Source organism: Sphingomonas sp. BL-S-29, from assembly GCF_055521495.1.
Map to the genome: position 1 here is coordinate 611683 of NZ_CM145482.1, position 420818 is coordinate 1032500.

At 65.9% G+C, this 420818-nt stretch carries 405 protein-coding genes and 4 tRNA genes (2 of these 409 only partly in view); 206 read left to right on the plus strand and 203 right to left on the minus strand.

Features of this window, described 5'->3' with window-relative positions:
- The 6 genes from ACZ1I2_RS02980 to ACZ1I2_RS03005 form a co-directional block, all read right to left on the minus strand.
- Positions 1–570, minus strand: the 5' portion of a protein-coding gene (locus tag ACZ1I2_RS02980) for an iron-containing alcohol dehydrogenase (protein WP_465171090.1). The gene continues 669 nt to the left of window position 1, outside the view; only the first 570 of its 1239 coding nucleotides appear in the window; the start codon lies at positions 568–570; the stop codon falls past the left edge of the window.
- Between the two features lie 60 nt (positions 571–630).
- Positions 631–1020 (minus strand): c-type cytochrome, encoded by a 390-nt coding sequence (locus ACZ1I2_RS02985; protein WP_465171089.1) that lies wholly within the window; start codon positions 1018–1020, stop codon positions 631–633.
- Positions 1021–1107: 87 nt separating this feature from the next.
- Positions 1108–2400 (minus strand): MFS transporter, encoded by a 1293-nt coding sequence (locus ACZ1I2_RS02990; RefSeq protein WP_465171088.1) that lies wholly within the window; start codon positions 2398–2400, stop codon positions 1108–1110.
- Positions 2397–3773: an amidohydrolase family protein gene (locus ACZ1I2_RS02995; protein WP_465175193.1), complete on the minus strand. Its 1377-nt coding sequence runs from the start codon at positions 3771–3773 to the stop codon at positions 2397–2399. The genes ACZ1I2_RS02990 and ACZ1I2_RS02995 overlap by 4 nt, the downstream gene beginning before the upstream one ends.
- Before the next feature lie 335 nt (positions 3774–4108).
- The gene (locus tag ACZ1I2_RS03000) at positions 4109–7183 is read right to left on the minus strand and encodes a TonB-dependent receptor domain-containing protein (RefSeq protein WP_465175192.1); all 3075 of its coding nucleotides are present in this window, start codon (positions 7181–7183) and stop codon (positions 4109–4111) included.
- Positions 7184–7526: 343 nt separating this feature from the next.
- The gene (locus ACZ1I2_RS03005; protein WP_465171085.1) at positions 7527–8090 is read right to left on the minus strand and encodes a TlpA family protein disulfide reductase; all 564 of its coding nucleotides are present in this window, start codon (positions 8088–8090) and stop codon (positions 7527–7529) included.
- A 19-nt stretch (positions 8091–8109) separates the two neighbouring features.
- Here ACZ1I2_RS03005 and argH point away from each other — a divergent pair, with 19 nt between their 5' ends.
- From argH to ACZ1I2_RS03035, 6 genes are read left to right on the plus strand one after another with little or no spacing between them, the layout of a single operon-like run.
- Positions 8110–9480, plus strand: a complete 1371-nt coding sequence (argH, locus tag ACZ1I2_RS03010; RefSeq protein ID WP_465177192.1) for an argininosuccinate lyase — start codon at positions 8110–8112, stop codon at positions 9478–9480.
- The gene (locus ACZ1I2_RS03015; protein ID WP_465175191.1) at positions 9477–9722 is read left to right on the plus strand and encodes a hypothetical protein; all 246 of its coding nucleotides are present in this window, start codon (positions 9477–9479) and stop codon (positions 9720–9722) included. The genes argH and ACZ1I2_RS03015 overlap by 4 nt, the downstream gene beginning before the upstream one ends.
- 4 nt (positions 9723–9726) lie before the next feature.
- A complete protein-coding gene (gene lysA / locus ACZ1I2_RS03020; RefSeq protein ID WP_465175190.1) occupies positions 9727–10989 on the plus strand; it encodes a diaminopimelate decarboxylase in 1263 nt (420 codons plus the stop codon).
- Positions 10974–11756: an NAD(P)-dependent oxidoreductase gene (locus tag ACZ1I2_RS03025; protein ID WP_465175189.1), complete on the plus strand. Its 783-nt coding sequence runs from the start codon at positions 10974–10976 to the stop codon at positions 11754–11756. Before lysA ends, ACZ1I2_RS03025 begins: the two co-directional genes overlap by 16 nt.
- The gene (locus tag ACZ1I2_RS03030) at positions 11753–12709 is read left to right on the plus strand and encodes a zinc transporter ZntB (protein WP_465171082.1); all 957 of its coding nucleotides are present in this window, start codon (positions 11753–11755) and stop codon (positions 12707–12709) included. Before ACZ1I2_RS03025 ends, ACZ1I2_RS03030 begins: the two co-directional genes overlap by 4 nt.
- 44 nt (positions 12710–12753) lie before the next feature.
- A complete protein-coding gene (locus ACZ1I2_RS03035; RefSeq protein ID WP_465175188.1) occupies positions 12754–13893 on the plus strand; it encodes a GNAT family N-acetyltransferase in 1140 nt (379 codons plus the stop codon).
- Here ACZ1I2_RS03035 and ACZ1I2_RS03040 read toward each other — a convergent pair.
- From ACZ1I2_RS03040 to ACZ1I2_RS03050, 3 genes are all read right to left on the minus strand, one after another.
- On the minus strand, positions 13793–15508 hold the full coding sequence (locus ACZ1I2_RS03040; protein WP_465175187.1) for a hypothetical protein: 1716 nt from the start codon (positions 15506–15508) through the stop codon (positions 13793–13795). The two genes, ACZ1I2_RS03035 and ACZ1I2_RS03040, sit on opposite strands and share 101 nt — an antisense overlap.
- Before the next feature lie 9 nt (positions 15509–15517).
- Positions 15518–17275, minus strand: coding sequence for a hypothetical protein (locus ACZ1I2_RS03045; protein WP_465175186.1), 1758 nt, complete (start codon positions 17273–17275; stop codon positions 15518–15520).
- A gap of 77 nt (positions 17276–17352) precedes the next feature.
- Positions 17353–18573 carry an argininosuccinate synthase gene (locus ACZ1I2_RS03050; RefSeq protein ID WP_465171078.1) on the minus strand — a complete coding sequence of 407 codons (1221 nt, stop codon included), beginning with the start codon at positions 18571–18573 and terminating at the stop codon, positions 17353–17355.
- Positions 18574–18932: 359 nt separating this feature from the next.
- On the opposite strand from ACZ1I2_RS03050, the gene ACZ1I2_RS03055 reads away from it, so the two are divergent.
- Positions 18933–19256 (plus strand): hypothetical protein, encoded by a 324-nt coding sequence (locus tag ACZ1I2_RS03055; RefSeq protein WP_465175185.1) that lies wholly within the window; start codon positions 18933–18935, stop codon positions 19254–19256.
- On the opposite strand, the gene ACZ1I2_RS03060 is transcribed toward ACZ1I2_RS03055, so the two are convergent.
- Both ACZ1I2_RS03060 and ACZ1I2_RS03065 read right to left on the minus strand, forming a co-directional pair.
- Positions 19253–19480, minus strand: a complete 228-nt coding sequence (locus ACZ1I2_RS03060) for a hypothetical protein (RefSeq protein WP_465171076.1) — start codon at positions 19478–19480, stop codon at positions 19253–19255. The genes ACZ1I2_RS03055 and ACZ1I2_RS03060 overlap by 4 nt on opposite strands.
- Before the next feature lie 138 nt (positions 19481–19618).
- Positions 19619–20929 (minus strand): MATE family efflux transporter, encoded by a 1311-nt coding sequence (locus ACZ1I2_RS03065; RefSeq protein ID WP_465175184.1) that lies wholly within the window; start codon positions 20927–20929, stop codon positions 19619–19621.
- 72 nt (positions 20930–21001) lie between these two features.
- On the opposite strand from ACZ1I2_RS03065, the gene ACZ1I2_RS03070 reads away from it, so the two are divergent.
- The gene (locus tag ACZ1I2_RS03070) at positions 21002–21427 is read left to right on the plus strand and encodes a DUF1801 domain-containing protein (RefSeq protein ID WP_465175183.1); all 426 of its coding nucleotides are present in this window, start codon (positions 21002–21004) and stop codon (positions 21425–21427) included.
- Between the two features lie 54 nt (positions 21428–21481).
- Here the strand turns inward: ACZ1I2_RS03070 and ACZ1I2_RS03075 are convergent, their stop codons facing one another.
- From ACZ1I2_RS03075 to ACZ1I2_RS03085, 3 genes are all read right to left on the minus strand, one after another.
- Positions 21482–22024: a SixA phosphatase family protein gene (locus ACZ1I2_RS03075; RefSeq protein ID WP_465171073.1), complete on the minus strand. Its 543-nt coding sequence runs from the start codon at positions 22022–22024 to the stop codon at positions 21482–21484.
- 17 nt (positions 22025–22041) lie between these two features.
- Positions 22042–24744: an ATP-dependent DNA helicase gene (locus ACZ1I2_RS03080; protein WP_465171072.1), complete on the minus strand. Its 2703-nt coding sequence runs from the start codon at positions 24742–24744 to the stop codon at positions 22042–22044.
- A gap of 191 nt (positions 24745–24935) precedes the next feature.
- Complete coding sequence (locus ACZ1I2_RS03085; protein ID WP_465171071.1) at positions 24936–25508, minus strand: Uma2 family endonuclease; 573 nt, start codon at positions 25506–25508, stop codon at positions 24936–24938.
- Between the two features lie 51 nt (positions 25509–25559).
- On the opposite strand from ACZ1I2_RS03085, the gene ACZ1I2_RS03090 reads away from it, so the two are divergent.
- The 4 genes from ACZ1I2_RS03090 to ACZ1I2_RS03105 all read left to right on the plus strand — a co-directional run bounded on the left by ACZ1I2_RS03090 (position 25560) and on the right by ACZ1I2_RS03105 (position 30022).
- Positions 25560–27143, plus strand: coding sequence for a lysine--tRNA ligase (locus ACZ1I2_RS03090; protein WP_465171070.1), 1584 nt, complete (start codon positions 25560–25562; stop codon positions 27141–27143).
- Positions 27144–27153: 10 nt separating this feature from the next.
- Positions 27154–27636, plus strand: a complete 483-nt coding sequence (locus ACZ1I2_RS03095; protein WP_465171069.1) for an N-acetyltransferase family protein — start codon at positions 27154–27156, stop codon at positions 27634–27636.
- A gap of 173 nt (positions 27637–27809) precedes the next feature.
- Positions 27810–29012: a Na+/H+ antiporter NhaA gene (gene nhaA / locus ACZ1I2_RS03100; protein WP_465175182.1), complete on the plus strand. Its 1203-nt coding sequence runs from the start codon at positions 27810–27812 to the stop codon at positions 29010–29012.
- Positions 29012–30022, plus strand: a complete 1011-nt coding sequence (locus ACZ1I2_RS03105) for a histone deacetylase family protein (protein WP_465175181.1) — start codon at positions 29012–29014, stop codon at positions 30020–30022. The genes nhaA and ACZ1I2_RS03105 overlap by 1 nt, the downstream gene beginning before the upstream one ends.
- On the opposite strand, the gene ACZ1I2_RS03110 is transcribed toward ACZ1I2_RS03105, so the two are convergent.
- The 6 genes from ACZ1I2_RS03110 to ACZ1I2_RS03135 all read right to left on the minus strand — a co-directional run bounded on the left by ACZ1I2_RS03110 (position 30023) and on the right by ACZ1I2_RS03135 (position 35412).
- Positions 30023–30472, minus strand: a complete 450-nt coding sequence (locus ACZ1I2_RS03110; protein WP_465171066.1) for a response regulator — start codon at positions 30470–30472, stop codon at positions 30023–30025.
- Positions 30473–31981 carry a sensor histidine kinase gene (locus ACZ1I2_RS03115; protein ID WP_465175180.1) on the minus strand — a complete coding sequence of 503 codons (1509 nt, stop codon included), beginning with the start codon at positions 31979–31981 and terminating at the stop codon, positions 30473–30475.
- Between the two features lie 88 nt (positions 31982–32069).
- Positions 32070–32831 carry a 3'-5' exonuclease gene (locus tag ACZ1I2_RS03120; RefSeq protein WP_465175179.1) on the minus strand — a complete coding sequence of 254 codons (762 nt, stop codon included), beginning with the start codon at positions 32829–32831 and terminating at the stop codon, positions 32070–32072.
- A 79-nt stretch (positions 32832–32910) separates the two neighbouring features.
- Entirely contained in the window at positions 32911–34293 is a 1383-nt protein-coding gene (pgmG, locus tag ACZ1I2_RS03125; RefSeq protein WP_465175178.1) for a phosphoglucomutase/phosphomannomutase PgmG, read from the minus strand.
- Positions 34294–34363: 70 nt separating this feature from the next.
- Positions 34364–34618 (minus strand): J domain-containing protein, encoded by a 255-nt coding sequence (locus ACZ1I2_RS03130; RefSeq protein WP_465171062.1) that lies wholly within the window; start codon positions 34616–34618, stop codon positions 34364–34366.
- Positions 34618–35412, minus strand: a complete 795-nt coding sequence (locus ACZ1I2_RS03135) for a division plane positioning ATPase MipZ (protein WP_465171061.1) — start codon at positions 35410–35412, stop codon at positions 34618–34620. Before ACZ1I2_RS03135 ends, ACZ1I2_RS03130 begins: the two co-directional genes overlap by 1 nt.
- Positions 35413–35511: 99 nt before the next feature.
- Here ACZ1I2_RS03135 and panC point away from each other — a divergent pair, with 99 nt between their 5' ends.
- On the plus strand, positions 35512–36345 hold the full coding sequence (panC, locus tag ACZ1I2_RS03140; protein ID WP_465171060.1) for a pantoate--beta-alanine ligase: 834 nt from the start codon (positions 35512–35514) through the stop codon (positions 36343–36345).
- 57 nt (positions 36346–36402) lie between these two features.
- On the plus strand, positions 36403–36807 hold the full coding sequence (locus ACZ1I2_RS03145) for an MAPEG family protein (RefSeq protein ID WP_465175177.1): 405 nt from the start codon (positions 36403–36405) through the stop codon (positions 36805–36807).
- 108 nt (positions 36808–36915) lie between these two features.
- Here the strand turns inward: ACZ1I2_RS03145 and topA are convergent, their stop codons facing one another.
- From topA to plsY, 4 genes are all read right to left on the minus strand, one after another.
- The gene (gene topA / locus ACZ1I2_RS03150; protein ID WP_465175176.1) at positions 36916–39483 is read right to left on the minus strand and encodes a type I DNA topoisomerase; all 2568 of its coding nucleotides are present in this window, start codon (positions 39481–39483) and stop codon (positions 36916–36918) included.
- 111 nt (positions 39484–39594) lie between these two features.
- A complete protein-coding gene (locus ACZ1I2_RS03155) occupies positions 39595–40254 on the minus strand; it encodes a hypothetical protein (protein ID WP_465175175.1) in 660 nt (219 codons plus the stop codon).
- Entirely contained in the window at positions 40251–41351 is a 1101-nt protein-coding gene (gene dprA / locus ACZ1I2_RS03160) for a DNA-processing protein DprA (protein ID WP_465175174.1), read from the minus strand. Before dprA ends, ACZ1I2_RS03155 begins: the two co-directional genes overlap by 4 nt.
- On the minus strand, positions 41344–41928 hold the full coding sequence (plsY, locus tag ACZ1I2_RS03165; protein WP_465171056.1) for a glycerol-3-phosphate 1-O-acyltransferase PlsY: 585 nt from the start codon (positions 41926–41928) through the stop codon (positions 41344–41346). Before plsY ends, dprA begins: the two co-directional genes overlap by 8 nt.
- 160 nt (positions 41929–42088) lie before the next feature.
- Here plsY and murI point away from each other — a divergent pair, with 160 nt between their 5' ends.
- On the plus strand, positions 42089–42883 hold the full coding sequence (murI, locus tag ACZ1I2_RS03170; RefSeq protein ID WP_465175173.1) for a glutamate racemase: 795 nt from the start codon (positions 42089–42091) through the stop codon (positions 42881–42883).
- Here the strand turns inward: murI and ACZ1I2_RS03175 are convergent.
- Positions 42861–43058: a hypothetical protein gene (locus ACZ1I2_RS03175; protein WP_465175172.1), complete on the minus strand. Its 198-nt coding sequence runs from the start codon at positions 43056–43058 to the stop codon at positions 42861–42863. The two genes, murI and ACZ1I2_RS03175, sit on opposite strands and share 23 nt — an antisense overlap.
- Positions 43059–43272: 214 nt before the next feature.
- Between ACZ1I2_RS03175 and hemA the strand changes: the two genes are divergently transcribed.
- A complete protein-coding gene (hemA, locus tag ACZ1I2_RS03180; protein WP_465175171.1) occupies positions 43273–44517 on the plus strand; it encodes a 5-aminolevulinate synthase in 1245 nt (414 codons plus the stop codon).
- 379 nt (positions 44518–44896) lie between these two features.
- Here hemA and ACZ1I2_RS03185 read toward each other — a convergent pair whose 3' ends face one another.
- Positions 44897–46909: a peptide MFS transporter gene (locus ACZ1I2_RS03185; RefSeq protein WP_465171052.1), complete on the minus strand. Its 2013-nt coding sequence runs from the start codon at positions 46907–46909 to the stop codon at positions 44897–44899.
- Between the two features lie 114 nt (positions 46910–47023).
- Here ACZ1I2_RS03185 and ACZ1I2_RS03190 point away from each other — a divergent pair, with 114 nt between their 5' ends.
- Both ACZ1I2_RS03190 and ACZ1I2_RS03195 read left to right on the plus strand, forming a co-directional pair.
- Positions 47024–47599 carry a nitroreductase family protein gene (locus ACZ1I2_RS03190; RefSeq protein ID WP_465175170.1) on the plus strand — a complete coding sequence of 192 codons (576 nt, stop codon included), beginning with the start codon at positions 47024–47026 and terminating at the stop codon, positions 47597–47599.
- A gap of 37 nt (positions 47600–47636) precedes the next feature.
- Complete coding sequence (locus tag ACZ1I2_RS03195; RefSeq protein ID WP_465171051.1) at positions 47637–47993, plus strand: GntR family transcriptional regulator; 357 nt, start codon at positions 47637–47639, stop codon at positions 47991–47993.
- Between the two features lie 68 nt (positions 47994–48061).
- On the opposite strand, the gene ACZ1I2_RS03200 is transcribed toward ACZ1I2_RS03195, so the two are convergent.
- Positions 48062–49786: an acyl-CoA dehydrogenase gene (locus ACZ1I2_RS03200; RefSeq protein ID WP_465171050.1), complete on the minus strand. Its 1725-nt coding sequence runs from the start codon at positions 49784–49786 to the stop codon at positions 48062–48064.
- Between the two features lie 43 nt (positions 49787–49829).
- Here ACZ1I2_RS03200 and ACZ1I2_RS03205 point away from each other — a divergent pair, with 43 nt between their 5' ends.
- On the plus strand, positions 49830–50825 hold the full coding sequence (locus ACZ1I2_RS03205) for an L-threonylcarbamoyladenylate synthase (protein WP_465175169.1): 996 nt from the start codon (positions 49830–49832) through the stop codon (positions 50823–50825).
- Positions 50826–50893: 68 nt separating this feature from the next.
- On the plus strand, positions 50894–51628 hold the full coding sequence (gene aqpZ, locus ACZ1I2_RS03210; protein WP_465175168.1) for an aquaporin Z: 735 nt from the start codon (positions 50894–50896) through the stop codon (positions 51626–51628).
- 40 nt (positions 51629–51668) lie between these two features.
- Here the strand turns inward: aqpZ and ACZ1I2_RS03215 are convergent, their stop codons facing one another.
- The 5 genes from ACZ1I2_RS03215 to ACZ1I2_RS03235 all read right to left on the minus strand — a co-directional run bounded on the left by ACZ1I2_RS03215 (position 51669) and on the right by ACZ1I2_RS03235 (position 57374).
- Entirely contained in the window at positions 51669–53825 is a 2157-nt protein-coding gene (locus ACZ1I2_RS03215; protein ID WP_465175167.1) for a TonB-dependent receptor, read from the minus strand.
- 124 nt (positions 53826–53949) lie between these two features.
- Positions 53950–54711, minus strand: coding sequence for a phosphatase PAP2 family protein (locus ACZ1I2_RS03220; RefSeq protein WP_465175166.1), 762 nt, complete (start codon positions 54709–54711; stop codon positions 53950–53952).
- 7 nt (positions 54712–54718) lie between these two features.
- Entirely contained in the window at positions 54719–55306 is a 588-nt protein-coding gene (locus tag ACZ1I2_RS03225) for a TetR/AcrR family transcriptional regulator (RefSeq protein ID WP_465171045.1), read from the minus strand.
- Positions 55306–56955, minus strand: coding sequence for a sulfatase-like hydrolase/transferase (locus ACZ1I2_RS03230; RefSeq protein WP_465171044.1), 1650 nt, complete (start codon positions 56953–56955; stop codon positions 55306–55308). The genes ACZ1I2_RS03225 and ACZ1I2_RS03230 overlap by 1 nt, the downstream gene beginning before the upstream one ends.
- 11 nt (positions 56956–56966) lie before the next feature.
- Positions 56967–57374 (minus strand): hypothetical protein, encoded by a 408-nt coding sequence (locus ACZ1I2_RS03235; RefSeq protein WP_465171043.1) that lies wholly within the window; start codon positions 57372–57374, stop codon positions 56967–56969.
- 86 nt (positions 57375–57460) lie between these two features.
- Between ACZ1I2_RS03235 and ACZ1I2_RS03240 the strand changes: the two genes are divergently transcribed.
- On the plus strand, positions 57461–59245 hold the full coding sequence (locus ACZ1I2_RS03240) for an arylsulfatase (RefSeq protein WP_465175165.1): 1785 nt from the start codon (positions 57461–57463) through the stop codon (positions 59243–59245).
- A 26-nt stretch (positions 59246–59271) separates the two neighbouring features.
- On the opposite strand, the gene ACZ1I2_RS03245 is transcribed toward ACZ1I2_RS03240, so the two are convergent.
- From ACZ1I2_RS03245 to ACZ1I2_RS03270, 6 genes are all read right to left on the minus strand, one after another.
- Complete coding sequence (locus tag ACZ1I2_RS03245) at positions 59272–59922, minus strand: DsbA family protein (protein ID WP_465171041.1); 651 nt, start codon at positions 59920–59922, stop codon at positions 59272–59274.
- On the minus strand, positions 59919–60332 hold the full coding sequence (locus ACZ1I2_RS03250; RefSeq protein ID WP_465171040.1) for a DUF1330 domain-containing protein: 414 nt from the start codon (positions 60330–60332) through the stop codon (positions 59919–59921). The genes ACZ1I2_RS03245 and ACZ1I2_RS03250 overlap by 4 nt, the downstream gene beginning before the upstream one ends.
- Positions 60333–60387: 55 nt before the next feature.
- Positions 60388–61188, minus strand: a complete 801-nt coding sequence (locus ACZ1I2_RS03255; RefSeq protein ID WP_465171039.1) for a formylglycine-generating enzyme family protein — start codon at positions 61186–61188, stop codon at positions 60388–60390.
- A gap of 293 nt (positions 61189–61481) precedes the next feature.
- On the minus strand, positions 61482–62738 hold the full coding sequence (locus ACZ1I2_RS03260; protein WP_465175164.1) for an adenosylmethionine--8-amino-7-oxononanoate transaminase: 1257 nt from the start codon (positions 62736–62738) through the stop codon (positions 61482–61484).
- Complete coding sequence (bioD, locus tag ACZ1I2_RS03265) at positions 62735–63361, minus strand: dethiobiotin synthase (protein WP_465175163.1); 627 nt, start codon at positions 63359–63361, stop codon at positions 62735–62737. Before bioD ends, ACZ1I2_RS03260 begins: the two co-directional genes overlap by 4 nt.
- Positions 63358–64482, minus strand: coding sequence for an 8-amino-7-oxononanoate synthase (locus ACZ1I2_RS03270; RefSeq protein ID WP_465171036.1), 1125 nt, complete (start codon positions 64480–64482; stop codon positions 63358–63360). Before ACZ1I2_RS03270 ends, bioD begins: the two co-directional genes overlap by 4 nt.
- Before the next feature lie 84 nt (positions 64483–64566).
- On the opposite strand from ACZ1I2_RS03270, the gene ACZ1I2_RS03275 reads away from it, so the two are divergent.
- A complete protein-coding gene (locus tag ACZ1I2_RS03275; RefSeq protein WP_465171035.1) occupies positions 64567–65226 on the plus strand; it encodes an HAD-IA family hydrolase in 660 nt (219 codons plus the stop codon).
- A gap of 187 nt (positions 65227–65413) precedes the next feature.
- Here ACZ1I2_RS03275 and ACZ1I2_RS03280 read toward each other — a convergent pair whose 3' ends face one another.
- Entirely contained in the window at positions 65414–66229 is an 816-nt protein-coding gene (locus ACZ1I2_RS03280; protein WP_465175162.1) for an alpha/beta hydrolase, read from the minus strand.
- 634 nt (positions 66230–66863) lie between these two features.
- Here ACZ1I2_RS03280 and ACZ1I2_RS03285 point away from each other — a divergent pair.
- On the plus strand, positions 66864–67259 hold the full coding sequence (locus ACZ1I2_RS03285; RefSeq protein WP_465175161.1) for a hypothetical protein: 396 nt from the start codon (positions 66864–66866) through the stop codon (positions 67257–67259).
- Positions 67260–67635: 376 nt separating this feature from the next.
- Here the strand turns inward: ACZ1I2_RS03285 and ACZ1I2_RS03290 are convergent, their stop codons facing one another.
- Both ACZ1I2_RS03290 and ACZ1I2_RS03295 read right to left on the minus strand, forming a co-directional pair.
- Positions 67636–68454 carry an alpha/beta fold hydrolase gene (locus ACZ1I2_RS03290; RefSeq protein WP_465171032.1) on the minus strand — a complete coding sequence of 273 codons (819 nt, stop codon included), beginning with the start codon at positions 68452–68454 and terminating at the stop codon, positions 67636–67638.
- Between the two features lie 114 nt (positions 68455–68568).
- A complete protein-coding gene (locus ACZ1I2_RS03295; protein WP_465175160.1) occupies positions 68569–69099 on the minus strand; it encodes a TetR/AcrR family transcriptional regulator in 531 nt (176 codons plus the stop codon).
- Between the two features lie 357 nt (positions 69100–69456).
- Between ACZ1I2_RS03295 and ACZ1I2_RS03300 the strand changes: the two genes are divergently transcribed.
- Together ACZ1I2_RS03300 and ACZ1I2_RS03305 are read left to right on the plus strand one after the other, a co-directional pair.
- The gene (locus tag ACZ1I2_RS03300) at positions 69457–69735 is read left to right on the plus strand and encodes a hypothetical protein (RefSeq protein ID WP_465175159.1); all 279 of its coding nucleotides are present in this window, start codon (positions 69457–69459) and stop codon (positions 69733–69735) included.
- 219 nt (positions 69736–69954) lie between these two features.
- Positions 69955–70314, plus strand: a complete 360-nt coding sequence (locus tag ACZ1I2_RS03305) for a hypothetical protein (protein ID WP_465175158.1) — start codon at positions 69955–69957, stop codon at positions 70312–70314.
- Between the two features lie 40 nt (positions 70315–70354).
- Here the strand turns inward: ACZ1I2_RS03305 and ACZ1I2_RS03310 are convergent, their stop codons facing one another.
- Positions 70355–71302 (minus strand): oxygenase MpaB family protein, encoded by a 948-nt coding sequence (locus tag ACZ1I2_RS03310; RefSeq protein ID WP_465175157.1) that lies wholly within the window; start codon positions 71300–71302, stop codon positions 70355–70357.
- Positions 71303–71431: 129 nt separating this feature from the next.
- Between ACZ1I2_RS03310 and ACZ1I2_RS03315 the strand changes: the two genes are divergently transcribed.
- The 3 genes from ACZ1I2_RS03315 to ACZ1I2_RS03325 all read left to right on the plus strand — a co-directional run bounded on the left by ACZ1I2_RS03315 (position 71432) and on the right by ACZ1I2_RS03325 (position 73838).
- The gene (locus tag ACZ1I2_RS03315) at positions 71432–71725 is read left to right on the plus strand and encodes a plasmid stabilization protein (protein WP_465171027.1); all 294 of its coding nucleotides are present in this window, start codon (positions 71432–71434) and stop codon (positions 71723–71725) included.
- A gap of 47 nt (positions 71726–71772) precedes the next feature.
- Positions 71773–72468 carry a hypothetical protein gene (locus ACZ1I2_RS03320; RefSeq protein ID WP_465171026.1) on the plus strand — a complete coding sequence of 232 codons (696 nt, stop codon included), beginning with the start codon at positions 71773–71775 and terminating at the stop codon, positions 72466–72468.
- A 74-nt stretch (positions 72469–72542) separates the two neighbouring features.
- The gene (locus ACZ1I2_RS03325; RefSeq protein WP_465175156.1) at positions 72543–73838 is read left to right on the plus strand and encodes a glycoside hydrolase family 130 protein; all 1296 of its coding nucleotides are present in this window, start codon (positions 72543–72545) and stop codon (positions 73836–73838) included.
- A gap of 300 nt (positions 73839–74138) precedes the next feature.
- Here ACZ1I2_RS03325 and ACZ1I2_RS03330 read toward each other — a convergent pair whose 3' ends face one another.
- The 3 genes from ACZ1I2_RS03330 to ACZ1I2_RS03340 form a co-directional block, all read right to left on the minus strand.
- Entirely contained in the window at positions 74139–75695 is a 1557-nt protein-coding gene (locus tag ACZ1I2_RS03330) for a PAS domain-containing sensor histidine kinase (RefSeq protein ID WP_465171024.1), read from the minus strand.
- Positions 75696–75719: 24 nt separating this feature from the next.
- A complete protein-coding gene (locus tag ACZ1I2_RS03335; RefSeq protein ID WP_465175155.1) occupies positions 75720–76091 on the minus strand; it encodes a response regulator transcription factor in 372 nt (123 codons plus the stop codon).
- 104 nt (positions 76092–76195) lie between these two features.
- Positions 76196–76813: a response regulator transcription factor gene (locus tag ACZ1I2_RS03340; protein WP_465181571.1), complete on the minus strand. Its 618-nt coding sequence runs from the start codon at positions 76811–76813 to the stop codon at positions 76196–76198.
- A gap of 140 nt (positions 76814–76953) precedes the next feature.
- Between ACZ1I2_RS03340 and ACZ1I2_RS03345 the strand changes: the two genes are divergently transcribed.
- On the plus strand, positions 76954–77748 hold the full coding sequence (locus ACZ1I2_RS03345) for an alpha/beta fold hydrolase (RefSeq protein ID WP_465175153.1): 795 nt from the start codon (positions 76954–76956) through the stop codon (positions 77746–77748).
- 27 nt (positions 77749–77775) lie between these two features.
- Here ACZ1I2_RS03345 and ACZ1I2_RS03350 read toward each other — a convergent pair whose 3' ends face one another.
- From ACZ1I2_RS03350 to ACZ1I2_RS03370, 5 genes are all read right to left on the minus strand, one after another.
- Positions 77776–79884: a PQQ-dependent dehydrogenase, methanol/ethanol family gene (locus ACZ1I2_RS03350; protein WP_465175152.1), complete on the minus strand. Its 2109-nt coding sequence runs from the start codon at positions 79882–79884 to the stop codon at positions 77776–77778.
- A gap of 38 nt (positions 79885–79922) precedes the next feature.
- Positions 79923–80804 carry a helix-turn-helix transcriptional regulator gene (locus tag ACZ1I2_RS03355; RefSeq protein WP_465171018.1) on the minus strand — a complete coding sequence of 294 codons (882 nt, stop codon included), beginning with the start codon at positions 80802–80804 and terminating at the stop codon, positions 79923–79925.
- Complete coding sequence (locus tag ACZ1I2_RS03360) at positions 80804–81952, minus strand: alpha/beta hydrolase (protein WP_465175151.1); 1149 nt, start codon at positions 81950–81952, stop codon at positions 80804–80806. The genes ACZ1I2_RS03355 and ACZ1I2_RS03360 overlap by 1 nt, the downstream gene beginning before the upstream one ends.
- Before the next feature lie 50 nt (positions 81953–82002).
- On the minus strand, positions 82003–83223 hold the full coding sequence (locus tag ACZ1I2_RS03365; RefSeq protein ID WP_465175150.1) for an FAD-dependent monooxygenase: 1221 nt from the start codon (positions 83221–83223) through the stop codon (positions 82003–82005).
- A 133-nt stretch (positions 83224–83356) separates the two neighbouring features.
- Positions 83357–84865, minus strand: coding sequence for an aldehyde dehydrogenase family protein (locus ACZ1I2_RS03370; protein ID WP_465171015.1), 1509 nt, complete (start codon positions 84863–84865; stop codon positions 83357–83359).
- 194 nt (positions 84866–85059) lie between these two features.
- Between ACZ1I2_RS03370 and ACZ1I2_RS03375 the strand changes: the two genes are divergently transcribed.
- Entirely contained in the window at positions 85060–86670 is a 1611-nt protein-coding gene (locus ACZ1I2_RS03375; RefSeq protein ID WP_465175149.1) for a GMC family oxidoreductase, read from the plus strand.
- Between the two features lie 11 nt (positions 86671–86681).
- On the opposite strand, the gene ACZ1I2_RS03380 is transcribed toward ACZ1I2_RS03375, so the two are convergent.
- Genes ACZ1I2_RS03380 through ACZ1I2_RS03390 form a run of 3 tightly spaced genes read right to left on the minus strand, consistent with a single transcriptional unit; the run spans position 86682 to position 90019 of the window.
- A complete protein-coding gene (locus tag ACZ1I2_RS03380; protein ID WP_465175148.1) occupies positions 86682–87008 on the minus strand; it encodes a carboxymuconolactone decarboxylase family protein in 327 nt (108 codons plus the stop codon).
- Positions 87009–87013: 5 nt separating this feature from the next.
- Positions 87014–87871, minus strand: a complete 858-nt coding sequence (locus ACZ1I2_RS03385; RefSeq protein ID WP_465175147.1) for a p-hydroxycinnamoyl CoA hydratase/lyase — start codon at positions 87869–87871, stop codon at positions 87014–87016.
- Positions 87872–87892: 21 nt separating this feature from the next.
- Positions 87893–90019 (minus strand): acetate--CoA ligase family protein, encoded by a 2127-nt coding sequence (locus ACZ1I2_RS03390; protein WP_465175146.1) that lies wholly within the window; start codon positions 90017–90019, stop codon positions 87893–87895.
- Between the two features lie 287 nt (positions 90020–90306).
- On the opposite strand from ACZ1I2_RS03390, the gene ACZ1I2_RS03395 reads away from it, so the two are divergent.
- The 3 genes from ACZ1I2_RS03395 to ACZ1I2_RS03405 are packed head-to-tail and all read left to right on the plus strand — an operon-like array spanning position 90307 to position 93580.
- Positions 90307–91239 (plus strand): cupin domain-containing protein, encoded by a 933-nt coding sequence (locus ACZ1I2_RS03395; RefSeq protein ID WP_465175145.1) that lies wholly within the window; start codon positions 90307–90309, stop codon positions 91237–91239.
- Positions 91236–92162 (plus strand): DUF6282 family protein, encoded by a 927-nt coding sequence (locus ACZ1I2_RS03400; protein ID WP_465171009.1) that lies wholly within the window; start codon positions 91236–91238, stop codon positions 92160–92162. The genes ACZ1I2_RS03395 and ACZ1I2_RS03400 overlap by 4 nt, the downstream gene beginning before the upstream one ends.
- A complete protein-coding gene (locus ACZ1I2_RS03405; protein WP_465175144.1) occupies positions 92162–93580 on the plus strand; it encodes an aldehyde dehydrogenase family protein in 1419 nt (472 codons plus the stop codon). Before ACZ1I2_RS03400 ends, ACZ1I2_RS03405 begins: the two co-directional genes overlap by 1 nt.
- Positions 93581–93761: 181 nt before the next feature.
- Here ACZ1I2_RS03405 and ACZ1I2_RS03410 read toward each other — a convergent pair whose 3' ends face one another.
- The 5 genes from ACZ1I2_RS03410 to ACZ1I2_RS03430 all read right to left on the minus strand — a co-directional run bounded on the left by ACZ1I2_RS03410 (position 93762) and on the right by ACZ1I2_RS03430 (position 98300).
- Complete coding sequence (locus tag ACZ1I2_RS03410) at positions 93762–94580, minus strand: amidohydrolase family protein (RefSeq protein ID WP_465175143.1); 819 nt, start codon at positions 94578–94580, stop codon at positions 93762–93764.
- Entirely contained in the window at positions 94577–95473 is an 897-nt protein-coding gene (locus ACZ1I2_RS03415) for an amidohydrolase family protein (protein WP_465175142.1), read from the minus strand. The genes ACZ1I2_RS03410 and ACZ1I2_RS03415 overlap by 4 nt, the downstream gene beginning before the upstream one ends.
- The gene (locus tag ACZ1I2_RS03420; protein WP_465175141.1) at positions 95454–96827 is read right to left on the minus strand and encodes an MFS transporter; all 1374 of its coding nucleotides are present in this window, start codon (positions 96825–96827) and stop codon (positions 95454–95456) included. The genes ACZ1I2_RS03415 and ACZ1I2_RS03420 overlap by 20 nt, the downstream gene beginning before the upstream one ends.
- 139 nt (positions 96828–96966) lie before the next feature.
- On the minus strand, positions 96967–97356 hold the full coding sequence (locus ACZ1I2_RS03425; RefSeq protein ID WP_465171004.1) for a carboxymuconolactone decarboxylase family protein: 390 nt from the start codon (positions 97354–97356) through the stop codon (positions 96967–96969).
- Entirely contained in the window at positions 97353–98300 is a 948-nt protein-coding gene (locus ACZ1I2_RS03430; protein ID WP_465175140.1) for an alpha/beta hydrolase, read from the minus strand. Before ACZ1I2_RS03430 ends, ACZ1I2_RS03425 begins: the two co-directional genes overlap by 4 nt.
- 193 nt (positions 98301–98493) lie before the next feature.
- On the opposite strand from ACZ1I2_RS03430, the gene ACZ1I2_RS03435 reads away from it, so the two are divergent.
- Positions 98494–99273 carry an HpcH/HpaI aldolase family protein gene (locus ACZ1I2_RS03435; protein ID WP_465181572.1) on the plus strand — a complete coding sequence of 260 codons (780 nt, stop codon included), beginning with the start codon at positions 98494–98496 and terminating at the stop codon, positions 99271–99273.
- Positions 99270–99596: a carboxymuconolactone decarboxylase family protein gene (locus ACZ1I2_RS03440; RefSeq protein WP_465171001.1), complete on the plus strand. Its 327-nt coding sequence runs from the start codon at positions 99270–99272 to the stop codon at positions 99594–99596. Before ACZ1I2_RS03435 ends, ACZ1I2_RS03440 begins: the two co-directional genes overlap by 4 nt.
- A gap of 161 nt (positions 99597–99757) precedes the next feature.
- Here the strand turns inward: ACZ1I2_RS03440 and ACZ1I2_RS03445 are convergent, their stop codons facing one another.
- Both ACZ1I2_RS03445 and ACZ1I2_RS03450 read right to left on the minus strand, forming a co-directional pair.
- Positions 99758–100486, minus strand: a complete 729-nt coding sequence (locus ACZ1I2_RS03445) for an SDR family oxidoreductase (RefSeq protein WP_465175138.1) — start codon at positions 100484–100486, stop codon at positions 99758–99760.
- Positions 100487–100523: 37 nt separating this feature from the next.
- The gene (locus ACZ1I2_RS03450) at positions 100524–101834 is read right to left on the minus strand and encodes an LLM class flavin-dependent oxidoreductase (protein ID WP_465175137.1); all 1311 of its coding nucleotides are present in this window, start codon (positions 101832–101834) and stop codon (positions 100524–100526) included.
- Between the two features lie 315 nt (positions 101835–102149).
- Here ACZ1I2_RS03450 and ACZ1I2_RS03455 point away from each other — a divergent pair, with 315 nt between their 5' ends.
- The gene (locus tag ACZ1I2_RS03455) at positions 102150–102863 is read left to right on the plus strand and encodes a DNA helicase (RefSeq protein WP_465175136.1); all 714 of its coding nucleotides are present in this window, start codon (positions 102150–102152) and stop codon (positions 102861–102863) included.
- Between the two features lie 55 nt (positions 102864–102918).
- On the opposite strand, the gene ACZ1I2_RS03460 is transcribed toward ACZ1I2_RS03455, so the two are convergent.
- The 6 genes from ACZ1I2_RS03460 to ACZ1I2_RS03485 are packed head-to-tail and all read right to left on the minus strand — an operon-like array spanning position 102919 to position 107921.
- Positions 102919–103434, minus strand: coding sequence for a flavin reductase family protein (locus ACZ1I2_RS03460; RefSeq protein WP_465175135.1), 516 nt, complete (start codon positions 103432–103434; stop codon positions 102919–102921).
- The gene (gene ribB / locus ACZ1I2_RS03465; RefSeq protein ID WP_465175134.1) at positions 103427–104572 is read right to left on the minus strand and encodes a 3,4-dihydroxy-2-butanone-4-phosphate synthase; all 1146 of its coding nucleotides are present in this window, start codon (positions 104570–104572) and stop codon (positions 103427–103429) included. Before ribB ends, ACZ1I2_RS03460 begins: the two co-directional genes overlap by 8 nt.
- A complete protein-coding gene (locus ACZ1I2_RS03470; protein WP_465181573.1) occupies positions 104562–104945 on the minus strand; it encodes a carboxymuconolactone decarboxylase family protein in 384 nt (127 codons plus the stop codon). The genes ribB and ACZ1I2_RS03470 overlap by 11 nt, the downstream gene beginning before the upstream one ends.
- A gap of 8 nt (positions 104946–104953) precedes the next feature.
- Entirely contained in the window at positions 104954–105886 is a 933-nt protein-coding gene (locus ACZ1I2_RS03475) for an alpha/beta hydrolase fold domain-containing protein (protein ID WP_465175133.1), read from the minus strand.
- A 7-nt stretch (positions 105887–105893) separates the two neighbouring features.
- Positions 105894–107084 carry an LLM class flavin-dependent oxidoreductase gene (locus tag ACZ1I2_RS03480; protein ID WP_465170993.1) on the minus strand — a complete coding sequence of 397 codons (1191 nt, stop codon included), beginning with the start codon at positions 107082–107084 and terminating at the stop codon, positions 105894–105896.
- A 21-nt stretch (positions 107085–107105) separates the two neighbouring features.
- Positions 107106–107921, minus strand: a complete 816-nt coding sequence (locus ACZ1I2_RS03485; protein ID WP_465175132.1) for an alpha/beta fold hydrolase — start codon at positions 107919–107921, stop codon at positions 107106–107108.
- A 105-nt stretch (positions 107922–108026) separates the two neighbouring features.
- Between ACZ1I2_RS03485 and ACZ1I2_RS03490 the strand changes: the two genes are divergently transcribed.
- The 3 genes from ACZ1I2_RS03490 (at position 108027) to ACZ1I2_RS03500 (ending at position 110431) form a co-directional block, all read left to right on the plus strand.
- A complete protein-coding gene (locus ACZ1I2_RS03490) occupies positions 108027–108932 on the plus strand; it encodes a LysR family transcriptional regulator (RefSeq protein ID WP_465175131.1) in 906 nt (301 codons plus the stop codon).
- 87 nt (positions 108933–109019) lie between these two features.
- Positions 109020–109526: a VOC family protein gene (locus ACZ1I2_RS03495; protein WP_465175130.1), complete on the plus strand. Its 507-nt coding sequence runs from the start codon at positions 109020–109022 to the stop codon at positions 109524–109526.
- A gap of 113 nt (positions 109527–109639) precedes the next feature.
- Positions 109640–110431: an IclR family transcriptional regulator gene (locus tag ACZ1I2_RS03500; protein ID WP_465170989.1), complete on the plus strand. Its 792-nt coding sequence runs from the start codon at positions 109640–109642 to the stop codon at positions 110429–110431.
- 4 nt (positions 110432–110435) lie between these two features.
- Here ACZ1I2_RS03500 and ACZ1I2_RS03505 read toward each other — a convergent pair whose 3' ends face one another.
- Positions 110436–111377 (minus strand): VOC family protein, encoded by a 942-nt coding sequence (locus ACZ1I2_RS03505; protein WP_465175129.1) that lies wholly within the window; start codon positions 111375–111377, stop codon positions 110436–110438.
- A gap of 80 nt (positions 111378–111457) precedes the next feature.
- Positions 111458–111982 (minus strand): MarR family winged helix-turn-helix transcriptional regulator, encoded by a 525-nt coding sequence (locus ACZ1I2_RS03510; RefSeq protein ID WP_465170987.1) that lies wholly within the window; start codon positions 111980–111982, stop codon positions 111458–111460.
- A gap of 265 nt (positions 111983–112247) precedes the next feature.
- On the opposite strand from ACZ1I2_RS03510, the gene ACZ1I2_RS03515 reads away from it, so the two are divergent.
- Genes ACZ1I2_RS03515 through ACZ1I2_RS03525 form a run of 3 tightly spaced genes read left to right on the plus strand, consistent with a single transcriptional unit; the run spans position 112248 to position 114869 of the window.
- Positions 112248–113603 carry an MFS transporter gene (locus ACZ1I2_RS03515; protein ID WP_465175128.1) on the plus strand — a complete coding sequence of 452 codons (1356 nt, stop codon included), beginning with the start codon at positions 112248–112250 and terminating at the stop codon, positions 113601–113603.
- Positions 113590–114426 (plus strand): amidohydrolase family protein, encoded by an 837-nt coding sequence (locus tag ACZ1I2_RS03520; protein ID WP_465175127.1) that lies wholly within the window; start codon positions 113590–113592, stop codon positions 114424–114426. Before ACZ1I2_RS03515 ends, ACZ1I2_RS03520 begins: the two co-directional genes overlap by 14 nt.
- The gene (locus ACZ1I2_RS03525) at positions 114423–114869 is read left to right on the plus strand and encodes a nuclear transport factor 2 family protein (protein WP_465170984.1); all 447 of its coding nucleotides are present in this window, start codon (positions 114423–114425) and stop codon (positions 114867–114869) included. Before ACZ1I2_RS03520 ends, ACZ1I2_RS03525 begins: the two co-directional genes overlap by 4 nt.
- Before the next feature lie 71 nt (positions 114870–114940).
- Here the strand turns inward: ACZ1I2_RS03525 and ACZ1I2_RS03530 are convergent, their stop codons facing one another.
- Together ACZ1I2_RS03530 and ACZ1I2_RS03535 are read right to left on the minus strand one after the other, a co-directional pair.
- The gene (locus tag ACZ1I2_RS03530; RefSeq protein WP_465170983.1) at positions 114941–117814 is read right to left on the minus strand and encodes a TonB-dependent receptor plug domain-containing protein; all 2874 of its coding nucleotides are present in this window, start codon (positions 117812–117814) and stop codon (positions 114941–114943) included.
- Positions 117815–118046: 232 nt separating this feature from the next.
- On the minus strand, positions 118047–119003 hold the full coding sequence (locus tag ACZ1I2_RS03535) for an ABC transporter substrate-binding protein (RefSeq protein ID WP_465175126.1): 957 nt from the start codon (positions 119001–119003) through the stop codon (positions 118047–118049).
- 117 nt (positions 119004–119120) lie between these two features.
- On the opposite strand from ACZ1I2_RS03535, the gene ACZ1I2_RS03540 reads away from it, so the two are divergent.
- Positions 119121–120185 carry a hypothetical protein gene (locus ACZ1I2_RS03540; RefSeq protein ID WP_465175125.1) on the plus strand — a complete coding sequence of 355 codons (1065 nt, stop codon included), beginning with the start codon at positions 119121–119123 and terminating at the stop codon, positions 120183–120185.
- A gap of 27 nt (positions 120186–120212) precedes the next feature.
- On the opposite strand, the gene ACZ1I2_RS03545 is transcribed toward ACZ1I2_RS03540, so the two are convergent.
- Positions 120213–121241 carry a 5-methyltetrahydropteroyltriglutamate--homocysteine methyltransferase gene (locus tag ACZ1I2_RS03545; protein ID WP_465170980.1) on the minus strand — a complete coding sequence of 343 codons (1029 nt, stop codon included), beginning with the start codon at positions 121239–121241 and terminating at the stop codon, positions 120213–120215.
- 233 nt (positions 121242–121474) lie between these two features.
- On the opposite strand from ACZ1I2_RS03545, the gene ACZ1I2_RS03550 reads away from it, so the two are divergent.
- Positions 121475–124414 carry a TonB-dependent receptor domain-containing protein gene (locus ACZ1I2_RS03550; RefSeq protein WP_465175124.1) on the plus strand — a complete coding sequence of 980 codons (2940 nt, stop codon included), beginning with the start codon at positions 121475–121477 and terminating at the stop codon, positions 124412–124414.
- Positions 124415–124509: 95 nt separating this feature from the next.
- On the opposite strand, the gene ACZ1I2_RS03555 is transcribed toward ACZ1I2_RS03550, so the two are convergent.
- The 3 genes from ACZ1I2_RS03555 to ACZ1I2_RS03565 are packed head-to-tail and all read right to left on the minus strand — an operon-like array spanning position 124510 to position 127630.
- Positions 124510–125145: a 2-dehydro-3-deoxy-6-phosphogalactonate aldolase gene (locus ACZ1I2_RS03555; protein WP_465175123.1), complete on the minus strand. Its 636-nt coding sequence runs from the start codon at positions 125143–125145 to the stop codon at positions 124510–124512.
- Positions 125142–126011 carry a 2-dehydro-3-deoxygalactonokinase gene (locus ACZ1I2_RS03560; RefSeq protein ID WP_465177191.1) on the minus strand — a complete coding sequence of 290 codons (870 nt, stop codon included), beginning with the start codon at positions 126009–126011 and terminating at the stop codon, positions 125142–125144. Before ACZ1I2_RS03560 ends, ACZ1I2_RS03555 begins: the two co-directional genes overlap by 4 nt.
- Positions 126002–127630, minus strand: coding sequence for a sodium/sugar symporter (locus ACZ1I2_RS03565; RefSeq protein WP_465175122.1), 1629 nt, complete (start codon positions 127628–127630; stop codon positions 126002–126004). The genes ACZ1I2_RS03560 and ACZ1I2_RS03565 overlap by 10 nt, the downstream gene beginning before the upstream one ends.
- A 279-nt stretch (positions 127631–127909) precedes the next feature.
- On the opposite strand from ACZ1I2_RS03565, the gene ACZ1I2_RS03570 reads away from it, so the two are divergent.
- Positions 127910–128344 carry a YciI family protein gene (locus ACZ1I2_RS03570; protein WP_465175121.1) on the plus strand — a complete coding sequence of 145 codons (435 nt, stop codon included), beginning with the start codon at positions 127910–127912 and terminating at the stop codon, positions 128342–128344.
- A 66-nt stretch (positions 128345–128410) separates the two neighbouring features.
- A complete protein-coding gene (locus tag ACZ1I2_RS03575) occupies positions 128411–129688 on the plus strand; it encodes an RNA polymerase sigma factor (protein ID WP_465175120.1) in 1278 nt (425 codons plus the stop codon).
- A gap of 54 nt (positions 129689–129742) precedes the next feature.
- Here the strand turns inward: ACZ1I2_RS03575 and ACZ1I2_RS03580 are convergent, their stop codons facing one another.
- The 6 genes from ACZ1I2_RS03580 to ACZ1I2_RS03605 all read right to left on the minus strand — a co-directional run bounded on the left by ACZ1I2_RS03580 (position 129743) and on the right by ACZ1I2_RS03605 (position 136368).
- Positions 129743–130840: an AI-2E family transporter gene (locus tag ACZ1I2_RS03580; protein ID WP_465170974.1), complete on the minus strand. Its 1098-nt coding sequence runs from the start codon at positions 130838–130840 to the stop codon at positions 129743–129745.
- Between the two features lie 20 nt (positions 130841–130860).
- Positions 130861–133425: a cation-translocating P-type ATPase gene (locus ACZ1I2_RS03585; protein WP_465175119.1), complete on the minus strand. Its 2565-nt coding sequence runs from the start codon at positions 133423–133425 to the stop codon at positions 130861–130863.
- Between the two features lie 103 nt (positions 133426–133528).
- Positions 133529–133864: a TraR/DksA family transcriptional regulator gene (locus ACZ1I2_RS03590; protein ID WP_465175118.1), complete on the minus strand. Its 336-nt coding sequence runs from the start codon at positions 133862–133864 to the stop codon at positions 133529–133531.
- The gene (locus tag ACZ1I2_RS03595; protein ID WP_465170971.1) at positions 133864–134109 is read right to left on the minus strand and encodes a hypothetical protein; all 246 of its coding nucleotides are present in this window, start codon (positions 134107–134109) and stop codon (positions 133864–133866) included. Before ACZ1I2_RS03595 ends, ACZ1I2_RS03590 begins: the two co-directional genes overlap by 1 nt.
- Before the next feature lie 107 nt (positions 134110–134216).
- A complete protein-coding gene (locus ACZ1I2_RS03600) occupies positions 134217–135764 on the minus strand; it encodes an MBL fold metallo-hydrolase (RefSeq protein WP_465175117.1) in 1548 nt (515 codons plus the stop codon).
- 466 nt (positions 135765–136230) lie between these two features.
- The gene (locus ACZ1I2_RS03605; protein WP_465181574.1) at positions 136231–136368 is read right to left on the minus strand and encodes a DUF3223 domain-containing protein; all 138 of its coding nucleotides are present in this window, start codon (positions 136366–136368) and stop codon (positions 136231–136233) included.
- Between the two features lie 549 nt (positions 136369–136917).
- Between ACZ1I2_RS03605 and ACZ1I2_RS03610 the strand changes: the two genes are divergently transcribed.
- Complete coding sequence (locus tag ACZ1I2_RS03610) at positions 136918–137133, plus strand: hypothetical protein (RefSeq protein WP_465175116.1); 216 nt, start codon at positions 136918–136920, stop codon at positions 137131–137133.
- Positions 137134–137141: 8 nt separating this feature from the next.
- Here ACZ1I2_RS03610 and ACZ1I2_RS03615 read toward each other — a convergent pair whose 3' ends face one another.
- Positions 137142–141239, minus strand: coding sequence for a hypothetical protein (locus tag ACZ1I2_RS03615; RefSeq protein ID WP_465181575.1), 4098 nt, complete (start codon positions 141237–141239; stop codon positions 137142–137144).
- Positions 141229–142281, minus strand: coding sequence for an HNH endonuclease (locus tag ACZ1I2_RS03620; protein ID WP_465175114.1), 1053 nt, complete (start codon positions 142279–142281; stop codon positions 141229–141231). The genes ACZ1I2_RS03615 and ACZ1I2_RS03620 overlap by 11 nt, the downstream gene beginning before the upstream one ends.
- 281 nt (positions 142282–142562) lie before the next feature.
- Here ACZ1I2_RS03620 and ACZ1I2_RS03625 point away from each other — a divergent pair, with 281 nt between their 5' ends.
- The 6 genes from ACZ1I2_RS03625 (at position 142563) to ACZ1I2_RS03650 (ending at position 148292) form a co-directional block, all read left to right on the plus strand.
- Positions 142563–143690: a hypothetical protein gene (locus ACZ1I2_RS03625; RefSeq protein ID WP_465175113.1), complete on the plus strand. Its 1128-nt coding sequence runs from the start codon at positions 142563–142565 to the stop codon at positions 143688–143690.
- Positions 143691–144206: 516 nt separating this feature from the next.
- Entirely contained in the window at positions 144207–145124 is a 918-nt protein-coding gene (locus ACZ1I2_RS03630; protein WP_465175112.1) for an LAPAL motif-containing putative phage structural protein, read from the plus strand.
- 50 nt (positions 145125–145174) lie between these two features.
- The gene (locus tag ACZ1I2_RS03635; RefSeq protein WP_465175111.1) at positions 145175–146650 is read left to right on the plus strand and encodes a hypothetical protein; all 1476 of its coding nucleotides are present in this window, start codon (positions 145175–145177) and stop codon (positions 146648–146650) included.
- Between the two features lie 244 nt (positions 146651–146894).
- Positions 146895–147254 (plus strand): helix-turn-helix domain-containing protein, encoded by a 360-nt coding sequence (locus ACZ1I2_RS03640; RefSeq protein WP_465175110.1) that lies wholly within the window; start codon positions 146895–146897, stop codon positions 147252–147254.
- On the plus strand, positions 147251–147808 hold the full coding sequence (locus tag ACZ1I2_RS03645; RefSeq protein ID WP_465175109.1) for an ImmA/IrrE family metallo-endopeptidase: 558 nt from the start codon (positions 147251–147253) through the stop codon (positions 147806–147808). The genes ACZ1I2_RS03640 and ACZ1I2_RS03645 overlap by 4 nt, the downstream gene beginning before the upstream one ends.
- Positions 147809–148169: 361 nt before the next feature.
- Entirely contained in the window at positions 148170–148292 is a 123-nt protein-coding gene (locus ACZ1I2_RS03650) for a hypothetical protein (protein WP_465181576.1), read from the plus strand.
- Between the two features lie 188 nt (positions 148293–148480).
- Here the strand turns inward: ACZ1I2_RS03650 and traA (ACZ1I2_RS03655) are convergent, their stop codons facing one another.
- Positions 148481–151366 (minus strand): Ti-type conjugative transfer relaxase TraA, encoded by a 2886-nt coding sequence (gene traA / locus ACZ1I2_RS03655; RefSeq protein WP_465175107.1) that lies wholly within the window; start codon positions 151364–151366, stop codon positions 148481–148483.
- 171 nt (positions 151367–151537) lie between these two features.
- On the opposite strand from traA (ACZ1I2_RS03655), the gene ACZ1I2_RS03660 reads away from it, so the two are divergent.
- The 3 genes from ACZ1I2_RS03660 to ACZ1I2_RS03670 all read left to right on the plus strand — a co-directional run bounded on the left by ACZ1I2_RS03660 (position 151538) and on the right by ACZ1I2_RS03670 (position 152701).
- The gene (locus ACZ1I2_RS03660) at positions 151538–151861 is read left to right on the plus strand and encodes a conjugal transfer protein TraD (RefSeq protein WP_465175106.1); all 324 of its coding nucleotides are present in this window, start codon (positions 151538–151540) and stop codon (positions 151859–151861) included.
- 16 nt (positions 151862–151877) lie between these two features.
- A complete protein-coding gene (locus ACZ1I2_RS03665) occupies positions 151878–152102 on the plus strand; it encodes a conjugal transfer protein TraD (RefSeq protein ID WP_465175105.1) in 225 nt (74 codons plus the stop codon).
- Between the two features lie 104 nt (positions 152103–152206).
- A complete protein-coding gene (locus ACZ1I2_RS03670) occupies positions 152207–152701 on the plus strand; it encodes a Ros/MucR family transcriptional regulator (RefSeq protein WP_465175104.1) in 495 nt (164 codons plus the stop codon).
- Positions 152702–152720: 19 nt separating this feature from the next.
- On the opposite strand, the gene ACZ1I2_RS03675 is transcribed toward ACZ1I2_RS03670, so the two are convergent.
- The 3 genes from ACZ1I2_RS03675 to ACZ1I2_RS03685 all read right to left on the minus strand — a co-directional run bounded on the left by ACZ1I2_RS03675 (position 152721) and on the right by ACZ1I2_RS03685 (position 154875).
- A complete protein-coding gene (locus tag ACZ1I2_RS03675; RefSeq protein ID WP_465175103.1) occupies positions 152721–153641 on the minus strand; it encodes a HEPN domain-containing protein in 921 nt (306 codons plus the stop codon).
- Between the two features lie 71 nt (positions 153642–153712).
- Positions 153713–153952 (minus strand): sigma factor-like helix-turn-helix DNA-binding protein, encoded by a 240-nt coding sequence (locus ACZ1I2_RS03680; RefSeq protein WP_465175102.1) that lies wholly within the window; start codon positions 153950–153952, stop codon positions 153713–153715.
- On the minus strand, positions 153949–154875 hold the full coding sequence (locus tag ACZ1I2_RS03685; protein ID WP_465175101.1) for an ArdC family protein: 927 nt from the start codon (positions 154873–154875) through the stop codon (positions 153949–153951). Before ACZ1I2_RS03685 ends, ACZ1I2_RS03680 begins: the two co-directional genes overlap by 4 nt.
- 754 nt (positions 154876–155629) lie before the next feature.
- On the opposite strand from ACZ1I2_RS03685, the gene ACZ1I2_RS03690 reads away from it, so the two are divergent.
- The 4 genes from ACZ1I2_RS03690 (at position 155630) to ACZ1I2_RS03705 (ending at position 157616) form a co-directional block, all read left to right on the plus strand.
- Positions 155630–155833 (plus strand): helix-turn-helix transcriptional regulator, encoded by a 204-nt coding sequence (locus ACZ1I2_RS03690; RefSeq protein WP_465175100.1) that lies wholly within the window; start codon positions 155630–155632, stop codon positions 155831–155833.
- 227 nt (positions 155834–156060) lie between these two features.
- On the plus strand, positions 156061–156390 hold the full coding sequence (locus tag ACZ1I2_RS03695) for a hypothetical protein (protein ID WP_465175099.1): 330 nt from the start codon (positions 156061–156063) through the stop codon (positions 156388–156390).
- A gap of 306 nt (positions 156391–156696) precedes the next feature.
- Positions 156697–157239, plus strand: coding sequence for a hypothetical protein (locus ACZ1I2_RS03700; protein ID WP_465175098.1), 543 nt, complete (start codon positions 156697–156699; stop codon positions 157237–157239).
- Between the two features lie 209 nt (positions 157240–157448).
- Complete coding sequence (locus ACZ1I2_RS03705; protein WP_465175097.1) at positions 157449–157616, plus strand: hypothetical protein; 168 nt, start codon at positions 157449–157451, stop codon at positions 157614–157616.
- 535 nt (positions 157617–158151) lie between these two features.
- On the opposite strand, the gene ACZ1I2_RS03710 is transcribed toward ACZ1I2_RS03705, so the two are convergent.
- Positions 158152–159480 (minus strand): chloride channel protein, encoded by a 1329-nt coding sequence (locus ACZ1I2_RS03710; protein ID WP_465175096.1) that lies wholly within the window; start codon positions 159478–159480, stop codon positions 158152–158154.
- 148 nt (positions 159481–159628) lie between these two features.
- On the opposite strand from ACZ1I2_RS03710, the gene ACZ1I2_RS03715 reads away from it, so the two are divergent.
- The 8 genes from ACZ1I2_RS03715 to ACZ1I2_RS03750 all read left to right on the plus strand — a co-directional run bounded on the left by ACZ1I2_RS03715 (position 159629) and on the right by ACZ1I2_RS03750 (position 167000).
- Positions 159629–159997, plus strand: a complete 369-nt coding sequence (locus tag ACZ1I2_RS03715; protein WP_465175095.1) for a hypothetical protein — start codon at positions 159629–159631, stop codon at positions 159995–159997.
- Positions 159997–160269 (plus strand): DUF5985 family protein, encoded by a 273-nt coding sequence (locus ACZ1I2_RS03720; protein ID WP_465175094.1) that lies wholly within the window; start codon positions 159997–159999, stop codon positions 160267–160269. Before ACZ1I2_RS03715 ends, ACZ1I2_RS03720 begins: the two co-directional genes overlap by 1 nt.
- A 2-nt stretch (positions 160270–160271) precedes the next feature.
- Positions 160272–160529: a DUF5985 family protein gene (locus ACZ1I2_RS03725; RefSeq protein WP_465175093.1), complete on the plus strand. Its 258-nt coding sequence runs from the start codon at positions 160272–160274 to the stop codon at positions 160527–160529.
- Between the two features lie 53 nt (positions 160530–160582).
- Positions 160583–162139 (plus strand): DUF389 domain-containing protein, encoded by a 1557-nt coding sequence (locus ACZ1I2_RS03730; protein WP_465175092.1) that lies wholly within the window; start codon positions 160583–160585, stop codon positions 162137–162139.
- Complete coding sequence (locus ACZ1I2_RS03735; RefSeq protein WP_465175091.1) at positions 162136–163422, plus strand: cation:proton antiporter; 1287 nt, start codon at positions 162136–162138, stop codon at positions 163420–163422. The genes ACZ1I2_RS03730 and ACZ1I2_RS03735 overlap by 4 nt, the downstream gene beginning before the upstream one ends.
- A complete protein-coding gene (locus ACZ1I2_RS03740) occupies positions 163419–165152 on the plus strand; it encodes an SLC13 family permease (protein WP_465175090.1) in 1734 nt (577 codons plus the stop codon). Before ACZ1I2_RS03735 ends, ACZ1I2_RS03740 begins: the two co-directional genes overlap by 4 nt.
- Positions 165153–165301: 149 nt before the next feature.
- Complete coding sequence (locus ACZ1I2_RS03745; RefSeq protein ID WP_465175089.1) at positions 165302–166516, plus strand: hypothetical protein; 1215 nt, start codon at positions 165302–165304, stop codon at positions 166514–166516.
- 157 nt (positions 166517–166673) lie between these two features.
- Positions 166674–167000: a Rap1a/Tai family immunity protein gene (locus ACZ1I2_RS03750; protein ID WP_465175088.1), complete on the plus strand. Its 327-nt coding sequence runs from the start codon at positions 166674–166676 to the stop codon at positions 166998–167000.
- Between the two features lie 113 nt (positions 167001–167113).
- On the opposite strand, the gene ACZ1I2_RS03755 is transcribed toward ACZ1I2_RS03750, so the two are convergent.
- Together ACZ1I2_RS03755 and ACZ1I2_RS03760 are read right to left on the minus strand one after the other, a co-directional pair.
- Entirely contained in the window at positions 167114–168310 is a 1197-nt protein-coding gene (locus tag ACZ1I2_RS03755; RefSeq protein ID WP_465175087.1) for a tyrosine-type recombinase/integrase, read from the minus strand.
- 153 nt (positions 168311–168463) lie between these two features.
- Positions 168464–168554 (minus strand) — tRNA-Ser (locus tag ACZ1I2_RS03760).
- A gap of 97 nt (positions 168555–168651) precedes the next feature.
- Here ACZ1I2_RS03760 and ACZ1I2_RS03765 point away from each other — a divergent pair.
- Positions 168652–169515 (plus strand): peptidylprolyl isomerase, encoded by an 864-nt coding sequence (locus ACZ1I2_RS03765; RefSeq protein WP_465175086.1) that lies wholly within the window; start codon positions 168652–168654, stop codon positions 169513–169515.
- 130 nt (positions 169516–169645) lie between these two features.
- On the opposite strand, the gene ACZ1I2_RS03770 is transcribed toward ACZ1I2_RS03765, so the two are convergent.
- From ACZ1I2_RS03770 to ACZ1I2_RS03785, 4 genes are read right to left on the minus strand one after another with little or no spacing between them, the layout of a single operon-like run.
- Complete coding sequence (locus tag ACZ1I2_RS03770) at positions 169646–170236, minus strand: ABC-type transport auxiliary lipoprotein family protein (RefSeq protein ID WP_465175085.1); 591 nt, start codon at positions 170234–170236, stop codon at positions 169646–169648.
- Positions 170233–171204 (minus strand): MlaD family protein, encoded by a 972-nt coding sequence (locus ACZ1I2_RS03775; protein WP_465170967.1) that lies wholly within the window; start codon positions 171202–171204, stop codon positions 170233–170235. Before ACZ1I2_RS03775 ends, ACZ1I2_RS03770 begins: the two co-directional genes overlap by 4 nt.
- A complete protein-coding gene (locus tag ACZ1I2_RS03780) occupies positions 171204–172061 on the minus strand; it encodes an ABC transporter ATP-binding protein (RefSeq protein ID WP_465175084.1) in 858 nt (285 codons plus the stop codon). Before ACZ1I2_RS03780 ends, ACZ1I2_RS03775 begins: the two co-directional genes overlap by 1 nt.
- Positions 172058–173164, minus strand: a complete 1107-nt coding sequence (locus ACZ1I2_RS03785; protein ID WP_465170965.1) for an ABC transporter permease — start codon at positions 173162–173164, stop codon at positions 172058–172060. The genes ACZ1I2_RS03780 and ACZ1I2_RS03785 overlap by 4 nt, the downstream gene beginning before the upstream one ends.
- 62 nt (positions 173165–173226) lie before the next feature.
- Between ACZ1I2_RS03785 and ACZ1I2_RS03790 the strand changes: the two genes are divergently transcribed.
- Complete coding sequence (locus tag ACZ1I2_RS03790; protein ID WP_465170964.1) at positions 173227–173913, plus strand: HAD family hydrolase; 687 nt, start codon at positions 173227–173229, stop codon at positions 173911–173913.
- Between the two features lie 4 nt (positions 173914–173917).
- Here the strand turns inward: ACZ1I2_RS03790 and ACZ1I2_RS03795 are convergent, their stop codons facing one another.
- The 3 genes from ACZ1I2_RS03795 to ACZ1I2_RS03805 form a co-directional block, all read right to left on the minus strand.
- Positions 173918–175183, minus strand: a complete 1266-nt coding sequence (locus ACZ1I2_RS03795; RefSeq protein WP_465170963.1) for a DUF445 domain-containing protein — start codon at positions 175181–175183, stop codon at positions 173918–173920.
- A 90-nt stretch (positions 175184–175273) separates the two neighbouring features.
- Entirely contained in the window at positions 175274–178444 is a 3171-nt protein-coding gene (locus ACZ1I2_RS03800) for an efflux RND transporter permease subunit (RefSeq protein ID WP_465175083.1), read from the minus strand.
- Positions 178445–178456: 12 nt separating this feature from the next.
- Positions 178457–179644 (minus strand): efflux RND transporter periplasmic adaptor subunit, encoded by a 1188-nt coding sequence (locus tag ACZ1I2_RS03805; protein ID WP_465177189.1) that lies wholly within the window; start codon positions 179642–179644, stop codon positions 178457–178459.
- Between the two features lie 276 nt (positions 179645–179920).
- Here ACZ1I2_RS03805 and ACZ1I2_RS03810 point away from each other — a divergent pair, with 276 nt between their 5' ends.
- Positions 179921–180643 (plus strand): SIMPL domain-containing protein, encoded by a 723-nt coding sequence (locus ACZ1I2_RS03810; RefSeq protein ID WP_465170961.1) that lies wholly within the window; start codon positions 179921–179923, stop codon positions 180641–180643.
- 54 nt (positions 180644–180697) lie between these two features.
- On the opposite strand, the gene ACZ1I2_RS03815 is transcribed toward ACZ1I2_RS03810, so the two are convergent.
- The 3 genes from ACZ1I2_RS03815 to ACZ1I2_RS03825 all read right to left on the minus strand — a co-directional run bounded on the left by ACZ1I2_RS03815 (position 180698) and on the right by ACZ1I2_RS03825 (position 181689).
- Entirely contained in the window at positions 180698–180949 is a 252-nt protein-coding gene (locus ACZ1I2_RS03815; protein WP_465174008.1) for a GlsB/YeaQ/YmgE family stress response membrane protein, read from the minus strand.
- Between the two features lie 114 nt (positions 180950–181063).
- The gene (gene sciP / locus ACZ1I2_RS03820; RefSeq protein WP_465170960.1) at positions 181064–181363 is read right to left on the minus strand and encodes a CtrA inhibitor SciP; all 300 of its coding nucleotides are present in this window, start codon (positions 181361–181363) and stop codon (positions 181064–181066) included.
- 71 nt (positions 181364–181434) lie between these two features.
- On the minus strand, positions 181435–181689 hold the full coding sequence (locus ACZ1I2_RS03825; protein WP_465170959.1) for a hypothetical protein: 255 nt from the start codon (positions 181687–181689) through the stop codon (positions 181435–181437).
- Between the two features lie 140 nt (positions 181690–181829).
- Between ACZ1I2_RS03825 and mnmA the strand changes: the two genes are divergently transcribed.
- A complete protein-coding gene (gene mnmA, locus ACZ1I2_RS03830; RefSeq protein ID WP_465174007.1) occupies positions 181830–182942 on the plus strand; it encodes a tRNA 2-thiouridine(34) synthase MnmA in 1113 nt (370 codons plus the stop codon).
- Positions 182943–182969: 27 nt separating this feature from the next.
- Here the strand turns inward: mnmA and ACZ1I2_RS03835 are convergent, their stop codons facing one another.
- Positions 182970–183290, minus strand: coding sequence for a hypothetical protein (locus ACZ1I2_RS03835; RefSeq protein ID WP_465170958.1), 321 nt, complete (start codon positions 183288–183290; stop codon positions 182970–182972).
- Between the two features lies 1 nt (position 183291).
- Between ACZ1I2_RS03835 and ACZ1I2_RS03840 the strand changes: the two genes are divergently transcribed.
- Both ACZ1I2_RS03840 and ACZ1I2_RS03845 read left to right on the plus strand, forming a co-directional pair.
- Positions 183292–184449: a serine hydrolase domain-containing protein gene (locus ACZ1I2_RS03840; RefSeq protein WP_465181577.1), complete on the plus strand. Its 1158-nt coding sequence runs from the start codon at positions 183292–183294 to the stop codon at positions 184447–184449.
- A complete protein-coding gene (locus ACZ1I2_RS03845) occupies positions 184449–184901 on the plus strand; it encodes a hypothetical protein (RefSeq protein ID WP_465175081.1) in 453 nt (150 codons plus the stop codon). Before ACZ1I2_RS03840 ends, ACZ1I2_RS03845 begins: the two co-directional genes overlap by 1 nt.
- 75 nt (positions 184902–184976) lie before the next feature.
- On the opposite strand, the gene ACZ1I2_RS03850 is transcribed toward ACZ1I2_RS03845, so the two are convergent.
- Positions 184977–186665 (minus strand): GMC oxidoreductase, encoded by a 1689-nt coding sequence (locus tag ACZ1I2_RS03850; protein WP_465175080.1) that lies wholly within the window; start codon positions 186663–186665, stop codon positions 184977–184979.
- A 33-nt stretch (positions 186666–186698) separates the two neighbouring features.
- Positions 186699–187262 carry a gluconate 2-dehydrogenase subunit 3 family protein gene (locus ACZ1I2_RS03855; RefSeq protein WP_465175079.1) on the minus strand — a complete coding sequence of 188 codons (564 nt, stop codon included), beginning with the start codon at positions 187260–187262 and terminating at the stop codon, positions 186699–186701.
- 131 nt (positions 187263–187393) lie between these two features.
- Between ACZ1I2_RS03855 and ACZ1I2_RS03860 the strand changes: the two genes are divergently transcribed.
- Positions 187394–188149: a ThuA domain-containing protein gene (locus tag ACZ1I2_RS03860; RefSeq protein WP_465175078.1), complete on the plus strand. Its 756-nt coding sequence runs from the start codon at positions 187394–187396 to the stop codon at positions 188147–188149.
- A 217-nt stretch (positions 188150–188366) separates the two neighbouring features.
- Here ACZ1I2_RS03860 and ACZ1I2_RS03865 read toward each other — a convergent pair whose 3' ends face one another.
- From ACZ1I2_RS03865 to ACZ1I2_RS03895, 7 genes are all read right to left on the minus strand, one after another.
- Positions 188367–188609, minus strand: a complete 243-nt coding sequence (locus ACZ1I2_RS03865; RefSeq protein ID WP_465170952.1) for a DUF559 domain-containing protein — start codon at positions 188607–188609, stop codon at positions 188367–188369.
- Between the two features lie 72 nt (positions 188610–188681).
- Positions 188682–189734 carry a sugar phosphate isomerase/epimerase family protein gene (locus ACZ1I2_RS03870; protein WP_465170951.1) on the minus strand — a complete coding sequence of 351 codons (1053 nt, stop codon included), beginning with the start codon at positions 189732–189734 and terminating at the stop codon, positions 188682–188684.
- Positions 189731–190894 carry a Gfo/Idh/MocA family protein gene (locus ACZ1I2_RS03875; protein WP_465175077.1) on the minus strand — a complete coding sequence of 388 codons (1164 nt, stop codon included), beginning with the start codon at positions 190892–190894 and terminating at the stop codon, positions 189731–189733. The genes ACZ1I2_RS03870 and ACZ1I2_RS03875 overlap by 4 nt, the downstream gene beginning before the upstream one ends.
- A complete protein-coding gene (locus ACZ1I2_RS03880) occupies positions 190891–191808 on the minus strand; it encodes a sugar phosphate isomerase/epimerase family protein (protein WP_465175075.1) in 918 nt (305 codons plus the stop codon). The genes ACZ1I2_RS03875 and ACZ1I2_RS03880 overlap by 4 nt, the downstream gene beginning before the upstream one ends.
- A 299-nt stretch (positions 191809–192107) precedes the next feature.
- Complete coding sequence (locus ACZ1I2_RS03885; RefSeq protein ID WP_465175074.1) at positions 192108–192710, minus strand: outer membrane protein; 603 nt, start codon at positions 192708–192710, stop codon at positions 192108–192110.
- Positions 192711–193361: 651 nt separating this feature from the next.
- Entirely contained in the window at positions 193362–194153 is a 792-nt protein-coding gene (locus ACZ1I2_RS03890) for a response regulator (protein ID WP_465175073.1), read from the minus strand.
- Positions 194150–198145 (minus strand): GAF domain-containing protein, encoded by a 3996-nt coding sequence (locus ACZ1I2_RS03895; protein WP_465175072.1) that lies wholly within the window; start codon positions 198143–198145, stop codon positions 194150–194152. Before ACZ1I2_RS03895 ends, ACZ1I2_RS03890 begins: the two co-directional genes overlap by 4 nt.
- A 161-nt stretch (positions 198146–198306) precedes the next feature.
- On the opposite strand from ACZ1I2_RS03895, the gene ACZ1I2_RS03900 reads away from it, so the two are divergent.
- Positions 198307–198987, plus strand: a complete 681-nt coding sequence (locus ACZ1I2_RS03900) for a LysR family substrate-binding domain-containing protein (protein WP_465170945.1) — start codon at positions 198307–198309, stop codon at positions 198985–198987.
- Between the two features lie 17 nt (positions 198988–199004).
- Here ACZ1I2_RS03900 and ACZ1I2_RS03905 read toward each other — a convergent pair.
- Both ACZ1I2_RS03905 and folK read right to left on the minus strand, forming a co-directional pair.
- Positions 199005–199080, minus strand: a tRNA-Lys gene (locus tag ACZ1I2_RS03905).
- Positions 199081–199096: 16 nt separating this feature from the next.
- Positions 199097–199582: a 2-amino-4-hydroxy-6-hydroxymethyldihydropteridine diphosphokinase gene (folK, locus tag ACZ1I2_RS03910; protein ID WP_465175071.1), complete on the minus strand. Its 486-nt coding sequence runs from the start codon at positions 199580–199582 to the stop codon at positions 199097–199099.
- Positions 199583–199605: 23 nt separating this feature from the next.
- Here folK and ACZ1I2_RS03915 point away from each other — a divergent pair, with 23 nt between their 5' ends.
- The gene (locus ACZ1I2_RS03915; protein WP_465175070.1) at positions 199606–200262 is read left to right on the plus strand and encodes a uracil-DNA glycosylase; all 657 of its coding nucleotides are present in this window, start codon (positions 199606–199608) and stop codon (positions 200260–200262) included.
- A 120-nt stretch (positions 200263–200382) separates the two neighbouring features.
- Here ACZ1I2_RS03915 and ACZ1I2_RS03920 read toward each other — a convergent pair whose 3' ends face one another.
- Positions 200383–200670: a hypothetical protein gene (locus tag ACZ1I2_RS03920; RefSeq protein ID WP_465181578.1), complete on the minus strand. Its 288-nt coding sequence runs from the start codon at positions 200668–200670 to the stop codon at positions 200383–200385.
- A 95-nt stretch (positions 200671–200765) separates the two neighbouring features.
- On the opposite strand from ACZ1I2_RS03920, the gene ACZ1I2_RS03925 reads away from it, so the two are divergent.
- Entirely contained in the window at positions 200766–201029 is a 264-nt protein-coding gene (locus ACZ1I2_RS03925) for a hypothetical protein (RefSeq protein WP_465175069.1), read from the plus strand.
- Between the two features lie 202 nt (positions 201030–201231).
- Here the strand turns inward: ACZ1I2_RS03925 and aguB are convergent, their stop codons facing one another.
- From aguB to ACZ1I2_RS03940, 3 genes are all read right to left on the minus strand, one after another.
- Positions 201232–202080 (minus strand): N-carbamoylputrescine amidase, encoded by an 849-nt coding sequence (gene aguB / locus ACZ1I2_RS03930; protein WP_465175068.1) that lies wholly within the window; start codon positions 202078–202080, stop codon positions 201232–201234.
- 183 nt (positions 202081–202263) lie between these two features.
- Positions 202264–203235 carry an agmatine deiminase family protein gene (locus ACZ1I2_RS03935; protein WP_465175067.1) on the minus strand — a complete coding sequence of 324 codons (972 nt, stop codon included), beginning with the start codon at positions 203233–203235 and terminating at the stop codon, positions 202264–202266.
- Positions 203232–204860: a M28 family peptidase gene (locus ACZ1I2_RS03940; protein ID WP_465175066.1), complete on the minus strand. Its 1629-nt coding sequence runs from the start codon at positions 204858–204860 to the stop codon at positions 203232–203234. The genes ACZ1I2_RS03935 and ACZ1I2_RS03940 overlap by 4 nt, the downstream gene beginning before the upstream one ends.
- A 103-nt stretch (positions 204861–204963) precedes the next feature.
- Here ACZ1I2_RS03940 and ACZ1I2_RS03945 point away from each other — a divergent pair, with 103 nt between their 5' ends.
- Positions 204964–206991, plus strand: a complete 2028-nt coding sequence (locus tag ACZ1I2_RS03945; RefSeq protein ID WP_465175065.1) for an alpha/beta hydrolase family protein — start codon at positions 204964–204966, stop codon at positions 206989–206991.
- Between the two features lie 206 nt (positions 206992–207197).
- On the opposite strand, the gene rpsD is transcribed toward ACZ1I2_RS03945, so the two are convergent.
- On the minus strand, positions 207198–207812 hold the full coding sequence (rpsD, locus tag ACZ1I2_RS03950; RefSeq protein ID WP_372857725.1) for a 30S ribosomal protein S4: 615 nt from the start codon (positions 207810–207812) through the stop codon (positions 207198–207200).
- Positions 207813–208013: 201 nt separating this feature from the next.
- Positions 208014–208262, minus strand: coding sequence for a hypothetical protein (locus ACZ1I2_RS03955; protein ID WP_465170936.1), 249 nt, complete (start codon positions 208260–208262; stop codon positions 208014–208016).
- A 198-nt stretch (positions 208263–208460) separates the two neighbouring features.
- Between ACZ1I2_RS03955 and ACZ1I2_RS03960 the strand changes: the two genes are divergently transcribed.
- Positions 208461–208772 (plus strand): chorismate mutase, encoded by a 312-nt coding sequence (locus ACZ1I2_RS03960; protein WP_465175064.1) that lies wholly within the window; start codon positions 208461–208463, stop codon positions 208770–208772.
- On the opposite strand, the gene ACZ1I2_RS03965 is transcribed toward ACZ1I2_RS03960, so the two are convergent.
- The 6 genes from ACZ1I2_RS03965 to ACZ1I2_RS03990 all read right to left on the minus strand — a co-directional run bounded on the left by ACZ1I2_RS03965 (position 208769) and on the right by ACZ1I2_RS03990 (position 214141).
- On the minus strand, positions 208769–209725 hold the full coding sequence (locus tag ACZ1I2_RS03965) for a TauD/TfdA family dioxygenase (protein ID WP_465175063.1): 957 nt from the start codon (positions 209723–209725) through the stop codon (positions 208769–208771). The genes ACZ1I2_RS03960 and ACZ1I2_RS03965 overlap by 4 nt on opposite strands.
- Before the next feature lie 89 nt (positions 209726–209814).
- Positions 209815–210903 (minus strand): TrmH family RNA methyltransferase, encoded by a 1089-nt coding sequence (locus tag ACZ1I2_RS03970; RefSeq protein ID WP_465175062.1) that lies wholly within the window; start codon positions 210901–210903, stop codon positions 209815–209817.
- Positions 210904–210988: 85 nt separating this feature from the next.
- On the minus strand, positions 210989–211450 hold the full coding sequence (gene nrdR, locus ACZ1I2_RS03975) for a transcriptional regulator NrdR (RefSeq protein WP_465170932.1): 462 nt from the start codon (positions 211448–211450) through the stop codon (positions 210989–210991).
- Between the two features lies 1 nt (position 211451).
- Entirely contained in the window at positions 211452–212768 is a 1317-nt protein-coding gene (gene glyA, locus ACZ1I2_RS03980) for a serine hydroxymethyltransferase (RefSeq protein ID WP_465170931.1), read from the minus strand.
- Positions 212765–213217 (minus strand): ribose 5-phosphate isomerase B, encoded by a 453-nt coding sequence (gene rpiB, locus ACZ1I2_RS03985; protein WP_465175061.1) that lies wholly within the window; start codon positions 213215–213217, stop codon positions 212765–212767. Before rpiB ends, glyA begins: the two co-directional genes overlap by 4 nt.
- 84 nt (positions 213218–213301) lie before the next feature.
- Entirely contained in the window at positions 213302–214141 is an 840-nt protein-coding gene (locus ACZ1I2_RS03990) for a LytTR family DNA-binding domain-containing protein (RefSeq protein ID WP_465175060.1), read from the minus strand.
- A gap of 53 nt (positions 214142–214194) precedes the next feature.
- On the opposite strand from ACZ1I2_RS03990, the gene ACZ1I2_RS03995 reads away from it, so the two are divergent.
- The 3 genes from ACZ1I2_RS03995 (at position 214195) to ACZ1I2_RS04005 (ending at position 216237) form a co-directional block, all read left to right on the plus strand.
- Positions 214195–214782, plus strand: coding sequence for a DUF1579 domain-containing protein (locus ACZ1I2_RS03995; protein WP_465170928.1), 588 nt, complete (start codon positions 214195–214197; stop codon positions 214780–214782).
- A gap of 151 nt (positions 214783–214933) precedes the next feature.
- On the plus strand, positions 214934–215515 hold the full coding sequence (locus tag ACZ1I2_RS04000; RefSeq protein ID WP_465170927.1) for a sigma-70 family RNA polymerase sigma factor: 582 nt from the start codon (positions 214934–214936) through the stop codon (positions 215513–215515).
- Positions 215512–216237 (plus strand): anti-sigma factor, encoded by a 726-nt coding sequence (locus ACZ1I2_RS04005; protein ID WP_465170926.1) that lies wholly within the window; start codon positions 215512–215514, stop codon positions 216235–216237. The genes ACZ1I2_RS04000 and ACZ1I2_RS04005 overlap by 4 nt, the downstream gene beginning before the upstream one ends.
- A gap of 273 nt (positions 216238–216510) precedes the next feature.
- On the opposite strand, the gene ACZ1I2_RS04010 is transcribed toward ACZ1I2_RS04005, so the two are convergent.
- On the minus strand, positions 216511–216849 hold the full coding sequence (locus ACZ1I2_RS04010) for a hypothetical protein (RefSeq protein ID WP_465170925.1): 339 nt from the start codon (positions 216847–216849) through the stop codon (positions 216511–216513).
- A 239-nt stretch (positions 216850–217088) separates the two neighbouring features.
- On the opposite strand from ACZ1I2_RS04010, the gene ACZ1I2_RS04015 reads away from it, so the two are divergent.
- Both ACZ1I2_RS04015 and ACZ1I2_RS04020 read left to right on the plus strand, forming a co-directional pair.
- On the plus strand, positions 217089–218324 hold the full coding sequence (locus ACZ1I2_RS04015) for a BtaA family protein (protein ID WP_465170924.1): 1236 nt from the start codon (positions 217089–217091) through the stop codon (positions 218322–218324).
- 26 nt (positions 218325–218350) lie between these two features.
- Positions 218351–218974: a class I SAM-dependent methyltransferase gene (locus tag ACZ1I2_RS04020; protein ID WP_465181579.1), complete on the plus strand. Its 624-nt coding sequence runs from the start codon at positions 218351–218353 to the stop codon at positions 218972–218974.
- Positions 218975–219148: 174 nt separating this feature from the next.
- Here ACZ1I2_RS04020 and ACZ1I2_RS04025 read toward each other — a convergent pair whose 3' ends face one another.
- The 5 genes from ACZ1I2_RS04025 to ACZ1I2_RS04045 form a co-directional block, all read right to left on the minus strand.
- Positions 219149–220312 (minus strand): phenylacetate--CoA ligase family protein, encoded by a 1164-nt coding sequence (locus tag ACZ1I2_RS04025; protein ID WP_465170922.1) that lies wholly within the window; start codon positions 220310–220312, stop codon positions 219149–219151.
- Entirely contained in the window at positions 220309–221214 is a 906-nt protein-coding gene (locus ACZ1I2_RS04030) for a glycosyltransferase family 2 protein (protein WP_465170921.1), read from the minus strand. The genes ACZ1I2_RS04025 and ACZ1I2_RS04030 overlap by 4 nt, the downstream gene beginning before the upstream one ends.
- The gene (locus ACZ1I2_RS04035) at positions 221211–222458 is read right to left on the minus strand and encodes a hypothetical protein (RefSeq protein ID WP_465175059.1); all 1248 of its coding nucleotides are present in this window, start codon (positions 222456–222458) and stop codon (positions 221211–221213) included. The genes ACZ1I2_RS04030 and ACZ1I2_RS04035 overlap by 4 nt, the downstream gene beginning before the upstream one ends.
- Positions 222455–223237 carry a hypothetical protein gene (locus tag ACZ1I2_RS04040; protein ID WP_465181580.1) on the minus strand — a complete coding sequence of 261 codons (783 nt, stop codon included), beginning with the start codon at positions 223235–223237 and terminating at the stop codon, positions 222455–222457. Before ACZ1I2_RS04040 ends, ACZ1I2_RS04035 begins: the two co-directional genes overlap by 4 nt.
- Positions 223238–223528: 291 nt before the next feature.
- Positions 223529–224791: a dicarboxylate/amino acid:cation symporter gene (locus ACZ1I2_RS04045; RefSeq protein ID WP_465175057.1), complete on the minus strand. Its 1263-nt coding sequence runs from the start codon at positions 224789–224791 to the stop codon at positions 223529–223531.
- 76 nt (positions 224792–224867) lie between these two features.
- Between ACZ1I2_RS04045 and glmM the strand changes: the two genes are divergently transcribed.
- The 6 genes from glmM (at position 224868) to folP (ending at position 230802) form a co-directional block, all read left to right on the plus strand.
- Positions 224868–226208, plus strand: a complete 1341-nt coding sequence (gene glmM / locus ACZ1I2_RS04050) for a phosphoglucosamine mutase (RefSeq protein WP_465175056.1) — start codon at positions 224868–224870, stop codon at positions 226206–226208.
- Positions 226209–226330: 122 nt separating this feature from the next.
- Positions 226331–226561 carry a DUF1272 domain-containing protein gene (locus ACZ1I2_RS04055; RefSeq protein WP_465170916.1) on the plus strand — a complete coding sequence of 77 codons (231 nt, stop codon included), beginning with the start codon at positions 226331–226333 and terminating at the stop codon, positions 226559–226561.
- Positions 226558–227688, plus strand: coding sequence for a bifunctional hydroxymethylpyrimidine kinase/phosphomethylpyrimidine kinase (gene thiD / locus ACZ1I2_RS04060; RefSeq protein WP_465170915.1), 1131 nt, complete (start codon positions 226558–226560; stop codon positions 227686–227688). Before ACZ1I2_RS04055 ends, thiD begins: the two co-directional genes overlap by 4 nt.
- A complete protein-coding gene (locus tag ACZ1I2_RS04065; protein WP_465175055.1) occupies positions 227673–228287 on the plus strand; it encodes a ribonuclease HII in 615 nt (204 codons plus the stop codon). Before thiD ends, ACZ1I2_RS04065 begins: the two co-directional genes overlap by 16 nt.
- Positions 228288–228488: 201 nt before the next feature.
- Entirely contained in the window at positions 228489–229625 is a 1137-nt protein-coding gene (locus ACZ1I2_RS04070) for a DNA methyltransferase (protein WP_465175054.1), read from the plus strand.
- Between the two features lie 112 nt (positions 229626–229737).
- The gene (gene folP, locus ACZ1I2_RS04075; RefSeq protein ID WP_465170912.1) at positions 229738–230802 is read left to right on the plus strand and encodes a dihydropteroate synthase; all 1065 of its coding nucleotides are present in this window, start codon (positions 229738–229740) and stop codon (positions 230800–230802) included.
- Here folP and ACZ1I2_RS04080 read toward each other — a convergent pair.
- Positions 230799–232013 carry a Gfo/Idh/MocA family protein gene (locus ACZ1I2_RS04080; protein WP_465170911.1) on the minus strand — a complete coding sequence of 405 codons (1215 nt, stop codon included), beginning with the start codon at positions 232011–232013 and terminating at the stop codon, positions 230799–230801. The two genes, folP and ACZ1I2_RS04080, sit on opposite strands and share 4 nt — an antisense overlap.
- A 102-nt stretch (positions 232014–232115) precedes the next feature.
- Positions 232116–233537, minus strand: a complete 1422-nt coding sequence (locus tag ACZ1I2_RS04085) for a sigma-54-dependent transcriptional regulator (RefSeq protein WP_465170910.1) — start codon at positions 233535–233537, stop codon at positions 232116–232118.
- A gap of 144 nt (positions 233538–233681) precedes the next feature.
- On the opposite strand from ACZ1I2_RS04085, the gene ACZ1I2_RS04090 reads away from it, so the two are divergent.
- From ACZ1I2_RS04090 to ACZ1I2_RS04125, 8 genes are all read left to right on the plus strand, one after another.
- Positions 233682–233810 carry an aa3-type cytochrome c oxidase subunit IV gene (locus ACZ1I2_RS04090; protein WP_465170909.1) on the plus strand — a complete coding sequence of 43 codons (129 nt, stop codon included), beginning with the start codon at positions 233682–233684 and terminating at the stop codon, positions 233808–233810.
- Positions 233811–233816: 6 nt separating this feature from the next.
- On the plus strand, positions 233817–234938 hold the full coding sequence (locus ACZ1I2_RS04095; RefSeq protein ID WP_465175053.1) for an NAD(P) transhydrogenase subunit alpha: 1122 nt from the start codon (positions 233817–233819) through the stop codon (positions 234936–234938).
- A 56-nt stretch (positions 234939–234994) separates the two neighbouring features.
- Positions 234995–235384 carry an endonuclease domain-containing protein gene (locus tag ACZ1I2_RS04100; RefSeq protein ID WP_465170907.1) on the plus strand — a complete coding sequence of 130 codons (390 nt, stop codon included), beginning with the start codon at positions 234995–234997 and terminating at the stop codon, positions 235382–235384.
- Between the two features lie 9 nt (positions 235385–235393).
- Positions 235394–235693, plus strand: coding sequence for an NAD(P) transhydrogenase subunit alpha part 2 (locus ACZ1I2_RS04105; RefSeq protein WP_465170906.1), 300 nt, complete (start codon positions 235394–235396; stop codon positions 235691–235693).
- Between the two features lie 29 nt (positions 235694–235722).
- Entirely contained in the window at positions 235723–237135 is a 1413-nt protein-coding gene (locus tag ACZ1I2_RS04110; protein ID WP_465175052.1) for an NAD(P)(+) transhydrogenase (Re/Si-specific) subunit beta, read from the plus strand.
- Positions 237136–237365: 230 nt separating this feature from the next.
- Entirely contained in the window at positions 237366–238307 is a 942-nt protein-coding gene (locus ACZ1I2_RS04115; RefSeq protein ID WP_465170904.1) for a hypothetical protein, read from the plus strand.
- A 657-nt stretch (positions 238308–238964) separates the two neighbouring features.
- Positions 238965–239040: transfer RNA gene (locus ACZ1I2_RS04120), tRNA-Val, on the plus strand.
- Between the two features lie 60 nt (positions 239041–239100).
- Positions 239101–239373, plus strand: coding sequence for a hypothetical protein (locus ACZ1I2_RS04125; RefSeq protein ID WP_465170903.1), 273 nt, complete (start codon positions 239101–239103; stop codon positions 239371–239373).
- Between the two features lie 4 nt (positions 239374–239377).
- Here ACZ1I2_RS04125 and ACZ1I2_RS04130 read toward each other — a convergent pair whose 3' ends face one another.
- Positions 239378–239941 carry a helix-turn-helix domain-containing protein gene (locus ACZ1I2_RS04130; RefSeq protein WP_465170902.1) on the minus strand — a complete coding sequence of 188 codons (564 nt, stop codon included), beginning with the start codon at positions 239939–239941 and terminating at the stop codon, positions 239378–239380.
- 163 nt (positions 239942–240104) lie between these two features.
- Here ACZ1I2_RS04130 and ACZ1I2_RS04135 point away from each other — a divergent pair, with 163 nt between their 5' ends.
- The gene (locus ACZ1I2_RS04135; RefSeq protein WP_465175051.1) at positions 240105–241184 is read left to right on the plus strand and encodes a DUF2855 family protein; all 1080 of its coding nucleotides are present in this window, start codon (positions 240105–240107) and stop codon (positions 241182–241184) included.
- On the opposite strand, the gene ACZ1I2_RS04140 is transcribed toward ACZ1I2_RS04135, so the two are convergent.
- The gene (locus tag ACZ1I2_RS04140; RefSeq protein WP_465175050.1) at positions 241166–244018 is read right to left on the minus strand and encodes a DUF2339 domain-containing protein; all 2853 of its coding nucleotides are present in this window, start codon (positions 244016–244018) and stop codon (positions 241166–241168) included. The two genes, ACZ1I2_RS04135 and ACZ1I2_RS04140, sit on opposite strands and share 19 nt — an antisense overlap.
- 148 nt (positions 244019–244166) lie before the next feature.
- On the opposite strand from ACZ1I2_RS04140, the gene ACZ1I2_RS04145 reads away from it, so the two are divergent.
- Entirely contained in the window at positions 244167–244829 is a 663-nt protein-coding gene (locus ACZ1I2_RS04145) for a glutathione S-transferase family protein (protein WP_465170899.1), read from the plus strand.
- On the opposite strand, the gene ACZ1I2_RS04150 is transcribed toward ACZ1I2_RS04145, so the two are convergent.
- On the minus strand, positions 244830–245051 hold the full coding sequence (locus tag ACZ1I2_RS04150; protein ID WP_465170898.1) for a hypothetical protein: 222 nt from the start codon (positions 245049–245051) through the stop codon (positions 244830–244832). It lies immediately after the preceding gene.
- A gap of 95 nt (positions 245052–245146) precedes the next feature.
- Between ACZ1I2_RS04150 and dapF the strand changes: the two genes are divergently transcribed.
- The 3 genes from dapF (at position 245147) to ACZ1I2_RS04165 (ending at position 247334) form a co-directional block, all read left to right on the plus strand.
- Entirely contained in the window at positions 245147–246088 is a 942-nt protein-coding gene (gene dapF, locus ACZ1I2_RS04155; RefSeq protein ID WP_465170897.1) for a diaminopimelate epimerase, read from the plus strand.
- Positions 246089–246378: 290 nt separating this feature from the next.
- Positions 246379–246663, plus strand: a complete 285-nt coding sequence (locus ACZ1I2_RS04160; RefSeq protein WP_465175049.1) for a hypothetical protein — start codon at positions 246379–246381, stop codon at positions 246661–246663.
- 125 nt (positions 246664–246788) lie between these two features.
- Positions 246789–247334: a glycine zipper 2TM domain-containing protein gene (locus ACZ1I2_RS04165; protein WP_465170895.1), complete on the plus strand. Its 546-nt coding sequence runs from the start codon at positions 246789–246791 to the stop codon at positions 247332–247334.
- Between the two features lie 106 nt (positions 247335–247440).
- Here ACZ1I2_RS04165 and ACZ1I2_RS04170 read toward each other — a convergent pair whose 3' ends face one another.
- Positions 247441–247749, minus strand: a complete 309-nt coding sequence (locus ACZ1I2_RS04170; protein ID WP_465170894.1) for a UBP-type zinc finger domain-containing protein — start codon at positions 247747–247749, stop codon at positions 247441–247443.
- An 89-nt stretch (positions 247750–247838) separates the two neighbouring features.
- Between ACZ1I2_RS04170 and ACZ1I2_RS04175 the strand changes: the two genes are divergently transcribed.
- The 4 genes from ACZ1I2_RS04175 to ACZ1I2_RS04190 all read left to right on the plus strand — a co-directional run bounded on the left by ACZ1I2_RS04175 (position 247839) and on the right by ACZ1I2_RS04190 (position 251965).
- Positions 247839–248507: a spermidine synthase gene (locus ACZ1I2_RS04175; protein ID WP_465175048.1), complete on the plus strand. Its 669-nt coding sequence runs from the start codon at positions 247839–247841 to the stop codon at positions 248505–248507.
- 184 nt (positions 248508–248691) lie between these two features.
- A complete protein-coding gene (locus ACZ1I2_RS04180) occupies positions 248692–248904 on the plus strand; it encodes a cold-shock protein (protein ID WP_465170892.1) in 213 nt (70 codons plus the stop codon).
- 431 nt (positions 248905–249335) lie between these two features.
- Positions 249336–250463 carry an OmpA family protein gene (locus ACZ1I2_RS04185; RefSeq protein ID WP_465170891.1) on the plus strand — a complete coding sequence of 376 codons (1128 nt, stop codon included), beginning with the start codon at positions 249336–249338 and terminating at the stop codon, positions 250461–250463.
- Between the two features lie 200 nt (positions 250464–250663).
- Positions 250664–251965, plus strand: a complete 1302-nt coding sequence (locus ACZ1I2_RS04190) for a UDP-glucose dehydrogenase family protein (RefSeq protein WP_465170890.1) — start codon at positions 250664–250666, stop codon at positions 251963–251965.
- Positions 251966–251968: 3 nt separating this feature from the next.
- Here the strand turns inward: ACZ1I2_RS04190 and ygfZ are convergent, their stop codons facing one another.
- A complete protein-coding gene (ygfZ, locus tag ACZ1I2_RS04195; protein WP_465175047.1) occupies positions 251969–252697 on the minus strand; it encodes a CAF17-like 4Fe-4S cluster assembly/insertion protein YgfZ in 729 nt (242 codons plus the stop codon).
- A gap of 50 nt (positions 252698–252747) precedes the next feature.
- On the opposite strand from ygfZ, the gene ACZ1I2_RS04200 reads away from it, so the two are divergent.
- Entirely contained in the window at positions 252748–254076 is a 1329-nt protein-coding gene (locus tag ACZ1I2_RS04200; RefSeq protein ID WP_465175046.1) for a dihydroorotase, read from the plus strand.
- Between the two features lie 70 nt (positions 254077–254146).
- Positions 254147–254311, plus strand: a complete 165-nt coding sequence (locus ACZ1I2_RS04205) for a hypothetical protein (RefSeq protein WP_465175045.1) — start codon at positions 254147–254149, stop codon at positions 254309–254311.
- 31 nt (positions 254312–254342) lie between these two features.
- Here ACZ1I2_RS04205 and ACZ1I2_RS04210 read toward each other — a convergent pair whose 3' ends face one another.
- On the minus strand, positions 254343–255170 hold the full coding sequence (locus ACZ1I2_RS04210) for a DUF1134 domain-containing protein (protein ID WP_465175044.1): 828 nt from the start codon (positions 255168–255170) through the stop codon (positions 254343–254345).
- A gap of 157 nt (positions 255171–255327) precedes the next feature.
- Here ACZ1I2_RS04210 and ACZ1I2_RS04215 point away from each other — a divergent pair.
- The 3 genes from ACZ1I2_RS04215 (at position 255328) to ACZ1I2_RS04225 (ending at position 257581) form a co-directional block, all read left to right on the plus strand.
- Positions 255328–255420 (plus strand) — tRNA-Ser (locus ACZ1I2_RS04215).
- A 466-nt stretch (positions 255421–255886) separates the two neighbouring features.
- Entirely contained in the window at positions 255887–256507 is a 621-nt protein-coding gene (locus ACZ1I2_RS04220) for a hypothetical protein (RefSeq protein WP_465175043.1), read from the plus strand.
- Between the two features lie 51 nt (positions 256508–256558).
- Positions 256559–257581 carry a helix-turn-helix domain-containing protein gene (locus ACZ1I2_RS04225; protein ID WP_465181581.1) on the plus strand — a complete coding sequence of 341 codons (1023 nt, stop codon included), beginning with the start codon at positions 256559–256561 and terminating at the stop codon, positions 257579–257581.
- A 324-nt stretch (positions 257582–257905) separates the two neighbouring features.
- Here the strand turns inward: ACZ1I2_RS04225 and ACZ1I2_RS04230 are convergent, their stop codons facing one another.
- From ACZ1I2_RS04230 to ACZ1I2_RS04265, 8 genes are all read right to left on the minus strand, one after another.
- On the minus strand, positions 257906–259075 hold the full coding sequence (locus tag ACZ1I2_RS04230; protein ID WP_465175041.1) for a hypothetical protein: 1170 nt from the start codon (positions 259073–259075) through the stop codon (positions 257906–257908).
- A gap of 895 nt (positions 259076–259970) precedes the next feature.
- Entirely contained in the window at positions 259971–260537 is a 567-nt protein-coding gene (locus tag ACZ1I2_RS04235; RefSeq protein ID WP_465175040.1) for an SLATT domain-containing protein, read from the minus strand.
- On the minus strand, positions 260518–261396 hold the full coding sequence (locus ACZ1I2_RS04240) for an SMODS domain-containing nucleotidyltransferase (protein ID WP_465175039.1): 879 nt from the start codon (positions 261394–261396) through the stop codon (positions 260518–260520). Before ACZ1I2_RS04240 ends, ACZ1I2_RS04235 begins: the two co-directional genes overlap by 20 nt.
- 170 nt (positions 261397–261566) lie before the next feature.
- A complete protein-coding gene (locus ACZ1I2_RS04245) occupies positions 261567–262922 on the minus strand; it encodes a GrpB family protein (protein WP_465175038.1) in 1356 nt (451 codons plus the stop codon).
- A gap of 26 nt (positions 262923–262948) precedes the next feature.
- Positions 262949–264262 carry an SMODS domain-containing nucleotidyltransferase gene (locus tag ACZ1I2_RS04250; protein ID WP_465175037.1) on the minus strand — a complete coding sequence of 438 codons (1314 nt, stop codon included), beginning with the start codon at positions 264260–264262 and terminating at the stop codon, positions 262949–262951.
- A 711-nt stretch (positions 264263–264973) separates the two neighbouring features.
- Positions 264974–265462, minus strand: a complete 489-nt coding sequence (locus ACZ1I2_RS04255) for a hypothetical protein (RefSeq protein ID WP_465175036.1) — start codon at positions 265460–265462, stop codon at positions 264974–264976.
- An 11-nt stretch (positions 265463–265473) separates the two neighbouring features.
- Positions 265474–266070: a hypothetical protein gene (locus tag ACZ1I2_RS04260; protein WP_465175035.1), complete on the minus strand. Its 597-nt coding sequence runs from the start codon at positions 266068–266070 to the stop codon at positions 265474–265476.
- The gene (locus ACZ1I2_RS04265; RefSeq protein WP_465175034.1) at positions 266067–266333 is read right to left on the minus strand and encodes a hypothetical protein; all 267 of its coding nucleotides are present in this window, start codon (positions 266331–266333) and stop codon (positions 266067–266069) included. Before ACZ1I2_RS04265 ends, ACZ1I2_RS04260 begins: the two co-directional genes overlap by 4 nt.
- 400 nt (positions 266334–266733) lie before the next feature.
- Here ACZ1I2_RS04265 and ACZ1I2_RS04270 point away from each other — a divergent pair, with 400 nt between their 5' ends.
- Complete coding sequence (locus tag ACZ1I2_RS04270) at positions 266734–266859, plus strand: hypothetical protein (RefSeq protein ID WP_465175033.1); 126 nt, start codon at positions 266734–266736, stop codon at positions 266857–266859.
- A 395-nt stretch (positions 266860–267254) separates the two neighbouring features.
- Here ACZ1I2_RS04270 and ACZ1I2_RS04275 read toward each other — a convergent pair whose 3' ends face one another.
- The gene (locus ACZ1I2_RS04275; RefSeq protein WP_465175032.1) at positions 267255–267893 is read right to left on the minus strand and encodes a hypothetical protein; all 639 of its coding nucleotides are present in this window, start codon (positions 267891–267893) and stop codon (positions 267255–267257) included.
- 9 nt (positions 267894–267902) lie between these two features.
- Positions 267903–270725, minus strand: a complete 2823-nt coding sequence (gene traA / locus ACZ1I2_RS04280; RefSeq protein ID WP_465175031.1) for a Ti-type conjugative transfer relaxase TraA — start codon at positions 270723–270725, stop codon at positions 267903–267905.
- Between the two features lie 170 nt (positions 270726–270895).
- Between traA (ACZ1I2_RS04280) and ACZ1I2_RS04285 the strand changes: the two genes are divergently transcribed.
- The 3 genes from ACZ1I2_RS04285 (at position 270896) to ACZ1I2_RS04295 (ending at position 272059) form a co-directional block, all read left to right on the plus strand.
- Positions 270896–271219 carry a conjugal transfer protein TraD gene (locus tag ACZ1I2_RS04285; RefSeq protein WP_465175030.1) on the plus strand — a complete coding sequence of 108 codons (324 nt, stop codon included), beginning with the start codon at positions 270896–270898 and terminating at the stop codon, positions 271217–271219.
- Between the two features lie 16 nt (positions 271220–271235).
- The gene (locus tag ACZ1I2_RS04290) at positions 271236–271448 is read left to right on the plus strand and encodes a conjugal transfer protein TraD (RefSeq protein WP_465175029.1); all 213 of its coding nucleotides are present in this window, start codon (positions 271236–271238) and stop codon (positions 271446–271448) included.
- A 113-nt stretch (positions 271449–271561) separates the two neighbouring features.
- Complete coding sequence (locus tag ACZ1I2_RS04295; protein ID WP_465175028.1) at positions 271562–272059, plus strand: Ros/MucR family transcriptional regulator; 498 nt, start codon at positions 271562–271564, stop codon at positions 272057–272059.
- 18 nt (positions 272060–272077) lie between these two features.
- Here the strand turns inward: ACZ1I2_RS04295 and ACZ1I2_RS04300 are convergent, their stop codons facing one another.
- The 3 genes from ACZ1I2_RS04300 to ACZ1I2_RS04310 all read right to left on the minus strand — a co-directional run bounded on the left by ACZ1I2_RS04300 (position 272078) and on the right by ACZ1I2_RS04310 (position 274215).
- Positions 272078–272983 carry a HEPN domain-containing protein gene (locus ACZ1I2_RS04300; protein WP_465175027.1) on the minus strand — a complete coding sequence of 302 codons (906 nt, stop codon included), beginning with the start codon at positions 272981–272983 and terminating at the stop codon, positions 272078–272080.
- Between the two features lie 93 nt (positions 272984–273076).
- Positions 273077–273292, minus strand: coding sequence for a sigma factor-like helix-turn-helix DNA-binding protein (locus tag ACZ1I2_RS04305; protein ID WP_465175026.1), 216 nt, complete (start codon positions 273290–273292; stop codon positions 273077–273079).
- On the minus strand, positions 273289–274215 hold the full coding sequence (locus ACZ1I2_RS04310) for an ArdC family protein (protein WP_465175025.1): 927 nt from the start codon (positions 274213–274215) through the stop codon (positions 273289–273291). The genes ACZ1I2_RS04305 and ACZ1I2_RS04310 overlap by 4 nt, the downstream gene beginning before the upstream one ends.
- Before the next feature lie 752 nt (positions 274216–274967).
- Between ACZ1I2_RS04310 and ACZ1I2_RS04315 the strand changes: the two genes are divergently transcribed.
- A complete protein-coding gene (locus tag ACZ1I2_RS04315) occupies positions 274968–275177 on the plus strand; it encodes a helix-turn-helix transcriptional regulator (RefSeq protein WP_465175024.1) in 210 nt (69 codons plus the stop codon).
- Positions 275178–275209: 32 nt separating this feature from the next.
- On the opposite strand, the gene ACZ1I2_RS04320 is transcribed toward ACZ1I2_RS04315, so the two are convergent.
- The 4 genes from ACZ1I2_RS04320 to ACZ1I2_RS04335 form a co-directional block, all read right to left on the minus strand.
- Complete coding sequence (locus tag ACZ1I2_RS04320; protein WP_465175023.1) at positions 275210–275881, minus strand: class II aldolase/adducin family protein; 672 nt, start codon at positions 275879–275881, stop codon at positions 275210–275212.
- 231 nt (positions 275882–276112) lie between these two features.
- Entirely contained in the window at positions 276113–277423 is a 1311-nt protein-coding gene (locus ACZ1I2_RS04325; RefSeq protein ID WP_465175022.1) for an MFS transporter, read from the minus strand.
- Between the two features lie 50 nt (positions 277424–277473).
- A complete protein-coding gene (locus tag ACZ1I2_RS04330; RefSeq protein ID WP_465175021.1) occupies positions 277474–278730 on the minus strand; it encodes a gallate dioxygenase in 1257 nt (418 codons plus the stop codon).
- 181 nt (positions 278731–278911) lie between these two features.
- Positions 278912–280579: a tannase/feruloyl esterase family alpha/beta hydrolase gene (locus tag ACZ1I2_RS04335; protein ID WP_465175020.1), complete on the minus strand. Its 1668-nt coding sequence runs from the start codon at positions 280577–280579 to the stop codon at positions 278912–278914.
- Positions 280580–280665: 86 nt separating this feature from the next.
- Between ACZ1I2_RS04335 and ACZ1I2_RS04340 the strand changes: the two genes are divergently transcribed.
- The 13 genes from ACZ1I2_RS04340 to ACZ1I2_RS04400 all read left to right on the plus strand — a co-directional run bounded on the left by ACZ1I2_RS04340 (position 280666) and on the right by ACZ1I2_RS04400 (position 298287).
- Positions 280666–281619: a helix-turn-helix domain-containing protein gene (locus tag ACZ1I2_RS04340; RefSeq protein WP_465175019.1), complete on the plus strand. Its 954-nt coding sequence runs from the start codon at positions 280666–280668 to the stop codon at positions 281617–281619.
- 278 nt (positions 281620–281897) lie between these two features.
- Entirely contained in the window at positions 281898–284810 is a 2913-nt protein-coding gene (locus tag ACZ1I2_RS04345) for a TonB-dependent receptor plug domain-containing protein (RefSeq protein WP_465175018.1), read from the plus strand.
- 117 nt (positions 284811–284927) lie between these two features.
- On the plus strand, positions 284928–286070 hold the full coding sequence (locus tag ACZ1I2_RS04350) for an amidohydrolase family protein (RefSeq protein ID WP_465175017.1): 1143 nt from the start codon (positions 284928–284930) through the stop codon (positions 286068–286070).
- Between the two features lie 67 nt (positions 286071–286137).
- On the plus strand, positions 286138–286734 hold the full coding sequence (locus ACZ1I2_RS04355; protein WP_465175016.1) for a hypothetical protein: 597 nt from the start codon (positions 286138–286140) through the stop codon (positions 286732–286734).
- A gap of 53 nt (positions 286735–286787) precedes the next feature.
- Positions 286788–287267 carry a c-type cytochrome gene (locus tag ACZ1I2_RS04360; RefSeq protein ID WP_465175015.1) on the plus strand — a complete coding sequence of 160 codons (480 nt, stop codon included), beginning with the start codon at positions 286788–286790 and terminating at the stop codon, positions 287265–287267.
- Between the two features lie 24 nt (positions 287268–287291).
- A complete protein-coding gene (locus ACZ1I2_RS04365) occupies positions 287292–289190 on the plus strand; it encodes a carboxypeptidase regulatory-like domain-containing protein (protein ID WP_465175014.1) in 1899 nt (632 codons plus the stop codon).
- A gap of 28 nt (positions 289191–289218) precedes the next feature.
- Positions 289219–290943, plus strand: coding sequence for a tannase/feruloyl esterase family alpha/beta hydrolase (locus ACZ1I2_RS04370; RefSeq protein WP_465175013.1), 1725 nt, complete (start codon positions 289219–289221; stop codon positions 290941–290943).
- On the plus strand, positions 290940–291830 hold the full coding sequence (locus tag ACZ1I2_RS04375; protein WP_465175012.1) for a cupin domain-containing protein: 891 nt from the start codon (positions 290940–290942) through the stop codon (positions 291828–291830). Before ACZ1I2_RS04370 ends, ACZ1I2_RS04375 begins: the two co-directional genes overlap by 4 nt.
- A 177-nt stretch (positions 291831–292007) precedes the next feature.
- Positions 292008–293330 carry an MFS family transporter gene (locus ACZ1I2_RS04380; protein ID WP_465175011.1) on the plus strand — a complete coding sequence of 441 codons (1323 nt, stop codon included), beginning with the start codon at positions 292008–292010 and terminating at the stop codon, positions 293328–293330.
- A gap of 14 nt (positions 293331–293344) precedes the next feature.
- Complete coding sequence (locus ACZ1I2_RS04385; protein ID WP_465175010.1) at positions 293345–294859, plus strand: MmgE/PrpD family protein; 1515 nt, start codon at positions 293345–293347, stop codon at positions 294857–294859.
- Positions 294860–294956: 97 nt separating this feature from the next.
- The gene (locus ACZ1I2_RS04390) at positions 294957–297128 is read left to right on the plus strand and encodes a TonB-dependent receptor (protein WP_465175009.1); all 2172 of its coding nucleotides are present in this window, start codon (positions 294957–294959) and stop codon (positions 297126–297128) included.
- 49 nt (positions 297129–297177) lie between these two features.
- Positions 297178–297834: a Fe2+-dependent dioxygenase gene (locus tag ACZ1I2_RS04395; protein ID WP_465181582.1), complete on the plus strand. Its 657-nt coding sequence runs from the start codon at positions 297178–297180 to the stop codon at positions 297832–297834.
- Positions 297835–297930: 96 nt separating this feature from the next.
- Positions 297931–298287 (plus strand): c-type cytochrome, encoded by a 357-nt coding sequence (locus ACZ1I2_RS04400; protein ID WP_465175007.1) that lies wholly within the window; start codon positions 297931–297933, stop codon positions 298285–298287.
- A 217-nt stretch (positions 298288–298504) separates the two neighbouring features.
- Here the strand turns inward: ACZ1I2_RS04400 and ACZ1I2_RS04405 are convergent, their stop codons facing one another.
- Entirely contained in the window at positions 298505–301576 is a 3072-nt protein-coding gene (locus ACZ1I2_RS04405; protein WP_465175006.1) for a TonB-dependent receptor domain-containing protein, read from the minus strand.
- Between the two features lie 74 nt (positions 301577–301650).
- Here ACZ1I2_RS04405 and ACZ1I2_RS04410 point away from each other — a divergent pair, with 74 nt between their 5' ends.
- Positions 301651–301917, plus strand: coding sequence for a hypothetical protein (locus ACZ1I2_RS04410; RefSeq protein WP_465175005.1), 267 nt, complete (start codon positions 301651–301653; stop codon positions 301915–301917).
- A gap of 287 nt (positions 301918–302204) precedes the next feature.
- Here the strand turns inward: ACZ1I2_RS04410 and ACZ1I2_RS04415 are convergent, their stop codons facing one another.
- Entirely contained in the window at positions 302205–303440 is a 1236-nt protein-coding gene (locus ACZ1I2_RS04415; protein ID WP_465175004.1) for a tyrosine-type recombinase/integrase, read from the minus strand.
- 402 nt (positions 303441–303842) lie between these two features.
- On the opposite strand from ACZ1I2_RS04415, the gene ACZ1I2_RS04420 reads away from it, so the two are divergent.
- Entirely contained in the window at positions 303843–305519 is a 1677-nt protein-coding gene (locus ACZ1I2_RS04420) for a type I secretion system permease/ATPase (protein WP_465175003.1), read from the plus strand.
- The gene (locus tag ACZ1I2_RS04425) at positions 305516–306853 is read left to right on the plus strand and encodes an HlyD family type I secretion periplasmic adaptor subunit (RefSeq protein WP_465175002.1); all 1338 of its coding nucleotides are present in this window, start codon (positions 305516–305518) and stop codon (positions 306851–306853) included. The genes ACZ1I2_RS04420 and ACZ1I2_RS04425 overlap by 4 nt, the downstream gene beginning before the upstream one ends.
- Here the strand turns inward: ACZ1I2_RS04425 and ACZ1I2_RS04430 are convergent.
- Positions 306819–308771 carry an acyltransferase family protein gene (locus ACZ1I2_RS04430; protein WP_465181583.1) on the minus strand — a complete coding sequence of 651 codons (1953 nt, stop codon included), beginning with the start codon at positions 308769–308771 and terminating at the stop codon, positions 306819–306821. The genes ACZ1I2_RS04425 and ACZ1I2_RS04430 overlap by 35 nt on opposite strands.
- Before the next feature lie 121 nt (positions 308772–308892).
- On the minus strand, positions 308893–310518 hold the full coding sequence (locus ACZ1I2_RS04435) for an alkaline phosphatase D family protein (protein WP_465170884.1): 1626 nt from the start codon (positions 310516–310518) through the stop codon (positions 308893–308895).
- Between the two features lie 91 nt (positions 310519–310609).
- On the opposite strand from ACZ1I2_RS04435, the gene ACZ1I2_RS04440 reads away from it, so the two are divergent.
- Complete coding sequence (locus ACZ1I2_RS04440; RefSeq protein WP_465175001.1) at positions 310610–312076, plus strand: hypothetical protein; 1467 nt, start codon at positions 310610–310612, stop codon at positions 312074–312076.
- Here ACZ1I2_RS04440 and ACZ1I2_RS04445 read toward each other — a convergent pair.
- The 3 genes from ACZ1I2_RS04445 to ACZ1I2_RS04455 are packed head-to-tail and all read right to left on the minus strand — an operon-like array spanning position 312073 to position 314727.
- Positions 312073–313266, minus strand: a complete 1194-nt coding sequence (locus tag ACZ1I2_RS04445; RefSeq protein ID WP_465175000.1) for a glycosyltransferase — start codon at positions 313264–313266, stop codon at positions 312073–312075. The two genes, ACZ1I2_RS04440 and ACZ1I2_RS04445, sit on opposite strands and share 4 nt — an antisense overlap.
- A gap of 8 nt (positions 313267–313274) precedes the next feature.
- On the minus strand, positions 313275–313769 hold the full coding sequence (locus tag ACZ1I2_RS04450; protein WP_465174004.1) for a DUF2141 domain-containing protein: 495 nt from the start codon (positions 313767–313769) through the stop codon (positions 313275–313277).
- 31 nt (positions 313770–313800) lie between these two features.
- A complete protein-coding gene (locus ACZ1I2_RS04455) occupies positions 313801–314727 on the minus strand; it encodes a hypothetical protein (RefSeq protein ID WP_465174999.1) in 927 nt (308 codons plus the stop codon).
- 188 nt (positions 314728–314915) lie between these two features.
- Here ACZ1I2_RS04455 and ACZ1I2_RS04460 point away from each other — a divergent pair, with 188 nt between their 5' ends.
- The gene (locus ACZ1I2_RS04460; protein WP_465170880.1) at positions 314916–316013 is read left to right on the plus strand and encodes a glycosyltransferase; all 1098 of its coding nucleotides are present in this window, start codon (positions 314916–314918) and stop codon (positions 316011–316013) included.
- Here ACZ1I2_RS04460 and maiA read toward each other — a convergent pair.
- The 6 genes from maiA to pyrE form a co-directional block, all read right to left on the minus strand.
- Entirely contained in the window at positions 315997–316632 is a 636-nt protein-coding gene (maiA, locus tag ACZ1I2_RS04465; protein WP_465174998.1) for a maleylacetoacetate isomerase, read from the minus strand. The genes ACZ1I2_RS04460 and maiA overlap by 17 nt on opposite strands.
- Entirely contained in the window at positions 316629–317702 is a 1074-nt protein-coding gene (locus ACZ1I2_RS04470) for an AI-2E family transporter (RefSeq protein ID WP_465170878.1), read from the minus strand. Before ACZ1I2_RS04470 ends, maiA begins: the two co-directional genes overlap by 4 nt.
- Positions 317699–318649 (minus strand): signal peptidase I, encoded by a 951-nt coding sequence (gene lepB / locus ACZ1I2_RS04475; protein WP_465170877.1) that lies wholly within the window; start codon positions 318647–318649, stop codon positions 317699–317701. Before lepB ends, ACZ1I2_RS04470 begins: the two co-directional genes overlap by 4 nt.
- Positions 318650–318657: 8 nt before the next feature.
- Complete coding sequence (gene acpS / locus ACZ1I2_RS04480) at positions 318658–319062, minus strand: holo-ACP synthase (RefSeq protein ID WP_465170876.1); 405 nt, start codon at positions 319060–319062, stop codon at positions 318658–318660.
- 123 nt (positions 319063–319185) lie between these two features.
- Positions 319186–319914, minus strand: a complete 729-nt coding sequence (locus tag ACZ1I2_RS04485) for a pyridoxine 5'-phosphate synthase (protein WP_465174997.1) — start codon at positions 319912–319914, stop codon at positions 319186–319188.
- Positions 319911–320495, minus strand: coding sequence for an orotate phosphoribosyltransferase (gene pyrE / locus ACZ1I2_RS04490; RefSeq protein WP_465170874.1), 585 nt, complete (start codon positions 320493–320495; stop codon positions 319911–319913). Before pyrE ends, ACZ1I2_RS04485 begins: the two co-directional genes overlap by 4 nt.
- 197 nt (positions 320496–320692) lie before the next feature.
- Between pyrE and coxB the strand changes: the two genes are divergently transcribed.
- From coxB to ACZ1I2_RS04545, 11 genes are all read left to right on the plus strand, one after another.
- Positions 320693–321823, plus strand: coding sequence for a cytochrome c oxidase subunit II (gene coxB / locus ACZ1I2_RS04495; protein ID WP_465174996.1), 1131 nt, complete (start codon positions 320693–320695; stop codon positions 321821–321823).
- A 3-nt stretch (positions 321824–321826) separates the two neighbouring features.
- Positions 321827–323491, plus strand: a complete 1665-nt coding sequence (ctaD, locus tag ACZ1I2_RS04500) for a cytochrome c oxidase subunit I (protein ID WP_465170872.1) — start codon at positions 321827–321829, stop codon at positions 323489–323491.
- Positions 323492–323571: 80 nt separating this feature from the next.
- Complete coding sequence (locus tag ACZ1I2_RS04505) at positions 323572–324477, plus strand: heme o synthase (protein ID WP_465170871.1); 906 nt, start codon at positions 323572–323574, stop codon at positions 324475–324477.
- Positions 324477–324611, plus strand: coding sequence for a hypothetical protein (locus ACZ1I2_RS04510; RefSeq protein ID WP_465170870.1), 135 nt, complete (start codon positions 324477–324479; stop codon positions 324609–324611). The genes ACZ1I2_RS04505 and ACZ1I2_RS04510 overlap by 1 nt, the downstream gene beginning before the upstream one ends.
- 47 nt (positions 324612–324658) lie before the next feature.
- Complete coding sequence (locus ACZ1I2_RS04515; protein WP_465181650.1) at positions 324659–325144, plus strand: cytochrome c oxidase assembly protein; 486 nt, start codon at positions 324659–324661, stop codon at positions 325142–325144.
- Between the two features lie 34 nt (positions 325145–325178).
- Complete coding sequence (locus tag ACZ1I2_RS04520) at positions 325179–326093, plus strand: cytochrome c oxidase subunit 3 (protein ID WP_465174994.1); 915 nt, start codon at positions 325179–325181, stop codon at positions 326091–326093.
- Positions 326094–326100: 7 nt separating this feature from the next.
- A complete protein-coding gene (locus ACZ1I2_RS04525) occupies positions 326101–326607 on the plus strand; it encodes a DUF3291 domain-containing protein (protein ID WP_465174993.1) in 507 nt (168 codons plus the stop codon).
- Positions 326549–326980 carry a DUF983 domain-containing protein gene (locus ACZ1I2_RS04530; RefSeq protein WP_465174992.1) on the plus strand — a complete coding sequence of 144 codons (432 nt, stop codon included), beginning with the start codon at positions 326549–326551 and terminating at the stop codon, positions 326978–326980. Before ACZ1I2_RS04525 ends, ACZ1I2_RS04530 begins: the two co-directional genes overlap by 59 nt.
- A complete protein-coding gene (locus tag ACZ1I2_RS04535) occupies positions 326977–327594 on the plus strand; it encodes an SURF1 family protein (protein WP_465174991.1) in 618 nt (205 codons plus the stop codon). Before ACZ1I2_RS04530 ends, ACZ1I2_RS04535 begins: the two co-directional genes overlap by 4 nt.
- 42 nt (positions 327595–327636) lie before the next feature.
- On the plus strand, positions 327637–329037 hold the full coding sequence (gene thrC / locus ACZ1I2_RS04540; protein WP_465174990.1) for a threonine synthase: 1401 nt from the start codon (positions 327637–327639) through the stop codon (positions 329035–329037).
- A 145-nt stretch (positions 329038–329182) separates the two neighbouring features.
- Complete coding sequence (locus ACZ1I2_RS04545) at positions 329183–330052, plus strand: class I SAM-dependent methyltransferase (protein WP_465174989.1); 870 nt, start codon at positions 329183–329185, stop codon at positions 330050–330052.
- 124 nt (positions 330053–330176) lie between these two features.
- On the opposite strand, the gene ACZ1I2_RS04550 is transcribed toward ACZ1I2_RS04545, so the two are convergent.
- From ACZ1I2_RS04550 to ACZ1I2_RS04560, 3 genes are read right to left on the minus strand one after another with little or no spacing between them, the layout of a single operon-like run.
- Positions 330177–330821, minus strand: coding sequence for a heme exporter protein CcmB (locus ACZ1I2_RS04550; protein ID WP_465174988.1), 645 nt, complete (start codon positions 330819–330821; stop codon positions 330177–330179).
- The gene (ccmA, locus tag ACZ1I2_RS04555) at positions 330818–331402 is read right to left on the minus strand and encodes a heme ABC exporter ATP-binding protein CcmA (protein WP_465174987.1); all 585 of its coding nucleotides are present in this window, start codon (positions 331400–331402) and stop codon (positions 330818–330820) included. The genes ACZ1I2_RS04550 and ccmA overlap by 4 nt, the downstream gene beginning before the upstream one ends.
- Positions 331399–331812 (minus strand): metallopeptidase family protein, encoded by a 414-nt coding sequence (locus ACZ1I2_RS04560; RefSeq protein ID WP_465174986.1) that lies wholly within the window; start codon positions 331810–331812, stop codon positions 331399–331401. Before ACZ1I2_RS04560 ends, ccmA begins: the two co-directional genes overlap by 4 nt.
- Positions 331813–331861: 49 nt before the next feature.
- On the opposite strand from ACZ1I2_RS04560, the gene ACZ1I2_RS04565 reads away from it, so the two are divergent.
- The gene (locus ACZ1I2_RS04565; protein ID WP_465177187.1) at positions 331862–332155 is read left to right on the plus strand and encodes a 4a-hydroxytetrahydrobiopterin dehydratase; all 294 of its coding nucleotides are present in this window, start codon (positions 331862–331864) and stop codon (positions 332153–332155) included.
- A 242-nt stretch (positions 332156–332397) separates the two neighbouring features.
- On the opposite strand, the gene ACZ1I2_RS04570 is transcribed toward ACZ1I2_RS04565, so the two are convergent.
- Positions 332398–333201 (minus strand): SDR family oxidoreductase, encoded by an 804-nt coding sequence (locus ACZ1I2_RS04570; RefSeq protein ID WP_465174985.1) that lies wholly within the window; start codon positions 333199–333201, stop codon positions 332398–332400.
- A 57-nt stretch (positions 333202–333258) separates the two neighbouring features.
- On the opposite strand from ACZ1I2_RS04570, the gene ACZ1I2_RS04575 reads away from it, so the two are divergent.
- Positions 333259–334035, plus strand: a complete 777-nt coding sequence (locus ACZ1I2_RS04575; RefSeq protein ID WP_465174984.1) for an ATP-binding cassette domain-containing protein — start codon at positions 333259–333261, stop codon at positions 334033–334035.
- Positions 334032–335564 (plus strand): ABC transporter permease/substrate-binding protein, encoded by a 1533-nt coding sequence (locus tag ACZ1I2_RS04580; protein ID WP_465170857.1) that lies wholly within the window; start codon positions 334032–334034, stop codon positions 335562–335564. The genes ACZ1I2_RS04575 and ACZ1I2_RS04580 overlap by 4 nt, the downstream gene beginning before the upstream one ends.
- Before the next feature lie 114 nt (positions 335565–335678).
- Here ACZ1I2_RS04580 and ubiG read toward each other — a convergent pair whose 3' ends face one another.
- Positions 335679–336410 (minus strand): bifunctional 2-polyprenyl-6-hydroxyphenol methylase/3-demethylubiquinol 3-O-methyltransferase UbiG, encoded by a 732-nt coding sequence (gene ubiG, locus ACZ1I2_RS04585; RefSeq protein ID WP_465174002.1) that lies wholly within the window; start codon positions 336408–336410, stop codon positions 335679–335681.
- A gap of 57 nt (positions 336411–336467) precedes the next feature.
- Here ubiG and ACZ1I2_RS04590 point away from each other — a divergent pair, with 57 nt between their 5' ends.
- The gene (locus tag ACZ1I2_RS04590) at positions 336468–337727 is read left to right on the plus strand and encodes an aspartate kinase (RefSeq protein WP_465174983.1); all 1260 of its coding nucleotides are present in this window, start codon (positions 336468–336470) and stop codon (positions 337725–337727) included.
- Between the two features lie 133 nt (positions 337728–337860).
- Positions 337861–338847 carry an NAD(P)H-dependent flavin oxidoreductase gene (locus ACZ1I2_RS04595; protein ID WP_465177186.1) on the plus strand — a complete coding sequence of 329 codons (987 nt, stop codon included), beginning with the start codon at positions 337861–337863 and terminating at the stop codon, positions 338845–338847.
- Between the two features lie 323 nt (positions 338848–339170).
- On the opposite strand, the gene ACZ1I2_RS04600 is transcribed toward ACZ1I2_RS04595, so the two are convergent.
- Genes ACZ1I2_RS04600 through ACZ1I2_RS04620 form a run of 5 tightly spaced genes read right to left on the minus strand, consistent with a single transcriptional unit; the run spans position 339171 to position 342491 of the window.
- Positions 339171–339575, minus strand: coding sequence for a VOC family protein (locus tag ACZ1I2_RS04600; RefSeq protein ID WP_465174982.1), 405 nt, complete (start codon positions 339573–339575; stop codon positions 339171–339173).
- 57 nt (positions 339576–339632) lie between these two features.
- Positions 339633–341066, minus strand: coding sequence for a hypothetical protein (locus tag ACZ1I2_RS04605; protein WP_465174981.1), 1434 nt, complete (start codon positions 341064–341066; stop codon positions 339633–339635).
- Positions 341066–341800, minus strand: a complete 735-nt coding sequence (locus tag ACZ1I2_RS04610; protein WP_465170854.1) for an ABC transporter ATP-binding protein — start codon at positions 341798–341800, stop codon at positions 341066–341068. Before ACZ1I2_RS04610 ends, ACZ1I2_RS04605 begins: the two co-directional genes overlap by 1 nt.
- A 48-nt stretch (positions 341801–341848) precedes the next feature.
- On the minus strand, positions 341849–342061 hold the full coding sequence (locus ACZ1I2_RS04615) for a helix-turn-helix transcriptional regulator (RefSeq protein ID WP_465174980.1): 213 nt from the start codon (positions 342059–342061) through the stop codon (positions 341849–341851).
- Positions 342054–342491, minus strand: a complete 438-nt coding sequence (locus ACZ1I2_RS04620) for a hypothetical protein (RefSeq protein WP_465174979.1) — start codon at positions 342489–342491, stop codon at positions 342054–342056. Before ACZ1I2_RS04620 ends, ACZ1I2_RS04615 begins: the two co-directional genes overlap by 8 nt.
- A gap of 124 nt (positions 342492–342615) precedes the next feature.
- Here ACZ1I2_RS04620 and ybgC point away from each other — a divergent pair, with 124 nt between their 5' ends.
- From ybgC to ACZ1I2_RS04665, 9 genes are all read left to right on the plus strand, one after another.
- Complete coding sequence (gene ybgC / locus ACZ1I2_RS04625) at positions 342616–343083, plus strand: tol-pal system-associated acyl-CoA thioesterase (protein ID WP_465170851.1); 468 nt, start codon at positions 342616–342618, stop codon at positions 343081–343083.
- A 32-nt stretch (positions 343084–343115) separates the two neighbouring features.
- Positions 343116–343784, plus strand: a complete 669-nt coding sequence (gene tolQ, locus ACZ1I2_RS04630) for a protein TolQ (protein WP_465177184.1) — start codon at positions 343116–343118, stop codon at positions 343782–343784.
- Positions 343785–344222: a protein TolR gene (gene tolR, locus ACZ1I2_RS04635; RefSeq protein ID WP_465174978.1), complete on the plus strand. Its 438-nt coding sequence runs from the start codon at positions 343785–343787 to the stop codon at positions 344220–344222.
- A 28-nt stretch (positions 344223–344250) separates the two neighbouring features.
- Positions 344251–345138, plus strand: a complete 888-nt coding sequence (locus ACZ1I2_RS04640; protein ID WP_465174977.1) for a cell envelope biogenesis protein TolA — start codon at positions 344251–344253, stop codon at positions 345136–345138.
- 8 nt (positions 345139–345146) lie between these two features.
- On the plus strand, positions 345147–346538 hold the full coding sequence (gene tolB, locus ACZ1I2_RS04645; protein ID WP_465177183.1) for a Tol-Pal system beta propeller repeat protein TolB: 1392 nt from the start codon (positions 345147–345149) through the stop codon (positions 346536–346538).
- Between the two features lie 113 nt (positions 346539–346651).
- Positions 346652–347158: a peptidoglycan-associated lipoprotein Pal gene (gene pal / locus ACZ1I2_RS04650; RefSeq protein ID WP_465170847.1), complete on the plus strand. Its 507-nt coding sequence runs from the start codon at positions 346652–346654 to the stop codon at positions 347156–347158.
- Positions 347159–347285: 127 nt separating this feature from the next.
- A complete protein-coding gene (locus tag ACZ1I2_RS04655) occupies positions 347286–348188 on the plus strand; it encodes an SPFH domain-containing protein (protein WP_465174976.1) in 903 nt (300 codons plus the stop codon).
- A gap of 9 nt (positions 348189–348197) precedes the next feature.
- Complete coding sequence (locus tag ACZ1I2_RS04660) at positions 348198–348416, plus strand: type II toxin-antitoxin system antitoxin (protein WP_465170845.1); 219 nt, start codon at positions 348198–348200, stop codon at positions 348414–348416.
- Between the two features lie 103 nt (positions 348417–348519).
- Positions 348520–348789 carry a hypothetical protein gene (locus ACZ1I2_RS04665; RefSeq protein WP_465174975.1) on the plus strand — a complete coding sequence of 90 codons (270 nt, stop codon included), beginning with the start codon at positions 348520–348522 and terminating at the stop codon, positions 348787–348789.
- 154 nt (positions 348790–348943) lie between these two features.
- On the opposite strand, the gene ACZ1I2_RS04670 is transcribed toward ACZ1I2_RS04665, so the two are convergent.
- The 4 genes from ACZ1I2_RS04670 to ACZ1I2_RS04685 all read right to left on the minus strand — a co-directional run bounded on the left by ACZ1I2_RS04670 (position 348944) and on the right by ACZ1I2_RS04685 (position 353214).
- The gene (locus tag ACZ1I2_RS04670; RefSeq protein WP_465170843.1) at positions 348944–349804 is read right to left on the minus strand and encodes a S1/P1 nuclease; all 861 of its coding nucleotides are present in this window, start codon (positions 349802–349804) and stop codon (positions 348944–348946) included.
- 48 nt (positions 349805–349852) lie between these two features.
- A complete protein-coding gene (locus ACZ1I2_RS04675; RefSeq protein ID WP_465174974.1) occupies positions 349853–350770 on the minus strand; it encodes an isoaspartyl peptidase/L-asparaginase family protein in 918 nt (305 codons plus the stop codon).
- The gene (locus tag ACZ1I2_RS04680; protein WP_465174973.1) at positions 350767–351942 is read right to left on the minus strand and encodes an acyltransferase family protein; all 1176 of its coding nucleotides are present in this window, start codon (positions 351940–351942) and stop codon (positions 350767–350769) included. Before ACZ1I2_RS04680 ends, ACZ1I2_RS04675 begins: the two co-directional genes overlap by 4 nt.
- 108 nt (positions 351943–352050) lie before the next feature.
- On the minus strand, positions 352051–353214 hold the full coding sequence (locus ACZ1I2_RS04685) for an acyltransferase family protein (protein WP_465174972.1): 1164 nt from the start codon (positions 353212–353214) through the stop codon (positions 352051–352053).
- 128 nt (positions 353215–353342) lie between these two features.
- Between ACZ1I2_RS04685 and ACZ1I2_RS04690 the strand changes: the two genes are divergently transcribed.
- The 6 genes from ACZ1I2_RS04690 to ACZ1I2_RS04715 all read left to right on the plus strand — a co-directional run bounded on the left by ACZ1I2_RS04690 (position 353343) and on the right by ACZ1I2_RS04715 (position 357667).
- The gene (locus tag ACZ1I2_RS04690) at positions 353343–354143 is read left to right on the plus strand and encodes a LytTR family DNA-binding domain-containing protein (protein WP_465174971.1); all 801 of its coding nucleotides are present in this window, start codon (positions 353343–353345) and stop codon (positions 354141–354143) included.
- Positions 354144–354204: 61 nt separating this feature from the next.
- Positions 354205–355323, plus strand: a complete 1119-nt coding sequence (gene ispG, locus ACZ1I2_RS04695; RefSeq protein WP_465174970.1) for a flavodoxin-dependent (E)-4-hydroxy-3-methylbut-2-enyl-diphosphate synthase — start codon at positions 354205–354207, stop codon at positions 355321–355323.
- Between the two features lie 213 nt (positions 355324–355536).
- Positions 355537–356364 carry a DMT family transporter gene (locus ACZ1I2_RS04700; RefSeq protein WP_465181651.1) on the plus strand — a complete coding sequence of 276 codons (828 nt, stop codon included), beginning with the start codon at positions 355537–355539 and terminating at the stop codon, positions 356362–356364.
- A complete protein-coding gene (locus tag ACZ1I2_RS04705) occupies positions 356361–356840 on the plus strand; it encodes an N-acetyltransferase family protein (protein WP_465170836.1) in 480 nt (159 codons plus the stop codon). Before ACZ1I2_RS04700 ends, ACZ1I2_RS04705 begins: the two co-directional genes overlap by 4 nt.
- Before the next feature lies 1 nt (position 356841).
- Positions 356842–357162 (plus strand): DMT family transporter, encoded by a 321-nt coding sequence (locus ACZ1I2_RS04710; RefSeq protein ID WP_465174968.1) that lies wholly within the window; start codon positions 356842–356844, stop codon positions 357160–357162.
- Between the two features lie 145 nt (positions 357163–357307).
- The gene (locus ACZ1I2_RS04715) at positions 357308–357667 is read left to right on the plus strand and encodes a TfoX/Sxy family protein (protein WP_465174967.1); all 360 of its coding nucleotides are present in this window, start codon (positions 357308–357310) and stop codon (positions 357665–357667) included.
- Here the strand turns inward: ACZ1I2_RS04715 and ACZ1I2_RS04720 are convergent.
- From ACZ1I2_RS04720 to ACZ1I2_RS04735, 4 genes are all read right to left on the minus strand, one after another.
- Positions 357591–358301 carry a hypothetical protein gene (locus ACZ1I2_RS04720; protein WP_465181584.1) on the minus strand — a complete coding sequence of 237 codons (711 nt, stop codon included), beginning with the start codon at positions 358299–358301 and terminating at the stop codon, positions 357591–357593. The genes ACZ1I2_RS04715 and ACZ1I2_RS04720 overlap by 77 nt on opposite strands.
- Before the next feature lie 10 nt (positions 358302–358311).
- Positions 358312–358869, minus strand: a complete 558-nt coding sequence (gene ppa / locus ACZ1I2_RS04725) for an inorganic diphosphatase (RefSeq protein WP_465170832.1) — start codon at positions 358867–358869, stop codon at positions 358312–358314.
- Between the two features lie 94 nt (positions 358870–358963).
- On the minus strand, positions 358964–360883 hold the full coding sequence (locus ACZ1I2_RS04730) for a M61 family metallopeptidase (RefSeq protein ID WP_465174965.1): 1920 nt from the start codon (positions 360881–360883) through the stop codon (positions 358964–358966).
- 590 nt (positions 360884–361473) lie between these two features.
- On the minus strand, positions 361474–362412 hold the full coding sequence (locus ACZ1I2_RS04735) for a LysR substrate-binding domain-containing protein (RefSeq protein ID WP_465174964.1): 939 nt from the start codon (positions 362410–362412) through the stop codon (positions 361474–361476).
- A 93-nt stretch (positions 362413–362505) separates the two neighbouring features.
- Here ACZ1I2_RS04735 and ACZ1I2_RS04740 point away from each other — a divergent pair, with 93 nt between their 5' ends.
- Positions 362506–363585 (plus strand): hypothetical protein, encoded by a 1080-nt coding sequence (locus ACZ1I2_RS04740; protein ID WP_465174963.1) that lies wholly within the window; start codon positions 362506–362508, stop codon positions 363583–363585.
- Positions 363582–364463, plus strand: a complete 882-nt coding sequence (locus ACZ1I2_RS04745) for a TolB family protein (RefSeq protein ID WP_465174962.1) — start codon at positions 363582–363584, stop codon at positions 364461–364463. Before ACZ1I2_RS04740 ends, ACZ1I2_RS04745 begins: the two co-directional genes overlap by 4 nt.
- A 12-nt stretch (positions 364464–364475) precedes the next feature.
- Here ACZ1I2_RS04745 and ACZ1I2_RS04750 read toward each other — a convergent pair whose 3' ends face one another.
- Both ACZ1I2_RS04750 and bdcA read right to left on the minus strand, forming a co-directional pair.
- On the minus strand, positions 364476–365117 hold the full coding sequence (locus tag ACZ1I2_RS04750; RefSeq protein WP_465174961.1) for a glutathione S-transferase family protein: 642 nt from the start codon (positions 365115–365117) through the stop codon (positions 364476–364478).
- A gap of 264 nt (positions 365118–365381) precedes the next feature.
- Positions 365382–366095 carry an SDR family oxidoreductase gene (gene bdcA / locus ACZ1I2_RS04755; RefSeq protein WP_465170826.1) on the minus strand — a complete coding sequence of 238 codons (714 nt, stop codon included), beginning with the start codon at positions 366093–366095 and terminating at the stop codon, positions 365382–365384.
- Positions 366096–366170: 75 nt separating this feature from the next.
- On the opposite strand from bdcA, the gene ACZ1I2_RS04760 reads away from it, so the two are divergent.
- On the plus strand, positions 366171–366761 hold the full coding sequence (locus tag ACZ1I2_RS04760) for a TetR/AcrR family transcriptional regulator (RefSeq protein ID WP_465174960.1): 591 nt from the start codon (positions 366171–366173) through the stop codon (positions 366759–366761).
- A 14-nt stretch (positions 366762–366775) separates the two neighbouring features.
- Here ACZ1I2_RS04760 and ACZ1I2_RS04765 read toward each other — a convergent pair whose 3' ends face one another.
- Both ACZ1I2_RS04765 and ACZ1I2_RS04770 read right to left on the minus strand, forming a co-directional pair.
- On the minus strand, positions 366776–367798 hold the full coding sequence (locus tag ACZ1I2_RS04765; protein WP_465174959.1) for a dipeptide epimerase: 1023 nt from the start codon (positions 367796–367798) through the stop codon (positions 366776–366778).
- A gap of 25 nt (positions 367799–367823) precedes the next feature.
- Positions 367824–368516 (minus strand): helix-turn-helix domain-containing protein, encoded by a 693-nt coding sequence (locus ACZ1I2_RS04770; RefSeq protein WP_465174958.1) that lies wholly within the window; start codon positions 368514–368516, stop codon positions 367824–367826.
- A 126-nt stretch (positions 368517–368642) separates the two neighbouring features.
- Between ACZ1I2_RS04770 and ACZ1I2_RS04775 the strand changes: the two genes are divergently transcribed.
- From ACZ1I2_RS04775 to ACZ1I2_RS04800, 6 genes are all read left to right on the plus strand, one after another.
- On the plus strand, positions 368643–370976 hold the full coding sequence (locus ACZ1I2_RS04775; protein ID WP_465174957.1) for a TonB-dependent receptor: 2334 nt from the start codon (positions 368643–368645) through the stop codon (positions 370974–370976).
- Positions 370976–372988 carry a serine hydrolase domain-containing protein gene (locus ACZ1I2_RS04780; protein ID WP_465174956.1) on the plus strand — a complete coding sequence of 671 codons (2013 nt, stop codon included), beginning with the start codon at positions 370976–370978 and terminating at the stop codon, positions 372986–372988. The genes ACZ1I2_RS04775 and ACZ1I2_RS04780 overlap by 1 nt, the downstream gene beginning before the upstream one ends.
- A gap of 60 nt (positions 372989–373048) precedes the next feature.
- Positions 373049–374290, plus strand: a complete 1242-nt coding sequence (locus tag ACZ1I2_RS04785) for a peptide MFS transporter (protein WP_465181585.1) — start codon at positions 373049–373051, stop codon at positions 374288–374290.
- A gap of 80 nt (positions 374291–374370) precedes the next feature.
- A complete protein-coding gene (locus ACZ1I2_RS04790) occupies positions 374371–374859 on the plus strand; it encodes a methylated-DNA--[protein]-cysteine S-methyltransferase (RefSeq protein WP_465174954.1) in 489 nt (162 codons plus the stop codon).
- Positions 374856–375539, plus strand: coding sequence for a 2OG-Fe(II) oxygenase (locus ACZ1I2_RS04795; RefSeq protein WP_465174953.1), 684 nt, complete (start codon positions 374856–374858; stop codon positions 375537–375539). The genes ACZ1I2_RS04790 and ACZ1I2_RS04795 overlap by 4 nt, the downstream gene beginning before the upstream one ends.
- Positions 375540–375643: 104 nt before the next feature.
- A complete protein-coding gene (locus ACZ1I2_RS04800) occupies positions 375644–376159 on the plus strand; it encodes a Dps family protein (RefSeq protein WP_465170817.1) in 516 nt (171 codons plus the stop codon).
- A gap of 237 nt (positions 376160–376396) precedes the next feature.
- Here ACZ1I2_RS04800 and ACZ1I2_RS04805 read toward each other — a convergent pair whose 3' ends face one another.
- The 4 genes from ACZ1I2_RS04805 to ACZ1I2_RS04820 form a co-directional block, all read right to left on the minus strand.
- Positions 376397–376762 (minus strand): response regulator transcription factor, encoded by a 366-nt coding sequence (locus ACZ1I2_RS04805; protein ID WP_465174952.1) that lies wholly within the window; start codon positions 376760–376762, stop codon positions 376397–376399.
- 83 nt (positions 376763–376845) lie between these two features.
- Entirely contained in the window at positions 376846–377487 is a 642-nt protein-coding gene (locus ACZ1I2_RS04810; RefSeq protein ID WP_465170815.1) for a response regulator transcription factor, read from the minus strand.
- Positions 377484–379004, minus strand: a complete 1521-nt coding sequence (locus tag ACZ1I2_RS04815; protein WP_465174951.1) for a sensor histidine kinase — start codon at positions 379002–379004, stop codon at positions 377484–377486. Before ACZ1I2_RS04815 ends, ACZ1I2_RS04810 begins: the two co-directional genes overlap by 4 nt.
- Before the next feature lie 101 nt (positions 379005–379105).
- Positions 379106–379774, minus strand: a complete 669-nt coding sequence (locus ACZ1I2_RS04820) for a sensor histidine kinase (protein WP_465174950.1) — start codon at positions 379772–379774, stop codon at positions 379106–379108.
- Between the two features lie 170 nt (positions 379775–379944).
- Here ACZ1I2_RS04820 and ACZ1I2_RS04825 point away from each other — a divergent pair, with 170 nt between their 5' ends.
- Positions 379945–380715: an alpha/beta fold hydrolase gene (locus tag ACZ1I2_RS04825; RefSeq protein ID WP_465174949.1), complete on the plus strand. Its 771-nt coding sequence runs from the start codon at positions 379945–379947 to the stop codon at positions 380713–380715.
- 23 nt (positions 380716–380738) lie between these two features.
- On the opposite strand, the gene ACZ1I2_RS04830 is transcribed toward ACZ1I2_RS04825, so the two are convergent.
- On the minus strand, positions 380739–381701 hold the full coding sequence (locus ACZ1I2_RS04830) for an SDR family NAD(P)-dependent oxidoreductase (RefSeq protein WP_465174948.1): 963 nt from the start codon (positions 381699–381701) through the stop codon (positions 380739–380741).
- 151 nt (positions 381702–381852) lie between these two features.
- On the opposite strand from ACZ1I2_RS04830, the gene ACZ1I2_RS04835 reads away from it, so the two are divergent.
- Both ACZ1I2_RS04835 and ACZ1I2_RS04840 read left to right on the plus strand, forming a co-directional pair.
- The gene (locus ACZ1I2_RS04835; RefSeq protein ID WP_465174947.1) at positions 381853–382749 is read left to right on the plus strand and encodes an AraC family transcriptional regulator; all 897 of its coding nucleotides are present in this window, start codon (positions 381853–381855) and stop codon (positions 382747–382749) included.
- A gap of 77 nt (positions 382750–382826) precedes the next feature.
- Complete coding sequence (locus ACZ1I2_RS04840) at positions 382827–383300, plus strand: hypothetical protein (protein ID WP_465174946.1); 474 nt, start codon at positions 382827–382829, stop codon at positions 383298–383300.
- A 149-nt stretch (positions 383301–383449) separates the two neighbouring features.
- On the opposite strand, the gene ACZ1I2_RS04845 is transcribed toward ACZ1I2_RS04840, so the two are convergent.
- Complete coding sequence (locus ACZ1I2_RS04845) at positions 383450–384085, minus strand: DUF1345 domain-containing protein (protein ID WP_465174945.1); 636 nt, start codon at positions 384083–384085, stop codon at positions 383450–383452.
- 88 nt (positions 384086–384173) lie between these two features.
- On the opposite strand from ACZ1I2_RS04845, the gene hisS reads away from it, so the two are divergent.
- The 4 genes from hisS to ACZ1I2_RS04865 all read left to right on the plus strand — a co-directional run bounded on the left by hisS (position 384174) and on the right by ACZ1I2_RS04865 (position 388627).
- Positions 384174–385421, plus strand: coding sequence for a histidine--tRNA ligase (gene hisS, locus ACZ1I2_RS04850; protein WP_465174944.1), 1248 nt, complete (start codon positions 384174–384176; stop codon positions 385419–385421).
- Positions 385421–386494 (plus strand): peptide chain release factor 1, encoded by a 1074-nt coding sequence (gene prfA / locus ACZ1I2_RS04855; RefSeq protein ID WP_465174943.1) that lies wholly within the window; start codon positions 385421–385423, stop codon positions 386492–386494. The genes hisS and prfA overlap by 1 nt, the downstream gene beginning before the upstream one ends.
- 105 nt (positions 386495–386599) lie before the next feature.
- Entirely contained in the window at positions 386600–387451 is an 852-nt protein-coding gene (gene prmC / locus ACZ1I2_RS04860; protein ID WP_465174942.1) for a peptide chain release factor N(5)-glutamine methyltransferase, read from the plus strand.
- Between the two features lie 255 nt (positions 387452–387706).
- On the plus strand, positions 387707–388627 hold the full coding sequence (locus ACZ1I2_RS04865) for a DUF4167 domain-containing protein (protein WP_465170804.1): 921 nt from the start codon (positions 387707–387709) through the stop codon (positions 388625–388627).
- 80 nt (positions 388628–388707) lie between these two features.
- Here ACZ1I2_RS04865 and ACZ1I2_RS04870 read toward each other — a convergent pair whose 3' ends face one another.
- The gene (locus tag ACZ1I2_RS04870) at positions 388708–392052 is read right to left on the minus strand and encodes an error-prone DNA polymerase (protein WP_465170803.1); all 3345 of its coding nucleotides are present in this window, start codon (positions 392050–392052) and stop codon (positions 388708–388710) included.
- A 57-nt stretch (positions 392053–392109) separates the two neighbouring features.
- Between ACZ1I2_RS04870 and ACZ1I2_RS04875 the strand changes: the two genes are divergently transcribed.
- Together ACZ1I2_RS04875 and ACZ1I2_RS04880 are read left to right on the plus strand one after the other, a co-directional pair.
- A complete protein-coding gene (locus ACZ1I2_RS04875) occupies positions 392110–392397 on the plus strand; it encodes a type II toxin-antitoxin system Phd/YefM family antitoxin (protein ID WP_465174941.1) in 288 nt (95 codons plus the stop codon).
- A complete protein-coding gene (locus ACZ1I2_RS04880) occupies positions 392394–392801 on the plus strand; it encodes a type II toxin-antitoxin system VapC family toxin (RefSeq protein WP_465174940.1) in 408 nt (135 codons plus the stop codon). Before ACZ1I2_RS04875 ends, ACZ1I2_RS04880 begins: the two co-directional genes overlap by 4 nt.
- Positions 392802–392803: 2 nt before the next feature.
- On the opposite strand, the gene ACZ1I2_RS04885 is transcribed toward ACZ1I2_RS04880, so the two are convergent.
- Positions 392804–394669 (minus strand): Y-family DNA polymerase, encoded by a 1866-nt coding sequence (locus ACZ1I2_RS04885; protein ID WP_465174939.1) that lies wholly within the window; start codon positions 394667–394669, stop codon positions 392804–392806.
- A complete protein-coding gene (locus ACZ1I2_RS04890; RefSeq protein ID WP_465170799.1) occupies positions 394587–395333 on the minus strand; it encodes an ImuA family protein in 747 nt (248 codons plus the stop codon). Before ACZ1I2_RS04890 ends, ACZ1I2_RS04885 begins: the two co-directional genes overlap by 83 nt.
- 338 nt (positions 395334–395671) lie before the next feature.
- On the opposite strand from ACZ1I2_RS04890, the gene ACZ1I2_RS04895 reads away from it, so the two are divergent.
- The 5 genes from ACZ1I2_RS04895 to ACZ1I2_RS04915 all read left to right on the plus strand — a co-directional run bounded on the left by ACZ1I2_RS04895 (position 395672) and on the right by ACZ1I2_RS04915 (position 400932).
- A complete protein-coding gene (locus ACZ1I2_RS04895; protein WP_465174938.1) occupies positions 395672–396961 on the plus strand; it encodes a thiamine pyrophosphate-dependent enzyme in 1290 nt (429 codons plus the stop codon).
- A gap of 92 nt (positions 396962–397053) precedes the next feature.
- The gene (locus ACZ1I2_RS04900; RefSeq protein ID WP_465177182.1) at positions 397054–398058 is read left to right on the plus strand and encodes an alpha-ketoacid dehydrogenase subunit beta; all 1005 of its coding nucleotides are present in this window, start codon (positions 397054–397056) and stop codon (positions 398056–398058) included.
- A 100-nt stretch (positions 398059–398158) separates the two neighbouring features.
- On the plus strand, positions 398159–399505 hold the full coding sequence (locus ACZ1I2_RS04905; protein WP_465174937.1) for a dihydrolipoamide acetyltransferase family protein: 1347 nt from the start codon (positions 398159–398161) through the stop codon (positions 399503–399505).
- A gap of 2 nt (positions 399506–399507) precedes the next feature.
- Positions 399508–400161, plus strand: coding sequence for an MAPEG family protein (locus ACZ1I2_RS04910; RefSeq protein WP_465170796.1), 654 nt, complete (start codon positions 399508–399510; stop codon positions 400159–400161).
- A 51-nt stretch (positions 400162–400212) separates the two neighbouring features.
- Positions 400213–400932 (plus strand): hypothetical protein, encoded by a 720-nt coding sequence (locus ACZ1I2_RS04915; RefSeq protein ID WP_465174936.1) that lies wholly within the window; start codon positions 400213–400215, stop codon positions 400930–400932.
- 33 nt (positions 400933–400965) lie between these two features.
- On the opposite strand, the gene ACZ1I2_RS04920 is transcribed toward ACZ1I2_RS04915, so the two are convergent.
- Entirely contained in the window at positions 400966–402231 is a 1266-nt protein-coding gene (locus ACZ1I2_RS04920; RefSeq protein ID WP_465170794.1) for a thiolase family protein, read from the minus strand.
- A 127-nt stretch (positions 402232–402358) separates the two neighbouring features.
- Between ACZ1I2_RS04920 and ACZ1I2_RS04925 the strand changes: the two genes are divergently transcribed.
- The 4 genes from ACZ1I2_RS04925 to ACZ1I2_RS04940 all read left to right on the plus strand — a co-directional run bounded on the left by ACZ1I2_RS04925 (position 402359) and on the right by ACZ1I2_RS04940 (position 404934).
- Positions 402359–402688: an ArsR/SmtB family transcription factor gene (locus ACZ1I2_RS04925; protein WP_465174935.1), complete on the plus strand. Its 330-nt coding sequence runs from the start codon at positions 402359–402361 to the stop codon at positions 402686–402688.
- Positions 402685–403122, plus strand: a complete 438-nt coding sequence (locus ACZ1I2_RS04930) for an SRPBCC family protein (RefSeq protein ID WP_465174934.1) — start codon at positions 402685–402687, stop codon at positions 403120–403122. Before ACZ1I2_RS04925 ends, ACZ1I2_RS04930 begins: the two co-directional genes overlap by 4 nt.
- Before the next feature lie 2 nt (positions 403123–403124).
- Positions 403125–403655 (plus strand): SRPBCC family protein, encoded by a 531-nt coding sequence (locus ACZ1I2_RS04935; RefSeq protein WP_465174933.1) that lies wholly within the window; start codon positions 403125–403127, stop codon positions 403653–403655.
- 235 nt (positions 403656–403890) lie between these two features.
- Positions 403891–404934 (plus strand): MlaA family lipoprotein, encoded by a 1044-nt coding sequence (locus ACZ1I2_RS04940; RefSeq protein ID WP_465174932.1) that lies wholly within the window; start codon positions 403891–403893, stop codon positions 404932–404934.
- Positions 404935–404967: 33 nt separating this feature from the next.
- Here the strand turns inward: ACZ1I2_RS04940 and ACZ1I2_RS04945 are convergent, their stop codons facing one another.
- Entirely contained in the window at positions 404968–406164 is a 1197-nt protein-coding gene (locus tag ACZ1I2_RS04945) for an acetyl-CoA C-acyltransferase (protein WP_465174931.1), read from the minus strand.
- A gap of 181 nt (positions 406165–406345) precedes the next feature.
- On the opposite strand from ACZ1I2_RS04945, the gene ACZ1I2_RS04950 reads away from it, so the two are divergent.
- The 3 genes from ACZ1I2_RS04950 (at position 406346) to ACZ1I2_RS04960 (ending at position 409912) form a co-directional block, all read left to right on the plus strand.
- Complete coding sequence (locus ACZ1I2_RS04950; RefSeq protein ID WP_465170788.1) at positions 406346–407038, plus strand: response regulator transcription factor; 693 nt, start codon at positions 406346–406348, stop codon at positions 407036–407038.
- The gene (locus ACZ1I2_RS04955) at positions 407035–408591 is read left to right on the plus strand and encodes a sensor histidine kinase (RefSeq protein WP_465170787.1); all 1557 of its coding nucleotides are present in this window, start codon (positions 407035–407037) and stop codon (positions 408589–408591) included. The genes ACZ1I2_RS04950 and ACZ1I2_RS04955 overlap by 4 nt, the downstream gene beginning before the upstream one ends.
- 139 nt (positions 408592–408730) lie before the next feature.
- Entirely contained in the window at positions 408731–409912 is a 1182-nt protein-coding gene (locus tag ACZ1I2_RS04960; RefSeq protein WP_465174930.1) for a BaiN/RdsA family NAD(P)/FAD-dependent oxidoreductase, read from the plus strand.
- A 58-nt stretch (positions 409913–409970) separates the two neighbouring features.
- Here ACZ1I2_RS04960 and ACZ1I2_RS04965 read toward each other — a convergent pair whose 3' ends face one another.
- Positions 409971–410714, minus strand: a complete 744-nt coding sequence (locus ACZ1I2_RS04965) for an HAD-IIB family hydrolase (protein WP_465170785.1) — start codon at positions 410712–410714, stop codon at positions 409971–409973.
- A 158-nt stretch (positions 410715–410872) separates the two neighbouring features.
- Between ACZ1I2_RS04965 and ACZ1I2_RS04970 the strand changes: the two genes are divergently transcribed.
- From ACZ1I2_RS04970 to ACZ1I2_RS05000, 7 genes are all read left to right on the plus strand, one after another.
- Positions 410873–411253, plus strand: coding sequence for a hypothetical protein (locus ACZ1I2_RS04970; protein WP_465170784.1), 381 nt, complete (start codon positions 410873–410875; stop codon positions 411251–411253).
- A 90-nt stretch (positions 411254–411343) separates the two neighbouring features.
- The gene (locus ACZ1I2_RS04975; protein WP_465170783.1) at positions 411344–413038 is read left to right on the plus strand and encodes a DEAD/DEAH box helicase; all 1695 of its coding nucleotides are present in this window, start codon (positions 411344–411346) and stop codon (positions 413036–413038) included.
- 98 nt (positions 413039–413136) lie between these two features.
- Positions 413137–413535, plus strand: a complete 399-nt coding sequence (locus tag ACZ1I2_RS04980) for a hypothetical protein (protein ID WP_465170782.1) — start codon at positions 413137–413139, stop codon at positions 413533–413535.
- A 64-nt stretch (positions 413536–413599) separates the two neighbouring features.
- Positions 413600–414700 carry a histidinol-phosphate transaminase gene (gene hisC / locus ACZ1I2_RS04985; protein WP_465174929.1) on the plus strand — a complete coding sequence of 367 codons (1101 nt, stop codon included), beginning with the start codon at positions 413600–413602 and terminating at the stop codon, positions 414698–414700.
- A complete protein-coding gene (locus ACZ1I2_RS04990) occupies positions 414700–415413 on the plus strand; it encodes a haloacid dehalogenase type II (protein ID WP_465174928.1) in 714 nt (237 codons plus the stop codon). Before hisC ends, ACZ1I2_RS04990 begins: the two co-directional genes overlap by 1 nt.
- 73 nt (positions 415414–415486) lie before the next feature.
- Positions 415487–416602: a DUF47 family protein gene (locus ACZ1I2_RS04995; RefSeq protein WP_465173998.1), complete on the plus strand. Its 1116-nt coding sequence runs from the start codon at positions 415487–415489 to the stop codon at positions 416600–416602.
- A gap of 7 nt (positions 416603–416609) precedes the next feature.
- Positions 416610–417608, plus strand: a complete 999-nt coding sequence (locus ACZ1I2_RS05000; protein ID WP_465174927.1) for an anion permease — start codon at positions 416610–416612, stop codon at positions 417606–417608.
- A gap of 9 nt (positions 417609–417617) precedes the next feature.
- Here ACZ1I2_RS05000 and ACZ1I2_RS05005 read toward each other — a convergent pair whose 3' ends face one another.
- Both ACZ1I2_RS05005 and ACZ1I2_RS05010 read right to left on the minus strand, forming a co-directional pair.
- Positions 417618–417899 (minus strand): hypothetical protein, encoded by a 282-nt coding sequence (locus ACZ1I2_RS05005; RefSeq protein WP_465174926.1) that lies wholly within the window; start codon positions 417897–417899, stop codon positions 417618–417620.
- A gap of 70 nt (positions 417900–417969) precedes the next feature.
- Positions 417970–418548, minus strand: a complete 579-nt coding sequence (locus ACZ1I2_RS05010) for a hypothetical protein (protein WP_465174925.1) — start codon at positions 418546–418548, stop codon at positions 417970–417972.
- A gap of 8 nt (positions 418549–418556) precedes the next feature.
- On the opposite strand from ACZ1I2_RS05010, the gene ACZ1I2_RS05015 reads away from it, so the two are divergent.
- Positions 418557–419615, plus strand: coding sequence for an ATP-dependent DNA ligase (locus ACZ1I2_RS05015; RefSeq protein ID WP_465174924.1), 1059 nt, complete (start codon positions 418557–418559; stop codon positions 419613–419615).
- 72 nt (positions 419616–419687) lie between these two features.
- Positions 419688–420818, plus strand: the 5' portion of a protein-coding gene (locus ACZ1I2_RS05020) for a DUF885 domain-containing protein (RefSeq protein ID WP_465174923.1). The gene runs 708 nt beyond the window's last position; the window shows 1131 of its 1839 coding nt (coding positions 1–1131); it begins with the start codon at positions 419688–419690; the stop codon falls past the right edge of the window.

A 420818-nucleotide genomic window follows, 5' to 3' on the forward strand; every position in this document is an offset into this window, starting at 1 on the left:
CATCGCGTCGGAGCCGGAACAGGCGGTCAGCCCCCTGGGGCAGGTGACGGTGAGCTCCGGGTCGCAGATCGCGGCCATCGGGATCAGATAGGGGCTGGCGATGCCGACCTTTGCGCCGAGTGCGTCGTCGGACACCACGGCGACGGGCGTCACCTCGGAGCCGGTGCCCGAGGTCGTCGGCACGGCGACCAGCGGCAGGACCGGGCCGGGCACCTTGAACTCACCATAATAGTCACTGATCGCGCCGCCATGCGCGAGCAGCACGGTGACCACCTTGGCCAGATCCATGCAGCTGCCGCCGCCGATGCCGAGCACCACATCGGCGGTGAAGCCGCGAACCTGCTCGACGCATTCGAGGATGGATTCGACCGGCAGATCGGGCTGAGTCTGGTCATAGACATGAGTCTCGACCCCGGCCTCCGCGAGGTCGGCGAGCATCGTCTCGAACATCGGATCGGCACCGAGACGCGCATCGGTGCAGATCAGCGCGCGTGTGCCGAGCTGGGCGGTCACCTTGCCGATGGCGCGGCGCTGACCGACGCCGAACAGGACCGAGCGGGGGAGACGCATGGCGCCGAAAATATTCATTTTATGCCTGCCGAACGAGAGAGTGAAAGGATACGCATCAGGTTATTTCTTCGCGCTGTTCTGCTTGAGATAGGCGATCACATCCGCCTGATCCTGCGGCTTGGGGAGGCCGATAAAGATCATCTTGGTGCCCGGGACCGCCTGGCGGGGCCCGGCGAGGAAGCGGGCGAGGTTCTGGTCGTTCCAGACCAGCCCCGACGCCTTCATCGCCGGTGAATAGTTGAAGCCGGCGACCATGGCCGCCTTGCGCCCGGCAACGCCGCGCAGATTGGGGCCGAGGCCGCTCGCGCCCGTCGGATCGACGCTGTGGCACGACGCGCATTTCTTGAAGATCACGGCACCGTTCACGGCATCTCCCGGCGGCGCGGCCGAGATCGCGGCCGCCGCGCCCGCCATCATGACAAACGTTGTCAGACCCACAAGATACTTCATTCCGAACCTCCAGCGGACAGGGTTGCAGCCCCTGTACCGAAATATTTGTCCTTGCCGTCGCCGCGTCCCCGGATGCCCATATGCCCGTCACTCATGCGCGGGTTCGGGGATGAGCGGGCGCGACGCGTCGATCGTGAACATCAGCAGGGCCGCCGCCACGCACAGGCCGGCCAGCACGCCGAACGCGGCGCCCCAGCCGCTCGCCGAGACGATATAGCCGGTCAGCGTCGCTGCGACAAAAGCGCCGAGATTGCCGATCGTGTTCATCACCGCCGACACCGATCCGGCGAACTCGCCGCCGATATCGAGCGTCACGGCCCAGGACACGCCGACGGTCAGTTCGAGGCCGAACAGCGCGAGGCAGAAACAGGCGATGCTGATAATGTGATTGTCCGACGCGGTGGCGAGCGGGATCATGACGGCGGCGATCGCGAAGCCGACCACCGACACCCAGCGCCGCGCGAACAACAGGCCGCGCCCGCGCTTCACCAGATGGTCCGAGAACCAGCCCCCGGCAAGATCGCCGACCACGCCCGCCATCAGCGGCAGGCTGGCGAACAGGCCCATCAGCGCGATGTCGTAACCGCGCGCGTCATGCAGATATTTGGGGAACCACGTCAGGAAGATGTTGATGCAATAAGCGTAGCAGAAATACATCGCCGACAGCAGCCAGAGCTGGGGCCGGGCAAGCAGCCTGGCCCAGGGCACGCTTGCCTTGGTCCGGCCTTCGCCGAGCGCTTCCTCGATCATCACGCGCTCGGCGTCGTTCACGGACGCATGCTCGCGCGGGCTGTCGCGGTAGAACCAGAACCAGAAGAGCGCCCAGGCGACGCCGACCGCCGCGAAGGCGAGGAAGGGCATGCGCCAGCCGAAATCGACGATCAGCAGCGCGACGAACACCGGTGTCACTGCGCCACCGAGCCGCGCGCCGGCATGAGTCAGGCCCTGCGCCCAGCCGCGCTCGGCCGGGAGCATCCAGCGCGAGAGCGAGCGGGTGGCGATGGGGAAAGCGCCAGCCTCGCCCATGCCGAACAGGAAACGCGTGACGATCATCGAGCCGGACGACCAGGTCAGCGCGGTGGCGGCGGTGAAGGTCGACCACCAGAGCACCACGCCGGTCAGCGCGCGGCGCGGGCCGAACTTGTCGCCGAGCCAGCCGCCCGGAATCTGGAACAGGGCATAGGAGATGGAGAAGGCGCCGAAGATCCAGCCCATCGTCACGTCGTGGAAGCCGAATTCCTTCTGGATCGACGGCGCCGCGGTCGAAATGACCACGCGGTCCATATAGGTGATCAGATAGGCAAGCACCGTCAGCCACAGCACCTTGTGCCGGACGAGCGTGGGCCGCGCGGCCCGCACGCCTGGGGCGGTATCGCTCATTTAGGGCCGCCGGCGCAGGCGTCGGCGGCACGACCGGTGCAGGTCTGCCAGATCGTCGGGACCTGCTCGCCGGCGAGATAAACGCTGTCGATCGCCCGAGTGTTGCGGATATCGGCGGTCGGATCCTTGTCGAGCACCAGCAGGTCGGCCGCCTTGGCCGGCGCGATGGTGCCGACATTGGTCGCGCCCATGAACTTCGCGTTGCTCCCGGTCGCGGCGGTCAGCGCCTGGAGCGGCGTGATGCCCGACTTGACCATCAGCTCGAGCTCCCAATGCGCGAAATAGCCGGGGAACCGTGCCGAAGGGCCGCTGTCGGTGCCCATGCCGTAGGGGATGCCCGCCTTCGCCTCGCGCCCGAAATTCTCCATCGCGTATTTCAGGACCGCCGGATATTTCGGGAAGGTCGGCGAGGAGGACAGGCGCGTGCGCCGCTCGGGGTTCTTGAGATCGGCGATCACCTGTGGGGTCACGCCGCGCGAAAAGAAGGGATCGTCGACAAAGGGCAGCAGGTCATAGGTGAAGCTGGCTTCGCGGCTGAGCGTCGCCGCGATCTGCCACACACCCTTCGCCTTCATCGCCGACAGCAACGGCGCATCGACCGCGCGGTCGCGGACCGAATGCGCAAAGCCGTTGACGCCCTCGCGAGTCAGCTCCCTGGCATTGTCGTAATAGAAGACATGGGCGACGGCTTTCTTGCCGTCCTTGTGCGCCTCGGCGATCACCGCCGTGCTGATATCGGCCGGCATACGCTCGGCGATCGTGCCGAATTCGTCATCGACCCATAGCTTGATGAAATCGGCGCCCTTGGCTGCCTCGCGATCGACCATCGCGACGGCCTCGGCAGGCGTCGCGACCTGCGCCGGAAGCCCGACGACGCCGCCATAGCTGCCCTTGAACACCACGCCGCGCCCGGCGGTCCATACCCGCGCCCGGCCCGCCGGATCAGCGCGGATATCGCGGACGATGTCGTGGATCTCGTCCTTGTCGGTGCCGAGCACCTGGACCGAGGTGACGCCGTACGCCGCATAGAGCTTCAACTGCCGCTCGACGCTTTCGCGGGTGTAATATTTCAGGTCCTGGGTGATGCCGTCGACCAGCCCGAGATGGACATGGCTGTCGATGATGCCGGGCATGACGAACTTGCCGGTCAGGTCCCTGACCTTGACGCCCTTGGGCGCCCTGAGCTTCGCCGCCGGGCCGACCCAGCTGATCTTGCCGTTGGTGATGATCATCGCGGCATTCCTGACCGGCGCGCGGCCGGTGCCGTCGATCAGCGTGAAATGCGAGAGCGCCACGGTCTTTGCCATGGCCGGCGCCGCGGTCAGCGCCCCCGCCATCAGCGCCGCACCAGTCATCCAGCCACAAACACGCATACGACGCGCTCCATTGTTGTTCCGGACGTTTGCCGTCCTTCTTTCTGTTGCCTTCGGCATCAACGGGCCGAAGCTCGCGACAGGCCGTGATCCGGCATGATGGGAATGGCCGCCATGCGGCCGCCGCCAGGCTTCGGCCCGTTCGGGGCCAGCGCGGGCGCGAAATGCAAAGAGATGGAAACCCGTCGAACGGGAGGTCGTACGGCCGCGCGGTCGGCGCCGGGGAGTATCCCCTTGCGTATCCGTTCCCGCTTGCTGCTCGTCATGACCGTCTTGTTCCGCTTGGTAGAGAAAAGGTCCCGCCCGCCCCCGAAGGGACGGGCGGGAGAGGAGGATCAGAACTTGGTACGCAGGCCCACGGCGATCAGGCGACCGAGCGGGTTCGACACGAAGCCGTTATACCCCCAGGCGCCGCCAAGGATGCCGTTGGTGTTGCCGTTGTAGAAAGGTGGTTCCTTGTCGAACAGGTTCTTCACGTCGACATAGGCCTGCCAGCCGTTGAACATGCCTTCGTTCCGGACCGTGTACTGGACGTGTAGGTCGAAATTATTGTCCGCCTTCACCTTGTCGCCACCGCCCGTCGGGTTGCCGACCGAGTTGGTCGTGATCGGCACCACCGAGGTGCTGATCCAGTTCCGGTAGGAGCCCGTGTGGTTCCAGAACAGGTCGGCCGAGAAGCCGCCCAGTTCCCAACCGAGCTGGGCACGGTGCTTGTACTGAACCGACGGGAAGGTCGTGTTGTAGCCCGAGGTGTTCAGGATGCTGAACGACGTACCGCCACCGAAGTTCTGCGTGAACTTCGTGAAGTAGGTGCCGCTCATGCCGACCGTGAAGGTGCCGAGGTCGCCGATCGGGGCACGATAGGCAGCCTGGAAGTCGATGCCTTCGACGGTCAGGTTCAAGGCGTTACGCGAGCTCTGATCCAGGAAGAAATAGATCTTGTCCGGGATCGCACCAGAGATGGTCGAACCGTTCGCGATATTGGCGAAGGTATCGATCTGCGACTGGCTGCAGCTTCCGTCCGCATTCGCGCCCGGCGTGCCCGGGCAGATGGTCAGCAGGTTGCGCAGGCCCGCCGAGTTCACGATCGCGGTCGGGCTCGGCGAGCTGACGCCGCCGATGAACTGGTTGTGGAACCAGGTCACCGCCGCGGTGAAGCCGGGCAGAAAACGCGGCGCCAGATCGAGGCCGAACGAATAGCTCGTCCCCTTCTGCGGCACCATGTTCGAGAAGCCGCCGCCAAGCTGGCGACGCATGCCCGGGTTGGCCGCGAGGCCGATCGTGCAGGTCGCTGCGGAAGCCGTGCAGGGGGTGCTGGTGTTGGTCACCACCGCGCCCGGCACCTGAACCACGGTGGGGTAATTGGCCACGGGAACGACCAGCTGGCCCTGGTTGCCGACGCTGCCCGAGGCATAGAGATAGCCCTGGCTGGGATCGCCGATCACCGCCAGCGGCGGCGCCACGAAGGCCGTCGCATAGTTGCCGCGGAGCTTGACGCCTTCGAACAATTCCCAGTTCGCCGCAAACTTCGGGTTCGTGGTGTCGCCGACGTCGCTATAGCTATCGTAACGGCCCGAGATATCCAGGTCGACCTTGCGGAAGAACGGAATCTCCATGTCCGGCGAGATCACCGGAATGACGATTTCGCCATAGGCCGAATTGACCGTGCGCTCGTACATATATTGCCGGAAGGTCGCCCCTGTCACCGACGGGCCGGTGCCGTTGGCGCCGTTGATCTTCTGGGTTTCGTCGGCCCAGTAATGCTCGCCGCCGAACGCGATCTTCACTTCGCCCGCGGGCAGATTGAAGATGCCGCCCTGGAAATCGAGCTTCATCTGGTTGAACGTGTTGAAGTTGGTGTTCTGGCTGTCCGCGCCATAGAGCGAGCGGAGCACCGCCGCCGAGGTGCGGTTGGCCGTGCCCGTCCGCCACACGTCGAGCGCGTTCGCCGTGGTGAGCGGCAGGTTGAGCGCGATGACATTCTGGCCGGCCACATCGGTGGTCGTCGTGCTGCCGCTGAGCTGCCCGGTGCCGTTCAGGGCGAGCAGGGCGCAGGAGCTGCAGAAGCCGTCGATCGTGTTGAGTGCCGAACGGTTGCGGCCGAACGCGTCGCTGAACTTGACGCTCCAGCTGTCGCTCAGATCATATTCCGCGACGAAGGTGGCGTAGATCGAATCCGCTTCGGATTCGCCATAGCCGTAATTGCCGTCGTCCCGCAGCGCCAGCCAGCTCAACGATTCCTGGTTCGCGGTCGGCGAGCCCGCCGGCGCGACGAAGAAGGGGTTGACCTGCGGGAAGGCCGTTACGGTGCCGTTGGGCGCGGTATAGGAAGCAATGCCACGGCCGGGGCCATAGGCAGTCGCGTTGGTGATGGTGCCCGGGCCGTTCGGCGACGTCGTCTTCTGGATGTTGTAGTTCAGCATCGCGGTGATGCGGAACTTGTCGCCGAATTCGTTATACACCTTCATCATGGTGTTGGCGCGCCACTGGCCAGAGACCAGAACGCCATAGACCGAGTTGTTGCACGGCGCGTTGACGGCGGTGTTGGCCACGGTCGTCGTCGCGCTGGGCGACAGATAGACGCCGGACACGGCACCGCCATCCGATCGGTTGGTCACCTGGATCGTCGCCGGGCTGCAGGCATAGCTGTTGGTGTTGGTGCCGCCGACCGGGCGGAAATCGCCCAGGCTCGCAAAGGGGCGATCGCGGTTATAGAGCGTGCTGCCCTTGCTGTACGATCCGGCGATATAGACGCCGCCGGTATCCCATTTGGTGCCCCAGATGCCGTTGATGTCGTAATTGTGGTAATTATCGGCAAAGCCGTACCGGGCATTCACCTCGAGGCCGTCATAGGTCCGGCGGGTGATGAAGTTGACCACCCCCGCGACGGCGTCCGAACCATAGACCGAGGACGCGCCGTCGGCGAGCACCTCGACGCGCTCGACCGCGCTCACCGGAATGATGTTGGGATCGGTCTGGGCGAACTGCGTGCCGCCGCCCGGCAGGCGCAGGCCGTCCATGATGACCAGCGTGGTGTTGGACGACGAGCCGGCGAGGCTGTGGATCTGTGGCGAATAATAGGAATAGGCATTCTCACCCTGGGACAGCGAGCCCGAGGTGGTGATGGCGGGCACGGTGTTGACCAGCTGCGACACGTTGATCGGCGCGGTCTTCTCGATCGTCGCCTGGCCGACGGACACGAGGTTCGACCCGATCGGGGCGACGCCCTTGATGCTGGTGCCGGTGACGACGATGTCCTTGCCGAGATCGGCGGCCGAGCCGTCCGACAGGGTTTCCTGCGGCAGCGTGGTATCTTCGGCCGGAGCCGGCACGGTTTGTGTGGTTGACGGCGTGCTCTGCGCGAAAGCCATGCCCGGCGCGAAAATCATCGCCGTCGTCAGTGCAATCACGGAACCGCTTAGTTTGATCTTGGACGAGCGCATCCCCGTTCCCCCTTTCAGACTGGTTATCCTCTCAATTCCCGATCCGATCTTATTTGTGATTTGATATGATATAGGATCGGGAATTACCGGCATTCCTACGGTTGGTTCCCGCGGCCGTCAAGCGAGTCGATGGGATGCCGGGCCCGGCCCGGGTCAGTGATTCGGGGGCTGATGCAAAAATGGCACGGATTCGGCCCTATTCGTTCCGAAGGCCTTGAAGTGCCGCAACAAGGGCTGGGTCCCGCGCGAGCGTGGCGGCGGGCGGCGGCTTTCCGTCGAATGTCGCGATCGTTGGGCGGGCGCTTCGCGGTCAGCGCGCCTCGGCGAGCAGCTTGCGCGCGCTGGCGGTGGTCCAGTCCATGCCGCCGGTCATGCGCCACACCTCATGGCCGGTCGAATCATAGAGGATGCTGGTCGGCAGCTCGGCGTTCAGCGCGACGCTGAGGCCCACCTTGGGATCGAGATAGGGCTGGAGCTGCTTCAGTCCGGCCTTGGCGAAGAAGGGTGCGACCTTTTCCGCGCCGCCGATATCCTGGCTGACCGCCACCACCTTCATGGTCTTCGCCAGCGCGTCGAGCGTCGGCATTTCCGCCACGCACGGCGCGCACCAGGTCGCCCAGAGATTGAGCAGCACCGGCTTGCCCGCAAAGGCCGCCATCGTCACTGGCTTGCCCGCCGGATCCTGGAAAGCCGCGACGGGAGCCGCCTCGCCCTTGTGGCTGCGGTCGAGCGTGCCGATCGTCTCGGCCGCCGCCGCAGGTGCCGGTACGGCGGGCGAGGGCTTTGCTTGCTCCGGCGCGGAGACTTGCCTATCGCAGCCGCCGATCAGCAGCGCCGTGGCCAGGAGAGAGACGATCGTCGAGCGGAAGGACATGTCGGACCTATCCAATGCCATGTGGGGCGGCCGCTTCGCCGAGGGGCCGGCAGCGGTGATGCGCGAGATAAATGCCTCGATCCCGTTCGACAAGCGCTTGTGGAAACAGGATGTCGCCGGCTCCAGGGCTCATGCCGCCATGCTCGGTGCGCAGGGCATCGTTTCGGCCGAAGACGTTGCGGCGATCGTCGCCGGACTCGACCAGGTCGCGACCGATTATGAGACGAATGGCGTGGCCGAGGATATGGTCCTCGAAGACATCCATATGCAGACCGAGGCGCGGCTGGCCGAGGCGATCGGCCCGGCGGCCGGGCGGCTGCACACCGCCCGATCGCGCAACGATCAGGTCGCGACGGATTTCCGGCTCTGGGTCCGCGACGCGATCGACTCGGTCGATGCAGGCCTCGCGCATTTCCAGCAGGCGCTGCTGACCCGTGCCGAGGAACATGCCGACAGCGTGATGCCCGGCTTCACCCATCTGCAGAGCGCCCAGCCGGTGACGCTCGGCCATCATCTGATGGCCTATCACGAGATGGTCGCGCGCGACCGCGGCCGCTTCGCCGATGCGCGCGCTCGGATGAACCGGTCCCCGCTCGGCTCGGCGGCGCTCGCCGGTACCGGCTTCCCGATCGACCGGGAGATGACGGCGGCGGCGCTCGGTTTCGACGGGCCGATGCGCAACTCGCTCGACGGCGTGTCCGACCGCGACTTCGCGATCGAATATCTGACCGCGGCGGCTCAGTGCGCGCTGCACCTGTCGCGCCTGGCCGAGGAGTTCATCCTCTGGGCATCGCAGCCCTTCGGCTTCGTCTCGCTGTCGGACCAATGGTCGACCGGATCGTCGATCATGCCGCAGAAGCGCAACCCCGATGCGGCCGAGCTGGTGCGCGGCCATTCGGGGCGGATCATCGGCTGCCTGACCGCGCTGATGATCACGATGAAGGGCCTGCCGCTCGCTTATTCGAAGGACATGCAGGACGATAAGCCGCCCGTGTTCGAGGCGCACGACCTGCTCGGCCTGTCCATCGCCGCGATGACCGGCATGGTGGAAAGCGCGACCTTCCGCACCGGGCGGATGCGCGGCCTGGCCGAGGCCGGCTTCTCCACCGCGACGGACCTGGCCGACTGGCTGGTGCGCGAAGCGGGCGTGCCGTTCCGCGAGGCGCATCACATCACCGGCCGCGCGGTGAAGCGGGCGGAAGAGCTGGGCATCGCGCTCGACGCGATTCCGCTGCCCGACCTGCAGGCAATCGATGCGCGGATCGACCAACGCGTCTATGACGTGCTCGGTGTCGATGCGTCGGTGGCCAGCCGGACCAGTTTCGGCGGTACCGCGCCGGCGCGGGTAAGGGCCGCGATCGCGGCGGCGAGGAAGGAAAGCGGATCATGAAACGCGCCATGCTATTGGGGGCGACCCTGGCCGCGATCACCCTGTCCGGCTGCGGCGTGCGGCAGGATCTGAAGCCGCAGAAAGGCGAGGCACTGCCGGTGGCTCCCTATGGTGCCGCGAAAGCGCCGACCCCCCAGGAATTGCTCAAACCGAGCAACCAGGCACGCCCCGCCCGCAGCGACGAGCTCCTCCGCAATTCCGAGGACCGCCGCAGCGACGATTACGACCTCCCACCGAATTGAGCAGATGGACCATTTTAGTCTTGTCGACGGCGCGATGCACGCCGAGGGCGTTCCGTTGGAGCGCATCGCCGATGCGGTCGGCACCCCCGTCTATGTCTATTCGCGCGCCACGCTGACGCGGCATGCACGCGTGTTCCGCGAGGGACTCGCTGGTGTCGAGCGCGCCCATTTCGCTTATGCGATCAAGGCCAATCCCAATCTCGCGGTGCTCAAGGTGCTGGCGGATGAAGGCTACGGCGCCGATGTCGTGTCGGGCGGCGAGCTCGCCCGCGCCCTGGCCGCCGGCATGAAGGCCGAAGACGTGGTGTTTTCCGGGGTCGGCAAGACCCGGGTGGAATTGCTGCGCGCGCTGGATGCCGGTCTCGGCCAGTTCAACCTCGAGCTCGAGGAAGAGGGCGAGGCGCTGTCCGGGCTCGCCGCCGGGATGGGCATCCGCGCCAATGCGACGCTTCGCGTCAACCCCAATGTCGATGCCGGCACGCATGCCAAGATCTCGACGGGCAAGAGCGAGAACAAGTTCGGCGTGCCGATCGATCAGGCGCCAGCGATCTTCGGCCGGCTCGCCGCGCTGCCCGGCCTGGCGATGCGCGGCGTCGCCATCCATATCGGCAGCCAGCTGTTCGATCTCGCGCCGCTCGAGGCGGCGTACACCCGTGTCGGCGAACTGGTCGCGCAGCTGCGCGCGGCCGGCCATCCGATCGAGCGGGTCGATCTCGGCGGCGGCCTGGGCGTGCCGTACAAGGCCGGCGACAATCCGCCGAGCCCGGCCGACTATGGCGCGATGGTGGCGCGGGTGACCAAGGGCTGGAACGTCATGCTGATGTTCGAGCCGGGGCGCGTCATCGCGGGCAATGCCGGCATATTGCTGACCAGGGTGATCTGGGTGAAGCCCGGCGTGACCAACCCCTATGTGATCGTCGATGCGGCGATGAACGATCTCGCCCGTCCCGCCCTGTACGATGCGTGGCACGACTTCGCGGCGGTCCGCCCGACCGGCGAGCGGATGATCGCCAATATCGCGGGGCCCGTCTGCGAGAGCGGCGATACCTTCGCGATGGGGCGCGAGATCGACGCCGTGAAATCGGGCGACCTCGCGATCTTCCGTACCGCCGGCGCTTATGGCGCGACCATGGCCAGCACCTATAACAGCCGGGCGCTGGTGCCCGAGGTGATGGTCGATGGCGACAGATTCGCGGTGGTCGCCGACCGGATCGATCCCGAGACGATCATCGCCGCCGAACGGTTGCCGGAGTGGCTGACCGCGTGACCCTGCACAGCCTGCCGCTGTTCGTGCGGCTGGCGGGCCGGCAGGTCATCCTGCTGGGGGAGGGCGAAGCGGCCGATGCCAAGCGGCGTCTGCTCGGGCGCGCCGGCGCGGTGATCGGCGGCGAGGACGCCGACGCGGCGCTGGCGATCGTGGCGATCGCCGACGAGGCACTCGCCGCGGCAGCAGTGGCGCGGTTGAGGGCGCGGGGTATCCTGATCAACGCGGTCGACCGGCCCGACTGGTGCGATTTCACCCTGCCGGCGATCATCGACCGGGATCCGGTGCTGATCGCGATCGGCACCGGCGGCGCATCGGCCGGGCTCGCCGCAGCGCTGCGCCAGCGGATCGAGACGATCCTGCCCGCAAGTCTGGGCGGCCTGGCGACCGCGCTCCACCATGCGCGCGCCGCGCTCCGGCGGAAACTGCCGGCGATCGACGACCGCAGGCGCGCGCTCGGCGCGGCGCTTGCGCCGGGCGGCGCGCTCGATCCGCTGGCCGCCACGGCGGACATGGTGCCGGAATGGCTGGCTGGAGGCGGTTTGGCGCCCGGTGATCGCCTGGTGTCGATCCGCCTGCGCTCGACCGACCCCGACGATCTCACCATCGGCGAGGCGCGCCTGCTTGGCCTGGCCGATCGCATCTACCATCGCGCCGACATTCCGGCGGCGATTCTCGATCGGGCACGGGCCGATGCGGTCCGGACCCTTTGCACCACATCGCCGGTTGAGCCCGGTCCGGGACTCGTGATCTATATGGAGCTGGCATGAGCGGATTTGCGTATCGCGTGCGGAGCGGAAAGGCCGAGCGGATCGAGATCAAACAGGCCCTGGCCAGTGAGGCCGACCTGATCTGGGTCCATCTGACCACCAACAACGAGCATGCCCAGACATGGCTGGTCGAGGAAGCCAAGGCGCCCGACTATATCGTCGACGCGCTGACCGCGACCGAGACGCGTCCGCGCTGCGATGCGCTGGGCAATGGCGCCTTTCTCAACCTGCGCGGCCGATCGAGCGAGGAGACGCTGTCGTCGGAACCGCTCGCCTCGGTGCGGATCTGGGCGACGAAGGGCCGCGTGATCTCGGTGACGCGGCGCGCCCTGATCGCGGTCGACGATGTGGTGGAGACGATCGAGAGCGGCCAGATCCGCGACCCGGGCGACCTGATCGCCGAATTCGCGTCCGCGATCACCCGCAATCTCGACCCCGAAGTCGCCGATCTGGGCGATACGCTGGACGATTGCGAAGCCGATCTCGACGCCGACAAGGTGTTCGAGCTGCGCCGCCACGTCACCAAGGTGCGCGTCGCCGCGATCGGCTATCGCCGCTTCCTCGCGCCGCAGCGCGCAGCGATCGAAAAGCTGGCGGCGCTGCCGTGCGACTGGCTGCAGGATGACGACCGGCTGCACCTCAACGCCGCGGCCGACCGTGCCGCCCGCATGGCGGAAGAGCTCGAGAGCATTCGCGAGCGCGCCGCGCTGATGCACGAGGCGCTGACCGATCTTCGCGCCGAGCAGATCGACAGCCGGGCGCTGATCATCTCGATCGCGGCGATGATCTTCCTGCCGCTGACCTTCATCACCGGCCTGTACGGAATGAACGTCAAGGGGCTGCCCTATGCCGAGGAGCCCTGGGCCTTCGATGCGATCATGGCGGGGTGCACCATCGTCTCGGTCGCCATCGTCATCTATTTCATGCGCCGGCACTGGTTCGGGCGCGGGTGACCGCGACGGTTGGAAAGCGCCGCCGCCACGCCTAGTTAGGGCGGGTGAGCAAGTCCGCCGTTACCGCCCGAATCGCCAACGGCGTCTCCTCGATCCGGGCTGAGGACTGGAATGCGTGTTCCGGCACGGCCAATCCCTTCGTCACCCACGACTTCCTCTCGATCCTCGAGGAATCCGACAGCGCGGTCGCCGAGACCGGCTGGCAACCCATCCCGATCGTCATCGACGGCGCCGACGGAAAGCCTGCTGCGATCGCCCCGGCGTACGGCAAGAGCCATAGCCAGGGCGAATATGTCTTCGACCATGGCTGGGCCGATGCCTGGGAACGGGCCGGCGGGCGCTATTACCCCAAACTCCAGGTCGCCGTGCCCTTCACCCCGGCGCCGGGTCCGCGCCTGCTGTTGCGCGACCAGGGGCTGGCGCCCGCCCTCATCGCCTCGATCGAGGCAGTGACGGATCAGCACGATCTTTCCTCCGCGCACGCGACCTTCGTCGCGTCCGACCAGCTGCCCTTGTTCGAGGCGGCCGGTTGGCTGATTCGGGCGGGCACCCAGTTCCACTGGCACAATCAGGGGTTTGCCGGGTTCGACGATTTCCTCGGCGAACTGGCCAGCCGCAAGCGCAAGGCGATCCGCAAGGAGCGCAGCAATGCGGTCGACGGCCTGACCATCCGGCACGTCACCGGCGCCGACATCACCGAGGCCGACTGGGACGCCTTCTGGATCTTCTACCAGGACACCGGCTCGCGCAAATGGGGCCGGCCCTATCTGACCCGCGCCTTCTTCTCCCTGCTCGGCCAGCGCATGGCCGACAGGGTGCTGCTGATCCTGGCCGAGCGGAACGGCAGCCCGATCGCCGGCGCGCTCAACCTGATCGGCGCCGACACGTTGTATGGCCGCTATTGGGGCTGCACCGAGGAAGTGCCCTTCCTCCATTTCGAGCTCTGCTATTACCAGGCGATCGACGCGGCCATCGCGCTCGGGCTGAAGACGGTGGAGGCCGGCGCGCAGGGCGAGCACAAGCTGGCGCGCGGCTATGTGCCCGAGCCGACCTGGTCGGCCCATTACATCCCCGATCCCGGTTTCAGGAAGGCGGTCGCGCACTTCCTTGAGCAGGAGCGGCAGGCAGTGGCGTCGGACCGGGAGTGGCTGGGGGAGGCGACGCCGTTCCGCCGAGGGCCCTGAGCCGCTCGAGCGCTTGCCGCCGCGCGCGGATCTCCAGCGCGCGTACTTCCTCCGGGAACAGCGGCACCGGCTCCAGCATCGCCTGGTGGTCGACGCGGAACAGCGCGCTGTTGCCGTCGCGCCAGATCTCGACCAGACCGGCATTGTATTTCGCATCATAGGGCGGCGGCTGGATCAGCCAGACATAGTCGAAGGCATCGCGCGGAAAGCGCGCCAGCGACAGCGAGATGGTCCGCCACCATTCGCCCCGGCAATATTTCTCCGTGACGATCTGCGACGCGTCATGCGCGAAGTTGCGCGCCGGCGCATAGCGCGTGGTCAACAGCTGCGCGCCCGCCATCGACCATTGGTCATTGGTATAGGCGAGCTTCCGCACCAGCCCCATCGCCGGCAGATGCTCCAGCCGGGTCATGAACCAGGACGGCCGGCATTCGGTGCCGACGAAGCTGATCACCTTGGCGCCTACCGGGATATGGTCCAGCGCCTTGAGCTCGCGGTCATAGGTCCGGTCGAACATCCAGAAGCTCGCCGTCGTCGCGCCGATGCGGACGAGAAAGAAGCCGAGACCGAGCAATGCGACCAGTGCCGCATGCCGGATCGGCACGCCCGGCCGCGGCCGCAACGCGATGACCGCGATACCGATCATGAACGGCGCGAGCCGCATATCGGCATAGGCGGACCCGAAGACGATGCGCGGCAGCAGGATGAACACCGCCAGCAGGAACAGTGCCGACAGGCCCAGATTGCGCGAATATTCGATCGTCGGATCGCGGAAACCCTTGAACAGGATCAGGTAGAGGATCGCGGCCGAAGCGATGTCGAACAGCTGCCAGCGATCCTTCAGGACCATGGTCAGCCACATGATCTTGGCGCGCCAGTTGAACCAGTCGCCGGTCTCGCCACCGACATGATGGCCGCTGCGCCACATCACCATCAACACCATCGGCAATGCGAGGGGCAAACAGCTGAGGCCCGCCCGGATCCAGGCGTTGAGCCAGCGATGGCCCTTGTCGTGCTGCCGCACCATCTCCGCCGAAAAGGCGAGCACGCCGAGCACGCCCCAGCCGAAGGTGTGGCAGACCCAGAGCGCGCAGGACAGCGGTACGAAGATCGCCGCGCGAAGCCCGAACCTGCCTTGCCGGGCCAGCCGCAGCCACAGGGCGAACATGTTGAGCGCCAGCGCCATCGCCAGCGCGAAGTTCACGAAGCCGAAATGGAAGGGATAGCTGTAGGCGATCGGCAGCGCGAACAAAGCGGTCGCCGGGATACGCCCGTGCACCTCGCGGGCGATCCACAGGAAACCGGTCACCGTCAGCGCCGGGATGGTGATGACGATCAGCTTCACCGCCAGCTCCAGCCCGACCAGCTTGGCGAGCGGGATGATCAATATGTCGATCCCGAGATTGCCGATCAGCTGCCAGCTGAAATTATACCATTCACCCAGCCAGGGCGCCTGGTGCATGTCGAGCTGGACCCGGTAGCGCCCGAGATGCCCGGGCAGGTCGACCAGGGGCGGAATATCGGGCTTGAGCAGCGGAATGATCGCGACGAACGCCGCCAGTGCCACGAACCAGCGCGTCTGCCACCAATGTAGCTTGTCGACATCCCCCTGCATGGGTGGGCCTTACCGCGATGCGGGCTGCGTAAACAAGCCGCGTTCGACGCGGTACAGCGCAAGCCCGGCAGGGGGGACCGCGACGGGATGGAGCCAGGCCGGGTGCCGCCCTGCGCGCAGCTGATTGACCAGCTGCACGCCCCCGCTCGCGTCGTCGCCCAGCTCGGCGAAGCTGTCGGGGCAGAGCGCGACATAGTCGATCCGCCATTCCTGGCCGATGACGGCGGCATCCTCGGGCGTGCCGAGAAAGAAGCGATAGACCGCGAGATTGCCGGCATTGTTGCGGTGATAGGGTGCCCCGACCACCTCCAGCGGGGTCGCGGCCAGCGCATAGGCGCCCAGATCGAGCGGTGCGAGCAGCCGGCCCCGCGGCAGCCGGGCAAGCGCAGCCAATGCCTCGGGCGCGGTGCAGCTTCCCGCCGGACGATCGCCGGCACGCATCGGCTGGTGCGGGGTCAGCGCATCGGCCGCCAGCGGATAGAGCATGCCGGCCGAAGCGAGCCAGGCCCCGGCGAGCCAGGCTGCTCCCCGCCGCCGCGCGGCGGCGATGACGGCGGCAAGCGCCGGAGCGGCGAGGATCGCGCCGGCATAGGCGCCGCGAAGCTGGAAGCAGGTCAGGCCCAGGGCGGCGAACTGGATGACGAGCAACGCCGCCCAGCGGGTATCGCGCGTCGCGTACAGCCGCCACAAGCCGGCGGCGATGCCGGCGATCATCACGCCGGCATAGCCGATCGCGACGCCGGTCGGGGCATCGAACAGGGGCTGCGCCTCGCCGACCTTGCCCAGCCATAGCCGCGCCAGCAGCGGATCGACCATGGCATAGGGCCGCAGGCATTGCGGCGTCAGCGCAATCACGCTGCCGCCGATCGAGCCCACGACCAGCAGGGCGAGCAGCGCGCGCGTCGCCGGCCTGGTGATGTCGCGTGCCGCCAGCGCCATCAGCATCGGCGCGAAGGCGGCGATGATGGCACCGCGCCAGGCGGTGGCGGTAAAGCCGTCACAGCCGGGATAGCCCCATTGGCTTGTCTTGAAGACGATCGTCGCGCCAAGCAGTCCGGCCCCGAGCGCGATGCCGAAGCCCATCATCCGGTCGTCGGCGGCATGGCGGGCGAACAGCCATTCGATGGCCATGACGAGGCCGGCGGCGGCAAGCAGGGGCGCCGTCTCCATGCCGATCACCAGGCTGGCCGCCGCGGCCAGCCCGGCGGTGAGGCCGTGCCCAAGCGTGGGCGGGCTGATCAGCGTCCGCATGACGAGCAGCAACAGCACGATCTGCGCGCCGTGATGATCGATTCGCCCGGGCAGGAAGATCGTCGTGACGGGAAAGGCGATCGCGGCGACCACGACGGCGGTGCGCGCCACGTCAGGACCGTCGATCGCGCGCGCGATGCGGCCGACGAGGAACAGCGCCGCGGCGAACAACAGCGTTGGCCAGGCGACGACCGCGACGATTTCGGCCTGGTGCGCGCCGATCCACGGCGTCAGCGCCGCGATGATCGCGCCGGGCGCCAGATCGGGCAGGCGCGACCAGTGCATCGCGAGGCCCGGCGCCGCGCCCAGGCGGTGCTGCGAAAGATCGTTGAAGGACTGCCCCGCCAGCCAGTCGCGAATCTGCTGCAGGCGCACGGCATCGTCGGTGTCGGGCAGGCGAAGCGCCGACAGCTGGTGCCAGTCGCGAAAGGCCCAGACCGTCGCGAGCAGGCAGGCGAGCAGAATCGCCACGAGCGCATCGCCATAGACCTGCCGTCGTTCGGTGCCCGTCCCCATGAGACGGGCCTAGCGCGGTCAGGTTAAGGCGGAGTTAGGGGCGATGACGCTGGGCCGATCGTCGCCCGGCGCCCGGATCACTCCCGGTCGCGGCGCCCGAGCAGGCGCAGGCGCAGCGCGTTGAGCTTGATGAAGCCCGCCGCGTCGCGCTGGTCATAGGCGCCCTGATCGTCCTCGAAGGTCACGACCTTCTCCGAATAGAGCGAATTGGGCGACTTGCGGCCGACTACATAGACCCCGCCCTTGTAGAGCTTGAGCCGGACGGTGCCCGCCACCTTCTCCTGGCTATGATCGATCGCCGCCTGGAGCATCTCGCGCTCGGGCGAGAACCAGAAGCCGTTATAGATCAGCTCGGCATAACGCGGTGCCAACTCGTCCTTCAGATGCGCCGCGCCGCGATCGAGCGTGAGCTGCTCGATGCCGCGATGCGCGAGATAATAGATGGTGCCGCCCGGCGTCTCGTACATGCCGCGCGACTTCATGCCGACGAAGCGATTCTCGACCAGGTCGAGCCGGCCGATGCCGTGCTTGCGCCCGAGATCGTTGAGCTTCGCCAGCAAGGTGGCGGGCGACATCGCCTCGCCGTTCACCGCGACGCCGTCGCCGCGCTCGAAATCGATCGTGATGAATTCCGGCTGGTCGGGCGCATCCTCGGGATTGACGGTGCGCGAATAGACGTAATCCGGCACTTCCTCCCACGGATCCTCGAGCACTTTGCCCTCGGACGAAGTGTGCAGGATGTTCGCGTCGGTCGAGAAGGGCGCTTCGCCGCGCTTGTCCTTCGATACCTGGATCTGGTGCTGCTCGGCGAATTCGATCAGCCGGGTGCGGCTGGTCAAATCCCATTCGCGCCACGGCGCGATCACCTTGATGTCGGGCGCGAGCGCATAATAGCCGAGCTCGAAACGGACCTGGTCGTTGCCCTTGCCGGTCGCGCCATGGCTGACCGCGTCGGCGCCGACCAGCTTCGCGATCTCGATCTGGCGCTTGGCGATCAGCGGCCGGGCGATCGAGGTGCCGAGAAGGTAGAGGCCTTCGTATAGCGCATTGGCGCGCATCATCGGGAAGACGTAGTTGCCGACGAATTCCTCGCGCAGGTCGTCGATAAAGATATGCTCGGGCTTCACGCCGGCAGCTTCGGCCTTGCGGCGCGCAGGCTCGAGCTCCTCGCCCTGGCCGAGATCGGCGGTGAAGGTCACCACCTCGCACTGATAGGTCTGCTGGAGCCATTTCAGGATCACGCTGGTGTCCAGCCCGCCCGAATAGGCGAGGACGACGCGGTTGATCTTGTCGGTCATAAAGGCGGCTCCAAAGGTGCTGGGAAATCGGCCCGCGCTCTAAGGAGGGAATGCCGTCTCCGCAACTCGCGCGTCGTACCGAGCCATCGGTTTTCGCGACGGTCACACAGGAGTCACGATCTGGTCGCTGGCGAGTCGCCGATCGACGGTAAACGCAGCACAGGTCGATGGCGTTGTTCGCGACTCGGCCCGACCGACAGACCTGGAAAAGCGGCGTGCTTCGCTCTTTTTCAGAAAAGACTCGGTCGATTGACATCGCCTTCCCGCGCCAAGGCAGGGAATTGTCGAGGCGGAATAGGTGTTTGGCGGCGCCAAGGCGGGCACATTGGTCAAGTGGACCTCTAGCGAGGAGCCTTGTCATGATGTCTATCGAGAATAAGATCGGCGGGAAGGATAAGGCGGGCTACACGGAGCCGCTGATCACCGAGATTCCCGATTTTCGCAGCGAAATGAGACGCATCGAAGAGAATGTGCACCATCGCGACGCAGTGCGGAGCCGCCTAGCAACTCGCCTTTTTCTGCTCATAGCGACCTTGACCGTCGCGATCCTGATAGGTGTGGTCACCGGAAGGCTGGAAATCGAGACCGCAAAGGATCTCGGCCTGGTAGTGCTCGCACCGGTCGTCGCCATTTTTGCGAGTGTCATCGGCTTCTTCTTCGCATCCGAAAACGCCGCGCGCTAACGGAGAATCAACTCGCGCTGATCACCCGTCTGGCGATTTTCAAGGACAATCATCTCGCCGTTGCATTGCTGCTGCAGCAGATATTTCTCGGTCGCTACGGCACGACGAATAACGTCGGTCAGCGGAATTCCGCCATATTGCCTGGAAATCCACTGCAAGTCCGATGTCGCCTCAGCACCCAAGAGAAGCGTGACCTGCCTACCCTCAGGACGGGAACTGCTCATCGCGATATTCCTAGCTGAGGGTCCGATTGGACCGGAACATTCAAATAAACTGTGCCCGGAATCCCGTCAATGCGAAGCAGAGACAAAAACGCCGGAAATGGCGGGTGCGCCGCTTTTGGTAGCACCCTTTCCGTAGCGTCAGTCTTCCGTTCGGAGGCTCTCAAGCAGACCGGGCAGATGCCACCCGAGTGCCCCGGCGCGGTAGAGATAGCCCCCCAGGAACGCCCACCAGATGCCAGTCTCGCCCAACGGCCGGAACAGCAGGTCGGTAGCAATATACAGACAGGTCGCCAGGATCGCCGCGTTGCGCAGCGCCTTGCCGCGGGTGGCGCCGATGAAGATGCCGTCGAGCAGCCAGGCAGGCACGCCGATCGCGGGCACGATCGCGGCGAACGGCAACAGCGCCATCGCCTGCGCCCGCACCGCCGCATTGGTCGCGAAAAACCCGATCAGCGCCGGGCCCGCCGCGAAGAAGACCAGCGCGAAGCCGATTCCCGCCAGCAACGAGAATTCGCCGGTCAGCCGGATTGCCCGGACCATCGCCGGTCGAGACCGTGCGCCGATCGCCTGCCCGACGCGCGACTCGGCGGTGAAGGCGAAGCCATCGAGCACGAAGGCGGCGACGCTGACGAACTGCAACAGCACATAATTAGCCGCGAGCGCGGTTTCGCCCAGCCGCGCGCCGGCATTGGTGAACCACAGGAACAGCGACAGCAAAGCAATGGTGCGGATCATGATGTCGGCATTGACCGCGAACAGACGCCTGAGCGCCCCGCCGCCGAACAGCGCCGGCGAGAGCATGCGCCGCCAGTCGATGCCGCGCCCGGCGATGACCAGCCCGACCGCCAGCGAGATCCATTCGGCGCTGGCCGTGCCGAGCCCGACACCGCGCGCACCCAGATGGAAATGCCACACGAACAACAGGTCGAGCGCGATATTCACGAGGTTCATCACGATCTGCAGCACCAGCGCGGCGCGCGTCCGGCCCAGGCCGAACAGCCAGCCGTTGATCGCGAACACCGCCAGGCTCGCCGGCGCCCCCAGGAAACGCGCGCTGACATAGCCATGCGCCGCCGCGTCGAGCGCCCCGCCGCCCGCCATCGTCTCCAGCGCAAGCGGGATCAGCACGATCTGGAGCGCGAACAGCGCGACACCCAGCAGGAACCCCGCCGCCACCCCGCGCAGCAGCATGGCCTCGACCTCCGGCGCGTCCCCCGCGCCTTCGGCCTGCGCGGTCATCCCGGTCATGCCCATGCGCAGGAAGCCGAAGGTCCAGAAGATCAGGTTGATCACGACCGTGCCGAGCGCGACCCCGGCGAGCGCGGCGGCATCGCCGGTCCGCCCGATCACCGCGGTATCGACCAGCCCGACCAGCGGCACGGTCGTCTGGCCGAGCATGATCGGCCAGGCCTGGGCGAAGATCGCGCGACGGGTCAGCATTGTGGCCATGCGCGCTCCGGATAGGCAGAGGCGAACCGCCGCGCTAGCTTTCTGTCCACGCGACTCGGATGGGATGACGCGATGGCCGGGAACAAGACCGCCGAGAACAAGACTCAGGCGACCGACGCGAACGTCGACGCCTTTCTGGCAAAGGTCGAACCCGAACAGCGCCGGGCCGACGGACGCGTCCTGCTCGACATGATGGCGCGCCTCACCGGCGAACCGGCGATATTATGGGGACCGTCGATCATCGGCTTCGGCAGCGTGCATTACCGTTACGAGAGCGGGCGCGAAGGCCATATCTGCCGGATCGGCTTCTCGCCGCGCAAGGCGCAGCTCGTGCTCTATCTCGCCGCCGGCCTGCCCGGCCGCGATGCGCTGCTGGCCAAGCTCGGCAAGCATTCGCTCGGCAAGGGCTGCCTCTACATCAGGACGCTGGCCGATGTGGACGGGGCGGTGCTGGAGGAGCTGATCGCCCGGTCCTGGGCCTTCAAATCGGCGGCCTAAGAGGGCCCTCCCTTCGCCTCCGGACTTGTGTGGCGAAGATAATGACCCTTCGGCTCAATCCAGGTCCGGCCCGAGCGCCGGATCCAGGTCGCGCGGCCGCACGAACAGCGCCAGCGACGCACCGCCGGCTGCGATATCCCGCCACGACTCCACCTCGAAACATAATTGCGCGGTGCTCGCGGTCGGGAACTTCGTCTCGACATCGTCGCGCAGCGGCTGCTCGTCCGAATCGGGCACCAGCAGCAGCACCAGGTCCTCCAATCCCGGATTATGGCCGATCAGCAGCGCATCGTCGGCGCCTTCGGGCAGCTCATGCACCACGTCGAGCAAGGTTGTCGCGGAGGCGAGATAGATGCGCCGGTCCCAGGCGGGGGCCAGTGCCGCGCCGTAACCGGTCGCGACCTGCTCGATCGTTTCCATCACCCGCACGGCGGGGGAGGCGACGACCTGGTCGAAACGCAGCCCCAGGGTCCGCCAGTTGCGCCCGACCAATTGGGCGGCACGCTTGCCCTTACCGTTGAGCGGCCGATCGAAATCGCGCAGCACCGGATCGTCCCAGCCCGATTTGGCATGGCGAAGGAGCGTCAGCGTCTTCATCCCGGCAAGCGTCTCCGTCAGGCTTCCTCGCGCGCCTCATGCCCTAGCTGCGTGAAGGAAGGAAGACGGCCCGCACGCACCACCGCTTCATCGAGGGTGACGCGAGACACCGATACGCCGGGCGGAAAGGCGGTCAGCAGCCGCGACGGCATCGCCGCGGAGAGCAGGACGAACATGCCATGATCGTCGGCGCGCCGGATCAGCCGGCCGAACGCCTGGGCCAGCCGGGCGCGCACGATCCGGTCGTCATAGGCGCTGCCGCCCCCCGCCAGCCGCCGCGCCGCATGCAGCACGGTGGGTTTGGGCCAGGGCACGCCCTCCATCACCACAAGCCGCAGCGACCGGCCCGGCACGTCGACACCGTCGCGCAGCGCATCGGTGCCGAGCAGTGAGGCGGAGGCATCGTCGCGAAAGATATCGACCAGGGTACCCGTATCGATCGGGTCGACATGCTGGGCGTAGAGCGGCAGCCCGTCACGGGCGAGCCGGTCGGCGATGCGTGCATGCACCCCGCGCAGCCGGCGAATCGCAGTGAACAACCCCAGCATGCCGCCGCCCGACGCGACGCCGAGGCGCGCATAGGCATTGGCCAATGCCCCCATGTCGCCGCGCTTCACGTCGGTGACAATTAGCACTTCGGCCTGGGACGCATAGTCGAACGGGCTGACTGCCTCGAACCGGCTCGCCCCGCGGATCAGATGCTGCGCCCCGGTGCGCGCCTCGGCCACCTCCCAGTCGCCGCCGCCGCGTAACGTGGCCGATGTGACCAGCGCGCCATGCGCCTGTTTCAGCACCGTCTCGGCAAAGGGCTTGCTCGGGTCGAGCCAGTGGCGGTGCAGCCCGATATCATATTCGCGCCCCTCGATCCGGTCGACCGCCAGCCAGTCGACATAATCGGGTGTCGCCGGCCCGCCGATCCGCGCGAGCAGTGACAGCCAGGCGGCCACTGTCTCGGCCCGCCAGCCGATCGAAGCGATCGCGCCTTCGATCCGTGCCCGGGCTGGCCCGTCCATCCAGTCGGGCGCTTCCGCCAGCACGGCTTCGAGCCGCCGGCCCAGCGTGACGAGTGGCCGCACCAGCGCATCGAGCGCATGCGCGGCGGGTGCTGCGGCTTCGATCAGCGCCGGATCGGGCTCGGCAAGTTCGGTCTCCAGCCCGTATCCCGCATCGCCCCCCGCCTCGGCACGGGCATAAGCGAGGCCGCGCACCGCCGCGAGCAAGGTCTCGATCGGCCCGAACGGCGCGCCTTCGCTCAACCGCTGCAGCCAACCGTCCGCGGCGAGCGCGCCCGCGGCCTTGATCGCCTCGGCGATGGCGATGCCGCCACCTTCATCATAGCTCGCTACGTCGGAGAGGCGCGCTGCCAGCCCGCGCCGCCGCCCGCGTCCACCCGATTCGGGGCCGAGGATCCAGCGCCGTAGCTCGATCGTCTCCTGCCCGGTCAGCGCGGTCGAAAACATCGAATCCGCGGCGTCGAAGATGTGGTGGCCCTCGTCGAACACATAGCGGGTCGGCCTGGTCGCCAGCTCGCGGCCGCGCGCGGCGTTGACCATCACCAGCGCATGGTTGGCGATGACGATATCGGCCTCGGCGCTCGCCCGGGCGGCGCGCTCGATGAAGCATTTCCGGTAATGCGGGCAGCCGGCATAGACGCATTCGCCGCGCCGGTCAGTCAGCGCGGTCGATCCGTTGCGCCGGAACAAGGTGGGCAGCCAGCCGGGCAAATCGCCCCCGACCATGTCGCCATCGGCACTATACGCCGCCCAGCGCGCGACCAGTTGCGCCAGGATCGCCGCGCGCCCGGCGAAGCCGCCCTGCAGCGCATCCTCCAGGTTGAGCAGGCAGAGATAATTCTCCCGCCCCTTGCGCGTGACGACCTTGGCCTTGCGGATTTCGGCATCGGGGAACAGCCGCGCGCTCTCATGCCCCAATTGGCGTTGCAGCGCCTTGGTGAAGGTCGACACCCATACCGCGCCGCCCGCCTTTTCCGACCAGAGCGAGGCGGGGGCGAGATAGCCGAGCGTCTTGCCGATCCCCGTGCCTGCTTCCGCAAGCACCATGTTCGGCGCGTCGCGCACCATGCGCGGGCCGAACGCCTCCATCGCCGCCTGGGCGAAGGCGCGCTGGCCGGGGCGCTGCTCGGCGCCATTGCCGGTCAGATGCGCCAGCCGGGCCTGAGTCTCCTCCGGATCGAGCGTGATCGTGCGCGGCGCCGGGCGCGGCGCGACTTCGGACCATTCGGGCAGCTTCGAGAATAGCCAGCGCTCGGCGGTTGCGGGTTTCGCCAGCCGGTCGGCAACGACCGGCGCCCAGGTCCAGCGCAGCCGGAACAGCGATTGTGCCGCCGTCCAGGCCCCTTCGCGCTCGGGCCAGTCGCCCTTGGGCATGTCGAGTAATGTCTCGGCGGCACGGCGCAGGAAAGCGGCGACCTCTGCGTCGGTCGCGGGCGCCTCAAGCCCGGTCTCCCGCGCCAGCCCGCGCGGCGTCGGCACCATGAAGCGCGCCGGGCAGAGGAACGCGAACAGCTCGAGCACATCGAGCCCCGACAGATCGGCATAGCCCAGCCGCTGCGCGATCAGCGGCGCATTGAGCACGATCACTGGCGTGTCGGCCGCGATCCGGATCGCCTCGCCCCGCCCGATCGGCCGCGTGCCCTCGGCATCGGCGATCCAGATGCCGCTATGGCTGGCATACAGCGCGGGATGGGGGAGGGAGACCACGCCATCCCATCGCGCGAATGGAACGAAATGGCAACGGCGACCCGTCGCATTGGGTGGGCGCCCAACCCCCTTGCCTTCCCCGGCGGAGGCCGGGGTCCAGTTGGGAAGGCCGTAGTTCGACGCGCAACGCCCATCGTTGACGTCCTCCAACTGGACCCCGGCCTTCGCCGGGGAAGCGCTGGCGTCAGATGTTACAGGATTCCATTCGTCTCGATTGAGAGGTTGGGCAGTGTCGCGCTCTGCAGTGGCTGGCCCACCGCGACGGACCGGCTGTTCCGGAATCCGCTTTCCACGGGTTGCCAGAGCTGATGAATCTGCGCCGCGGGCAGATCGACGACCCAATATTCCGGGATTCCATGTGCGGCATAGACCATCGCCTTGGTGCCGAGATCGTAGCTGATCGTGCTGTCGGACACCTCGATCAGCAGCGCGACCGACTCGAGCGGAACATAGCCATCGCCTTGCGGGGCGCTGGTGAGCACGACATCGGGCTCGGGCGCGCCATAGGGCGGTAGCGCCACCGTCGTTTCGCTCTGCGCCGAATAGGGAGAGCCCAGCGCCTCCAGCGCGCGGCGCAGGCGATAGGTCAGTTCGTTCTTCGCAAAGGAATGCCGTCGGTACTGCGCGTTCGTCTCGACGATCACCCCCTCGATCAACTCGGTCTTCGCAAGATGGGAAAAGCTGCCGGCGCGCAGCAACAGCTCATAGTCCTCGATCCGGAGTTTGACCGGCTGCGGCACATTGAGGGGAGCGATCAACGTCACGCGGTGAGTATAGCATTTGCGGCAGCGGCCCCAAATCGGCAAAGAGCCCGCATGACTGCACCCGAACTCCGCCCCGCCGACCTCAGGTCTGCTGCCCTCGAGTCCAAAGCCTGGCCCTATGAAGAGGCGCGCAAGTTGCTCAAGCGCTATCCGGATGGCAAACAGGGTGCGCCGATCCTGTTCGAGACCGGCTACGGCCCCTCGGGCCTGCCGCATATCGGCACGTTCAACGAAGTGCTGCGCACGACGATGGTGCGCAACGCCTTTCACGCGCTCAGCGATACGCCCACCCGCCTCGTTGCCTTTTCGGACGACATGGACGGGCTTCGGAAAGTGCCGGACAATGTCCCGAACAAGGCGATGCTGACCGAATATCTCGGCAAGCCGCTGACCAGGGTGCCCGATCCGTTCGAGAAGTTCGAAAGCTTCGCGCACCACAACAACGCGATGCTGCGCGATTTCCTCGATCGTTACGGCTTCGACTACGAATTCCTGTCCTCGACCGTGGAATATGCCTCGGGCCGGTTCGATCCGACCCTGAAGCTGATCCTGCAGCGCTACCAGGCGATCATGGACGTGATGCTGCCGACGCTCCGCGCCGAGCGCGCCGCGACCTATTCGCCGATCCTGCCGATCAGCCCGAAATCGGGCATAGTGCTGCAGGTGCCGGTCGAAGTGGTCGATGCCGAGGCCGGCATTATCGCCTTCATCGATGAGGGCGACCGGATCGAGCAGTCGGCGCTGGGTGGCATGGCCAAGCTGCAATGGAAGGTCGACTGGGCGATGCGCTGGACCGCGCTTCAGGTCGATTACGAGATGTCGGGCAAGGATCTGATCGACAGCGTCACTCAGGCCTCGAAGATTACCCGCGTGCTCGGCGCCCGGCCGCCCGAGGGCCTCACCTATGAGATGTTCCTCGACGAAAAGGGCGAGAAGATCTCGAAGTCCAAGGGCAACGGCCTCAGCCTCGACGACTGGCTGACCTATGGCCCGGAGGAGAGTCTCGCCTTCTATATCTACCGCGAGCCGCGCAAGGCCAAGTCGCTGCACATGGGCGTCATTCCGCGCGCGGTGGACGAATATTGGCAGTTCCGCGGCAATTATGCCGGGCAGGAACTGAAGGAGAAGCTCGGCAATCCGGTCCATCATATCCATGACGGCAAGATGCCGACCGGCGAACTGCCGGTGACTTTCGGCCTGCTGCTCAACCTGGTCGGGGTGATGGGTGACGCGACCAAGGAGCAGGTGTGGAGCTATCTCTCCAATTACGTGCCCGATGCCACGCCCGAGGCCTATCCCGAGCTCGACCGGCTGATCGGCCACGCGCTCGCTTATGGCCGCGATTTCGTTGCCCCGACGCTTCAGCGCCGCGCGCCCGAGGGGGTGGAAGTGGCGGCGCTGCAGCAGCTCGACGCCGATCTCGCCGCGCTGCCGCCCGAGGCGAGCGCCGAGGAGATCCAGAATCTGGTCTATGAGATCGGCAAGACCGGCGGTTTCGAGAATCTGCGCGACTGGTTCAAGGCGCTGTACGAAACCCTGCTCGGCTCGAGCCAGGGCCCGCGCATGGGCAGCTTCATCGCGCTTTACGGCATCGAGAACAGCCGCAAGCTGATCGCCGAAGCACTGGCGCGCTGACGACAGGCTCATGCTGATCCGGCCGGCCCGGGCGGAGGACGCCGCGGCGATCTGGTCGATCATCGGCCCGGTCATCCGTGCTGGCGAAACCTATGCGCTGGACCGCCTCATGCCAGAGGCCGACGCGCTCGCTTATTGGCTGGCTACCGACAAGGAGACGTTCGTGGCCGAGGAGGGCGGCCGGGTGCTCGGCACCTATTATCTCCGGGCGAACCAGGCCGGCGGCGGCGGGCATGTCGCCAATTGCGGCTATATGACTCACGCCGATGCGCAGGGCCGCGGGCTCGCGCGGTCCATGGCTGAGCATTCCCTCACTCACGCACGGTCGCGCGGCTTTCGCGCGATGCAGTTCAACTTCGTGGTGAGCAGCAACATACGGGCGGTGCGGCTCTGGCTGTCGCTTGGCTTCGACATCGTCGGAACGCTGCCATTGGCCTTCGAGCATCCGACAGACGGGTTCGTCGACGCCTTCGTGATGTTCCGGCAGCTTTGACGCCATCTCTCCCTCTCCGCTTGTGGGAAGGGTGAGGGGGAGTGAGGCTCGGAACACGAGCCAGTGCCCTCTCACCCTTCTCTCTCCCACAGGGCGAGAGGGAGATTGCCGCCGCTTCCGCTTGCGAGCGGGACCCAGAAACCGCCATAACCTTCCCCGAAAGGAATGCGCAGATGGCCGGAAAGCGACGATCCCCCGCCTCGGTCCTGCGCGATTTCCTCGCCGATGAGGCAGCGGGCGGCATCCTGCTGATCGCGGCGGCGGCGCTGGCGATGATCGCCGCCAACTCGCCGCTTGCTCATGACTATTTTCACCTGCTGCATGTCGAGACGGGGCCCGTGCTCGCGCCGGCGATCGGGCCGATGACGGTCCATCTCTGGATCAACGATGCATTGATGGCGCTGTTCTTCCTGCTCGTCGGGCTCGAGATCAAGCGCGAGCTGGTCGACGGCCAGCTCGCCAGCGCGGAGCGACGCCGCCTCCCGATCATCGCTGCTGCGGCGGGCATGACCTGCCCGGCGATCCTCTATCTCGCCATCACCGGCGGCGCGGCCGATCTGCGCGCCGGCTGGGCTATCCCCGCCGCGACCGACATCGCCTTCGCGATCGGGGTGCTGGCGCTGCTCGGACCGCGCGTGCCCGCTTCGCTCAAGCTGTTCCTGACCACTGTCGCGATCGTCGACGATATGGGCGCGGTCGCGATCATCGCGGTCTTCTACAGCCACGGCCTGGCGCTGCTGGCGCTGGCCGGCGCGGCGATCGTCGCGGGCGGCATGGCCGGGATGAACCGTTTCGGCGTGGTGCGGCTCTGGCCTTATCTGATCGGTTTCGCCTTGCTATGGCTGCTCGTGCTGATGTCAGGCGTGCACGCGACCATCGCGGGCGTGGTCGCGGCGATGACGATCCCGATCCGCCGCTCGCCCGGCGCGCCCGATCATCACGATTCCCCGCTCCACCGGCTCGAGCATGCCCTCAATCCCTGGGTCGCCTACGGGGTGGTGCCGCTGTTCGGCTTCGCCAATGCCGGTGTGTCGCTGGCCGGGCTCGGCCCGTCGATCCTGGTCAAGCCGCTCGTGCTGGGCATCGCGCTGGCGCTGTTCTTCGGCAAGCAGATCGGCATCTTCGGCAGCATCTGGCTCGCGGTTCGCATGGGGCTGGCCAAGCCGCTCGGCGGAGCGAGCTGGGCGCAGGTCTACGGCGTCGCGCTGCTCGCCGGGATCGGCTTCACCATGAGCCTGTTCATCGGCGGCCTCGCCTTTCCCGGCAATGCCGCGATCATGGATGAAGTGAAGATCGGCGTGCTGGCGGGCTCGATCCTGTCGGCGGTGGGGGGATTCCTGCTCCTGCGCTTCGCGCCGCCTGCAAGGGGAAAATAATGCGCCGTTTCTTCGATTCTCGCCAGCTCGCTCATGCGCCGCTCAAGGAGCTGCACAATGGCGGCTTCACCGATTACGCCGAACGGCCCATCCGCGCCGAAGCGATCGCGGAGACGCTCGGCGCGCTGGAGGCGCCGGTCGATCACGGCGATGCCGCGATCCGTGCGGTGCACGATGCGGGCTATCTCGATTTTCTCAAAGAGGGGCCGGCGCGCTGGGCCGCGGCGGGGCGGCCGGGCGACGTGATCGGTTATATCTGGCCGATCGTCGCCCGGCGGGCGCTCAAGCTCGACCGGATCGACGCGCTTGCCGGCCGCTACAGCCTCGACGCTTCCACGCCGCTGACGGCGGAAACCTGGGACGCGGCCTATTGGAGCGTTCAGTCGATCCTCTCCGCGCTCGACGCCGTGCGCGGCGGGGACCGCGCCGCCTTTGCCTTGTGCCGGCCGCCCGGCCATCATGCCGGCGCCGATTATCTCGGCGGCTATTGCTACCTCAACACTGCCGCCATCGCCGCCCAGGCCGCGCGCGATGCGGGGGCGGACCGGGTGGCGATCCTCGATATCGACTATCACCACGGCAACGGCACGCAGGACATTTTCTGGACGCGCGGCGACGTCTTCTACGCCTCGATCCATGCCGATCCCGCGACTGACTATCCCTTTTTCTGGGGCCATGCCGACGAGATCGGGGAAGGAGAGGGAGAGGGCACGACGCTCAACCTGCCGCTGCCGCAAGGCTCGGGACTCGAGACCTTCCGGGCGGCGCAAAGCGCGGCGCTCGATGCCATCGCGCGCTTCGCGCCGGACCTGCTGATCGTCAGCTTCGGCGCCGATACCTGGGAGGGCGATCCGATCTCCTTCTTCCGGCTGGCGACCGCGGATTATGCCCTGCTCGGCCGGGATATCGCCGCGCGCGGCTGGCCGACCGTGATCGCGATGGAGGGCGGCTATGCCGTCGATGCGCTCGGCGGCAACGTCGCCAGCCTGCTTTCCGGCTTTTCCGCCTGATCAGCCCTGCTGCGCTTCCGCGTCGGGGACCGTGATCACTGACAGGAACAGCCCGAGCTGGCGGATTGCCTGGGCGAAGTTTTCGTAATTGACCGGCTTGGTGATGTAGACGTTCGCGCCGAGATCATAGCAGCGGTCGGTCTCGGCCTTGTCGTCGGTGGTGGTGAGCACGACGACGGGGGTGCGCCGCAGCGCCGGCGCGCCCTTGATCTGTGCCAGGACGTCGGTGCCGTTCATGTCCGGCAGGTTGAGATCCAGCAGGATCAGCGCCCGGCCACCCAGTGACGGGCCGTTCTCATGGTGGAGCAGATAGTCGAGCGCGCTTGCGCCGTCCGTGAAATGGACGATGTCGTTGAGAATGCCGGCACGACGGATATTCTTCTCGATCAGCCGGGCATGTCCTTCGTCGTCTTCGATCATCACGATGCTGACGGAGTGATGATCTTTCATCTATTGCCCCTGTGTTTCGGCGAGCGCCGCGGGAAGCGACAGTCGAAAGGTCGCGCCCGTGCCCGGCTCCGATCGTACATCGATAACGCCGCCGAGGCGGTAGGCCAAGGTACGCACATGTGCCAGGCCGATGCCCTCGCCCGGTTGGTCTTGATTTCCGGATCGGCGGAACAGATCGAAGACCCTGTTATGGTCGGAGGGTGCGATGCCGCGGCCATTGTCGCTGACCTCGAGCGTCACGCGCGCGCCATGCCGCGCGCCGCGCACCTCGATCAGGCCGGGCTGGCCGGGGCGAAGATATTTCACGGCATTTTCGATCAGGTTCGCGAAGATCTGCTCGAGCGCCAGCCGATCGCTGACGATGTCGGGCAGCGTGCCATCGATCACCAGCCGGGCCCTCTGATCATCGAGCAGATGCTGCAGGCTCGCAGCGACCGAGGCGATCAGGACATTCATGTCGATCCGTTCGGGGGCGATCACGCGGCGCCCCTCGCGCGATAGTTTGAGGATGGCGTTGATCAGCCGCTCCATCTTCTCGCTCGAGGTGCGGATGAAGCGGATCGCCTCGGGCAGGTCCAGCCGCGCGGCGACGCGGGCCTCTTCGGTGACGACGGCCGGTGCATCCGTCTCGGCGCGATCGATCATCGCGACGATCGCGGCGGCGGCGGCATCCAGTTCGGCGGTGAAGCCCATGATGTTGACCAGAGGCGCGCGCAGATCGTGGCTGACGATATAGGCGAAACGCTGGATCTCCTCGTTCGCGCGAGTCAGGTCGGCGGTGCGCTCGGCGACCAGCTCCTCGAGCGATTCGGCGAAGTCGCGCAACGTATCGCGCGAGGTGGCGAGATCGCGGGTATAGCGCAGCACCGTCAGCAGCGATGCCATGGCAACGAACAACAGCAGCGCGCCCGCGATGCCGATCGTCACATAAAAGGTCCGCACGCTCGCCTGTTGATCGGCATCGCGGTCCGCGAGCAGCCGTTGTTCCTCGCTCTCCATCGCCTTGCCGAGATCGCGGATGCTGCGCATCCGGCGCGCGGTGGTCTCGTCGGTGAAGGCGCGGATCGCTTCCTCGACCCGTCCGGTCTCGACCAGGGCGTTGGTGACGTCGCGGCGTCGCTCGATCGCGGCGACCAGTCTGCGCAAACGCGAGAGATTGGCGTTTTCCCGCGGGTTGTCGGCGGTCAGCGCATCGATCCGGCGCAGTGCATCGGGAATCTGCGCGGCGATCGTCTTGTAGCTCGCCAGATATTCCGCCTGGTTCGCGATGATATAGCCGCGCCGCACCGATTCCGCCTGCTCGACCAGAATGTTGGCGCGAGCGATCGCCAGCTGGACCTCATAAGTGTGGTTGACCGCGCGGATATGCTCCTGGTTGCGGCCGGTCGACCAGATGGCGGCAATGCCGGCGGCGCTCAGGCTGGCGAAGCCGATCACCATGCACCCGATCAGGAACCGGCCCATCGACTGGTTCGCCCACCCCAAGCGGCGGGCAATCCCTTCTAGCATCGGCTTTTCCACCATGGATGTTTTCTAGAGTCGACGATCCCGGAACACCAGAACCAGCGGCACCACATTAATCAAGGTCATTTCGGTTCTAGAACAAGGCGCCCTGCAGCGTCGTCCGCCCGACCGCGCCGCCACCGCGGCGCCGCGCCAGTTCCGTCTCCGCAGTGAACCGCACGTCGATGTCGCGGTCGCCGAGAAAGCGCGCGAGCGATTCATCCTCGATCTCGCGCCAGTCCTTGCCGCGATCGGGGCCCTGGCGCACGCGGGGCAGCAGGCCGGGCTGGTTGGACCATTCGATCAGCTGCGGCAGCCCGACCTCGTTGAGCATGTCGCGCAAATGGAAGGCGGTGACATAGGCGTCGGGAAAGGCGCGGTGCGCGGGCAGGCCGCGCTCATGCTCGATCCCCTCGGGCTTGCGCCAGTAACGCAGCACCTGGTTGGAGAAGCTCGGGCAATCGGGCCAGAGCCTCATCGCGCATTTCCAGGTGCACACCCAATCCGCGTTTCGTGTCAACGCGGGCGTGCAGAATTCAAGCTCAGCGGTGGAGCGGTGCGCGGCCAGCGCCAGACGGCGCGGCCAGGGATCGAGCACGGCACGCGCCACGTCGTGCCAGTAGGGCGCATCGGCGACCTGCTCGTCGAGGATATGGTGGATCGCCTGCGTGATCGGCGGGATTTGCCGGCCCGGATTGACCAGCCGGCTACCGCCCTCGCCGTGCAATTCCCAGCGCCCATCGGCACCGAGCGCGACATCCTGCCATCCGATCTCGCACACGCCGTGCGCCGGCGGGGCCGGACCGGTGGTCTCGAGATCGACGACACGGATAAGCTGGGGCGGCGGGGGAGGCATCGCCCTTACGTGGCGGTTTGGGCCGCGGAATGCGAGTCCCTAAAGCCCCTCCCCGTGAGGGGAGGGGCCCGGAAAAGGCTCAATGTCCCGCCTGTTCCCCGCGCACGATCCCGCTCGCGGCAAGCTGCGCGTCGATCATCGCCATCAGCCGGTCGAGCCCGGCCTGGTCCTTCGCCTCGGCCCGCGCGACCAGCACGTCCTGGGTGTTGGAGGCACGCAACAGCCACCAGCCGTCCGGCGTGTTGACCCGCGCGCCGTCAGTGCGATTGACCTCGGCGCCCTCGGCCTCGAGCCGGTCGAGCACTTCGTCGACCACCGCGAACTTGCGGCTCTCATCGACCTGGAACCGCATTTCGGGCGTGTTGACCATCGCCGGCATCGCGCCGCGGATCTCGGTCATCGACTTGCCGATCATGTGCACGGCGCGGATCAGCCGGACTGCGGCATATTGCGCATCGTCGAACCCGTAATAGTCATGCGCGAAGAAGATATGCCCGCTCATCTCGCCGGCCAGCGGGGAGTCGGTCTCCTTCATCTTCATCTTGATCAGGCTGTGGCCGGTCTTCCACATCAACGGTTCGCCGCCGAGTTCCGCGATCCGGTCGTAGAGCGCCTGGCTCGCCTTCACATCGGCGATGATCGTCGATCCGGGCAATTCCTTCAGCACCGGCTCGGCAAGGATCGACAGGAGCTGGTCGCCCCAGATCACCCGGCCCTCGCCGTCGATCGCGCCGATCCGGTCGCCATCGCCATCGAAGGCGAGCCCGAAATCGAGCTGCTTCTCGGCAACGAGACGCTTCAGGTCGGCGAGGTTCTTTTCCTCGGTGGGATCCGGATGGTGGTTGGGGAAATTGCCGTCCACCTCGGTGAACAGCAGATGATGCTCGCCCGGCAGCAGCTTGGTCAGCTTCTCGATCACCGGCCCGGCCGCGCCGTTGCCCGCGTCCCAGCCGATCCGGTAGGCGCCGCCGGCATAGCCCGCCATCAGGCGCCCGACATAATCGTCTTCGATGTCGAAGTCGGAAACGGTACCTTCGCCCTCTTCCCAATCGCCCTCTTCGGCCAGCTTGCCCAGATCCTGGATGTCGGCGCCGAAAAACGGCGCATGCTGCAGCACCATCTTGAAGCCGTTGTAATTGCCCGGATTATGGCTGCCGGTGATCTGGACACCGCCATCAACCTCCAGGATCGCCTCGGCATAATAGAGCATCGGGGTCGGCCCCATGCCGACGCGCACGACATCGACGCCGCTCGCCGTCAGGCCGGCGATCAGCGCTGCCTCGAGTTCGGGCGAGGAGATGCGGCCGTCATAGCCGACCGCGACGCGGGTGCCGCCGGCGCGCCGCACCCGCGTGGCGAAACCGCGGCCGATCGCATCGGCATCGGCCGGGCCGAGCGTTTTTCCGACAATGCCGCGAATGTCATATTCGCGCAGGGACGTGGGGTCGAAGCGGTGCGTCATCGGTCCTCCTGTTCATCATGTCCTGCGCCCAATAGCGAAGCGCCGGAAAAGGTCATTGCAAGAAAAGGGTTCAGCCGCGCTTTTTGAGCAGCACGTCGCGCGCCGCATTGATCCGCCGCGCCAGCTCGACCGATCCCCCGCGATCGGGGTGGACGGCGGCGACCAGCCGGCGATGGGCGGCGCGGATCGCGTCGGCGTCGGCGGTGCGGTCGACGCCAAGGATGGCGCGCGCCTCCTTCTCGTCGACCGTCGGCGCCGGCTGAGTCTTGCGCAACAACAGCCAAAGGCCGAACAGCACCGCGCCGATAAAGAGGATCTTCGCCATCAGGCGAACAACGGCATCGCGGGCTCGGGCAGGCCGAGCGCCGCCATCATCTCGCGCAGCTCCTGCCGCGCGGCGACATGGGCCAGGCCCATTTCGCCGAATTCCCGCGCGTCGAGCATGGTCAGGCCCTTGGGGAACAGCTCACGGTAGATCACGCGCTCGCCCAGTCCGGGGATGATGCGGAAACCGACCCGCTTGGCCAGCTGGTCGAGCGCCTCGGACACGCGGCGCATGTTGCGCGCCTCGATATGCTGGAGGCGGTTGCGCAGCACGACCCAGTCGATCGTCGATCCGTCGGCCTTCGCCCTTGCCTTGCGCGCGTCCCAGATGAGTTCGGCATAGAAGCTCGGGCGCGTGACCTTGTAGGTGACCGGGTCGACCTGGCCGATCAGGTCGAAATCGACGAAGCTGTCGTTCATCGGCGTGACCAGCGTGTCGGCCTTCTGCGCCGCCATCCGCGCGAACCGGTCGTCGCGGCCGGGCGTGTCGATCACCAGGAAGTCGGTGCCGCTGGAAAGCGCATCCAGCGTCTCGGTGAAGCGCGCCAGGCTTTCCCCGTCATGCGTCGCGTGGCGGGGGACGTTCAGCTCGCGCCCGGTGCGCTTGGCGGTCGCCTCGCGGTTGTCGAGATAGCGGCCCATGGTCCGCTGCCGATGGTCGAGATCGAATGCCGAAACCCGCGCGCCGCGGGCCTCCAGCGCGATCGCGACATGGACGGCGGTCGTCGATTTGCCGGTCCCGCCCTTCTCGTTGGCGAACACGATGATATGTGGCTTCTGTGCAACCGTCGACAAGTCGCTCGTGTCCCTGATGAATGGCCGTATTGATCGGTCGCGCCACCCCCCATAGAAGGCCCGGCCCGTCACCCCGTCCTTATCGAAGGCCCTTCACGCGTGCAAACCATCCGTCACCTCGATCTGCTCCGTGCCGAGATTGCGGCGTTCCGCGGCGAAGGGGCGGTGATCGCGCTGGTCCCGACCATGGGCGCGCTGCATGCCGGCCACATGTCGCTGATCGAAGCGGCCAGGCGGCCCGGCACGCGCGTCGTCGCCTCGATCTTCGTCAATCCGAAGCAGTTCGGGCCCAATGAGGACCTGTCGCGCTACCCCCGCAAGGAGACCGCCGACACGCGCATGTTGAAGGAGGCCGGCTGCGACCTGCTGTGGATGCCCCCGGTCGAGGCGATGTACCCGGAAGGCTTCGCCACCAACGTCTCGGTCGCCGGCGTCAGCGAAGGGCTCGATGGCGCGGCCCGGCCCGGTCATTTCGATGGGGTCGCGACGGTCGTGGCGAAGCTGTTCAATCAGGTCCGGCCCGACATCGCCTGGTTCGGCGAGAAGGATTATCAGCAGCTCGCGGTGATTCGCCGCATGGTCGCCGATCTGGATTTCGGGATCGACATCATGGGCGTGCCCACCCAGCGCGAGGATGACGGCCTCGCGCTCTCGTCGCGCAACGTCTATCTCGACGACGAGCAGCGCAGCCGCGCGGTGGCGTTGCCGCGCGCGCTCGGCGTCGCGGCGAAGGGCATCGACAAGGGCGACGACGTCGCGGCCGTGCTGGCCACCGCGCGCGACTCGCTGAGCGCCGCCGGGTTCGAGGTCGATTATGTCACGCTGGTCGATGCCGAGACGCTGAGGGAAGCGCCCGGTCCGGATCGCCCGCGCCGCCTGCTGGCCGCGGCGAGGATGGGCACGACGCGTCTGATCGACAATATCGCGGTGTGATCGACGTTCGGCCGGAAACGGCATAGCATCGCCTCCGCAACGATGACGGAGGGGACGATGCAACTCACGATCACCGCGCTCACCGCGGCCGCGCTCGCGCTGCTGCTGGTCTTTCTGTCGGTCACGACGATCCGCATGCGCATGAAGCACAGCGCCTCTTATGGCGATGCCGGCCAGCACGACCTGAATTGCGCCATCCGCGCGCATGGCAATCTCACTGAATATGCGCCGGTGGGGATACTTCTGATCGGCCTGCTCGAGATCGGCGGGGCCAATGCCACCGCGCTGTCGATCGCCGCCGCCGCCTTTGTCGGCGCGCGCCTGCTCAACGCCATCGGCCTGTTCAACCCGCCCGGGCCGCCCAGGCCGGCGCGCTCGATCGGCATCGTCGTCACCTTGCTGATCCTGCTCGGCCTGGCGATCTGGCTCGCCTTGCGGGTGCTGGTGCCCGACATGGGCTGACCCAGATCCAACGTCACCCCGGACTTGTTCCGGGGTCCATCGGCCCGCAACCGCACCATCGGTTGCGTTCGTGGCACGATGGATGCCGGAACGAGTCCGGCATGACGATTATTTGGCGGCAACCTTCTTGGCGGGCGTCTTCTTCGCCGCTGCTTTGGGCGCCGCCTTCTTGGCGGGGGCCTTTTTCGCCGCCGGCTTCTTCTTGCCCTTCTTGGCCGGCGCCGCGGCAGCGCGCGCGTCGATCAGCTGGGCCGCTTCCTCGAGCGTCAGCTGGTCCTGCGGGATCGACTTGGGCAGGGTCGCGTTGGTTTCGCCGTCCGTGACATAGGGGCCGAACCGCCCTTCCATCAGCTTGATCTCGGCGTCGGAGCGCGGATGCTTGCCCAGGATCTTCAATGGCTCGCGGCTGCCGCGCTGCGGGCGTCCGCCGCCGGCGGCTGCCTCGGCCAGCTTGACCACGGCGGCGTTCATGCCGGTTTCGAACACGTCGGCGGTCGAGGTCAGCCGGGCATATTTGCCGTCATGCGCCAGATAGGGGCCATAACGCCCGATCGACGCCGTAATCGGGTTGCCGCTTTCCGGGTGCGTGCCCACGGTGCGCGGCAGGCTGAGCAGCTTCAGCGCCCATTCCAGCCCGAAATCCTCGGCCGGCACGTCCTTGGGGATCGAGGCGCGCTTGGCGTCCTTGCCCTCGCCCAGCTGGACATAGGGGCCGAAGCGCCCGCTGCGCCTGGTCACCTCGGTGCCGGTCTCCGGATCCTGGCCCATCACCTCGGGCCCGGTATCGCCGGTATCGCCCTCGCTGCCGGGCTGGCCGAAGCGGCGGGTATATTTGCAGTCGGGATAGTTGGAGCAGGCGACGAACGCGCCGAACTTGCCGCCGCGCAGCGCCAGATGGCCCTGGCCGCAATTGGGGCAGAGCCGCGGGTCGCCGCCATCCGCCTTGGCCGGAAAGAGATAGGGTTCGAGGAACTTGTCGAGCGCCGCGGTCACTTCGGACGGCTTCTGCTCCATCACCTCGGTGGTGCGCGGCTTGAAATCCTTCCAGAAGGATTCGAGTACGGCCTGCCACTGCGCCCGGCCGCCCGAGACTTCGTCGAGCTCGTCCTCGAGCCCGGCGGTGAAATCATAGCCGACATATTTCTCGAAGAAGCGCTCGAGGAACGCCGTCACCAGCCGCCCGCTCTCCTCGGCGAAGAAGCGGTTCTTCTCGACGCGCACATAAGCGCGGTCCTTCAGCGTCTTGATGATCGAGGCATAGGTCGAGGGGCGCCCGATGCCGAGCTCCTCCAGCCTTTTGACCAGCGACGCTTCGGAGAAGCGCGGCGGCGGCTGCGTGAAATGCTGCTCGGCATTGACCGCCTTCTTGGCCGGCGCATCGCCTTCGCGCAGGCGCGGCAGGCGGCGGCTGTCCTCGTCGGCGCTGTCGTCGGTGCCTTCCTCGTACAGCGCCAGATAGCCGGGGAAGAGCACGACCTGGCCGGTCGCGCGCAGGCCGGTCTGACCGCTGCCATCGGTCAGCTCGACCGTGGTGCGCTCCATCCTCGCCGACGCCATCTGGCTGGCGAGCGCGCGCTTGAAGATCAGGTCGTAGAGCCGGGCATGGTCGCCGCCGCCCAGCTTGTCCTTGCCGAAATCGGTCGGGCGGATCGCCTCATGCGCTTCCTGCGCATTCTTGGCCTTGGTCTGGTACAGGCGCGGCTTGTCCGGGACATAGCCGGCGTCATAGCGGTCGGCGATCGCCTTGCGCGCCGCCGAGATGGCCGATCCGTCCATCTGCACACCGTCGGTCCGCATATAGGTGATCGCGCCGTCCTCATAGAGGCCCTGGGCGATGCGCATCGTGTGGTCGGCCGAGAAGCCGAGCTTGCGCGCGGCTTCCTGCTGCAGCGTCGAGGTGGTGAAGGGCGGCGGCGGGTTGCGCGTGGCCGGCTTGACCTCGACCGTCTGGACGCTGAAGCGGCCTTCCTCGACCGCGGCCTTGGCGCGCAGCGCCGTGCCTTCCTCGCCGATCGACAACCGGTCGAGCTTCTTGCCCTCGAAGGTGACGAGCCGCGCCGTGAAGGGCGTGCCGTCCTGCTCCATATCGGCCGTCACCGACCAATATTCCTGGGCGCGGAACGCCTCGATCTCGCGCTCGCGGTCGACGATGATGCGCAGCGCGACCGACTGGACGCGTCCAGCCGACTTCGCACCGGGCAGCTTGCGCCACAGCACCGGGGACAGAGTGAAGCCGACCAGATAGTCGAGCGCGCGGCGGGCGCGATAAGCGTCGATCAGGTCGGTATCCAGCTCGCGCGGATGCTTCATCGCCTCGGTCACCGTCGCCTTGGTGATGGCGTTGAAGGTGACGCGCTCGACTTCCCTGGGCAGCGCCTTGCGGCCGCGCAGCACTTCCTGGACATGCCAGCTGATCGCTTCGCCCTCGCGGTCAGGATCAGTCGCGAGGATCAGCCGATCGGCCTTCTTGGCCTCGTCGGTGATCGCCTTGAGCTGCTTCGCCTTGTCGGCGTAATTTTCCCATTCCATCTCGAACCCATGGTCCGGATCGACCGATCCGTCCTTGGCCGGCAGGTCGCGGACATGGCCGTAGCTCGCGAGAACGCGATAGTCGGAGCCCAGATATTTCTCGATGGTCTTCGCCTTGGCCGGCGATTCGACGATGACAAGCTGCATGGGTTTTTGATGCGTCCTTACGTGTACGCGCGAGGATGGAGAGGTGTTCGGGGCGGCGTCAAGCGGGTGGAGCCATCCGGTGCGGACTCCGATGCGGACAGGGAATATCGGTCATGCGAAGATTTCGACAAGGGGGTCTTGGCCGGGCCGCAGTAGCGAATAGACCGCAATGCCGACCAGCCACGACACGGCGAACGCGCCCTGAGCGACGACATTTGCGATCGAGCTTGACGTGACTGGCCAGAGAGTTTCGAGGGAGACCGACAGCCCTGCCCCCAGGGCAAGCGCTGGCACGAGGATCGTCATATACACGCCTAGAATGCTCCAGAAGCTTTTTCCGGTCATGGTCCAACTTTCGCTCAGCGCGTCAGTTGCACCCTTACGCTCCGCCAGGAGAACGCAGTTCGCGACGGACCAGCGCACCCCGAGGTACACGCCCGGCAAGATCAGCAAGAGAAAGCCCAGCAGGAGGCCAAGGCCGGACAGGAAGCCGAGCACGAAGAACGAGCCGAACTGGCCACGTCCGGGCGATCTCAGGCCTCGTCGTTCAAGCGCCCCAACCGTAAGCAGATATTGGCCAACGATGCTGGCGACGCTCGATGCCGCGAACGACCTTTGAGACAAATATTGGTCAAGCAGGGTATCGATGGCGGAAAGTACGACGACGCAGGTAGCAAGAGGGACGGCGTTTTCGCGAATGACCATGCCCAGGCGTTCGAAGATCTGGCCCGCGGTGATCTGAACGTCCGACATATAGGTCAATTCGCTCATATCAGGCTCACCCGCCCGCCCGCATGGCGCTCCAGCCGACCGGCCAGCTCCAGCTCGAGCAGCACGGTCTGCACGATCGCCGGCACCAGGCCCGATTGCCGGATGATTTCGTCGATCGCCACCGGCACCGGGCCGAGCAGCCCCGCCACTGCGCGCCGGTCGCCATCGCTGGCATCGTCGAGCGGCAGCCCGTCGAAACGCGCACCGGGCGCGCGCACCATGCGCGGGTCGATCGGCCGGATCAGCTCCAGGATATCGGCGGCCGACTGGATCAGCGTCGCACCGTCGCGGATCAGCCCGTTGCAGCCCTGCGCGCGCGGGTCGAGCGGCGATCCGGGCACCGCCATCACCTCCCGGCCCATCTCTCCGGCCAGCCGCGCGGTGATCAGCGATCCCGATTTCGGGGCTGCCTCGACCACCACCGTGCCCTGCGCCAGCCCGGCGATGATGCGGTTGCGATAGGGGAAGTGGCGCGCGCGGGGCTCGGTGCCGGGCGGCTGCTCGGCGATCAACAGCCCGCGCGCGGCGATCGCTTCCTGCAGCGCAGCGTTCTCGGGCGGATAAGCGATATCGATGCCGCCGGCGATCACGGCGATGGTGCCACTGTCGATCGACCCGACATGCGCGGCGGTGTCGACGCCGCGCGCGAGCCCCGACACGATTGTGACGTCCTCGCGCCCCAGCTCGACCGCGAGCTGCCGCGCGAACCGGCACGCGGCGGCGGACGCATTGCGCGCGCCCACCATCGCGACGGTCGGGCGCCGCGCCAGGCCGATATCGCCGCGCACCATCATCGCGGGCGGCGCGTCGTCCAGCTCGGCCAGCAGCGCCGGATAATCGGCGTCGTCGACGAACACGTGGCGCGCGCCGAGCTTCGCCGCCATCGCCAGCTCGCGTTCGGCCATCGCCACGGGGGCAATGACGGGTCCCTTGCCCCCGCCCCGCGCCGCGAGCTCGGGCAGCGCGTCGATGGCGGCGGCCGCGTCGCCGAAGCGCTCGACCAGCTGGCGATAGGTGACGGGCCCGATCTGCGGCGTGCGGATCAGGCGCAGGCGCGCGACCGCGGCCGCCGGGTCGTTCGGCGGATCGTCACGCACTCCGGGCGCCGACCTTCGGCTCGGTGCCGTTCAGCAGCCGCTCGATATTTTCGCGATGCTTCCACAGCACGAGCAGCGCCAGCGCGAGCAGCGGCAGCACGATGTCGAACTCGGAAAAGAAGGCGGCGCTGAGCGGCGCGCTGAACGCCGCCGTCATGCCCGCCACCGAGGAGAAGCGCAGCAGCGCGAGCAGGCCGAGCCAGACGACCGCGAACACCAGCCCGCAGGGCCAGTGCAGCGCGAGCACGATGCCCATCATCGTCGCCACGCCCTTGCCGCCGCGGAATTTGAGCCAGACCGGATAGACATGGCCGAGAAATGCCGCCGCCGCAGCGAGCACGCCATTGCCGGGCCACAGCGCCTCGACGATCGCGACCGCCGCGAAACCCTTGGCCGCGTCGAGCAGCAGGGTCGCTGCCGCCAGGCCCTTGCGGCCGGTGCGCAGCACATTGGTTGCGCCGATATTGCCCGATCCGATCTTGCGCAGGTCGCCGGCGCCAAAGGCCCGGGTGAGAATCAGCCCGAACGGAATCGATCCGAGCAGATAGCCGAGCACCAATGCGCCAGCCGGCGCCATCCAGACAATTTCGGTCGGCAAAACGGATCAGCCCCCATGTACATGGCACCATAGCCCAGTCCGGGTAGGCCGCCAACAATCTCTGTTAGGTCGTTCCGGCGGGTCGCGGTTCAAGTGCCGGCGACATTGTCAAACCCCGCGTCCGCGCTACATCGCGAGTGTGACGGACACGCGACCCATCCTGTTTTTCGATTCCGGGGTGGGCGGGCTTTCGGTGCTCGGGCCAACCCGCGCCCTGCTGCCCCGGGCGCCCTTCGTCTATGTCGCCGATTCGGCCGGCTTTCCCTATGGCACCAAGAGCGAGGCGGAGATCGCCGCGCGCGTGCCGGCGCTGCTGGGGCGGCTGGCCGAGCGCTATCGTCCGCGGCTGATCGTCATCGCCTGCAACACTGCCTCGACCATCGCGCTCGCGGCGGTGCGCGCGGCGCTCGACCTGCCGATCGTCGGCACCGTGCCCGCGATCAAGCCTGCCGCGGCCTTGAGCAGGACCCGCGCGATCGGCGTGCTCGGCACTGACGCGACGGTGCGCCAGCCCTATGTCGATGATCTCGCCGCGCGTTTCGCCGGCGATTGTCTCGTGCTGCGCCATGGTTCGGCCGAACTGGTCCAGCTCGCCGAGGCGAAGCTGCGCGGAGAGGATACGCCGCCCGGCCGCTATCGCGCGATCCTCGCCGGCCTGTTCGATCAGCCGGGGGGCGACCGCATCGACGTGATCGTCAATGCCTGCACGCATTTCCCGCTGGTGGTCGAGGAGCTCGCCGCCGCCGCCCCGCACAAGGTCGATTTCGTCGACGGGTCGGAAGGCATTGCGCGCCGAGTCGCTTTTCTTACCCAGGGCCAGTCATGGCCGGACAGCCCGGGTGACGGAGTCGCGGTGTTCACGGGCCATGCCGATCACGGCCCGCTTGCCCCCGCGCTCGCGCGGTACGGCCTCAGCCGGATCGAGTCGCTCTAGGCGCCTCGGCCGGCATCTCCACCGACTCGGCGGCCAGCACGGCATAACGACTCGCCAGCTCGGCATGGACTCGCCGTGCCGAACGATCCCCGCTCCGCCCGGCAAGCTCGCGTTCCTGCGCTGCCCGGCGCGCGAAATAGTCCTGTTTTCCGTCACTTGAAATGGTATCGGCCATGATCAAAGCTCCATGCGTCAAAGCGGGAGCGCATCGCGTCTCTCGGTCGCGGGCATGCTTCGAGCAGAAGCCCGGCGATGCCGCCTTATAGCACGCAACGCGCCGGCGGCGCATGATCGAGGACAAGAATCTCGCCGGCGATGGGACGATATCCGGATATATCCCTAGAGTAAAACGCTGGAAATCCTTGGCGCCGCGCGCTAGGGCGGCCCGCATGGAAGCGGACGGAACGGCGCTGCGGGGAGTGGACTACTCGCGCATCTTCACCCAGGCGATCGATCGCCTGCATGTCGAAGGGCGCTACCGCGTCTTCATCGATATCCTGCGCAACAAGGGCGCGTTTCCGAACGCGCGCTGCTTTGCCGGGCATAACGGCCCGAAGCCGATCACGGTGTGGTGCTCGAACGACTATCTCGCCATGGGCCAGCATCCGGCGGTGATCGCCGCGATGGAAGAGGCGCTGCACGATGTCGGCGCCGGCTCGGGCGGCACGCGCAACATCGGCGGCAACACCCATTACCATGTCGATCTGGAGGGCGAGCTCGCCGATCTTCACGGCAAGCAGGGCGCGCTGCTGTTCACCTCGGGCTATGTCTCGAACGAGGCGACGCTTGCCACCCTCGCCAAGATCTTGCCGGGCTGCATCATCTTCTCGGACGAGATGAACCATGCCTCGATGATCGCGGGCATCCGTAATTCGGGCTGCGAGAAGCATGTCTTCCGTCACAATGATCTCGATCATCTCGAGGAGCTGCTCGCCGCGGTCGACCCGGCCGCGCCGAAACTGATCGCGTTCGAGAGCGTCTATTCGATGGAGGGCGATATCGCCCCGATCGCCGCGATCTGCGATCTCGCCGACAAGTACAGCGCGCTGACCTATCTCGACGAAGTCCATGCGGTCGGCATGTACGGCGCGCGGGGCGGCGGCATCTCGGAACGCGACGGCGTCGCTGACCGGCTGACCATCATCGAAGGCACGTTGGGCAAGGCGTTCGGGGTCATGGGCGGTTACATCACCGCCGATCAGACGATCATCGACGTGATCCGCTCCTATGCGCCGGGCTTCATCTTCACGACCAGCCTGTCGCCCGTGCTGGTCGCCGGTGCGCTGGCCAGCGTGCGGCATCTCAAGGCCTCGGGTGTCGAGCGCGAGGGCCAGCAGGCCGCGGCGACCTTGCTCAAGACGATGATGGCCGAGGCCGGGCTGCCGGTGATGAACTCGACCACGCATATCGTGCCGCTGATGGTCGGCGATCCGGTCAAGGCCAAGAAGATCAGCGACATCCTGCTCGCCGAATATGGCGTGTACGTCCAGCCGATCAATTATCCGACGGTGCCGCGCGGCACCGAGCGGCTGCGCTTCACCCCGGGCCCCGCTCATGACGAGGCGATGATGCGCGAGCTGACCGGGGCGCTGGTCGAAATCTGGAGCCGGCTCGACCTGCGCATGGCCGCCTGAGGCCTGCACCGCCCGGCAGGAGCTGCGTCGATTCAACATTGGTGAAGCCGCGCTATCGTGGCGCGCGATCGGAATGGCGCGCCATTCCGGACGCGCTCTTTCTTTTTGTCATTGAAACGGTCATCGAAAGACGGGGCCCTGTTCGGCCATCCGGGCTTCCCTGTTATCGCAGCGATTTTCCCTGTTCCGCCATTAACAGGGTAATCGCCCAATAAGCCTTTGCTTAACCGATCGAATTTTGCAGCGGATTTCCAACATAACAGGGAAATTCGCGCCAAAAAAATAATTGGCCCATTATCAGGGTGGAACAGGGTCGGCGCGGCACGCGCGGGAGAGGCCTTCAGCCAATCCCACCCATGCCGCGACGTCCGTCAGGCCCTCACGTCACCCCGTGCATCCACTTCTTCAGCGGCCAGGACAGCAGAAGGAGCAGCAGCCCGAGGCCGATCGCGATATAGGAGATCGTCGTGAACACGCCGGTATAGGTCTCCAGGCTGACCTTCAGATTGGTCACCTGCCCGCCGACCGTCTCGACGCTCGCCACCTGCGCCACCGCGCCCGCGACATATTGCGCGACCGAGATCGAGAGGAACCACACGCCCATCATCATGCCGACGATGCGCGCGATCGACAATTTGGTGATCATCGACAGGCCGACCGGCGAGATGCAGAGCTCGGCGATCGAATGGATCAGATAGAGCCCAGCGAGCCAGGCCATGCCGACCTTGAAGTCGGTCCCGACGAATTGCGTGCCCCAGACCAGGAACAGAAAGCCCGCGCCGACCCCCATCAGCGCGATGGCGAACTTGATCGGGATCGACGGCTCCAGCCCGCGCCGCGCCAGCGCATTCCACAACACGCTGAAGATCGGCGCGAAGATGACGATGAACAGCGCGTTGAAGATCTGGGTCTGTCCGGCCGGCATGACATAGACCGGTTCGCTGCCGAAGCCGTGCGTGCGCGCGACATGCATGCCGATCAGGCCGGCCACCGCGACCACGGTGAAGCCGATCGCCATGATGCGCCGCGTCTCCGGCAGCTCGCCCGAGGCGAAGAACCAGAAGGCCAGCCAGGAGACGCCGCCGATCACCGCGGCGAAGAACAGATAATAGCTGATCGGGGTCGCCTGGAACATCGCGAACAGCGGCGCGGTCCAGCCGATTTCGAGCACGGTGTTGCGCGCCGCGAACAGGGTCAGCGAGGATCCGGCCTGCTCGAACAGGGTCCAGAACACCACGTTGAAGATGATCAGCACCATCGCCGCCATCATCATCTGGAACTCGGCCTTGCTGCCCTTGAGATAGGACCAGACCAGGATGGCGGGCACGCCGATCAGGAAGGTGCCGAACAGCGCCTTGCCCATGATCGGCAGGTTGAGCACATAGCCGATCACGCCCGACCCTTCCGGCGGCGCGACATAGTTCATCAGGTTCCAGAACAGGAAGATGACGAGCGGCACGGTGACGATCGCGCCGCCATAGATCCACCAGTCGCGGTCCTTCGGCGCATCGGATGGGCGTTCGCCATAGCCGGTCAGCCGGCCGCCATCGAACTGGAACAGCAGCCAGGAACAGGTCATGCCGATCGCGGCGAGGCCGAAGCCGGCCCACCAGCCCACGCCCTCGGCGAGGATCGGGCAGAAGAATTGCGAGATCAGCGAGCCAAGATTGATGCCCATATAGAACATCGTGAACCCGGCATCGCGCCGCCGGTCGCCGCCCGCATAGAGCTCGCCGACCATGGTCGAGATGTTGGGCTTGAAGAAGCCGTTGCCGACGGTGACGAGCGACAGGCCGAGCAGCATGATGAACACGAAGAAGGGTGAGCGCTGGCCGTCCGACTTGAAGCCTTCCGGTGCGATCTTGCGGATTTCCTGACCATCGTTGCCGAGCAGCGAGACGCTCTTGTCGTCATTGCCGCGAATCTGCAGTCGCTGGCCCTTGTCGATCAGGAACTGCCTGCCGGCATCGCCCTTGCCTTCGACCACCACCTCATAGCGCTGGCCGTCGATCGTCGCGAAGGGCGTGGCCCCGCTGCCGCCGAAACAGAGCGTGAAATAGCCGGCCGCCATCATGATCGCACCGAACTTCACGGTGCGTTTGGAACCGAGATACTGGTCGGCGATCAGGCCGCCGACCAGCGGCGTCAGATAGACCAGGGCGGTGAACCCGCCATAGATGCCGGTCGAGGTCTGGTCGTTGAACAGGAAATGGTTGGCGAGATAGAGCGTCAGGATCGCCCGCATGCCGTAATAGCCGAAGCGTTCCCACATCTCGGTGGTGAACAGCCGCTTGAGCTGTGGCGGATGGCCGAACCAGACGGCGTCGCTGACCGGGTTTACATGGGTGATATCCGGTTCTCGCGGGCTGTCCGCGGTCGGGGTGTCCACCATTTTTGTTCGCTCCCTCAATAACTTCCCGCCGTCGATTGCAGCGGTGCTGATGGCGTGAACCTAGCGGCATCCGCCGGGGTGTAAATATACCCGGCAAGCCCCTAGATGGCGGCCATGTTCAACGACACCAGCAGCCCGCTCGCGCTCCTCGCCACCCGCCGCTCGGGCAAGCCCCGCGATCTCGTCGCGCCCGGGCCCGACCAGGCCCAGCTCGACCATATCCTGGAGATCGCGGCGCGCACGCCCGATCACGGCAAGCTCGCGCCGTGGCGCTTCGTGGTGGTGCCGTCCGATCGGCGCGATGCGCTGAGCGACCTCATCGTCACTGCCTATCGCGCCGAGCGCCCCCAGGCCTCGCGGCTCGAGATCGAGGCGATGGATCAGTTCGCGCGCCAGGCGCCGGGCCTCGTGGTGGTGCTGTCGTCGCCCAGACCCGAAAGCCATATTCCCTTGTGGGAGCAGGAGCTGTCGGCCGGGGCTGCCTGCATGAACCTGCTCCACGCCGTGCATGCCAGCGGATTCGCCGGCGGATGGCTCACCGGATGGGCCGCCTACAGCGATACGGTGCGCGACGCCTTCGGGGCGGCACCCGAAAAAATCGCGGGATTTGTGTTCATTGGAACGCTGTCCAGGCCGCTCGACGAACGGCCGCGTCCGGAATCGGACAAAATCGTCCGATATTGGACATAGCATTGGACTCAGGGGGTAATTGGTGTATTATTGCACCATGACAGCCCTGAACAGCGACGACAGTCCCGTTTACATCAAGCTGCGCGGCACGATTTCAGCCGCAATCCTGCGCGGCGACTATCGCGCGGGCGACCAGCTTCCCTCGGTCCGCGCGCTCGCGGCCGAGCACGGCGCCAATCCGCTGACGGTGGCCAAGGCCTATCAGAGCTTCCAGGACGACGGCTATGTCGAGGTCCGTCGCGGCGTCGGCATGTTCGTGCTGCCGGGCGCCGCCGAACGACTCCGCCTCGCCGAGCGCGATCATTTCATCCGCGAAAGCTGGCCGCGCATCCGGGCGCACATCACCCTGCTCGGTCTGAATACCGATGAATTGCTGGAGCGCGAAGAGGCGTAAGCCCCTTGTGTTCCCGCGAAGGCGGGAACCCAGTCTGGGCTCCCGCCTTCGCGGGAGCACATCGGATGTCAGGCCGCGAACGCTTCCGCCGGCACCGAATACAGCAGTTCCGCTTTGGCCATGGCAGCCGCCCTGAGGCCGATCGCCTCGGGCACGATCTGCTCGACATAGAAGCGCGCGCTGGCTGCCTTCATCGCCAGAAAGGCCGGATCGCCGCTCGCCTCCGCCGCCGCGCGGCCCTGCCGCTCCATCAGCCAGCCGCACACCGCGGTCGAGAGCATGGTGAGGAACGGATAGCTCGCCGCCAGCCGGTCATCGGCGTCGCGGCTCATCAGGTCGCGGCCGATCGCGTCGCACGCTTCGACCAGCGCGATCAGCCCTTCATCCTTCGCTTCGGCGCGCATGTCGGCGATCAGCCGCGCGAACACGCCACCATTGTCCAGCCCGAGCTTGCGCCCGACCAGATCGGCTGCCTGGATGCCGTTGGTGCCTTCATAGATCGGCGTGATCCGCGCATCGCGGAAGAACTGGGCGGCGCCGGTCTCCTCGATATAGCCCATGCCGCCATGCACCTGGATACCGATCGAGCTGACCTCACAGCCGATATCGGTGCCATGCGCCTTGGCGAGCGGGGTCAGCAGGTCGAGCCGCTCCTGCGCGCCGACCTCGCCGATCGCGGCGCGGTCGACATGGCTCGCGGCATAATAGACCAGCGCGCGCGCCGCCTGGGTCTGCGCCTTCATCCGCAGCAGCATGCGGCGGACATCGGGATGCTCGATGATCGCGACGCTCTCCTTGCTGGCCGAGCCGGCGCGCGGCGACTGGATGCGCTCGCGGGCATAGGCCACCGCTGCCTGAGTCGCGCGCTCGGCGACCTGCGCGCCCTGCAGGCCCACGTTCAGCCGCGCATTGTTCATCATCGTGAACATCGCGCGGATGCCGCCAAACTCGCCGCCGATCAGCTCGCCGACACAATCGTCATGGTCGCCGAAGCTCAGCACGCAGGTGGGCGAGGCATGCAGCCCCATCTTGTGCTCGATCGAGACGACGCGGACGTCGTTCAATTCGCCCGGATTGCCCTCGGCATCGAGCCGGTATTTGGGCACGAGGAACAGCGAGATGCCCTTGGTCCCGGCCGGCGCATCGGGGGTGCGGGCGAGAACGAGATGGACGATGTTGGGCGCCATGTCATGGTCGCCGAACGAGATGAAGATCTTGGTGCCCTTGATGCTCCAGGTCCCGTCGCCGCGCGGCCTGGCCTGGGTGCGCAGCGCGCCGACGTCGGATCCGGCCTGGGGTTCGGTCAGGTTCATCGTGCCGGTCCAGGCGCCGGTCGCGAGATGCGGCAGATAGAGCGCCTGCTGCTCGGGCGATCCGTGATGGATCAGCGCCTCGATGGCGCCGACCGTCAGGGTGGGGGCGAGCGCGAGGCCCATATTCGCCGCGCCGAGCGTATCGAGCACCGCCGTCTGGATCGCGAAGGGCAGGCCCTGGCCGCCAAAGGTCTCGGGCACGCCGATCGTGCCCCAGCCGCCCTCGACATAGTCGCGATACGCCTTGCCGAAGCCTTCGGGCATGACGACGCCGTCGGGCGTCCATGTCGCGCCGACCGTGTCGCCCTCGCGCAGTAGCGGCGCCCATTCGCCGGCCGCGAAATCGCCGATCCCCTCCAGCACCGCCTCGACGACATCCTCGGTCGCGGCGGCGAAGCGTTCGGAATCGGCGAGCGCGCCGATGCCGACGACATGGTCGAGCACGAAGCGCTGGTCGGCGGTGGGGGCGGTGAAACTCATGATATTTTTCTTCCTGCGGTCGCCCGCGCTATAGCCGCGCCTGATGACCGTGCAAAACCCGCCCATAGTCACGCGTACCTTACCCTACGGCGAGGCCGCGATCGCCGAGGCGGCCGCGGTCGTCGCGGCGGGCCAGCCGGTCGCGATCCCGACCGAGACGGTCTATGGCCTCGCCGCCGACGCGACCGATTCGCGCGCAGTCGCTGGCATCTATGCCGCCAAGGGCCGGCCGAGTTTCAACCCGCTGATCGTCCATGTGCTCGACCGCGCGGCGGCGGAGACGATCGCGCGTTTCGATGACGCTGCGAGCGCGCTGGCCGATGCCTTCTGGCCCGGGCCGCTGACCCTGGTGCTGCCGCTCCGCCCGGATGCGGGGATCGCGGCGCTGGTGACGGCCGGGCTCGATACCATCGCGATCCGCGTCCCGGCGCACCGCGCGATGCGGGCGCTGTTGCAGGCGACGGACAAGCCGCTCGCCGCGCCCTCCGCCAATGCCAGCGGCGCGATCAGCCCCACGCGAGCGGAGCATGTGCTGGCAAGCCTGGGCGGGCGGATACCGCTGATCGTCGATGATGGGGCGACCGAAGCGGGGCTGGAATCGACGATCGTGATGACGGGCAACGGCGTACAGGTGCTGCGCCCCGGCCCGATCACGGCAGAAGCGATCCATGATCTCTTCCCCGGCGAAGGCCGGGGCCCAGTTACGATGACCTCCGATGCTGGGCCCCGGCCTTCGCCGGGGAAGCAAATAGTAACGGCGCCCGGCCAACTCGATAGCCACTACGCCCCCTCCAAACCCCTCCGCATCAACGCCAGCTCACCCGCCCCGGACGAATGGTCGATCGGATTCGGTTCCATCTCCGGCGACGACACCTTGTCCGCGACGGGCGACCTGACCGAAGCCGCCGCCGCCCTGTTTTCCGCCCTGCACCGCGCCGACGCCTCGGCGAAACCGCGCATCGCGGTCGCGCCCGTCCCCCAGACCGGGCTCGGCGCCGCGATCAATGACCGGCTGCGCCGCGCCGCGCACCGCGACTGACGTCTTTACGGCACCGTAACGGCCGCTACCCTCCTCCTCGGGTACGACTCGCACAGGAGTGGAAGACCATGGTGACGAACACGCAGCGGGGGCTCGCGGAGTTCCTCGGTACCTTCTGGCTCGTCTTCGGCGGCTGCGGCAGCGCGGTACTGGCGGCGGGCTTTCCGGACGTCGGCATCGGCTTTGTCGGCGTCTCGCTCGCCTTCGGCCTGACCGTGCTGACCATGGCCTATTCGATCGGCCATATCTCAGGCTGCCACCTCAACCCGGCAGTCACGCTCGGCCTGTGGGCCGGCGGGCGCTTCTCGGGCAAGGACATCCCGCTCTATGTGATCGCCCAGGTGCTCGGCGCGACCGTCGCGGCCTATGTCCTGTACTTTATCGCCAGCGGGGCGCCGGGCTTCACCCTGCCGGCCAACGGCCTCGCGGTGAACGGGCTCGAATCGCTCTCGCCCGGCCATTATTCGCTGGTCGCGGGGCTCGCCATCGAGGTCGTGCTGACCTTCTTCTTCCTGCTGGTGATCATGGGCTCGACCGACACCCGCGCGCCCGCCGGCTTCGCGCCGATCGCGATCGGCCTCGCACTCACCCTGATCCACCTGATCAGCATCCCGGTCACCAACACCTCGGTGAACCCGGCGCGCAGCACCGGCCCGGCGTTGGTGGTCGGCGGGCTGGCGCTGCAACAACTCTGGTGGTTCTGGCTCGCGCCGATCGTCGGCGGCGTGCTCGGCGGCCTGGCGTACAAGACGCTCGGCGCGGATGCATCGAAGAAGCCACCGATCGAAGGCGAAGCGCTCTGATCCAGCGGCCCCCTCGCCGTCAGGCGAGGGGGCTGCGAAGTCAGAGGCTGAACTTCAGCGTCGCGCGGATGTCGCGGCCGGCGAGCGGCGCGAAATCCTTGAGGAAGCTCGCCGATCGCCGCGCATCGACATCGAAGATGTTGTTGGCGCTGATCGTCAGCATGGTCTTGTTGCCGGGGCCGAACGGCTTGATCCCGACCGAGGCGTTGACCATCGTATAGCCGTCGGTCGGCGTCTCGAACGCGGCGATCCGGTTCTGGTCGAACGCATGCTCGAGCTCGAGGCGGCCGTTGAGCGTCTCGCCCTGCGCCTCGATCCCGCCGAGCACGCGCGCCGGCGGGATGCGCGGCAGCGGGCCCTGGTCGACGATCGAGGCATGGACATAGTCGCCCAGCGCATCGACGTTGATCTTGTAGCCGCCGATCTGGGCGAGCAGCACCGATGCCTCGGCTTCGACGCCATAATAGGTCGCGTCGGTCTGCACTGACTGGAAACAGGGGAAGTCGACGGTGCGTCCGCTCGGTGCGGCAGCCGCTTCGCACACCGCCTGCGCGACCTGGATCTCGGCGATATAGTTGCTGAAGCGGTTATAATAGGCCGACGCATCGAAGCTGAAGCCATTGCCATGCGCGTGCAGCGTGCCTTCGATCCCCCAGCTCTTCTCCAGCTTGAAGTCGGGATTGCCCAGCTCATAGGCCTGGGTGCCGGCATGGGCGCCATTGGCGAACAGCTCCTCGGCGGACGGCGCACGCTCGGTCCGCGACAGGTTCAGGCCGAACCGCACCGCATCGCTGATCCCGTAGGACGCGCCGAGCGAGCCCGACAGCGCCTCATAATGCCGCTGCCCGGCAAAGAAGCGATCGTCGCCCAGCGGCGTGCGCGCCGCGACGTCGGTCAGCTCGTAGCGCAGGCCCGCCTCGGCCTTGAACTTGCCCAGGTCGAGCTGCTGCAAGGTGAACAGGCCAGTCTGGTTGGTCTCGTTCTTGGGCAGGAAGGCCTCGTCGCCGACCACGTTGAACACGCGGTTGAAATATTGCACGCCCGACGCGCCCAGCCAGGCGCCCTTCTTGGCCTGGACCAGCTCGAGCCGCGCCTCGGTGCCGTTATTGTAGAAGGCGGTGCCGACCGATCCGTCCGGCGCCAGCTCGAAGTGGCGATAGGTCGCATGGCCCGCGCGGATGCGGATCTTGTCGAGGAAGCCCCCGCCGGTATCGACTTCGCCGCGCAGGTCGAACCGGTTCTGCACGATGTCGAGACGCGGCGCTTCCTGGCCCTGGTCGGGCAGGGTCGCATAGCGGATCGGCACGCCGTACAGGCTGTCATAATGGCTGTAGGAGATGCCGAGATTGCCGGTGTCGGTGATGATCGAGGCGCCGACGCCCGCGGTCCAGGTCTCCGCCGCCGAATTGGGCAGCGTGCCGCGGATCGCGGCGTTGGCGGCATAGTCGATCGGGTCCTCGCCGGGCACGGGCGCCGCCGGCGGCAGCTGGCTGGTGGCGATCGCTTCCTGCCGGCGCTGCGCGGTCAGCGCATAGCCGCCGATATGGAGGTCGTCGCTCTTCGAATAGGATCCGTCGGCATGCAGCACGAGATGCTCGCCGACCGCCACGTCGCCGGCCAGGCCGCCCGACCGCTCGTTCGCGGCCGAGCCATAGGTGGCGATCCCGTCGAGCCGATAGCCCTTGGCCGGGATCGCGCGGGGAATGCGCGTGTCGATCACATTGACCACGCCGCCAACCGCCGACGAGCCGAACAGCAAGGCGGAAGGACCGCGCAGCACCTCGATGCGCTCGGCCAGCAGCGGATCGATGATCACCGCATGGTCGACCGAGGTGTTGGAGACGTCGATCGATCCGATGCCGTCGGTCAGCACCCGGACCCGCTCGCCCTGGAAGCCGCGCAGGATCGGGCGCGACGCGCTCGGGCCGAACGAGGTGGCGGACACGCCCGGCTGCTTCGCCAGCGTCTCGCCGATGGTCGGCTTCAGGTCGCGGGTCAGCTCCTCGCCGCTCACCACCGAGGTGCCCGACAGCACGTCGGTCTCGCTTTGCCGGAACGGTGCGGTGACGATCACGTCATGCCCCTGATCGGCCGGCGCGATGTTGTCGGTGGTCGGCGCCGAAGGCGCGTCCTGCGCATAGGCCGGCCCGGCGAACATCAGGGCGGTACCGGCGAGCAGGGCGATCTTCAGCGTCATGGCATACTCCAACTGGGCGTTGTGCAGCGCAGTATATACGATGTTATAAAGTATCAAGGCGGTTCGTCGTCGCGACCGCACGCTTCGCCGATGAGATGCGTGTTACAGCGTCGCGACCCGCATGTTACGGCGCGTAGACGACCGACGAGCCGGCGCGCTTGAGTCGCAACCAGGCGCCGAGTGCCCACCACGCCAGCGCCCAGAGCGTTCCGAAGCTCCACCCGGCGATCACGTCGCTCGGCCAATGGACGCCGAGATAGACCCGGCTGAACCCGATCGCGATCACCAGCAGGCCGGCGACAATCAGGATATAGCGACGTGCGCGTTGCTCCTCGACGATCTGGACGATCAGCAGGGCAATGGTGAGATAGATGATCGCGCTGTTCGCCGCATGGCCGCTGGGGAAGCTTGCGGAGCTCACCTCGACGAGATGATCGGTCAGCGCCGGGCGGGCGCGGCCGATCAGCGCCTTGGCGATGGCGACCGCGATCGATCCGCTGATCGTCCCGCCCAGCACCAGCCAGAAGGTCAGCCACTGGCGCTGGACCGCCAGGAACCCGGCGACGATCGTCACCAGGATCACGAGCGCGGTCTCACCGCCCAGCGCGGTTACGTCGATCATTGCCTGTTTCAGCCAGAACGGGCCGATCGGCGTGCCGTGCATCGTGCCGCCGCGCATCGCGAGCAGGATGCGGCTGTCGAAACCGAACTGCCAGCCGCGATCGATCAGGGTGCCGACCAGGCCCAGGATCAGCACCGAAGCGGCAACCGCGCCGGCGCCAAGCCTCAGCCATGGGGGATGCCGGATATCGTCGGGGATGCGCCCGCCCGTATCGGCGCCCTCGGCGTGGAGAGGATCGTCGGAAAGGGGGGCGTCTGGCGTCACCCGCCTATCACTGGCCGGGTTCGGTCAGCCGATCAACCTGCGCGCGCACGACCGCGCCCGCTTTCTTCACGGAAAGCCCCTGTTCCATGCGCAGCCTTTGCCATGTCTCGAAGCTCAGCATCAGGTCGATCGCCTCGAAGGTCAGTGCATCGGACGCGATCTCCTCGGGCAGGATCGACTTCAGCTTGGCGCGCATGAAGGCCAGGGCACGGGCATGCTCCGTCTGGATCGCCGCGGATTCGTGCCGGTGCGCATCGCCGGCGCGCTTGAACGGCATCAGCTTCTCATAGGTGGTCAGCCGCCGGTCGGTCGTCTCGCTCAGCTGCCCGCGCCAGTCAGTCGCGGTATAAGGGACCAGCCACATCTCGTACTGGCGGGCAAGCCGGGCGGTGATCGCGGCATAGAGGCTCTCCATGTCCTTGAAGTGCCGGAACACGCTGCGCAGCCCGACGGACGCACGGCCGGCGACCTGTTCGGCGCTCGGCGTGATCTGTCCCTCGGCGACAAGGGCCAGCATCGCCTCGACGATCTTGTCGCGGCTCGATTCCGACCGTCTCCTGCGCCCGTCGGCCGAGCGCCCCTTTTGCTGATCCATCAATTCGCCCAATAGATATAAGTCTCGCCCGGTTTGGGTCTGGTGCCCAATGGCCGGTCGATCGCGATCGGCGATCGGATCAGCGATGGCCAGGCCGGCTTGACGCTGCTCCTATCATGATCCGCGAGCAATGCCTTTAATCGCGCGACGAGGGCGGGTTGCTGCGCGGCAAGGTCATGCTGCTCGGTCGGGTCGTTCCGCAGATCGAACAGCAAGGCCTTGCGCGGCAGGTCGAGCATCTGCAGCTTCCAGTCACCGTCCCGCACCGTCCGATAGGCACCGTCGCGCCAGAACAGGATCGGGTGCGGGTTCCCCGCCTGCTTGCCCTCGACGAACGGCAGCAGGTCAACACCGTCCACCGCGCGGTCGCCCGGCATGGCGATTCCGGCGGCCTTGCCGGCCGTCGCGAAGATGTCGAAATGGCTGACCGGTCCGTCGATGCGCGTGCCCGGCCTGATCTGCGCCGGCCAGCGCATGAAGAACGGCACTTTCACGCCGCCTTCGAAAAAGGTCGCTTTCCAGCCGCGATAAGGCCGGTTGATGTCGGGCAGGCCGATATAATGCGCGCCGCCATTGTCGCTGGTAAAGATGACGAGCGTGTTTCGGTCGAGCCCCTGCGCCTTGAGTTCGGCCGTCACTCGCCCGACGCCGCGGTCGAGCGCGCGGATCATCGCGGCATAGACCCGGGTGCGATGGTCGGCGATCTGCGGCAGCGCGTCGTAATCCGCCTTCAGCGCCTGGAGCGGCGTGTGCGGGGCGTTATAGGCGAGGTAGAGGAAAAAGGGCCGGTTGCGATTGGCCTTGATCGTGTCGACGGCCTGGTCGGTCAGATAATCGGTCATGTAGCGGTTCGGCCGGAACGGTACGCTGCCGTTATACTGGACGCTGAACGGCAGGTTCGCCCATAGATATTTGTCGATCGGGTCGAAATCCTGTTTCGAATTGACGACGTTCGGGTCGTTCTCCGGCAGGAACATCTGCGCGCCGATGATGAAGCCCAGGCTCTCGTCGAACCCCTGGTCCTCGGGCCGCATGCCCCTGGCGCCGCCGAGATGCCATTTGCCGAGATGCAGCGTGTGATAGCCCTTGCCGCGCATCAGCTCGGCGATGGTCAGCTCCGATCCCGGCACGCCCTTGTCGTCGGCCGGCGGATCGGTCCGCGCCGCCTCCTCGTCGAAGATCGTGCGCTTGTCCCAGCTGGTCGGGAAGCCGGCGATGGTGCGCGCGAAGCGCGTGTCGGTCGGCGTGAACTCGAAGCCGAACCGCGTCGGATAGCGCCCGGTCATCAGCGCCGCGCGCGACGGCGCGCAGGTCGCGTTGCCGGCATAGCCGTCGGCGAAACTGACGCCGTCGCGGCCCAGCGCATCGATATGGGGGGTCTTGAGCAACCCGCCCGCCACGCCGCCGCCATTGAAGCTGATATCATTATAGCCGAGGTCGTCGGCGACGATCAGGATCACATTGGGCGGGCGCTTGTCGGCCGGCAGCTGCGCCACGTCCGGCCCGCTCTGCCAGGCGACCGGGTGGTTGGGATAGACATGCGGCGCCATCCATCCCGCCAGATGCAGCAGAACATAGTCCCTGGCGAGATAGCCGCCGACCAGCAGCAGCGCGACCGTTCCGAGCAGGATTTTCAGCCATGTCTTCACGGGGTCGGCCCTCAGTGCGGGGTGGACAGGATGTGGCGCCCCGCGAGCAGGATCGCGATCATCGCCGCTTCGGCGACCACCGGCTCATGCGCGGTCGGCGACGCCCCGTCGATGGCGATGCCGATACAGCGCCCGATCAGCGCGAGGGCGAGCAGCAGCAGCGGCGTGCTCAGAGGCTCGGCCCGACCGTGCCATGCGCCGTACAGCGCGAAGGCGCCGCCGGTCATGAAAAAGGCCGTGAAATCGGCGCGCATCGTCGCCAGTCCCTGGATGCTGGCAGGCAACAGGAAGAAATTGGCGCCGAGCCGCGCGGGGTCGATCAGAAAGCCAAGCCCGATTGCCAGGTTGAACAGCCCGACCAACGCGATCGCGGCGCGAATTGCCTTTCGTATGACGGCCTCCCCTTTGATTCGCGGCATCGTATCAGCCGCGCGGGTCTTTGCAACATTTCGGCATTGATAATGCCATTATCCGGGCGCATCCTAGGGCAAGGGGGAAGATGTCGATGCGCAGGCCCTGGAAATCAGTGTTCGCGAGTCTCGCCCTGCTCGCGACGTTCACACTCGCTTCCGGCACATCGGCGGCGGAGCGGAAGCGGCCCAATATCGTCGTCCTGCTCGCCGACGATTGGGGCTTCAGCGATGTCGGTAGTTTCGGCAGCGAGATCCGCACCCCCAATATCGATGCGCTGGCCGCCGCAGGGGTGCGCTTCTCCAACTTCCATGTCGCCGGCACCTGCTCGCCGACGCGCGCGATGCTCCAGACCGGGGTCAGCAATCACCGCGCCGGCCTGGGCAATATGCCCGAGACGATCCCGCCCGACCATGTCGGCAAGCCGGGCTACGACACCGTGCTCAACGACCGGGTGGTGACGCTGGCCAGCCTGTTCCGCGACGGCGGCTACCGCACCTATCTCACCGGCAAATGGCATCTCGGCCGCACCCCGGACAAGCTGCCCACCGCGCGCGGCTATGATCACGCCTTCTCGCTGGCCGACGCGGGTGCCGACAATTTCGAACAGCGCCCGATCGAGGGCCTCTACGAGACCGCCGACTGGACCGAGGACGGCAAGCCCGCGACCCTGCCCGGGGATTATTATTCCTCGCGCTTCGTGGTCGACCGGATGATCGACTATATCGATCGCGGGCGATCCGGCGGAAAACCCTTTTTCGCCTCGGTGAACTTCCTCGCCAACCATATCCCGGTCCAGGCACCCGACGCCTATATCGTGCGCTATCGCACGGCCTATCGGAGCGGCTGGACCGCACTGCGCACCGCGCGGCGCGACCGCGCGGCGGCGCTCGGCATCATTCCCGCCGGCGCGCCGATGGTCGCCATGTCCACGACCCGCGACTGGAACGCCCTCCCGCTTGGGGAACGTGCCGCGCAGGCCCGCGCCATGGCGGCCTATGGCGGCATGGCCGAGGCGGCGGATGTCGAGATCGGCCGGCTGGTCGCGCATCTCAAGGCAACCGGCGACTATGCGAATACCGTCTTCATCTTCCTGTCGGATAACGGCGCCGAGCCGACCGATCCGATGGCGACCTGGCTCAGCGCGCTCAACAGCCGGGTGCATTATGATCTCGCACCGGACTCGCAGGGCCGGCGCGGCTCCTTTACCGCGATCGGCCCCGGCTGGGCCAGCGCCGCCGTCGCTCCCTTGCGCGGCTATAAATTCTCCGCGACCGAGGGTGGCCTGCGCGTGCCGCTGATCATCGCCTGGCCGGGCAATCCGGCGATGAGGGCGGGCATGATCGCCGGCCGCTTCGCCTATGTGACGGACATCGCCCCGACCCTTCTCGCGCTCGCCCGGGTCCCCGGCCATGGCGGCACGTATCGCGGCAAGCCGGTCGAGCCGATGACCGGCGCGAATCTCTGGCCGGTGCTGAGCGGGGCGACCGACAGCGTGCATCCCGCCGACCAGGCGATCGGCTATGAACTTTCGGGCAACGCCGCGGTGTTCCGCGGCGACTATAAGCTGGTCAAGAATCTGCCGCCGACCGGCACCGGCGAATGGCACCTTTACGATATCGCCCGCGATCCCGGCGAGACGCGCGATCTGGCGGGCACGATGCCGACCTTGTTCAAGGCGCTCCAGGCCGATTACGCCGCCTTCGCCCGGCGCGATCAGGTGCTGCCGATGCCCGCCGGCTATACCGCCGCGGCGCAGATCAACCGCAACGGCTTCAACCGGAGCGTGCGGCCGAAGCTGCTTCGGTTGCTGGCGGGGCTTTTGGCGTTGGGAGCGCTCGTGACGGGCGTGCTGTGGTGGCGGAGGAGGCGGGCGTGATCCTCCCCGTGCCGGATCGGGAGGATTCAGCGCTTCGCCAGCCCGCTTTGCGCCATCCGCCATTTGAGCTGGTCGAACCGGTCCTGCCCGAAGAACGGTTCGCCCTCGAACACCATCAGCGGCACGCCGTAATGCCCCCCGGCGCGCTGCGCTTCCTGATTGGCCTCGACCACCGCCGCATAATGGTCCGGATCCGCCGCGACCGCCGCATCCATCTCCGCCAGGTCGAGCCCGGCGCGTTCCGCCGCCCGGGCGAGATGATCGCCGAGATGCCAGTCGGTCACCGCCCCGCCCCAGATCAGCCGGCTCACCTCGTCCAGAAACGCCAGCCCCCGGCCGCGCTCCGCCGCCGCCACGCCGAGATGCGTCAGCCGGTGGATATAAGGCTGCTCCTTCGGATAGGTCCGCGTCGCCATGTCCATCGTCACCGGGTCGGGCGACGCCCAGCGGAACGGCAGCCCGACGAAGTCGGCGCTCCGCCCGATGTCGCGCAGGAAATAGCTTAGCCAGAGCGGATCGTTGTTGGCGAAGAAATCGGGTTGCCGCACCGCGATCGGATAGACCGGGCGCACGCGCGCCATGACGTCATGGTCGCGTTCGAGCTCGACCAGCCGGGGCGTCACCAGATAGGAATAGGGTGAGCGGAATGACCAGTAGAGATCGTAGCTCAGGGTCACCCGCCCAGCGCCTTGGTGCGGATGTTGAGCTGCCCGGCAAGCCCGGCGATCCGGTGCTTCTCGATCGCCTGATACTCGGGCGACGCCACCATCGCCATCATCGCCGCGCGCGAGGGGTATTCGGCCAGCGCCACCATGTCCCACAGCTCGTCCGCCTCGCCGAGCATCAGCTCGGTGACGTCCCCCGCATAGACCGACCTTGCGCCGACCGAGGCCAGGCAGGCGAGCACCGCCTTGCCATAACGGCGATAGGCCTCGCGTCCGCTCAGCTCCGGCTCGGAGCCATCGGCATAATCGGCGCGCTCCCTGAACTTCAGCAAATTGACCATCACGAACGGCCCGTCCTCGACCCCGCCGAAAAACGCCGCGGCCTGTTCGGCGCCCGGGAAGACGGTGTTGGTGACCTTCATGCGACGCCTCCAGCCGTGATATTGGCACAATACGTGTCATATCATGGCAGGCGGGTCAATGACGCGGCGGCACCGGCCGGTCGGCGACCAGACGCACCCCGATATGATCGGTACCGAGCCCGCGTTCCTGGAACTGGCGCGCGGCAGGGCGGTAGCGCGCGCAATAATTGCCCGCGCAGAGATAGGATCCGCCCTTGATGACATGCATGTCGCCCTGCGGCCCGCCGGGGTCGCTGGTCCATTCCCACACATTGCCGATCATGTCGTACAGGCCGAAGGCGTTGGGCTTGAAGCACCCCACCGGCGCGCGGCCCTTATAGCCGTCGAGCGCGAGATCGCGCTGCGGGAAGACGCCCTGATAATAATTGGCCTGGGGACGGCCCTCGCCATCCACCGGCTCGGGCAACGCCTTCTGCCCGGCGCGCGCGGCATATTCCCATTCGGCCTCGGTCGGCAGGCGCTTGCCTGCCCAGCGCGCATAGGCCTGGGCATCCTCGAACGCGATCTGCACCACCGGCTCCCGGTCGCGTCCGACGATCGATTCCGCCGGCCCCGACGGATGCCGCCACTGCGCCCCGACCGACCAGCGCCACCAGCGCGGATCGTCCTGGCTCGGCACGCTGAAAACGGCGGACCCTGGCACCAGCATCTCGGGCGGCGCGCCGGGCAATTTTGGCGGATCGCGTTCCGCCATGGTCGTGTAGCCGGTCGCCTTCACAAAGGCGGCGAACTCGGCATTGGTCAGCTCGTGCGTATCGATCCAGAAGGGTTTGACCGACACCCTGCGCGGTGGCCCCTCCTCGGGGTAGAGCGGGTCGTCGCCCATGGTGAAACTGCCGCCGGGGATGGCGACCATCGGGGCCTTCGACAGGTCGGTGCAGACGGATGCCGGCTGTTTCGATGTGCAGGCGGTGGCCAGCAACGGGAGCGCAACGGTGGAGAAGAGCAACCGTGCCCAGGTACACTTCACCTTCCCCGGCGAAGAGTTCCGGGTCGGATCGTCCCCCGGACGATCCTTGAACATACGGGGTATGTTCAACCCGGAACTGGGTCCAGTTGGGGGAGCTGTGAAATGGCCGCCCCGCCCGTTTCCTTCTGCCTCCCTACTGGGCCCCGGCCTCCGCCGGGGAAGAAGAAAAACGCGCCTCATCATCCCGCCCCAAGCTCGCACGCCTCACCGATCGCGGCATAGATCAGGTCCAGATCCCCATCGTCGATACAATAAGGCGGCATGACATAGACGGTGTTGCCGAGCGGCCGAAGCAGCAGATCCCTGCCCCGGAAAGAAGCGAGCAGGCGCGGGCCGATCGACGACAGATAATCGCCCTGTTCGTCGGCGATCTCGATCGCCGTGATCGTGCCGATCTGCCGCGCGTTGCGCACCGTCGGCAGTGCGGCGACCTTCGCCAGCCGCGCCTGCTGGCGCCGGGCCAGATCGGCGATCCGCTCCAGCACCGGCTCCTCGCGCCAGATGGCGAGATTGGCGTTGGCCGCGGCGCAGGCGATCGGGTTGGCGGTGTAGCTCGACGAATGGAAAAACATCGTCGCCCGGTCCTGCGACCAATGCGCGTCGTAGATCGCCTCGCTCGCCATGGTCACCGCCAGCGGCACCGCCCCGCCGGTCAGCCCCTTCGACAGGCACAGGATGTCGGGCACGATCCCGGCCTGTTCGCACGCCAGCAAGGTGCCGGTCCGCCCCCAACCGGTCATCACTTCATCGGCGATGAACAACACGCCGTGCCGCGCGCAGATCGCGCGCATCTCGGCCAGCACCCGGGCCGGATAGATCAGCATCCCGCCCGCCCCGAGGATCAGCGGCTCGACGATCAGCGCGGCGGGCCTGGCGTGGCAGGCGGCTTCCAGCTCGTCGAGCGTGTCCTGCTCGCGCCCCGCGGCGGGGAATGGCAGGGTGCCGACATCGAACAGCAACGGCGCATAGGCCCGGTTGAACACCCCGCGCGCGCCGACCGACATCGCGCCGATCGTATCGCCGTGATAGCTGTGCTGCATCACCAGCACGCGGTGCCGCGGCTCGCCGCGATTTGCCCAGAACCCCAGCGCCATCTTCAGCGCGACCTCGACGCTGGTCGATCCCGAATCGGAGAAGAACACCCGGCTCAGTTCGGCGGGCATCATCTCGATCAGCCCGCGCGCGAGCGTCTCGGCCGGCTCATGCGTCCAGCCGGCAAAAATGATCTGGTCGAGCCTGGCCGCCTGCTCGGCGATGGCGGCCATGATGCGCGGGTTGCGATGCCCATGCGTCGTCACCCACCAGGAGGAGATCGCATCGACGATCCGCCGCCCGTCTTCGGTGAACAGCGCCGCGCCCTCGGCATGCGTGACGAGCGGGATCGGCTCGCCCAGCCCATGCTGCGTGAAGGGATGCCAGATCGGCGATCTCTTCACCGGAAATCCGCCAGATTGAAATGCGCGGCAAAGGCGGCGGCGAGCGTGCCCGCATCGAGCGGCGCCAGATGCGGCAGCCGGCCGAGCCTTTTCACCCCGCCGATCCGCGCGATGGTTACCTCGCTATGCTCGACCGCATCGCCGGTGAACGCCACGCCCAGGATCGGCACGCCGCGCGACCGCAAGGCCTCGATCGACAACAGGCTGTGGTTGATCGTGCCGAGCGTCGTCCGCGCGACCAGCACCACCGGCAGCGCCCAGCGCGCGAACAGATCGGCAAAGACCAGCTCGCCCGTTACCGGCACCAGCACCCCGCCCGCGCCCTCGATCACCAGCGGACCGTCGAGCACCGGCGGCACCAGCCGCGCCGGATCGATCGTTACCCCGTCGATGGCCGCCGAACGGTCGGGCGAGCAGGGCGTGGTCAGCCGATAGGCCTCGGCCAGGATATGCTCCGGCGCCAGCCCGCTCAGCCGCGCGACGGTCGCGGCATCGCCGCCGTCCTCCAGCCCGGCCTGGACCGGTTTCCAATAGGACGCGCTCAGCGCCCCGGCGAGCGCGGCGGCGAACACCGTCTTGCCGACATCGGTATCGGTCCCGGTGACGACGATCCGCGCCGTCACGCGATCGCCCCCGCAATCGCATCGGCCAGCGCATCCACATCCGCCACCGTCAGGTTGAGCGTCAGCGAGATGCGCAGCCGCGAACTGCCCTGCGGCACCGTCGGTGGCCTGATGCCGCGCACGTCGAACCCGGCCGCCTGCACCGCGGCGGCGACGCGCATCGTCCGCGCATCGTCGCCCAGCACCAGCGGCAGGATCTGCGATCCGGTCGGCGCCACGCCGCAGCGGTCGAGCGCCTGTTCGGCCGCGCCGACCAGATCCCACAAGCCGGCGCGCCGTTCTGGCTCATCGGCCAGGATGCGTAGACTCTCGCGCACGGCGCTCGCCATCAGCGGGGACGGCGCCGTCGAGAAGACGAAGCCGCGCCCGCGATTGACCAGGAAATTGCGCACCACCTGCGGGCCGCAAACCAGCGCCCCTTCGCACCCCATCGCCTTGCCGCAGGTATGGAGCGTGACGACATTCTCGCGCCCATGGAGCGCCGCCGCGAGACCGCGCCCCTGCGCGCCGAACACGCCGGTGGCATGCGCTTCGTCGATCAGCAGCATCGCATCGTGCCGTTCGGCCACCGCCGCCAGCGCGTCGATCGGCGCCCGGTCGCCGTCCATGCTGTACAGGCTCTCCACCGCGATCCACGGTCGCCCGGTGCCGCCGGCGCGGCGCCATCCGGCAATGGCGGTCTCGAACGCCTCGGGGTCGTTATGCGTCGCGGCGACGGCATCGGCCCGGCTCAGCCTCATGCCCTCATGCGCGCTGGCATGGATCAGCGCATCATGCACGATCAGGTCGCCCCGCTGCGGCAGGGTCGCGAACAGCGTGGCGTTGCCGGTATAGCCGCTCGAGAAGAACAAAGCCGCCTCGCTCCCGAAAAACGCCGCCGCTTCCGCCTCCAGCGCTTCATGCTCCTCGTGATTGCCGCGCAACAGCCGCGATCCGCCCGATCCGACCGGTACCCCGCGTTCGACCGCCTGCGCCACCGCCCGCGCCAGTCGCGGCGAGGTAGCGAGCGCCAGATAGTCATTGGAGGAAACATCCACCCCGCGCCGCGGCACCAGCGTGCGCAACCGGTCCTGCGCGGCAAGCCGGGTCAGATCGTCTGCAAGGGCCTCGAGCGCCGACATGGGCGGCGCTCTAGCGGCATCGCGCGGCGATGACGATAGAGCGCGGCTTGCGCCGCGTGCCCGCCGGGCGCAGGAGCGCGGGCAATGACTCAGCCTTTCCCCGACCGCCACTTCGCCGCTTTCCTGTTCGACATGGACGGCACGATCCTCACCTCGATCGTCGCCGCCGAGCGGGTCTGGGCTGGCTGGGCACGCCGTCACGGCCTCGACGTCGAGGCCTTTCTGCCGACGATCCACGGCGTGCGCAGCGTCGAGACGGTGCGCCGTCTCGCGCTGCCCGGCGTCGATCCGGAGGCCGAGGCCGCCGAGATCACCCGGCTGGAGATCGAGGATGTCGAGGGTGTGGAAGCGATCGCCGGTGCCCATGCCTTCCTCGCCGCGCTGCCGGCGGATCGCTGGGCGATCGTCACCTCCGCCCCGCGCGCGCTGGCGACGCGGCGGCTCGAAGCGGCCGGCCTGCCCATACCGCCGGTGATGATCACCGCCGAGGATGTCGACCGCGGCAAGCCCGCGCCCGACTGTTTCCTGCTCGCCGCCGACCGCCTCGGCGTCCCCGCCGATCACTGCCTGGTGTTCGAGGATACCCCCGCCGGCATCGCCGCCGCCGAGGCCGCCGGCGCGGCGGTGATGGTGATTACCGTCACTCACGCCCATCCGCTGGAGACACCGCATCCCGGGGTGCCGGATTATGCTGCGTTGGGGGCGCGGGTTGGCCCGGAGGGATTGGAGATCATTGGTCGGTAGAGCGTTGTTCGGGTCGACGTACCTTCCCTCCGTTCGCCCTGAGCTTGTCGAAGGGCTGTTCTTTCTTCCGTGGAAGAGAAGAGCAGGGCTTCGACGAGCTCAGCCCGAACGGGGTAGAGGGAAGTCCTTGGCAAAAAGCCCGGGCGGTCGGGGGCGGACCGCCCGGGCTGGCTGGCACGGCCGGGGGTCAGGCGGCCAGCGCTTCCCTGATCGGTACAACTTCCGATTCGCGCGCACTCAAGAGTGCCCAATCGAGCGCATAATCGGCCACGTTTTCCCAGCCCGCATCAATCCCGGTCCAGTGCGAGCGCCCTTCGAAGATGCGCAGCTCGGTCTTCGACGGCGCAAGGCTCTGCTTGCGATAGATCGCCCGGGTCATGCTCGCATCGGCGATCAGGTCGAGCGATCCGCCGATCAGCAGCAAGGGCGCGCGCTCGGGATTATCCCAGCGGATCCTGCCGGCACGCAGGAAGATGCCGTCCCAATAGACCTTGCCCGGGGTCGGCACGATATAGCGGTCGTACAGCGCATCGGCCTGGTCCTTCGGCGCGGTCTGCGCGAAACGCGTCTTGAAGAATGTCCGCGACATCACCTTGGCCTTGCGCCAGCTGAACAGGTCGCCGAGCACCGGCAATGCCGACCAGATCGCCTGCGGCCCGAGCGGCACGCCCGGGGTCGGCGCCGGATCGATCGCCACCCCCACCGCGCCCAGCCCGCGATCGAGCAGATGCTGGACGATCACCCCGCCAAAGCTATGGCCGATCAGGATCGGCGCCTCGGCAAGCCCGCGGATCAGCGCGTCGTAATGATCGATGATCTGCAGCTGCCCCAGATGCTTCAGCTCCTCGCGCGGGCTGTCGCGCAGCTCGGCCGGCGAGCGGTCGTCATAGGGCCAGTCGGGCGCCAGCACGGTATAGCCTCGCGCTTCGTACCGCGCCTTGAAACCTTCCCAGGCCAGCGCATTCAGCCAGGCGCCGTGGATGAGCATGATGGTGTTCGACATGTCCGATCTCCCGCTTCGATGCGGACGGCCGCGGCAGCGTCGTCCCTGTCCGAAACATGCCGGGTAGGACGCGCGCGCGACATTCTACGCGGGTGTGCCGGGGTACGACCTTGGTATTAGGGTTGAACGCAAGTCGAGTTGCCGACGTCTCTACTAAGCCCCTCCCCTTCAGGGGAGGGGGCAGGGGTGGGGCAGCGTCGATCGGGGCTCGATGCCCCGATCGACGCTCCGGTGCCTGGTGAAACGGTTCTTTTGAGCGCGCAGACGCGCGCCCCACCCCTCAACCCCTCCCCTTCAGGGAGGGCAATCACCTATGGCGCGGCACGGTGGGGAAGGGGGCAGAGCATGAGTTCACGCGAAGGCGCGAAGACGCAAAGATGTTCGAATGCGGTCAAGCGGACCGCTTATCACGGACAGACTATCTAAACTTCGCGTCTTCGCGCCTTCGCGTGAACCCCGCTTTTCCTTCCTCCAGGCCGAAACAAACGTGATGCGCTGATAGGCGATTGCCCTGCTCTTCAGGGGAGGGGCTGTTCAGACCGGTCGGATTCGACTCTACTGTGCTGAAGGTCGTTTGATGAATATTTGAATGTCGTCATGAACGAACTTCCGGTTCGGGACACTGGAGCATGAGGTGTGGGGAGAATCCGGCGTGAATGGGTGCCTGCGCATTGCGATCCCGATCATCGTTCTGATCGCGCTCGCAATATATTGTTCCTTCCCGCACCCTATTCATGACCAGACGAAATTGATGGCAATAAAGGCCGAATCCCAACGCCTGATCGCGGCTTATCCGCTCATTCGGCCCGAGCAATCTGTTGACGTTCCGAAAGACAAATGGCCGCCCGTCATCGCTGGCCTGAAGCCTTTTTCGGTGATCGTCCGCCACGGGATGGTAGATATCACGACGAAGCCATATTTCGACGGCGGCTGGGGATATGGCTTCGCCTTGGACAAGCGGGACCTGCCCATGCTTGTAGAATGCTGGTCGGCGTTAGGCCAAGGCGTATATTGGCACGGCCCCTGCTGATCAGACATTGGTGCGTCCTGCGGGCCGGAGGGCGGGCGCATCAATGCGCATGACCGCTGATGCCTCACTTGCGCACGCTACGAGCCCATGTCCGCATACTCGATTGCGGACATGCAGCGGCGACTTGGCAGCGTAGCCAAATCCCACACGCCACGGTTGCTCTTCAATTCCCCTGGGCGGGCAGCGAGCGAGGCGCAAAGCCGACGGTGGAGAGACCTCCCCGAGCAACGCTGCCACGGCCGGCGGGAGACCTTGGCCGACGAATTTCGAGGAGGGTTCGAGCTTCCTTTCGTTCCTTCGCACTACGACGAAACCCGAACCCTCCTCAGTTACAACCAGAAATGTTCATCATAGACGATGATGAATGGAGATGTCGTCAAGACCTGATGAACGAGAGCAGGTCAGGGTTGAGAACATCTGCATATGTGGTCAGCATGCCATGGGGGTAGCCGGGATAAGTCTTCAGCGACCCGTGCTTGAGCAGGTCGACCGCGCGCGGCACGGAACTGGCGAACGGGACGACTTGATCGGCCTCGCCATGCATCACCAGCACCGGCACGGTGATCTTCTTGAGGTCTTCGGTATAATCTTCGAGCCAGGAGTCGACCGTCGCGTAATGTGCGAGAGCACCGCCGGCCATGCCTTGGCGCCACCAGTTCGCAATGACTGCCTCCGAAGGCTTGGCCCCATCCAGGTTGTAGCCGTAGAACGGATTCTCGGGGACGAAACGGTAGAACTCCGCCCTGTTGCCCAGCACGCCTGCCCGGATCGCGTCGAACCACTCCGGCGGTTGACCGGACGGGTTGTCCTCGCTCCGGTACATGTTTGGCGTCAGGGAAGCGACCAGTACCGCCTTCGCGACGCGCTCCTGGTGGCGAGCGACATAGCGGGCCACCTCACCGCCACCTGTCGAGTGCCCGATATGGATCGCGTCGCGCAGGTCGAGATGTTCAGTCAGGGCCGCGAGGTCGGCGACCCAGTGGTCCATGTCGTTGCCGGTGCCGGGCTGGTCGGACCGGCCGTGCCCGCGCCGGTCATGGGCGATCACCCGGTAGCCGTGACGAAGGAAGAAGGTCATCTGGGCGTCCCAGTCGTCGGCCGACAGCGGCCACCCGTGGCTGAAGACGATCGGCTGACCCGATCCCCAATCCTTGTAAAAGATGTTTACGCCGTCCGTTGTCGTGATCGTAGGCATTGCTCAGTCCTTCACAATGTGCCGCGGATGAGGATTCATCACTCGCTGGCGCGGCGTTCCAGCGATGATCCGGCAAAAGAACATGACCAGTCGTCTATTAATTGGTCAAAATATTTAGGCCAGCAAAGAGGGCAAAACAAAGCGCTCGAAGCTGTCAAAGGGCGCCCGGCTACGTTCGACCTTGGCCCGCATGACCGCCCCTTCGAACGTGTCGATCAGTGCGACAGCAAGCTGCTCAGGATCCTTTCCGGCCGATAATTCCCCTTTCTCCTGCGCTTCCCGCAAGCATGAGGCGAGCGCGGCGGACCACTCGCGATAGATCGCTGCGAGCTTGATTCGCACGTCCTCGCTCGTCGGCGTCACCTCCAGCGCCATGTTCCCGATCAGGCAGCCGACCGCATAACGGCGGCGCTCGTGAAACTCTGCCAGGCCCGCGAAATAGCGGGCGATACGCGCGAGCGGCGCCATGTTGCGATCGGCCAGGATCGGGCCGTAGGTGGCAACCACCGAATCCCAATACTCGGTCAGTACTTCGACCGCGAAGGCTTCCTTGCTGTCAAAGTAATTATAGAACGATCCCTTGGGCACGCCGGCTGCCGTGGTGATCTCCTGCACGCCGGTGGCGTTGAAGCCTTGGGTGCTCACAAGGTCTCCCCCCTTTTCGAGGAGGCGCGATCGCGTTTCGGGATTGGCTGGTCTGGGCATGGGTTTATATATGACCGGTCGTCTTATAATCGTCAAGCTCTTTTAAAAAGTGTGTTGTCAGTGTGTTGGCCTGTTCCTTTGCATTCAACCTAAACCGAAGCTGATCAACAGCGCCGATCCCGATGTCGAGTCTCCCGCCCCCTCCGCTGAACGGCAGGATCGCGTTCCGCCAGGCTCCGCTCGTGCGCATGACCGCTAACGCCCCTTTTCTGGCAATCGCACATGCCCCCCGAAAGCCGCCACTGCTCTGGACTAGCTGTGCCAGCCACCCATATTCCAGAGGGAAAGGGGACGACGATGGTCAGCACATCCAACGACGGCATCATGTCCGAGTATCTCGTCAAATACGCTCTGGTGAAATCAGGCGAGCGCGAACGTCCGACGGAGCTGCTTGAAACGCTCTACATGTCCGAGCGCTTTCAAGCGGGAGACGATCTGAAGTCCGTTCGCGAACACTATGATCACGCCGTATGGAATGGTGTTCCGGCATCGGAAATAGATCGCCGCCTGGCTGCGCTGGACGATTTCATGAAGGACCTTGCCCGCAATCGGGCCGCGATGTGGGGCCTCAACTGATTGACTGAGGCGCGGGCGGATCGTGTCGAACAGGGCATAGAGCGCTACCTTGTCCGTCGGCGGCGTCGTCCTGTCCGAAAGATACTGGGTCGTGCGCGGGGTGATATTTCGCGCGGGCGTGCCCGCATACTATCTCGGACTCAGAATCGGGACTCATCGATGCGCACGACCGCCAACGCCTCAATAGCGGACACTTCGGGAACCAGCTAAACGGGTGGAATGAGCGAGACAGGTTTCGACGCGCTGATGCTCACTGCGTGCGTCGTTTGGGGGTTCTGCGGGTGCATGAAGCGTGGAGAGCCACTTCATGTTTCGAACATCATTCCGCCAAGTGGACCGGTTCATGCGAGACAGTTCGCTGAATGGCTTCTGCTCGCCGACAACCTGAACCCAAACTTGCCTCAATATGAGCGCCACAGAGAGGCGCTGACCGCCGCTTTCATCGCTCACATGGGGAGCGAAGTTGTTGATGCGGCCCAACTTCGATGGAGTGATGCCGAAGCGGACGCTGATCAGCCGGAATTGAAGTTTCGGGGCAGGATCGCTGACGAGCAGGACGATCTTGCGAACGGCACGTAACCACCAACTTTCGGCCATTCGCGGTTTGTGACTCTATGGCTCAGCCCTTCGCGGTAACGGGACGTCGGAACAGATAGTCCGCCGGCAACGCCATCCGCCGCGAGGCCTGCACCGCCGCGCTCGACGGCAGGATCAGCCGGTCGGACAGCCGCACCGCGCCCTTGAGCAAGGTCGCCTGGCCCGGCCGAAGCCCATGTTGCGGCCCGAGGCCGACCCGATCCCGCACCCAGCCCGGCACCAGATCCACCGCGGCGCGCACCAGCATGCGCTGCAACGGCCGCAGCGGTGCGGGGAAGGCCGGCGCTGTGCGGATGATGTCGAGAAACTCGAACAGGATCGGCGAGGCTTCGAGGCGCGGACGCATCGTCTCGAACAGGGCGTGCAGCGCCGCTTCGTCCGCCGGCGGCGCCACCGCGCCATACAGCAGGGCGGAAGGCGCCGCCTCGGCGTAGAATCGATCGCGCTCCGCCTGGCTCAGTTCGTGGGCATAACGGTGATAGGCCTCGCAAAAGCCGTAACTCGCGGTCGCCTGCACCCAGGTCAGCAGCACCGGATCGTTGGCCTGATACGCCTCGCCGCCGGGCGTGGCGCCCGAAACCGCGGCGTGCCGCCGCACGACGCCGGCGATCATCGCTTCGGCCTGGCTGCGCGCGCCATAGACCGTCATCATCGCCGCAAGGCCAGTGCGCTGCAGCCGCGTGACCGGGTCGCTGCGGAACGAAGAATGCTCCCACACCCCGGTACGTACCGCAGGTTCTGCCAGTTCGAGGATGACCGCCGCGACACCGCCGATGAACAGGCTCAGCGGGTTCTTGAACACCCGCCACGAGATCGAATCCGGCGGCACCAGCGCGGCTTCTCCCGGGGGCTGCGTGAAATCCACGTCAGGCCCGGAGGGCGGCCGCATCAGCGCCGATGCCGAGGCATCGAGCCGTCGCTGGACGGAGGGCAGGGCGATGATCGGGTCGATCAGCGACGGGTGAAACATGCGTGGTCCTTCATTGGCTTTCCCGTCCTCAACGCCCCGGCGCCGCTTTGGGCCCGGATGGTCGCGCCGCTGGGATATCGATCCCGCGCAACGCGTTGTTGCATCAGTCCATTTCACCAGGAGAAGATCATGCCTCGTGGAGACAAGAGCGCCTATACCGACAAGCAGAAGCGCAAGGCCCAGCATATCGAGGAAGGCTATGAGCATCGCGGCGTGCCCAAGGAAGAGGCCGAGAGCCGCGCCTGGGCCACCGTCAACAAGGAATCGGGCGGCGGCAACAAATCCGGCTCGGGCCGGGGCAAGCCCGACACCCATGTGTCGTCGTCGCGCGGCGGCCGGGCGCACAAGTCCGGCTCGGCCGAGCAGCGCTCGGCGGCGGCGCGCAAGGGCTGGGACACGCGGCGCAGAAACGCATCGGCCTGACGGTCGCGGCGGTGGTGTCGGGCGGGGTCCGCGCGCTATGAAGGCGCGTGATCCGCACCCGAACCATCGCGGCCCTCGCTGCGCTCGCCCTTGCCTCCCCCGGCGTCGCCCGGGACAGGGACGTGCGGCCTCCCTGGCCTGACTCGCCGCTCGCACGGGCCGGCGCGCTGGCGCTGGTGCAGACGCTCAACGCCGAGCTGCTCAGCCATGACAGCGCGACCCTCACCTTGGACGGCTGGTGCGCCCGCCGCGCGCTCGCGCCGACGGGCAGCAGGATCGTCGCCGAGCGCGTTACCGGTCAGGACAAGCCGGTAACGCCGGAAGTGCGGGCGACCCTGCAGGTCGGCGCGGAAGAGTTGGTGCGCTATCGCCGCGTCCGGCTGCGCTGCGGTGACCGCGTGCTGTCCGAGGCCGACAATTGGTACGTCCCGTCGCGTCTCACGCCGGAAATGAACGCCCTGCTCGATACCAGCGACACCGCCTTCGGCCGCGCGGTGCAGGCACTGCACTTCCGCCGCCAGACCATCAGCGCGACGTTGCTATGGTCGCCCCTGCCCAATGACTGGGACGTCTCGCGCCTCGCCTTGCCGCGAGGCACCGGCGGCAGGCTGGCCATTCCGGACAAGGTGATCGAGCACCGCGCGGTGCTGCGCCTACCGGACGGCACGCCGTTCAGCCAGCTGGTCGAAACCTATACCGGCGACGTGCTCGGTGCCACGCCCCCGATGGTCGCGCACCGATGATCTCGATCCGGTCATGATGAACCCTCCTGCCCCTGCGCACGTTCAGGCGCCCGACCCCCCAACAAGGAATCTTGATGCTTCAGGCTGAATCCGTGCTCGACCATCACGACCTGATCCTGCGGCCCGATCCGTCGCGCACCGTCGTCCGGCCGTTCGAGCTGGAATATCCGGGCCGGTTCCGCGTCGAGGGCCATCCGCGCGCCCAGGCGATCGTCGACCGGATCCTGACGCTGGACGAGGCGTCGCTCGAAAGCGAGCTCCAGCTGCTCACCCATTCACTCGACGAGCGGCACCGCGATGTCGACGACATGCTGCGCCGCCGCTTCGACGAGGTCGCCAGGCTCCTGCCCGAGCAGATCGCGGTCAACGATCCGCAACGGCGCCTGATCGGCGCCTATTTCAGCGAGGAATTCTCGTTCGAGGCCGCCGCCCTGTTCAATCCCAGCGCGGTGGCGGCGCCCGATCAGTCGGGCGTGCCGGAAGGCGCGGTGCGCTTCATCCTGTCGCTGCGCGGCATCGGGGAGGGCCATGTCTCCTCGGTCACCTTCCGCACCGGCGTCTGGATGCCGGGCGGCCAGATCAGCGTCGATCCTGCCAGTCCGGCCGCCGTGCCGCCGACCATCGACGATGCGCGGGACGATTCGATCGCCGCGGTGACGCTCAATTGCGGCGGCAGCCGCACGATCTCGGAAACCGTGCTGTTCCCGATGCTGCCGAGCCAGCGCCAGGGGATCGAGGATCTGCGCCTCGTCCGCTTCACCGACGATGACGGCAGCGTCCTTTATTACGGTACCTATACCGCGTTCAGCGGCGCGGCGGCGCGGCCGGAACTGCTGTCGGGCACCGATTTCCGCAGCTTCCGCATGTGTGCGCTCACCGGCGACGCGGCGGGTGCCAAGGGCATGGCGCTGTTCCCGCGCCGGATCGACGGGCGTTACGTCATGCTCGGCCGGCAGGACAGCGAGAGCATCTGGCTGCACAGCTCCGACAATATCCTCCACTGGGACGGCGGCGGGAAAATCGTCTCGCCGCGCTACCCGTGGGAATTCGTCCAGATGGGCAATTGCGGCTCGCCGATCGAGGTCGACGAAGGCTGGCTGGTGCTCACGCACGGCGTCGGCACGGTGCGCAATTATTGCATGGGCGCCTGTCTTCTCGACAAGGCCGATCCGTCGAAGCTGCTGGCGCGCACGCCCGAGCCGATCCTGATCCCGAGCCCCGACGAGCGCGACGGCTATGTCCCGAACGTGGTCTATAGCTGCGGCGCGCTGCTCCAGGGCCGCGAGCTGATGATCCCTTATGGCGTGGCCGACAATTTCGCGGCCTTCGCGACGACCACGGTCGATCGGCTGCTCAAGTGCATGGAGTAGCGGTCGATTCAAACGGCCGGCGGCTTCGGGCAGCGTCGCGCCGCCCGGACCATCGTCAGCCGGTCCCGGCGGCTCTTTGACATGACTGGAATGTTGGACGGAATCTCGCATCCTAACAGCGGTAAATAGCGCTGTTTTGCCGCACTTTTTCCGCTGTTGTGGCCGTTCGGTTCATAACAGCGAAAACGCCGCTTTAGGGGCTGATCCTGTTCGGGAAAAAACCGGCCGAAATCCAACATAACAGCGGACGAAAAAAACGAGTCGGAAAAACGGCGAAATGTTGGAGGGTTCGGCGGGCCCTCAGCCCAGCGCCGGCAGGGTCACGACGAACCGGGCGCCGCCCGCCGCATTCTCGCCGCCGATCTCCCCGCCATGCGCTTCGACGATGGTGCGGCAGATCGGCAGGCCCATGCCCATGCCGTTCGCCTTGGTGGTGAAAAAGCTGTCGAACAGCCGGGCGGGGTCGGGCGGCAGGCCCGGGCCGCTATCCTCGACGGTCAGCGTCACCCGGCCGTCGGGCAGCGTGCCCGTCGCGAAGCGCAGCATGCGCTCCGGCACGCCTGCCTCGGCCATCGCCTGGACCGCATTGACCGCGAGGTTGACGATGACCTGCTGCAACTGAGTCCGGTCGCCCGACACTGTGGCGAGGTCGGGCTGCAGGTTCAGCTCGATGCCCACGTCCTGCGCACGCAGCTCGTGCGCCAGGAAGGTGCGGACGTCCTCGACCAGCGCGTTGAGCGACAACGCGATGCGCTCTGGTTCGCGCCGCTCCGCCATCGCCCGCACCCGCGCGATGATCGATGCCGCGCGCCGCGCATCGGCGACCATGCGGCCGGCAAGCCCGCGCACCTCCTCCAGGTCGGGTTCGTCATTGGCCAGCCAGCGCAGGCTCGCCTCGCCGCTGGTGGTGATCGCGGCGAGGGGCTGGTTCACCTCATGCGCGATCGACGCGGTCAGCTCGCCGAGCATCGAGACGCGCGCGGCATGCGCGAACTCCGCCTGGAGCCGCTGCAGTGCGCCCTCCGCCTGCTTGCGCGCGGAGATGTCGACCACCCCGATCAGCAACACGCCGCGTCGCCGGTTCTCCTGCGACAGCGATACGGTGAACAGCACGTCGATCGGCATGCCGTCGAGGCGGAGCAATTGAGTCTCGGTGACGAGGTGCGGCTCGCGCGTCATGGTCGCGACCAGCGCGTCGATATAGGCGGGCTCGCTGTCGCGCGGCCAGAAGCGCGCCGCAGGCTGGCCGACCACGCTGTTCGCGTCGGTCGCGCCGAACAGTTCCAGCGCCTTGGTGTTGACGTCGGCGACGATCGCCTGCTCCATCGTCGCGCGCACGAAGTCGCGATTGGCGTGGAGATAGGCGCCCAGATCGGTCACGCCCTGGTCGCGCAGCGGAATCAGCATTGCGCCGACGCCGGTGAAGTCGACCTCCCAGAAAGCGACCGCCATCGCCTCGAACATGTTGCGATAGCGATATTCGCTGATCCGCAGCGCATCCTCGGCGGCCTTGCGCCGGGTGATGTCGCGGGCCGTTTCGATGATCCGCACCAGCGTGCCCGCCACGTCGCGCTCCGCGCTCCAGCGGATGTCGACCACCCGTTCCTCGCCGGTGGCGGTGGTCCGCACGACCTCGCCTTCCCAGCGCCCCTCGGCCAGCAGCCGCGCCTCCACCTCCTCAACCGGCAGGTCATGGCGCGATTTCAGCAGCATGTGAAGGTTGCGGCCCAAAGCGTCGACGCGGGGCCAGCCATACAGCTCCTCCGATGCCGCGTTCCAGGAGAGCACGCGCCCGCCCGCATCGCGCGTCACGACGCTTTCATGGATCAGATCGAGGATGTCGGCCGGTGCCCCCACCAGGGCCTTGTCGGCAAAGCGCGCTCAGGAGTCCAGCGCGCGCCGGATGCACGAGACGAGATCGTCCGCCTCGAACGGCTTGCGCAGCAGGCAGAACAGCCCGGCCGCTTCGCCGCGCTCGTCGATCGACTTCTCGGTCCGCGCGGTGACCAGGATCACCGGCAGCGGCCGCACCCGCGCCCCGCCCAGCCGCGCGGCGAGGTCGAGACCGCTGATGCCGGGAAGCTGGAAATCGGTGACGAGGCAATCGGCCCGCTCGAGCGCGTCCGCCGCCAGGAACGCCTCGGCCGAAGCGAAGCCCGCGCCGTCATAGCCGAGCGACCGCATCAGCCCCACCAGCGCGGGACGCAGCGATTCGTCGTCCTCGACGATGGCGATCAGGGGTTTGCCGGGCACGCTATTCGATCCTTCCACTCGGGGAAGCTCGACACACCGCCATCCCTGCCGCCATCCCTGCCAGAGCGGGCGGGACGGCGCCATAATCCGATCGTATTACGGGTTCAGGGCGCCTTCACGCCCAGCTTTTCCGCCATGCGCACCAGGTCGGGCAGGGTGCGGGCGCCCATCTTGCGCATCGCGGCGCCGCGATGGATCTTCACCGTCACTTCGCTCAGGCCGAGCTCATAGGCGGCCTGCTTGTTCATCCGTCCGGCGGTGACCAGCGCCATCACTTCGCGCTCGCGCGGCGACAGGGTGGCGTGGAGGGTCTTCAGCCCCGCATCGTCGCTCTGTGCCGCCCGGCGCGTGCTGTCCCGCTCGATCGCGATGGCGACCGCGTCGAGCATGTCCTGGTCGCGGAACGGCTTGACCAGGAAGTCGATCGCGCCGGCCTTCATTGCGCGCACCGACATCGGGATGTCGCCATGCCCGCTCATCAGCACCGCCGGCAGGGTTATGCCCAGCTCGTCGAGCCGGTCCTGGAAATCGAGCCCGCTGATCCCGGGCAGGCGTACGTCGAGCACCAGGCAGCCCGGCGCATCGTCGCGCGGGGCATCGAGGAACGCGGCAACCGAGCCATGGCCGCGCGCCTTCAGCCCGACCGACCGGAACAGACTCTCCAGCGCACTGCGCAGCGACTCGTCGTCATCGACGATATGGATGATCGCGGTTTCCCCCATATCGGACGAATAGTGTGGCCCCATCGGAGCGGCAAGGCAGCTTTGGGGCGCTGCCGTCATACCAATGGTTGACTGGCCAGGAGCCTGCCGGTCGACGAAATGAGGGCACGCAGCGATCCACCTCACTGAAAGGCTCTCCGATGTTCACTCGCGTCAAACTCTCGGCCGCGCTCACGCTCGGCATCCTCGGTTTCGCCGCGACGGCGCAGGCGCAGTCCGCGGACTCGGCGGTCAAGCCCACCATCGTGCTGGTACACGGCGCCTTTGCCGACTCCTCAAGCTGGAATGGTGTGATCGCGAAACTCATCCATGACGGCTATCGCGTCACGGCGGCTGACAACCAGTTGCGCAGCGTTCACGGCGATGCCGCCGAGGTCTCGGCGATCCTGAACAGCATCACCGGGCCGGTGGTGCTGGTCGGCCATTCCTATGGTGGCACCGTGATCAGTGAGGCTGCCGCGGGTCACGCCAATGTGAAGGCGCTGGTCTATGTCGCGGCGTTCATGCCGGCAGCCGGCGAGACCAGCCTCGGTCTCAGCGGCAAGTTCCCGGGATCGACGCTGGGTGGCACCCTGGCGCCGCCGGTGCCGGTCGCTGACGGCAACCAGGACCTGTATATCAGCCAGGACAAGTTCCCGGCCCAGTTCGCAGCGGATGTGCCGCACGACCAGGCCGTTCTGATGGCCGCGACGCAACGTCCCGTCACCCAGGCTGCCTTGACCGAGCCGTCGAAAAACGCTGCCTGGCAGGCGATCCCGTCCTGGTCGATCTACGGCGCGGCCGATCTCAACATCCCCGCCGCGGCCCATGCCTTCATGGCCGAACGCGCCCATGTCCGGCGGGTCGTCGTGGTGCCGGGCGCTTCGCATGTCGTGATGATATCGCACCCGGCCGAAGTCGCGGCACTGATCGAGGATGCTGCCCTGGCGAAATAACGGGATCGGGCCGGACTGTCGGGCTGGCTAGTTCCCGCTCGACAGGTCGGCCCAGTCCTGATTGGTGCGACGGACCAGCCAGGCGTGGATCGCTTCCGCATCCTCGTTGCCCAGCACGTCGCCGAAGCTCGCCATGCCCTTTTCGCGCCGCTTGCCGTGCAGCACGATGTCGAGGAACTCGGCATGGGTGGCGGGGCTCATGCGGCGCAGGTCCTTGATGCCGCCACGCGCCTGTTCGGCATGGCAGGTCGCGCAATGCTGGGCATAGAGTTGCTCGCCGCGCGCGATGGTCTCGGGGCTCGCGGTCGTGTCGGCGGGTTTCACCAGCGCTGGGCCGGCGCCTGCCAGCGCCGGCAGCCTGGCGGTCCCGCCCAGCTTGAACACCAGCAGGCGCGGCGTCGAGAGCGGGAAGCCGAGCGACTTGGCGCTGGTCGAATGGGCCAGCCCGCCGCCCCAGCCGGCATTGACCGCCACATATTGCTCGCCGTCGAGCATATAGCTGATCGGCGCCGCGATCGGCACCTGCTGGACGGGTGTTTCCCACAGCTTCTTGCCGGTGTCGGCGCTGTAGGCAGCGAAGGTGCCGCCGACCGTGCCCTGGAAGACGAGGTTGCCCGCGGTCGCCAGCAGCCCGCCGCTGCCGCGCTGCGGATAGGGTACGCGCCAGCGTTCCTTCTGCGCGACCGGATCCCAGGCGGTCAGCCAAGTCTTGTTGTTCGCCGCCGCGTAATCGGCCGCCGCCTTGCGGGTCAGGTCATAACCGGTGGTCGAGATACCGAGCTGGCTCATATTGCCCGGCGACTGCTTGAACGCCGGGTTGAGCGAATAGGCCATGGACATCTCCGTGACCGGAAAATAGGCGAGGCCGGTCTGCGGGCTGTACGCCATCGGGTTCCAGTTATGCCCGCCGCCCGGGCCGGGCGTGACGATCACCGGAACCTCGCCATAATGCGCCTCCGGGTTCATGTTGGGCCGGCCAGTCGCCATGTCGATGCCGTTCGCCCAGTTCATCGCGACGAAGGGCTTGGCCGAGATCAGCTTCCCCGTCGCGCGGTCGAGCACGTAAAAGAAACCGTTCTTGGGGGCCTGCATCAGCACCTTGCGGACCTGGCCGCCGATGGTGAGGTCGGCGAGGATCATCGACTGGGTGGCGGTATAATCCCACTGTTCGCCGGGCGTGGTCTGATAGTGCCAGACATAATCGCCCGTATCGGCCTTCAGCGCGACGATCGAGGACAGGAACAGATTGTCGCCGCCGCCCGGGCTGCGATAGGCCTGCACCCAGGGGCCGCCATTGCCGACCCCGAGATAGACCAGGTCGAGATCGGGATCATAGACGATCGAATCCCACACCGTGCCGCCACCGCCGCGTTTCCACCATTCGCCGGTCCAGGTCTTCGCGGCCATGTCGAGGATCTTGTTGGGCTGTGGCTTGGACGGGTCGCCGGGCACGGTGTAGAAACGCCAGAGCTGTTTGCCTGTGTCGGCGTCATACGCCGTCACATAGCCGCGCGCCGCGCCCTCCGCCCCGGCATTGCCGATCAGGACCTTGCCGTCGAACACGCGCGGTGCGCCGGTGATGGTGTAGGGCCAGACCGGCTCGAAGGTGTTCACGCTCCACACCGGCTTGCCGGTGCGGGCATCGAGCGCGATTAGCCGCCCGTCGAGCGTGGCGAGGATGATCCTGCCATTCCACGCCGCGACGCCGCGCGTCACGATGTCGCAACAGGCGAGCTTGCCCGTGTCGCGATCGACCTTCGGGTCGAAGCGCCACAGCTCCCTGCCGGTCCTGGCGTCATAGGCGACGGTGACGTTCCACGGCTCGATATTGTAGAGCACGCCGCCGATCATCAGCGGCGACGCCTCGACGCCGCGATCGACCGGCAGGTCGGCATACCAGGCAAGTCCCAGCCCGGCGACGTTGCTGTCCCTGATCCGGTCGAGCGGGCTGAAGCGCTGCTCGTCATAGGTGCGCCCGGGTGCCATCCACTCGCCCGGCGTGCGATCAGCGGAAAGCAGGCGCGCCTGATCGACATTGGCGGGCTTGCCGCGCTGCGGGGCAGCCTGGCTCAATCCCTGGGCGGCGACCGCCGCGCAGCCGAATGCGAGCGCGATACGCCAGAAGGTCAATGCCATCCCCAATTCCCTCCTGTCGAACCGCGCACGGCCCTTTATCAGCCTGTATGATATTTGGACGAGTCCGGCCGGTCAACGAGCCGCCCGTCCGGATCGGCGAGCAGCCGCCGGTGCAGCGCCACCAGTTCGTGCCGGCTGCCGACGCCCAGTTTGCCATAAGCGCGCCGGCGATAGGTGATGATCGTGGCGAGCGAGAGCTGCCTGGCCTGGGCGATCCGCTCCTGCGTCTCGCCCAGGATCATCGCGGCGGCGACCTCGGCCTCGCGCGTGCTCAGCCCGCATTCGAGCGCGAGCAGGGTCTCGACCAGGGCCCCCTCGTTGAGCAAATGCCCCGCCGAGGCGTCGGCGCGGAGATGCTGTTTGAGCGTCGCGATCAGCAGCCCGGCATAGCGTTCCAGCCGCGTGACGTCGCTGGTCGAAAAGGGTGTGCTGGCCACGGTGCGATAGCCATTGGCGATGAAGCCGGGCTGTCCGGGCCAGAGGATCGACAGGCGCTCGATCACGCCCGCGCGGTCGTAACAGGCGGCTCGATAGTCCGGGTCGGCGATCTCGGCGGCGCGGCGGCGCACGATCACCGGCACCCGGCCCCGGCTGCGCGCCAGCCGCGTCAATTGCGCATCGGAGCGCCAATAGCCGCGCGCATAGTCACGCGAGGCCTTGAGCGGGAAATCCGGCAGCGGCGAACGCTCGCCCTCGGCAAAGATCAGTCGCACGCCTTCGCGATCGCGCCGGAATACCGAGCAGAGCTCGACCCCGGCCAGCACGCGCATCGCCGCAAGGAAACGCGCCGGGAAGGCGCCGCTGCCGATCGCCGCGACCAGATCGGCCAGCGCGTCCGCCGTCGCGCGCTCGTCCGGCTCGCCCCGCCCGCGCCACCGGGCGCCGGCTTCCGGACCGCTGGGGTGAGCAAGCGTCGCCATCATGCCTCGAGCAGCGCCTTGCGCCGGCTCCAGTCGATCACGGCGTCGGTGCAGCGCGCGAGCAAATCGGGCTGGCCGAGATAATAGTGCGTGGCACCTTCGAGCCGGAGATATTCCTTGTCGGGCGTCGCCAGCGCCGCGAAGATCGCCGGGTTGTGCGTCGACGGCACTGCTTCGTCGGCGGTGTTCTCGATCAGCAGCACCGGCGTCTTATGGATCTTCGCGGCATTGAGCGGACCCTTGGCGTTCGACTTGTCATAGCTCCACTGGCTCAGCCAGGAGCGAAGCGTGGTGTAGCGCGCCAGCCCGACCGGGCCGACATTCACCGCGAGCGGATCGCCCATATAGGTCCAGTTGGGCCGCCGGTCCGACGGATCGACCGTCGGATCGAGCCAGCGCACGTCACACATCGTGCGGTGCACGACGAAAGCGCGTTCCTGCTCGGCGGTGCCCAAGGCCTTCAGGCGGGCCAACTGGCTTTCGGCCCAGCTGGTGATCCGCCGGTTGCGCGCGCGCTGCGCCTCGCGGAAGCGCGCGACGAACTCGGGCGTATAAGGCGGCTGATGGGGGCAATCCGGCGCGTAGATGTCGAATTCGGGATCGCGGTGGTCGGGATCGAGCTCGTCGGTTACCGACGGGTCGAGCCATTCAGTCAGGGTTTCCGCGCGCGAGAGATGCGCGGCGATGAAGATCACGCCGTCGGCCGGCTGGAGGCCGGCGGAGATCAGGTCGACCGGATCGCCCGCCGGCGTGTGCGTGATGCTCGGGCTTTCGGCCTGCGCCTGGTAGAACAGCGACAGCGACCCGCCGCCCGACCAGCCGAGCAGCACGACCTTGTCATAGCCGAGCGCGGTGCGCGCATGCGCGATCCATTTGCCGAGATCGATCGCCACCTTTTCCTGGATCAGCGCGCTGTCGTTGCGCGGATAGCGGCTGGCCGCGCACAGCACGTCGAGCCCGGCATCGGCCAGCGCGATCGGCATCGGCAGGAGGTGCAGCACCGAAGTGGGGTGCATGAAGACATAGACGGTGCGCGATGTGGAGTCGGGGCTGCGCATCAGCTGCCCCTCCAGGTTCACATGCCCCGAATTTCCGGCAAAGCCATAGGTCTCGTTGAATTTCGGATTATCCGGGAAGGACAGGATCAACGGGGTGCGCGTCCACGCGGCTCGGCTTCCGCTCGATGGCACCACCGCGCTCACGCCGTCGTCACCGGGCTGTCGGCGAGCGGCACGCGCGTCGCGTCGTAACGGAACAGCCATTCATAGCGGTCGACCACCTTGTCGGCGGCCCATTGCTCGTCGACATAGATTTGCGCGCCTGCCGGGTCGGCGAGCGTCGGATTGTGGAAGCGCTCGGTATTGGCATAGGCGCCCTGCACCGCGCGCGTGGTGCGCGGGATGCGTGCCTGCTGGTACCGGTCGAGCGCTTCGTTGATGGTGTCGAATTCCTCGAACGCGCGCGCCAGGATGCAGGCGTCCTCCAGCGCCATCACCGCGCCCTGCGCCAAGAACGGCAGCGAGGGGTGGCAGGCGTCGCCCAGCAGCGCGATGCGGCCCTTGACCCATTGCTGCATCGGTGGCCGCGCGATCAGCGCCCATTTGAAGGGCTGGGGGATCGCCGCGATATAGGCGTGCACATCGGCATGCCAGCCGGGATAATCGTCATGATATTCCTGGTTGGTACCGGGCGTCGACCAGGATTCGATCGTCCAGTCCTGCCGCTCGATCACGCTGGTGAAGTTGATCAGCTCGCCGCGCCGGATGGGGTAGTGGATGACATGGCCGCCCGGCCCGACCCAGTTGGTGCCGATCGGCCGGGTCAGCCGCTCGGGCAGCAATTCGGCGGGGATGACGCCGCGCCAGGCGACGATGCCGGTGAACTTGGCCGGACCCGATCCGAACAACAACTCGCGCATCTTCGAATGCACGCCGTCCGCGCCGATGACCACGTCGAAACTGGCTGAAGGCTTGCCGTCAAAGGCGATCGTCACCCGGCCGTCATTGCGGTCGACGCTGGTGAAGCGATGGTCGAGATGGATCGATCCCGGCGCTGCCTGCTCCACCGCCTTGACCAGGATCTGGTGCAGGTCATTGCGATGGATGGTGATGTAGGGGAAGCCGTAACGCGCCTGCGATTCGACGCCCAGGTCGAAGAGCTTCCAGGTGTCGCCCGTGTTCCAGAGGCGGATTTCCTTGCCCTCGGGCTCGAAGCAGACCTGGCGAATCTCGCGTTCGAGCCCAAGCTCGAACAGCACGCGCACGCCGTTGGGACTGATCTGCAGGCCGGCCCCCACTTCCTGCAACTGGCTGGCCTGTTCGTAGATCGAAACCTCGTGGCCCTTGCGCAGCAGTGCGAGCGCCGCGGTCAATCCGCCAATGCCGCCGCCAACGATTCCGATCCCCGTGCTCTTAGTCAAAACGGATACCCCTTAGTTTTTATGCGCACTCGATATTTCTGACGAATGGCATTCGTCAATAACAGATGTGGCGAAAACCGGCCCTTTCTGTCGTCGTGCTGCTCATGGTGATGGGAAAACGGTCGTGTCGCGTTCAGAGCGCGATCGCGATCGCCTTGGTTTCGGTATAGGCGTCGATGCCCTCGCGCCCATTCTCGCGCCCCCAGCCCGATTGCTTGAAGCCCCCGAATGGTAGCGCCGGATCCAGCCCGCCGCCGTTAACGCGCACCGTGCCCGCCTTGAGCTTGCGCGCGAGCCGGTGCGCGGCGGACAGATTGTTGGTCCAGATCACCGCGCCCAGGCCATAGTCGGTCGCATTGGCGTCGGCGGCGATGCGGTCGAGATCCTCGTCGCCGAACGACATCGCGCAGAGTACCGGCCCGAAAATCTCCTCATGACGCACCGCCATGGCCGGTTCGGTGCCGGTAAGGATGGTCGGCGAGACGAAATAGCCGTCGCCGCCGACCTCGCGTCCTCCCGCGCGCAGGGTTGCGCCGGCATCGACGCCCTGGCGCACATAGCCGCGCACCCGGTCGCGCTGCGCCTGGGAGATGACGGGTCCCATCTGCGTGTCGGTGTCGAGCCCCGACCCGATCTTCATCGAGTCGGCAATCCGCGCCACGCCCTCGACCACTTCGTCGAAATGCCGCTCATGGATGAACAGTCGGGAGCCCGCGTTGCAGACCTGGCCCGCATTGGTGAAGATCGACCGTGCCGCGCCCTCCACCGCGCGGGCGGCATCGGCGTCGGGCAGCACGATCACTGGTGTCTTCCCGCCCAGTTCCAGTGTCACGCGCTTGAAGTTGCCGCCCGCGGCGCGAAGGATCAGCCTGCCGACTTCCGTCGATCCAGTGAAGGTCACCTTGTCCACCCCCGGATGCGCGGTCAGCGCCGCGCCGGCGGTCTCGCCGAAGCCGGTGAGCAGGTTGAACACACCGTCCGGGAAGCCGATCTCGGCGACCAGATGCGCCAGACGCAGTGCGGTCAGCGGCGTCTCTTCCGCCGGCTTGAGGATCACCGCGCAGCCCGCCGCGAGCGCCGGTGCGATCTTCGATGCGGCCATGGCCAGCGGCGCGTTCCACGGCACGATCTGCGCCACCACGCCGACCGGCTCGCGCACGGTATAGGCATGCCAGGTACCGGGACCGGAGAGCGAGATCGACTCGCCGTTGAGCTTGGTCGCCCAGCCGGCATTGTAGCGCAGCACCTCGATCGCGTGCGGAATGTGGAAGAAGCGCGCGTCACGCACCGGCATGCCGTTGTCGAGCGTCTCGAGCGCGGCGAACTCGTCGATATTCGCCTCCAGCGCGTCGGCGAGGCGATTGATCAGCCGCGCGCGGACCGCTGGCTTCATCTCGGTCCATTCGGGATTTTCCATCGCGCGCCGCGCGGCGGCGACCGCCGCATCGGCGTCCGCCTCGCGCGCCTCGGCGATATCGGCAAGGCGCGCGCCGGTCGCCGGGTCGTGCGTCTCGAAACGCCCGCCGTCGAGCGGTTCGACCCACTGCCCGCCAATGAACAGCTGATGCCGGCTCGCGGCAAAGGCCCGTGCCTTGTCCAGCGCAGGCACAAGCGGTCGATCCAGTATTGCGGCACCCGTCATCGTAGAAACCTCTCCCAGAGCCACCCGGATTCGTGGTCCGAGCCGGCGTCGCGACATGCATCATAACCAACGGCATTATATCTTGTCGAACGCTATTTGTCATGTCACAACGCTGTTCAACAAATTGCCGGGGGCATGGATGCCGGAAATCGGATTGGAATCGGTGGCAGTTGCGGCGAAACAGCGACGCTGAGATGCAAGAGGAATTCGACTATATCATCGTTGGCGCCGGCTCGGCCGGTTGCGTGCTCGCCAACAGGCTGAGCGAAGACGGCCGGGTGTCGGTGCTGCTGATCGAAGCGGGCGGCAAGGACGACAGCTGGCTGTTCCGCATGCCGCTCGGCTTCATGATGACCGCGGCGAATCCGAGCTATGACTGGGGCTATGCGAGCGAGCCGGACGCCAAGCTGGCGGGTCGCTCGCTGCCGGTGCCGCGCGGCCGGGTCCATGGCGGGTCGTCCTCGGTGAACGGCATGATCTACATGCGTGGCCATTCGAGCGACTATGACGGCTGGCGCCAGATGGGCGCCGCCGGCTGGAGCCATGCCGATGTGCTCCCCTATTTCCGGCGGATGGAGTCGAGCTGGCGCGGGGCGGGGCGTTATCATGGCGATAGCGGGCCTCTTGCGGTCACGCCGGTCGATGGCAGGCATTTGCTCGGCGACCCGATCCGCCGGTCAGTGGTGGCCGCCGGGCATGAGGAAAGCGCCGATCTCAGCGGCGCGCGGCAGGAAGGATTTTCGGCGTGCGAAGTGACGGTTGATCGCCGCGGCCGCCGTGCCAGCACGGCGGCCGCCTATCTGCGCCCCGCGCTCGCGCGGCCCAATCTGACGGTATTGTCGGGCGCGCAGGTGACCCGGGTGCTGATCGAGCATGGCCGAGCGGTCGGCGTCGAATATCGGCAGGGAACGGCGCCGGCGCAGGTGCGCGCGCGCAAGGAAGTGGTGCTGAGCGGCGGGGCCTATAATTCGCCCCAGCTGCTGATGCTCTCCGGCATCGGGCCGGCCGCGCAGCTGGCGCGGCACGGCATCCCGATGCTGGTCGACGCGCCGGGCGTCGGCCGCGACCTTTCGGAACATCCCCTGGTCTATATGACCTTCGCCGCACGCGAGCCGAAAAGCTTCCTGAACGCGCTGCGCTTCGATCGTGCCGCGCTGTCGGTGCTGCGCTGGGCGATGACCGGCAAGGGCGCCTTTGCCAGCCAGATCACCAGCGGCGTGCTGATGCTGCGCACCCGGCCCGAGCTCGAACGGCCCGACATCCAGCTCGTCTTCCTGCCCGTCAGGCTCGATGCGAAGCTGTGGTATCCGTTCGGCAAGCGGCAGTCGCACGTGCTCTCGGTGATGGTGATGCAGCTCCATCCCGAGAGCCGCGGCACGGTCGAACTGCGCTCGGCCGATCCGCTCGACAAGCCGCGCATCGACCTCAACCTGCTCTCGACGCCGACCGATTTCGCCGACATCCGCGGCGGCATCGCCGCGGTGCGTCGCATCTTCGCGCAACCGCCGCTCAGCGATATGGTCGAGGCCGAGATCGCGCCGGGGAGTCAGGCGGACCTCGACGATTTCATCCGCAACAATCTGAAGATCACCCAGCATCCGACGGGCACCTGCCGCATGGGCGAGGATCCGGCGGCGGTGGTCGACAGCCATCTCCGGGTGAAGGGCGTATCGGGCCTGCGCGTGGTCGACGCTTCCGTAATGCCGAGCGTGCCCGGCGCCAATATCAACGCGGCCGTGATCATGGTCGCCGAGCGCGCGTCCGATCTGATCCGCGGCATCGCGCCGCTGTCGCCCGAGGCCTGAGCCTCGGAGACTCAGCCCTGACGCCTGGTGACGACGTCGAGCAGAAGGCGGGAGGCGGTCACCGAAGCGGGCCAGGACGCGTAGAAAGCGAGGTGGAGCAGCGCCTCGCCCAGTTCCTCCTGCGTGACCCCATTGTCGAGCGCCAGGCCCAGATGTGCCTCGAGCTGCTGGTGCCGATTGGCGGTCATCAGCGCCGCCACCGTGAGCAAGGACCGGTCGCGCTTCGACAGGCCCTCGCGCTCCCAGACCTCGCCGTACAGGATTCGGTCTGTCATCTCGACGAACGCCGGCACGACGCTGGCGAGTTCGCTGCCCTTGGCGGCGCTGGGTCGCTCCACCGCGTCTATTCCTTGTCGCGCGAATAATTGCCCATGCCGGGCTTGAACGTCTTTTCGTCGAGGAACTGAGTCAGCCCCTTTTCGCGCCCGCGCTCGGGATCGACGAAATGAGTCTGGTCGCCCTTGGCGGTGAGATATTCGGCCGCCTGTTCCCAGTTCATCTCGCGGGCATATTTATAGGCCATACGCGCCTGGCGCAGCACCGTCGGGTTCTTGCCCAGCAGGTTGCGGGCCAGCTCGCGGGTGCGTTCCTTCAGTTCGGCCCCGGGCACCGCCTGGTTGACCAGACCGAGTTCGGCGGCACGGCGCCCGTCGAACTTCTCGCCGGTCATGACGTAATACAGCGCCTCGCGGTCGCCCATCAGGGTCGAGATCGCCTTGGAGACGACGCCGCCGGGGATGATACCCCAGTTGATCTCCGACAGGCCGAACACCGCGTCCTCGTCGGTGATGGCGAGATCGCAGCAGATCAGCGGCGTGAAGGCGCCGCCGAAGCACCAGCCATTGACCATCGCGATGGTCGGCTTGGCGTAGTACATCAGGGTGCGCCACTGCCAGGCGCGCGTTTCGCGATAGGCGCGGTGGCGTTCGACGTCCGACACCTTGTCGGTGGCGCGGAAGAAATCCTTCAGGTCCATGCCGGCCGAAAAGGCCTCGCCGCTGCCGGTGAGCACGATAACGCCGCAGCGATCGTCGATCTCCAGCGCGTCGAACACGGTGTTCATCTCGCGCGCCAGGCCGACGCTCATCGCGTTGCGCTTGTCGGGCCGGTTGAGATGAACCCAGGCGATTCCGTCCTCGAATTCGACCAGCACGTCCTTGCCGCCCGGGATCGGCCTCGTGTCGCTATCCTGCATCGTCATGTCCATTTCGTTCCTCAGCCTTCATGCACCGGTGACGATCAGCGCGTCGAGCGCGATCGCGCCCTCGCCTTCCGCCATCACCATCAGCGGATTAATGTCGATTTCCTCGATCTTCAGCCCGGCGCGCATCGCCGCGCCGACCTTGACCACCACATCGGCGACGGCATCGACGTCGCGCGCCGGCCGGCCGCGAAAGGCGCCGAGCATCCTGGCGCCGCGCAGGCCGCGGATGCGCTCGACCGCCCGCGCGTGCGAGATGTCGGCGGGCAGCAGCTCGGCGGCATCGAGCGCTTCGATCAGCACGCCGCCCAGCCCGACCATCACGGACGGTCCCCATTGGGGGTGATTGCGCGCGCCGACGACCAGTTCGAGCCCCGGCGCGGACATCTGTTCGACCAGCACGCCATCCAGCACGACGGTGCCGAGATTGCCCATCAGCCGATCCCAGCCGGCGCGCAGTTGGGCCTCATCGGCCAGGCCCAGGATCACCCCGCCGGCATCGCTCTTGTGGCTGAGCGCCACGGCCTGCGCCTTGAGCACGACAGGAAAGCCGATCCGCGCTGCGATGCCGATCGCGTCGTCCAGCGTGGCGGCAAGCCGGCCCTCGGGCGTCCGTACGCCGATCTGCCGGAGGAATTCCTTGCCGGCATATTCGGGCTTCACGCCGGCCTCCGCCCAGCCCGACAGGCCGGTCGCGACGGGCGTCCGGTCGCCGACCTCGGCCAGCGCCGCGGCATAGCGGCCCACCGCCGCGAAGGCGCGCATCGCGCGCTCGGGCGATCGGAACAACGGCGTCTCGCTGTCGCGCATCGCCGCGACGAAGTCGGGGTCGAGCGGTGAATCGTCGCCGGTGATCGCGACGGCGAGCGGCTTGGTCGCGGCCAGTGCCTCGGGAATGATCGCCTCGGCCTTGGCGCGTTGCTGCGACGGGCCGCCGCCCGCCATCGGCAACAGCACCCCGCCGACCGCCGGATCGGCGAGCATCGCTGCTGTCGACAGGCCGAAAATGTCCGCCTTGGCGAAGCCGGTGGTACCGACGTCGAGCGGATTGTCGATTTCCATGCCCGCCGGCAGCAGCGCGGCGAGCCGTTCGCGCGTGACGTCGGCGATATCGGCGATCGGCAGCCCGATCGCCTCGGCGAAGTCGAAGGCCATGCCGCGGATCGCGCCCGAATTGGTCACCACCCCCAGCGCACCCGGCGGCGGGGCAGGGAAGCGGTGGAGGATCGCGACAGCGTCGAACAGCTCGTCCATCGTGGCGACGGTGACCACGGCCTCATTCTCGACCGAGGTCTGCATCAGCGCATAGTCGCCGACCATCGATCCGGTATGAGATTGTGCCGCTTCCTGCCCGCGCTTGCTGCGCCCCGGATGCATCATCACGACCGGGATGCCGGCATCGCGCGCCTTGCGCACGGCGGAAAGGAACGCGGCAGGATCGCGGATCTGCTCGACATAGAGCGCGATCGCGCTGGCCTGCCGCTCGGCGACGATGAGGTCGATCAGGTCGCTGGCGCGGACGACGGCCTCGTTGCCGGTCGCCACCTGCAGGGCGACCGCAATGCCCCGTCCCTGCATGGCGGCGCGGATGCCCGACGCGGTGGCGCCGCTTTGCGCGATGACGGCCACGCTGCGGCGCTTGCCCATCGGTTGCGGATGGACCGGCTCGAAGGTCAGCGCCGCGCCGCCGGCATAATTCGCATAGCCCATGCAATTGGGCCCGAGCAGCGCCATGCCCGCCGCGTGGCAGATCGCGGCGATCTCGTCCTGTTCGCGCCGCCCGTCCTCGCTGCCCTCGGCGAAGCCGGACGCGAAGACGATCACGCCGCCGACGCCGCGTCGCGCCGCCGCTTCCACCGCCGGAAGGATCGCCGCGCGCGGCACGTTCAACACGAGCGCGTCGACGCCGTGGGGCAGGTCGTCGACCGACCGCACGCAGGGGCGTCCGTCGATCTCGTCGCGGGTCGGGCTGATCAGGTGGATCTCGCCGGCAAAGCCGAAGCGATCGCAATTGGCCAGGATCACACCGCCCATCGTCGCCGGATCGGGCGAAGCGCCCGCGATGGCGATCGAGCGGGGGCGCAGGAGCCGCGCCAGCCCCGCCGCGCCGTCGCGGGCCGGATCGACCGGCCGGTCGGCTACCGACACGCTGCCATCATCGAATGGATCCCTTTGCGGCAAACCTGTCCTCCCCGGCGCGGCCGAGAATTCGGCTCGCGGCCAATTTGGCGCTCGGCGGCGTCAGGTCCAATGCCAATTTTAGCGGCTTACGATAGGATCACGATATGAGTCTCATCCCGGTAATCCGATACTTCCACGGTATTGGGCGTCCCCCGATAAGGAATTAGACGGCGGGCGTCCGGTCGCTGTAGATATAAGCCATGGTGCGAACGACTTGCCGGCAACACGGGGAGCGAATCGCGTGAGGAGAGCCGATGTACGGGCGTGACGATCTGAGGACCAGCCTCGTTCCTTTGGCAAAGGCACCGGCACCGACCAGCTTCAAACAGGCAAGTTATGCCCGTTTCTATGCCGAGCCGCCCCGGGAACGATCCGACCTGGCCGAGACCTGGTATGCGCGCGGGCAGACGATGATCGTCGCCTATAGCGACGCAAAGGCGGGCGCGACGTTCAGCCGGGCCGACCAGCCCGACGAATATGCCATCGTCCTGCCCGACGACGATGCCGAGATCGAGATCAGCATCGACGAAGGCAGCGCGGTGGCGACGGGCCGCAGCGTCGTGTTCGTGCCCGCCGGGGCCAGCACGGTCACCGTGCTGAAGGGTGGCCGGGTGCTCCGGCTGTTCACCACCCGGTCCGCCGATCTGGTCGATCTGTGCTCGAATGCGGGCGATTATGCCGTGGCCGATCCCAACGTGCCGCCGCTCCAGGCCTGGCCGGAGCCGGCCGGCGGGCGGAAGGTCCGGGTCTATCCGGGCGATGTCGCGCCGGAACAGGGGCGGTTCGGGCGGATCTATCGCGGCCAGAACATCATGGTGAATTTCGGCGACGGGCGCGTGGGGCCGCGCGCGGCGGACAATCTGTCGCCGCATCATCATGACGATTTCGAGCAATATTCGATCGCGCTCGACGGCGAATATATCCACCATCTGCGCTGGCCCTGGATCAGCGATTCGACCAAGTGGCTGGAGGACGATCACGAACGCTGCGCCGCCCCGTCGGTCGCGGTGATCCCGCCGCCCTCGACCCATACCTCGCAGGGCATCGCGCCGGGGCTGAACCGGCTGCTCGACGCCTTTTGCCCCCCGCGCATGGATTTTTCGGCGAAGCCCGGCTGGGTCCTCAACGCGGCCGATTATCCGATGCCCCAGCACGGAGACCTCCAGTCCAAGGAAGACGCACAATGAGCGACCGGATCTCCGAGCTTCTGAAGGGCGCGATCGACCTTCATTGCCATAGCGGCCCTTCGGTGATGCCGCGCCGGCTGAACCATGTCGAGGCGATCAAGGAGGGCGAGGCGGCCGGGCTGCGCGCGATCCTGTTCAAGGACCATTATTATTCGGTCACGCCGGTCGCCGCTTTGCTCGACGAGATCATGCCGGGCAAGGTCAAGCTGCTCACCGGCGTGCCGTGCAACAACACGACCGGCGGCCTCAACCCCTATGCCGTGGAGCATGGCTTCAAGCTGGGTGCGCGGCTGGTATGGATGCCGACCTTCTCGGCCGCAAACCATATCCGCCATTCGCATCGCCGGCAGTTCCTGCCGACCAAGGAGAAGATGCTCGACCCGACCATGCTCACCGTGGTCGACGAGCGCGGCAAGCTGAAGGACGAAGTGAAGCTGATCCTCGACCAGATCGCCGACTATGACGCTGTGCTGTCCGCCGGGCATCTCCATATCAGCGAGATCTGGCCTTTGTTCGCCGAAGCCAAGGCGCGGGGCGTCACCCGCCTGCTGGTCAACCATCCGACCTTCCTGATCGACTGCAGTACCACGGACATGGCCGAACTGGCGAAGATGGGGGCCTATCTCGAACATAGCTGCTGCATGTGGGCGGGCGTCCAGGGCAGGAACTACACCAAGGACAGCCTCAAGATGTGCATCGAGGCGGGGGGCGTGCCCAATACGATCATCGGATCGGACCTCGGCCAAGTGGGCAATCCCACCCCGGTCGAGGGGCTGCGCTACGTGATCCAGATGCTGATCGACCTGGACTATGACGACGCCGCCATCCGCCTGCTGATCGGCGGCAATGCGGCGAAGCTGGTCGGGCTCGAGGATATCGAGACCGCCGACGTCGCGCCCTCGCACGAGACGGTGTCGGCCTGATGGCGCGGGACTATCATTTGCTGATCGACGGCGCGCTGGTCCCCGGCGCGTCCAGCTTCGACGTCATCAATCCCGCCACGGCGGCGCCCTTCGCGCAATGCCCCAAGGCGGATGCGACCCTGATGGAAAGCGCCGTGGCGGCGGCCAAACGGGCCTTTCCCGCCTGGGCGGCGACGCCGATCGGGGAACGCGCCGCGCTGGTCGAGGCGCTCGCCGGCGCGCTCGAGGCGCGCGTCACCGAATTCGCCGCCCTGCTCACCGCGGAACAGGGCAAGCCGCTCGACCAGGCGACCAAGGAAATCCTCGGCGGCGTATTCGTGCTGCGCGCCTTTGCCGGCATGCGGATCGAGCCGCGCGTGCTGCGCGATCAGGGCGGCAATCTCATCACCGAGCATCGCACCCCGCTGGGCGTGGTCGCCGCGATCACGCCGTGGAACTTCCCGCTGATGCTGCTGGTCAACAAGGTCGGGCCGGCGCTCGTCGCGGGCAACACCATGATATGCAAACCGGCGCCGACCACGCCGCTCACTACCTGCCTGTTCGGCGAACTCTGCCAGTCGATCCTGCCGCCCGGCGTGGTCAATATCCTCTGCGACGAGAACGAGCTCGGCCCGGCGCTGACGGCGCATCCCGATATCGCCAAGATCGCCTTCACCGGGTCGACCGCCACGGGCAAGAAAGTGCTGGCGACGGCCTCGGGCACGCTCAAGCGGGTCACGCTGGAACTGGGCGGCAATGACGCGGCGATCGTGCTCGACGATGTCGACGCGATTCAGATCGCCGGCAAGGTCTTCGAAGGCGCGATGCGCAATGCCGGGCAGATTTGCGTGGCGATCAAGCGTGCCTATGTGCCCGAGCCGCTCTACGACGAATTTTGCGGCGAACTTGCACGGCTGGCGGACGAGATGGTGATCGACGACGGCGCCAATCAGGGCGCGCAGATCGGGCCGGTGCAGAACCGACTCCAGTACGAGAAGGTCTCGGCACTGATCGAGGACAGCCGCACGCGCGGCACAGTGATCGCCGGCGGCGAGCCGCTCGATCGGCCGGGCTATTTCATCCGGCCGACGATCGTGCGCGACATCGACGACGATGCGCCGCTGGTCCGTGACGAGCAGTTCGGGCCGGTGCTGCCGGTGCTCAAATATGGCGATCTGGACTCGCTGATCGAGCGGGTGAACGGAACCGATTACGGGCTCGGTGGCACGGTGTGGGGCACCGACCTTGCCCGCGCGACCCAAGTGGCGCAGCGCGTCACGTCGGGCACGGTATGGATCAACCAGCTGATGGCGATCGATCCGCGCATTCCGTTTCGCGGGCTGAAACAGTCCGGCATGGGCACCGAGATGGGGCAGGAAGGTTTGGAGGAATATACCCAGGCGCAGGTCATCAACGCGGTGCCGCTCGCCGCGGCTTGACCCTCCTGCCGGCATGTCCGGGTGCGATGCCACGGCGGCGGAATAGCTCCGTGAAAGGGCCGTTTGAATCGACCCGAACGGTTGTCAGAATGTCATGAGGGTCACTGACATTTTGGCCGAACATTGTACAAGTTCCTGTACAGTGTTCGGCGCCGTACCCTGGTCTTCGCCGGCGAACGGGTCAGAAAAAATAGAAGCGTAGCGCGGCGTCGGACATCAGCCGCCGGTCGCGTGCGTCGGGGACGATGCGGTAGAAGGTGGCGAGCGTGTCCGCGAACGACACACGGTCCTCCGCGCCGACGAAGGGCGCGTCGCTGCCCCAGAACAGGAGCTCGGGTCCAGCCTCCGCCAATAGCCGCCGCGCATAACCTTCCAGCCGGTCGGCGGGCAGGCGGAAGCCGGCCGATATCTTCACCCGGGTGCGGCCGATCGCGACCGAGCGCAGCAGCGCGGTAAAGCCCGGGCCTTCCATCTCGCCTTCGCTGCGGAGCAGACCGAAATGATCGACCACGACCGGCACCGGATGGTCGGCCAGCGCGGGCAGCATCTGCGACAGCTGTTCGCCCCCGAGATTGAGCTCGAGGTGCATCCCCGCATCCGCCAAACGGGTGACGAAGCGGCGGAAACCATATCCCTTCACATCGGGCAGTGGCGCGCTCAGCGGAATCTGGAACCGTACCCCGCACACCCCTTGCGCCTTCAGCGCCGACAGTTCGGCCGCGCCGGTGCCGGGATCGAGCATCACGGTCGCGCGCAGCCTTTTGTGCCGGGCCAGCGCGGCGAGGCTATAGTCGTTATAGTCGCCGAACAGGCTCGCCGCCGTGATCACCCCGAACGAGATGCCGTGCGCATCGAGATCGGCGAGATAGGCGTCGACCGGATAATCATAATCGGGCCGGGTCCAGGCCGTGTCGGTGAACGGCATCGCCCGGGTGAAGACATGGGCGTGCGCGTCGATGACGGGCGGTTCGGGCGCCGGCTGTCCGGGGGACGCGCTCACCGCGCGGGGCGGCCGGCGAACAACCGGCGGCCATTGGTCTCCAGCATCTTCTCGCGTTCGGCGTCGGTCAGCAGCCAGGTCGCCGCGAGGGCCTGCTCGACCATCTCGAGATAGGTCGTCTTGGTATTGCCGAAGTCCGACCCCCACATCACCCGGTCAGCGCCATAGGTATCGACCAGCAGGCGAACGAACTCGGCCGAATCGATCCGGGTTTCGGCGAAGCGGTTGACGTTGATCTGCGTGAATTTGAAATGGATGTTCGGCACGTCGACCAGTTCGAGATGCTCGGGCCCGATCGTGCCCTTCACGCCGCCTTCCACCCCGGGCCATCCGCAATGATCGAGCGCGATCACCGTGTCGGGAGAGCGCCGTGCCAGCGCGATGATCCGCCGCAGCGCGGCGTGCGACGGCTTGCCCGGCGCGTACATCACGATCATGCGGAGGCCGAGCGACGCGGCCACTTCCCAGGTCTCGATCGCCGCGGGCGAATCGAGCCACGGATAATTGCCCGCCTCGTCGGGATAGCCGAACAGCCTGAGGCCGCTGACATTGTGGTGCGTCGCGAGCAGACGCAGCTGCTCGGGCGTGCCGGGTGCCGCGGCGTTGAGGATCAGTACCGCGGACACGCGGTCGTGATGTGCATCGGCCACGGCCAGGGTGTAGCTGTTGTCGGTCTTGTAGACGGTGTTGTACTGCACCGCCGCGCCGCCGGTGACGCCGCATTCATCCCACAGAGCCAGCACGCGCTCGGCCGTCGCCGGATCGCTTTGCAGCCGCTTGAGCATGGCCTCGCTGCCTTCGCGCGCGCCGGTCAGGTCGACCGGATAGCGGGTCGTGTCGCTGGTGAAGAAATGAGCGTGAGTATCGAACAGTTTAAAGTGCGGGCTCGGCATCAAGGGCTCCTGGCGAGAAAGTATCGGCGGACCGTGGCCTGCGCGCCATGGCGCGATTGGCGAAATGCATCGCGACAACCGGGATCACCGCGATCGCCGAGAAGACGAAATAGGTGTCCATCCGGGTGAGGCCGGCGCTCAGCAGGAACCCGCCGATGATCGGCCCGACGATCGCGCCGATCCGCCCGAACCCCACCATGAAGCCGACCCCCGCATTCTGGATGCGCGGCGGATACATCACCACCGCGACCAGGAAGAGTCCGGTATAGGCGCCGACCACGAAGAAGGTCGTGATGCCCGCCGTCGCGAGCAACGGAATCGGATCGGGCGGCTGGATGCCGAAGATCACCAGGGTGATCGCCGCCATGCCGAAGAAGATCACGGTCAGCCTGCCTTCGCCCACGCGGCGTCCGAACATGCCCATGGCGAGATGCCCCATCGCGCCGCATGCGCCGGTGATGATGCCGCTGGCCGCCGCCAGCGTCGGGGTCAGCCCGGCATTGGCGAGGATCGTCGGTTTCCAGTTGAGCAGGAAATAGCCGACGATCGCATAAGTAAGCGAGGCGACCCAGAACAGAATGGTCTGGGTACGCATCTCGGGCAGCAGCATTGTGCGCACCGCGGCACCGCGATCCTTCGTCTTCGCCGGCTTGGGCGGCATCGCGGTGAGCTCGGCGATCCGCATGCGACGATGGATCCGGTTGAGCCAGGCCAGGTCGCCCGGGGCCTGACGACGGAGCAGGAACTCGCGCGATTCGCCGAGCAGGAACAGGCTGACCAGGAAAGTCACGACGTTGAGCGCGCCGGCGAAGAAGAAGATCGGGCGCCATCCCCCGGTTTCCTGAAGCACCAGGGCGGCAATGCCGCTGCCCAGCATCATGCCCAGGGTGAAGCCGAGATGAACCAGGGCCATCGCGATGTTGCGCGCCTTCTCGCTCGCATTCTCGGCGGCGGTGGTATTGAGGCAGACGACCAGGGTGCCGAGTCCGATCCCGGTGACGAAGCGCAGGAGCAGCAGCTGCCAGATGGTCGCGCTGATGCCGGTGAGCAGCAGCATCGCCGCCAGCGTGCCGAGCGCGCCCAGCATGATCGGACGCCGCCCGATCCGGTCGGCGAAGGGGGCGACGACGAACGCACCGATCACCAGCCCGACGGCGACCGCGCTGAACATGGTGCCCAGTACCGCCGGATCGACATGCCAGTCCTTCGACAGCACCGGCGCGGCGACCGAGAGCGACACCACGTCGAACCCGTCCGCCACGTTGGTGAGACAGCACAGGATCACGATCGCCCATTGATACGGGCTCATCCGGTCGGGGGCTTCCGCCATCCTGTCCTGATCATTGGCAGCCAATGTCGCTCTCCTGTCCCGCGCATTCCGGGCTTTGCGTTCCACCATCCCATGCGCTTATATCTAATGACGTTCGTCAATAACCGATTTTTTGAGTGTCGCCTAGCGGGATCTGCGGCTTGCGCCACCCCGCAGCCCCAGCTCAATAGGCGTCGATTTCCTTCAGCGCCTCGGCGGCGAGCGCCCAGCTTTCGACGCCGCCCGCGACGCCGATATAGAGCGTGGTCTGGAGCAGCACCTCGCGGATTTCCTCTTTGGTCGCGCCGTTGACGACCGCGCATTTGACCAGGCGCTTGAGCGGGGTGTGGCGGTTGAGCGCGGCGCAGATCGCCATGGTGACGAGGCTCCGTTCACGCAGCGTCAGGCCGGGGCGAGTCCAGGTCTCGCCGAAACAGGCCGAGGTGACGTAATTTTCCAGCGGCTCGTGGAAATCGTCCGCCGCGTCGAGGCGCTCGATGCTGGCATCGCCAAACAGCTGCCGGCGCAGCTCGCGGCCGGCCTGGAATGCGGGGTCGTCGGTCTTGAGAGTCATGAGCCTGTCCTTGCGTTGAGATGGTGTCGAAATGCCGCGCCCAGCCACTGCATCTCGTCGCGCGCCGGCTGGGAGAAACGAACGGCGCGCAGGAAGCCGTGGCACATGCCCGGGGCGATCCGCTCCTCGACGGCGATGTCGGCGTCGCGCAACCGCGCCGCATAGTCGCCTCCCTCGGCCAGCAGCGCGTCGTGCTCGGCACCGAGCAGGATCGCGGGCGCCAAGCCCGAAAGATCGTCGAGATGCAGCGGCGCGGGCAAGGGTTCCCGGCTGCGCGCGTCGCAGGCGCGATAGGTCGCGATCATCGACTCGATGACCGGGCGCGCCAGGGCGGGGTCGCGTGCCGCCGCATAGGCCGGACGGTCCGGATGGAGATCGTACAGGCCATAGCAGAGCAGCTGGCAGGCCAGGGTCGGGTCGCCGCGATCGCGCGCCAGCACGGCAAGCTGCGTGGCGAGGAAGGCGCCGGCGCTGTCACCCGCGACCGCGATCCGCGCTGCGTCGATCCCGAGGGTGTCGGCCAGGCGGAAAGCCCAGCGCAGCACGGCGTGACATTGCTCGATCGTCTCGCGCGGCGTTGCCTCGGGCAGGCGGGCATAATGGACGCTGATAACCGTCGCCCCCGTCGCGTCGGCAAGGGCGCTCGCGAGGCAGTCATAGCTTTCGATGCTGCCGGTGGTGAAGCCGCCGCCATGAAAATACAGAATGGCCGGACTCAGCCCTTCGCCCGTCGGGCGATAAAGCCGGACGGGCGTCTCCATGCCGCGATCGACGACATAGCTGTTCGATACCGTCATGCCCGCAGGGCGGGGCCAAGCGATGCGGTGCGCGTCGCGATCGGCGATCAGGCGCGCCGTTTCGAGCGGCGGCGGCGGGCCGGCCGGCCGGCGTACGGCGGCGAGATACTCGGCCAGTCCTTCGGCAAGCAGGGGGCCGTCAGTCACGATCAGCCCGGGACGCGCATCGCGGGCGATGCGGAGCCGCCGACCTGCGTCACGCTGCGATCCAGGCTGCCCTTCACCTACTCTCCTGTCGTGGCCTGCGCCGGCCTCTGCTATCAACGCTTGGCTTATACCGGTTGCGGTGCCATGCTGAATGGCGTTTGTAAATAGCAACTGAAGGCGGAGGGACGAGGCGTTGTTCAACAGCATGGTGAAGCAGAAGCTGGAGGCCGGCGAGACGGTGTTCGGCAGTTTCTTCAAGGTCGATTCGCCGCAGCTCGCGGAGCTGTTCGGCCTTGCCGGTTTCGACTTCCTGATCGTCGATGCCGAGCATGGCTGCTTCACCCATGGGCAGATCGAGAATCTGATCCGCACCTGCGAACGGATGGGCATGAGCAGCGTGATTCGCACCCCCGACGCCGAGGAAGCAAACATCCTGCACGTGCTCGACAGTGGCGCGAGCGGCATCCAGGTACCCTCGCTGAAGAGCGCCGCGGAGGTCCGCGAGGTGATCCGCAAGGCCAAATACTGGCCGCTCGGCGAGCGTGGTTCGGCGCGCGCGTGCCGCGCGGCGGGCTATGGCACCGTCGCCGATTACGAGCAGCGCGCCAATCGCGAGACGCTGGTCAGCGTGCATGTCGAGAACAAGGAAATGGTCGAGGATATCGAGGCGCTGTGCGCCGTCGACGAACTCGACGTGCTGTTCATCGGACCGGGCGATCTCAGCGCGTCGCTCGGGCATCCCGGCAATGCCGGCCATCCCGACGTCGTCGCGGCGATCGACCGGGTGATCGAGGTTGCGGCGGGGCGCAAGCATATCGGGACGGTGGTCGGCAATGCGGCTCAGCTCGAATCCTATGTCGCGCGCGGCGTGCACTATATCGCCTGGCTGTCGGACCTGGGCATGTTGCGCGGGGCGCTGAACGCCGCGGCAGGCAACTTCGCCCGCTATCGTGCCTCGGGAGAGACGAAATGAAGAGACCCTCGGGCGGCCGCGGCCGCGAACTGGCCGGCGTCGCGCCACTGCTCGACGAACTTACCCAGGACATCCTGTACGACAAGGTCTGGGAGCGTAGCGAACTTTCCCCGCGCGATCGCAGCCTGATCACCGTCACCTGCCTGATCGCGCTCAACCGGGAGCAGGCGCAGGGCCATATGGAGCTCGGGCTGGAGAACGGCCTGACCGTGGAGGAACTGGGCGAGGCGATCGCCCATATCGCCTTTTATGCCGGCTGGCCGGTGGCGGTGAGCGCGGCGCGCAAGCTCAAGAACATCGTCGATGCGAAGGGGAAGGAATAGCGGGGATGGGCTATCGCCAGGCTCCCCTCTTTTTTGCTCCCCGGCGAAGGCCGGGGCCCAGTTGGGAAGGCCTCAGTGACAGCACGCGCGCTTCGTTACCGCTGTCCCCCAACTGGGCCCCGGCCTTCGCCGGGGAACATGAGGAGCTTGCGGCTTCTGCCTTATCCCCGGCCGAGGAACGGAATCTTGTTCTGGACGAGCAGCGCTTCGTAGAAATTGAGGTGATCGGGAATGTCGGCCATGTGCACGACGATGCTGGCCGCATCCTCAGGCTGCGCGACGAGATCGTCGGGCAGGCTTCGCACGCCGCCTGACAGCTCGGTCGCGACGATGCCGGGATGGAAGACCGAGACGGCGATGTTGTGCGCCCGCCCGTCGATCGCCAGCGCCCGGGTGAGCCCGTCCAGGCCCCATTTGCTCGCGGTATAGGCCGGGCTCTCCGCGCGGGGAACGCGGGCGGAGATCGACCCGACATTGATGATCCGGCCATGCCCCTGCTGCTTCATGAGGCGGAACGCCGAGCGCGCGCACAGAAAGGCCGAGGTCAGGTTGGTGTCGATGACCCGGTGCCACAGCGCGAGTTCAAGCGAGTCGACCGCCGTGCTGTCGGCGATGCCCGCATTGTTGACCAGCACATCGACCCGGCCGAACCGTTCGACCGCGCGGGCAAAGAGATGCGCGACCGCCGCTTCGTCGGTGACGTCGGTCGCCACCGCCAGCGCGTCGCAACCCATGGCCTCGATCCTGGCCACCAGCGCCTCCAGCCGTTCGGCGCGCCGCGCCGCCAGCACGACCCTGGCGCCCTTTTCGGCAAAAGCGATCGCACAGGCTTCGCCGATGCCCGAACTCGCGCCGGTGATCACCACCACCCGCTCGCGCAAGATGCTCAATGCCGTTCCTCCCGTCCCTATAAAGGATCGCGGCCGGTTACTGGCCCGCCGCCTTTTCCGCCTGATTCGATACCAGAGCGAGCGGATCATCGGCGACCACGGCGAGCCCGCCGCCGCGATCCGAGCGCACATTCTCGAACGTCCCGGCTTCCTTCTTGCGCAGGCCATAGGAGCGGACCAGTTCGATCTCGTCCTTCTCGACCGGCGCCATGCGCGGCTTCCGGGCGAGCGCCGCCTCGATATAAGGTGCCAGCTCGGCCCGCTTTGTCGCCAGCCGTTCCTCTTCGCCCTGTTTCAGCCGCGGCATCGCGGTGGTGGCGAACAGCTCGAGCGACTCGCAGATATGGTCGTGATTGGCCGGGCCGGTCTGCTGGACGAAGATGATCTGGTCGACGCCGACATCGGCATAGGCCTTGCAGTGCTGATAGACCTGTTCGGGCGTGCCGATGCCGCCATTGCCGTGATTGTCCTCGATCGAGGCCTCGGCTTTTTTGAAGTCCTCCCAGAGCGTCGAATGGCCGGGCTTCAGCTTGCCGAACGACGCGTAGAAGCCGAGCGAATAGCCGAAATATTTGAACCCCTCGGTGCCGCGGTCGATCGCGACCTGCTCGTCCTCGTTCACCGACAGGGCCGTGACGATCGCGAAGTTCGCGTTCACCGCATGGCCGATCGGCACGCATTCGTCCGACTTGATGATGTCGTAATATTCCTGGACCCATTTGCCGGCCTGTTCGGGGGCGGCGAAGCCGAACACCAGGGCGCCCATGCCGTTGCGCGCGGCATGCAGGATGGTGTCGCGGCGCGAGCAGGCGACCCAGAGCGGCGGGTGCGGCGCCTGGACCGGCTTGGGCACGATGTTGCGCGTGGGCATCGAGAAATGCTCGCCCTGGAAACCAGGATAGGGCGTCATGGTGAGCATATTGGCGCATTGCTCGGTCGCCTCGCGCCACATGCCCTTTTTCAGGTCGGGATCGACGCCGAAGCCTTCCAGCTCCATCGCGGTACCGCTTTCGCCGGTGCCCCATTCGACCCGGCCGTTGGACAGCAGGTCGAGCGTCGCGATCCGCTCGGCGACGCGGGCGGGGTGGTTGATCCTGGGCGGCATGACGCAGATGCCATGGCCGAGCCGCATCCTTTTAGTCCGCTGGCTGAGCGCGCCGAGGAACACTTCGGGTGCGGAGCTGTGCGAATATTCCTCGAGGAAATGATGCTCGACCAGCCAGGCATAGTCGTAGCCGAGCCGGTCGGCGAGCTCGAGCTCGTCGAGCGCGTTGTGGAAGATCTGGCGATCCTTTTCGGCGGTGAAGGGCGCGGGCGACTGATGCTCGTAAAACAGGCCGAATTGCATGGCGACTTCCCTCGTTCCTCTCCCGCCCCGGCTCTTGCGGCCACGAGCGTGACTGTAGATGACAGCCGGTCTTATAACAGCCTAGCTGATATAAAGGAAGAGTAGTTGTGACGCCGCCCGGGGCGCTGTCACGGGTCGACCGCAGCTTGTCGCCGTCGGGTCGATTTGCTATCGATCCGGCAAGGCACGGCTCGTGCCTCCCCCCACCAACGGGGAAGCATGCGACATGCGGGGCGCCTTGGTCTTTCGAACCATCCCGTTCGGGCATGCGCATGAGGTGGGATTGCGAACATCGCTCGAAAGAGGAGGTTCTCGATGACGTTATCCGCCCCGATCTTCCGACTGAAGCGTCAGGCCAGGTTGCTTGCGCGCATGTCCGACGTTCCGCTTCACGCAGCGCTCGACCAGCTGGCCCGAAAGGAAGGCTTCCGAAGCTGGAGCCATCTGTCCGCGTCGGTACCCGGCCAGCGACCGACCGGCAAAATGCTCGCGCAGTTCGATCCAGGCGATCTGGTGCTGCTGGGCGCGCGTCCCGGCCATGGCAAGACGCTGATGGGCCTCGAGATCGCGGTCGAGGCGGTCCGGACCGGCAGGCCAGCCTTTTTCTTCACGCTGGAAGACCATGAAGGCGTGGTGTTCGATCGCCTGCAAGGACTCGGCAACCACGATGAAAGGATCAGGGACAGGCTGATCGTCGATACGTCCGATGCGATCTGCGCCGAGCATATCATCGATCGGATCGGCAGCGGCAACAGCGGCGCCGTGGCGATCATCGACTATCTCCAGCTGCTGGATCAGCGGCGGCGCAACCCGGAACTAGCCGTCCAGGTGCAGGCATTGAAGCTGTTCGCGGCCGCGACGGGATGCATCATCGTGGCGCTGTCCCAGATCGATCGCGCTTTCGAGACGACGGGGAGAAACCTCCCGGCGCTGGCGGACATCCGCTTGCCGAATCCGTTCGACACCAGCGCCTTCACCAAGGCGTGCTTCCTGCACAATGGCGAAGCCCGTCTCGAGCAACTGGCCTGACGTCGTCAGCGGAGCGGCCCCGCGGGCGTCTCGGCATGGATTCCAGGCTCGATCGTCAGGAAAGCCGGGCCGCCCGCGCATAGCCGCCGTCGAGATAGATCAGCGGATCGACCTCGCCCGACCAGTCGACTTCACGCACCGCGCCGATCACCACGGCGTGCGTGCCATATTCGACATGCGTCTCATATTCGCAGATGAAATGGGCCTGTGCCTCGTGCAGATAGGGCGTGCCGCAGGCACCCGATCCCCAACTGCCCTCGCTGAACCGTTCCTCCCCCTTCATCGCGCCGCTACAGGCCTTCGATACGTCGAGCTGATCGGCGTGCAGGATGTTGACGCAGAAATTGGCACCGGCGGTGAGCGGCCCATACAGGCTGGCGTTCCTGTTGACGCAGACGAGCAGCGACGGCGGATCCATGCTGAGCTCGCTCACCGCGGTCGCGGTCATCGCCCAGCGTCGTTCGTCGTGCCAGCAGGTGATCACCACCACTGCCTTGCCGAGCCGGCGCAGCCCGGCGCGCAGCTGCTCCGCGATACTCGGCGCGTTTGCCAGTTCCGTCAGGTCAGTCATGTCCGCCCAGCCCTTCCCTGCCGACGATGCGCAGTCCGTATCCCTCGATGCCCGACAGGCGCGCCTCGCTCTCGGTCAGCAGCACGATATCCTTGACGCCCAGGTCGAGCAGGATCTGGGCGCCGACGCCGTAATCGCGGATGCGCTGGTCGCGCGTCGGCATGGATCCGTTGCTGCGCCGCTCGGAGATCGCGCTGGTCGAGGGATCGCGGATGAAGACGATCACGCCAGGACCGTCGCTCAGCCCGATCCGGGTCAGCGCGCGCTCGACATAATGGCGCCGTTCGGTCGGCGGGGCGAGCATGTCGGACACGAAATCGAGCCGGTGCATGCGCACCAGGGTCGGCAGTTCGGGCGCGATCCGCCCGCGCCAGAGTGCGACATGCTCGACATGATCGATCATGTTGCGGAACACGGTGAGGCGGAAATCCGTGCCGTAGATCGTTTCGAACGCTTCCTCATGGACTCGCTCGACGCAGCGTTCGGTGCGGCGGCGATAGCTGATCAGGTCGGCGATCGTGCCGATCGGCATGTCGTGCGCTTCCGAAAAGCGGATCAGGTCCGGCAGGCGCGCCATGGTGCCGTCGTCGTTGAGGATCTCGCAGATCACGCCGGCGGGCATCAGTCCGGCGAGGCGTGACACGTCGACCGCGGCCTCGGTATGGCCCGCGCGCACCAGCACGCCGCCGGGACGCGCGACGAGCGGGAAGACATGGCCGGGCGAGACGATGTCGGCGGCGCCCTTGGAAGGGTCCATCGCGACGGCGATGGTATGCGCGCGGTCCTGCGCCGAGATGCCGGTGGTTACGCCTTCGCGCGCCTCGATCGTGACGGTGAAGGCAGTGCGGTGGCCGGAGAGATTCTCGGCGACCATCGGCGGCAGGCGCAGCTCGCTCGCGCGCTCCTCGGTGATCGCGACGCAGATCAGGCCGCGGGCGTGGCGCGCCATGAAATTGATCTGGTCGGGCGTGGCGAACTGGGCGGGGATGATGACGTCGCCCTCATTCTCCCGGTCCTCGGCGTCGACCAGGATATAGGGGCGGCCGTTGCGCGCCGCCGCGATGATGTCCTCGATCGGCGAGATCGCACGGTGGATGCTCGCCGGTGTCGGCTCGAGCAGGGCGGACTCAATAGGCATCGGCGTCCTGCAATGTCTCGCGTGCGTGGCGCCAGCTGTCCGACCCGGCGGGCAGGCCGACATAGAGCGTGGTATGGAGCAGGATCTCGCGGATCTCGTCCTTGGTCACGCCATTGGCCAGCGCGCCGTTGATATGGTTGCGCAGCTGGTCGGGGCGCGACTGGCCGATCAGGATCGCGATGGTGAGCATGCTGCGGGTCTTGCGATCGAGCCCGGGGCGGCTCCACACGTCGCCGAAGCACAGGCGCGTCACCAGGTCCTGCAGCGGCTCCTGGAAATCGTCGGTATTGTCGAGGCTGCGGACCCCGGGCTCGCCGAACATCTCGAAGCGCATCGCGCGGCCGCGGTCGTAGGAATCGTCTTTTTCCATCATCTGGTCTTTCAGCTGTCGGTGGGATGCAGCAGCGGCCGTACCGCGTCGGCCGCCCGGGCAAGTTCGGCACGCGCATCGGGCGAGACGCCGACGGCGCGCAGGAACCCATGGATCATGCCGGATGCGCGCTGGAACGAGGTGGGCACCCTGGCCGCGTCGAGCCGGTCGGCGAGCTCCCGCGCTTCGCCGTACAAGGGATCGAGCGCGGCGGCGACGATATGGGTGAAGGGCAGGCCGGCCAGGTCGTCCCGGTCGACCGGCGCCGCGTGGTGGTCGAGCCCGCCGCACCGCCGGAACAGCGCGATATAGGAGCGAACGCGGTCGCCGCTGAGCAGCGGATCGCGGCTGGCGGCATAGTCGGCCCGGGCCGGGTCCATCGCGAAGGTGCCGTAGAACAGCATCAGGCAGACGGGCAGCGCACCGCCCGCATCCCGCGCCTTGGCGGCGCAGGCGAGCGCGAGCAGTGCCCCGGCGCTGTCGCCGGCCAGAGCGAGGCGCGTGGGATCGACGTTCAGCGCGTCCGCCTGGCGCGCGAGCCAGGCAAAGGCCTGGTCGCAATCGTCCTGCGCGGCGGCATAATCCGCCTCGGGCAGCCGGCGATAGCCGATGCTCGCGACCAGCGCGCCGGTCGCGTCGGCAAGCGCGGCGCAGGCAATGTCGAAGCTCTCGATGCTGCCCAGCGCGAAGCCGCCGCCATGAACATAGCAGATCGCCGGGCGCGGGCCGTCCCCGCCCGGATCGTAGAGGCGCAGCGGAATCTCGCGGCCCGGCGCCGCGATGGCGCTGTCGAAGCGCTCGACCCCGTGCGCCAGGCCCTGGGCGAAGCGGTGCGCGCTCAGGTCGCCGGCCAGCCGCATCGTCTCCAAATCGGCCGCCAGAGGCTGGGCGCGGAACAGCTCGACATAGCGCGCGATGCCCGGTCCGGGCTCGTCTGCAATCACGCGCGAATCAGCCCACGGCCTCATAACGAACCTCGAGCGGCAGCTCGGTCAGCTCGGCCAGCCGCGGCGCGACCTCGCGTGCCACCAGGGTGAGATTGTCGACCGTGTCCTGATGGTCGAGCTCGCCCGCCTGGCCCATCATCAGCAAATTGCCGAAGCCGCCGGTCTCGCCATGGAATTGCGCGAGCTGGTCATAGACGTCGTCGGGCGTGCCGACGAAGAACAGGCCGGCGTCCATATATTGTTCGATCGAGCCGTCGACCGGCAGCGGCTGCCCGTTGCGCATGCGCGGGCGCATCGCCGAGGAGCCGGCCTGCAGCATGCGGATATTGGCCTCGACCGGGTTGAAGCCCCAGGGATTGCGGAACTGCGGTTCGAGCCGCGCGGCGGTGGTGAAATAGCTCTTCATTTCCTCGGCGCGGCGGAACGCGGTCGCGCGGTCGTCAGCGCAGGCGACAAGGGCCAGATAGGCGAGCTTGTCCTGCCCCGGTTGCCGGCCATGCGCCGCGGCATAGGCTTCGCGATAGCCAGTGAAGACCGATCGCGCGACGGCGCCGGAGAGGAAGGTCGCGCAGGTATAGCCGCGCAGCCCATAATCGCGCGCGCTGGTCGCGCTCGAGGCGGTCATCCAGAGCGGCGGATGCGGCTGCTGGATCGGGCGCGGCCACATGCTGACCGTGCGGTAATGGAAATGCTCGCCTTCCCAGGAGAAGACCTCGCCCTGGTTCGACAGGGCGGCGAGGATCAGGTCGTGCGCTTCCCAGAACCGGTCCATGAAGCCGGTCGGCTGGCGGTTCGACATGAACAGCTCATAGGCCGCGCCCTTGACCAGCCCGACCTCGAGCCGCCCCCCCGAGAGCGCATCGACCATCGCGATCTCCTCCGCCACGCGCAGCGGGTTGGACCGGTTGGCGAGCGGGATGCCGAGCGCGAGCAGCCGCGCCTTGCTGGTCTGGCGCGCGAGGATCGCGAGCGTGGTCATGCAGGACGTCGACATGCAGGTGGCGGCGGCATGGTGCTCGTTCACCATGATGTTCAGCCCCAGCTCGTCGGCCAGCATATATTCGTCGAGATAGCGGTTGAGCAGCCGCCCCGCCTCGTTCGGGTCGCAATGATGCTGCGGCAGGGTGACGCGCATCGAGCCCGGTACCGGGAAGGCGGGGTGATAGGCCTGTTCAGTGAAATGCCAGATCTTCATGCTTGGTCTCCGGCCGCGCGGTCAGGCGGCGGCAAAGGCCGCGATACGGGCGGCGAGCGTGGCGGGCTGATCGGCGTGAAGCCGGTGGCCGGCGCCGGCGAATGTCTCGACCTCGGCCTGGGGCAATGCCTCGCGCCAGGCCGCGCGATAGGTGTCGCTGACGATCGCATCCTCGGCGCCCCAGGCGACCAGCGTCGGCACGCCGATCCGGTGCAGCCGGTCGACCAGCTTCGGGTTCGACATATAGGGGGTCCAGCCATAGAGGCTGGCGGCTTCGTCGTTGCGCATCAGCCGGCGGATCCGCTCCTCGGGCAGCCTGGTGAGCCTGGCCATGTCATTGCCGGCCTCGGCCGGGCCGACTTGCAGGCGGGCGCCCAGTTCCTGGCGCGAGAGCATGAAGATATCGGCGACATGCTGCTCGCGGCGATGCGCGGTGGGCAGGCCCAGCGGCGAGACCAGCACGAGCCGCGCGGCGCGATCCGGCTCCTTGGTCAGCGTCTCGGCCGCCACCCAGGCGCCGAACGAGCTGCCCACCACCACCGGCTGCGCCAGCGACAGCAAGTTCATCATGTCGAGATAGAAATAGCCAAGGTCGTCGACCCGATCGAGCCGCGCGGGCCGGGCGGAATTGCCGAAGCCGGGGTGCGAGGGGGCGTGGACGGTGAAGTCCCGCGCCAGGTCGCGCAGCAGCGGCGCGGAGCCTTCGAGGCCATCGAGCCCGTGCAGGAACAGCAGTGGCGCGCCCTTCCCGGCGGTGAACAGCTCGACCTCGGTGCCGAGCACGTCGATCGAGGACAAAGTGCCGAAATTCAGCTCGTCAAGGCACCCCGTTTCCATCGCTCTCCACTCGTCCTGTTCGTGTCACGGACAGTGTTTCCCGGGGACTGATACGTCCAATTCTTTGTTCTTGAGCGTCCGATACCCTGCAAGTATGGGTTGCCGATGGAACTGAGGCATTTGCGATATTTCCGCGCGATCGGTCGCGAGCAGCATTTCGGGCGTGCCGCGGTCACGCTCCGCGTGGCGCAGCCGGCGCTCACCCGTCAGATCCGCGACCTCGAGGCCGAACTGGGGGTCGAGCTGTTCGAACGGCTGCCCCGCGGCGTGCGCCTGTCCAGCGCCGGCCGCGTGTTCCTCGACGAGGTGGAGGAGATTCTCTCGCAGGTCGATCGCGCGGTCGACCGCGCGCGGCGGATGGGCAGCGGGCATCTCGGCACGATCCGGGTCGGGCTGAGCGAGATCATCACGGCGTACGATTTCATTTCCTACGGCCTGCTGCATTTTCGCGAGAACGAGCCGCTGGTCGCGCTCGACCTGCGCTCGATGGGGTCGATGGCCCAGATCGCCGCGCTCCGGGAAGGCACGCTCGATGTCGGCCTGGTCTATGACGCGCATATCGACGAGCGCGACGACGAGGGGTTCGACCGCGCGCCGATCGGCACGGGCAAGACGATGCTCGCGGTGCATGAGAGCCACCGGCTCGCCGGCCGGGAGTCGATCACCATGGCCGAGATCGTCGAGGAGCCAGTGCTCGGGCCGGCGCGCGCCACGGCACCCGGCTATTATGACCGGCTGATGGCGGCCTGCATCAGCAGCGGCAGCGCGCCGCGCTTCGTGCAGGAATGCACGACCAATTCGATCCTGTTCAGCCTGGTCGCGGTCGGCATGGGGGTCGGCCTGGTGACGGCGGGCGGGCCGCTCTCGCCTGGCCACAATATCCGGCTGATCCCGATTGCCGATCTCGGGCTGGAGCTTCAGGTCCTGCTGGTCTGGCGCGCGCGAGACCGCTCGGCGGCGCTGCACCGGTTCATCGACATGATGGTAAAGCATGCAGGTACCGCCGGCTGAGCGGCGACGACGGTTCGCCTCGTCCTCCCGCGAGGATGACGGCGCGCCGTTTCGATCCTGCTATCATCCGGGGGAGAGGAGCGCATCATGACTGACGCACGGCCGCTGAACGGCTTGTACCATTTCGCCTATCCCTGCCGCGACGCGGAGGAGACGCGCCATTTCTACGAGGACATTCTGGGCCTGCCGCTGGTCAATTGCATGATGTCCGAGCGCGTGCCCAGCACGGGCGAGGAACAGCCCTATGTCCATTTCTTCTTCGAGCTCGGCGACGGATCGTATATCGCCTTTTTCGACCTGGGCGGTGAGGAGAAACCCGCCCCGTCGCCCAACACCCCCGAATGGGTCCAGCATTTCGCGATCGAGACCAATTCGGTGGCGGATGTCGACGCGATGCGTCTGCGGCTCGCCGAACATGGCGTAAAAACCACGCCGCTGGTCGATCATGAATTCGTGCGCTCGATCTATTTCTTCGACCCGAACGGCCTCAGGCTCGAAATCGCGGCGCGGACCGAGGAGCCGGGCTTCCTGGCACAGGCAGCAAGCGAGGCACACGCCACGCTGGCGACTTGGAACAAGCGCAAGCACGGCTGACCTTGTCGGTCCCAGGTCTTCGATCGGCCGGCGTCCATTACCTGTCGCATGGACAGAAGGGCGCCCGGTTGGCAGGAAGATCGCCGGGAAAATGACAAAAGGTTGAGCATCGCATGGCAGACACCGAACAATCGCGCCGGCGAGTCCAGTCGATCGAAGTCGGGTTTAGAGTGCTCAGGGTCCTGCGCATGGCGGAAGGTGCACTGCCGCTGCGCGAGATCGCCGCGCGCGCGAGCATGCCGCCGAGCAAGGTGCACCTCTATCTGGTCAGCTTCGTTCGCGAGAACATGGCCTATCAGGATCCGCAGAACGGCTATTACGGGCTTGGCTCCTTTGCCATCCAGCTCGGCCTCGCCGCGATTCGGCAGCTCGACGTGGTGACGATCGCCGCCGACTCGATGACCGAGTTGCGCGACAAGACCGATTGCGCGATCTATCTCTCGCTCTGGGGCGATCGCGGGCCGTGCATCGTGGCCAAGGCCGACGGCAGGCTCCAGGGCGCCTTTTCGGTGCGCCTCGGCTATATCCTGCCGATGACGAGCACGGCGACCGGCCTCGTCTTCCGGACGCATTTGCCGCCATATGAAACCGCGCGCGCTCTGGAGGCACAGGCGGCGTACGACGCCTCGGGCAACGCCCGCCTGCCCACCGAAGAAGAGGTGGCGGAGAGCATCGAGAAGATCCGCAGCCTGGGCTATGCGTCGACGGTCGGCATGCTCAATCGCAACTTTGCCGGCATGGCCGCGCCGATCTTCGATTACAGCAACAAGATCGCCGCCACACTGACCCTGCTGGGACCAAGCGAGTTCATGAGTCGTCCGCGCCACAAGGAGTTCGTCAAGCTGCTGCTCGACGCGACTCAGGGCATATCGCAGCGGCTGGGTGCAGCGCCGGGCAAGGAATAAAGCCCTAGGTGCGGACGAAATCGGGCGCGCGGCGGCCCGCGGCGGCGGCGTCGAGCCGCAGCCTGCGGGCCTCGGCACGTTTAGCGTCATCGAGCCACGCGCGCTCATGGCCCCACAGGCTCGGGCCGTAATCGCATTCGAACGGCTCCCACCGCGCCGGATCGATCGATCGCCCGCCCCAGCCATATTCGATCATGAAGCCGGACGGCGTGCGCGCGTAGAAGGAAGTCATGAAATCATTGGTGTGGCGCCCGAGCGTCACGCCGATGCGCCCCTCTTCGAGCTGCGCCAGGTCGTAGCCCTGGCCGACATCGTCGAGCGAATCGAGTTCGACCATCAGATGATGGAAGCCGTTCACCCCGGTCTCGATCGCCGCGAAGCTGTGGTGGCGGCTGTTGAGATGGAAGAAGAACGCCTTGAACGGGCGCAGCGCATAATCGCTGAGCCGAAAGCCGAGCAGGTCGGTGTAGAAAGGCAGTATCGCATCGATCGACGTGACCGTCAGCACGACATGGCCGAGCCCGAGCGGCCCGGTGCGGAACCCGCTGATTGCGCGACCCGGCGTGAAGGGGGTGGCCGCGGCGGCGGCGCCGTGGAAGAATTCGATCCGGTTGCCCACCGGATCCTCGCCAATGATCAGTGCGGCCACGCGGCGCTGCTCCGCTTCGATCCGGGTTCCCGGGCGGACCGCGTGACCGGCATCGGAGAGCTGCGCCGCGAGCTGTGCGAGCGCAGCGGCATCGGCGACTTCCCACCCCATCGCGCTCACCCCTTCCCGCGCGCCTTTCTCGACGAACAGCCGCCCCGCGCGCCCGTCGGTGCGTAGGGCAAAACCGCTCCCATTCCGGTCAGCGACCTGCATCCCGAGCAGGCCCGTCGAGAAATCCGCCCAGGCATCGGCCTGTGCCGTCGAGACTCCGATATAGCCGAGCGACTGCAGCAGCATGGGCGTGAGCAATCCAGCAGAAACGAATGACGCTCGACATTACCGGATGCTGGGCCGCCCGCTAGCCCAAAAGAGCGACTTCAGAGGCGCTGCACGCCCGGGCGGCGATATTCCGGCGTCAATTCCTCGATGTCGCCCCCTTCGTCCGGGGCAGTGGAGGAACTGAGCGAGTCGAGCAGGATGAGGAGATGGCCGCGCAACGCGGCCTGCTGGTCGGCGCTGAGTGGTTTCAGCAGCTCGCGCTCGAGATCGCGCGTGTCCTTCTGGAGCTGCTTGAGCGCGGACGCACCGGTCTCCGTCAGGCTCAGCTCGAGCAGGCGCTTGTTGGCGTCACTGACCCGCCGGTCGATCAGGCCCTTGGTTTCGAGCAGGGCGATCTGCTTGATCATCGTCTGAGGCTTGACGTCGTACAGCCGGGCCAGCTCGGCCGAGGACATGTTGGGCCGCGTCGACAGGGTGGTCAGGATCCGGAACTGGACCGCGGTGACCCCGAGCGGGTTCAGGACCGATTCGAGTTGCACATAGGCCTTGTACTGAACCTGCTTGACCAGATGCAGGATCGAGTGCGTGCTTCGATCGGCGTTTGCGCGAGCGGCTTTCCCCATCCGCCCTTAGTGTCCGATCCTTGCCGGGCTGTCCAGCGACCCCGGGAAGCGGACTGCCATGGCCGCGCCCTGCCGCGCATTTCGACATGACAATTTTTTTATCCGAAACCGATCTGGACGGCTTCACATTACTAAGCCAAGCTGACATTCATCATCGGGCTTTCGTTTGTATATATCGAATGCCGTATGATATGATGATCGACAATCCGATGCCGATTCAATCGGCCGGACCTGGACTGCGACAGTCAGGGGAGGGAAACAGGCTATGGTGACCGAGGCGCGGGCGATCGACGTTGACAGCTTTCTCGATGGGCTGAAATTCAGCCGCTTCCATCTCATCATCCTCATTCTGTGCACGTTCCTGGCCGCGATCGACGGTTATGAGATCTATGTCGTCGGCTGGGTCCTGCCGGACCTGGCCAGGGATTTCGGCGTGCCGACCACCGCCATCACCTCGGCGATGATCGCGCAGCAGGTGGGCATGCTCGCTGGCGCCTTCCTCATCCCGCCGCTCGCCGACCGGGTCGGGCGGCCGCGGCTGCTGCTGTTCTGCTATACCGGCATGATGCTGAGCGCGCTCGCGATCCTGTTCACCACATCGCTGACACCTTTCACCATCTGCCGTTTCGTCGCCGGCTTTTGCGGCACCGCGATGATCCCGATCCTCGTCACCCTGGCGTCCGAGACGGCGCCGAAGCGGCTGCGCGCGACGATGAGCGCGATCACGGTCAGCGGCACGATGATCGGGGCGCTGCTCGGCGCGCTGATGCAGGGCTTTGTGCTCGAGCCGTTCGGCTGGCGCGGCGCCTTCTGGATCGCGGTCGCATTGCCGGCGATCATGCTGCCCTTCATCTATTTCTTCCTGCCCGAATCGCTGCGCTCGCTCGCCGCGCGCAACCCGGACGATCCGGCGATCCAGACGCTCGCGCACCGGATGCAGCCGGCGCTCGAGGCGCCGGTGACGTTGGTCGCCGCGCCCCGGCCGGAACGGCCCGCGCTCGCCATCCTGTTCACCGATATCCTCGGACCCGGCCAGCGGCTGAAGACGTTCCTGATGTGGGCGATCACCATTTCCAGCTTCGTGTTCATCACCGCCGGCGTGTGGAAGACGACGATCTTCAAGGATGTGATCGGCCTGCCCTGGCAGCAGGTGGCGCTGATCAACGGGACCAACACGGTCGCCGGGTTCATCGGCATGCTCAGCATCGGCTTTTTCATCGACCGGTTCGGCTTCAAGCTGGTGATGACCTCTACCTTTCTGCTCGCTGCTCTGGGCGCGGTGATGGTCGGCCTGCTCGCGCCCGGTTTCGGCATGTTCGTCGCGGTCGCGCTGATGGCGGTGTTCCAGCATGGCGGCCAGGCGAGCATCGCCGCGCTCGCCGCCTCGCTCTATCCGCCGAGCAGCCGCGCGACCGGTGTGGGCTGGGCCTATGGCGCGGGGCGTGTCGCGTCGATCTTCGCGCCGCTGTTCGGTACCTTCGTGCTGACCGAAGGCTTCGGCCCGATCGGTATCTTCGCCATGCTCGGCGTTCCGCTGGCCTGCGGTGGCATCTTCACCTTCTGGCTGATGAGCCTGAAGGGCGCGCCGCAACCGGTGCGCACCGGGCATGGCCATGGGTGACGAGCGGGCGTCGCCCGTACCGCCGCCGGCGGTCGACGTTCACGCCCATATCTTCACGCGCGCGATGCCGTTCGCCCCGGACGCACATTCGCGTCCCGACTATGACTATTCCGTCGAAACCTATCTCGCCGATCTCGACCGTCACGGTATCGCCAGGGGCGTGATCGCGGCGGCGAGCCTGTTCGAGGACGGCAACGCCTACACGCTCGCGGCACTCGCGGCGTATCCGAGGTTGCGCGCGACCGTCCTTCTGCCGCCGGACACGGGCCTTGCGACGCTGCGCGACCTGGTGGCGCGCGGCGTGGTGGGGGTCAGGTTGCAGTGGCGCCGGCTGGCGGATCTGCCCGATCTCGCGGTCGAGCCATGGCGCGGCTTCCTGCACCGGCTGGCCGAAAGCGGAATGCATGTCGAGCTGCTCGCCGGCGGCGCGGTCCTTCCGGCGCTGCTGCCGCGCTTCGTAGCGAGCGGCATCTCACTGGTGATCGATCATTTCGGGGTCCCCCCGCGCGAGCCGGTGGAGCGGCGCGCGGGCACTGAGGCGTTGCTCCGGGCGATCGATACCGGCCGCGCCTGGGTCAAGATCTCGGCCGGATTCCGCATGCCGTTCGAGATCGCCGCCGAGGTTGCCGCGCGCCTGCTCGACGCAGCCGGGCCCGGGCGGCTGCTCTGGGGCAGCGACGCGCCCTTCGTGAACCATGAGGCAAAGACCAGCTTTGCCGACTCGCTCGACCTGTATCGCCGCCTCGTCCCCGATGCGGCGACGCGGGCGGCGATCGACCGGACGGCGCTGGCATTGTTTTTCAATCAGGAGAGCCACGCATGAATCGCACGGAACGCGCCATGGCCACCGCCGAGCTCGAAATGGGGCTCGCCGATTTCTGGCACGACGTCGACACCAATTGGGGCCGCAGCGCCGGCGACTATTATGCGCCCGACGCGGTCTATAGTTCGGGCCGGCTTCACCTCGAAGGGCGCGAGGCGATCCAGAATTTCTACAGCTGGCGCGAGGCGCGGGGCGCGCGCGTCGCAGTCCATGCGTTCAGCAACTTCCGCGCCGATTTCGACGGGGCGGGCGGCGCCACGGCGCATTGGTACATGCTGCTGTGGGCGGCGGATGGCGAAGCGCCCCAGGAAAGCACGTCGCCCGCGCGGATCAGCCGGGCGACGGAAAGCTTTCGCTGGGACGAGACGGCGCAACGCTGGCTCTGCACCCGGCGCGAACTGGTCAACCTGTTCCGCGGTGGGGCGCAGCTCAATTTCACCTGAACGGGCCTGTCGGCCGGAGACAAAAAGGGCGCCCGTGACGGGGCGCCCTTTGTTGTTGAAGGTACGGCGGATCAGAAGCGCACGCGCGCGCCGAGCGTGAAATTGCGTCCGACCTTGTCGTAATATTGCCCGTTCACCGGTCCATTCAGAATGATGTAGGGCGTCGCCGGCGGATCCTTGTCGAGCAGGTTGTTGACCGCCCAGAACAGCTCGAACCGCTTGTTGTCGCCGACGAACACCTTCCCGAACAGGTTGAAATAAACGACCGCCGGTACGTGATTGTCGTTGATCGTGTTGGTCGGCAACGTGTTGTAGGTGTTATCCTGCGTGCCTTTGCTGATGAAGATCGTCTGCAGGGTGAGTTCCCAGGCATTGTTGCCGATCGTGTTCGACAGGTTGCCGCGGAAGCGCGGGATAGAGCCGAGGTTCGCCCAGCCATTCTCCCCCGCGCGATCGACCGGTGCCGCGCCCGTGCCCGAATCCACAAAGGCGTGGAGGATATAGGTGCCGCTGGCGGCCGTGCTGAACCGGCCGCCGTCGCCGAGGAAGCCGGCCGAGGTGGCGTAGTTGAGCGTCATGTCGATGCCCTCCTGCTCGAAGGCGCCCACATTGAGCGATCCCGCGACCAGGCCGGTCTGGATGCGATCGTTCGGCGCGGGCGTGCTGGTGTCCGGCGCATAGGAGAACAGGCCGCAGAAATATTGTTCGCCCGCGCTGCACAGGCCGGCGATGTTGGCGGTCGACAGGTTGGTGATCGCGTCCTTGATCGTGATATGGTAATAATCGACCGACAGGCCGAGGCCGCGTAGCGCGCCCTGTCCGCGATACGCGAACCCCGCGGTTAAGGTGTTCGCGAATTCAGGCCCGACATCCGGATTGCCCAGGCTGGTATTCTGCGGGATCACCGCGTTCTTGGTCACGCCATCGACCACCAGGGTGACGTTGTTGCTCACGTTGCTGCCGGGGCTGTACAGCTCGTTGATCGCCGGCGCGCGGATGTCGCGCGACCGCGCGACGCGGATGTTGAACCCCTGAACCGGCTCCCAGACTCCGCCGACCTTCCACGCATTCTGCCCGCCGACGGTGTTGTAATTGGCGTAGCGAAAGGCGCCGTTGAGGCTCAGGCTGTGCAGGAACGGCGTGTCCCGTGCCAGTGGCACGGTGGTCTCGACATAGGCTTCCTTGACGTCGAATGCGCCGCCATAAGGCACCGCGTTGCCGGCTGTCAGAAAGCCGTTCGAGGCGCCTACCGCATCTGCGGTCAGCTTTTCCGTCTCGCGGCGATACTCGCCGCCAATCGCGACCGAGACGGGGCCGGCCCAGGTCGAGAAGGGTTCGCCGACCAGGTTCGCGGCGAAGGTCAGCTGGTCGTACTTCACCTTGGCCAGGCCTTCGCCCCAGATATAGTCGCGGGCCGCCGCGGTGGAGTTGCCTTCGCCGAACAGGTTGAGCGGCTGGCATCCGGCGGCGGCCGGATTGTTCTGCAGCACGCCGCGGCACACGATGTTGCCGGTTGCCGGATCGCGCACGGCGTCGATCGCGAAGTTTAGGTTGGCCGTCACCGGGTTGTTGGTCGTCGCCGAGGCATAATTATTCACGCCGTAGGACGCGTGGGCATCCCATTTCCAGGACCCGCCGAGCTTGCCCTCGAGGCCGACCACGCCGTGCGGCGTCTCGTTGATGATGTCATAATGGTTGATGCCGATATCGTTGCCGATCCGGCTGATGTTGAAGCTCTGGGTCGCCGGCGGCAGCAGCGCGAGCACCGCGGCCGGGATATAGGGGTTGTCGCGGCGGATCGTCTGGCTCGCCAGGCGGATCGCGACGCCGTCGAGAAAGCCACGCGAGCGCGAATAGCCGCCCTCGACATAGCCCGTCACCGAATCCGAGAAATCATAATAGATGCTGCCATAGGCAGTGAAGCGCTCGACGTCGGGGACCAGCGCGGTGCCGGTGATGATCGACCCGCCTTCGCCGCCGATCATCGTCGAGCCACCGAAGATCGCGCCCTTCTGGAACGGACGGATGGAGCCGTTCGGATTGAAGGTCATGTTGGTCAGGCCGGGGATCGTGCTGATGATGACGCTGCCGGCACCGAGAGAATTGTGGACGTTATCGGCCAGAATGAACGCCGGCAGGCCGTTGGCGGCCCGCTGTCCGTTGCTGACGATCATTTGCTCCTTGCGGCCCCAATCGCGCGTATAGATGTCGCCGACGCCGTTATTGGTCGAATAATCGGCGCTGAGCACGACATTGCCCCGGTCGTCGCCAAAGCTGGTGCCCGCGATGAAGCCCACGCGCTGGGTACTATAGTCGCCCAGCTGGGAAATGCCGCCCTGGCCGGTGATCTCGATTCCGTGATATTTCTTCTTCATGATGATGTTGACGACGCCCGACACGGCGTCGGAGCCGTAAAGCGCGGAGGCGCCGCCGGTGACGACATCGACGCGCTCGATCATGAGTGTCGGGAAGAGATTGAGGTCGGTGGTGGTCGGCACGCCGAGGTTGCTGGCGGGCGCGAAGGGTACCACGCGGGACTGGTTGACCAGCACCAGGGTGCGCTGGCCGCCCAGCGCGCGCAGGTCGGCGGTCGCCTGGGCCGGACTGGACGTGTTGGTAGCGTTGGCGCCCGGCGAGCGCGTCGCCTTGAAGGCGGGGTTCTGGTTGAGCACTTCCATGACGGTGGTCACCGCCTGCTTCTGGATCACGTCGGCCCCGATGACCTGAGTCGGGGTCGGCGCCTGAAGCCCGTTCTGCGCGGTGCGCGACGCGGTGACGATGATGTCCTGCGCCGCCGTTTCCTGCGGCTCGGCGGCGGGCGCCGGCTGGGCTGGCACATCCTGTGCGAAGGCTGTGCCACCCACGAACGTAGCGCCGGTCAACGCGGTGGTAACCATCATGTGATGCAGCCACGACACTGAACGGCGATTCTTCAAACGCGCCATATCGGCTTCCCCTCTCCCTGAAGCGGGACCGGCTGTTGCCGTTTCCCGAATTCCATCTTTCGACCTTTCCGGCGGGGCCGCGCACCCGAATCCGGGTTCGGCGGCCACTTCGGCTTGTTCCGGTCCATTCCGGATTAACGAACGTTAGTTGTTTATGACAGATACAAATCCCGGCACAACCCACAAAATCCAACAAGCCACCCTGAGTCCGGCGGCAGATCGCGTGACGGCGTCATTGTTGCCGCGCCTCTTCCAGCACGCTCCCATCGACCAGCCGGGAAAGCGTTTCACGCGAGCGCGGCACACGACCATCCTGCGCGGCCAGCCATTGCTCTTCGGCGATGAGCACATCGATCAGGTCAGGCGGCAGTGCGGCGGTAAAGGCGAGCAAGGGCCATGCGCGTGCCACTTCTTCGGCCGAAAAGCCTGTGCTCGACGCGACCAGTGTTCTTGCCGGCGCGCCATCGGTGCGCATCGCGATCGCGGCGTCGAGGGTCGCGCGCACGAAACGCACGATCCTGCGCCGCATCACCGGATCGGCGAGCTTGTCAGCGGTCGTATTGAGGTTGAACAATTCGCGGTACACGCCGTCGCCGACGAATTCGATGCGGTCGGCCTCCAGCGTACGCGCCGCATTGCCGGCATGCGGCTCCCAGATGGCGACGGCGTCGACCTCGTGCCGCGCGAGCGCCGCGGCCATGTCCTTGAGCGGGGAGAGTCGCACCGGTTCGATATCGGCGAAGCCCAGCCCCGCCGTCGCCAGCATCCTCGCCAGGAAATAGCCGGCGGAGGTGGTCGCGAGTGTCGCGATCCGCTTGCCCCTGAGGTCGGCCAGACTGGCGATGCCGGCCGATCGGCGCGCGACGATGCGGTATCGTCCTTCCGTGACGGTCAGGATGATGCGGATCTCCGGATGCTCGACCGAATAGCGTAACGCCTGGGTTTCGGCATGAGTCGCGACATCGGCCGTTCCGCCGATCAGGTCCGCAATCCCGCCATTGGTGACGATCGCGCCCGGCGGATAATGGTCGCGGGCCGCGAGCAGCACCGGGGCGATTTCGACCGTCGCCGTGCTGCCACGGACTGCCAGAGGCGTCGTCAGGGGCCGGCCGGCGTCATGCGCGCATCGCGGAAGAAGCACGGCAAGCATGGCCGACAGCGGCGCAATGCGTCCTGGCCAGCGCACCATGATCCTCCCTCTCCTTATCAGCCAGGTTGATATCACTTGCTGGCCATGACAGCCAGCCTAATATAAGCATGGGTGATAAATGTGGCGCGTCGGGCTTGCCTTGAGGGAGGAGGAATCTTGCAGGAAATGGATGCGGGCTCGGGCATCGCGGACCGGAGGCGGTTGCGCGAGATTCTTGGCGTCGAGCTGGCGCGCTTCACCGATGTCGTGCCGGACATGATGGCGCACGAGCTGCTTCGCGACGATCGCGGTTTCATCGCGCGCTATCAGTTGAGCGAGGCGTTGCTGAGCCGGCTGCGCTCCGACATGCGTGGCTGGGCGACGCCCGACGTGCTGCGCACGCTCGATCCCGACCGGCCGCTCGCCAGAAACCGGATGCAGGCGATCGCCGGCGCGCTGGCCGCGCTGTCGTGCCAGGCCTTTCCGGCGTTCAGTCACTATGCCTATGTGCCGATGGGCCATGTCGCGGCGGGATTGACGGAGGCGCCGCTGATCATCGCGGTGCACGGGTCGAGCCGCAATCCGAAGGATCTGCGCGACGCCTATGCGACGTTCGCCGAACGGCTCGGCTGCTTCGTGCTGGCGCCGCTCTTCCCGCTCGATCTCACCGTGTCGGTCCCGGACGAGGAATATAAGCAGCTGATCGGGGACAAGATCCGTTACGATCAGGTGATCTGGTCGATGGTCGAGGAATTCGCCGCGGTGACCGGGACGCGCTTCTCCCGGGTGCTGCTGTTCGGCTTTTCGGGCGGCGCGCAATTCGCGCAACGGCTGCTCTATGTCGATCCCGGCCGGCTCGATGCGGTCTCGCTCGGCGCGCCGAGTTATGTGACGCTGCCCGATCCCGGCATGGGCTGGTGGACCGGCATCGGGGATGTCGAGCAGCGCTTCGGCAAGCCGGTCGATCTCGACGCCATGCGGCGCGTGCCCGTCCAGCTGTTGTGCGGCAGCGAGGACTGGCTCGATTTCGAGATCTACCGTCCGGACGAAATGGGTCTGGATGCGGATGGCTATGCGCGATACGGGCGCAACCGCCGGGACCGCCTGTTCATGCTGCGCGATGCCTATGCGCAGGCTGGAATCGCCAGCGAGATCGCGCTGGTGGAGGGCGCGGGCCACGCCTTTGGTCCCCTGCTCGAGGCGTCTAAGCCCTTTTTCGAACGAGTCCTCCAGGCTGGTTGAAGGCGGAGGACTCGTCCGAAGGGGTGGTCAGAGCGTCTCGCGCACCAGGGTCGCGCCCTCGACCATCGCGCGCATCTTCGCGAAGGCGATGTCGCGCGGGACATATTTGAAGCCGCAATCCGGGGCGACGATGATCTTGTCGACCGGTACCTCGGTCATCGCGCGACGGATTCGCTCAGCGACCTTTTCCGGCGTCTCGACCGTCGGATCGTTCAGGTCGATCACGCCGACCATGATGTGTTTGTCCCTGAGCGGCCGCAGCTCGGCCGGATCGAGGTTCGGCTGGGCCGTCTCGACCGATACCTGGTCAAGCCGCGTGCCCGCCAGTTCGCCGAGATAATCATATCCCTTGGGCCGGTCGCCATGGATAATCGCGGCATAGCCGAAGCATAGATGCAGCGCGGTAACGCCTTCGATCCCCTGCAAGGCGCGATCGATCGCCTGCGGCCCATATTGGCGCGCCTTTTCCGCGCGGGCCTGCAGATAGGGCTCGTCGATCTGCACGATGTCCGCACCTGCGGCAAAGAGATCCCGGATCTCCTCATTGACCGCCGCCGCATAATCGAGCGCCATTTCCTCCTCGCTGGCGTAGAAGTCGTTCTGCGCCTGCTGAGTCATGGTGAACGGGCCCGGCACGGTGATCTTGATCGGGCGATCGGTGTGCCGGCGCAGGAACTCGACGTCGCGCACTTGCACCGCATGCTTGCGACGGATCTTGCCCGTCACGCGCGGCACCGGATTGGGATGGCCGCTGCGGTCGAGCGCGGTGCCGGGATTGTCGAGATCGACGCCTTCCAGCGCGGTCGCAAAGCGATTGGAATAGCTCTCGCGCCGCATCTCGCCGTCAGTGATGATGTCGAGCCCGGCGCGTTCCTGCATGTGGATCGCCATGATCGTGGCGTCGTCCTGCGCCTCTTCCAGGAATTCGGGCGCTGGCCGCCAGAGTTCCAACGCGCGCACCCGGGGCGGGAATCGCCCGGCGAGCCGCGCGCGATCGATCAGCCATTCAGGCATCGCGTAGGATCCCACCAAAGTGGTGGGCAGCAACCTGGCCATCTCTCTCTCCCTCTCATCTCGGCATTATTATCAGCCCAGCGAATAATAGAGTGTCAGCCAGGCGAATAATAGCGCTGAAATGCCGCCACCGGCGCTTCAATTGCCTTTTGGGTGATGCAGGGTCGGCATCGAATACCGCGCCGGCATCAATCCCGAGTCCATAAAGAATTGGACTATTCGTCAATGTCGAACAGAATATGTCTACTACAAAAATAACCTTAAGGGGAGTGATAGTGAAGCACGAATTGCCGCGGGAAACCACGGTGCGGAGCGCGAACGCGTGGCCGGAACGCCTGTCGCGGCGCACGCGCATGGCGATCAGGCCATTCCACGCCAGCGCCCTGTTCGCCGTCATGGCGGGCGTGCCGATGCTGTTGGTGCCATTCTCGGCGCAGGCGCAGGACGCGCCCCGCACTCCCCCCGCCGCCGAAGCCGCCGCCCCGCAGGATCCGACACCCGCCGACGAGGCGGAAACCCGCGAGGTTACCGTCACCGGCACGAGGATCAGCGGTTTCACCGCGCCGACGCCGCTGACCACGCTGGGCGCGGCCGAGCTCGAATCCAAGGCGGTCAGCACCGTTGCCGATCTGCTCGACGACGTTCCCCAGCTGCGCATCAACCAGAATATCGGCAAGTCGAGCGAGCCGGTCGGCGGCTCCAATGCCGATCTGCGCGGCCTGGGCACGCAGCGCACGCTGGTGCTGATCGACGGGCGCCGCGTCGCCTTCACCGATCCGGCCGGCACGATCGACACCAACATCGTGCCCGTGGCGCTGATCAACAGCGTCGAGATCGTCACCGGGGGCGCCTCGGCCGCCTATGGGTCGGATGCCGTCGCTGGCGTGGTCAACTTCGTGCTCGACAAGAAATTGAAGGGGCTGAAGCTCGATCTTTCCTATGGCCAGACGATCTATGACGATCATCACCGCCCCACGATCAGCGGCGCCTATGGCACCAGCCTGCTCGACGACCGGCTGCAGCTGACGGTCGCGGGCGATTATCTGCACAATGACGGCCAGACGGCGCAGGGCGCGCGCCCCTGGGGCCGCAACGAAACCGCGTTGCTGACCAACCCGGCTTACACGACCACCAACGGCCAGCCGCGCCTGCTCATCGTCGACAATTCGCGCTTCACCCAGATGACCGCGGGCGGCGTGGCGACGCGCGCCAACGGCCTCGCCCTCGCCCAGCGCCTCGGCTTTGCCGCCGGCACCGGCGTCCAGTTCGACCGCAACGGCAACCCCGTCCCGTTCAATTACGGCACCAATATCGGCGGCACCTTCATGACCGGCGGCGACGGCGCGTCGGTCGAGGACGATGGCAACATCATGCCCGAGATCGAGCGCTATACCGCATATGGCGCGGTGCGGTTCGCGCTGACGGACAATATCACCCTGTTCGCCGACGGCCTCTATTCGCGGGTCAATGTCGAGTCGGATCTGACGCCGAACCCCGACAATGGCGGCCTCACCATCCGCAACGACAATGCCTTTCTGGCGAGCTCGGTGCGCACCGCCATGGGCCAGGCCGGGCTGACCAGTTTCACCATCGGCCGGATGAATTACGAGGACGGCAATTCGCTGTTCGTCAACGCGACTCAGGTCCGCCGCTTCACCTTCGGCGCCGAAGGGAAATTCGGCGAAGGCTGGAGCTGGGATGTGTCGGGTCAGATCGGGCGGAACAGCTATCAGTCGACCAGCTACAACAACCGCATCAACAGCCGCTGGACCAATGGCCTGGACAGCGTGATCAACCCCGCGACCGGCCAGCCGAGCTGCCGCGCGCTGCTCACCAACCCCAATCCGACCGATGCGCAGGACCCTTATCGCGATATTCGCGATTGCGTGCCGATCAATCCGTTCGGTGCCGGCGCGGTCAGCGAACGGGCGCTCGATTATTACCGGGGCACGTCCTGGACGCGCTCGCGCCAGGAACAGGATGTGTTCGCGGCCAATCTCTCGGGCAGCCCCTTCGCCACCTGGGCCGGTGATGTGAAAGTCGCGGTCGGCGCTGAATATCGCCGTGAAAAGACAGTGCAGACCGCTGACCCGGATTCGGCCGCGCGGCGCTGGCGCTCGGTCAACTCGCAACCCTTTACCGGCGCGTTCAACGTCAAGGAAGGCTATGCCGAGATTGTAGTGCCGCTGGCCAAGGGCGTCCGCTTCGCGGACAGCCTCGATCTCAACGGCGCGATCCGCTACACCGATTATTCGCTCAGCGGCGGGGTCACCACCTGGAAGGTCGGGCTCAACTATTCGCCGATTCCCGACATCCGCTTCCGCGGGACGGTCTCGCGCGATATCCGCGCGCCGAACAATTACGAGCTGTTCTCGCGCGGCAACCAGGTGATCAACGCGATCATCGATCCCCGCACCAACACCTCGCGCCAGACGGTGCAGATCACCAGCGGCAATCCCGCGCTGACGCCGGAACGGGCCGATACCTTCACCGGCGGCGTCATCTTCCAGCCCGGCTGGCTGCAAGGATTCAAGGCCTCGGTCGATTATTATTCGATCTCGATCAAGCAGGCGATCTCGACCGTGGCGCCGCAGAGCATCGTCGATTTCTGCCAAGCCGGACGGACCGAATTCTGCAGCGGCGTCATCCGCGACCCGAACACGCAGATCATCACTCAGGTGAACGTGATTCCGTTCAATGCCGATTCCCTCAAGACCAGGGGCGTCGACGTCGAGCTGCAATATCGCTTCGGCCTGCTGGGCGGTGAACTCGGCCTGCGCGGCCTGGCCAATTATGTGGCGGAGCTGTCGACCACGTCGAACGGCGTGACCAACGATTATGTCGGCCTGGCCGGCATTTCGCCGCCGCCCCAGGGCCTGCCGGAATGGCGCGCCAATCTCGACGCCAATTATTCGGTCGGCGGCTTCAAGTTCGGGATCGGCTATCGCTATATCGACGGGGGCAAGTTCGACACGCGTTTCAACACCACGACGCTCGACCTGACGGACAACAATGTCTCGGGCCGCAGCTATGTCGATCTCTCGGCATCGTACAAGGTCACCTCGGCCGTCGAGGTCTATGGCCGCGTCGAGAATCTGTTCAACGTCTATCCCCCCATCACGCCCAACGGCATCACCCAGCCGACGGTTGCCAACGGGACCTTTTTCGACCGGCGCGGAACCTTCATGGCGGTCGGGGCCCGCCTGAAGCTCTGACCGGCCGGCGGGAGGGGGCGCCGCCCCTTCCCGCCGTGCTCGCTGCCATCGGCCATGGCTCGATCGGCCGGCGGGCCGTTGCAACTATCGCGAGATCATCCCCTGGCGGACAGGGCCTGCACGAAAGCGCGCGCATTGGCGCCGACATCGGCGGCGCTCATGCCGGGTTTGTACAGCGCCGAGCCGAGCCCGAAGCCGGCGGCGCCGGCTGCGGTCCATGGGGCCATGGTGTCGGGCGCGATGCCGCCGACCGGCAGCAGCCGCGCCTCTTTCGGCAATACGGCGCGCATCGCCTTCACCACGGCGGGGCTGGCCGCCTCTGCCGGGAACAGTTTCAGCGCGGTCGCTCCCGCTTCGAGCGCGGCAAAGGCTTCGCTCGGCGTGGCGATGCCGGGCAGCGAGACCAATTTCGCCGCCGCGCTCGCCGCGATCACGCGAAGATTGGCGTTGGGCGAGATGATCATCGTGCCGCCCGCCGTGCTCACTGCCGCGACCTGATCCTCGCGCAGCACCGTGCCCGCGCCAATGACTGCCCGGCCGGCGAAGCGCTTCGCAAGCCGCGCGACGCTGTCGAGCGGATCGGGCGAATTCATCGGCACTTCGATCAGGGTGAAGCCCGCCTCGACCAGTGCCTCACCGATCGCCTCGACCTCGTCCGGCTTCACGCCGCGCAGGATCGCGATCAGCGGGCAGGTCGCAAAGGCAGCGTCGAAGGCGGCGATATGGCTCATGCTCTTGCTCCGATAGCGATGATTCCGGCACTGAACGCGGCCTGGCTGCCGACCAGGTGCGCGGTGCGGCCATGCGCCTCGATCGCCGCGGCATAAAGGCCGCCCAGCGCCGGGTCCGCCAGAATGTGGACGATCTCATGCCCCGGCGCCTCGAGCCGCGCCGCGACATCGCTGCCGATCAGCAGCCCGCTTGCAAAGCTCGCCGCATCCCTGTCGTCGCGTTCGCCCAGCAGCTTCGCCGCGCGGATGCCGAACAGCGAGGCGGCGAGGTCGCGCTTGCGCCCCTCTTCGACGCCGTCGCGAAAGGCCGAACCCAAGGTGACGTCTCCGCCGATCTGCGCCGCGAGCAGCCCATGCGCCCGCAGCAGCGCAAACAGCTCGCCGGTCATCGCGGTGGTGAACCCGGCGATGCGACCGGCTGCCATCTCGACCCATTTGCAATGTGTGCCGGGCTGCACCAGCAGCGCGTCGCGCGGGACAAGCCCGGCCTCGACTGCTCCGATCAGCTGCACCTCCTCGCCGCGCATCACATCGGCGGGGCCGCTGGTCGATACGCCGGGCACGATCGCGGTGCGCCCATCGATCCACAACAGGTTGGCGGCAAGCTCGGCGGTCCCGGCCGGCGCGGGAACATAAGGCGCCACCCGCCAGCCGATGTTCGACCCGACCATCCCCGCCATCAGCAGCGGCAGGTCGCCGAAAGAACCGCGAATCGATGCAGCCTCGACCTCGAAATCCTCGACCGTCGTCACGCCGTTGCCGTCGCGTTCGCTGCGCGCGACGCGGCCGCCCTCGATCAGGAAGACGCGCCGGTTGGTCGTCCCCCAATCGACGGCAAGGAATCGGTCTGCAAAGCTCACCACCAGGTCGCGTAGAGCGCGATCAGGATCAGGACAACGCCTACGCCGCCGATATTGAACGCGGTCGTCGTGCGGAAGCTCACGCCTTCCATCGTCACCCGGTTCGCATCGCCCCGGCCCTTCACCAGCAGCGAGATTGCCATGGCGAGGAACAGGCTGACCAGAAATACGAACATCATGCGGTTCATGAACGGGAAGAGATAGGCATTGAGCGCCTCGGGCAGCCAGGGCGAGGGGATGCCCATCTTGAGGACATAGGACAGCAGGACCGAGGTGATCGCCGCGACGATCGCGCCCGCCTCGGTCGCCGGCTTCCAGAACAGGCCGAGCAGGAAGATGACGGTGATGCCCGGTGTGAAGAAGCCGGAGAATTCCTGGATGAACTGGAACGCCTGGTCCGAATTGCCGAGCAGCGGTCGCGCCGCGATCAGCGCGATCACCACGGCGAGCGCGGCAACGATGCGGCCGACCAGCACGAGATGCTTTTCCTGGCCTTCCACCTGGCCGTCCTCGCCCCGCGTTCTGATGCTGCGCGCCTTCGCGTAGAGATCGAGCGTGAAGATCGTCGCGATCGAATTGATCTTGGATGCGGTCGACGCGATGATCGCCGCGACCAGCGCCGCGAAGACCAGGCCGAGCAGGCCCGAGGGCAACAGCTTCATCATCGTCGGATAGGCTTCGTCGGGCTTTACCAGGTCGGGCGCGAGCACGACGGCGGCGATGCCCGGCAGCACGATGATCGCCGGCATCAGCAACTTCAGCCAGGCCGCGAACATCACGCCCTTCTGCGCTTCGGCGATGTTCTTCGCGGCCAGCGCGCGCTGGATGATGTACTGGTTGAAGCCCCAATAGCTGAGGTTCGCGATCCACATCCCGCCGACCAGCACCGCGATGCCGGGCAGGTCCTTGTAAAAGGGATGGTCCGGGCTGAGGATCATGTCGAAATGCCCGGGCACGCGCTCGGTGAGCGTGGTGAAGCCGGCGATCACGCCGTGTCCGCCGCCGACCTGGTTCAAGGTCAGACAGGAAATCACCAGGCCGCCGAACACCAGCAAGGTGACCTGGACGATGTCGGTCAGCGCCACCGCCTTGAGGCCGCCATAGAGCTGATAGAGCAAGGCAAAGGCGCCCAGCGCGATCAGTGCCGTGTCCTGGTCGACCCCAGCGACCTTGTTCACCGCGATCGAGCCGAGCCAGATGATCGACGTCAGGTTCACGAAGACGTAGAGCGCCAGCCAGAATAGCGCCATCAGTACCGGCAGCACGCGGCCGTACCGCTGCTCCAGGAACTGCGGCATGGTGTAGATGTGGTTCTTCAGGAAGATCGGCAAGAAATATTTGCCGACGATCAGCAGGGTCAGCGCCGCCATCCACTCATAGGACGCAATCGCCAGCCCAAGCGCATAGCCCGAGCCCGACATGCCGACGATCTGTTCCGCGGAAATGTTCGCCGCGATCAGCGACGCGCCGATCGCCCACCAGGGAAGCGACTTGGAGGCGAGGAAATAATCGGACGAGTCCTTTGCATGGCCGGCCTTTTCGCGGCTCACCCATTGCGCAAGGCCGAAAATGCCGATGGCATAGGCAATGACAACGATGACATCGATCTGCGACAGGCTCGTCATGCTGCTCCCCCTCGGTGCCTGCGGGCGCGAGGCTCCAGCAGCGTTGTCGCCTGTCTATCCAGATTTTTCGGCCTGATCCAGCCGATCCACCCTCCCTATTGGCCGAGGTTCCATGGTGCGCGGGTCGCCAATCGGCCTTGGTGCGCCAGTCTTCTGATCCTCCAGCCAAGCGGGGCCCGCCGCCGAAAAAATTTTGCCGAACCGTGTCGATTTCCGACAAGCTCGTTCGTCGTCCCGATGAGACGCCAACAGGGGCCGGCTCAAGCAAGGAGACTGACGATGCGCGTGATGGTGTTTGCAATGGCCAATGAGGGGGTCGATCCGGGCCTGGAGCCCACGCCCGAAATGCTCGAGGCGTTCGCGGCGATGGACCGGTTTACCGAGGAACTGGTCCAGGCCGGCGTCATGGTGGCCGGTGCTGGGCTCAAGCCCACCGCCGAGGGTAGGCGAATCGTTTGCGAGGGCGCCGGCCGCACCGTCATCGACGGGCCGTTCGCCGAGGGACGCGAGATCGTCGCCGGCTTCTCGATCTGGGAGGTCAAGGACATGGACGAGGCCGTGGCCTGGGCGAAGCGCGCGCCCAATGTCATGCCCGGGCGAAGCGAGATGCAGATCCGGCCGTTCTACGAGGCGGCGGATCTGGCCGATTTCATCACGCCCGAGGAATTGGCGACGCCGCGCGTAGGCGAGCGCGGGAAACTCGGCGTCGCCTGATAGCGCCGGCGGGGGCCGGCGACGGAGCCGGCTTGCCTCTCCAGCGGGCCTGACCGAAAAGGCAGCGTGACCGCAGGCGAGACCCACCAGGCGATTGAAGCGACGTTTCGCATCGAACGGGCCAGGCTCATCGCGGGCCTGGCCCGCATGGTGCGCGATATCGACCGGGCCGAGGAACTGGCGCAGGACGCGCTGGTCACGGCCCTGGCCGAATGGCCCAGGAGCGGCGTCCCGGCCAATCCGGGCGCCTGGCTGATGACCGCTGCCAAACGACGCGCCATCGACCTGTTTCGGCGCGACAGGATGCGCACGCGCAAGCACGAGGAGATCGCGCGGACGCTGGACGAGACCTCGGACCATGCCGCCGAGGCGATCGACGCCGCGATGGACGATGATCTGGGCGACGAACTGCTGGGCCTGATCTTCACGGCCTGCCACCCCATGCTGTCGCCGGACGCCCGCGCGGCGCTCACCCTGCGGGTGGTCGGCGGTCTTACCACCGACGAGATCGCCCGCGCCTTCCTGTCGAGCGAGGCAGCGATCGCGCAACGAATCGTCCGCGCAAAAAAGGCGATCGCAAGGGCCGGATTGACCTTCGAGGTGCCGCGGGGCGCGGAACGGGCGGCGCGGCTGCCCTCGGTGCTCGAGGTCATCTACCTCATCTTCAATGAAGGCTATGCGGCCACGGCGGGCGACGATCTCGTCCGGCCGGGCCTGTGCCTCGAGGCGCAGCGCCTCGGTCGCATCCTGGCCGGGCTGATGCCCGGGGACGCCCCCGAAAATGCCGAAGTGCTCGGCCTCCTGGCGCTGATGGAGATCCAGGCGTCGCGCCTCGGCGCGCGCACCGGGCCGGACGGCGCGTTCGTTCCGCTCACCGAGCAGGATCGCGCGCGCTGGGACCATTTGCTGATCCACCGTGGCCTCGACGCGCTAGCCCGCGCCGAAGCGGCCGGAGGCGACGGACCCTATGTACTGCAAGCCGCGCTCGCTGCCTGCCATGCGCGCGCGCGTCGGGCCGCCGATACCGACTGGCGGCGCATCGCCGCGCTCTATGACCGGCTGCGCGTCGTAGTGCCCTCGCCCGTGGTCGATCTCAATCGCGCGATCGCCCACAGCATGGCCTTCGGGCCCGAAGCAGGCCTCAGACTGGTGGACGAGATCGCCGATGCCGACGCGCTGCGCCATTATGCGCCCCTGCCGGCGGCAAGGGGCGACTTTCTGTTTCGCGCCGGCCGGCTGGCCGAGGCGCAGTCGGAATTCCGGGCTGCCGCCACGCTTACCCGCAATGCGCGGGAACGGGCCTTTCTCCTCGCCCGGGCGGATGCCTGTGGCGGCGAGCAGTGATCCCGCTTTCCGGGCGCAAGCCCTGGTTGGTCAGGCCTCGGCATTTGCGAGGCCTCAGCGCGAGCTTGGGACGTCATCCGACACGTCATGGCCTTCCGTCTCGATCGCGGGTGCCAGACCCTGTTCATTGCCGAAGAGGTCCCACACCGCCATGAACAGGGCGGCGATGACCGGACCGATCACGAACCCATTGAATCCCATCAGTTCGAACCCGCCCAGCGTCGCAACCAGGACGACATAATCAGGCATCCGCGCGTCACGCCCGACCAGAATCGGGCGGACGACATTGTCGACGCTGCTGATGATGAAGAAACCGCACAGAAAAAGAACGCTGCCCTGCCAGATCGCGCCCGTGGCCAGCAGATAGACGGTCACGGGTACCCAGATCAGACCTGTCCCGATGGCCGGGAAGAGCGAAAACACCCCCATCGCGACGCCCCAGAGCAGTGCGCCGGGTATTCCGAGCAACCAGAAGGTGAGGCCGCCGACCGTGCCCTGCAACAGGGCGACGATCAGGCTGCCCTTGATCGTCGCGCGGATCACCATGACGAATTTCGCGACCAGGATCGCGCGTTGTTCGGCGCGCAGCGGGATGCTCCGCTCGATCCGCGCCGCCAGATCGTGCCCATCCCGCAGAAAGAAGAATGTCAGGTACAGCATCACGCCGAGAGCGAGAAAGAAGCCGAACGCCCCTTGGCCAATGTTCAGGATTTGGCCGGCAACCGACTGGAAGCTGCTTGCGAAACCCTGGCCCAATTTGGTGCGCAGACCACCGACGTCGCCCAGGCCGATGTCGGTGAGCCAGCCCCTGGCCCAGTCCGGCAAATGGCTCTGCGTCTCGACGAACAGACGTCCGAAATCGATCTCGCCATTGCGGACGCGGGCATAGAATGCGGCGGCTTCGCTCAGCAAGGCTGCGCCGAGCAGCATCGCCGGCACCACCACGACGCAGACGATGACGAGCAATGTCGCCACCGCCGCGCCGTTGCGACGACGCGGCATCGCGCTGAGCAGCCGCGTGTTGAAAGGCTCGAACAGAACGGCCGCGATCACGGCCCAGAGGATCGCGCCCGAAAAGGGCGCGGCCAGCCACAGAAAGGCGAGCGTGGCGAGCGCGACCAGCGACAGGAGGAACAGGTGCGACCGGTTCATGCTGAACGACATATCGTCGCTCACGAGCCGCTGCCAGCGCGCATCGGGATCGGCGCAATGCGCTCCGTGAGGCGCCGGACGAGGGGCTTGCAGCCTTCAAGCAGCAACAAAAGGACAACGCCAAGGCCGAGGGCCAGCACCATGTCGCTCCATGCGATCGATCCGAACTTCAGCAAGGCCTGCGCTGAAGGCAGGAACAGGATCAGGGCGGTCACGCCAGTGATGGTAAGGGCGATATAGCGCAGCGCCGCATTGTGCCGGACGAGCGCTTGCCGGAGCGACGCGCCGAACGATCGATTGACCAGGATCAGCGCGACGATCTGGGCGACCAGCGCGAAAAAGGTCAGCGCACGCAGCTCGGTCTCGGGCATGCCGGACCAGCTCTCGACCAGGAAGGCCGTCGCCAGCATCGCGAAGGCGAGACCGCCCTGGAACACGCTCCATATGATCATCGGCAGGGAGAACAGGGCTTCCGACGGATCGCGCGGGTAACGGCACATGATGTCGTCCTCCTCGCGCTCGGCTTCGAACACCAGGGCGCAGACCGGGTCGATCACCATTTCGAGCAGCGCGATGTGCACGGGTCCGAACAGGATCGGCAGGCCGAAGAACAAGGGTAGCAACGCCAGGCCGGCAATGGGCACGTGCACCGCGAAGATGAACGCCATCGCCTTGCGGATATTGTCGTAGATTCGCCGGCCAAGCCGGACCGACTGCACGATCGACCCGAAATCGTCCTCGAGCAGGACCATGGCCGCGGACTCGCGCGCGACATCGGTACCGCGCTTGCCCATGGCGATGCCGATGTGCGCCGCCTTGAGCGACGGCGCGTCGTTGACGCCGTCGCCGGTCATCGCGACGATTTCGCCATCCGCCTTGAATGCCTGGACGATGCGCAGCTTCTGCTCGGGCATGATCCGGGCGAAGACGGTGACGGTTTTCAGGCGCCCTGCAAGCGTGGCGTCGTCGAGCCTGGCCAGGTCAACGCCGGTCAGCACGTCGCCGTCGGCGATCCCCGCCTGGGTGGCGATCGACCGCGCGGTCGCCGCATAGTCGCCGGTGATCATGACGACGCGGATGCCCGCGTTGCGACACTCGGCGACCGCGCCGGGCACGCTGGCGCGGATCGGATCGGCCAGCCCGACCAGCCCGACCAGTGTATAGTCATAATCAAGCTGCGTCTTGGCCCAGGCCCGATCGCGTGGTGTGGCGGTCGCGACACCGAGCACGCGGATGCCACGCATCGCCATTGCCTCAACCGCGACGGTCATCGCCGCATGGTCTTGCACAGGCAGACGACACAGGCTGGCGATTGCCTCGGGTGCGCCCTTGGCGGAAAGGGTCAACGCATCGCCATCGTCCCAGATATTGGACATCGCCAGAAGCTCGGGGCGAAGCGCATAGGCATGCGCCAGCGCGCCGCTGGACAAAGCCGTACCCAGGACCGTGCCCTGGGCATCGTGCAGCGCGATCTCCATAGGATCGGTCGGCTCGGCCGCGCTGGCCAGCGCGGCCGTCCGGATCAGGCCATGATAGGCTGCGGGAACGCGCAGGTCCGGCCCAACCGCGAGCGTGTCGCCCGACGGCAGCCAGAGCTCGGCGACCGACATGCGATTCTCGGTAAGGGTGCCGGTCTTGTCGGTGCACAGCACGGTTGCGGAACCGAGTGTCTCGATCGCCGCAGCGCGACGGGTGAGCACGCCGACCTTGCCGATTCGCCACGCGCCCATCGCAAGGAACACTGTCAGGACAACGGGGAATTCCTCAGGTAACATCGACATGCCGATCGCGATGCCCGCCAGCACCGCGTCGATCCAGCCGCCGCGCAGCAGGCCGAACAGCAAGACCACAAGCAGCGCAACCGCGCCCCCGCCGATCCCGCACCAGGTGACGATCCGCGTGGTTTCCCGGCGCAGGCGCGGCGCTTCGGTATCGAGCGTCGCGAGCGACTGGCCGATCCGGCCGATTTCGCTGCGCGGCCCTGTCGCCAGCACGCGGGCGATGCCGGTGCCGCGCGTGACGAGCGAGCCCGAATAGACAAAGGGCTGGCCCTCGCCGCCGGGGCGGAACGTCGCGGTGGGAGCGCCCGCGTTCGCGATCGTCTTGCCGACCGGTAGCGATTCACCCGTGAGCAGCGACTCGTCGGTCTGAAGATCCGCTGCCTCGACCAGCATCGCGTCGGCCGCGATCCGGTCGCCCTGTTCGAGCACGAGCAGATCGTCGCGTACCACGTCGCGCCCGGCAATGCGCAGGCGCACGCCATCGCGGAGGACCAGCGCGCGCGGCGCCGACAGGTCGCGCAGTGCCTCGAGCACATGCTCGGTGCGGGTTTCCTGGATGACCGTGACAGCGACGGAGAAGGACGCGAAGCCAAGCAGGATCAATGCTTCGGCCAGGTCCCCAAGCAGGAGATAGGCGACCCCGCCCGCCAGCAGTAGCGCCAGCATGGGCTCGTGTAGGACCTCGATCGCGATGCGCGCGATGGACCGTTGCCCGGCACGCGGCAGCTCATTAGGTCCATCCGCTGCCAGGCGCGCGCGCGCCGTCTCGGCGGTCAGGCCGGCCGATCGGCTCCCGTCAATCATGAATCCTCCCGCTTGGGACCGCATTCAGCTTTATCGGCGCGGTGCGCAATTGAAGACATGCGGGCACGGGCAAGCTTCTCCAGCGCGCCCAGGCCCTTCTTCACTACTTGGCGATATGCCCCGCGCCCGCACAGCCGATACACCGCGCAGTCGCTGGCAGCGCGTTCAGCCGGTCGGCCTCGATGGCGTTGCCGCAACGGGTGCAGATACCATAGCTGCCCGCGTCAAGCCGCGCGATTGCCTTTCTGGTCAGTTCGATTTCTGCGAGCGCAGCGCTTTCCAGCGTGTCCAGCGCCTGGTCACCCTCCCGCTCGACTGCCTGTTCGGCAAAGTCGTCGTCGAGCGGTCGGCCCAGTTCGCCTTCGATACGCCCAACCTCCGTCACCAACTCGGCGAGTCGCCCCGTTAGGCGGGCACGAGTCTCAATCTTGTCCGGCATCAGGCCACCTTCCCATCAGTAGTCATCGCCGCAATCCCATCGACCAGGCCGAGCCGTTGCTTCTTCACCGTCCTGAAACAGGTCTCCGGTGACGAGCACCTGCGCCGAATGGCCACTAGGAGAGCCTGGTAGCTGTTGACGAACTGGCGGTGGATCAACCGCGCCTCGCCACTTTTCGCGATTTGACTCAAACGCCGATGCGCACGCGCTCGCTTGAGCAGATAGGGAATTTCAAGTGCGTCCATGAATCACCTCCGCAAGAGGACGGTGCCATCCATGCGATACGGAGTCGCTACGGGATTCTCCGGACCATGGGCGTGGCGTGATGAGCCCGATGGCCGTCGACAAATGCTCATGGCTGATGTCGCCGGGCCGATCCTTCCGCGCGGGCATGCTTATAGCGCTCAAGCACCGCGCGCATATCCGCAACGGCATGCTCACGAGCCCTTATATCCTCGATTTGCGCGAGCTCCCGTTTCAGTTTCGTGGCGAAATCGGCATAGCTGTTCTGCCAGTCCGGCCCGATCACGTCCTGAAGTTTCGGATCGGCGGTCCTGATTCGCGCGGCGGGCGTCGCGGGCTCGAGATGGTAGGCCTCCCCGATCTCCGGCACGAGGATCGAGGGCGCGATCCGTCTGCTTTGGGCGAGCTGGCGCAGCGCTTCGATCGACGAGGCTTCTCCATGGCCGAGGAAGAGGCTGCCACCAACCGGACGGCGAGCTCCCATCCAGGCGAGCAGGCCGTCCTGGTCGGCATGCGCGGAATAGGTGTCGATGTGGCGGATCTGAGCGCGCACGACGATATCCTCGCCCCAGATACGCACGCGTTCTGCCCCTTCGAGGATTACGCGGCCCAACGTCCCCTCGGCCTGGAAGCCGACAAACAATATCGTCGCTTCGCGCTTGGACAGATTGTGCTTGAGGTGATGCCGGATGCGCCCCGCCTCACACATGCCGGATGCAGCCAGGATGGTCGCTCCCGAGACACTGTTCAACCGGATCGACTCCGCAGTGGCGTCAACGAAATGGAACGCCGTGTTCCGGAAGATATTCTCGCCGTTCATGTCCTCGAGCGTATCTGCATATTTCGCGAAGACGGCCGTCGCCCTGTTGGCGAGGGGCGAATCCACGAAGATCGGCAGGGACCGGATACGTTTCGCGTCGATGAGCGCCGCCATATCGAGCAGCAGTTCCTGCGTCCGTTCAAGCGCGAACACCGGGATGATGAGGTTTCCGCCGCGCGCCAGCGCCTGCGTGATTTCGTTTTCCAGGATGGTGCGGCGCTCGAAGATCGTCACGTCATCCCTCTTGCGGTCACCATAGGTGGACTCGCAGATGACATGATCGAAGCCTGCGGGGCTTTCAGGGTCGGGATGGAAGGCCTTGTGCTCGGGTCCGATATCGCCCGAGCAGAGGATATGGGTGCCACCGACCAGCAACTCGACCGAGGCTGATCCCAATATGTGTCCGGCGTTCCACAGGCGCGCCTTGAAACCGGGAACGGGTTCGAACCACTCCTTGAGGGCGACCGCTCGGGCCTGCCTCCAGGCAGTCATCGCGTCCTGCTCAGTGTAGATTGGTTTGATATCGGGCAGGTCCGCGCGGTCCTTGCGTCGGTTGCGCCGGGCAGCGTCGCCCTCCTGGATGCGGCCCGCATCGGCAAGCATGAACTCGAGCAGCGCCGCGGTCGGCTCGGTGCACCAAATGTCGCCGGTGAAGCCTTCGGCAACCATCCGGGGCAGCAAACCGCTATGGTCGATATGCGCGTGGGTGAGGATGACCGCATCGACGTGGCGCGCGTCGAACGCGAATGCGCCGTGATTCAGTGTCTCCAGCGTACGCGAGCCCTGGAAGAGGCCGCAATCCACGAGAATGCGCTTCCCCCGATGCGTGAATTCCATGCAGGAACCCGTGACTGTGCGCGCCGCTCCGTGAAAAGCGAGAGTGATTTTCTCCGTCATGTCGGCGTGCTGCTGCTCTGGTCCATCGAACGCTGCTACGCCGGCCCACCGACGCCGAAACTTGGTAAGTCTACGTATCCCCGACTTTCACTCGGGCCAGCCCACTTGCCGACTAAGTACCCGGACTGAACGATTTTGAAATAATACAATAAAATCAAGGTGTTGGCGGAGCGGGAGGTATTTCAGTTTCTTCGATATGCCATTGAAATCAAGAGATAGTTTCGAGAGTTTTTTTCGCCTACCCCACACTTTTCCCCACATCGGATACGAGATGTGGTGGTTCTCAATGACACCCGGAGTCTGCTTCGCGCCCTAATTTCGGTCATTCCGCGCCGTCGCGAGCGCTCCCTAAAGCGGACATGCGACAGCGAACGCGCATTGAATGCTAAACCTGTAACGTCGAGGGTTAGCTGGGACGGACGTTGCCGTAGACGCAGGCCCGATGAGCGAATTTTTCGGTGGTTCCGTCGATACGATTTACCCAGAAGCACTTGGTACCATAGTCAGCAGGGCGACGCGGCGACCATCTGCGCCTCCCCATCATCGGAGCCGTCCGACAGTCCCTCCGCCACCTGTCCAGACGCCGACCTGGACTTCCTCAACTTCGCCTCTCCCATCCCCTCACCTTCGAATGCCGGACTCGAATATGTCGACGGCACCATTGATGTTCTGGAGGTCGGTTCTGCGGTCTACGCCGTCGACACGCACTATGCCTCTCCCACGCTCGACCTATCGCCGGGCGATCTAGATGAACCTGACTTCTAGTTTTACGCGTCGGCGGTCAACGCCCGACCGACTATTCCGCTATTCCTGGATGGTTCTTCGAAAGTTGCCAGAACGCCTCCGGCCTAAGAGCCGCCTAGCAGACGTTGACATAAGCTGCCTGTGAGCGACGCGCCCAATAATCCGTCATTCGGTGATGGATAGAGGATGCCCGAAAGCCGCCATTCGTTTGAGGCGACGAGGGAACGGCAAAGGAGGGGGACAAAGTAGTCCGTCAGCCATCGGATACGCACCCCAGCGCGGACGAACGCATTTTACGGTCGATCCCGTGGCCGTTATCAAACCGACGGCGTTCGCGACCTTAAAGGGTTTGCGCCTCGCGGTGCCGCAGGATGAAGACGACAACGAGCAATACGACCTGACACCGGCATTGCGCGGGCCGATCCTGATCGGCGGGAGGAAGCTCCGGTCGAACGCTGACGAGCGAGCGCTTCTGGAGCGCCACGCCAAGGCTCTGTTCGACCAGTCCGGCGACGCGCCGCTGCCGCTGGCCAAGGCGCTCGCGATCATCAACAAGAGAGCGTGATTCCGTCGTCAGCCAGACGCCATCGACAGCCAGTAGTCGCGGTGCCACGTCGTGAAGAAGAACGGGATCACGTCGCCGTTGAGTTTGTCGACTGCGCTCGCGATCCCGCCCTCTAGCCAGACCTCGCCGGCGGCGTCCCGAATCTGGTGGGGCACCCAGCGATCGCGCAACGCGTCGGTGATGTCGCCGCGGCTTAGCCGCGTCCCGATACCCTCATGATTGACCTTGGAGAGAATGAGGAGATTGCCCGCGTGACGCGCGCCGCTCGCCGAGGTCTTGTCGGGATGATGGGCCTCCATCATCCGGATTCGGTTCTCGGCATGCTCGGCATAGGAGCCGGGCGGTGCCAGTTCGGCGAGCGACTTGCGCGCCAGCTCCATCTGGCAGTGCGACGCATAATGCTCGATCTTGAGCTGCCGCCGCTGGATGTCCTCCGCAACCACTTGCGGGCGCGTGGTCGCCGGGCCCTTCTTCACGTGCTTGACCTCGCCCCCAGTGTAGAGCTCGCCCGGCTTGGGCTGATTGCGCTCGGGGTTTGGCGGCGCGCCCGGATGCGGCGTCGCTGATTCCCCGACATCCTCCTCGGGCGTCGCATCGTCGAAATCGTCCGGTCCCGGTTGCTGAACGGTCGGTTCGAAATCCTGCGCGCGCTGGTTGATGGCACCCTTGAGGACCATGCCGAGATAGCGCAGCCGCGGCTTTTTGAAGACGATGTCGGCAATCGCCTCCATCAGTGTGTCGTCGAGATCGGCGGTGCGGTCGAGCCAGATTTCATCTGGCAGCACCGCCCATTGCCGGCGCGCCCGGTAAGTCCGGCCGCGCACCTTGAACTGGACGGTCAGGTGGGATGCCACCATCACTCGGCGGATCGCGAGCAAGCGATGCTGGAATTTCGGTTCCACGCTATTCTGTTCGACATCGACCTCGGACAATTGCTTGCGGAACCGCCGTCCTGCGGTCGCGGAGGCAAGCCGGCGGACCAAGTCGAGATAGCGCGCTGGCGCTGGTTCGATCGATCCGCCGCTGGGATTGCTCGGCTCCTTGGCAATCGACGAGAGCGTGGGGACACCCCATTGTTTCAGGATGTCGCCGATCGGCTGCGCCGGAACGCGAACGCTGTCAATCGCAAGCAGCAGCCTGGGATTGGGCGTATCCCCGCGAATGGCATCGCCGAGCTCGCGAATGTCGTTGACCACGGCGGTTCGCTTGGCCTCGCTGAGCGTGAGCAAGCGGACCTCTCCAGCTTCCTCAATGGGTATGCAGGGCAGTTCGGGGGGGGCCAGCAGCCAGCTGGCGACGCCGTTCTTGTTCAAGATGTGCCGCATCACGCAGCTGAGCTGGGCGGCCACGGTCGCCGCCGGCTGCCGGCTCAACCAGTCAAAATAGGCGCGAGAGGTCTCGGCGTTCGGGAAGCTTCGAATGACGCCTGCGGCGCGATAGAGATCCTGCGCCTCGTCGCTCAGGCCGTCGCCGCCGATCGTGGTCTTCCAGCCGCCCCAGAACTCACCAATATTGCCCTTGAAGGCGAGGCTATCAGGACTGACGAGCTTACCCTCGTGCGGCAGGCAGGCCAGCTGGCTGAGTTGGGGACCGATCAACAGGTCGACAGTTGCGGTGATGACGGCCAGGCGCGGCAAACGCGCATCGTCATTCGCAGGATCGTCGCGCAAGGCTTCGAACGCCATGAACGCCGTTGGCTTGCGCGCGGGCGGCAAGACGTCGTCGAGGTCGGTATCGGGCCGGTCGAGCAAATCCTTGGGCTGGAGACAGAGGCGACGTACCTCGATCGTCTCGCGAACCAGCGTCTGGGCTGGGCGGACAATGCCCGTCTGGCTGAGCACGAGCGCCTCGTCGCGGAGCGCGCGCAGGCGTGGGGCGATCGACTTTGTCCGGGCGAGGCTCGAGAGGCGCTGCTCGAACGCGTGGAAGGCCAGCCTTCCCGCTGCATCGATGTCGGAGTCGGGCGCGAACGCAGCGACACCCGCACGATAGAAAGCGAGAATCTCGTCGTCGCTCGGCTCGGTGCGCAGAACTAGGCGCGCTTTCTTCGCCTTCATTCGCGCGCATAGCTCACGCACTTCGCGGGCTGGTCTGGCGATCGCATCATTGAGCACAGTCGCCACCTTCGGTTCGGGCTGGCAGAGCGCGTCGAAAGCGTGGAGTGAGCCGTTCACGGCGGGCCAGATCGGCAGGGCCTTGACTGCCGGCCAGTCGTCGCGGCTCAGTTCGTCGACATTGCTCGCGATCCAGCCGAACAGCCGCCGTCGCACCGCGGCTGGCTTCGCCTCGAGCCCGCCGTCGCGCAACAGATCGCGCAAAAGATAGCCGTCGAGCTTCCAGCCTTCGAGCTTGAACACCGGATGGCCACGCAGTTGCGGGTGGAGAACCGGCGGCACGTCGAGCTCGAGGAGTTCGGTCGGTATCGCCGCGCCTCGCTTCAGCGCGCTAAGCGGATGAATATGCCGTTCGCCATCGGGAAGATGCGCGGTGGCACCGCTGGCTCGGTCGGCCGGCTTGCTATCGCTCAGATAAGGGAGTGCGGCATCGAGATGCAGCCTGGCAATCGCGGGATCGCCAATGGCACGGCGCCATTCGGCATCGCTGCGCCACGGGAAATATTCCGCTTCGACCGCTTGAAGCCGGTCGATCACGTCCTTCGCGTCGAACCGCAGATGATTTGCTTTCCAGCCCTGGCATTTGCCCGATGCGAGGAGGCCCACGAGCGCGTTTGGGGTCTTGGGGTCGAGGATCGGCAGATGGTTGGGGGAGACCTTGGCGAGGGCGGGCGACCACTCGGCCTCCGACCCCTCATAGCTCGGGACGACCAGCATCGTGCCGCGCTTGTGGCGCGACACGCGACCGCTCCGGTCGACCACCGGAAAGGCCTGGGCGTTGATCAGCCGATTGGCGATGCCGAGCAGGCGATCACCACCGAGCGGTTCGAGCAACGTCAGCGCCTTGGCGCCGTGGCGCGGGACGAGGAGCTTGCCGAGCGCCAGGCTCAGCAGCTCGTCGCACGCGGTGATGATCGCATCGTTAGCCGCGCCCGATTGCGCCGCGAGCTCATGCCGCTCGGTGTCCGAGACGAACGGGCCGGAATAATAGCAACCGGTGCCCGACGCGGAGCTCGCGTCTGTTCCGGGATACCCGACCGGGTAGCGTAGCCGTCCGGCACCGGGCCGTGGCTTGCCCTTTGCATCGACGTCCCAGGCGACCTCGACGACGAGACCATCGCGCGCGAAGAGTTTCTTGCCCCCACTTCGGTACGCGCTTGCCTGGAAGAAGCGCGGTTTGCTGGCGGAGCGTTCGGGCGACACCACAAGGCATGCTTGCTCGCGCTCGCGCAGTTGACTGGCGTTGCCGTCGCCCTCGCGACACTCCCGGAAGAACGTGACCAGCCCTTCGTCGCGCTTGATCCGGCCTGCGGAAAAATTGAAGCGATGCGTGCCGAGCGCGTGATGCGACAGCGTCAGCGCATAGTCGTCAAGCACATCCGGGCGCATGATCCCGAGGAGCCGCTTGGGCAAAGTTGCGACAGCGTCCGTGAACACCGCTGCGATATGCTCGTCGCTGATCGCCGCGAACGCGATCTGCTCGCCATAAGGTACCGCGAACGGCCGGCGGCGATAGCCGACTTCGATCTGCGTGCCGGCGGGCGGGGCTGCCGGATCGGCGATAGGGGGAACGCGCACACCGGGGTAAGGCGGCGCGGCGGGACCGTCGGCAAACAGGGTCTGGAGGATCTGGCGTCCGGCCGAGCGGAGCAGGATGTCATTGCCGAGCGTGAAGCAGGCCTTCAGCCCGTGATTCTTCACGCCGAACAATCCGACCTTGGCCTTCACCGCATGGCCGGCACCCTTGATGAAGGCGAGGCGCTCCCAACCGCCCTCGTCGATCGGGTCGCCATTTCCCGCGCACACCAAGCGGTCGGGTTCGAAGCGGATTTCGGTGTGGGTTGACCGCGCATCGAGTTCGTTGACGATCAGTTCGACGAGAAGGTCGTCGCCGCGCAGCCCGTTCAGGAATTGCCAGAATTCGGGCGCTTGGTCGGTATTGAGGACGAACCGTATCGGCTCATCGCGTCCGGTTGTTGGATTACTCGCCATCGTCAACGGCCTCTACAGGTACGAGCGTCGTCTTGAGTTCGCGATGCGTGACCCGGTGGCAGTTCGCGCACAGGCATTGGAGATCGTCGAGCCTGGTTCGGTGACGTTCGTCCATCGCAGCGACATGCGTGTCGCGGTGGTGCACCTCGATACAGGCTTGGCCCGACTCGCCGTATATTTCCACCGGATCCATCTCGCAGCGTTCGCAATAGAGACGCCCATGACGCGCGCGGAACTGGTCGCGCTTGGCCGAGGCCAGCCCGACGCCACGCTCGCGCCGGAGATGAGCAATGAGCTTGAGTTTGCCTTCCGCCCAGCTGCGATCCTCGTCGCTGACCAACGCCGGATCGATGCTGTCGCTGTCGCCCTTGGCAACGATGGCGTAGCCATGCGCGCGCAGGACGCGAAAGCAGGTCGTGGTTTCGCCCCCGCTGAAATTCTCGGGCCCGACCGGGAATCCGAGCGCCTCGCTGGCGGCGACGCCGAACACGGCTTTCGGGGGCAAGCGATGCCCGTCGAACAGCAGGTCGAACTTGTTCGACGGACCAAAGCCATGATCGGTGAAACCGTCTGCGAGCCGCTCGGCGGCGCGCAGCAGATGCTCGCCGGTCACCCGCTGGAACGCCTCGCTGAGGAAGCGTTGCGCGTGACGATGGCGCGGCCAGGCGTCTTGGTTGCGCAGGAAGTCGAGCATCGCGCGCGCCTCGTCAACCGTCTCGAGGTGCGTGCGGAATTCACCGCGCTTGTTCGGGTCGGCAGCGGCAAAGCGCTGGGCTGCGGCATCGTATAGTCCGAGATGCTCGGCAAGGATTGGGCCGCGCAGATAGAAATTGATATGGCCGCGCGCGGCTTGCGCGGCAAACGGATTGCGCCGCTCGCCGCGGATTTGGAATTCCACGGCCTTGACTGCCCCCACCACGCGGCACACCAGCTCGAAATCGGCGGCGCGGGCATGCGCCAGAAGGTAGTCGAACGTACTCCGCGCCGGCGAGCCGGTCGCGATGACGGCACGGACCTCCGCAATCTCGTCGACGACCGTCACTGCGCCCCTCCCGATGGTCCTCCCCTCCTGTTCTGCTCGGGCCAAGGCCGGTCGTCAGGTGGCGAACACGTCCAATTGATCACGACGCGCGTTCGGCCCCGTGGCAAAGCATTGTGTTACAAGATTTCCCAGTCAGCCATGCTTATTTGCGCGAAAAACTTGCCAAATTAGAACCAATTCGACTGGGATCGGAGGCGAAGACCGGCGCTCGCGACAATTGAGACTTGCCGCAACGTTGCGGTGATGCTGCATAAGTCACGATCGGTGGGGCGAGGGACACGATGAGCAATTCGATCGGGAACAGCGTCGCGGCCGGCAGCGTCTTGCTCAGCCCGTCGGTGGTCGCCGCGTTCATCGGGCTGGGAGGTGTCGTCGTCGGTCTCGTCGCGCGCGACCTCTTGATGGCTGCCTATCTCACGCGCCGAAAGCGCGCCGAGGAACTGGCCGATCGCCACGAGACCGAGACCAAGGCGCATCGCGACCTGGTACGACTCTATGCCGATCCGTTGAAAGAGGCCATCACCAGTCTTCGCTATCGCCTCAACGAGATCGTCGAGAAAAAGCAGGCGCGCTACCTGCTTGCCACGCCGCACATTCCGTTTCTCGCCTATAAGCGGATCAGCACGTTGTATCGGATTGCCGCCGTGCTGGGTTGGATCCGCGCGATCCGGCGCGAACGCAGCTATCTCGATCCCGACGAGGCCAGCGCGTCGGTTGAAATGGCCGCGATCGGGAAGTTCGAGGCCGCGCTCGCCGATGGCGGGCATGTCGAGCTTCAGCGGCTCGATGAATTGACCTCCCTTTGGGGTGTGACCCTGCCTTCGGCGGCAGACAAGGCTGCCATCGCCACCAAGATCGATGGCGCTCGGGCGGATTATCTGGCGAGCAAGGCCAGTCTCGCCGCGCGCGACCTGAATGAAGAGCAGCAAGCCGAGCTTGCGATCGTCTGTGCCGACATCGTCCGCCGCGAGGCAGGCGTCGAGCTCGCGGCGGACGTGGTGACGGGTAAAGCGGCCGAGGCCGCAGCGATTTTCGGAATCAAGGAGGCCTATATCTATCGCGACTGGCAGGCGGCGATCGGCGACATGATGCTGGTCGAGGATGCAGTCGGCGCCCGCCACTTTTCGGTGATGGGTTTCGGCCGGTTCGAAGACCTCTATCTGACGACCCGTCAAGCCAAAAAGAAACGGTCGATCGAGCTGCGGTGGTTTGATCGGCTCGAAGCGATCATCCACGATCTCGACATGACGGCCACCCACGGCTTTGACGCCCGGCGTGCGCAAGTTTGCTCCTTGTACGACTGCTGCGGCGAGCTCGAGTCGGGACTGGCGACGCGCGTTGGGCCCGCCGCTGCGCCAGCGCCTCCGACCTCCGTTACCCCTCTCGCCGAGCCCGATACATTGGGTTAGTGCTGTCAACGATGCTCGGCGTCGGCGCCGAGTTACAGTTCAACGGCGAAAGCGACCTCGTTCAGGCGCTGCGCCAGTCGGCGCAGCAAAGCATCTCGCGACCAGCTGCCCAACCGCAGCCAAGGCCATTTCGACGCCACGAGCTGCCAGTCCGCTACCGGCCCATTCCTGCCGTCGAAGGCTCCCGTAGGGGTCACCAGCGTCAAGCGGAAAATGGCGGAACTGCGCCGTTTTCGATGATGTGGTGAATTTGCATCCCACATTTGGTCCCACATTTTTCTACCACTTTGGTGGCATGTTGTGGAACGTTTTGGCTACGTGAACGCAGGTTCGCTTCACAAATTGAACTCGGATCGCACGTTGGACCGCTACGCGTTCGGGTGCGTCCCTGTAGCTCAAAGTCATCGATGTTTTCGGTCCTGTTCCACCATTTTTTTTGCCACGTTCGATAAAGGGTAGTTCGTGGCTTTGTTACCCTTGCCTTGTAACTGAGGGTATCGTCGGGTAGCCAACCGCATGGCGATCCTCGACCTGCGGACTGTTAAAGACGAAGATGGCTTCGTCGTTTACTTCGGCGGCCAACCCAATGAGGTAGACACTTACACCTTCGCTAATGCTCTGGTGGCGCTCTCCGACGCTTTTCAGGAGATCAACAATCAGATCAATCCCGGCTACGCATTTGAACTTCACCTAGAAGCGGTGGCTGATGGGTCGTTTCAAGCCCGTCTACGCGAACGACCAATTTCGCTCAAAGACGCGCTGAAATGGGGCGCCAACATCGTCATCTGGCCGATCTTGGTCACGTGGTTCTACAATCACGTTCTCGACCCGCAGGATATCAAGGTCGTCATCAGCACCGACGAAGTAATAATCCAAAAAGGCCGTGATCAAATCGTCGTTCCCCGAAGCACCTATAATGCTGCTCAACGTATTCCGGCGGACGGGAAAGTCGCGGCGAGCGTTGCAAAGGCAATTCAGGCCGTAGAGGTTGATCCGAAGGTAACGTCGCTTGGGATCTACAAGGACTTCAAGCAACAGGATGACACCCCCGCCCTTCTCATTGATCGGAATCAGTTTGCAGTCGTTCGCGAACTGATTGAGCGGCCCACCGGGAACCGTCGGACGATTCCCGAAAGCGCAACTCTTGGAATCATTAAGGCGGTCTTCGCAAAAAGTGAACGTAAGTGGGACTTCGCCTGGAACGGGGTGAAAATTGGTGCGACCATTGGCGATCCGGTGTTTATTGCGGACGTGATGGCCCGACGTATCCGCATTGGCGCCGGCGATGCCATTGAAGCTCATTTGAACATTGAGCAGGTCTACGACGAGGGTTCAGGCGTCTGGTTGAATGTCTCATACCGAGTGATACGCGTTATCAATTACCTGCCGGGCTCTGGTGCGCAGCAAATTGAGATGAGCGGACTGGATCAATGATAGGCCCAGTCGACACCTTGCGGCAAACCATTATCTAAGCGGGCGGGCGAATGCAGTTTATAAACGTCGAACAGGGCAAGGCATTCTATGCTGAAATCGAGCTTGTTCAGCGCAACATGATCGTTGACGGCGTGGATACGCCTCAGCCGCCGATCACCATCGGCGGCACGTTCACCATCGACAAAGGCGACATTCGTCTGCGGCTGGTCAAATTCGACGAACACTTCCACGTCGGCGACGATGATGAGATTATCGTTCGCACCGAGGACAACTGGTTCGCGACGATGTTGGACAATGTCGTGTTCGGCGGTGGGCAGAACGGACACACCGACAAGGTCGCCTACAATCAGGCGATTATCTCAAACACCACCCTCGTCGCATGGACAGCATGGAAACCTGACTATCGCGTCCGGCGCACTCGTTTCCGTGTTCTCAATGCCGATTACCTTCTCCGGCACTATCCCACCTACAATCACCTAGCGAACACCCTTGTCGGTCGTGCCAATCCCAAGAATGTGTTCGATGCGGCGATCATCGGCGGGAAAGTGCGGCTCTCGTACAGTGCCGGTGGTACAGCCGACAGCGACTATTACCGCGATGTCTGGCCCATGCTGGAGCTTGAGTTTGATGGGCCGACTACTCTGGAGGATATGCGCCAGCAGGTAATCACATTGCTGCGCTTTCTGTCCGCCGTGTCATCCACCGATCTGCTCGCGGACGAGCAGACCTTGTCGCAGCTGACGCACGAGGAGTGGGTGCAAGCGATCAGGGACAAGCTCTACCCGGTCGAATACTCGATCTATTATTACAACGACCGTACCAAGTACGCGGAGAAAACAGAGCGTTCCGAGAGACTGCACGGCGCATTTGTACTGATGCACGACGACCAGGAACGCGATGCCTTCGTTGAGTGTCTCGTCGCATGGTTCGCCCGTGACGCCGAATGGGAGGGTGCGGCATCGGCGATGTCGGATGCCTTCAAACTTCGAGAAATCATGACGCCTAACCGGCTGCTCAATGCGACTAAATGGATCGAAGCGACCCCCGGCACCAAGCCCGAACAGGCGATTGAGAAGGGGCACGTCGCGGCTCTTTCCAACTTGATGTCTCGAGAGGCGGTCAAGCTGGGCTACAACAAGCTCAGAGGCAGGCTGAGCAATTCATTGGGGCAGATTGCCAAGGAGCAGAACGCCGATCGGTTCCTGCGTCTTGTGCGCCAGTTGCAAACCCGGTTCGGCGCGGGCGTGGTTGGCGAGGATCTCGCGGCGTGGGTCGCAGAGGCTTTCACGCTTCGCGGAAAGATCGCACACGGGCCGCTGCTCAGGCAAAGCGAGCAGGAGTATGAGCTGTTCGCAAAAGCCGTCCATGCAGCGGAATGCTTCGCCTACCTCATGCTCATCAGCGATTTGCCGATGGGCGAAGCGGGGAGGAAGCGCGTCGCCCACGCACTGATGGTTGAGTACTATCGTGCGGGGATCAAAGGGACGTTGCCCGGCGAATTCAAGAAGCCCAAATCGAAAGTCTAGTGGTGGCGGATGCCGGCGGACCTCCCGCGAACCGACCGCCCCCGGGCCGGTTTTCCACTGCGGGATCCTGATCCGAAGCATCGAGCCGGGGAGCAGCGGCTTGAGGAAATAGCGGCCCGGAACTCGGGTCTTGCCAAACGGTTTCACTTTATAGTAAACAATTTCACTAGAAAGCACGGGGGCGGCCAATGGACAGCGATTTTGACAAGAGCAGGGGGATCCATCCTGATGAAGGACCAGTACAATGACCCCGTTCGGAAAGGCAGTACGCCATCTCCGGATCGAGCACGAAATGTTGTTGGGTGGTATGGCCGACGCGTTGGGCGTCAGTTCCAGCTATCTCAGCCAGATCGAGTCCGGCAAAAAGCCCATTCCCTCGGATTTTTCGGATCGCGTCGCGCAGTTGATGAAGCTGGATGCGTCGGGGGCCGCCGATTTACGGCAACAGGCGGCAATTTCGATGTCCGAGTTCAAGATTATGATTGGAAATAGCGCCCCGGCGTCAGATCGAATTTTGGCTGGCGAGCTCGCACATGAGTTCGCGCGTCTCACGCCTGAAGCTAAAGATGGCATTGCGAAGCTTCTCCGAGGGGGTGGAAAATGAACTCCCGGGTCGTTGTCGCTCCGCTGAGCAGAGCTAGCATAGAGGCATATGCAAATGCCGTGCGTACAGCGCTCGGCATCAATCTGCAGGACAGGGTGGACATGCTTCGCCTGATTGAACTTGTTCTGCCGCGCGCTCTCGAGGGATTTCGCTACGAAATCACCCCGGATCGTGAATTGGGCGACGCCGAGGCGACGACCTCGACAACGGAACGCCTGATTAAGATTAGCCAGTCATGCTATGACGCAGCGCGTGCGGGGCACGCGCGATATCCCTTCACGCTCGCACATGAGTTCGGTCACTTGATGCTGCATACCGGAAAGCCAGCGTCGTTAGCCCGCGGGGAGGTTAAGGCTTATGTGAACCCGGAATGGCAAGCTGACAATTTTGCCGGAGCATTCTTGGCACCGGCTGAAATGTCACAAGCTTGTAGCAGCATAAGTGAGTTGATGCGCCGATCGGGACTCTCGCGTGAAGCCGCAGAAATCCGCCTTCGGGTGCTGAAGATGGAGCTTCCATTTCTTCCGGCATCCATAATGAATAAGGGGCGCTGACCAATGGCCCGCGCCCCCTAATCCTTACTCAGAACCGCGGCCCCTGAGTTGGTGCGCGATCCAAAGCTCGGCTTGGCAGCATGTGCGTTAGCACAACGAGATTCTGGACGCAAAGATCATCGGGCCGCCCATCAATGGAGGCATTTCATGCCGCCACCTCCCCGCGGAAAGCGGTGGGTGTGTCGCCCGTGGAAGACCCTGCCCGATGGAACGCGCGTTTACGCTCGCCAGTATGGCAAGCGCGCGTTCTGCTGGCTGGCCGACGACGAGTAGCACAACCACCCCCGGTCGCAGCTTCGGCTGCGACCGGATCCGCCGGACGGCGAATGAGTGCCTCACCACCAAAAATGGAGGCAATACAATGAAAATCGGACGCGATGCCGGTACCGGCAAATTCAAGACGGTGAAGCAGGCTCAGGCCGACAAGAGGGGCTCGGTGGTCGAGACTATCAAGCGCCCGCCACCACCGAAGTCAAAGAAGTAACTAGGAACGGGCGCCCGATGACGGCGCCCGTTTTTTTGGCTAACGGATTTACCCGGACCGCGAGTTGCGCATCCCTACGTCAGCCGACTTCTAGTTGCTGCCTCAGGTCATCGCCCCGGATGAATGGCCGGTCTCAGGACTGTCTACGGAGCCCGAATGGCTGATAGTATGGAGTGGCCTAGATCTCTCTAGATCCCAATACCCAGCCCCCGACTCCGACCTCGGCCAATAACGTCCGCCAGACTCTGCCCAACGCTGCGCCCCGGCATCTCCGGCAAGCCCAACTGCGCTTTCCGATTGCGCAGAAGTGACTCCACCTGAGGGTCTCGCTCGAGGCTGTTCGCCATGCCCATCATACGATCGCCGACCGCATTGGCGCGGATGTCTTCGTGCTGACGCAGCAGCATCCGGCGCTGGTGATCGAGCGCCTGCCACCGCTGGACGAACGTGTCCGCGCGAAGCTGCGGATCGACGCGTAGTTCGGCCTCAAGCTGCATGGCGCGGACCGTGGTTGCGGTTCGCCCATCGGCGGCTTCGCGGGTCAGCCTCGGATCGTTGGCCAGCGCCGTCTCAAGATCCAGCGCCGCGTGCGGCCGGATCGCGTTCAGCCCTGCGCGACTATTGGACAGTTCGTGTCGCTGATCGGCCGTGAACGGCTCCCCGACTGATTGCGCAAACTGCAAGGCGCGGACGATCCGCGCATGGCGCGTTACAGCGTCCGGCAGCGCTGACGAGGGCTCAAATGCTGGTGCCTTTGATGGCTGCGCAAGTTCCGAAATGCCGGTGTTGAGCCTGACCCCAGCCAACCGATCCCGGGCCGATGCGGACGTCGCCTTCTCGATCGCCGGCGCAGGTAGGACGATCTGACGGCGATCGACGAAGTCGCGGGCGTAGTCGGACGCCATGTCCTTCGCACGCTCGCGCGAAAGCACCCGCACCAGCTTGCCGTCGTCGGCAAAGTCATCTTGGCCATAATGGAGTTCGACACCCTCGCGGTGGCGCGACAGCGCGACATAGGCGGCATGGCGATCGAGACCGGGCGTGGCGAGCACGTGGACACGGTCGACCGTCACGCCCTGCGCCTTATGCACGGTCGCAGCATAGCCGTGGTCGATCGCGGCGTAGTCTCTGTGATCGAAGGCGACCGCGCGGCCGTCGTCGAGCATCACCGCCATGCGCGTGGCCGTGACGCTTTCGATGCGACCCAGCGAACCGTTCGTGACGCCCAGGCTGCGCTCGTTGCGCCCGAACATCACCCGTTCGCCGACCGCGAACCGGCGTTCACCTTTTTCCGTCCGCCACGATACGTCGGCGCCAAGAGCCCCCGTTTCGCGAAGCCGCTGGCGCGCCGCCTGGTTGAGCGCCGCGACCTCGTCGTTCGTGTGCGTCAGGATGATCCGGCTTGAGCTGGGGTCGGCCTGCCGCTGGCGGTCCCAGCGGTCGATAAGTTCGTTGCGCGCGACCTCCCGCGTCGCGGTCGCGTAGATCGCGCCATGATCGCGATACGCGATGATTGCTTCCGCGGTTCGCTCGGTTGCCAGATGCTGCGTCGCCTGGCGTTGCCACTCCTCCTTCTGGCGACGAATGCCAGTAATCTCGACGCTGCCATGGCGCTCGGCAATCGAGCGGAATGCCGCGCCAGCTTCGATAGCCTGGAGCTGCTCGGGATCGCCGACCAGCACAACCTTCGCGCCGCGCCTCTCGGCCTCGGCAATCACGCGCTCCATCTGCCGCGTTCCAATCATCCCGGCTTCGTCGATGACCAGCACATGACGATCGGTCAGCAGCTCCCTGCCCTGCGACCATTGATGCTCGAGACTGGCGATCGTGCGCGCGTGAATGCCGGAGCCGGCCTCCAGATTCTCCGCGGCGATGCCGGATAGCGCCGCACCCTGGACCTGATAACCGGCGCTTTCCCACGCCTCTCGCGCGACGCCGAGCATCGCCGATTTGCCGGTACCGGCATAGCCGACAACGACCCCGATGCCCTGTGCCTTGGTAGTATGCTTGAACGCGCTGCGCTGCTCCGGTGACAATACCAATCCGCGCATCTCGGCGCGAACGAGTGCAAGCTTGCGATGCTGGTCGGCCATGCCGTGGCGCCGGTGCGCTTCCATCCCGGCGGTAGCCCGTTCAAGCCGTCGCTCGGTCTCGATCATCTCGCGGCTGGTAAAGCGTTCCGCGCCGCGCCCGTCCTTGCCCAACGCCACCAGCTCCGGCGAAGCGCGGACCGCGCCCATTGCCTGATCGAACTGCTCCTTGCCGTCACTGTGCCGGTGGATGAACCGAGCGAGATCGCGCGTCGTGAATGTCGCTTGGCTGTGTGTGATTGCGTCGAGCGCGACGCCGGGATTGGCGATGATCTTCTCGCCATTGGTGCGGGCGATTTCAAGATGCTCGGCGAGCCGTTCGGACTCCAGCCCCTGCGCCGCCATGCGCGACGCCGCGGGGCCGATCTTGTGCTGCGGCTCCAGCTCAATACCCTGAGCCTCAAGCGAGCGGTGATCGATGCGGGCATCGATATCGAGTTCAGCGAGCCGCTGGTTGACGTGCTCGCTCCAGCGCTCCCGCCATTTCTCCAAAAGGGAGGTCGCGTTCCAGTCGCGGTTCTTCGGACCGAACCCGTCGTCACCCACCTCGCGCATGGTGAGCATCACATGCGCGTGCGGCTTGGCCAGGCCGTCAGCGCCGATATCCCAATGCACATTGAGATCGGCGATCATGCCGCGATCGACGAACTCGCGCGCCACGAAGTCGCGGGCCAACTCGATGCCCTGCGTCTGCGTCATCTCACGCGGGATCGCGAACTCGATCTCGCGGGCCAGCTGCGCGTCGATCCGCTTCTCGGTCGCCTCGACCTCGTTCCACAGCTTTTCGCGGTCGCCGAGTTCCTCGGGTGCGCCGTCCGGCAGCATCACTTCCGAATGGACGACGCCCGCCTTGTTCGAGAAGTCATGGCTGCGATCGAGCCGTTCATCGTGCAGCCGCGAGGCCGAACGATACGCCGCCGAAGCCAGGGCGCTCGATCCGGCAGCGCGGGAGATGACCTTGGCCGAGAAATGGTAGATCGCCATGACGGCAATTCATCTACACTTCAAAAGCGACGTCGGCACGACGTATAAGCGCGCCCTCGAAAGATTTCATCAATCTCGGGACGCGAAAGTCCCAAGATATTTCAGTGCATTGCGACTAATCGATCAAAGCGATAACTGGTCCGTCCTCACGGCGCAACATGAGGACGGACCATGCGAAAACCCCGGGATTTTGATTCGGAACTGAAGGCGCTCGGCGACCGGGCAAAACAGTTGAAGGAGCGCAAGGTCCTTCAACTGGGCGAGCTGGTGATCGCGACCGGGGCCGATGCGCTGTCGGTCGAGCAGCTCGCGGGCCTGCTGCTGGCGGGAGTTGCCAACAAGGATGCAGCGGCAAAAGAGAGCTGGAGCAAGCGCGGCGCTGCGTTCTTTCAAAGCGCGACGGTCGTGGCTGACACTGATCGTCACAACCAGGGCGGCGTTAAAGCGGGTGATAGCGGCGCAGCACCGTCTCGAACTCAAACGGGCACGAACTGACACACGGGCCTGGGTCGTGAAGCGCCGCGAAAGAACCCGCCAGCTGATCGAGCTTGGCGGGCTTGTAGCAAAAGCTGGGCTGGTCCAGTTGACCGATGACGACCGCGCCGTGATCTTTGGCGTGATGGTCGAGGCAGCGGCTACATTGCGCGGCGCGGGTCGTGACCAGGCACTGATACTTTGGCAGCGGCGCGGGAAACGTGCATTCGAATATTCGGGGACGGCAACTCCAGAGGTCTGAAGTCTTGCTAGTTCTCAAACCACACGGCAAGGACCCACCGGTCGGGAGACTCACGCCGGATCGGCGTCTTAAAACTGGCGCCATCCCCTTTCTCAGGAACCTCAATGTCTGACCAATATGCGGCAACGGCCGTCGAACTAGCAACCGAACTCACGATCGCCTGGCTCGGCAACCCAAACAATCGGGTTGCTTCGGACGATGTGCCCGCATTCCTGCAGAAGATGCACGCGACGGTGACCGAGCTGGCGCAAGGCTCTTCCGCAGAGCAGACCGCGGAAGATGCGACGCCCCCACCGGAATACACGCCGGCGGTCGGCGCGCGCAAATCGCTCGCGTCGAAGGATCACATCATTTCGATGATCGACGGCAAGCCGTACAAGACTCTCCGCCGTCATCTGTCGGGCCATGGCCTCACGCCTGAGCAATATCGCGAGCGCTACAATCTCAAGTCCGATTACCCGATGGTCGCCGAGACTTATTCAGCGGCGCGCCGCGAAATGGCGCACAAGATCGGGCTTGGCCAGAAGGGCCGGCAAGCGAAGGCAGAAGCCGCAGCGCCCGCCGCCAAGCGCGGCCCGGGTCGCCCGAAAAAAGCCTGAACCCACGAGCGCCGTCCGGTCACTGACCGGACGGCGCGAGCCGCGCCTCGCACACGGACTTCACGAGAGTCTGCAGCTCGGCGACGTGCGCCCCAAGCCAGCCCAATTCTTCAGCGCTGACCTTGTATTCAGGCGAATAGCGCGCGTTGACATAGGCCTGTCGGAGCAGTTCGAAACAGCGTCGGCTGAACTTGTCATCACGCGGCCAAGCATTGATCAGCGCGGGCGCGATCTCCTCCGAATGCGAGCGGAGGAAATTAAGCTTGTGCGACTTCGGACTATAAAGCGTCAGCACCAGCATTGTGCAGTGATAGAGACGCTCAGCGGCCTGATGCAGCGTGAAGGCCGCATCCTTTCGCCACTCTGGGTCCACTGTGGCCTCGCGGGTTTCTAACTCGAACGCGCGAATGCGGCGCGACGCGCTCGCAAACCAAGTGTCGAAATACTTCTGCGCCTCGGCGCGTGCCTTCTCAGGCGGCAGCACGCGCGGGCTCGCAAACGGGAACCCTTCCGCCTCGTAGAGCGCAATCCCCTGCTCGACGATGTCGATGAAGAAAGGCCGTCCCTGCTCAAGCTGCTTGTTCACATCCTTGAGGCTGTGAACGATGAAATTGACCGGCGCGCTGAGCGCTCCGTTGATCGTCATGTCCCGCATCAGCCGGTCATCGGCGGAGGACCAATAGTCCACCACGTCAGTCAGCCGTTCCTCGTCGACCACCACCAAGATGTCGTAATCGGACTGATAGCCGCCGATCGGATCATCGACCCAGCCGCCGCGGGCGTAGGAGCCGTAGAGGACGATCTTCAGGATGCGCCCGTTCTTTTTCCAGGGTGAGGTTGCCCGCGCGGTCGCGTCCGCGAACTCCTCGAACAGCACGCGCACGATGTGCGCGAGTTCGCGCTGCTTGGAGGCGGGCAGGTGGTCGAGGTCGCTACGCATTGCCATTCATCCTAGCCGGATCGATCCGGCGATGCCCAGCCGTAAAGCCGGGCATCACCGGGAAAGCGCGTTCATTCCTGAGGTTTCTGCTGCTCATCGGCGCCATCGAGGGCGAGACTGACGGCAAGCACCGCGCTGGCGGTAAGCCGCTCCACTTCCTCGACCGACAGGCCAAGCCGGAAGCCGATGCGTGGATAATCAAGACCATCCACGGCACCCAGAAGATAGACCGCGCGCTCCGCCATCGGCAGCGTGTCGATCGCGGCCGCCAGCCGGACAAGCTCGGCGGCTTCGCGTGCCCGGCGCGTCATGCCGCTTCCTCCTGCGCATACGCGCGACAGGCATTGGCGTGCCGTTCGAGCAGCCAGTCGGCCGCCTTGCTCGCAGCACTCGCGGCGCGGAAGATCGCCCGGCTATCCTCCCGCAAAACCTCGAGCCATGACCCGACATAATCGGCATGCCGAACGGTCGGGACGATCCCGAGCGACGCGCACAGGAACGCCGATCCCATCTCGGCAATCAGCTCCTCCCGCGCATAGCCCGCCGACCCGAACGGATTTGTCAGGTCCCGCCCAAGCCGCGACGCATGCCCGGTGGCATGGACCAGCTCATGCAGCCATGTCCGATAGGCGTTGATCTCGTCGAAATAGGCGCGACGCGGCGGCACCACGACAAGGTCCTCCGCCGGCAGATAGAAGGCCTCCAACCCGCCGATCCGGAAGTCCACGCCGCTCGCGGCGATCAGATCATCGGCAACCGGCACGATCTGGTCCTCCGGCAGCGCAACCGCCGCCGCGACAAGGTCCGGACCCAGCCCCTCGCACTGATCGACGTTGAAGACCGTGAACCGCTTCAGGAACGCAATCTGCCGCGCCTCCTCGCCGTCCCGCTCGCCCTCGCCCTGATCCTTCGGCGTGAACCGATCCGCGTAACAGACACTGGTCCCGACCTCCCCTTTACGGACATTGCCGCCCAAGGCCTGCGCCTGCCGATAGGTAAGCCACCGCTGCGACGAATAGCCGCCCCGCATCACCGCAACCCAGAGCGTCAGGACGTTGACGCCAGAGTAGCGCCGCCCCGTCCCGGCATTGCAGGGCATGCCCACATCCGCCCCGGTATCGCCCCATGGCTGGACCCACGGCAGCCGCCCCGCCTCCAGCTCCGCGATGATCCGATCGGTCACCTCAGTATAAAGACTGGTAACCGGACGCTGCGCCTGAACAGATTTCTTCACTGCCTCGCTCCTTCTCAAACACCGCAACCGGCGCCGGAGTGGCGGGGTTGGCGGCAGGAGCGGACCGGCAGTCCCGCAAGAGCGGCGGGTTGCACCCGAAGGGGCCAACAAGGTGCCGCACCCGAGCTTGCCTCGAGTTGCTGCCCGCCGCGGCGGGACTACAGGGAAGCGACGCCGACCCCGCCAGTTCGAGTGCCGGAGGCAAAACGCCGCCGCGCCCGGCGCGGCGACCGCAGCATCACCAGCGCGCAGCGCTGCGCAGGCCCAACAGGGCCGATCAAAGATGCACCCTCGAATCCGGGCGTCCGGCGCGGCGGCGTGCGCGCGGGCGTGTGCGCCAGCCGCCGCCGTGCCTCCCGGCCGGATCGAGTGTGCGACGCAGCAAAAGCAAAGGTGCCGCGACCCCTGGCGGCTTCGCAAGAAGTCCGCCAGTGCGCGCTCCATTCAACCGCGTTCCGCTTGCCGGCACCCGCCGGTCTGGATCGATCCCGGTCGATCCAGCGTCAGCGATCGTCATCCGAATGGACCGAGACGCCGCAGAGCGACTCGGCGCCGCGCAGCGGCGTAGAGCGCGGTCACGCCGGAGGCGTAAGACGCCGTGAGGTCCAGGCTAAAAATCGGACCTACGGCAGGGGATGTCTTTCTGCGCCAGAGGTCGCCTGGTCGCGTCAGGTATCGCCACCCCCCTTGCGCCACTCGCTCAAATCCCAATCCTGTTCGCGGGGAGCCAGACCGACGCAGACAGGATCATGCCATGACCGACACTCCCGACCGCATCCTCCGCCTGAAAACCGTCCTCGAACGTACCGGCCTCAGCCGTTCGACCATGTACCGGAAGATGCAGAACGGCACCTTCCCTAAGAATGTCCAGCTCAGCATCCGCTGTACTGGCTGGCGGGAATCAGCGGTCAACGACTGGCTCGACAATCCCATGTTTTATTCGGCGAACCCTGGGTGATAATCGCGCAAATTGCGACGGGCCGCGCCAAAGACCCCTCGGTCGCAAGCTGACGGCCGTCCATGCGGACAAGCTTACGCCGCGCCTTTTTTTTCGATTTTCGTGCGTGTTGTTCGAGCCTTCTGTTTACCCTGTGCTGCTAAGCCTAGTCTGAGCGCAAATAGCGAGCATGTGACGTGGCGAAGGACGGGCATCGGCGAAGAGGGCGGGCAAAATCGGGCACGTCCATGAGTGATTCGAGCCGCCAATTGTCGTCCTACGGAGCAACGCATTTCGTTGAGGACCATAAGCGCCGCGGCGAGGCAGCGCAGCGGCTTGAAACGGACCTGCTGGCCAACGTACCGCTGCTCTACGGCTCGCCAGGTAGCATGGAACCCCGCGGTGATCCCGGCATCATGCTCGCAAAAATCCATCGCGAAGAGTTGGTTCGAAAAAATGGTGGCGGAATAACGCCGTTCGCGAACGGGGGTCCTGCCGACAGGCTTCCGTTTGAACGCGCGACGGCCGTGCTTGCCATCGTGCTCGTCCTCATCCTTTTCTCTGGGGCCCCGAGCTAAGGCTAGCCGCTTTTGCGTCAGGACAAATGGCTGTTCTCCGGTGGACGTCTGCTCGGTACCGGCGCTGATAACTGGAGCGTGAGCGACTTCCACCCATGAGACTCGATCTGCTGTGCCGATACCGCGATAATCGTTTGCGGGATCGGGCGCAGCGATTGACACAATTATCAGCGCTGACGGGCCACGGCTTAGCGTGGCAGGGATGTCTGCCTCGTCCCGCCGCTGCGGATGCACGCTACGGCGCGTATGCGGCGATCAACTTGGGACTGCGCCTTAGGCTCGAAGGCCTCTCAACGGAGGATCGATATGCAGCTGAAGACAAGCCTTTTCGCGGTAGCGATGCTCCTTTGCGGCAGCAGTGCGATCGCCCAGTCAACGGCAAGCGCGCCACCCGCGGCACCGGCGCCCGAACTCAAGCCCGGGACCGTAATATTCGACCCCGCTGGGGCTGAGGTCGGGACCATTGAGTCGCTCGCTGGAGAGGCTGTTGTCGTGTCGACCGGGACCAACAAGGTTACGCTGTCGGCCAAGTCTTTCGGCACCGGTCCGAAGGGGCCGGTACTCGGCATGACAAGGACCCAGCTGGACAGTGCTGCGACTCAGGCCGCGGCCGAAACCGCCACAGCGCTAAAGTCCAAACTCGTGCCCGGTGCGGTGGTTCACGGTGTGGGCGGCACCAACGTGGTCGGTACGGTGAAGGAGGCGGCAGATACGACCGTCGACGTTACCACGGCGGGAGGGGATGTCCGCCTGCCTGTCGGCGCATTCAGCCTAAGTCCCGCCGGCGCGATCATTATTGGCATGTCCTCGGCGGAGTTCGACGCCGCCGTCGCTGCCGCCAGGAAATAGCCTCATCGCATATCGGCAGTGACGAGACGGGAGGAATCCGGATTGCTTTCGCCGGCGCCTGCAACGGGTGGCCGGTTTGTGGGTCCTGCTCTGGCCGTCGCGGCCTGCTCGCCGATCAACGCAGTCGCCGGCGGCATGCAAGTCGAGCGCCGAAACGGTACATCGTGCTGCGCTCCAATCGCGGTACGGCCGGCCGCAGGATCGCATTGATGGATCCCGACAAGGGCACGGTGGAGCGCGCGTTCGAGCTCGCCCGCAGTAGGTCGTGCCAGTCCGTAGAAGATATTCGACGTGCCTTGACCGCTGAGGGATATGAAGGTGTCCGGGCACATTTGGCCGGGGCGGCGATCGGCAAGCAGTTGAAAGACTTGCTCTAGGCTAAGGATTGGCGCCAACCGTCAGCGCGCTACGCGTCGGCACCATGCGGTCGCGACCTGGTTTCCGCCCGCAATTGCATGTGCTCTTCAGTGGATATCCTCACAAGACGACGGATTCTGTCTTGTCCCTGTCGCCGGCGAATACGCGAGGTCAGGCGCCGAGCGCCCGGTCCATCATCGCCTGGCGCAGTTGCCGGCGGATGTCCTGTCGCGATTCCACCGCCGCTGTGATCGCGTTGAACCTGACCCGGTCGAAATCGTAGCGCCTGAGAACCGTTCGTCATTGCCCAGCGGTTTTGCAGAGGACAGGGACGCTCTGACGATGCCGGCCGGGGCGCGCATACTCGGCGCGCGCCGGGGCCGCAGCGCTTATGCGGTCGCCCTGAGGGGCGAGATAGGGGTCCAGGACCAACTGCTCCAAACTGGCGGGCGGTGCGGCGATCAGTCACGAGTCCTCCGTTTCGAAGGGATCGAGGGCGGGGACCTGGTGCTGATCGACACCAACTGACGACCTGCCGCCGTACAGGGCATCACATCAGCGGTCTGGATCGGCGCGTTGGGGCGCATCGGCCTGCGCGAGCGCCGCGCGCCAGGGCTTGGCGAGGCCGTGGTACAGGCGTTCCTTACATACCAGCGCCGATACCGCATGGGCGATCAGCGCCGCGAAGAAGAGCGGGAGGATCAGCCCGCGGCTGGCGGTCGCCTCGACAATGATGATCACCGCCGTCAACGGCGCGCGCACCACCCCCGTGAAATAGGCAACCATGCCAAGCAGCACGACCGCGCCGCCGGGATCGCCCGGGAACATCGGCCGCAGGATAGCGCCGAGTCCCGCACCGGTCGCGAGCGACGGCGCGAAGATGCCCCCGGGCATACCCGAGGACGCAGTGGCCAGCGTTGTGGCGAACTTGGCCGGCCCGAACCAATAGGGTGCGTTGGTACCATCGATGATCGAGCGGGCTGCGCCATAGCCGGTACCCCAGGTGAGGCCGCTCACTATGCCCGTCGCCGCCACGACAACGCCGCAGGCCATCGCCCAGATTACCGGCCGCTCGCTCAGCCAGGGCAGCCACCGGTCGCGCGCCGCGCCCATGCCGAGCATGGCCCGGGCGAACAGGCCGCCGGTGAGGCCGCCGAGCACACCGGCGACGGGCGCGACCCGAAGTACCGCGCCCGCCTTCATCGTCTCGCCCACGGCGCCGAAATAAACATAGTCACCGGCCAGGCCGAGGCTCACCATGCCGGCGATAAGGATCGTGGTCATCACCAGGAGAGCGACGCGCTGCTCATACGCGTCGGCCAGCTCCTCGATGGCGAAGGTGACGCCGGCAAGCGGCGTGTTGAACGCGGCGGCGACGCCCGCTGCGCCGCCGGCGATGACCATGGACGCGCGCATCGGAGCCCGCAGGATCCGGTGATGGAAACTAAGGATCGCCGCCGAGATCTGTACCGTGGGGCCTTCGCGACCGACCGAAGCGCCGCACAGCAGGGCGGCGACGGTGAAAGCGCATTTGAGCACAGCTGCCTTCAGCGAAATCAGGACCCGGTCGGCCCGGCTTGGATTCTGCGCGGCGGCGATCACTTGCGGAATGCCCGAGCCCGCCGCTTCCGGAGCGATCCTCCGGGTGAGCCAGGCAATGGCGGCAAAGCCAAGCGGCGTAGCGATCAACGGGAACCAGTGCCAGGTTCGGACCAGATACCCGAACAGGTCGCTTGCCCGGTCCGCGAGATGCGCGAAAAGCAGGGCGGCAAGGCCGATCGAGACCGCGCCGGTGCCCATGGCGATCCGTCGGCGCCATACGGCAGAGGCCGGCCCATGGCGGCGCAGCAGCACACGCCAGCGCCTGTTGACTGACAGCTTCATAATCCGGCGGGCCTAGCGTGTGGTTCCGCCCGGCGCCAGTCGTTCCCGAGCCGAAGAGGGCTCTGCACCGTACCGGCCGTACCCGACGCGGGGAGCACGGTGTGTCGCTATCGGTTGTCATCCCCGTCCGAAACCCTAGAAGACTTGTATGCCCGCCAGCGCAGAACTTGCCGGCTTCATCAGGAGTCATTTTCGGTCGGTCTGGGCGCTCGAGCTGTTGCTACACTTGAGACGCGATCCCGACAGGTCCTGGTCGCGCGACGAGCTCGTCGCAGCGTTCAGGGCAAGCCAGGCAGTCATTGGCACGAGCCTGGACAATCTCCTTGCCGGCGGGCTGGTGGTGATCGAGGAATCCGACGCGGTGCGCTATGGTCCGGCGACCGAGGCCCTCGAACGGCTGATCGGCGATACGGCGAGCCTCTATGGTCTTAAGCCCAATTCGGTCAGGCGGCTCATCGTCACGCCCGGCGACGACATCGCGGCGTTCGCGGACGCTTTCAGGCTGAGGAGGGATTGATGCCGGAGATATTTCCGACCGCCGTCTATTCGCTGTGCTTCGCGACGAGCGGTGCCTGCGCTTTCCTGCTCGCGCGCAGCTACCTCCATACGGGCGTGCGGGTGCTGCTATGGAGCGCGATCTGCTTCATTCTCCTGGCTGCCAACAACTTCCTGGTGATCCTCGATCTTCTGGTGCTGCCGGATATCAATCTGGGCGTCCTGCGCCTCGCTTTCTCCGCTGCCGGTCTCGGCGTGCTCCTGTTCGGATTCGTCTGGGACCTGAAGGAATAGCCATGCTGGTGCCTTTTCTTTCCGGCGTCGTCGTCGCCGGCTTCCTGGTCGCCGGGCTCTTCTTTCTCCGTTTCTGGCGCAAGAGCGGGGATGGCCTGTTCCTGGCGTTCGCTGGGTCGTTCTGGCTGCTCGGTCTCAACCAGGCGCTGCTCACCTTCTCGAACGCATCGGTGGAGGAACGCAGCTGGCTCTTCCTGCTTCGGCTCTTCGCCTTTGTCCTGATCCTGGTTGCGATCGGGCTCAAGAATCGCCAGCGATAGGCCCAAACAGATCGGCAACGCCGCTCCGGCGGATAACGAGGAAAGGGGACCCGATGGCGACCAAGATTGCCGAAGGCGCCGCCAGCTGGCGTTGGCAGCGCACTACCCTGTATCGCTGGTGGCGCCATGCGGTGGTCGGATCCGTCGACCACGGCGGCGTCATGGAGCGGATCGTGGAGGATAGCGGCTGGTCGCCGCGCTACGCTTTTATGACGACGATGTCGGCCGGTATCGCGGTGCTAGGACTGCTCCTGTCCTCGCCGGCGGTCGTCATCGGCGCCATGCTGATCTCGCCGTTGATGGGACCGATCCTGGGCCTGGGATTCAGCCTTGCCCTGTTCGATTTCACGGAGACGCGCCGCTCGCTGACCGCACTGGCAATCGGCTCGATCGCGGCCGTCGCCTTCACCGCGCTGATCGTGCTGGCATCGCCCCTGAAAGCGCCGACCGCGGAAATCCTCGCGCGCACCCGCCCCAATCTCTTCGACCTGCTCGTCGCGCTCTTCGCAGCTCTCGCCGGCACCTTCGCGATCATTCGCGGACGCGGCGAGACGATCGTCGGCGTCGCCATCGCGACCGCACTGATGCCGCCCCTCGCGGTGGTCGGGTTCGGGCTCGCGACCTGGAATATACCGGTTCTGGCCGGGTCGTTCGCCTTGTTCGTCACCAACCTGATGACGATCGCCCTGGCCGCGACCGTGATGGCGCGATTCTATGGCTTCGGGCATTTCCTCTCCAGCCAGCAGAGCTGGACCCAGACCATCGTGCTGACGATCATCTTCGTCGCCATGTCCATCCCGCTTGGCATCTCGCTCGGCCGTATCGCGAGCGAGACCGTCACCGCCACTCAAGTGCGCTCGTTTCTCGGCGATCGGTTCGGCAGCGGGGCGCGGGTGACCCAGCTCGACATCGGCTTCGACGCCGACCCTCTCTCGATCCGCTCGGTGGTGATCGCGCCCCGGGCTGCGGCTCAGGACAGCAGCGCCTTGCAACGGGCGCTGGCGGCACGGCTCGGGCGTCCGGTTCGTTTGCAGGTCGATCAGATACTGCTTGATCCCGGTGCGAGCGCGACCGATGCCCAACGAGCGGAGCTACGGCAGGCATCCGCTGCGTCGGCGGCGGAAGACGCCGAGGCGAGGGGGCTCGGCGCGCTGGTCGCGCTCAGCGCCGGCGTGTCGCCGGAGGATGTCACGATAGACCGTGACCATCATCGCATCACGGCGACCGCGACCGCGCTGCCCGGCGCGACGCCGGCGACCTACCGCGCGCTCGAACAGCGCATGGCGGCGTCAGCTCCCGACTGGCAGGTCCGGGTCGTCCCGCCGCTGGCGAGCTTCCCGCCCATCCGGTTCTCGGGCGACGCCGACACCCTCGATGATGCAGCGAAGGATGCCGTTCAGCTGTCGATCTGGGAGGCGCAGCGCTGGAACATTCCGGCGCTTGCCGTTCCTGGGCTCCCGGACGGAACTCCGCCGGATAATCCGCCGCTTGCTGCGAGGCGGGCGCTGGCGATCGCCGCGCTGCTGCGCGCGCAGGGCCTGCGCGCTGCCCCGGGTAGCGGCGGCGGCCAGATAATCGTCCTCTCGCCGGTCCAGGCGGAGGCCCCATGATCCACGGCCTCGTCATCACGCCGTTCAACGCTGCGGCCATCCTGATCGTGCTGTCGGCGCTGCTCGGCTATATCAATCACCGCTTCCTCAAGCTGCCGCCGTCCGTCGGGCTGACGGTGATGGGCGCAGTCGCCTCGCTGATCCTGGTCGGCATCGATCTGCTGTTGCCGGCAAGCGCGATCGGCGGCGAGATCGTCGCCTTCATCGCCCATATCGATTTCCATGAGACGCTGATGAACGGCATGCTGTCGTTCCTGCTCTTCGCCGGTGCGCTGCATGTCGACTGGAGCGACATGAAGCGCGGCGGCTGGCCGATCCTGGTGCTGAGCACCATCGGGGTGCTGCTGTCCACCGTGCTGATCGGGGCGGGGTTCTGGCTGGTGGCCGATCTGCTCGGGCTGAGCGTTCCCCTGGTCTGGTGCCTGGTCTTTGGCGCGCTGATCAGTCCGACCGATCCAGTCGCGGTAATGGGTGTGCTCCAGCGCGCCAGGGTATCCCCGACGCTTGAGGCGACTGTCGCCGGCGAGAGCCTGTTCAACGACGGTGTCGGCGTCGTCGTCTTCACGATCATCCTGGCAACCGCGCTCGGCACCGAGCCATTTTCCGCCGGCCATGCCGTCCATCTGTTCCTGGTCGAGGCAGGCGGCGGGGTGCTGCTCGGCCTGCTGACGGGCTGGATCGGTTACCGGGCGATGCGGTCGATCGACGATTACAAGGTCGAAGTGCTGATCACGCTCGCGATCGTGATGGGCGGCTATACGCTGGCGAGCTGGATTCACGTGAGCGGGCCGGTGGCGATGGCGGTTGCCGGGCTGCTGATTGGCAACGAGGGCGTCGCGACCGCGATGAGCGACACCACGCGTGATTATGTCCTGAAATTCTGGGCGCTGATCGACGACATCCTGAACGCGGTCCTGTTCGTGCTGATCGGGCTCGAAGTGGTGACGGTTCCGGCCGATATGCGCCTAATCCTGCTCGGGCTGGCGGCGATCCCGCTGGTGCTGCTCGCCCGCGCCGTGTCGGTGATCGGTCCGCTCACGACCATGCAGCCCTTTCTCACGCTCGGTCCCCTCGCCTTGCCCACGCTGATCTGGGGCGGCCTTCGCGGCGGCATCTCCGTCGCGTTGGCGCTGGGCCTACCGGAAGGGCCGGCGCGATCGATCGCACTGGCGGCGACCTATATCGTGGTGCTGTTCTCGGTGATCGTGCAGGGCGGCAGCATCGCGCGCCTGCTCAGCTGGCTCACCGCGCGGGCGGCACAGTCGGCGCGGTCGGAGCAATGAGCCCCGCGGCGCTCAGCACGGTCGTCCTGCTGGGTGCCCTGCTCCTGTTCGTTTCGGAGCGGGTCCGGCATGACCTTGTTGCCCTTATTGCCCTGTTTGCCTGCCTCGCCCTTGGGCTGACCACGCCGGCATTGGCATTGAAAGGGTTCGCGGATCCGGCGGTCATTGCAGTCGCCGCCATCTTGGTCGTGGGGCGTGCAGTCGAGATATCGGGCGCCGCCGCGGTCGTGGCGCGCCTCGCGATCCCGGTCCATGTTGGTTTCACCGCCAGGGTCTCAGCTCTGCTCGTTCTGGCCGCGTTTCTCTCGGCCTTCATGAACAACATCGCCGCGCTGGTGATCACCATGCCGATCGCGACCGAAATCGCCCGCGATGCCAGACGTCCACCGGCAACGACGCTGATGCCGCTTGCCTTCGCGACGATCCTTGGCGGTATGACGACTCTGATCGGCACGCCCGCTAATCTGATCCTGTCGTCCGTCCGCGCTCAGGAGCTTGGATCGCCCTTCGGATTCTTCACCATGACGCCGGTTGGTATTTCGGTGACGGTCGTGGGCCTTGCCTACCTGACGCTCGGTGGCTGGAAGCTGCTGCCGATCCGATCGGCGGCGAAGCGGGAGGCCCGTGCGCCCTGGCGCGTTTTCGAGTTGACGGTGCCTGCTGGGAGTTCGGTTTCGTCGCTGGCGACACTGTCGCCACGCCTGCGCGAGCAATCGACACGCCTACTGGCGATATTCCGAGACGACGCAACGGTTCCGAAAACGGCTGATTCGCCCCTCCGTCCCGGCGATCATCTTCTGTTGCTGGCGCGAGAAAACCAGTGGGTGGTTGCCGACCGACTGGCTCTCAAGGCCCCGGCAATTCGGGCGGTTGGGCAGGGCGATGTCACCGCGCGGACGGTTGTCGGGCACGGATCACTCTTGGTCGGACTGCCGCACGACGCGGTGCAGAGCCGCAGCGACGAACGGCTGGCCGTCGTCGCGGTCGGGCCGCGAGCGGCGCGGGCACGGATCCCGCTGTCACGCCTTCGGATCGAGCCCGGTGATCAGTTGTTCGTCCGCGGCGCGCCCGCCGATCTCGCTCGCTTCATGGCTAGTGCACGCCTTCTGGAGATCGACCGGTTCGATCCGGCGCCGATTGCCCCGCGCCGGGCGCTCGCGACGGTCGCGATTTTTCTCGCCGCGATTCTCGCGATCGTCGCTCTGGGGCTGTCGCCGGCAATCGCGTTCCTCGGGGCGGCAACCGTGCTGGCCGCGGTCCGGCTGATCGAGCCGGCCGACATCTATCGCTCGATCGACTGGAGCGTGGTGGTGCTGCTTGCCGCGATGATCCCGGTTGGGCACAGCTTTGAAACCAGCGGTGCCGCCTCCATCGCGGCCGGATTTCTCGGGCAGACGCTCGCCGGTCTGCCGCTCGCCGTGGTGCTTGCAGCCGTGTGCGCAGTGACGATGCTGCTGTCGATCTTCCTCAACAATGTGGCGACCGCGATCATCATGGGACCGCTGGCCATAGACGTTGCCGGTCTGCTTGGGGTCGCGCCCGACGCAGCGCTGCTGGCGGTGTTGATCGGCGCATCGGCGGACTTCCTCACACCGATCGGCCACCAGAACAATTTGCTGGTCATGGGCCCCGGCGGCTACCGGTTCACCGATTATCCCCGGCTCGGCGCGATCCTAGTCGTACTCGTGATCGCGACAGCGGCGCTCACCCTGTCGCTGCTCTACGGCTAGCATTTCGCCATATCGTATCGATCGCTGGCCGGTCGGCGTCCGTTGAGCGCGATCGGCGACCATGTCGGCACATCCTTGCCACGACAAAATGGTGCATCTGCGATAGACGCCTCGGTAGCGGCGCATCGCGGCGAACATATGAGGCTGGAATGCTGCTGATCACGATCGTCGCCGCGCTCATTGCGCTGCTCGTCGCGGGTGGGCTCAGCTTTGGCAGGTTCGCGCGGTCCGACAGTTGGGCGGCGACGGTTACGCCGCTCGCCTCGATCATCGGCAGCGGCTTTCTCATCTCGGGACCCTTGCTGGCGCGCGAATTCGGCGGTGCCGCCTTCTGGGCAATGGCGGTGCTACTGCTGCTTGCTTACGCAGTGGGGGCGGTGATCCGGTGGAACATCGTGCATGTCGAGAATTATCTTGCCGGTCGGTCGTTCCACGATCCGGTTGCCTGGTCGGCGCGCATGACCCAGCTGGTGCTGGCGGGTGCCTATGCGGTCTCGGTCGCCTATTATTTGAAGCTGCTTGCCGAATTCGCGATGGAACCGCTCGCGGTGCCAGAAGCGTGGCACGGGATAATCGCCAATATCGGAGTGACGGTGATCATTGCGCTGCTGACGCTGCTCGCCTTTGGCGGCGGACTGCGCCGCGTCGAGCATGTCGCGCACGGCACGGTCTCTATCAAGATCGGAATCATCGCCGGGCTGCTGGGTGGGCTGGGCTGCTGGTGGCTTATGCATCTCGGCGTCACCGCGGCGGTGCCGTCGCCGCGCCTTTCCTGGGCGAGCCTCCCGATGCTGCTCGGATTGCTGATCACGATCCAGGGTTTCGAGACATCGCGTTATCTGGGGCATGCCTATGATCAGCAGCTGCGCATCCGCACGATGCGGCATGCGCAGTGGATCGCATCGGTCATTTATCTGTCGTTCCTGGCCTTGCTCACGCCATTCCTGGGGGAGGCGGCCAAGGCCGAGGGGGTGGCGGGGATCCTCGGTATCATGCGGATGGTCGCCGCGCCGCTCGGTGTCTTCGTGCTGATCGGGGCCGTCTCCAGCCAGCTCAGCGCGGCGGTTGCGGACTCGATCGGGTCGGGGGGCCTGATGAGCGAAGTGTCTCGGCGGAGGATCGGGGTCCCCACCGCCTTTGCAATCGCCAGCGGCCTCGCCATCGCCGTGGTGTGGCTGACCGATCCGTTCGAGGTAGTCGCCGTTTCGTCCCGCGCGTTCGCGTTATTCTACGCCCTGCAGTGCGGCCTGGCACTCATGGTCTCGCTCCGTACCGGGGCGGGTGGATGGGGGCGACGATCCGGGTTCATCTTAGTGGGCCTCATCTGCCTCGTTGCGGCAGCAATGGGAGCGCCTGCCGAGTAATCGGCTCGCCTCCTCCCATATTTGGTGGCTCCCGTCCCGCCAGCATTGTTCCGGACACCCGGGAACGGGTATTCCTTGAGATCGCCGTTCCGGCCTCGCCGCTCATCACCACGCGTGGGAACGTATCGCGCAACTGCCATGCCCTATCGGAGACCACATGATCTTGACCCTCATGCTCGCTGCCGCGCAGGTCGCTGCACCTCCTGTGCCCGCTTTCTTCACCGGGGAGCGGCTCTACGAGATCTGTCAGCGACCAAATGATGGGAAATGCTCCATGTATGTCGCGGGTGTGATCGACGGCGTATTCCTGTCCGAATTGAAGGCGCCCGGCAGCACATTCTGCCGTGCGAAACTCAATACCAGGGACGCCGCGAGGATCGTGACCGATTATTTGGCGAACCATCCCGCCTATCTCACATCCGCGGCAGCGGCCGGCGTGCGGGACGCCATGAGCGAAGCGCTGGCGTGCGATTCCGGGTCCTGACGCGAAAGCGTGTCCAGCCGCTCCGCTGCCCCGCCGGCGTTCAGGCCCATTTTTACCGCTCGGCGCAGAGCTTCCCTTGTCGCTCCGAAGATGACAGTCGAGCACCGGCACAGTCACGTTTCGTTGGCTGTTTCCTTCTCCCTCGCTTCGCCCAATGGCGCGATGGCCTTTTTGCAGAAACCGGCCCAGTCGCGCATCAGTATCCTGCGCTTGTCCAGGAAGTCGGTTCGCCGGTATGCCGCCTCCACCTTGTTTGCCACCGTATGCGCGAGTGCGGCTTCCGCCACTTCGCCGGGAAAATCCGTTTGCTCTGCGACCCAATCCCGGAATGCGGATCGGAAACCGTGCACCGTCACGCCAAGCTCCATATCGCGAAGGATCTTGAGAAGGGTCATGTCGGACAGCGGCTTCTTCACGTCCTGGCCAGGGAAAACAAGGTCCCCTACGCCGGCTCTGCACTTCTTGGCGCGCTCAAACGCGGCGATGGCTTCCGGCGAAAGGGGCACGAGATGGGGCCTACCCATCTTCATGCGCTCGGCGGGAACCGTCCATAAACCGGCATCCAGATCAAGCTCCGACCAGAGCGCGCCGCGAATCTCGCCAGACCGCGCCGCCGTCAGGATGAGCGCTTCCAACGCGAGTCGCCCAACGGATTCACGTTCGCTGAGCTTCTCGACGAAATCCGGAACGTCCGCGTAGGGCATCGCGGCGAAATGGCCGTCTTTCTTGGGCTGGCGAGGCAAACCCTTGGACAGCGAACGCATCGGAGCCTCGGTCGCGCGAAATCCCTTGGCGCAGGCCCAATCGAGAACTGTGCCAATGCGCTGACGTACCCGCCTCGCGGTTTCCGGCTTTGAAAGCCAGATCGGGATCAGCACCTCCCGAATCGCCGGGCCCTCGATCTTATCGACGGGAAGGTCGCCGATTTTGGGAAAGGCATAGGTAGTCAGGGTCGCAAGCCATTGATTCTGGTGCTTGCCGTTCTTCCAGGCCTTTTCGTGCTCCTCGTGCACCAGTTTGGCGGCATCACGGAAGTTGGGAACGGTCTGGCGCTCCTGTTTGCGCTCCGCGACCGGGTCGATCCCTTGTGCGATCTTCTTACGCGTTACGAAGGCTGCGTCGCGGGCATCAGCCAAGGAAACTCCCTTCAAGGACCCGAGGCCAATGTCGCGTCGTCTGCCGTTCGACTGAACCCGAAGAAGCCATCTTCCCGACCCTTTGCCGTTCAATTCGAGAAACAGGCCATCGCCATCCGGGTAGCGACCCGGTTCGGTCAGGTTCTTAATTTTAAGCGCCGTGAGCTTACCCATGAGACTTACCCTCATTTTACCCCACATTTTACCCCACACTCTGTGTGGGGTAATTTGGGATTGAGTGAAATTCGGTGGAACGAACGACACCGTATTTCGTGAGGTTTTATAGCACTTTAAGAGAGATTTGGCGAGCCCTTGAAGAGGGGTAATTGGCGGAGCGGGAGGGATTCGAACCCTCGATACGCTTTTGACGTATACTCACTTTCCAGGCGAGCGCCTTCGACCACTCGGCCACCGCTCCGCATTCCCCGGAACGCAGCCCCCTAGAGGGTGACGGGCAGGCGCGCAAGCCGCTGGGACGATTGCGCGGGCGCGGGGCTTCATGCCAGGATGGCGTCATGTTGATCCCCTTCTTTGCGCTGCTCGCCGGCGCCCAGGCCGCGCCCCCGCCCGCGGTGTTGCCGCTTCCCTCCGATGCGATCCCCGCCGACTGGCGACCGATCCCCGATGACGAGCTGATGATCGTCACCCTGGCCGGCGACCGTATCGTCGTGATCCGGCTCGCCCCACGCTTCGCCCCCGAGCATGTCGCCAATGTTCGCAAGCTCGCCCAGGCGCATTGGTGGGACGAGACCAGCGTCTACCGCGTTCAGGAAAACTGGGTGACCCAATGGGGCGACGCCACCGAGAAGAAGCCACTGCCCGCCGACGTAGTAGAGCCGGTGGTGACGGAATTCGATGTTCCGGGGTTCGGCGCGGCGCAGCGCCTCAGCCGCAGCGATGCCTATTCGACTGCATCCGGCGTTACCGCCGATGGCTGGCCGATCGCCACCGACGGCAAGGCAGCCTGGGTGCCGCATTGCTACGGCACGGTGGGCGTGGCGCGCGATGCCCTGCCCAAGACCGGCAGCGGGGCTGAATTGTTTACTCCGATCAGCGGTGCCGCGCGCCGGCTCGACCGCAACTACACCATTGTCGGGCGCATCATCGAAGGCATGAAATATATGGCAGCGATGCCGCGCAGCGACGCGGCGATGGGCGTCTATGCGACCGAGCCGGAACGCACCACGATCATTTCGGTCCGGCTCGCCAGCCAGTTGCCGGTGGCCGAGCGGCCGAAGTTCGAATACCGCGCGACCGATAACACACGCTTCGCCGCCTATATCAAGCTGCGCGAGAATCCGGCCCCGCCGATGGTCGGCTTCGGCGGCATCGATATCTGCGATCTGCCGCTGGCGACCCGCCGCGTCGGCGCGAAATGAAGCGGGCTCGATTCAACGTTCCCCGGCTGTCGCCAGGATCATGCCCGACTGGGCCTCGCCTTGCGCGGGTCGAGTAGGGCTCCGTCGCAATCTGATATCAGGCGCCAGTTGCTCGAACAGATGCCGTCCGTCAGCGGCCGACCCAGTCGGCGACCTCCGCTGCGACCTGGTTGGCCGCCTGGTTGATCGCGACGCCCGCAGGGCCCGGCTCGATCGCCGAGACCGGCACGCGCGCCTCGAACCGGCGCTTCTCCACGACATTGCCGTCCTTGCGCGTCAGCGCGGCGTCATAGGTCACCACTGCCTGGAACGATGCGGCGTCAAGCCCGAAGGCGCGGAGCTCGCCGGACAGGCGCGCGCCGGGATCGATCATCGACTGGGCGCCGAGCACCACGCGCCCGGTCTTGGCGCTCACCGTGTCCGACAGCAGCCGCGCGAACAGTCGTGCGGGCGGCTCGGCCCATTGCGCGTTGACGATATAGGCAAGGTCGGTCGCGCTGGTCTGGACCGGCACGCGCTGGGTGGCGAGCGCCTGCGAGACGGCGGGCACCAGGATGACGATGGTTCCCCCCGTGGCGGAGGACTGGGTCTGCCCGGCGGGAAGCGACGCTGCAGAGGTGATGGTCAGCAGCGAGGGCGGCGGCTTGGCGCCGAAGCTGATGCAGCCGGCGAGTGGCGCCGTCGCCAGCAGCGCGAACATGAGGGTGCGGATGCGCATCATTTCGTCTTGCCCTTGTAGTCCGGGAGTTTCGGTCCACCGACCAGCGAGCCGGCGCCGCCCTGGTCGATCTTCTCGGCGACCGAGGTGAGCGCGGCCGACATCACGCGCAGGTCGCGGACGAGCTGCCCGACCTCCGGCATGGTCTGTTTGGAGAAGGACTGGATGCCGGGCCGCGCCTCGTTGATCGCCGAATCGAGCGATTCCATGCTGTGCTGTGCGGAGGCAACGGCCTTGTTGAGATTCTGCATCGCCGGGTGGACGTCATTGGCCATCACGCCATTGGTCGTGTCGGCAAGCTGGCCGATCTGTTGCGCGGCGTCGCCGGCCTTCTGGATCGCCGCGCGGGTCTCGGCGATCGTCGCCGCGATTTCCGGCCCGCGATCGGCCAGGGCCCCGGTCAATCGGTTGGTATTGGCCAGGATGCCGCTGATCGAGGCCTGGTTCTTGTCCGACAGCATCTCGGTCAGCCGCTCGGTCAGGGTCGACAGCCGCTCGAGCAACTTCGGTGCCGAGTTGAGCAACGCGCCGAGCCCGCCCTGTTTGGGCGGGATGACCGGGACGCCGAACGGGCAGTCATTTTCGGGATGGACCTCTGGGCAGGCGATCGGCGGCGCACCCTTGACCGCGCCGTCGAGCTGGATCTCGCTGACGCCGGTAAAGCCGACGCCCTGGATCGTCGCGGTGGTGCCCTGCAGCACGGGCGTTTCGTCGTTCACGCTGATGCGCACCCGGACGAACTGGGGATCGGGCTTCCACAGTGCGATCTCCTTCACCTGGCCCGAGGGCACGCCCGAAAAGGCGACTGACGATCCCTTGTTCAACCCGTCGACCGACTGTTTGAAGAAGATATCATATTCCTTCTCGGAGCTGCCGCTCAGCCGCGCGATCCACACGGTGAAGATGGCCAGCACCAGGAGCAGGATCAGCACGACGGCGCCCACCAGGACATGGTTCGATCGGGTTTCCATCAGTCCTCAGCCCCTGTGTGTTCCGTCGCCCTTTGCGCTGCCTGCTCCGCATGCAGCTTGTGCTCAAGCGTTGCGGTCGCCGCCCGGCCGCGCGGGCCCCTGAAATATTCCTGGATCCATGGGTGATCCAGCGCGAGAAGTTCGTCGATCGTGCCCACCGCGATCACCTTCTGGTCGGCCAGCACCGCGACACGGTCGCAGATCGCGTAGAGCGTATCCAGATCGTGCGTGATCAGGAAGACTGTCAGCCCCATGGTCTTCTGCAGCGACGCGATCAGCTCGTCGAACGCCGCCGCGCCGATCGGATCGAGTCCGGCGGTCGGCTCGTCGAGGAACAACAATTCGGGGTCGAGCGCCAGCGCGCGGGCCAGCCCCGCGCGCTTGCGCATGCCGCCCGACAGCTCGGCGGGGAATTTCGGCCCGGCATCGGCGGGCAGGCCAGTCATCACCACCTTGTACGCGGCGATCTCGTCGAGCAGCGCCTGGTCGAGACCGGGATAGAATTCGCGCAGGGGAACCTGGGTATTCTCGGCGACGGTCAGGGTCGAGAACAGCGCGCCGCCCTGGAACAGCACGCCCCAGCGCTTGCGGATATTGACCGCTTCATTCTCGTCGAGGTTGACGGTGTTTTCGCCGAACACGGTGATCTCGCCTTCATCGGGCACCTGCAGCCCGATGATCGATCGCATCAGCACCGATTTGCCCGTGCCGGAGCCTCCGACCACGCCGAAAATCTCGCCGCGCTTCACCTCCAGCTCGAGCCCGTCATGAACCACCTGCTCGCCGAAGCTGTTCTTCAGTCCGTGCACGGAGATGACGGTCTCGCCGCTCTTGTTGCCGCTTTTGTCGGGGCTCATGTCCAGCCGATCCAGGTGAAGAACACGGCGAAAAACGCGTCGAGCACGATCACCAGGAAAATCGCCTGAACCACGGCGGCCGTGGTGCGCATGCCGACCTGTTCGGCATCGGCCTCGACCTGCATGCCCTGGAAGCAGCCGGCGATGGCGATGATCGCGCCGAACACCGGTGCCTTGACCAGCCCGACCCACAGGTCAGTGATCGGCACGACCTCGCGGATGCGCTGGACGAAGGTGATCGGTGGGATGCCGAGCGAGATCCAGCAGAACAGCCCGCCGCCAATGATCGAGATGAGCGAGGCGTAGAAGCCGAGCAACGGCATCATCACCACGGCGGCGATGACCCGGGGCAGCACCAGCGCTTCCATCGGCGATACGCCAATCGTGCGCATCGCGTCGATTTCCTCGGTCAGCTTCATCGTGCCGAGCTGCGCGGCGAACGCGGAGCCCGACCGGCCGGCGACCATGATCGCGGTCATCAGCACGCCGAGCTCGCGCAGGGTGATTCGGCCGATCAGGTTGATCGTGAACACCTCGGCGCCGAACTGGCGGAGCTGGACGGCGCCCTGCTGGCCGATGACGATACCGATCAGGAAACTCATCAGCCCGATGATGCCGAGCGCGGTGACGCCGACCACCTCGAAACGCTGGACCGTCGCGTTGAAGCGGAAGCGGCGATAGCGAATGACGTTGCCGAACGCGATCACCGTCGCGCCGAGAAAGCCGAGCAGACCGTAGAGCGTCTTCAGCCCGATGACGATGGCGTCGCCGACCTCGCCGACCACGCGGATCAGGCCCGATTCGACCGCCGGCCGCATCGCGACATGCTGGTCCGCCGCCTCGACCTGCTGGAGGAGATGCGTGCCGTCGGGATTCAGCCCCTCGATTCGGGCGCTGTGCTGGGCCGCGAAGCGATGGATCAGCCAGGCGCCGATCGTGTCGATCCGGTCGATCCCGCTCAGGTCGATCACGTCGACCGGGCCGCCATAACCGCGCAACCGCTCCGGCAGGTCGCCGATCTGCGCCAGCGACAGATTGCCGGTGAAACGCAGCACATCGCCGTTACCGGCGCTGTCGTGCGAGAAGGCGGCCATCTCGTTCATATCGCACACCATTGGTGCAATCGCGCTGGATCGGCAAGCCGCGCCGTGCATAGGATGAAGCGATGCAGACGCCTTTCCCGCACAAGCTTGCCATCTACGACATGGACAAGACCATCACGCACGCGCCGACCTGGACGAACTTCCTCATCCAGACGGCGCGGCGCCAGGCGCCCTGGCGGCTGGCCCTGCTGCCACTCGCCGGCATCGCGGCGGCCGCCTATGCCGTGAAGGCGATCGATCGCGCCCGGCTGAAGCAGATCACGCAGCGCCTGCTGCTCGGTCACGCGATGCGCGACAGCGAGGCCCGACGCGCAGCGGCGCGTTTCGCCGATTCGGTCGTCGCCTCGGGCATCTTCGCCGGCGCCCGCGCGCAGATCGCGGCGGACAAGGCGGCGGGATACCGGCTGGTGATGGCGACCGCGTCCTACCGCTTCTATGCGAGCGCGATCGCCGATCGGCTCGGTTTCGACGACGTGATCGGTACCGAGGTGGAGCGTGTCGAGGACCGGCTGCGCGCCCGGATCGCGGGGGAGAATTGCTACGGTCCGGCCAAGCTCCGCATGATCCAGGCCTGGATGGCGGTGAACGGCATGGAGCGGGCCGATGTGGCGATCCGCTTCTACTCTGATCACGTGTCGGACGCGCCAGTGCTCGACTGGGCCGACGAAGCGTTCGCGGTCAACGCGCATGGGCCGCTCAGGGCCCTCGCTCGGGAAAAGGGCTGGCCGATCGTCGACTGGGAGCGATAGCGGATCAAAGCAGCATATCCACGCTGTGGATGATCAGGCCGACCAGCCCGCCGACCAGCGTGCCGTTGACCCGGATATATTGCAGGTCCTTGCCGACCGCATTCTCCAGCCGCGTGGTAATGGTGCGGGCATCCCAGCCGCGCACTGTCTCCGAGACGAGGCGGACGATGCCGTCGCCATAATCGGCGGCCATACCGACCGCGGTGCGGCGGACGAAACGGTTGATCGTCGCGCGCAGCATCTCGTCGTGTTGCAGCGTGTCCCCCAGCTGGCGCAGCGCTTCGCCGAGCTGGCCGGTGAGTGCTGCGTCAGGGTCGCGCGCGATACGCAGCATGCCGGCGCGCGCGCTCTCCCACAGGCCGTCGAGCCAGCGCTGCATGGCGGGGTTCTCGATGATCTCGGCTTTCAGCGCCTCGACCCTAAGGCGCATCTTCTCGTCATGCTGCAGGTCATGGGCGAGCGCGACGAGGCCCTCCTCGGCCTTGGCTCGCAAGGGATGCTCCGAATCCTCGGCCATATCGTGGAGGAGGTTGTCGAGGCCATCGATGATCTTGTTGGCAAGCGTTTCGTCCAGCCCGGTCCAGCGCATCACCGATCCGGCGCGCTCATGCACCATCGCGCGGATCATGTGTTCGTTTGCCGCCAGCACCTTGGCCGCCCAGCGGATGATGCCGTCGAGCAGGGGGGCGTGACGCCCCTCGGCGATCGCGGCGGTCAGCGCTTGGCCGAGCAGGGGCGCGACGTCGAGCGCGCGCAGGCGCTGGCCGATCGTGGTCTTGACCATGCCGCCAAGCCGCTGCGGGTCGAAGGCCTCGAGCATGTTGGCGACGAGGCGCGAGGCGCCCTTGCGTAACCGGCCCTGCGTGCCGGCAGGGCTAGCCAGCCAGCGGCCGGCGGCGCCGGCGACATCGAGTTGGCGCATGCGCCGCGCGACGACGCCCGGCACGAGAAAATTGTCGCGCAGAAACGCCGCCAGCGTTTCGCCGATGCGATCCTTGTTGCGCGGGATGATCGCGGTGTGCGGGATCGGCAGGCCGAGCGGATGACGGAACAGCGCGGTGACGGCGAACCAGTCGGCCAGGCCACCGACCATCGCCGCCTCGGCAAACGCCCGGACGAAGCCGATGACGGGATGGACCGGGCCGATCGCGCGCGCGCCCAGGAAGATCGCCGCCATCAGCACGAGCAGTCCGGTCGCGATCCAGCGCATCCGGCGTAGGCCCGCAGGGGTCGGTTCCCCGTTACGAGGTGCGCGGGCGAGCAGCTTCATGCCCGAAACAATCCCCGAAACCCGGGATTGTTCAAGTGGAGAGTCGATTTGGCGTCCGGCCCGGACGAATGATGGAGCCGGACCGACGCCTCATTCGGCTGGCTGGGGTTCGTCTTCACCGGGCCGGTGCACGATGGTCGTCGGCTTCGGCCCGATCCGGTGCGGCCCCGGATCATGGTCGATGACCGGCCGGCCGTCGTCGCCCGGGCGATAGGTGAGCAGGCGACGGCCAAGCTTCGGCCCGATCCAGCGTTCGATGCCGACGGCCAGGCTGAAGCTCGCCGGAACGATCAGCAGCGTCAGCACGGTCGAGAGGGTGAGCCCCCCGATCACAACGATGCCCATCGGCGCACGCCACGATCCGTCGCCGCTCAGCGACAGGGCGGTCGGCACCATGCCGGCGACCATCGCGACCGTGGTCATGACGATCGGCTGGGCACGCTTGTGGCCGGAATCGATGATCGCGGTGACGGTCTCGACGCCCTTGTTGATCTCCTCCAGCGCGAAGTCGATCAGCAGGATCGAGTTCTTGGCGACAATGCCGAGCAGCATCAGGATACCGATATAGACCGGCATCGACACGGGATTGCCCGTCACCAGCAGGCCGAGCAAACCGCCCAGCGGTGCCACCAGCAGCGAGAGCATGTTGACGAAGGGCGGGAGCAGGCGGCGGTACAGCAGCACCAGCACGGCGAAGACGAGGAAGATGCCCGCCACCACCGCGACGATGAAGTTGTTGACCATCTCCGCCTGCCATTTGGCCTGGCCGAGCGTCAATTCGCTGATGCCGACCGGCAGGTTCTTCATCGCCGGCAGGGCGTGGATCTGCTTCATCGCTTCGCTGGAGACGATCTGCTTGCCGTTCTTGTCGTTGCCGCGATCGGCGCCGATCGTGATTTGACGCTGCTGCGCGACCCGATCGATCTTGGTCGGGCCGGCACCGAAGCCGATCTGGGCAACCAGGCTGAGCGGGACGGAGCCGCCGGTCGCGGTCTGCACCGGCAGGTTCTGGATCGTGGACAGCCGTTGACGCGCGTTCTGATCGAGCGCGACGCGGATCGGAATCTGGCGATCCGACAGCGAGAATTTCGCGCTGTTCTGGTCGATGTCGCCCAAGGTCGCGATGCGGATCGCCGAGGAGAGTGCCTGAGTCGTGACGCCGAGATTGGCCGCCAGGTCCATGCGTGGCTGGATGACGATCTCGGGCCGCTTCAGGTCACCGGTGATGCGCGGCGCGACGAGCGAGGGCAGCTTGCCCATCTGCTCGACGATCTTCACCGCCGTCGCGGTCAGCTGCACGGGATCGTCGCCGCCCAACGTGATGGTCAGGTCGCGGCCACTGCCGCCCCAGCCATTGTTCGATCGGAACGAGACCCGAGCATCGGGGATCTGCGCGAGCGTCGGAGCGAGCGAGCGCTCGAACTCCGTGCTCTTCATCGACTTCTTTTCCTTGTAGATCGCGGTGACCCGGCCGTTGCCGACAAAGGCGCGCGAATAGACCGATTCGACATCGGGCTGCTTCTGCAGGAAGTCGGCGACGCGCCGGACGACGACCTTGGTCTCATCGAGCGTGGTGCCGGGCACCATCTCGACGTTGACCGTGCTGGCGTCCTGGTCCTGGTCGGGCTGGAAGGTCATCGGCAAGGTGCCGAACAGCACGATGGTCAGCGCGAACGACGCCACGCCGCCGACGATCGCCGACCAGCGATGCCTGAGCGTCCATTTCAGCGTGGACATGTACATGTCCATCAGGCGGCCTTCGCCATGCTTGGCTTCGCCATGCGCCTTCAGGAAATAGGCGGCGATCATCGGCGTCACGAGACGCGCTACGGCAAGGCTCATCAGCACCGAAACCACGACGGTCAGGCCGAAATTCTTGAAGAACTGACCCGAGACACCCGGCATCAGACCGACCGGCAGGAACACCGCGACGATCGACATGGTGGTGGCAAGCACCGCCAGGCCGATCTCGTCGGCGGCGTCGATCGACGCCTGATAGGCCGTCTTGCCCATGCGCATGTGCCTGACGATGTTCTCGATCTCCACGATCGCATCGTCGACCAGCACACCGGCCACCAGGCTCAGCGCGAGCAGGGTCATCTGGTTCAGGTTGAAGCCGAGAAGATCCATGAACCAGAAGGTCGGGATTGCCGACAGCGGGATGGCCAGCGCGGAGATGATCGTCGAGCGCCAGTCACGCAGGAACAGAAAGACGACGAGCACGGCGAGCACCGCGCCCTCGACCATCGCTTCCATCGCCGAGTGATATTGCTGCTCGGCATATTTCACTTCGTTGAAGATCAGCTGGAAATGGACCTTCGGGTTGCGCTTCTCGAGCGCGGCCAGCTTCTCCTTGGCGCCCTGGTAGACCGAGACGTCCGACGCCCCCTTGGAGCGCTGGAAGTCGAAGCTCAGCACCTGGCGGCCGTTCATCTCCGAGGCGGAACGCTGCTCGGCATAGAGATCGCGGACCTGCGCGATGTCGGACAGCTTGACGGTGCGGCCGCCGCCGACGGCGATCTGGGTCTGGCCGAGCTCATAGGCGTTCTTGGCGTTGCCGAGCACGCGGACCGATTGTTCGGAGCCCGCGATCTCGGCGCGGCCGCCCGCGGCGTTGAGGTTCACCTGGCGCAGCTGCTGGTTGACCTGGCTTGCGGTCAGGCCCTGCGACTGGAGCTTGGCGGGATCGAGGATGATGCGGATTTCGCGATCGACGCCGCCATTGCGGCTGACCGTCGCCATGCCCGGAACCGCGAGCAGTTCCTTCGCGACATTATTGTCGATGTACCAGCTCAGCTGCTCGATCGTCATGTCGGTGCCGACCGCGGCATAGCTGGCGAGATCGTCGCCGGAGGTATTGGCCCGCGACACCTGCGGCTCGAGGATGCCGTCGGGCAGGTCGGAACGGATCTGCTGCACCGCACTGCGCACATCCTCGACCGCGCGGTCGATCGGCGTGCCGATGTTGAGCTGGACGACCGTCGTGGAGCTGCCCTCGGTCACGGTCGAGTTGATCTCGTCGATGCCCTGCAGGCTGCGGGCCGCGGATTCGACCTTCTGGGTGACCTGGTTCTCCAGTTCGGTCGGCGCCGCGCCCGGCTGGCTGATCTGGATGATCACCACCGGGAAATCGATGTCCGGGTTGTTGTTCACCTCCATCGTGCTGAAGCTGACGATGCCGGCGACCGTCAGCATGAAGAACAGCACGATCGACGGAACCGGGTTCCGGATCGACCAGGCGGAGATGTTGCGAAAGCTCATGAGGTAAGACCCTTAGCCTTGCGTTTTCTGGAGGACGGGCTTGATCTTCTGTCCGGCGTTCAGGAAGGCACCGGCCGAGAGCACGACGCGCTCATTGCCGGCCAGGCCTTCGGCAATCGCGACGCCGCTGTCGGAGACCTCACCGAGCTTCACTGCGCGCCGGACGACCTTGTTGTCGTTGCCGACGACGTACACGAAATTGCCCTTGGTGTCGCTCTGGATCGCGGAGTTGGGCAGCTGCGGCAAGTCAGTGGAGCCGCGGCGGATCGTCGCCGAGGCGAAGCCGCCGGGCTTGAGCGCCGGATTGTAGCTGAGCGCAATACGGGCGACGCCCTGGCGGGTGTTCGGGTCGATGACTGGCGAAACCTGCCAGACCTGACCCGAAAAGGCGGTGTCACCGCCCACGGGCACGACCTCAGCGCTCACGCCGAGGGGGAGGCCGACCAGGTCGGCTTCGCTCAGCTGCGCGCGCATTTCCATCTCGCCGCCCTTGGCCATGCGGAACAGCGTGCCGGAGCCGGAGCTGATCACCATGCCGGGCTCGACGGCGCGGGTCAGCACCAGGCCGGCGGCTGGCGCGCGGATGTCGAGGCGGCCGGTCCGGGCATTCTGCTCGGCCAGCTGCGCCTGAGCGACGCGCACGCGCGCCACCGCTGCGTCGCGGGTGGCGGCCTTGCGCTCGAGATCGGCCTTGGAGATGAAGCCGCGATTGACCAGCGCCTGGGCGCGGTCGAGCTCTGACTGGGCGATGGCCGCGTCGGACCGCGCGACATTGACCTGCGCGGCAAGCGAGGCCCCGGTCTGGACCTGCACGGCGCGGTCGACCGTCGCGAGCACCTGGCCCGCGCCGACCCACTGGCCCGGCTCGACCAGCACGCGCGTGACCATGCCGCCTTCGCCGGCGACACCGACCGGCATTTCGCGCCGCGCGGCGAGCGATCCCGTCGCGGAGATGATTCGCGCCGAGGCCTGGCGGCCGGGAATGGCGACCGAGACGGTCGGCAGCTGCTCGGTCTTGCCGCCCGCGGCGGCGGCGGCCGCGCCGTCCTTCTTGCCGCTCGACATGGCGAAATAGACCCCGATGACGATGAGAACCGCCAGGATTGCCGCGCCGATGATCCACCAACGGCGCTTCGACCGACCCTCGCCCGGCAGCGCCAGGGGATCGTCTGAACCGAAGGTCGGCTGCCCGTAATTCATGTGCGTCACTTTCCCCGTCCCGCCCGATCGGCGTCGTGTTATCGTTCTACTGTATTATAGAAATAAGTCACCGACCTCAAGGGGTCGTTTGCGCCGCAGCGGCCATGGCCGTTTCGGGCCGTTTTCGCAAGTGCGGCGCCTCGTCATCGCGAAGAAATCGTTGCATATCACCGATCTGGGTCCAGCGTCGGATCGACCGTTCAGCTCAGGTTGGCAGACGTGGCGCAGGAAAGATGTGCGGGCCAGATCGGCCCGGTCGATTCGGGAGTATTATTGATGCGTTACCTTGCGACCGCCGTGGCGCTCGCCGCCTTGCCGCTCAGCCTGTCGCCCGCCGCGGCTCAGGTGACCCCAACCATCGTTGCCGATGGCGCGATCCTCGACGTCACTGCCCAGGGCGAAACCACCCGCGTGCCCGACGTCGCGACGATCCGCGCCGGCGTGGTGACCCAGGGCGCGACGGCCGCCGCGGCCCTTGCCGAAAATGCCAGCCGCATGGCGGCGGTGCTCGACGCGTTGAAGCGCGCCGGTGTGGCCCCGCGCGACAACCGGACGGCGAGCGTGTCGCTCAGCCCGCAATATCGCTACACTGATGGCCAGCCCCCGATCGTCACCGGCTATCAGGCAAGCAACAGCGTCTCGATCCGTTTTCGCGACATCGCCAAAGCGGGCGCGATCCTCGATGCGCTGGTGACGCAGGGCGCCAACCAGATCGACGGCCCGACCCTCTCGATCGACCAGCCCGAGGCGGCGCTGGACGAGGCGCGGGCGGATGCGGTGAAGCGCGCCCGCGCGCGTGCCGAGCTCTATGCGCGCGCCGCCGGTCTCTCTGTGTCGCGGATCCTGTCGATTGCGGAAGCCGGCCAGAATGACGGCAGCACGCCGCAGCCGATCATGTTCAGCAATCGCGCGGCGGCGGGCATGGACGCCTCGACCCGAGTGGTGCCGGGCGAGACGGAGGTGACCGTTTCGGTCAATGTCCGGTTCCTGCTGAAATGAACGAAACGGGCCGCCCGGTTGCCCGGGCGGCCCGCCTTGATGCTGGTCTGGCGCTTAGCGGACGGAGCCGCGGCGAACCAGATTGACGATTGCGAGCAGGATGATCGCGCCGATCAGCGAATAGACGAAGGTCGTCACCGTGATGACCTGGTTGATCCCGCCTCCGAAAAGGAAGGACGCGATCACTGAACCGATGATGCCGACCACGACGTTCAGAATGATACCCTGCTGCCCGTCGGTACGCATGACCATGCTGGCGAGCCAGCCGACGACGCCACCCACCACGAGCCAAACAATAAGACCCACCATGTTTCCCTCCGTTGCTCCCGGCTAGTCCGGGTTCCGACGGGAAAGACTCATGACTGCTTGGATTTGTTCCGCGAGCGTTTCGCTCGATTCAGCGACGCGGCCCGTCCAGCGTCAATAATTCTGCTGGCGCTCGTACAGCGACCGATAATGCTGGATGCGTGTCACCCGCAGCCCGGGCATGCCCGAACGGTCGATCGCCCGCTGCCAGCCCGCGAATTCCTCCACGGTCAGGCCGTAACGGTCACACACTTCGTCGACCGACAACAGCCCGCCATTCACGGCGGCCACGACCTCGGCCTTGCGGCGGACGACCCAGCGGGTCGTCTCGGGCGGGGGCAGCGTGTCGAGGGTCAGCGGTTCGCCGAGCGGGCCGATGACTTTGGCGGGGCGAATCTTCTGGTTTTCGATCATCTATCAACCTCGATCGGGGCAGCGGCCCCATCTTTTCTGCACCATCACTACCCGGCGGACTTGAACGCCGGCTAAAGCGGCTCAGTAAATAACGGGTTCATTCCTTCATGTTCCCGAGTCATCATGTCGGCGACCGCCGGATTGAACGCGCCATGGTCCGGGGCGAACCAGTGGCGCCGGCTCGGCGCCGGCACGAGATGGGCCTGGTGCCGCGCCGTCGGGCTCGCGGCCTGGCGCGCGGCGATTCCCACCATCAGCACCGCCAGGTCGGGCGGGAGGACGGTGACGCTGGCGTCAGCCTCGAACCGGGAAAAACTCAGATCCATAGCGCCCTTTCCGGCGTCGGAGACTCGATCAACGCCCGGCTTAGGCAAAGGGTCTGAAATTCTGGTAAAGCCGATTCAAACGGCGCGAAAAGATCCGCGGCTTTGCATCGCGGGCCCTGCGCGCCTATCTGGCGCGCATGATGACCGAGGGCGATTTCCAGCTGGGGCCGGACCTGACCGGCAGGCGCATCGTCGTCGCGATGTCGGGCGGCGTGGACAGCTCTGTGGTGGCGGCGCTCGCCGCGCGCAGCGGCGCCGAGACGATCGGCGTGACGCTCCAGCTCTACGACCATGGCGAGGCGGTGGGCCGCGCCGGCAGCTGCTGCGCCGGCCGCGACATCCGCGATGCGCGCGCCGTCTGCGACCGGCTGGGCATCGCGCATTATGTGTTCGACCATGAATCGAGCTTTCGCGATCAGGTGATCGACGGCTTCGCCGACGAATATCTGCGCGGCCGCACCCCGATCCCCTGCGTCCGCTGCAACATGGGCCCGAAATTCACCGACCTGTTCCAGGTCGCGCGCGACCTCGGCGCGGATTGCCTGGCGACCGGTCATTATGTCCGCCGGGTCGAAGGCGCCGCCGGGGCCGAGTTGCACCGCGCGGTCGATCCGGCGCGGGACCAGAGCTATTTCCTGTTCGCGACGACGCAGGACCAGCTCGACTATCTGCGCTTCCCGCTGGGCGGGTTGCCCAAGACCCGGGTGCGCGAGCTGGCGGCGGAACTGGGGCTGGGCGTCGCGGCCAAGCCCGACAGCCAGGACATCTGCTTCGTGCCCGATGGCGACTATGCCTCGCTGGTCAAGAAGCTCCGGCCCGAGGCCGATACCAGCGGCGAGATCGTCGACGAGGGCGGACGGACGCTGGGCAAGCATCGCGGGCTGATCCACTTCACCGTGGGCCAGCGGCGCGGGCTGGAGATCGGCGGGACGCCCGAGCCGCTCTATGTCGTACGGCTCGAGCCGGAGAGCCGCCGGGTGGTGGTCGGGCCGAAGGCCGCGCTGGCGGTCGAGGCGGCGCGGCTGTCGGAGATCAACTGGATCGGCGGCGATCATCACGGGCCGCTCACCGCCAAGGTGCGCTCGCTCGCCAAGCCGGTGCCGGCGCGGCTGATCGGCGACCGGGTGGTGTTCAACGCGCCCGAATATGGCGTCGCGCCGGGCCAGGCGGCGGTGCTCTATGCCGGCGAGCGCGTGCTCGGCGGCGGGTGGATCGAGGAAACGGAGCGGGCCGTCGCGCGCGAAGCTGCCTGAAATCCTACTCCCGTGCGGGATAGGGAGTTAGCGGACTTTCAGCGGCGTGCCTTTGAACGGTTCGGGCTGGCAGCCGAGCACCGGATCGTAGGTCGCCGAGCGGCTGGCGATCAGGGGGACATAGGCGGTGACCGTTTTCGTCGCCGGATCGTCGGCCAGGCGGATCGCTTCCATGCCGGGTTCGAAATCGGCGCGGCAGCTCTGCAGGTCGCGGTTGCCGATATAGCGGCAGGCGCAGGCGACGCGGGCGGCATAGCCGGTGCCGAGCTCGAGCTGGGGCGTGAGCGAACGGGCGTAGAGGAAAGCCGCGGCGAGCAACGCCAGCAGCAGCACTCCCAGACCTGCCATGATGCGCCTTGCCTTCATGGGCGTGCACCCTATCGTGGTGGCGATGCTGCGCAAGGCCGCCTTTCTCGCGCTGGTGCCGGTGCTCCTGGCGAGCGCCGATGGTGCGCCGCAGGCGCGACCGACCTACACCGCTACGTCCTGCCCCGGCGCCGACCTGGCGAAGTCGATGGCGCCGATCCGTTTGTTGTTTTCCGACCACCCCGAAACCCGCGCCGTGCTGGTGACCACGGACGGATGCCCGGCGCTCAAGGCCTATGCGCCGGGTTATTCGGACCGCAACCGCTTCATCAGCTGGTCGATGGCGAAGACGGTGACCGGCATGCTGGTCGGCGCGCTGGTGACCGACGGGCGGCTGACGCTCGACGCGCCCGCCCCGATCGCCGAATGGCACGGGGCCGGCGATCCGCGCGCGGCGATCACCTTGCGCCAGCTGCTGCAGATGTCGTCGGGACTGCAGCATGTCGAGGTGGGCGACCCGGTCGAGAAATCGGACACCAACCAGACGCTGTTCGTGAGCCACACCACCGCCATGGCCATGGCGGCGATCGACCATCCGCTCGAGGCCCGGCCCGGCACCGCATTCCGCTATAGCTCGCTGACCAGCATCATCCTTGCCGAGATCGTGTCGCGGACGCTGACCGACAGCCATGATCCGCGAGTGCGGGCGAAGGCTTATACCGCGTTCGCCGAGGCTCGGCTGTTCCGGCCCGCGGGTATCACCAGCGCGGTGCTCGAGTTCGACGGTGCCGGCACGCAGATCGGCGGGTCGATCCTGCACATGACGCTCGACGACTGGGGCCGGATCGGCGGGCTGCTGCTCGACGGCAAGGCGGCCGACGGGCGGCAGGTGGTCGATCCGGCCTGGCTGGCCTTCATGAAGACGCCCTCGCCGACCAACGCCGAATATGGCGCGCAGACCTGGCTCAACCGGCCGGGCGGGGCCGAAGGCAAGGCGACCCTGTTCCCCGGCAAGGGCCCGGCGAGCGCCGTCGCCGCCGACGGGCATCTCGGCCAGCTGGTGATCGCCAGCCCGGACAGCGGGCCGGGCCGCGGGATCGTGGTGGTGCGGCTGGGCAATACGCCGGACAAGCGCAATGCGGCGCTGATGCAGACGCTCGGCGATGTCGTCGCCGGATTCGACCGGCCGGGAGGGACATGATGATCGGGACGATGCTGGTTGCCGTCATGCTGCAGGCGGCGGCGCCGTCGAGCGAGGCCGAGCTGCTCGGCCGGCGGCTGGCCGATGCGGGGACGCTCGCGGCGCTGGTGCCGCTGCTAACGGCCAAGGAGACCGAGGAGCTGGTCGCGGAGCACAAGGAGCTGAGCGACGCCGAAAAGGCCGAGCTGCGCGCCACGGCCAAGGCGGTCGCCGCCGCGGAAACCGGGCGGCTGCTCGATGCCGAGGGCCATGCCTATGCCGCGGCGCTGTCGGTCGAGGACCTGCGGGCGCTGGTCGCCGCGGTCGAAACCAGCGCGGCCGTCCGTCAGCGCACCGCGATGCCCGGCGTGATTGCCGCGACGATGACGTCGATCGGCAAGCTCGACTTCAAGGGCGACGTGCTCAAGCTGTTCTGCGCGAACACCGGCAAGGCCTGCGCCCCGACCGAGTAGTCGTTGCGGCGCACATACCTCCTTCAATGCTTCCCCGGCCTTCGCCGGGGAAGCAGAAAGAATAGCCGAAGCGATCTAGGCCTTGCCGGCGCGCAGTAACTCGACCGCATGGTGCGCGCCGCGCGCCGACATCGCCATATAGGTCAGCGACGGGTTCTGGCAGCCGGACGAGGCCATGCACGACCCATCGGTGACGAACAGGTTAGGCACGTCATGTGCCTGGTTATAGCCGTTGAGCACCGAGGTCTTCGGGTCCTTGCCCATGCGGGCGGTGCCCATTTCATGGATGCCGAGGCCCAGCCCGCCATAATGTCTGGTCTGGGTGATATCGGTGCAGCCGGCGAGCTCCAGCATCGCCTTCGCATCGGCACTGGCCTGGTCGATCATCTTCAGGTCCTGCGGCCCGAGCGACACGTCGATATGAAGGATCGGGATGCCCCATTTGTCGGTGCGGGTCGGGTGAAGCGTGACGCGGTTCTCCGGCCGGGGCAGCATCTCGCCAAAGCCATTGAGGTTCAGCGTCCATGGCCCGGGCTTGCGCAGTTTCGTCTTGAGCGCTGCGCCCGTGCCGGGTTCGCCGATGCCGCGCTGCCAGCTCGAGCGCAGCCCGCGTCCCTGGAAGCCGAAGCCGCGGGTATAGCCGTCGCCGGGCTCGGTCACGTTGCGATAGCGCGGGACGTAGAAGCCGTTCGGTCGGCGACCGTGATGATAGATATCCTCGAAACCGGGATAGGTGCCGGCCGCGCCCATGCCACTGATATGATCGGTCACGTTGCGCCCGACCATGTCGGAGCGGTTGGCGAGGCCGGTCGGAAAGGCCTCCGAGGTCGAATTCAGCAGAATCTGCGCGGTGCCGAAGGTCGAGGCGCACAGGAAGATCAGCTTCGCCTCATGGACGGTGCCGACCTTCGTGTTCTGGTCGATCACGCGCACGCCCGATGCCTTGCCGGTCTTGGGGTCGTAGACGATGCTGTGCGCGATCGCGTCCGTGACGATGGTCAGGTTGCCGGTGTTCTTCGCCGCCGGCAGGGTTGCGCTGAGGCTGGAGAAATAGGCGCCATAGGAGCAGCCACGCTCGCACAGCGACCGGTACTGGCAGGCGCCGCGGCCGAGTGCTTCATGCTCGGGCGTCGGCGCGGTGAGATGCGCGCAGCGCCCGGTGATCAGCTTCCGGGTGGGAAAGGCCGCTTCCATCTTGCGGCCGAATTCCGCCTCGACTGGGGTCAGCGCCATGGGAGGGAGATATTTGCCGTCCGGCAGTTGCGACAGCCCCTCCAGCGACCCGGAGATGCCGGCAAAGGTCTCCACATGGTCGTACCATTTGGCCATGTCGGGATAGCGGATCGGCCAGTCGGTGCCATAGCCGTCCTTCGCATTGGATTCGAAATCCATCTCGCTCAGGCGGTAGGATTGCCGTGCCCACATCAGCGATCGGCCGCCGAGGTGATAGCCGCGGATCCAGTAAAAGGGCTTGTCCTCGGGCGTGGTATAGGGGTGGTCGCTGTCCTTCGTCCAGAAATGCTTGTTGGCGGTGGAGAAGGCATAGCATTTGCTCTGCACCTCATAATCGGCCTCGATTTCGGACTCCGAGACCTGGCCGTAATTGTCGAGCTCCCAGGGCGAGAGCGAGTCGGTGTAGTCGCTGCCATGCTCGATATGGCGGCCACGCTCGATCACCAGCGTCTTGAGGCCGCGTTCGGTCAGTTCCTTGGCGGCCCAGCCGCCGCTCATGCCCGATCCGATGACGATCGCGTCGAAGCTCATTGCCGTCCCCCGATGATCCCCGAAATCGTCATGTCACACCGCCCAGGCGCGGGTGTCGGGACCCATCTTCACCCCTGGCTCCCACGCGCCCGGCACCAGTTCGTAGCGAAGTTCCTGAGTCGCGCCGGGCTCCGACAGATAATAGCCGGTCAGCGCGAGGCTCTTGAACCGCCGCCAGTCCCAGTCGTTTTTCGCGAAAGCGGCGGCGTCGAGCGCGGCAAGGCGGGTATCGCGCTCGGTTGCCGTGAGCGCGGCGAAACCCTTGCCGGTTTCCGTGCGGGCGGCATTGTCGATATTGGCCAGCACCGAGCGGAAGCGTTCGGCCGTCTTCGGCGCTGCCCAGTTGGTCATCATCGCATCGATGAAGGCAGGCACGCCGGCCTCGAGCGCGCCGGGCGTATCGGTGCGCGGGATCAGGGCGGCGCAGACCGAATCGAGCACAGCGCGTTCTCCGGCAGTGAAGAAGGCCCTGGTGGGAGCGGTCGCAAAGGCGATGTCGGGCAGGCCGGCGATGGTGCCGCCGACGAGCAGGATCGCGCTGCGCAGGAGCGCACGGCGATCGAGTGCTGTGCTGTCGAGCCCGGGGCCGTCGACCATTCCACCATCCTCTGCATCTGGGCGCTTGTGCGCCTCCAGCTTGCAGGCCAGACTGCCGGGCGGAGTGGACCTTGTCCAGCCTTTAGCGTTAGCGGTACCAAGCTGGAGAGCGCGGGCCGTGGGGAGGATCGATGATGAGACATGTGCTTCGCCTGCTGGCGATCCTCCTGGGCGCGCTGACCCTGGTCGGTGGCGGTGCTGCCTGGGCAAAGGAAGCGCCGCGCGTCCTGATCTTCACTTACTCGACCGGCTATCGCCATGCCTCGATCGAACCGGGCGTGGCGGCGCTGCAGGCGATGGGCAAGAAGATGGGCGTGACGATAGTCGCGAGTGCCGATCCCGACGTTTTCAGCGCCGAGGGGCTGAAGGGCGTGGAGGCGATCATCCTGATCAGCAACACCAGCAGGAAAAGCGATCCGACCTCGGAATGGCTGACCGGCAGCAAGCGCGACGCGCTCCAGGCCTTTGTCCATCGCGGCGGCGGGATCGTGGGCATCCATGCCGCGGCGGATTCGCACTATAACTGGCCGTGGTACGGCCGGATGATCGGCGGCTATTTCCAGCGCCACCCCAAGGGTACGCCCGAGGGGACGGTGACCGTGGTGGATTCGAAGCATCCAGTGACCAGGGGCCTCGCGCCGATCAGCCGGCATGTCGACGAATGGTATTATTACGACGATTACGACCCGCGGCTGCATCTGCTGGCGACGGTCGACCCGGGATCGATCGGCGAGGCGGACGTAAACCCCAATCCGGTGGCCTGGGTGCATGAGTTCGAGGGCGGACGGGTGTTCTACACCGCGATGGGGCACGGCGCCGAGGCGTATCAGGACCCGTGGTTCCTGCGCGAGCTGCAGAATGGGCTGAACTGGGTGTTGCGGCGGTAGGGTCTTCTCAGCGGTAGCGCGGCTCTCTTTTTCTCCCCTCCCTGGAAGGGAGGGGAGTGCGGCAGCTCTTGGCCCTGTCCGGGGGACAGGGCTGCTGCCGCACTGGGTGGGTTCCGCCGAGGCACTCGGCGGTTTCCGACAGAATGTGCTCGGCGGCGCCTTCCGGATTGGTCACGACGTCGCTGTTCCAGAGACGGATGACGCGCCAGCCCAGTGCTTAGAGCGTGGCAGCGCGTTCCGCGTCATAGTCCGTCTGGTCGTGATGTTGGCTGCCGTCGAATTCGACCGCCAGCTTTGCTGTTCGGCAGGCCAGATGGACAATGTAGCGATCGACGACGAGTTGGCGTGTGAAGGCGGGCCGGTAGTGGGAGACCAACTGCCAGAGTGCGCGTTCGGCCGGCGTCGCTTCCCGGCGGAGCGATCTGGCTCGGTCTGTCATCAGCTTCGGGACGCGGCGCATTTGGCTAGCGTAGAGCGGCGAGCTTCGCTCGCCAACCCACCCCCGGCCCCTCCCTTTCAGGGAGGGGAGAAGTTAGTCCCGCTCCAGCCCCAAAATCCGCCGGTTCCTCGCCGCATCCGGCGCTGTCCCGGCAAAGTCGTCGAACGCCCGGTCGGCCTTGCGGATCATGTGCGCTTCGACGAACGGCGCGCCTTCGGCGGCGCCCTGTTCGGGGTGCTTGAAGCAGCATTCCCATTCGACCACCGCCCAGCCGGCATAGTCATATTTGGTGAAGGCCGAGAAGATCGCGCCGAAATCGATCTGGCCATCGCCGAGCGAGCGGAAGCGGCCGGGGCGGTCGGCCCAGTCGGCATAGCCGCCATAGACGCCGGCGCGGCCATTGGGGCGGAACTCGGCGTCCTTCACATGGAACATGCGGATGCGGTCGTGGTACCGGTCGATGAAGTCGACATAATCGAGCTGCTGCAGCAGGAAATGGCTGGGATCGTAGAGGATGTTGGCGCGGGGATGCTCACCGACCGCGGTCAGGAAGCGCTCCCAGCTGATCCCGTCATGCAGGTCCTCGCCGGGATGAATCTCGAAGCATGCATCGACGCCATTCTCCTCGAACACGTCGAGCAGCGGTAGCCAGCGTGTCGCCAGTTCCCTGAAGCCTTCCTCGACCAGGCCGGCGGGGCGCTGCGGCCAGGGATACATGGTGTGCCAGAGCAGCGCGCCGGAGAAGGTGGCGTGCGCGTTGAGCCCCAGGCGGCGGCTGGCGCGGGCGGCCATGCGGACCTGTTCCTTGGCCCATTCAGTGCGCTCGGCCGGCTTGCCATGCACTTCGGCGGGGGCGAAGGCGTCGAACAATTCGTCATAGGCGGGGTGCACCGCGACGAGCTGGCCCTGGAGATGAGTCGACAGCTCGGTGATCGCGACCCCGGCTTCCGCGCACACCCCGGCGACCTCGTCGCAATAATCCTGGCTTTCGGATGCCTGTTTCAGGTCGAACAGCCGCGCATCCCATGTCGGGATCTGTACCCCGGCATAACCGAGATCGGCCGCCCATCTGGCGATCGCGCCAAGCGAATTATACGGCGCCGTGTCGCCGGCAAACTGCGCCAGGAAGATGGCGGGACCCTTCATGCATCGTCTCCAAGATCGGTCCCAAGATGGGTCCAAGTGCCGCCGCCCGCGCTGCTGTCACAAGCGGCCTGGATGAAGCGCATGCCGGCGACGCCATCGGCGAGGCTGGCATAGCAGGGCGAGGCGGGCGCGTTGCCGCGCACTGCGTCGGCAAAATCGCGATAGATATTGGCGAAGGCCTCAAGATAACCCTCGGGATGGCCCGAGGGCACGCGCGTCACGCGCATCGCCGCCTCGCCGAGATAGGTCCGGTCGACGCCGGGCGTCCAGATCTCCTCCGGCCCGCCGCGCCGCGCGACGCGCAGATGGTTGGGATGCTCCTGATGCCAGTGGATCCCGGCCTTTTCGCACCAGACCGATATCTCCAGCCCGTTCGAATCGCCGGTGCAGATCTGGCTGGCGACCAGCGTGCCGCGCCCCCCGCCCGAGAGGTGGAACATCGCCGCGCCATCGTCGTCGAGCAGCCGGCCCGGCACCGCGGCTCGCAGTTCCGCCGAGAGGCGGGTCATGCGCTCGCCGGTGAAATATTCGACCAGGTTGAAGGCATGCGTGCCGATATCGCCGAACGCGCCGGCCAGGCCCGAGCGCGCCGGATCGATCCGCCATTCCGCTTGCTTGCCGACCGCGTCGCCGGCCCCGGCCAGCCACCCTTGCGTGTAACGCACCGCGACGCGCCGCACCGCGCCGAGATCGCCCGCCGCGACGAGCGCGCGGGCCTGGCGCACCATCGGATAACCGAGATAGGTGTGGGTGACGCCGACCAGTCCGCCGGTGCGGGTGGCCGCTGCCTGGAAAGCGAGCGCGGCGTCGAGCGTGTCGGTCAGCGGCTTGTCGGTGAGCACCGGAAAGCCCGCCTCCAGCGCGGCGATGGCGACGGGCGCATGGACATGGTTGGGGGTGACGATCGCGATGAACTCGGCGCGCTCGTCCTCGGGCAGCGCCTTCTCGCCGTCGAGCAGCGCCTGATAGCTGGCATAGCTCCTGTCGGGCGCGATGCCCGCCCCGACGCCCGAGCGCTTCGCGCGTTCGGCGTCGCTGCTCAATGCGCCCGACACCAGTCGGCAATTGCCGGCGATGTCGGCCGCAGTGCGGTGGACCGGGCCGATAAAGGCGCCCTCGCCCCCGCCGACCATAGCGTATCTGACGGGACCGGCCGTCATGCGGCGAGGGTCTTCAGATAGGCCATGCTCTCGGCGATCGCGGCGAGCGGGGGCTGGACCCATGGCGGTTCCTGCTCGACGAACCAGCCCCTGATCGGTGCAGCCTTGGCGGCGGCGAAGACCGATGGCCAGTCGATGCTGCCCTTGCCGACGGGTACGGTGGTCAGGTCGTCGGCGATCCGCCCCGGCTTGCGTTCCTTCGTCGCGATGTCCTTGACGTGGAGCAGCTCGATCCGCGCGCCATGCTCCTTCAGCACATGCGCCGGATCATGCCCGGCCGCGGCGGCCCACCCGAGATCGAGCTCGAACGCGACGAGCGCGGGATCGGTGTGCTCGAGCAATTCGTGGAACGCGACCTTGCCGTCATAAGCGAGGAATTCGGCCGGGTGATTGTGATAGGCGAAGCGCATGCCGAGCGCTTTCGCGCGCGCGCCGACCTCGTTCATCCGCGCGGCGTTGCGGCGCCAGTCGTCGAGCGTCATCGCCTCGGCGACGGCCTGAATCCAGGGGCGCTTCGGATCGAGCGGTTTCGCCGAGGCGGGGGAAGAGGCCACGAAAAATGTGACGCCGACCTCGCGCGCGGCGGCGAGCTTGGTTTCGAATTCGTCCATCAGGTCGCGCATCGAATAATGGCAGGAGATGCAATCGAGCCCGGCTGCGGCCACGCCCTTGCGGAAATCGGCGGGCGACAGGCCGACCCAGCCGGCGGCCTCGACCCGGTCATAGCCGATCGCCTTGACCGATTTCAGCGTACCGGCAAAATCCTTCGCCAGATCGTCCTTCACGGCCCAGAGCTGGAGCCCCGGCGGAAGCCCAAGCGGCATCGTATGGGCACGGGCATGGACATCGGCCGGCAGGAAAGCGGTGGCAATGGCAGCGCCTGTGGCACCGAGAAAAGTACGGCGATCGAGCATCGGACCCCTCCATCGGGAGTCGCGGGCTGGCGCCGCTTCCTTCGCACCTGTTGTGCGCTCCCATCCTATATGATTGACCGGGAGGCGCGGCGATGCAAGCCGCAACAACAGCCGCCGGTCGCGCCATGCGACCGCGCGGCCAGGTCAGAGTGCGCCGCTCCACACCCCGATCATGATGACGAGGGGAAAGCTGGCGAGGATGAGGGGCATGATCTGCTTCACGGGATGTCTCCTGCGCGCGGGACAGCGCCGGACGACCGGCGCTGCCCTTTTGCGGTGAGTGGAAAGGCGGGGGTCGTTCAGAAACGATAGCCCGCGCCGAGCAGGACCTGGTGACGCGAAACATGGTCGCCATAGTCGCTGTAGCGATATTCGGCCTTGGCATAGAGATGGTCGCCAAGCATCTGCTCGACGCCGGCACCGATGCGGTAGCCATCTTCATTGGTGCTCACCGTGGAGACGGTGTTGCCGGTGGTGCCGCCAAGCGTGGTGCGCAGGCGGAACTGACTGTTGGCATAGCCCGCCTTGACATAAAGCAAGGTGCTCGGCGCGACCTTGGCGCCCAGGCGCAGCGACACGTCGATGTCGCGGCCGGTGGTCAGGTGAAAATTGGTGGTGCCGATCGACGCGTCGGCGCTGCCCGAAACCTGCCAGCCGATGCCGGCCTCGGCGCCGATCGTGAAACGGGAGCCGATCGGCAGATCATAGCCGACCGCGCCGCCGATCCGCAGGCCATCGACACTGTCCTGATCGGACGGAACGCCGACATCGGCGTGCGTCGAATCATAGCCGAAGGTCGCTTCGACGCGGGGACCGGTGAAGCTGTGCGCCTCATCCTGCGCACAGGCAGGGGTAGCCGCGAGCGCGGCGGCGAGAGCAAGAACGAAGAGAGTGGTACGCATTACTAGTCTTTCCTTGAATATTCCCCGGTCCTTTGCCGGGTGACGTCGGCGGCCTGGATTGGCCGCGCTGAGGGCCGCTAACGGGAACGGTTGCGCAATGAACCCGCCGCGCGACCGGTGCGACTAATCGTCGTCGAGCATGGCGGATTGCCCGACGAATGAGACCGGAACGGGCTTATTGCCCCTTGTTGCCGGCGCGCGCGGCTGCCGTCGGCGAAAAAAGGGAAGGAACCGGGCCCCAACGCAAATCGACCACCCGAACCCATGGTCCGGATGGCCGATGCCGGCGCCGCCAGTGAGGGGCAAAGGCGAACGCTGCGTACCGTCATCGCCGGGGGGGCTTGGTTAGACGGTACGGCAGCCTGTCTGACGCATTCGCCTTTCAATGTCCGCAACGTTGCGACGGGGGTGCGACCAACCTGTTGCGGTGCGGCATGGCGCCGTAGAGCGGGCAAGAAGAGGATTCACGCGAAGACGCGAAGGCGCGAAGAAGTTGCGCGAGAGGTGAACCGTACGGCTCCCACGGCCGCGGGTTGACCCATTTCTCCGGCGATCGGGCGAGCTGCCCGCCCCAAAACCCCTTCGCGCCTTCGCGCCTTCGCGTGAATCTCCTCGCGGCCCGTCGAAGCCGGCCGCCCGATGGCGATCCGGCTACGCCTTCAACCGGTGCCGCACTTCGCCCCAGTGGCGTGGGCCGACGCGGACGACGGCTCCCGATTTCAGCTCGAGCACCATGTGCCGCCCGATCGCGCTGATCCGCAGCACCGAGCCCGGCCGGACAAAGGCAGAGCGGTGGACCCGGATCATGTGCGCCGGATCCAGCCCCTGTTCGAGCGCGCCCATGGTGATGCGGATCATGTGGCTGCGTTCCGGCGTATGGAGCAGCGCATAGTCCTTGGCCGCCTCGATCCACTCGATCGACTCCACCGGCACGCGAATCTCGCCGCGCGAGGTAGGGATCCAGAATTCCTCCTGATAGGCCCCGCGCGGTGCGGGCGCGGAATCGTCCGCGTCGTCGTCATTGTCGGCGACGCCGGCGACCGGCGTTTCGGCCGGGGCAGCCGCGGCCAGCCGCCGCAGCACCGAGCGGATGCGCGCCAGCAGCTCGCGCGGCTCGAACGGCTTCATGATATAGTCGTCGGCGCCCAGCTCCAGCCCGACCACGCGGTCGATCACGTCACGGCGCGCGGTGAGCATGACGATGCCGATGGTCGGGTTCAGCGCGCGCAGCCGGCGCGCGATGCTGAAGCCATCCTCGTCGGGCATGGTCACGTCGAGCACGACGAGCGTCGGCATGCCGCGCCCGAGGATGATATCGAGATCGGCGCCGCCGCCGGCCTCGTCCACGTCCATGCCCTGCTCGCGCAGATAGGCGGCGACCGGCTCGCGCAGGTCTTCCTCGTCGTCGACGACAACAATGTGCGGATTGGCTGGGGTGGTCATGCGAGATCCATCTGCTTGAGGAACCGGTGCACCGCATCGGGCATGAAGGGCTTTTCGAGGACGGGACGCTTGACCTCCTCGAGGAATCGGGCGGCCGCGACGCCCAATGTATCGCCCGTGGCGAAGGCGACGCGGTCGAGCAGGTCGGGCCGCTCGGCCACGATCCAGGCATGGAGCTGCGGCCCGTCGATGCCGGGCATGCGCAGGTCGCTGATCACGAGATCATAATATCCCGTGGCGAGCTTTTCCTGCGCTGCGCCGCCGCCGACGGCGATGTCGCAGGCAAAGCCTTCGATCGACAGGAAGTCGGCGAGCGATTCGGCGATTTCGAGCTCGTCGTCGACGACCAGGGCCTTGCGTGCCGGGGCCTCGACCGCGGGCGCCCGCTCCTCCGCGACGGCCGGCTGGGCGCGCTCGGCGTCGATCGGCAGGGTCAGGCGGAAACAGGCGCCGCGCGCGGCGGGCACCAGCTCGAGCCGGCCGCCATGCGCCTCGGCCAGGCCTTGCGAGAAGGACAGGCCGACGCCGGTGCCCTGGCCTTGCGGCTTGGTGGTGAAGAAGGGCTCGAAGATGCGGCGGCGCGCCTCTTCCGGAATACCCGGGCCATTGTCGGCGACGTCGAGGATGACGGTGCCCGGCTCGTGGCCGATCCTGGTGCGCACGGTCAGCGCGCGGTCGGGCACGCCGGCCTCGACCAGAGCCTGTTGCGCATTGACGATCAGGTTGATGATGATCTGGTGGAGCTGGTCCGAATCCGCCGAGATGTTGGGCAAAGCGGGGGCAAGATCGCGGGTAGCGGCGATGCCGTCGTTGCGCAGGCCATATTCGGCAAGGTCATAGGCGGCATTGGCCACCGCGTTGAGATCGACCGGCTCGCGCTCGGGCCGTTTCTGGCGCGCCATGGCGAGGAAGGTCTGGACGATGCGGGCGCAGCGATCGGCGGCGCGGCGAATCTTCTGCGCGCGCTCGGCGAGTTCGCCGCCGCGCGACTGGCGCTCCATCATCACCGCCTGGGCGACGACGATCGACAGCGGGTTGTTGAGTTCGTGACTGACCCCGGCGAGCAGCGAGCCGAGCGCCGACAGTTTCTCGGTCTGGTAGAGCGCTTCGCGCGAGCGGGCCAGGTCCGCCTCGGCGCGCTTGCGCTCGGTCAGGTCGAGGGTGAAGCCGCCGGTGCGCGCGACCCCGGCGCCGGTGATCGGGAAGACCATCGACAGGACATGGGCGATGTCGCCCATTCCGGTGAGCGCGATCTCGGCGCTGGCGACCTGGCCGTCCTGGGCAAGTTGCTCCAGCCGGTTCAACTCGGCGGTGATATCCGCCGGGAAGATCTCGTCGGTATGCGCGCCGTGCAGCTCCTCCGGGCTGCGGCCGAGCGCCTTGGCGAATTCCGGATTGACCCGGATATAGCGTCCCTCGCCATTTTTCAGGTGCATTGCGACCGGCGCGTTTTCGAGGAAGGCGGAGAGCTGCGCCTCGCTTTCGGCGAGCCGTTCTTCCGAATGGGCGCGTTCCAGCACGGCGAGCGTGCGGTCGGCGAGATCGCGGACCAGGTCGACTTCGCTGTCGGTCCAGATCCGGGGTCTGTCCTGCTGCACCGAGAGCACCGCCACGATCACGCCCGCCCGCATCATCGGCAGGGTCAGCACCGCCGCGATCTGCAGCGAGTCGAACAGCGGCCGGTTCTGCTCGTCGAACCGCGGGTCGGTCGCGACGTCGTTCACCCGCACCGGCAGGCCGCTCATATGCGCCGCGGCCAGCTTCGTGCCGAGCGCGGCGGAAGGGTAGCGCTGGTTGACGATGCTGGGCAGGCCGGTGGTCCATTCCTGGAGCACGCACAGCGAGGCGCCGTCGTCTTCGGCCTCGGCGAAATTGGTGCGCATCGCGCCGAGATGCTCGCCCAGCGCCGCGAGCGTCTCCGCCAGGATGTCGCGCGCGCTGGTATGCTGGCGGATCCGGTCGTTCCAGGACAGCAGGAACGCCTGGTTGCGCTCGCGTTCCTGCAGCGCGGCCTGGGCATGGGCGCGTTCGAGCGCCACCCAGGTGCGCTCCGCGATGTCGCAGATCAGCTGGATCTCGCCGTCATGCCAGCGCCGTGCTTCCTTGTGCTGCACCGACAGGGCGGATCGCATGCGGCCGCCCTGCACCAGCGGCGCGCTGACAAAGGCCCGGATATCGGCGCCGAGATAGCGCGCGACCGCGGCCGGTTCGAGCCGCGGGTCGTTCGCGACATCCTCGTAGCGGATGATTTCGCCGGCGGTCCATTCGCGGTCGACCGCGGCGCCGACGCTCTGCAGCAGGAAGCTGTTGCCGCGGATGCTGGAGACGGCGTCCCGCCACTCCCCCGTCACGGTGAACATCTTTCCCGTCGGGTCGCATTCGGCATAGGTGGTGCGCGTGGTGCCGAGGTGCCCGCCCAGCCATTCGAGCGTGGTCGCGATGATCGCGTCGGGCGAGGCCTCGCCGCGAATCCTGTCGCTCCAGTCGATCAGAAAGGCCTGGTGGCGCTCGCGTTCGAGCAGCTCGGCCTCGGCGCGGGCGCGCTCGAGCATCACCCAGACGCGCTCGGCGACGTCGCGCAGCAGCTGGATCTCACTGTCGCGCCAGTGGCGCGGGGCGTTGTTCTGTACCGAGAGGGCGGAGCGGACCTTGCCGTTCTCGACCAGCGGAACGCTGACGAAAGCCTGGATTTCGGTGGCGAGATAGGCGGGCACGCGCCCTTGCTCGATGCGCGGATCAGTGACGATATCGTCATAGCGCACGATCGCGCCCGCGATCCATTCCTGCTCCACCATGTCGCCCACATCGTCGAGCGAAAAACTGCCGCCGGCGATGCTGATCACGTCGGCGCGCCATTCGCCCTGGATATGGAAGACGCGGCCGCTGTCGTCGCTTTCGGAAAAGGTCGCGCGGGTGACGCCGAGATGACGGCCGAGCGCCTCCAGGGTGGTCTGCATGATCGCGTCGGGCGAGGCCTGGCCGCGCACCCTGTCGCTCCAGGCGAGCAGAAAGGCCTGGTTGCGCTCACGCTCCTGCAGCGCCGTCTCGGCGCGCGCGCGGGACAGGGTTGCCCAGACCCGCTCGGCCAGCTCCTCGCACAATTCGATCTCGTCGCGAGTCCAGATGCGGACCGCGGTGTCGAGCACCGCCAGCATGGCGACGGGCCGGCCTTCCTTCACGATCGGCACGTTGATGCTGGACCGTACGCCCATCAGGTCGGCGGCGCGCTGCACCGGATCCTCCGCCGAGCGGCCGAGCAGGTGATTGTCCTCGACCACCCGGCTCTCGTTCCAGTCATAACGCTCGGCAAGGCTGGCAAAGGCCTTGTTCAGCCCGAACCGGTCGGCGGCGCCGCGCTGGGGCACGCCGCCCATCGCGTGGAACACGTCGAGCGTGTCCGCGTCGCCACCCTCGGTCTCGCCATAGAGCATGTGCGGGATGCCGAGATGCTCGGCCAGGATGCGCGACAGGCCGGTCAGGATCGCGTCGGCGTTGCTCAGGTCGCGCGACTGGTCGTGAAAGGTGCGCAGCACCGCCTGGCGCCGGTCGTGCGCCTGCTTGTCGCTGAAATCGATCTGCACCCCGCACCAGCGCACGACGGTGCCGCTCGAGTCGCGAATCGGGACGGCCTTGCTGAGGAAAGGACGATAGGACCCGTCCGGACAGAGCATGCGCAGCACCACGGTCGAGGTCTCGCCCGCGTCCCAGGACTGTTTCCAGGTCTTCAGCGCGAGCGGCAGATCGTCGGGATGACAGATCCCGCTCGGGTCGCCCTGCTCAGCGCCGGTCCCGCCGAACATCTCGTGCCACTGGCTGTTGGCCCAGCGCAGCACGCCATTCTCGTCGCCGACCCAGCACAGGCCGGGCAGATTCTCCGCGAGCATGCGGAACTGCTCTTCGCTTTCGCGCAGCTCGGCGACGGCGCGCAGCTGCGACAGCGTGTCGGCCGGATAGCGGTCGCGAATGGCGTCGGTGCCGGGTCTGTCCTGCATGCTGCTCTGCCCCTCTTGTCCGACATGATAGCGCCATTCCGGTGTTTTGCAGAAGAGCGGGCCTGCAGCCCGGTCGCGGGCGATGTCGGATTCGTCGCAGCTTCGTCGCATTCGTCGCAAGCCGCAGCCGTTAAGCTGCTGGATCGCGCAGGATTAATGCCATGGAAAGTGTATCCGCCGGCTCCGGCATCAATGCACCAAAGGGCGGAGAATCCCTTCGAAATCTCGCCGTGGGGTGTTTTGCGTCGATCTGCCGCGACCGGCTGGCCGACGAGCTGCTGGTTTTTTCGCGCAGCCGGCCGGACGTCGACATCGGCGTGCACGAGATGCAGCGCGGCGCGCTGCTGCCGGCGCTCCGGAACGGCAACCTGTCGCTCGCGGTGCTGCCGGGCAAGCCAGAGCCCTACACGCATTCGATCGGCCTGTGGCACGACCGGGTGCTGGTGGCGATGCCGCCCGGCCACCGGCTGGCCGCTTCAGCGACGGTCAGGCCGGCCGATCTGCGCGACGAGATCTTCCTGACCTCGCAGCAGCAGTTCGGCGGCGACATGCACCGGTTCCTGGCCCAGCGAATCCTGCCGATCGGGCCAGCGCTGAACACGACGATCATCGATCTCGGTCCGCCCCGGATCCTCGCCCGCGTCGCCCAGGGCGAGGGTATCGCACTGATCAGCGGCAGCCATGAGGAATTGCTGGGCGACGGGCTGGTGGTGCGGCCGGTCGATGCGGTCGGCGCGCTGTTCCCGGTGCGGGCCTATTGGATCCAGGAGGACCCGGCCGAGCCGCTGGCCGGCCTGATCGCCAGCCTGAAGGCGCGCGCCGGGCCGTTCATCGCGCGCTAGCTCGTTGCGCGTCCCGGTGGTGGGCCCGTCGGGATTCGAACCCGAGACCTACAGATTAAAAGTCCGTTGCTCTACCAACTGAGCTACGGGCCCCGACCAGGGACGCGCGTTACGAGCGGCGCGGGCGGCGGTCAACCGCGCGTGAACGCGCCGCGAGCTGGCGCACCGTCAGCCCGGTTGCCGGATCGCGCCAGGCGGGGACCAAAGCGGCGAGCGGATCGAGCACGAAGCGACGCTGGCGAAAGGCGCGGTGCGGCACCGTCAGCGCGGCATCGGACCAGACGCCGCCCGACCACAGGATGATGTCGAGATCGATCACCCGGGCGCCCCAGCGCCGGCCCGGGCGGCGGCCGAAAGCGCGTTCGATGGTTTTCAGCCGGGCAAGTAGTTCTGGCGGCGATTCGGCCGAATCGAGGATCAGCGCGGCATTGGCGAAGCGGCGCGACGAGGGGCCGAGCGGGGGCGTGGCGAAGAAGCGCGACACCGCGGTGACCGACCCGAGCGCGGCGATCGCGGCGCGCAGTTCCGCCTCGGGCGGGCCGTGGCGGCCCGGGCGGTTCGATCCGATCGCGATGGCATATCTTGTTATCGGCACGCGGACGTGCGTAGCGCGATGCGATGTCCGCCCCAAGCCCGATCCCCGATACCGAGCCCTCGCACGATTGCCCGCTCTGCCCGCGCCTCGCGGCGTATCGCGAGACGGTCCGGGCCGAGCAGCCCGACTGGTGGAATGCGCCTGTACCGGCCTGGGGCGATCCCGGGGCGTGGCTGGTGATCGTCGGGCTCGCGCCGGGCAAGCAGGGTGCGAACCGTACCGGGCGGCCCTTTACCGGGGACGGATCGGGGGCGCTGCTGTTCGGGGCGCTCGCCAGATATGGGCTCGCCAGCGGCGATTATGAGGGCACGCCCGAGGATTCGCTGAAGCTGAACGGCGCGATGATCCTGAACGCGGTCAAATGCCTGCCGCCGCAGAACAAGCCAGTGCCCGAGGAAATCCGCACCTGCCGGCATTTCCTGGAAGGCCAGGTCGCGGCCTTGCCCAAGGCGCGCGTCTTCGTGGCGCTGGGGCAGGTCGCGCATCAGTCGGCCGTGAAGATCCTGGGGGGCAAGCTGCCGAAATGCCGCTTCGCGCATCTCGCCGAGCACCGCGTGCCCGACGGGCGACTGCTGATCGATAGCTATCATTGCTCGCGCTACAATCAGAATACCGGCCGGCTGACCGACGAGATGTTCGACGCCGTGTTCGCCCGGGCGCTGGAGCTGAAGCCGGCCTGAGTCGACCCTCCATTTTCGCCGTTCGTTTCGAGCGAAGTCGAGAAACCTGCTCCCTCGTCGACCGGTGTCTCGACTTCGCTCGACACGAACGGAAAGAAGCGGACTCGTTTCGATGGAAATCTAGATCGCCAGCACCAGCACCGCGACGACCAGGGTGACGATGCCGAGCAGGAAGGTGCGGTCGGCCCAGCCCTCCCAGCGATCGAGCTCGAGCGGGGAGCGGATCGACAGATAGGACAGGCCGCAGCTCATGCTGAAGCAGACCGCGCTGAGCCAGGCGACTTCGTCGGCCAGCGATTTCTGCGCCTGGTTGGTGATGTGCAGGCCGGCGATGATGAGCAGGGTGATGCCCAGCAGGTTCGACGCGGCGTTCAGGATGTGCGTGGTCTTCTGCATGGGCGCGGCCATGGGCGCTCCAATGTGAACTCAGCCGAAACGGCGTGGATTGCGGGTGAAATCGCGCCTTTCCATGATAGGATGGATAATCATCGAGGAGAGTCGCCATGCGTATCGTTGCGATCCTTGCCCTGCCGGTCATGATGGCCGCCGCGCCGGCGCCTGACCCGGCTCCGGAGTCGGGCGGCGTCAAGCCCGTCTGCCAGAACAGCGCTGTCCAGAAGGTCGAGCAGCGCAAAGTGCCGGTCCGCCCGCACAAGCTGACGGCCGAGCCGCCCGCGAAGCAGGTGCTGACCGTGCTTCGGACGGTGGATGGCTGTTCGCAGCCGGTGGTGATCCGCGAGGACGAGGGCGAGGCGCCGCGGCCTTAGGGCGGCGTGACCCTGATCTCACTCGGCGACAACATATACGCTTCCCCGGCGAAGGCCGGGGTCCAGTTGGGGGACCTTTGAAAGGGTCGCTCCGGCCGTTTCCTTCTGTTTCCCCACTGGGCCCCGGCCTCCGCCGGGGAAGAAGAAAAATATAATCACCCAAGCGTTTCGGTGTGACGGCTACTTCGACGGAAGCCCGCCCCTAGATATCCTGCGTCAGCCGCCCGTACAGTTCTGGCCGGCGATCGCGGAAGAAGCCGAAGGCGGCGCGGTGGCGCTTGATCCGGTCGAGGTCGAGCGTCGCGACCAGCACGCCGGTGTCCTCCGCGCCGAACTCCGCGATCAGGTCGCCGCGCTCGTCGGTGATGAAGCTGTGGCCGTAGAAATGCTGGCCATGTTCAGTGCCGATGCGGTTGGCGGCGACCACCGGCACGACGTTCGACACGGCATGGCCGACCATCGCGCGGCGCCATAGCCGGCTGGTGTCGAGATCGGCGTCGTGCGGCTCGCTGCCGATTGCGGTCGGGTAGAACAGGACTTCCGCGCCCATCAGCATCATCGCGCGTGCGGTCTCGGGATACCATTGGTCCCAGCACACCCCGACGCCGAGCGTCGCGGACGGGCCGGGCCAGACCTTGAAGCCGGTATTGCCGGGTCGGAAATAGAATTTCTCTTCATAGCCCGGGCCGTCGGGGATGTGGCTCTTGCGGTAGACGCCCATCAGCCCGCCATCGGGGCCGACCATCGCCAGGCTGTTGTAATGGTGCGGCCCGTCCGCCTCGAAGAAGCTGGTCGGGATGGTCACGCCCAGCTCGGCCGCGAGGCTTTGCATGGCGAGCACTGCCTTGTGCTCGCCGACCGGCCTGGCATTGGCGAACAGGCCCTCGTCCTCGACCCGGCAGAAATATTCGCCCTCGAACAGCTCGGGCGGCAGGATGACCTGCGCGCCCTTCGCCGCGGCCTCGCGGACCAGCTCGGAGACATGGGCGATATTCGCGTCGATATCGCTCGAAAAGGCGAGCTGGAGTGCGGCAACGGTGATGTCGGTCATGCGGGGCCTTTAGAGCATTTTTCGAATGAGGTTGATCCACCCTCTCCGTTCGCCCTGAGCTTGTCGAAGGGCTGCTCTTTCTTCTGGGGAAGAGAAGAGCAAGGCTTCGACAAGCTCAGCCCGAACGGGGAGGGATGATTCCAGCGAGCCGAGGTCGGCTTTAGCGCGTTTCGCGCGGCAAGTTTAGGCCGGAATCTGCTGGCTGATGCAGTGGAAGCTGCCCCCGCCGGTGAGAATCGCGTCCGCCCGCAGGCCGACGACATGCCGGTCGGGGAACAGCGCCTGGATCGCCGCCACGGCCAGCGCATCGTTCGCCGCGCCATATTGCGGGACGACCACGGCGGCGTTGCCGATATAGAAGTTCATATAGCTGGCCGGAATGATCTCCTCGTCGCGCAGCACGCGGCCGGGCGAGGGCAGGCGCACGATCTCGACATCGTGGCGTGCCGCGTCGCGCGCCGCATGCTGATAGACCAGCCAGTTGGGGTCGTCCTCGGCGGGCTCGGGAAGGGCGAGCCGGCCCGGCGCGACGAAGCGCGCGAGATTGTCGACATGGCCGTCGGTATGGTCGTGCAGCAACCCGTCGCCGAGCCAGATCACCCGGGAATAGCCGAGATCCGCGGCAAGCCGTGCCTCGATCTCGGCTCGGGACAGATCGGGGTTGCGGTTCGGGTTGAGCAGGCATTGCGCGGTGGTGACGACCAGCCCGGTGCCGTCGCCGTCGATCGCGCCGCCTTCGAGGATCCAGTCGCAGCGGTCGGTCGGAATCCGGCGCTCCGCGGCGAGGCGCAGGCCGATATCGTCGTCGCCGGGCAGGTCGTATTTGCCGCCCCAGCCGTTGAAACGGAAATCGCGCGCACGACCGTCGCCGGTGACGATCGCGGCGGTGTCGCGCAGCCAGATGTCGCCGAACGGCTCGACCACCACCTGCGCCGCGTCGCCGGCCAGCGCCCGGGCGGCATCGGCCGCTTCCTCATCGGCGGCGACGAGCAGCACGCGCTCGCCCTTGCCCTCGGCATGGACGGCGCGCGCAAAGGCGGCGACTTCCTCGCGCGCGGGTTCGAGATCGTCCTCCCACAGATCGGGATGGCTCGGAAAACCGATCCAGACGGCCTTGTGCGGCGCCCATTCGGCGGGTGGGGTAAGGGTGTTCACTTTGCCTCCGCGCGACTCTTGTCCCGAACCGCGCGGAATTCGGCGGTCGGATACCAGTTAGGCCATGATGCGCCGTCCGCAAGGGTGCGGCCCATGGTGTAATAGAGCTTCACGTCCTGCAGCGCGGCGCCCCAGTCCCAGGCGGGGTCATATTCGTCCTGCGGCTTGTGATAGCGGTTGGTGTTGTAATCGTCCGCTGCGGCCTTGCCCGCCGCGGGTCCGCCGATGACCAGATCCTCGCCCGCGCTGCCGTCGAGCATCGGCACGCCGAGCTTGGCGAAGCTGAAATGGTCGGACCGATAATAATAGCCGCGCTCGGGCGAGGGTTCGGGCGCGATGCGCCGGCCCTGCGCCGCGACCATCGGCCTGACCATGTCCTCCAGCTCCGACTTGCCCGCGCCGGTGATGACGAAGTCCTTCGCCTCAGGGTAGATCTTCAGCGCGTCCATATTGACCCCGCCGACCGTCTTGCCGAGCGGATAGACCGGGTTTTCGGCATAGAATTTGGAGCCGAGCAGGCCCGATTCCTCAGCGGTGACGGCGAGGAACACCTGGGAGCGCTTCGCTGGACCCGCCTTGCTGTTGGCCTCGGCCATGGCGACCAGGGCGGCGACACCCGAGGCATTGTCGACCGCCCCGTTGCAGATGTCGTCGCCCTTGACCGCGTCGCAGCGGCCGAGATGATCCCAATGCGCCGAATAGAGCACGACCTCGTCGGGCCGCGCGGTGCCGGGCAATATGCCGATGACGTTCTTCGAGGCCTGGCGCCGGATCGTGTTGGCGAAGCTGACATTCGCCTTCACGCCGAGCGGCACGGCCTTGAAGCCCTTGACCTTCGCGGCGGCGGAGAGCGCGACGAAATCCTTGCCGGCGCTGGCGAACAGTGCCTCGGCCGCCGGCTTCTGGATCCAGCCGATCGCTTTCGACTGGTCCATATGGTCGCCGGGCGTATCCTGCTGAAGCTGCGGGCCGGTCCAGCTCGACTGGACGACGCCCCAGCCATAAGCGGCAGGCTCGGTATCGTGGACGATGATCGCGGCGGCGGCGCCCTGGCGGGCTGCTTCCTCGAACTTGTAGGTCCAGCGGCCATAATAGGTCATCGCGCGACCGCCGAAATCGCCGTCGAGCGTCATGGTCTGCCAGTCGGGGTCGTTGACCAGGATGACGACCGTCTTCCCCTTCACGTCGAGTCCGGCATAGTCGTTCCAGCCGCGCTCGGGCGCGTTGATGCCGTAGCCGACGAACACGACCTCGCTGCCCTTCACCTCCGCTTTGGGCACGACCTGATAGGTCGCGATGACCATGTCGGTGCGATAGGCGAGGCTGACCGGCGTCTTGCCCCCGGTGAAGCTGAGCGGTGAGACGTTCTGGCCGGTGATCTCGACCAGCGGCACGTCCTGGAACCAGCTGCCCTTGTTGCCTGGCTTCAGGCCCGCGGCCTTGAAGCGCTCGACGATATAGGCGGTGGTCTTGTCCTCGGCCGGTGTGGCGGGCGCACGACCCTCGAAATCGTCGGACGACAGCGTCTTGGTCACGTCCTTCAGCGTCTGTAGCGGGATTTCGGGCGAATCGGGCGCCGCGGCAGTGAGGATGAAGGCGGCGGACAGCAGGAGAAGGGCGCGCATCTTGGTTCCTTGCAGGCCTTGGGACGGGCGGCGTTCTGGCAGCGCGCCGGGACCGGCGCAAGCGGTGGGGGATAGAACCAAAATGGAGGGAACCCGTGTTTGCTTGAGCCTGCGGCCTGGCTATTGTTTCGATAACATCTTGAATTCGGGGGCGGCATTGAAAAAGTGGATATTGGCGGGGGCGATGGCCTCCGCGTCGGTCGTGCAGCCGGCGGCCGCCGCAAGCGATGCGGCGATGAAGTTCGGCGCGCGGGACTCCATCGAAAGCATCAGCCTTTCGCCGGACGGTACCATGATTGCAATGATCCAGCCCGGCCCGGGCCGATCTGCTCTATTGTACGTCGTCAATCTGGTCGGCACGCCGCAAATGAAGCCGATCCTGGCTTCCAAGGGCGATCCCGAACGTTTGATGTGGTGCGCGTGGCCGAGCAATACGCGGCTGATCTGCAATTTCTTCGTCATCGAGAAGGTGAGCGGCAAGCCCATGCCCTATACCAGACTGGTGACGCTGAAGCCCGACGGATCCGATATGAAGCCGTTAAGTGCGCGCGGCACCTCTAATTCGCTGGGCGTCGCGTTGGGCGGCGGGGGCATCGTCGACTGGCTCGGCGACGACAGCGGTGCCGTGTTAATGTCGCGAAACTTCGTGCCGGAGCAGACCGTGGGCACGATCATGGCGAGTTCAAAGCAGGGGTACGGGGTCGAGCGGGTCGATACCACCAGCCTCGCGCGTAAGACGGTGGAGCAGCCGAAGAGCAGCGCGTTCGACTATATTTCCGACGGGCACGGCATTGTTCGCGTGATGGGCATCCAGCCGGAAACCAGTACCGGTTATGATGGCAAAAGACTCGTCTACACATATCGAAAGAAAGGCAGCCGGGACTGGCTGCCGCTCGGCACCTCGGAGATAACGAGTTCCGGTACGACAGGCTTCACGCCTTACGCCGTCGATTCCGATCTCGACGTGGTCTACGGCGCCGCGAACGAGACTGGGCGCACCGCCATCTACAAGATCGCGCTGGATGGCAGCCTGAAACGCGAATTGGTCTATGAGCGGCCCGATGTCGATGTCGATCAGCTCGTACAGATCGGTCGTCAGCACCGCGTCGTCGGTATCTCCTACAGCGACGAGAAGCCGAGGACGGCGTTCTTCGATCCCGCTCTGAAGGCTCTTTCGGCATCGCTGTCCAAGGCCCTCCCCGGCAAGCCATTGATCAGCTTCGTCGATGCGAGCGCGGACGAGAAGAAGCTGCTGTTGTGGGCGGGAAGCGATTCCGACCCGGGTCGCTTCTACCTGTTCGACAAGACGACGAAAGGTTTGACGGAGATCATGGCCGTCCGCCCGCAACTTGCAAAGACGCCACTTGCCGAGATGAAGGCGGTGAAGTTCCCCGCGGCGGACGGGACGATGATTCCCGCATATCTTACGCTCCCGCCCGGAAGCGACGGCAAGAACCTTCCTGCGATCGTGATGCCGCACGGCGGTCCCGAAGCGCGTGATGAATGGGCATTTTCCTGGTTGCCGCAGTTTTTTGCCAATCGCGGCTATGCAGTGCTGCAACCCAATTATCGCGGCTCGACCGGCTATGGCGATGCCTGGATGAAGGAGAATGCAATCAGGTCGTGGAAAACCGCGATTGGAGACGTCGATGACGGCGGCCGATGGTTGCTGAAGGAAGGAATTGCCGCTGCCGACAAGATCGCGATCGTTGGCTGGTCCTATGGCGGGTACGCTGCGTTACAATCGGGCGTGCTTGACCCGGGCCTGTTCAAGGCGATTGCGGCCGTTGCTCCCGTGACCGATTTCACTGTCATGCTGGAACGCAGCAAGGACTATTCCGACTACAAGCTGACTCAGCTTCGGTTCGGTTCCGGGCCGCATCTCGTCCAGGGCTCGCCCGCGCGAAACGCGGATCGTATCAAAGTGCCGGTTCTGATGTTCCACGGCGACCTGGATCTGAACGTCCCGATCGAGCAGTCGCGACTGATGGAGTCGCGGTTGAAAAACGCGGGCGCCAACGTCCAGCTCGTCGAATATGATGGCCTCGATCACCAACTCGTCGACGACAAGGTGCGCGCTGAGATGCTCGACAAGATCGACATTTTCCTGCGCGCCAATCTTCATCTTTGAACGCGTTGACGGGCATGGTTCGGTCGCCTTCAGCCTATGAGGAACGGAGGAAAGGCGCCCGATCATGCCTTCGATTTTTCGAAGCCGGATTGGGCGCCCACAAAGATTCGGACGTTGCCGGCGCTTGTCTGATGAAATTCTGACGGAACGAAAAAGGGCGGCCCCTTGCGGGACCGCCCTTTGTCTTTTGCCGGAAGACCGATCGATCAGCGCGAGTAGAACTCGACGACCAGGTTCGGCTCCATCTTCACCGGATAGGGCACTTCGTCCAGCGTCGGCACGCGGGTGAAGGTCACCTTGGCGGTGCCGTCCGGCGCGACGTAATCGGGGATGTCGCGCTCGGCGAGGCTCTGCGCTTCCATCACCAGCGCCATTTCCTGCGCCTTGGAACCCAGCGTGATCTCCATGCCCGGGAACACGCGGCGCGACGCGATGTTGCACTTCACGCCGTTGACCTTGATGTGGCCGTGGCTGACGAGCTGGCGCGCGGCGAACACGGTCGGCGCGAACTTGGCGCGGTACACGATCATGTCGAGGCGCTGCTCGAGCAGGCCGATCAGGTTCTGGCCGGTGTCACCCTTCATGCGGGCGGCCTCATGGTAGCATGCCCGGAACTGCTTCTCGGTCACGTCGCCATAATAGCCCTTGAGCTTCTGCTTGGCGCGCAGCTGGATGCCGAAATCGGAAACCTTGCCCTTGCGGCGCTGGCCGTGCTGGCCGGGACCGTATTCGCGCTTGTTCACCGGGGACTTCGGACGACCCCAGATGTTCTCGCCCATACGGCGATCGAGCTTGTACTTGGCGCTGGAGCGCTTCGACATGTATATTACCTTTGCAAGTGCCAACAACAAGACCGGCACCCGAAGGCGCCGATCGATATCCGGTCATCGCTCTGCCCCATGATTCGGAATCGAGGATTCGAGAATCAGGCAGGGCCGCCGCTTCACCGGAGTGCGGGGCCTTTTGCGAAGGGGCGGCCTCTTGCAGAAAGAGTCGCCGCGGTCAACCTTATAACGCCCGCGTCAAAGCGGGCCGGTGCCCATGCCGACACGACGATCGGTGAACCTGCGCGCCGCATCGGCATTCGCCTCGTCGATGCTCTTCCATTCCGCCTTGGTGTGGCACTGGCGCTTGCCGCCGAGGATCGAGCCGGTGGTTTCGGTGCGGCGGCAGATCTTCTTGTCGGGATCGGCGGGCTTGTCGTCCTTGGCGAATGCCGGAGTGGACGAGAGCATGAGACAGCTTAGCGCCAGGGTGGCAAAGAGACGCATGGTAGACTTTCCTCAGGAGACACAATCGAGTCGCAATTCGCCGCAGTGCAGCGTTGCCGGAGAGGTAGCTTTAACTAGGCTTACTCGCAAGACCCCAGAAAAGGGCGATTTAGTGACAGAATAGTTGGTTCCAGAACGGCCATTTAGTGAGGGGCGCTGCAGCGCTGGACACCTGCCCCAGTGGCGTTATCAGGCCATATGACCGAGACGATCCTGCCAGGCGCCGATTGTTCCAATATGGTCGAGGTGCGCGCCGGCGTCGACCAGGTCGACCTTGAGCTGATCGCCCTGTTCGCGCGCCGTTTCGCCTATATGGACGCGGCGGCCCGCATCAAGACCGAACGCGGCGCGGTGCGCGACGAGGTCCGCAAGGCGCGGGTGATCGCCAACGCCCGCGCCGCGGCCGAAGCGGCGGGCCTGCCCGGCACCGTGATCGCCGATCTGTGGGACCGGCTGGTCGAGGCCTCGATCGCGTATGAGATGGCGGCGTTCGACCGACGGAAAGATTAGCTGGAAGGTCGCGGGGGCCAGAATCCGCCCTGACGCCATGGCGGGTTCGGCGGGGCCTCCGGATCGGGCAGGGCGAAGTTGAGATAGCCGAAATAGGAGGCGATCAGCCGCCCGTCGCGCGGCACCACCGCCGTCCGTCCATGCAGGAAGCGCGTATTGTCCAGCATCAGGATATCGCCGCGGCGCCATGCCACCGCCGCGGTAATCTCCTCGCCCATGTCGCGGACGAGATGAGTCCAGGCGGGCGGGACGAGCGTGCCGTCGTCGAACAGCGGAAAATCCCAGCGATCGATGCTGTAGCGCGCGAACAGCAGGAAATTGCCAAAGGCCAGTCGATCGGTGAACATCGGCTTGTGCAGGAAGGGGCGGCTGAAGCTGCGCCGGATCTGGTCGCCGTCTAGCCGGAACGTGAAGGGGCAGCGCGCGGGCGGATTGGCCAGTTGCGCATTGGATGGTTCCGTCGTGCCGAACCAGGTGATCAGCTCGTCCTGTGTCGTATGTCGCGTGTAGCGCAGCCGCCGCGCGGCCATCTCTGCGCGCAGCGCAGACGGCAGCCGCTCGACCAGCGCACTACCGTCACAGACCGTCGTCGCGCCCATCCGCCGCGGCGGGTGGAGGCAGGCGAAGAAACACACGTCCGGCTTCCACGGCTCGCGCGACAATTCGGGGTGGAGCGGGAACGCCGCGGTGCCCAGGCTGACTGACTGGATATTGCGCGCATCGTCGAGCAATTGCCGGCCGCGGCTTTCGTTGAAGACCGAGCCAGAGCAGAACTGCGCGGTGAAACGACCAAAAACGTCGAGGTCAGTGGTGAAGCCGCGCAGCAGCAGCGCGCCATGATGCTTGTAGGCTTGGATGATCGTGTCGGTCGGAATCTCGAGCGGGCTCTTCTCGCCCTTGGCCCGGATGGTGAGATAAGGGGTGGCCGCATCGGGCGGAATCAGGTCGGCCATCGGCGGGCGTCGCGCTCTTGTTGGGGCGATGAACATGTCCGGCATAATCGCAATCGGCGGTCCGGCATAGCCGGTGCGCTGCCCTACGTTCAGGATTGGCGCGGCGCCTTCGATCGCTTCGCGCCGGCAAGGGCCGACAGCACGCCGCGCATCGTCCGCACTTCCTGGCTCGACCAGCCTGGTTTGGTCAGCAGGGTGCGCAGCGTCCGCTTCGTCACTGGCGTGCGATCGGGCGGATAGAAGAAATGCGCTGCCTCCAGCATGGCGTCGAGTTGCAGGATCATGCCCTCCAGCTCCTCATGCTCTGCCGGTTCGGGCATTTCGGTCTCGGGCGGGGAAGCGAGCGCGATGCCCTTCGACCATTCATAAGCGACGAGGATCACTGCCTGGGCAAGGTTGAGCGACCCGAACTCGGCATTGATCGGCACGGTGATGATCGTGCGGGCAAGCGCGACGTCGTCGCTTTCGAGCCCCGACCGCTCCGGCCCGAACAGGATGGCGGTGCGCGCGGTGGAGGCATGGATCGCCGTCGCGGCTTCGTCCGGGGTGACGACGGGCTTGGTCACCCCGCGCTTGCGCACGGTGGTGGCATAGACATGAGCGCAATCGGCCACGGCATCGGCGACGCTGTCGAACACCTGCGCCTGTTCGAGCACCACATCGGCGCCCGACGCGGCCGGGCCAGCCGAGGGATTGGGCCAGCCGTCGCGCGGGGAGACGAGGCGCATCTCGGTCAGCCCGAAATTAAGCATCGCGCGCGCCGCCTTGCCGATATTCTCGCCGAGCTGTGGGCGTACGAGGACGATGACGGGCGGCGGGGCGAGGGATGGAAGCGACACTCGTGTCTTTTCCTCCCCGTTCGTCCTGAGTAGGGGCTGAGCTTGTCGAAGACCCGTATCGAGGGACTTGCGCGCGAGGACCCGGATGGCTTCCCAATCCCCGGCGATCAACGCCTCCTTCTTTGCACGCGTCCAGCCTTTGATCTGACGTTCGGCTTCGAGTGCCTCAAGGCGGGAGGGAAAATCCTGCGACCAGGCGAGAGACACCGGACGCCGATTCTGGGTATAGCCCTCGACTTCGCCGCGATCATGCTGCCCCAGGCGCTGCTCGAGATTGTCGGTATGGCCGGCATAATAGCTGCCGTCGGAGCAGCGCAGGATATAGGCGTAGAAGCTCAAAACCTGTCCTTCGATACGCGTCTTCGACTTCGCTCAGCCGCTACTCAGGACGAACGGTGGTGAGAAGGCAAGCCTTCAACCCAACTCACCCCTTGCCCACCTCGTTCACATTGCCGGCGAATTCCTCGAAGTCCCTGGCCTCGCGGAAATCCTTGTAGACGCTGGCGAAGCGGATGTACGCGACCGAATCCAGGCCCTTCAACCCCTCCATTACCATCTCGCCGATGCGTTTCGAGGGCACCTCGTTCTCGCCCTGGGTCTCGAGCTGGCGCTGGATGCCGGAGACCAGCTTCTCCAGGCGCACCGCATCGATCGGGCGCTTGCGTGCCGCGATCGAGACGGAGCGGAGCAGCTTCTCACGGTCGAACGGCTCGCGCTTGTCCTCGCTCTTGATGACATAGAGCTCGCGTAACTGGATGCGCTCGAAGGTGGTGAACCGCGCGGCGCAGCCCTCGCACTGGCGGCGCCGGCGGATCGCGGCGCCGTCTTCGGTCGGGCGGCTATCCTTTACCTGGCTGTCTTCATGGCCGCAGAACGGACACCTCAAATCACACGCCTTCCGGATAGATCGGGAAGCGCGCGCACAAGGCCAGCACGCGCTCGCGCACCGCCGCTTCGACCTGGGCGTCGCCCTGCTCGCCATTCTTGCGCAGGCCATCGAGCACATCGGCGACCATGTTGCCGATCTCGCGGAACTCGGCGGGGCCAAAGCCGCGCGTGGTGCCCGCGGGCGAGCCGACGCGGATGCCGCTGGTCTTGGTCGGCGGCAGCGGATCGTTGGGGATGCCGTTCTTGTTGCAGGTGATGCCGGCCCGCTCCAGCGCTTCGTCGGCATCCTTGCCGGTCACGCCGAGCGGGGTGAGGTCGATCAGCGCGAGATGCGTGTCGGTGCCGCCCGAGACGACTTCGGCACCGCGCTCCTTGAGCGTGGCTGCGAGGATCTTGGCGTTCTCGACGACCGCGGCGATATAGCTCTTGTATTCGGGCTGGAGCGCCTCGCCGAACGCGACGGCCTTGGCGGCGATGACGTGCATCAGCGGGCCGCCCTGCAGGCCGGGGAACACCGCCGAGTTGATCTTTTTGGCGATCGCTTCGTCATTGGTCAGCACCATGCCGCCGCGCGGCCCGCGCAGCGTCTTGTGCGTGGTGGTGGTCACGACATGCGCGTGCTCCAGCGGCGAGGGATGCAGGCCGCCCGCCACGATGCCCGCGAAATGCGCCATGTCGACCATGAAGATCGCGCCGACCTCGTCAGCGATGGCGCGGAACTTCGCGAAATCGATCTGGCGCGGATAGGCAGAGCCCCCGGCGATGATCAGCTTGGGCTTGTGCTCGCGCGCCAGCGCGGCGACCTGGTCGAAATCGATCAGGTGCGTGACCGGATCGACGCCGTAGGCGACCGCGTTGAACCATTTGCCGGACATCGCTGCCTTGGCGCCGTGCGTCAGGTGCCCGCCCGCGTCGAGGCTGAGGCCCATGATCGTCTCGCCCGGCTTGACCAGCGCCAGCATTACCGCGCCGTTCGCCTGCGCGCCCGAATGCGGCTGGACGTTGGCGAAACCGCAATCGAACAGCTTCTTGGCGCGCTCGATCGCCAGCGTCTCGACTTCGTCCGATGGTTCGCAGCCCTGATAATAGCGCTTGCCCGGATAGCCTTCGGCGTATTTGTTGGTGAAGACCGAACCCTGCGCCTGCAGCACTGCCTTGGAGACGATGTTCTCGCTGGCGATCAGCTCGATCTGGGTCTGCTCGCGCTTCAGCTCATGCTGCACGCCGCCGAACACCGCCGGATCCGCCTCGGCGAGGCCGCGGGTGAAGAAGCCGTCCGGCTGGACATCGTTGAGGCTGCGGGGATTGGTGCTCATGCGGGTTCCTTCGCGAAGCTGGGGGCGCCGAGCATCTCGACGCGCGGGGTATGCCGGCCACCGGCGAATTCGGTGGCCAGGAAAGCGGTGATACAGGCCTTGGCCATGTCCTCGCCCGTCAGCCGGGCGCCCATGGCGAGGATGTTGGCGTCGTTATGTTCGCGGCAGAGCGCCGCCGACAGTGGCTCGCCGACCAGCGCGCAGCGGGCGCCGGGATGGCGGTTGACCGCGATCGAGATGCCGATGCCCGAACCGCACAAGGCGATACCGCGCTCGGCCTTGCCCGCCGCGACATGCGCGGCAAGCGCAAAGCCATAATCGGGATAATCCACGCGCGCGTCAGAATGCGGTCCGAGATCGGCGACCTCATGACCCTGTTCCCCAAGCCACGCGACCAGCATGTCCTTCAGCGCGAAGGCGGCGTGATCGGATGCTATGGCGATGCGCATAAACGACGCGCTCCTTCTCGGCGAAAGCGGATGCGGCGGCCTTTACGCAAAGCGCGCGGCGAACGCTACCCGCTAGCCGATGCTTTATCGCCGGACACGCAGCCAGGCCCGGTCGCGGGCCGTGGCGGCGAAGCTGGCGCTGACCGGAATCTCGGCGCCATCGGCGAGCAGCAACACCCAGCGCCGCCCGTCGCGCCGCGCGCCCGCGATGCCGTTTGCCGCGACCCAGGCACCGCGATGCACCTGCGCGCCGTCATAATCCGCGACTTCGGCCAGCGCGTCGCCGAAGCGGTGCAGGACAAGCAGGCTGCGGCCGCCCGCAAGGTGCAAACGGCAATAATGATCCTCCGCCTCGATCGCATGGAGCGCTGAAGGATCGGTTAGCCCGGCGCGATCGAGCAACCCGTCGGGCATCACGGCCGACGGGGTGGCGACCAGAGGGGCGGGGGGCGGATTCATTCGCCGACTGATCCCGGCGATGAGCAGGACGAGGAAGATCGCCCCGCTGATCGCCAGCGCCTCGGACCAGGTGCGCGCGGGATCGGCGGCATAGTCTACGCCGAACAGGCGCAGCGCCAGCGAGATTTCGATCGGCAGCGGCAGGTTGAGGATGATCGTGCCGATCGCGGCGGCGCGGGACCAGTCGGCGGTGCGGTGGACCAGCAGGGCGAACCAGAGCTGCCATTTCAGCACATTCCAGCCGAGCAGCACTGCCCAGAAGGCGATGCGGGTGCCGAGCGGCATCTCACCGGTGCCGAACGCGCCGACCACGACCATCAGGATGCCTCCCGCCAGGCCGGCAATGGGCAGAACCGGGAAACCCGGCAGGGCCATGGCGCGATTCGCGAAGTTTCGGGCGTGCTTCGCGAAGCCGGCGTTGCGGGGCGCGGTCGGCAGACGGAAAGCGGGGCGGGCGCTCGGCATGGCGCAAGGCTGCCATCCCGGCCGGGCCTACGCAATCGAAGAAGGAGCATGGCGTGACGAGACAATTCTGGATGCGCGCCGCGGCGCTGGTGCTGGCGGCAACCCCTCTCACCGGCGCGGCGGCGCAGGCGGTCGATCCGGCCACGATCGAGGCGCAACGCGCCGCGATCGCCAGACTGAGCTGGATGGACGGCACCTGGCGCGGCCCCGCCGTAACGCAGGGCCCTGGTGGCGAGCACCGGGTGACCCAGACCGAGCGGATCGGCAATTTCCTGGGCGGCACGATCAAGGTGATCGAGGGCAAGGGTTTCAATCCCGACGGCTCGATAGGCTTCAACGCGTTCGCGGTGATCTCCTATGATCCGGCGACCAGCGCCTATACCTTCCGCTCCTATGCGCAGGGACGCGCCGGGACCTTCTCGATCGTGCCGGCGGCCGGTGAGGGTGTGCGGGGTTATGTCTGGGAAATCCCGGCAGGCCCGGCGACGATCAAATATACCGCCACGCTGGAGAACGGGAAATGGCATGAGGTGGGCGACCGAATCATGCCAGGCCAGCCGCCGCAGCGCTTCTTCGACATGCAGCTGACCCGGGTGGGCAACACCGACTGGCCGGTCGCCGGCGGCATGACCGAGAAATAACGACTGGCGGGTATGCGCGGGATTGCCGTGCATACCCGCCGGGGCTGGAGCACGTCGACCAAGGTCGAAGTGCTCCCGTTTTTTTTGGTTGTCGCGTTTTCCGAGCCGCGGGCTGTTCCAGCCAGCTCGAAAACGCTCTAGCGTCCCGATCGTGACGGATTCGCCCCAAGCCGCCCTGCAACAGGCCAGTGACGCGCGCCTGAAACTGGTCGAGGCGCTGGTCCGGACGGGGCATGAGGACCGTGCGGCCTTTCGCGATCTCTATGCGCTCACCTCCGCGAAGCTTTTCGGCATCTGCTACCGTATCTGCGGCGAAAGGCAGGCGGCAGAAGATGTGTTGCACGACGTGTATCTGACGATCTGGAAGCGGGCGGGCGCCTATGAGCCGCACCGCGCGAGCCCGATCACGTGGCTTGCGACGATCGCGCGCAACCGGGCGATCGACTGGCGTCGTGCGCAGGGCGTGCGGCGAGCGACTCCGATCGAGGATGCGCCGCCGATCCTCGACGAGGCGCCGCTTGTCAGCGACACGCTGGTCGCCGACGAAGAAGCGCACCGCCTTCACGGCTGCCTCGAAGCGCTTGAGGATCGCCAGCGCGGCGCGATCCGCACCGCCTTTTTCGACGGCGTCACCTATGCCGAACTGGCCGAGCGCGAATCCGTGCCGCTGGGCACGATGAAGAGCTGGGTCCGCCGCGGCCTCGCCAAGCTCCGGGAATGCCTCGAGCGATGAGCGACGATATCGATCTGGATACGCCGGACGTGGAGGCGGCCGAGCTGGCACTGGGCATCCTCGACGGCGAGGAACGCGCTGTCGCGCTGCGCCGCGTGCTCGCCGAGCCCGGCTTCGCGCAGCAGGTCGAGCGGTGGCGCCACTATCTCGCGCCATTATTCGATCTCTGGCCGGCGATGACGGCGCCCGCCGGCGTGCTCGAGCGAGTCGAATGGACGATCGACGGCCCTGCGGCGATGGACGTGCCGACGCCGCCCAATCGCCGCTTCTTCTGGCCGGCGGCGGCTGGCATTTCGAGCGTCGCGGCGGCGGCGCTGCTGCTGTTCATCGTGCTGCGGCCGATCGACTACACGCCGCGCCCGGCACCGACTCAAGCCGCCGTGCCCGCGACCATGCTCGTCGCCTCGATTGCGCCGGTCGAAAAGGGTGCGCCGGTGACGGCGGTCTATGATCCGGCGAGCGGTGCGCTGCGGCTGACCGCCGCCGCCCTGGCCGATGCGCGCCGCAGTGCGGAGTTATGGGTGATCGGCGGCGACGGCGTGCCGCATTCGCTCGGCCTGTTGCGCCCGAGCGGCGCATCGAGCCTTGCGGTCGACCAGGCCAACCGCGCGCGCCTGGCGGCGGGCGCGACGCTTGCCGTCTCGCTCGAACCGGTGGGCGGCTCGCCGACCGGGCTGCCGACCGGCCCGGTCGTCGCGACGGGCGCGCTTTCGCCAGTCTGAGTTCCGGCCCGCGGAAATAAATTTTCGCCGTCGTGCGTCCGACCGGACTCGACGGGCGTATTAGCTCCGTCTTTCCTTCCCAAGCGAAAGGCGAGTAACCCGGGCGCCGCCATTCCCCCTCCTTTGCGGCGCCATGCGTACGGACCTGCCGGCCCCCCTTTCGCCGGCAGGTCCATTACGGTGCGGGCACGAACGTGGCCGATGGCGGCTTCCCCGAAATCAATCGTTCACGGGCAATGCGGGCCGGTAGCGGAGAGTTGGTTTCAGGCGCGGTCAGCGTTGCTTCTTGGCCGTGGTCGCGGTGAAATCCGGGTCCTTCTTCGCGACCCAATCGACGAATTTGCGCACATTGGGGTTGGCCAGCAGAGCGTCCACATCCATCCCGTGGCGCTGCAGTTCGGCATTGGTGAAATTGGCGATCAGCGTCTGCTGGCAAATCGGGTGCATCGGCACGACGTCACGCCCGCCCCGGCTCTTGGGCACGGGATGGTGCCAGACGATGGTCTTGCCGGTCGGCCTGCCGCAGAGCCAGCAGACTACGACTTCCGCCGGAGCTTCCTCCTCGCGGTGCAGGTCTCCATAGGGATCTTTTCTGGAATGCCTGCGGGTCATGCGTCGATCTGAATGCCTGAAGATGCGCTGCTCGCCTATAGCGATGCGGTTGGCAAGCTATCTGATCGGGACGCCTGAACCTCAACCGCCGGCAAAAGGCGCGAGAGCCCGCCGCTCCGCCACCCCTACCCATCCCGACACTCTATCATTTTAGTCGCGGGGCCGTCATGGAAGCGTCATCGGATTGTCCTAGCGGGGCGTGGGCCCCGCTTGCCACAGGTCCGCGAGGAGAGTTTGTCATGGCTGTCGCCGATCGATCGCCCGCCGCTTCCAAGAACAAGGCCGTGCGCGCCGCCGTGCACCGGCACGATCATCTGTCCAAGCAGGGCCTGCTCGAACGCGCCTTCACTTTCGCCTTTCGCGGCCTTGTCTATGCGCAGATCTGGGAAGACCCGGCGGTCGATATGGAGGCGCTGGCGATCACGCCCGACAGCCATGTCGTCACCATCGCGTCGGGCGGCTGCAACGTGCTCTCCTATCTCACCGCCAATCCGCGGGCGATCACCGCGGTCGATCTCAACACCGCGCATATCGCGCTCAACAAGCTGAAGCTCGCCGCCGCCCGGCAGTTGCCGGATTACGAGGCATTCCATCGCTTCTTCGGCAACGCCAACAGCCGCGCCAACATCCAGGCCTATCGCACGCATGTGCGCCCGCATCTCGACGAGACTACGCGGCGCTATTGGGAGGGGCGCGACATGATTGGCCGCCGCCGCATCGGCGGCTTCGCCCGCGGCGTGTACAAGCGCGGGCTGCTCGGCAATTTCATCAGCGCCGCCCATATCCTGGCGCGGCTGAACGGGCTCAACCCGAAGGTGCTGCTCAAGGCCAACTCGATCGAGGAGCAGCGCGAGATCTTCGACCGCGAATTCGCGCCGATGTTCGACAAGGCCTTTATCCGCTGGCTGACCGACCAGCCGGCCTCGCTGTTTGGCCTGGGCATCCCGCCCGCGCAGTACGAAGCGCTGGCCGGCGACGAGAAGATGGCGACCGTGCTGCGCGAGCGGCTCGAAAAGCTCGCCTGCGATTTCGACCTGAAGGACAATTATTTCGCCTGGCAGGCGTTCAACCGCGGCTATGGCGATGGCCCGTCGGCGCCGCTGCCGCCCTATCTGCAGCGCGAGCATTATGAAGAGATCGTCGAGCGCGTCGACCGGATCGAGGTGCGCCACGTCAACTTCACCGATTATCTGCGCAGCCGCGAGGACGCGTCGCTCGATCGGTATATCCTGCTCGACGCGCAGGACTGGATGACCGACGAGCAGCTGACCGACCTGTGGACCGAGATCACGCGGACCGCCAAGCCCGGCGCGCGCGTGCTGTTCCGCACCGCCGGCACGGCGACGATCCTGCCCGGGCGCGTGCCCGATGACGTGCTGGTCCGCTGGGATTACCGCGCCGAGGAGTCGCTGGACTATACGAAGCGCGACCGCTCCTCGATCTATGGCGGCGTGCACCTGTACGTGCTGGGCTGAGCATGGATGCAGGCCATGCGGGGCACATGGATGCGATCTACCGGACGCAGCGCCATTTCTACGACCTGACCCGCAAATATTATCTGCTCGGCCGCGACCAGCTGATCCGCGAGCTCGCCCCGCCGCCGGGCGGCAGCGTGATCGAGATCGGCTGCGGCACCGGGCGCAACCTGATCGTCGCGGCAAGGGCGTGGCCGAACGCGCGTTTCTACGGGATCGATATTTCCGAGGCGATGCTGGAGACCGCGCGCGGGAATGTCGCGAAGGCCGGGCTGGCCGACCGTATCGTCTTCGCGCAGGGCGACGCGACCGCGTTCGACGCGCAGGCGCTGTTCGGCGTCGCGCAGTTCGACCGGGTGTTCCAGAGCTATACCCTGTCGATGATCCCGGACTGGCTCGGCGCGATCCGCGAAGGCGCGGCCAAGCTGGCGCCGGGCGGGCGGCTCGACATCGTCGATTTCGGCCAGCAGGAGGGCCTGCCCCGGGCGTTCCACCGGCTGTTGCTCGCATGGCTCGCCCGGTTCGACGTTTCGCCGCGCGCGACCCTGCGCGGTGCGGTGGAGGAAATTGCCACCGCGCAAGGTCTCCACGCCGACTTCCGCCCGCTCTATCGCGGCTATGCCTGGACGGCGCGGCTGAGCCGGGCCTAGCGCAAAAACTGGGTGTCTGGAATTACCTCTCCCGTTCCGCCCCGGACTTGACCCGGGGGTTGCCGAGCCCTGTCATTCTTTCCCCGGGAAGAAAGAGCGGCCCTTCGACAAGCTCAGGGCGAACGGAAGGGAGGATAACGCGACCTGGAAAGCTCTCCAGCGCGGTCCCGACGATCAGCGCCGGAAATCCACGATCGCCGGTGTCTTGGTCGTTGCCGGATCCTGGTACAGCCCGGCACGCGGCACGCGGCTGACCTCGCAGGCGCCGGCGGCGCAGTTCAGCACCCGCGCCATTTGTGCGGCGATCGCCTCGGTCGCGCAGGCACCCGCCTCGTCGACCACCAGCAATTGCAGCGTGTCGCGGCCTCGCGCGTCGAACCGCAACTGCAGCTGGAAGCCGTCGGCCGCGCTGACCAGCGGCGCGATCAGGTCCAGGTCGAAGGTCATCTCGGCGAACTGGAAGGATCGGCTGTCGCGCCCGCGCAGCTCGAGGAAGCGCTCGCCGTCGCGTTCGACCAGCCGGCCGACATCGCCGACGCGGTAGCGGAACACCGGAAAGCGAGTCCGAAAGCCGTTGGTGACGGCGAGCGGGCCGAAGCCGTCTTCGTCCGGCGCCAGAATTTCCACCACCAGACCCGGCAGGATCCGGAACAGGCCGGGATGGCGGCTGGCGTCGCACCATGCCCAGATGCCGGTCTCCGCCCCGCCATAGAGCGACCAGATCTGTTCCGTGCCGAAGGTCGCGCGCAACAGTGCGAGGGTCGTGTCGCGCAGCGGCTCGCCAGCATAGAGAAGCTGCGGAATCGGCAGCGTCTCGCCTGCATCGGTCAGGAAATGCGCGAACAGGATGAGCTTCGACGGCGTGCCGAGCAGATGCGTCGGCCGGAAACGCCGCGCGATCGACAGCATGTCCTCGTACCGCGCATGCGCGCTCATCGGCAGGGTCGTCGCGTCGCAGCGTTCGAGCAGGTCGTCGAGGATCGCGGCGGTACGGTACAGGTCCGAATAGCCGAAGATGTTGAGCGCGACCGTCCTGGCGTCGAACACGCCGTGCGTCGTCAGGCATGCCGACAGCGCCTGTCGCTGGGCGAGATTCTCGGCGATGTCGACCGGGAAGATCAGCGGCCGCTGCGTGCTGCCGCCGGAGCGCACCAGATAGACGCCGCGCGGCTCGTCGCCCGGCGCGAAGTCGCTCAGTTGCTCCAGCAGCACCTTCTTGTCGGTGGCGGGGGCGTCGCGCCAGTCGGATAAGCCGCTGAAATGCGCGCGGTAGAAGCCATGCTCGCGTGCGCGGCGGAAACAATCGCGCATCAGCGTCGCGTCGTCGGGCGGGGTCATGCTGCGCTCATGTTCATCTGCAGCAGCAGATCCTCGTGATGCACGAGGAACAGCGCCTTCTGGTCGTCGGGCAGGGTCGACAGGGCATGGGCCAGCCAGCGATCGGCCAGCATGCGCGCGACCGCGCGGTCATGCGGGTCGCCGCTGTCCCGGTACCGGTGCACGATCGGCGGCACCTCGAGCGTGCGCCAGTCACGATGCGCGCGGTGCGACAGGCTATCGCCGGAAATGCGGAACCGGATCAGCGGCGCGGCGAACAGCCCGACCCGGCCGCCGCCCGCCACGATCGACCGGGCGACGCGGTACCACAGGTCGATCCCTTCGTTCAGCCGCGCCGCCGGATGATAACGATGCGCCCCAATCGCGTCGCGGCGCACGACCACATTGCTCGCCCGGCCCATGAGGAAATCGGGATTCGCGGCGGCGCGCAGCGGATCGGCGAGCAGCAGGACGTCGCCCGCCAGCGGGGTGAGCTCCCCGGCCAGGGCATTTATTTCCGGAAACACTTCGCCCGGCGGATCGCTCGCATAGCCGAGCACCATCATCGCCAGCGCATGGTCGCGCATCGCCTCGCGCATCCGGCGCAGCGCATCGGGGCGCAGGGCGTCGTCCGCATCGAGGCAGAGGATCAGGTCGGTGTCGGCACGGTCGAGGCCGGTGTTGCGCGCCGCGCCGGGCCCGCCGTTGCGCGGGCGCCGGACCAGCGCCACCCGTGCCGGGCGCAGCGCGTCGGCATGATCGGCGAGCGCCTGTTCCGCGGCTTCGGTGCTGCCGTCGGTGCTAGCGTCGTCGACCAGGATCAGTTGGTCGGGCGGCATGTCCTGCTGCGCCAGCGACGCGATCGCCTCGCCGATAAAGGCGCGCTTGTCGAACAGCGGAATGATGACGGACAGCGTCGTCACGGCGCGATCAGCGGGACATAGATGTGGCCGCGCCGGCCATGGACGTTGATGATCTTCTCGTCGGATCCGCGAAACACGCCGGCGCCATAGCTGGTGTCGTCGCGGCACAATTGCATGCCGACCAGGTGAATCGGTGCGGCCTCGCCGGGCGCGGCGAATGCCCGTTGCGGAAGATAGAGCTGGTACATGTCCTCCGCCCATCCGGCCCGCAGCCGCGCGCGCCACGCCGCCTCGCCGCATTCACTCCGCACCAGCGCGTCGATGCCGCGGCCGCCGCTGCTGCGCTTTGCGATCATGTCCTCGTCGCGCGCGAGCAGCGCGTCGCAGCCGGCCTGGTCGGCGATCGTCCATGACGGGATCAGGAAGGATCGGAGCGCCGCATTGTCCTCCGCGGTCAGCAGGTCGCGCATGATCGCGTCGTTCCACAGCACAGCCAGCGTGCGCTTGTCATGGACCAGGATCAGGGTGCGGACATCGTTGAAATAGGCGCCGCTGTCGATCAGGTGCCGCAGCGCCTCCGGCGGGATCAGCGGCACTTCGCTGCGATCCATTTCCAGGATGCAGTGATCGGCTGGGGCGCCGGCGGCGAGGAGGCGGCCGTCCTGCACGGCCAGCATGGCAGGATGCGCCTGGACGAACGCGATGCCGCGATCGCGCAGCGCCTGGGCGAGCAGGAAGATCTCGGTGCCCGCCTCGCGCGCATGCACCATCGCGACGGTCTCGCCCGGGCGATAGGCGGCGCACAGATCGTCGAGGAACCGGCCCTGCCCGGCCTGCACCGCAAGCCCGGCGCGCGCGACGTGCAGCGCATAGCTTTCGCCGGCGCGCAGGCTGAGCATCCAGCCGTTGAGCGGATAACGCGCGCCGATCTCGCAAAGACGTGGGCCGCCTGCCAGGTCGTAGACGAAATCGGGGCGATAGAAGCCGGTCCGGTACGGCCGCCCATGCGCCAGGCGCAGGATCGCCTCGAGCGCTTCCGGCAGGGCATAGACCGTGCGAATGCGGGGATCGTCGGCATAATGCGTCACGATCGCGCGCAGCGCGCGGTCGAGCAGCTGGTTCAGGTCGCGCAGCCGCTCGAGATAGGCAGCGGTGCAGATCACCGGCGCGGAGGCGAGTTGCGCGACCGCCACCACCGGCGGGTCGCCGAGCGCCGCGGCGAGCGCCGGCCGCGGATCGGGGGTGAAGTCGCAGTCCGCAATCCACAGCATCGGCGCGTCCGCGTCGCGCGCGGCGATGGTCAATGCACGGGCTCGAGTTCGGCCATGGCCTCCCGGCAGACATGATCGAGCACGGCCGCCTTCTTCTCGAGATAGGTGCCGACGATCTCGTCGAGCGAATAGTCGCTGATATCGGCGTCCATCGCGTCGCCATAATGCCGGATCGCATCGAGCGCGTGGAAGAAATGATTCCGTTCGGTCGGCCCGCAATGCACGCTGATCCAGTCGAGCGTCCGGCGGCATTCGGATGATGGGACGCCATAATCCTCGCGTAGCCAGCGCGTGAACAGCGGGAGGATGAACTCGACCTCGCCATGCGTGTAGATCTCGTGGGCGAGCGTGGTCAGCAGCGACACGAGCAGGTCGGGGCTGCGCAGCGCCGCCTGGTCCTTCCACGCCTTGAAGTCGATCGCGGAAGGATGAAGATAGCGCCGCAACAACCATTTGTCGTCGCCGACGATGTCCGTCGCCATCCTGTAGTACATTTCCGAATGCAGGACCTTGTGGGTGACCGCCAGATCTTCGTCGATGATCCGGTCAAGGCTGGTCATCGCGCGCAGCAGCGCCCTCGTGTCGGGAACGTCCTTGTTACGGTGCAGGAGCAGGGTGAGACGGTTGCCGATCCCCGCCGTCGTCATCGCGCTGTTATTGGTCTGCGCCCAGCTCTGGAAGAAATGGCGCAGCGTTTCCGGGTCTTGCCGCCGTGCGGTCAGGGACCGGAACGCCGTCTCGATCCTGGCGAAATGATGTCTGTGGCGCGAAAATGATCCGATCAATTCATTCTTCAGATGCGAGTCCGGCATAGGCGCCAGGACAGGCATGATGATGTCGTGAAGAGAGATCAAGTTCAGCGACCTTTTGACGATCTTTTAAGATTTGCACGCTACACTTGCCCGTAATCTCACGATCCGGGTCTAATCGCCGGATTGAGTGCCCGGACGGTGTTCGCCCGTCAAGCGGGCCGGACAGCATTTGCCGGCGTTTTGGTTCTATTTCCCCGTCATCTCGATTCAACCGTCCGGAGCGCCTCGACTAGGCGCGTCGCCCGGTCAGGCGCAGGCACGCGCGGTCCCGGCACATACCCTATTCCCCGACTATTCCCGGAGCAGTGCGTCGCCCTCCGTCTCCGGGACGCCGCCGGTGCGCGCCGAGACCGTCACCGTCGTCGCCAGGTCCATCGTCACATTGCCGAGCGTGCGGAAGATGTCGGGGATGGTCTCGACCGCGACCAGCAGACCGAGCGGGGCGACCGGCACGCCCATCGCGATGCAGATCGGCGCGATCGAGGTCACGAAGCTGATCTGCCCCGGCAGGCTGACCGCGCCCATGGTGGTGATCGCAGCGACCGCCACGCCGGCCGCGAGCTGCGCCGGCCCGAGCGGCACGCCGAACCAGTAAGCGACATAGATCGCGACCGCGAGGTTCATCGGCGGGCCGGTCACCCGGAAGATGGCGACCGCGAGCGGCAGCACCACGCCCGACGTCGCGACGGGTACGCCCAGCCCCTCGGCGCCGCGCAGCATCGCGGGCAGCGAGGCAAGCGAGGATTGCGTGCTGATCGCCACTGCCTGGGCCGGGCCGGTCGCGCGGGCAAAGCGGGCAAGGCCGATCCGCCCGCCGATCGCGCCGATCGGGTAAGCCGTCATCCACACCAGGATGCCGATCCCCGAGACGATCACGACATAATGAAGCAGCGCGCCGAACGCCGCCGTGCCGGCCTTCGCGCCGACGACATAGGCCAAAGCGAGCACGCCGATCGGGGCGAGCCATAGGATCCAGCCGATGATGATCAGCATCACGTCCGCGACTGCCTGGAAGAATTTCGTCAGCAGCTCGCGCGGCTCGACCGGCAGGCGGGTAAGCGCGAAGGCGAACACCATGGTGAAGACGATCAGCGGCAGGAAGGCATTGGTGGCGGCGGCGGTGACGGGATTGGTCGGCACGATCGAAACGATGAAATCGGCAAAGGGCGGTACCGCGCCGACCGGCGCCGTCGTGCCGAGCGCAGCCCGCAGCGCTGTTGCTGCCTCGGTCGGCAGCGGAAACCAGCCCAGCAGCAACGGGGTGGCGATCGCGGCGAAGGTGGAGAAGAACCACAACAGCCCGATGAACAGGCCGAGCGCGCGGCCGGCGACCTGCCCGGCACGCGCCGCCGCGGCGGTCGCCGCGACGCCGGTGATGAGCAGCGACACGACCAGCGGCACGATCGTCATCTGCAGCGCATTGAGCCAGGCAGTGCCGATCGGCTGCGCGACGATCAGGCCGCTTTCGGCCGAGCCCGGCGACCAGGTCGCGAGACCGATGCCGATGGCCAGCCCCAGAACCAGGGCCAGGAGAATGCGGGTTGCTTGCGACATGCTCGCCCTTCGACTTATCCGGCGCTATCACGCCGCTTCACTGAATTGGGCTGCATAGCTGAACGGACGCGCTGACATGGCAAGAAAATATTTCGGCACCGATGGGATTCGCGGGGCCACCAATCTTTCCCCGATGACGGCGGCGATGGCGATGAAGGTCGGCATGGCGGCCGGCGCGCATTTCGTGCGCGGCGAGCACAAGCATCGCGTGGTGATCGGCAAGGACACCCGGCTGTCGGGGTATATGCTGGAGAACGCGATGGTCGCGGGCTTCACCAGCGTGGGCATGGACGTGGTGCTGGTCGGCCCGATGCCGACGCCCGCGGTCGCGATGCTCACTCAGTCGATGCGTGCCGATCTGGGCGTGATGATCTCGGCCAGCCACAATCCCTATGCCGATAACGGCATCAAGCTGTTCGGGCCGGACGGCTACAAGCTGTCCGACGCCGACGAGCTCGCGATCGAGGCGCTGATCGACGGCGAGGTGCCGCTGGCGGCCTCGCCCGATATCGGCCGGGCGCGCCGCGTCGAGGATGCGCGCGGGCGCTACATCCATTTCGCCAAATCGACCTTTCCCGGGCAGCTCCGGCTCGACGGGCTGAAGATCGTGGTCGATTGCGCCAATGGCGCCGCCTATCAGGTCGCGCCCGCCGCGCTGTGGGAACTGGGCGCCGAGGTGATCGCGATCGGCACCTCACCCAATGGCAAGAACATCAATGACGGGGTCGGCTCGACCGCGCCGCAGGTGCTGTGCGAGACGGTGGTGGCTTCCGGCGCGGCGATCGGCATCGCGCTCGACGGCGATGCCGACCGGCTGATCGTCGTCGACGAGCAGGGCCATGTCGTCGACGGCGACCAGCTGATGGCGACGATCGCTAGCGGCTGGGCGCGGCGCGGGCAGTTGGCCAATGGCGGGCTGGTCGCGACGGTGATGTCGAACCTGGGGCTGGAACGGCATCTCGCGACTCAGGGCATCAAGCTGATCCGGACCAAGGTCGGCGATCGCTATGTGCTCGAGGCGATGCGTGCCCAGGGCTATAATGTCGGCGGCGAACAGTCCGGTCACATCATCCTGTCCGATTACGCCACCACCGGCGACGGGCTGGTCGCGGCGTTGCAGATCCTCGCCGAGCTGGTCGAGACCGGCCTGCCCGCCAGCGAGCTGCTCCATCGTTTCGAGCCGCTGCCGCAACTGCTCAAGAATGTGCGCTTCAAGGGCGGCAAGCCGCTCGAAGCGGAAGCCGTGAAGGCCGTGATCGCCGAGGCCGAGGCCGAACTCGAGGGCAAGGGCCGGCTGGTGATCCGCCCCTCCGGCACCGAGCCGGTAATCCGGGTGATGGCCGAGGGCGACGACCCCGACCAGGTCCAGCGCGTGGTCGACCGGATCTGCGACGCGGTACGCGTGGCGGCTGCGTAGCAAATTTCCCTCCCGCTTGCGGGAGGGGTTAGGGGAGGGCATGTCGCGGCGGCACCTGTAAGGACAGGCCCTCCCCCGACCCCTCCCGCAAGCGGGAGGGGAGAAGAAGACGGAACTGACCCATGCTTGAAATGCGCCCCGATTGCGAACGCTGCGGCACTGACCTCCCCGCCGACGAGGCGGGCGCGTTCATCTGCTCGTTCGAATGCACTTTCTGCGCCCCCTGCGCCGAGGCAATGGACGATCGCTGCCCCAATTGCGGCGGCGAGCTGATGGACCGGCCGGCGCGGGTGGACGATGCGCTGCTGCGCTATCCGGCGTCGACCGAGCGGAAGTTCAAGGGGCGCGCGTGACCCCGCGCATCCTCATCATCGCCGGCTCCGATTCCGGCGGCGGCGCGGGTATCCAGGCCGATATAAAGACCGTCACCATGCTCGGCGGCCACGCGATGACCGCGATCACGGCGATCACCGCACAGAATACCCTCGGCGTGCAGGGCGTGCATCCGATCCCGACCGACATGGTCATCGCCCAGATCGATTCGGTCGTCTCCGACATCGGCGTCGATGCAGTGAAGATCGGCATGATCGGCTCGGCCGAAACCGCCAATGCCGTGGCGGATCGGCTGGAAGCGATGCCGATCGTACCGGTGGTGTTCGATCCGGTCATGGTCGCGACGAGCGGTGCCACTTTGGCGGATGACGCCACGATCGCCGCCTTCGCGCGGCTGATGCGCGTTGCCTGGGTGACTACGCCCAACCTGCCCGAGCTGGACGCGCTGGGAGGCGAGGGTGGGGTTCACGCCAACGCCGCGGCGTTGCTGGTGAAAGGCGGACATGCAGATGCCGCCGAGGTGGTTGACCGGCTGCTATTCGCCGATGGCGGCGAGATTCGCTGGGCCGATCCGCGTATCGAGACGCGGCACAGCCATGGCACAGGCTGTACCTTGGCAAGCGCCATCGCGACCGGCCTTGGGCGCGGCCTGACCCTGGCGGATTCGATTGCCAGGGCGCGGTTGTTCGTGCGGCTGGCGTTGCGCGAGGCGCCCGGCTTCGGCGGCGGCCACGGACCGATGGGCCACCAGGCGGTGCGGCTCGACAGCGATCTCGGCGGGGCGATGCTCAACCAGGTCACCCTGCCGCTCGCCGATTACGACGCGAGCGCTGCCTTTTACCGGCTGCTCGGCCTGCGCCAGATCGTCGAATCAGCGCCACGTTATGCCCGGTTCGAAAGCGCGGGCGGCGCCACGCTGTCGATCGAGACGCCCGACGAGATCGCGGGCAAGCCGGTGCTGTTCCTGGAATGCGGCGATCTGGACGCTTTGGTCCTCCGCCTGCGCGAGGGCGGCATCGCCGTATCCGATCCCGTCCTGGAGCGTTGGGGCTGGCGCGAGGCGCGACTCGCCGACCCCGCGGGCAATGCGATCTGCCTCTATCAGGCTGGCGAGAATCGGCGTTTTCCGCCATGGCGCTTGCCGTGACACGCCCTTCGCTCAAGCATGAAAAGCTCTGCCTCGCGCCGGTCGCCGGCGTCGACGAGGCCGGGCGCGGGCCGCTTGCCGGGCCGGTGGTCGCAGCGGCGGTAATCCTGCCGGCCAGGGGCGTCCCGCGCGGCATCGACGATTCGAAGAAGCTCAGCGCAGCCGAGCGCCAGCGGCTGCACGACCGGCTGCGCGACTGCGCGACAGTCGGTGTCGGTATCGTCGAGGCCGACGAGATCGACCGGCTCAATATCTATTGGGCGACGATGAAGGCGATGACCTTGGCGGTCGAGGCGCTCGGCCTGTTGCCGGCGCATGTGCTGGTCGACGGCAACCGTCTGCCGCGCTGGACGCATCAGGCGACCGCGATCGTGTCGGGCGATGCGATCTCGCTGTCGATCGCCGCGGCGTCGATCATCGCCAAGCATACCCGCGACACGATCATGATCACCCATGCCGAATCGCACCCGCATTATGGATGGCATTCGAACAAGGGCTATGCCTGCCGCGCGCACCTCGATGCCCTGCGCGCGCATGGCCCGTCGCCCCTGCACCGGCGCAGCTTCGCGCCGGTCGCCCAGGCCTGGCTCGATTTCTAGGCCAAATCTTGGTTCGTGAGTCTTTTTGGCCACACACCATGGATTGAGTCCCTGTGGATAACTCGACTCAACATCTGGGCAGCTTCCTAAAATGTTCCGGTTTGTTAAGAATTTGGCAAGCGTTCCCGTTAACTAAACTCTGCTTGACCCGAGTCCGTACATCCGCAGGGATGCACCGCTCTTCAATGGGGGTAGCTGGTAATGGGTGTGATCGAGAAGGTTAGGGCGCGCGCGGTTGCGCCAGTGGCGGACACGCTGCCGGGCGCCGAGCTGCCGCTCGACAGCATCATCATGCAGGACTGCATCACCGCGATGCGCGCGCTGCCGGCCAAGTCGGTCGATCTGATCTTCGCGGATCCGCCCTATAACCTCCAACTCGGCGGCGATCTCAGCCGGCCCGACGGCAGCCATGTCGATGCGGTGACCGACGACTGGGACAAGTTCGATTCGCTCGCCATCTACGACAAGTTCACCCGCGCCTGGCTGACCGAGGCGAAGCGCATCCTGAAGGACAATGGCGCGATCTGGGTGATCGGCAGCTATCACAACATCTTCAAGGTCGGCAGCGCGATCCAGGATCTGGGATACTGGATCCTCAACGACATCGTGTGGCGCAAGGCCAATCCGATGCCGAACTTCAAGGGCACGCGCTTCACCAACGCGCATGAGACGCTGATCTGGGCGTCGATGGGCGAGAAGGCACGCTACACCTTCAACTATCGCAGCATGAAGACCTTGAACGACGAGTTGCAGATGCGCAGCGACTGGGAATTCCCGATCTGCGGCGGTCAGGAACGGCTGAAGCGCGACGGCGTGAAGGTGCACCCGACGCAGAAGCCCGAGGCGCTGATCTATCGCATCCTGCTCGCCTGCACCAAGCCGGGCGACGTGGTGCTCGATCCGTTCTTCGGCACCGGCACCACGGGTGCGGTCGCCAAGCGGCTCGGGCGGCGCTGGATCGGCATCGAGCGCGAGGCGGGCTATTGCGCCGCGGCGCTGGAGCGGATCGAGGCGGCGCTGCCGCTCGACGAATCCGCGCTGGTGACGATGCAGTCGCCCAAATCCGCGCCGCGCGTGGCGTTCGGCACGATCGTCGAGAACGGCATGCTGGTGGCGGGCACCGTGCTGACCGACAGCAAGCGCCGCTTCCGCGTGACCGTGCGCGCCGATGGCTCAGTGATGAGCGGCGACATCACGGGGTCGATCCACAAGCTTGGCTCGACCCTGCAGAATGCGCCGGCCTGCAACGGCTGGACCTTCTGGCATTATGAAACACCGGAGGGGCTCAGGCCGATCGACGCGCTGCGGCAGGAATATCTGCTGGCGACTCAGCCTTAACCAGACGTCACCCCGGACTTGTTCCGGGGTCCATCGTGCCGCAGGAGCCCAACGCGCAAGATGTGCGGAACGATGGATGCCGGAACAAGTCCGGCATGACGAAAGAGGATCGATGACCAGGCTCCACCTCCGCCCCGTCCAGTTCGTCGACACGCCCATAGGCCGGGACGGCGAGGTCGCGCGGCTGGCGGGCGGGATGACGTGGTTCTCCGCTTATGAAGTAATCGAGGGCGGCAAGCGCCGCACCGTGCCGATCGCCGCCTTCGAGAGCGACCTGGGCGGGAACGAGCGGGCGGCCGGGCTGCATGCCGCGATCACCGCGCCCCGCCCGGCGCTGACCCTTGGTGAGCGCGTGCTGCGGTTCGACCAGCCGACGGTTGCCGCCATCCTCAACGTGACGCCCGACAGCTTCTCCGACAGCGGCAAGCTGACTGACCCGGCCGCGGCAGCCGAGGCCGGCTTCGACCTTTCGGTCAAGGGCGCGACGCTGATCGACATCGGGGGCGAATCCACCCGGCCCGGCGCGCCTCTGGTATGGGAAGGCGATGAAGTGAAACGCGTCGTGCCCGTCATCGAGCGGCTGGCGAAGAGCGGCGCGCTGATCTCGGTCGACACGCGCAAGGCGGTGGTGATGGAGGCGGCGCTGGCCGCTGGCGCGGCGATCGTCAACGACGTGTCGGCCTTGCTGTGGGACGACCGCGCGCTGGACGTGGTCGTGCGGACTGGCTGTCCGGTGATCCTGATGCATTCGCCCGACCCCAAAAAGGGCCCGCATGGCGGCGAAGGCTATGGCGACGTGCTGACCGACGTGTTCGACTGGCTCGAGGCGCGCGTCGCAGCAGTGGCGGCGGCGGGGGTCGATCGGGCGAAGATCATGATCGATCCCGGCATCGGCTTCGGCAAGTCGCTGCAGGACAATCTGGCGCTGCTCAACGGGCTCGCGCTGTTCCACGGCCTTGGCTGCCCGATCATGCTCGGCGCCAGCCGCAAGCGAATGATCGGGGCGCTGTCCAACGAGGCGCCGGCCGACCAGCGGCTGGGCGGGTCGATCGCGCTGGCATTGAAGGGCATCGAGTCGGGCATGCAATTGCTCCGCGTCCACGACGTGGCGGAAACGGTACAGGCGCTGCGCGTATGGCGCGGGCTGAAGGACGCGGCGCTGGTCGCAGCGCGCTAGGCGGGCAAATCCACCACGGCCGCCGGATCATGGGCGCGCCTGTAGCCCCAGTCGGTCTTCACCGTCGCGCCGCCCTTTGCCACCGATTCCAGGATCGCGGTCATCAGCCGAACGTCCTGCAGGCCTTCCTCGCCCGGGGTGACCAGAGGCACCTTGCCGCGCACGACATCGGCCATCCAGTCCATCTCGCGTTCGAACTGGTCGATCTCGGTGATCTTCGGCGCCCCCTGCGCGGCCGGCACGCCGATCAGGCTGAGCTTGTTGCCGCCATAGAAGCAGCCTGGATCGGCCACCAGCCGGCCATTCTCGCAGAACACCTGATAGGCCATGGTCCCGGCGCAGGAGAAGGAGGTGGTGCCGTTGGCGATCGTGCCCGAGGGGAAGCGGAACTGCCAGGAGACGACATCCTCGACGGTCCTGAAGCGCGGATCGGTGCGGTCGGTCTTCGCCCAGGCGCGGACCTCGACTGGTTCCTCGTTGAGCAGATAGCGCGACGCGTTGATGCCATAGACGCCCATATCGGCCAGCGCGCCGCCGCCCGACATCTTCATGTCGAGCCGCCACGCGTCGGACGGATCGGACAGGGTCGATTGCCGGCCCATATCGGTGGTGACGATGCGCGGCTTGCCGAGCGAGCCCGAGCGGAGCCGGCGCATCGCGGCCAGATTCAGCGGCTCGTAATGGCAGCGATAGGCGATCATCAGCTTGCGGTCGGCGGCTTTCGCGGCGGCGATCATCGCCTCGCAATCGGCGACACTGGTCGCCATCGGCTTTTCGCACAGCACATGCTTGCCGGCTTTCAGGGCTCGAATGGTGTATTCGGCGTGCATCGAATTGGGCAGGACGATGTAGACGACCTGGATGCGCGGGTCCTTCGCCATGCGATCGTAATCAGTGTAGTTGTAGATCGCATCGGTGGGCAGTCCGTTCTCCGCCGCGATGCGCCTGGCCTTGGCGGGATCGCCGCTGACGACGGCGACCAGCTTGGCGCTCTTCGCCGTCTTCAGGCCGGGGATGATCTGGCCAAGGGCGAGCTTGCCCAGGCCGACGACCGCGAAGCCGATCTTGTCCCCGTCAGGCAGCGCCGGCCTGTCCTGGGGTTGAGGAAGTGGGTTGCCGCCGGGCCTGGCGACCGCTGCTCCCGCGACGGCGACGGATGCACCGGCAAGGCCGAGCTCGATCAGGGTGCGGCGCGACATCTCGTTCGACATTCGGATCTCCCCCGGCTTCACGCGGCGACACGTCGCGGGCCGTGGAGAATCCTATAGCATATCGAAGGCGATGGTGACGAGATGATAGCGGTAACGGCGCTTTCAGGCGACGTTGTCGATGCCCAGCTCGCTGAGCTTGCGGTAGAGCGTCGACCGCCCGATCCCGAGCCGGCGGGCAGCCTCGGTCATGCGGCCGCGATAATGGCCGATGGCGAGACGGATCACATCCCCTTCGATGTCCTCCAGCGCGCGCAGATTGCCGTCGGGGTGAAAGAGGGTGATCCCGCCGCTGGGCGCCAAGGGCGAAGGCCCGGCCGGGCCATGACGCCGCGAGCCAAACGCGGTGATCTCCGGGAAATCGAGCCGGGTAAGGGCATCGCCATCACACAGCATGGCGGCGCGGAACAGCGCGTTCTGGAGCTGGCGGACATTGCCCGGCCAGTCATAGCTCCCGAGCAGGGCCAGCGCATCCTCGGTGATGCCGAGTTCGCGCAGGCCGGGCTGCTCGGCGATTCGCGCGAGGAAGTGGCGGGTCAGCGCCGGGATATCGCCGGCGCGCTCCCGCAGTGGCGGGATCGTCACATGGACGATGTTGAGGCGGTAATAGAGATCCTCGCGAAAGCGATCTGCCTCCACCGACCCGATCAGCCGCTGGTTGGTCGCGGCGATGATCCTGACATCGATTTCGCGAACATGGCGCGCGCCGATCGGCTGAATCTCGCCCGATTGCAGCACGCGCAGCAATTTGACCTGGGCGTCGAACGGCATCTCGCCGACCTCGTCGAGGAACAGCGTGCCGCCGTCCGCTTCCTGGAAACGGCCGATCCTGCGGTCGAACGCGCCGGCAAACGCGCCTTTTTCATGCCCGAACAGCTCGGACTCGATCAGGTTGGCGGGGATCGAACTGCAATTGACCGAGATCATCGGCTTCTTGCCGCGCGGGGAGGCGGCATGGATCGCCTCGGCCACCATTTCCTTGCCCACGCCGCTTTCGCCCTCGATCAGCACCGGGACCCGGGCGCGGGCTGCTTTGGCGGCGATGGCGAGGGCCGCGCGAAAATCGGGGGCGGAACCGACGATCTCGTCAAAGGCGAGCGTGGCGCGGACTTTTTCCGTCAGCGGGCGCAACTCGCCCGCTGCCCTTGGGGCGACCGCCGCGTCGAGTGCGCAGAGCAGCCGTTCCGGGGCGAGCGGTTTCACGAGGAAGTCGCTCGCGCCGGCGCGCATCGCCGCGACGGCATGCGCCACCGAGCCGTTGGCGGTCAGCATCAGGAGGGGCAATGCCGGGCAGCGCCGGCGAATTTCGGCAATCAGCGATGTCGCGTCGGCGTCCGGCGACCAGTGATCGAGCAGGATGGCGTCGAGCGCCACATCGTCCTGCCCGTCGAGCATGGCGATCGCCATCTCGCCGTCATCGGCGAAGATCGCGCGCCATCCCCGTCGCGCGGCGAGCGCCGCGACGAGACGGCGCTGCGCCGGTTCGTCATCGATCAGCATCAACAGCCGCTGCCGGTTGCGCGTCATCCCGCCCGTTCCAATGTCCCCGGATCGAGCGGTAACCATAGGGCGCAGATGTAAAGGGCGCCTTAACCGTCTCAAGGCGGGACTTGAGGGACGGCGCGGCGCCCGCTAAGCAGCCTGCACAAGTTTACAGGCAGGGGACGACCGATGGCCGGAGACGGCGAGATCAAGGTTCACGAAGCGACCTATCACAAGGTGATCGGGATGCTGAAATGGGGCGCCGTTGGCTGTTTCCTGATCGCCTTTCTGGTGATCTGGCTGATCTCCGGCAAGTAGCGCCGGGTGAAGATCGCGGTCCTCAAGGAGCAGGCCGCAGGGGAAAGCCGCGTTTCAGCGACCCCCGAAACGGTCAGGAAATTCATTGCGCTCGGCGCCGCGATGGCGGTCGAATCGGGTGCCGGCGAGGCCGCGTCCTATGCCGATGCCGACTATGCCGTGGCGGGCGCGACGGTCGGGTCGCGTGCCGACACGCTGAAGGATGCCGATATCGTGTTCGGCGTTCAGGGCCCCGATCCGGCGAGCCTGAGCGGCGCGGCGCCCGGCGCCTGGATCGTCGCGAGCCTCAACCCGTTCGGTGAGCGCGCCCGGATCGATGCCTATGCGGCGGGCGGCTATGAAGCGCTGGCGATGGAATTCATGCCGCGCATCACGCGCGCGCAGTCGATGGATATCCTGTCCTCGCAATCGAACCTGGCCGGCTACAAGTCAGTGCTCGATGCGGCGGCCGAATATGGCCGGGCCTTTCCGATGATGATGACCGCGGCGGGCACGGTCTCCGCCGCGCGCGTGTTCGTGATGGGCGTCGGCGTCGCCGGCCTCCAGGCGATCGCCACCGCGCGGCGCCTCGGCGCGCAGGTCTCGGCGACCGATGTGCGCTCGGCGACGAAGGAGCAGATCCAGTCGCTCGGCGCGAAACCGATCTTCGTCGAAAATGTCGTCGGCATCGAGGGCGAGGGATCGGGCGGCTATGCCGGCGAGATGTCGCCCGAATATCAGGCGGCGCAGGCCGAGCTGGTCTCGGGCCATATCGCCAAGCAGGACATCGTCATCACCACCGCGCTCATTCCCGGGCGCCCGGCCCCGCGGCTCATCTCGGCGGCGCAGGTCGCGTCGATGAAACCGGGCAGCGTGATCGTCGACCTCGCGGTCGAGCAGGGCGGCAATGTCGAGGGCGCGGTCGCGGGCGAGGTCGTGACCGTTTCGGGCGTGAAGATCGTCGGGCACCGCAACGTGGCGGGCCGCTTGGCGGCGGATGCCTCGGCGCTCTTCTCGCGCAACCTGTTCAACTTCCTCAGCGCCTTCTGGGACAAGGAAGCGGGCAAGCCGGTGCTCGACGCGGAGATCGGCGACGCGATCCGGCTGACCAGGGATGGAGCCGTTGTGAACGTGCGGCTGCTCGGATGATCCTCCCCGGCACGGGGAGGGGGACCAGCGAAGCTGGTGGAGGGGGGCTTCCGCACATGCTGCGCCCTGAAGTATCGATCGCCCGCAAACTCCGCCGCGAGATGAGCCTGCCGGAAGTCCAGCTCTGGCAGCGGTTGCGTGGCAAGGTCGGCGGCCTCAAATTCCGGCGCCAGCACCCGATCGGCCCCTATGTCGTCGATTTCTACTGCCGCGAGGCATCGCTCGTCATCGAGATCGACGGTGAAGCACATTCGCGCGGCGATCGGCCGGTACGCGACGAGCTGCGAGATCGCTTCCTGAGCGAGAACGGCTTGCGTATCCTTCGGGTCGCGGCCGCGCGAATCCTTCGCGACCCGGACGCTGCCGCTGCCGCGATCGCTGCATATGCGGCACGCCCCCTCCACCAGCCTGCGGCTGGTCCCCCTCCCCGTGCCGGGGAGGATTAAGGAAGAGCCATGGACTTCATCTCGATCCTGTCGATCTTCGTCATGGCCTGTTTCGTGGGCTATTATGTCGTCTGGTCGGTCACGCCAGCGCTGCACACGCCGCTGATGGCGGTGACCAATGCGATTTCCTCGGTGATCATCGTCGGCGCGCTGATCGCCAGTTCGGCGGCGGCGGGCGGGTCGGCCTCGTCGAAATGGCTGGGGCTGCTCGCGGTGGTGTTCGCCAGCGTGAACATCTTTGGCGGCTTCGCCGTCACCGAGCGGATGCTCGCCATGTACAAGAAGAAGGACAAGCCCGCGGCGAAGTGAGCGGCGTGAGGGTTTTGGGGGTTTAGCACATGCACGAAGCAGCACCGGTCAATCCCTGGGTAGCGCTGGCGTACCTGATTTCGGGCGTCTGCTTCATCCTGGCGCTGCGCGGCCTGTCGTCGCCCGCCAGCTCTCGGCGCGGCAATCGCTACGGCATGATCGGCATGGCGCTCGCCGTGGGCACCACGCTCTTCACGCATGAGATCGCGTCGCTGCCGGAAATCCTGATCGCGATCGCGATCGGCGCCGCGATCGGCGTGGTCACCGCGCGGAAGATCGCGATGACCGACATGCCGCAGCTCGTCGCCGCCTTCCACTCGCTGGTCGGCATGGCGGCGGTGCTGGTCGGTGTCGCGGCGTTCCTCAATCCCGAAGCGTTCGGGATCATGGGTGCCGATGGCGAGATATTGACGGTCAGCCGGATCGAGATGGGCCTTGGCGTCGCGATCGGCGCGATCACCTTCTCGGGTTCGGTCATCGCTTTCCTAAAGCTCAACGGGAACATGGGCGGCAAGCCGATCATGTTGCCCGGCCGCCATGTCATCAACCTTGGCGTGCTGGCGAGCATCCTCGGGCTGATCGCGTATTTCACTCAGGATCAGAGCCCCTGGATCTTCTGGACGGTCACGCTGCTCAGCTTTGCGATCGGCTTCCTGCTGATCATCCCGATCGGCGGGGCGGACATGCCGGTCGTGGTGTCGATGCTCAACAGCTATTCGGGCTGGGCGGCGGCGGCGATGGGCTTCACCTTGCACAACACGGCGATGATCATCACCGGCGCGCTGGTCGGGTCGTCGGGCGCGATCCTCAGCTACATCATGTGCCGCGCGATGAATCGCAGCTTCATCAGCGTGATCGCGGGCGGCTTTGGCGGCGACAGCGCGGCCAGCGGTGCCGCGGCGGCGACGGATCGGCCGTGGAAGCGCGGATCGGCCGAGGACGCGGCCTTCCTGATGCAGCAGGCGGAGCAGGTCATCATCGTGCCCGGTTACGGCATGGCGGTGGCCCAGGCGCAGCATGCGCTGCGCGAGATGGCCGACAAGCTCAAGGAGCATGGCGTTCGCGTGAAATACGCGATCCACCCCGTAGCGGGGCGCATGCCCGGCCATATGAACGTGCTGCTCGCCGAAGCGAATGTGCCTTATGACGAGGTGTTCGAGCTGGAGGACATCAACAGCGAGTTTGCCCAGACGGATGTCGCCTTCGTCATCGGCGCCAATGACGTGACCAATCCGGCGGCGAAGACCGACAAGACCTCGCCGATCTATGGCATGCCCGTGCTCGACGTGGAAAAGGCCAAGACCGTGTTGTTCGTGAAGCGCAGCATGGGCGGTGTCGGCTATGCCGGCGTCGACAATGATGTTTTCTATATGGACAACACGATGATGCTGCTGGCCGATGCGAAGAAGATGGTCGAGGAGATCGTGAAGTCCCTGGATTGAGCTCGGCGCCTGATTCTGGTCCAATCCGGCACATTGCCTGGTCGCTCCGCTTGACCATCGATTGCATCCATTTCGGTCGAAGTGCAGCGGCGATGCAGTCGCCTATTGAGCCATTTCGGGACTCATGCCTCCAATATGGATGTACTCATGACTAACCCATTCTTCATAAGTGGGTATTTCTGCCGCATTCCGGGCCGAGGGGGCGACCGGACCGTATGACGGTGGGGGCAATGACAGATTCGGCGACGGAGGCGACCTACGCCACGACCGTCCCCGCGTTGATCGTTGCTGACGACGACGGGGCAGCACTGGCCGCGCTGGACGCGGTCACGCTCGCCGGTGGTCGCCCGCTCGGCCGGGTCGGCTGGGCGCAAGCCGCAGAGCGCCTCCTTCAGCACAGCACGCTGGGCCTGCTGGTCGTCGAAGCCGAGGATGTTCCCGATGCCACGATTGATGTCATTCTGCCGCACCTCGATGCCCTTGCACGCGCCGTCGACGCGCGCGTCGTTGTCTCGTTCGCCCGCCATCAGCTCGACCTGGTCACGGCCCATTTGCTCGGCGGCCATGTCGACCTGCTCTGCGCGCCGTCGGTCGCCGACCGGGTCGCAACCTATGCGGTCGCACTGATGCCGCGCACTGGCCGGCTCAACGATTCGCGGCGCGACGCCGACTCGGCGCGCTTGCGGCGGCTGAACAGGGAGATTGCCCGGATCGCCGAGATCATCGCGCGCCTGAATCACGAGGATGAAGGTAATGCGATAGATGGTGGAGCGGGTCTGAAGGGCCGTCCGGCCGAGCGCGATGCGGCGCCCGACCATGAACCATCGCCAGTCACATCGCGCGACGTGCGCGAGGTGATCCGAGCGCGGCGGCTGCGCGAGCAGTTCTTCGATCGCGGTCTGTTCGAGGATCCCGCCTGGGACATGTTGCTCGACCTGTTCGTGGCGGATCTGGAACGGACACGGGTTTCGGTATCGAGCCTGTGCATTGCCGCTGCTGTCGCACCCACCACCGCGCTGCGCTGGATCGCGAAGATGACCGAGGCGGGTGTGTTCGAGCGCCATGCCGATCCCTTCGACAAGCGCCGCGCCTTCATCGCGCTGTCGCCCGGCGCGCGTGACGGGATGCGCGACTATTTCGCGGCGATGAAGCGGGCCGGCCCGATTACCTGACCATCATGCCTTACTTCAGCAGTGCGCCCGATGCGGTTCTACTCAACACGGGTAGCGAATCCTGCCGCTAGTGCTTCTCAATAGATCCAGGTTGCCGACAGACGAGTAGCGTTGTGCTAAGCTGTTGGGAGGAGAAGATGATTCGTGAGGCGCCCGATCCAGGAGGGGGATGAGGTATGCGCTTTTTGCAGCTGTTTCGGTGTTTGGTGGGGAAGCACCATCGCAACCGTCGGCGAGTTAAATTTGACGGCGAGAATTATCGCACCGTTTGTATCGGATGTGGTGCGCCCATGATCAAGGCTCACCACGGTTGGGAATTGGCGCGCGCCGAGTAGCTGGCGCGTTTTTCAACGATCGCGTGCATCTTTTTACGCGCTTGATGCGTACAGCGCCTCATGGAACCTCGTCTTATCGTCGCTTACATCATTATTTCTGTCCTCGCGCTCGGTGTAGCGATTGTGGCTCGGCGCGGCTACCGAGCGCACCGGCGCCGTTGGTATGGAGAATGAGCCGCGACCTTCTGGGGCGGTGATACCCGGTCTCGCCTGGGCATCCGCGATCAGAAAATAACGCGGGTTTACGCGAACCACGTTCCCGACTATCTCGCCACCGCGCGAGAAGTGCTGCCGCAGCCTTCCCAGCGTCTCGCGAGAGCGAGGGCGATTAGCTCAGTTGGTAGAGCGTCTCGTTTACACCGAGAATGTCGGCGGTTCGAGCCCGTCATCGCCCACCACCCTTTCCATCGGCACCGGCCTGCGCAGCAAGGTCGGCTGGCGAACAGGAGGCAGTGATCATGAGCACGTCCGACGACCGGCTGAACAAGCTGCTGGAAAACTTCATGGGGCATGTGATTTCGCTCGATGGCGTGCGCATGGCGCACCGCCATGTCATCGCGGAACTGCTCGCCCGCCTGCCGGACAGTGATTTCGTCGATGAATTGATTGCCGGTGCCGATGCGAACGAAGCAGAGCCAGGCGAGATGCGGCGCATGGCCGCCTATCGGGCCGAACTCGACGCGCTGGTCGAGGAAGCCCGCGCCACACGCGAGCAACGCGGCGAAAGCTAAGCGCTCAGAGCGATCTCAGTAGCCGTACCGCCCGGGCGATCCAGGGCGGATCTGCGACCACTTGCTGGCGCGTGCCGGCGCCCAGTGGCAGGATCTGAAGCTTGCCCTCCTCGCGGCCGATCAGGCGACCAAACAGGAAGCGGCCAGCCGGGCGCGGCACCAGGACATCGCGGTTGAGCGCGCGGACATAGGCGTCCGGTGCCAATGTCTCGCACCATAGCTCGTCGCCGGCGCGGTAGTCGCCGATACCGGCGGCGATCGTCACCGCGATCAGGCCGGGCGCGGGCAAGGGCGGCGCGACCGTAGCCGGGCGTCTGGGGGCATTCGCGCCGCCCGCGTCGAGTATCGCCGCCACGGCGATCTCGGCGCGCTCGGGCAACCTGACCAGGTCGGCCGCGGTGACGCCCAGCGCATCGGCGATGCGGTTGAGCCAGCCGACCGATACGGTGCGCGTGCCGGTCTCGAGCCGCCCGATGGTCTGCGCGGTGGTAGGCGGTGCGCAGCGCCGGGCGACATCGTCGAGCGTCAGCCCCTTGGCCCTGCGGACTTCGCGGATCGCGGTGATCATACCCCTCTCCTAACCATATCGGTTTCCCCTATCTCTCAAATGCGCCAGCGCGGCAAGGTTGCGGCATTTCGTGCCGGATTGGGCATCAACGGGGCTGGCGTCCGAGCCTTTGCGCCATCATGATGCGTGCCGCGCCGGTGGGGCGGCGCGAGGGAGGCCGGGGATGCCCGTGAAGCGTGAGATGATGGTCCGGCGCGACGATCTGAGCCAGACTGCGATCAACGAGACGTTGGTGTCGGAGCCGAAGGACGGCGAGATCCTGCTCGAGATCGAGGCCTTTGCGGTCACCGCGAACAACGTGACCTATGCCGTGGTGGGCGATCAGCTCGCTTACTGGAATTTCTTCCCGGCGCCCGAAAGCTGGGGCATCGTGCCCGTCTGGGGCCATGCGCGCGTGACCACGTCGCGGCACCCGGACATCGCGGTCGGCGAGCGGGTCTATGGCTATCTGCCGATGGCCTCGCATCTGATCGCCCAGCCGGGCAAGATCGCGGCGGACGGGTTCCGCGACATGGCGGCGCACCGCCAGCCGATGAGCCCGATCTACAACCAGTATCGCCGCCTCGCCGCCGACCCGGCGCACGATCCCGCGCGTGAGGAGGCGCGCATGTTGTTCGCGCCGCTCTTCACCACCAGCTTCCTCATCGGCGACCAGCTGCGGCGTGCCGACTGGCATGGTGCGGGCACGCTGATCGTGACCAGCGCATCGAGCAAGACGGCGATGGCAGCGGCGCATGTCGCGCGGGCCGACAGCCCGGGCGTACGGCGGATCGGGCTGACCGGGGCGTCCAATGTCGCCTTCGTCGAAGGGACCGGCCTGTATGACGAGGTCGTCGCCTATGACGCGCTCGACGGGCTGGCGGTGACGGGCAGCGCAGTGCTGGTCGATTTCGCCGGCAATGGCGCGCTGCTCCAGGCGCTCTACGAACAACTGCCCGGCCAGCTTGCCTATGTGCTGCGCGTCGGGGTGACGCATCATGACGAGCGCGGCGATGCCGGGGAACTGCCCGGGCCGAAGCCGATATGGTTCTTCGCGCCCGACGCGGCGACCGCGCTGATTGGCGAGATCGGACCGGAGGCGTTCAACGCCGCGCTGGCCGAGCGCTGGGCCGGCTTCGTCGCCGAGGCGGAGGGCTGGGTGAGCGTCGAGAAGGGCGCCGGTGCCGAAGCCCTGCAGCGGGTGTGGCGCGACCAGCTGGCCGGCCGCGCCCCGCCGCAAAAGGGTTATGTGCTGAGGCTCTGAACCGCGACGAAGCGGCGATAGGCCCAGCTGATCGCGATCAGCGCGATGCCTAGCCCCAGGAAGGAGAGGATCCGTAATATCCCCTCCAGGATCGCCGCGTCGATCAGGAACACCTTGAAGGTCACCAGGAACAACAGGCCGAGCCCGACGACGCGCAGGTCGCCCAGCCCCTGACGGATGCCATGGGTGAGCCAGACCAGCGCCAGCCCAAGGAAAGCGGCGGAATAGAGCCAGTTCTCGGTCCGGCCGATCGGGCCGGTCAGGATATCGCCATGCGTTGCCTGGCGGACGGTAGCGGCGACCGCGACGATGACGGCGGCGAGCATCGCCCCGCGCCACCAGCGATCGGCACGCCGCGGCCAGAGCCAGGCGGCGACCAAAGCCGTATCGAGCGTCGCCAGGTTGAGCAGCGGGATCGAGCCGACCGATTGCGGCACGAGCACCGGGCACAGGATCGCCAGATCGAACCAGACGAATCGGGCGAGCGCGACGGCGAGCAGGGCGGTTGCGATATCCCGCCGGTAGCGCGTGGCGAGCCAGGCGGCGGCGAAGAAGAGCTGGGTGATCGCCACGCGCTCGAGGAAGCCGAGCGCTTCGAATCGATCGAGATCGGCGATCGCAAGCGGCGCCTTGGCGAGCGTGTAGACGGTGATGGCGGCGATGCCCGCCAGCACCGCGACGGCGCGGTTTCGCCATGGGCCGGGCAGGCCGGGCGTTCGCAGCAGGGCGATGCCGATCAGGCCGCCGGACAGAGTCAGCTCGCGCAGGATCCTCGGCAGCGACGGCAGATAGAGATAGGTCAGCCGGCTTCCGCCGACCGATCCGACGGCCATCCAGAGAAGCGCGCCGATCAGCGGGATGGCGCTGGCCAGGGTGGCGAGTCCCCCGGCGACGGCCCAGCGGCGCGGGGCGGGGCACCAGAGGATCAGCGCGCCGGTCGCGGCGGCGAGGCCTGGCGTGTGCCAGGGGGCCGGCAGCAGCGCCGGGATGAAGCCGAGCGCCAGCGCGAGCGCGATCCAGCCAAGCGCGATGCGTATCCGTCCGGGCAGGAGCAGCCAGGCAGTCGCCGCGACGAGGCATGCCGGCAGCAGGCCGATCGCGACGAGGTCGGGCAACGCCGGCATGGGATCGGTCAGCAGGACGCTGGACAGATAGTGGGCGAACCGGTCGAGCTCGATCATCATCGCCGCGCCCGTCACCAGCAACGGTGCCGGTGCGAGATAGGTGAGCGACAGGTCGCGCGTTCGCCGCGACCAGGCGGCGATCGCCACGCCGATGACGAGCCAGACGGGCCAGCGCCATGGTTCGGCGATCACCTCAGCCACTGCCAGCCCAGCGAGCAGCGCGGCGACGGCCGTGCCGCCGGTCAGTCCGATCGAGGGTGTCAGCGTCTCGCGCGCTGTGTCGCGCCACCGCCAGGCGAGCGAGGCCCCAGCCAGTGCCGTCAGGCTCAACAGGCCCGCCCAGACGGCGGGCGGGAGCAGCTGGTGGGCGAGGGCGAGCGTCAGCAGCACTGGCCCGGCGGTCGCGCCGAGCGCGATGCCGGCCCAGAGCGTGCCGCGCCGGGCGAGCAGGTGGCCGGGAATGCCGAAGAGCAGGGCGACGGCAATTGCCGCCAGCGGGGCATGAGACAGTTCGTGTGCGTCGAGCGCAATGCCGAGCAGGGCGAGCACCAGTACCAGTGCCGCAGCAGGCCCGGGCACCAGCGCTTCGTCGCGCCAGCCGAGCCAGAGCGCGGCGGCGCTCAGCAGCAGATACAGCCCCCAGGCAAGCGGCCCGAAATCGAGCGCGGGCGCGAGGATCAGCAACTGGACGAGACCCGCGACCAGCGGGAGCAAACGCAGCCATGACCGCGTCGTGCCGGTGCGCGGCAGCGCCAGGGTCGCGGCGATCGCCAGCAGCACGACGAAGCCGCCGACTCCGGCGAGCTCGCGCCCGGTGACCATGGCGATCAGGATATTGACCCAGGCGAAGCCGCCGCCGCACGCCGCGACCGCGAGCCACACCCAGCCGCGCCGGATCGCGAGCCCGAACAGCGCAGCGACGAGCAGGCCGAGATAGATCAGCAGCGGCCCGATATTGCCCGGATCGAAGCTGGATACGAGCGGTGCCGCGAAGCCGCCGATCAGCGCCATGATCGCCGTCGGCGGGCCGTGGCGCAGCGCAAGGCCGAGACCGGCCGCCGTGACTACCACCATGATCGCAAAGGCCGGGGCGGCGCCGAGCAGATGATAGAGCTGTGCTGCGATGTAGAGCGTGCCGTACAGGCTCGCGATGCCTGCGCCGGCGAGCACCTGACCGACCCGCTTGTCGTCGCGCGTGGCGGGCAGCCGGCGGGCAACCTCGCTGGCGGCGACCAGCAGCAGCCCGAACAGTCCGGCGATAATCGTCCGCGCCGTCGGCCCGAGCAGCCCGTTCTCGATCGAATAACGCACCAGGAAGAAAGCGGAGAGGACCAAAGCCGCGCCGCCGACCCAGATCGGCAGCTTGGCGCCGACGATGTTCTCGAACCCGATCCGCACGGTTTCGCGCGTGGGAGGTCGGCGGGTTTCGGCCGGGGCCTCGACTGGTTCAGGCGCGACCGGCTCGGGCGGTATCGGCGGTTCCGGCACGATTGCGGGCGGTGGCGGCGCGGCGGCGGCCTGCGCTCGCTCCATGGCATCGGCTTGCTGAGGCTCGGTCGGTTCGGCGTGGTGAGTCACCCCGCGGGCACCGAGGCGGATCAGCCGGTCCTCCAGCTCGACGACATGATGCTCGAGCCGCCGTAGTCGCGTGACGAGCCGCTCCAGCACGACCCCGAGCGCGACGATGGCGATGAACAAGATGACCGTCACGCGCGACTCCCCCGCTTCGCAGCCATGGCGATGTGCCACAGTGTCCGCCGCGTGTCTCGTCTCGCGGCCCGAGGATTAGTTGCAACATGCAACTGATATGCTAGGGTGTTCCCAACAAGAAAAATGGACCGGGAAAGGGAGCTCAGCGATGATCGTCTATGGATCGAGCATGTCGCCGTTCGTGCGCAAGGTACTCGCTTTCGGGATCGAGAAGGGCATCCCGCTGGAATTGTCGCCTGCCGGCATGGGGCGAGGCGGCCCGGCGTTCGAGGAATGCAGCCCGTTCGGCAAGATGCCCGGCTTTCGCGATCCCGGTGCCGATAACGGCCGGGATTTCTGCATCTCGGATTCGACCGCGATCATCACCTATCTCGAGGCGAAGTTCCCCGAGCCGAACATGATTCCGACCGACCCGATCGCACGGGCGCGGACGATTTGGTTCGAGGAATTCACGGACACGATCATGTTCGCGATGGCCGGCAAGGTGTTCTTCAACCGCTTCGTGGCGCCCAAGGTGCTGAAGCAGCCCGGCGACGATGCCCTGGCCGATGCGGCGGTGGAAATCGAATTGCCGCCGTTGCTCGACTATCTGGAGACTCAGGTCACCGCGAGCGGTTATCTGGTCGAGGATCGCATCACCCTGGCGGATATCGCCGTGGCGAGCCCGTTCGTGAATCTGGGCCATGTCGGCTGCCCGATCGACGTGGCGCGCTGGCCGAAGACGGCGGCCTATGTGCGCGGCATCCTGGCCCGGCCGAGCTTCGCGCCGATCGTGGCGGCGGAACAGGCGTTCATCGCGCGAGTAGCCTGATCAGGCTGGCCGGAAACGCCCCCACCAGCGCCGCGCGGCGACGATCGCCCAGACGCCTTCGACGAGCCCGAACGGCCAGGCGCCCTGCAGGAATCCGTACGCCGAGCCGAGCAGGCAGAACAGGGCGAAACCGAGCCCCCACCAATGTGATCGCGCGTCGAACGCATAGCAGATCAGCATGCCGGTGACGGCGAAGAGCCCGAACGCAGTGAGCAGATCCATCGCCGTCCTCCTGTCGCTAGCGCGGTTCGATCATCGCCCCGCATCGGCCGCGGCGATGGTGGAGCATCGCCGCGATTTCGGCTAGGACGCCGCCCATGAACTTCGACTTCATCAAATGCCATGGTTCGGGCAATGATTTCCCGCTGATCGACGCGCGCGAGATCGACCTCGACGACGCGGTCTGGGCCGGTGTCGCGCGCGCGCTGGCGGATCGGCGCGGGCCGGTCGGCGGCGACGGGCTGTTGCTGCTGACGCCGGGCGACAAGATCCACGCCTTCGGCATGCGTATGTTCAATTCGGACGGCAGCGAAGCGGAAACCTGCCTCAACGGGCTGCGCTGCGTCGCCCGGCTCGGGTTCGAGCGGCAGGGCATCGACCGCGCCTTGGTGCGCCTCAAGACCAGCGCGGCCGAGGCGGCGCGCGATGCCGACATCGCGCCGGGCGTGATGACGATCCGCGAGACGGCAGGCCCCGCCGATCTCGACGTGACGCGCTGGCCGCTCGGGATCGACGCGCATGAGATCGTGCAGCAGCCGATCGCCCTGTTGCCGACGACCCGCAGCTTCACGGCGGTGGCGATGCCCAACCCGCATCTGGTGAGCTTCGTCGACTCGGTGGACGAGGCCGAACTGGTCGCGGTAGGGGAGGTGTGCGAGGCGGCGCCCGACTGGCTGCCGAACCGGGCCAATGTCTCCTATGTCGAGATGCGGCCGACCGGTCTGTTCGTGCGCACCTTCGAACGCGGGGTCGGCCTGACCGACAGCTGCGGCAGCGCCATGGCGGCCTCGACCTTCGCTGCCTGCCTGACCGGCCGGGCCGAGTTCGGCGCCGAGTTGACCGTGTTCAACCGCGGCGGGCTGGTCCGCGCCCAGGCGGAGAGCGACGGCATGGTCCGCCTGTCGGGCAATGCGACCTTCGAATGGGAAGGATCGGCCGAGGTCGACTGGGAGCGCGGGCTGGCGGGCGACCTGATCGTCGCGCGGCATTTCGACGCCGAGATCGCTGCCTGGGCCGGGGTGGTCGAAGCGATCGGCTAGCATTCGGCCCCTCCCGCCTTCTATTTCACGCGGATTTTTCTTCACCTGCTATGCCGATAGCAGGTGGAGAACAGGTGCCCGACAGGAGCGCCAGCGGGATCGGATCTTTTCCAGCCGACCGCCCGCGATGCTGGCAGCGCACCGAGGATGTTGAATCGACGTTGCAGCATTCTTGCCAGCTGTTTTCGTCGGAAACCTGTACCTAAGCCGACAAGCATGTTCAGCAACCATGCTCGAACTGGGGCGTATTCCTCCTCATCGCCCGATACATGGGCATGAGAGGAGTTGTCATGAAGATCACCACCATGCTTGCCGCCGCTGGCATCGCCGTTGCGTCGATGGGCGTCAGCACGAGCGCCATGGCGCAGAACTGGGGCCATGACCGGGACGGTTATCGCGACGGGTACCGCGACCGCGATGGCTATCGCGACCGTGGCGGGTACCGTGATCGGGACCGGAATCACGATCGCGGCCGTCACTATGGCTATGACCGCCGCCATTATGGCTGGGATCGCCACCGCAGCCATTGCCGGACGATCTGGCGCTATGGCCACCGGGTCCGCGTCTGCCGCTGATCAGCGACGCATGAGGGGCGGCGACCATGGTCGCCGCCCTTTATTGTCGCGTCGCCGGGTTGCAACCTTGCAACGTTAGGCCATGTCGCTCGTTCTGCACACGTAACATCATCCGGAGAGCATCAATGAGTCGCTTCACCAAGATCGTCGTCATCGCGGCCACCAGCTGCCTGGCGATCGCAACGCCGAGCTTCGCGCAGACCGCGCAGGACGATGCCCGTTTCCGGCAGGCGCAGCAGCGGTTCCAGAACGAGCTGCAGATATTCCAGCAGGAATTCGACCGCTACCAGCAGGCATCGCGCAACCGCGGTGGCTATGGCGGACCGGGCGGCGGCTATGATCGCGGCCCGGGCGGCCCCGGCGGCTATTATAACGACGATCGGGTCGAGAGCGACTACGAGCCGTCGCGCTATTATCGCGACGGGCCGACCTATCGCGAGCGCGTGCTGAGCGCCGACGAGCGCGTTTATCGCGGCAATGACGGGCGTTATTATTGCAAGCGCAACGACGGCACGACCGGCCTGATCGTCGGCGCGGTCGGCGGCGGCATCCTGGGCAATGTGATCGACGGCGGCCATTCGCGCGGCGTCGGCACGATCCTTGGCGCGATCGTCGGCGGCGTCGCTGGCAAGTCGATCGACCAGAACAACCAGCAGGTGAAGTGCCGCTGATCCGATGGGTGCCGCCGCGCGCGGCCCCCTCGCTCTGAAATGGCTTAACCGGATCGGCGCTGGATTCGACAGAATTCCGTGCCGGTCCGGTTCGCTTCTATTTTGCCTAGATGAACCGCGGGATCGGCCGCGGATGCGGCGTCATGCGATCCGACAGGTCGAAATCGACTTCGTCCACATAGCACCAGCCCCAGCCTTCGGGCGGGTCATAGCCTTCGATGATCGGATGTCGGGTCGCGTGGAAATGCGCGGTGGCGTGGCGGTTGGGCGAATCGTCGCAACAGCCGACATGGCCGCACGTGCGGCAGAGGCGCAGATGGACCCACCAGTCCCCCGTCTTGAGACACTCCTCGCACCCGTCCGCGCTCGGCGCGACGTCCCGGATGCCGTCCAGATGCGTACATGACTCGCTCATGCCGATACGGTAGCGCAATTGTCGCCGCCGCCAACCCTGTACGGCCAACCCTGTACGGAAGTGCGGCACATCAGGACGAAAGAGCGGCAATGGTTCCCCGGATATTGATCGATACGACGCAGGTCCCGGGCGGCGGTGAGCTGCGGCTGTTCCGGCGCGGCGATGAATTCTCGATCATGCTCGGCGCGAACGAGCTGATGAACAATCGCGTTTCGGGCTCCGAAGAAGCCCTCGCGACGCTGGTGTGCGAGAGACTGGTTGCCGTGAAGGCGCCGCGGCTACTGATCGGCGGTCTCGGCATGGGCTTCACCCTGCGCGCAGCGCTCGGCCGGGTCGGGCCGGACGCGTCGGTCACCGTGGCGGAGCTGGTGCCGGCGGTGGTCGCCTGGGCGCGCGGGCCGATGGCGTCGATCTTCGAGGGGAGCCTCGATGATCCGCGCGTGACCATCGCCGAAGAGGACGTCGCAGCGCTCATTACCGCGGCGCCGGGGGCCTGGGATGCGATCCTGCTTGATGTCGACAACGGGCCTGACGGGCTGACCCGGCACGGCAACAACCGGCTCTACAGCGCGACCGGCCTCGACGCGGCGCGATCGGCGCTTCGACCGGGCGGGATCCTTGCGGTGTGGTCGGCGGCGCCCGACGCGAAATTCGTCCGGCGCCTGGAGACGGCCGGGTTCGCGGTCGATGAGGTCGTCGTCAAGGCGCGGGGCGCACGGGGCGCTCGGCACCTCATCTGGCTGGCGAAAAGGCCCTGACGATTGCTGGCGCCCGGCACGCGCGCCTCGGCACATCTCGTCCCTGCACGATAGTCCGATCGAATATGAGCCACGCCTGCCGGGCCGCTTGGAACAATATGGGGATAATTGTTACTCACGCGGAACATAATGGCTTGGAAGGCCTGCGGGGCTGGCATAGGCTTACGGCGAGAGGAGAGAGACCATGGCGACCGGAACGGTAAAGTGGTTCAACGACGCAAAGGGTTTCGGCTTCCTGACCCCGGACGATGGCGGCGAGGATTTGTTCGTCCATTTCTCCGGCATCAACATGCCGGGCTTCAAGACACTCGCGGAAGGGCAGCGGGTGTCGTTCGACGTGATCGAAGGGCCCAAGGGCAGGCAGGCGGCGAATATCCAGGCAGTCGACGCGGGGTGAGGCGTCGCGGCCGCCGGGGCAGGCCATTGGCGCCCCCCGGGTTTAAGCAGACATCGCGCCGATAATCCGCCCGATCGGCGGTTTCGCCGCAGCGGCGGCGAACTATAGCCAAAACGGGCTTAATATCCTTCGCAGGCGCAGCATCGGCGCCGCTCGGACACGGGCCGATCCTGGGCCGCTCTCGCGTGGAGACCTGGCCGGCGCGCGCCGGCCAGGCAGGGTGCATCTGCGTCGTTTGTGGGCCGCACGTGCGTGACCGCCCGGTCCGACGCTCCTTTTTCGGAGAGCCGCAGATCATCGAGATCGGCAAAAAAACCGCCAAAGCTGTTGCGCTTCGGCAACAGCCCCCGGAATTTGTTCGCTTGCGCGGAAACCTTCCTTTGGGTAGGGAGTTTGCGCTGTCCGAGTGACAACGAAGAAAGGGGATTTTTATGCGGAAGCTTGCCGTTGCTATGGCGCTTGCCTCCACCGCTCTCGCCACACCTGCCCTGGCCCGCGATGATTCGTGGTATGTGGGTGTCGAAGGTGGTGCGCTGCTCGTCGAAGATATGCATTTTGATATCGGCGCGCTTTCCGACGCAGCGACTGTCGACCATCATTATGGTTATGATGTCGACGGCGTGATCGGTTATGATTTCGGCGCGTTCCGCGTTGAAACCGAAGTCGGCTACAAGAGCTCGACCGTCGACGCCTATTCGTCGACGACGACCACCCCGATCCGGAACGCCGCCGGCGTGCCGATCAATGCTCCGGCGGGCACTTATGACTATGCCGGTGGCCGCACGACCGCCCTCAGCTTCATGCTGAACGGCCTGCTCGACTTCGGCGACGATGACGGCATCCAGGGCTTTGTCGGCGGCGGTGTCGGTGTCGCTCGTGTCAAGACCCGCATCGGTCTGAACACGTTCAGCAACTTCATCGACGATTCGGACACGGTCTTCGCATGGCAGGGTATCGCCGGTCTGCGCGCTCCGCTGACCAGCCATCTCGATGCGACGTTCAAATATCGTTTCTTCAACGCCGACAATGTCAAGCTGGTGGACGTTTCGGGCCGTGCGATCGATACCCGCTATCGTTCGCACAGCATCCTGGGTGGCCTGACCTACAACTTCGGCGCTCCGCCGCCGCCCCCGCCGCCCCCGCCGCCCCCGCCGCCTCCCCCGCCGCCGCCTCCGCCGGAGCCGGTTCCGGTCGTGGCGCCGCCGGTCTGCTCGCCTGGCCCGTTCATCGTGTTCTTCGAATGGGACAAGTCGGACATCACGCCGGACGCGTCGTCGATCCTCGACAACGCCGTCACCCAGTATCAGAACTGCGGCAATGCGCAGGTCATGCTGGCCGGCCACGCCGACCGCTCGGGTTCGCCCGCATACAATGTGGGTCTCTCGCAGCGTCGTGCGGACTCGGTGAAGTCGTATCTGTCCGCACACTCGATCCCCGAGGGTGTGATCTCGACGGAAGCGTTCGGCGAAAGCCGCCCGCGCGTCGCGACTGCCGACGGAGTCCGCGAGGTTCAGAACCGCCGCGTGGAAGTCACCTACGGACCTGGTTCGGGCAACTAAGCCCGGCCTTCAGTTCGGAAGAATCGAGAGGGAGATCGGCTTGCCGGTCTCCCTTTTCGTTTGCGCCCGACATGTCGTAGCGGCGATGCCGATCCGACATGGGCCATGGCCCGCCGGCAGGGCTGGCAATCACTTCCTGTTCCGCTAGAGGAAAGCGGTCCGGGTGGCGGCGCCACCACATATCAAACAGGGTATCAGGCATGCGGATTACGATGATCGGTTCGGGCTATGTTGGCCTGGTATCGGGCGCCTGTTTTTCGGATTTCGGCCATGAGGTGATCTGCGTCGACAAGGACGCCAGCAAGATCGCCGCGCTCGAGGCCGGCAAGATGCCGATCTTCGAACCTGGCCTGGACACGCTCGTGGCGACCAATGTCGCTGCCGGCCGGTTGAGCTTCACCACCGACCTCAAATCAGCCGTCTCCGGTGCCGACGCCGTGTTCATCGCGGTGGGCACGCCGTCGCGGCGTGGCGACGGCCACGCAGACCTGACCTACGTCTTCGAGGCCTCGCGCGAGATCGCCGCGGCGATCGACGGGCCGATCGTGGTCGTCACCAAGTCGACCGTGCCGGTCGGCACCGGCGACAAGGTCGAGGAGATCATGAAGGAGGTCGCCGGCGATTATGAGATCGCCGTCGTCTCCAACCCCGAATTCCTGCGCGAGGGCGCCGCCATCGGCGACTTCAAGCGCCCCGACCGCATTGTCGTCGGGACCGAGGATGCGCGTGCGCAACAAGTGATGCGGGACATCTATCGTCCGCTCTACCTCAACGAGAGCCCGATCCTGTTCACCGGGCGCCGCACGTCCGAGCTGATCAAATATGCGGCGAACGCGTTCCTCGCGACCAAGATCACGTTCATCAACGAGATCGCCGATCTCTGCGAGGCGGTCGGGGCGAATGTGCAGGACGTGTCGCGCGGCATCGGGCTCGACAACCGCATCGGTTCCAAATTCCTCCATGCCGGCCCGGGCTATGGCGGCTCGTGCTTCCCCAAGGACACGCTGGCGCTGCTCAAGACGTCCGAGGATTACGAGACGCCGATCCGGATCGTCGAGGCAGTGGTGCAGGTCAATGACAACCGCAAACGGGCGATGGGCCGCAAGGTAATCAAGGCGCTGGGCGGCGATGGCAAAGGCAAGACGGTCGCGATCCTCGGCCTGACCTTCAAGCCGAACACCGACGACATGCGGGACGCACCCAGCCTGGCGATCGTACAGAGCCTGCTCGATGCTGGTGCGACCGTGCGGGCACACGACCCCGAAGGCATGGAGGTCGCGAAGAAGATGATGCCGAGCGCCACCTATTGCAGCGATGCCTATGAGGCGGCCAAAGGCGCCGACGCCGTCGTGATCGTAACCGAATGGGATACCTACCGCGCGCTCGATCTTGGCCGGCTCGCCGGTGTGATGAACGGCAAGGTGATGGTCGACCTGCGCAATGTCTATCGCGCGCGCGAGGTCGAGAAGGCCGGTTTCGCGTACAGCTCGATCGGGCGTTGAGAATCAGGCTGTGAGGGCTGCCTGAAGCCAGGGTGGCGTGATCGCGTCACCCAGCGCCTCGACCCGGCGCAGTTCCACCATCAGCCCCAGATCGGGATAGGTGACGCGCGTACGGTCGCCCGGCTCGGCGATCGGCGCGACCACCAGCCGACGATTGACCTTGGCGCGGTGGTGCATGCGCGCGGTATTCTCCTGGCCGACATAACAGCCCTTGGTGAAGCTGACGCCCTTCAGTTCGCGCGCATTGGCTTCGAGCCAGAGCGTCTTGTCCGAGCCCAGTTCCTCGACGCCCTCGGTGACTCCCAGCGACAGGCGGTGCGCTTTCCACCCGATGGCCGCTTCGCCCGCATCGCCGAGCCAGCGGCGGCCGAGGTTGGAAAGGCGCGGATCGGGCACGCCGCGATCTCCACCGACCGACCAGTGAACCGCGCCGGCGATCCGCTCGATCGTGATCGCGCGGCGCAGACGGTAGATCGTCAGGCGCCGGGCCAGGGCGTCGACAGCCTCCGCTTCGCAATCGATCAGGATCGCGTCGCCATCCGCCCAGAGCAGGAAATCGAACAGCGCCTTGCCCTGCGGCGTCAACAGGCCCGCCCAGCGCGGCGCCGAGGCGTCGAGCGTCGCCACGTCCTGCGTGATCAGGCCCTGCAGGAAACCGCGGACATCCTCGCCGGCGATCCGGATCAGCGCGCGATCGGCGAGCATCGTGGCATGCGGGGTGGTTTCGCTCATGGCGAACAGGTAGGAGGTCGGCCGGGCAAGCGGAAGAGCCGGAGGCGATCGTGACAGCAACCTATGACCTGAAGCTGACGGGCGGCACCGTCCACACGCCCGCCGGCCCGATCCGGGCCGATATCGGCGTGCGCGGCGGGCGGATCGTCGCGATCGGCGGTATGGGTGATGCCGGGGAGACGATCGAGTGTACCGGCCTCGATATCCTGCCCGGCGTGATCGACACCCAGGTCCATTTCCGCGAGCCGGGGCTGGTCCATAAGGAGGATCTGGAGAGCGGCAGCCGCGCCGCGGTGCTCGGCGGAGTGACCGCGGTGTTCGAGATGCCCAACACCAAGCCCAATACCGACAGTGCCGAGGCGATCCAGGACAAGCTGACTCGCGCGCATCACCGCATGTGGTGCGACCATGCCTTTTATGTCGGCGCGACCAACCACAATGCCGCGGCCTTGGCCGAACTCGAACGGCTGCCCGGCACGGCGGGCGTTAAGATCTTCATGGGCGCCTCGACCGGCGACCTGCTGGTGGCGGAGGATTCGTCGCTCGCCGAAGTGCTGGCGTCGGGCCACCGGCGGGTCGCGATCCACGCCGAGGACGAAGCGCGGATGAACGCGCGCGCCGGCGAGCGCGTGCCGGGCGATGCCTCTTCCCACCCGGTGTGGCGCGACGACGAGAGCGCGCTGCTGGCGACGAAGCGCATCCTCAAGCTGGCGCGCGACGCGCGGCGTCGCATCCATGTGCTGCACGTGACGACGCCGGCCGAGCTCGAATTGCTCGGCCAGCACAAGGATATCGCTACCTGCGAGGTGACGCCGCAGCACCTGACCCTGGCCGGCGAGGAAGCCTATCCGCGGCTGGGCACCCTGGCGCAGATGAACCCGCCGATCCGTTCGGGCGCGCACCGCGACGGGCTGTGGCACTGGCTGCAACAGGGTGTGCCCGACATTCTCGGCTCGGACCATGCGCCGCACACGCTGGAAGAGAAGGGCAAGCCCTATCCCGACAGCCCGAGCGGCATGCCCGGCGTCCAGACTATGCTGCCGCTGATGCTGAACCATGTGGCGGAAGGCCGCACCACGCTCGCCCGCGTGATCGACCTGACCAGCGCCGGGCCGCAGCGCGTGTTCGGCATCATCGGCAAGGGGCGGATCGCGATCGGCTACGACGCCGATTTCAGCATCGTCGACCTCAAGGCGCGCTGGACGATCGAGCAAAGCTGGCTCGCCTCGCGCAGCGGCTGGTCGCCCTTCACCGGCATGACGCTGACCGGCAAGCCGATCGGCACGATCGTGCGCGGCCGGCGCGTGATGTGGGACGGTTCGCTCGCCGATGCGGCGCTCGGCGAGCCAATCCGGTTCGAGGCAGTCGAGTTCGGCTGACACGAATGGAGCCGCCGGACGCGTTGCCGCGTTGAGAAAGCCGGGAAGCCGCTCGACGAGGAGAAGCATCATGGTGGACGAACCGATCAGTCCCGGCGACATGGCGCCAGAAGGCGCGCCGGGGACCGGGGAGACCATCTGCCAGCAATGCGGCGGAAGCGGTGAGTTCGAGGGGCGGGAGTGCCCGACTTGCCACGGCACCGGCAAGGTGATCGAAGGGGTCGGCGGCGGCTGACGGCATCGCTCCCGCCGGCCGCCTCATCGTCTCAGAAGGGTAGCCATTTCGATGTGTGGCTGAACTTCATGTACCCGACATTCACGCCTTGCCGCCAGCCGACGCCGAGGCGGATCGGGATCAGCACGATGTCGCCGCGCCGCAAATAGGTCGCGGCGAATCCGCCGACGAAATAGAGCCGGCCCTCGCCGGCCGGGAAGCGGCGATAGAGCTCCTCCGAATCATGGAGATTATAGACCAGCACGAACACCTTGTTGGCGTCGCCGCCCAGATCGAAACCCACTGACGGGCCGGTCCAATAGACCGGCATCTGCCCCTCGATCTTGTGGAACATCGTGCCGCTGCCATAGCGCAGGCCGACGACCACCGCGCCCGAGGCCTCGCGGCCGGAGATATAGGCGTTGGGCTCGCCCTGCTCCTTGAGCGTCCGCTCCAGGATGCCGGCCAGGCCCGACGCACCCTTGCCGAAGGTGCCTTCGGCGGCGATCAGCAGCTCCTCCCGCTTGAAGGTCGTGCCCCGCGCGGCGTCCGCATTGGCATCGGTCAGCGCCGTATTGGCCCCGGCCGGCGCGGACTGAGCGCGATCACCGCTGGCCGGCATGTTCGGGTTGCTCGGATCATAAGGCGGATATTGCTGCGATCCCGATGCATCGGGCGCGTCGCGATAGGCCGGCTGGCTGTCGGCCGGCACCGCGGTATCCGGCTCGGCGGGCGGCGGCGGGGTCTGCCCACGCTGCAGATCGCTGTCGATCGCCTGGTTGGGATCGATCGTCCGCACCTGGGCCAGTGACGGCGCGGGGCCGATACCGATGGCGGTTGCCACCAGCAACAGGATTAGAAGGGCCTTGCGCATCGTCATACTCCCCCGGCGCTCAATGGATCAGTGTTGCCCCTGCGCGGCTTGACCCACAATGAACCGCGCGACGACCCGAGTCGAATTCGCGCCGGACGGCATGTTGCAAGGCCGGTTGATCGAAGCCACACCCCTCGCTATAGCCGCGCTTCGCCGCCAAGCCGGAGACGTGGGTGAGTGGCTGAAACCAGCGGTTTGCTAAACCGCCGTACGGGGTTTACTCGTACCGAGGGTTCGAATCCCTCCGTCTCCGCCAAAATTGGGCGTATGTGATTGAAAAACAAGCGATAATCCCAAAGGAGGGTAGCTTGGCCCACATCCTGTCCCACATTAAATTGCCGGTTTGGGGTTCAATTGATCGAGGTCCGTATTTTGTCACGGTCCGCGACCGCGAACTGATTATGCGGGCGGCATGCGATCACAGGTTGGGATCTAAGAGCGGGAGGAATCCCAGAATTCCTTATATCCCTTTGAACGTATGGTAAATTTCGCGCGTCGCCAGCATCTACCCCACACTTTCCCCCACATCGTTCTCGAGAGTTCTTGAAATCCGATGGAGCACCACCGCAGCAATGCGCCGGGTTCTCGCGGTTCATCCCATTGTCAGTGATGTCATACGATCATTCATTCAGAAACGCGGAGTGCGATCGAGAACTGGATGCTTGACATGTTAACATTTCTAGCCTCAAATGAGGGTAAGAAAGTTAACACGGGAATTTTTCATGCCAGTTCTGGCTGAAGACTACGAGATCGTGCCGAGACTGGCGCAGCTTGGCCTACGTCGCGACCTGCTGCTGGATGTCGTGGGCGCTGCAGTGGGTGGCCGGCGCAATGCGACAGGTTTCCATCCACTCAGCGCAGGCGGACTTCTGTCATGGATCGAGGGAACGGGCCAGCTTCGCCGCATATTCCTGCCGCACGGCTGGGAGGTCTGTCGTCGGGACAATATCGAGTCGATCTTCAATTCGGAGTTCGGAATCAAGGTCGTATTCCAGAATGCGGAACGGGCGGGCGATCCGCTTCTCGATCCTATCGCGACTTCGAAGAAGGGCGCGGGGTCGGCGCGGGCCATCGAGTTGGGTCAGTATGAGCTCTGGCCTGAGGACAAAGCCAAGGAAGTCGTTGAGGTCACTGCGACGATCTGGGTTCTGTTCGTCTACGCCGATGGAGACGACGTGCGCGCCGAGCTGTCGTGTCCGATGGCGATCAACGAGGAGCAGTTCGACGGTTTCCACGAGCGCATCCTGCTGGTCGAGAAGGGTGGATGGGGCGCGACGGGCCCGCTGGTCGACGATGGCGAGCCGCCGGCCGAGTATGAGGTGTCGGTGACCCGCAAGGGCTGATGGTGCATGTTTAACCCTCAACGACTGATCCTTGCCCGGAAACGGCGCAAATTGACCGCGCGTGCGCTGGCGGGCGCGATCGGCGTTTCGCCGATCACGATCTCGCGACTCGAGAACGGGGCCAACGAGCCGGAGGACGAGACCGTCGAGGCGCTGGCGCGCGCCCTCGACTTTCCCCGGGGATTCTTCTTCGCTGAGGACGTTGACGAATTGCCTGCCGAGGCGGCGAGTTTTCGCAGCCTCTCCTCGATGACTGCCAGGGAACGGGACGCGGCTCTCTCCGCCGGGGCGATCGCCTACCTATTCAATGACTGGGTGGCCGAGCGCTTCAATCTTCCGTCCACTGACGTTCCGGAATTGCGAGGCGACGCGACGTCCGAAGCTGCGGCACAGGTCGTGCGGGCGAGCTGGGGGCTCGGAGAGCAGCCCATCTCCAGCATGATCAAGTTACTCGAGTCGAAGGGCGTGAGCGTGTTCTCGTTGTACGAGGACACCAAGAACGTGGATGCGTTCTCCTGCTGGCGAGGCGAGCGACCCTTTGTGTTCCTCAACACCTTCAAGTCGACGGAGCGTAGTCGATTCGATGCGGCTCACGAACTGGGTCACCTGGTGATGCACAAGCATGGCGCTCCACAGGACAGCCGGCAGGCGGAGAGCGAGGCCGATCGCTTCGCATCCGCGTTCCTGATGCCGATGGACGACGTGATGAGCCGCATCCGCCACGTCAGCGGCCTCGACAGCCTCATCCACGCGAAGAAGCGCTGGGGGGTGTCTGTCGCCGCCCTCAACTACCGGCTCCACAAACTCAGGGTGGTGAGCGAATGGCAGAACCGCAGTTTGAATGTCGAGATGTCCAGCCGCGGTTATCGACGGCGGGAGCCCGAAGGATTGCCGCCTGAGACATCCGCGCTCTGGCCTCAGATCTTCACATCGCTCTGGCGCGAACGCATCACTCGCGAGCAGATCGCTGCGGAGCTGAACGTACCTAGGGGGGAGCTAGATAGCATTCTCTATCGGCTGACCGGTCAAAACCCCGAAGGCGGAGAAGCACCGGCCAAGCTACGATCGATCTAGCGGTGGCGACGGCGGGCGCTTCGCCGTGGACACATCTGGTTGATGCCGGCCGTCGGTGGTTCAGGAAAGAAACGCGATGAACCTTTTTGCGACTTTCCGAAACGCGATCGAAACCGCGCCGCGGATCCAGGCAGTTCGGCTATGCGATCAAGCTCCATTGCCATTGCCATTGCCATAGGCGCCGCCGACTAACGATGTGCGGCCCTTCGAATTTCGAGGTTGACTGCGCCCAATACGAATCGGGCGCCCCCTGAGGGGGCGCCCGCTACTATTCGCTAGAGGGGGAACCCTTAGATCTGGGTTCCGCCATCGCCGAAAATGATCTTATGCATTGGCTTTCTCCTCAATTTGACCCTGATTATCACCCGCTTGCTGAACAGGCAATGGCTGGCCAAGGAGCCTCACTGGAGTCCGTTTCCACCATATAAGAACGCCCTGGTGCGGTAAAAGGTACCCCGGAATCCTAAAAATTTGTGCCGACGATCCGCTAACGCCGTTGGACTCGGATTGGAGATCGTGCCGGTGGATGGAGCTAGCGAAAATGACCCGGCGTCCATCCGTCGCTTGGTCGAACACCGTTACACGCAACCCGTCAGACGGATGAAGGGTCTGCAGTACCTCCGAATCCTCCACCTCCTTAGCCATGGTGTATCTTGTAGCACATGTGCAAGTTTCACCGGGCTGCAGCGTCACGGCGCCAGCATCGTAGCTAACGGCCGTGACTTGGCTCTCGAGGCGGCTCCTAAAATCAGCCTCCGCCTTAACTAAATCAAGGATAACTTCGTCTGCACCCTTCTTCACCTCAAATTTGTGAACTTCAACCTTATTTTTAAGTTGAGAGTGAACCGGGTTAGGTAACTTCAAGCCTGCCCCCCATTTGACGACGTCGGTGCTAACATTCTTCATGGAAAATTCCATGATGGCATCAACTAATACGCAAGCCATCAGATGTCCGTCGACATCAACGGTATCGTCACGAATGGTGTAGGTAACAGAAAAGTTAGACCTAATGAGCGAACTGTTAAGGACGAGATTATTCGCCTCATCAAGTAAAGCTTTCGGCAAATCTTTTCGGAGGACGGCTTGAAATACGTTGCGCGTTGCATGCTCAATCCGCTTGTCCCAAGCTTCGTCGGCCTCCTGCCGGAGTTGAGCCTCGAATATGACCCAAATGACCGCTGATACGAGGACGGCAAATCCTACCTCATGCGTGGCGGTCGCCCAAAATCCTGCAGCTAGAACCTCGGAACACAAGAGAAGCGCAGCCGCTAACAGGAGCAGTATTGCCAGCCTGCCCAGATTTATGTCCGCGAGGAAATTTTTTCGTTCCTTTTTGCTCTGCCTCTCGCGATCAGACGAACTACTCGTCCACAGCCGATAGCCAAGAAACGCAGAAAGACAAAGAAGCGCGGCTACGATGATCCATGCTATCGGCGCTTGATGCGCCCAAGCCAAAGCCTCCGGTTTGAAAACCTCCTTAGAATCATTCCCCACTCACAATACCCCCCTTTCATGGATAGTTGTAATCGCCAGTTATGACGTGCGCCCAATATTTTGTCGACTTGCGGTGTCCACCTTTCAATCATATTTCACGGCGTGTGAGTGCCCGCCTCTTCGCTCGGTGGAAAATGCCGCTTCCCTCGGTGCCGTGATCTGCCTCAGAATGGATATTACGCTATCGTCCCAGCTCGGCCTTCATCACGAAGAAATGCGGCTGCACCAGCACTATAATATTCATTAATGAGACAGATGCAGGTCGCAGGTGCGTTCGTAGGCCAGCGAAGATCCGTGCCGCCTTCGCGCAACACCCTAGGCTCAGGACCTATTAAATTGCTTGCGTAGACGACGACGGGTTGATTCAGTGGCGGCGCGAGGAGGCGTAGTCTGAGTAATCTGATCTGGCTTTCGGCGGCGCAGATGCGTCGTATCGCGCCACATTTCCCGTTGTCGCATGGAGTGGCCCGGGTCGATTATTCGGGAGCGTGTGGCGAAGCGCTGCTTGAAATCTACCCTTCATTACCTGGCGAGAGCACTGCTGCCACCCGCTTGGGATTCATTGTAGATGACGTCGAGCAGGTTTGCCTCGCTGCAGGCTCTCTGGGCAGTATCGTCAAAGAACCGTCCCATACGCAATGGGGCATCAGGGCGGTCCTCGCCGATCCTATCGGGCATAAGGTTGAGCTTGTCCAACGAGCCTGAATGGCGACTTTACACCAGTTATCACCGTTCCGCGGTCTTCAGACCACGCTTACGCTACATTCACGCGACTTGGCAGCTCAAGTTGCTCGCCGCATTTCGCGGCGTGAAGGCCAGAGAAGTGTCAGTGCGGGTGAACCAGTATTGGGCCTCTCCGGCGGCGATCTTGCGCTGCTTGCGCTAGCGTTGGCCGCTACGCGCCGCGCTTCAACGGCCCAGGCAGAAATTTGTCGATCTCGCCGTAGTTGAACGTGTAGTCCTCCAGCGACTGTAGTCCCTTCTGCGCCATGCCATAGGCTTCCGAGGTGGTGCCCGGCGCGGATTTGTAGATCGCCGCCAGGGCGGCTTGCAGGCTATCCCGCCGTTCCCGAGCAACGTCGTTGCCGATCGCCCCGGCCGTCATATCGGCAAGCAGGGAGAGGTAGGACTCTCGTATCGCCCAAAGGTCAGCTGCGGTATCACGATGCTTCTGCGCTGTCGCTCCGGGGTCAAACCCCTTCATGTAGCCCGAAACGAATAGGGTAATCAGCGAAACCGAGGCAGTGACGAGCTTAAGCCAGAAGTGATCGGTGAAGAGAATCGCCAGCGTGCCCGAGGTTGTGACCGCCGCTAGTGCGATCTGGGCAATCTTGAACCGACGCAGAGTGGCCGCGCAGATATCGCCTTGCTTCTCGTGGGTCTTATGTGAGTACACGACCCGCCCGAAACATTCCCGAATCTGAGCGAGCAGCGCGTCCTCGTTAGGGGTAGGTTGATCCAAAAATCTCTCTCCACTTGTTCCGAGCGGTGACGGGTCGGTCGTTGGACTCGTGATGTATAGCACTCAGCGCGGTTTGGTAGGCTGTCGCTGCTGGCGTCTGAAAGTTGCCCTTCTTATACACGTAGGAGCCACTACCTGGCGCACGCCAATAGGCCTGGGATCGGTCGATGTTGGAGAGGTACAGGAAGAAATCGCGCGCGAGATAGTCGTGAAAGAGATACGACTTGTCGCGGTGCGGCCAGCTCGCGATGAACTGGTAAGCAAGTGTGTCGATGAGCATGCCGCCAATCGGGACGCTATCGTAGTCACGCCAAATGCGGGCCATGCGGCCGATGACCTTGAGATTGCCGTTCGCAACCTTGTTACGCGCCAGAAACTCCGACATTTCCCCGCGCGGATCGCACGTTTGCCAACTTCCGCCACCATTGGAATCCGCAAAGGTAAAGGTGCCCGCCTGATTGTCAAACACTGGCAGAATCTCGAACCTGATCCCATCATCGAAATTGAGCGCGACGACCTGGCCGTCCGCTCCGGTATAGGAATTGGCATACGTGCGGTTGAGGGAGTTCTTGACCGCTTGCAGCAGCGCCGACTGCCCGTTGCTCTGATAGGCGTTGTATTGGTGATAGACAGACGATGGCAGGACAAACGCCACGTCCAGGTCGCTGACACCACGAGCGGCTGTGTCCCGGCCATAAGAGCCGACATAGAGGCTATGCGCCATCTCGGACTCTGTGTTCCAGAAATCCTTGTTCAGTTGCTTAGTGATCCGTTTGTAGCGATACGAGATCGTCCCCACGGTGGGTGCGGGGATCAAGTAATTTCCCCGAAAGGCACGAAAGTTGTCAGCAACGCTCATGGGAAGCTCTTGGCATAACATGAACGCCGGCGCCAGAACAAACGAGGAACTCGCCAGGAGGAGACAGGCCTACTTGTAATGGCGCTTCTGCTGCTGGAACTGGAACTTCTGAACAGCGATCTGCGGCCCTGGGAGAAACCATGGTCGGTCATGTGCTAACAAAGAGCCCGCTATTTGCGTTTTTCCTCAAGGTAGTTTCGCCAACGTCGCGTCAAGACAGCATTTCGCCAGCGGAACACACCCGGGAGTGCGAAAGGCGCACTTTCAACTATCGCATTGTAATCGGACATTAAAAGCATGATGTCGGCTGAGGGGTAGTCGCGCGCTGCGGCTATTTCGACCCTTTGCAAAATTACCCCTATTGCCGCAGCCGCCTCACGATAAGCGAATATCGAGCTAAGCAAATCGGAAGAAACCAGAAATACGAGAGCCGCAACCAGAACACGGGCTAGTGAAACACTCGCGTCGGCTGGCAACGCAAGCAAGCCAGTCCAAAGCGCGCATCCGATCAGAAGGGCTGCGCCCGCCAGAGCGTTTCGTATCCACGCTGCGCTGCTACGTTGCAGATCCCGAGTCCAATATGCCGACTCCTCGATCAACTCCGCGAGACGACGGTATCCCGGAGCCTCGCGGCTGGCGAAATGATCTTCCTCACGAACAAGCGGCTTACCTTCGATCGAAACGCTAAAGCCATCGAACACCCGCAGACGTTGTTCGGCGGAAAATCGCTCACCGAGTCCGCTCGCGAGCAGAATAACTCTGCGTGCTTGATCCCCGGCGGCCCGATGTGAACGTTGTTTGTGCGCAAGCGCGAGCCACAACGCCGCCAGCAAAAACCCGACAAGCGCGAAGTTCAGCTGAATAATATTGTTGTCCGAATATACAGAGATCGCTGCAACGACGGCGACACCGAGTTGGGCGATAAGCGCCAAGTCCTGAAATCGCCGACTACGGTCGAGCTCAACCCGCTGGTAGGTAAGTAGACGCTCATTTCCGAGTGCGCCGTCGGCGTGACGCAGTACCTCCGCAACGAAGTCGCTCTTGCCTTTCGTGTAGGCATCCAAGTCGCTCGGATGTGCCACGGCAAGCTGTCGTTTCAGGGCGGCATATCGTTTTGCCAGTGATCTATCGGCCGCGAGTTGGTCTCGAAATATCAGCATATTGCGGCCCCACTCGCTTTCGCGCGGCGCAATATGCACGTGAAACGATATTGAGCGCCCGTTGGCCGCAGGCTTGACGAGAAATTCGCGCGGGAGCCCTGACTTGGCAACGTCGCGAGCATAACCGATGGTGGCCAGCGCTGCAGCGATCCGGCCCGCATCCTGCCAATCCACAGGCGTCACGAGGAGATCGATTATCGGCTTTCCCTCAAGTCCTGTAATCGCGGTGCTACCGACCCGATCAATGAACATCCGAAGGCCGGCCGTCGCCGAACGAATACCGGTAATCTCCGCGGTGCACGCACTTTTCCAGCTCTTCTGATGTGCCACGATGGAGATCGGCACCGGCGCGGCGGGATCAGACATAGTTAATTTGTCTCAGCGAACCGGCTCTATCCATCATCGTCCTCTTGGTTTGAATCGATCGGCACGTGAATGCGGTCGGTCGCGACGACCACTCCATCAACGACCGCATAGCACTCAACCACATGATCGCCCTTGAAGGTAGTTGTCTCACTCCGGCGCTTGTGCCCACCATCAGCGACAATCTGGCCCCGGATGCAGTCGCGATTGATCGCTTCCTGTCCCCGATTCAACACCTTCCAGAACAGCCCGTAGGGGACAGCGATGTCCGTACGCACGACGGAGAATGTGAGCCGTTTGCGTGGCTTGAGCAGCTTACGCTCATTGAGGATTTCGCGTAGCGAGGCGGTTCTGAAACCGGCCTGTTCGACGTTGCAATCGATAGTGATGTTGTTCCTGATGTCGATGCCACCGAACACGTCTTCGGCGAATTCTTCCGTCATACGAACGTTACGACCCGATACTGCTTCGACCTTGATCAGCTTCTCGGCAGCGGGGAAAAGACGCCCGTACACCTTGCGCCATTTATCGTTCTGGTTGGCCTGCCCCTCGGCCTCAATGGCCTTGAGACACAGCTCGTACGCCTTCTTCGCCTTCCGCTGGAAACTCTTCTTTACCTTCACGCGCTGTCCGCTACCGAGCGCAGCAAAATAATCCTGCTTGGGCAGATCCTTCAAAAATGAAAAGAAGTCGCGGCTCATGAAGTCATAATAGAGGTAACTCTTGTCGTCGTACTCGTCGGTGGAGCACAGGAAATTATACGCAAGGGTATCAATCAGCAGGCCACCCATGCCCACGCCATGCTTGTTCTTCCAGGCTCGGGCCATTTTGCAGAGTCGCCGCAGGTTCTTATTTTTTTCGCTAACGAAATCAGACATCGCCTTAATCTCTTCACGCGGTTTCGTGATTTTCCACTCCCCACCATTATAGGTATCGGGGTACTTGAAGCTCCCATCGTCCTGCTCAAACACTGGCTGCGCTTCGACGCGGAATTTTGAATAGACTGCCGCGACGACGAGGCGGTCCACCCTTACTGTCGTGCGGGGGTATCGCGCACGAATTGCGGCAGCAGCATCGGAGAGCAGTTTGGATTGGCCGCCGTCCTTATAGTTTTCCCACTCGCCCTTTGGCATGATGTACAGCATGTCGAGGTCGGAAATCCCCTTGATAGCCGTCCAGCGGCCGTAGGAACCAACCTGTAGCGAATTCGCAGTTTTGGATTCGGTGTCACGGAATTTCTTGTTAAGTGAGCAGGTTATCTCCTCATACCGAGACGAAATAATTATGGCATTATCGACAGCGAGATTGGCAATAAACTGCTTAAATGTATCTGCGATACTCAAACGATGATCCCCCGCCCAAAATTATAGTTAACGGGAATGTAGATCAAATAGTGAACGGTTCAAGGGAGGTTTCGCGGGATCATGTGCGTTTGGGTCAGCGACGAAGGCAGCCAGAGCGGCGAGGCGCGCACGGCGAGGCGGGAGCTTCGCTCTGCCATGTGCCTTTCGGCCGCTATCTGATCGCCGCTTCCTGCCTGGGCAGGCCGCTTAGGGGCGTTGGCGCGCACAGCTGGTCGAATGTTTGTTCACGCCTGTGCTGGCTGGCTTTGCGACTGGAACTAGTGTCGCCTGAAGTGCAGCGTCCCATGACTGAACGGTAGCTTCCGGGTAGCCGTCGAACTCGACCTCACGGCAGTAGTTGGACGCGTTGGTGACCGACAGGCCTGCGGTTACCAAGACCCAATTGTAGACTCTCAGGGATCGCTGGCTACTACGCGAAATCGGACGCCCGTTCGGGTACCGATTTTCGCTTGAATTGGGGCGATAGCCGACTGGCAGCTTCAGGCTCGTTACGTTGAGAAGCTGACCAAAGAGAACACTGCCTTGGTAAGGCTGCGGACGTGAGTTGCGTCCTCACCGGCAGCACCATTTTTCCCTTTATCGCAGCGAGAAACTTACCTCTCCGGGGAGGCATTGCGTTGCGGCGGCCGCGGGTAACGAGCGGGGTAATCGCAGAGGGTACGCGAGACGAATACGGTAAGGCGGGCTGAACTAGCTTGTGCCGGTCTCGCCAAAGCTGGCGATGGGGATCTCCTCACCGTTATCCTCAATCACAAGCAGCCAACGCGAGAATGCAAGCCAATCGGGCGCCCATCGCTTGGGCACGGGTAACCCCGTCGATACGTTAATCGTCGAGTAGCCTCGAAAACCGCTAGGAGCGACGACAAACGCTTCTGCGTCGGACACCAAAAACATCCCCGGGCGAATACCGGTCGTGCGGTTCGAGGCGAACATGGAGGGAGCGTCAACGCGGATGTGAACGTGTGGTAGCGCGACCACCGGTTCGTGATCTGGAAGTGCCTCAAGGCCGAGGGGACGGTCAGTTCCAGGAGCGAACCAAAGTGCCATCAAATCGGTCTTGTCTTCCCCGATTTTGACGCACTGAAAAATCGAGGGCTCATCATTGTAGTTTAGTTTCAGGTAGAACCGCCCGGGCTCGCATTGTCCCGCGTCCGTGACTCGTTCGATCCCCAGTAACATTCGGTCATCCTCTAATTGGGGGTGGGTTGCGGGACATGCGAGATGTTTGCAGACGTCGCGTTGGTCTGAGGGTTAGGCGAGGCGGGTGTGGCCTTCGCTGCAGGCCTATCCAACGAATTCGATAACGTTGACTCCACCGAGGGGCGGCTCGCGATATAAAGGATTGCTACGGCGATCAGGAGCGTCACGACCCAAGCGGCAAGATTAGTTAGGAACGCTGGCAGAAACCCTGTTCGGGAGGTGATGTGCGTTTCGATGCGCGTTCGCTCGCCTTGAAGAGCGCTCAGAACTTCAGTTCGATGGGCGTTCAGCGTCGCTATCGTGGCCGTGTTCTGTATGTCCGGCGTCGCCTGAGCGATCCCGTTGTTCACAATCTCGGTGATCGTCTGTTCAGCGGCCATGCGCAGCGCGCCAACCAACGCAGGCGTCAAGTCGCGCGATGCTCGATCGACCACCGCCTGACCCGCTAACGCACCTTCTCGTATCGATTGTTTATAAGTGGCGTAAGCGAGCAGGCCAATGACATCGGCCGAGTCCTGTACGAGCGCCTCAAATGCGCGACTGTAAGATGGCGTCGCCGCTTGTTTGCTCGCCCGCCGCCCGATCATTTCTTCTTGAATTCACCGCGCCCCAGCGCGCTGTCCATCACATCCTTCCGCACAGTTGTGATGGACCGTCCATTCGGGAGGTTGATGCGACCCGACACGCTGCTGCGGACATTGACCGATACGGACGCGCCGCTACTGCCCGCGTGGCGAATAACCTCGGTAACCGTCGTGCGCGGCGAGCTGGTGGCCTCTTTGGACGTCAAAAAGCGACCGCCGGAGACGTTGCGCTTGGGGAGCCAACTCTTGGTGGGCGTCTTTGCCATGACACTGATATAGGGCCACCGGCGCCCGCGGCCAACGGCTATATCGCCAACGAGCTCTCGTCCGCCACTCTCGTCCGACAGGCTGAACAGAGCCGGTTCCCCGGTCCCGCACTCTCGAAGGTTCGGCGACGAAGGAGGCACGGTTACGCTCCTGGTTGCGGACGGTCCGCCGTCTTGCGGGCGCGCGTCAGAGGAACGCCGTTTGTCATGCCCGGAGAATAGCTGGCGATCGCGCGAGAAGCGGATGGTTGAGCGTCGAGCTATCCCCGCTAAAGAACTCAGCCGGGCGAATTTCAACAACGACTCGTCGCAGAACTAACAGGGAACACTTTGAACCGTTGCGATTCAGTAACCATCTGTTGAGTGCGACTCAATAGCCGCTAAACAGAGGGAACGACGAATGGCAGACAAGAAGCACGACTGGAACAAGGCGCAGCCCCACCACGTGGACACGGGGCGCTTCACCAAAAAGGACTACGCGGAGAAGCATCCCGGCAAGGTCGAGTGGGTGAAGGAGAAGAAGTGAGCTGAGGCGCGCCGCCGCGGGGGCAGCAGCGCGCCTCACCACGGCCCGGAGGGGGCTGGCGTATGTTCTCATTTGCTCTGAATTCGCGGCATGGCCGATTCGACCCTACTGCCCGACGCCGCGACGGTAATCTCCGCCGCATCCTTCAATCCCCGGCTGTAACGCGGCTCGGCTTGCTTGCCCTAGCGAGCAATTACGGGAGCGGGCTGCGGGGGGGGGGGGGGGGTAGGGCGCTTAGCTGCCGTCCCGGTATCCATGAACGAGCGTCCGCTTTACCCAACAATCACCAGAAAGCGGTCAGTCTGCAATCCGCCATCTGGTCCCCTTGCCGCGAGGTGAACGGATGTCGGCCTATGATCAGCATCAGGCTCCGCGACGGCAGAGATCGCGGCGCGCTACCGGTGTTCCCTGGAGCCGGCGCCGTCTCGCCGGACACGATCGTCGGGGGTGCGCGGTTGGATCTCAATTTTTGGCGGGAGTGACACCTGGATCAGGCGAGCGGCAGCGTGCGGCCCGTCCATTCTCATTGTCCGCTCCGCCATCCATTCCGGAACGCGCCAGCTCGCTGGTAACGATCGAGCAACAGCACCCGGCAGGACCGACCACAATAACATGCCTATGAGCAGCCCGCCCATGCCGGACCAGATCAACCGATTGAGTTGCTGATCCGCCGCCTGGCCGCGCTCAACAATACCGTCGACTCGTCCGATCGACCTCGACATCGCGTCGCGCGTTTCGCGGATCAAACTGCGGTCCTCCGCCCGTGCGTCCGCGCTCGCCTTGACCATCTCGGCAGTGAACGTGGCCGGCGACAGTTTGACCCCCGGACTGGCTTCGATCCGATCGATGCCGCCAGCGGCGTCCTTCAGCGCCTTTGCCATCTGACCAAGCGTGACGCTGTAATCCGGAACCTGCTCGCGCACGGAGATCAGCCGCTCAAGCGCATGGCGATTGAGACTGACCTCGCCGCGCAGCGCTTCAAGCGCGTCGACGATGGTTTCGGGAGTGGCGATCTGCTCGCGATTGTCGGTCATGATTCGGGCTTAAAGGCCAAGTCCACGACCACGCGAGAGGCCGGGATATTCCAGGAGACCCTGGGACAAAGATTTTTCGCGCAAGTCCCCGATGCCCAGGTCCTTGTACCGATTTCGTAGCAACGACTCGAGCTGCGGATCGCGGTGCAGGCTTTTTGCCATGCTCGTCAGATCGTCTCGCGCGCGATCGATCTGGTCGTAGTCGCCAACTCGCTGAAGCCGCTCGTATGCCTTCGTCTTCTTCTGCCAGTCGCTGACGAACCGATCGGCGCGCTGCGCCGTGTCGATCTGGACCTCGCCCTCCAGCGTCATCGCGCGGATCGCCGCGACGGTCTTGCCGCTCGCGGCCTGATCGATCAGCGCGGGCTCGGCATTCAGCGCGCTGCGCAGATCGCGCGCCCCGTCCGGCCGGATCGCGTCCAGCACCTTGCCCGCTTCGGCAAAGGCGACCTTCTGGTGCGGTAGCGCTTCGAGATCGAGCCGTCGCATCCGCACGATATCGGCCGCGGCGCGCGCATAGCGCTCGACCGCCTTGTCGAGCGTCGTGCGCTCGGGCGCGACGACGGGGGCGGGACCGAGTTTCAGGCCGGCGAACGGATTGCGCGGTGGTACAGGCTGCGGCGCTCGAACCGGCTCTGGTGCGCGGACATAGTCAGACGCCATGTCCTTGCCGCGCTCGCGCGAAAGCGCCCGCACCAGCTTGCCCTGATCGGCAAAGTCATCGCGCCCATAATGGAGTTCGACGCTGTCCCGGTGCCGCGACAGCGCGACATAAGCAGCGTGGCGGTCGAGCCCCGGTGTCGCCAGCACATGGACCCGGTCGACCGTCACGCCCTGCGACTTGTGCACGGTGGCGGCGTAGCCGTGGTCGACATTGGCATAGTCCTTCACATCGAACGTGACCGATCGCCCATCATCAAGCATCACCGCCATCCGGGTCTGCGTGACCGCCTGCACCTGTCCCAGCGTGCCGTTCTTCACGCCAAGGCTGCGTTCGTTCTTCAGGAACATCACCCGGTCGCCGGTGGCGAACTGCCGCTCGCCCCGCTCGACGTCTACCGTCACATCTTCCCCAAGCGCGCCGCCCGAGCGTAGCCGCTCGCGCGCCGCGATGTTCAGCGCCCGAACCTCGTCATTGGTGTGGGTAAGGATGATCCGGGTCGCACCGGACGAGGTCACCCGGTCGCGGTCCCAGCGATCGACCAGGTCGGCGCGCGCGGCATCGCGCGTCTCGGCCACATGGACGCGTCCGCGCTCTTCGTACGACGCGATAGCCTCGGCCGTGCGCCCGGTCGCCAGCTGCCGAGTAGCGTCACGCTGCCAGTCGTCACGCTGGCGGCGGATTTGGGTGATTTCGACACTACCGTGGCGCTCGGCAGTCGCGCGGAACGCGGCACCGGCCTCGATCGCCTGAAGCTGCTCGGCATCGCCAACCAACACGACCTTTGCGCCGCGCCTTTCCGCTTCGCTGACGACGCGTTCCATCTGGCGCGTGCCGATCATCCCGGCTTCATCGATCACCAGCACGTCGCGGTTGGTCAGCAGCTCGCGACCTTCCGCCCATTGATGCTCCAGGCTCGCGATCGTGCGGGACGCGATGCCGGAACCGCTTTCGAGGTTCTCGGCGGCAATGCCCGACAGCGCGATACCGTGGACGGCGTAGCCAGCCCCTTCCCACGCCTCGCGCGCGACACCGAGCATCGCGGACTTGCCGGTGCCGGCATAGCCGATGACGACGCCAAGTCCCTTCGCATCGGTGACATGCTCATAGGCGCTGCGCTGCTCGGGCGAGAGGATCATGCCGCGCGCCGCCGCGCGCGCCAGCGCAGTGTCGCGGTAGCGATCGGCGACGGCATGACGGTCGCGGTTCGCCATCACGCCAGTCGCGCGTTCCAGCCGCTGTTCGGTCTCGATCATCGCTCGGCTGGTGAAGCGCTGCTCGCCGCGACCGTCCTTGCCGAGTGCGACCAGTTCGGGCGCGGCCTTCACCGCCGCGATCACCCGATCGTACTGCTCTTTCCCGTCGCTGTGGCGATGAACGAACATGGCGAGGTCGCGGTTGGTGAACGTGGCCTGCTGGTGCGTGATCGCGTCGAGCGCGAGGGCCGGGTTTGCCAGAAGCTTGTCGCCGTTCGCGCGGGCAATGGCCTGGTGCTCTTCGAGCCGTTCGGACTCCAGACCCTGCGCCGCCATGCGCGACGCAGCCGGCCCGATCTTGTGCTGCGGCTCCAGCTCGATTCCTTGAGCGTCAAGCGATCGGTGATCGATGCGGGCATCGATATCGAGTTCGGCAAGCCGCTGATTGACGTGCTCGCTCCAGCGCTCGCGCCATTTCTCCAGCAGTTCGGCGCGGTTCCAGTCGCGGTTCTTCTTGCCGAACCCGTCTTCACCCACCTCGCGCATGGTCAACATCACATGCGCGTGCGGCTTGGCCATGCCATCCGCGCCGACGTCCCAATGCACGTTGAGATCGGCGATCATGCCGCGATCGACAAACTCGTCGCGGACGAAGTCGCGGGCGAGCTCGATCCCCTGTTCCTGGGTCATCTCGCGGGGAATCGCGAACTCGATCTCGCGCGCCAGCTGCGCGTCGATCCGTTTCTCGGCTGCCTCGACCTCGTTCCACAGCTTCTCCCGGTCGGAGAGATGCTCGGGCGCCCCGTCCGGCAGCATCACCTCGGAATGGACGACGCCGGCCTTGTTTGAGAAGTCGTGGTTGCGGTCGAGGCGCTCGTCGCGCAGCCGCGAGGCGGAGCGATAGGCAGCGGAAGCAACGGCGCTCGATCCAGCCGCGCGCGAGATGACCTTGGCCGAGAAATGGTAGATCGCCATGACGGCAATCCATCTACACTTCTAAAGCGACGTCGGCACGACGTATAAGCGCGCCCTCGAAAATATTCATTTAACTCGGGACTGGTTCGTCCCACATCATTCCACACTGTTTACGCTGATCGATCCCCTCACTAACTGGATTGCCTTCGACGCTCAATCGGAGACATCTCATGCGTAAACCCCGGGACTTTGACTCGGAACTGAAAGCTCTCACTGAGAAGGCGAGGCAACTCAAAGAGCGCAAGGTTCATCAACTCGGCGAACTGGTCATCGCAACGGGTGCCGATGCACTTTCGGTCGAGCAACTCGCCGGACTTCTGCTCGCGGGAGTAGCGAACAAGGATGCTGCGGCAAAGGAGAGCTGGAGCAAGCGCGGTGCCGCCTTCTTTCAGAGCGCGAGTAACACAGCTGACGATGCTCGTGGTAACCAGGGCAGCACTCCGTCGGGCGACAGCGGCACGACACCGCCTCGACCTCAAACGGGCACGGACTGATACGCGGGCCTGGGTTGTGAAACGCCGTGAACGAACGCGCCACTTCATCGAGTTGGGCGGATTGATTGCGAAGGCCGGGCTGATCGAGCTGACCGACGACGATCGCGCCGTGATCTTCGGAATCCTGATTGAGGCAAGCGCGACGCTTCGAACGGACGCGCGCGAGCAAGCACTCACACTGTGGCGCCGGCGCGGGAAACGCGGATTCAAAGAGCCAGCCGCGCCCTGAACTGTGTGTTTGATATTGCCTATTAGCGCCGCGCACGACATGGCGAGTGCTTCCGGGGGGATGAATTCAAGCGGCACCACAAGGTGGCCGCCATTCCAATGATCGGAATCTCCATGTCTGACGAAGATACTCCAAACGCCGTCGAGCTCGCGACCGAACTCACCATCGCGTGGCTCGGCAATCCCAATAACCGCGCTTCCGCTGACGACGTGCCGGCGTTCCTGGAAAAGATGCACGCGACCGTGACGGAATTGGCGCAAGGATCTTCCACGGCACAGGCGGGGGAAGAGTCGGCGCCCCAGGAAGAATATGTTCCAGCTGTCGGAGCGCGCAAATCACTGTCGTCGAAAGATCACATCATCTCGATGATCGACGGCAAGCCGTACAAGACTCTCCGGCGTCATCTGTCCGGCCACGGACTGACGCCTGAGCAGTATCGCGAGCGCTACAATCTCAAGGCCGATTACCCGATGGTCGCCGAGAATTATTCGGCCGCGCGTCGCGAGATGGCGAAGAAGATCGGGCTTGGCCAGAAAGGCCGGCAAGCGAAGGCCGCTACCACAGCGGCGCCCTCTACCAAGCGTGGCGTTGGTCGTCCGAAAAAGGCCTGACTGGCGAGCGCCGTTCGGTCACCGACCGGACGGCGCGAGCCGCGCCTCGCTGACTGTTCTCACGAGCGTTTGCAACTCAACCACGTGCATGCTCAGCCAGTCGAGCTCTTCGTCTGTAATCTTGTACTCCGCTGAGTAGCGGGCGTTGACGTAGGCCTGCCTCAACAGTTCGAAACAGCGGCGGCTGAACTTGTCGTCGCGCGGCCATGCGCCAATCAGCGACGGCGCGATTTCCTCGGAATGCGAGCGTAGGAAGTTTAGCTTGTGCGACTTCGGGCTGTAGAGGGTGAGCACCAGCATAGTGCAGTGATAGAGCTGCTCGGTTGCTTGGTGAAATAGGAACGCAGCCCTGTTACTCCAGCCTTGGGTAACAGCATACTGCGCCGTGCCGAGGAACTCGGAAGCGGCCGAGAACCACGTGTCGAAATACTTCTGCGCCTCGGCCCGCGCCTTCTCCGGCGGAAGCTTCCGCGGGCTCGCGAACGGGAACCCTTCAGCCTCGTAAAGCGCGATCCCCTGCTCGACGATGTCGATGAAGAACGGCCGCCCCTGCTCAAGCTGCTTATTCACATCCTTGAGGCTGTGAACGATGAAATTGACCGGCGCGCTGAGCGCGCCATTGATCGTCATATCGCGCATCAGCCGGTCATCAGCGGAGGACCAATAGTCCACCACGTCCGTCAGCCGCTCCTCGTCGACCACGACCAGAATGTCGTAGTCTGACTGATAGCCGCCGATCGGATCATCGACCCAGCCGCCACGCGCATAGGACCCGTACAGGACGATCTTCAGGATGCGCCCGTTCTTCTTCCAGGGCGAGGTCGCCCGCGCGGTAGAGTCCGCGAATTCCTCGAACAGCACGCGCACGATGTGCGCGAGTTCGCGCTGCTTGGAGGCGGGCAGGTGGTCGAGGTCGGTACGCATTGCCATTCATCCTAGCCGGATCGATCCGGCGATGCCCAGCCGGAAAGCCGGGCACCGTCGGAAAAGCGCGTTCATTCCTGAGGTTTCTGCTGCTCATCGGCCATCGAGGGCGAGACTGACGGCAAGCACCGCGCTGGCGGTAAGCCGCTCCACCTCCTCGACCGACAGGCCAAGCCGGAAGCCGATGCGTGGATAGTCGAGACCATCCACGGCCCCCAGCAGATAGACCGCGCGCTCCGCCATCGGCAGCGTATCGATCGCCGCCGCCAGTCGCACAAGCTCGGCAGCCTCGCGTGCCCGGCGCATCATGCCGCTTCCTCCTGCGCATAGTCGCGACAGGCGCTGGCATGCCGCTCGAGTAGCCAGTCGGCCGCCTTGCTTGCAGCGCTCGCCGCGCGGAAGATCGCGCGGCTATCCTCCCGTAGAACGTCGAGCCAAGCCCCAATATAATCGGCATGCCGAACGGTCGGCACGATCCCAAGCGATGCGCACAGGAACGCCGATCCCATCTCGGCGATCAGCTCCTCCCGCGCATAGCCCGCCGACCCGAACGGACTGGTCAGGTCCCGCCCAAGCCGTGATGCATGTCCGGTCGCATGGACCAGCTCATGCAACCACGTCCGGTACGCGTTGATCTCGTCGAAATAGGCCCGCCGCGGCGGCACCACGACAAGATCCTCGGACGGCACGTAGAAGGCTTCCAATCCGCCGACCCGTAAGTCCACGCCGCTCGCCGCGATCAGGTCATCGGCCACCGGCACGATCTGATCCTCGGGCAACGCAACCGGCGCCCCGGCAAGGTCCGGACCCAGCCCTTCGCACTGATCGACATTGAAGACCGTAAAGCGCTTGAGAAAGGCAACATGCCGCGCGTCCTCGCCGTCCCGCTCGCCCTCATCGCGATCCTTCGGCGTAAACCGATCCGCGTAACAGACACTGGTCCCGACCTCTCCCTTCCGGACATTGCCGCCCAAAGCCTGCGCCTGCCGATAGGTAAGCCAGCGCTGCGACGAATAGCCGCCCCTCATCACCGCAACCCAGAGAGTAAGGACGTTCACACCCGAGTAGCGCCGCCCCGTCCCGGCATTGCAGGGCATGCCCACATCCGCCCCCGTATTGCCCCAAGGCTGGACCCATGGCAGCCGCCCCGCCTCCAGCTCCGCGATGATCCGGTCCGTGACCTCAGCATAAAGATTGGTGACCGGACGCTGCACCTGAACTTCTTTCTTCACTGCCTCGCTCCTTCTCAAACACCGCAACCGGCGCCGGAATGGCGGGGTGGGCGGCAGGAGCGGACCGGCAGTCCCGCAAGAGCGGCGGGTTGCACCCGAAGGGGCCAACGAAGTGCCGCACCCGAGCTTGCCTCGGGTTGCTGCGCGCCGCTGCGGGACTAGAGGGAAGCGACGCCCACCCCGCCAGTTCGAGTGCCGGAGGCAAAACGCCGCCGCGCCCGGCGCGGCGACCGCAGCATCACCAGCGCGCAGCGCCGCCCGGCCCCACAGGGCCGATCAAAAGAGCACCCTCGAATCCGGCCGTCCGGCGCGGTGGCGTGCGCGCGGGCCTGTGGGCCAGCCGCCGCCGCGTCCTCCGGCCGGATCGAGTGTGCGACGCGGCAAAACAAAGGCGCTGCGACCCCTGGCGGCTTCGCAAGAATCGCCAGTGCGCGCTCCATTGATCCGCGTTCCGCTTGGCCGGCGCCCGCCGGCCTCGATCGACCCGGTCGATCCAGCGTCAGTGATCGTCACCCGAATGGACCGAGACGCACGAAGAGCGACTCGGCGCCGTGCAACGGCGTAGAGCGCGGTCACGCCGAAGGCGTGAGACGCCTTGGGATTCAAGCCTTAAAATCGAACCTACGCCAAGGCATGTCTTTGCGCGCCAGAGCGCGCCTGTTGGCGTCAAGTCGCGCCACCCCACTTGCGCCTTTGGCGCGAATCCCAAACCTGTTCGCGGGGAGCCAGACCGACGCACACAGGATCACGCCATGACCGATACTCCCGACCGCATCCTTCGCTTGACGACCGTCCTCGACCGTACAGGCCTCAGCCGCTCTACACTCTATCGCAAGGTCGAACAGGGGACCTTCCCCGCGCAGGTACGGATCGCCGCCCGCTGTGTTGGATGGCGAGAGTCCGCCGTGGTCGACTGGATGCGCAATCCGATGTTTTACCGCGTCGACGATCAGAAGGTTTGAGGCGGTGCTGCGCCCTGATGCCAGCGCCCGAACTAAAGATCGCGGTATCGATCGCGCGCGGACCCGCTGCGCCGGCACCCCGAACCCGGGCCGTTCAGATGGCCAAGGGGCGGCCGATCTGACGGTCGTTCGTGACTGCAGCGTTTTGCGCCTTGGCGGGGCCCAGATAGGTGACGTTTCCGAGCCGCCTTGCCTCCGTCTGCAGGATAGCGATTTTCTCCGCATGGACGGCGGTCGACTGCCGGCTCGCTCGACGGGCGGACAATCGTCGCGCCATGTCCCCGCATCAGGATCACGGTCCGATGGCCCAGCATGGGCGCAAGCGCGTCCCCCGAGCGACGGATTTCGGATAAGCATGTCCGTAGCCTGGCCGGTAGCGTCGCGGATGTTGAACAAGGGCGTCCGGCGCCCACGAATCCGCTCACATGGACCGATTGCACGGCGGGCCACGCGTCATAGACGGCACAATGGATAAAGCGCTCGAGATAGGTCTTCGGCCCGTCTACCTTCACCGGCTCGCAGGTTCGTTCGTCGATCTCGATGATGTCGGACTCCATTATCAGTTCGGGCGCCAGGGACCGCGCGATGAGGATGTGGTCCGGGTTGGCGATCGATCGAACGCTGATATGCCCTAAGGCATCTACCACTCCCTGGATGGCAAGAATGTGGTTGGAGATGACGAGCGGCGCGGCGTTCGCGGTCACCGCCGAAGCTTTTTTGCGCAGTGGCAGGAGGGGCGAGTACTGTCAGGGCGAGCGCCAAGATCGATGCAGAATTCGCATGACGTCTCCCGTAGCAAAGCGCTTTGGCTTGGGGTCGGGTAAGCGCGCGCGATCGTCTGCTCCAGGCTCCTCTGGCATCCGCGACCAATGAAGAGGTTGCCACGAGTCGGACGGCGGGCCGATAACTGAATGGTACCGAAGGACGGCGCCTGATCAGGCCACCGACTCTCCCCGCATGCGCACGAAGGTCAGCGCGAAGGCCGCAAGGAGGCAGCCGCTGGCCATGACAGGTGCGACCCACGACAGCGGCCACCCCGCCGAGAACAGGAATCCGGCGAGGATGGGACCAAGTGCTGCGCCGCCCCGGCCAACGCCGATAACAAGACCAGTACCGCCCGCCCGCAGGCGCGCCGGAAAGGACTGGGCGAAGATCGCATAGAGCCCCGCCGTGGCGCCGTTGGTGAAGAAGCCCGCGACTGCGGCGCCGATTGACAGCGCCATGAGAGTGCCGAGGCCTTGCCCGAAGCTGGCGACGGCGATGACCCCTCCGATCATCGCTCCGATCACCAGCTGCCGAACCCCGAACCGCTGCGTCAGGAGGCTGAGAACGAGGGATCCGGTCGCGCCGCCGACATTCGCCCATACGAGGACTCCGCCAGCCGAGCTCGCTGCATAGCCGAGATCGACGACGATCTTCGGGATCCATTTCATGAGGAAGTAGAATGTCATGATGTGGCTGAAATAGGCCAGCGTCAGCAGGAGAGTCGTGGACACCATCCCCGGGGCGAGGGCCTCCGCGATGCTTGCACGCGGTACGCTGTCGTCGCGCAGCGGGAGGCTGTCGAGCGCCTGGCGCCCCTGCCTGACCAATGTACCATTCACCTTCTCCAGGGCCCCCGCAGGTTGCCGGTCGCAAAGAAACGCGATGGTTTCGGGGACGAGCCAGATGACGAACGGTACGAAGGCGGCCGTAGCGAGCGCGCCGAACTCGAAGATCGACTGCCATCGACCAGTGGTGGACAGAAGGGCCGAGGCAATCGATCCGCCGATGATCGCACCGACCGGATAGCCCCCTGCCATGATGGCGACAGCCAGGTTGCGCCGGCGGCTGTTGGAACATTCGGCGACGATTGCGTTGGTGGCGGCGAGCATGCCGCCGATGCCGAGTCCAGTATAGAGCCGCAGGGCCGAAAGCATCACAACGCTGTTGGCGATCGAGGCTAGTCCCATGCCGCTTGCCATGATGACGAGACAGGCGAGAATGGTCGGCCGCCGTCCGATACGGTCAGCCATCGTGCCCAGTGCAAAGGCGCCGATTGCCATGCCGATCAGCTCTATCGAAAGCACGATTCCGAGGGCTGCACGATCGACGCCCCACTGGGTGGCGATCCCCGGCGATGCAAACGAGATCGAAAGGACGTCGAATCCGTCGAGCGCGTTTAGTGCCGTGGCGATGCCAATTGCCAGGATCTGGCGCGTGTGCATCGGCTCGCGCGCTATGATCGACCGGGGATCTTCGTTCACATTCCGTCCTTCGTTTGCAGGGGCAGCGGGTCGCGGTCCCGTCATGCATGCTACTGGCCGGTCGTAGGCCCGAGCTTCCTGCCGACAGAGTACAAGGCTCCCGGTGCATTCCGGCTTGCCTGGAATTCCTCGAGCGTCTCCCCCCGCATGCCGGCGTAGACCACGGCGTTGGGTAGCCCGAGCACGGCGGCGAGCTTCTCGAGGCCGAAGAAGATGGCGCCGCGCCCGATGAGACCGGTCCAGTCCCGGTTGCGGATCAGTGCCTGATCGCTCGGCTCGAGCCCGGACGCGGCGAGACTTGCATCTTCGTTGGCCAGGAAGGCAGAACGATGGTCGGGCTCCACCATGCGGTGCAAGAATCGGTTGAGATCGTAGTTCTTGACGCTGAGCCCAAGCGTAAAGGGCTGGCTGGCGGGCAGGGCCAGGGCGCCCGGATCCAGTTGTTCGAGCGGTCTCAGGCCGGCATGTCCGGCCCGGTTCTCGAGCAGGAGCGTTGCGATGCCCGTCATCGACGGAAGATAATAGTTGCGGGAAAGGACTTCGGGCCTCGCCGACAGTGCTGCGCGCATGATGAGCCACATTACGACCTCGGAACTCTCCCAGCCGCCACGCATGGCCAGTTCCGCCTGACTCATCCGCGCAAGCGTCTCCGGATCGTCGAGGAAGAGATCGATGAACTGCTCGTCCCAGGCGGGATCGTTGAATCCGGCCCGGGCCCCGTGAACCTGATGCGACAGACCTCCCGTCGCAATGATGGCGACCGAAATGTCGTCCGGATAGCTTTCGATGGCGGCACGCAGCGACGATCCGAGCTTCCAGCATCGGCGCGCACTCGGAACCGGATTCTGAAGCACGCCTACCGCAAGAGGCACCAGCTTAACGGGCCAATCGGGGTCATGGTCGAAAAGCAAGCTCAACGGGGAGAAGCAGCCATGGTCGAGCGACCTGCGTTGGAAGAAGGACATGTCGAACTCGTCCGCCATCAGCTTTCCGCCGATATGGGCTGCCAGCTCGGGATGGCCGTCGATCGCCGGCAGGAGGCGGGCTCCGCCACCCTCATCTGCGCAGGCATGCTTGTCACCGACGCCCAGCGCGAACGCCGAATAATGGTCGAAAAAGAAAGACGTGACATGATCATTATAGATGAGGAACACCACGTCGGGACGCCGCTCCGCCAGCCACGCCTTGAGGGGAGCATAAGCGGCGAAGATCGGTGCCCAGGCCGGATCGTCCTGCTTGCCGGCATCAAGCGCGAACCCGATTGTCGGGGTGTGCGAGGTCCCAATGCCCCCGATAATGCGTGCCATGCGAATTGGTCCGATCAATTGGAAGGAAGGGAAGGGTCGGCGCGTGTCTGCGCTGACCACTGGAAAAGCACGGAGCCACCTGACGCGCGGCACAGCCTGGCTCCGACGTCATGATCCTTCCGGTTATCGATGCGTGATCCCGGTAGCGCCTCACTGATTGGCTCCGAGGCTGTCGCCCTGTTCATCGCGCTGCCTTGCAGGAAAAGGCGAGCCCGTCGAAGCCGCAGTCCTGCCGGAAGCCGGTCTTGAAATAGGCGGCACCCGCCCAATCGTCAAAATAGGTCTTCGGTGCAGCAGTCTGCTTTGCGCGCGCCCAGCTCTGCGGCAATTCGGGATCGGCGCCGCGCTTGAGCACTGCCATTGCCGGCCACGGAAATATCGTCCGGCCCTTGCCCGCGACGAAATCGGCCTCGTTACGCGAGGCGACGATACGGTCGGGCGCCTGGCCGTCCTCGGTCCACGCCATTAGCGGGGTCAGGACGTCGATGCTCGTGAGTCCGTCCCCATCGCTGCAATGATACATGCCTGGAACGATGAAGAGACGCAGAAAGGCGCTGGCGGCGGTCACCCCCATATGGTTTTCCACCGCCTGGGCATAGGCGATCGAGTTGACCGGGGAGATGTGGGGGTCCGACCAGCCATGCCAGATCAGCAGCTTTCCGCTGCGCGCGGCGAACGGTCCAAGATCGGGATCTGTCGCATCGTAGAGCGCGTGCATCGGCAGCAGCGCGTCCATTGTCGCCGTCGTGAAGGGAAAATTCTCCAGCGTCCAATCCGGCGCTGCGGGTTTGGGGAAAGCGAGCGACCGAATTGTGTCGCTCGCGAATATTGCACTCAGGATCGGGCCATGCGCCTCGGCGGGCACAAAAACCTTCGACCAGGAAAGTTCGGAGCCGGGCATGAGCGCACCGACGACGAGCTTTCGCCCGGCGGCATCATGCGCTCCCCGATAGATTTCCGCCGCGGCGTCCGCCGCCGCGCGAGAGAGACAGCTGGCTGTGCTGCCGTCGCGACATTGAGCGGCATGGGCATCGAAACGGCATTGGAGAGGATTGGAGATCAATCCGTCCCTCAGGCCGTCATTTGCATCGCATGCAGCAAGCGCTGCCGCGTGCAGGATCGGGAGGTCGCCGCTTTTCAGCGGCGCGCCGGGGCCACCTGCGCCGCGGCCGGTCCTCAGCTGGGTGCGTGCATTCCAGCCGTGATAGAAGCTGTTCTGTACGAGGAAATTCAGGGCGGGCGCGCCTGCGGCGATGCCGTCGAAATCGGCCGGATAGCGTTGCGCTTCCATCAGCGCCTCGCGACCGCCGTCCGAGCATCCGGAGAAATAGGACCAGCGTGGCGCCTGCCCATAGTAGCGCCGGATAAGCTCTTTCGCGATCAGTGCCGTGGCATGCACGCCACGATAAGCGAAATCGACGCGGAGCTGCATGTCCGACGCACCCCAGCTTCCACCCTTGCCGCTGTGACCCATATCGGTCGACGCGGTCACGAACTCGCCCCTTGTCAGTGCCGGACAGGCTCGCTGCGGGGAACGGATGGTCAGGTTTCCGCACAGACCGCCGCAGCCGGTCTGCAAATAGCGCTGCGTCCACCCGGCAACTGGCATCCGGACTTCGAACTGGATCTGCGGCGAGACATATCCCCGCACGCGACACATCGTCAGATTCTTCTCGGTGACCTCGGCGGCATCGCTGATCTCGGCCGGATAGCCTGCTACGCTGGGGTCGATGCCGCGCAGGCTTGCGCACGAAGCAATAGGCGTGACCGTCGCCAGCGGCGCCGCCAGAACGGGGTGCGCCGCGACTATGGCAAATTGCAGTACGAGGAATGAAAGTACCGCCCGCATCCCAGATCCCCTCCCAGCGCAGGTCGTCGAGCGTTGTGCCCTTCCTGCCGGTTGAGCTAGTTTGCGCATTCCTGTAGGGCAGGTCGATGGCGGAAACTGACAAAGGAATGGACTTTTCGCTCAACGCGGGCATCGATGTCGGGAGCGTCAGCGCGACGACCGTGCCGCGCTACATCCTGTATGGCGATGCGACCGCCCGGCCGGACTGGTTCGTCAATCTCGAGCCGCTCGATCGTCGGAGCCGCGAAAGCGGGCTGGTGATCGCGCCACACACCCACCCGAGATTCACTCAGATGGTGATATGTGAGCAGGGCGGTGGCGAGATGTCGGTGGAAGGCGAAAATCACCCATTCGCCCGCGGCAGCGTGATGGTGGTGCCGCCAAATCGCATCCACGGTTTTTGCTACGAGGAAGACGCTGGCGGCTGGGTTCTGACGATCGAGAACAACTACCTCGCCGATCTGCTGGTACGTGCGCCAGTCCTTGCGCCCATTTTCCAGGATCCTGGCGTCTTCGATCTCGATGAGGCCGTGCTTCCTCTCCTTTCGGCTGAAGTCGATGCGCTTTCGCTGGAGCTTCAGGACACACGCGAGGGCAGCGCCGTCGGTGCAGAGATTCGTCTGTTATCGCTCGTCCTGGCTATGCTGCGCCATTGGCCGAAAGAGTCGAAGGCCGGTCATGCGACGCAGGGCAAGCGCTCCGAACTGGTTGCCCGGTTCCGGCAGATCGTCGAGCGTCGTTTTCGAGAGCAACCCCCGGTCGCTGACATCGCCAGTGAACTGGGCGTAAGCGTCTCGCAACTCAGGCTCGCCTGCAACTCCATCGCCGGTGTATCCCCAATCTCGATGCTGCACGATCGCGTTCTGGCCGAAGCGAAGCGTTGCCTCGCCTACACGGCGATGAATGTGTCGGAGATCTCCGACTGGCTCGGCTTTTCGGACGCAGCCTATTTTTCGAGGTTTTTCACGAAATCGGTCAAGCAGGCGCCGACGGCCTACCGACGAAAGCAGGCTTCTCCACCCTCTTCTCCCCCGCAATAGGAGCGCCGCTCACGCGGCACTGACACCAGCGTCGCTGAAATCCGGTACGGTCGCTGCTGCTGATTTGCGCCTGCCGACTCGGCCAACGATTCTCACTCGCGCTGTGCGATTTGCGGGCACATTTGCACATCTCGCTGATCGAATAGGGGTCATGTCGGCCCGAACCTGACGAAAAGTCCAATAGTTTTTCACGTTCCGCCATGGCCGGTCCCGGCATCCCCACTTAATGTATGTTCGTAAGGCGCCCCGAAAAAAGCGCCCGGTTGAGGGGATAGAGAATGGCGTCTTCTGGCAAAAAAATCCGTGTGCGGTTGACCTCGAGCGTGATGGTCTGGGCGTTGATGGCTCCCATCATGGGCAGCGAGGCAATGGCCCAGGAGACCCCGCCGCCCGCGGCTGCCGGAGACCAGGCCGGCCCAGTTGCCGCTGAACCGGAGTCGGATGCGGGCAAGGAGCAGGAGATCGTCGTTACTGGGTCGAGGACCGCCACGAACGGCAACGACCAGCCGACACCTGTGACTGTCGTGACGACCGCCGAACTTGCCGCCACGACCCCATCGAATATCCCGGATGCGCTTAACAAGCTGCCCGTCTTTACTGGTTCATCGAGCAGCGCGAACCTGGGCAACGCGACGACTAATGCGTCGGGCAATTTCCTCAACCTGCGCGGCCTGGGAATCATCCGGACCCTTATCCTCCAGGACGGACGCCGCGTTCCCGCGACAGCCGCGAACGGTACGGTCGATACCAACACGATCCCGCAGATGCTGGTGAAGCAGGTCGATGTAGTGACGGGCGGCGCCTCCGCAGTCTATGGTTCGGATGCCGTGACCGGTGTCGTCAATTTCGTGATCGACAACCGGTTCCAAGGCGTACGACTGCAGGCGCAGGCCGGCGTATCGTCGCGCGGTGACGATGGATCGCAGAAGTTTGGCATTGCGGCGGGCACATCGCTGGCCGGGGGGAAGCTGCATCTCGAAGGCAGCTACGAATATTACAATTCCGACGGCATCGACGACAAGGGAGCACGCCCGGCGACGGCCGACCCAGTCGGGCTGGGCGGTGCCGGAACGGTCGCGAACCCCTACCGGGTTTTCAACAGCTTCCGAAACAGCAATCAGAGCTATGGCGGGTTGATCCGCACGGGGCCGCTTGCCGGTATGCAGTTTGCCGCAAACGGCGTGCTTTCACCATTCGTACCCGGCGTCGCAACCGGGACCGCGGGCACGCAGAGCGGTGGTGACGGAACGTGGCAGAAGGGCATAACGCTGGCCTCGTATCTGAGGACGCACCAGGCTTTCGGCCGTGCCGATTACGACTTCACGAACGACCTTCAGGGCTTCGTACAGGTCAGTTATGCGCGCGCGGTAAACGGCCAGGCCAACCAGTATCCGAGCGTGAATCCGAATATTTTCTCGGCGAACAACGCGTTCCTTACTCCCGCCCAGCAGGCGGCGGCGAGCGGCCCGGGGGCGCCGTTGGTCAACGGATTGCCGACGTTTTCGTTCGGCAAGCTCTTCGTCGATCAGCCACCCTCCACGATCAAGGCGACGACGTACAACTACAACATCACGGCAGGGCTGAAGGGTAACCTGACCGGCGACCTGAAATGGGATGTCTATTACACTCATGCCAAGAGCTCGCAGCATGTCGAGTACAACGGCAACAACAACAACGGCCTGCAATATGCGGCGCTTGATGCCGTTCGCGATCCGGTAACCGGGAACATCGTCTGCAGCGTCACGCTGACCAATCCGGGGCTTTATCCGGGATGCGTCCCGGTCAATCCGTTCGGGCCAACAGCAGCGAACCCAGCGCTGGTTTCCTATTATCGCAAGCTCACCGAATACACCCTTCAGAACCATATGGACGATGTCGGCGCCAATGTGAGCGGTCGCATCTTCGATACCTGGGCAGGCCCCGTGACCGTCGCGCTCAGCGGAGAGGCGCGCAAGATCAGGCTGACCAACAAGAGCAATGCCCAGCCGACCGATCCGCTCATCTGCACTGGCTTGCGCTTCAATTGCACGGCCACGTCGGTTCTTTGGGGCGGAAACGTCACTGCCGACATGCGGGCCAAGGAAACGATCGTCGAGGGGGCCCTGGAAGCGACCGTGCCGGTGCTCAAGGACGTGTTCCTCGCAAAATCGCTCGAGCTGAACGGCGCAGTTCGCTTTGCCAACTATAGCGTCAGCGGAAACGCCACGACCTACAAGCTGGGGCTCACCTGGAAGGTCGTTGACGACCTGGCGTTCCGTGGAACGCGGTCGCGAGACATTCGGGCGCCGACTCTGTTCGACCTCTACCAGCCGCTCTCGCAGAACCAGTCCAACTTCGCCGACGTTCATACCGGTGTCACGACCACCGTGCCGGCGCGGACGCTCGGCAACCCAAATCTCACGCCTGAAGTGGCCTACACAACGACCATAGGCGTGGTCTTCAAACCGAGCGTGTTGCCGCGGTTTTCGATCGCCGTTGATTACTACGACATCGACGTGAGCGACGCGATTTCACTGGTAAGCGGCCTGAGCGCCGCGACCCAGGGTGTCTGCGAAGCCAGCAACGGCACAGCCGACGTCTGCGCCCTTTATATTCGGCCGCTTCCCTTCAGCAACCGAACCGCGGCGAACTATCCGACCCTTGTTCTCGCGCAGCCGCAGAACATCGCGACGACTCATCTGCGCGGGGTCGATCTCGAGGCCAACTACACGGTGATGCTGGGCCAAGAGTCGCGGCTCAACCTGCGCTTCCTGGGTTCCTATCAGCCCTTTTACAAATCCAAGCTGTTCCCGGGCCAGCCGCTGGTTAACTCGGCCGGCGTCGCCGGAGTGCCGCCGGGTACGACGAACGCGGTGGCGCTGCCGCGCGAAAAGATCAGCTTCGTCGCGAACTATTCAACCGGCGGCTTCAACCTCGGAACGCAGATCCGCTGGCGCAGCTCGCTTTCCCGCAATGCCGATCCGGCGGTTGTCTTTATCGGTGACAAGATCCCGTCGAACACGGTCGTCGATCTCAACACAAGCTACAAGTTTGAGACCGGCGGCACGAACTTCGAGGCTTTCCTCACCGTACAGAACCTGTTCGACAAGCTCGCGGCCCCGTTCGCGAGCACGGCAGGAAATGGCACCTTCGTTCCAGGCGACGACATCATCGGGCGATATTTCACAGCTGGCGTCCGGGTGCGGTTCTAACAGGCTCGCGACTGAGGCGGAGAGGCGAGGTTCGACGGTGCCTCGCCTTCCGCTCATACCGAACAGGGCTGCGCCGGACAGCGGTTCGATCAAACGACATTGAAGGGTGATCAGGCAATGACCAGCAGAAGAAACTTTCTCATGGGCGGCGCGGCGGCCACGGTGGCCGGCACACTGGGCGCAGGGAAAGCCTCGGCCGCGCAGAGCGCGAAGAGCTACGCCGGCACCGAAAGCTATGCTGCGACTTACACGCCGAAGCCCACATCGCTACCGCAGCGCAAGGGCCCGCCGATCTCGATCGACATGCATACGCATTGGGCTCCGGAGCCTTATCTGAAGGCAAAGGCCGAGCTGGGGCAGCCCGATTTCCTCGATCCGATCAATCACGACATGGATCGCCGTCGCAAATGGATGGATGAGCACGGCGTTCAGACGCTGGTGCTCACGCTGGGTGGATTCAGGCCGTGGGTCTGGGTCACGCCCGAACAGGGCGCCCATATATCCCGCGTTACCAACGATGCGGCGATGCAGGTGCACGCGGCATTTCCCGACCGCTTCCTGGCAGGCATCGAACTGAACTGCAGCGACCCCGTCGGATCACTGGCCGAGCTGAACCGTGTCGCGGGCAAGCCGGGTATGGTCTGTGTCCATCTGCCGACGTCTCTGGCCGGCCGCGAATATCTGTTCGAGCCGGCCTTCGCGCCGGTGCTGGCCCGGATCGAAGCGCTCGGTTTGCCGATCTTCCTTCACCCGCTGGACGGCGAGCCCAACTGGTTCGCCGGTCACAGGCTCGCCGACGAATATTCGGGCATCGAACCGGGGGCCAATGCGACCGCACAGCGCTTTCCCGGCCTGACGAACTCGCTCGGCAATTCGCTTGAGGTGGCGGTGACCATGTCCAAACTCATTGTCTCCGGGACGCTCGACAAATATCCCAACCTGACACCGATCATCGGGTGTGCGGGCGGTGCCCTGCCTTACGCCGCCGGCAGGCTCGAAAGCCGAGGCAGGCTGAAGCGGCCGCTGGGCGAATATCTGCGCCGCTTCTATTATGACTCGCTCACCTATTGGCCGGTGTCCCTTCGCTTTCTCGCCGAGGTAGTCGGATCGGATCGCATCGTGCTCGGCAGCGACAATATGTTCGGGCCGGGCAATCAGCTGATGGAGCAACCGCACTCCATCATCGATCAGGCCAACTTCAACGATCAGGATCGCGATCTCATCCTTCGCGGCAATCTGAAGCGCCTGTTCAAGCTCTGACCGGCGGACTCGAAGCAACGCGCATGCACGATGCCCTTGGGGCAACAGGAATTCGAAAGAGAGATTTATGCGATCGATTCTGACCCTTCTGCTTCTCCTCGCAACGGGCGCCGCCGCTTCGGGCCAATCGACCGCGCCCAAGGCGCCGAAGGATGCCTCGCTCTACATCGGCGAGGGCGAACTCCAGGCCATCATGCAAAGCGTTCCCGCCGCAAAGGACACGGGCAAGCCCAGCAGCTTCAGCAAGCGACTCTTCGAGGCAACGACGTTCAGCACGGCGTTCATCCGGTTGAGCGAACCCGACCAGCCCCATGCCCATGGCATTTGGAGCGAGGTCTTCGTCGTGAAGCAAGGGTCTGGCATCCTAGAAACCGGCGGAACCATTACCGGCAACATCTCGAACGATTCTGCGACGCACAAGGCGATCTTCGTTAACGGCGCCCCAGCGCCCGAACCGACGCCGGCACAGATCCAGGCAGCCAAGGCTTCCGCCGCCAGAAGGGCTGCGCAGGGGGACAAGGCGGGCACAAGCATCGAAGGCGGCCGTCAGCAAAGAGTGAGTGGCGGTGATGTTATCTTGATCCCGGCGGGGGTCGCGCATCGCTGGATCCAGATCGATCAGCCAGTCGTGTATCTCGACATCAAATTCCCGAAGGCCGAATAGTTGGCAATAATAGACATCATCTCAAACAAGATATCTGAAAGGATATTGGACAGATGACTTTCGCAAAACTGGCCGGATCGGGAGCGATCTTTGCTCTCATCATTGTCGCGCGGGCGCATTCCCAAGCGCCGATTGAGCCACCCGTCCAGGCAGCGCCGGACAAGGTCACCGTCACCAAGCGTGTCTATGACCGGAAGCAGTTGCTGGCCGCGCCCGTTCTGCCGGACGATGCTTATCGCGGGCGGGCATTGTTTCTCCAGCGTTGCGCCTATTGTCATGATGGCGTCGGCCAGCCCAGCTATCATACCATGGGTCCGTGGCTTGGCGCCGAAACCGTCGAGAAGTTGACCGAGGAAGGCGTCACGGCCTTTGTCCTCACGGGGACGGACCGCATGCCCGGCTTCGCGCACACCTTGCAGCCTCAACAGGTAAACGACCTGATCGGGTTCCTGAAGACCGTAAAGTCCGATCAGAAGCCGACCCAAACTCAGCTTGATGGAGGGGCCGCACGGCCCCTGAGCAACGACGACTAGCTGCAACCGCAATCGAGGCCAATCATGATCAAGTCAGCTTCAACTGCGCTCCTGGGCATATCGATCGCCTGCTTTGTCGGCATCGCGGCGGTTCATGGCGAAGGCGCAGTCGCGCCTGGAGCGCCTGGGATCCTCGGCGTCGTGAAGGACGCTGCCGGTAAGCCATTGCCTGGTGTCGCGGTATCCGCGCGCTCGACCGATCAGACGATGACGACTTCGGTCTATACCGACGAGCGCGGCGTCTACGTGTTTCCTCGTCTGACCGCTGGTACCTACAAGCTCTGGGCCCAAACTGTCGGCTACGCGACGCGTCGGGCGGACCTTGTGCTGGACGGCTCCCGGACGACGAGGAGCGACCTCACCCTGCAGACTCTGGCCGATTTCGGGGCGCAGCTCACAGGCTATGAATGGTTCAATTCGCTGCCGGACGACAACGCTGATCATCGCCGCATGAAGCAGGTGATGTATGTCGCCTGCACCGGTTGCCACAGCCTGGACGTTGTCCTGCAGAACAAGTTCGACGAGCCCGGCTGGAACGCGATCGTCAAGTCCATGGAGAACTCGTTCTACAATGGCTATCGCCCCGGTGAACTCCAGGCCGCGCAAATGCGCTGGCAGGGGCAGATCATCCGCCATCATCGTGCTGAGCTGGCAAAATATCTGAGCGACGTGCGCGGCCCCGATTCCAGGCCGCTCACGCTCAAGCCCCTCAGCCCCGTGACGGGAGACGGCGCGCGCGTCGTAGTCACTGAATACGAGTTACCGGTCAAGGAGCGAGAGAACGAGCCCTCCTGGTACACCGGGACTGACTGGATGCTCGGGCCTTCTACCGGGATGCATGGGATCGTCGGCATTCACGACGTGATCGCTGACGCGTCCGGCACGGCGTGGATCACCCAGGCCAGGACTACCTTCGAGTCCAATCGAACCCTGATCAAGCTTGATCCGAAAACCGGGGATATGGCGGCCTACCGAGTTACCGACCCGAAGGGAAAGCTCCTCTTCTTCGAACAGATCGCGAGCCCAGATCCAACGGGCAATCTTTGGATGCATGACGGCTCGAACTTGGTGCGGCTGAATCCGAAGACTGAGGAGTTCAGCCTGTTCACTTTGCCCAGGGTCATGGGCAGCATGGTCAACTCGACCGATGCGGATTCGAAGGGACGTGCTTTTATCAACGGTCGCTACGGGACCCTGATGTTCGATCCCGCTGAACAGAACAAGAAAGGTGTCATGTATCCAGGCTGGCACCTGTACCAGCAACTGACTCCGGGCGACGGCACGACCTACGGCATTTCAACGGATGCCGAGGACAATGTGTGGTGGTCGGAGAGCTATGTAGACAATGTCGCCACTCGGAACATGAAGACCGGAAAGGTCGTCGAGTTCGACATGCGCGATCCCGACTATGACGCGCGCAAGGCGCTGGCCACGCCCGCCGATCTCGCCTTTTACGACTCGGTCGGCGGTGGAACATGGGGCGCGAACTCGGCCTCCCCGCTACCCTATGCGAATATGCCGCGGCGCCTTTCTGCGGACAAGAACGGCGACACAGTCTGGGTGCCAAACTGGGCTCAATCAAATCTCGCCGAGATCAACATCCGCACGCACACGGTAACCTATCATCGCCTGCCCATTCAGGTGCACCCCTACAAGACGACGGTCGATAAACAGCATAATGTCTGGGTCGACACCTCTCTCGTGGATGCGATCTGGAAGTTCGTACCGTCGACCGGTGCGTGGAGCATGTATCGCCTTCCCAGCCATGGCTGCGGCTCGCGGCACATGAGCTTCGACGACGTGAAGGGGGAGGCCTGGCTTCCGTGCGACCAGTCAAACAAGGTCGCCCGCTTCCAATTCCGGTCGGCAGCAGAGGTGAGCGCTCTCGAAGCGGCGGCCAAGCCCGCGAACGCCGCAAAATGAATTTCGCTCGCGCACTTTGGAGGCCAAGATGAAGCTGAAGCATATCATTCTGCTGTCGAGCAGCATGGCCTTATCTTTGCTCTTCTCGGGCCCGGCATCTGCGGCGACGCCGTGCGAGAATTTGAAACAGTTTCGGACGGCCGGCGTCACGATTACCGATGCTGAAACGATCGACTCGCCCTCGGTCATCGCGGCGATTCTGCCCAAGACCGCGAGTGCGCTTCCCTTTTGTCGGGTGAGCGGCTTCATCGCGCCGACCAAGGACTCGCATATCCAATTCGAGGTCTGGCTACCCACCCAGCCCAGCTGGAACGGCAAATTTCAGGCTGTCGGCAATGGCGGCTTTTCTGGCGCGCTCAACCACCGTGCCATGCTGTCCGGCTTTAACCGCGGCTATGCCACCATGACCACTGACCTTGGTCACACCAACACTCCCGCCGGCGCAACCGAGGATGCCAGCTGGGCGCTCGGGCATCCCGAGAAAGTGGTCGACTACGCCTATCGCGCCGAACATCTTTCGACCCTCGCGGCCAAGAAGATCGTCGCGGCCTATTACGGCAAGGGCCCGACCCACTCCTATTACACTGGCTGTTCGGCAGGGGGTATTCAGGGACTCAACGAGCTACTTCGTTTCCCGAAGGACTTTGACGGGTATGTCGTCGGCAACGCGACGCCCGATCATCTGGGCCAGGAAATGGGTGCGATGTGGAACACGCTGGCGGCGTCGCTCGCCAGCCCGGCAGACGCGCTCAAGCCGATCCAGATGTCGCTCGTTCACGACGCAATCCTTCGGCAATGTGCGGGCAAGGATGGCGGTCTCGCTACCGATCCGTTCCTGACCGATCCGAGAATTTGCACGTTCAAACCGGCGACGCTGCAGTGCACGCCCGGACAGGATGTCGCGACCTGCCTGACGCCGGCGCAGGTGGCGATCTTCGACAAGATCTATCAGGGTCCGGTCAATCCGCGGACGGGACAATCCCTGTTCGCCGGTCTGACCCTTGGTACCGAGCTCGGGTGGGACAAATATTTCACGGGCAAGAAGAACCCGGCCGCGGCCGACCGGCCCTGGGCGACGTTCATGAGCATGATTGTCTACGCGGACCCGGAATATCTCAGTCAGCAGAAGTATCTGACCTTCGACTTCGACAGGGACTATCTGGCCACGCAGCGAAAGATCGTGGCCGGCGAGTCGCTGGATTCGAGTTGGAACGTTCGGTCGCGCAATCTCGAGCCGTTCAGGGCGGCCGGCGGAAAGATCATTCAATATCATGGTTGGGACGACCCCAACATTCCGTCGCTAGAGGCCATCAAATTCTACGAGGGAGTTGTAGCTGGCCAGGCCAGGCGCAAGGGCCTGACGCAGCAGGCCGCGGCCGAGCAGATACGGCAATTCTACCGTCTCTTCATGGTGGCTGGCATGGGGCATTGCAGCGGCGGCGACGGGCCTAATGTTTTCGGTCAGAATGGCCAGCGGCCGCTGAAGGCGGACGCCGAATATGACACGATGCTTTCGCTGGAGCGGTGGGTCGAACAGGGCGTCGCGCCGGAACATTTCATCGGCTCCCGGGTCGATCCAAAGACGACCGCGGTCGATATGACCCGCCCGATCTGTGCCTATCCGAAAATCCCAATGTGGAAGGGAAGCGGGAGCAGCAACGATGCCGCAAATTATAGCTGCTCGAACGGGGCACAGCCGCGTGTGGGCAGCGGAAATGCGCAACGGATTAAATCCCAGGGGACTACCTCATGACGGCATTCTCTACCTTCGTCGCGACCCTTGCCTTCCTGGGGGCCGCGACGCCCTGTATTGCCGCGCACGCGCAGAGCAAAGCGACTGATAGTGGGCCGTTTCATCAAAGCCCTCATCGAGGGCCGGTTCGAACAATAGACTTGTCGCCGTTCAAAGGTTCGATTTCCAGCGAGATCCTCGCCAGCCCGTCCTCAGGACTCGAAAGCGCTTACGTCCTTTACACACGCATCGCGCCTGCAGGCGCCCCGAAGGGCCTGTACACGCTACCTGTCGATCATGGCTATCTCGTGCTGTCGGGCGTTCTTGACGTCCAGCTCGGGACTGACAAGTTTGCCGCGAAACCCGAGACGCTGATACTCGTCCCCGCGGGCATTCCTCACCGGGTCTGGAATTCTAGTGGCGAGGTGGCGGTCAGCCTTGAGGTCATCACGCCGGCTCCTTCCGCGGATCTCGCGTCGATGATGAAGCCGGCCGTCGCGCGAAAAATCGAGAATGCCGCCCAATATGTCCGCGCGGCACCGACACTCGGCGCGCTTGCCGGAGGCACCGGACACGAATCCCTGAACGAGCGCGTGTTGGCGGATCGCGCCAGCGGGTCCGAGCATGTTCTGGAGCGCCTCAACGACGTGTTGCCGGGCGGCGGTCGCACGGAGCGGCACCTTCACCCGTTCGACCAGGTCTATTTCGTCCGCAAGGGGACGATGACCCTCCAATATGGCATGAAGACCTATGAGGCGAACGCCAACTCGCTCGTCGTCATCCCCACAGGGGTCGTTCACAGCAATTTGAACAACGGCACATCGGTGCAAAGCCTGGTCACCCTTTTGCTGCCGGAACCCCAGAAGGGGTCTCCTCTTGGCCAGACAGTGGAGTTCAAGGCCCGGTAGGACGTCGCACCGGTGAGGGTGACTCTTGGCGGGGTTGTGCTCATCGACCCGTTCCCGGGCGAATGAAGAGGCTGCCGTACGATTCCGTCGCCCCGCGCCTTGGGGTGGATGTCGGACGTTGGCGGTGTCGCGGGCCGAAGCCCGTTGCGGATGCAATGTGAAAGTCAGGATCAAGCAATGCTGTCGACGCCCGATGCTCTCCATTCAGAGCCCAGCCCAGCCACCATGCTGTCCGACGGGCATCGGCTCCGCGCGATCTTGGCAGGGTCTGCCGGCAACCTGATCGAGTGGTACGACTTCTACGTCTACGCCTTTACTGCGCTCTACTTCTCGTCGGAATTCTTTCCCAAGAGCGATCCTCTGGTCCAGATCATGGCGACAAGCGGGATATTCGCGGTGGGATTCTTGATGCGCCCGATCGGCGGCTGGTATTTTGGCCGCTATGCCGATCGGCACGGGCGCCAGGCGGCGATGGTCGCCTCCGTGCTGATGATGGGCGTTGGGTCGCTATTGATCGGTGTCCTTCCCACCTATGCGGCGATCGGGGTAGCTGCCCCGGCTTTGCTGTTGCTGGGTCGCATGCTCCAAGGCTTCTCGACCGGTGGACAATACGGCACGGCCGCCACCTACCTGAGCGAAATTGCCGGCAAGGGACGCCGCGGTTTCTGGTCGTCTTTCCAATATGTGACTCTGATCGGTGGGCAGCTGTGCGCCACCCTGGTCATCCTCATGTTGCAGCAGGTCCTGCCCGACGACGCGATGAAGTCCTATGGATGGCGTATCGCATTCATCTTGGGGGCATTCGGAGCCGGAACGATTCTGTTGTTTCGTCATCACATGCATGAGACGTCGACTCCGGCGGATCGCAGCGCCACCGCGGGCAGTCTGACTGAGTTGTTCACGCGCAACGGCCGCGCCTTCCTCACGGTCATGGGCCTGACCGCTGGCGGAAGCCTCGCTTTCTATACTTTCACGACCTACATGCAGAAGTATCTGGTCCTGACTGTCGGCATGACGAAGGAAACCGCTACGGTCATTATGACCGGCGTGCTCATCGTGTTCATGATCCTTCAGCCGATCATGGGCCTGCTGTCGGACAAGATCGGGCGCAGAAACAACATCATCATCTTCGCAAGTTTGGCGACGTTGTTCACGGTGCCGATCCTGGCCGCGCTGGCTACGGTGCAGAGCCCGGCAATGGCGTTCTTGCTTGTTCTCGCAGGCCTGACAATCAACAGCTTCTACACCTCAGTGAGCGGCCTGTTCAAAGCTGAGATGTTTCCGATCCATGTGCGCGCCCTCGGCGTCGGCCTGGCCTATGGCGTCGGCAACGCCCTGTTCGGCGGTACTGCCGAGAATATCGCGCTCGCGCTCAAGCAAGCCGGCCATGAGAGCTATTTCTATTGGTATGTGACCGCGATCTGCGCGGTCTCGCTCATCACTGCGCTCACCCTGAAGGATACGCGCAAGGATAACCCGCTCGACCTGATCCGCGTTTAGCGGAGCTGGATTTCATGAAAGAGAAGATGACAATACCACAACGCGGCCCGGCCCTTGGCCGGCGATCCCTGCTCGGCGCGGTCGGCACCCTCGCCGCTGGCATTCCGGCCCTGGGGTTGGCACAGGCCGGGTCCGGATCTGCTGTCCCGGGGGCAGACAACAAGGCTCAGCCGGACCTAACTGGGCGCCTGGCCCGCTATATGGTTGCGGCTCGCGACAATCAGCTTTCGTCAGTTGTTGTGCGTGATGCCAAGCACCGGATCCTTGATACGTTGGGTGCGATCATTTCCGGCTCGACCCTGCCGCCGGGCAAGGCAACCGATCGGTATGTGCGCGCCCAAGGGGGATCGCCGCAGGCCACCGTGCTTGTGTCGGGCTTCAGGACAACCGTGACCAATGCCGCCTTCGCCAACGGTATGTTTGCCCATGCCGACGAGACCGACGATTTCGAGCCGGTCACCAAGGCCCATCCGGGTAGCGCCGTCGTCCCTGCAGCGCTTGCCTTTGCAGAACTCGGCAACCGGTCGGGCGCCGAGCTGATATCCGCCGTCGTGCTGGGCTATGACCTCTGCTGCCGGTGCCTGAAGGCGTTGGATCCCGACTTGGTCCGCGCCTCGCATCGCAGTGCTGAGGGAACCAGCTCTACCTTTGGTGCTGTCGCCGGCGCGGCGTCACTGGCGCGGTTCGACGAAGCGCAGATGCGCTATGCTCTTTCCTATGCTGCCCAGCAGACCTCCGGGCTGTGGAGCTGGGAGCGGGACAAGGATCATATCGAAAAGGCATTCGATTTTTCCGGCATGGGGTCGCGAAACGGCGCCGCCGCCGTGTCGATGGTACAGGCCGGTTTCACCGGGGTATGGGATGTCCTGGACGGGGGGCACAACATGATCTCGGCCCTGTCGTCGAACCCGCACCCCGAGCAGATGGTCGCTGACCTGGGCTCGCGCTTCTACATTTCTGAGACGGCGATTAAAGTTTTCTCGGTCGGCTATCCGATCCAGGCTCCGCTCGATGCGTTTCTGACACTACGCCGGCAATATGACCTGCGCCCGGGCCTGGTAAAGGAAATCGTCGTCCGTCTTCCGGCAGACGGTGCGAATATCGTCAATAACAGCGCCATGCCGGACGTGAACGTCCAGCATCTGATCGCGGTCGCTCTGATCGATGGAACGGTCTCGTTCGAGGTCAGCCATTCGCGCGAGCGGATGAACGATCCGGCTGTGCTCGCCGTCCGACAACGCGTCCAGCTGATCGCGGACAAGGCGTTGGTTGATCCAAAGGCGCCGCGCAGCGCCATTGTGGAAGTTACCCTGACCGACGGCCGGGTGGTCAAGCAATTCACGAAATTTCCGCCCGGAACGAAGGAAAACCCGCTCGACACGGATCGTGTCAATGACAAGGCGCGCAAGCTAATCGCACCGGTGATTGGCCCCACGCGCGCAGATGCAGTCATCAAGGCAGTCAACAGCCTCGAGACTCAGCCGAGCATCAGATCGCTGATCGCCTTGATGGGCTCTGGCGGCAAATGAATCGGGTCAACGGTGCACGCGCGGTGCGCGGAGGCTGCAACCCCAGCGCTGCGCATTGCCGCGCCACCATGCAAGGCTGAGGAAGCGCGGTGCCGATATGAGCGAGCAGAGTTTCGGCCTTACGCAGTCGGCCGCGCGGACTGCGTGTCGCAGTCTTGCCTGCGGCCTTGGCCTCCTGGCCGGTGTCGCCGAGGCGCAGACAAGACGTGCGGGCGATATCATCGTAACGGGACAGCGCGACGACGACGAAGGCGTATCGTATAAGCTACCGGGAAGCCCGGTCGATGTTCCCCAGTCGGTCAGCACGGTCGATGCCGAGGAGATTCAACGGCGCGGCACGAATACACTCTCCGACGCCCTCCGCACTGTGCCCGGGATCAGCCTTGGTGCTGGCGAGACGAGCTGGCAGGGCAATAATCTCGTGCTGCGCGGCTTCACCACGCGCAACGACATGTTTCTCGATGGCATGCGCGATTACGGCTATTATTTTCGAGATCCTTTCAACGATGCCGAGCTGCAGGTTCTGAAGGGGCCGAGCTCTGTTCTGTTCGGCAGGGGGGCGACTGGCGGTGTGATCAACCAGGTCAGCAAACAGCCGCTCTCGTCATCGCTGGCCGAAGGCCAGGTCCAACTCGGCACCGACGGGACGCTCCGGGCGAGTGTCGACATCAACGCGCCGATCGACGCGTCCGTCGCCGTCCGTCTCAATGCCATGGTGCACCGGTCGGAAGTGGCTGACCGTGACGGGGCGCTCAATCGTCGCTGGGGCGTAGCGCCGTCAGTTGCGATCGAACTGGGCGCGGCGACGCGGCTGACCCTTTCCTATCTTCATCAGAGCGAGCGCAATCGCCCCGACTACGGCATCCCCTGGTTCAATGGGGCTCCAGCCAAAGTAGATCGCGATAGCTATTACGGCTTCGCCGACGATCATCTCGACACGGATGTCGATATCGGCACCGCGCGGCTCACCCATGAGGTTTCGTCGAACCTGTCGGTGCGGGGGCAGCTGCGCTATTCAAGCGACAGCCGGTCATTCCGGACGTCGGAGGCCGTGATCCCGGCAGGCACCCCCGCAGCGACCCCGCTGTCGTCCATCCGGGTGACGCGCAACGAGTTTTCCGGCTTCAGTCACGATCGCTTTCTCCAGGGACAGCTCGACGCGACGGCACGCTTCGCAACCGGTCCGGTTGCCCACACGCTTATTTTCGGCGTTGAAGCCGGCCGGGAAAAACCCGCGCCAACCTATGTCTTCCATGTCGGTGTAATCGGCACGTCATTGCTCAATCCGCCTTCCCAGGCGTTTGCAGAAGCCTCGCACTATGTCCGATTGACGGCGGCCACGCGCGCCAAGACCTTCGGCGCCTATGCGCTCGACTCTATTGCGCTCGGGTCCCGTTTAGAGGCGCTCGTTGGCCTCCGCTGGGACAGTTATGACGCGCACTATCGCAGCACCGGCTACAGACCTGCCGGGGCGGTCGCGGCCACGACCAATTTCGCTCGGCAGGATCAGCGCTTCAGCGGTCGCGGCGCGATTATCTACAAGCCGGATACCGGCTCGAGCATCTATCTCGCCTATGCGAATTCGTTCAATCCGTCCGCTGAAGGGATCGAGTCGTTGGTCTCCGCCGGGCGTACCGTCGCGCAGGCCAACCTCAATGCGGCGCCAGAGACGAGCCGTATCTGGGAGGCCGGTGCCAAGCGGCTGCTATTCGGTGACAAGCTGCTGCTCACAGGCAACGTCTTCCGCATCATCAAGTCGAACGTCCGCGTCCCGGATCCCGTGAACACGGGCTTCAACACGAATGGCGGGCGGCAACGCGTCCAGGGGCTTGAACTGGAAGCAAGCGGACAAATCACGCCTGCGTGGTCGCTGCATGCCGGCTACGCCTATCTGGACAGCACGACACTGACGACGGACAATCCGGGTGCAGGCGGAAGCCCGCGGATCGGCGAGCCTCTTCCGATTACCCCCCGACATAGTGCGAGCCTTCAAACCGGCTTTGCGTTGACACACCGCCTTTCGATCGGCGCCGGCGCCGTCTATCAGGGAAGTCGTCTCGGACAGAATACGACCGCTTCTCTGCTCCGTGCACCAGGCTATTTCGTGTTCGAGATGCGGGGTCGGTTCGATGTGACCGACCATGTCGCGGTGCAGGCCAACGTGTTCAATCTCGCCGACAAGGTCTATTACGACCAACTCCACCCCTTTCATGTCGTGCCAGGGGCCGGCCGGAGCGCATCGGTGACACTTATCTTCAAGGGCCGTTGATTATCCAGGGCGCGATCGCGAGGAGTGCATGATCTTATATATTCGAGGCGTGCTCGACAGGGACGGATTGGCGCAGGTTCATGCCCGGCTTGCGGCGGCGACATGGATCGACGGACGCGCCACGGCGGGGCACCTTTCTCATCGCGTAAAGCAAAACCGGCAAATCGACGAACGTGATCCAGCCGCCCTCGCGGCGGGCGCAATCGTCATCGCTGCTCTCGAAGCACATCCGGAGTTCATTTCGGCAGCGCTGCCCGCACGGATTGTCCCACCGCTGTTCAACCGTTACGCGACCGGCGACACCTATGGGCCACATATAGACAGTGCGATCCGGCCGACCCCGGCGAGTGGTCTGATCAGGACCGACCTGTCCGCCACGTTGTTCCTCAGCGACGACGACGATTATACCGGTGGTGATCTTTGCATCAGGAATGGTTCGAGCGAAGACCGTGTGCGATTGCCAGCCGGCGACCTCGTTCTCTATCCCGCGACCAGCGTCCACCATGTCGAGCCGGTCACGCAGGGCACTCGGGTCGCTGCCTTTTTCTGGGTACAGAGCCTTGTTCGAGACCTGATCCGGCGTGAGATGCTTCACAATCTCGACGGCACGATCCAACGACTGACGGATCTCGTGCCCGATGCTTCTGAACTGGTGGAGCTTCATGGGCACTATCACAACCTGCTCCGTCAGTGGGCGGACCCTTGACAGGATACATTCGCCCTCGCCCCGAAGACAGGGATCGAGGCTCGGAACGCAGGTAGCGTCGGCGTACCGTCCTCGATCGAATGGAAAGCTGGAACGATGAAGACTGTTGTCGCCATAATTCTGCTCGCAATTCCTGCCGCGTCGATCGCCGGACCATTGCCCAAACCGCCAAGCTTCGCCGTCTGCGGCGCCTGCCATAAGGTCGAGCCGGGTGTAGCCGGCGGCCTCGGACCCAATCTCTGGGGCATTGGCAACCGCAAGGCCGGGACCCTCGCCGGTTTCACCTATTTGCCAGCAATGAAAGCATCGAACATCACATGGACGCAGAAGGCGTTGCTAACCTTCACGAACGACCCCAAGACGAAGGTGCCCGGTAACAAGATGGCCTATTCGGGCCAGAAGGACCCGACCCAGGCTGCGATCATCGCCGACTATCTGATGTCGCTCAAATAGGGTTTCCGAGTTCGCGTTGGTGGCCCAAGTCCGCGGCCGGACGGCCGGCGAACCATGCGCATGGTCGGGAGCCAATCGATTGGCCATGCCTGCGCGCTGGATGGCATTTCCTCTTGCAGGCCCCTCACGCCAACAAAATAAGGGTGCAACGCGATCTGCTCGCGTTGCACCCCTTCCATTTTTCGGCGGCAGTTGTCTGCCCGCTTGAGCGCTTCGATCAGAGAGCTAAGCGGACGCCCATCACGAAGCGGCGACCAAGTGCGTCGTAGAGGCTGATGTCAGAAGGCTCGATCCACGACCGTGGGCGCGAGAGCGTGTTGCGGGGATCCTGATCGAACAGGTTTGTGACGTTCAGGAAGAGTTCGGTCTCACCCCCAAGGATTTTCCCCACCTTATAGCTGAGATTCAGGTCCGTATAGAATGTGGACGGCACATCGTTTTCCGCGATGTCCACGCCCTCGACCAGATTCTTGTTCTTCTTGCCGCCATCGATATAGCGCTCCTGCACATATATGCCGACCGGGCCGATATCGTAATTTGCGGAAAGACGGCCACGGAATCTTGGATAGCTGCCACAGCTGCCGATATCGCCGACAAGGTTTATTGCCCCGAGGCAACTGGTCTGAACCTTGGCTGTCAGGAGATAGTTGCCGGTAAACCGCACGTTGAGCATGCCAGGGCCGACGGGCAACCTGTACGCGGCCTCGAAATCGATGCCCGACGTGGACTCGTTTGCGTAGTTCACGTTGCGGGACGTCACCACAAGATAGTCGAGCGGTCCGATTCCGGTCGTAGTGGTTACCGGCTGTCCGTTGACCTGTATCGCCTGGCAGAACGCTTGGTCGCCGGCATAGCATTTATCCACGACGTCCTGGGCTGACAGTGAGAGGATCGAGCCCTTGATGTCGATCCTGTAATAGTCGAGCGAGGCCTGGAATCCGGGGATGGACGTTGGCGAATAGACGATGCCTGCCGTGTAGGTGCGAGCCTTCTCGGGCGACAGATTCGGGTTACCCGCTATGATGTTTTGGCCTGCCGAGAGAAACTGGTTCGCTGCGCCGGAATAGGGAAGCAGGTTACGTCCCGTATTCGCCTGGGCCGTATTGAACAGTTCCAATACGGACGGCGCACGAGTGTCCGCCGAGATGGTGCCGCGAAGGCGCAGGCTGTCGTTGATCGTCCAGTTGAGACCCGCCTTCCACATGGTCTCAAGGCCGCTCTGGCTGTAGTCAGCAAGACGGCCCGCAAGGGTCACGCCCAGCGACTTGAACATCGTCTGGTCTCTCAGCAGCGGAATGCCGATTTCCGCATAAGCTTCCTTGACCGTTACGACACCGCTGAGCGGAGCGGGGTTGTAATACTGATAGCCGCCATAGCGACCCTGGAGGCCGCTTGGAAAACCGCGAATGCCGGTGCCGTCGACATAGATGTTGGAAAGGGCATCGACCTCTCTGTCGGCCGTAAGCCGGCGATACGACGCGCCGAGCGCCGTGCTGATGGGGCCCGCACCCAAGGAGAATGCTTCGCCCAGATCGCCGCGAACGTTGATGTCGAAGGTGGTTTGTTTCAGCTTGATGTTGGCGGTGTTGTTGCCGATCACATAATCGTTCGCGGCCTTGCTGATGGTGTTGGGGCCATAGAGGTTTAGCGGCACGCAGCCTGGGTCCAGGCCCTGCAAGGTGGAGCGGCAAACGATCTGGCCATTGGCCGGATTTAAGACGGCGTCAGCAGCCGCATAGAGATTGCGCAGGATCGCATTGCGGATGTCGAGTTCCTGCGACGTGTCCTGATAGGCCAGCGTGGAATCGTACGACCAGCTATCGCTGATCTTCCCCGTAACGCCGCCTGCGAACCTGGTTACCTTCACATTGCTGTACACCTCGCCGCGATCGAGATCGAGATCGTAGCGCGCCAGGCTGAACGACTGGGTGCCTGGCGTGGCGGCCAGGACCGAGCTGACACCGGCGGGAAGATAGGGATTGCCCTCGTAGATGGTGAAAGCGCTGTTGAGGCTCTGCACCGGAGTCTGCGCAGGATTGAGGGTGTAATTGCGCGAATGGCTGCCCTCGAGCCAAAGGGTCAATGCTGAGCTGGCGTCAAACTCGCCGTGCGCGAAGAAGGATTCGCGTTTCACGTCGGGCGTGAGCCCATTTGTGACAATCGCCCCATCGCCGCCGCTGGAGAAGTTCGATCCTGCCTGGGTTCCGGGATTGAATGGCGCGAGAATGCCTCCGGCGAGAAATTGCTGGCCAGACAAGGTGCGACAGGCTGAGCCGGTGGCTCCAGCCGGGCATTGCTGGACCGCAGTAATGGTGCCGCCATAGCCCGCGATCCTGGATCGTGTGTTTGGCACGACCAATGTCGTCGGCTGGGAGCCCGACACTGGGTTGGGATAGGCACTGACGGGTTCGTCGAACCATTTGCGGCCAGTCACGCCATAGGGAATTCCGTTCAATCGGAACAGGTCGACACTGGCGATGATCCGCGCCCGATCGCCGATATGTTTGCCGAAGGCGAGTGCGAAATGACCGTTTTCGGCATCGCCGCGGGAGGTGATGCCGCCGCTTATCTCGGCCTTAAGACCGTCGAAACGGGTATCGAGGACGAAATTGACGGCTCCCGCCACTGCGTCGGAACCATAGGAGGCCGAGGCGCCGCCGGTAACGACATCAACGCGCTTGACGAGATTCTGGGGGATGATGTTGACGTCGACCGAGTTCGCGACATTGGTCACGCCCATCCGCTGACCGTTCAGCAGGATGAGGGTCCGGTTCGCACCCAGACCTCGCAGGTTCAGCAGGCTCTGACCATTGGTGCCGGAAGGACCCGCTCCGCTGCCGGAATTGGTGGAGATGGTGGAGCCACTCAGCGAAGGAACCTGTTGCAGGGACTCGGCTATACTGGTCGGTGACGTCCGCATCAGGTCTTGGGCTTGGATCATCGTGACGGGAGTAGGCGTCGAGAAACCGCTGGCGAGCCGGCTGCCCGTCACCACGATCTCTGTGTCGTCGGCGGCGGGCTCAGCTGACTCCTGCTCGGTAGCAGTCGTGCCTGCTTGTCCATCCCCGTTCTGCTGGGTGGTGCCGGCTTGCCCAAATCCGGCAATGTCGCGCGAAGGGCTGTTTATCCGATAGGGTTCCAGCCCTGTCGAAAGCTCCTGCGGATTGACGTCGACACGCTGACCCTGCACCGGCTCTGACGCGCTAGCGACATATATCGGAGAGATTGCCGCGCCGAGGACGACGCTTGAGATCAGGCGCCGGCGTAGTCTCTTGCTCATCAGGCTCATACTTGCTCTCCCGTGGACGCACGCTCTGGTGCTTTTCAGAAGGGCAGCGATAGCGAGGCCATCTGTCGATAGACATGAGCAGAAGTGAAAAACTATTGCACTTTTCGTCATGTCCGATTCAGGTCGCGACTTCAGCAGATCGTAGCTTCGTCTGGGGATCGTTCTGCGAAAAAGTGGGCCACGTCGCGCGCAAGCGCTTGTCGATCGGTTCGGTGTTGAGCGTGCGCTGGCCAAGCCGAATGGGAGTGCAAAAAATGCCCGCAGAAGGACACAATTGCGTCAATCACACTCGATCCGGCGTTTCCATCGGTGCGAAGACCGCGAGGCAACGCTTTTCCTGAAGTCTGGTGTCTTGAGTACGAGGCCGTGCGCGAAAAGCTCTCTAGCGCGCGCCGAAAGATGGGGAATGGCAGGTTCGGAGAAACACCCAGATCAGCTTTCGCTGCTAAGGCCGGCGCGAATCCGCGTGAACGAATAACTGAAAAAAACCGATGTTCTTCGGCTGATCCAGCGAATGAACCGCAGGCGACATCCGGGCCGACGGGTCAGTTGCACGCGGGGTTTCGCCGCGGTTTATTGGTTGGCTCAGTGCGGGCGCCGTCGCGTGACGCACCGCCACCAAATCAGGTCACCCAGCCCCTTCGATCGCTGATAGATCGGCGTCGGACTTCAGCGGTTTCCCGCTGAATATTGCCCATTCGGCCATCAAGCGAGCGCGCTTCGCCAGCAAATCGCCGCGCTGATAGGCCGCCTCGGCCTTATCGGCGAGTTGGTGTGCCAGTGCATGCTCGATGACCTCTCGCGGGAATGCGGTCGTCTCCCCCGCCCAATCGCGGAAAGTCGATCGAAAGCCATGCTGTGTGAGGCAGCCGCGATCCATTCGTTTTAGTACGGCTGTGAGTGCCATATCCGACAGCGCGGCCCCGCGTGAGGACGGAAAGACGTGGTCCACGTCCACAATGCGCGGCATAGTGTTCAGGAGAGCCACGGCAGCGTCAGACAGGGGCACGCGGTGCTCCTTGCCCGCTTTCATGCGGTGGCCGGGGATGGTCCAGACACTTCCAGCCAAATCGATTTCCGGCCACGTCATGCCGCGAACTTCTCCGGAGCGAGCAGCAGTCAGGATCGCGAATTCCAACGCGCGCGCCGATGTCCCGTCGCGCTTGCGAAGTTCGGCCATGAATGTGCCCAGCTCCGCGTAGGGTAACGCAGAGTGGTGCTCGACTCTTCGGACCTTCGAAGGCGCGGCCAGCAGCTTGTCTAGGTGCCCGCGCCAACGAGCTGGATTCTCGCCGTCCCGGTATCCACTGACCTTCGCCCAATCCAGCACGCACTCGATGCGACCCCGCAAACGGGTTGCCGTTTCCGTTTTCGTCGCCCAGATCGGGTTGAGCACTTCGAGCACCAGGGCGCGATCCACGGAGGAAACCGGCAACGATCCGAATACCGGATAGGCATAGGTCTCGAGTGTAGCGCTCCATTGCTTGGCGTGTTTCTCGTTCTTCCAGCCGGCACGCTGCGCTTCAACATAGGCCCTGGCGCAATCCTCGAACGTCTTAGCCTTTGCTTTGGCGACCTTCGCGGCCATCCGTACTTCCCGCTTTTCGGCAAGCGGGTCGACGCCATAGCGGACCTTCTTGCGATAATCCCGGGCAAGCTCGCGCGCATCGGCAAGCAGAACCTCCGGATATGGACCGAGCCCGATATCGCGTCGATTTGCACCAACCTTGATGCGAAGGACCCAAGCCCTGCTGTTGCCTGCAATGCGGAAATGCAGCCCGTCGGCCCCACCGACAGCATATCGGCCCTCAGCCTTCAGCTTGGACAGGGCGAGTGCAGAAATTTCCTTTGCTTTCTTGGGCATATTCCCTGTTTCTCCTAACCCTCCGCCATACTCAGTCGAAGTCTCCGCCATAAAAAAATCCCACATCTAGACCCACATAAAACATGGGATTGAGCTAGAATTTATGGGACTTCGTAGCACGGAAGCTTATACCATCTTGCTGAATATAAACAAGTTTAGTACAGCATGAGATGTCTTGGGTATGGCGGAGAAGGACTCCGTCTCCGCCAGGGGTGATCCCGGCCTTCGCCCCAAGATCGCCCGCCGCCGGCGTCTTGTGTTGGTGAGATGACCGCGAAGTTCGGCTCTTTATTCCCCGTTCTTTCCAATTTCGCGGCAGACCGTCCGTAGCGACTCGCCAACGGCGCGGATTTCGCTGATATATCCGGCATCTCGACACCTTCTCAGTCGCAACAGGGCATCATGAAGCGTTTTCTCGACTTGCCCTATATTAGGCGACCGCTGACGACCGCGCTGGGCGCGAGTCTCGCGATCAATCTTCTGACCCTGGTGTCGCCGCTCTATTTGACTCAGCTCTACGACCGGGTGATCCCGTCGCGCAGCGGCGTCACGCTGATCGCGATCACCGGCATTACGCTGGTCGCGGTGGGGCTGACCGCCCTGTTCGAGATGCTGCGCGGGCTGGTGTTCGCGCGGGCCGGCGCCGCGCTCTATGCCGAGATGGAGGCCGATGTGCTGGCGGTGTCGCGCAAGGCCGCGCTGGCCGGAGCGCCGGGGCGCCGGGCGCGGGCGTTCGAGGATCTGGAGCAGGTTCGTGGTTTCGTCACCGGGCCGATCCCGGCGGCGCTGATCGACCTGCTGTTCGTGCCGCTGTTCGTGATCGTGCTGTTCATCGTCCATGTCACGATCGGCCTGCTCAGCCTGGCCTGCGCGGCGGCGCTGATGATCGCCGCCTGGTTCAGCCGTCGTGCCATGGCCCGCACCGCCGACGAGATGGTGACGCGCCAGCGCCAGGCGAGCGACGCGCTCGAGGCGCATCTCGATTCGGCCGAAAGCGCGACTGCGATGGGCTATGCCGGTCGCGCCGAGGGGCGCGCGGCCGAGCTCAACCGGCTGGCGCTGACCGCGCAGATCACCGCGACCGTCTCGACCAGCGGGGTCGCCTCGGTGGTGCGGGGCATCCGTTCGGCCAGCCAGACGCTGATCCTCGGCCTCGCGACCTGGCTCGCGGTCCAGGGTTCGGTCAGCATGGGCTCGATCATTGCCTGTTCGATCGTCTTCTCCAGGGCGCTGGGCCCGGTCGACCAGATCCTCGCCTCGTGGCGCCAGGTGTTCACGGTGCGCAGCGCCTGGGCCCGCCTGACCGCGCTGGGCGACCAGTCGGCCCCGCCGGTCACGCTGAGGCTGCCGGCGCCGACGGGCGTGGTGACGTTCGAGAATGTGATCGCGACCGCGCCGGCCGGCACGGTGCCGATCCTCAAGGGCGTCTCCTTCGCGCTCGCGGCCGGCGAATCGGTCGGCATCATCGGCCCCTCCGGTTCGGGCAAGTCGACGCTTGCCCGACTGATGGTCGGCGCCTGGCCGGCCAGCCGCGGGTCGGTGCGGATCGACGGGGCCGATATCAGCCAATATGATCCCGAGGATCTCGGACGCCATATCGGTTATCTGCCGCAGAATGTGACGCTGCTGCCGGGCACCGTCGCGGACAATATCGGGCGCCTGACCGAGCGCGACGACCAGGCGATCGTCGCGGCGGCGCGGGCGGCGAACGCACACGACATGATCCTGGGCCTGCCCAAGGGCTATGACACGCCGGTCGCGGCGGCGGGTTTCGGCCTGTCCGGCGGCCAGCGCCAGCGCATCGGCCTGGCGCGTGCGCTCTACGGCGATCCGATGCTGGTCGTCCTCGACGAGCCGGAGACCGGGCTGGATGGCGAGGGCGAGGCAGCGCTCAAGGCAGCGATCGCCGAAGTGCGCCGGCGCGGCGCGACGCTGGCGGTGATCGCGCATCGCCCGGCGCTGGTGCACGGCCTGGACAAGATCCTGGTGCTCAAGGCTGGTGCGATCGCCCGGTTCGGTGCGGCCAGCGAGTTGCTGCCCCAGCTCTTGCCCAATGTCGGTGTGGGAGCGCGTGCATGAACGCGATGACCCCGGTGCCGCGCACCGCCGAGGAGCGCGAGGCGCTCGCCAACGCCCTCACGCGGCCGATCGCGCCGGTGATCCGGCGGCTGGCGATAGGGCTGGGGGTGGTCGTCACGGTGATCGTCCTGTGGGGTACGCTGGTGCCGATCATGAGCGGCGTCGTGGCGCAGGGGCGGGTCGCGGTCGAAAGCAAACGCAAGACCGTGCAGCATCTCGACGGCGGCATCGTCCACTATATCGCGGTGCGCGACGGCACGCGCGTCAGGGCCGGCCAGCTGCTGATCCAGCTCAATGACGGCGATGCCGGGCTGCAGGTGCAGGTGCTCCAGGCGCGCGCCGATTCGCTGCGGGCCGAACAGGCGGCACGCGAGGCGGAACTGGCCGGGCGCGACAGCATCGCCTTTCCGCCCGATCTCCTCGCCCGCTCCTCCTCGCCCTCGGTGCAGGCGGCGATCGCGACGCAGCGCGCTGCCTTCGCCGCGCGCAAGGCCGGCCGCGGCGGGCAGGAGACGGAGATCGACCAGAAGCTCGTCCAGTTCGGCCAGGACGTGCATAGCTCGGCCGCGCAGTCGACCGCCGGTGGCGAGCAGCTCGCGCTGCTCGAACGCGAGATTCGCGACACCAGCGCGCTGGTCGAAAAGGGTTATGCGACCCGCCCCAGGCTGCTCGCGCTTCAGCGTGCCGCGGCGCAGTTGCGCGGGGAACAGCGCTCGATGAACGCGCAGGCGGAACGTGCCCGCGCCCAGATCGCCGAAGCGCGCATCGCGCGACGCCAGGTCGGGCGCGAGGGCGGGGTGACCGCCGCCGAGGCGCTGCGATCGGTCCAGTCCGAGCTGGTCGAGGTGACCGAGAAGCTCTCCAACGCGCGCGAGGTGCTGGCGCGCAAGCGGATCGTCGCGCCGGTGGACGGCACGGTGGTCGGCCTGGCGGTGACGACCATCGGCGGCGTCGTGCGCCCGGGCGAACCGCTGCTCGATATCGTGCCGTCATCGCCCCGGATGGTGGTCGAGGCGCAGCTGACCCCGGCGCATGCCGATGACGTCCGGCCCGGGCAGCCGTCATTCGTGCGGCTCGAGGCGGGCGGGTCGCGCACGGCGCCGGTGGTCGAAGGCGTGGTGCGCACGGTGTCGGCGGACGCGCTGACCGATCAGCGCACCGGCGAGCGCTATTTCACCATGATCGTCGAGATCACCCCGTCGGCGCATGTGCCCGCGTCACTGGTCAAGCCGGGCCTGCCGGCATCGGTGCTGGTCCGCACGGGCGAGCGGACCCTGTTCGGCTATCTGCTCGAGCCGATCAATCGCGTGACGTTCGAGGCGATGCGGGAATGACCGCCTGATCGCCCGAGGGCGGTGCGAGGCTCCGCAATATGGGCTCGAACGCCGGCGCGACGAAGAGCGCGCCGCGCTCGCTCAGATGATTGCCGTCGAAATAGAGCGGGTAGCCCGCATCGGTGATCCTGCACGTCCGCGGGCCGCACAACAGGCGGGACGGATCGATCACGCCGATCAGCCCGCGCCGTTCGAGATCCGATGCAATGGTGCGGAAGGCGGCATCGCGGCGCAGATGCTCCGTGCGGGACGGTTCGATCCGGTGCATCACCCCCAGCAGCTGTGCCTTGGCCAGGCGCCGGGGTTCCGCGAGCGGCGCGTCGGGTACGTCCTGCACCACCTGCACCGCAATGCCGAGCGCGCGCAATTGCCGTATGCCCTGCTCGAAGGCATGCGCGTCGCCGCCCGGCTCTTCCGGATCGGGGTGCAGGCCGCCGCCATAGACGCTCCAGTGCGCCGCCAGCAGCACCATCCGCGGCCGCTCCTCGGCGAGGAAGCGCATCACCGCCGCGTTGCGCGCGATGCAGTCGCGTTTCTTTGTCGGGCTGAACATCCACTGGTTCGCCTTTTCCTCGTTCGCCCGGACCGGCAACAGCGGCGGGCAGCCGAGCGAGGTGAGGTCGTATCCCGCCACGCGATGGCGGCGGGCGAGCATGTCGAGTGCGGGCAGGTAGACGGCCGCATGGGAATCGCCCCACAAGATGAAGCTGGGGCGTCTTACCGCACCGCCGATGCGGCAGCGCGTCTCGTTGCGGATCGTATCGACCGGCTGGCCCGCACATCCATAGTCGGGCTCCGGCCCGCGCTCGTTCAGCCGCTGAACCGCTGCATCGAAGCGCCATGGCAAGCCGTTCAGAAAATAGATGCCGGCACCATAGAGCGCGAGCAAGCCGCTCGCGCCGAGCGCGCTCAGGAACAGCGTGCGCCGCGACAGCAGCAGCCGGGGCTTGCGAAAGGGCAGCTCGATATAGCGCCAGGACAGCCAGGCCAGGGGAAAGGCCAGCAGCACCATCGCCAGCCGGACAAAGCGGTACGGCCCGAGCAGATAATAATTGCCGAACACGATCAACGGCCAGTGCCAGAGATAGAGCGAATAGGAGATCAGCCCGATCGCGACGAGCGGCCTGGCGCCCAGCACCCGCGCCACGCGCGAGCCCTGCGCCTGGGTGCCGTGGAGGATCGCGGCGGCGGCCAGTACCGGCTCGACCGCGTTTACGCCCGGAAAGGCGGATCGTTCGGACAAGGTCCAGATCGCATGGCCGATCGCGACCAGGCCGAGCAGCGCGATCATGTCGCCCAGCCATCGCCGGCGCGGCGCGGGCAACAGCCCGGCGGCGAGCAGTGCGCCGGCGATGAACTCCCAGGCGCGCGACAGCGGCGAATAAAAGGCCGCACCGGGATCGGCCTGCACTGCCCAGACGCCATAGGCGAAGGAAACCAGCCCGCCCGCGAGCAGCCCGCCCGCGAGCAGCGCGCTGCGCAGCGCAAAGGCCTGGCGCCGCACCAGCAGGAGCAGTGCCGGGAACAGGATGTAGAATTGCTCCTCCACCGCCAGCGACCAGGTATGGAGCAGCGGCGTCGCTTCGGTGGTCAGGCTGAAATAGCCTTGCCACCCCCAGAACAGCAGGTTCGATCCGAACAGCGCGATCGCTGCCAGGCTCTGGCCGAAGTCGCGGAAATCCGCCGGCAGCAGGATCCAGCCCGCCAGCCCCGAGGCCATGAGCATCGCGAGGAGCGCCGGCAGGATACGTCGCACCCGCCGTTCGTAGAACCCGATCAGGGTGAAGGTGCCGCCCGCACTTTCGCGCAGGATCAGCTGCGTGATGAGATAGCCCGAGATGACGAGGAAGATATCGACCCCGACGAACCCGCCGGGGAAGCCGCGGATGCGCGCATGGAACAGCACCACCGCCAGCACCGCGATCGCCCGCAGCCCGTCGATCTCGCGCCGGTAGGTCGAAATCTGCTCCGTACCCGTCAGCTATCCGCTCCCCTCGATCCGCCAGCACGGCAAATCGAGGGGCGAGTCAAGCCGCGGGTCAGGCCATCATGTTGCGGCCGCGGGCGATGCTCGCGCTGTGGCCGATGCTGCCTTTGGCCGACGGCGTCCTGATCGTGTCGACCATGATCCAGTCGTTGGTCACCCGGTCGGGCGTGATCGTCATCGCCATATAGCCGCGCCGGCTGGTGTCGCACCATTTCAGCTCGGGATTGGCCTCGACCAGCGCCGCCGCGAGAATTTTCGGATCGACGCCCAACCCGGCTTCGTAACCCGGCGACGTCACGGCATGGCCAGCGAACTCGACGCCGGCGGGCTTGCCGTCCCGCGCCAGATCATACGCCCAGGCATTATGGCTGTCGCCCGAGATGACGACGAGGTTTGCCCCCAGCGCTTGCGACGATGCCAGGAACCGGCGGCGTGCCGCGGGATAGCCACCCCAATTATCGAAGTTGAACGGCAGGCCGGCTTTCGCTGCGGCGATGCCGGCAGCGACATAGGCACGGGCCCCGGCGCTCGCATCCGGCGCCAGCCAGCCGCCAGCGGCGAGCGGCATCACCGTTTCGCCCATGATCGTGCCGAAGCCGACCACCTGCCAGCGCTGCCCGGCGCGGACCGAGGCGCGCATCGCATGGGCGAGCCAGTCCTCCTGCTGTGATCCCATCATGGTCGCGGCGGCGTCCTGCCAGGCGCCGTCACGAAATGCCTTCAGTGCGGCCATCGGATCGGCCTGTTTGAACAGCGGGCCAATATCGGGCTGCTCGGTCCGCGCGAGCAGCCGGGTCTCGGTACGGAACAGAGTCGCGAGCGTGCCGATGTCATAGGCCTTCCACGGCTCGTCGGAGACCGGCATCCATTCGCGAAACACCTGGATCGAGGCGGCGCGCCGGGCGTTCCAGTCGCCCTCGTCGGCCTGGTGATTCTCCGCGCCGCCCTCCCAGCTGTCGTTGGCGGATTCATGGTCGTCCCATTGCACGATCATCGGGACGAGGCTGTGCAGCTTTTGCAGGTCCGGATCGGCGCGGTAGCTGGCGTAGCGCAGCCGGTAATCGGCGAGATGGATCATCTCGGTCACGGGCTCGATCCGGCGGCCAGGGACAGTCTCCTTCGCCGTGGGATAGGTGCCGACCGGATATTCGTATAGATAGTCGCCGAGATGCACCGCGAGATCGATGTCGTTCCGTGCCGCGGCATGGGCATAGGCGTTGAAATAGCCGAAGGGCAGGTTGGAGCAGGAGAAGATCGCCGCGCGGAAGCTCCCGACGGCGCCCTCGGGCAGGGTCTTGGTCCGGCCGGTGGGCGAGACGCTGCCATCGGGCGCGATGAAGCGGAAATGATAGGCACGGCCCGATGCCAGCCCGCCCACGGTGATCTTCGCCGTATGGTCGCGCCAGGGCCCCGTGATCTGCACGCCGCCCGCGACGATCTTCGCGAAATCGGCGGTTTCGGAGAGCTCGACCTTCAGCTCGACCGCGTCGCCATGGGCGGGGACATAGCGCGTCCACAGCAGGATCGAATCGGCCATCGGCTCGCCGCTGGCGACCGAATGGGTGAAGCCGCGTCCCCCGGCGACGCTCGGCACCTGGGCGAAGCCGGGAATGGCGAAGGCGCCAAGCCCCAGCGAACCGGTCAGCATGAACGAGCGGCGATCGATCCGGTGGTACATGGTCGTTTCCTTCTACCTGAACCTCGCCCTTGCCCTTGCTTGATGGCGGCTCCGTGACAGCCGGCGGCATCGCTTCTAAGGGCCGGGAACGATGTTGCGACTTTTCACTCTGGCCGCCGACCGGCTGACGACGCCGATGGCGCCCGGCCGGCGATGGCCGATCATCCTGCTGGTCGCGATCCTCGCCCGCGCGATCACCTTCGGCAATCCGATCATCCATGTCGACGAGGAATTCTATTTCGTCGCGGCCCAGGCCTGGACTCACGGTGCCCTGCCTTATGTCGATGTGTGGGACAGGAAACCGATCGGGCTGTTCCTGATCTATCTGCCGGCGGCGGCGCTCGGCATGCCGCTCGGTACCTGGGCCTATCAGGCGATGGCGCTGGCCAGCCTGGTCGCGACCGCCCTGCTGATCGCGCGCCTGGCCGATCGCGCCGGCTGGCACAGGGGTGCGCTGGCCGGTGCGCTCGCTTATGTCCTGTGGGTCGATTTCGTCGACGGACAGGGCGGCCAGTCCCCGATCTTCTACAATCTGCTGATCATCGCGGCCGCCGCGCTGATTGCCCCCCGTCCAGTGGAAAGCTCGCCCCGCCTGCGCGGCGTCGCGGCGATGGCGCTGGTCGGGCTCGCGCTCCAGGTCAAATATTCAGTGGTGTTCGAAGGCATGTTCTTCGGCCTGTGGCTGTTGTGGTGCGCATGGCGGGCCGGGCAGCGCTGGACGATCCTGCCCTATGGCGCAGGGCTGGTCGTGATGGCGCTGCTGCCGACCCTGCTGTCCTGGCTGGCCTTTGCCGCGATCGGCGCAAGCGACGCGTGGTTCTTCGCCAACGTCACGTCGATCCTCGGTCGCCGGCCCGATCCGGTGCTCGAACAGATCGGGAATCTTGCCCAGATCCTGCTGATTACTTCACCCCTGATCGCCGCGGCGATCCTTGCCGTCCGGTCGGGCGGCGTAACGTCGCCGGAAACGCGCGCGGTCCGCCTCTGGCTATTCGCCTGGGCAAGTTCGGCGGCGTTCGGCCTGCTCGTCTTCGGGTCCTGGTTCAACCATTATGCCTTGCCGCTGATGCCGCCGCTGGCCGTCTGTGCCGCGGGTTTTTTTGGCGATCACGTCACCGGGCGGCGCGCCGCGCTGCCGGTGCTGCTGATCGCCCTGGTCGGAGGCCAGGCGACGCTGATCACCACACGGTACACGCGCGGCACGCCGGCGCAGTTCCACGCGATCGTCGATGCGATCGGCCACGCTCCGGGTTGCCTCTATGTCTATTCGGGCGACGCCGCGCTCTACCCGGCGACGGGCCGCTGCGCGCTGACTCGCTATCTTTTCCCGAGCCATCTCGGGCGCGTGCGCGAAACCGGGGCGATCGGGGTGGATCAGCGCGCCGAGATCGTGCGCATCCTGGCGATGAAGCCAGCCATCATCGTCCTGCGGCCCGCCTATCGCGGCGAACGTGCCGACACGCGCGCGCTGGTGATGGAGGAGGTGCAAAAGGCTTATCGCCTGCGGGCGGCCAGGCCGCTCGGTAACCAGACGATCCAGATCTTCGAGCGACTCTAGGCGGCGGTGCCGCTCTGGCGGCCTTCGCGCCGCGCCGCGACCAGCTCGGCATAATAGGCCATCAGCTCGACCGTATGCTCGCGATCGCTGCGCACCTTGCCGGCGGCGACCTTCGCGGCGCGTCGCAGCATGGCGGGATCGCGCTCGAACAGGCGATGGATCGCCAGCGCGGCGGACTGCGCATCGCGGGCGGTATAGAGCTCGGAGCAGAGCGGATCGGCGATCTCCGCGCAGCCGCCGGTGTCGGGCGCGATCAGCGGCAGCCCGGCGGCCATCGCTTCCGAGGCGACCAGCCCGAACGGCTCGGCCTCCGATCCATGGATCAGCGCGTCGCAGCTCGCCACGATCCGGGCGAGTCGCTCGCGGTCATAGACCGGTCGGAACATGCGGATATGCGGCGATCCTGCGATCCTTTTCTCGATTGCCCGGCTCTCGATGCCCGCGCCGAGCAGGATCAGCCCGACCGGCAGGTCGGCGCCGGCACGCTCGGCCGCGTCGATCACCAGCCGCCAGCGCTTCTCCGGATGGTGCCGGCCGAGACCGAGCAGCAAATGGCCCTCGGGCGGCAGGCCGCATTGCGCGAGCAGCGCCGCCCGCAGCGTCTCGTCGCGCAGCGCCGGCGAGAAATGGCCGCGCTCGATGCCGAGCGGCATGGCCGCGTCGATCCGCACGCCGCGTGCCTTCAGCCGCTTTTCCAGCGCCGGGCCGTTGGTCACCACCGCGTCGTAATTGTCGAGGAAGCGGCTCATATAGCGGCTGTACCAGGCAAAGGCGCGTTCGATCCGGTCAGGCGCGGCCAGCCCCTCGAACCAGCGCATCGCGTAGGCAGCGACATTGTCGTTGTGCATGAAGAACACCTTGGCGGCGTCCCCTTGCCATTGCCCGACGATCCAGGCGGGGCGCCACGGCGACGATGCCTCGACCAGGTCGGGCTTCAACTCGTCGAGCAGCTTGGTGACCGGCGCCGCATCCCAGAACAGGCCGTAATTCTTGTCGAAGATCAGGCGCGAGGCCTTGACGTAAATGATCTTACCGCCGCCCGGACGCTCCTCGACCTCGTCCTGGCGGCCCGGGGCGATCACGATCAGTTCATGCCCAAGTTCGGACATGATTCCCATCTTGCGGTCGATATAGGTCCGCACCCCGCCGCCAGTCGGCGAGTAGAACTCGTTGACGTCGACGATTCGCATGGCGACCCTCAGTCCTTCGGCTTGATCGGCCCGAAGCCGCCAAGGCCGCGCAGATATTGCGCCTGGATATCGGTGGTGGTCACGCCGGAGCCGACATTGATCGTCGCCATGTTAAGCTTGGGGCGCGTGCGCCCCAGCTTCACGTTGCTGGGGAAGCCGGCGCCGTCGCTCCAGAAATCGAACTTGTTCTTTCCATCCCGATTATGGGTGAACAGCAGCGCATATTGGCCCGGCGCCGGCGCCTTGATGCACATGATCACGGCGCCCGCCTGCGGTGTCGGCACGCGCACCCGGCGGAAGAACTTGCCTTCCTTCAACAGGTCACGGTCGTCCTTCAGGAAATCCGCGTCGGTCGCCGGATACAACTCCAGCTTCAGTTCGCCGACACGATCCTTCAGCCCGCTGACATTGACCCGGATTGCCGGGCCGTTGCCATTGATGCAGGCAGGGCTGTCCGGACCGAGCACACCGGCCTGGGCCTCGACCGTCAGGGGGATCAGCATCGCACCGCTCAGGGCGATGCCCGCGATAAATTTATGCAACGACATTCTTCGTCCTCAGCAAACCATGCAGGCTGAAGGAAGCGATCAGGGCGATGTGCACGAGCAATACGAGGGCCGCGGTCATCGCCATCAATTCCGAAAGCTCTGCATCCTGCCCGATCAATAGGATCGCGAAATTGGCGAAAAGAAGGTCCTTGTTCGGCACTAATGGGAGGCGCGAGACCAGCAGCCGCGCCGCGCCGAGGATCAGCCACATGCCGATGGAGACGGTAGGCAGCGCGTAATGCCAGGCGAAGGCGAGGAAGATCGATCCCGAGATCAGGCGGATGCAATGGACCATGAAGATCCACCACAGGGTCCCCCGCGGCAGCGAAAAGACCCGCTTCGAGAAGATCAGGAAGGGCAGCGACATGGCGAAGGTGATCGCTGCCGAGGTTTCGACCGTGTGGAGCTGAAGCGGGGTGAGCAGGCCCGCGCCAAGCGGCAGCGCGAGCGCGATCATCGCCAGCGTGACGGCATTGCCGGCGATGGCGGACAGGATGGAAACGTCCTTCACTGCGCCGAACGGTGCCGCCACCATCTGCGCGCGCTGCCGCGCCCAGGCGTAGAAATAGGCTTCGCCCGAATAGCCGAGCACCACGTCGTTCGCGATCCGCTTCTTCAACAGCGCGGTCAGGCCCGACAGCGGGATGCGCCATAGCCGCCTGAAAATGATATAGTCGCCCACCGGGGGCGCGAGATAGAGCAGCGCGAAGGCGACGTAGAAGAGCGGATTGTGCGGCACGGCGCGGCTCAGGCCCGCGAGCCCCGATCCGAACAGCTCGCGGCCCAGCCCGGCGATCATTGCGATCGTCACGATCGCCCCGATCACCATCGGCCAACGCCGCTTCAGCGTCTGCACGGGCTCCAGCCCGGCGAGGTCGGGGACCGTCACCAGCGGCGCTTTGGCATTGTCCATCATAGGAATTTTAGATCCCAGTCCGTCCACATTAGACCCGTTTTTTTCTGTTTCCGGTCTCGACCGGGTAGGCGCGCCCTAGTTAAATTGCGTGTCCAGGGCAATTTTCAACCTGCACCAAAATAATGTCCGTATTGTGCTGCGCTGCGAAATTTTCGCCGCAATAAGGGCTTATGGTGTTCTTTCCGATGCTGAAACCCTCGCCCGAAGCGGCCAGCATTCTGGCCTATGCGCAGACGCTGAACGGCGGCGGGGTGGAACGGGTGCTGTTGCGACTCGCCCGCAGCTGGGGCGATCTGGGGCGTCGCGTGACGCTGGTGATCGGCGAGGCAAGCGGGCCCCTCGCGGCGGAACTGCCCGCCAATGTGGATGTCCGGATCCTGGGCGATCCGTCCCATATCGGCCTGCGTGCGGTCGCCGGAATCGCCCGGAGCGTGACGCCCGATCTGATCTTCTGCCCCGGCAATCATTATACCGGCATCGCGCTCCTCCTGCGCGCGCGGCTGGGCCGGCGCTGCCCGCCGATCGTCGCCAAGGTATCGAACCGGCTCGACCGGACCGATCAGGGCGCGCTCGTCTCATTCGGCTATCCCCTTTGGCTGCGCCTCCATCCGCGCTTCATCGACCATGTCGTCGCGATGACGCCGGCGATGCGCGAAGAGGCGATCGCGGCGATGGGGATCGTGCCCGACCGCGTCAGCGTCATCGCCAATCCGCCGGCACCGGGATCGTCCGGGGAGCTACCTTCATGGCTGCCGGCTGGCCGTTTCCTGCTCGGCGTGGGCCGGCTCGCGCCGCAGAAGCGCTGGGACCGGATGATCGCGGCGCTGCCCCGGCTTGCCTCCGACGACGTACATCTGGTGATCCTGGGCGAGGGCGCCGAACGGTCCGCGCTCGAAGCCCAGATCGCCGCGCTCGGGCTGCGGCGCCGCGTTCACCTGCCGGGCTATGTCACCGAGCCACGCTCAGCGCTGGCCCGCGCGGCCGCGGTGGTGCTGACGTCCGATTTCGAGGGCGTGCCGGGCGTGCTGCGCGAGGCGCTGGCCGAGGGCACGCCCGTCATCTCCACTGAATCGAGCGTCGCCGTGCGCGAGATCGTGAGCGACCCGACCCTGGGCAGCGTCGTGCCGCCCGGCGACGACCAGGCGCTCGTCGCGGCGCTGGATCACTGGCTCGCGCCGGGTCGCGCCCGTCCCGCGCCGACGCCCGAACCGGGCGTCGATTCGGGGCAAGCCTATCTCGACCTGTTCGATTCGGTCGTGGCGGACGTCAGGCGGCGGGCCTGACCCTGTCGGGATGCGCGGCCGCGATCTCGGCGATCGCATTGGCCGCTGCGTCCGCCGCCACCAGCCGCGGAAACGCGTCGAGCGTCACCTCCAGGCGGCGCGCATTGAACATCTGCGGCACCAGGCAGACATCGGCGAGATTGGGCGCGTCGCCGCCCAGCAACGGCCCGTCACCCGTCTCGGCGAGTTTCTCCAGGGCCGTGAAACCTTCCACGATCCAGTGGCGATACCAATCGTCCTTCGCCGCCTTGTCGGCACCGAACTGGCTCTCCAGCCGCTTCAGGATGCGCAGATTGTTCACCGGGTGGATGTCCGCCGCGATCACCAGCGCCTGGGCGAGCACGCGCGCGCGGGCAAGGGGATCGTGCGGCACCATCGGCGGATCAGGGTAGAGCGCGTCGAGATAATCGATGATAGCGAGGCTCTGCGTAATCGGCACGCCGTCCACCTCGAGCGTCGGCACGAAACCCTGCGGGTTACGCGCGAGATTCTCCGGCGCGCGGTGCACGCCCTCGAGCAGCGCGATATCCTGGCTCTGATAGGGCACGCGCTTCAGGTTGAGCGCGATGCGCACGCGGTACGCTGCCGAGGAACGCCAATAATCATAGAGCTTGATCATGTGCCGCCCGAATCCTCCGCGATGGCGCGTTCCGAATTGCGCTCGAGCGCGACCTTGATCATCGCGACGATAGGGTCGGCCAGCGCAAGCCCGAGCACGCCGAACAGGGTGCTGGCCAGGATCTGCGACGACAGGGTCAGCGCCGGGGGCAGGTCGACGGTCCGCCGCGCCACCATCGGGATCACGACATAGCCGTCGAAAGTCTGGACGCCGAAATAGACCGCGATCGCCCATAGCCCGGTATCGACCCCGGCGCTGAAGCCGACCGCGACCATCAGCACGCCGCTGGTGAAGGCGCCGATATTGGGGATGAAGGCAAGCATGCCGGTCAGGATGCCGAGCAGCAGGGCCATCGGCACGCCGACCGCCCACAGGCAGAGCCAGGTCAGCACGCCCTCGAACAACATGCCGGCCAGGCGCCCGGCAAGCAGCCGGCGCATCGTCGCGGCCATGCGCTCGATCGTAATGGCGAATTCGGCGCGCACGTCGGACGGCACCATCCATTGCAGCCCGCGATCATAGATGCGCGGCTCCATCGCCACGAACAGGCCGATCACCACCACCATGAACAGGCTGGTCAGCGCGCCGACCGCGGTGCCGACCCAGGACGTGAGCTTGCCGAACGAGCCCATCGCCTGCTGGGCCAGCCCGTTCAGGTCGGCCCGGCGCGGCATCAATCCGCTGGCCGATGCCCAGTCGATCAGGCGGTTCGCCTGCACCTCCAGGGTCACGCGCAGCTGCTCGGCCTGTGCCGCGACCTGGACGCCGGTCATGTAGAAGACGCCGAGGATGAAGGCCACGGCGCAGACCATCACGATCATCAGCCGCAGCCCGCGTCCGATCGGCAGGATCCGCCCGAGCAGCCGCACGCCGCCATCGAGCATCGCGGCGAATACCAGCCCCGCGAAGATGATCAGCAAGGGCTGGATCAGCAGCACCACCAGCGCCATCGCCGCGGCCAGGCCCAGCCATACCGTGGCGCGCTTCAGCTCCTTGCGGACAAAGGGATCGCGCAGCTCGTTCGGGCCGGGTTCGGGATCGATCGGGGCCGACGCCTGCTCCATCGTCATTCCTTCGGATTGTCCCGCGCCGCGTGAAGCGAGGTGCCCGCGCGGCCCGGCCGGAAGCTCTGGCCCCAGGTGAAGGGGTTCCAGCTGCCATTGCCGCTCTTCGAGAAGGTGATGAATTCGGCGCGCCCGCCCAGATTCTCCCAGGGCACGTCGCCGCCCAGGCCCATCGCGGCAATGGCGAAGCGGCTGTCGGCGCTATGGTCGCGATTGTCGCCCATCAGGAACACATGGTCCGGGCGGATCGTGATCGGGCCGTAATTGTCGCCGTCGCTCGGGCCGCTCTCGACCGTGTCGTAATGGCGGCCATTGGGCAGGGTCTCGGTGACCAGCGTCAGGCGGCAATATTGCCTGCCGTCCGTGCCGGTTTCGAGCGCGCCGGGATATTGCTCGGGATCGCACACCGTCTTCTTGTCGACCGGGATCAGCGAATCGTGCGGGGTCCCGCGCTTCACCGCCACGCCGTTGATGAACACGGTGCCGTCGATCACCTGCAGCCGGTCGCCCGGCAGGCCGATCAGCCGCTTGATATAATCGGTGTTGCGGGTCGGCGGGGTGACGATGACGACGTCGCCGCGCTCGGGCATCTTCCCGAACAGGCGGCCATGGATGAAGGGCAGCTGCACGCCCCAGCTCTCGACTTCCTGGTGCAGCACCAGGCTGCGGAACATCGCCACGGGATTGGGAATGGTCGGCGAGACGAAGGACCAGCCATAGGCATATTTGGTCACGATCAGCTGATCGCCGACCTGAAGCCCGGGCAGCATCGATTCCGACGGGATGTAAAAGGGCTTGGCGATGAAGCTGTGGAAGCCCAGCACCGCCAGGATCAGCCACAATATGCCCTTCACTTCGCCCCACCAGTCAGTGGTCGGGCGCTTCTCCACGGTATCCGGCGCGGGTGCGGCCTCCTGATCGGGCACTCCCTGCAACGCCAACTCCTCACTCATGTATCGTCCTACTCGGTCCTGATCGCTTCGATCACCACAAAGGCCTGCGCCCAGGGATGGTCGTCCGTCAGCGTCAGATGCACATGGGCGACGTGGCCTGCGGGGGTCAGCGCGTCAAGCCTCGCCCGGGCGCCGCCGGTCAGCGCCAGCGTGGGCGCGCCCGAGGGCGCGTTGATCACGCCGATATCCTTCATGAACACGCCGCGCTTGAAACCGGTGCCCACCGCCTTGGAGAAAGCCTCCTTCGCGGCGAAGCGCTTGGCCAGGGTGCCGGCCTTGGTGAAGGGACGGCGGTCGGCCTTGGCACGCTCGATCTCGGTGAAGACGCGCTGCTCGAACCGCGCGCCGAATCGATCGAGCGACGCCTGGATTCGCTCGATATTGCAGAGGTCCGAGCCGAGGCCGATGATCACTTCAATTCCCCTCCCGCTTGCGGGAGGGGTTAGGGTAGGGCATGTCGTCAAGGGGGTCGCCATCGGAACAGGCCCTCCCCCGACCCCTCCCGCAAGCGGGAGGGGAGAAGGCGCGTCGCCCCCTCACCGCGCCGAATCCATCGCGGCGCGCATCGTGCGCACTGCCGCGCCCAGCCCGACGAACATCGCTTCGCCCACCAGGAAATGGCCGATATTCAGCTCGCGCACCTGCCGGATCGCGGCGATCGGCGCGACATTGTCATAGGTCAGGCCGTGCCCGGCATGCACTTCGATGCCGTTCTTCGCGGCGAGCGCGGCCGCGTCGGTAAGCCGGCGCAGCTCCTCCGCCTGCGCCTCGCCCTCCAGCTCGGCATAGCGGCCGGTATGCAGCTCGACCACTGGCGCGCCGAGGCGCAGCGCGGCCTCGATCTGGCGCGCGTCGGGCTCGATGAACAGCGAGACGCGGATCTTCGCCGCGCCCAGTTCGCTGACCAGCGACGCGAGCTGGTTATGCTGCCCCGCCGCGTCCAGCCCGCCCTCGGTGGTGCGCTCCTCGCGTTTCTCGGGAACGATGCAGGCGGCATGCGGGCGGTGGCGCAGCGCGATCGCGAGCATCTCGTCGGTCGCCGCCATTTCGAGGTTGAGGGGGATGGTCAGCTGTTCGGACAGCCGCGCGATATCGTCGTCGGTGATATGACGCCGGTCCTCGCGCAGATGCGCGGTGATGCCGTCGGCGCCTGCCTTGGCCGCGACGATCGCCGCACGGACCGGATCGGGATAGCCCGCGCCGCGTGCGTTGCGGACGGTCGCGACATGGTCGATATTGACGCCGAGCCGCAGGAAATCGCTCATGCCGCTGCCCGGCTGCCCGGCTTGATCGCGGGCAAGGCCGCCAGCTCGGGCGGCAGCGATTCGGCATTATAGGTCGGCACGTCGACCCGAATCAGCGGGAAGAAGGGCACGCCCAGATCGGCGGTCCCGCCCGACCGGTCGACCAGCGCCGCCGCCGCGATCGTCTCGCCCCCGGCGCGCCCGATCGCCGCGATCGCCTCACGGGATGAGAGACCGGTGGTGACGACATCCTCCATCATCAGCACTTTCGCACCCGGCGTCAGGCGGAAACCGCGGCGCAGCTCGAACACGCCCTCGGGCCGTTCGAGGAACATCGCCTCGACCCCCAGCGCCCGCGCCATTTCGTGCCCGGCGATCACCCCGCCCATCGCGGGCGACACCACCACGTCGATGCGCGAGCGGATCGCGGTGGGGATGCGCGTCGCCAGCTCGGTGGCCAGGCGCGCGCCGCGCGCGGGATCCATCAGCACGCGCGCGCATTGCAGATAACGTGAGGAGCGCAGCCCCGAGGACAGGATGAAATGCCCTTCCAGCAGGGCGTCGGCGGCACGGAACTCGGCCAGGATCTCGTCGTCGGTCATCAACACGGTCTTTCGTGAAAGCGAGCGGTTGATAGGAGCCCCATAAGGGCCGTGCAACGCCCACAACCCATGGTGTGTCAAAAAACGACCCGACACGCTTGAGACACCAGCACCTCCCGCGTATAGGCCCATCGCAACGAGCGTATTCCCGCTCGCGCGCCGTGGATGGAAAGGCGCAATCAGGGGTGACGAGACGCATGCGCAGTAAGGGGTTGAAGTCGATCGTGCTGGCGGCAGGACTCGCGATAGCGGGTATCAGCCACGCCGCGGCACCGGCGCCACAGGCGGCCACGCCTACCACCACGGCGGCTCCGGCGACGACCAGCGCTGCACCGACGACCGCGGCGCCGGCGGCGGCTGTGCCGACCGATCCGATGCTGGCGCTCGACGGCGGTCCGGACGTGAAGCCGAAATTCGGTGTCGGCATGCCGGTCAACGGCCACTGGACGCTGCAGGATCAGGTGACCCCCAATGGCCGCCGCGCCCACTGGTTCCATGACGCCATCCTGTTCCCCGTGATCGTCGTCATCTCGCTGTTCGTGCTGTTCCTGCTGATGTGGGTGATGTTCCGCTATCGCCGCTCCGCGAACCCGGTGCCCTCCAAGACCTCGCACAACACCTTTATCGAGATCATCTGGACCGGCGTCCCCGTCATCATCCTCGCGCTGATCGCCGCGCCCTCGATCGGGCTGCTGGCGGCGCAGTTCAAGCCGGCGCCGGCCAATGCCGTCACGCTCAAGGCGATCGGCAACCAGTGGTACTGGAGCTATCAATATCCGGATCATGGCGGGTTCGAGATCACCGCGAACATGCTGAAGGAGAAGGACCAGGTCCAGCCGGGCGAGCGTTCGCGCACTGACGCCGACGGGCCGAAGCTGCTGGCGACCGACAACCGCGTCGTGCTGCCGATCAACACGCCGATCCGCCTGATCACGACCGCGAACGACGTGATCCATAGCTGGGCGATCCCGGCCTTCTGGATCAAGCTCGACGCCGTCCCCGGCCGCCTGAACGAGACGAGCTTCACCATCGAGAAGGAAGGCGTCTATTTCGGCCAGTGCTCGGAGCTGTGCGGCGCGCGCCATGGCTTCATGCCGATCACCGTCGTGGCGGTGAAGCCCGCGGTGTTCGCTGCCTGGGTGAAGGCGAAGGGCGGCACCATGCCGGCCCCGGGCGGCGCCAAGCCGTCCGACGCCGAACTGGCGCCGCCGGCGGACAACGCCGCCGCCAACACCGCCGGGCCGGTCGAGAATGCGACCGCCGCCGTTCCCGAGACCAATCAGGCTGCCACGGCGAACCCCGCCGGCGCCGGCAACGCTGGACAGTAAGCAATGACCGACACCGCCCTTCACCCGTCCGCGTTCGACGCGCATCATGACGATCATGCGCATCACGATGCGGATCACAAGCCGGCGTTCTTCGCGCGCTGGTTCATGTCGACGAACCACAAGGACATCGGCACCCTTTACCTGATCTTCGCGATCGTCGCGGGCATCGTTGGCGGCGGCATTTCGGGCCTGATGCGCCTCGAACTGGCTGCGCCGGGCATCCAGTATCTCGGCGCCTGGGCCAGCTGGTTCCATGGCAGCCCGCAGAGCCTCGACGAATCGCTCCACTTCTGGAACGTGCTGATCACCGCGCACGGCCTGATCATGGTGTTCTTCATGGTCATGCCCGCCATGATCGGCGGCTTCGGCAACTGGTTCGTGCCGCTGATGATCGGCGCGCCGGACATGGCGTTCCCGCGCATGAACAATATCAGCTTCTGGCTGCTGGTTCCGGCGTTCATCCTGCTCTTCTCCTCGCCCTTCTTTGGCGGGGCGGGCACCGGCTGGACGGTCTATGCGCCGCTTTCCACTTATGGTGAGCCCGGGCCTTCGGTCGACATGGCGATCCTCTCGCTCCATCTCGCGGGCGCCAGCTCGATCCTGGGCGCGATCAACTTCATCACCACCATCTTCAACATGCGCGCGCCGGGCATGACCCTGCACAAGATGCCGCTGTTCGTCTGGTCGGTGCTGGTGACGGCGTTCCTGCTGCTGCTCTCGCTGCCGGTCCTCGCCGCGGCGATCACCATGTTGCTGACCGACCGCAACTTCCACACCACCTTCTTCGATCCGGCCGGCGGCGGCGACCCGATCCTGTACCAGCATCTGTTCTGGTTCTTCGGTCACCCCGAGGTGTACATCATGATCCTGCCGGGCTTCGGCATGATCAGCCACATCATCTCGACCTTCTCGAAGAAGCCGGTGTTCGGCTATCTCGGCATGGCTTATGCCATGGTCGCGATCGGCGTGGTCGGCTTCGTCGTGTGGGCGCACCACATGTTCACCACCGGCCTCAGCGTGAACGTGAAGATGTACTTCACCGCCGCGACGATGGTCATCGCGGTCCCGACCGGCATCAAGATCTTTTCCTGGATCGCGACGATGTGGGGCGGCTCGCTCAGCTTCAAGACGCCCATGGTCTGGGCGATCGGCTTTATCTTCATGTTCACCGTGGGTGGCGTGACCGGCGTCGTGCTCGCCAATGGCGGCGTCGACGACGTGATGCAGGACACCTATTACGTGGTGGCGCACTTCCATTACGTGCTGTCGCTCGGCGCGGTGTTCAGCCTGTTCGCCGGCTTCTACTACTGGTTCCCGAAGATGTCGGGCCGGATGTACAACGAGTTCCTCGGCCAGCTGCACTTCTGGGTGTTCTTCATCGGTGTGAACGTCATGTTCTTCCCGATGCACTTCCTAGGCGTGCAGGGCATGCCGCGGCGTATTCCGGACTACAATCCGGAATATGAGTATTTCAATCACATGGCCTCGATCGGCTATATGATCATGGGGCTGTCGATGCTGGTGTTCTTCGCCAACATCATCTGGTCTCTGTTCGCGGGCAAAAAGGCAGGCGACAATCCCTGGGGCGACGGCGCGACGACGCTCGAATGGACCCTGTCGAGCCCACCGCCCTACCATCAGTTCGAGACGCTGCCGCGGATCGACTGACGCGCGGGGCCGCCTGTGGCGGCACCACCAACCGATAGCGGCGCCGGATTCGACCGGCGCCGCTACGCATTGAAATGACGATGAACACGACGACCGCACAGCCACTCCTGCTTCCCGCCGACTGGCGCGATTTCCTCGCGCTCACAAAGCCGCGGGTGATGACGCTCGTCGTCTTCACCGGCCTGTGCGGGATGCTGGCGGCGCCGGTCGGGATCGATCCGGTGCTCGGGTTCACCGCGATCCTGTGCATCGCGCTCGGCGCGGGTGCGGCGGGCGCGCTCAATCAATGGTATGAGGCCGATATCGACGCGGTGATGAAGCGCACCGCCAGGCGGCCGCTTCCCGCCGGCCGCATGGACCGGCAATCGGCGCTGCATTTCGGCGTTGGGCTGGCGGCCTTTTCGGTGATCCTGATGGGGTTGGCGGTGAACCTGATCGCCGCCGCGATCCTGACCGTATCGATCCTGTTCTACGTCCTGGTCTATACCGTCTGGCTGAAACGCCGGACGCCGCAGAATATCGTCATCGGCGGCGCCGCGGGCGCCTTTCCACCGCTGATCGGCTGGGCCGCCGCGACCGGTGACGTCGCGACCCTGCCGGTGCTGCTGTTCACCCTCGTCTTCCTCTGGACCCCGCCGCATTTCTGGGCGCTCGCGCTGTTCATGAAGTCCGATTACGCCGCTGCGGGCGTGCCGATGATGCCCGTCGTGGCGGGCGAGCGCACCACCCGGCTGCAGATCGGGCTCTACACCATCCCGATGGCGGCGGTGGCGATCGCGCCCTGGGCGCTCGGCCTGACCGGGGCGATCTATGGCGGCGTCGCCGTCGTGACCACCCTGGTCTTCGCCGCGCTGGCGCTGCAGGTCAGCCTGCGCACCACCGGCACGGGCGATGCGATGAAGCCGGAAAAGCGGCTGTTCGCCTGGTCGATCCTCTATCTTTTCATTCTTTTCGGCGCGCTGGTCGTCGACAGATGGGTCGGCTGATGCAGAATGACGACGATCAGATCCGCGCCCGCCAGCGTTCGCGCGCGGTCGTCATGGCCCTGTTGCTCGGCGCCTTCGTCATCCTGGTGTTCGCCATCAGCATCGTGAAGATCAAGGCGGGGGTCGCGCATTGACCCGTACGGTGCGCACCGCGATCCTCGCCGGCATCGGCGTCTGCTGCATGACCGGGCTCGGCTATGCCAGCGTGCCGCTGTACCGCATGTTCTGCGAGGCGACGGGGCTCAACGGCACCACGCAGCGCGGGCTGGTCGCGCCGGGCGCGGTCGGCGACGCGCAGGTGCGCATCGATTTCGACACGAACGTGTCGCCCAAGCTGCCCTGGACCTTCAAGCCCGAAGTGCCGTCGGAGACGATCGCCATCGGCGCGCGCGACATGGCGTTCTTCACCGCGACCAACAAGAGCGACAAGCCCGTCACCGGCACCGCGACGTTCAACGTCACGCCGGCCCAGGCTGGCAAATATTTCACCAAGATCCAGTGCTTCTGCTTCACCCAGCAGACGCTGAAGCCGGGTGAGACCGCGCGCATGCCGGTCATCTTCTTCGTCGACCCGAAGATCCTCGCCGATCCGGATGCGGCCGACGTGAAGAATATCACCCTCAGCTACACTTTTTACCCTGTGGATTCCGCGAAAGCAGCAAGCTAGAGCGGGCACCACAGCCTATAACGGGGACCGAAGAATGGCCGGCGCCAAGAACCACGACTACCATATCCTGCCACCCGATATCTGGCCGTTCGTCGGCGCCTTCTCGGCGCTCACCATGGCGATCGGCGGCATCATGTGGATGCACTCCGCGGCCGTGTTCGGCATCGGCGGCGGTGTCGTCTTCTTCATCGGCGTCGCGGCGGTGCTGCTCACCATGTTCTCCTGGTGGGGCAATGTGATCAAGGAAGCGCATGCCGGCGATCATACGCCGGTGGTGCAGCTCCACCTGCGCTACGGCATGATCCTGTTCATCGCCTCGGAAGTGATGTTCTTCGTCGGCTGGTTCTGGGCGTTCTTCGATTTCTCGCTGTTCCCCGCACCGGTGCAGCTCGCCGACGGCACCGTCAGCCTGATCGCCGATGCCGCGCGCGGCACCTGGCCGCCCAAGGGCCTCGAGGTGATCGACGCCTTCAAGTTCCCGCTGCTCAACACGATCATCCTGCTCACCTCGGGCACGACGGTCACCTGGGCGCACCACGCGCTGATCCACAATCAGCGTGGCGGCGAAAAGACCGGCCTGTGGGGCCTGCTCGGCGTGGGCAACCGCGACGGCGTGCTCAAGGGCCTGTGGCTGACCATTGTGCTCGGCCTGCTCTTCTCGTCGATCCAGGCCTATGAATATGCCGAGGCGCCCTTCCCCTTCCAGGGGATCAACTATGGCGCGTCCTTCTTCATGGCGACCGGCTTTCACGGCTTCCATGTCATCATCGGCACGATCTTCCTGATCGTCTGCCTGATTCGCGCCTATAAGGGCGACTTCACCCCGCGCCAGCATTTCGGCTTCGAAGCCGCCGCCTGGTACTGGCATTTCGTCGACGTGGTGTGGCTGTTCCTGTTCGTCTCGATCTATGTCTGGGGCGGCTGGGGCGCACCCGTCCACGGCGGCTAAGGCCGGCGTGACGTCGCGCTGGCATCTTGCCCAGGTCAATATCGGCCGGCTCGTCGCGCCGGCCGATGACCCGCAGGTCGCCGGCTTCTTCGAGCAACTCGACCGGATCAACGCGCTGGCCGAGGCGAGCGCGGGATTCGTCTGGCGCCTGAAGGGCGAGGGCAATAGCGCCACCGATCTTCAGCCGACCCCCGATCCCAGGCTGATCGTCAACATGTCGGTCTGGGCGGATGCCGAATCGCTGTTCGACTATGTCTATCGCAGCGCCCACACGCCGGTGATGGCGCAGCGCAGGGCCTGGTTCGACCGGTTCGACGGGGCCTATCAGGCGCTGTGGTGGATTCCCGCGGGCTCGACCCCCACTGTCGACGAAGCCTTCGCCCGGCTCTGGCTGCTCGACCGCTTCGGCCCGAGCGAGCGGGCCTTTACCTTCAAGCTGCGCCATCCCGCGCCCGATGTTCCGGGCATGCCCGTCGACATGCGGCCCGATCCATGGTGCATCGGTCACGCCTGAGCCCGTCCCCTCGCCGCGCCCCGCGCCCGCTGATGTGGCGATCAAGGGCCTGTGTCCCCAGTGCGGCAGCCGGACCTTGTTTGCCGGCATGACGAAATTCGCGGATCGCTGCACCGTTTGCGGACTCGATCTCACCCGGTTCAATGTCGGCGACGGGCCGGCCGCCTTCCTCACCCTGATCGTTGGCGGGCTGCTCGTCGGCGTGGCGGTGACCCTGCAGCTGACGGTCGAGCCGCCGCTCTGGCTGCTGGCGCTGATCCTCATCCCGCTGGCGGCGGTCGCCGTGACGGGATCGCTGCGTATCGCCAAGGGCGCGCTGCTCGCCTTCGAATATCGCAACTCGGCGCACGAAGGCCGGATCTCCGACTCATGAAGCCGCGCTTCCCCATCGTCGCGACCATCCTGGTCGGCCTCGCCATCGCGGCGATGATCGCGCTCGGCGTGTGGCAGCTGGAACGCAAGGGGCAGAAGGAGGCGCTGCTCGTGCGCCTTGCCGCCAATCGCGCGCTGCCGCCGATCGCCTTTCCGCGTATTCCGGTCGACGATACCCTGCTGTTCCGCCGCGCCAGCGCCTTCTGCCTCCAGGCGGTCAGCTTCAAGGTCGAGGGCGGGCGCAACGCCGCGGGCCGGACCGGCTGGCGCCAGATCGCCCAGTGCCGCACCGGCGCCGAAGGCCCCGGCCTCACCGTGCTGATGGGCGTGGCCAAGGCGCCCGATGCCAAGCCGGCCTGGGGCGGCGGCGAAGTGACCGGCTATATCAGCCACGCCCCTGATCACCGGCCGATGATCGCCACCTGGTTCTCGCGCCAGCCCAAGACCCTGATGCTCGTCGCCGATCCGCCGGTGGCCGGGCTCGACGCCAATCCGCAGCCCGATCTTGCCTCGGTCCCCAACAACCATCTCGCTTATGCCGTGCAATGGTTCCTGTTCGCGCTCGTCGCCGGGGTGATCTACGGGATAGCGCTGCGTCGCCGCCTGAAAGTTTGATCCGCTTGTGACTTTGCCGCGCCGCGGTTAGGCGCAACGGCCATGCGCTATATCAGCACCCGTGGGGCGGCCCCCGTCCTGGACTTCGAACAGGTCACGCTCGCCGGCCTTGCCAGCGATGGCGGCCTTTACGTGCCCGAGACCTGGCCGAGCCTGACCGCCGACGAGATCGCCGGTCTGCGCGGCCTGTCCTATGTCGACACCGCCGTCGCGGTGATGGCGCCCTTTGTCGAGGGCACGCTTTCCCGCGAGGAACTGCGTGATCTGTGCGCTCAGGCCTATGGCCGCTTCTCGCATCAGGCGGTCACGCCGCTCGTCCAGCTCGACCACCGGCACTGGCTGCTCGAGCTGTTTCACGGCCCGACGCTCGCCTTCAAGGATGTCGCGCTCCAGCTGCTCGGCCTGTTGTTCGAGCGGTTCCTGGCTGGTTCCGACAAGCATGTGACGATCGTCGGCGCGACCTCGGGCGATACCGGCTCGGCCGCGATCGACGCGCTGGCCGGCCGGACCGGCGTCGACGTGTTCATGCTTCACCCGAACGGCCGGGTGTCGGACGTGCAGCGCCGCCAGATGACCACGGTGCTTGCCCCCAACATCCACAATATCGCGATCGACGGCAGCTTCGACGATGCCCAGGCGCTGGTGAAGGCGATGTTCAACGATCCCGGCTTTTCCGGGAAATTCCAGCTCTCGGCGGTCAATTCGATCAACTGGGCCCGGCTGATGGCGCAGGTGGTCTATTATTTCTACGCCGCCGTCCGCCTCGGCGCGCCCGACCGTCCCGTCGCCTTCTCGGTCCCGACCGGCAATTTCGGCGATGTGTTCGCCGGCTATGTCGCGGCCAGGATGGGCCTGCCGGTGGCGAAGCTGGTCGTCGCGACCAACGTCAACGACATCCTCCACCGCGCACTCGCCCACGGCGATTATTCGCAAGGCACGGTCGTGCCCACGCCGAGCCCGTCGATGGACATCCAGGTCTCCAGCAATTTCGAACGGCTGTTGTTCGATCTCGGCGGTCGCGACGGCAACGCGACGCGCGAGCAGATGCGCGGTTTCGAGGCAAGCAAGGCGATGCGCCTCACCAACGCCCAGCGCGAAGGCGCCGCCGGCCTGTTCGTCAGCGACCGCATCGATCTCGACGACATGGCGCTGGCGATGCGCTGGGCCTGTGACGGCTCCGGCCAGGTGATCGATCCGCACACCGCGATCGGCCTCGCCGCCGCGCGCCGCGCCGATCTTGCCGCCGACATACCGGTGGTCACCCTGGCGACCGCGCATCCGGCCAAGTTCCGGGAACCGGTCGAGCGCGCGACTGGCGTGCGCCCGTCGCTCCCGGCCCGGATCGGCGACCTGTTCGACCGGCAGGAGCGTTACGCGACCCTGTCCGGCACCTTCGACGCGGTCACCGGCTATATCGCCGAACGGGCGGTGGCGAAGGCGTGATGATGTTCTCCCCGTTCGTTTCGAGCGAAGTCGAGAAACAGGTACCAGGCGCAGGTTTCTCGACTTCGGCCCGAAGGGCCGAAGCCTGTCCTGAGCGCCTGCCTACGCGGGCAGTCGAAGGGCTCGAAACGAACGGAGAAGGGGTGTGAACCTAGTAACACTCATCGGCGAGCCCTGGGCTGACTATGGGCTGATCGACTCCGGCCATGGCCGCAAGCTCGAACGCTATGGTCGCTTCCGCTTCATCCGCCCCGAGGGCCAGGCGCTCTGGGCCCCGGCGCGCGACGACTGGCGCGCCCAGGCGGAGTTCGTGCCCGGATCGGACGAGGAAGGCGGCGGCCGCTGGGAATTCGCCGAACCGGTCCCGCGCGACGGCTGGCCGCTCAAATGGGACCAGGTCAGCTTCCAGGCCCAGACCACGCCGTTCCGCCATCTCGGCTTCTTCCCGGACATGGCGCCGGTCTGGAGCTGGATGCGCGAGCAGGTCGCCGGGATGGAAGCGCCCGAATGCCTCAACCTGTTCGGCTATACCGGCGTCGGTACGCTCGCCATGGCCGCCAAGGGCGCGAAGATGGTCCATGTCGATGCCTCGAAGAAATCGGTCGAGGCCGCGCGCGCCAATGCGGTGCTCTCCGGCATGGCCGACAAGCCGATCCGCTGGATGACCGACGACGCCACCAAGTTCGTCGCCCGCGAAGTCCGTCGCGGCCGGCGCTATGACGGCATCCTGCTCGATCCCCCCAAATTCGGCCGCGGGCCGGAGGGCGAGGTGTGGAAGCTGGAGGAAGGCCTGCCCGGCCTGATCGCCGATTGCCGCAAGCTGCTGGATAGCGAATCGCGCTTCCTGTTCCTTACCGTCTATGCGGTGCGCATGTCGGCGCTGGCGATCGGCGAGCTATTGAACCAGGCGCTGGGCGATCTCGGCGGCAAGGTGGAAGCAGGAGAACTGGCCGTACGCGAGGAAGCGCGCGGGCTGCTGCTGCCGACCGCGATCTGGGCGCGGTGGTCGCGATAAATTCCTCGGGACGATCCCAACTTCCCGTTCGTTTCGAGCGAAGTCGAGAAACAGGCACCAGGAGCAGGTTTCTCGACTTCGCTCGAAACGAACGGGGGAAAGACGCTTCCTGCCCGAAGTAACCTCACTCCATCCCCGCCCGCATTGCCGCCCCCGCCACGAACGGTGCCCCGGCCACCAGCATCAGACTCACCGCCGCCAGCAGCTTCACCGCCCCCATCCCGCCATCGATCGATCCGGCCCCGAAGATCAGCAGCGGCACCGCCAGCGGCAGCATCACCAGCCCCGCCACCGCTCCGGCCCCGCGCAGTCCCGACACCAGGGCCGAGGTCGCGACCGCCAAGGCCGCCAGCCCCGGCGTCCCGATCAGCAACCCCAGTTCCACCCGCAACACCGTCTCGCCCGACAGGTCCAGCAGCCCCGCCGCGATCACCGCCGCCAGCATCAAGGGCGGCCCGAAGGCGAGCCAATGCCCCACCATCTTCGCCGCCGCGACGCTCGCCATGCTCAGCCCGCGCACCGCGAACTGGTCGAGTACCCCGCTCTCGGCATCCGGCCCGATCAGCCGCTCGACCGGCATCAGCGCCGCCAGCAATGCGGCTGCCCAGATCACCCCGCCGCCGACCCGCGCCAGCAGCGCCGCATCGGGCCCGATCGCAAAGGGAAACAGGATCGCCACGAGCAGGAAGAAAGCGAGCGTGTAGGTCACGCTCCCCCCAGCCCAGGCCCGGGCGAGGTCGCGCGCGACCAGGGTCAGGAAGGGTCTCATGCGGCGCCCAGCTCGATCGGCATCGCGCCCGGCACCTCGATCGGCAGATGCGTCGCGACCAGCGCGGTCCCGCCGCGCGCGCGATGCGCGGCGATCAGAGTCTCCAGCACGCGCACGCTCGCCTCGTCCAGCCCATTGGCTGGTTCATCGAGCAGCCAGAGCGCCGCGCCGCTCGCCACCACCCGCGCCAGCGCGGCACGGCGTCGCTGCCCGGTCGAGAGCAGCCGCACCGGCACCTCGGCCAGCGCGGTCAGCCGGGTCGCCTCCAGCGCAGCCCCGACGCGCGCGCCCGGATCGCCGTCATCATCGTCCACCGCCGCCCAGAAGCGCAGCGCGCTGCCCAGTCGCCGCTCCCCGTCGAGCGCGGCAGCCTCGGCCATCAATGCCCGCGCGGGCGGTCCCTCGACCGCACCCGTCGCCGGCTTGAGCAACCCCGCCGCGATCCGGATCAGGCTCGATTTGCCGACCCCGTTCGGCCCGGTCACCAATGCCGCGCCGCCCGCCGGAATCGCGAAGGACAGGTTCTCGAACAGCACCCGCCCACCACGCGCGCAGGTCACCTCGCGGAACGCCAGCGTCACGCGTCCCCCACCATATCCTCCAGCGCATGCATGTCGTCGTCGGACAGGCCGAAATGATGCCCCACCTCATGGATCATCACATGCGCGACCAGCTCGTCCAGCCCGACGCCGGTCTCGGTCCATTCCTCCAGGATCGCGCGCCGATAGAGATGGATGCGGTCGGGCAGCGATCCCGATTCCATCGAGGATTTCTCGCCCACCGGCCGCCCGTGATACAGCCCGGTCAGGTCGAGCGGATGCTCGATGCCCAGCGCGTCGAGCGTTTCCTCATCGGCAAATTCCTCGACGATCAGCACGACATCGCCCAGATGCGCGCGGAATTCGGCGGGCAGGGCGTTGAGCGCCTTCAGCGCGATCGCGCGGATCGCATCGGCATCGGGCGCGCTGCGCGGTTGAACGGATGCTGCCATGGGCTATGCCTTAAGGCCAAGGCGCGGGGTGCGCCAGCAGGAGGAAATGGTGCCGATCGAGCAACTGACCGAGGAAGAACGCACGGACGCGCTGGACGAGCTCGACGAATGGGATTTCGACGAAGCCCGCGACGCGATCACCCGCACCTTCACCTTCGCCGATTTCAGCGAGGCCTTCGCCTTCATGACCCGCGTCGCGCTGCTCGCGGAAAAGGCGGATCACCATCCCGAATGGTCGAACATATGGAACCGGGTCGAGATCCTGCTGACCACCCACGACGCGGGCGGCCTCTCCCAGCGCGACGTCGACATGGCCGAGGCGATCGATTTGCTGATGGCCTGACTCGTAAGGACCCGCCCCCTCAAACAGACCAGTCTCCCATGGTCTGTGGCGCGCTGGACGAGAGGGTCGAGAAGGGATTCGCGCAGAGGCGCTGAGGCGCAGAGAGTCCCTTCACCACGCGGGCTCGCTCAATTGCGTCTCATCCTCTCCGCGCCTCAGCGTCTCCGCGCGAACTTCCTTTTCTCTACGAAACAAGCGCGGGATGCGCATAGGTGAGAGCCCCGAAGAGGAGGGGTTAAATCTCAATGGCCTCCGGCAACCCCTCGCCGCATCATCTTGCGCAGCGCGCCGGGTGCCCAGCGGGCCGCGAACGCCATGCGCCGCGCGGTCTTGCCCACATAGCTATGCAGCCGGTCGCCATGCACGGCGTCCCACGCCGCCTGGGCGACCGCGCTCACCGGCGTCAGCTCGAGCCCAGCCGCGGTCACCGTTTCGCGGATCGACCGGTTCGATCCCCCCGCGGGCGAATTGAGCAGCGGTGTCTCGATGAAGCTCGGCACCAGGTCGCGCACCTTGATGCCGGCGCCATGCCATTCGCCGTCCAGCGCTTCGGTCATCGCGCGCACGCCGAACTTGGTCATCGAATAGGGCACCAGCCCGGACGAGCCGTAGATCGCCGAGGCGGAGGCGGTGTTGAGCAGGCACGATCCCGGGGTCCGCGCGAGATAGGCATAGCCGATCCGCGCCCCGTTGAGCACGCCGGTCAGGTTGATCGCGACGGTCCGGTCGATATCCTCGAAGCTCATCTCGGCGAGCGGTCCGCCCGTCCCGATCCCGGCATTGTTGAACAAGACGTCGAGCGTGCCGCCGGCGGGCGCGGTGAAGGCGTCGAGACTCGCCACCCAGGCATCGCGGTCGCGCACGTCCATCTGATAGGTCTCGGCCATGCCGGCGGGCAGCATCGCCGCGGTCTCGGCGAGGCCTTTCGCATTGACATCGGCCAGCCCGACGCGCCAGCCCTGCGCCGCGAACAGCTTCGCCGTCGCCTGGCCGATGCCCGATCCGCCGCCCGTGATGAAGATCGATTTCTGCGCCGCGTCCGCCATGCTGCCCCTCCCGTCGCCGTTTGACGTTCGCGGCATCCTCCCGCACAAACTGCGCCGATGCCAGAACAATCGCCCGGTCCCTCGGTCGCCTTTGACGGCGTCACCAAATCCTATGGCGACACGATCGCGCTCGCCGGTGTCTCGCTGGAGATCGCCGGCGGCAGCTTCGTCGCGCTGGTCGGCGCCTCGGGCTCGGGCAAGTCGACCCTGCTCAAGATGGTCAACCGCCTGATTGAGCCCAGTACCGGCCGGATCGCGATCGCCGGCGAGGAGGTGACCAACGCCGAGCCCTATGCGCTGCGCCGCCGGATCGGTTATGTCTTCCAGAATATCGGCCTGTTCCCGCATATGAGTGTCGCCGAGAATATCGGCATCGGTCTGCGCCTCGCGGGCGAGAAGGATCGCGCGCGCCGCGTCGCCGACCTGCTCGATCTGGTCGATCTGCCCCGCGATTTCGCTGCGCGCATGCCCGACGCGCTGTCGGGCGGGCAGCGCCAGCGCGTCGGCGTCGCCCGCGCGCTCGCCACCGCGCCGGGCCTGATGCTGATGGACGAACCGTTCGGCGCGCTCGATCCGGTCACCCGCGACCAGCTCGGCGCCGCGATCCGCGCGCTGCACGACCGGCTCGGCCTCACCACCATCATGGTCACGCACGACATGGCCGAGGCGCTGCTGCTCGCTGACCGCGTGCTGGTGATGGCCGCCGGAAGAATCGTCGCCGACGCCACGCCCAGGGCGTTGCTCGCGGGCGAGGGCGGGGCGGAGGCCGATGCCCTGGTTGCCGTCCCGCGCGAACAGGCCCGTCGCCTTCACGCACTGGAGGGCGGCGCATGAGCCCTTTTCTCGAAGCGCTCTCCCGCGTGCCCGATCTGCTCGCGGCGCATCTGCTGCTCGCTGCTTCGGCGTTGGCGCTCGGCCTGGTCATCAGCCTGCCGCTCGCCATCTGGTCCGCCCGTCACCCCACCGTCGCGCGCGTCGCGCTCGGCTTCGCCAGCCTAGTCCAGACCATTCCGTCGCTGGCGCTGCTCGCGCTCTTCTATCCGCTGCTGCTGTCGCTCTCGACTCTGGTCGGCGGCGGCATTCCCGCGCTCGGCTTCCTGCCCTCATTGCTCGCGCTGACGCTCTACGCGCTGCTCCCGATCCTGCGGAACGGCGTCACCGGCCTCAACGGCATCGACCCGGCGGTGATCGAGGCGGCGGACGGCGTCGGCATGACGGCCTGGCAGAAACTCCGCCTGGTCGAGGCACCCTTGGTCGCGCCGATACTGATGGCCGGCATCCGCACCGCCGCGGTCTGGACGATCGGCGCCGCGACGCTTTCCACCACCGTCGGCCAGCCGAGCCTCGGCGACATGATTTTCGCCGGCCTCCAGACGCAGAACTGGGCGCTGGTGCTTGCCGGCTGCCTCACCGCGGCGGCGCTGGCGCTGGCGGTCGACGCCTTGCTCGGCGTGATCGAACACGGCATCGCCGCGCGCCGCCCGCTACGGGTATGGATCGCCACGGCCATCCTCGCGGTCGGCGTGCTCGCGGCGCTTGCGCCGCTCTGGCCGAAGGGCGGGCAGACTGTCGTGGTCGGGGCCAAGGGTTTCTCCGAGCAATATATCCTCGCCCGCGTCATCGGCCACCGGCTGGAGAAAGCGGGCTACCGCGTCGAGTATCGCGAAGGGCTCGGCTCGGTCGTCGCCTTCTCGGCGGTCGCCGGCGGCGATATCGATGTCTATGTCGACTATTCCGGCACGATCTGGACCAACGGCATGAAACGCACCGACGTGCCGCCGCGCGCTGCGATCGTGAAGGGCGTGGCCGACTGGGCGCAACGGTATCACGGCGTCCGGCTGCTCGGGTCGCTCGGGTTCGAGAACAGCTATGCCTTCGCCATGCGCGGCGACGATGCCGCCCGGCGCGGTATCCACAGCATCACCGATCTGGCCCCGCTCGCGCCGCAATTGCGCCTCGCCACCGATATCGAATTCCTCGAACGCCCCGAATGGGCCGCGGTGAAACGCGCCTACGGCCTGCGCTTCAGGGAGGCGCATCCCTATCAGCCGACCTTCATGTTCCGCGCGCTGACCAGCGGCACGGCGGACGTCATCCCCGCCTTCTCCTCGGACGGCCGCATCGCGGCGGACAAGCTCGCCGTGCTGACCGACCCGAAGGGGGCGATCCCGGGCTATGACGCGATCCTGCTGGTCTCACCCAAACGCGCAAGGGACCGCGCCTTTGTCGATGCCGTGACGCCGCTGATCGGGCACGTGCCCGTAGAGGCGATGCGTGAGGCGAATTACATGGTCGACCGCGACGACGATAAGGCCTCGCCCGAAGAAGCGGCGCGCTGGCTGGAGAAGAAGCTGGGCCTCTAATTTTTTCTTCCCCGGCGGAGGCCGGGGCCCAGTTGAGAAAGCTTTAATGGTCGATCGAGAGGTTCGCCCAACTGGACCCCGGCCTCCGCCGGGGAAGGGCAAGGTTCGAACAGCTCAGCCCCGAACCGCCGTCACGAAATAATCCAGCTTCATATCGTCCGACACGACGAACCCCTTCGCCACCGAAAAACTCAGCCCGCGCGTCTCGACCAGCTTCAGCCCCGCCGCCTCGACCAGCGCCACCAGCTCGTCAGGCGTCAGGAACTTCCCCCAGTCATGCGTGCCCGTGGGAATCTGCCCCGTGCCCTCGCCGATCGTGATCAGCGCCAGCCGTGACAATGCCGTGCGGTTGGGTGTCGACAGGACCATCAGTCCCCCGTCCGCCAGCGCCCCCGCCAGTCCGGCGATGAACGCGCCCGGATCGGTGACATGCTCGATCACTTCCATGCTGGTCACCAGATCGAAGCGCGCCGCGCCCAGCCCCTCGATCCCGCCGGTGCGGTAATCGATCGTCAGCCCCGACAGCTGCGCATGAGCATGCGCCGCGGCGATATTCTCCGCCGCCGCGTCGATCCCGGTCACCGCCGCGCCCAGTCGCGCGAGCGGCTCGCACAACAGCCCCGCACCGCACCCGACGTCCAGCGCAGTCTTGCCCGCCAGCGGCGTGAACCCCGTCTCGTCCAGCCCCCAATGCTGGTCGATCCGCTCGCGCAAATAGCCCAGCCGCACCGGGTTCAGCCGGTGGAGCATCGCCGACGATCCCTTCGGGTTCCACCACTCCGCCGCCATCGCGCCGAAATGCGCGGCTTCGTCGGGATCGATCGTCGTTACGGGGTCGCTTGCCATCACCATGCGGCCTTCCTATCAGGGCGCCCCGCTCACCCCAAGGAATTCTGCACCTCCATGGCCCGTATCGTGATGAAGTTCGGCGGCACCTCCATGGCCGGGATCGAGCGGATCCGGAGCGTCGCCGCGCGCGTCAAACGCGAGGTGGAGGCAGGCAACCAGGTCGCGGTGGTCGTCTCGGCCATGGCGGGCGAGACCGACCGGCTGGTCAATTTCTGCCGCGAGGCCTCGTCGCTCTACGATCCGCATGAATATGACGTGGTCGTCTCGGCCGGCGAACAGATCACCAGCGGCCTGCTCGCGGTCGCATTGCAGGCGATCGGCGTGCCCGCGCGCAGCTGGCTCGGCTGGCAGCTCCCGATCCGTACTTCGGACGGCCATGGTTCGGCACGCATTGCGGAGATCGACACCACCGCGCTCAACGTCTCGCTGGCCAAGGGCGAGGTCGCGGTGATCCCCGGATTCCAGGGCGTTGCCTCGGGCGAGCGCGTGACCACGCTCGGCCGTGGCGGTTCGGATACCTCGGCGGTCGCGATGGCGGCGGCGATGAAGGCCGATCGCTGCGACATCTATACCGACGTCGACGGCGTCTACACGACCGACCCCCGCATCGTGCCGCGCGCGCGGAAACTGAAGCGGGTCACCTATGAGGAAATGCTCGAGCTCGCCAGCGTCGGGGCCAAGGTGCTCCAGACGCGCTCGGTGGGTCTCGCGATGAAGGAACAGGTCCGCGTCCAGGTGCTCTCGTCCTTCACGGGAGAGGACGCACCGATGGCGGACACATTGCCCGGTACGATGATCGTGGGCGAAGAGGAGATCGACGACATGGAACGCCAGCTCATCACGGGCATCGCGCACGACAAGAACGAAGCGAAGATCACCCTGACCGCGGTGCCCGATCGCCCCGGCGCGGTCGCCTCGATCTTCACGCCGCTGGCCGATGCCAACATCAATGTCGACATGATCGTGCAGAACGTCGCGCATTCGACCGGCTCGACCGACGTGACCTTCACCGTGCCCGGCGCCGATCTCCCGCGCAGCCTCGAAGTGCTCGGCAATGCCCAGGGCGATATCGGCTATGCCACCCTCGTCCACGACACCCGCGTCGCCAAGATATCGGTGGTCGGCGTCGGCATGCGCAGCCATGCCGGCGTCGCTGCGACGATGTTCAAGACGCTCGGCGAGCGCGGCATTAATATCCAGGCGATCACCACCTCGGAGATCAAGGTCTCGGTGCTGATCGAAGAGGATTATACCGAGCTGGCGGTGCGTGTGCTGCACACTGCCTATGGCCTCGACGCGGAGGACGCGGCCTGACTAAATCCCCCTCCCGCTTGCGGGAGGGGCTAGGGGAGGGCATGTGCGCCACATGACCGATACCATCGCACATGCTGACACGCCCTCCCCCAACCCCTCCCACTCCGTGGGAGGGGAGAGATTGACTCGCCGTATGGCGCGCGGTGCCGCCTTCCTCGGCTCCGAAACCGCCATCCTGTGCGGTGCCATGTCCTGGGTGTCGGAGCGCAACCTCGTCTCTGCAATCTCCAACGCCGGCGGTTTCGGCCTGATCGCCTGCGGCGCGATGACCCCCGAGCTGCTCGATGCCGAAATCGCCGGGACGAAGGCGCTCACCGACAAGCCGTTCGGCGTGAACCTGATCACCATGCACCCGATGCTGTTCGACCTCATCGAGGTCTGCAACAGGCACGATGTCGGCCATGTCGTGCTCGCGGGCGGCCTGCCGCCGACGGGCTCGATCGATGCGATCAAGGCCAATGGCGCGAAGCTGATCTGCTTCGCCCCCGCGCTCTCGCTCGCCAAGAAGCTGATCCGCTCGGGCGTCGACGCGCTCGTGGTCGAGGGCATGGAGGCCGGCGGCCATATCGGCCCGGTCTCGACCAGCGTGCTCGCGCAGGAAATCCTGCCCGAAGTGTCCGAGCAGGTGCCGGTGTTCGTCGCCGGCGGTATCGGCCGGGGCGAGGCGATCGCGGGCTATCTCGACATGGGCGCGGCGGGCGTCCAGCTCGGCACGCGCTTCGTCTGCGCGACCGAATCGATCGCGCACCCCAATTTCAAAAAGGCGTTCCTGCGCGCGTCGGCCCGCGATGCGGTGGCGAGCGTACAGATCGATCCGCGCCTGCCGGTCATCCCGGTGCGCGCGCTGAAGAATGCCGGGGGCGAGCTGTTCACCGCCAAGCAGCGCGAAGTTGCGCAGCTGCTCGACGAGGGCAAGGTCGAGATGGCCGAGGCCCAGCTCCAGATCGAGCATTATTGGGCCGGCGCACTGCGCCGCGCGGTGATCGACGGCGATGTCGAGCATGGCAGCCTGATGGCCGGCCAGTCGGTCGGCATGGTGACGAAGGAAGAGCCGGTCGCCGAGATCATCGCGTCGCTGATGGCCGAGGCAGCGCACGCGCTTGAAAAGCGCGCGGCCTGATCGGGACGGGGCGCGTCGATTCAACATCGCCGCGACAGGATGCAGCTTGGGGCGGCCGGCACGATAGGCGTGTGCCGCGCCGCTCTTTCTTACTGTTGGAACGAATCGGGTCGCGTTTCGCGGCCGGAACAGCGGAAACGAACGTCGTTTTTCCGCTGATTCGGCGACGATTTACCGCTGTTATGCATAACAGCGGTAAATCGTCACAACCCATTGATTGAAAGCAGGAATTCCCCGCGGAAAATCCAACATAACAGCGGAAGAAAAAACGGTGACGGGGTAACAGCGGAAAATCCGAGTCGCTGTTGGAGAATCTTGCCCGGCTATTCCTTGATCGACGACCCGACCGACCAGAGGTGCCCGAACGGATCGGTCAGCTGGCCGTATCGGTCGCCCCAGAACTGGTTGTCGACCGGCATGGTGACGGTGGCGCCGGCGGCGACCGCGCGCTCGGCCCAGGCATCGGCATCGTCGACCTGCAGATGAAGTCCCACGCCCTTGGGCTCGGGCTCGTCATAGCCGCGCCATTCGGGGAATTCGTCGGACAGCATGATCCAGCCGCCATTGATCTTCAATCCGGCCTGGAGCAGCCGCTCGCCGTCCTCAGCCAGGTTCTTCTCGGTCACCTCGGCGCCGAACGCGCGGGTGTAGAAATCCAGCGCTTCCTGCCCGCGCTTGCCGCGGATCGTCAGGAACGGGGTGACGCCATTGGTGGGCCGGTCGACCATCTTCTCTCTCCTGGGGTGATTCGGATGCCCGAGGCTACCCCGGCGAGATGCCTGCCGTCAGCCGAGAAAATAGACCGAAACCGCCGCGATCCCGCCGACGATCATTGCGACGATGATCGAGAGAATACCGCCAACGACGGAGCCGGAGCGGCGGCGGGCAAAGGCGCTGCGCTGTCCCGGCTTACCCAGCTTGAGTTCGATGAGACCCGCCGCGCCGCCGCCGATCACGGTGCAGACCAGGGTCACCAGCGCGCCGAGCGGGGTCTGGAGCGCGATCGCGACCGGCAGGATCATCCCCATCGGCGCCGCCATGGCGAAGGCGGCCATCAGCTTGACCCGGTCGATCGCTGCCTTGGTCACCGGGGCGACCGCAATCAGGTCGGGCGCATCCTCGGCCGAGACGGTCAGCCAGGCGAAGCTGCCGACCAGCTGGCCGGCGAGCAACACGCTGGCAAAGGCCAGGCCCGGCGCCAGCGGTACGGCATTGCCCCTTCCGAACGCGATGAACACGACCGGCGCCAGATAGATCAGCCGAAGCAGGATCTGGAAGGCGAGCGCGGGATCGCGCGCGAGCAGCCGCCATTCCTTGGCGAAGACCGACCGGAACAGGCTGGCATGGAACAGCCGACCGGTCGCGCGTCCGGTCGGCTTCGCCCGCGACAGGCGCGTGGCGCCGTCCTGATAGCCGCTGAGGAACATCCGCTGGAGCGTCACCCCGGCCAGCGCGAACAGCAGCAAGCCGATGCCGAGCAGCACGAGGATCGCGACCGGATCGCCGAATGCGGCATGGCCGGGCAGGCCGGACAGGCCGCTATTGCCTACCCCGTCCTCGGTGAAGCGATCGAACAGGATCGACACGCTCGACTGGCGCTTGTCGCCATGGCTGGCGAGCTGGGAGATGATGAAGAAGGCGCCGCCGAGCAGCGCCGCGGCGATCTGGCCGACGGTGCGCGCCGCGCGCGGCCCCGCCAGCTTCGCCAGGCCGAGCGTGATGCCCAGCCCGATCGCCGCCGCCGCCAGCGCCAGCGCGGCGAGCAGGGCAACGAACCCGAACAGGGGCGGATGCCCGAGCACCGCGATCGGCACCACCAGCGTCAGCAACAGCACCGCATAGGTCAGCGCGATGCTGCCGGTGATGCCGAGCAGCTTGGCGAGCAGCACCGTCCGCCCCTCGATCGGCGCGGAGAAGAGCAGGTCGAGATCGCCATTCTCATAGAGGGTGCGCTGGCTGCCGATGATCGCCTGAGTCGTCATGAAGGTGAAGGCAATGATGCTGCCCGCCAGCACGCCGGTCATGATTTCGGGCAGCGGCGGGATCGGCTGGTCACGCAGCACCCAGCCGAGGAAACAGCCGAACGCCAGCCACGCCAGCATCAGTACATAGCCGATCCAGCGCGTCGCGCCCTTCTTCGGCCGCATCCGCCAGCCCAGCCGGATCTCGTGCAGCGCAAGCCAGGCGAAGCTGCCCGGCGCCGGGCGCAATCCGGGCATCAGGCGCCGCTCGTCAGGCGAATGAACGTGTCCTCCAGGGTCTGGCCTTCAGTGCCGGCGCTGGTCCGCAACTCCTCCAGCGTCCCCTCGGCGAGCAGCCTGCCGCCGGCGATGATGCCGATCCGGTCGGCCATGCGCTCGGCCACCTCCAGGATATGCGTGGTGACGATCACCGTCTTGCCCGCATCGACCTGCGCGCGCAGCGCATCCTTCACCGCGCGTGCCATGGCGGCGTCGAGCCCGGTCAGCGGCTCGTCGAGGATCAGCAGCTTGGGGTCGTGGATCAGCGCGCCGGCCAGCGCGACCTTCTGCTTCATGCCGCGCGAAAAGCCCTCGCACCGCGTGTCCCGCTCATCCCACAGGTCGAGCCAGTGGAGCAGCCGCTCGGCTTCCTCCGCCGCGACGTGCGGGTCCATCCGCCACAGCCCGGCGACAAAGGCGAGATATTCGCTCGGCGTCAGCTTGTCGTACAGCATCGGCTCGTCGGGCAGCCAGGCCGTGATCGCCTTGGCCTCGTTCGGATGCTGCCGCGCGCTGATGCCATAGATATGGATCGTGCCGGCATCCGGCCGGGTCAGGCCGGTCACCATGCGCAAGGTGGTGGTCTTGCCGGCCCCATTCGGGCCGAGCAGGGCGTAAAGCTGGCCCGCGCCGATCTCCAGGTCGAGACCGGTGATCACCGGCTTGTCGAAACTCTTGGAAAGGCCGCGAATCCTGAGGGCGGGTTCGGTCATGCGCGGCAGCGTATAATAAAGTACGGCTTCGTCCAGATGGCGTGCCGATCAATCTTCCGGGCCGAGCCGAAAGATGTCCTCGACCGCCCTGCCGAGCGCGCGCGCGAGCTTCAGCGCCAGCGTGGTGGAGGGGATGAACACGCCGTTTTCGACCGTGTTGATCGTCTTGCGGCTGACCCCGACCCGGTCGGCCAGCTCGGCCTGGGTCAGGGCGAGCCGGGCACGCTCGTCCTTCAGGCTGTTGAGCAGCCGATCAGCCATCCTTCAAGGCCCGCCGCTCGAGCGTGCCGAAGCGCAGCAGGGCAAGTGCGATCGAGAGGGTGATGATCAGCCGCGCGCCTTCGCGCGCCGAGATCGGTTCGTAGAAGCTGATGGCATAGACCAGGGCGGCGGTGCCGATCGCCCCCCAGAAGCCGAGCGCCATCGCCCGTTTGCGGTGGTCGAGCGTCGTCTCGTCGTTCAGCAGCGCGCGCATCCGCGGGCCACGCAACAGGCCGCCGGCAAAGACAAGGAAAAACAGCAGCGCCGCGGCCCAGACGATCCAGGCGGTGAGATGGATGGTCTGCGGGCGGTTGAGCGGTGCGTCCGGAAAGCTGCCGGCCTGCGCCGCGACGAAGACGACCGCCATCACGGTCGCGGCGCGGGCGCGACCCCAGGCGATGCGGTCGGCAAGATTGGTCTGATTGGTCATGTCGAATCCCCGTTTGTAACTCTGAGGTTACATGTAACCCATGGGTTACTTCTTTGTCAAGCGGTGGCATATGCGCGGCGAACGGGGTTCCTTCCGGTGAATCGCTCGGTTAGGACGATGGGACATGGTGGCGCCGCAACAGGATCAACCGGTCGAAGGCCGCTTCGACGGGATCGAGCATCGATTCCCGGTCCGCGTCTATTTCGAGGACACCGATCTGTCGGGCGTGGTCTATCACGCCAATTATCTGCGCTACATGGAACGCGCCCGGTCGGACATGCTCCGGCTTGCCGGGATCGACCAGCGCGCGACGCAGGAAGCGGGCGAGGGCGCCTATGCCGTCAGCAGCCTCGCGATCCGCTATCGCCGTCCCGCGAAGCTCGATGATGCGCTGATCGTGGTGACCAGCGTGATTCAGGTGCGCGCCGCATCGGTCGATATTCATCAGAGAGTCATGAACGGTGCTGAGATACTGGCTGAAGCGGACGTGACCGCGGCGCTGGTCGCGCCATCGGGCAAGCCGAAACGGCAACCAAAGACATGGGTCGAGGCTTTTCGGCGCCTCGTTGACCAAGGGGACCAGCAAGCGTGAGCACTTTGTTCTTCAATACCGACGCGACGACCATGTCGCCGATCGCGCTCTTCCTCCAGGCCGATCTGGTGGTGAAGGTCGTGATGCTGGGCCTGTTGCTCGCCAGCATCTGGACCTGGGCGATCATCCTCACCTTCTGGCGCCGGATCGGGAGCACGCGCCGCAAGATCGACAAGTTCGAGCGCGATTTCTGGAAGGCCGAGGATATCGATGCCTTTCACCGCATCCAGGGCGACAGCGACCTGCCGATCGCCCGGGTCTTCGCGGCCGGCGTCAAGGAATGGCGCCGCTCCACCGCGAGCGGCACAATCGATCGCGAGGGCACGCGCGACCGGCTCGCCACCGCGATGGGATCGATGGTCGCGAGCGAGATCGACACGCTGTCGGACCGGCTGAACATCCTCGCCACGGTGGGTGCGGTCGCGCCGTTCGTCGGGCTGTTCGGCACCGTCTGGGGCATCATGCGCAGCTTCACCGGCATCGCCTCGGCGCAGAATACCTCGCTCGCGGTGGTCGCGCCGGGCATCGCGGAGGCCCTGTTCGCCACCGCGATCGGCCTGTTCGCCGCCATCCCGGCGGTGATCGCCTACAACCGCTTCAGCCATGGCATCAACCGGGTCGAGGCGCGGCTCAACCGTTTCGCCGACGGGTTCCACGCGACGCTCAGCCGGCAGCTCGAGACGGACGGGCGGGGGGCCTAGATGTCGATGCAGCTCCCCTCCCAGCGCGGGCGCGGCCGGCGGGCGCCGATGGCGGAGATCAACGTCACGCCGCTCGTCGACGTGATGCTGGTGCTGCTGATCATCTTCATGGTCACCGCGCCGCTGCTCACCGCGGGCGTGCCGGTAAACCTGCCCGACAGCCGCGCCAAGCCGCTCGACCAGGATCAGAAGCCCGTGCAGATCTCGATGGAGGCCGATGGCAAGATCCATGTCGATCAGGACGAGGTCAGCCAGGACAAGCTGCCCGACAGATTGCAGCAGCTTGCGTCGAAGGGGGAGGGCGGCAAGCCGCCGCAGATCTTCCTGCGCGCCGACAAGAACCTCGATTATGGCCGCGTGATGCGCGTGATGGGCGAACTCAACCGCGCGGGCCTCAACCGCGTAGCGCTGGTGACGATTGGCGACGACGGCAACTGATCTCCGCCCGGGCGGCGGGATGGGCGCGATGCGGCGCTCGGACGCGGTCGCGCTTGGCGTGGCGCTGATCGGCCATGTCGTTCTGTTCGGCCTGCTTTCGGTCGGCTTCCTGACGCCCCCCAAGCCGGCGACGCCCGTACAGGCGCCGATCGACGTCTCGCTGGTCGATGAGGTCGGCCTCGTCGCCAAGGCACCCCAGGCGGTGACGCCGCCGGCCGAATCGCGCGCGCCCGATCAGGGGCCGCCGGAAGACGCGGCGCCCGCCGCGCCCAGGGAGGAACCGCAGCCCGATCCCGCGCCGCCCAAACCGCAACCCAGGGCCGCGCCGCCGCCCAAGCCAGCCCCCAATGCGGTGCCCGAGCCGAAGAAGCCGGTCGCGCCGACCCCGGACAAGTCGAAAAAGCCCCCGACGCGCGAGGCGGCGCCGGCCAGCCGCGCCACCGCTTCCACGGCGCGGGCTACGGGTACTGACGCGGCGTCGGCCAGGGAGCGGCCGCGCGGCTCCCGGCTCGGGAATGATTTCCTGAAGGGCCTGTCCGACAAGCCTTCGACCAGCAAGTCGGTCGTGCCGCAGGCCGCGGTGATGAGCCAGCAGGCGGCGGCCGATATCGGCTCGGCGATCCGCCGCCAGGTCCAGCCCTGTGCCGATCGCCAGGTCAAGCCCGGGCCCGGCGCGGAGCGGATCATCGTGACGATCCGGCTGCGGATGGATCGCGACGGGTCGCTGATCGGCAACCCGCAGGTGATCGGCCATAGCGGCATCGATGCCGAGAATGGCCGATACCAGGACCGGGTCGACGACAATGCGATCGCCACCTTCAAGGGCTGCTCGCCGCTGCGCGGGTTGCCGGCCGAGCTTTATGATGTTCCCAATGGCTGGAGTGTCTTCAGCCTGCGCTACAAACTTCCGGGATGAGAACCATGATGACATCTTCCCCTTTCGGCCTGCTGGCCGCCATGCTCGCCCTGTTGTCGCCGCTCGCGGCCCAGGCGCAGGATGCCCCTGTCGCGCCGCCGCCGGTGTCGGCGACCCAGACGCCGCCCGCGCAGGATGGCGGCCTTGTGGTCGATGTGGTCGGCGGCACCTCGGCCCCGCTGGGGATCGCGATCCCGCCCCTGCCGACCGCCGCGGTGGTCAACACGCAGGCGGGCCCGACCGACAAGCTCGGGCGCGACCTCGCCCAGATCATCACCAACGACCTGAAGAATAGCGGGCTGTTCAAGCCGGTCCCGCCGTCCGCGCTGCGGGACGTCGGCGTTCCTGAAGTCACGGCCCCTTCATTCGATTTCTGGGGCGGGGCCGGCGCGCAGACTCTGGTCCAGGGCTATGTCCGCGCCAATGGCGACGGCACGCTGACGGTCGGCTGCTATCTCTACGACGTGTTCGCGCGCAGCGAGCTGACCCGCCAGGGATTCGTGGTGCCGCCCAGCGACTGGCGCCGCGCCGGGCACAAATGCGCCGACATGGTCTATCAGAGGCTTACCGGCGAAGGCGCCTATTTCGACAGCCGTATCCTCTATGTCTCCGAAACCGGCCCCAAGGCGAAGCGCTTCAAGCGGCTCGCAATCATGGATCAGGACGGCGCGAATCATCGTTTCCTGACCAATGGCCAGTCGACCGTGCTGACTCCGCGCTTCTCGCCGGACCAGCGGTCGATCGTCTATATGAGCTATCTCAACGACCGCCCGGCCATCTATGTCTACGATATCGCCTCTGCCAGTCAGCGCCTGCTGGTCAACAATCCCAGCCTCACCTTTGCGCCGCGCTATTCGCCCGATGGACGCTGGATCGTCTTCTCCATGGCGGTGGCCGGGAACACCGACATCTACCGTGTCCAGGCATCGGGCGGCTCGCCGCAGCGCCTGACCAATGCGCCCGGCATCGATACCGGCGGCAGCTATTCGCCCGACGGCAGCAAGATCGCCTTCGAGAGCGATCGGTCGGGCAGCCAGCAAATCTATGTGATGAACGCCGACGGATCGAACCAGCAGCGCATCAGCTTCGGCGGCGGGCGCTATGCGACGCCGGCCTGGAGTCCGCGTGGCGACCTGATCGCCTTCACCAGAATCTCCGGCGATTTCCGCATCGGCGTGATGAACCCGGGCGGCGGCGGCGAGCGCCTGCTGACCGACGACTGGCAGGATGAGGGGCCGAGCTGGTCGCCCAATGGCCGCGTGCTCACCTTCTTCCGGTCGCATCGCGGCGGGGCCGGCAATGCCGATCTCTGGTCGGTCGATCTGACCGGGGTCAACGAACGGAAAATTCCGACGCCGCTCGACGGATCCGATCCCGCCTGGGGACCGTTACGCCCCTGAAGCAATTTTGCGTCGCACGATTGCTGCACCGGCGTTGACTCCCATTCACCCTGGGGCAATGCCGGTGGGACGAGACGCAAGCGAAACGACTTTTTGATCGAAGGAGAAGCCACATGGCCAGACTGACGACCACGTTCATCGTTGCCGCTGCGCTCGTCGCGACCGCGGCATGCAGCCCCAAGCCGAAACAGATTCCGCCCGCCCCCGGCGTGGATACCGGCGTCGGCACCAATCCGGTCAACCAGGACAATGTCGTCCCCGGCTCGCGCGCCGACTTCGAGCGCTCGGTCACGAGCAACACGATCAACTTCGCGCTCGACAAATACGACATCGATTCGCGCGCCCGCGAGATTCTGGACAGCCAGGCCGCGTGGCTCGCCAAATGGCCGAACGTGCCGGTCAGCCTCGAAGGCCATTGCGACGAGCGCGGCACGCGCGAATATAATCTCGCGCTCGGTGATCGCCGCGCCAATGCCGCGAAGAACTATCTCGCGGCACGCGGCATCAACCCGGCGCGCATCTCGACGATCAGCTACGGCAAGGAGCGCCCGATCGCGCTCGGCTCGGACGAGCAGAGCTGGGCGCAGAACCGGCGCGCGGTGACCATCGTCCTCAACTAGCCCGCTCGCGGGTCATCCCATTCTTCGCTGGCGCCGTCGGATCACCCGATCCGGCGGCGCTTCCGATTCCGCTTGCGGGTTCCCGAATAGCGATATAAATGTGATATCACATTAACGGGAGGGTCCCATGTCGGATTCAGTTGCCAGGAACACGGCGCTCACCTTGTCGAGCGAGCGCACCGCCGCGACGTCGAGCGGCTATCTCATGTTGCTGCTGATGCTGCTGGCCATCGCAGCCGGCGTGTACGCCGCCACGCTCCTGCAGGATGATCCGGCGCTGGGCGGGGGGATCATCACGATGGCGGTGCTTGCCTTCGTGTTCATCCTGTGCGGCTTCTACATGCAGCAGCCCAACCAGGCGACGGCGATCACCCTGTTCGGATCGTACAAGGGCACCGATCGCAACACGGGACTGCGCTGGCTGCTGCCGTGGCTCGGCCGCAAGAAAGTGTCGCTCCGCGCGAACAACATGATTTCGGAACGGCTGAAGGTGAACGATCTGCGCGGCAACCCGATCGAGATCGCGGCCCAGGTCGTGTGGCGCGTGACGGATACGGCGCAGGCGCTGTTCGACATCGACGACTACAGGGCCTTCGTGATCGTTCAGATCGAGGCCGCCGTGCGCACCATCGGCGCACGCTATCCCTATGACGATTTCGAGCATCAGGAAGTCACGCTGCGCGGCAATCACGAGCAGGTCGGCGCCGAGCTGCGCACCGAGCTGATCGCCCGGCTTGCCGTTGCCGGCATCACCGTCGACGAATGCGGCTTCACCCATCTTGCCTATGCCCAGGAGATCGCCGGCGCGATGCTCCGCCGGCAACAGGCCCAGGCAGTGGTCGCCGCGCGCAAGACGCTCGTCGAGGGCGCCGTCGGCATGGTCGAGATGGCGCTGGAGATGCTGTCGGAGAAGAATGTCGTGGAGCTGGATGACGAGCGCCGCGCGGCGATGGTCTCCAACCTGATGGTCGTGCTGTGCGGCGAACGCGATACCCAGCCGGTCGTCAATACCGGCTCGCTCTACCAGTAAGCCAGTCGCGTGAGCGTTCCTCCCAAGAAGGCGTTTCCGCTGCGCCTCGACGCCGCGCTCTATGCGGCGGTCGAGCGTATGGCGGCGGCCGACTTGCGGAGCGTCAACGCCCAGTTCGAATGCCTGCTGCGCGAAGCGCTGTCGAAGCGCGGCGTGAAGCTCGAGGCGCCGGTCCGCGCGAAACGCGGGCGGCCGGCGAAAACCCAGGATGAAGGAGATACGGAATGATCGGCATGCTCACGACACGTGCGCGGCTGCCCTGGCTGATCGCGATCTCGCTCGCGCTGATCGGGCTTGGCCTGCTCGTGCGGTTCGGCTGAAGGAGGCGATGATGACGTTCGAGGCTCTCAAGTGCTTCTATCAGGTGCGCGACGGCTATTGGTTCGTGCCCAAGCTGTTCGGCCTGGGCGCGACGCCGGTGACCTGGCAGGGCTGGTTGTTGACGCTCGGCTTCTGCGCCACGCTGCTGCTCGATGTCCGGTTTCTTCCCGGGCTCGTGCCGAAGCTGGTCGTCGGCATCGCGCTGGTCGCCGCCTTCACGACGATCGCCGCGCGCAAGACCGATGGCGGCTGGCGCTGGCGCTGGGGATCGCGCGACTAGAGTCGATACCGCTCATATCGGTGCGCTGCCCTTTGATCCTCTTACCCCGTTCGTTTCGAGCGAAGTCGAGAAACCGGACTTGGCGCTCCATCAATGTTTCTCGACGTCGCTCGAAACGAACGGAAAGGGAGGGGCTGATCAGCGCGAATCGACGCTAGGAAAAGGCCTGGTCGAGCAGCTTGGCGAGGCGCAGGCCGCCGCGTTCCACCTCGAGCCGGGCGACCGGCACCAGCGACTCGATCGTCGCATCGTCAAGGGTGGAGCGCTCCGGCGTCGGCGCGCAGGGATCGCCCTTCATCGCGCTGGTGTAGACGCTGTCGTGCGCAACCTGCCAGCTCTCACGGCTCCAGTCGGTCACAGAGCCCGCCGCCATCGCCCGACGCTCGGCAGCGGAATAGCGGCGGACCAACGACGGCGGCGCGGAGATCGCGCGCTCGGCGAGATAGCCGTCCCAGATCGAGTGCAGGTTGAGCCGCGGCGTCGACAGGATGCCATAGGCGGCCTTGGCATCGTTGCCGCCCTTGTCGGTCTTGTCGCCGGCATGAAGCGGCTGGTGCAGATCGCCGACGAAATGGATCAGGAAGACAAGCGCCTGGACCCGGTCCTTCCTTGGCGTCGCCTTGTCGCGCAGCAGCTTCACGTCGCGTTCGATCTGCGCCGACACGCAATTGCCGTCCTTGCACGGCTCGACCAGGCTGAACGGCTGGCAGATGTTCACGTTCTGATAGTGCCAGCTATAGGCGAAATCGAACGGGCGCTTGCCGTCCGAATCCTTGATCGTCTTGATGCAATCGGCCCAGATGCTGGCATCCTCGATCGTGCGCGCCGGGCAGGTCGGCGTGCCGAGCAGCTTCGACTGGCGCAGCAGCCGGTCGACCGCGATCCGGGTCGATGGCTTCACGTTCGCCCGCGCGATCTGGGCGATGGTCTGATGACCATATTCCCAATAGGCGGCGGCGGGGGATGCGGTGGCGGCGAGCGCGACGGCGGCGAGAGCGGGGAGGAGGCGACTCATGGCCGCCGCTCTACCCGGTCGCACATACTTGCGAAAGCGGCGCGCGGCCTATTCGTCGCCGTAGATCGCAACGGTCCGTACGCCGTCCGATCCGGCCCTGGCGCGGAACATGCCGGCGGTGTTGAAGCTCCACACCGCCTCGCCGCCGGGCCCGGCGACGATCACGCCGCCCTTACCGCCCAGGGCCTTCACATCGTCCATCACCGCATCGGCCGCGGCCTGGAGCGGCACGCCCGCCAGCCGCGCCCGGGCGCAGATCTCGTGCGCGACGCCAGCGCGGATGAAATATTCGCCCGACCCGGTCGCGGAGACGGCGCCCGCCCGGTCGTCGGCATAGGTGCCGGCACCGATCAGCGGCGAATCGCCGATCCGGCCCCAGCGCTTGCCGGTCACCCCGCCGGTCGAGGTCGCGGCGGCGACATGGCCGGCCGTATCGCGCGCCACCGCGCCGACCGTCCCATATTTCATGTCGACGTCGAACGCGTCGGCACCGCGCGCCTGCAGTTCCTCCAGCTGACGGCGGCGCTCGGGCAGGACGAGCCAGTCCTGGCCCGCCTGTTCGAGCCCATGGTCGCGCGAAAACAGGTCGGCGCCTTCGCCGCCGAGCAGCACGTGCCGGCTCTGCTCCATCACCGCCCGGGCCAGGCTCACCGGATGGCGCGTGCCGGTCACCCCGGCGACCGCGCCGGCGTCCCGCCCGGTACCTTCCATGATCGCCGCGTCGAGCTCGGCCACGCCTTCGTGAGTCAGCGCGGCACCGCGACCGGCGTTGAAATGGGGATCGTCCTCGAGCACGCGTACCGCCGCCTCGACCGCGTCGAGCGCCGAGCCGCCGTCCGACAACACCGCCGATCCGGCGTCCAGTGCCCGTCCGAGCGCCTTGCGCGCGCCTTCATCCTGTTCCGGCGTGATGCGATCGCGCGTCATCATGCCCGCGCCGCCATGGATCACCAGAGTCCAGGTCACGACAGGCTTTCGACCGGCGTGAGCGAGACGGGACGCGCCGCATGCCGCGGTGGGATGAAGCCGCGCAACCCGATCAGCGGCCGCAGCCAGCCGACCTCGCGCCCGACCAGATAAAAGGCCCAGCATCCCGCGACCGTCGTCGTGACGAGGATCGCGAACTCCGCGAGTGGCGGCAGGCCATAAGGCAGCAGCACCCATTCGACCGCGACGATCACCGTCTGGTGGATGATGTAGAAGGGGAACACGGCTTCGGTCAGCGTACGGCGCCAGGGGTGGTCGCGGTTCCAGTAACGCTCCGCGATGCCGACCAGCGCGATGATCGCGCACCAGCCCTGGATCGCGCGCGCCGTCGCGAAGATATAGCCATAGGGCTGCGGCATGGCGCTACCCGGCCAGCGCAGTTCGATCGCGGCGACGATCGCATAGCTGAGCACCGCGAGGATTCCGGCCGCCTTCCACCAGCGCCCGATCGCCGCCATCGCTGGACCCGACCGGGCGAGCGCAAAGCCGAACAGGAAACCGGGCAGATAATGGGCATGCGCGATCGCATCGTTGAGCACGTCGTGCGTCTCGCGGCCGCCGGGCAGCAGATACATGTCGGCGAAGAGCAGCCAGGCGATCGGCAGGATCACGATTGTGGCAGTGCCGAAGATCCCGTCGAACAGCCCCTGCAGGCTGCGCCCGCGCATCAGCCACACCGCCACGGCGAGCGCGACCGTGTAGAACCAGAGATAACCGACGAACCACATATGCTGCCAGGTCGGCAGGATCAGGTTATGGAAGGTACCGAAGCGAAAATAATCGTGCAGCCAGAACCAGCCGAAGCCGCCGTCATAACCATGCTGGGTGGTCAGCTCGACCCAGGGCTGAATCGGGATGATGATGGTCATGCCGAACAGCAGCGGGATCAGCAGCCGTTTGTTGCGCGATCCGATGAACGAACCAGGACTCTCGCTCTTGGCGAGCAGCGCGCGGCTGGCATAACCCGACACGACGAACAGCAGCATCAGCCGCCAGCTGTTGGTCGCGTGCATCGGGATCGCCACCCAGTCGATCGGATGGGCGGTCTTCACATGGAAGTCCCACGGCACGAAGACCATGCCGACATGATAGAAGATGAGCAGGCCAAAGGCGCCGATACGGAGCCAGTCCAGGCCGTAATGCCGTTCCATGCGGGGCCATGTAGCGTTTCCTGAGCCAATGGCTAGTCAAACGGCGTGTCCGAAACGGCAGGCGGTGGCCCGGGCGGGGCGGTCGCCCCGGCCGGGATTCAACGGCCGCTAGGCGGTCTGGAGGTCGGCGGCGGCCGTTTCCGCTTTGGCGCGGACCTTCCGTCGCAGGCCGATCAACGGCCGTAGCCAGCCGATTTCGCGGCCGATCAGGTAGAAGGCCCAGCATCCCGCCACCGTCGCCGGCACCAGGATGACGAACTCGGCGACGGGCCCGATGCCGAGCGGCTTCAGCCAATATTCGACGACGATGATCACCGTCTGGTGGATGAGGTAGAAGGGGAAGACCGCCTCGGTCAGCATCGGCCGCCATGTGCTGTCGCGATTCCAGAAGCGCTCCGCCACGCCGATCAGCGCCGCGATGCTGGCCCAGCATTGCACTTCGCGCGCGACATGGAAGGCTTGGGTAATCGGGCGCGATGGCATGGCGAAACCGGGATAGGCGATCTCGACCGAGGCGACGACGGCATAGCCCGCCACCGCCAGCACCGCCGCCGGCACCCAGAAGCGCGCCAGCGCCGCCCGCGCCGGGTGCGATCCGGCCAGGCCGAAGCCGAACAGGAAGGCGGGGAAATATTGCAGATGGGCTACCCCGTCAGTGAACAGGTCGTGGGTATCCTCGACCCCCGGGAATAGCGCCATGCGCAGCACGAGCAGCCAGACGACCGGCACCCACAGCACGCCGGCTCCGCCGAACACACGGTCGAACAGCGCCTGCGCGCCGGACAGCTTCGGGCTCAACAGCAAGGCGAGCACGAGCGTATACACCCAGAGATAGACGACGAACCACAGATGGTTCCAGGTCGGCAGAATGATCCCGTCGAGCTTGCCGAATCGGAAATAGTCGTGGGTGAGGAACCACAGGAAACCATGCGTATAGCCATGCTGGGTAACCAGCTCGACCCAGCTTTGCGGCGGTACGACCAGGGCAATGCCGAAGACTAGCGGCAGCAATAGCCGCGCATTGCGGTTGCGCAGGAAGCGGCGAATGCCGGCGGATTTGGCGAACAGCGCCCGGCTGGCGAAGCCCGACACGACGAACAAAAGGCTCAGCCGCCAGGCATTGGTCAGCAACATCGGGACCGCGACCCAGTCTGCCGGGTCGGCGGTCTTCACATGGAAGCCCCAGGTCACGAAGACCATGCCCACATGATAGAAGATCAACAGGCCGAACGCGCCGATGCGCAGCCAGTCCATTCCGTAATGTCGTTCCATCGCGTCTCTCCATGGTCGATCAGCAACGGCTAGCGAGCGCCTGTTCGGCCCGGTATCGGGAAGGGGCGGAAGGCGGTACCACAGGGACGATGGCGACGATGACGGGGACGAGCGGCGGCGGAGGCGGGATGAGCGGTGCGCAACGCCGGCTCGCGCTCCTGCTGGTCGCCGGCTTCGTGCTGACCCTCGCTACGGTCATGGTGGCGGACGTCGAATCGACCTTGAGCGACTTCGCCCTCGCCGGCATCCACGAGACCCGGACTCATGTCTGGCTGTGGGAAGCGACCAGCATCCTTGCCTGGCTGACGACGGCGCCCGTCATCTGGTGGCTGGTCAGCCGCGTCGGCCCGCCCCGCTTCTCCTGGCCGGTGGCGGTCATGCTGATCCTCGCCGCCAGCATACCGCTGTCGCTCTGGCATATCGGCCTGATGGTCGAGCTCCGGAAGCTTTATTATGCCGCCGAGGGCAGCGAGTACCGGTTCTTCAGCAAGGTCTCGGACCGCCTGCTCTATGAATATCGCAAGGACCTTGCCTCCTATCTCCAGTTCGTCGGATTCGCCGCGGTCAGCCGGTGGCTGGTGACGCGCGCCGCCACGCCGCAGCATGCCCCGGCGCCGCCACGCATCCTGAAGGTGACCGACGGCGCGGTGACGCATCAGGTGCCAGTGGACGAGATCGATCACGTCAACGCAGCCGGCAATTATGTCGAGCTCGCCTGGGCCGGGCGCACCCTGTTGCACCGCGCGACCCTGGCGGCGGTCGCGGGCGAACTCGGGCCGGGCTTCGTCCAGATTCATCGCAGCCGCCTCGTCCGTCGCGCCGCGATACGCCGGGTCGAGACTGACCGGAGCGGCGACTTCATCGTGACGCTCGCCGACGGCACGAGCCTGCGCGGCAGCCGCCGCTATCGGGATTCGGTGCAGGATTGAGGCTCGCGCTTTCGCAGGCGCGAAGGCGACGCTATATGGCTCGGTGAAACGAGGTAATCCCATGTCCATTCGTCCGTGGCGCGACATCATGCGCCGTCAGAGCCGCCAGATCATGGTCGGCAATGTGCCCGTCGGCGGCGATGCGCCGGTCACCGTGCAGACGATGACCAACACGCTCACCTCCGACGCCAGGGCGACGATCGACCAGATTCGCCGCTGCGAGGATGCCGGCGTGGACATCATCCGCGTGTCCTGCCCCGATGTGGAAAGCACCGCCGCGTTGAAGCAGATCGTCCGCGCCAGCCGCGTGCCGATCGTCGCCGACATCCATTTCCACTACAAGCGCGCGCTCGAAGCGGCTGACGCGGGTGCTGCCTGCCTGCGCATCAACCCGGGCAATATCGGCTCGTCCGACCGGGTGCGCGAAGTGGTCAACGCCGCCAAGGCCAATGGCTGCGCGATCCGAATCGGCGTGAATGCGGGATCCCTCGAAAAGGACCTGCTCGAAAAATATGGCGAGCCCTGCCCGGAGGCGCTGGTCGAATCCGCGCTCGACCATATCAAGATCCTGCAGGACCATGACTTCCACGAATATAAGGTCGCGGTGAAGGCATCGGACCTGTTCCTCGCGGTCGCGGCCTATCAGCAATTGGCCGAAGTGGTCGATTGTCCGCTGCATCTCGGCATCACCGAGGCGGGCGGCTTCGTCGGCGGCACGGTCAAGTCGGCGATCGGGATCGGCTCTTTGCTGTGGTACGGTATCGGCGACACGATCCGCGTCTCGCTCTCGGCCGAGCCCGAGGAGGAAGTGCGCGTCGGCTTCGAGATCCTCAAGAGCCTCGGCATCCGCAACCGCGGCGTGCGCGTCGTCTCCTGCCCGAGCTGCGCGCGTCAGGGCTTCGACGTGATCCGAACGGTGCAGGCGCTCGAGGAACGGCTCCAGCATATCCGCACGCCGATGTCGCTCTCCGTGCTCGGCTGCGTCGTCAACGGCCCGGGCGAGGCGCGCGAGACCGATATCGGCCTCACCGGCGGCGGCAATGGCAAGCACATGGTCTATCTGTCGGGCGTCACCGATCACACCGTCCAGAGCGAGGACATGATCGAGCATATCGTCAAGCTGGTCGAGGCGAAGGCCGCCGAGATCGACGCCGCCGACGAGGCACGCGCCGCCGCGTGAGGCGGCGTTCAGCGGGGGACGCATCATGGACAAGCTGAGTGCGCGCGGCCGCGTGGCGCAGGCGCTGGTCGGAGTCGCGGCCCTGGTGGTGCTCGCCCTGCTCACCGGGAGCACCCCGCGCGACAGGCGGGCGACGTGAGCGTGCCGTCCAGATATTCGACATCGACCACCGCCTTCGCGGTCGCGACCCTCGGCATCGCCACCTATGCGATGATGGACACCTTCATGAAGGGCCTCAGCATCGCCAGCGGCGCCTATAGCGCCGTCTTGTGGCGCTCGCTCGCCGGCGCCGCGCTGACCGGGTCGATCTTCCTCCTCCGCGGCAATGCCTGGCCGGAGCGCGCCGCGTTGAAGCTGCATGCCACGCGCGGCCTTGCCGCGGGCATGTCGGTGCTGCTGTTCTTCTGGGGGCTGGTCCGCGTGCCGATGGCGCAAGGCGTGGCGCTGACCTTCCTCGCGCCGTTGATCGCGTTGTACCTCGCGGCGGCGCTGCTCGGCGAACGTATCCGGCGCGCCGCGATCCTGGGATCGGCCATCGCCAGCATCGGCGTGTTCGTCATCGCCCTGGGTCAGGCCAGGGCGGGTGCCAGCAACGATACGCTGATGGGGTCGGGCGCGATTATCCTGGCTTCCTTCCTCTATGGCTACAGCCTGGTCCTGCTGCGCAGGCAGGCGCAGCTTGCCGATCCGATCGAGGTGACGCTGTTCACCGGCGGCGTCATCGGCATGCTGCTGCTGGTCGGCGCGCCGTGGTTCGCGGTGATGCCGACGATCGCGCAGCTGCCCGCGGTCGGCGCGGCGGCCCTGCTCGGCACGTTCTCGGCCGCCGCGCTGGCCTGGGCTTATGGCCGGGCGGAGGCGCAGATCCTCGCGCCGGTCGAATATACCGCCTTCCTCTGGGCCGCGATCCTTGGCTGGCTGGTTTTCGGCGAGCATGTCTCGCTCTATACCGTGGCGGGGGCCGGGCTGATCATCGCCGGGTGCCTCGCTGCCATTCGCGGCACCGCCGCTCCCGCCCCACAGACAGAGGCTGCCGCATGACCGAACTCCGTTTCGCCACTCCCGACGATGTCGCCACCATCATGCGTTTCGTCCGCGAACTGGCCGAGTTCGAGCGCGAGGCCGACAAGGTCGTCGCGACCGAGGAATTGCTGCACGACGCGATGTTCGGCGACCGCCCGGTCGCGGAGGCGGTGATCGCGGAGCGCGACGGCACGCCGCTCGGCATGGCGCTGTTCTTCCACAATTTCTCGACCTGGACCGGGTGGCGTGGCCTGTATCTGGAGGATCTGTACGTGACGCCGGAAGCACGCGGGCAGGGCGTCGGCGCGGCCCTGCTGCGGCATCTCGCGGCCATCGCGGTCGATCGCGGCTGCTCGCGCTTCGAATGGGCGGTGCTCGACTGGAACGAGAAGGCGATCGAGTTCTACAAGGCGATGGGGGCGGTGCCGATGGACGACTGGACGGTCAACCGCGTGTCGGGCGACGCACTGACCAAACTCGCGGGGCGCGGCTGAGATGGCCTGGCTGCTGCTGGTCGTCGGCGGGCTGTTCGAGATCGGCTTCACCACGTGCCTGCGCCATGTCGATGGTTTCCGGAACCTGCCCTGGACGCTCGGCTTTCTTGCATCGGTCGCGCTGTCGATGGGATTGCTCGAAGCGGCGGCGCGCTCGATTCCGATGGGCACGGCGTATATCATCTGGGGCGGCATCGGCGCGCTCGGCACGGTGATCGTCGGCATCGCCTGGTACGGCGAATCGGCCGGGCTGGTGCGGCTGCTGCTGATGCTCGGCGTGGTGGCGTGTATCGCCGGGCTGAAGCTGACGGCGCAGGGTTAGCCCTGATTTCACACTCACACCCGTTCGTTTCGAGCGAAGTCGAGAAACATTGATGGAGCGCCTGGTCCGGTTTCTCGACTTCGCTCGAAACGAACGGAGAGATTTGAATGCAACTTTGAGGACTCGCTTGGGAGGAGCAAGGCTGATGGCATTCGACCAGGGGCTGGTGGACTGGATCGCCGAGGCGATGGAGCCGATCGGCACCGTCACCATGCGCAAGATGATGGGCGGCGCGACCTTATATTGTGACGGCACCATCTTCGCGATCGTCTCCGACGAAGGGGCGTGGTTCAAATCCGACGCGGTCAGCGATGCCGAATGGGACGACGCCGGCTGCGCGCGCTTCTCTTATGAGATGAGCGAAGGCCGGGTTGAATCGATGAACTACCGGCGTGCGCCCGACGAGGTGTATGACGACGCCGACGAGCTCAGGCGCTGGGCGTCGCTGGGCCTGGCGGCGGGGCAGCGGGCGCCGCGAAAGGCGAAGGCCAGAAAGAAGCAATAAGCGCTGCGATCAGCAGGGTGACCCAGGCCAGCAGGAAGCCAGTCATCATCCAGCTACTCGGCATCGTCATCAGCCCGGTCAGGGCGAACAGGCCTCCCATCGCGATGAAGCCGGCGAAGAGGCGCGCGAGCCGCCGCCCGCGCGTCATGATCTCGGCGATGCCGATCGTGCCCAGCGCCAGCAGGGCGAACTTCACATGCACTGCCCACCACAGGGCGCCGAGCAGGGCGGGCGTGCCCGGCAGATCGCGCAGGATCGCATAGAGCAGCGCGCCCTCGATCTGGTCGCTGACGGCGGCGACCATGAAGATCGCGATCATCGCCAGCTGCACTCGCCGCCGCGATCCCGCGGCGATGGCGGCGAGGATCAGGAACGCGGTGTAGAAGGGAATGAACCCCAGCGCGTCGAGCAGCAGCCCCGTCTTCTGCGCTGCGACCAGCGTCGACGTGCAGGGCTCGCTGCCGAACAGGGTAACGATATCGGCGGGGTTCCGCGCGAATTCGAAGCTCATGATCGGCCCGAGCCCGTTATCCGGGCCGCACGAGGCCATGCCGGGGATGCGCCCGAACGACGAGGAGCAGATGAAGGCGACGATCCCCGCCGCCGCGCATCCCCTCCAGGCCGTCCGGGGCATCACCTGCCGATCATCCCTTTTTGGCTTTCTTCGCCTTTTTGGCGGCCTTGGCCGCGGCGATTGCCTCGATCACGATGCGCCGTGCTTCCTCGGCATCGCCCCATTGGCCGATGCGCACCCATTTCTCGGACTCCAGGTCCTTGTAGTGCTTGAAGAAATGCTCGATCTGCGCGAGCACGATCGAGGGCAGATCGCCGCGCTCGCCCACGTCCGAATAATAAGGGAAGGTGGTGTCGACCGGCACGCAGACCAGCTTCTCGTCGCCGCCGGCTTCGTCTTCCAGCTTCAGCACCGCGATCGGGCGGGCGCGCACGACGCAGCCCGGCACGAAGGGCGAGCGCGCGATGACCAGCGCATCGAGCGGGTCGCCATCGGGCGACAAAGTGTGCGGCACGAAGCCGTAATTCGCCGGATAGCGCATCGGCGTGTGGAGGATGCGGTCCACGAACAAGGCGCCGGATTTCTTGTCGAACTCATATTTCACCGGCTCGCCGCCGACCGGTACTTCGATGATGACGTTGAGGCTGTTGGGCGGATCATCGCCAATCGAGATCAAGTCGATATTCATGTCTGTCCCTGGCTTTCGTGGGCGTCCGGCCGGGTCGGCCGGGGCGCGAAAGCCCCGGCAAGCCCGGATCGAGCGGTGTTGGGGTGCCCCCCTCCTATTTCGCCGTCAGCAGCGTATCGAGGCCACCCTCGCCGCTGCCGATCTTTTCAAGGCGCGGATAGCGCAGGCCGCCATGATAGTCGATGCTCACCGGCGCGATGCGGTCATTCGCCTTGACCAGCAGCACGATCGGCTCCTTGCCCGTCTTCGCCGCGGTGACGGCGTCCTTGATCGCCTGGGCGGACCAGGTCTGGCCATTGACCGCAACGATCGTGTCGCTGACCGTCATGCCCGCCTTGAACGCCGGGCTGTCCCAGGTCACGCCCGTCACCGCGCCTTCATTGTTGAGCGCGAGGCCGAGCGAATAGCTGAGGTCGGTGCGCTTTCCCGTCGTCTCGGCCTGCTTGAACGAAGGCGTCGGCTCGTCGGTGTAGATCAGCTTGTAGCCATTGTTGATGAAGCCCTGGAGCGGGGCGGGCTCGCCCGTCTCGGTGATGCGCTTCTTCAGGAAGCCCGACCAGTCATAGGGCTGGATGCTGTTCAGGGTCGCCGCGACATCGTCGAAATTATAGGTCACCTGGCCATAATCGCCGTCCCTGCCGCGGAAGAAGGTGCCGGCGAAATCGTCGATCGATTTGGTGCCGCCCGACAGTTTGCGCAGGATCGAATCGACTTCCATCCAGATCAGCAGGCCTTCGTTGTAATAATCCTCCGACCGCTGGTTGCTCAGCCAGCCCTTGGGCCGGCGCTGCGAGATGACGGGATCATTGGTGGTGTCGACCATGTTGCGCCAGTTGCGCGCCGGGCGATTGTCCAGCGCCGCCATGATCGCGGCATATTGGTCGAGCGTGTCCTGCTTCGACACCAGGCCGGAACGCGCCTGCAGGACATAGCCCCAGAATTGCGTCTGGCCTTCATAGACCCACAGCAGCGACCCGCGCATCGGCGTACGGTAATCGGGCGTCCACAGATCGGCGCCGCGGCGGTACTTGCCGTCCCAGCTATGGGTATATTCGTGCGGCAGCAGGTTGCGCGATCCCGGGCCATCCTTCCATTTCAGGAAATAGCCGAGCTTCACGCCGTCCTCGGAGCTGCGGTGATGCTCGAGGCCGATGCCGCCCATCTGGTCCGACAGGGAGAGCAGGAATTCATATTTGTCGTAATGCTGGGCGCCGAACAGCTTCACCGCCTGGTCGACCAGGCGCTTGTGCGCGTCGATCTGCTCGGGGGTAGCGGCCAGTTCCTCGGCATTGTCGGCATAGACGTTGAGGTTGACGCGCGGGCTGAGCGGCCATTGCCTGTAATAGCGGCCGGCCAGCACGGGCGAGTCGACCAGCACTTCGTAATTGGTCGGCTCATAGGTGTAGGTCGATCCCACCGCCCTGGACGGCAGGCCGGACGAGGCGTGCCAGCCCTCCGGATATTTCACCGTCGCCTTCACCGGGATCGCCCTCGTGAAATAGCCGGCGGGATAGAGGCTCATCGAGTTGAACTGGAGGCGCAGCATGTCCGGCGAGACGACGATCGATCCCTGGTCGCTCGCGGTGGCGGAGGCGAATTGCAGGCCGATATCGAGCGTCCTGGCGCCCGAGGGCACGTCGATATGATAGGCGAACACATCGACCGGATCGCGCGTCCAGTGAATCTCCTTGCCGTTCGCGCGGATGTGCAGGTTCACTACCTTGTCGAGCTCGCCGCGCGGCGAATGCGCGCCGGGCAGCCATTTCGGGAAGAGCAGGACCATCGGACCGGACCTGGCGACGGGTATGGTTTGCTTCGTCGTGAAGATGCCGTGCCTGATGTCGGTCGCGTCGACATCGATCGTCATCGTGCCCGGATAGGGAATGTCGCGCGCGTCCGGGATGGTGTTCACATAAGGCACCGGCTGCGGCTTCGAATTCTCGGCGAGCGCAGGGCCAATGAGAAGAGGGCCGGCGGACGCGAGCAGGGACACGAACAGGACGCGACGGATCATCAAGGATGGCCTTTCGGCAAGAGAGGAGATGAAGCGGCTTAATGGGCTGAGGCGGCCCGAGTCCAGCGCCGGGAACCGGCGTTCGAGGGGAATTCCGTAGCGTTCGCGATGTGGATCAGGCCCGGCGTAATTTTGTGGCCTTGGGTTGGACGGTGGCGACATTTTCGATGGCGAGCGGCCAGTCGCTCGTGACAGTAAAAGACAAGAAATCCAGTTGGAATCTGCATCGCGTCGACGATTCCGGTCCAGTAATATTCGATTTATGCGACCCACCTGCCTGCGGGGCGAAATCGGGCGCTTCTTGGACGTTGCGCGGGTTTTATTGAAGAATGAGAGCGTGATGTGCGCAGCAACTCGCCGAGAAGCGCGATGGCGCGTCGCGGTAGTTTTGGACATAGTGTCGATGATCTTGCCGAATTCCGCGAGGGGTATCAGATTTTCAATGAGCGTTACTGCGAACGAAAAAGCGATACTTGGCATGCTGGTGGTCCGGTTGCGACGGGAGGGGCTCCCGGCGATTCAAGCATGATCGCTGCTGCGGTTGAATCAGTCGCGAGTCAGCGCCGGCAGATCGACCGGGCGGCGGACCGCTATCCAGCCTGAGGAGCGATCGCGCGCCGGATGAAGGCGGCGCCCGCCGTGCACGCCGCCGCCGCTTCCTCGCTCAGCCACTCGCGGAAGCTGGCGATCTTGCGGCTGTGCTGCCGCGCCACCGGATAGGCCAGCCAGAAGGCGCGGCCGTCGCTCGCCACCATGTCATGCGCGGGTACGAGGCGGCCCGCGTCGATCTCGCCGCGGAACAGGATCGGCGACGCGATGGCGATGCCGTGCCCGGCCAACGCCGCCGCCACATCCATATGCTCATGAGCCAGGCTGGTGCCGAAGTTGGCGGGTGGGGGCCCTTCGACAAAGCCGAGCGCGCGGTACCACAGGGTCCACCAATCGGGGCGCCCGAGCAGCGGGACCTCGATCGGGCGGCGCGGATCGCCAAGGCCGGCCGCGGCGTCCTTCAGGGCGGGCACGCAGAGCGGCATGAAGAGGCTCGGCATCAGCCGGATCGAGCGCAGCCCGGTCCAGCGACCATGGCCGTTGCGGATCGCTGCGTCGAACCGTCCGGCGGCGAGATCCTCGGCGACCGCCGACAGGTCGAGATCGAGCGATATCTCGGGATGCCGCGCGCGGAACCGCCCGAGCCGGGGTGTCAGCCAGCTCGTGCCGAAGGTGGGAAGCGCGGTGAGCGACAGTCGTGCCTCGTCCATATCGGCGGCACGTACGAAGCTGGCGCGCAGGCCGGCGAACGCGTCGATCGCCTCGCGCGCCACAACGGCGCCGGGCTCGGTCAGCTCGACGCGGTGGGGATGGCGGCGGAACAGCGCGACGCCGATCTGCGCCTCGAGCTGGCGCACATGATAGCTGACCGACGCGGCCGAGGTGCCGAGTTCCTGTCCCGCTTTCGTAAAGCTTTCCAGACGCGCTGCCGCCTCGAACGCGCGGATCGATGAGAGCGACGGAAAGCGGTGGCCGACCATAAGGCTGACTTAGCCTCTTGCCGCCATCTTCGCCTAGTCAATTGCGCCGCCGCTGCCATCCTGCCCCGCATGGCCATGAGGCGGGAGTGAGCGATGGAGAGGGAATCGAGCCAGCCGGCACGGCGCGAGATCGTCGCGGCCCTGGCGGCAATGGGCGGTATTGCGGCGTGCGGCCTGCCCGGCCTTGCCACGGCGCAGGGCGATCTTGCCGCGCGGGCGCATGACTGGGACTGGCTGATCGGCAGCTGGGACGTGTGGCACCGCCGCCTGCGCGACCGGCTCGCCGGCAGCACCGAATGGGACGAGTTCTCCGGCAGGAGCGCCTTGTGGCTGACCCTGGCCGGGCTCGGCACGATCGACGACAACAGCCTCGATCTGCCCGGCGGGACCTATCGCGGGCTCAGCATCCGGGCGTTCGATCCGGCGGCGGGCACATGGTCGATCTGGTGGCTCGATTCGCGTTACCCGACCGCGATCGACGCGCCGGTGCGCGGCGGCTTCAGCGGCGATAGCGGGACCTTCATCGGCGAGGACATATTCAAGGGGCGCCCGGTCACCGCGCGCTTCCGCTGGTTCGAAACTCATAGCCGCCGGCCGCATTGGGAACAGGCGCTGTCGACCGATGGCGGCAAGAACTGGGAAGTGAACTGGGTCAACTTCTTCACCCGCACCGCGGCAACGCCCACGCCGCTTCCACCCTCCGGCGTGGCGCCGCATGACTGGGATTTCCTGGTCGGAAGCTGGGACGTGCAGCACCGCAAGCTGAAGCGCCGGCTGGCCGGCAGCAATGACTGGGACGCGTTCGGCGGCTCTTTGGTCAACTGGCCGGTGCTGGGCGGGCAGGGCAATGTCGGCGACAACAGGATGGACTTCCCCGCCGGCCATTACCGCGGCGTCGGCATCCGGGCGTTCGATCCGGCGACGCGGCTCTGGTCGAGCTGGTGGCTGGACGGCCGCAATCCGGGAACGATCGCACCGCCGGTGCGCGGCAGCTTCGCCGATGGCGTGGGGACCTTCATCGGCGACGATGTGCAGGACGGCCGCCCGGTCAAGGCACGCGTGCTGTGGTCGCGGGTCACGCCCAAATCGGCGCGCTGGGAACAGGCGCTCTCGGTCGATGAAGGGAAGAGCTGGGAGACCAACTGGGTCAGCGACTTTACGAGGCGCGCATGAGGGCCGTCACGCTGCTGGCTTGTGTGCTGCCCCTGCTGCTCGGTGCCGCCGCGCCGCTCGAGATCGTCGGCGAGGCGACCCTGTTCGCGCCGGGCATTGCCTCGACCGACTATTCGGAGGTCCGGCTGACGATCAGCCCCGACGGGCGGACGGCCTTGTGGTTCAGCCGGAACCGGCCCGGCGGCCCGGGCGGATACGACATCTGGATGTCGCGGCGCACTGGAACAGACTGGGGCGCCGCCGAGCCGGTGCCGTTCAATGCGCCGGGCCGGGATTTCGATCCGGCTTTTTCTGCTGACGGACGCTTCGTCTATTTCTGCTCGGACCGGCCGGGCGGGATGGGCGGCGACGATCTCTACCGCGTGGCCGTCACTGCCGGCGGGTTCGGCGCGGCCGAACCGATCAGCGCGGTGAACAGCGCGGGCAACGAGTTTGCCCCGATGTTGTCACCCGACGGGTCGACCCTGCTTTTCTCGAGCGATCGGCCCGGCGGCGCAGGCCGTCACGACCTTTATGTCGCGACCCGGAAAGGCGCCGGCTTCGCGCCGGGCCGCCCGGTGGCGGGCGCGATCAACACCAGCGGCGACGAGTTCGACGCGACCTTCCTGTCCGACGGTACCACCATCGTCTTCGCCCGGGCAGGCGATTTCCGCACTGATCGGGTTGACCTGTTCCACGCCTCGGCGAGACGAGGGCGGTACGACGCGGGCACCCCGCTGCCCGGAAGCGTCAACAGCGGCGCCGAAGGGAAGGGGGACAGTTACGGCGCGATGCTGGACTGGTCCCGACCCGCCAGCCTTGCCTTCTCCGCCCGGCGGCCCGGCGCGAAGGGCATGGACCTCTACACGGTTGCCTATCGCCTTGAGCAGGGCTCCTGACGGGGCGGCCGCTCAATCCGCCGCGGCGAAGTGCGCCATCTGGTCGGCATGGGCCTTGGCGAAGGCGGGCCGTGCCGTGGCGCGGGCGACATAGGCGCGGACGGCGGGGAATGCCGCCAGCCCGTCGAACCGGTCGACCAGACGCAACACGTCCGACATCATGATGTCGGCGATGGAGAAGCTCCCGGCCAGCCATTCGCGTCCGGCCAGCACTGGCTCGAGGTGCTTGAGCCGGTGCTGGTCGAGGAACCCGCTGAACAGCTTCCACGCCGGGGACTCGCGGTCCTCGCCCGTGAACACCAATAGCGACCAGGGCAGGCTCGCCATCTCGACGGAGTTGAGCGCCGCGAACAGCCATTGCTTGGCGTCGCTGCGTGCCTGCGGGTCAGCTGGCAGCAGCGCCTCGCTCCTCTCGCCCAGGTGAAGCAGGATCGCGCCGCTCTCGAAGATCGAGATGTCGCCATCGGTCAGCCATGGCGCCTGGCCGAAGGGCTGGTGCGCGAAATGCTCGGCCGTGCGGTCGCCGAACGGCACGCTCTCGACACGATAGGGCAAGCCTGCCTCTTCCAGCGCCCACCGTACCCGGAGGTCGCGAACATAGCCGCGCGGCGCCTCGGGAACCCAGTCGAACGTGGTGATAGTCAGGTCGCCCATCCGGCATCTCCATCCGTCGTTGCTCGTGCCGAACGCGTAGACCGTTTGTCTCGGACGTTGCCAGGGGCCGCGCCGGGCGTTTCATAAATGCTGCCCGACGTCGCGCGCTGTCGCCCATCCTAGCCGTCGACCGTCACGGTCGCAAATTGCCGGACGACCCGGTCGATGGCCCGGCGCGCGAGATCGCTTCGAAGGGCCTGCCCTCCGGGCAGGCCCTTTCCTGGCTCAGTCGTTATGGGTTGCCGCGAACCGCGCGCGGGCCGGCTAGGCGCCGAACGCGCCGTCGATCGTGTGCATCGCGCCTGTCACGAAACCCGCCTCGGGCCCGGCAAGCCATGCCACCATTCCCGCGACCTCTTCGGGCCGTCCGTGGCGCTTGATCGCCATGAAGCTGTGCATCAGATCCTTCATCGGCCCGTCCTCCGGGTTCGCATCCGTGTCGATCGGCCCGGGCTGCACGACGTTGATCGTGATGCCGCGTGGCCCGAAATCCCGCGCAAGCCCGCGTGCCATGCCCTGCAGGGCGGACTTGCTCAGCGCATAGGATGCCATGCCCGCGACGGGCATCCGATCCCCGTTGACGGAACCGATCACGATGATCCGTCCACCTTCCGGCATCTGCCGAGCCGCCTCGACCGAAGCGTGATAGGGGGCATGGACGTTGACCCGAAACAGCCGGTCGACGGCGTCCGGGTCCTGTTCCAGCGCATCGCCGAAAATGGCAAACCCGGAATTGACGACCAGTATGTCGAGCGGCCCGGTGTCGCGCACGCGCGCTATCACTGCGTCGCGGTCGGCGCTGTCGGTCAGGACGGCCGTGCTGCCGGTCTCCGCCGCCAGTTGCTCGGCCGCATCGCGCGACCCCGCATAAGTGAAGGTCACTGTCGCACCTTCGGTTGCGAAGCGCCGCACGATCGCGGCTCCAATTCCTCGGCTGCCGCCGAGCACCAGAACTGACTTTCCTTGAAACGCAGCCATCGGGTCCTCCTTGAGGTTTAATGTAGGGCGCGCTACATAAAACTCCGAAGGGTCGAGTCAAGGGATTATGTAATCGTGACTACAAATATATTGCGCCGGCGCGGACGCCCCCGGCGCTTCGATCCCGACGAGGCTGTCGCCACCGCTCAGCATCTATTCCACGCTCGCGGGTATGACGCCGTCAGCGTCGCGGACGTCACTGAGGCGCTGGGCATCAACCCGCCGAGTTTCTACGCTGCCTTTGGCAACAAGGCCGGCCTCTACACCCGCATTCTGGATCACTGGGCGGGCACTCGGGCGATTCCCCTCGACGAGATCCTGCGCCCCGACCGCCCCGTCGCCGAAGCCCTTGCGGCCTTGCTGGAAGAGGCTGCCCGCCGCTACGCCGCCGATCCCGCGGCGGGCGGCTGCCTGGTGCTGGAGGGCATTCGCTGCAACGATCGGGAGGCGCGCGAGGCTGCCCGCGCGTTCAACCTCGCCGCGGAGGACGCCATCCAGCGCTATATTGCCGCCCGCCACCCGGAAGAGGCCGAGCGTCTGATGAATTTCGTCAGCACCACGATGTCCGGCCTCTCGGCCAAGGCCAGGAACGGGCATGGCCTGGACCAGCTCCTTGCCACTGCCCGCCTTGCCGGCACGGCCGTCGCCCTGGCCCTTCCGGCCTGAACGCCGAGCTTGGCTCAGCCGGCGCCCCATAGGCTCGCCGGGACCATCACCTCGCCATCCTTGTAAAGGCTCGCGGCGAGCGGGTCGTCGGCGAGGAACCAGGGGCCGTCGAGATCGACCACGTCGCAGAGCTGGGCGAGGATAAAGGCGGGCGCAGTCGACAGCGTCGCACCGGCCATGTTGCCGACCATCACCTTCAGCCCAAGCCGGCGGGCATGATCGGCCATCAGCAGTGCCTCGGTGAGGCCGCCGCATTTGTCGAGCTTGATGTTGATCACCTGGAAGCGGCTGCGCTGCGCATCGATCTCCGCCAGGTCCTGCACGCTTTCGTCGGCGGCGACCGGGATGGGCGACTGCCAGCCGTCGAGCAGCGCCTCCGCGCCGCGGCGGACCGGCTGTTCGAGCAGCGCGACATTGTTGTCGACCAGCATAGCGACCAACCCGTCGAGATCTTCGCCGCCATAGCCCTGATTGGCATCGACCCCGAGCCAGACCTGCGGGCGTGCCCGGCGCACGACGCGGACGCGTTCGGTATCGGCGGCGAGATCGCCCTCGAGCTTGAGCTTGATCGCGAGCGCGGTCGGCAGCGCCGCGAGACGCTTGAGGATTTCGGCCGGATCGTCGGCGGGAAGGGTGAAGGTGGTGACGCGCGGCCGGGGCGGACCGACACCGGCGAGCTGCCATACCGGCACGCCGGCGCGACGCGATTCGAGTTCCCACAAGGCACAGTCGAGCGCGTTGCGCGCGCCGCCCGGGGGCAGGAGGTCGCGCAGGCCCTGGCGATCGATGCCCGCCTCGATCGCGTCGCGGCACCGCTCGATCTCGCCTTCGATATGGGCGGGGTCGTCATCGAGATAATAGACCCCGGCGGCTTCGCCCCGCCCGGCATGCGCGCCGTCGGAGAGCGTGGCGATCACCGCGGGCATCGATTCGAACAGATAGCCCGAGATACGGAACGGCTCGCGCATCAGCATCGCGTCGCGGCGATGGATGAGGTTGAGCGGGCGGGCGCGCGTCGTCGCGGTCGGGGTCTCCATGCCCCGTCACATCACATGAAAGCGCTCACGTTTCAATATGAGAAACATCGTTCCCGGATAGCGAACCCGATTCGTCGGAGGAGATGAGATTCCAGCTTTTCCCGGCAGACTGTACCACGCGTTGCATGCCCGGGCCCGCGCACACCGCCAGCACGCGGCACGGCTCCTCGCCAACCAGCGCATAGCCGTGCGCCATGCCCGAATCGAAATAGACCGAGTCGCCCTCGGTCAGCAGCAGGGGCGCGTAGAGATCGGAATGCAGCTCCATCGCGCCCTGCAATATATAGAGATATTCCTCGCCCGAATGGCGCACCAGCCCGCCCAGTTCGTCGATGCTGCGCGCCTTCACCTCAATGATGATCGGCACCATCATCTTCCCCAGCAGGTCCGACGCGGGATAGTGATGCGTGTGGCGTTCGGAGCTGGCGCCGGGCAATTTCCCGGCGCGTTGCACGCTGCGGCGGCCCAGTGCGGCGGGGGCCTGTGTGGTTGCCGCAGTGCCGGCCACGAGGCTGCCCATGTCGATGCCGAGGCCCTGCGCCAGGCGCACGAGCTTGTCATAGGTCATGGCCATCTTGCCGTTCTCGAGCTTGGACAGCGTCGAGAACGGCATGTCGATCTTCGCCGCGAGCGCGCGCAGCGTCAGCCCCTGCTCGATTCGCGCCGCGCGCAGCGCGAGGCCGGGGTGCGGACTGTTGATGCTTGCCTTCTTCGCCATATGCCCTCTCGCCCGGACGCTAGCGCAAAGCCGGGAGATTGGGAATGCTCGTCGCTCGATAAGAAAACAGTTGCCATAAGTGAAACATCCGGCATGATGACGCCCATGTTTCGAAGGGATTGGGCGATGGCGTTTCAATCAAGGGCGTTGTGGCTGGCAGCCACGGCGATGGCGGCATGGGTACCGGCGGCGCAGGCGGCGGAAGCGGCGCAGGACGCCCGGACGCCGGCGGCGGAGGACCGCGAGGGCTGGGGCGAGGATATCGTGGTGACCGCCCAGAAGCGGAGCCAGAACCTGATCGACGTGCCGCAGTCCATCTCGGTCGTCTCGAGCCAGGTACTCGAGCAACGGCATGCGACGAGCCTGGTGGATTATGCGGCGCTCGTTCCCGGCCTGACCCTGCAGCAGCAGAATGCCGGCGAAACGCGCGTCATCCTGCGCGGCATCAACACCGGCGGCGCCAGCCCGACCGTCGCCATCTATATCGACGATACCCCCTTCGGATCGAGCACCAGCCAGACCAATGCCGCGCATCTTGCCGGGGACATCGACCCGTTCGACATCGAGCGGATCGAAGTTTTGCGGGGCCCGCAAGGCACGCTTTACGGGGCGAATTCGCTGGGCGGGATGCTCAAATATGTGACCGCGACGCCGAAGTTCGACCGTTTCTCCATCCGCGGCCAGGCCGGTGTCGAGACGGTCGACGGCGGCGGCACCGGCTGGTCCGGCAATGGCGTGGTCAATGTGCCACTGAGCGATACGCTCGCCGTCCGCGTCAGCGGCTTCTACCGCAAGACGCCCGGCTATATCGACGCGGTCGGCATCCCGGACCGCGACATCAACGATTCCGCCAGCTATGGCGGCCGCGCCTCGCTGCTGTTCAAGCCGAGCGACCGCTTTTCGGTCCGGCTGACCGCGATCGCGCAGAATATCCGCGCGCATGGCCGGGACGCCGTCGATGCCGATCCGCAGACGCTCACGCCGATCACGGCCGATCCCTTTACCGGTGCGGCGGGGGACGGCCTGGTTCGGTATCAGACGCTGCGGGAGAGCAACTCGGTCGATTACCGGCTCTATTCCGGTACGCTGGACTATGATTTCGGGCCGCTCAGCCTGACCTCGGTCACCAGCTACGCCACGTTGCGCCAGCATGAGGACATCGACGCCACGCCGTTGTTGGGCGACATCGCTCCCTTCTACGGCGCGGCGACGCCCTATGGCACGGACCAGCCGTCCAATATCAGCCAGAAGAAGTTCGCGCAGGAAGTGCGGCTGACATCCGCCAAGTCGGACAGTTTCGAATGGCTGATCGGCGGCTATTACACCCGCGAGCCGGGCCAGATCTATCAGCTCTACCGGCCGTTCGATCCCGCGACGGGGGCGTTCCTTCCCGAGGCCGGCACCATTCCGCAGGATCTGTTCGGTCCGGGCGTTCCCGCCAGCCCGCTTCCTTTCACCCATTTCCTGACGGCGCAGCTGGATTCGGTGTACAAGGAATATGCGGCGTTCGGCAGTGCGACATGGCATGTCACCCCGGCCTTCGATATCACCGGCGGGGTCCGGTACAGTCACAATGAGCAGCGCACGACCCAGAGCCTGGGGGGTGGATTCGCCGTGTTGCAGGGCGCCGACGCGACGCTGCTCGGCAACTCGTCGGAAGGGGTGTGGACCTGGTCGGTCTCGCCTCGGTACGAGATCAACGACCGGGTCGCGGTCTATGCGCGCGTCGCCAAGGGCTATCGACCGGGTGGCCCCAATGTCGTTCCGCCCGGCGCGCCCGCCGATTATCCGGCGCAGTTCAGGGCCGATACGCTGATCAGCTATGAAGCCGGCGTGCGCGCGGAAACGCCCGACCGGACCTTCGGCATCGATGCCTCGGTCTATTATCTCGACTGGAAAGACACCCAGATCACGACCACCTTCGACACCGCGATCGGCCCGGTGACGGCGGACGGGAATGGCGAGGGCGCGAAGAGCTATGGTGCCGAAGTAACCGCGACGCTCCGGCCGATCCGCGGTATGTCGGTGGTCGGCTCGGTCGCGTACAACCACACCGACCTCAAGGGGAATATCCTGGTGGGCGGATCGGACGGCGACCAGCTTCCTTATGCGCCGCGCTGGAGTGCCAGCATGTCGGCAGACTATGACTGGGCGCTCAACGAGCGGATGAACGCGTTCGTCGGCGGATCGATCATGCTGGTGAGCGATCGCCCCGCGGACTTCGATTCGGGCTATCAGGCCACTTTCGGCCATCGCCTCATGCTCGACGGTTATGACAGCGTCGATCTGCGTGCCGGCATCGAGATGAAGCCGGTCACGCTGAGCGTCTATGCCAAGAACGTCACCAATTCGCGCGGGCAGACCTATGCCGGCATCTATAGCGGTCGCTATGCCGGGTTGATCGACCTCGCGATGATCCGCCCGCGCACCATCGGCCTCAGCCTGGGATTCGATTTCTGATGCATATTGGATTGATCGACCTCGCCACGCGCCTGCTCCGGCACGCGCTCCCGTCCCTGTTGCTGGTGGCGGTGCCGATCGCCGCGCAGGCACCGACCCAGCTCGACCCCATCAAGCCGCCCGCGTCCGAACAGCCTGCCGGCCCGGCGCCCGGCGTACTCCCGGCAACGGGCGGCGCGCCGCTGACCGCGACCGATGTCGATGCCTGGCTCGACGGGCTGATGCCCTACGGTCTCGAATCCGGTGGCATCCCCGGCGCGGTGGTCGTGGTGGTCAAGGATGGCAAGGTCCTCACGCAGCGCGGCTTCGGCAAGGCGGACATGAAGACGGGCAAGCCGGTCGATCCGGCAGCGACGCTGTTCCGGCCCGGCTCGGTCTCGAAGCTGTTCACCTGGACGGCGGTGATGCAGCAGGTCCAGGCGGGCAAGCTCGATCTCGACAAGGACGTGAACACCTATCTCGACTTCAGGATTCCGCCCGCCTTCGGCAAGCCGATCACGCTTCGGAACCTGATGACGCACACCTCGGGCTTCGAGGAGACGGCGAAGTTCCTGATCACGACCGATCCGAAGGCGGTCAAGCCGCTCGGCGACGTGCTGAAGCGCTGGGTGCCGCATCGCATCTATGCGCCGGGCAGCACCGCGTCCTATTCCAACTATGGCGCGTCGCTCGCCGGCTATCTGGTCGAGCGCGTGTCGGGCGAGAAGTTCGAGGATTATGTCCAGCGCCACATCCTGACGCCGCTCAACATGCGCCATTCGAGCTTCGCCCAGCCGCTGCCGGCCGCGCTCGTACCCGGCATGGCGCAGGGGTATGAGGTCGCCTCGGGCGCGCCGCAGAAATTCGAGATCATCCCGATGTCACCAGCCGGCGCGCTCTCCGCGACGGGCGCCGACATGGGGCAGTTCATGATCGCGCATCTCGCCCAGGGCGGGCCGCTGCTCAATCCGCAGACCGCGGCGCTGATGCATGCGACGGCCAACACCCCGATCCCGGGGCTGCCGGGCATGGCGCTGGGTTTCTATCATGAGGACGCCAATGGCCTGAACATCGTCGGGCATGGCGGCGACACCAATTTCTTCCATTCCGACCTGCACCTCTATCTCGACAAGAATGTCGGCGTGTTCGTGTCGTTCAATGCGGGCGGCAAGGCGGGGGCGGCGCATATCCTGCGCGGCAAATTGTTCGACAGCTTCACCAACCGCTATTTTCCGCAAGCCAAACCACCGCTGCCGACCCTGGCCACGGCGGCCGAGCATGGGCGGACCCTGGCGGGCCATTACGTCAGCAGCCGCGGGTCGCTGACCAACTGGCTGCGCCTGGTGACTCTGCTCGGCGAGACGACGGTCGCGCTCGACGACGACAATATGATCACCGTTGCCGCCCTGACCGATGCCGCCGGTGCGCCCAAGCGCTGGCGCGAAGTGGCGCCCTGGCAGTGGCAGGAAGTCGGCGGCGAGGGCCGGCTCGGCGCGCTGGTCAAGGACGGCAAGGTCGTCAGCCTGTCTCCTGCCGAGTTCGCCCCGATCATCCTGTTCCTGCCGGCGTCCGGCTCGCTGAATGCCGGGTGGATCATTCCCATGCTGCTCGCCGCGCTGGCGGTGATGCTGGTGACGGCCCTGTCCTGGCCGATCGTGGCGCTGGTCCGGCGGCGGTACGGCTATCGCCCACAGATCGCTGGACGGCCGCTGATGCTGCACCGCGCGACGCGGGTCACCGCATGGATCGCGGTGATCGTGGCGGGGGGCTGGATGGCGATGGTCGGCGTGCTGAGCAGCAACCTCGAGGCGCTCGACGGCCGGCTCGATATCTGGATGCGCCTGTTGCAATTGCTGACGCTCGTCGCCGTCGCCGGCACGGTCCTGACCCTGTGGAACGCCTGGACGATGGCGCGCAGCCCGGAGCGCAAGCGGCTGGCGACGGCATGGACGGTGCTGGTCGCGCTCTCGGCGGTCTATCTGGTCTGGCTGGCGTTCAGCCTCAAGACGATGACCTTCGGCCTGAACTTCTAAGGCATGGCATCAGGCGCATCGGTTCCGGCGGGGAAGACGCTGTTCGGTCACCCGCCGGGCATGACCGTGCTATTCATGACTCAGATGTGGGCCGAATTCTCCTATTTCGGGCTGCAGGCACTGCTGGTCTATTACATGACTCAGCATCTCGGTTTCAGCCAGAGCAAGTCGTCGCTGATCTACGGCACATACGGCGCGGCCGCGTTCTTCAGCCCGTTCTTCGGGGGAATCATTGCCGATCGCTGGCTGGGCCGGAAGCGCAGCGTGGTGCTGGGCGGCGTGCTGATGATGCTCGGCCATTTCGCTATGGCGTTCGAGGCGTTGCTGTTCCCGGCCTTGGCGCTGGTCGCGATCGGCAACGGGCTCTTCATCCCGCCCCTGGCCGTCCAGGTCGGCAATCTCTACGCCGACAAGGATCCGCGCCAGACCCAGGCGTTCAGCGCTTATTATATGGGGATCAATCTCGGCGGGCTGCTCGCGCCATTGGTGTGCGGCACGCTGGGTGAAATCTATGGCTGGCACTGGGGTTTCGCGGCGGCTGGCTTCGGCATGCTGGTCGGGCTCGCCGTGTATCTCGGTTTCGGGCATTTGCTGCCGCCCGATCCGCCGACGCGGTCGCGATCGCCGGGGGGCGTTCCCGTCGCGCTGACGAAGCCGGAATGGCACAACCTTCGCCTGCTGGTGGCGATCGTCGCGGTCGTCGTGCTGTTCCGCATCGCGTACGAGCAGAGCGGCAACGTCATTGCGCTGTGGGTCGAGCATCAGACCGACCGGCATATCGCGCTGCTCGGATCGGGCGTCGAGATTCCGGCGACCTGGTTCCAGTCGATCAATCCGCTGCTGATCATCCTCGCGACGCCGTTCCTGATCCGCTTCTGGGCGAAGCGCGCCGAACGGCGCGGGCCGGCGAACCTGTTGCAGCGGATGAGCCTGGGCTGCGCGGTGGCGACGCTGGCGATGCTGGTGATGGTCGTCGCGGCGGCACTGAATGCCGAGACCGGCCAGCGCGTCGGGGCGGAATGGGTGACGGCCTATTTCATCCTGCTCACCCTGGGCGAACTGATGGTGATCCCGGTCGGGCTGACGCTCGTCGGCGCGCTTTCGCCGGTGCAGGTCGCGGCGATGGCGATGGGCGCCTGGTATATCGCGAAGTTCCTCGGCAGCCTGCTCGCCGGCGCGATGGGGGCGTGGTGGGGCGCCATCCCGGCGACGCTGTTCTTCGGTGCAGGCGCGCTTTCGGTCGCGCTCGCCGCGGTGGTGCTGTTCGCGATGAGCCGCAGGACGCCGATCGAGATCGGCTGATGCCCTTTTGAAGGCAATCTCCGGGGTGTGTCGATCCGCCCGCGGGGCCATGTCATGATCCGCAAGAACGGAGCGATGACATGAGCATTTTCTACAAGACGATCCCGTCGCCGGTCGGCGCGCTGAAGCTGGTCGCGAGCGACACCGGGCTGGCCGCCATCCTGTGGGAGAATGACCGGCCGGGCCGCGTGCGGCTGGGCGCGATGATCGAGGATCGCGACCATCCCGTGCTGGTCGAGACCGAGAAGCAGCTCGGCGCCTATTTCGCCGGCACGCTGACGGCCTTCACCGTCCCACTCGATTTTACGGGCACCGATTTCCAGAAGAGCGTGTGGCACGCGCTGCTGACCATCCCGTTCGGCGAGACGCGCAGCTATGCCGAGATCGCGCGGCAGATCGGCCGGCCGAGCGCGGTGCGGGCGGTCGGCGCGGCGAACGGCAGGAACCCCATCTCGATCATCGCGCCCTGCCATAGGGTGATCGGATCGAACGGCGCGCTGACCGGCTTTGCCGGCGGGCTTGCCGCGAAGGAGCGGCTGCTCGGGCTCGAAAGCGGGCAGGCGGCGTGATCGACTGGGAGGCAGTCCGGGCGGATCTGGACGGGCAGGGCTGGGCGATCCTGCCCGGCCTGCTTTCCGCCGCCGAGTGCGACGCGACGGCCGCGCTCTACGGCCCGGGGCCGATGTTCCGCAGCCATGTGGCGATGGCGCGGCACGGCTTCGGGTCGGGCGAATATCGCTATTTCGCCTATCCCCTGCCGCCGCTCGTGGCGGGCCTGCGCGCGGCGCTCTATCCGCGGCTCGCGCCGATCGCCAATCGCTGGAACGAGCGGATGGGGATCGATATACGCTTCCCTGACGCGCATGCCGATTTCCTCGACCGCTGCCACAAGGCCGGGCAGGTCCGGCCGACGCCGCTGCTGCTTCGTTATGGTGCGGGCGACTATAACTGCCTGCACCAGGATCTGTATGGCGAGCATGTCTTCCCGCTGCAGGTCGCGATCCTGTTGTCGGCGCCGGGCGAGGATTTCACCGGCGGCGCGTTCGTGCTGACCGAGCAGCGCCCGCGCATGCAGTCGCGCGCCGACGTCGTGCCGCTGGCCAAAGGCGATGCCGTGGTCTTCGCGGTCAGCCAGCGGCCGCACCGGGGTTCGCGCGGCGACTACCGCGTGACGATGCGGCATGGCGTCAGCACGTTGCGGTCGGGGCATCGCCACACGCTGGGCGTCATCTTCCACGATGCTCACTGATGGCGAGGCGATCCTAAACCAAGGTGTGGATTATATCGTCCCGGTCAAAGCCTATCTGACGAGGCGGGCGGCACCTGCCGTCCCCGACTTCGAGGAGACGCTTGATGACCAGCCCGACCATCGCCGAACGCTTTCTGGGGACCCCGACCGATCTCGGCACTGAGGCGACGCGCGACATTTCCGCGGGGCTTGCCGGGCTACTCGCCGATGTGTTCGCGCTCTATCTCAAGACCAAGAATTTCCACTGGCACATGAGCGGTCCGAATTTCCGGGATTATCACCTACTGCTCGACGAGCAGGGCGACCAGATCTTCGCGATGACCGATGCGATCGCGGAGCGCGCGCGCAAGATCGGCGGGACGACGATCCGCTCGATCTCCGACATCGCCGGCCGCCAGCGCATCCTCGACAACAATGCCGATTATGTCGACCCGCAGGACATGCTGGCCGAGCTGCACGGCGACAACAAGCAGCTCGTCGCCGAGATGCGTCGGGTACACGCGCTGTGCGACGACTATGCCGATGTCGCGACCGCCAGCCTGCTCGAAGTCTGGATCGACGAAACCGAGCGCCGCAGCTGGTTCCTCTATGAGAGTTGCCGGTCCCCAGTCTCCCGCTGAGGGACGGCCGCGGCGGCGCGCCTTCCCTCCCCCCCGGTCCGGGCGCGTCGCCGCGAAACTATTGGAGCGAAATTTGCGGCGGCGGGCCTGGCTCGTCGCCGATTCCTTGCGTGTGGGCTGGGCCGAAACATCCCCTTTCCGTTCGTGTCGAGCGACGTCGAGACACTTGGTTGGGTTCGACGCAGGTTTCTCGACTTCGCTCGAAACGAACGGAAAGGGGGATCGTAGACGGCTAGCCTAACTCGCCGCCCGCTCGATCGCCTCGATCAGCGCATCCGGATCGATCGGCTTGGACAGGAACGCCACCGCCCCCGCCGCCAGCGCCTGGTCCCGCGCCGCGTCGGTCGGATAGGCGGTCATCACGATCACCGGATGGCGCCACCCGCGCCGCACGATCTCGGACTGCAGTTCGAGGCCGGTCATGCCCGGCATGTGCAGGTCGGTCACGATGCAGGCGATCTCGCCTTCCAGCCCGCAGCCGAGCAGCGCCTCGCCGCTGGAAAAGCAGCGCGGCGTCAGGCCGGCCGACCGCATCAGGCTGTTCAGGCTGCCCCGCACGCCCGGATCGTCGTCGACGATCGCGATGAGGGGGGATGCGGTCACGGTGGATACTCCAGTCACGATAAGGGCCTAACGCCGGGGTCAGTCCCCCGGATGCGCCGCGCCGAACAATTCCACCATTATACTCAGGCGTTAAACCGGTGGATCGACTCGTCGCGCACGCCGAGCTGCTCGGCCATGCGGACGAGGTCGGCGAGCGACTGCGCCTCCATCTTGCGCATCACATTGCCGCGGTGGATCTTCACCGTGATCTCCGACAGGGCCAGCCGGCCGGCGACCTGCTTGTTCATCAGGCCAGTGACGACCAGCCCCATCACTTCGCTCTCGCGCGGGGTGAGCGAGGCGTAGAGCTGCTTCAGCCGCTCGCTGCCGGCCGATTCGGCGCGCCGCGCCCGGTCGCGCTCGATCGCGGCGGCGACGGCTTCGAGCATCTGGTCCTCGCTGAACGGCTTTGGCAGGAAATCGACCGCGCCAGCCTTCATCGCGCGCACCGTCATCGGGATATCGCCATGCCCGGTGATCAGGATCACCGGGATATGAATTCCCCGGGCAGCGAGGCCTTCCTGGAAATCGAGCCCGTTCTCGCCCTTGAGCCGGATGTCGAGCACCAGACAGGAAGGAAGGCCGGGCACGCCCGCGGCGAGGAAGGACGCGGGCGACTCGTGAAGCGCGACCGCCAGCCCGGTCGAGCGGAACAGGCTGCCGAGCGCGCCGCGTACATCATCGTCGTCGTCGATGACACACACACAGCCCTGGTCGATGCTCATGCCACGGCCCTTTCGTCGTCGGCGACGGGCAGGCGGAAGCGAAAGCTCGCGCCGCCCTCGGGGTTGTTGCCGGCGGTCAGGCTGCCGCCATGCTGCTCCAGGATCGACCGGCAGATCGACAGGCCCATGCCCATGCCGTCCGCCTTGGTGGTGAAGAAGGGGCGGAACAGCGCCTCCGGATCGTCGCCGGCAATGCCGGGGCCGCAATCGCGCACCGCCACGGTCACGCCGCCGGCGTCGGTCTCGGCGTCGAGGCACAGGTCGCGGCGGTCGAGCGGGTTCTGGCCCATGGCCTGCTCCGCGTTGAGCATCAGGTTCATCAGCACCTGCTGGATCTGTACCCGGTCGCCCGTCACCTCAGGCAGGCCCGCCGGGATCGCGGCCTGGACCGTCACATGGTTCGCCTGGAAATCGCGGTCGAGCAGCGCGATCGTCTCCTCGATCAGCACGGCAAGATCGATGCGGCTCTGTTTCGGCTCGGCCCGGCGGGCGAGATTGCGGATGCGCTCGATCACGCTCGCGGCACGCGTGCCGTTGGAGGCGATATGGTCGAGGCAGTCGGACACCTCCGCCGCCCCCGGTGCTTCGCGCGCCAGCCAGCGCTTGCCCGATTTGGCATAGGTGATGATCGCCGACAGCGGCTGGTTGACTTCATGCGCGATCGAGGCGGCGAGCTGGCCGAGCGTGGTGATCCGCGCGACGTGCGTCAGCTCGGCCTGGGCCTGGGCGAAGCGCGCCTGGGCGCGGTTCCGCTCGGTGACGTCGAGCGCCATGAGCAGCACGCGCGACCAGCCCCGATTGTCCTGCGGCAGGGTTACGCGCAGCACCACGTCGACGGTCTCGCCCGACAGCGTGCGGAACTGCGATTCCTCCTCGATCCATTCCTCGCCGCGCTTCAATGCGTTGAAGATGCGGATCAGTGCCACGCCGCCGAGCGGCGTATAGTGGCGAAAGATGCCGCCGGCGATCAGCGTCTCGCGGTCGGGCAGGCCGAACATCAGTGCGGCGGCCAGGTTGGCGTCGCGCAGGCGCGCGCCGCGTGCCGCCTGTTCGACCAGCTCCTGGTCGGCCTCTCGTCCATCCCGCAACAGGGCAAAGGCGGTCGACCAGTCCGATTCCCAGATCGGGAAGCCGGCGGCGTTGAAGATGGTGCGATAGCGTTCCTCGGACCGGCGCCGCGCCTCGATGTCCGACAGATGCCGCGCCGACAAGATGGTGGTGATGCCGATCGCGACGAGGCTGACGACGAGCCGCATCGCGGGGGAACCGAGCGGCTCGGCCCAGTGGCTCATGACATAGCCGATCATGGCGAGCAGCGCGCAGAGCAGGCCGGAGGCGATCACCATGATGCGATCGTTGCTGCGCGAGGCGATCAGCACCACCGTGGTGTAGAGCACGGCGACCGCGCCTTGCAGCGGGCTCAATATGTCCAGCGCCAGGATGACGAGCGCGACGACCATCGCCGTCGCGGTGCGCAGGCGGGCGGCCAGTCGCCTTCCCTCCCGGTCTCCGCGCATCATCGTCTCCCGCCACCGCCGGGGCCATCCCGACCAGACTGGTTCCACGCTGAACGAGAGGGTGCGCGAGCGCAACAGTTCCGATTGGTGGGACCAGGGGATCATCGCGCCCCGACGCACAGTTCGAAACAGGTGCCGGGATTGGCGTCGAGCCAGGCGTGATGGCCGCCCAGCCGCGCCGCCATCATGCCGACCAGCCGGCCGCCCAGGCCGGTTCCCCTTGCGGCCTGGTTCGGGTCGCGACCCCGGCCGCAATCCTTGACCTCGAGCAGATAGCCGCCGCCCGCGCCCACGCGCAGCACGACGCTGACGATGCCGGCTTCACCCGGCGCATAGGCGTGCTTGAAGGCGTTGGTGACGATCTCCGACACGATGATGCCGATCGACGTGGCCTCATCCGCCGGCACGTGCACGCCGGCGGCGTGCACGATCACGAAGCGGCCGGCGGCGCTATCGGCGACGCTTTGCTCCAGCTCGCCGCCAAGCTCGTCGAGATAGGTGCCGAGATTGACCATGGCCGCCTGGTGCGACCGGTAGAGCTGGCGATGGACACCGGCGATCGCGCCGATCCGGCGGAGCGTCATATCGAACGCGGCGGCGGCGACCGGATCCTGGATGCCGCGCGCTTCGGCCGAGACCATCGCGGAGAGCAGCTGGAGGCTGTTCGCCACGCGGTGGTTGACCTCGTCGGCGGTGCTGGGTTCGTGCGCCGGCGGCAGGACGGTCACACGGGCATCCTGCGCAACGCGGTCGATGGTGGTCATCATCATGACGGTCCCCTCCGGGCAGCACTCCCGCTGCCGAGGACTGCAGTGATCCCCGATCGTCGCCGGGCGGGCCATCATACGGTGGTTTAGGGTCGGACCACCCCTTGGTATGATGGCAACAGCCCATCGTGCGGCAGATATCCGGCGTCATCATAACCGAGAGGAATAATGTCATGATGGATCGCCGGACTTTCACCCTGACCCTGGGTGCCGCCATGGCGAGCGCCGCGCTTGCGTCGGTCGCCCGCGCCGCCGCGCCCGCCATCCGTAACGTCGTTCTGGTGCACGGCGCTTATGCCGACGGATCGAGCTGGAGCGCGGTCATCCCGCTGCTCCAGGCGGCCGGCATGAAGGTGACCGCGGTGCAGAACCCGCTGACCTCGCTCGCCGACGATGTCGCCGCGACAAAGCGGGCGATCGCGTTGCAGGACGGGCCGGTGGTGCTGGCGGGCCATAGCTATGCCGGCATGGTGATCAGCGAAGCGGGTGTCGATCCCAAGGTTGCCGCCCTGGTCTATGTCGCCGCCCGCGCGCCCGATGCGGGCGAGGATTATCCGGCGCTGACGAAGCAGTTTCCGACGCCGCCCGCATCGGCCGGGCTGACTCATGCCGGTGGCTTTGCCCAGTTGAGCGAGGAAGCGTTCCTGCGCGACTTCGCCAATGGCGTCGATCCAGTGCGCGCGTGTGCGCTCTACGCCGTGCAGGGGCCGATTGCCGACACCTTGTTCGACAGCCGCACCACCCAGGCGGCGTGGCGCAGCAAGCCGAGCTTCTATGCCGTGTCGCGCAACGACCGCACGACCAATCCCGACCTGGAGCGCTTCCTCGCGCGGCGGATGAAGGCGACGACCATCGAGCTCGACTCAGGTCATTTGTCGCTCGTCACCCATCCGCGCGAGATCGCCGGGCTGATCCTGCGCGCCGCCGATGGCGGCGCGGCCTGATCGCCGGTTAGTCGAGCCGGTTCTCAGAACCGCTCGCCGACCATCTCCTCGCTCTTTGCCCAGAGCGCGCGGGCATGGTCGGGGTCGAGCGCATAGGCGCGCACGCCGCCGCGAATGCCTTCGCCCTCGACGATCTCGGCGACATGGCAATCCTCGCAATATCTGCCGCCGACCTCTTCCGGGGCGGCGACGATCGCCGCCCAGACCGAGGTCGCGGCGCCTTGCGGGATGGTCTTGAAGCGGAAAGCCTCGGCGCCTGCCGCCTTCTGGACTTCGTTGATCGATGCGATCAGTGTCTCCATCGCCTCCTGCGTCATGTGGCGCGCGAGCTCGGTATGGATGCCGCCGGGATGGACCGCCGTCGCGCGGATGCCCTGGTCCTTGTGACGCCGGTCGAACTCGACCGCGAACAGCGCATTGGCGGTCTTGGACCGGCCATAAGCGACGAACTCGGCATAGGGCGTATGCTCGAAATTCGGATCGTCGAGATCGACATCGGCGAAGCGGTGCCCGGCCGAGGACAGGTTCACCAGCCGCCCGCCCGGATTGATCAGCGAGGCGATGCGGTTGACCAGCACGAAATGGCCGAGATGGTTGGTGCCGAACTGAGTCTCGAAACCGTCGGCGGTTTTGCCCTGCGGGGTGGCCATCACGCCCGCATTGGCGATCACCACGTCGAAGCGGCGGCCATCGGCGAGCAGCGCATCGGCGCAGGCGCGCACGCTGGCGAGATTTGCCAGGTCGAGCTCGACCAGGTCGAGGCCGCCGCCATTGGCGGCCTGCTCGCGGACCACATCCGTCGCGCGGTGCGCCTTGTCGAGGTCGCGGGCGGCGCCGACCACCTGCGCGCCGTGCGCGGCAAGGACGCGCGCGGTCTCGACGCCGAGGCCGGCCGAGACGCCGGTCACCAGGATGCGCTTGCCGCGCAGGGATACGCCGTCAAGGACCTCGTCAGTGGTCGTGGTGTCGCCGAAAATGCTGGTCATGGGAGATCTCCTTGGAGAGGGGGCATTGCGGCGCCTATCTGGTCGCCGGACGCGCGAACCGGACGCCCGATCGTGTCGAGTTCTTGCCTGATCCTCTCAGTCCCCCGTTCGCGGCGCTTGTTTCGCGGGCCGCGCGCGCCATGTTGCGCCCATGCGGGAACAGCTCGATCGATTGTGCGCCCTCGCGCTGCGGCATCAGGGCGATGGCGAACGCGGCAGAGTCATTCCGCGCCTCGGCATTCATGTCAGCGGCGCCCCCACCGGCGCTTTGCCCGGCATGTACGAACCGATGATCTGCATCGTGCTGCAAGGAGAAAAGCAGGTGATGATCGGCGACCGGCTGCTCGAATATGGTGCCGGGGATCAGCTGATCGCCTCGATCGACCTGCCCGTATCGGGGTGCATCGTGAAGGCGAGTGCCGACCGGCCCTATATCGTCGTCGGCATGGCGCTGAACCAGGACATGGTGACGTCGCTGCTGTCGGAGCTGCCGCCCCGGGCGGAGGAGCCGACCGCCGGCTTCGCCGTCGGCGCGGCGAGCCCGGCCTTGCTCGACAGCTGGGGCCGGCTGCTCGCGCTGTTCGAGACGCCGGAGGACGTGCCGGTGCTCGCGCCGATGCTCGAGCGCGAGATCCTGTACCGAATCCTGCAGGGGCCACAGGGCGGCATGCTTCGCCAGGCGGCGATCACCGACAGCCGCCTGTCGCAGATACGCGCCACGATCGGCTGGATCAGGAGCCATTTCGACAAGCCGCTCCGGATCGAGGCGCTCGCCGATATCGCCGGGATGAGCCTCGCGTCCTTCCACCGGCACTTCAAGGCGGCGACGGCGATGAGCCCGCTGCAATATCAGAAGTCGCTCCGCCTTCATCAGGCGCGGCGCCTGCTGATCGCCAGCGCCGACGCGTCGCGCGCGGCCTATTCGGTCGGTTATGAAAGCGCCTCGCAGTTCAGCCGGGAATATGCGCGGATGTTCGGCTGCCCGCCGGCGCGCGACGCGGAGCGGCTGCGCGGGCAGGGGCTTGTTCAGGCCGTCGTCGCGGCGTGAGTCGCACGGCAGCTATGGCGTCGGCCTGTCCGGCGCGCTAGGGTTTGCGGATTATATATCCTATAGGAGCGGGTTCGGTGACAATCAGCATATGTCGGTCGGCGGCACTTTCGGCCGCCCTGGTTCTCGGCGGCGTCGCGGCGGTGCCGGCCCAGGCGCAGGATTGCCGGTCGATCGCCGATCCGACTCAGCGCCTCGCCTGTTACGACCGGCAGCAGGGTGCACCGGTCGAGGCGCCCGCACCGGCCGCCGAGCCGGCCCAGCCGGTCAACCGCACCGGCCTGCGCGAGGCTAAACCGCCCAAGCCGCCCAAGGCTGCCAAGGCCGCGCAGGCGAAATCCGGGTTCACCAGCACGATCGTCGGCATCTCGCCGCTGAACTTCGGCCTGTTCGAGCTGCGCCTGGCGGACGGCAGCGTGTGGAGCACCACGACCAGCAGCGGGCGCCGTCCCGTGGTGGGCGACGTCGTATCCTATCGTCGCAGCATGCTCGGCGCGCATTTCTTCGACATCAAGGGCCAGGGCCCGGTGACGGTGCGCCGCGAGCGGTAGGTTCCGATTTCGATTGAAACCCTTTTCCCGTTCGCCCTGAGCTTGTCGAAGGGCTGTTCTTCCCTTCCGCGGAAGAACAGCCCTTCGACAAGCTCAGGGCGAACGGAGGGGGTGGATCAACTCAGGTCAAAAAAGGCTCGGGTAATCACTCAGCCACCCCCCAGCACGTTGATCGAAAACGCCAGCACGCCGATGTTGAACACGAAGGCGGCGAGGCAGTGGCCGATCACCACGCGGCGGATGCGCGGCGACGTGATCTGGCTGTCGGATGTCTGGAAGGTCATGCCCAGCGTGAAGCTGAAATAGACGAAGTCCCAATAATCGGGCTCCTTCGTGTCGGGGATCTCGATGCCCCCGGCATCGCCGCCACCGCCGCCGCGCGAATAGAACATATGTGCATAATGCAGTGCGTAGATGGTGTTCGAGAACAGCCAGGCCAGCACCAGGGTGGCGACGAGCAGGGCGGTGGTGAGCGGGCTGCCCTTGCCGTTCATCATCTCGCTCGCGACCGAGACGAGCACGACCAGCGAAACCACGGCGCTCAGCCCCAGCAGCAGCGCGCGGTTGGCATCATTGTCCTTGGCGCGCTGACGCATGTCCTCGGCGCGGTGGCGCAGCAGGGGGGCGACGATCACCAGGAACAATGCGCTGGCGATGTCGAACGCGGCCATGGTGCCCAGGCCCTTGCCCATCCGCGGGATGAGGATTGCGAGGCCCGCCACGAACACCAGGACGAAGATGATGAACCGGGTCGGCGCGATCTTCCTGCCGAGCTGCATGGGCATCATCCTCGAATATGGCGCGGTCGGGTCTGATGCGCGTTTATCCAGAGGCTAGCGCTTGACGCCGCCGTCGCATAGATAGCGCGCCCTTATGGCCCGTATCGAAACCCCCAAACGCATCCGCGGCACGCAGGACATCTTCGGCGACGAGCAACGGCGCTTCGCGCGCGTGCTCGAGGCGTTCGAGACGGTGCGGCGGCTCTATGCTTTCCAGCGTGTCGATGTGCCCGTGTTCGAATCGACCGCGGTGTTCGCCCGCTCGCTCGGTGAGACGACCGACGTCGTCTCCAAGGAAATGTACACCTTCGAGGATCGCGGCGGCGATTCCCTGACGCTGCGGCCGGAATTCACCGCCGGCATTGCGCGCGCCTATCTGACCGAGGGGTGGCAGCAATTTGCGCCGCTCAAGCTGGCGACCGCAGGACCGGTGTTCCGCTACGAGCGCCCGCAAAAGGGGCGTTTCCGCCAGTTTCACCAGATCGATGCCGAAGTGATCGGCGCGGCCGAACCGATGGCGGATGTCGAATTGCTGGTGCTCGCTGACCAGCTGCTGCGCGAGCTGGGCATTTCGGACGGCGTCACGCTCCAGCTCAACACCCTGGGCGATGCCGAGACGCGCGATGCCTGGCGGGCCGCGCTGATCAGCCATTTCGGACAGCATCGTGCCGATCTGTCCGCGGAAAGCCAGGACCGGCTGGACCGCAATCCGCTCCGTATCCTCGACAGCAAGGATCCGAGGGACCGGCCGATCGCCGAGGCTGCGCCCGATATCGACGCCTTCATGACGAGCGAGGCCGGCGCGTTCTTCGACAGCGTGACCAAGGGCCTCGACGCGGCCGGCGTCGCCTGGACGCGCAACGCGCGGCTGGTGCGCGGGCTCGATTATTACCGGCACACCGCGTTCGAGTTCGTCACCGACCGGCTCGGCGCGCAGGGTACGGTGCTGGCCGGCGGGCGCTATGACGGGCTGATCGGCGCGCTGGGCGGCAACGAGACGCCCGGCGTGGGCTGGGCGGCCGGCGTCGAGCGGCTGGCGATGCTGATCGACGAGCCAGTGGCCGAGCGGATCGACGCGGTGATCGTGCCGATGGGCGAGGCGGCCGAGGCGCGCGCCATCGGCATCCTCGCCGATCTGCGCCGCGCAGGGATCGCGACCGACATGGCGTTCAAGGGCAATATGAAGCGGCGCATGGCCAAGGCCGATGCGCAGGGCGCACGTTTCGCGGTGATCATCGGCGATGACGAACTCGCCAAGGGTGTCGCTTCAGTCAAGCTGCTCGGTGCGGGCACGCAGAGCGAGGTGGCGTTCGACGATCTCGCAAGGGTATTGAGAGCCTGATGACGACGATCTCGGCGGAGAGGATCGCGCAGATCGAGGCGCGGCGGGACGAGTTGCAGGCGCTGATGGCGACCGGCGATCTGCCCTCCGAGCGATTCGTCGCCGTCTCCAAGGAATATGCCGAACTCGAACCGGTCGCGCGGGCGGCGGGCGAGGTGCGGCGATTGCGTGCCGAGCTGGGCGTGCTGGCGGGCATGGAGAGCGAGACCGATCCCGAGATCCGCGCGATGGCGCGCGAGGAGATCGATTCGATCCGGGAGACCCTGCCGCTCGCCGAACGCGGGCTGGCGCTGTCGCTGCTGCCGCGCGACGCCGCCGACGAGCGCGCCGCGATGCTCGAAATCCGCGCCGGCACCGGCGGCGACGAAGCGGCTTTGTTCGCCGGCGACCTGTTCCGCATGTATCAGCGCTATGCCGAATCGCAGGGCTGGAAGGTCGAGCTGATCTCCGCCTCCTCGTCCGAATCGGGCGGCTTCAAGGAAGCGATCGCCTCGGTCGAGGGCAAGGGCGTGTTCGCCAAGCTGAAGTTCGAAAGCGGCGTGCACCGCGTCCAGCGCGTGCCTGTCACCGAAGCCGGCGGGCGCATCCACACCTCCGCCGCGACCGTCGCCGTGCTGCCCGAGGCGGAGGAGGTCGACGTCAAGATCGACGACAAGGATCTGCGCATCGACATCTACCGGTCGTCGGGTCCCGGCGGGCAATCGGTCAACACGACCGATTCCGCGGTGCGTATCGTGCATATCCCGACGGGCCTGGTGGTGATCCAGCAGGACGAGAAGTCGCAGCACAAGAACAAGGCCAAGGCGATGAAGGTGCTGCGCACCCGCCTGTACGAGCTGGAGCGCGACCGGCTGCACACCGAGCGTGCCGGGGCGCGCAAGTCGATGGTCGGGTCGGGCGATCGGTCGGAGCGGATCCGCACCTATAATTTTCCGCAGGGGCGCGTGACGGATCACCGCATCAACCTGACCCTCCATCGCCTGCCGGAGATCCTGCAGGGCGAGCTGGACGAGCTGATCGGCGCGCTGATCGCCGAGGACGAGGCGGAACGCCTGGCCTCGCTGGATGGCTAAAATCCCCCTCTCGCTTGCGGGAGGGGAGTGCGGCGGCTCTTTGCCCTGCCCGGGGGGCAGGGCTGCTGCCGCACTGGGAGGGCCTGTCCTCCCCGGTCCGCTACTGTGACAAGCCCTCCCCCAACCCCTCCCGCAAGCGGGAGGGGAGTAAGGCAGGCGCTTGCCGAAGCCGCCACCTCCTTCACTACCCTCTCCCAAACCCCCCGCCTCGACGCCGAACTCCTCATGGCGCACGCCCTCGGCACCATGCGCGAATCCCTGCTCCTCCGCCATCTCGACGACCCGGTCCCCGCCAATTTCGCCCCGCTCGTCGCGCGCCGCCTGAAGCACGAGCCGATCGCCTATATCACCGGCACCCGCGCCTTCTGGACGATCGAGCTGCAGGTCGGCCCCGGTGCGCTCGTGCCGCGCGCCGACAGCGAGACCCTGATCGAGGCGGCGGTCGAGTATTTCGGCGATCGCGCGCCGAGGACGATCCTCGATCTCGGCACAGGCCCTGGCACCCTGCTGCTCGCCGCGCTCGACCAATGGCCGGGCGCGACCGGCCTCGGCGTTGACGCGTCGGACGTCGCGCTGGACATGGCGATGGCCAATGCCGCGCGCCTCGGCATGGAAAAGCGCGCGCGTTTCGAGCCGGGCAATTGGGCGGACGGCATTGATGGCGCTTTCGACCTGATCCTCGCCAACCCGCCCTATATCGGCACCGGCGAGGCGCTGCCCGCCGAAGTGCGCGACCATGAACCCGCCTCGGCCCTGTTCGCCGGAGCCGACGGCCTCGACGACTATCGCTGCATCGCGCCCCAGCTCCCGCGCCTGCTCGCACCCGGCGGCGCCGCGATCCTGGAGATCGGGTCGACTCAGGCGGAGGCTGTCACCGCGCTGCTCGTCGCGCAGGGCCTGTCGGTCATGCTGCGCTGCGATCTGGGTAATAACCCCCGCGCGCTCATCGCGACTTGAATCAGCACAAAAACGTCACAATATTCTGCTTGGAGATTGCGTCGCCAGCCGCTATTGAGCGGAGCAGGGGCACGCGTTTTCATCATAACCGGTTGAAAACGGGCTGTTGCCCGCCTCCTTCGTCATGCAGTCGCTGCCGTCCGGCGACCGTGGCAGGCACGTATCGCCGATGATCGGCGACGACGAGCCAAGGAGCATGCATCCACATTTCTGGAGCACGACCGGGTTGGTTACGAACGACAGGACACACAAGAATTGATCAATAATCGTCAGGCCGGCCGCCGTCGCGGCCGTGGCGGGCAGCAGCAGCGCCCGCAAGGTAATTCGGGCCGTCAGGATAACGGCAACCGCATCGACAATCGCGCGCGCGGCAACGCCGCCCAGTTGCTCGAGAAATACAAGACTCTCGCTCGCGACGCGCAGATGCAGGGGGATCGGGTCAACACCGAATATTACCTGCAGTTCGCGGATCATTATTTCCGCGTGCTCGCCGAGACGCGCTCGCGCTTCGAGGAGAACCGGCGCCAGAATGGCGGCGCGGCGTTCGACGAGGACGAGCAGGAATATGACGAGGACGGCGAGCCGATCGCCCGCGAGCCCGTTCGCGAATCCCGTCAGGGCAATGGCAATGGTCAGGATCGGGGCCAGGATCGCGGCAACGAGGATCGCGGCAACCAGGCCGGCCAGTATGACGACGAGCGTCCGCGCTCGCGTAATGGCAACGGCAATGGTGATCGCGGCGACCGCAACGGCAACAGCTATGGCGACAATGCCAATGGTAACGGGGGCAACAACGGCAATGGCCGTTATGCCCGCGAGGACCGGAACGGCAACGAACGCAACGGCAATGACCGGGGCGACCGGAACGATCGCGGCAACCGTGGCGACGATCGCGGCAATCGCGCGGCCTATGTCTCGGACGAGGATGTCCGGCAGGAAGCGCCCCGCCAGGAAGCCCCGCGCGCTGAAGTCGCCGCCGAGCCGGTAGCCGAACGCCCGCGCCGCGGCCGTCCGCCCCGCCGCCCGGTGGAGGAAGAAGCTCCGGCCATGTTCGAGGCCAATCTGCTGCCGCCGTCGCTGAGCATCTCGGCGGTGACGGTCGAGGAAGAGCCGGCCGAAAAGCCCAAGCGCCGTCGCGGCCGTCCGCCCGCGAGCGAGACGACGACGGCCGGCTGATCCGGGTCGAAGCGACGAGAACAGGCCGGTCCCGCGAATGCGGGGCCGGCCTTTTTCATGCCTCGCCCGGCAGCGAGGGATCAGTGGAAATCATGCGAGCGGATCGGGATCACCTCCTCCATCTCGGTCTCGAACAACGGCAATCTCCGCCGGTCGCGCGGATCGATCGTGCCGCCATGAGTCGCACCGTCGCCCGGCATCGTCATGTTGGGCAGATCCAGGCCGCCGATCCCGCGCAGCAAAGGGGTGTGATCGACGATCCGGTCGGCAACGACATGGATCACGCCGCTTTCCGATTGCACGCGGCCGACCACACTGATCATCGATGCCGACATCAGGATGCGGCGCTGCGCCTCGAACCGGTCCTTCCACAGGATCGCGTTGGCGATGCCGGTCTCGTCCTCCAGGGTCACGAACACCACGCCCTCGGCGCTGCCCGGTCGCTGCCGTACGAGGATGATTCCCGCCACCTCGACCCGCGCCCCGTCCTTCATCGTCTTGAGGTCGGCGCATTTCCGGATGCGTAGTCGGTCGAGTTCGCCGCGCAGGAAATGGAGCGGGTGGTTGCGCAGGGTGAGCTGAGTCGCCCGATAATCCTCCACCACCTCCCGCCCGGCGGTGAGCGGGGTCAGCGCGACGCCCGGCTCGCGCGCTTCGGGAATGATCGCGCCCGCCCGATTGTCGGCGGCGGTCAGCAGCGGCAGGGGCGCCTGGCCCAGCCCCTTGATCGCCCAGAGCGCCTGGCGCCGGTTGAGGCCGAGGCACTGGAACGCATCGGCCCGGGCGAGCTTTTCGAGCGCCGCCGGCTTCACGCCCGAGCGGCGCCAGGCATCCTCGACCGAGGTGAAGGGCCCGGCTGCGCGGGTTTCCACGATCCTGCCGGCATCCTCCTCGCTGAGCCCCAGCACGATGCGCATGCCGAGCCGAAGCGGCAACAGGCTTTGCCAGTCCGCGTCGGTGCCCCAGAACCGCTCATCGCGCGGCCTGGCATTCGGCGTCCCCGGTACGACGATCGTGTCCCAGTCGCTCCGGTTGATGCACACCGGCAGTGCCTCGACGCCATGCTCGCGCGCATCGCGGACGATCTGCGCCGGCGCGTAGAAGCCCATGGGCTGCGCGTTGAGCAGGGCGGTACAGAAGATCTCGGGATGATGGCACTTCATCCAGGACGAGGCATAGGCGATCTTCGCGAAGCTCGCGGCATGGCTCTCGGGAAAGCCATAGCTGCCGAACCCTTCGATCTGCTTGACCAGCCGCTCGGCGAAATCGAGCGTGATGCCGTTCGCCAGCATGCCCGAGATAAGCTTGTCTCTGAATTCGCCGACACCGCCGGTCTGCTTGAAGGTCGCCATCGCCCGGCGCAGCCTGTCCGCCTCTCCCGCGCTGAAACCGGCTCCAACAATCGCGACCTGCATCGCCTGTTCCTGGAAGAGTGGCACCCCCAGTGTTTTCTTCAGCACTTCTTCAAGTGCGGGGCTGGGATATTCGATATCCACCTTGCCTTCACGCTCCTGTTCCCGGCGCTTGAGATAGGGGTGGACCATGTCGCCCTGGATCGGCCCCGGACGGACGATCGCGACCTGAATGGCGATGTCGTAGAAATTGTCGGGACGCATGCGCGGCAGCATCGACATCTGCGCCCGGCTCTCGATCTGGAACACGCCGAGCGTATCCGCCGTGCAGATCATCGCGAAGGTTTCAGGGTCCCGGTCCTGCAGCACTGCATTGTCGAGCCGCAGATCGATATGCTTGTGCGCGCGCAGCAGGTCGAAGGTGCGCCGCATGCAGCCGAGCATGCCGAGGCCGAGGATATCGACCTTCATCAGGCCAAGCTCCTCCACGTCGAGCTTCTCCCACTCCACCACGCGACGATCGACCATCGCAGCGGGCTCGATCGGCAGCAATTCGTCGAGTCTGTCATGGGCCAGAACGAACCCACCGGGGTGCTGCGACAGATGCCGGGGTGTGCCGATCAACTGAGTCGCCAGATCGAGCGTGAGGGCGAGGCGCGGCTCGGTGGGGTCGAGGTTGAGCGCCTCGACATGGGCTTGCGGCACGCCGTCACTCGACCATCCCCAGACCTGGCCCGCAAGCGCCGCCGTCATGTCTTCGGACAGGCCCAGCGCCTTGCCGACTTCGCGCACGGCACCGCGCGTGCGGAACCGGCTGACCACTGCCGTCATCGCAGCGTGGTTCTCACCGTAAGTCTCGTAGATCCACTGGATCACTTCCTCGCGCCGCTCATGCTCGAAATCGACATCGATATCGGGCGGCTCGTGGCGTTCGGTCGAGATGAAACGCTCGAACAGCAGCTTGTGGAAGACCGGATCGATCGAGGTGATGCCGAGCACGAAGCAGATCACTGAATTGGCGGCCGACCCGCGGCCCTGGCACAATATCTCCTGGCTGCGCGCGAACCGCACGATCGAATTCACCGTCAGGAAATAGGGCGCGTATCCCATCTGCTCGACCAGCGCGAGTTCATGCTCGAGCAATGTCGTATAGGCAGGAGGGATCGGTTCGGGCGCGAAGCGTTCCGCCAGCGCGGTGCGCGCCATCTTCGCCAGCGCGTCCTGCGGTGACCTGCCGCTGATCACCACTTCGTCCGGATAGCGATATTGCTCCCTCAGCTCGCGCAACGAAAAGGTGCAGCGCTCCACGATCGCCTCGCTGGCCGCGATCGCCTCGGGATAGCGCTTGAACCGCCGCGCCATTTCCTCGGGCGATTTCAGATGCCGGTCGGCGCTGCGTTCGCGCCGGAAGCCGAGATCGTCGATCGTGCAGGTGTTGCGGATCGCGGTGACGACATCCTGCAGCATGCGCCGCTCAGGCCTGTCGTACAGCACGTCCCCGGTGGCGAGCGGGGCCAGGCCGAACGCCTGCGCCTTTTCCGCCAGCATGTGCAGCCGCAGCGGATCGCCCGGCCGGCGATGCTGCGTCAGGCACAGATGCCCGCGCGCGCCGAACACATCCGTCATCCAGCGCAGCGCGAGCTGATCTTCCGCGAAGGTCTCGGTCATGCCGGGCACCAGCGCGCCGATCAGTCCCGTTGCATGCGCCGCCACGTCTTCCCAATGCAGGAAGCATTGCCCTTTCTCGCCCTTCTGCGCATCGGCGCGCCCCTTGCCGAGCGTCAGCAGGCGGGTGAGCCGGCTCCACGCCGCCCGGTCTTCGGGCCAGACGAGCAGGGAGGTGCCGTCGACCAGGTCGAGCCGGCAGCCGGCGATCATGCGGATCGGGTAGCCCTGTTTGGAAATCTCCTCCGCGGCGACCAGCGCGCGCACTACCCCGCCGACCGAATTGCGATCGGTGATGCCCAGCGCCGGCATGCCCGCCAGCGCGGCAGCCGCAAACAATTGCTCGGGGGAAGAGGCGCCGCGCAGGAAGCTGTAATGCGTCGTCACCTGCAGTTCGGAATAGGTCATTGGCGATGCGGCACGAAATGACTATATGAGATGTACATTTCATCGAGAGCAGCCGCGATGGGCAAGATGGTGAGCGCAACGGAATTTAAGGCAAAAAGCCTGAAGCTAATCGACGAAATGGAGCGGAGCGGCGAGCCCTTGACCATCACGCGTCGCGGCAAGCCGTCGCTCACCCTCAGCGCGCGCAGGGCAAGTGTGCCTTTGGGGCAGAGCATGTTCGGGTGCATGCGGGGATCGGTGACGATTCTGGGGGACATTGTCGGGCCGGTCGATCCCGATTGGGAAGCCGAATGGCTCGCCAATAATCCGCCAGAGCTGTACGCGCCGAGCACCCCGTCCAAGTGATTCTGCTCGACACGCATGTGCTGCTCTGGCTGGTAGAGGACGGCAAGCGGCTGGGCACCACGGCACGCAAGCGAATCGAGGCGGAGGCGGGCGACGTCTATTTGTCGGCCATGTCGTTCTGGGAAATTGCGATGCTGGCGGACAAGCGGCGCATCGCTCTTTCGATGCCCATGCCGCAATGGTCCGAACGGCTTCTGGGTCAGGGCCATTTCAGGGTCGTGCCGGTCGATGCCGTTATCGCAAGCGATGCCGGCGCCTTGCCCGGCGACATTCATGGCGATCCGTCGGACCGGATGATCATTGCCACGGCGCGGTCGCTTGTTTGCCCGATACTGACGGTCGATCGGCCCATTCTTGCCTATGCGGTGAGAGGCCATGTGGAGGCAATCGACGCAGGGCGCTGACATCACCCGAACGCCCCATGCATGAACCAGGCGAGGTCGCCCGTCTCGGCGCGCTCGCCGTCGCCGCGGCGGAACAGCCAGAAGCGCTGGCCCGCCTCGTCCTCCACCCGGAAATAATCGCGCACCGAATGCCGTTCGGTCGCGCGTTTCCACCATTCGCCGTGAACGCGCTCGGGACCATCGGCGCGCACCACCTTGTGCGTCGTGCCGCGCCAGGTGAAGCGGCGCGGCGGCTGGTCGGGCAGCTCGGCGATGACGTGATCCAGCAGCTCGGGCCGGCGCAGCATGCGCACCGGGCGCGGCCAGCGATGGTGCCAGGGATGGAGATCGGGCGTGCGGTCGAGACGCCGGACATCGGCCGGCTTGAGCGGTGCCGCGGCGCGTTCGGGCGGGTCGAGCGCCGGCGCGGGCTCGACCGATCGTTCGGGCACGTCGCTTTCCACCGGCCTTGTGCGCCACAGCCGCGCCGCGCCGATGCGGTTGGCCAACGTATCGACCAGCGGCGCGATGTCGGGCGGGGTCTCCTCGAGCCGCTCCTCGAACGGCACGGGGCCGAGCGGATCGGCGCGGCGGACGTGCAGCGCGAGCGCGTCGATGCCGAATCCCGGCGCGATCTCCTCGATCCGGCGCACCATCAGCCGCAGCAGATGCGCGGGGTCGCGATTGGGTCGGGCAAGGCCGATGCGCAGCCGCTGCGGCACGCCGTCGATCCGGTCGGCGACCAGCTCGATCGCGCGCGCGCCCTGGCCCGACTGCGCCAGCGCGGTGACGAGGCGTGGCATCAACAGGGCCAGCCAATGCTCGATCGCCTCGGCGGTCGCGATCGGCTCGGCGAAACGCTGGATCACGGCGATATGCTCGGGCGGCATGACCGGGTGAAGCGGCTCGCCGATCCGCCCGCTTGCCTGGTCGAGCCGCAGCACCAGCATCTTGCCGAACCGGCGCGCGAGCGGCGCGCGCGGCATGGCGGCAAGTTCCCCGATCGTCTCGACGCCCAACCGCTTGAGCAGCTCGATCGCGCCGGGCTCGGCCCGCAGCGCGGCGATGGGGAGGGTGGCGATGGCTTGGTCCTGCGCCCCGGGCGGGCAGATCGTCACGCCGTCCCGCGGTTGATGGCCGTAACGGGCCAATGCCCAGGCGGTGCCCGTGCTATCCGCCACCGCGATCCGCGCTCGCACACCCATGCGTGCGAGCAGCCGCACGATCCGCCGCGCCATCCTCTCCTCGCCGCCGAACAGATGCGCGGTGCCGGTCAGCTCGATGAACAGCCCGTCCTCGCCCGACAGTGCGACGATCGGCGACCAGCGTCGCGCGGCGGTGAGGGCGAGACGTTCTAGATCTACGCGGTCGCCCTCGGGATCGGCTGGACGGATGTCGAGATCCGGCACCTGCGCGCGCGCCTGAGTCACCGCCATGCCGGCGCGGATGCCGAGCAGATGCGCGGCATGGCTGGTCGCAGCGACCAGGATCCTGCTGCCCTCGCGGATCGAGGTGACGAGAGGGGCACTTAATTCCTCCCCCGCAGGGGGAGGGGGACCAGCGAAGCTGGTGGAGGGGCTGGCTTGGCGAGACCGTGCCGCGCTCCAAGCCCCTCCACCGCGCAAGCGCGGTCCCCCTCCCCGTGCCGGGGAGGAATTGGAGGAGGAACCGGGTGCCCCATCGTCACTTCTCAACCGTGGCAGCGTCGGCCCATCCTCCCCCCGAGCCCAGCGCGCACCCGGGCGCCAGCCACCGTCGCGCGGGGCTGCCTTGATATCGATGACCGGCTGTGTGACCCGCCGCGCGTCAGGCGGCGCGGCGGTGCGTTCCGCCCGCCGCAGCCGATCGATCGGCCAGTCGGGCAGGTAGAGCGAGGCGACCCGTTTCATCGCATGCCTCCATCGTCCATTTATGAGGTTCGCCGCCGCGCTGACGGACCAGTTCGATCCGCCAGCGCGGGCAACCGACACCCTCGACCGGGAGCGGAGTCGAGGGCGCGGCGGCGATTCGCCAGCGTGTTACCGCGGCCGAGGGCACGGCGAGCGGATTGCCGCCCTCGCGCGCATGGCGCTTGAGCAGCAGCGCGATTGTCTTGCCGCCTTCGGCCGCGAGCTGCAGCCGGCGGCTATTGGCCATGGAGGCGCTCTTCACCTCGCCGATCACGGCGCCTAGCCCGCGGTGGCGCAGGCCTTCCTCCATCAGCGCGAGCAGCTCGGCATCGTCGCCTGCTTCGGCATAGAGGATGCGCTCGGGCGCGAGCCCGGCCTGGTACAGTCCCGGCGCGAACAGGTCGCGCCGCCGCACCACCCACAGGACCGGGCCCCAGGCGCGCGCGGCGATGCCGGCCATGAACAGGGTCGCCGCGGCATCGTCGCCCATGCCGGGGCTGGCCGCGGCGATCTCGTGCAGCGCGCCGAGCGTAAGGCCGCCCGTCGCCAGCCGCGAATCGATCGGGCCGATCCCGAAGGGCAGCACGGCACGACGGCGCAGCCCATCCCCCTCGATCGCGCGAAGCGTATCGCGTAAGGCGGAAAGGGCGGCGGCAGACGACAAACACACGACTCGCTGAATGAGTATGTTCCTATTTTGTTCCTATCGGCGCCGGAGTCAATCCGTGACGGGAGCGCGGCAGGCGGACATGTGCGGCAATGCGCGTTCCTCGGTCCACAAACGCCCGATTGGCCTGCATTTTTGCACGTGCCGTGGCACGGTCGCTCACAAAGGCCATTTGCCGCGGAAAACACCTGCTTCAGCCTGGGGTGACGCACTACCGCCATCACCCGGCCAGACCCTCGCCAAGTGCTTTGAAATTTTATAACAAGGCCCGAACGGCGAATCCGCGCGTTGCTCTCATGCGAACGCGAACGAAACGCACAATGATCGGAGAGAGCATGGCAAGCGACAGTCCGCGCGCCAATTTACAACCCCTGTCGCTCTACGTGCCGGAACCCAGGTTCCGCCCCGGCGATACGGTCGACTTTACCGAGGTCGCCATTCCAGCGGCTGGCGATACCCGCCGCCCCGACACCGCCGATCGCGCCGGGACCTTCACCGACCTCGCATACCAACTGGTCCGCGTGCTGGATGACGAGGGCAATGCCGTCGGCCCGTGGAACCCGCGCCTGTCGCCCGATACGCTGCGCGCGATGCTTCGCTCGATGGTGCTGGTCCGCGCCTTTGACGAGCGCATGTTCCGCGCCCAGCGCCAGGGCAAGACCAGCTTCTATATGAAGTGCCTTGGCGAGGAGGCGGTCGCGGTTTCCGCTGCCTTCGCGCTCGATTATGAGGACATGTGTTTCCCGTCGTACCGCCAGCAGGGCCTGCTCATCGCGCGCGGCTGGTCGATGGTCGACATGATGAACCAGATCTATTCGAACAGGGGCGACCGGCTGCAGGGCAAGCAGTTGCCGATCATGTATTCGGTCAAGGAAGCCGGCTTTTTCTCGATCTCCGGCAATCTCACCACGCAATATCCCCAGGCGGTCGGCTGGGCGATGGCGTCGGCGGCGAAGGGCGACACGCGGATCGCCGCCACCTGGTGCGGCGAGGGCTCGACGGCGGAGGGCGATTTCCATTCCGCCTGCACCTTCGCCAGCGTCTACCGCGCGCCGGTGATCTTCAACGTCGTCAACAACCAATGGGCGATCTCGAGCTTCTCGGGCTTTGCCGGGGCCGAATCGACCACCTTCGCGGCGCGTGCCATCGGCTATGGCATCGCCGGCCTGCGCGTCGACGGCAATGACGCGCTCGCGGTCTATGCCGCGACTGCCTGGGCGGCCGAGCGCGCCCGGACCAATCAGGGCCCGACCCTGATCGAGCATTTCACGTACCGCGCCGAAGGCCATTCGACCTCGGACGATCCGGGCCAGTATCGCTCGGCCGGCGAGCCGACGGCATGGCCGCTGGGCGATCCGATCAAGCGGCTCAAGGATCATTTGATCCATATCGGCGAATGGGACGAGAACCGCCACGCCGCGCAGGATCTCGAACTCGCCGAGCAGGTGAAGCGCGCGCAGAAGGAAGCCGAGCAGAACGGCATCCTCGGCCACGGCCTGCATCAGCCGCTGGATACGCTGTTCGACGGCGTGTTCGAAGAGATGCCCTGGCATCTGCGGGAACAACAGGCACAGATGCTCGCGGAAGAAACCGCCTCGGGCCGCCCATGGGCACGCAAGTCATGAGCGACATTACCGATCCCGCCGACATCATCGCGCCCGAGGCTGGTCCCGGCGACGTAGTCGCCCCTGAAGGCGGTCCGGACGGCAACGCCCGCATGAACATGATCCAGGCGATCAACTCCGCCATGGACGTGATGATGGCGCGCGATCCCGACGTCATCGTGATGGGCGAGGATGTCGGCTATTTCGGCGGCGTGTTCCGCGCGACCGCGGGCCTGCAGGCGAAATACGGCAAGACCCGCGTGTTCGACACGCCCATCACGGAATGCGGCATCATCGGCGTCGCGGTCGGCATGGGCGCGTACGGGCTTCGGCCGGTGCCGGAGATTCAGTTCGCCGACTATATCTATCCCGCGCTCGACCAGCTCGTGTCGGAGGCGGCGCGGCTGCGCTACCGCTCGGCTGGCGAGTTCACCTCGCCGATCACGGTGCGCTCGCCCTTCGGCGGCGGCATCTTCGGCGGCCAGACGCACAGCCAGAGCCCCGAGGGCATCTTCACGCACGTCTCGGGCGTGAAGACGGTAATTCCCTCGACCCCCTATGATGCCAAGGGCCTGCTGATTGCGGCGATCGAGGACAATGATCCGACGATCTTCTTCGAGCCCAAGCGCATCTATAACGGCCCGTTCGATGGCCATTGGGATCGCCCGACCAAGAACTGGTCGCAGCATCCCGCGGGCGAGGTGCCGACCGGCTATTACAAGATCGAGCTGGGCAAGGCGAAGATCGTCCGCGCCGGCGAGGCGCTGACCATCCTGGCCTATGGCACCATGGTCCATGTCTGCCTCGCGGTGGTCGAGGAGGCCGGAGTGGACGCCGAGGTGATCGACCTGCGCACGCTCGTCCCGCTCGACATCGAGACGATCGAGGCGTCGGTGAAGAAGACCGGCCGCTGCATGATCGTGCACGAGGCGACCCGCACCAGCGGCTTCGGCGCCGAGCTGTCGGCGCTCGTCCAGGAACGCTGCTTCTACCATCTCGAAGCGCCGATCGAGCGCGTGACCGGCTTCGACACGCCTTATCCGCACAGCCTGGAATGGGCCTATTTCCCGGGCCCGGTCCGCATCGGCGAAGCGCTGAAAAAGGTAATGAAGGACTGATTTCGATGGCGCTGCCCATCCCCGTTCGTGTCGAGCGAAGTCGAGACACCTGCGCGGCCCCCTGTTTCTCGACTTCGCCCGAAACGAACGGATTAGACTGATGGCACGCTTCACCTTCAAACTGCCGGATATCGGCGAAGGCATCTCCGAAGCGGAGATCGTCGCGTGGCACGTCGCCGTGGGCGACCGGGTCGAGGAGGACCAGGGCATCGCCGACATGATGACCGACAAGGCGACGGTGGAGATGGAATCCCCGGTCGCCGGCACGGTGGTCGAGCTGGCGGGTGAGGTCGGCGACCAGGTGTCGATCGGCGCCGCCTTGGTGGTGATCGAGACCGATGCGGTTGAAGGCGCGACTGCGCCGTCGACCGAGACGGTGGCCGATGTCGCGCCGGGCGATCTGCCGGAAGAGACCAAGACCGAGGAAGTCGAAGAGCAGATCGAGGCGGAAACGCCGGGTGAGGAGGGCATCGAATCCCCTCAACCGTTCGTTTCGAGCGTAGTCGAGAAACCGGCCCCGGCAGTTGAGCCAGGTGTCTCGACTTCGCTCGACACGAACGGTGAGAATAAGGCCGCCGCGCCCCACGCCCATGTCCTCGCCTCCCCCGCGGTCCGCGCCCGCGCGGCCGATCTCGGCATCGACCTCGCCTCGGTAAAGAGCGACGGCGACCGCATCCGCCATGCCGATCTCGACGCCTATCTCCGCTACGGCGCGGACCAGGGCTATCACGCCCCCCATGCCAGCAACGCCCGCCCGGACGAGGCGGTAAAGGTCATCGGCATGCGCCGTCGCATCGCCGAAAACATGGCTGCCTCGAAGCGCGCCATCCCGCACTTCACCTATGTCGACGAAATCGACGTCACTGCGCTCGAAGACATGCGCGCCGATCTCAACGCCCATCGCGGCAACCGGCCCAAGCTGACCATGCTGCCGCTGATGATCGTCGCGATCTGCAAGTCGATCCCCGAGTTCCCGATGATCAACGCGCGCTATGACGACGAGGCCGGGGTGGTCACCCGCCATGGCTCGATCCATCTCGGCATGGCGACGCAGACGCCGGCCGGCCTGATGGTCCCGGTGATCCGTGACGCACAGGATCTCAATGTCTGGCAGCTCGCGACCGAGATCGCCCGCCTCGCCGAGGCCGCCCGCACCGGCAAGGCGAAGTCGGAGGAACTCAGCGGCTCCACCCTCACCATCACCTCGCTCGGGCCGCTCGGCGGCATCGCCACCACGCCGGTGATCAACCGGCCCGAGGTCGCGATCATCGGCCCGAACAAGATCGTCGAGCGCCCCGTCTTCCGCGGCGACGACATCGTCCGCGCCAAGCTGATGAATCTTTCGATCAGCTGCGATCACCGCGTGGTCGACGGGTGGGATGCGGCAAGCTATGTGCAGGCGCTGAAGAAATATCTCGAGACGCCCGTGCTGCTCTTCGCCGACTGACCATGTCGAACCGCCTTGTCCCAGGGTCGATCGAGGCGCAGCAGCGCGCGCTCGCGATGGGCGTGGTGCTCGCTTTGCCTGTCGCCATCGGGCTGTGGTTCTTCATCGATCGTTCCATGCCGCCCGTCCCGGGCATGGCGACTCAGACCGCGCGCTTCTTCTTCGCGCTTCACTGCGTCGGCATCGCGACTCTGCTCGCCCTGCTGCCGGGGATCGAGGCGGTCGCGCACGAAAGGCTGGTGACCCCCGCGATCGATCCGCTGGCCGGCGCCGAATCGCGGCGGATGCGGGTCAACCAGCGTTATGTCCAGAACACGATCGAGCAGCTCTGGCTGTTCGTCCCCGGCCTGCTCCTGCTCGCCGTCCAGGCGCGCGACGGCGCGTCGATGCGCGCGGTCGTCGCCTGTACCATCGTCTGGGTGATCGCGCGCTGGGTGTTCTGGATCGGCTATCTGCTCGCGCCCCGCTTCCGCTCGGCGGGGCTGGTCGGGATGGTGCAGAGCATGATGGTGCTGCTCTATTGCGTCGGCCGGTTCGGTTATCTCTGGCTCGGCTGGTGGGGCGCGGTCGCGCTGGTCGCGCCCTTTGTCGCCGCGGAGCTGTTTATCATGCTCCTGCTCCGCTGGGAACATTGGCGGGCCGAAGAGGCCGCCTGACGCATCCCGCCTGTCCCCTCGCGCGTTTCAGCGGCGAAGAGGAGACAGACCATGTCCGAACCGCTCACTGACTGGAAGGTCCTGCCGCACGGCCGGCTGGCCGAGGTCGCGCCGAACATCCTCACCGTCACCGGCACGATCCACATGCCGATCGGGGATTTCCCGCGCCGCATGACGATCGTCCGGCTGCGCGACAGCCGGCTGGTGGTGTTCAGCGCGATCGCGCTCGACGAGGAGCAGATGCGCGAGATCGAGGCGTTCGGCGATCCCGCCTGGCTGATCGTGCCCAATGCCCATCACCGCCTCGACGCCGGCATCTGGAAAAAACGCTACCCCTCGCTCTTGGTCATCACCCCGCCCGCCGCGCGGGAAAAGGTCGCTCAGCTGGTGCCGGTCGATGCCACCAATGTCGATTTTGGCGATTCTGCGGTGACGTGGATCGTGGTGCCCGGCACGCATCAGGGCGAATCGGCGCTGCGAGTCGATGGGACGGACGGCACGACGCTGATCCTCAACGACATCATCGGCAATATCCGCGACGCGCACGGCTTCAGCGGCTGGCTGCTCAAGCTGATGGGCTTTGCCGGCGACGAACCGCACGTGCCCGGACCGGTCAAGCTGGGCATGGGCAAGAGCAAGGCCGATCTCGCGGCGCAGCTTCGCGCCTGGGCCGCCGTGCCCGGATTGAAGCGCATCATCGTGTCGCATGGCGACACGATCGAGCACGATCCGCGCGGTGCCCTGGTCGTGCTGGCCGAGGCGCTGGAATGACCGCGCCGCCGGGCGCCGCGCCGCTCCGCGACCTTATGGCCGCCGCAGCAGCGATACCGTGCCGTGCCCGCCATCGGCGCAAACGCTGACCACCGCCCAGGTGCCGCTCGGCTTGTCCCACAGCTCCTTCACGGCCTGGCTGAGGTCGCGCGCGCCGGTCGCGGCGAAGGGATGGCCGATCGCCACCGATCCGCCGTTCGGGTTGACCCGATCCCAGGGGAAGGGCCCGAAATCGAAATCCACGCCGGCACGGTCGCGCGTCCAGCCCGGCTTCTCCAGCGCGGCGACATTGGCCAGCACCTGCGCCGAAAAGGCCTCATGGATCTCCCATAGCGCGACGTCCTCGTAACGCAGCCCGTGCCGCGCCAGCAGCCGGGGAATGGCGAAGCTCGGCGCCATCAGCAGCCCATCCTCGGCATGGTCGACCGCCGCGGTTTCGTGGTCGACCAGCTCGGCGTGGAAAATGCCGTCGGGCAGTTTCTTCAGCCCGGCTCCGGTCGCGACCCAGCAGCCGGCGGCGCCATCCGTGATCGGCGAGCTGTTGCCCGCGGTCAGCGTGCCCGTGCCGCTGGTCTTGTCGAAGGCGGGCGGCAGGGTAGCGAGCTTCTCGGCCGAGGTGTCGGCGCGCGGATTGGCGTCGCGGGTGATTTCGGGCAGCGGGATGACCAGGTCGTCGAAAAAGCCGTTCTCCCAACCGGCGACGGCGCGCTGGTGGCTCTTCAGCGACCAGTTGTCCTGCGCCTCGCGCGAAATTCCCCAGATCTTCGCCGTCTCCTCCATATGGTCGCCCATGGTGCGCCCCGTGATGCGGTTGGCGAAACCCTTGATCGGCAGCACCAGGTCGTTCGGGGTCAACGCCTGCAGCGCGGCGAGCGCGGCAGCGGGGTCGGTGCGGAACAGCTTCACGATCCGCTTCGACGCGTCGAGCTTCAGCCCGATCGGCGGGTTGCTCATCACTTCGGACCCGCCGACCAGCGCCAGATCCTTGTCGCCGCCGAGCATGCCCGCGGCGGCGAAGGCCGCGACCATCGAGGTCGAGCAGGCCAGCACCGCCGAGAAGGACGGCACGGTCGGGTCGAGTCCGGCATCGAGCCAGATTTCGCGCCCGATATTGCTCCAGCCGAGGCTCGGGATCACCGTACCCCACACGAACAGGTCGGGCCGCGCGACTGCCGCCATCGCCTGCGCGACCGGCACTGCCATGGTGATCGCGTCATGATCGGCGAGCGCCCCGCCACCACGTCCGAACGGCGTTCGAAGACCGGCCGCGATATAGATTGGCTGGGCGAAGCGCTGCATGTCCGGTCTCCTTCGTTTCGACCCCGAATCTGATGTCGCGGGCCCGCGCCTGCAAGGCCGCGAGGCGAAGAAGAATTATTCAACCGATTAGTTGACAGTTCGGGCTTGCGCGGCAATATTAAACCACATGGTTGAACGACTCGACATCACCTTCGCCGCCCTCGCCGACCCGACCCGGCGTGCAATGCTCGCCAGCCTGTCCGGCGGCGAGCGCAGCATTGGCGAGCTCGCCGCGCCGCATGCGATGAGTTTCGCCGGCGCCTCGAAACATGTCCAGGCGCTGGAGCGCGCCGGGCTGGTCGAACGCCGCAAGGCCGGCCGGCAACAGCTGTGCCGGTTGAAGGCGGAGCCGCTGCGCGAGGCCCAGGCCTGGCTGCGCCAATGGGAGGCGTTCTGGACCGGGCGGCTCGACATCCTCGACGAGCTGCTCAAGGCCGAGAAGGAGAGAGCAGAATGACCGCACCCGTCATCCTCACCATCACCCGCGATTTCGACGCCGCGCCGGAGGCCGTGTTCGATGCGTGGCTCGACCCCGAAAAGGCGGGGCAGTTCCTGTTCAAAACACCTGATGGCGAGATGTGCACGGTCGAGATCGATGCCCGTGTCGGCGGCCGCGCGCTGATCGTCGAGCGTCGCGCTTCGGGCGATGCCCATCACCGCCTCCGCTATGAGGAGATCGATCGCCCGCGCCGCCTGGTCTTCCTGTTCGCGGCGGATCCGGCGGAGGAAGGCGAATGGACCCGAGTATCGATCGACATCGTGGCGAAAGGGCAAGGCGCGACGCTGACTCTCACGCACGAGATGGACCCCGCATGGTCCGCCTATGAGGAACAGACCCGCAAGGGCTGGACCATGATTCTCGACTCGCTCGCCACGGCTCTGGAGGAATGACCATGCCTGCCATCGAAAAGACTGCCCCCGGCACGATCCGCCTCGAACGCGTGCTCGACGCGCCGATCGACACCGTGTGGAAATATCTGGTCGATGCCGATCTGCGCGCCTTGTGGTTCGCCGGCGGCACGCTCGAACCGCAGGTCGGCGGCCAGGTCGAGCTCGTTTTCGATCACGACAATCTCTCGGCCGACGATGTGTCCTATCCCGAGAAATATTGCGCGCATCGCGGCGCCGTGTCGCATGAGCGGGTGACGGCGTTCGAGGCGCCGCATCTGGTCGCCTGGAGCTGGGACGGCGGCAAGGAAGGCGAGGCCCGGTTCGAACTGACCGCGATGGGCGACAAGACCCGGCTGGTGCTGACGCATAGCGGCATTTCCGGCCCCGCCGGCATGGCCGATTTCGGTGGCGGCTGGCACGCGCATCTCGCGGTGCTGATGTCGAAATTCACCGGCGAGCCTGTCCGCGATTTCTGGGCGCTCCACGCGGCCTCCGAGGTCGCGGTCAAGGAAGCGCTTGGCGGGAATGGCTGAAGCCTTCAGCGCAGGGCCGTTGAACGAGGGCGGAAATTTGCAGGTGCCGAGTTTACCTTTCCGATAATTTGCCTGATAGAACATGACGGTCCCGTGACAGAACCGATAGTGGTTCCTGTCTTGGGGATGGCGGGCAAAGGGGTGGCTTGATGGTCGCGTCAAGGGGTGGCTTCGGCAAGCGCTGCGCCGCGCGTCCTGTCCAGGCGATATCGGCCCTGTCCAACCGGGCTGTTCGATGAGCATGGCGATCAGCGCCATTGCTGCCCTGCTGCTGACCGGCATCTCTTCAAGCCCCGACCCGATCCAGCCCGCGACAGCGCCGGCGACCATCGCCGTCGTCGATCAGGACCCGCCCCTCCCGCCCGTGCCGGCAAAATCTCCGGCTGCGGAACAGGAGGTCCCTGCGGTTCCGGCACCGCCGACAGCCGCTACCCCGCCAGTGCGACATTCCACCACGCAAGGCGGCGACATCGTGGTCACCGCGCGTCCACATGTCGTCGCCGGAGATCCGCTGCAGCAGGTGAACGCCGATTCCTTCGCCGCCACCCAGAAGGTCGACCGGGTCCTGGTCGGCCCGGTGGCGCTGACCTATAAGCGCGCTGTCCCCAAACCAATCCGCACCGGCCTGCGCAACGTTCTCAACAATCTGCGCGAGCCGGTGGTGTTCCTGAACTTCCTGCTGCAGCTCAAGCCGGGCAAGGCCGCGGAAACGGCCGGGCGTTTCGCGATCAATTCCACCATTGGCGTCGGTGGACTGGTCGATGTCGCGAAGCTCCAATCGATCAACCTGCCGCGCCGTCCGAACGGGTTTGCCAATACGCTCGGCTATTATGGCGTGAAGCCAGGCCCCTTCCTGTTCGTGCCGCTGATCGGGCCAACGACCCTGCGCGACCTGATCGGGGGCGGCGTCGACCGCCTCGTGTTGCCCATCGCGGTGGGCACGCCATTCGACAAAACCTATTATTCCATTCCGAGCGGGGTCCTCAGTGCGGTCGATTATCGCGCCGAGTTCGACGAGCAGCTCAACAAGCTGCGCGAGGATTATCCCGATCCCTATGCGGCCGCGCGCGCTTATTATCTGAACCGTCGCCAGGCCGAGATCGACGCATTGCATGGCAAGGGCGGCAAACAGCCTCGCCCGGCGATCACCCCCGTCGAAGCGGTCTTCCCGCAATCGACGCAGGTGCCTCCTGCCGCGCCGGCACCGGCGGACGATCCCGCCGCCGCGCCAACGGCTCCACCGTCCCAACCGCCATCGGCCGCGCCGCCCCAGCCGTAGTGCCGGGCCTCCCTGAGGGGTATCTCGCCCCGTTCAGACGATCTCGAACAACCCCGCCGCGCCCATGCCGCCGGCAGTGCACATCGACACCACGACATAACGCACCCCGCGCTTGCGCCCTTCGATCAGCGCATGGCCGACCAGCCGCGACCCGGTCATGCCGAACGGATGCCCCACCGCGATCGCGCCGCCATTGACGTTGTACTTGTCCGGATCGATGCCGAGATGATCGCGGCAATAAAGGCACTGGCTGGCGAACGCCTCGTTCAGTTCCCACAACCCGATATCCGCGACCGACAGCCCGGCCCGCGCCAGCAGCTTGGGGATCGCGAAGATCGGGCCGATGCCCATCTCGTCCGGCCCGCACCCGGCCGCCTGGAAACCGCGATAGATGCCGAGAATCTCCTTGCCCTCGGCCTCGGCGGTCGCCCGGTCCATCAGGATCTGCGCCGAGGCGCCGTCGGACAGCTGGCTGGCATTGCCCGCGGTGATGTTCGATCCCGGCCCGGTGAATTCGCCGCCGGACCACACCGTCTTCAGCCCGCGCAGCGCCTCTACCGTCGTCCCGGCGCGAATGCCCTCATCCCGCGACACGGTCACTGTCTCGGTGCCGGTGCGGTTGCCCTCCTTGTCGAACACGGCCTTGTCGACCGTGATCGGGGCGATCTCCTCAGCGAACGCACCCCGCTCCAGTCCGGCTGCCGCGCGTTGCTGGCTCTGCGCGCCATAGGCGTCCTGCGCCTCGCGGCTGATGCCGTAACGTTCGGCGACGATCTCGGCGGTCTCGATCATCGGGATATAGGCGGCCGGCTCCTTCGCGATCACTGACTTGTTGATGAAGCGCGGCGCGTCCTTGGTCACCGTCAGGCTGATCGATTCCATGCCCCCGGCCAGCGCCACGTCCATCTCGTCGCACATGATCGATCGCGCCGCGAGCGCCACCGCGGTCAGCCCCGATCCGCATTTCCGGTCGAGCGAAAAGGCCGGCACGCTTTCGGGCAAGCCGCCGGCGAAGATCGCCATCCGCCCGGCATTGCCGCCCTGCGTGCCCCATTGCCCGCCGACGCCCCAGAATACTTCGTCGATCCGCGCCGGATCGATCCCGGCACGCGCCACCGCGGCGTTCATCACATGCCCGGCCAGCACCGGCGCCTCAGTGATGTTGAACGCCCCGCGATACGCCTTGCCGATCGGGGTACGGGCCGTGGCGACAATGGCAGCTTCACGCATGGAGAGTCCTTTCGAGGATTGGGTATGGCGAGCGCTCTAGGCGGGATGGAAGGATTTGGGAAGGCCGCGCCTCTGCACGATTTCTCCACATGCGCCGGATGAGGCGTCGATGGAGCCCGCCTAGACCAGATCGGGCATGACGAAGGATTGAGCCGTTGACCGCTAGCGCGACAGGACCACAATGAAACCCATGAGCCACCGCATCCTCGTCGTCGACGACGATCCCCATATCCGCGAGCTGCTCGTCTTCGCGCTGGGCAAGGCCGGCATGCGGCCGAGCGAGGCGGCGGACGGCCAGGAAGCGTTCGAGACGATCGGCCGCGAGATGCCCGACCTGATGGTGCTCGACATCAACATGCCACGCCTGAACGGCCTGGACCTGTGCCGCCGGCTGCGCGCCGCGGGCGGGGCAGGGGCAGCGTTGCCGATCCTGTTCCTTTCCTCGCGCGACGACGAGATCGACCGGATCGTCGGCATCGAGATCGGCGGCGACGATTATGTCGTGAAGCCCTTCTCGCCGCGCGAAGTGGTCGCCCGGGTCGGCGCCATCCTTAAGCGCGGCGCGCCGCCGCCCGAGCCCGAGAATGTGACCCGCAACCGCCTGACGCTCGATACCGAGGGCTGGGAAGCGCGCTGGGACGGCGCGCCGGTGCCGCTGACCGCCACCGAATTCCAGCTCCTGCTGCTGCTCGCCGCCAATCCGGCCAAGGTCTATACCCGCGATGCGATCATCGACCGGCTGCACGGCCCCGGCTTCGCCATTACCGACCGGACGATCGACAGCCATGTCCGCAACCTGCGCGCGAAATTCGGTGCGGCCGACCTGATCGAGACGCGCGCCGGCATCGGCTACCGGATCGGCGCCTGTCGTTGATCGGAGCGCTCAAGAGCTTTGCCAAAGCGCATTGGCCGAAGCTCAGGCTGCGCTCGATCCTGCTCGGCACCCTGTTGTTCGTCGCCGCGCTTCCCGGCGTCGCCGCCCTGTTCCTGCGCGTCTATGAAAACACCATCGTCCAGCAGACCGAGGCGGAGCTGATCTCGCAAAGCGTGGTGCTGGCCTCGGCCTATAAATCGGCGTGGCGGGGCGGCGTGCCCGATCCGTCGCGCCGCCTGCTCGCGCCGGAAAGCCCGACGATCGACCTGCGCACCATGCCCGTCCTGCCGGCGCGCCCGGCCGAGACGCGGCGCGGCATGCCGGATCGCCATGCCGCGATGGTCGCCCGTACCCTGATGCCGATGGCGAGCGACGCGGCGGCGGTGACCCTGACCGCGACTCGTCTGCTCGACGCGAACGGTTTGGTCGTGCTCGGTCGCGACGATGTGATGGTGAATTACGACAATCTGCCCGAAGTCCGCACCGCGCTGGCCGGCAGCCCGCGCACCGTGCTTCGCGAGCGCAGTCGTTATGAAGCGCAAAGCTGGCTCGCTTTATTCAGCCGGGCCTATGCCATCCGGGTCCACCATGCGCGGCCGGTGATCGACCAGGGCAGGGTGATCGGCGTGGTCATGCTGTCGCGCACCCCGCGCGGCCTGTTCGTCGGGCTCTATCAGGATCGCGGCAAGATCCTGCTCGGCATCGGGCTGATCTTCACGACGCTGCTGGTGCTGGTCGCCCTGCTGTCGCGCGGCATCGCGCGCCCGATCGACGCGCTGGCCCGGGCCAGCGAGGATATCGCGCGCGGCCGGGTCGCGGTGCCGGAGACGCCGGTCACCGCCGCGATCGAGATCGCGCAGCTTTACGACAATTTCCGGGCCATGGCCGACCGGATCGAGCGCCGCTCGCGCTACCTCAAGGATTTCGCGGCGGCGGTCAGCCACGAATTCAAGACGCCGATCGCCGGCATCCGCGGCGCGCTCGAACTGCTCGACGAGCATGGCGAGGAAATGAGCGAGGAGGAACGCCGCCGCTTCATCGCCAATGCCTCGGCCGATGCGGAGCGGTTGGCCCGGCTGGTCCAGCGGCTGCTCGATCTCGCCCGCGCCGACATGGCGAGCATCGATGCCGCCGCGCGGGCCGACATCACGGCGTCGGCCCGGCGCGTGGCGGATTCCTTCCGTTCGGACCGCTTCGCGGTCGATGTCGCCGCCGCCGACGCGCCGATGGCGCGCATCACGCCGGAGGTGGTCGAGACGCTGCTCGAAACCCTGGTCGAGAACAGCCGCCAGGCTGGCGCGCGGCGGGTGAGCATCCGTATCGAGCCGGCGGACAGCGAGGTGATCCTGTGGGTCACCGACGACGGCCCCGGCATCGCGGTTGCCGATCTGGAACGGATCTTCGAACCGTTCTTCACGGGTCGGCGCGAGGCGGGCGGCGCCGGGCTCGGCCTCGCCATCGCGCGGTCCTTGCTGGCCGCGACCGGCGGCACGATCGTCGCGAAGGAAGTGCCCGCGGGCGCGTGCTTCCGGCTGAGGCTGCCGGTGGCGTGACGGTCTCTGCAGGTCGCGCCATTTCTAACGCGTCACCCCGGACTTGTTCCGGGGTCCATGGTTCCGCATACGCAACCGCCGTGACGCTCGGGGAAGCATGGATGCCGGAACAAGTCCGGCATGACGAACGAAGAGACGGATGACCAACCCCCAACCCTATGACGCGATCATCCTCGGCGCCGGCGCCGCCGGCCTGATGTGCGCGCTCACCGCAGGCCAGCGCGGCAGGCGGGTACTGCTGCTCGATCATGCGGACGAGCCCGGCAAGAAGATCCTGATCTCCGGGGGCGGGCGCTGCAACTTCACCAATGTGAACACCGCGCCCGACCGCTATCTCTCGGCCAACCCGCATTTCGCCAAATCGGCGCTGGGGCGCTATTCGGCGCAGGACTTTATCGACCTGGTCGATCGCCACGGCATCAAATGGCACGAAAAGACCCTCGGCCAGCTCTTCTGCGACGGTTCGGCGAAGCAGATCGTCGCGATGCTGCTCGACGAATGCGATGCCGGCAATGTCACCATCGGTCTCGGCCAGCCGATCCGCGAGGTCGACCATGCCGACGGCCAGTACCGCGTCACTTTCGGCGATCGCACCGCCACTGCGCCCGCTCTGGTCATCGCCACTGGTGGCCCCTCAATCCCGAAAATGGGTGCGACCGGTTTCGCCTATGATCTCGCCCGCCGCTTCGGCCTGAAAGTCGTCGAGCCGCGCCCCGCGCTGGTGCCCTTCACGCTTGGTGGTGAAGAAACCCTGTTCCGCTCGCTCTCCGGTGTCGCGGCGGAGGTCGTCGCGCGCTGCGGCAAGACCGCTTTTCGCGAGGCGGCCTTGTTCACGCACAAGGGTCTGTCCGGTCCCGCGATCCTGCAAATCTCTTCCTATTGGCGCCACGGCGAGTCGATCGGCATCGATTTTTTGCCGGACCTGAAACCTGCCTGGCTGGCCGAGGCGAAGCGGGCCAATCCGCGCACCGCTTTCCGCAAGTTGCTGGCCAGCCAGCTCCCCGCCCGCCTCGCCGAAACCCTCGCCGATCGGCTTGGTGTTGAGGGCGATCTCGGCGCCCAGACCGACAAGCGCCTCGACGAGGCCGCCCGCCGCCTCGCCGACTGGCGTTTCACGCCCAACGGCACTGAAGGCCTGGCCAAGGCAGAAGTCGTCGCCGGCGGCATCGCGACGGACGGGCTGTCCTCGCAGACCATGGAGGCCCGGAAAGTCCCCGGCCTCTACGCGATCGGCGAAGCGGTCGACGTCACTGGCTGGCTCGGCGGCTATAATTTCCAATGGGCCTGGGCCAGCGGCTGGGCGGCGGGGCAGGTCGTTTGACGCGGGCTCTCGCTCCGGCCCGCCGAATTCCGGGTCGAAGCGGCCGCGATTTACGGCCTCATTTCTGGCACGCGACGATCGCGGCGATCACTGACAAGGTATCTTCGGGATCGCGCACCCGCACCGTGTCCAGTCCGAGCTCCTTGGCCGGGTAATCATTGCCGCCCGGGAAGATCGCGTCGCCGATGAACATCATCGCGTCCAGCTCGATGCCGCTCGCATCGCGCAGCTTCTTCAGGCCATAGGCCTTGTCCACGCCCTCGCGCGTGATGTCGATCGAGGTGGCGCCGCCCATGTTGATCGACAGGCCGGGCAGGCGTTTGCGCAGATCGGCCTGGATCACCTTGCGCTTGGCGAAATCCGGGTCCCAATGTTCCTTCGCGTCGAGCGGCGCCTGCTGGCCGAGCGCGGAAAAAGTGATCTGGCTGCCGCGGTCCTCGATCCGCTCGCCCCAGGTCTGTTCAGGTACGAATCCGGTCGCCTTCAGCGACGCGTCGAACGCGGCGAAGATGGCCTGCTTCTGCGCGTCGTCGAACAGCTCGGCATATACCGCATACCAGGCATTGTCGTACCGGTAGAGCTTGGTGCCCGTCGTCGGCATCAGCCATAGCCGGCCCAGGTCGGCCCGGGCGGGCAGACGGCTTGCCACCTGCTTCTCGAACTGCGGCCAGTCCCCGCCCGAGATGACCGCGACATGCGCCACGCCGAGCAGATCGGCCAGCGCTTCGCCCATCGGCTCCTGCAGCGGCTGCTTGCTCTCGGCGAGCGTTCCGTCGAGATCGAACGCAACCAGCTGCTTCATTCCTGGGCTCCCTGAAGATGGATTTGCCGCGGTGCGGCGAGACGGGATGCAAGCGCCCGATCCCGCCGGAAGTTCCCTCGCGATTCACGCGCCGATTTCACATGGGCGTGGAACCGTTATGGAATCGCATCGTTCGTTCCCCAACAACAGGGGGCATCATGTCGACGCAGAATCTCTTCGCCTGGTCCGGTCGTACCCAAACCGGCCTCGCCCTGTTCGCGGCTTCGCTTCTCTATCTCGCGGTCGCCGCGCCCAACGCCGTCGCGATCGCCTTTGCGGTCGGTGCGGGGGCATGCCTCGCCCTGTTCGGCATTACCGGCTCGCGCTTCTGGCTGACCATCGTCACCGTGCTGATGCTCGCCGTTTCGGCCACCGGACTGTTCGCCGCCCTGGTCGTCGGCAGCTATGTCCTGCTTCCCGTCGCCTTCGCCCAGATCGTGGCGGTCTCGCTGATCGAGGGCCGGCGCGAGAGCGACTGGGTCAGTGACGCGAGCGCCCGGCCCGGGCTGCTCGCGGCATGGAAACGGCAGCGCATCTGACCCATTTTCGCCATGGGCGTGCTTTAATCCGGATTATCTGCTAGGGCCCCGCTTTGCCGCGACGCCGCGTGCCCCCATATCCGGAATATCATGCCCTTCTCAACGCTGCCCCCGCTTCTCGCCGAAGCGCTCTCCGCCCGTGGTTACGCCGCGCCGACTCCCGTGCAAGCCGCGGTAATCCAACCCGAAGCCGAAGGCCGAGACATGATCGTCTCGGCGCAGACCGGCTCCGGCAAGACCGTCGCCTTCGGCCTCGCCATCGCGCCCCAGCTGCTCGGCGAGGAAGGCACGCTGCCGCCGGCGCGCGCGCCGCTCGCCCTCGCCATCGCGCCGACTCGCGAACTCGCGCTCCAGGTCAGCCGTGAACTTGCCTGGCTCTATGAAAAGGCCGGCGCGAAAATCGCCACCTGTGTCGGCGGCATGGACGCATCGAGCGAACGCCGTGCCCTGTCGCGCGGCGCGCATATCGTGGTCGGCACGCCTGGACGGCTGCGCGACCATATCGAACGCGGCGCGCTCGATCTCGGTGCATTGAAGGCGGTCATCCTCGACGAAGCCGATGAGATGCTCGACATGGGTTTCCGCGAGGATCTCGAGCAGATCCTCGACGCGACGCCCGACCAGCGCCGCACGCTCCTGTTCTCGGCGACCATGCCCAAGCCGATCGTCGCACTCGCCAAGCGCTACCAGCGCGACGCGCTGCGCATCTCCACCGTCGGTGAGGATCGCGGGCATGGCGACATCAGCTATCAGGCCGTCACCGTCGCCCCGGCCGATATCGAAAATGCCGTGGTCAATCTGCTGCGCCTGTACGAAGCCGAATCGGCGATGCTGTTCTGCGCGACGCGCGACAATGTCCGCCACCTCCATGCCAGCCTGGTCGAGCGCGGTTTCGCCGCCGTCGCGCTGTCGGGCGAGCACAGCCAGAACGAGCGTAACGCCGCGATGCAGGCGCTGCGCGACAAGCGCGCCCGGGTCTGCGTCGCGACCGACGTCGCCGCGCGCGGCATCGATCTGCCCTCACTCAGCCTGGTCATCCATGTCGAGTTGCCGCGCGACGCCGAGACGCTTCAGCACCGTTCGGGCCGCACCGGCCGCGCGGGCAAGAAGGGCACAGCGGTCCTGATCGTCCCGTTCCAGCGCCGTCGCCGGGTCGAGATGATGCTGCGCGGCGCGCGTATCGCGGTGGAATGGGTCAACGCCCCGACCGCCGACGACATCCGCAAGGCCGATCACACCCGCCTGCTCGAAATGCTGCTCGAGACGGTCGAGGTCGACGACGACGACCGCGCGCTCGCCGCGACCTTGATGGCGCAGAAATCGCCCGAGGATATCGCGGCTGCCCTGGTCAAGACCTATCGCGCGCGCCTGCCCGCCCCGGAAGAGATGCTGACCCAGGGGGCTGCCCAGCCCGCTGGCAAGGAGCATCACCGCGAGGGCTTCGACGATATCGTGTGGTTCCGCATGGACATCGGTCGCCGCCAGAACGCCGATCCGCGCTGGATCCTGCCGCTGATCTGTCGCCGCGGGCATATCACCAAGAATGAGGTCGGCGCGATCCGCATCGGCCCCAACGAGACCGCGTTCCAGATCCCGCGCGCCATCGCCGGCAAATTCATGGCCTCGGTCAAGCGCACCGTCGGCGAGGAGGCCGAAGGCGGCGTCCAGTTCGAGGTGATGGAAGGCGGCCCGGAACAGGCCTCGCGCGAGCCGCGCCGCCACAATGGCCCGGCCCCCGTCCGCCATCAGCCGCGCCCGACCCTGCGCAAGCGCCCGCGGAACTGACGACTCGCCGTTACCCCGGAACGGCGCCGGGGTAACGGCGCGGACATCGGCAACTTTGCTGTTCCAGTCGGGCCGGAATCCTTCTAGTGCCCGCGCCCATGAGCAAATCAGCCACCGACGTGATGCAGGACATCGTCTTTTCCGCCGTCATCGATTCGATCGGTGCGCTGAAGGCCGCGTCGAAGGGCGTGCCCAACACGCTGCTGCGTGATTTGAATTCGGTGCACGCCAACACCACGCTGGCCGATCTGCCGCCGGAGCTTCAGGCAGCGATCGCGACCAATGTGCGCGCCGCGTTCACGCGCCTGCTCAAGGAAGGCTATAATGTTGCGCCGGCGGGTTCGGCGGTACCCCGCACCCCGCCGCCGCCGCGCCCCGTTTCGCGCGACGCCCAGCGCCATCGCCGGCCCAACGCGCCCCCGCCCAAGCCCGGCGGCAATGATCCGGCCAAGCCGCGCGGCCCGCGCCCGAACCGCCCGCCGAAACCGCGCGACTGACTTTCGCCCGCCTGCGCGGCACCATGGCATTGCGGAGCGCGGGGATCGACCTTAGGGCACCCGCATGACCGCACCGAAACCCAAAGACTGGATCATGGCGATCGCCCCCTATGTACCGGGGCGCTCCACCACTGATGCCGGCGCGCCGATCGCGAAGCTGTCGTCCAACGAAAACCCGCTCGGCACCAGCGACCAGGCGCGCGCCGCCTTTTCGGGGCATGTGGGCGATCTTTATCGCTACCCGGATGCGAGCGCGGCCGAGCTGCGCGAGGCGATCGCCGCCTATCACGATCTCGATCCCGCCCGGATCATCTACGGCACCGGTTCGGATGAAGTGCTCCATCTCGCGGCGGGTGCCTATGCCGGTCCGGGCGACGAAGTGATCTTCGTCCACTACGGCTTCGCGGTGTACGAGATCGCCGCGCGCCGTGTCGGCGCCAGGCCGGTGGTCGCGCCCGACAAGGATTATGCGACCGATGTCGACGCGATCCTCGCCTGCGTCACCGATCGCACCCGCATCGTGTTCATCGCCAACCCGAACAACCCGACCGGCACCTATGCTCCGCGCGGCGAGATCCTCCGTCTTCACGCCAACCTGCCGTCGGACGTGATGCTGGTGATCGACCAGGCCTATTCCGAATATCTGACGCCGGAAGAGGATGACGGCGGGCTCGATCTCGCGCGCCACGCGCCCAACGTGATCGTCACGCGCACCTTCTCCAAGATCCACGGCCTCGCCGCCGAGCGGATCGGCTGGGGCTATGGCTCGGCCGAGGCCGTCGCCGCGATGCACCGCATCCGCGCGCCCTTCTGCATCACCACCGCCGGCCAGAAGGCAGCGATCGCCGCGCTCGGCGCGACCGATTTCATCGAACACAGCCGTGCCCACAATATCCAATGGCGTGCCTGGCTCGCCGACGAGATCGCGAAGCTCGGCAATGCGGGTCTCCGCGTCGTGCCCAGCCATGCCAATTTCCTGCTCGTCCTGTTCGAAGGCAAGCTGACCGCCGAGGTCGCCTACCGCCTGTTGATGGAACGTGGCATCATCGTCCGCTGGCTGCCGGGGCAGGGGCTCGCCCAGGGCCTGCGCATGACGATCGGTACCGAGCAGGAAACACGCGTGCTGGCCGATGCCCTGCGCGAGATCGTCGACCAGGAAAGTTGATGGCGGCGCCGATCGAGGCGCTGGCGTTCGACGTGTTCGGCACGGTGGTCGATTGGCGCACGAGTATCGCGCGCGAGGCGGCGGCCGTCTTCGCTGGTCTCGGCCGCCCCGACATCGACCCCGCCGCGTTCGCCGATGAATGGCGGGGGCTCTATCAGCCGGCGATGGAGGAATGCCGCGCCGGCAGGCGACCTTTTGTGCGGCTGGACGTGCTCAACCGCGAAACGCTCGACACCCTGCTCGACCGCCATAGCGTGACCGGCATGGACGAGGCTGCGCGCGACCATTTCGCGCATGCCTGGCGCCGGCTCGATCCCTGGCCCGACACGGTCGAAGGGCTGATCCGGCTGAAGGCGCGCTATCCGATCGTCACGCTGTCCAACGGCAATATCGCGCTGATGCTTGAGATGGCCCGGCGCGGCGGCCTGCCCTGGGATGCGATCCTCGGCGCGGAAGTGACGGGCGCCTACAAACCCGAACCGCGCGCCTATCTCGGCACCGCCGAAGTGCTCGGCATCGATCCAGCGGCGCTCTGTCTCGTCGCTGCCCATCACAGCGATCTCGCCGCCGCGCGCGCCTGCGGGCTCGCCACTGCCTATGTCGATCGTCCGATGGAATATGGCGGCCGATCCGCGCCCGACCGGCATTGCCGGCAGGATTGGGATTATCTCGCCGACAGCATCACTGGCATCGCCACCCGCCTCGGGTGTTGATGTACTGGACTTGTTGGCGCTGACGTGATCCTGCGTTCTCCTGTCACAAAAATGACATACGGAGCCAAGCCAGATCGACCAGATTGCCGCCCTTCCCTATCGCATCAGGCCCGATGGCAGCGCCGAGGTGATGTTGATCACCTCGCGCGATTCTGGGCGTTGGGTGATTCCCAAGGGCAACCCGATCAAGGGACTGGCGTCACACGAGGCGGCGGCCGAGGAAGCGTTCGAGGAAGCCGGGGTGCGCGGCATCGCCTGCCCCTCTCCGATCGGGCGCTTCTCCTATCTCAAGCGTCGCCGCACCGGGCAGGACCGCGACCTGGTGGTGACGGTCTATCCGGTCGCCTTTGTCGAGCAGGTCGACGACTGGCCCGAGCGCCATCAGCGCGATACCCGCTGGTTCGATTTGCCCCGCGCCGCAGCGGCGGTCGACGAACCCGAGCTGAAGACGCTGATTGCCGCTTTCCGGGCACCGGTGATTCCGGCTAGTCTGGCGCAGCGCGTCCTTCCCGCGTTCCGGACCCAGGCAAGAAAGAGAATACCGATGGTCGCGTGGTTTCAGGCGCTGATGCCCAAGCAGGGGCGGTTCTTCGATCAGTTCGAGGCGCATGCCGCGACGCTGGTCGCCGGCGCCGACGCGCTCGCGCGCCTGCTGCACAATCAGGGTCCGATCGCCGAGAATATCGCCGCGATCGTCGATCATGAACATGCCGCCGACGATATCACGCGCGAGGTTCTTCAGGATGTGCGCCGCGTATTCGTCACGCCGTTTGATCGCAGCGCGATCACCAGCCTGATCGGCGTGATGGACGATGCGATCGATCAGATGAACGGGACGGCCAAGTCGATCGAACTGTATGAAGTCACCAGCTTCGAGCCGCAGATGCGCGACATGGCCGGCATCGTGGTCGAGGCGGCGCGAATCACGGCGGAGGCGATCCCCTTGCTCCGCTCGCTTGGGCAGAATTCCGGCCGCCTGCACGATCTCACCGCCCGGCTGATCAGGATCGAGGGCGATGCCGACGATATCCATGATGCCGGGTTGAAAGCCTTGTTCAAGGCGCATGGCCCCAATGCACCGATGGACTTCATCGTCGGGCGGGAAATCTACAGTCACCTGGAAAAGATCGTCGACCGCTTCGAGGATGTCGCGAACGAGATCCAGGGTCTCGTGATCGACCACGCCTGATCCCGCGGTGACGCTTTCCCTTCCCCTGCTGATCGCCCTGATCGGCGTCGCCCTGCTGTTCGATTTCCTGAACGGCCTGCACGATGCCGCCAATTCGATCGCCACCGTCGTGTCGACCCGCGTGCTGAAGCCGCATCACGCGGTGCTCTGGGCCGCCTTCTTCAACTTCATCGCCTTTGCCGTGTTCGGCCAGCATGTCGCGCAGACTGTCGGCACCGGCATCATCTCGACCCAGATCGTCGATCCGCAGGTGATCTTCGCCGCCCTGATCGGCGCGATCGTGTGGAACGTCATCACCTGGATGCTCGGTATCCCGTCGAGCAGCAGCCACGCGCTGATCGGCGGCCTGCTCGGCGCTGGCATCGCCAAGGCAGGGCTCAGCATCGTGGTGTGGGCCGGCGTGCTGAAGACGGTGGTCGGCATCTTTGCCTCGCCCGCGGTCGGCCTTGGGCTTGCGCTGGTGCTGGTGCTGATCGTCGCCTGGACCAGCCTCAAGCTCACGCCGATGGGCGTCGACAAGCGCTTCCGCAAATTGCAACTTCTCTCGGCCGCTGCCTATTCGCTCGGGCATGGCGGCAATGATGCGCAGAAGACGATGGGCATCATCACTGTCCTGCTCTTCTCGCAGGGCATCTATCACGGCGCCTTCCATGTGCCCTTCTGGGTGGTGCTCGCCTGCCAGGCGGCGATGGCGCTCGGCACCATGTCGGGCGGGTGGAAAATCGTCCACACCATGGGCTCGAAGATCACGCGACTGACCCCAGCCCAGGGTTTCTGCGCGGAGACCGGCGGCGCGATCACCCTGTTCATGGCGACTTTCGGCGGCGTGCCGGTGTCGTCGACGCACACCATCACTGGCGCGATCGTCGGCGTTGGCGCCGCGCGGCGCTTCTCCGCGGTGCGCTGGAACATCGCCAGCAATATCGTCGTCGCCTGGTTCGTGACCTTGCCGGCGGCTGCTCTGGTCGCCGCGCTGACTTGGTGGATTACCGGGCTGTTTCTTTAGAGGCTTCGGTCAGGTTCCCGAGACGGGGCATTTGCCATCGCACATCCCGATGCCACGCCGCGACAACGCAGAACCGGCACTTTCCTCGGTCTGGTTGTTCATGTCTTTCCACTCCTGCTTGGTCAGGCAGAAGCGCTTCGCCATGATCGATCCGGTCGGGACGATCATCCGGCAAATCTTCTTGTCCGCAGGCGCTGGGGTCTGCCCCGACGCGGCGGCCTCCTGGGCAACCGCGCCTGAGGTAGCAAAAGCCGCGGCCGCGGCGATCATGGACAACAATGCATAGGCCATTTGATATCTTTCCCGTTCTTCCTGCCGAGCGCCGAAATACCGCGGCACGCGGTATCCTGCTCATGTCCTTTTAGAAGCCCCCCATTCCCCCCGGGGTCGTGGAGCATTTCCCGTCGCATTTCCCAGCCCCGCTACGGGCAAGCGTTGCATTGGCGCTCTCCTCCGTTCGCGTGTTCATGTCTTTCCACTCCTGCTTGGTCAGGCAGAAGCGTTTGCCCATGATCGATCCGGTGGGCACGATCATCCTGCAGATCTTCTTGTCCGCGCCGACTTGCGTCTCCGCCGCACCTTGGGCCGGCCCATCTGCTGGAGCATAGGACGCAACGGCGATCAGAATAGAAAGCAACGCATATGCCATTTTTGTGTCTTTCCCCCTTCTCGATTCTGCCGATCTTCTCATGCAATATCGTCGGGAGCAAGCGACAGCTTCAGCACTTCTGTTGTCGAATAATAATAGGTCCGAATAGGATCTATATTTCGTCACTTTTCGGGGAGAACAGGGGGCTTTGTCGACCAGGTCGCTTCGACGGCGCGATACCCCGGTGGAAGCGGAACGGAAAACGCGCCCGGCCGCTTTGCGGTGGTCGACATGCATCAGCGGAACGAACTCAATGGACAATGTTGCCGTCGCGCGAATCTGGTCCGGCATCTGACACGATGGATATCGCCCGCGCCCTGGCTCAGCCGATCCCGCCGATGGAGGCGCGGCTCGTTTCGGACTTGCCGGAAGGCCCGGACTGGCAGTTCGAGCCCAAATGGGACGGTTTCCGCGCTATCGCGGTGAAGCGGGATGGCGAGGTCGCGATCTGGTCCAAATCCGGCAAGCCGCTCGGCCGGTATTTTCCGGAGCTGGTCGCGCTGCTCGGTGCCAACATGTCCCCGCGCTTCATCCTCGACGGAGAGATCGTCGTGCCGCTCGGCGACACCCTGTCCTTTGGCGCGCTCCAGGCGCGGCTCCACCCGGCGCCAAGCCGCATCACCCGCCTCTCGCGGGAGACGCCGGCGCAGATGATCCTGTTCGACGTGCTCGAAGTGAAGGGGAAGGATCTGAGCAGCGACCCACTGGAGCGTCGCCGCGCCGCGCTCGAGGATTTCCACCGCCATCACGGCAATGACAGGCTGCGTCTGTCGCCGAGCACCGCCGATGTGGCGGACGCGCGCGCCTGGCTGCGCGAAGCGGGCGGCGCGCTCGACGGCGTCGTCGCCAAGCGGCTCGGCCTGCCCTATCTCGCCGGCGAACGCGCCATGGCCAAGGTCAAGCAGCTGCGCACGGCCGATTGCGTGGTCGGCGGCTTCCGCAAGACGGCGGACGGCAAGGGTGTCGCGTCGCTGCTGCTCGGCCTTTACGACGATGACGGAAAGCTCGACCATGTCGGCTTTACCGCCGGCATGCCCGCCGCGGATCGACCGGCATTGCTGAAGAAACTCACCCCCCTCGTCAAAGCACCAGGCTTCACCGGAAAAGCTCCCGGCGGTCCCAGCCGCTGGGCGACCGAACGTTCCACCCAATGGAGTCCGCTCAGGCCCGACTGCGTGGTCGAAATAGTGTACGACCAGATCACTGACGGCCGCTTCCGCCATGGTACACGGCTGCTCCGCTGGCGACCCGACAAGGCACCCGCGCAGTGCACCCGCGACCAGCTGGTGCGCGAGATCAGCCCGACGGAACTGGAGGAAATCATCAACGCCACCGGCTCCCCGTCGGCGCACCGCTGACGTCGCTCACCGGCCCCTAGCCGCCATCCCGTTCGCCCGATACGTTCCGGCCGAAACCGACACGGAGCGATCATGATCCAGGCGACACGGCGCGAACTCCTCACCGGCGCGGGTGCGCTCGGCCTCACCGTGGCACTCCCCGCCTGGGCCGCGGCCGCGCCCGCCGACGCAAGCGCCCAAAAACTGCTCTCGACGCTGGCCGAGGACCTTCTGGCCGACTCGCCCGAATATGCCCTGTCGCTCGGCCTCGACCGCGGCGAACGCGCCGCATTGCACGGGCGATTCATGGATCGGAGTATCGCCGGCGATCTCGCCCGGTCGCGTCGCTGCACCGCCCGGCTCGGGCAGATGCGCAAGCTCGATCGTACCGGCCTGTCGCCGTCGACCGCGCTCGATCTCGACACCGCCGAAACTGCCTATGCGCTTGCCGAAGAGGGGTGGCGCACCATGCCTGTCGGCGCCAACGCCGTGCTCGACGCCAATGTCAGCTATCGCAACTCGCCCTATATCGTCACCCAGCTCGGCGCGGCTTATTCGGACCTGCCCGATCTGCTCGAGAACAAGCATGACGTGGCGGGCGCGGCTGATGCCGATGCCTATCTGTCGCGCCTCGAAAGCTATGCTGCCGCGCTCGACGGCGAAACCGGCCGCATGCATGCCGATGCCGGCAAGGGCGCGATCCCGCCGGTGCTGGTGATCGACATCACTGCCGACCAGCTGAAGGGCATCCGCGGCACGCCCGTCGCCGACTGGTCGATCGTCAAGAGCTTCGGCGAGAAATGCACCAAGGCTGGTCTGCCCGTATCCTTCGTGCAGCGCGCGGCGGCGCTCTGCACCGACAAGGTCTCGCCCGCGCTCGACCGCCAGATCGCTGCCTTCGCCGATCTCCGCAACCATGCGAGCGAGATCCCCGGCGTGTGGCAGCGCCCGCATGGCGACGATTATTATGGCTGGCTGGTGAAGGCCGGCACCACCACCAACGCCACGCCGGACGAGATCCACGCGCTCGGCCTCGCCCAGAACAAGGCGATCAATGCGGAGATCGACACGCTGCTCAAGGGCCAGGGCCTGACTCAGGGCAGTGTCGGCGACCGGCTGACCGCGCTCAGCAAGCGGCCCGACCTGCTCTTCAGCAATGACGATGTAGGGCGCGAGAAGCTGCTCGTCTATCTCAACGGCCGCATCGCCGATGTCCGCACGCGC

Excerpts from the sequence above, each read along its gene's own strand:
- ACZ1I2_RS03545 (WP_465170980.1), bottom strand. The coding sequence starts at position 121,241 with ATGGCCAGGTTGCTGCCCACCACTTTGGTGGGATCCTACGCGATGCCT.
- ACZ1I2_RS04010 (WP_465170925.1), bottom strand. The coding sequence starts at position 216,849 with ATGACCCGCAGGCATTCCAGAAAAGATCCCTATGGAGACCTGCACCGC.
- ACZ1I2_RS03535 (WP_465175126.1), bottom strand. The coding sequence starts at position 119,003 with ATGGTGCGCTGGCCAGGACGCATTGCGCCGCTGTCGGCCATGCTTGCC.
- ACZ1I2_RS04930 (WP_465174934.1), top strand. The coding sequence starts at position 402,685 with ATGACCGCACCCGTCATCCTCACCATCACCCGCGATTTCGACGCCGCG.
- ACZ1I2_RS03110 (WP_465171066.1), bottom strand. The coding sequence starts at position 30,472 with ATGAAAGATCATCACTCCGTCAGCATCGTGATGATCGAAGACGACGAA.
- tolB (WP_465177183.1), top strand. The coding sequence starts at position 345,147 with ATGACATCTTCCCCTTTCGGCCTGCTGGCCGCCATGCTCGCCCTGTTG.
- ACZ1I2_RS04945 (WP_465174931.1), bottom strand. The coding sequence starts at position 406,164 with ATGCGTGAAGCTGCCATTGTCGCCACGGCCCGTACCCCGATCGGCAAG.
- ctaD (WP_465170872.1), top strand. The coding sequence starts at position 321,827 with ATGACCGACACCGCCCTTCACCCGTCCGCGTTCGACGCGCATCATGAC.
- ACZ1I2_RS03525 (WP_465170984.1), top strand. The coding sequence starts at position 114,423 with ATGAATCGCACGGAACGCGCCATGGCCACCGCCGAGCTCGAAATGGGG.
- ACZ1I2_RS04680 (WP_465174973.1), bottom strand. The coding sequence starts at position 351,942 with ATGGAACGGCATTACGGCCTGGACTGGCTCCGTATCGGCGCCTTTGGC.
- ACZ1I2_RS03915 (WP_465175070.1), top strand. The coding sequence starts at position 199,606 with ATGTCCGCCCCAAGCCCGATCCCCGATACCGAGCCCTCGCACGATTGC.
- ACZ1I2_RS04515 (WP_465181650.1), top strand. The coding sequence starts at position 324,659 with ATGACCGGGCTCGGCTATGCCAGCGTGCCGCTGTACCGCATGTTCTGC.
- ACZ1I2_RS03895 (WP_465175072.1), bottom strand. The coding sequence starts at position 198,145 with ATGCAGGACAGACCCGGCACCGACGCCATTCGCGACCGCTATCCGGCC.
- ACZ1I2_RS03195 (WP_465171051.1), top strand. The coding sequence starts at position 47,637 with ATGACAGCCCTGAACAGCGACGACAGTCCCGTTTACATCAAGCTGCGC.
- ACZ1I2_RS04715 (WP_465174967.1), top strand. The coding sequence starts at position 357,308 with ATGGCATTCGACCAGGGGCTGGTGGACTGGATCGCCGAGGCGATGGAG.
- ACZ1I2_RS03785 (WP_465170965.1), bottom strand. The coding sequence starts at position 173,164 with ATGAACGAGATGGCCGCCTTCTCGCACGACAGCGCCGGTAACGGCGAT.
- ACZ1I2_RS03725 (WP_465175093.1), top strand. The coding sequence starts at position 160,272 with ATGCTGGTGCCTTTTCTTTCCGGCGTCGTCGTCGCCGGCTTCCTGGTC.
- ACZ1I2_RS04875 (WP_465174941.1), top strand. The coding sequence starts at position 392,110 with ATGGGCAAGATGGTGAGCGCAACGGAATTTAAGGCAAAAAGCCTGAAG.
- ACZ1I2_RS04350 (WP_465175017.1), top strand. The coding sequence starts at position 284,928 with ATGACCAGCAGAAGAAACTTTCTCATGGGCGGCGCGGCGGCCACGGTG.
- ACZ1I2_RS03630 (WP_465175112.1), top strand. The coding sequence starts at position 144,207 with ATGGCGATCCTCGACCTGCGGACTGTTAAAGACGAAGATGGCTTCGTC.
- ACZ1I2_RS03275 (WP_465171035.1), top strand. The coding sequence starts at position 64,567 with ATGACTCAGCCTTTCCCCGACCGCCACTTCGCCGCTTTCCTGTTCGAC.
- ACZ1I2_RS04560 (WP_465174986.1), bottom strand. The coding sequence starts at position 331,812 with ATGGCAGCATCCGTTCAACCGCGCAGCGCGCCCGATGCCGATGCGATC.
- ACZ1I2_RS03825 (WP_465170959.1), bottom strand. The coding sequence starts at position 181,689 with ATGGATCTGAGTTTTTCCCGGTTCGAGGCTGACGCCAGCGTCACCGTC.
- ACZ1I2_RS03585 (WP_465175119.1), bottom strand. The coding sequence starts at position 133,425 with ATGATTGACGGGAGCCGATCGGCCGGCCTGACCGCCGAGACGGCGCGC.
- pyrE (WP_465170874.1), bottom strand. The coding sequence starts at position 320,495 with ATGACCGACGACGAGATCCTGGCCGAGTTCCGTGCCGCCGACGCCCTG.
- ACZ1I2_RS04435 (WP_465170884.1), bottom strand. The coding sequence starts at position 310,518 with ATGTACCACCGGATCGATCGCCGCTCGTTCATGCTGACCGGTTCGCTG.
- ACZ1I2_RS04870 (WP_465170803.1), bottom strand. The coding sequence starts at position 392,052 with ATGACCTATTCCGAACTGCAGGTGACGACGCATTACAGCTTCCTGCGC.
- ACZ1I2_RS04505 (WP_465170871.1), top strand. The coding sequence starts at position 323,572 with ATGAACACGACGACCGCACAGCCACTCCTGCTTCCCGCCGACTGGCGC.
- ACZ1I2_RS04550 (WP_465174988.1), bottom strand. The coding sequence starts at position 330,821 with ATGAGACCCTTCCTGACCCTGGTCGCGCGCGACCTCGCCCGGGCCTGG.
- ACZ1I2_RS03415 (WP_465175142.1), bottom strand. The coding sequence starts at position 95,473 with ATGCCGAGCCCGCACTTTAAACTGTTCGATACTCACGCTCATTTCTTC.
- ACZ1I2_RS04740 (WP_465174963.1), top strand. The coding sequence starts at position 362,506 with ATGGAGAGGGAATCGAGCCAGCCGGCACGGCGCGAGATCGTCGCGGCC.
- ACZ1I2_RS03235 (WP_465171043.1), bottom strand. The coding sequence starts at position 57,374 with ATGCCGCGAATCAAAGGGGAGGCCGTCATACGAAAGGCAATTCGCGCC.
- ACZ1I2_RS04445 (WP_465175000.1), bottom strand. The coding sequence starts at position 313,266 with ATGCGAATCGTCGACGTCAACGAGTTCTACTCGCCGACTGGCGGCGGG.
- ACZ1I2_RS04720 (WP_465181584.1), bottom strand. The coding sequence starts at position 358,301 with ATGCCCCGGACGGCCTGGAGGGGATGCGCGGCGGCGGGGATCGTCGCC.
- ACZ1I2_RS03375 (WP_465175149.1), top strand. The coding sequence starts at position 85,060 with ATGCAAGAGGAATTCGACTATATCATCGTTGGCGCCGGCTCGGCCGGT.
- ACZ1I2_RS04355 (WP_465175016.1), top strand. The coding sequence starts at position 286,138 with ATGCGATCGATTCTGACCCTTCTGCTTCTCCTCGCAACGGGCGCCGCC.
- ACZ1I2_RS04085 (WP_465170910.1), bottom strand. The coding sequence starts at position 233,537 with ATGACGCGCAACCGGCAGCGGCTGTTGATGCTGATCGATGACGAACCG.
- ACZ1I2_RS04360 (WP_465175015.1), top strand. The coding sequence starts at position 286,788 with ATGACTTTCGCAAAACTGGCCGGATCGGGAGCGATCTTTGCTCTCATC.
- prfA (WP_465174943.1), top strand. The coding sequence starts at position 385,421 with ATGACGACGATCTCGGCGGAGAGGATCGCGCAGATCGAGGCGCGGCGG.
- ACZ1I2_RS03880 (WP_465175075.1), bottom strand. The coding sequence starts at position 191,808 with ATGCTCGATCGCCGTACTTTTCTCGGTGCCACAGGCGCTGCCATTGCC.
- ACZ1I2_RS03870 (WP_465170951.1), bottom strand. The coding sequence starts at position 189,734 with ATGAAGGGTCCCGCCATCTTCCTGGCGCAGTTTGCCGGCGACACGGCG.
- mnmA (WP_465174007.1), top strand. The coding sequence starts at position 181,830 with ATGACCGAGGGCGATTTCCAGCTGGGGCCGGACCTGACCGGCAGGCGC.
- ACZ1I2_RS04110 (WP_465175052.1), top strand. The coding sequence starts at position 235,723 with ATGCACGAAGCAGCACCGGTCAATCCCTGGGTAGCGCTGGCGTACCTG.
- ACZ1I2_RS04335 (WP_465175020.1), bottom strand. The coding sequence starts at position 280,579 with ATGCGGGCGGTACTTTCATTCCTCGTACTGCAATTTGCCATAGTCGCG.
- ACZ1I2_RS04105 (WP_465170906.1), top strand. The coding sequence starts at position 235,394 with ATGGACTTCATCTCGATCCTGTCGATCTTCGTCATGGCCTGTTTCGTG.
- ACZ1I2_RS04090 (WP_465170909.1), top strand. The coding sequence starts at position 233,682 with ATGGCCGGAGACGGCGAGATCAAGGTTCACGAAGCGACCTATCACAAG.
- ACZ1I2_RS02985 (WP_465171089.1), bottom strand. The coding sequence starts at position 1,020 with ATGAAGTATCTTGTGGGTCTGACAACGTTTGTCATGATGGCGGGCGCG.
- ACZ1I2_RS03215 (WP_465175167.1), bottom strand. The coding sequence starts at position 53,825 with ATGACGCTGAAGATCGCCCTGCTCGCCGGTACCGCCCTGATGTTCGCC.
- ACZ1I2_RS03875 (WP_465175077.1), bottom strand. The coding sequence starts at position 190,894 with ATGACGGCCGGTCCCGTCAGATACGCTATGGTCGGCGGGGGCGAGGGC.
- ACZ1I2_RS03940 (WP_465175066.1), bottom strand. The coding sequence starts at position 204,860 with ATGCGCGCCCTTCTCCTGCTGTCCGCCGCCTTCATCCTCACTGCCGCG.
- ACZ1I2_RS03650 (WP_465181576.1), top strand. The coding sequence starts at position 148,170 with ATGAAAATCGGACGCGATGCCGGTACCGGCAAATTCAAGACGGTGAAG.
- ACZ1I2_RS04655 (WP_465174976.1), top strand. The coding sequence starts at position 347,286 with ATGTCGGATTCAGTTGCCAGGAACACGGCGCTCACCTTGTCGAGCGAG.
- ACZ1I2_RS04440 (WP_465175001.1), top strand. The coding sequence starts at position 310,610 with ATGTTGCGACTTTTCACTCTGGCCGCCGACCGGCTGACGACGCCGATG.
- ACZ1I2_RS03470 (WP_465181573.1), bottom strand. The coding sequence starts at position 104,945 with ATGATGGAAAAAGACGATTCCTACGACCGCGGCCGCGCGATGCGCTTC.
- glmM (WP_465175056.1), top strand. The coding sequence starts at position 224,868 with ATGGCAAGAAAATATTTCGGCACCGATGGGATTCGCGGGGCCACCAAT.
- ACZ1I2_RS03625 (WP_465175113.1), top strand. The coding sequence starts at position 142,563 with ATGAGCAATTCGATCGGGAACAGCGTCGCGGCCGGCAGCGTCTTGCTC.
- ACZ1I2_RS04400 (WP_465175007.1), top strand. The coding sequence starts at position 297,931 with ATGAAGACTGTTGTCGCCATAATTCTGCTCGCAATTCCTGCCGCGTCG.
- ACZ1I2_RS03440 (WP_465171001.1), top strand. The coding sequence starts at position 99,270 with ATGAAGAGACCCTCGGGCGGCCGCGGCCGCGAACTGGCCGGCGTCGCG.
- ACZ1I2_RS03480 (WP_465170993.1), bottom strand. The coding sequence starts at position 107,084 with ATGAAGATCTGGCATTTCACTGAACAGGCCTATCACCCCGCCTTCCCG.
- ACZ1I2_RS03775 (WP_465170967.1), bottom strand. The coding sequence starts at position 171,204 with ATGGAAACCCGATCGAACCATGTCCTGGTGGGCGCCGTCGTGCTGATC.
- ACZ1I2_RS04895 (WP_465174938.1), top strand. The coding sequence starts at position 395,672 with ATGGCAAGCGACAGTCCGCGCGCCAATTTACAACCCCTGTCGCTCTAC.
- ACZ1I2_RS03070 (WP_465175183.1), top strand. The coding sequence starts at position 21,002 with ATGGCCGGGAACAAGACCGCCGAGAACAAGACTCAGGCGACCGACGCG.
- bdcA (WP_465170826.1), bottom strand. The coding sequence starts at position 366,095 with ATGGCTGCGTTTCAAGGAAAGTCAGTTCTGGTGCTCGGCGGCAGCCGA.
- pal (WP_465170847.1), top strand. The coding sequence starts at position 346,652 with ATGGCCAGACTGACGACCACGTTCATCGTTGCCGCTGCGCTCGTCGCG.
- ACZ1I2_RS03795 (WP_465170963.1), bottom strand. The coding sequence starts at position 175,183 with ATGAAGCTGCTCGCCCGCGCACCTCGTAACGGGGAACCGACCCCTGCG.
- ACZ1I2_RS04125 (WP_465170903.1), top strand. The coding sequence starts at position 239,101 with ATGAGCACGTCCGACGACCGGCTGAACAAGCTGCTGGAAAACTTCATG.
- ACZ1I2_RS04730 (WP_465174965.1), bottom strand. The coding sequence starts at position 360,883 with ATGATCCGTCGCGTCCTGTTCGTGTCCCTGCTCGCGTCCGCCGGCCCT.
- plsY (WP_465171056.1), bottom strand. The coding sequence starts at position 41,928 with ATGGCGCCGGCTGGCGCATTGGTGCTCGGCTATCTGCTCGGATCGATT.
- ACZ1I2_RS03065 (WP_465175184.1), bottom strand. The coding sequence starts at position 20,929 with ATGGCCACAATGCTGACCCGTCGCGCGATCTTCGCCCAGGCCTGGCCG.
- ACZ1I2_RS03570 (WP_465175121.1), top strand. The coding sequence starts at position 127,910 with ATGCGCGTGATGGTGTTTGCAATGGCCAATGAGGGGGTCGATCCGGGC.
- ACZ1I2_RS03835 (WP_465170958.1), bottom strand. The coding sequence starts at position 183,290 with ATGGCAGGTCTGGGAGTGCTGCTGCTGGCGTTGCTCGCCGCGGCTTTC.
- ACZ1I2_RS03710 (WP_465175096.1), bottom strand. The coding sequence starts at position 159,480 with ATGAAGCTGTCAGTCAACAGGCGCTGGCGTGTGCTGCTGCGCCGCCAT.
- ACZ1I2_RS03855 (WP_465175079.1), bottom strand. The coding sequence starts at position 187,262 with ATGGTCGACGGCCCCGGGCTCGACAGCACAGCACTCGATCGCCGTGCG.
- ACZ1I2_RS04800 (WP_465170817.1), top strand. The coding sequence starts at position 375,644 with ATGACCAGCCCGACCATCGCCGAACGCTTTCTGGGGACCCCGACCGAT.
- ACZ1I2_RS04780 (WP_465174956.1), top strand. The coding sequence starts at position 370,976 with ATGCATATTGGATTGATCGACCTCGCCACGCGCCTGCTCCGGCACGCG.
- sciP (WP_465170960.1), bottom strand. The coding sequence starts at position 181,363 with ATGATCGAAAACCAGAAGATTCGCCCCGCCAAAGTCATCGGCCCGCTC.
- ACZ1I2_RS04790 (WP_465174954.1), top strand. The coding sequence starts at position 374,371 with ATGAGCATTTTCTACAAGACGATCCCGTCGCCGGTCGGCGCGCTGAAG.
- ACZ1I2_RS05015 (WP_465174924.1), top strand. The coding sequence starts at position 418,557 with ATGGATATCGCCCGCGCCCTGGCTCAGCCGATCCCGCCGATGGAGGCG.
- ACZ1I2_RS03030 (WP_465171082.1), top strand. The coding sequence starts at position 11,753 with ATGAGCGGATTTGCGTATCGCGTGCGGAGCGGAAAGGCCGAGCGGATC.
- ACZ1I2_RS03750 (WP_465175088.1), top strand. The coding sequence starts at position 166,674 with ATGATCTTGACCCTCATGCTCGCTGCCGCGCAGGTCGCTGCACCTCCT.
- ACZ1I2_RS03580 (WP_465170974.1), bottom strand. The coding sequence starts at position 130,840 with ATGAACCGGTCGCACCTGTTCCTCCTGTCGCTGGTCGCGCTCGCCACG.
- ACZ1I2_RS04260 (WP_465175035.1), bottom strand. The coding sequence starts at position 266,070 with ATGATCGGGCGGCGGGCGAGCAAACAAGCGGCGACGCCATCTTACAGT.
- ACZ1I2_RS04080 (WP_465170911.1), bottom strand. The coding sequence starts at position 232,013 with ATGTCGAACGAGATGTCGCGCCGCACCCTGATCGAGCTCGGCCTTGCC.
- ppa (WP_465170832.1), bottom strand. The coding sequence starts at position 358,869 with ATGAATATCGACTTGATCTCGATTGGCGATGATCCGCCCAACAGCCTC.
- ACZ1I2_RS03850 (WP_465175080.1), bottom strand. The coding sequence starts at position 186,665 with ATGAGCTTCGACGCGATCGTCATCGGATCGGGCATGAGCGGCGGCTGG.
- ACZ1I2_RS03800 (WP_465175083.1), bottom strand. The coding sequence starts at position 178,444 with ATGAGCTTTCGCAACATCTCCGCCTGGTCGATCCGGAACCCGGTTCCG.
- maiA (WP_465174998.1), bottom strand. The coding sequence starts at position 316,632 with ATGATCAAGCTCTATGATTATTGGCGTTCCTCGGCAGCGTACCGCGTG.
- ACZ1I2_RS03600 (WP_465175117.1), bottom strand. The coding sequence starts at position 135,764 with ATGGAATTCACGCATCGGGGGAAGCGCATTCTCGTGGATTGCGGCCTC.
- ACZ1I2_RS03060 (WP_465171076.1), bottom strand. The coding sequence starts at position 19,480 with ATGAGCAGTTCCCGTCCTGAGGGTAGGCAGGTCACGCTTCTCTTGGGT.
- ACZ1I2_RS03615 (WP_465181575.1), bottom strand. The coding sequence starts at position 141,239 with ATGGCGAGTAATCCAACAACCGGACGCGATGAGCCGATACGGTTCGTC.
- ACZ1I2_RS03045 (WP_465175186.1), bottom strand. The coding sequence starts at position 17,275 with ATGGGGACGGGCACCGAACGACGGCAGGTCTATGGCGATGCGCTCGTG.
- ACZ1I2_RS03810 (WP_465170961.1), top strand. The coding sequence starts at position 179,921 with ATGCGTTACCTTGCGACCGCCGTGGCGCTCGCCGCCTTGCCGCTCAGC.
- ACZ1I2_RS04815 (WP_465174951.1), bottom strand. The coding sequence starts at position 379,004 with ATGCGCGGAGACCGGGAGGGAAGGCGACTGGCCGCCCGCCTGCGCACC.
- ACZ1I2_RS04210 (WP_465175044.1), bottom strand. The coding sequence starts at position 255,170 with ATGACGATGCGCAAGGCCCTTCTAATCCTGTTGCTGGTGGCAACCGCC.
- ACZ1I2_RS03120 (WP_465175179.1), bottom strand. The coding sequence starts at position 32,831 with ATGCCTCCCCCGCCGCCCCAGCTTATCCGTGTCGTCGATCTCGAGACC.
- ACZ1I2_RS04575 (WP_465174984.1), top strand. The coding sequence starts at position 333,259 with ATGCCAGAACAATCGCCCGGTCCCTCGGTCGCCTTTGACGGCGTCACC.
- ACZ1I2_RS03325 (WP_465175156.1), top strand. The coding sequence starts at position 72,543 with ATGCTTCAGGCTGAATCCGTGCTCGACCATCACGACCTGATCCTGCGG.
- ACZ1I2_RS04450 (WP_465174004.1), bottom strand. The coding sequence starts at position 313,769 with ATGCTGATCCCCCTGACGGTCGAGGCCCAGGCCGGTGTGCTCGGTCCG.
- ACZ1I2_RS04415 (WP_465175004.1), bottom strand. The coding sequence starts at position 303,440 with ATGCCCAAGAAAGCAAAGGAAATTTCTGCACTCGCCCTGTCCAAGCTG.
- ACZ1I2_RS03290 (WP_465171032.1), bottom strand. The coding sequence starts at position 68,454 with ATGCCTACGATCACGACAACGGACGGCGTAAACATCTTTTACAAGGAT.
- glyA (WP_465170931.1), bottom strand. The coding sequence starts at position 212,768 with ATGAGCACCAATCCCCGCAGCCTCAACGATGTCCAGCCGGACGGCTTC.
- hisC (WP_465174929.1), top strand. The coding sequence starts at position 413,600 with ATGACCGCACCGAAACCCAAAGACTGGATCATGGCGATCGCCCCCTAT.
- ACZ1I2_RS03315 (WP_465171027.1), top strand. The coding sequence starts at position 71,432 with ATGCCTCGTGGAGACAAGAGCGCCTATACCGACAAGCAGAAGCGCAAG.
- ACZ1I2_RS04940 (WP_465174932.1), top strand. The coding sequence starts at position 403,891 with ATGAGCATGGCGATCAGCGCCATTGCTGCCCTGCTGCTGACCGGCATC.
- ACZ1I2_RS04750 (WP_465174961.1), bottom strand. The coding sequence starts at position 365,117 with ATGGGCGACCTGACTATCACCACGTTCGACTGGGTTCCCGAGGCGCCG.
- ACZ1I2_RS04025 (WP_465170922.1), bottom strand. The coding sequence starts at position 220,312 with ATGACCCCGCCCGACGACGCGACGCTGATGCGCGATTGTTTCCGCCGC.
- ACZ1I2_RS04960 (WP_465174930.1), top strand. The coding sequence starts at position 408,731 with ATGACCAACCCCCAACCCTATGACGCGATCATCCTCGGCGCCGGCGCC.
- ACZ1I2_RS03305 (WP_465175158.1), top strand. The coding sequence starts at position 69,955 with ATGAGCGAGACAGGTTTCGACGCGCTGATGCTCACTGCGTGCGTCGTT.
- ACZ1I2_RS03350 (WP_465175152.1), bottom strand. The coding sequence starts at position 79,884 with ATGGCATTGACCTTCTGGCGTATCGCGCTCGCATTCGGCTGCGCGGCG.
- ACZ1I2_RS03395 (WP_465175145.1), top strand. The coding sequence starts at position 90,307 with ATGTACGGGCGTGACGATCTGAGGACCAGCCTCGTTCCTTTGGCAAAG.
- ACZ1I2_RS04950 (WP_465170788.1), top strand. The coding sequence starts at position 406,346 with ATGAAACCCATGAGCCACCGCATCCTCGTCGTCGACGACGATCCCCAT.
- ACZ1I2_RS03700 (WP_465175098.1), top strand. The coding sequence starts at position 156,697 with ATGCAGCTGAAGACAAGCCTTTTCGCGGTAGCGATGCTCCTTTGCGGC.
- ACZ1I2_RS03310 (WP_465175157.1), bottom strand. The coding sequence starts at position 71,302 with ATGTTTCACCCGTCGCTGATCGACCCGATCATCGCCCTGCCCTCCGTC.
- ACZ1I2_RS03145 (WP_465175177.1), top strand. The coding sequence starts at position 36,403 with ATGCAACTCACGATCACCGCGCTCACCGCGGCCGCGCTCGCGCTGCTG.
- ACZ1I2_RS03605 (WP_465181574.1), bottom strand. The coding sequence starts at position 136,368 with ATGATGGGGAGGCGCAGATGGTCGCCGCGTCGCCCTGCTGACTATGGT.
- ACZ1I2_RS04925 (WP_465174935.1), top strand. The coding sequence starts at position 402,359 with ATGGTTGAACGACTCGACATCACCTTCGCCGCCCTCGCCGACCCGACC.
- ACZ1I2_RS04160 (WP_465175049.1), top strand. The coding sequence starts at position 246,379 with ATGAAGATCACCACCATGCTTGCCGCCGCTGGCATCGCCGTTGCGTCG.
- ACZ1I2_RS04275 (WP_465175032.1), bottom strand. The coding sequence starts at position 267,893 with ATGACCGACAATCGCGAGCAGATCGCCACTCCCGAAACCATCGTCGAC.
- ACZ1I2_RS03645 (WP_465175109.1), top strand. The coding sequence starts at position 147,251 with ATGAACTCCCGGGTCGTTGTCGCTCCGCTGAGCAGAGCTAGCATAGAG.
- ACZ1I2_RS03635 (WP_465175111.1), top strand. The coding sequence starts at position 145,175 with ATGCAGTTTATAAACGTCGAACAGGGCAAGGCATTCTATGCTGAAATC.
- ybgC (WP_465170851.1), top strand. The coding sequence starts at position 342,616 with ATGGTGGCGCCGCAACAGGATCAACCGGTCGAAGGCCGCTTCGACGGG.
- ACZ1I2_RS03865 (WP_465170952.1), bottom strand. The coding sequence starts at position 188,609 with ATGCGCCGCGTCCCGAAGCTGATGACAGACCGAGCCAGATCGCTCCGC.
- ACZ1I2_RS04885 (WP_465174939.1), bottom strand. The coding sequence starts at position 394,669 with ATGAAACGGGTCGCCTCGCTCTACCTGCCCGACTGGCCGATCGATCGG.
- ACZ1I2_RS03890 (WP_465175073.1), bottom strand. The coding sequence starts at position 194,153 with ATGACCACCCCAGCCAATCCGCACATTGTTGTCGTCGACGACGAGGAA.
- ACZ1I2_RS04345 (WP_465175018.1), top strand. The coding sequence starts at position 281,898 with ATGGCGTCTTCTGGCAAAAAAATCCGTGTGCGGTTGACCTCGAGCGTG.
- ACZ1I2_RS04620 (WP_465174979.1), bottom strand. The coding sequence starts at position 342,491 with ATGACCAATCAGACCAATCTTGCCGACCGCATCGCCTGGGGTCGCGCC.
- ACZ1I2_RS03770 (WP_465175085.1), bottom strand. The coding sequence starts at position 170,236 with ATGATGCGCATCCGCACCCTCATGTTCGCGCTGCTGGCGACGGCGCCA.
- ACZ1I2_RS03590 (WP_465175118.1), bottom strand. The coding sequence starts at position 133,864 with ATGCCGGACAAGATTGAGACTCGTGCCCGCCTAACGGGGCGACTCGCC.
- argH (WP_465177192.1), top strand. The coding sequence starts at position 8,110 with ATGTGGGGCGGCCGCTTCGCCGAGGGGCCGGCAGCGGTGATGCGCGAG.
- tolR (WP_465174978.1), top strand. The coding sequence starts at position 343,785 with ATGTCGATGCAGCTCCCCTCCCAGCGCGGGCGCGGCCGGCGGGCGCCG.
- ACZ1I2_RS04425 (WP_465175002.1), top strand. The coding sequence starts at position 305,516 with ATGAACGCGATGACCCCGGTGCCGCGCACCGCCGAGGAGCGCGAGGCG.
- ACZ1I2_RS04365 (WP_465175014.1), top strand. The coding sequence starts at position 287,292 with ATGATCAAGTCAGCTTCAACTGCGCTCCTGGGCATATCGATCGCCTGC.
- ygfZ (WP_465175047.1), bottom strand. The coding sequence starts at position 252,697 with ATGAGCGAAACCACCCCGCATGCCACGATGCTCGCCGATCGCGCGCTG.
- ACZ1I2_RS04595 (WP_465177186.1), top strand. The coding sequence starts at position 337,861 with ATGGCGCGCGGTGCCGCCTTCCTCGGCTCCGAAACCGCCATCCTGTGC.
- ACZ1I2_RS04015 (WP_465170924.1), top strand. The coding sequence starts at position 217,089 with ATGGCTGTCGCCGATCGATCGCCCGCCGCTTCCAAGAACAAGGCCGTG.
- ACZ1I2_RS03250 (WP_465171040.1), bottom strand. The coding sequence starts at position 60,332 with ATGAAGGTCACCAACACCGTCTTCCCGGGCGCCGAACAGGCCGCGGCG.
- ACZ1I2_RS04920 (WP_465170794.1), bottom strand. The coding sequence starts at position 402,231 with ATGCAGCGCTTCGCCCAGCCAATCTATATCGCGGCCGGTCTTCGAACG.
- ACZ1I2_RS02990 (WP_465171088.1), bottom strand. The coding sequence starts at position 2,400 with ATGAGCGATACCGCCCCAGGCGTGCGGGCCGCGCGGCCCACGCTCGTC.
- ACZ1I2_RS03095 (WP_465171069.1), top strand. The coding sequence starts at position 27,154 with ATGCTGATCCGGCCGGCCCGGGCGGAGGACGCCGCGGCGATCTGGTCG.
- ubiG (WP_465174002.1), bottom strand. The coding sequence starts at position 336,410 with ATGGCAAGCGACCCCGTAACGACGATCGATCCCGACGAAGCCGCGCAT.
- ACZ1I2_RS04745 (WP_465174962.1), top strand. The coding sequence starts at position 363,582 with ATGAGGGCCGTCACGCTGCTGGCTTGTGTGCTGCCCCTGCTGCTCGGT.
- ACZ1I2_RS03805 (WP_465177189.1), bottom strand. The coding sequence starts at position 179,644 with ATGAATTACGGGCAGCCGACCTTCGGTTCAGACGATCCCCTGGCGCTG.
- ACZ1I2_RS04710 (WP_465174968.1), top strand. The coding sequence starts at position 356,842 with ATGGCCTGGCTGCTGCTGGTCGTCGGCGGGCTGTTCGAGATCGGCTTC.
- ACZ1I2_RS04115 (WP_465170904.1), top strand. The coding sequence starts at position 237,366 with ATGACAGATTCGGCGACGGAGGCGACCTACGCCACGACCGTCCCCGCG.
- ACZ1I2_RS03510 (WP_465170987.1), bottom strand. The coding sequence starts at position 111,982 with ATGGGGAAAGCCGCTCGCGCAAACGCCGATCGAAGCACGCACTCGATC.
- rpiB (WP_465175061.1), bottom strand. The coding sequence starts at position 213,217 with ATGCGCATCGCCATAGCATCCGATCACGCCGCCTTCGCGCTGAAGGAC.
- ACZ1I2_RS04370 (WP_465175013.1), top strand. The coding sequence starts at position 289,219 with ATGAAGCTGAAGCATATCATTCTGCTGTCGAGCAGCATGGCCTTATCT.
- ACZ1I2_RS03450 (WP_465175137.1), bottom strand. The coding sequence starts at position 101,834 with ATGCAATTCGGCCTGTTTTACGAGCATCAGTCGCCCGCGCCCTTCACC.
- hisS (WP_465174944.1), top strand. The coding sequence starts at position 384,174 with ATGGCCCGTATCGAAACCCCCAAACGCATCCGCGGCACGCAGGACATC.
- ACZ1I2_RS03790 (WP_465170964.1), top strand. The coding sequence starts at position 173,227 with ATGCAGACGCCTTTCCCGCACAAGCTTGCCATCTACGACATGGACAAG.
- ACZ1I2_RS04315 (WP_465175024.1), top strand. The coding sequence starts at position 274,968 with ATGACCGATACTCCCGACCGCATCCTTCGCTTGACGACCGTCCTCGAC.
- ACZ1I2_RS04145 (WP_465170899.1), top strand. The coding sequence starts at position 244,167 with ATGATCGTCTATGGATCGAGCATGTCGCCGTTCGTGCGCAAGGTACTC.
- ACZ1I2_RS04520 (WP_465174994.1), top strand. The coding sequence starts at position 325,179 with ATGGCCGGCGCCAAGAACCACGACTACCATATCCTGCCACCCGATATC.
- ACZ1I2_RS03190 (WP_465175170.1), top strand. The coding sequence starts at position 47,024 with ATGTTCAACGACACCAGCAGCCCGCTCGCGCTCCTCGCCACCCGCCGC.
- ACZ1I2_RS03115 (WP_465175180.1), bottom strand. The coding sequence starts at position 31,981 with ATGCTAGAAGGGATTGCCCGCCGCTTGGGGTGGGCGAACCAGTCGATG.
- ACZ1I2_RS04770 (WP_465174958.1), bottom strand. The coding sequence starts at position 368,516 with ATGGCGAAGAAGGCAAGCATCAACAGTCCGCACCCCGGCCTCGCGCTG.
- ACZ1I2_RS04830 (WP_465174948.1), bottom strand. The coding sequence starts at position 381,701 with ATGACCAGCATTTTCGGCGACACCACGACCACTGACGAGGTCCTTGAC.
- ACZ1I2_RS04390 (WP_465175009.1), top strand. The coding sequence starts at position 294,957 with ATGAGCGAGCAGAGTTTCGGCCTTACGCAGTCGGCCGCGCGGACTGCG.
- ACZ1I2_RS04590 (WP_465174983.1), top strand. The coding sequence starts at position 336,468 with ATGGCCCGTATCGTGATGAAGTTCGGCGGCACCTCCATGGCCGGGATC.
- ACZ1I2_RS03340 (WP_465181571.1), bottom strand. The coding sequence starts at position 76,813 with ATGGGGGAAACCGCGATCATCCATATCGTCGATGACGACGAGTCGCTG.
- ACZ1I2_RS03520 (WP_465175127.1), top strand. The coding sequence starts at position 113,590 with ATGGCCATGGGTGACGAGCGGGCGTCGCCCGTACCGCCGCCGGCGGTC.
- ACZ1I2_RS04615 (WP_465174980.1), bottom strand. The coding sequence starts at position 342,061 with ATGGCTGATCGGCTGCTCAACAGCCTGAAGGACGAGCGTGCCCGGCTC.
- ACZ1I2_RS03675 (WP_465175103.1), bottom strand. The coding sequence starts at position 153,641 with ATGCGTAGCGACCTCGACCACCTGCCCGCCTCCAAGCAGCGCGAACTC.
- ACZ1I2_RS04530 (WP_465174992.1), top strand. The coding sequence starts at position 326,549 with ATGTTCCGGGCATGCCCGTCGACATGCGGCCCGATCCATGGTGCATCG.
- ACZ1I2_RS03705 (WP_465175097.1), top strand. The coding sequence starts at position 157,449 with ATGGATCCCGACAAGGGCACGGTGGAGCGCGCGTTCGAGCTCGCCCGC.
- ACZ1I2_RS04610 (WP_465170854.1), bottom strand. The coding sequence starts at position 341,800 with ATGACCGAACCCGCCCTCAGGATTCGCGGCCTTTCCAAGAGTTTCGAC.
- ACZ1I2_RS03960 (WP_465175064.1), top strand. The coding sequence starts at position 208,461 with ATGACCGAGACGATCCTGCCAGGCGCCGATTGTTCCAATATGGTCGAG.
- ACZ1I2_RS03780 (WP_465175084.1), bottom strand. The coding sequence starts at position 172,061 with ATGAGCCCCGACAAAAGCGGCAACAAGAGCGGCGAGACCGTCATCTCC.
- ACZ1I2_RS03885 (WP_465175074.1), bottom strand. The coding sequence starts at position 192,710 with ATGCGTACCACTCTCTTCGTTCTTGCTCTCGCCGCCGCGCTCGCGGCT.
- ACZ1I2_RS03225 (WP_465171045.1), bottom strand. The coding sequence starts at position 55,306 with ATGGATCAGCAAAAGGGGCGCTCGGCCGACGGGCGCAGGAGACGGTCG.
- ACZ1I2_RS03530 (WP_465170983.1), bottom strand. The coding sequence starts at position 117,814 with ATGGCGCGTTTGAAGAATCGCCGTTCAGTGTCGTGGCTGCATCACATG.
- ACZ1I2_RS03555 (WP_465175123.1), bottom strand. The coding sequence starts at position 125,145 with ATGAGCCATATCGCCGCCTTCGACGCTGCCTTTGCGACCTGCCCGCTG.
- ACZ1I2_RS03765 (WP_465175086.1), top strand. The coding sequence starts at position 168,652 with ATGTTGATCCCCTTCTTTGCGCTGCTCGCCGGCGCCCAGGCCGCGCCC.
- ACZ1I2_RS03130 (WP_465171062.1), bottom strand. The coding sequence starts at position 34,618 with ATGGCGAAGATCCTCTTTATCGGCGCGGTGCTGTTCGGCCTTTGGCTG.
- ACZ1I2_RS04170 (WP_465170894.1), bottom strand. The coding sequence starts at position 247,749 with ATGAGCGAGTCATGTACGCATCTGGACGGCATCCGGGACGTCGCGCCG.
- ACZ1I2_RS04825 (WP_465174949.1), top strand. The coding sequence starts at position 379,945 with ATGATGGATCGCCGGACTTTCACCCTGACCCTGGGTGCCGCCATGGCG.
- ACZ1I2_RS04380 (WP_465175011.1), top strand. The coding sequence starts at position 292,008 with ATGCTGTCGACGCCCGATGCTCTCCATTCAGAGCCCAGCCCAGCCACC.
- ACZ1I2_RS03495 (WP_465175130.1), top strand. The coding sequence starts at position 109,020 with ATGACTGACGCACGGCCGCTGAACGGCTTGTACCATTTCGCCTATCCC.
- ACZ1I2_RS04485 (WP_465174997.1), bottom strand. The coding sequence starts at position 319,914 with ATGAGCGATTTCCTGCGGCTCGGCGTCAATATCGACCATGTCGCGACC.
- ACZ1I2_RS03205 (WP_465175169.1), top strand. The coding sequence starts at position 49,830 with ATGACCGTGCAAAACCCGCCCATAGTCACGCGTACCTTACCCTACGGC.
- ACZ1I2_RS04690 (WP_465174971.1), top strand. The coding sequence starts at position 353,343 with ATGAGCGGTGCGCAACGCCGGCTCGCGCTCCTGCTGGTCGCCGGCTTC.
- ACZ1I2_RS03050 (WP_465171078.1), bottom strand. The coding sequence starts at position 18,573 with ATGACCGACAAGATCAACCGCGTCGTCCTCGCCTATTCGGGCGGGCTG.
- ACZ1I2_RS04580 (WP_465170857.1), top strand. The coding sequence starts at position 334,032 with ATGAGCCCTTTTCTCGAAGCGCTCTCCCGCGTGCCCGATCTGCTCGCG.
- aqpZ (WP_465175168.1), top strand. The coding sequence starts at position 50,894 with ATGGTGACGAACACGCAGCGGGGGCTCGCGGAGTTCCTCGGTACCTTC.
- ACZ1I2_RS03175 (WP_465175172.1), bottom strand. The coding sequence starts at position 43,058 with ATGGCCGATACCATTTCAAGTGACGGAAAACAGGACTATTTCGCGCGC.
- ACZ1I2_RS03505 (WP_465175129.1), bottom strand. The coding sequence starts at position 111,377 with ATGCTGCTGCAGTCGCTCGGCTATATCGGAGTCTCGACGGCACAGGCC.
- dapF (WP_465170897.1), top strand. The coding sequence starts at position 245,147 with ATGAACTTCGACTTCATCAAATGCCATGGTTCGGGCAATGATTTCCCG.
- ACZ1I2_RS03200 (WP_465171050.1), bottom strand. The coding sequence starts at position 49,786 with ATGAGTTTCACCGCCCCCACCGCCGACCAGCGCTTCGTGCTCGACCAT.
- ACZ1I2_RS04700 (WP_465181651.1), top strand. The coding sequence starts at position 355,537 with ATGGACACCTTCATGAAGGGCCTCAGCATCGCCAGCGGCGCCTATAGC.
- ACZ1I2_RS03565 (WP_465175122.1), bottom strand. The coding sequence starts at position 127,630 with ATGACGAGCCTGTCGCAGATCGATGTCATCGTTGTCATTGCCTATGCC.
- ACZ1I2_RS04330 (WP_465175021.1), bottom strand. The coding sequence starts at position 278,730 with ATGGCACGCATTATCGGGGGCATTGGGACCTCGCACACCCCGACAATC.
- ACZ1I2_RS03860 (WP_465175078.1), top strand. The coding sequence starts at position 187,394 with ATGATGAGACATGTGCTTCGCCTGCTGGCGATCCTCCTGGGCGCGCTG.
- ACZ1I2_RS04040 (WP_465181580.1), bottom strand. The coding sequence starts at position 223,237 with ATGCCGGACTCGCATCTGAAGAATGAATTGATCGGATCATTTTCGCGC.
- ACZ1I2_RS04980 (WP_465170782.1), top strand. The coding sequence starts at position 413,137 with ATGAGCAAATCAGCCACCGACGTGATGCAGGACATCGTCTTTTCCGCC.
- ACZ1I2_RS03735 (WP_465175091.1), top strand. The coding sequence starts at position 162,136 with ATGATCCACGGCCTCGTCATCACGCCGTTCAACGCTGCGGCCATCCTG.
- hemA (WP_465175171.1), top strand. The coding sequence starts at position 43,273 with ATGGAAGCGGACGGAACGGCGCTGCGGGGAGTGGACTACTCGCGCATC.
- ACZ1I2_RS03240 (WP_465175165.1), top strand. The coding sequence starts at position 57,461 with ATGCGCAGGCCCTGGAAATCAGTGTTCGCGAGTCTCGCCCTGCTCGCG.
- ACZ1I2_RS04765 (WP_465174959.1), bottom strand. The coding sequence starts at position 367,798 with ATGGAGACCCCGACCGCGACGACGCGCGCCCGCCCGCTCAACCTCATC.
- ACZ1I2_RS03255 (WP_465171039.1), bottom strand. The coding sequence starts at position 61,188 with ATGGTCGCCATCCCCGGCGGCAGTTTCACCATGGGCGACGACCCGCTC.
- ACZ1I2_RS04305 (WP_465175026.1), bottom strand. The coding sequence starts at position 273,292 with ATGATGCGCCGGGCACGCGAGGCTGCCGAGCTTGTGCGACTGGCGGCG.
- ACZ1I2_RS03640 (WP_465175110.1), top strand. The coding sequence starts at position 146,895 with ATGACCCCGTTCGGAAAGGCAGTACGCCATCTCCGGATCGAGCACGAA.
- ACZ1I2_RS03660 (WP_465175106.1), top strand. The coding sequence starts at position 151,538 with ATGCGAAAACCCCGGGATTTTGATTCGGAACTGAAGGCGCTCGGCGAC.
- ACZ1I2_RS04455 (WP_465174999.1), bottom strand. The coding sequence starts at position 314,727 with ATGGACAATGCCAAAGCGCCGCTGGTGACGGTCCCCGACCTCGCCGGG.
- ACZ1I2_RS04640 (WP_465174977.1), top strand. The coding sequence starts at position 344,251 with ATGCGGCGCTCGGACGCGGTCGCGCTTGGCGTGGCGCTGATCGGCCAT.
- ACZ1I2_RS03500 (WP_465170989.1), top strand. The coding sequence starts at position 109,640 with ATGGCAGACACCGAACAATCGCGCCGGCGAGTCCAGTCGATCGAAGTC.
- ACZ1I2_RS03425 (WP_465171004.1), bottom strand. The coding sequence starts at position 97,356 with ATGACTCTCAAGACCGACGACCCCGCATTCCAGGCCGGCCGCGAGCTG.
- rpsD (WP_372857725.1), bottom strand. The coding sequence starts at position 207,812 with ATGTCGAAGCGCTCCAGCGCCAAGTACAAGCTCGATCGCCGTATGGGC.
- ACZ1I2_RS03485 (WP_465175132.1), bottom strand. The coding sequence starts at position 107,921 with ATGGAAACGGGGTGCCTTGACGAGCTGAATTTCGGCACTTTGTCCTCG.
- ACZ1I2_RS04900 (WP_465177182.1), top strand. The coding sequence starts at position 397,054 with ATGAACATGATCCAGGCGATCAACTCCGCCATGGACGTGATGATGGCG.
- ACZ1I2_RS04005 (WP_465170926.1), top strand. The coding sequence starts at position 215,512 with ATGAGCGACGATATCGATCTGGATACGCCGGACGTGGAGGCGGCCGAG.
- ACZ1I2_RS03730 (WP_465175092.1), top strand. The coding sequence starts at position 160,583 with ATGGCGACCAAGATTGCCGAAGGCGCCGCCAGCTGGCGTTGGCAGCGC.
- ACZ1I2_RS04385 (WP_465175010.1), top strand. The coding sequence starts at position 293,345 with ATGAAAGAGAAGATGACAATACCACAACGCGGCCCGGCCCTTGGCCGG.
- ACZ1I2_RS04600 (WP_465174982.1), bottom strand. The coding sequence starts at position 339,575 with ATGGTCGACCGGCCCACCAATGGCGTCACCCCGTTCCTGACGATCCGC.
- ACZ1I2_RS03695 (WP_465175099.1), top strand. The coding sequence starts at position 156,061 with ATGAGTGATTCGAGCCGCCAATTGTCGTCCTACGGAGCAACGCATTTC.
- ACZ1I2_RS03370 (WP_465171015.1), bottom strand. The coding sequence starts at position 84,865 with ATGACGGGTGCCGCAATACTGGATCGACCGCTTGTGCCTGCGCTGGAC.
- ACZ1I2_RS04785 (WP_465181585.1), top strand. The coding sequence starts at position 373,049 with ATGACCGTGCTATTCATGACTCAGATGTGGGCCGAATTCTCCTATTTC.
- ACZ1I2_RS03595 (WP_465170971.1), bottom strand. The coding sequence starts at position 134,109 with ATGGACGCACTTGAAATTCCCTATCTGCTCAAGCGAGCGCGTGCGCAT.
- ACZ1I2_RS04990 (WP_465174928.1), top strand. The coding sequence starts at position 414,700 with ATGGCGGCGCCGATCGAGGCGCTGGCGTTCGACGTGTTCGGCACGGTG.
- ACZ1I2_RS03405 (WP_465175144.1), top strand. The coding sequence starts at position 92,162 with ATGGCGCGGGACTATCATTTGCTGATCGACGGCGCGCTGGTCCCCGGC.
- folP (WP_465170912.1), top strand. The coding sequence starts at position 229,738 with ATGACCAGGCTCCACCTCCGCCCCGTCCAGTTCGTCGACACGCCCATA.
- ACZ1I2_RS04070 (WP_465175054.1), top strand. The coding sequence starts at position 228,489 with ATGGGTGTGATCGAGAAGGTTAGGGCGCGCGCGGTTGCGCCAGTGGCG.
- ACZ1I2_RS03720 (WP_465175094.1), top strand. The coding sequence starts at position 159,997 with ATGCCGGAGATATTTCCGACCGCCGTCTATTCGCTGTGCTTCGCGACG.
- ACZ1I2_RS05010 (WP_465174925.1), bottom strand. The coding sequence starts at position 418,548 with ATGCCGGACCAGATTCGCGCGACGGCAACATTGTCCATTGAGTTCGTT.
- aguB (WP_465175068.1), bottom strand. The coding sequence starts at position 202,080 with ATGACCGACATCACCGTTGCCGCACTCCAGCTCGCCTTTTCGAGCGAT.
- ACZ1I2_RS03955 (WP_465170936.1), bottom strand. The coding sequence starts at position 208,262 with ATGCGTCTCTTTGCCACCCTGGCGCTAAGCTGTCTCATGCTCTCGTCC.
- ACZ1I2_RS04220 (WP_465175043.1), top strand. The coding sequence starts at position 255,887 with ATGCCAGTTCTGGCTGAAGACTACGAGATCGTGCCGAGACTGGCGCAG.
- ACZ1I2_RS04100 (WP_465170907.1), top strand. The coding sequence starts at position 234,995 with ATGCTGCGCCCTGAAGTATCGATCGCCCGCAAACTCCGCCGCGAGATG.
- ACZ1I2_RS04915 (WP_465174936.1), top strand. The coding sequence starts at position 400,213 with ATGTCCGAACCGCTCACTGACTGGAAGGTCCTGCCGCACGGCCGGCTG.
- ACZ1I2_RS04835 (WP_465174947.1), top strand. The coding sequence starts at position 381,853 with ATGCGGGAACAGCTCGATCGATTGTGCGCCCTCGCGCTGCGGCATCAG.
- ACZ1I2_RS04845 (WP_465174945.1), bottom strand. The coding sequence starts at position 384,085 with ATGCCCATGCAGCTCGGCAGGAAGATCGCGCCGACCCGGTTCATCATC.
- ACZ1I2_RS03300 (WP_465175159.1), top strand. The coding sequence starts at position 69,457 with ATGGTCAGCACATCCAACGACGGCATCATGTCCGAGTATCTCGTCAAA.
- ACZ1I2_RS04935 (WP_465174933.1), top strand. The coding sequence starts at position 403,125 with ATGCCTGCCATCGAAAAGACTGCCCCCGGCACGATCCGCCTCGAACGC.
- ACZ1I2_RS04270 (WP_465175033.1), top strand. The coding sequence starts at position 266,734 with ATGGCAGACAAGAAGCACGACTGGAACAAGGCGCAGCCCCACCACGTG.
- ACZ1I2_RS04965 (WP_465170785.1), bottom strand. The coding sequence starts at position 410,714 with ATGAAGCAGCTGGTTGCGTTCGATCTCGACGGAACGCTCGCCGAGAGC.
- ACZ1I2_RS02995 (WP_465175193.1), bottom strand. The coding sequence starts at position 3,773 with ATGCGTGTTTGTGGCTGGATGACTGGTGCGGCGCTGATGGCGGGGGCG.
- ACZ1I2_RS04460 (WP_465170880.1), top strand. The coding sequence starts at position 314,916 with ATGCTGAAACCCTCGCCCGAAGCGGCCAGCATTCTGGCCTATGCGCAG.
- lepB (WP_465170877.1), bottom strand. The coding sequence starts at position 318,649 with ATGAGTGAGGAGTTGGCGTTGCAGGGAGTGCCCGATCAGGAGGCCGCA.
- traA (WP_465175107.1), bottom strand. The coding sequence starts at position 151,366 with ATGGCGATCTACCATTTCTCGGCCAAGGTCATCTCCCGCGCTGCCGGA.
- ACZ1I2_RS04265 (WP_465175034.1), bottom strand. The coding sequence starts at position 266,333 with ATGGCAAAGACGCCCACCAAGAGTTGGCTCCCCAAGCGCAACGTCTCC.
- ACZ1I2_RS04150 (WP_465170898.1), bottom strand. The coding sequence starts at position 245,051 with ATGGATCTGCTCACTGCGTTCGGGCTCTTCGCCGTCACCGGCATGCTG.
- ACZ1I2_RS03455 (WP_465175136.1), top strand. The coding sequence starts at position 102,150 with ATGACGTTATCCGCCCCGATCTTCCGACTGAAGCGTCAGGCCAGGTTG.
- lysA (WP_465175190.1), top strand. The coding sequence starts at position 9,727 with ATGGACCATTTTAGTCTTGTCGACGGCGCGATGCACGCCGAGGGCGTT.
- ACZ1I2_RS04255 (WP_465175036.1), bottom strand. The coding sequence starts at position 265,462 with ATGTTACTGGGGATCGAACGAGTCACGGACGCGGGACAATGCGAGCCC.
- ACZ1I2_RS04020 (WP_465181579.1), top strand. The coding sequence starts at position 218,351 with ATGGATGCGATCTACCGGACGCAGCGCCATTTCTACGACCTGACCCGC.
- ACZ1I2_RS04405 (WP_465175006.1), bottom strand. The coding sequence starts at position 301,576 with ATGAGCCTGATGAGCAAGAGACTACGCCGGCGCCTGATCTCAAGCGTC.
- ribB (WP_465175134.1), bottom strand. The coding sequence starts at position 104,572 with ATGCCTATTGAGTCCGCCCTGCTCGAGCCGACACCGGCGAGCATCCAC.
- ACZ1I2_RS03105 (WP_465175181.1), top strand. The coding sequence starts at position 29,012 with ATGCGCCGTTTCTTCGATTCTCGCCAGCTCGCTCATGCGCCGCTCAAG.
- ACZ1I2_RS03280 (WP_465175162.1), bottom strand. The coding sequence starts at position 66,229 with ATGTCGAACACCATCATGCTCATCCACGGCGCCTGGCTGAATGCGCTG.
- ACZ1I2_RS03680 (WP_465175102.1), bottom strand. The coding sequence starts at position 153,952 with ATGACGCGCCGGGCACGCGAAGCCGCCGAGCTTGTCCGGCTGGCGGCC.
- ACZ1I2_RS04285 (WP_465175030.1), top strand. The coding sequence starts at position 270,896 with ATGCGTAAACCCCGGGACTTTGACTCGGAACTGAAAGCTCTCACTGAG.
- ACZ1I2_RS04685 (WP_465174972.1), bottom strand. The coding sequence starts at position 353,214 with ATGGAACGACATTACGGAATGGACTGGCTGCGCATCGGCGCGTTCGGC.
- ACZ1I2_RS03355 (WP_465171018.1), bottom strand. The coding sequence starts at position 80,804 with ATGGCGACGCTTGCTCACCCCAGCGGTCCGGAAGCCGGCGCCCGGTGG.
- ACZ1I2_RS04605 (WP_465174981.1), bottom strand. The coding sequence starts at position 341,066 with ATGCCCGGATTGCGCCCGGCGCCGGGCAGCTTCGCCTGGCTTGCGCTG.
- ACZ1I2_RS03490 (WP_465175131.1), top strand. The coding sequence starts at position 108,027 with ATGGAACTGAGGCATTTGCGATATTTCCGCGCGATCGGTCGCGAGCAG.
- ACZ1I2_RS03345 (WP_465175153.1), top strand. The coding sequence starts at position 76,954 with ATGTTCACTCGCGTCAAACTCTCGGCCGCGCTCACGCTCGGCATCCTC.
- thrC (WP_465174990.1), top strand. The coding sequence starts at position 327,637 with ATGCGCTATATCAGCACCCGTGGGGCGGCCCCCGTCCTGGACTTCGAA.
- ACZ1I2_RS03055 (WP_465175185.1), top strand. The coding sequence starts at position 18,933 with ATGATGTCTATCGAGAATAAGATCGGCGGGAAGGATAAGGCGGGCTAC.
- tolQ (WP_465177184.1), top strand. The coding sequence starts at position 343,116 with ATGTCGCCGATCGCGCTCTTCCTCCAGGCCGATCTGGTGGTGAAGGTC.
- ACZ1I2_RS03920 (WP_465181578.1), bottom strand. The coding sequence starts at position 200,670 with ATGGCCGCGCCCATGCAGAAGACCACGCACATCCTGAACGCCGCGTCG.
- ACZ1I2_RS03185 (WP_465171052.1), bottom strand. The coding sequence starts at position 46,909 with ATGGTGGACACCCCGACCGCGGACAGCCCGCGAGAACCGGATATCACC.
- ACZ1I2_RS03740 (WP_465175090.1), top strand. The coding sequence starts at position 163,419 with ATGAGCCCCGCGGCGCTCAGCACGGTCGTCCTGCTGGGTGCCCTGCTC.
- ACZ1I2_RS04130 (WP_465170902.1), bottom strand. The coding sequence starts at position 239,941 with ATGATCACCGCGATCCGCGAAGTCCGCAGGGCCAAGGGGCTGACGCTC.
- ACZ1I2_RS04665 (WP_465174975.1), top strand. The coding sequence starts at position 348,520 with ATGACGTTCGAGGCTCTCAAGTGCTTCTATCAGGTGCGCGACGGCTAT.
- ACZ1I2_RS03015 (WP_465175191.1), top strand. The coding sequence starts at position 9,477 with ATGAAACGCGCCATGCTATTGGGGGCGACCCTGGCCGCGATCACCCTG.
- ACZ1I2_RS04045 (WP_465175057.1), bottom strand. The coding sequence starts at position 224,791 with ATGTCGCAAGCAACCCGCATTCTCCTGGCCCTGGTTCTGGGGCTGGCC.
- ACZ1I2_RS04165 (WP_465170895.1), top strand. The coding sequence starts at position 246,789 with ATGAGTCGCTTCACCAAGATCGTCGTCATCGCGGCCACCAGCTGCCTG.
- nhaA (WP_465175182.1), top strand. The coding sequence starts at position 27,810 with ATGGCCGGAAAGCGACGATCCCCCGCCTCGGTCCTGCGCGATTTCCTC.
- ACZ1I2_RS04775 (WP_465174957.1), top strand. The coding sequence starts at position 368,643 with ATGGCGTTTCAATCAAGGGCGTTGTGGCTGGCAGCCACGGCGATGGCG.
- ACZ1I2_RS03755 (WP_465175087.1), bottom strand. The coding sequence starts at position 168,310 with ATGGGTAAGCTCACGGCGCTTAAAATTAAGAACCTGACCGAACCGGGT.
- ACZ1I2_RS03670 (WP_465175104.1), top strand. The coding sequence starts at position 152,207 with ATGTCTGACCAATATGCGGCAACGGCCGTCGAACTAGCAACCGAACTC.
- ACZ1I2_RS04975 (WP_465170783.1), top strand. The coding sequence starts at position 411,344 with ATGCCCTTCTCAACGCTGCCCCCGCTTCTCGCCGAAGCGCTCTCCGCC.
- pgmG (WP_465175178.1), bottom strand. The coding sequence starts at position 34,293 with ATGACGCACCGCTTCGACCCCACGTCCCTGCGCGAATATGACATTCGC.
- ACZ1I2_RS03900 (WP_465170945.1), top strand. The coding sequence starts at position 198,307 with ATGGAAAGTGTATCCGCCGGCTCCGGCATCAATGCACCAAAGGGCGGA.
- ACZ1I2_RS03845 (WP_465175081.1), top strand. The coding sequence starts at position 184,449 with ATGATCGGGACGATGCTGGTTGCCGTCATGCTGCAGGCGGCGGCGCCG.
- ACZ1I2_RS04375 (WP_465175012.1), top strand. The coding sequence starts at position 290,940 with ATGACGGCATTCTCTACCTTCGTCGCGACCCTTGCCTTCCTGGGGGCC.
- ACZ1I2_RS04055 (WP_465170916.1), top strand. The coding sequence starts at position 226,331 with ATGCTTGAAATGCGCCCCGATTGCGAACGCTGCGGCACTGACCTCCCC.
- ACZ1I2_RS04470 (WP_465170878.1), bottom strand. The coding sequence starts at position 317,702 with ATGACGATGGAGCAGGCGTCGGCCCCGATCGATCCCGAACCCGGCCCG.
- ACZ1I2_RS03400 (WP_465171009.1), top strand. The coding sequence starts at position 91,236 with ATGAGCGACCGGATCTCCGAGCTTCTGAAGGGCGCGATCGACCTTCAT.
- ACZ1I2_RS03690 (WP_465175100.1), top strand. The coding sequence starts at position 155,630 with ATGACCGACACTCCCGACCGCATCCTCCGCCTGAAAACCGTCCTCGAA.
- ACZ1I2_RS03745 (WP_465175089.1), top strand. The coding sequence starts at position 165,302 with ATGCTGCTGATCACGATCGTCGCCGCGCTCATTGCGCTGCTCGTCGCG.
- ACZ1I2_RS04970 (WP_465170784.1), top strand. The coding sequence starts at position 410,873 with ATGTCGACGCAGAATCTCTTCGCCTGGTCCGGTCGTACCCAAACCGGC.
- ACZ1I2_RS04300 (WP_465175027.1), bottom strand. The coding sequence starts at position 272,983 with ATGCGTACCGACCTCGACCACCTGCCCGCCTCCAAGCAGCGCGAACTC.
- ACZ1I2_RS03075 (WP_465171073.1), bottom strand. The coding sequence starts at position 22,024 with ATGAAGACGCTGACGCTCCTTCGCCATGCCAAATCGGGCTGGGACGAT.
- ACZ1I2_RS03090 (WP_465171070.1), top strand. The coding sequence starts at position 25,560 with ATGACTGCACCCGAACTCCGCCCCGCCGACCTCAGGTCTGCTGCCCTC.
- ACZ1I2_RS04810 (WP_465170815.1), bottom strand. The coding sequence starts at position 377,487 with ATGAGCATCGACCAGGGCTGTGTGTGTGTCATCGACGACGACGATGAT.
- ACZ1I2_RS04205 (WP_465175045.1), top strand. The coding sequence starts at position 254,147 with ATGGTGGACGAACCGATCAGTCCCGGCGACATGGCGCCAGAAGGCGCG.
- ACZ1I2_RS04185 (WP_465170891.1), top strand. The coding sequence starts at position 249,336 with ATGCGGAAGCTTGCCGTTGCTATGGCGCTTGCCTCCACCGCTCTCGCC.
- ACZ1I2_RS03385 (WP_465175147.1), bottom strand. The coding sequence starts at position 87,871 with ATGACGATGCAGGATAGCGACACGAGGCCGATCCCGGGCGGCAAGGAC.
- ACZ1I2_RS03990 (WP_465175060.1), bottom strand. The coding sequence starts at position 214,141 with ATGCCGAGCGCCCGCCCCGCTTTCCGTCTGCCGACCGCGCCCCGCAAC.
- ACZ1I2_RS03155 (WP_465175175.1), bottom strand. The coding sequence starts at position 40,254 with ATGAGCGAATTGACCTATATGTCGGACGTTCAGATCACCGCGGGCCAG.
- ACZ1I2_RS04410 (WP_465175005.1), top strand. The coding sequence starts at position 301,651 with ATGAGCAGAAGTGAAAAACTATTGCACTTTTCGTCATGTCCGATTCAG.
- ACZ1I2_RS04820 (WP_465174950.1), bottom strand. The coding sequence starts at position 379,774 with ATGATGATGACCACCATCGACCGCGTTGCGCAGGATGCCCGTGTGACC.
- ACZ1I2_RS03460 (WP_465175135.1), bottom strand. The coding sequence starts at position 103,434 with ATGACTGACCTGACGGAACTGGCAAACGCGCCGAGTATCGCGGAGCAG.
- ACZ1I2_RS04135 (WP_465175051.1), top strand. The coding sequence starts at position 240,105 with ATGCCCGTGAAGCGTGAGATGATGGTCCGGCGCGACGATCTGAGCCAG.
- ACZ1I2_RS04910 (WP_465170796.1), top strand. The coding sequence starts at position 399,508 with ATGTCGAACCGCCTTGTCCCAGGGTCGATCGAGGCGCAGCAGCGCGCG.
- ACZ1I2_RS03715 (WP_465175095.1), top strand. The coding sequence starts at position 159,629 with ATGCCCGCCAGCGCAGAACTTGCCGGCTTCATCAGGAGTCATTTTCGG.
- ACZ1I2_RS04175 (WP_465175048.1), top strand. The coding sequence starts at position 247,839 with ATGGTTCCCCGGATATTGATCGATACGACGCAGGTCCCGGGCGGCGGT.
- traA (WP_465175031.1), bottom strand. The coding sequence starts at position 270,725 with ATGGCGATCTACCATTTCTCGGCCAAGGTCATCTCGCGCGCGGCTGGA.
- ACZ1I2_RS03965 (WP_465175063.1), bottom strand. The coding sequence starts at position 209,725 with ATGGCCGACCTGATTCCGCCCGATGCGGCCACCCCTTATCTCACCATC.
- ACZ1I2_RS03005 (WP_465171085.1), bottom strand. The coding sequence starts at position 8,090 with ATGTCCTTCCGCTCGACGATCGTCTCTCTCCTGGCCACGGCGCTGCTG.
- ACZ1I2_RS03515 (WP_465175128.1), top strand. The coding sequence starts at position 112,248 with ATGGTGACCGAGGCGCGGGCGATCGACGTTGACAGCTTTCTCGATGGG.
- topA (WP_465175176.1), bottom strand. The coding sequence starts at position 39,483 with ATGCAGCTTGTCATCGTCGAATCGCCGGCCAAGGCGAAGACCATCGAG.
- ACZ1I2_RS04245 (WP_465175038.1), bottom strand. The coding sequence starts at position 262,922 with ATGTCTGATCCCGCCGCGCCGGTGCCGATCTCCATCGTGGCACATCAG.
- ACZ1I2_RS04340 (WP_465175019.1), top strand. The coding sequence starts at position 280,666 with ATGGCGGAAACTGACAAAGGAATGGACTTTTCGCTCAACGCGGGCATC.
- ispG (WP_465174970.1), top strand. The coding sequence starts at position 354,205 with ATGTCCATTCGTCCGTGGCGCGACATCATGCGCCGTCAGAGCCGCCAG.
- ACZ1I2_RS04735 (WP_465174964.1), bottom strand. The coding sequence starts at position 362,412 with ATGGTCGGCCACCGCTTTCCGTCGCTCTCATCGATCCGCGCGTTCGAG.
- ACZ1I2_RS03040 (WP_465175187.1), bottom strand. The coding sequence starts at position 15,508 with ATGCAGGGGGATGTCGACAAGCTACATTGGTGGCAGACGCGCTGGTTC.
- ACZ1I2_RS03270 (WP_465171036.1), bottom strand. The coding sequence starts at position 64,482 with ATGTCGGCGCTCGAGGCCCTTGCAGACGATCTGACCCGGCTTGCCGCG.
- ACZ1I2_RS04295 (WP_465175028.1), top strand. The coding sequence starts at position 271,562 with ATGTCTGACGAAGATACTCCAAACGCCGTCGAGCTCGCGACCGAACTC.
- coxB (WP_465174996.1), top strand. The coding sequence starts at position 320,693 with ATGCGCAGTAAGGGGTTGAAGTCGATCGTGCTGGCGGCAGGACTCGCG.
- ACZ1I2_RS05005 (WP_465174926.1), bottom strand. The coding sequence starts at position 417,899 with ATGGCCTATGCATTGTTGTCCATGATCGCCGCGGCCGCGGCTTTTGCT.
- ACZ1I2_RS04180 (WP_465170892.1), top strand. The coding sequence starts at position 248,692 with ATGGCGACCGGAACGGTAAAGTGGTTCAACGACGCAAAGGGTTTCGGC.
- ACZ1I2_RS04510 (WP_465170870.1), top strand. The coding sequence starts at position 324,477 with ATGCAGAATGACGACGATCAGATCCGCGCCCGCCAGCGTTCGCGCGCG.
- ACZ1I2_RS04905 (WP_465174937.1), top strand. The coding sequence starts at position 398,159 with ATGGCACGCTTCACCTTCAAACTGCCGGATATCGGCGAAGGCATCTCC.
- ACZ1I2_RS04705 (WP_465170836.1), top strand. The coding sequence starts at position 356,361 with ATGACCGAACTCCGTTTCGCCACTCCCGACGATGTCGCCACCATCATG.
- ACZ1I2_RS04420 (WP_465175003.1), top strand. The coding sequence starts at position 303,843 with ATGAAGCGTTTTCTCGACTTGCCCTATATTAGGCGACCGCTGACGACC.
- ACZ1I2_RS04670 (WP_465170843.1), bottom strand. The coding sequence starts at position 349,804 with ATGAGTCGCCTCCTCCCCGCTCTCGCCGCCGTCGCGCTCGCCGCCACC.
- ACZ1I2_RS04240 (WP_465175039.1), bottom strand. The coding sequence starts at position 261,396 with ATGAGCGTTGCTGACAACTTTCGTGCCTTTCGGGGAAATTACTTGATC.
- ACZ1I2_RS03840 (WP_465181577.1), top strand. The coding sequence starts at position 183,292 with ATGCGCCTTGCCTTCATGGGCGTGCACCCTATCGTGGTGGCGATGCTG.
- ACZ1I2_RS04065 (WP_465175055.1), top strand. The coding sequence starts at position 227,673 with ATGGCGCTTGCCGTGACACGCCCTTCGCTCAAGCATGAAAAGCTCTGC.
- ACZ1I2_RS04570 (WP_465174985.1), bottom strand. The coding sequence starts at position 333,201 with ATGGCGGACGCGGCGCAGAAATCGATCTTCATCACGGGCGGCGGATCG.
- ACZ1I2_RS04535 (WP_465174991.1), top strand. The coding sequence starts at position 326,977 with ATGAAGCCGCGCTTCCCCATCGTCGCGACCATCCTGGTCGGCCTCGCC.
- ACZ1I2_RS04190 (WP_465170890.1), top strand. The coding sequence starts at position 250,664 with ATGCGGATTACGATGATCGGTTCGGGCTATGTTGGCCTGGTATCGGGC.
- ACZ1I2_RS03925 (WP_465175069.1), top strand. The coding sequence starts at position 200,766 with ATGCGTATCGTTGCGATCCTTGCCCTGCCGGTCATGATGGCCGCCGCG.